The sequence below is a fragment of the Kocuria rhizophila DC2201 genome (assembly GCF_000010285.1).
GTDB classification, from domain to species: domain Bacteria; phylum Actinomycetota; class Actinomycetes; order Actinomycetales; family Micrococcaceae; genus Kocuria; species Kocuria rhizophila_A.
In genome coordinates this window covers 1,496,377-1,957,749 of the sequence record NC_010617.1, presented here as the reverse complement: position 1 = coordinate 1,957,749, position 461,373 = coordinate 1,496,377, and the positions used below count along the sequence as shown (strand labels likewise).

388 protein-coding genes, 6 tRNA genes, 3 rRNA genes, 1 other RNA gene, 6 pseudogenes and 2 riboswitches (2 of these 406 cut by a window edge) are annotated in these 461,373 nt (G+C 71.8%); of the genes and pseudogenes, 302 read left to right on the top strand and 102 right to left on the bottom strand.

Annotated features, from left to right (window positions below; all coding sequences use genetic code 11):
• Positions 1–25 carry the 3' end of a bifunctional UDP-N-acetylglucosamine diphosphorylase/glucosamine-1-phosphate N-acetyltransferase GlmU gene (gene glmU, locus KRH_RS08485; RefSeq protein ID WP_387696442.1) on the top strand. Its footprint begins 1,493 nt before the window's first position, so 25 of the gene's 1,518 nt are visible here — the last part of the coding sequence; the start codon falls outside the window, past its left edge; it ends in the stop codon at positions 23–25.
• Between the two features lie 54 nt (positions 26–79).
• Positions 80–1,060, top strand: coding sequence for a ribose-phosphate diphosphokinase (locus tag KRH_RS08480; protein ID WP_012398792.1), 981 nt, complete (start codon positions 80–82; stop codon positions 1,058–1,060).
• A gap of 265 nt (positions 1,061–1,325) precedes the next feature.
• On the opposite strand, the gene KRH_RS08475 is transcribed toward KRH_RS08480, so the two are convergent.
• Entirely contained in the window at positions 1,326–2,975 is a 1,650-nt protein-coding gene (locus KRH_RS08475; RefSeq protein WP_012398791.1) for a GH25 family lysozyme, read from the bottom strand.
• Positions 2,976–3,314: 339 nt separating this feature from the next.
• Entirely contained in the window at positions 3,315–4,793 is a 1,479-nt protein-coding gene (locus KRH_RS08470) for a sugar transferase (protein ID WP_050738061.1), read from the bottom strand.
• Positions 4,794–5,459: 666 nt separating this feature from the next.
• On the opposite strand from KRH_RS08470, the gene KRH_RS08465 reads away from it, so the two are divergent.
• Both KRH_RS08465 and pth read left to right on the top strand, forming a co-directional pair.
• The gene (locus tag KRH_RS08465) at positions 5,460–6,095 is read left to right on the top strand and encodes a 50S ribosomal protein L25/general stress protein Ctc (RefSeq protein WP_012398788.1); all 636 of its coding nucleotides are present in this window, start codon (positions 5,460–5,462) and stop codon (positions 6,093–6,095) included.
• Between the two features lie 197 nt (positions 6,096–6,292).
• Positions 6,293–6,880 (top strand): aminoacyl-tRNA hydrolase, encoded by a 588-nt coding sequence (gene pth / locus KRH_RS08460; RefSeq protein WP_041297389.1) that lies wholly within the window; start codon positions 6,293–6,295, stop codon positions 6,878–6,880.
• Positions 6,881–6,947: 67 nt separating this feature from the next.
• Here pth and nhaA read toward each other — a convergent pair whose 3' ends face one another.
• Positions 6,948–8,243: a Na+/H+ antiporter NhaA gene (gene nhaA / locus KRH_RS08455; RefSeq protein WP_012398786.1), complete on the bottom strand. Its 1,296-nt coding sequence runs from the start codon at positions 8,241–8,243 to the stop codon at positions 6,948–6,950.
• 112 nt (positions 8,244–8,355) lie between these two features.
• Positions 8,356–8,856, bottom strand: coding sequence for a DUF2505 domain-containing protein (locus tag KRH_RS08450; protein ID WP_012398785.1), 501 nt, complete (start codon positions 8,854–8,856; stop codon positions 8,356–8,358).
• A 379-nt stretch (positions 8,857–9,235) separates the two neighbouring features.
• On the opposite strand from KRH_RS08450, the gene KRH_RS08445 reads away from it, so the two are divergent.
• From KRH_RS08445 to KRH_RS08435, 3 genes are all read left to right on the top strand, one after another.
• On the top strand, positions 9,236–10,687 hold the full coding sequence (locus tag KRH_RS08445; RefSeq protein ID WP_012398784.1) for a glycosyltransferase: 1,452 nt from the start codon (positions 9,236–9,238) through the stop codon (positions 10,685–10,687).
• A 74-nt stretch (positions 10,688–10,761) separates the two neighbouring features.
• Positions 10,762–12,624 (top strand): hypothetical protein, encoded by a 1,863-nt coding sequence (locus KRH_RS08440; protein ID WP_050738060.1) that lies wholly within the window; start codon positions 10,762–10,764, stop codon positions 12,622–12,624.
• 55 nt (positions 12,625–12,679) lie between these two features.
• Positions 12,680–14,170, top strand: coding sequence for a lipopolysaccharide biosynthesis protein (locus KRH_RS08435; RefSeq protein WP_012398782.1), 1,491 nt, complete (start codon positions 12,680–12,682; stop codon positions 14,168–14,170).
• Here KRH_RS08435 and KRH_RS08430 read toward each other — a convergent pair.
• The 4 genes from KRH_RS08430 to KRH_RS08415 are packed head-to-tail and all read right to left on the bottom strand — an operon-like array spanning position 14,143 to position 18,425.
• On the bottom strand, positions 14,143–15,228 hold the full coding sequence (locus KRH_RS08430) for a glycosyltransferase (RefSeq protein ID WP_012398781.1): 1,086 nt from the start codon (positions 15,226–15,228) through the stop codon (positions 14,143–14,145). The two genes, KRH_RS08435 and KRH_RS08430, sit on opposite strands and share 28 nt — an antisense overlap.
• 50 nt (positions 15,229–15,278) lie before the next feature.
• Positions 15,279–16,601: a hypothetical protein gene (locus KRH_RS08425; protein WP_012398780.1), complete on the bottom strand. Its 1,323-nt coding sequence runs from the start codon at positions 16,599–16,601 to the stop codon at positions 15,279–15,281.
• Positions 16,598–17,764 carry a glycosyltransferase gene (locus tag KRH_RS08420; RefSeq protein ID WP_012398779.1) on the bottom strand — a complete coding sequence of 389 codons (1,167 nt, stop codon included), beginning with the start codon at positions 17,762–17,764 and terminating at the stop codon, positions 16,598–16,600. The genes KRH_RS08425 and KRH_RS08420 overlap by 4 nt, the downstream gene beginning before the upstream one ends.
• Positions 17,754–18,425, bottom strand: a complete 672-nt coding sequence (locus tag KRH_RS08415; protein ID WP_012398778.1) for a YveK family protein — start codon at positions 18,423–18,425, stop codon at positions 17,754–17,756. The genes KRH_RS08420 and KRH_RS08415 overlap by 11 nt, the downstream gene beginning before the upstream one ends.
• A gap of 238 nt (positions 18,426–18,663) precedes the next feature.
• On the opposite strand from KRH_RS08415, the gene KRH_RS08410 reads away from it, so the two are divergent.
• Together KRH_RS08410 and KRH_RS12680 are read left to right on the top strand one after the other, a co-directional pair.
• A complete protein-coding gene (locus KRH_RS08410; RefSeq protein WP_012398777.1) occupies positions 18,664–19,701 on the top strand; it encodes a glycosyltransferase family 2 protein in 1,038 nt (345 codons plus the stop codon).
• A 73-nt stretch (positions 19,702–19,774) separates the two neighbouring features.
• Entirely contained in the window at positions 19,775–20,734 is a 960-nt protein-coding gene (locus tag KRH_RS12680) for a sirohydrochlorin chelatase (RefSeq protein WP_012398776.1), read from the top strand.
• Here KRH_RS12680 and KRH_RS08400 read toward each other — a convergent pair.
• On the bottom strand, positions 20,707–21,546 hold the full coding sequence (locus KRH_RS08400; protein ID WP_012398775.1) for a uroporphyrinogen-III synthase: 840 nt from the start codon (positions 21,544–21,546) through the stop codon (positions 20,707–20,709). The genes KRH_RS12680 and KRH_RS08400 overlap by 28 nt on opposite strands.
• Before the next feature lie 477 nt (positions 21,547–22,023).
• On the opposite strand from KRH_RS08400, the gene mfd reads away from it, so the two are divergent.
• From mfd to KRH_RS12890, 3 genes and pseudogenes are all read left to right on the top strand, one after another.
• Entirely contained in the window at positions 22,024–25,788 is a 3,765-nt protein-coding gene (gene mfd, locus KRH_RS08395) for a transcription-repair coupling factor (protein ID WP_012398774.1), read from the top strand.
• A gap of 75 nt (positions 25,789–25,863) precedes the next feature.
• A pseudogene (gene rfbB / locus KRH_RS08390) lies at positions 25,864–26,858 on the top strand (dTDP-glucose 4,6-dehydratase); the annotation flags it as partial.
• A 20-nt stretch (positions 26,859–26,878) separates the two neighbouring features.
• A pseudogene (locus KRH_RS12890) lies at positions 26,879–28,121 on the top strand (sugar nucleotide-binding protein).
• A 221-nt stretch (positions 28,122–28,342) separates the two neighbouring features.
• Here KRH_RS12890 and KRH_RS08380 read toward each other — a convergent pair.
• Together KRH_RS08380 and KRH_RS08375 are read right to left on the bottom strand one after the other, a co-directional pair.
• The gene (locus tag KRH_RS08380) at positions 28,343–28,768 is read right to left on the bottom strand and encodes a hypothetical protein (protein ID WP_012398770.1); all 426 of its coding nucleotides are present in this window, start codon (positions 28,766–28,768) and stop codon (positions 28,343–28,345) included.
• A gap of 105 nt (positions 28,769–28,873) precedes the next feature.
• The gene (locus KRH_RS08375; protein WP_012398769.1) at positions 28,874–29,686 is read right to left on the bottom strand and encodes a purine-nucleoside phosphorylase; all 813 of its coding nucleotides are present in this window, start codon (positions 29,684–29,686) and stop codon (positions 28,874–28,876) included.
• Positions 29,687–29,761: 75 nt separating this feature from the next.
• On the opposite strand from KRH_RS08375, the gene KRH_RS08370 reads away from it, so the two are divergent.
• Complete coding sequence (locus KRH_RS08370; RefSeq protein ID WP_041297671.1) at positions 29,762–31,186, top strand: NAD(P)H-quinone dehydrogenase; 1,425 nt, start codon at positions 29,762–29,764, stop codon at positions 31,184–31,186.
• Between the two features lie 88 nt (positions 31,187–31,274).
• Here KRH_RS08370 and KRH_RS08365 read toward each other — a convergent pair whose 3' ends face one another.
• The 3 genes from KRH_RS08365 to KRH_RS08355 form a co-directional block, all read right to left on the bottom strand.
• Positions 31,275–32,687, bottom strand: a complete 1,413-nt coding sequence (locus tag KRH_RS08365; protein ID WP_041297387.1) for an MFS transporter — start codon at positions 32,685–32,687, stop codon at positions 31,275–31,277.
• 274 nt (positions 32,688–32,961) lie between these two features.
• Entirely contained in the window at positions 32,962–34,773 is a 1,812-nt protein-coding gene (locus KRH_RS08360) for an acetyl/propionyl/methylcrotonyl-CoA carboxylase subunit alpha (protein WP_012398766.1), read from the bottom strand.
• Positions 34,774–34,877: 104 nt separating this feature from the next.
• On the bottom strand, positions 34,878–35,516 hold the full coding sequence (locus tag KRH_RS08355) for a Maf family protein (protein WP_012398765.1): 639 nt from the start codon (positions 35,514–35,516) through the stop codon (positions 34,878–34,880).
• A 156-nt stretch (positions 35,517–35,672) separates the two neighbouring features.
• On the opposite strand from KRH_RS08355, the gene KRH_RS12305 reads away from it, so the two are divergent.
• From KRH_RS12305 to KRH_RS12095, 5 genes and pseudogenes are all read left to right on the top strand, one after another.
• Positions 35,673–36,347 (top strand): hypothetical protein, encoded by a 675-nt coding sequence (locus KRH_RS12305; RefSeq protein ID WP_126341208.1) that lies wholly within the window; start codon positions 35,673–35,675, stop codon positions 36,345–36,347.
• 139 nt (positions 36,348–36,486) lie between these two features.
• A pseudogene (locus KRH_RS12105) lies at positions 36,487–37,213 on the top strand (integrase core domain-containing protein); the annotation flags it as partial.
• 101 nt (positions 37,214–37,314) lie between these two features.
• On the top strand, positions 37,315–38,178 hold the full coding sequence (locus KRH_RS08345; protein ID WP_012398762.1) for an SDR family oxidoreductase: 864 nt from the start codon (positions 37,315–37,317) through the stop codon (positions 38,176–38,178).
• A 759-nt stretch (positions 38,179–38,937) separates the two neighbouring features.
• Positions 38,938–39,684 (top strand): nuclear transport factor 2 family protein, encoded by a 747-nt coding sequence (locus KRH_RS12300; protein ID WP_012398760.1) that lies wholly within the window; start codon positions 38,938–38,940, stop codon positions 39,682–39,684.
• A gap of 174 nt (positions 39,685–39,858) precedes the next feature.
• Positions 39,859–40,656 (top strand): annotated as a pseudogene (locus tag KRH_RS12095) (IS481 family transposase); the annotation flags it as partial.
• Here the strand turns inward: KRH_RS12095 and KRH_RS08325 are convergent.
• From KRH_RS08325 to KRH_RS08290, 8 genes are all read right to left on the bottom strand, one after another.
• The gene (locus KRH_RS08325) at positions 40,650–41,120 is read right to left on the bottom strand and encodes a DUF779 domain-containing protein (protein ID WP_081431612.1); all 471 of its coding nucleotides are present in this window, start codon (positions 41,118–41,120) and stop codon (positions 40,650–40,652) included. The pseudogene KRH_RS12095 and the gene KRH_RS08325 sit on opposite strands and share 7 nt — an antisense overlap.
• A 27-nt stretch (positions 41,121–41,147) precedes the next feature.
• Positions 41,148–42,671, bottom strand: a complete 1,524-nt coding sequence (locus KRH_RS08320; protein ID WP_012398757.1) for an acetaldehyde dehydrogenase ExaC — start codon at positions 42,669–42,671, stop codon at positions 41,148–41,150.
• 161 nt (positions 42,672–42,832) lie between these two features.
• Entirely contained in the window at positions 42,833–44,266 is a 1,434-nt protein-coding gene (locus tag KRH_RS08315; protein WP_068470630.1) for a dicarboxylate/amino acid:cation symporter, read from the bottom strand.
• A 114-nt stretch (positions 44,267–44,380) separates the two neighbouring features.
• Complete coding sequence (locus KRH_RS08310; RefSeq protein ID WP_012398755.1) at positions 44,381–46,117, bottom strand: DUF885 domain-containing protein; 1,737 nt, start codon at positions 46,115–46,117, stop codon at positions 44,381–44,383.
• A gap of 117 nt (positions 46,118–46,234) precedes the next feature.
• Positions 46,235–47,362, bottom strand: a complete 1,128-nt coding sequence (locus tag KRH_RS08305) for a MauE/DoxX family redox-associated membrane protein (RefSeq protein ID WP_012398754.1) — start codon at positions 47,360–47,362, stop codon at positions 46,235–46,237.
• 64 nt (positions 47,363–47,426) lie between these two features.
• Entirely contained in the window at positions 47,427–47,777 is a 351-nt protein-coding gene (locus KRH_RS08300; protein WP_012398753.1) for an acyl-CoA carboxylase subunit epsilon, read from the bottom strand.
• Positions 47,774–49,357, bottom strand: a complete 1,584-nt coding sequence (locus KRH_RS08295; RefSeq protein WP_012398752.1) for an acyl-CoA carboxylase subunit beta — start codon at positions 49,355–49,357, stop codon at positions 47,774–47,776. Before KRH_RS08295 ends, KRH_RS08300 begins: the two co-directional genes overlap by 4 nt.
• A 135-nt stretch (positions 49,358–49,492) precedes the next feature.
• Positions 49,493–49,774: a YciI family protein gene (locus tag KRH_RS08290; protein ID WP_012398751.1), complete on the bottom strand. Its 282-nt coding sequence runs from the start codon at positions 49,772–49,774 to the stop codon at positions 49,493–49,495.
• A 151-nt stretch (positions 49,775–49,925) separates the two neighbouring features.
• Between KRH_RS08290 and KRH_RS08285 the strand changes: the two genes are divergently transcribed.
• The 4 genes from KRH_RS08285 to KRH_RS08270 are packed head-to-tail and all read left to right on the top strand — an operon-like array spanning position 49,926 to position 53,650.
• Complete coding sequence (locus KRH_RS08285) at positions 49,926–50,978, top strand: biotin--[acetyl-CoA-carboxylase] ligase (protein WP_012398750.1); 1,053 nt, start codon at positions 49,926–49,928, stop codon at positions 50,976–50,978.
• On the top strand, positions 50,975–51,583 hold the full coding sequence (locus KRH_RS08280; RefSeq protein ID WP_012398749.1) for a hypothetical protein: 609 nt from the start codon (positions 50,975–50,977) through the stop codon (positions 51,581–51,583). Before KRH_RS08285 ends, KRH_RS08280 begins: the two co-directional genes overlap by 4 nt.
• Positions 51,576–52,736 (top strand): adenylate/guanylate cyclase domain-containing protein, encoded by a 1,161-nt coding sequence (locus KRH_RS08275; protein WP_012398748.1) that lies wholly within the window; start codon positions 51,576–51,578, stop codon positions 52,734–52,736. The genes KRH_RS08280 and KRH_RS08275 overlap by 8 nt, the downstream gene beginning before the upstream one ends.
• Positions 52,733–53,650 carry a PP2C family protein-serine/threonine phosphatase gene (locus KRH_RS08270; RefSeq protein ID WP_012398747.1) on the top strand — a complete coding sequence of 306 codons (918 nt, stop codon included), beginning with the start codon at positions 52,733–52,735 and terminating at the stop codon, positions 53,648–53,650. The genes KRH_RS08275 and KRH_RS08270 overlap by 4 nt, the downstream gene beginning before the upstream one ends.
• A gap of 97 nt (positions 53,651–53,747) precedes the next feature.
• Here the strand turns inward: KRH_RS08270 and KRH_RS08265 are convergent, their stop codons facing one another.
• Positions 53,748–55,862, bottom strand: a complete 2,115-nt coding sequence (locus KRH_RS08265; protein WP_012398746.1) for an acyl-CoA dehydrogenase — start codon at positions 55,860–55,862, stop codon at positions 53,748–53,750.
• Positions 55,862–56,578: a TetR/AcrR family transcriptional regulator gene (locus KRH_RS08260; protein ID WP_226905860.1), complete on the bottom strand. Its 717-nt coding sequence runs from the start codon at positions 56,576–56,578 to the stop codon at positions 55,862–55,864. Before KRH_RS08260 ends, KRH_RS08265 begins: the two co-directional genes overlap by 1 nt.
• A gap of 72 nt (positions 56,579–56,650) precedes the next feature.
• Here KRH_RS08260 and KRH_RS08255 point away from each other — a divergent pair, with 72 nt between their 5' ends.
• The 9 genes from KRH_RS08255 (at position 56,651) to KRH_RS12795 (ending at position 66,812) form a co-directional block, all read left to right on the top strand.
• Positions 56,651–58,027, top strand: coding sequence for an acetyl-CoA C-acetyltransferase (locus KRH_RS08255; protein ID WP_012398744.1), 1,377 nt, complete (start codon positions 56,651–56,653; stop codon positions 58,025–58,027).
• Between the two features lie 49 nt (positions 58,028–58,076).
• Complete coding sequence (locus KRH_RS08250; protein ID WP_012398743.1) at positions 58,077–59,459, top strand: 3-oxoacyl-ACP reductase; 1,383 nt, start codon at positions 58,077–58,079, stop codon at positions 59,457–59,459.
• Between the two features lie 4 nt (positions 59,460–59,463).
• The gene (locus KRH_RS08245) at positions 59,464–60,543 is read left to right on the top strand and encodes a MaoC family dehydratase (RefSeq protein ID WP_012398742.1); all 1,080 of its coding nucleotides are present in this window, start codon (positions 59,464–59,466) and stop codon (positions 60,541–60,543) included.
• Between the two features lie 247 nt (positions 60,544–60,790).
• Positions 60,791–63,034, top strand: a complete 2,244-nt coding sequence (gene ligA / locus KRH_RS08240) for an NAD-dependent DNA ligase LigA (RefSeq protein WP_226905985.1) — start codon at positions 60,791–60,793, stop codon at positions 63,032–63,034.
• Between the two features lie 8 nt (positions 63,035–63,042).
• Positions 63,043–63,897, top strand: coding sequence for an inositol monophosphatase family protein (locus KRH_RS08235; protein ID WP_012398740.1), 855 nt, complete (start codon positions 63,043–63,045; stop codon positions 63,895–63,897).
• Between the two features lie 433 nt (positions 63,898–64,330).
• Positions 64,331–65,017 carry a LysM peptidoglycan-binding domain-containing protein gene (locus KRH_RS08230; RefSeq protein ID WP_012398739.1) on the top strand — a complete coding sequence of 229 codons (687 nt, stop codon included), beginning with the start codon at positions 64,331–64,333 and terminating at the stop codon, positions 65,015–65,017.
• A 107-nt stretch (positions 65,018–65,124) separates the two neighbouring features.
• Positions 65,125–66,333, top strand: a complete 1,209-nt coding sequence (locus KRH_RS08225; RefSeq protein ID WP_226905862.1) for an NAD(P)/FAD-dependent oxidoreductase — start codon at positions 65,125–65,127, stop codon at positions 66,331–66,333.
• Entirely contained in the window at positions 66,330–66,683 is a 354-nt protein-coding gene (locus KRH_RS08220; protein WP_012398737.1) for a hypothetical protein, read from the top strand. The genes KRH_RS08225 and KRH_RS08220 overlap by 4 nt, the downstream gene beginning before the upstream one ends.
• A gap of 3 nt (positions 66,684–66,686) precedes the next feature.
• Entirely contained in the window at positions 66,687–66,812 is a 126-nt protein-coding gene (locus KRH_RS12795) for a hypothetical protein (protein ID WP_012398736.1), read from the top strand.
• A gap of 412 nt (positions 66,813–67,224) precedes the next feature.
• Here KRH_RS12795 and KRH_RS12670 read toward each other — a convergent pair whose 3' ends face one another.
• From KRH_RS12670 to KRH_RS08195, 5 genes are all read right to left on the bottom strand, one after another.
• Complete coding sequence (locus KRH_RS12670) at positions 67,225–69,813, bottom strand: S9 family peptidase (protein ID WP_012398735.1); 2,589 nt, start codon at positions 69,811–69,813, stop codon at positions 67,225–67,227.
• 235 nt (positions 69,814–70,048) lie between these two features.
• On the bottom strand, positions 70,049–71,188 hold the full coding sequence (locus KRH_RS08210; protein WP_012398734.1) for an ABC transporter permease: 1,140 nt from the start codon (positions 71,186–71,188) through the stop codon (positions 70,049–70,051).
• Positions 71,185–72,069, bottom strand: a complete 885-nt coding sequence (locus tag KRH_RS08205) for an ABC transporter ATP-binding protein (RefSeq protein WP_012398733.1) — start codon at positions 72,067–72,069, stop codon at positions 71,185–71,187. The genes KRH_RS08210 and KRH_RS08205 overlap by 4 nt, the downstream gene beginning before the upstream one ends.
• 122 nt (positions 72,070–72,191) lie before the next feature.
• Entirely contained in the window at positions 72,192–73,004 is an 813-nt protein-coding gene (locus tag KRH_RS08200; protein WP_012398732.1) for a response regulator transcription factor, read from the bottom strand.
• Positions 73,001–74,272, bottom strand: coding sequence for a sensor histidine kinase (locus KRH_RS08195; RefSeq protein ID WP_012398731.1), 1,272 nt, complete (start codon positions 74,270–74,272; stop codon positions 73,001–73,003). Before KRH_RS08195 ends, KRH_RS08200 begins: the two co-directional genes overlap by 4 nt.
• Positions 74,273–74,333: 61 nt before the next feature.
• On the opposite strand from KRH_RS08195, the gene KRH_RS08190 reads away from it, so the two are divergent.
• Positions 74,334–75,098, top strand: coding sequence for a CPBP family intramembrane glutamic endopeptidase (locus KRH_RS08190; RefSeq protein ID WP_012398730.1), 765 nt, complete (start codon positions 74,334–74,336; stop codon positions 75,096–75,098).
• A gap of 135 nt (positions 75,099–75,233) precedes the next feature.
• Here KRH_RS08190 and KRH_RS08185 read toward each other — a convergent pair whose 3' ends face one another.
• Positions 75,234–75,872 (bottom strand): VOC family protein, encoded by a 639-nt coding sequence (locus tag KRH_RS08185; RefSeq protein ID WP_012398729.1) that lies wholly within the window; start codon positions 75,870–75,872, stop codon positions 75,234–75,236.
• Between the two features lie 105 nt (positions 75,873–75,977).
• A riboswitch (SAM riboswitch) is annotated at positions 75,978–76,096 on the top strand.
• Between the two features lie 74 nt (positions 76,097–76,170).
• Between KRH_RS08185 and KRH_RS08180 the strand changes: the two genes are divergently transcribed.
• From KRH_RS08180 to KRH_RS08170, 3 genes are all read left to right on the top strand, one after another.
• Positions 76,171–77,706: a bifunctional o-acetylhomoserine/o-acetylserine sulfhydrylase gene (locus tag KRH_RS08180; RefSeq protein WP_012398728.1), complete on the top strand. Its 1,536-nt coding sequence runs from the start codon at positions 76,171–76,173 to the stop codon at positions 77,704–77,706.
• Complete coding sequence (metX, locus tag KRH_RS08175; protein WP_012398727.1) at positions 77,703–78,869, top strand: homoserine O-acetyltransferase MetX; 1,167 nt, start codon at positions 77,703–77,705, stop codon at positions 78,867–78,869. Before KRH_RS08180 ends, metX begins: the two co-directional genes overlap by 4 nt.
• A gap of 180 nt (positions 78,870–79,049) precedes the next feature.
• Positions 79,050–79,865: a GNAT family N-acetyltransferase gene (locus tag KRH_RS08170; RefSeq protein WP_012398726.1), complete on the top strand. Its 816-nt coding sequence runs from the start codon at positions 79,050–79,052 to the stop codon at positions 79,863–79,865.
• Positions 79,866–80,001: 136 nt separating this feature from the next.
• Here KRH_RS08170 and KRH_RS08165 read toward each other — a convergent pair whose 3' ends face one another.
• Entirely contained in the window at positions 80,002–80,877 is an 876-nt protein-coding gene (locus tag KRH_RS08165) for an SGNH/GDSL hydrolase family protein (RefSeq protein ID WP_041297385.1), read from the bottom strand.
• A gap of 72 nt (positions 80,878–80,949) precedes the next feature.
• Between KRH_RS08165 and KRH_RS08160 the strand changes: the two genes are divergently transcribed.
• Entirely contained in the window at positions 80,950–81,594 is a 645-nt protein-coding gene (locus KRH_RS08160; RefSeq protein WP_012398724.1) for an alpha/beta hydrolase, read from the top strand.
• 66 nt (positions 81,595–81,660) lie between these two features.
• Here KRH_RS08160 and KRH_RS08155 read toward each other — a convergent pair whose 3' ends face one another.
• Entirely contained in the window at positions 81,661–81,897 is a 237-nt protein-coding gene (locus tag KRH_RS08155) for an RNA-binding S4 domain-containing protein (RefSeq protein ID WP_012398723.1), read from the bottom strand.
• A gap of 202 nt (positions 81,898–82,099) precedes the next feature.
• On the opposite strand from KRH_RS08155, the gene KRH_RS08150 reads away from it, so the two are divergent.
• Positions 82,100–83,596, top strand: coding sequence for a CoA-acylating methylmalonate-semialdehyde dehydrogenase (locus tag KRH_RS08150; protein ID WP_012398722.1), 1,497 nt, complete (start codon positions 82,100–82,102; stop codon positions 83,594–83,596).
• Positions 83,597–83,760: 164 nt separating this feature from the next.
• Positions 83,761–84,705: a 3-hydroxyisobutyrate dehydrogenase gene (gene mmsB / locus KRH_RS08145; RefSeq protein WP_012398721.1), complete on the top strand. Its 945-nt coding sequence runs from the start codon at positions 83,761–83,763 to the stop codon at positions 84,703–84,705.
• Here the strand turns inward: mmsB and KRH_RS08140 are convergent.
• A complete protein-coding gene (locus KRH_RS08140; protein WP_012398720.1) occupies positions 84,702–85,277 on the bottom strand; it encodes a MarR family winged helix-turn-helix transcriptional regulator in 576 nt (191 codons plus the stop codon). The genes mmsB and KRH_RS08140 overlap by 4 nt on opposite strands.
• A 146-nt stretch (positions 85,278–85,423) precedes the next feature.
• On the opposite strand from KRH_RS08140, the gene KRH_RS08135 reads away from it, so the two are divergent.
• The 10 genes from KRH_RS08135 (at position 85,424) to KRH_RS08090 (ending at position 98,350) form a co-directional block, all read left to right on the top strand.
• Complete coding sequence (locus KRH_RS08135; protein ID WP_012398719.1) at positions 85,424–86,614, top strand: acyl-CoA dehydrogenase family protein; 1,191 nt, start codon at positions 85,424–85,426, stop codon at positions 86,612–86,614.
• A 340-nt stretch (positions 86,615–86,954) separates the two neighbouring features.
• Entirely contained in the window at positions 86,955–88,337 is a 1,383-nt protein-coding gene (locus tag KRH_RS08130) for a glycine--tRNA ligase (protein WP_012398718.1), read from the top strand.
• A gap of 7 nt (positions 88,338–88,344) precedes the next feature.
• Positions 88,345–89,310: a GNAT family N-acetyltransferase gene (locus KRH_RS08125; RefSeq protein WP_012398717.1), complete on the top strand. Its 966-nt coding sequence runs from the start codon at positions 88,345–88,347 to the stop codon at positions 89,308–89,310.
• Between the two features lie 205 nt (positions 89,311–89,515).
• Positions 89,516–91,006 (top strand): sugar porter family MFS transporter, encoded by a 1,491-nt coding sequence (locus tag KRH_RS08120; protein WP_012398716.1) that lies wholly within the window; start codon positions 89,516–89,518, stop codon positions 91,004–91,006.
• 51 nt (positions 91,007–91,057) lie between these two features.
• On the top strand, positions 91,058–92,422 hold the full coding sequence (locus KRH_RS08115; RefSeq protein ID WP_050738057.1) for a galactokinase: 1,365 nt from the start codon (positions 91,058–91,060) through the stop codon (positions 92,420–92,422).
• A gap of 21 nt (positions 92,423–92,443) precedes the next feature.
• Complete coding sequence (locus KRH_RS08110) at positions 92,444–93,253, top strand: hypothetical protein (protein WP_012398714.1); 810 nt, start codon at positions 92,444–92,446, stop codon at positions 93,251–93,253.
• A gap of 178 nt (positions 93,254–93,431) precedes the next feature.
• A complete protein-coding gene (dusB, locus tag KRH_RS08105; RefSeq protein WP_012398713.1) occupies positions 93,432–94,616 on the top strand; it encodes a tRNA dihydrouridine synthase DusB in 1,185 nt (394 codons plus the stop codon).
• Positions 94,617–94,621: 5 nt separating this feature from the next.
• Complete coding sequence (locus tag KRH_RS08100; protein WP_012398712.1) at positions 94,622–95,941, top strand: deoxyguanosinetriphosphate triphosphohydrolase; 1,320 nt, start codon at positions 94,622–94,624, stop codon at positions 95,939–95,941.
• Between the two features lie 205 nt (positions 95,942–96,146).
• Positions 96,147–98,153: a DNA primase gene (gene dnaG, locus KRH_RS08095; RefSeq protein ID WP_012398711.1), complete on the top strand. Its 2,007-nt coding sequence runs from the start codon at positions 96,147–96,149 to the stop codon at positions 98,151–98,153.
• 121 nt (positions 98,154–98,274) lie between these two features.
• Positions 98,275–98,350, top strand: a tRNA-Asn gene (locus KRH_RS08090).
• A 156-nt stretch (positions 98,351–98,506) separates the two neighbouring features.
• Here the strand turns inward: KRH_RS08090 and KRH_RS12790 are convergent.
• Positions 98,507–98,632: a hypothetical protein gene (locus KRH_RS12790; RefSeq protein WP_255416970.1), complete on the bottom strand. Its 126-nt coding sequence runs from the start codon at positions 98,630–98,632 to the stop codon at positions 98,507–98,509.
• A 334-nt stretch (positions 98,633–98,966) separates the two neighbouring features.
• Here KRH_RS12790 and KRH_RS08085 point away from each other — a divergent pair, with 334 nt between their 5' ends.
• Positions 98,967–99,518, top strand: a complete 552-nt coding sequence (locus KRH_RS08085) for a hypothetical protein (RefSeq protein ID WP_012398710.1) — start codon at positions 98,967–98,969, stop codon at positions 99,516–99,518.
• A 1-nt stretch (position 99,519) separates the two neighbouring features.
• Here KRH_RS08085 and KRH_RS08080 read toward each other — a convergent pair whose 3' ends face one another.
• Positions 99,520–99,804 carry a hypothetical protein gene (locus KRH_RS08080; RefSeq protein ID WP_126341209.1) on the bottom strand — a complete coding sequence of 95 codons (285 nt, stop codon included), beginning with the start codon at positions 99,802–99,804 and terminating at the stop codon, positions 99,520–99,522.
• A gap of 296 nt (positions 99,805–100,100) precedes the next feature.
• Complete coding sequence (locus KRH_RS12665) at positions 100,101–101,027, bottom strand: hypothetical protein (protein ID WP_126341210.1); 927 nt, start codon at positions 101,025–101,027, stop codon at positions 100,101–100,103.
• 411 nt (positions 101,028–101,438) lie between these two features.
• Here KRH_RS12665 and KRH_RS12885 point away from each other — a divergent pair, with 411 nt between their 5' ends.
• The 6 genes from KRH_RS12885 to KRH_RS08050 all read left to right on the top strand — a co-directional run bounded on the left by KRH_RS12885 (position 101,439) and on the right by KRH_RS08050 (position 106,215).
• On the top strand, positions 101,439–101,648 hold the full coding sequence (locus KRH_RS12885) for an AI-2E family transporter (RefSeq protein ID WP_012398707.1): 210 nt from the start codon (positions 101,439–101,441) through the stop codon (positions 101,646–101,648).
• Positions 101,649–101,805: 157 nt separating this feature from the next.
• A complete protein-coding gene (locus KRH_RS08065) occupies positions 101,806–103,083 on the top strand; it encodes a M20 family metallopeptidase (RefSeq protein ID WP_012398706.1) in 1,278 nt (425 codons plus the stop codon).
• A 195-nt stretch (positions 103,084–103,278) separates the two neighbouring features.
• Positions 103,279–103,986, top strand: a complete 708-nt coding sequence (locus KRH_RS08060; RefSeq protein WP_012398705.1) for a DUF998 domain-containing protein — start codon at positions 103,279–103,281, stop codon at positions 103,984–103,986.
• The gene (locus tag KRH_RS11800) at positions 103,983–104,888 is read left to right on the top strand and encodes an alpha/beta fold hydrolase (protein ID WP_012398704.1); all 906 of its coding nucleotides are present in this window, start codon (positions 103,983–103,985) and stop codon (positions 104,886–104,888) included. The genes KRH_RS08060 and KRH_RS11800 overlap by 4 nt, the downstream gene beginning before the upstream one ends.
• A 144-nt stretch (positions 104,889–105,032) precedes the next feature.
• The gene (locus KRH_RS11795; RefSeq protein ID WP_050738056.1) at positions 105,033–105,332 is read left to right on the top strand and encodes a hypothetical protein; all 300 of its coding nucleotides are present in this window, start codon (positions 105,033–105,035) and stop codon (positions 105,330–105,332) included.
• A 118-nt stretch (positions 105,333–105,450) separates the two neighbouring features.
• Positions 105,451–106,215 (top strand): pyridoxal-phosphate dependent enzyme, encoded by a 765-nt coding sequence (locus tag KRH_RS08050; RefSeq protein ID WP_197720393.1) that lies wholly within the window; start codon positions 105,451–105,453, stop codon positions 106,213–106,215.
• On the opposite strand, the gene KRH_RS08045 is transcribed toward KRH_RS08050, so the two are convergent.
• A complete protein-coding gene (locus KRH_RS08045) occupies positions 106,208–106,831 on the bottom strand; it encodes a response regulator (RefSeq protein ID WP_012398701.1) in 624 nt (207 codons plus the stop codon). The genes KRH_RS08050 and KRH_RS08045 overlap by 8 nt on opposite strands.
• The gene (locus KRH_RS08040; protein ID WP_012398700.1) at positions 106,828–108,348 is read right to left on the bottom strand and encodes a sensor histidine kinase; all 1,521 of its coding nucleotides are present in this window, start codon (positions 108,346–108,348) and stop codon (positions 106,828–106,830) included. Before KRH_RS08040 ends, KRH_RS08045 begins: the two co-directional genes overlap by 4 nt.
• A gap of 225 nt (positions 108,349–108,573) precedes the next feature.
• Here KRH_RS08040 and KRH_RS08035 point away from each other — a divergent pair, with 225 nt between their 5' ends.
• The 6 genes from KRH_RS08035 (at position 108,574) to KRH_RS08010 (ending at position 114,010) form a co-directional block, all read left to right on the top strand.
• A complete protein-coding gene (locus KRH_RS08035) occupies positions 108,574–109,698 on the top strand; it encodes an ABC transporter permease (RefSeq protein WP_012398699.1) in 1,125 nt (374 codons plus the stop codon).
• A 2-nt stretch (positions 109,699–109,700) separates the two neighbouring features.
• Positions 109,701–110,537: an ABC transporter ATP-binding protein gene (locus KRH_RS08030; RefSeq protein ID WP_081431609.1), complete on the top strand. Its 837-nt coding sequence runs from the start codon at positions 109,701–109,703 to the stop codon at positions 110,535–110,537.
• 111 nt (positions 110,538–110,648) lie between these two features.
• A complete protein-coding gene (locus KRH_RS08025) occupies positions 110,649–111,518 on the top strand; it encodes a phage holin family protein (protein WP_012398697.1) in 870 nt (289 codons plus the stop codon).
• Positions 111,519–111,678: 160 nt separating this feature from the next.
• Entirely contained in the window at positions 111,679–112,632 is a 954-nt protein-coding gene (locus KRH_RS08020) for a DMT family transporter (protein WP_012398696.1), read from the top strand.
• 22 nt (positions 112,633–112,654) lie between these two features.
• Positions 112,655–113,809 carry a glycosyltransferase gene (locus KRH_RS08015; protein ID WP_012398695.1) on the top strand — a complete coding sequence of 385 codons (1,155 nt, stop codon included), beginning with the start codon at positions 112,655–112,657 and terminating at the stop codon, positions 113,807–113,809.
• A gap of 127 nt (positions 113,810–113,936) precedes the next feature.
• Positions 113,937–114,010, top strand: a tRNA-Ile gene (locus KRH_RS08010).
• Between the two features lie 188 nt (positions 114,011–114,198).
• On the opposite strand, the gene KRH_RS08005 is transcribed toward KRH_RS08010, so the two are convergent.
• Positions 114,199–114,762, bottom strand: coding sequence for a murein hydrolase activator EnvC family protein (locus KRH_RS08005; protein WP_012398694.1), 564 nt, complete (start codon positions 114,760–114,762; stop codon positions 114,199–114,201).
• A gap of 369 nt (positions 114,763–115,131) precedes the next feature.
• Between KRH_RS08005 and rpsB the strand changes: the two genes are divergently transcribed.
• The 17 genes from rpsB (at position 115,132) to KRH_RS07920 (ending at position 132,271) form a co-directional block, all read left to right on the top strand.
• Positions 115,132–115,989 carry a 30S ribosomal protein S2 gene (gene rpsB / locus KRH_RS08000; protein WP_012398693.1) on the top strand — a complete coding sequence of 286 codons (858 nt, stop codon included), beginning with the start codon at positions 115,132–115,134 and terminating at the stop codon, positions 115,987–115,989.
• Positions 115,990–116,101: 112 nt separating this feature from the next.
• The gene (gene tsf, locus KRH_RS07995; protein ID WP_012398692.1) at positions 116,102–116,932 is read left to right on the top strand and encodes a translation elongation factor Ts; all 831 of its coding nucleotides are present in this window, start codon (positions 116,102–116,104) and stop codon (positions 116,930–116,932) included.
• A gap of 260 nt (positions 116,933–117,192) precedes the next feature.
• Positions 117,193–117,924, top strand: coding sequence for a UMP kinase (gene pyrH, locus KRH_RS07990; protein ID WP_012398691.1), 732 nt, complete (start codon positions 117,193–117,195; stop codon positions 117,922–117,924).
• A gap of 120 nt (positions 117,925–118,044) precedes the next feature.
• On the top strand, positions 118,045–118,602 hold the full coding sequence (gene frr, locus KRH_RS07985) for a ribosome recycling factor (protein ID WP_012398690.1): 558 nt from the start codon (positions 118,045–118,047) through the stop codon (positions 118,600–118,602).
• On the top strand, positions 118,602–119,579 hold the full coding sequence (locus KRH_RS07980) for a phosphatidate cytidylyltransferase (protein ID WP_012398689.1): 978 nt from the start codon (positions 118,602–118,604) through the stop codon (positions 119,577–119,579). Before frr ends, KRH_RS07980 begins: the two co-directional genes overlap by 1 nt.
• 79 nt (positions 119,580–119,658) lie before the next feature.
• A complete protein-coding gene (locus tag KRH_RS07975; RefSeq protein ID WP_012398688.1) occupies positions 119,659–120,288 on the top strand; it encodes a hypothetical protein in 630 nt (209 codons plus the stop codon).
• Positions 120,289–120,438: 150 nt separating this feature from the next.
• Complete coding sequence (locus KRH_RS07970) at positions 120,439–120,828, top strand: DUF485 domain-containing protein (RefSeq protein WP_012398687.1); 390 nt, start codon at positions 120,439–120,441, stop codon at positions 120,826–120,828.
• Positions 120,825–122,465 (top strand): solute symporter family protein, encoded by a 1,641-nt coding sequence (locus tag KRH_RS07965; protein WP_012398686.1) that lies wholly within the window; start codon positions 120,825–120,827, stop codon positions 122,463–122,465. The genes KRH_RS07970 and KRH_RS07965 overlap by 4 nt, the downstream gene beginning before the upstream one ends.
• A 117-nt stretch (positions 122,466–122,582) precedes the next feature.
• Positions 122,583–122,879, top strand: coding sequence for a GlsB/YeaQ/YmgE family stress response membrane protein (locus KRH_RS07960; protein WP_012398685.1), 297 nt, complete (start codon positions 122,583–122,585; stop codon positions 122,877–122,879).
• A 145-nt stretch (positions 122,880–123,024) separates the two neighbouring features.
• Positions 123,025–124,299, top strand: coding sequence for a 1-deoxy-D-xylulose-5-phosphate reductoisomerase (gene dxr / locus KRH_RS07955; RefSeq protein ID WP_012398684.1), 1,275 nt, complete (start codon positions 123,025–123,027; stop codon positions 124,297–124,299).
• Between the two features lie 229 nt (positions 124,300–124,528).
• Positions 124,529–124,643: riboswitch (SAM riboswitch) on the top strand.
• Positions 124,644–124,735: 92 nt separating this feature from the next.
• Entirely contained in the window at positions 124,736–125,620 is an 885-nt protein-coding gene (locus KRH_RS07950) for a MetQ/NlpA family ABC transporter substrate-binding protein (protein WP_012398683.1), read from the top strand.
• Positions 125,617–126,669 (top strand): methionine ABC transporter ATP-binding protein, encoded by a 1,053-nt coding sequence (locus tag KRH_RS07945; protein WP_012398682.1) that lies wholly within the window; start codon positions 125,617–125,619, stop codon positions 126,667–126,669. The genes KRH_RS07950 and KRH_RS07945 overlap by 4 nt, the downstream gene beginning before the upstream one ends.
• Positions 126,669–127,325, top strand: coding sequence for a methionine ABC transporter permease (locus KRH_RS07940; RefSeq protein ID WP_012398681.1), 657 nt, complete (start codon positions 126,669–126,671; stop codon positions 127,323–127,325). Before KRH_RS07945 ends, KRH_RS07940 begins: the two co-directional genes overlap by 1 nt.
• Positions 127,326–127,504: 179 nt before the next feature.
• Complete coding sequence (ispG, locus tag KRH_RS07935; RefSeq protein ID WP_012398680.1) at positions 127,505–128,671, top strand: flavodoxin-dependent (E)-4-hydroxy-3-methylbut-2-enyl-diphosphate synthase; 1,167 nt, start codon at positions 127,505–127,507, stop codon at positions 128,669–128,671.
• Positions 128,668–129,522 carry a DUF4081 domain-containing GNAT family N-acetyltransferase gene (locus KRH_RS07930; RefSeq protein ID WP_012398679.1) on the top strand — a complete coding sequence of 285 codons (855 nt, stop codon included), beginning with the start codon at positions 128,668–128,670 and terminating at the stop codon, positions 129,520–129,522. Before ispG ends, KRH_RS07930 begins: the two co-directional genes overlap by 4 nt.
• 100 nt (positions 129,523–129,622) lie before the next feature.
• The gene (locus tag KRH_RS07925) at positions 129,623–131,443 is read left to right on the top strand and encodes a proline--tRNA ligase (RefSeq protein WP_012398678.1); all 1,821 of its coding nucleotides are present in this window, start codon (positions 129,623–129,625) and stop codon (positions 131,441–131,443) included.
• A gap of 21 nt (positions 131,444–131,464) precedes the next feature.
• The gene (locus tag KRH_RS07920; RefSeq protein WP_012398677.1) at positions 131,465–132,271 is read left to right on the top strand and encodes a sulfite exporter TauE/SafE family protein; all 807 of its coding nucleotides are present in this window, start codon (positions 131,465–131,467) and stop codon (positions 132,269–132,271) included.
• Between the two features lie 162 nt (positions 132,272–132,433).
• Here KRH_RS07920 and KRH_RS07915 read toward each other — a convergent pair whose 3' ends face one another.
• Entirely contained in the window at positions 132,434–133,510 is a 1,077-nt protein-coding gene (locus KRH_RS07915) for a hypothetical protein (RefSeq protein ID WP_012398676.1), read from the bottom strand.
• Positions 133,511–133,597: 87 nt separating this feature from the next.
• On the opposite strand from KRH_RS07915, the gene rimP reads away from it, so the two are divergent.
• The 9 genes from rimP to KRH_RS07870 all read left to right on the top strand — a co-directional run bounded on the left by rimP (position 133,598) and on the right by KRH_RS07870 (position 142,490).
• Entirely contained in the window at positions 133,598–134,089 is a 492-nt protein-coding gene (gene rimP, locus KRH_RS07910) for a ribosome maturation factor RimP (protein WP_012398675.1), read from the top strand.
• A 150-nt stretch (positions 134,090–134,239) separates the two neighbouring features.
• On the top strand, positions 134,240–135,217 hold the full coding sequence (gene nusA, locus KRH_RS07905; RefSeq protein WP_012398674.1) for a transcription termination factor NusA: 978 nt from the start codon (positions 134,240–134,242) through the stop codon (positions 135,215–135,217).
• Positions 135,218–135,344: 127 nt separating this feature from the next.
• Complete coding sequence (locus KRH_RS07900; protein WP_012398673.1) at positions 135,345–135,677, top strand: YlxR family protein; 333 nt, start codon at positions 135,345–135,347, stop codon at positions 135,675–135,677.
• Between the two features lie 125 nt (positions 135,678–135,802).
• Positions 135,803–138,706: a translation initiation factor IF-2 gene (gene infB / locus KRH_RS07895; RefSeq protein WP_012398672.1), complete on the top strand. Its 2,904-nt coding sequence runs from the start codon at positions 135,803–135,805 to the stop codon at positions 138,704–138,706.
• Positions 138,707–138,919: 213 nt separating this feature from the next.
• Complete coding sequence (gene rbfA / locus KRH_RS07890; protein WP_012398671.1) at positions 138,920–139,381, top strand: 30S ribosome-binding factor RbfA; 462 nt, start codon at positions 138,920–138,922, stop codon at positions 139,379–139,381.
• Between the two features lie 5 nt (positions 139,382–139,386).
• Positions 139,387–140,526 carry a tRNA pseudouridine(55) synthase TruB gene (gene truB / locus KRH_RS07885; RefSeq protein ID WP_012398670.1) on the top strand — a complete coding sequence of 380 codons (1,140 nt, stop codon included), beginning with the start codon at positions 139,387–139,389 and terminating at the stop codon, positions 140,524–140,526.
• Positions 140,526–140,897: a hypothetical protein gene (locus KRH_RS07880; protein WP_012398669.1), complete on the top strand. Its 372-nt coding sequence runs from the start codon at positions 140,526–140,528 to the stop codon at positions 140,895–140,897. Before truB ends, KRH_RS07880 begins: the two co-directional genes overlap by 1 nt.
• A gap of 49 nt (positions 140,898–140,946) precedes the next feature.
• Entirely contained in the window at positions 140,947–141,417 is a 471-nt protein-coding gene (locus tag KRH_RS07875) for a hypothetical protein (RefSeq protein WP_012398668.1), read from the top strand.
• Positions 141,418–141,464: 47 nt separating this feature from the next.
• The gene (locus tag KRH_RS07870; protein ID WP_012398667.1) at positions 141,465–142,490 is read left to right on the top strand and encodes a bifunctional riboflavin kinase/FAD synthetase; all 1,026 of its coding nucleotides are present in this window, start codon (positions 141,465–141,467) and stop codon (positions 142,488–142,490) included.
• 114 nt (positions 142,491–142,604) lie between these two features.
• On the opposite strand, the gene KRH_RS07865 is transcribed toward KRH_RS07870, so the two are convergent.
• The gene (locus tag KRH_RS07865) at positions 142,605–143,369 is read right to left on the bottom strand and encodes an aldo/keto reductase (RefSeq protein WP_413462932.1); all 765 of its coding nucleotides are present in this window, start codon (positions 143,367–143,369) and stop codon (positions 142,605–142,607) included.
• 205 nt (positions 143,370–143,574) lie between these two features.
• Entirely contained in the window at positions 143,575–144,324 is a 750-nt protein-coding gene (mtnN, locus tag KRH_RS07860; RefSeq protein ID WP_226905864.1) for a 5'-methylthioadenosine/S-adenosylhomocysteine nucleosidase, read from the bottom strand.
• Positions 144,325–144,673: 349 nt separating this feature from the next.
• On the opposite strand from mtnN, the gene rpsO reads away from it, so the two are divergent.
• The 17 genes from rpsO to dapF all read left to right on the top strand — a co-directional run bounded on the left by rpsO (position 144,674) and on the right by dapF (position 163,863).
• Entirely contained in the window at positions 144,674–144,943 is a 270-nt protein-coding gene (gene rpsO / locus KRH_RS07855) for a 30S ribosomal protein S15 (RefSeq protein ID WP_012398664.1), read from the top strand.
• Between the two features lie 301 nt (positions 144,944–145,244).
• Positions 145,245–147,500 (top strand): polyribonucleotide nucleotidyltransferase, encoded by a 2,256-nt coding sequence (locus tag KRH_RS07850; RefSeq protein WP_012398663.1) that lies wholly within the window; start codon positions 145,245–145,247, stop codon positions 147,498–147,500.
• 20 nt (positions 147,501–147,520) lie between these two features.
• The gene (locus tag KRH_RS07845; RefSeq protein WP_012398662.1) at positions 147,521–148,954 is read left to right on the top strand and encodes a M16 family metallopeptidase; all 1,434 of its coding nucleotides are present in this window, start codon (positions 147,521–147,523) and stop codon (positions 148,952–148,954) included.
• Positions 148,955–148,998: 44 nt separating this feature from the next.
• Positions 148,999–149,712: a 4-hydroxy-tetrahydrodipicolinate reductase gene (gene dapB / locus KRH_RS07840; RefSeq protein ID WP_050738120.1), complete on the top strand. Its 714-nt coding sequence runs from the start codon at positions 148,999–149,001 to the stop codon at positions 149,710–149,712.
• The gene (locus tag KRH_RS07835) at positions 149,709–150,344 is read left to right on the top strand and encodes a hypothetical protein (RefSeq protein WP_012398660.1); all 636 of its coding nucleotides are present in this window, start codon (positions 149,709–149,711) and stop codon (positions 150,342–150,344) included. Before dapB ends, KRH_RS07835 begins: the two co-directional genes overlap by 4 nt.
• Positions 150,345–150,354: 10 nt before the next feature.
• Positions 150,355–151,290 carry a 4-hydroxy-tetrahydrodipicolinate synthase gene (dapA, locus tag KRH_RS07830; RefSeq protein WP_012398659.1) on the top strand — a complete coding sequence of 312 codons (936 nt, stop codon included), beginning with the start codon at positions 150,355–150,357 and terminating at the stop codon, positions 151,288–151,290.
• A gap of 16 nt (positions 151,291–151,306) precedes the next feature.
• Entirely contained in the window at positions 151,307–153,001 is a 1,695-nt protein-coding gene (locus KRH_RS07825; RefSeq protein WP_012398658.1) for a ribonuclease J, read from the top strand.
• A gap of 83 nt (positions 153,002–153,084) precedes the next feature.
• Complete coding sequence (locus KRH_RS07820) at positions 153,085–155,991, top strand: FtsK/SpoIIIE family DNA translocase (protein WP_012398657.1); 2,907 nt, start codon at positions 153,085–153,087, stop codon at positions 155,989–155,991.
• Positions 155,988–156,617, top strand: coding sequence for a CDP-diacylglycerol--glycerol-3-phosphate 3-phosphatidyltransferase (pgsA, locus tag KRH_RS07815; RefSeq protein WP_012398656.1), 630 nt, complete (start codon positions 155,988–155,990; stop codon positions 156,615–156,617). The genes KRH_RS07820 and pgsA overlap by 4 nt, the downstream gene beginning before the upstream one ends.
• The gene (locus KRH_RS07810) at positions 156,614–157,144 is read left to right on the top strand and encodes a CinA family protein (RefSeq protein ID WP_012398655.1); all 531 of its coding nucleotides are present in this window, start codon (positions 156,614–156,616) and stop codon (positions 157,142–157,144) included. Before pgsA ends, KRH_RS07810 begins: the two co-directional genes overlap by 4 nt.
• Positions 157,145–157,295: 151 nt before the next feature.
• The gene (locus KRH_RS07805; protein WP_041297382.1) at positions 157,296–157,721 is read left to right on the top strand and encodes a helix-turn-helix domain-containing protein; all 426 of its coding nucleotides are present in this window, start codon (positions 157,296–157,298) and stop codon (positions 157,719–157,721) included.
• A 143-nt stretch (positions 157,722–157,864) separates the two neighbouring features.
• Complete coding sequence (locus KRH_RS07800) at positions 157,865–158,086, top strand: DUF3046 domain-containing protein (protein WP_012398653.1); 222 nt, start codon at positions 157,865–157,867, stop codon at positions 158,084–158,086.
• A 261-nt stretch (positions 158,087–158,347) separates the two neighbouring features.
• A complete protein-coding gene (gene recA, locus KRH_RS07795; RefSeq protein ID WP_050738054.1) occupies positions 158,348–159,499 on the top strand; it encodes a recombinase RecA in 1,152 nt (383 codons plus the stop codon).
• Between the two features lie 103 nt (positions 159,500–159,602).
• Positions 159,603–160,184: a regulatory protein RecX gene (locus tag KRH_RS07790; protein WP_041297381.1), complete on the top strand. Its 582-nt coding sequence runs from the start codon at positions 159,603–159,605 to the stop codon at positions 160,182–160,184.
• 234 nt (positions 160,185–160,418) lie between these two features.
• The gene (gene miaB / locus KRH_RS07785) at positions 160,419–161,960 is read left to right on the top strand and encodes a tRNA (N6-isopentenyl adenosine(37)-C2)-methylthiotransferase MiaB (protein WP_012398650.1); all 1,542 of its coding nucleotides are present in this window, start codon (positions 160,419–160,421) and stop codon (positions 161,958–161,960) included.
• Between the two features lie 6 nt (positions 161,961–161,966).
• The gene (gene miaA, locus KRH_RS07780; protein WP_012398649.1) at positions 161,967–162,908 is read left to right on the top strand and encodes a tRNA (adenosine(37)-N6)-dimethylallyltransferase MiaA; all 942 of its coding nucleotides are present in this window, start codon (positions 161,967–161,969) and stop codon (positions 162,906–162,908) included.
• Between the two features lie 10 nt (positions 162,909–162,918).
• Positions 162,919–163,863, top strand: coding sequence for a diaminopimelate epimerase (gene dapF, locus KRH_RS07775; protein ID WP_050738053.1), 945 nt, complete (start codon positions 162,919–162,921; stop codon positions 163,861–163,863).
• A gap of 25 nt (positions 163,864–163,888) precedes the next feature.
• Here the strand turns inward: dapF and KRH_RS07770 are convergent, their stop codons facing one another.
• Positions 163,889–164,545, bottom strand: a complete 657-nt coding sequence (locus tag KRH_RS07770; protein ID WP_012398647.1) for a class I SAM-dependent methyltransferase — start codon at positions 164,543–164,545, stop codon at positions 163,889–163,891.
• A gap of 85 nt (positions 164,546–164,630) precedes the next feature.
• Between KRH_RS07770 and hflX the strand changes: the two genes are divergently transcribed.
• Positions 164,631–166,289: a GTPase HflX gene (gene hflX, locus KRH_RS07765; protein ID WP_012398646.1), complete on the top strand. Its 1,659-nt coding sequence runs from the start codon at positions 164,631–164,633 to the stop codon at positions 166,287–166,289.
• Entirely contained in the window at positions 166,286–168,334 is a 2,049-nt protein-coding gene (locus KRH_RS07760; protein WP_012398645.1) for an ATP-dependent DNA helicase, read from the top strand. Before hflX ends, KRH_RS07760 begins: the two co-directional genes overlap by 4 nt.
• Positions 168,335–168,440: 106 nt before the next feature.
• Here the strand turns inward: KRH_RS07760 and lexA are convergent, their stop codons facing one another.
• Positions 168,441–169,199 (bottom strand): transcriptional repressor LexA, encoded by a 759-nt coding sequence (gene lexA / locus KRH_RS07755; RefSeq protein ID WP_012398644.1) that lies wholly within the window; start codon positions 169,197–169,199, stop codon positions 168,441–168,443.
• A gap of 605 nt (positions 169,200–169,804) precedes the next feature.
• On the opposite strand from lexA, the gene KRH_RS12655 reads away from it, so the two are divergent.
• The 7 genes from KRH_RS12655 to KRH_RS07725 all read left to right on the top strand — a co-directional run bounded on the left by KRH_RS12655 (position 169,805) and on the right by KRH_RS07725 (position 174,929).
• Complete coding sequence (locus KRH_RS12655; protein ID WP_012398643.1) at positions 169,805–170,176, top strand: LysM peptidoglycan-binding domain-containing protein; 372 nt, start codon at positions 169,805–169,807, stop codon at positions 170,174–170,176.
• Between the two features lie 79 nt (positions 170,177–170,255).
• On the top strand, positions 170,256–171,302 hold the full coding sequence (locus tag KRH_RS07745; RefSeq protein ID WP_050738118.1) for a histidinol-phosphate transaminase: 1,047 nt from the start codon (positions 170,256–170,258) through the stop codon (positions 171,300–171,302).
• Between the two features lie 250 nt (positions 171,303–171,552).
• On the top strand, positions 171,553–172,200 hold the full coding sequence (hisB, locus tag KRH_RS07740; RefSeq protein WP_012398641.1) for an imidazoleglycerol-phosphate dehydratase HisB: 648 nt from the start codon (positions 171,553–171,555) through the stop codon (positions 172,198–172,200).
• A gap of 55 nt (positions 172,201–172,255) precedes the next feature.
• Positions 172,256–172,990 (top strand): imidazole glycerol phosphate synthase subunit HisH, encoded by a 735-nt coding sequence (gene hisH, locus KRH_RS07735; RefSeq protein WP_012398640.1) that lies wholly within the window; start codon positions 172,256–172,258, stop codon positions 172,988–172,990.
• Positions 172,987–173,148: a hypothetical protein gene (locus KRH_RS12400; RefSeq protein WP_012398639.1), complete on the top strand. Its 162-nt coding sequence runs from the start codon at positions 172,987–172,989 to the stop codon at positions 173,146–173,148. Before hisH ends, KRH_RS12400 begins: the two co-directional genes overlap by 4 nt.
• Positions 173,149–173,329: 181 nt before the next feature.
• Positions 173,330–174,079, top strand: a complete 750-nt coding sequence (priA, locus tag KRH_RS07730; protein ID WP_012398638.1) for a bifunctional 1-(5-phosphoribosyl)-5-((5-phosphoribosylamino)methylideneamino)imidazole-4-carboxamide isomerase/phosphoribosylanthranilate isomerase PriA — start codon at positions 173,330–173,332, stop codon at positions 174,077–174,079.
• Complete coding sequence (locus tag KRH_RS07725) at positions 174,072–174,929, top strand: SseB family protein (protein WP_012398637.1); 858 nt, start codon at positions 174,072–174,074, stop codon at positions 174,927–174,929. Before priA ends, KRH_RS07725 begins: the two co-directional genes overlap by 8 nt.
• A gap of 278 nt (positions 174,930–175,207) precedes the next feature.
• Here the strand turns inward: KRH_RS07725 and KRH_RS07720 are convergent, their stop codons facing one another.
• On the bottom strand, positions 175,208–175,657 hold the full coding sequence (locus KRH_RS07720; protein WP_012398636.1) for a DUF1844 domain-containing protein: 450 nt from the start codon (positions 175,655–175,657) through the stop codon (positions 175,208–175,210).
• A 282-nt stretch (positions 175,658–175,939) separates the two neighbouring features.
• On the opposite strand from KRH_RS07720, the gene infC reads away from it, so the two are divergent.
• The 9 genes from infC (at position 175,940) to KRH_RS07675 (ending at position 185,449) form a co-directional block, all read left to right on the top strand.
• The gene (gene infC, locus KRH_RS07715; protein WP_105590506.1) at positions 175,940–176,935 is read left to right on the top strand and encodes a translation initiation factor IF-3; all 996 of its coding nucleotides are present in this window, start codon (positions 175,940–175,942) and stop codon (positions 176,933–176,935) included.
• Between the two features lie 119 nt (positions 176,936–177,054).
• The gene (gene rpmI / locus KRH_RS07710) at positions 177,055–177,252 is read left to right on the top strand and encodes a 50S ribosomal protein L35 (protein ID WP_012398634.1); all 198 of its coding nucleotides are present in this window, start codon (positions 177,055–177,057) and stop codon (positions 177,250–177,252) included.
• Positions 177,253–177,347: 95 nt separating this feature from the next.
• Positions 177,348–177,734: a 50S ribosomal protein L20 gene (rplT, locus tag KRH_RS07705; protein ID WP_012398633.1), complete on the top strand. Its 387-nt coding sequence runs from the start codon at positions 177,348–177,350 to the stop codon at positions 177,732–177,734.
• A gap of 8 nt (positions 177,735–177,742) precedes the next feature.
• Positions 177,743–178,693, top strand: a complete 951-nt coding sequence (locus KRH_RS07700; RefSeq protein ID WP_012398632.1) for a TrmH family RNA methyltransferase — start codon at positions 177,743–177,745, stop codon at positions 178,691–178,693.
• Complete coding sequence (locus tag KRH_RS07695) at positions 178,690–179,301, top strand: NUDIX domain-containing protein (RefSeq protein ID WP_012398631.1); 612 nt, start codon at positions 178,690–178,692, stop codon at positions 179,299–179,301. Before KRH_RS07700 ends, KRH_RS07695 begins: the two co-directional genes overlap by 4 nt.
• Positions 179,298–180,827 (top strand): DHA2 family efflux MFS transporter permease subunit, encoded by a 1,530-nt coding sequence (locus KRH_RS07690; protein ID WP_012398630.1) that lies wholly within the window; start codon positions 179,298–179,300, stop codon positions 180,825–180,827. Before KRH_RS07695 ends, KRH_RS07690 begins: the two co-directional genes overlap by 4 nt.
• Positions 180,828–181,213: 386 nt before the next feature.
• Complete coding sequence (pheS, locus tag KRH_RS07685) at positions 181,214–182,272, top strand: phenylalanine--tRNA ligase subunit alpha (protein ID WP_012398629.1); 1,059 nt, start codon at positions 181,214–181,216, stop codon at positions 182,270–182,272.
• A gap of 3 nt (positions 182,273–182,275) precedes the next feature.
• On the top strand, positions 182,276–184,828 hold the full coding sequence (gene pheT / locus KRH_RS07680) for a phenylalanine--tRNA ligase subunit beta (RefSeq protein ID WP_012398628.1): 2,553 nt from the start codon (positions 182,276–182,278) through the stop codon (positions 184,826–184,828).
• Between the two features lie 21 nt (positions 184,829–184,849).
• Entirely contained in the window at positions 184,850–185,449 is a 600-nt protein-coding gene (locus KRH_RS07675) for a hypothetical protein (protein WP_012398627.1), read from the top strand.
• Positions 185,450–185,638: 189 nt separating this feature from the next.
• Here the strand turns inward: KRH_RS07675 and KRH_RS07670 are convergent, their stop codons facing one another.
• Positions 185,639–186,616, bottom strand: coding sequence for a quinone oxidoreductase family protein (locus KRH_RS07670; protein ID WP_012398626.1), 978 nt, complete (start codon positions 186,614–186,616; stop codon positions 185,639–185,641).
• 221 nt (positions 186,617–186,837) lie between these two features.
• On the opposite strand from KRH_RS07670, the gene argC reads away from it, so the two are divergent.
• The 6 genes from argC to KRH_RS07640 all read left to right on the top strand — a co-directional run bounded on the left by argC (position 186,838) and on the right by KRH_RS07640 (position 193,032).
• Positions 186,838–187,887: an N-acetyl-gamma-glutamyl-phosphate reductase gene (gene argC, locus KRH_RS07665; RefSeq protein ID WP_041297645.1), complete on the top strand. Its 1,050-nt coding sequence runs from the start codon at positions 186,838–186,840 to the stop codon at positions 187,885–187,887.
• Positions 187,888–188,037: 150 nt separating this feature from the next.
• Complete coding sequence (gene argJ, locus KRH_RS07660) at positions 188,038–189,249, top strand: bifunctional glutamate N-acetyltransferase/amino-acid acetyltransferase ArgJ (protein WP_012398624.1); 1,212 nt, start codon at positions 188,038–188,040, stop codon at positions 189,247–189,249.
• A gap of 10 nt (positions 189,250–189,259) precedes the next feature.
• Positions 189,260–190,210: an acetylglutamate kinase gene (gene argB, locus KRH_RS07655; RefSeq protein ID WP_012398623.1), complete on the top strand. Its 951-nt coding sequence runs from the start codon at positions 189,260–189,262 to the stop codon at positions 190,208–190,210.
• Positions 190,207–191,442, top strand: coding sequence for an acetylornithine transaminase (locus KRH_RS07650; RefSeq protein WP_012398622.1), 1,236 nt, complete (start codon positions 190,207–190,209; stop codon positions 191,440–191,442). Before argB ends, KRH_RS07650 begins: the two co-directional genes overlap by 4 nt.
• Before the next feature lie 127 nt (positions 191,443–191,569).
• Entirely contained in the window at positions 191,570–192,541 is a 972-nt protein-coding gene (argF, locus tag KRH_RS07645; RefSeq protein ID WP_012398621.1) for an ornithine carbamoyltransferase, read from the top strand.
• Positions 192,538–193,032 carry an arginine repressor gene (locus KRH_RS07640; protein ID WP_012398620.1) on the top strand — a complete coding sequence of 165 codons (495 nt, stop codon included), beginning with the start codon at positions 192,538–192,540 and terminating at the stop codon, positions 193,030–193,032. Before argF ends, KRH_RS07640 begins: the two co-directional genes overlap by 4 nt.
• Positions 193,033–193,258: 226 nt before the next feature.
• Here KRH_RS07640 and KRH_RS07635 read toward each other — a convergent pair whose 3' ends face one another.
• Positions 193,259–193,690: an ankyrin repeat domain-containing protein gene (locus KRH_RS07635; protein WP_012398619.1), complete on the bottom strand. Its 432-nt coding sequence runs from the start codon at positions 193,688–193,690 to the stop codon at positions 193,259–193,261.
• Positions 193,691–193,898: 208 nt separating this feature from the next.
• Here KRH_RS07635 and KRH_RS07630 point away from each other — a divergent pair, with 208 nt between their 5' ends.
• The 10 genes from KRH_RS07630 (at position 193,899) to rrf (ending at position 209,228) form a co-directional block, all read left to right on the top strand.
• Positions 193,899–195,413: a long-chain-fatty-acid--CoA ligase gene (locus tag KRH_RS07630; protein WP_012398618.1), complete on the top strand. Its 1,515-nt coding sequence runs from the start codon at positions 193,899–193,901 to the stop codon at positions 195,411–195,413.
• Positions 195,414–195,499: 86 nt separating this feature from the next.
• Positions 195,500–196,705 (top strand): argininosuccinate synthase, encoded by a 1,206-nt coding sequence (locus KRH_RS07625; RefSeq protein WP_012398617.1) that lies wholly within the window; start codon positions 195,500–195,502, stop codon positions 196,703–196,705.
• 208 nt (positions 196,706–196,913) lie between these two features.
• A complete protein-coding gene (argH, locus tag KRH_RS07620; protein WP_012398616.1) occupies positions 196,914–198,359 on the top strand; it encodes an argininosuccinate lyase in 1,446 nt (481 codons plus the stop codon).
• Positions 198,356–199,066: a DNA-3-methyladenine glycosylase gene (locus tag KRH_RS07615; protein WP_012398615.1), complete on the top strand. Its 711-nt coding sequence runs from the start codon at positions 198,356–198,358 to the stop codon at positions 199,064–199,066. Before argH ends, KRH_RS07615 begins: the two co-directional genes overlap by 4 nt.
• A 35-nt stretch (positions 199,067–199,101) precedes the next feature.
• Positions 199,102–199,629, top strand: coding sequence for an adenine phosphoribosyltransferase (locus tag KRH_RS07610; protein ID WP_012398614.1), 528 nt, complete (start codon positions 199,102–199,104; stop codon positions 199,627–199,629).
• 70 nt (positions 199,630–199,699) lie between these two features.
• Positions 199,700–202,003 carry a HelD family protein gene (locus KRH_RS07605; RefSeq protein WP_012398613.1) on the top strand — a complete coding sequence of 768 codons (2,304 nt, stop codon included), beginning with the start codon at positions 199,700–199,702 and terminating at the stop codon, positions 202,001–202,003.
• A gap of 13 nt (positions 202,004–202,016) precedes the next feature.
• The gene (gene tyrS / locus KRH_RS07600) at positions 202,017–203,327 is read left to right on the top strand and encodes a tyrosine--tRNA ligase (RefSeq protein WP_012398612.1); all 1,311 of its coding nucleotides are present in this window, start codon (positions 202,017–202,019) and stop codon (positions 203,325–203,327) included.
• A gap of 587 nt (positions 203,328–203,914) precedes the next feature.
• A 16S ribosomal RNA gene (locus KRH_RS07595) occupies positions 203,915–205,445 on the top strand.
• 371 nt (positions 205,446–205,816) lie between these two features.
• Positions 205,817–208,941: ribosomal RNA gene (locus tag KRH_RS07590) — 23S ribosomal RNA — on the top strand.
• A gap of 170 nt (positions 208,942–209,111) precedes the next feature.
• A 5S ribosomal RNA gene (gene rrf / locus KRH_RS07585) occupies positions 209,112–209,228 on the top strand.
• The 16S, 23S and 5S rRNA genes sit together here, the layout of an rRNA operon.
• Before the next feature lie 588 nt (positions 209,229–209,816).
• On the opposite strand, the gene KRH_RS07580 is transcribed toward rrf, so the two are convergent.
• Positions 209,817–211,028, bottom strand: coding sequence for a dicarboxylate/amino acid:cation symporter (locus KRH_RS07580; RefSeq protein ID WP_012398611.1), 1,212 nt, complete (start codon positions 211,026–211,028; stop codon positions 209,817–209,819).
• 198 nt (positions 211,029–211,226) lie between these two features.
• Between KRH_RS07580 and KRH_RS12650 the strand changes: the two genes are divergently transcribed.
• The 10 genes from KRH_RS12650 (at position 211,227) to KRH_RS11780 (ending at position 223,270) form a co-directional block, all read left to right on the top strand.
• Complete coding sequence (locus tag KRH_RS12650) at positions 211,227–213,443, top strand: hypothetical protein (RefSeq protein ID WP_012398610.1); 2,217 nt, start codon at positions 211,227–211,229, stop codon at positions 213,441–213,443.
• Positions 213,433–214,479 (top strand): HAD-IIA family hydrolase, encoded by a 1,047-nt coding sequence (locus KRH_RS07570; RefSeq protein WP_012398609.1) that lies wholly within the window; start codon positions 213,433–213,435, stop codon positions 214,477–214,479. The genes KRH_RS12650 and KRH_RS07570 overlap by 11 nt, the downstream gene beginning before the upstream one ends.
• A complete protein-coding gene (locus tag KRH_RS07565; RefSeq protein WP_012398608.1) occupies positions 214,469–214,999 on the top strand; it encodes a hypothetical protein in 531 nt (176 codons plus the stop codon). The genes KRH_RS07570 and KRH_RS07565 overlap by 11 nt, the downstream gene beginning before the upstream one ends.
• Entirely contained in the window at positions 214,996–215,763 is a 768-nt protein-coding gene (locus tag KRH_RS07560) for a TlyA family RNA methyltransferase (RefSeq protein WP_012398607.1), read from the top strand. Before KRH_RS07565 ends, KRH_RS07560 begins: the two co-directional genes overlap by 4 nt.
• 55 nt (positions 215,764–215,818) lie before the next feature.
• Positions 215,819–216,901: an NAD kinase gene (locus KRH_RS07555; protein WP_012398606.1), complete on the top strand. Its 1,083-nt coding sequence runs from the start codon at positions 215,819–215,821 to the stop codon at positions 216,899–216,901.
• Positions 216,898–218,610 carry a DNA repair protein RecN gene (gene recN / locus KRH_RS07550; protein ID WP_012398605.1) on the top strand — a complete coding sequence of 571 codons (1,713 nt, stop codon included), beginning with the start codon at positions 216,898–216,900 and terminating at the stop codon, positions 218,608–218,610. The genes KRH_RS07555 and recN overlap by 4 nt, the downstream gene beginning before the upstream one ends.
• 32 nt (positions 218,611–218,642) lie before the next feature.
• Positions 218,643–220,358, top strand: coding sequence for a CTP synthase (locus tag KRH_RS07545; protein WP_041297379.1), 1,716 nt, complete (start codon positions 218,643–218,645; stop codon positions 220,356–220,358).
• A 3-nt stretch (positions 220,359–220,361) separates the two neighbouring features.
• A complete protein-coding gene (locus KRH_RS07540) occupies positions 220,362–221,018 on the top strand; it encodes an NUDIX domain-containing protein (RefSeq protein ID WP_012398603.1) in 657 nt (218 codons plus the stop codon).
• Between the two features lie 128 nt (positions 221,019–221,146).
• A complete protein-coding gene (locus KRH_RS07535; protein ID WP_012398602.1) occupies positions 221,147–222,061 on the top strand; it encodes a site-specific tyrosine recombinase XerD in 915 nt (304 codons plus the stop codon).
• A 228-nt stretch (positions 222,062–222,289) separates the two neighbouring features.
• The gene (locus tag KRH_RS11780) at positions 222,290–223,270 is read left to right on the top strand and encodes a D-alanyl-D-alanine carboxypeptidase family protein (RefSeq protein WP_012398601.1); all 981 of its coding nucleotides are present in this window, start codon (positions 222,290–222,292) and stop codon (positions 223,268–223,270) included.
• Between the two features lie 58 nt (positions 223,271–223,328).
• On the opposite strand, the gene KRH_RS07525 is transcribed toward KRH_RS11780, so the two are convergent.
• The 4 genes from KRH_RS07525 to KRH_RS07510 form a co-directional block, all read right to left on the bottom strand.
• A complete protein-coding gene (locus KRH_RS07525; protein WP_012398600.1) occupies positions 223,329–224,468 on the bottom strand; it encodes a bifunctional 2-methylcitrate synthase/citrate synthase in 1,140 nt (379 codons plus the stop codon).
• Positions 224,469–224,550: 82 nt separating this feature from the next.
• Positions 224,551–225,462: a methylisocitrate lyase gene (prpB, locus tag KRH_RS07520; RefSeq protein WP_012398599.1), complete on the bottom strand. Its 912-nt coding sequence runs from the start codon at positions 225,460–225,462 to the stop codon at positions 224,551–224,553.
• Between the two features lie 2 nt (positions 225,463–225,464).
• Positions 225,465–226,997, bottom strand: a complete 1,533-nt coding sequence (locus KRH_RS07515) for an MmgE/PrpD family protein (RefSeq protein ID WP_012398598.1) — start codon at positions 226,995–226,997, stop codon at positions 225,465–225,467.
• A gap of 58 nt (positions 226,998–227,055) precedes the next feature.
• Complete coding sequence (locus tag KRH_RS07510; protein WP_012398597.1) at positions 227,056–227,715, bottom strand: GntR family transcriptional regulator; 660 nt, start codon at positions 227,713–227,715, stop codon at positions 227,056–227,058.
• Positions 227,716–227,896: 181 nt separating this feature from the next.
• Here KRH_RS07510 and KRH_RS07505 point away from each other — a divergent pair, with 181 nt between their 5' ends.
• From KRH_RS07505 to KRH_RS07460, 10 genes are all read left to right on the top strand, one after another.
• Positions 227,897–229,816, top strand: a complete 1,920-nt coding sequence (locus tag KRH_RS07505) for a propionyl-CoA synthetase (RefSeq protein WP_012398596.1) — start codon at positions 227,897–227,899, stop codon at positions 229,814–229,816.
• Between the two features lie 169 nt (positions 229,817–229,985).
• Positions 229,986–231,485 (top strand): cation:dicarboxylate symporter family transporter, encoded by a 1,500-nt coding sequence (locus tag KRH_RS07500; RefSeq protein WP_012398595.1) that lies wholly within the window; start codon positions 229,986–229,988, stop codon positions 231,483–231,485.
• Positions 231,486–231,659: 174 nt separating this feature from the next.
• Entirely contained in the window at positions 231,660–232,553 is an 894-nt protein-coding gene (locus KRH_RS07495) for a ParA family protein (protein WP_012398594.1), read from the top strand.
• A 28-nt stretch (positions 232,554–232,581) separates the two neighbouring features.
• A complete protein-coding gene (locus tag KRH_RS07490) occupies positions 232,582–233,466 on the top strand; it encodes a segregation and condensation protein A (RefSeq protein ID WP_012398593.1) in 885 nt (294 codons plus the stop codon).
• Positions 233,467–233,634: 168 nt separating this feature from the next.
• On the top strand, positions 233,635–234,309 hold the full coding sequence (scpB, locus tag KRH_RS07485) for an SMC-Scp complex subunit ScpB (RefSeq protein WP_081431634.1): 675 nt from the start codon (positions 233,635–233,637) through the stop codon (positions 234,307–234,309).
• 7 nt (positions 234,310–234,316) lie between these two features.
• Positions 234,317–235,423 carry a pseudouridine synthase gene (locus KRH_RS07480; RefSeq protein ID WP_012398591.1) on the top strand — a complete coding sequence of 369 codons (1,107 nt, stop codon included), beginning with the start codon at positions 234,317–234,319 and terminating at the stop codon, positions 235,421–235,423.
• A complete protein-coding gene (locus KRH_RS07475; RefSeq protein WP_012398590.1) occupies positions 235,420–236,538 on the top strand; it encodes a prephenate dehydrogenase in 1,119 nt (372 codons plus the stop codon). The genes KRH_RS07480 and KRH_RS07475 overlap by 4 nt, the downstream gene beginning before the upstream one ends.
• Complete coding sequence (gene cmk, locus KRH_RS07470; protein WP_012398589.1) at positions 236,538–237,284, top strand: (d)CMP kinase; 747 nt, start codon at positions 236,538–236,540, stop codon at positions 237,282–237,284. Before KRH_RS07475 ends, cmk begins: the two co-directional genes overlap by 1 nt.
• Positions 237,285–237,286: 2 nt before the next feature.
• Entirely contained in the window at positions 237,287–238,831 is a 1,545-nt protein-coding gene (der, locus tag KRH_RS07465) for a ribosome biogenesis GTPase Der (RefSeq protein ID WP_088610654.1), read from the top strand.
• 309 nt (positions 238,832–239,140) lie between these two features.
• Positions 239,141–239,214: transfer RNA gene (locus KRH_RS07460), tRNA-Pro, on the top strand.
• 70 nt (positions 239,215–239,284) lie between these two features.
• Here the strand turns inward: KRH_RS07460 and KRH_RS07455 are convergent.
• Positions 239,285–240,034, bottom strand: coding sequence for an ABC transporter permease (locus KRH_RS07455; protein ID WP_012398586.1), 750 nt, complete (start codon positions 240,032–240,034; stop codon positions 239,285–239,287).
• Between the two features lie 19 nt (positions 240,035–240,053).
• Entirely contained in the window at positions 240,054–240,821 is a 768-nt protein-coding gene (locus KRH_RS07450) for a hypothetical protein (protein WP_012398585.1), read from the bottom strand.
• Positions 240,822–241,118: 297 nt separating this feature from the next.
• Between KRH_RS07450 and KRH_RS07445 the strand changes: the two genes are divergently transcribed.
• Both KRH_RS07445 and KRH_RS07440 read left to right on the top strand, forming a co-directional pair.
• On the top strand, positions 241,119–241,592 hold the full coding sequence (locus tag KRH_RS07445) for a hypothetical protein (RefSeq protein WP_041297376.1): 474 nt from the start codon (positions 241,119–241,121) through the stop codon (positions 241,590–241,592).
• A 27-nt stretch (positions 241,593–241,619) separates the two neighbouring features.
• The gene (locus tag KRH_RS07440; RefSeq protein ID WP_012398583.1) at positions 241,620–242,822 is read left to right on the top strand and encodes a MalY/PatB family protein; all 1,203 of its coding nucleotides are present in this window, start codon (positions 241,620–241,622) and stop codon (positions 242,820–242,822) included.
• Positions 242,823–242,952: 130 nt separating this feature from the next.
• Here the strand turns inward: KRH_RS07440 and KRH_RS07435 are convergent, their stop codons facing one another.
• Positions 242,953–244,665: a cation:proton antiporter gene (locus KRH_RS07435; protein ID WP_012398582.1), complete on the bottom strand. Its 1,713-nt coding sequence runs from the start codon at positions 244,663–244,665 to the stop codon at positions 242,953–242,955.
• A gap of 72 nt (positions 244,666–244,737) precedes the next feature.
• Between KRH_RS07435 and KRH_RS07430 the strand changes: the two genes are divergently transcribed.
• Positions 244,738–245,754 carry a CobW family GTP-binding protein gene (locus KRH_RS07430; RefSeq protein WP_012398581.1) on the top strand — a complete coding sequence of 339 codons (1,017 nt, stop codon included), beginning with the start codon at positions 244,738–244,740 and terminating at the stop codon, positions 245,752–245,754.
• Between the two features lie 102 nt (positions 245,755–245,856).
• Here KRH_RS07430 and KRH_RS07425 read toward each other — a convergent pair whose 3' ends face one another.
• Positions 245,857–246,546: a potassium channel family protein gene (locus KRH_RS07425; RefSeq protein WP_012398580.1), complete on the bottom strand. Its 690-nt coding sequence runs from the start codon at positions 246,544–246,546 to the stop codon at positions 245,857–245,859.
• Positions 246,547–246,695: 149 nt separating this feature from the next.
• Complete coding sequence (locus tag KRH_RS07420) at positions 246,696–248,135, bottom strand: TrkH family potassium uptake protein (protein WP_041297633.1); 1,440 nt, start codon at positions 248,133–248,135, stop codon at positions 246,696–246,698.
• 145 nt (positions 248,136–248,280) lie between these two features.
• Between KRH_RS07420 and gcvH the strand changes: the two genes are divergently transcribed.
• The 5 genes from gcvH (at position 248,281) to KRH_RS07395 (ending at position 251,332) form a co-directional block, all read left to right on the top strand.
• Positions 248,281–248,667, top strand: a complete 387-nt coding sequence (gene gcvH, locus KRH_RS07415) for a glycine cleavage system protein GcvH (RefSeq protein ID WP_012398578.1) — start codon at positions 248,281–248,283, stop codon at positions 248,665–248,667.
• A 33-nt stretch (positions 248,668–248,700) separates the two neighbouring features.
• Entirely contained in the window at positions 248,701–249,144 is a 444-nt protein-coding gene (locus KRH_RS07410) for an FHA domain-containing protein (protein ID WP_012398577.1), read from the top strand.
• An 8-nt stretch (positions 249,145–249,152) separates the two neighbouring features.
• Positions 249,153–250,061, top strand: coding sequence for a transcriptional regulator FtsR (locus KRH_RS07405; RefSeq protein WP_012398576.1), 909 nt, complete (start codon positions 249,153–249,155; stop codon positions 250,059–250,061).
• Positions 250,058–250,570, top strand: a complete 513-nt coding sequence (locus KRH_RS07400) for a bifunctional nuclease family protein (protein ID WP_012398575.1) — start codon at positions 250,058–250,060, stop codon at positions 250,568–250,570. The genes KRH_RS07405 and KRH_RS07400 overlap by 4 nt, the downstream gene beginning before the upstream one ends.
• A gap of 216 nt (positions 250,571–250,786) precedes the next feature.
• Positions 250,787–251,332 carry a MerR family transcriptional regulator gene (locus tag KRH_RS07395; RefSeq protein ID WP_226905934.1) on the top strand — a complete coding sequence of 182 codons (546 nt, stop codon included), beginning with the start codon at positions 250,787–250,789 and terminating at the stop codon, positions 251,330–251,332.
• A 211-nt stretch (positions 251,333–251,543) separates the two neighbouring features.
• Here KRH_RS07395 and KRH_RS07390 read toward each other — a convergent pair whose 3' ends face one another.
• Positions 251,544–252,380 carry a ParA family protein gene (locus KRH_RS07390; RefSeq protein ID WP_012398573.1) on the bottom strand — a complete coding sequence of 279 codons (837 nt, stop codon included), beginning with the start codon at positions 252,378–252,380 and terminating at the stop codon, positions 251,544–251,546.
• Positions 252,381–252,587: 207 nt separating this feature from the next.
• On the opposite strand from KRH_RS07390, the gene KRH_RS07385 reads away from it, so the two are divergent.
• Entirely contained in the window at positions 252,588–256,037 is a 3,450-nt protein-coding gene (locus KRH_RS07385; RefSeq protein ID WP_012398572.1) for a pyruvate carboxylase, read from the top strand.
• Positions 256,038–256,151: 114 nt separating this feature from the next.
• Positions 256,152–257,576, top strand: coding sequence for a mycothione reductase (locus tag KRH_RS07380; RefSeq protein ID WP_012398571.1), 1,425 nt, complete (start codon positions 256,152–256,154; stop codon positions 257,574–257,576).
• 58 nt (positions 257,577–257,634) lie between these two features.
• On the opposite strand, the gene KRH_RS07375 is transcribed toward KRH_RS07380, so the two are convergent.
• The 3 genes from KRH_RS07375 to KRH_RS07365 all read right to left on the bottom strand — a co-directional run bounded on the left by KRH_RS07375 (position 257,635) and on the right by KRH_RS07365 (position 260,830).
• Positions 257,635–259,443: an AMP-dependent synthetase/ligase gene (locus tag KRH_RS07375; RefSeq protein ID WP_012398570.1), complete on the bottom strand. Its 1,809-nt coding sequence runs from the start codon at positions 259,441–259,443 to the stop codon at positions 257,635–257,637.
• Positions 259,444–259,628: 185 nt separating this feature from the next.
• Positions 259,629–260,042 (bottom strand): hypothetical protein, encoded by a 414-nt coding sequence (locus KRH_RS07370; protein WP_012398569.1) that lies wholly within the window; start codon positions 260,040–260,042, stop codon positions 259,629–259,631.
• Positions 260,039–260,830, bottom strand: a complete 792-nt coding sequence (locus KRH_RS07365) for an alpha/beta hydrolase (RefSeq protein WP_012398568.1) — start codon at positions 260,828–260,830, stop codon at positions 260,039–260,041. Before KRH_RS07365 ends, KRH_RS07370 begins: the two co-directional genes overlap by 4 nt.
• Before the next feature lie 138 nt (positions 260,831–260,968).
• Between KRH_RS07365 and KRH_RS07360 the strand changes: the two genes are divergently transcribed.
• The gene (locus tag KRH_RS07360) at positions 260,969–261,814 is read left to right on the top strand and encodes a lysophospholipid acyltransferase family protein (protein WP_231844716.1); all 846 of its coding nucleotides are present in this window, start codon (positions 260,969–260,971) and stop codon (positions 261,812–261,814) included.
• A gap of 9 nt (positions 261,815–261,823) precedes the next feature.
• Positions 261,824–263,218 (top strand): class II 3-deoxy-7-phosphoheptulonate synthase, encoded by a 1,395-nt coding sequence (locus KRH_RS07355; protein WP_012398566.1) that lies wholly within the window; start codon positions 261,824–261,826, stop codon positions 263,216–263,218.
• Between the two features lie 85 nt (positions 263,219–263,303).
• On the opposite strand, the gene pknB is transcribed toward KRH_RS07355, so the two are convergent.
• Positions 263,304–265,160 carry a Stk1 family PASTA domain-containing Ser/Thr kinase gene (pknB, locus tag KRH_RS07350; RefSeq protein ID WP_012398565.1) on the bottom strand — a complete coding sequence of 619 codons (1,857 nt, stop codon included), beginning with the start codon at positions 265,158–265,160 and terminating at the stop codon, positions 263,304–263,306.
• Positions 265,161–265,164: 4 nt separating this feature from the next.
• A complete protein-coding gene (locus KRH_RS07345; RefSeq protein ID WP_012398564.1) occupies positions 265,165–266,286 on the bottom strand; it encodes a LysM peptidoglycan-binding domain-containing protein in 1,122 nt (373 codons plus the stop codon).
• Positions 266,287–266,433: 147 nt separating this feature from the next.
• On the opposite strand from KRH_RS07345, the gene KRH_RS07340 reads away from it, so the two are divergent.
• Complete coding sequence (locus KRH_RS07340; protein ID WP_012398563.1) at positions 266,434–266,826, top strand: Rv2175c family DNA-binding protein; 393 nt, start codon at positions 266,434–266,436, stop codon at positions 266,824–266,826.
• Positions 266,827–266,946: 120 nt separating this feature from the next.
• On the opposite strand, the gene KRH_RS07335 is transcribed toward KRH_RS07340, so the two are convergent.
• Positions 266,947–268,059, bottom strand: coding sequence for a polyprenyl synthetase family protein (locus KRH_RS07335; protein ID WP_012398562.1), 1,113 nt, complete (start codon positions 268,057–268,059; stop codon positions 266,947–266,949).
• Between the two features lie 230 nt (positions 268,060–268,289).
• Between KRH_RS07335 and dinB the strand changes: the two genes are divergently transcribed.
• From dinB to KRH_RS07205, 26 genes and pseudogenes are all read left to right on the top strand, one after another.
• Entirely contained in the window at positions 268,290–269,528 is a 1,239-nt protein-coding gene (gene dinB / locus KRH_RS07330) for a DNA polymerase IV (protein WP_012398561.1), read from the top strand.
• 50 nt (positions 269,529–269,578) lie between these two features.
• Complete coding sequence (locus KRH_RS07325; protein WP_012398560.1) at positions 269,579–269,974, top strand: DUF3040 domain-containing protein; 396 nt, start codon at positions 269,579–269,581, stop codon at positions 269,972–269,974.
• 260 nt (positions 269,975–270,234) lie between these two features.
• Positions 270,235–270,666: a division/cell wall cluster transcriptional repressor MraZ gene (gene mraZ / locus KRH_RS07320; RefSeq protein WP_012398559.1), complete on the top strand. Its 432-nt coding sequence runs from the start codon at positions 270,235–270,237 to the stop codon at positions 270,664–270,666.
• A gap of 446 nt (positions 270,667–271,112) precedes the next feature.
• Positions 271,113–272,096 carry a 16S rRNA (cytosine(1402)-N(4))-methyltransferase RsmH gene (rsmH, locus tag KRH_RS07315; protein ID WP_012398558.1) on the top strand — a complete coding sequence of 328 codons (984 nt, stop codon included), beginning with the start codon at positions 271,113–271,115 and terminating at the stop codon, positions 272,094–272,096.
• The gene (locus KRH_RS07310) at positions 272,093–272,704 is read left to right on the top strand and encodes a hypothetical protein (RefSeq protein ID WP_012398557.1); all 612 of its coding nucleotides are present in this window, start codon (positions 272,093–272,095) and stop codon (positions 272,702–272,704) included. The genes rsmH and KRH_RS07310 overlap by 4 nt, the downstream gene beginning before the upstream one ends.
• A gap of 85 nt (positions 272,705–272,789) precedes the next feature.
• On the top strand, positions 272,790–274,643 hold the full coding sequence (locus KRH_RS07305) for a peptidoglycan D,D-transpeptidase FtsI family protein (RefSeq protein WP_012398556.1): 1,854 nt from the start codon (positions 272,790–272,792) through the stop codon (positions 274,641–274,643).
• A gap of 121 nt (positions 274,644–274,764) precedes the next feature.
• Positions 274,765–276,405, top strand: a complete 1,641-nt coding sequence (locus KRH_RS07300) for a UDP-N-acetylmuramoyl-L-alanyl-D-glutamate--2,6-diaminopimelate ligase (RefSeq protein WP_012398555.1) — start codon at positions 274,765–274,767, stop codon at positions 276,403–276,405.
• On the top strand, positions 276,402–277,880 hold the full coding sequence (locus KRH_RS07295; RefSeq protein ID WP_012398554.1) for a UDP-N-acetylmuramoyl-tripeptide--D-alanyl-D-alanine ligase: 1,479 nt from the start codon (positions 276,402–276,404) through the stop codon (positions 277,878–277,880). Before KRH_RS07300 ends, KRH_RS07295 begins: the two co-directional genes overlap by 4 nt.
• 5 nt (positions 277,881–277,885) lie before the next feature.
• Entirely contained in the window at positions 277,886–279,019 is a 1,134-nt protein-coding gene (gene mraY, locus KRH_RS07290) for a phospho-N-acetylmuramoyl-pentapeptide-transferase (protein WP_012398553.1), read from the top strand.
• A 78-nt stretch (positions 279,020–279,097) separates the two neighbouring features.
• Positions 279,098–280,639 carry a UDP-N-acetylmuramoyl-L-alanine--D-glutamate ligase gene (gene murD, locus KRH_RS07285; protein WP_012398552.1) on the top strand — a complete coding sequence of 514 codons (1,542 nt, stop codon included), beginning with the start codon at positions 279,098–279,100 and terminating at the stop codon, positions 280,637–280,639.
• A complete protein-coding gene (gene ftsW, locus KRH_RS07280) occupies positions 280,639–282,000 on the top strand; it encodes a putative lipid II flippase FtsW (RefSeq protein ID WP_012398551.1) in 1,362 nt (453 codons plus the stop codon). The genes murD and ftsW overlap by 1 nt, the downstream gene beginning before the upstream one ends.
• Positions 281,997–283,130 carry an undecaprenyldiphospho-muramoylpentapeptide beta-N-acetylglucosaminyltransferase gene (murG, locus tag KRH_RS07275; RefSeq protein ID WP_012398550.1) on the top strand — a complete coding sequence of 378 codons (1,134 nt, stop codon included), beginning with the start codon at positions 281,997–281,999 and terminating at the stop codon, positions 283,128–283,130. Before ftsW ends, murG begins: the two co-directional genes overlap by 4 nt.
• Before the next feature lie 28 nt (positions 283,131–283,158).
• Positions 283,159–284,565: a UDP-N-acetylmuramate--L-alanine ligase gene (gene murC, locus KRH_RS07270; protein ID WP_012398549.1), complete on the top strand. Its 1,407-nt coding sequence runs from the start codon at positions 283,159–283,161 to the stop codon at positions 284,563–284,565.
• Entirely contained in the window at positions 284,565–285,701 is a 1,137-nt protein-coding gene (locus KRH_RS07265; protein ID WP_012398548.1) for a cell division protein FtsQ/DivIB, read from the top strand. Before murC ends, KRH_RS07265 begins: the two co-directional genes overlap by 1 nt.
• A gap of 237 nt (positions 285,702–285,938) precedes the next feature.
• Positions 285,939–287,189, top strand: a complete 1,251-nt coding sequence (gene ftsZ / locus KRH_RS07260) for a cell division protein FtsZ (protein WP_012398547.1) — start codon at positions 285,939–285,941, stop codon at positions 287,187–287,189.
• 176 nt (positions 287,190–287,365) lie between these two features.
• Complete coding sequence (locus tag KRH_RS07255) at positions 287,366–288,091, top strand: polyphenol oxidase family protein (RefSeq protein ID WP_012398546.1); 726 nt, start codon at positions 287,366–287,368, stop codon at positions 288,089–288,091.
• Positions 288,088–288,981, top strand: a complete 894-nt coding sequence (locus tag KRH_RS07250; protein WP_012398545.1) for a YggS family pyridoxal phosphate enzyme — start codon at positions 288,088–288,090, stop codon at positions 288,979–288,981. Before KRH_RS07255 ends, KRH_RS07250 begins: the two co-directional genes overlap by 4 nt.
• A gap of 65 nt (positions 288,982–289,046) precedes the next feature.
• Positions 289,047–289,568: a cell division protein SepF gene (locus KRH_RS07245; protein ID WP_012398544.1), complete on the top strand. Its 522-nt coding sequence runs from the start codon at positions 289,047–289,049 to the stop codon at positions 289,566–289,568.
• A 3-nt stretch (positions 289,569–289,571) separates the two neighbouring features.
• Positions 289,572–289,868, top strand: a complete 297-nt coding sequence (locus KRH_RS07240; RefSeq protein ID WP_012398543.1) for a YggT family protein — start codon at positions 289,572–289,574, stop codon at positions 289,866–289,868.
• Between the two features lie 126 nt (positions 289,869–289,994).
• Positions 289,995–290,741 carry a DivIVA domain-containing protein gene (locus tag KRH_RS07235; RefSeq protein WP_012398542.1) on the top strand — a complete coding sequence of 249 codons (747 nt, stop codon included), beginning with the start codon at positions 289,995–289,997 and terminating at the stop codon, positions 290,739–290,741.
• Between the two features lie 4 nt (positions 290,742–290,745).
• Positions 290,746–291,276, top strand: a complete 531-nt coding sequence (lspA, locus tag KRH_RS07230) for a signal peptidase II (protein ID WP_012398541.1) — start codon at positions 290,746–290,748, stop codon at positions 291,274–291,276.
• On the top strand, positions 291,266–292,243 hold the full coding sequence (locus KRH_RS07225) for an RluA family pseudouridine synthase (protein WP_012398540.1): 978 nt from the start codon (positions 291,266–291,268) through the stop codon (positions 292,241–292,243). The genes lspA and KRH_RS07225 overlap by 11 nt, the downstream gene beginning before the upstream one ends.
• A 116-nt stretch (positions 292,244–292,359) precedes the next feature.
• Positions 292,360–295,854: a DNA polymerase III subunit alpha gene (gene dnaE / locus KRH_RS07220; RefSeq protein ID WP_050738050.1), complete on the top strand. Its 3,495-nt coding sequence runs from the start codon at positions 292,360–292,362 to the stop codon at positions 295,852–295,854.
• A gap of 263 nt (positions 295,855–296,117) precedes the next feature.
• Positions 296,118–297,641, top strand: a complete 1,524-nt coding sequence (hisD, locus tag KRH_RS07215; protein WP_012398538.1) for a histidinol dehydrogenase — start codon at positions 296,118–296,120, stop codon at positions 297,639–297,641.
• A gap of 3 nt (positions 297,642–297,644) precedes the next feature.
• Positions 297,645–298,103 (top strand): annotated as a pseudogene (nrdR, locus tag KRH_RS07210) (transcriptional regulator NrdR); the annotation flags it as partial.
• Between the two features lie 517 nt (positions 298,104–298,620).
• Positions 298,621–299,262: a GNAT family N-acetyltransferase gene (locus tag KRH_RS07205; RefSeq protein WP_226905869.1), complete on the top strand. Its 642-nt coding sequence runs from the start codon at positions 298,621–298,623 to the stop codon at positions 299,260–299,262.
• A 70-nt stretch (positions 299,263–299,332) separates the two neighbouring features.
• On the opposite strand, the gene KRH_RS07200 is transcribed toward KRH_RS07205, so the two are convergent.
• Positions 299,333–299,797: a hypothetical protein gene (locus tag KRH_RS07200; protein WP_105590510.1), complete on the bottom strand. Its 465-nt coding sequence runs from the start codon at positions 299,795–299,797 to the stop codon at positions 299,333–299,335.
• 440 nt (positions 299,798–300,237) lie between these two features.
• Positions 300,238–300,310, bottom strand: a tRNA-Val gene (locus KRH_RS07195).
• A 178-nt stretch (positions 300,311–300,488) separates the two neighbouring features.
• On the opposite strand from KRH_RS07195, the gene KRH_RS12275 reads away from it, so the two are divergent.
• Positions 300,489–300,579: transfer RNA gene (locus KRH_RS12275), tRNA-OTHER, on the top strand.
• Between the two features lie 106 nt (positions 300,580–300,685).
• Positions 300,686–302,143 (top strand): NADP-dependent phosphogluconate dehydrogenase, encoded by a 1,458-nt coding sequence (gene gndA / locus KRH_RS07190; RefSeq protein WP_012398534.1) that lies wholly within the window; start codon positions 300,686–300,688, stop codon positions 302,141–302,143.
• Between the two features lie 222 nt (positions 302,144–302,365).
• Here the strand turns inward: gndA and epsC are convergent, their stop codons facing one another.
• The 3 genes from epsC to msrA all read right to left on the bottom strand — a co-directional run bounded on the left by epsC (position 302,366) and on the right by msrA (position 304,709).
• Complete coding sequence (gene epsC / locus KRH_RS07185) at positions 302,366–302,950, bottom strand: serine O-acetyltransferase EpsC (protein ID WP_012398533.1); 585 nt, start codon at positions 302,948–302,950, stop codon at positions 302,366–302,368.
• A gap of 184 nt (positions 302,951–303,134) precedes the next feature.
• Positions 303,135–304,070 (bottom strand): cysteine synthase A, encoded by a 936-nt coding sequence (gene cysK, locus KRH_RS07180; RefSeq protein WP_012398532.1) that lies wholly within the window; start codon positions 304,068–304,070, stop codon positions 303,135–303,137.
• 99 nt (positions 304,071–304,169) lie between these two features.
• A complete protein-coding gene (gene msrA, locus KRH_RS07175) occupies positions 304,170–304,709 on the bottom strand; it encodes a peptide-methionine (S)-S-oxide reductase MsrA (RefSeq protein ID WP_041297375.1) in 540 nt (179 codons plus the stop codon).
• A 71-nt stretch (positions 304,710–304,780) separates the two neighbouring features.
• Between msrA and KRH_RS07170 the strand changes: the two genes are divergently transcribed.
• From KRH_RS07170 to KRH_RS07160, 4 genes are all read left to right on the top strand, one after another.
• Positions 304,781–305,662 (top strand): Nif3-like dinuclear metal center hexameric protein, encoded by an 882-nt coding sequence (locus tag KRH_RS07170; protein ID WP_012398530.1) that lies wholly within the window; start codon positions 304,781–304,783, stop codon positions 305,660–305,662.
• A 195-nt stretch (positions 305,663–305,857) separates the two neighbouring features.
• On the top strand, positions 305,858–306,586 hold the full coding sequence (locus KRH_RS07165; protein WP_012398529.1) for a zinc ribbon domain-containing protein: 729 nt from the start codon (positions 305,858–305,860) through the stop codon (positions 306,584–306,586).
• Positions 306,587–306,708: 122 nt separating this feature from the next.
• Positions 306,709–307,087, top strand: an RNA gene (gene rnpB / locus KRH_RS11875) — RNase P RNA component class A.
• A gap of 60 nt (positions 307,088–307,147) precedes the next feature.
• Complete coding sequence (locus tag KRH_RS07160) at positions 307,148–307,924, top strand: YaaA family protein (protein ID WP_012398528.1); 777 nt, start codon at positions 307,148–307,150, stop codon at positions 307,922–307,924.
• Positions 307,925–308,035: 111 nt separating this feature from the next.
• Here KRH_RS07160 and def read toward each other — a convergent pair whose 3' ends face one another.
• The gene (gene def, locus KRH_RS07155; RefSeq protein WP_012398527.1) at positions 308,036–308,605 is read right to left on the bottom strand and encodes a peptide deformylase; all 570 of its coding nucleotides are present in this window, start codon (positions 308,603–308,605) and stop codon (positions 308,036–308,038) included.
• A 244-nt stretch (positions 308,606–308,849) separates the two neighbouring features.
• Between def and KRH_RS07150 the strand changes: the two genes are divergently transcribed.
• From KRH_RS07150 to KRH_RS07120, 7 genes are all read left to right on the top strand, one after another.
• Positions 308,850–309,929 (top strand): hypothetical protein, encoded by a 1,080-nt coding sequence (locus tag KRH_RS07150; RefSeq protein WP_012398526.1) that lies wholly within the window; start codon positions 308,850–308,852, stop codon positions 309,927–309,929.
• Entirely contained in the window at positions 309,926–310,987 is a 1,062-nt protein-coding gene (locus KRH_RS07145) for a glycosyltransferase (protein ID WP_012398525.1), read from the top strand. The genes KRH_RS07150 and KRH_RS07145 overlap by 4 nt, the downstream gene beginning before the upstream one ends.
• Entirely contained in the window at positions 310,984–312,165 is a 1,182-nt protein-coding gene (locus KRH_RS07140) for a glycosyltransferase (RefSeq protein ID WP_012398524.1), read from the top strand. Before KRH_RS07145 ends, KRH_RS07140 begins: the two co-directional genes overlap by 4 nt.
• An 11-nt stretch (positions 312,166–312,176) precedes the next feature.
• Complete coding sequence (locus KRH_RS07135) at positions 312,177–313,007, top strand: glycosyltransferase family 2 protein (RefSeq protein WP_226905870.1); 831 nt, start codon at positions 312,177–312,179, stop codon at positions 313,005–313,007.
• 21 nt (positions 313,008–313,028) lie between these two features.
• Complete coding sequence (locus tag KRH_RS07130) at positions 313,029–313,682, top strand: response regulator transcription factor (protein WP_012398522.1); 654 nt, start codon at positions 313,029–313,031, stop codon at positions 313,680–313,682.
• A gap of 113 nt (positions 313,683–313,795) precedes the next feature.
• Positions 313,796–314,704 carry an SDR family oxidoreductase gene (locus KRH_RS07125; protein WP_012398521.1) on the top strand — a complete coding sequence of 303 codons (909 nt, stop codon included), beginning with the start codon at positions 313,796–313,798 and terminating at the stop codon, positions 314,702–314,704.
• Positions 314,705–314,792: 88 nt separating this feature from the next.
• The gene (locus KRH_RS07120; RefSeq protein ID WP_012398520.1) at positions 314,793–315,977 is read left to right on the top strand and encodes a zinc-dependent alcohol dehydrogenase; all 1,185 of its coding nucleotides are present in this window, start codon (positions 314,793–314,795) and stop codon (positions 315,975–315,977) included.
• Positions 315,978–316,166: 189 nt separating this feature from the next.
• Here KRH_RS07120 and KRH_RS07115 read toward each other — a convergent pair.
• Together KRH_RS07115 and orn are read right to left on the bottom strand one after the other, a co-directional pair.
• Positions 316,167–316,242: transfer RNA gene (locus KRH_RS07115), tRNA-His, on the bottom strand.
• Between the two features lie 153 nt (positions 316,243–316,395).
• Positions 316,396–317,019: an oligoribonuclease gene (orn, locus tag KRH_RS07110; RefSeq protein ID WP_226905871.1), complete on the bottom strand. Its 624-nt coding sequence runs from the start codon at positions 317,017–317,019 to the stop codon at positions 316,396–316,398.
• A gap of 172 nt (positions 317,020–317,191) precedes the next feature.
• Between orn and mptB the strand changes: the two genes are divergently transcribed.
• A complete protein-coding gene (gene mptB, locus KRH_RS07105; protein WP_012398518.1) occupies positions 317,192–318,769 on the top strand; it encodes a polyprenol phosphomannose-dependent alpha 1,6 mannosyltransferase MptB in 1,578 nt (525 codons plus the stop codon).
• Between the two features lie 175 nt (positions 318,770–318,944).
• Here mptB and glnA read toward each other — a convergent pair whose 3' ends face one another.
• Positions 318,945–320,369, bottom strand: a complete 1,425-nt coding sequence (gene glnA / locus KRH_RS07100) for a type I glutamate--ammonia ligase (protein ID WP_012398517.1) — start codon at positions 320,367–320,369, stop codon at positions 318,945–318,947.
• Positions 320,370–320,592: 223 nt separating this feature from the next.
• On the opposite strand from glnA, the gene KRH_RS07095 reads away from it, so the two are divergent.
• Positions 320,593–321,039 (top strand): RDD family protein, encoded by a 447-nt coding sequence (locus KRH_RS07095; RefSeq protein WP_012398516.1) that lies wholly within the window; start codon positions 320,593–320,595, stop codon positions 321,037–321,039.
• A 182-nt stretch (positions 321,040–321,221) separates the two neighbouring features.
• On the opposite strand, the gene KRH_RS07090 is transcribed toward KRH_RS07095, so the two are convergent.
• The 3 genes from KRH_RS07090 to lipB form a co-directional block, all read right to left on the bottom strand.
• Complete coding sequence (locus KRH_RS07090) at positions 321,222–321,971, bottom strand: DUF4191 domain-containing protein (RefSeq protein ID WP_012398515.1); 750 nt, start codon at positions 321,969–321,971, stop codon at positions 321,222–321,224.
• Positions 321,972–322,170: 199 nt separating this feature from the next.
• Positions 322,171–323,178, bottom strand: a complete 1,008-nt coding sequence (gene lipA, locus KRH_RS07085) for a lipoyl synthase (protein WP_012398514.1) — start codon at positions 323,176–323,178, stop codon at positions 322,171–322,173.
• Positions 323,179–323,268: 90 nt separating this feature from the next.
• Positions 323,269–323,991 carry a lipoyl(octanoyl) transferase LipB gene (lipB, locus tag KRH_RS07080; protein WP_012398513.1) on the bottom strand — a complete coding sequence of 241 codons (723 nt, stop codon included), beginning with the start codon at positions 323,989–323,991 and terminating at the stop codon, positions 323,269–323,271.
• Positions 323,992–324,299: 308 nt separating this feature from the next.
• Between lipB and KRH_RS07075 the strand changes: the two genes are divergently transcribed.
• Positions 324,300–326,240 (top strand): protein kinase, encoded by a 1,941-nt coding sequence (locus KRH_RS07075; protein WP_012398512.1) that lies wholly within the window; start codon positions 324,300–324,302, stop codon positions 326,238–326,240.
• Positions 326,241–326,335: 95 nt separating this feature from the next.
• On the opposite strand, the gene KRH_RS07070 is transcribed toward KRH_RS07075, so the two are convergent.
• From KRH_RS07070 to KRH_RS07055, 4 genes are all read right to left on the bottom strand, one after another.
• The gene (locus KRH_RS07070) at positions 326,336–326,686 is read right to left on the bottom strand and encodes a hypothetical protein (protein WP_012398511.1); all 351 of its coding nucleotides are present in this window, start codon (positions 326,684–326,686) and stop codon (positions 326,336–326,338) included.
• Positions 326,687–326,850: 164 nt separating this feature from the next.
• On the bottom strand, positions 326,851–329,076 hold the full coding sequence (sucB, locus tag KRH_RS07065; RefSeq protein ID WP_012398510.1) for a 2-oxoglutarate dehydrogenase, E2 component, dihydrolipoamide succinyltransferase: 2,226 nt from the start codon (positions 329,074–329,076) through the stop codon (positions 326,851–326,853).
• Positions 329,077–329,195: 119 nt separating this feature from the next.
• Positions 329,196–330,563: a dihydrolipoyl dehydrogenase gene (lpdA, locus tag KRH_RS07060; RefSeq protein ID WP_012398509.1), complete on the bottom strand. Its 1,368-nt coding sequence runs from the start codon at positions 330,561–330,563 to the stop codon at positions 329,196–329,198.
• Between the two features lie 173 nt (positions 330,564–330,736).
• Positions 330,737–332,257: a leucyl aminopeptidase gene (locus KRH_RS07055; RefSeq protein ID WP_012398508.1), complete on the bottom strand. Its 1,521-nt coding sequence runs from the start codon at positions 332,255–332,257 to the stop codon at positions 330,737–330,739.
• A 218-nt stretch (positions 332,258–332,475) separates the two neighbouring features.
• Between KRH_RS07055 and KRH_RS07050 the strand changes: the two genes are divergently transcribed.
• The 5 genes from KRH_RS07050 (at position 332,476) to KRH_RS07030 (ending at position 339,157) form a co-directional block, all read left to right on the top strand.
• On the top strand, positions 332,476–333,405 hold the full coding sequence (locus tag KRH_RS07050) for a proteasome assembly chaperone family protein (RefSeq protein ID WP_012398507.1): 930 nt from the start codon (positions 332,476–332,478) through the stop codon (positions 333,403–333,405).
• 59 nt (positions 333,406–333,464) lie between these two features.
• Positions 333,465–334,760 (top strand): MFS transporter, encoded by a 1,296-nt coding sequence (locus KRH_RS07045; RefSeq protein ID WP_012398506.1) that lies wholly within the window; start codon positions 333,465–333,467, stop codon positions 334,758–334,760.
• Between the two features lie 281 nt (positions 334,761–335,041).
• Entirely contained in the window at positions 335,042–336,487 is a 1,446-nt protein-coding gene (locus tag KRH_RS07040) for a hypothetical protein (protein ID WP_012398505.1), read from the top strand.
• A 223-nt stretch (positions 336,488–336,710) separates the two neighbouring features.
• Positions 336,711–338,429: an RNA polymerase sigma factor gene (locus KRH_RS07035; RefSeq protein ID WP_012398504.1), complete on the top strand. Its 1,719-nt coding sequence runs from the start codon at positions 336,711–336,713 to the stop codon at positions 338,427–338,429.
• A 32-nt stretch (positions 338,430–338,461) separates the two neighbouring features.
• Entirely contained in the window at positions 338,462–339,157 is a 696-nt protein-coding gene (locus KRH_RS07030) for a ubiquinone/menaquinone biosynthesis methyltransferase (protein ID WP_012398503.1), read from the top strand.
• A 106-nt stretch (positions 339,158–339,263) separates the two neighbouring features.
• On the opposite strand, the gene KRH_RS07025 is transcribed toward KRH_RS07030, so the two are convergent.
• Positions 339,264–339,464: a DUF7455 domain-containing protein gene (locus KRH_RS07025; RefSeq protein ID WP_050738048.1), complete on the bottom strand. Its 201-nt coding sequence runs from the start codon at positions 339,462–339,464 to the stop codon at positions 339,264–339,266.
• Positions 339,465–339,690: 226 nt separating this feature from the next.
• Between KRH_RS07025 and KRH_RS07020 the strand changes: the two genes are divergently transcribed.
• A complete protein-coding gene (locus tag KRH_RS07020; protein WP_012398501.1) occupies positions 339,691–341,799 on the top strand; it encodes a DNA gyrase/topoisomerase IV subunit B in 2,109 nt (702 codons plus the stop codon).
• A 317-nt stretch (positions 341,800–342,116) separates the two neighbouring features.
• Here KRH_RS07020 and KRH_RS07015 read toward each other — a convergent pair whose 3' ends face one another.
• The gene (locus KRH_RS07015; protein ID WP_012398500.1) at positions 342,117–344,672 is read right to left on the bottom strand and encodes a DNA gyrase/topoisomerase IV subunit A; all 2,556 of its coding nucleotides are present in this window, start codon (positions 344,670–344,672) and stop codon (positions 342,117–342,119) included.
• Between the two features lie 70 nt (positions 344,673–344,742).
• On the opposite strand from KRH_RS07015, the gene KRH_RS07010 reads away from it, so the two are divergent.
• The 4 genes from KRH_RS07010 (at position 344,743) to KRH_RS06995 (ending at position 350,973) form a co-directional block, all read left to right on the top strand.
• Positions 344,743–347,433 carry a GNAT family N-acetyltransferase gene (locus KRH_RS07010; RefSeq protein ID WP_012398499.1) on the top strand — a complete coding sequence of 897 codons (2,691 nt, stop codon included), beginning with the start codon at positions 344,743–344,745 and terminating at the stop codon, positions 347,431–347,433.
• A gap of 12 nt (positions 347,434–347,445) precedes the next feature.
• Positions 347,446–349,053, top strand: coding sequence for a serine/threonine-protein kinase (locus tag KRH_RS11775; RefSeq protein ID WP_012398498.1), 1,608 nt, complete (start codon positions 347,446–347,448; stop codon positions 349,051–349,053).
• A gap of 73 nt (positions 349,054–349,126) precedes the next feature.
• Complete coding sequence (locus tag KRH_RS07000; RefSeq protein WP_041297374.1) at positions 349,127–349,828, top strand: DUF5998 family protein; 702 nt, start codon at positions 349,127–349,129, stop codon at positions 349,826–349,828.
• A complete protein-coding gene (locus tag KRH_RS06995; RefSeq protein ID WP_012398496.1) occupies positions 349,825–350,973 on the top strand; it encodes an alkaline phosphatase family protein in 1,149 nt (382 codons plus the stop codon). Before KRH_RS07000 ends, KRH_RS06995 begins: the two co-directional genes overlap by 4 nt.
• Before the next feature lie 36 nt (positions 350,974–351,009).
• Here the strand turns inward: KRH_RS06995 and KRH_RS06990 are convergent, their stop codons facing one another.
• Both KRH_RS06990 and sepH read right to left on the bottom strand, forming a co-directional pair.
• Entirely contained in the window at positions 351,010–351,609 is a 600-nt protein-coding gene (locus KRH_RS06990) for a hypothetical protein (RefSeq protein ID WP_041297373.1), read from the bottom strand.
• Between the two features lie 138 nt (positions 351,610–351,747).
• Positions 351,748–353,283, bottom strand: coding sequence for a septation protein SepH (sepH, locus tag KRH_RS06985; RefSeq protein WP_012398494.1), 1,536 nt, complete (start codon positions 353,281–353,283; stop codon positions 351,748–351,750).
• A gap of 319 nt (positions 353,284–353,602) precedes the next feature.
• Here sepH and KRH_RS06980 point away from each other — a divergent pair.
• A pseudogene (locus KRH_RS06980) lies at positions 353,603–353,893 on the top strand (DUF4193 domain-containing protein); the annotation flags it as partial.
• Between the two features lie 35 nt (positions 353,894–353,928).
• On the opposite strand, the gene KRH_RS12645 reads toward KRH_RS06980, so the two are convergent.
• On the bottom strand, positions 353,929–354,741 hold the full coding sequence (locus KRH_RS12645) for a DUF3093 domain-containing protein (RefSeq protein ID WP_081431604.1): 813 nt from the start codon (positions 354,739–354,741) through the stop codon (positions 353,929–353,931).
• A gap of 79 nt (positions 354,742–354,820) precedes the next feature.
• On the opposite strand from KRH_RS12645, the gene dut reads away from it, so the two are divergent.
• The 4 genes from dut to KRH_RS12065 all read left to right on the top strand — a co-directional run bounded on the left by dut (position 354,821) and on the right by KRH_RS12065 (position 357,302).
• Positions 354,821–355,282, top strand: coding sequence for a dUTP diphosphatase (gene dut / locus KRH_RS06970; protein ID WP_012398491.1), 462 nt, complete (start codon positions 354,821–354,823; stop codon positions 355,280–355,282).
• A gap of 153 nt (positions 355,283–355,435) precedes the next feature.
• A complete protein-coding gene (locus KRH_RS06965) occupies positions 355,436–356,227 on the top strand; it encodes a DUF3710 domain-containing protein (RefSeq protein ID WP_012398490.1) in 792 nt (263 codons plus the stop codon).
• Positions 356,228–356,229: 2 nt separating this feature from the next.
• On the top strand, positions 356,230–356,598 hold the full coding sequence (locus KRH_RS06960; protein WP_012398489.1) for a hypothetical protein: 369 nt from the start codon (positions 356,230–356,232) through the stop codon (positions 356,596–356,598).
• Positions 356,595–357,302, top strand: coding sequence for a DUF3159 domain-containing protein (locus KRH_RS12065; protein ID WP_012398488.1), 708 nt, complete (start codon positions 356,595–356,597; stop codon positions 357,300–357,302). Before KRH_RS06960 ends, KRH_RS12065 begins: the two co-directional genes overlap by 4 nt.
• Here KRH_RS12065 and KRH_RS06955 read toward each other — a convergent pair.
• Positions 357,208–357,966 (bottom strand): potassium channel family protein, encoded by a 759-nt coding sequence (locus tag KRH_RS06955; RefSeq protein WP_012398487.1) that lies wholly within the window; start codon positions 357,964–357,966, stop codon positions 357,208–357,210. The genes KRH_RS12065 and KRH_RS06955 overlap by 95 nt on opposite strands.
• Entirely contained in the window at positions 357,966–358,685 is a 720-nt protein-coding gene (locus KRH_RS06950; protein ID WP_012398486.1) for a potassium channel family protein, read from the bottom strand. The genes KRH_RS06955 and KRH_RS06950 overlap by 1 nt, the downstream gene beginning before the upstream one ends.
• A gap of 60 nt (positions 358,686–358,745) precedes the next feature.
• Here KRH_RS06950 and KRH_RS06945 point away from each other — a divergent pair, with 60 nt between their 5' ends.
• The 4 genes from KRH_RS06945 (at position 358,746) to dxs (ending at position 367,333) form a co-directional block, all read left to right on the top strand.
• Positions 358,746–360,719, top strand: a complete 1,974-nt coding sequence (locus KRH_RS06945) for an APC family permease (protein ID WP_012398485.1) — start codon at positions 358,746–358,748, stop codon at positions 360,717–360,719.
• Positions 360,716–362,152, top strand: a complete 1,437-nt coding sequence (locus KRH_RS06940) for a class I SAM-dependent RNA methyltransferase (protein WP_012398484.1) — start codon at positions 360,716–360,718, stop codon at positions 362,150–362,152. The genes KRH_RS06945 and KRH_RS06940 overlap by 4 nt, the downstream gene beginning before the upstream one ends.
• Positions 362,153–362,199: 47 nt before the next feature.
• Positions 362,200–365,127 (top strand): aconitate hydratase AcnA, encoded by a 2,928-nt coding sequence (gene acnA / locus KRH_RS06935; protein ID WP_419757503.1) that lies wholly within the window; start codon positions 362,200–362,202, stop codon positions 365,125–365,127.
• A 202-nt stretch (positions 365,128–365,329) separates the two neighbouring features.
• Entirely contained in the window at positions 365,330–367,333 is a 2,004-nt protein-coding gene (dxs, locus tag KRH_RS06930) for a 1-deoxy-D-xylulose-5-phosphate synthase (protein ID WP_012398482.1), read from the top strand.
• 18 nt (positions 367,334–367,351) lie between these two features.
• On the opposite strand, the gene KRH_RS06925 is transcribed toward dxs, so the two are convergent.
• Positions 367,352–367,876, bottom strand: a complete 525-nt coding sequence (locus tag KRH_RS06925) for a Rieske (2Fe-2S) protein (protein WP_226905872.1) — start codon at positions 367,874–367,876, stop codon at positions 367,352–367,354.
• Between the two features lie 152 nt (positions 367,877–368,028).
• On the opposite strand from KRH_RS06925, the gene KRH_RS06920 reads away from it, so the two are divergent.
• The gene (locus KRH_RS06920) at positions 368,029–368,448 is read left to right on the top strand and encodes a hypothetical protein (protein ID WP_012398480.1); all 420 of its coding nucleotides are present in this window, start codon (positions 368,029–368,031) and stop codon (positions 368,446–368,448) included.
• Positions 368,449–368,768: 320 nt separating this feature from the next.
• Here KRH_RS06920 and KRH_RS06915 read toward each other — a convergent pair whose 3' ends face one another.
• From KRH_RS06915 to msrB, 3 genes are all read right to left on the bottom strand, one after another.
• The gene (locus KRH_RS06915; protein ID WP_012398479.1) at positions 368,769–370,031 is read right to left on the bottom strand and encodes an HRDC domain-containing protein; all 1,263 of its coding nucleotides are present in this window, start codon (positions 370,029–370,031) and stop codon (positions 368,769–368,771) included.
• 132 nt (positions 370,032–370,163) lie between these two features.
• Complete coding sequence (locus KRH_RS06910; protein WP_012398478.1) at positions 370,164–370,766, bottom strand: DUF3000 domain-containing protein; 603 nt, start codon at positions 370,764–370,766, stop codon at positions 370,164–370,166.
• A 106-nt stretch (positions 370,767–370,872) separates the two neighbouring features.
• Entirely contained in the window at positions 370,873–371,328 is a 456-nt protein-coding gene (msrB, locus tag KRH_RS06905; protein WP_012398477.1) for a peptide-methionine (R)-S-oxide reductase MsrB, read from the bottom strand.
• 93 nt (positions 371,329–371,421) lie between these two features.
• On the opposite strand from msrB, the gene KRH_RS06900 reads away from it, so the two are divergent.
• The gene (locus KRH_RS06900; protein ID WP_012398476.1) at positions 371,422–372,666 is read left to right on the top strand and encodes an alpha/beta hydrolase family protein; all 1,245 of its coding nucleotides are present in this window, start codon (positions 371,422–371,424) and stop codon (positions 372,664–372,666) included.
• Between the two features lie 98 nt (positions 372,667–372,764).
• On the opposite strand, the gene KRH_RS06895 is transcribed toward KRH_RS06900, so the two are convergent.
• Complete coding sequence (locus KRH_RS06895) at positions 372,765–373,214, bottom strand: SufE family protein (RefSeq protein ID WP_012398475.1); 450 nt, start codon at positions 373,212–373,214, stop codon at positions 372,765–372,767.
• Positions 373,211–374,119, bottom strand: coding sequence for a sulfurtransferase (locus tag KRH_RS06890; RefSeq protein ID WP_012398474.1), 909 nt, complete (start codon positions 374,117–374,119; stop codon positions 373,211–373,213). The genes KRH_RS06895 and KRH_RS06890 overlap by 4 nt, the downstream gene beginning before the upstream one ends.
• Before the next feature lie 273 nt (positions 374,120–374,392).
• Here KRH_RS06890 and zapE point away from each other — a divergent pair, with 273 nt between their 5' ends.
• The gene (zapE, locus tag KRH_RS06885) at positions 374,393–375,442 is read left to right on the top strand and encodes a cell division protein ZapE (RefSeq protein ID WP_041297372.1); all 1,050 of its coding nucleotides are present in this window, start codon (positions 374,393–374,395) and stop codon (positions 375,440–375,442) included.
• A 94-nt stretch (positions 375,443–375,536) separates the two neighbouring features.
• On the opposite strand, the gene KRH_RS06880 is transcribed toward zapE, so the two are convergent.
• A complete protein-coding gene (locus KRH_RS06880) occupies positions 375,537–375,719 on the bottom strand; it encodes an antitoxin (RefSeq protein ID WP_012398472.1) in 183 nt (60 codons plus the stop codon).
• Between the two features lie 489 nt (positions 375,720–376,208).
• Between KRH_RS06880 and nrdF the strand changes: the two genes are divergently transcribed.
• From nrdF to KRH_RS06855, 5 genes are all read left to right on the top strand, one after another.
• Complete coding sequence (gene nrdF, locus KRH_RS06875; protein ID WP_012398471.1) at positions 376,209–377,189, top strand: class 1b ribonucleoside-diphosphate reductase subunit beta; 981 nt, start codon at positions 376,209–376,211, stop codon at positions 377,187–377,189.
• Between the two features lie 365 nt (positions 377,190–377,554).
• On the top strand, positions 377,555–377,947 hold the full coding sequence (locus KRH_RS06870) for a hypothetical protein (RefSeq protein WP_105590512.1): 393 nt from the start codon (positions 377,555–377,557) through the stop codon (positions 377,945–377,947).
• Positions 377,948–378,097: 150 nt separating this feature from the next.
• Positions 378,098–378,826: a lipoate--protein ligase family protein gene (locus KRH_RS06865; protein ID WP_012398469.1), complete on the top strand. Its 729-nt coding sequence runs from the start codon at positions 378,098–378,100 to the stop codon at positions 378,824–378,826.
• A gap of 26 nt (positions 378,827–378,852) precedes the next feature.
• Positions 378,853–379,665 carry an SOS response-associated peptidase gene (locus KRH_RS06860; RefSeq protein WP_012398468.1) on the top strand — a complete coding sequence of 271 codons (813 nt, stop codon included), beginning with the start codon at positions 378,853–378,855 and terminating at the stop codon, positions 379,663–379,665.
• A gap of 95 nt (positions 379,666–379,760) precedes the next feature.
• The gene (locus KRH_RS06855) at positions 379,761–380,207 is read left to right on the top strand and encodes a pyridoxamine 5'-phosphate oxidase family protein (RefSeq protein WP_012398467.1); all 447 of its coding nucleotides are present in this window, start codon (positions 379,761–379,763) and stop codon (positions 380,205–380,207) included.
• A gap of 7 nt (positions 380,208–380,214) precedes the next feature.
• Here the strand turns inward: KRH_RS06855 and KRH_RS06850 are convergent, their stop codons facing one another.
• On the bottom strand, positions 380,215–380,718 hold the full coding sequence (locus KRH_RS06850; RefSeq protein ID WP_012398466.1) for a GNAT family N-acetyltransferase: 504 nt from the start codon (positions 380,716–380,718) through the stop codon (positions 380,215–380,217).
• Between the two features lie 100 nt (positions 380,719–380,818).
• Between KRH_RS06850 and KRH_RS06845 the strand changes: the two genes are divergently transcribed.
• Together KRH_RS06845 and KRH_RS06840 are read left to right on the top strand one after the other, a co-directional pair.
• Positions 380,819–382,138 carry a M20/M25/M40 family metallo-hydrolase gene (locus KRH_RS06845; protein ID WP_012398465.1) on the top strand — a complete coding sequence of 440 codons (1,320 nt, stop codon included), beginning with the start codon at positions 380,819–380,821 and terminating at the stop codon, positions 382,136–382,138.
• 179 nt (positions 382,139–382,317) lie between these two features.
• Positions 382,318–383,544 carry an acyl-CoA dehydrogenase family protein gene (locus tag KRH_RS06840; protein WP_012398464.1) on the top strand — a complete coding sequence of 409 codons (1,227 nt, stop codon included), beginning with the start codon at positions 382,318–382,320 and terminating at the stop codon, positions 383,542–383,544.
• Between the two features lie 119 nt (positions 383,545–383,663).
• Here the strand turns inward: KRH_RS06840 and KRH_RS06835 are convergent, their stop codons facing one another.
• Positions 383,664–383,909 (bottom strand): DUF5703 family protein, encoded by a 246-nt coding sequence (locus tag KRH_RS06835; RefSeq protein WP_041297371.1) that lies wholly within the window; start codon positions 383,907–383,909, stop codon positions 383,664–383,666.
• 39 nt (positions 383,910–383,948) lie between these two features.
• On the opposite strand from KRH_RS06835, the gene KRH_RS06830 reads away from it, so the two are divergent.
• The 3 genes from KRH_RS06830 (at position 383,949) to mshC (ending at position 386,701) form a co-directional block, all read left to right on the top strand.
• Positions 383,949–384,311, top strand: a complete 363-nt coding sequence (locus KRH_RS06830; protein WP_012398462.1) for a hypothetical protein — start codon at positions 383,949–383,951, stop codon at positions 384,309–384,311.
• Between the two features lie 120 nt (positions 384,312–384,431).
• Positions 384,432–385,265, top strand: coding sequence for an undecaprenyl-diphosphate phosphatase (locus KRH_RS06825; RefSeq protein ID WP_012398461.1), 834 nt, complete (start codon positions 384,432–384,434; stop codon positions 385,263–385,265).
• 119 nt (positions 385,266–385,384) lie between these two features.
• Positions 385,385–386,701 carry a cysteine--1-D-myo-inosityl 2-amino-2-deoxy-alpha-D-glucopyranoside ligase gene (mshC, locus tag KRH_RS06820; RefSeq protein ID WP_012398460.1) on the top strand — a complete coding sequence of 439 codons (1,317 nt, stop codon included), beginning with the start codon at positions 385,385–385,387 and terminating at the stop codon, positions 386,699–386,701.
• A 250-nt stretch (positions 386,702–386,951) separates the two neighbouring features.
• Here mshC and KRH_RS06815 read toward each other — a convergent pair whose 3' ends face one another.
• Entirely contained in the window at positions 386,952–387,848 is an 897-nt protein-coding gene (locus tag KRH_RS06815) for a PAC2 family protein (RefSeq protein ID WP_012398459.1), read from the bottom strand.
• An 84-nt stretch (positions 387,849–387,932) separates the two neighbouring features.
• Between KRH_RS06815 and KRH_RS06810 the strand changes: the two genes are divergently transcribed.
• From KRH_RS06810 to KRH_RS06740, 15 genes are all read left to right on the top strand, one after another.
• Positions 387,933–389,168: a site-2 protease family protein gene (locus KRH_RS06810; RefSeq protein ID WP_012398458.1), complete on the top strand. Its 1,236-nt coding sequence runs from the start codon at positions 387,933–387,935 to the stop codon at positions 389,166–389,168.
• A gap of 233 nt (positions 389,169–389,401) precedes the next feature.
• Positions 389,402–390,655 carry a tRNA (adenine-N1)-methyltransferase gene (locus tag KRH_RS06805; RefSeq protein ID WP_012398457.1) on the top strand — a complete coding sequence of 418 codons (1,254 nt, stop codon included), beginning with the start codon at positions 389,402–389,404 and terminating at the stop codon, positions 390,653–390,655.
• Positions 390,648–392,366, top strand: coding sequence for a proteasome ATPase (arc, locus tag KRH_RS06800; protein WP_012398456.1), 1,719 nt, complete (start codon positions 390,648–390,650; stop codon positions 392,364–392,366). The genes KRH_RS06805 and arc overlap by 8 nt, the downstream gene beginning before the upstream one ends.
• A 14-nt stretch (positions 392,367–392,380) precedes the next feature.
• Positions 392,381–394,090: a depupylase/deamidase Dop gene (gene dop / locus KRH_RS06795; protein WP_105590598.1), complete on the top strand. Its 1,710-nt coding sequence runs from the start codon at positions 392,381–392,383 to the stop codon at positions 394,088–394,090.
• A 134-nt stretch (positions 394,091–394,224) separates the two neighbouring features.
• The gene (locus KRH_RS06790; RefSeq protein ID WP_012398454.1) at positions 394,225–394,431 is read left to right on the top strand and encodes a ubiquitin-like protein Pup; all 207 of its coding nucleotides are present in this window, start codon (positions 394,225–394,227) and stop codon (positions 394,429–394,431) included.
• Positions 394,432–394,435: 4 nt separating this feature from the next.
• A complete protein-coding gene (pafA, locus tag KRH_RS06785) occupies positions 394,436–395,845 on the top strand; it encodes a Pup--protein ligase (RefSeq protein ID WP_012398453.1) in 1,410 nt (469 codons plus the stop codon).
• A gap of 115 nt (positions 395,846–395,960) precedes the next feature.
• Positions 395,961–396,956, top strand: coding sequence for an FKBP-type peptidyl-prolyl cis-trans isomerase (locus KRH_RS06780; RefSeq protein WP_041297370.1), 996 nt, complete (start codon positions 395,961–395,963; stop codon positions 396,954–396,956).
• 64 nt (positions 396,957–397,020) lie between these two features.
• Entirely contained in the window at positions 397,021–397,416 is a 396-nt protein-coding gene (locus KRH_RS06775) for an FKBP-type peptidyl-prolyl cis-trans isomerase (RefSeq protein ID WP_012398451.1), read from the top strand.
• Positions 397,417–399,624 (top strand): WYL domain-containing protein, encoded by a 2,208-nt coding sequence (locus tag KRH_RS06770; RefSeq protein ID WP_012398450.1) that lies wholly within the window; start codon positions 397,417–397,419, stop codon positions 399,622–399,624. It abuts the gene before it with no gap.
• A gap of 25 nt (positions 399,625–399,649) precedes the next feature.
• The gene (locus KRH_RS06765; protein WP_012398449.1) at positions 399,650–400,033 is read left to right on the top strand and encodes a hypothetical protein; all 384 of its coding nucleotides are present in this window, start codon (positions 399,650–399,652) and stop codon (positions 400,031–400,033) included.
• Positions 400,014–400,442 (top strand): Sec-independent protein translocase subunit TatA, encoded by a 429-nt coding sequence (gene tatA, locus KRH_RS06760; RefSeq protein ID WP_012398448.1) that lies wholly within the window; start codon positions 400,014–400,016, stop codon positions 400,440–400,442. Before KRH_RS06765 ends, tatA begins: the two co-directional genes overlap by 20 nt.
• A 215-nt stretch (positions 400,443–400,657) precedes the next feature.
• Positions 400,658–401,470 (top strand): twin-arginine translocase subunit TatC, encoded by an 813-nt coding sequence (gene tatC, locus KRH_RS06755; RefSeq protein WP_012398447.1) that lies wholly within the window; start codon positions 400,658–400,660, stop codon positions 401,468–401,470.
• 161 nt (positions 401,471–401,631) lie between these two features.
• Positions 401,632–404,457, top strand: a complete 2,826-nt coding sequence (locus KRH_RS06750; RefSeq protein WP_012398446.1) for a DEAD/DEAH box helicase — start codon at positions 401,632–401,634, stop codon at positions 404,455–404,457.
• Between the two features lie 49 nt (positions 404,458–404,506).
• Complete coding sequence (locus KRH_RS06745; RefSeq protein WP_012398445.1) at positions 404,507–405,682, top strand: amidohydrolase family protein; 1,176 nt, start codon at positions 404,507–404,509, stop codon at positions 405,680–405,682.
• A 188-nt stretch (positions 405,683–405,870) separates the two neighbouring features.
• Positions 405,871–406,611 (top strand): polyprenol monophosphomannose synthase, encoded by a 741-nt coding sequence (locus tag KRH_RS06740; RefSeq protein WP_041297369.1) that lies wholly within the window; start codon positions 405,871–405,873, stop codon positions 406,609–406,611.
• Between the two features lie 121 nt (positions 406,612–406,732).
• Here KRH_RS06740 and KRH_RS06735 read toward each other — a convergent pair whose 3' ends face one another.
• The 3 genes from KRH_RS06735 to KRH_RS06725 form a co-directional block, all read right to left on the bottom strand.
• Positions 406,733–407,068: an RNA polymerase-binding protein RbpA gene (locus KRH_RS06735; RefSeq protein ID WP_012398443.1), complete on the bottom strand. Its 336-nt coding sequence runs from the start codon at positions 407,066–407,068 to the stop codon at positions 406,733–406,735.
• Between the two features lie 93 nt (positions 407,069–407,161).
• On the bottom strand, positions 407,162–408,367 hold the full coding sequence (locus KRH_RS06730; protein WP_012398442.1) for an SPFH domain-containing protein: 1,206 nt from the start codon (positions 408,365–408,367) through the stop codon (positions 407,162–407,164).
• 170 nt (positions 408,368–408,537) lie between these two features.
• On the bottom strand, positions 408,538–409,032 hold the full coding sequence (locus KRH_RS06725; RefSeq protein WP_012398441.1) for an NfeD family protein: 495 nt from the start codon (positions 409,030–409,032) through the stop codon (positions 408,538–408,540).
• Positions 409,033–409,357: 325 nt separating this feature from the next.
• Between KRH_RS06725 and KRH_RS06720 the strand changes: the two genes are divergently transcribed.
• The 13 genes from KRH_RS06720 (at position 409,358) to KRH_RS06660 (ending at position 425,713) form a co-directional block, all read left to right on the top strand.
• Complete coding sequence (locus tag KRH_RS06720) at positions 409,358–410,278, top strand: DUF2382 domain-containing protein (RefSeq protein ID WP_012398440.1); 921 nt, start codon at positions 409,358–409,360, stop codon at positions 410,276–410,278.
• Between the two features lie 265 nt (positions 410,279–410,543).
• On the top strand, positions 410,544–412,700 hold the full coding sequence (gene thrS, locus KRH_RS06715; RefSeq protein ID WP_012398439.1) for a threonine--tRNA ligase: 2,157 nt from the start codon (positions 410,544–410,546) through the stop codon (positions 412,698–412,700).
• Positions 412,697–413,272 (top strand): HIT family protein, encoded by a 576-nt coding sequence (locus tag KRH_RS06710; RefSeq protein ID WP_012398438.1) that lies wholly within the window; start codon positions 412,697–412,699, stop codon positions 413,270–413,272. The genes thrS and KRH_RS06710 overlap by 4 nt, the downstream gene beginning before the upstream one ends.
• Positions 413,273–413,318: 46 nt before the next feature.
• Positions 413,319–414,632 carry a Mur ligase family protein gene (locus KRH_RS06705; RefSeq protein ID WP_012398437.1) on the top strand — a complete coding sequence of 438 codons (1,314 nt, stop codon included), beginning with the start codon at positions 413,319–413,321 and terminating at the stop codon, positions 414,630–414,632.
• A 9-nt stretch (positions 414,633–414,641) separates the two neighbouring features.
• A complete protein-coding gene (locus tag KRH_RS06700) occupies positions 414,642–415,373 on the top strand; it encodes a type 1 glutamine amidotransferase (RefSeq protein WP_012398436.1) in 732 nt (243 codons plus the stop codon).
• 350 nt (positions 415,374–415,723) lie between these two features.
• Positions 415,724–416,485, top strand: a complete 762-nt coding sequence (locus KRH_RS06695; protein ID WP_012398435.1) for a YebC/PmpR family DNA-binding transcriptional regulator — start codon at positions 415,724–415,726, stop codon at positions 416,483–416,485.
• Between the two features lie 4 nt (positions 416,486–416,489).
• On the top strand, positions 416,490–417,158 hold the full coding sequence (gene ruvC, locus KRH_RS06690; protein WP_012398434.1) for a crossover junction endodeoxyribonuclease RuvC: 669 nt from the start codon (positions 416,490–416,492) through the stop codon (positions 417,156–417,158).
• Between the two features lie 265 nt (positions 417,159–417,423).
• A complete protein-coding gene (gene ruvA / locus KRH_RS06685) occupies positions 417,424–418,065 on the top strand; it encodes a Holliday junction branch migration protein RuvA (protein ID WP_012398433.1) in 642 nt (213 codons plus the stop codon).
• Positions 418,066–418,109: 44 nt separating this feature from the next.
• Positions 418,110–419,168 (top strand): Holliday junction branch migration DNA helicase RuvB, encoded by a 1,059-nt coding sequence (gene ruvB / locus KRH_RS06680; protein WP_387696441.1) that lies wholly within the window; start codon positions 418,110–418,112, stop codon positions 419,166–419,168.
• 102 nt (positions 419,169–419,270) lie between these two features.
• Positions 419,271–419,795: a preprotein translocase subunit YajC gene (locus KRH_RS06675; RefSeq protein ID WP_226905873.1), complete on the top strand. Its 525-nt coding sequence runs from the start codon at positions 419,271–419,273 to the stop codon at positions 419,793–419,795.
• Positions 419,796–419,890: 95 nt separating this feature from the next.
• On the top strand, positions 419,891–421,849 hold the full coding sequence (gene secD / locus KRH_RS06670; protein WP_012398430.1) for a protein translocase subunit SecD: 1,959 nt from the start codon (positions 419,891–419,893) through the stop codon (positions 421,847–421,849).
• The gene (secF, locus tag KRH_RS06665; protein WP_012398429.1) at positions 421,846–422,880 is read left to right on the top strand and encodes a protein translocase subunit SecF; all 1,035 of its coding nucleotides are present in this window, start codon (positions 421,846–421,848) and stop codon (positions 422,878–422,880) included. Before secD ends, secF begins: the two co-directional genes overlap by 4 nt.
• A 517-nt stretch (positions 422,881–423,397) precedes the next feature.
• Positions 423,398–425,713 carry a RelA/SpoT family protein gene (locus KRH_RS06660; protein ID WP_148202432.1) on the top strand — a complete coding sequence of 772 codons (2,316 nt, stop codon included), beginning with the start codon at positions 423,398–423,400 and terminating at the stop codon, positions 425,711–425,713.
• Between the two features lie 25 nt (positions 425,714–425,738).
• On the opposite strand, the gene KRH_RS06655 is transcribed toward KRH_RS06660, so the two are convergent.
• Positions 425,739–426,371, bottom strand: coding sequence for a hypothetical protein (locus KRH_RS06655; RefSeq protein ID WP_012398427.1), 633 nt, complete (start codon positions 426,369–426,371; stop codon positions 425,739–425,741).
• Between the two features lie 434 nt (positions 426,372–426,805).
• Positions 426,806–428,056 (bottom strand): DUF349 domain-containing protein, encoded by a 1,251-nt coding sequence (locus KRH_RS06650; RefSeq protein WP_012398426.1) that lies wholly within the window; start codon positions 428,054–428,056, stop codon positions 426,806–426,808.
• 545 nt (positions 428,057–428,601) lie between these two features.
• Here KRH_RS06650 and hisS point away from each other — a divergent pair.
• From hisS to gmk, 29 genes are all read left to right on the top strand, one after another.
• The gene (gene hisS, locus KRH_RS06645; protein ID WP_012398425.1) at positions 428,602–429,960 is read left to right on the top strand and encodes a histidine--tRNA ligase; all 1,359 of its coding nucleotides are present in this window, start codon (positions 428,602–428,604) and stop codon (positions 429,958–429,960) included.
• A gap of 183 nt (positions 429,961–430,143) precedes the next feature.
• Positions 430,144–431,958 (top strand): aspartate--tRNA ligase, encoded by a 1,815-nt coding sequence (gene aspS / locus KRH_RS06640; protein ID WP_012398424.1) that lies wholly within the window; start codon positions 430,144–430,146, stop codon positions 431,956–431,958.
• Positions 431,959–431,996: 38 nt separating this feature from the next.
• Positions 431,997–433,223 (top strand): MFS transporter, encoded by a 1,227-nt coding sequence (locus KRH_RS06635; RefSeq protein WP_012398423.1) that lies wholly within the window; start codon positions 431,997–431,999, stop codon positions 433,221–433,223.
• Between the two features lie 123 nt (positions 433,224–433,346).
• Complete coding sequence (dtd, locus tag KRH_RS06630; RefSeq protein ID WP_012398422.1) at positions 433,347–433,799, top strand: D-aminoacyl-tRNA deacylase; 453 nt, start codon at positions 433,347–433,349, stop codon at positions 433,797–433,799.
• 70 nt (positions 433,800–433,869) lie between these two features.
• A complete protein-coding gene (locus KRH_RS06625) occupies positions 433,870–435,540 on the top strand; it encodes a replication-associated recombination protein A (RefSeq protein ID WP_012398421.1) in 1,671 nt (556 codons plus the stop codon).
• A gap of 129 nt (positions 435,541–435,669) precedes the next feature.
• The gene (locus KRH_RS06620) at positions 435,670–437,400 is read left to right on the top strand and encodes a glycerol-3-phosphate dehydrogenase/oxidase (RefSeq protein ID WP_012398420.1); all 1,731 of its coding nucleotides are present in this window, start codon (positions 435,670–435,672) and stop codon (positions 437,398–437,400) included.
• Positions 437,401–437,457: 57 nt separating this feature from the next.
• Positions 437,458–438,207, top strand: a complete 750-nt coding sequence (locus KRH_RS06615) for an MIP/aquaporin family protein (protein WP_012398419.1) — start codon at positions 437,458–437,460, stop codon at positions 438,205–438,207.
• 46 nt (positions 438,208–438,253) lie between these two features.
• Complete coding sequence (gene glpK / locus KRH_RS06610) at positions 438,254–439,774, top strand: glycerol kinase GlpK (protein ID WP_012398418.1); 1,521 nt, start codon at positions 438,254–438,256, stop codon at positions 439,772–439,774.
• A 223-nt stretch (positions 439,775–439,997) separates the two neighbouring features.
• Positions 439,998–440,636: a 30S ribosomal protein S4 gene (gene rpsD / locus KRH_RS06605; protein WP_012398417.1), complete on the top strand. Its 639-nt coding sequence runs from the start codon at positions 439,998–440,000 to the stop codon at positions 440,634–440,636.
• Between the two features lie 249 nt (positions 440,637–440,885).
• Positions 440,886–441,368 (top strand): DUF948 domain-containing protein, encoded by a 483-nt coding sequence (locus tag KRH_RS06600; RefSeq protein WP_012398416.1) that lies wholly within the window; start codon positions 440,886–440,888, stop codon positions 441,366–441,368.
• A 2-nt stretch (positions 441,369–441,370) separates the two neighbouring features.
• Positions 441,371–441,823, top strand: coding sequence for a hypothetical protein (locus KRH_RS06595; protein WP_012398415.1), 453 nt, complete (start codon positions 441,371–441,373; stop codon positions 441,821–441,823).
• Positions 441,823–444,510, top strand: a complete 2,688-nt coding sequence (alaS, locus tag KRH_RS06590; protein ID WP_012398414.1) for an alanine--tRNA ligase — start codon at positions 441,823–441,825, stop codon at positions 444,508–444,510. The genes KRH_RS06595 and alaS overlap by 1 nt, the downstream gene beginning before the upstream one ends.
• Positions 444,510–445,007: a Holliday junction resolvase RuvX gene (gene ruvX, locus KRH_RS06585; RefSeq protein ID WP_012398413.1), complete on the top strand. Its 498-nt coding sequence runs from the start codon at positions 444,510–444,512 to the stop codon at positions 445,005–445,007. The genes alaS and ruvX overlap by 1 nt, the downstream gene beginning before the upstream one ends.
• Positions 445,008–445,087: 80 nt before the next feature.
• Positions 445,088–446,299, top strand: coding sequence for an endolytic transglycosylase MltG (gene mltG, locus KRH_RS06580; RefSeq protein WP_012398412.1), 1,212 nt, complete (start codon positions 445,088–445,090; stop codon positions 446,297–446,299).
• Position 446,300: 1 nt separating this feature from the next.
• Entirely contained in the window at positions 446,301–447,227 is a 927-nt protein-coding gene (locus KRH_RS06575) for a shikimate dehydrogenase family protein (RefSeq protein WP_012398411.1), read from the top strand.
• Positions 447,228–447,366: 139 nt separating this feature from the next.
• A complete protein-coding gene (gene aroC / locus KRH_RS06570; protein WP_012398410.1) occupies positions 447,367–448,617 on the top strand; it encodes a chorismate synthase in 1,251 nt (416 codons plus the stop codon).
• A complete protein-coding gene (locus KRH_RS06565; protein ID WP_012398409.1) occupies positions 448,614–449,171 on the top strand; it encodes a shikimate kinase in 558 nt (185 codons plus the stop codon). The genes aroC and KRH_RS06565 overlap by 4 nt, the downstream gene beginning before the upstream one ends.
• Positions 449,168–450,253: a 3-dehydroquinate synthase gene (aroB, locus tag KRH_RS06560; protein WP_012398408.1), complete on the top strand. Its 1,086-nt coding sequence runs from the start codon at positions 449,168–449,170 to the stop codon at positions 450,251–450,253. The genes KRH_RS06565 and aroB overlap by 4 nt, the downstream gene beginning before the upstream one ends.
• 120 nt (positions 450,254–450,373) lie before the next feature.
• Positions 450,374–450,937 carry an elongation factor P gene (efp, locus tag KRH_RS06555; protein ID WP_012398407.1) on the top strand — a complete coding sequence of 188 codons (564 nt, stop codon included), beginning with the start codon at positions 450,374–450,376 and terminating at the stop codon, positions 450,935–450,937.
• Positions 450,934–451,350 (top strand): transcription antitermination factor NusB, encoded by a 417-nt coding sequence (gene nusB, locus KRH_RS06550; protein WP_012398406.1) that lies wholly within the window; start codon positions 450,934–450,936, stop codon positions 451,348–451,350. Before efp ends, nusB begins: the two co-directional genes overlap by 4 nt.
• Positions 451,351–451,464: 114 nt before the next feature.
• Positions 451,465–452,148, top strand: a complete 684-nt coding sequence (pyrR, locus tag KRH_RS06545; RefSeq protein WP_012398405.1) for a bifunctional pyr operon transcriptional regulator/uracil phosphoribosyltransferase PyrR — start codon at positions 451,465–451,467, stop codon at positions 452,146–452,148.
• Complete coding sequence (locus KRH_RS06540; RefSeq protein ID WP_041297602.1) at positions 452,145–453,128, top strand: aspartate carbamoyltransferase catalytic subunit; 984 nt, start codon at positions 452,145–452,147, stop codon at positions 453,126–453,128. The genes pyrR and KRH_RS06540 overlap by 4 nt, the downstream gene beginning before the upstream one ends.
• Before the next feature lie 7 nt (positions 453,129–453,135).
• Positions 453,136–454,446 (top strand): dihydroorotase, encoded by a 1,311-nt coding sequence (locus KRH_RS06535; protein WP_012398403.1) that lies wholly within the window; start codon positions 453,136–453,138, stop codon positions 454,444–454,446.
• Positions 454,447–454,479: 33 nt separating this feature from the next.
• Positions 454,480–454,974, top strand: coding sequence for a hypothetical protein (locus KRH_RS06530; protein WP_041297368.1), 495 nt, complete (start codon positions 454,480–454,482; stop codon positions 454,972–454,974).
• Between the two features lie 65 nt (positions 454,975–455,039).
• Positions 455,040–456,224, top strand: coding sequence for a glutamine-hydrolyzing carbamoyl-phosphate synthase small subunit (carA, locus tag KRH_RS06525; RefSeq protein ID WP_012398401.1), 1,185 nt, complete (start codon positions 455,040–455,042; stop codon positions 456,222–456,224).
• Complete coding sequence (gene carB, locus KRH_RS06520; RefSeq protein WP_012398400.1) at positions 456,224–459,544, top strand: carbamoyl-phosphate synthase large subunit; 3,321 nt, start codon at positions 456,224–456,226, stop codon at positions 459,542–459,544. Before carA ends, carB begins: the two co-directional genes overlap by 1 nt.
• Before the next feature lie 136 nt (positions 459,545–459,680).
• The gene (gene pyrF / locus KRH_RS06515; protein ID WP_012398399.1) at positions 459,681–460,592 is read left to right on the top strand and encodes an orotidine-5'-phosphate decarboxylase; all 912 of its coding nucleotides are present in this window, start codon (positions 459,681–459,683) and stop codon (positions 460,590–460,592) included.
• A gap of 169 nt (positions 460,593–460,761) precedes the next feature.
• The gene (gene mihF / locus KRH_RS06510; protein ID WP_012398398.1) at positions 460,762–461,076 is read left to right on the top strand and encodes an integration host factor, actinobacterial type; all 315 of its coding nucleotides are present in this window, start codon (positions 460,762–460,764) and stop codon (positions 461,074–461,076) included.
• An 86-nt stretch (positions 461,077–461,162) separates the two neighbouring features.
• Positions 461,163–461,373 carry the beginning of a guanylate kinase gene (gene gmk, locus KRH_RS06505; RefSeq protein ID WP_041297367.1) on the top strand. Its footprint extends 365 nt past the window's final position, so 211 of the gene's 576 nt are visible here — the first part of the coding sequence; the start codon lies at positions 461,163–461,165; its stop codon lies off the right edge, out of view.

Genomic DNA, 461,373 nt, shown 5'->3' with positions numbered 1-461,373 from the left:
CTCTGAGCGCGAGGGCGACGCCTGAGCAGGGCGCACCGCGAGCAGTGACCCAGCAGGAATCCTAGGAAAGCGAGTCCACATGACCGGCATCACCAACACGGGTTCGAACCGCATGGTTCTGCTCTCGGGTCGGGCGCACCCCGAGCTCGCGGAGAACATCGCGCGGGAACTGGGCACCGAGCTAGTGCCCACGGACGCCTACGACTTCGCCAACGGCGAGACGTACGTGCGCTTCGGGGAGTCCGTGCGCGGTGCGGACGCGTTCCTCATCCAGTCCCACCCCGCGCCCATCAACCAGTGGCTGATGGAGCAGCTCATCATGCTGGACTCCCTCAAGCGGGCCTCCGCCAAGTCCATCACCGTGGTGAGCCCGTTCTATCCGTACGCGCGCCAGGACAAGAAGCACCGCGGCCGTGAGCCCATCTCTGCCCGCCTGATCGCGGACCTCTACAAGACCGCGGGCGCGGACCGGCTGATGTCCGTGGACCTGCACACCGCTCAGATCCAGGGCTTCTTCGACGGCCCCGTGGACCACCTCATGGCCATCCCGCTGCTCAGCGACTACGTGCGCTCCGTGGTGGACGTGGACAACGTCACGGTGGTCTCCCCGGACACGGGCCGCGTGCGCGTGGCCGAGCAGTGGGCCGAGCGCCTGGGCGGTGCGCCGCTGGCGTTCGTGCACAAGACCCGTGACATCACCGTGCCCAACCAGGCGGTGTCCAAGGAGGTCGTGGGCAACATCCAGGGCCGCACGTGCGTGCTGATCGACGACATGATCGACACCGGCGGGACCATCACCGGTGCCGTCCAGGTCCTCAAGGACCAGGGCGCCAAGAACGTGATCATCGCGGCCACCCACGCCGTGTTCTCCGGCCCCGCCGTGGAGCGGCTCTCCACGTGCGGAGCGGACGAGGTGGTGGTGACCGACACCCTGCCCGTGCCCCCGGAGAACCAGTTCGAGAACCTCCGGGTGCTCTCGATCGCCCCGCTGATCGCCCGCGCCATCCAGGAGGTCTTCGAGGACGGCTCGGTCACGAGCCTCTTCAACGGCCGCTCCTGATCCGCACCCCCGTTCCGGGCCCCGCCCGGAACGCGCAGAGCCGCCCGTGTGTTCGCACGCGGGCGGCTCGTGCATTCGCAGGACTCGGTGAGCGGGCCGGGGCCCCCGGTGGGGCTCCGCAGGCCGGGACTCGGTGGTCGTGACCGGTGGGCGGGGTGCGATGCCGTACCGGGGTGGCCCTCAGCGGATTGGGCCGGGGCATGAGACGCAGCAGCGGTCCGGGTGTCCCGGACCGCTGCCGACCGCGAGTCTCACGGCGCGGGGCTCACAGGGGGAGCACCCTCACCTGGCCGGTCTTGGAGTTGTATCCGATCATGTATCCCCTGGAGAACGTCTGCCGGATCTCGTCCCCTCGTCGGTACTCGTCCGTGGTGGGGAAGCCGAGGCCGCGTTCCATGCCCGCCTGCGACCAGCGCTTGCCGATGGCGCCGAACTCCTTGACGGCGTGCGGGCCGTGCTGCGGGGTCCACATGACCTTGGTGGTCTGGCCCGAGGGGGTGCGGAACACCTGGTAGGCACCGCCCGGCACGCTTCGCTCCTCGGTGATGGGGAAGCCGTATCCCCGCTCCCGGCCCGCGGAGATGAACTTGCCGCCGATGCTGCTGGTGTTGCGCAGCATGTGGGCGCCGGTGGCCGGATGCCAGTAGGCCGTGGCGGGGACACCGTTGCGGGAGAACTGCTGGTACACGCCGCCGTACGCAGCGGCCTTCTCGGCGGAGACGGGCTGACCCCACCGTGCCGCGCCCCCGGTCTTGTTGTAGATGCTGGCGATACCGCCCCGCACCGAGTAGCCGGAGGCACGGCCACCGAGCGGCGCATAGGAGGACGAGGCCGCGAAGGACTGGAACTGGGCCCAGGAGCCGCCGTAGACGTTGGAGTCCCCGGAGAACGGCCCGTTGTCAGTGAACTGCCACAGGTCGTGACGGGACCAGCCGTTGGGCATGTACGCCGGGTAGGCCACCCCGTAGGAGGCCAGGTGCAGCGGGTGGTTGTTGAACTGGGCCGTGTTGCCCGTGCATGTGGCCCACCAGTCGGCGGTGGTGTAGATGGCGGGCAGCCGGCCCGTGCGCTGCCGGTAGCGGTCCGAGAAGGACTTGATCCACCCGTTCATCTGGGCCGCGGACATGTTGTAGCACGTGTCGCCCAGGGTCGGGTAGGGGTTGTACTCGATGTCCAGCAGGCCGGGCAGGGTGCGGCCGTCCGCGGACCAGCCGCCGCCGCTGTTCACGAAGAAGTCCGCCTGCGCGGCACCGGTGGTCTGGCTGGGCAGGGCGAAGTGGTAGGCGCCGCGGTTCATGCCCACGGCGTATGAGCCGGTGTACTGGTCGTTGAACGCCTCGGAGCGGTAGCCGATGCCCTCGCTGGCCTTGACGTAGGCGAAGCGTGCGCCGTTGGCGTACTCGGCGCTCCAGTTGATGGCGGGCTGCCAGCCGGAGACGTCCATGCCGGCGATGCCCGCGGGGCGCCAGGAGCCGGCGCGGATCGCGAGCGACATCGAACCCGCCGGGCCGATGCCCGCGGCCGCCGTCGGGGAGGGGGCGGAGCCCTTCGCGCCGGAGGTCCCCTTCGAGGGGGTGGCACCGGTTGGGGCCGCGCCGCCCAGGACGGACTTCTCGACCTTCTCGAGCGCTTTCTCGGAGGCGGGGGAGAGCTTGGTGGTGTCCGCCATGGACTTGAACTTCTGCCCCATGGTGGCGCCGGGGTTCTTGTCGCCGGTGCGGGGCGGGGCCTTGGGCAGCTCCGGGTCCTGGACGACCGTGGCGAGCTCCTTGGTCTCCACGGAGACCACGTCGCCCTTGGACGGGTTGAGGTTCTGGTGGGGTTCATCGGCCGCGGTGGCCGGCAGGAGGGTGGTGAGCACGAGTGCGGCGGCGGTCACGGCCGCGGGCAGCACGGTTTTTCGGGGGGAGGTCATAGGCCTTGCCTTACTGCGTGGGGAAAGCCGCTCGGCACGGGGGAAGGCGAGCAGGCTGGGGGGGGACGCCCTAAGGAGTGTAAATCTTCACACGCAGATTTGAGGTATCTCACACGTGGCGCCGGGTCCCCGGGGGTGTCGTCCGCGCCCGAGGACGACGCCGCGGCCGCCCGTCCGTGCCGACGCCACGTCGTCACCGGGGCGGTCCAGGGCGGCCCGGTGGACGCGGTGAGAACCGAGCGGCGCCGGGCCACCCGGCGACGGCGGGCGCCCGTCAGCCGGCGCGGTCGGCACGCGCAGACGGCACGTGGCGGCCGCAGGTGACGTCAGCGGGTGCCGTCAGTAGGCGCCGTCGGAGGCGAAGACCGCCCGCACGGTGCGCAGCATGATCACCATGTCCTGGACGGGGGACCAGTTCTCCACGTAGTAGAGGTCCAGGCGCACGGTCTGGTTCCAGTCCAGGTTGGACCGCCCCGAGACCTGCCACAGGCCCGTGATCCCGGGCCGCACGCGCAGCCGGCGGTAGACGTGCTGCTCGTACTTGTCCACCTCGCTGGCCAGCGGCGGGCGCGGCCCCACGAGGGACATGGTGCCGTTGAGCACGTTGATGAACTGGGGCAGCTCGTCGAGGCTGTAGCGACGCATCCACTTGCCCGGCGCGGTCACGCGTGGGTCGTCCTTCATCTTGAACAGCACGCCGCCGTCGGACTCGTTGGCGGCCAGCAGGGCGGCCTTGCGCTCCTCGGCGTCCGTGTACATGGAGCGGAACTTGAGCATCCGGAACCGGGTGCCGTCGATGCCCACGCGCTCCTGGGCGAAGAACGCGGGCCCGCCGTCGTGCGCCTTGACCAGGATGCCGAGCACGAGCAGCAGCGGGGACAGGACGATCAGTGCCGTGAGCGAGCCGACGATGTCGATGCAACGCTTGACGATCTTCTTTGCGCGCGTGAAACGGGGGGTGGCCACGTGGATCAGGGGCAGCCCGGCCAGCTGCTGGGTGTGGATGCGGGGCCCGGCCACGTCGGTCAGCCCGGTGTTCATGACCAGCCGGATGCGCTCGTCCGCGAGCGCCCAGCCCAGGTGGCGGATCTCGGTGGTGCTCAGCGGCACGGCGGCCGCCATCACGAGGGTCTCGACGTCGTGCTCCCGGCACGCCTGAACGATGCCCTGGACGCTCGGGCGCTCCTGCGGAGCCAGGGCGTTGGCCGGCAGCCGGACGTCCCGGAGGGAGCGGGGCAGCTCGTGGTGCGAGGCGGGCATGTACACGGCCACGGGGTCGAAACCTGCATCGGGGCGGCTCTGCAGCTCGCCCACGAGCTCCACGGCGCCCGGGAAACGGCCCACCACCATGGTCCGGGACATGTTCAGCCCCTGCGCCCGGCGGCGCATCAGCTGGTGCCGGGCCCACATCCGTCCAGCGAGCAGCGTGATGGTGCCCGCGGGCAGCGCGATCAGGATGTAGCCGCGGGCGGTGGGCACGTTCAGGGCGTAGGAGGCGATGGCAATGGCTGCAAACAGCGTGAGGGACGCGGTGACCAGCTGCTTGGCCTCTTCCACGCCGTTGCCGATCAGACGCACCTCGCGCGTGCCGCGCAGCTCGAGCCACGCCCACCACACGACCGCGAGCACGAGGCCCACGAGCCAGTACGGGACGGGCAGCTCGTCCACCTGCAGCAGCCCCTGCAGCCACCCGAAGCGCAGTGCCTGGGCCGCGGCCAGGGCGAGCAGCAGAGTCAGGGCGTCGTAGACCCGCAGCTCCCGCTGGTAGCTCTCGCGCCAGGACAGGTGCTTGTGCTTGTGACTAGCCTTCTGGAACACGGTCGACGAACCTTCCCCCACAAACCGTTCGACGGCGAGACGCCCCACGCGCTCGCTTGGGTGCGAGGACCGAGACAGAGGCGGTCGCCGCACCACGGTGTTCATCTCCCCCGAGATTTACGCCCGCTAACCACCAAAGATACCCCTTCACCAGGCCGAACACCCTGCGATTTCATGAATCAGTACAGATGTGTGGACAGGTGACGGGCCCGTCGGCGCGCCTCCGTGGCCCGGTTGGGGGTCACATGTCACCCGCTCGGGTGACCGGGGCGTCGGGCCCGGACGGCACCCCGCGTGCTCCGGACCGCTCGCGGGCCGCGGGCATCCCGCCTGTCGATCCGCGCGACGACGACGCCATCCCGCCGGACGCGTGCGAGTGCCCCGTTCCGGGCCCGGCCGCCGCCCCACCCCGGAGCCGATGGTGCCCACCGTGTTATCCTGTGCGGGTTGCCAAGGCGAGGGGGCGGCGCTGCCGCCCCGTTATCGACGACGGCCTGTGGATCCTTCCGGTCCTCCGCACCCGGTGCACACCTCCCGGGCGGTGGACCCACCGGGTGCCGCACCACGTCGGTCGGAGAGCGTCCGTCGGCGAGGTGCCTCCCGCACCGCGTCGACGCGGACGGTCTGACGGTAACCAACCAGACCCACGATCGAAGGAGCACCACCATGGTGGACGTCATCACCATTCCCGCGACCCTGCGCACCGAGTTCGGCAAGGGCTACGCCCGCCGCGTGCGCGCCAACGACAAGATCCCCGCCGTGATCTACGGCCACGGCGCCGAGCCGCTGCACGTGATCCTGCCCGGCCACGAGATGATGCTGGCCTCCCGCAACTCGAACGCCGTGCTCGACATCAACGTGGACGGTGAGGGCCACCTGGCCATGATCAAGGAGGTGCAGCGCCACGCGGTGCGCCCCGAGATCCTCCACATCGACCTGCTGACCGTGCGCCGCGGCGAGCGCGTCGAGGTCGAGATCCCCGTGCACGTGGAGGGCGAGGTCGCACCGACCGCCATCCACAACGTCGAGGAGAACGTCCTGGTCGTCGAGGCCGACGCCCTGAAGGTTCCCGAGTACCTGACGGTGGACATCACGGACCTCGAGGTCGGCGAGCACGTCTACGCCAAGGACGTCACCCTTCCGGGCAACGTCACGCTCGTGTCCGACCCCGAGCTGCTGGTCGTCAACGTCTCCGAGCCGGTCGAGCAGGACCTCGGCGAGGAGTCCGAGACCGAGGAGGAGGGCGCCGAGGGCGAGAAGCCCGCGGAGTCCACCGGGGAGGAGCCCGGCGACGACGAGTGATCGCCGGGCCCTGAGCGTGCCGTGAACGGCGCGCAGGCCTCAACGACGGCGGCGGGCGCCCTGGGTGCCCGCCGCCGTCGTCGTCCCACGGGAGCCGCGCGCGGCCCCGGAGAACCCCGAGTGGCCCGCGCCGGAGCGCGCCGGGAACCGGAACGCCCGTGCCGGGAACGGCCGGGCACCAGGAACAGGAGCAGGACATGACGGATCGGACCCTCGTGGTGGGTCTCGGCAACCCGGGGGGCCGGTACGCGGGGACCCGCCACAACATCGGCGCCGTGGTGGTCGCGGAGCTCGCGGCCCGGGCCGGGGCGCGGCTGTCCGCCCACCGGGCACGCGCGGCCGTGGCGGAGACCCGGATGCGCCCGGGGGCTCCCCGGCTCGTGCTGGCGCAGCCGCTGAGCTACATGAACGTCTCGGGAGGGCCGGTGAGCGCCCTGGCGAAGTACTACTCCCTGGGGCTCGCCGACCTCGTGGTGGTCCACGACGACATCGACCTCCCGTTCGGCGCCGTCAAGCTCAAGCGCGGCGGCGGGGAGGGCGGCCACAACGGGCTCCGGGACATCACCAAGGCCATGGGCGGGAAGGACTACGTCCGGGTGCGCGTGGGCGTGGGCCGGCCCCCCGGGCGCATGGACACCGCGGACTACGTGCTCAAGCGCTTCTCGGGCGCGGAGGCCAAGGAGCTGCCGCTGCTGGTCTCCGACGCCGCCGACGCCGTGGAGATGCTCACGGAGCAGGACCTCACGGCGGCACAGCAGCACTTCCACCCGCGCAACCCCGCCTGAGACGAGCAGCGCCCCTTCCCGTGGGAAGGGGCGCTGCGTGCACCGGGGGCCGTGCGGCGTCGTCGGCTCAGTCGAGGGTGTCGGGATCGTGACCGGCGGCGCGCATGGCCTTGTACTTGCGGTTGCGCGGGGCGATCAGGGCGGCCCCCACGAGAGCCGCGAGCAGGGAGCCGCACAGGATGCCCACCTTGGCGTGGTCGCTGTGGGGGCTGCCCTCGCCGAAGCTCAGCTCCGCGACCAGCAGGGACACGGTGAAGCCGATGCCGGCCACCACGGCCATGCCGAGCATGTCGAACCAGGTGTAGTCGTGGTCCTTCTGCGCGGACGTGAAGCGGTCCATGAGCCACGCGGCGCCGAAGATGCCGATGGGCTTGCCCAGCAGCAGGCCCGCAACGATGCCCAGCGCCACCGGGTCCGTGGCGGCCGAGGTGATGCCATCCCAGCCGCCCACGGCCACGCCGGCGGAGAAGAATGCGAACACGGGGATCACCAGGCCGTTGGACAGCGGCCGGAAGCGGTGCTCCAGGGCCGGCGCCAGACCCATGCGCGGGTCCTCCGCGCGGATGATGCGCGGCTCCTGCTTGAGCACCGGCACCATGAAGCCCAGCAGCACGCCGGCGATGGTCGCATGGATCCCGGACTCGTACACGAGCCACCAGGTGACCACGCCGATGGGAAGCAGGATGACCCACGCGGCCCAGTGCTGGGCCATGAACCAGCCCATGTACTTGTGGGTCAGGAACCAGAACAGGGCGAGCATCACGGCGGCGCCGCCGAGGAACGGGAACTGGACGCTGTCGGTGTAGACGAACGCGATGATGGCGATCGCGATGAGGTCGTCCACCACGGCCAGCGTGAGCAGGAACGTGCGCATGGCCACGGGCAGGGACGAGCCCACCACGGCCAGCACGGAGACCGCGAAGGCGATGTCTGTGGCCGTGGGGATCGCCCAGCCGTGCAGCGCGGTGGGCTCACCACCGGCGGCCAGGTTGACGCCCAGGAAGATCAGCGCGGGCACCAGCACACCGCCGGCTGCGGCGACCACAGGGAGGATGGCCTTGCGGATGTTGTGCAGCTCGCCGTCCACGAACTCGGCCTTGAGCTCGAGGCCCGTGAGGAAGAAGAACACCGCGAGCAGCCCGTCCGAGGCCCAGTGGCCCACGGTGTGCTGCAGCCCGGCGACGCTGCCGGGGCCCACCTCGGCGTCGCGCAGTCCGAAGTAGACCTCGCTCCAGGGCGAGTTGGCCACCACGATGGCCAGGACCATCGCGAGGAGCAGGAGGAGTCCGCCCGTGGTGTCCTTGCGGAGGAAGGTGGTGATGGGCCCGCCGGATTCGGAGGACGTCTGAGTGTCGGTGCTCACGTCGAGGTGCTCCCAGCACGCGGCCCCGCCTCGGGGCCGCGATCGTCGTGTCGGATGGGAGATGGCCGGGCGGCTGCGAGGAGCCGCCCGGCCATCCGTGGAGGTGCGGGGCTCAGTGCCGGGAGATCCAGGCCTCGGCCTGGCGGGCCTGCAGGGTCAGGGCCTTGCCGATGTAGGGCTCCGCGGCGGCGGCGATCTTCTTGCCGACGAGCGGGATGTTGGCCTGCACCTCACCGGTGACGTCCACGGAGGTCTCCTGCTCGCCCAGCGGCTTGACCTGCTGGGTGGCGGTGGCGCCCACGGGCAGCCCCGCGGCCTTGATCTCGGTGCGCACCGCGCGGGAGCCGTCCGCGGCGGGGGCGTCGTAGGTGTCCACCTGGGTGAGCTTGACGCCGTTCTTCACGAACTTCTTCACGGCGTCCGGCAGCTTGTCCGCACCCATGCTGCGCACGGTGGTGGCGGTGAACGCGGTGGAGGTGTCCCCGTTGACCTCGAAGGACTCGAACTGGGTGCCGGCGAGCTCGCTGACGTGGCGCACGAAGGCCTCGTCCACGAAGGTCTTCATGACGGTGTCCACGGGGGCCTTGATGGTGGTGGAAGCGTTGACGGACATGGTGCTCCTTGCTGGATCGGTAGCGGTTCGTCGGTTCGCGCGCCCCTGGGCGGCGGCGCGGGTGCTGCACCCATCCTAGCCGTGGGCGCGGTGGCCGAGCGGCCCGCTCCGCCCGGGGCCCGACGCCGCACGGCTCGCCGCGGGTCTCCCGGCGCACCACGTCGCGGGGCGCGGTGTCCGCCAAAGAGCGGGCAGGAAGCCGGCCCCCGGAGGCATTCGCGGGCCGCGTGGCTCTCTAGACTGAGTTCCGGCCTCCGCAGCGTAGCCGCAGGTGGGCCTTGCAAGGGCGGGATGGGGATCCCGCACCGCGCGCGACGACGCGTGCTTCTTCACGGCGTTCCGCGCATGCTCGCGCGGGCGCGCAGCCATCGGGGGATGAATGTATCTGCACAACCAGCGTACGTCCGGTCCACGAGCGGACAGTGCCCTCGCGCACCCGGGCACCGAGGTGCCCGCGGCGGCGTCGTCCCGCGCGCAGCAGCCGGACGGGGGAGGGCGGCACCGGCCCGTGGTGCTGCACGTGGTGGAGGCCTTCGGGGGAGGGGTCGCCGCGGCGGTGCGCGACTACGCCCGCGCCACCCCGGAGTGCGAGCACCACCTGCTGTGCCACCTGCGGCCCGAGGCCGTGAACCTTGAAGCCAGCTGGGACGCGGACTTCAGCTCCGTGCGCACCCTGCCTGGCGGGCACCTGGCCAACATCAAGGCCACGCGCTGGGCCATCCGCGAGGTCAGGCCGGACGTGGTGCACTCCCACTCCAGCTACGCCGGGGTCTACGCGCGCCTGGCGGTGGGCCACCTGCCGCGCCGCCGCAACGACACCCTCTCCCCGCTCAACGCCCCCGGCGCCCCGACCACCCGCGCCGAGCGTCACGGGGACCTGCTCGGGCGCGCCGAGCTCGCGCCGTCGGGCCGCGGGGAGGCGCAGGACGCCGCGCACGACGCCGCCCGCGCACCCCTGGTGGCTCCGGCGCGGTCCCGGGGCGCCGGGGCACGCGTGCCCGCGCCCGTGGACCGGGCGCTGCGCGAGCTCGCGAACAACAGGTACCTGGACCTGTCCCTGTCCCGCATCAAGCAGGTGTACACACCGCACGCGTGGTCCTTCTCGCGCCTGGACCGCTCCCGATTCACGCGGCTGGGCTACTGGGTGCTGGAGGGGGTGCTGGCCGCGCGCACGGACGTGCTCGCGGGATGCTCCAAGGCCGAGAACAACGTGGCCCACTGGGGTCCGATCTCCCCGCACACGGTGTACGTGCCCAACATCGCGCACCCGTACGGGGCGCCGAAGCCCCGCCCCGAGCCGGGCGAGCCGCTCGTGCTCGCGGGTGCGGGACGGCTCGCGGCGCAGAAGGACCCCGTGTTCTTCGTGCGCACCGTCGAGGCCATCCGCGCGGCCGGGCACCGCGTGGCGCCCCTGTGGATCGGTGGCGGGGACGGGGACGTGGAGCAGCTGCTGCGCGAGCACGGTGTGGAGGTCACCGGCTGGGTGGGCCACGACGAGGTCCGGGAGCACCTGCGGCGCGCGGACGTCTACCTGCACACGGCGCGCTGGGAGGGGTTCCCCATCACCGTGCTGGAGGCCGCGCTCAACGACATCCCGGTGATCGTGCGCCGGATCAGGGTCTTCGACGACGCCGGGCTGCCGGTGGTCGTGGACTCGCCGGAGGACGTCGCGCGGCGCTGGGAGGAGATCACGGACGAGCGCGCACGGGAGGAGGTCTCCGCGTGGGCACGCAGGGCGCTGTGGGAGAACTGCTACGCGGTGCAGCGCCGCAGGCTCGGGGAGATCTACGGGGTGCGGGTTCCACTCGTGGAGCCCGCGGACGCCCGCTGAACGCAGGGAACAGAACGCGGTGGGCGCACGAGGGCGGCCACCGGAGCACAGGGGAGAGACCGGGGGAGAAGACCATGACCACGACGACGACCACGAGCCGGACCGGGGCGCCGCCGAGCACACGGGCCACCGCCGCGCCGGCGGGGATCCGGGGCGCCGGGATGTGGACCGGCACGGGTGACCGTGCCACGTTCACGTGGCTGCACACGCCGGAGAACGGCAGGACCAGGGGGCTGGTGGTGGTGGCACCTCCCGTGGGCCGGGAGCACGTGCAGGGCTACCGCGCGGTGCGCCAGCTGGCCATGCTGCTGGCCGGGGCGGGCTACTGCGTGGCCCGGGTGAGCTACCGCGGCGTGGGGGACTCCCACGCCCTGCGCCCCGAGGACGAGCTGCTCGAGCAATGGCGCGGCGACGTGCTGGCCGCGGCTCGGCAGGCCCGGGAAGTGTGCGGGATCGAGCAGCTGCCCGTCTACGGCATCGGCTACCGCGTGGGGGCGGGGCTGCTGGCGGGGATCGCGGAGCACTTCGACCACGTGATCGCGTGGGAGCCCGTGAGCGGCGCCACATTCGTCAAGCAGTGGTCCCGGCTGCGCCGCGCCACTCTGCCCGAGATTCCCGTGGGGGAGGGCGTGGACCTCATGGGGCTGTGGCTCACGAACAAGCAGGCCCGTGAGCTGTCCTCGCTGCCGGACCCCCGCAGACTCGCCGAGCTGCCGGAGCACGTGCGGATCCACCGCGAGGCGGACCAGCCGCGCGCCAAGGTGATGTACGGTGTGGAGTCCCTGGACGTGCGCGTGCACTACGACGTCCTGGAGGACCTGCTGTGGAGCCTGCCCCGCTCGGAGCTCGTGCCGTTCACCGGTGCGGGCCGTGGGCCGCAACGGAACCTGTTCCACTCCCCGGACGGGGTGGCGTGCGCCGAGGAGATCGTCTCCGTGGACCCGCCGGGGTACCCCGGGGTCCTCACCGGGCCGGTCGCCGCCGAGGACGCGCCGGTCGGCCCGTGGCCCGGCAAGCCCGTGACGTTCTTCGCCCCGGGCGCCTCGGAGCCGCGGGACGGCTCGGCCCTGTGGTCGGAGACCGCCCGGCGCCTCGCGGGCCAGGGAGTCGTGAGCCTGCGCGCGGACCGGGACGGTGCGGGGGACCGCGCCCTGCTGTGGGAGGACCGCGATCCCAACCCCTACCGCACCCTCAACGCCCAGGCGCTGCGCGAGCAGGCCGGGTGGCTCGCGGCCACCTTCCCCGCGGACGTGGTGGCCACGGTGCTGTGCTCCGGTGCGTGGGCGGTGCTGCGGGCCGCCCGGGAGCCCGCCGGGCTGCCGGTGCAGGCCATGGTGCTCATCAACCAGAACGAGTGGCGCATGAAGCAGGCCTTCTTCGACAGCCTGCGCCCGAGCTACGACGGGGACGCCAAGCTGCGTGCCAAGGCGCAGGCCGCGTCCGCGGGCGGTCGGGGCACGCCCGGTGCGGGGCCCGCGGACGGCGGCGCAGCGGCATCGTGCGGGCGCTCGGAGCGTCCCGGGTGCGCGGCCGTGGGACGGCTCGGTGGCGGTGCTCGCGAGGCCGTCGCCGGGGCGCGGGAGTGGGCCGTCGAACGGGTCGCTGACGCCAAGCAGGCCGGTTCGCACGCGCTGCGGCGCCACGCCCCAGAGCCCGTGTGGAACCTCATGGCGCGCAACCCGTCCGCGTCCATCCCCGACCACGTGCTGGCGCGCGCGAGCGAGGGCCGTTCCGTGACGCTGCTCGTGGGCCCCCAGGACGACGAGCGCTACCGGGAGACCACCGCGGATCGCGCGGTGGCGAGACTGCAACGGCGCGGCCGCGAGATCCACGAGCGCTTCGTGCCGGACGTGGACCACTCCGTGCTCTCCCGCACCGCCCGCACCGTGATCGCACGTCAGCTCGACGACATCTTCGCCCAGTGGAAGGCCCAGTAACCCCGCCATGCCAGACAGCCCCGCTGCCCCGGCGCCCCGGACCGACACGTCCCGCGTGGGCACCAACATCCTGTGGAACTACGTCTCGGGATTCACGAGCGTCTTCGGACTGCTCCTGCTCTACCCCTTCGCGATCGCGATCGTGGGCGCGGAGTCCTACGGTCTGTGGGTCATCGCCTTCAGCGCCATCCAGCTGCTGACCATGTCCGACTTCGGCCTCGGCACAGGGATCGTGCGCACGCTCACCGACATTCCCGACGACGCCGCCCACCGGCGCAGGCGCGAGAGTTTCGTGGCCGTGTCCTTCGGTGTGTTCCTGGTGCTCGCCGTGGTGCTCACGGGCCTCTACTTCGCGGTGTTCCCGTGGTACCTGGGCACCGTGGCCGTTCCCGAGCGGGACCGCCACGCCGTGGTGCCCCTGCTGGTGGCCGCGGGGATCACCCTGTTCGTCTCCGTGCTGGGACGCGCGTGCAACTCGGTGCTGTGGGCCCTGAACCGTCCGGACATCGAGCGCAAGGCCGCGGTGGTCTCCATCCTGGGCCGCGCCGCCGGATACGCGCTGCTGATCCCGCTGCACGGCGGGCTCATCGCCCTGGTGCTCGTGGAGTGCGCGTCCCTGCTGCTGCCGCCGCTGGTGTGCTTCGTGGCGGTGCACCGCCGCTTCGGGTTCGTGCGCCCGCTGCCCGGCGCGTGGCGCGACGAGGGCCGCCCGCTGCTGCGGATGTCCTCCGTGCTATCGATCGGCTCGCTGTCCCTGCTGGGCGTCTACCAGCTACCGCTGTTCATCGTGGGCCCCACCCTGGGGCTGCAGGCCGCCACGGCCTTCGGTGCCCTCATGCGCGTGAGCCAGAGCGCGCGGCTCGTGGTCAGCTGGATCGCCATGCCGTTCGCGTACCCCATCAAGAAGGCCCGCAGTGCCGAGGCCGGTGAGCACATCCGGGTGGCCATGACCGTGTCCCTGCTGGTGGGGCTCATGATCAGCATCCCCCTGGCCGCCATCCCCACCGAGCTGCTCACCATGTGGCTCGGCACCAGGATGGCCTTCGCGGCACCCGCGCTCGCGGTGGTCGTGCTCGGGGTGCTCGCGGAGTCCCTGGGGCAGGTGCCCAACCTGGTGATGACGCTGCGCGGCAGCCCCCTGGTGGCCTCCCTGATCAGCCTGGGCGTGTTGGTGGTCACCCTGCCCGCGGTGTGGCTCGCGGCGCACACGGACAACCTGGAGATCGTGATGGCCGCCTCCGTCGTGCCGCTCGCGCTCGCGGTGCCCGTGCAGCTGTTCTTCAGCGAGCGCGCGGAGCCCAGCGGGACCCGCGCGGCGCACGTGCGCACCTGGGTGCTCATGGTGCTCGCGGCGGCCCTGGGAGCCGGCGCCTTCACTGTGGCCGGCCGCGTGCTGCCGGACACCGTGACCATTGCGGTGTGCGCGGTGCTGCTGGGGGCCGTGTTCGTGCTGGCGTTCCGCAGGATCCGGCGCCGGGACCAGGAGCTCAACCGCGCCGACGCGCAGCGCGCTCAGGATCAGGACCCGGCGGTGAGCTCCACGTAGAGCTCGCGGTAGCGGCGCGCGGTGCCGCGGATGTCGAACTCGTCCCGGGCGCGCTGCCAGCTGAGCCGCCGCAGCCGCTCGCGCTGGGCGGGCGCCAGCTCGAGGAAGCCGTTCAGCGCCGCACCGAGCGCGGCGGGGTCGGAGACGGGCACCACGGCGTCGGGACTCACCGCCAGGACGCGGGTGTCCCCGGTGTCCGTGGTGATCACGGGAACGCCCTCGCTCATCGCCTCGATCCCCGCCATGGGCAGGGCCTCGCGGGTGCTGGAGAAGACCATGGCGTGCGAGGAGCGCAGCAGCCCGCGGACGTCCGACACGGAGCCCAGCAGCGTGACGGCGTCCGCGATGCCCAGCCGCGCCAGCTCTCCCGTGAGCTCGGTGTTGGAGGCGTCCACCAGGTGCCCCGCGCACACCAGCCGAGCCCGCGGGTGGCGTGCGTGCACCCGGGCGAACGCGGCGAAGAGCGTGGGGTGGTCCTTGGCGGGCACGTGGCGGCCCAGGTGCAGGAGCACGGGGTCCCCGTGCGGTTCGGGTGCCGGGGCCTGCGCGGTGACCGTGCCGTTGGGTAGCACCCGGATCCGGTCCCCCGGGAAGCGGTAGCCGAAGTCCACCGCGAAGTCCCTGGCCGACGGCGAGCACGCCACCACGGCGTCCAGCCGCGAGGAGGTCAGCGCGGCGATCCGCCACACCGCTGCGGCCACCCGGCTCGAGGCCAGGTTCAGGCTGGAGTGCAGGGTGGAGACCCGCACTGCGCCGTGCGGGGTGAGGGCATTGACGAGGTCCGACTGCTGCAGGTGCGAGTGCACCACGTCGATGCCGTGGCGCCGCACCAGGGAGCGCACCGCGCGGGCCGCCCGGACCGGGAGGACGTCCCGTCGGGTCATCCCCGCGTACGTGGTGCTCGTGGCGGCGGCCTCGAGCCGGGGGGAGAGCGCACCGGGCCCGAGCAGCACCAGCAGGTGGGCCTCGTCCCCGTCTTGCCGGGCGAGCAGCAGCTGCTCGATGAGGGTCTGGGCGCCGCCGGTCTCGGCGTCGTTGACGATGTGGAGAACTCGCACGGGGCGGGCCTTTCTGCGTGGCGTGGACGGCGTGCGGGGAGCACCCCCGCTCACGCCGGGGTCGGAGCGGTTCCCGGATCCAGCTCGGGGTCGTGCGCGGAGCGGGAGAGCTCGAGGCCCAGGCACACGCCCGCAATGCCCCACACCCAGAACGCGGAGTCGTAGCTGGTGGTGCCGCCGGCCACCACGAGCCACACCACGAGCGTGCACGCACCGAGCCACAGGGGGTTGCGACCCCCGGAGCGCAGGCACAGCACGCTGAGCACCAGGATGAGCGCGAGGCCGAAGACCATGCCGCTCTCCAGCAGCACGCGCCCGATTACCGAGTAGATGTCCGGCAGGGGGTTGTAGTGCTGCAGGTCCCCCAGGGGCATGCGGCCGGTGAGGAAGAGCTCGTTGGAGCGCCCGCGCCCCACACCCAGCAGGAAGGCCACGGGGTCCGAGAGCATGTACTTCACGGAGGCCACGATCGAGGAGCCGCGGTCCGCCCAGGACCAGTTGAAGGACTCCCTGCGGTCCTGCAGCACGTCCACACCCACGTACACGGCTCCGGCGAGGCCCAGGGGGACCAGCAGCACCGCGGCCCACGCACGGCGCACGGCGTAGGGCGCGATCGCGGCGATGAGCACCACGCCCAGCACCACCACAGCGGCGCCGGAGCCGGAGATCGCCACGGCCCACAGCACGAGCGCGAGGGCCACGACGTCCCGGGGGGTCATGGTGCGCTGGTGGTGGCGAACGACCACCACCAGAGCCATGGCCATGAGGGACAGCGAGCCCACCATGAAGGAGGTCTCCGGGAACAGTCCGAAGGGCCGGCGCACGTACATGATGAACGTCTCGCTGAAGTCGGAGACGTTGGCGTAGCCCGGGAGGTCGTAGAAGCTCTCGAAGGGGATGGTGTCGAACAGGTCGAAGAACACGTACTTCTGCACCAGGGTGAACGCGGCGCTGAGCAGGATGGTCCAGCTCAGCCAGGCGATGGCGCGGGGCCCCAGGAAGAGGACCGCGGCGGCGGCACCGGCCACCGGCAGGGTGGACACGAGCCACGTGATGGACCCGGAGACCAGTACCGGCTGCGGACTCACGAACATCCGCACGAACGAGGCCAGGAACGGCACCGCCCCCACGAGCAGCGCGGTCCACATCACGGGCATGTGCCGCGCGCAGCGCAGGATCAGCAGCACGGAGACCACGCTGGACAGCGGCAGGTTGGTGTTGGCGCCCAGCGGCACCGCGAAGTAGGGCAGCGCGGAGAGCACTATCAGCGCGGCCGACAGTCCGCGGTCCAGGCGGGTCCCGTGCCCGGTCCCGACGCCCCCGGGGGCCGTGCGGTCCCGGCCCCCGGGGAGCGCGGTCACGGCGGTGCTCACGGCTGCTCCGCCCCGAGGACGGCGGCCACGGACGGCTCCCAGTCCCGGTGGTCCGTGGCGGTGGTGCCGTGCGTGCCACGGCGCGCCGCGGCGGCGTCGAACACGCGGCGCAGCACGGCACCGAACGCGTCGGGGTCGTGGACGTCCGCGGCGGTGAACCCGGCGTAGTCCCCGGCTTGGGCACGCAACGAGGGCAGGTCCGAGGCCACCACGGGGGTTCCCGCGGCCACGGCCTTCGCGAGCACGCCGGAGTGGGCGTCGAAGTGCGTGTAGGGCAGCACGATCACGGTGGCCCCGCGCACGTGGGCAGCGAACTCCTCGCGGCTGAGGAAACGGTCCTGGACGTCCACGCCGGGGTGGCGGGCGGCCAGCGCCGTGAGCTCCCGGCCCAGCTCGGGGGTCTCGGCGGCACCGCGCACGAGCAGCGGCACCCCCGCCCGACCGGCGGCCTCGACCGCGAGCTCCACGCCCTTGTTGGCGCGGATCTCCCCGATGCACAGGGCGTGCGGTGCCGGATCCCCCGCGGCCGCGGTCCCGGGCACCTCCGGGCCCAGGCGCGAGGACACCGGGAGGTTCACGGCGCTCACCGGGCGCGAGGTGTAGCGGCGCACGATCTCCGCCTGCTCGGTGCCGTGCGTGACCACGCGGTCCGCGCGGCGGGCGCAGGCCCGGTCGAGCCACAGCAGCACGCGCTCGCGCACGGAGGCGGAATCGAGGTCGAAGTGCGGCTGAGCGTTGTGCACGAACACCGCGGTGTGCTGGTCCCGGTGGGCGCGCAGCACGGCGGGCAGCGGGTACTTGGTGGAGTCCAGGGCCAGCACGGCTCCGTGTCCGGCACGGGCCGCGACGGCGCGCACCGCGCGGTGCTCACGCACCAGGTCCCAGACCTGCAGGCCCGCGCGCAGAGCACGGCCCGGGGCGGAACCCGGAACGCGCGTGCGGCGCGGCGGAACACTCTCAACGACCCGCACGGGGTGCTGCGCACCCCACCCGAGGTACTCGCGGGCCCCGGGACGGGAGACGAGCCACACGGTGGCCACGGCGGGCGTCTGCGCGAGGGCCAGTGCGAGGTCCGCGGCGTGCTCCAGCTGCCCGCCGTACTCGGTGGGACACACCACCACGACGTCGCGGGGACCGGCACCCATGCCGGGATCAGTGCTCATGGGCCGCGTGCTCGCCCGCGTGAGCCCGGCGGGTGGTCCGCCCGTCCAGCGCGCGCTGACCGCGCAGCAGCACCAGCAGCAGTCCCACCACGAGCCCCACGAGGGCTCCGAGCGCCGTGTTGATCACGGTGGAGGGCCCGGCCTGCTTCTGCGGGACGGCGGCCTTCTGCACCACGTTGAGCTTCACGGTGGCGGGCTGCATCCCGTCCTGGGACTGCGGGGTGGTCTCCAGGCCCCGGCTCACGCTCACGAGGCTCTCGGCGGTGGCCTGTGCCAGGTCCGCGGCGCCCTGGGCGGAGGAGGACGTGGCGGTGATCGTGATCATCGCGGTGTTGGGCTGGTTGGTGGCCACGAGGTCCTTCTTCACGAGCTCCTCGGGGGAGTCCTCGAGCCGCAGCCGGTCCACCACCGGTTGGACCACGGAGTTGGTGGTGGCCACCTTGGCGTAGGAGCCGGCGCGGGCCACGGCGAACTGCTCACCCATCTGCAGGTCCGTCACGGAGCGCGGGTTGGCCACGTTGACGAACACCTGGGACTGGGACTCGTACGACTTCGGCACCACGATCGTGGCCGCGAGCCCGGCGAGCGCCCCCAGTACGGTGGTGAGCAGCACGACCAGCCACAGCTGCTTCAGGCATCGGACGTACTGGCGCAAGTTCATGTGTCTCCCCCTGGAACCGGTGTGCGGCGGGCGCCGCTGGACACACGGGGATCCCCTTCCCACGTGGCCGCACCAGAACTCTAGCCAGGATCCGGCCGGTCCCGCGGCGGACACGGTGTGTTCGGGACAAACGTGCCCCATTGTGTGGACGGAAACGCGGCGGGGGCTGTCCACCGCGTTCCTAGACTTGTGCGGGGAGCGGCCCACGCGGGCCGCGGACGAACTTCTTGGGGGAGACATGGGCAAACGGACACCGGCTGGGACCACGGGGGAGCAGCCGCTTGTGAGCGTGGTGATCGCGGTCTACAACGGCCAGGACATGGTGGGCCAGGCCATCAGCAGCGTGCTGCGCCAGACCCACCCCAGCATCGAGGTGTTCGTGGTGGACGACGGCTCCACCGACCACACGCCCGAGGTCCTCGCGGGCTACGAGGCCCTCGACCGTCCGGGACGCGCCGTGCGCGTGCTGCGGCAGGAGAACGCCGGGTGCGGGGCGGCGCGCAACCGGGCGCTCGAGCTCATCAGCGGCGACTACGTCACGTTCCTGGACGCGGACGACGAGCTGCTGCCCCACCACCTGGAGACCATGCTGGAGCGCTACCGGCAGCTGCAGCGGGAACCGGGCCGGGAGCGCACGGTGGTCTACACCAACGCCTGGCAGTGCACGCCGTCCGGGATCAACGCCGAGCGGATGGTCAACCGCGAGGCCATGCCAGCTCCGGAGGACCAGCGCAGCGTGATCCTGGAGTACAACATCGGTCACCTCTTCGGCCTGTTCCCCCGCGCGTTCTTCGAGGAGGTGGGCACCTTCGACCCCGAGCAGGTGTTCGTGGAGGACTGGGAGCTGTGGCTGCGGGCGGTCTACTCCGGGTGGCGCTTCGACCGCGTGGACGAGGTCACGGTGATCCTCTCGTGGTCCGGGAGCTCCATGCAGTCCCAGCGGGACCGCATGGCGGCGGGGGAGGAGATGGCCCTGCGCAAGACCCTGGTGCGCTTCGAGCAGGAGCTCAGCCCCGAGGAGCGTGACAAGCTGCTCACCCGGCTGCGCAACGGCTCCCCGCTCGCGGCGGCGTCGGACGCGGAGCAGGCCATGCGTGAGGGCCGCACGCGGGACGCCCGGGAGCACCTGGAGACCGCCGCGCGCATGATGCCGAGTCAACGGCGTGTGGCCCTCAAGGCGAGGATCGCGCGGGTGCCGGGCGGGATGCACTGGCTCGTGCGGCGGCAGCGGGCGGTGGACCGCAGTGTGGGGTACACGGACGCCATGCGGCGCTGACCGGCGCGTGGCCCCAGCCCTCCGCGGGGTGCCCGGCCGCGTGGCAGGGGGCCGTGGCCCCACAATAGACAGCGTGAACACATCGTCGACCACCCCGCCCGTTCTTCTCGCGTGCGCCCACGGAACCCGCGATCCCGGCGGGCAGCGCGCCGTCGAGGCGCTCGTGGCCGCGGTGCGCGCACGGCTCCCGGGGGTCCACGTGGTGGACACGTGGGTGGACGTCCAGGAACCGGACCTCGTGGCCCGCACCACCGAGCACACCGGGGACCGTGCCGTGGTGGTGCCGCTGCTGCTCTCCGCGGGCTACCACGTCTTCGTGGACATGGCTCGGGCCGTGCAGAGCTCACCCCACCACCGCGTGGCGGCCGCCCTCGGACCGGACCGTCGGCTGGCGCGCGTGCTCGCCCGACGATTGACCGAGGCCCTCGACGCCGCCGGGGAAGCCGCCCCCGGGCCCGCGGACGAGATCGTGACGGTCTCCGCGGGCTCCTCCGACCCCCGCGCCGGGCAGGACTGCGAACGGGTGGCGGCCATGCTGGCCGAAGAGCTCGGCCACCCCGTGGCCTCGGCCTACCTCTCCGCGGCCCGCCCCGCCCTCGACGAGGCGCTCGACGCCGCCCGGCACCGGATCGTCTGCGGCGCACCGGAGCGGGACGCGACGGGGCCGGAGCGGCGGGGCCCGGAGCACCCCGCCTCGGCACTCCCTGCCCGCACACCGCAGGCCGCGGCGGACCTCCACCAGGCTGGGACCCGCCGCGGCTGGGATGCCGCCGCTCCCGCGCACGACGCCGCCGGGCCGGCGGCCACGGGCACGGTACCGTCCGGGACGGCACCCGTACCGGGGGTACCCGCCCTGCCCGGGCGCGTGCTGCTCGTCCCGTACCTGCTGGCCCCCGGGTTCTTCCACGGCCGCGCGCTCGCCGCGGGGGCGGACGTCACCGCCCAGCCGCTGCTCGTGCACCCCGGTGACGTTCCCCCGGAGCTCGTGGATCTCGTGGTCGAGCACTACCGGGAGACCGCCTCCGAGGCGTGATCACACACCGCCCTGACCATGGCCCCGAGCCGGAAGCGCTCGGGGACCACGGCGGGGATCCCGGCCTCCTCGAGCGGCTGCACGCACACGGGCCCGATGGCCACCGGTGTGCAGCGTCCGTCCCGCAGGGCGCGCTGGAAGTCCTCGAGCGCGCCCAGGGTGCGGGCGGCGTCGAACACCGCGTCCACGGCCGGTGCCGCGGTGAAGGTCACGTAGTCCACGTGCCCCGCGACCGCGTCCCGCACGAGGGTGGCAAGGCTCGAGCCCTCGTCCGCGGACTCCCACCGGTACGGTGCCACGGTGCGCACGGGCAGACCCGCGGTCCGCAGCCGGTCCAGCTGCTCCTCGTCCGGTGTGCCGTGCACCTGGACCGTCACGGTGCCTCGGGGTGCGGGATCCCCGGCGAGCAGCCGGTCCACGAGCTCCGCGGTGCGTCCCGAGGAGCCCGTGTACGCGCACGGGATCCCGCTCGCCCGCAGCTGTCCCGTGGCCTTCGCCCCGCGCGAGAGCACGCTGGACGCGCGCAGCGCCGCGAGCAGCTCCTCGTCCAGACCGTGCTCCCGCGCCACGGCGAGCCAGCGTTTGAGTCCGTAGCCCGTGGTGACCAGCACGGTGCCCGGGGCAGAGGCGAGCAGTTCCCGGGTGGCGGCCAGCACGCCGTCGTCCTCGTCCGCGGGGGTGAGTTTGAGCGCCGGCGCGTAGCGCACCCGCGCGCCGTGGCGTTCGAACGCGCCACCCTGCTCGGTGGCGCGGCGGTGGGCGGTGACCGCGACGGTCAGTCCGGACAGGGCGGGGTGCTCGTGGCTCGTCATGCTCCCAGCGTAGGAGGGGGCGCCGACGCCGCCCGCTCACCTCGGACCCCAGCGGCAACGGACCGGCGCCGCACGGTCACGCGCACACCGGAGGGCCCCGCGTCAGGGGCCCCGCGGTCGTAGGCCCGGAGCCGGAGGCGTCCGTGGTGAGCCACGGTTGCGCCCGGATGCCTGCGCCCGTGGGCCCCGGAGCCGGGGGCTCCGCCGGTCGGGGAGACTCGGCGGCGCGGGAGAGCCCTGCGGTGCGGCAGACCCGGCGGTGCGGAATACCCGGCGGTGCGCGAGACCCCGGCGGTGCCGCCCCGGCCCCGCGCTCGCCGTGTCCGAGGCCCCGAGTAGGCTGGGGCGCGATCCGCCCGGCCCGTGCGCACCGGTGACGGTCGGGGCCGCGCCCCCGCCCGGCGTCGTCGTGCCCCGTGCCGGGTCAGACCGCGCGCCGCCGCGCCACCCACCTCACTCACCAGGAGCCCGCCACCCATGTCCCTGACCGGTCTGCTCACCGCGCTCACCGAGGACCGCAGCTTCGCGAACATCCGCGCCCAAGCCGCGCGCCCGCTCGCCGAGCGCTCTGCGGAGACGATCATCAGCGCCACGGACGGGCTGCGCGCTCCTGTGCTCGCGCAGATCGCCGCGGGTCTCGCGGACGACGCCGCGGCGTCGGCTCCTGCGGGCTCCGGCACCTCCGCCGCGGAGGCCCACGCCCCGGTGCTGCTCGCCGTGACGGCCACGGGCCGCGAGGCCGAGGAGCTGCAGGCCGCGCTGGGCTCCTACCTGCCGAGTGAGCAGATCGCGAACTTCCCGTCCTGGGAGACCCTGCCGCACGAGCGGCTGTCCCCGCGCTCGGACACCGTGGGGCAGCGGCTGAGTGTGCTGCGCCGGCTGGAGCGCACGGACCCCTCCGAGCAGCCGCTGCGCGTGGTGGTGGCGCCGGTGCGCTCGGTGCTGCAGCCCGTGGTCGCGGGGCTCGGGCAGATGGAGCCCGTGACGCTGCGCACGGGGCAGGACTACGACTTCCAGCAGCTCGTCGTGGAGCTGGCCGGTGCCGCCTACTCGCGCGTGGACATGGTCACCCGGCGCGGTGAGTTCGCGGTGCGCGGCGGGATCATCGACGTGTTCCCACCCACCGAGGACCACCCCGTGCGCGCGGAGTTCTTCGGGGACGAGCTGGACGAGATGCGCTGGTTCGCGGTGGCGGACCAGCGCACCCTGACCACTGCCGAGCACCCCTCGGTGATCGTGGCCCCGCCGTGCCGCGAGCTGCTCATCACCCCGTCCGTGCAGTCCCGGGCGGCCAAGCTCAAGGAGCAGCTGCCGGGTGGGCGCGAGATGCTCGAGCGCATTGCCGGCGGGCAGTACGTGGAGGGCATGGAGTCCCTCGCGCCGCTGCTCGCGGACGAGATGCTGCAGGTGATGTCCCTGCTGCCCGCGGGCTCCATGACCGTGGTGCTCGAACCCGAGAAAGTCCGGGCGCGCGCGCACGACCTCGTGGCCACCAACGAGGAGTTCCTCATGGCCGCGTGGGACTCCGCCTCGGGCGGCAGCGAGGCGCCCCTGGACCTCAACGCGGCCCTGGACACGGACGACGACGCCGCCCGCACCCTCTCGTCCGGGTCCTTCCACACGATCGCCGAGGTGCGCGATCTCGCCCTGGAGCGTTCGGTGGGCTGGTGGTCCGTGACCGGGCTGAACGTCAACGCCGTGACCACCTCCCAGATGGATGCGGACACCTCCGACGAGGAGGTCCACCTCGCGGACACGGACGCGGACACCCTCACCGTGACGGCGCGCGAACCCACCCGGTTCTCGGGGGACGTGCCCGCAGTGCTGTCCTTCCTAGGGGAGCGGGCGCGCGAGGACTGGCGCATCGTGCTGGTCACGGACGGGCCCGGGCCCCTGCAGCGGCTGAGCGAGCTGCTGCACGGCGCGGACGTTCCCGCAGCCCGGTACGACAGCGTCGACGACGCCCCGCAGCCCGGTCTCGTGGAGCTGACCACCGCGCGCGCAGGTCGGGGCTTCGTGATCGAGGGGCAGCGGATCGCGCTGCTCACCGAGGCGGACGTGCTGGGCCGCTCCAGCACCTACGACAACCGCGCCGAGCGCAAGCTCCCGCAGCGCCGCAAGCGCAACCAGGTGGACCCCCTGGCCCTGCAGAAGGGCGACTACGTGGTGCACGAGCAGCACGGCATCGGGCAGTTCATCGAGCTCGTGCAGCGGCCCATCGCGGGCGCCATGACGGCTCCGGGTCAGCCGAAGCCGGTGCGCGAGTACCTCGTGCTGGAATACGCAGCGTCCAAGCGCAACGGGCCGAGGGACCGGCTGTTCGTGCCCACGGACCAGCTCGACCAGGTGAGCACCTACGTGGGCGGCGAGGCGCCGTCGCTGTCCAAGATGGGCGGGGCGGACTGGAACAAGACCAAGCGCAGCGCCAAGAAGGCCGTCAAGGAGATCGCCAACGAGCTGATCCGGCTGTACTCGGCGCGCATGGCCTCCAAGGGCCACTCCTTCGGCCCGGACACCCCGTGGCAGCGTGAGCTGGAGCAGGCGTTCCCGTACATCGAGACCCCGGACCAGCTCACCACCATCGACGAGGTCAAGGCGGACATGGAGCGGCCCATCCCCATGGACCGGCTGATCTCCGGGGACGTGGGCTACGGCAAGACCGAGGTGGCGGTGCGCGCCGCGTTCAAGGCCGTGCAGGACGGCAAGCAGGTGGCGGTGCTCGTGCCCACCACGCTGCTCGCCCAGCAGCACTCCGAGACGTTCGCCGAGCGGTTCTCGGGCTTCCCCGTGCGCCTGGCCACGCTCTCGCGCTTCCAGACCGCCAAGGAGTCCAAGGCCACGATGGAGGGGCTGCGCAGCGGCGCGGTGGACGTGGTGATCGGCACCCACCGGCTGCTGAGCAAGGAGATGCAGTTCAAGAACCTGGGCCTCGTGATCATCGACGAGGAGCAGCGCTTCGGCGTGGAGCACAAGGAGAAGCTCAAGGCCATGCGCACGGACGTGGACGTGCTGGCCATGTCCGCCACGCCCATCCCGCGCACCCTGGAGATGTCCATGACGGGCATTCGCGAGACCTCCACGCTGGCCACCCCGCCCGAGGAACGCCACCCCGTGCTCACGTACGTGGGTCCTTACACGAACAAGCAGGTCTCCGCGGCCATCCGGCGCGAGCTCATGCGCGAGGGCCAGGTGTTCTTCATCCACAACCGTGTCTCCACCATCGAGGCGCAGGCCAAGGAGCTCGCGGAGCTCGTGCCCGAGGCGCGGATCGCGGTGGCCCACGGGCAGATGACCGAGTCCCGCCTGGAGCAGATCATCGTGGACTTCTGGGAGAAGAAGTTCGACGTGCTGGTGTGCACCACCATCGTGGAGACCGGTCTGGACATCGCCAACGCCAACACGCTGATCGTGGACCACGCGGACCGCTACGGGCTCTCCCAGCTGCACCAGCTGCGCGGCCGTGTGGGCCGGGGGCGCGAGCGCGCCTACGCGTACTTCCTGTACCCGGCGGAGAAGCCGCTGAGCGAGACCGCCCTGGAACGGCTCAAGGCCGTGGCCGCGCACAACGAGCTGGGCTCGGGCATGCAGCTGGCCATGAAGGACCTCGAGATCCGTGGTGCGGGCAACCTGCTGGGCGGTGAGCAGTCCGGGCACATCGCGGGCGTGGGCTTCGACATGTACCTGCGCCTGGTGGGCGAGGCCGTGGCGGAGTACCGCGGGGACCAGGACACCGGGCCTGCGGAGATGAAGATCGAGCTGCCCGTCAACGCGCACCTGCCGCACGACTACGTGCCCGGGGAGCGGCTGCGCCTGGAGGCCTACCGCACCATTGCGAACGCCGCCACAGAGGAGGCCGTGGCCGAGGCAGGGGAGGAGCTCACGGACCGCTACGGGCCCCTGCCCACCCCGGTGGAGAACCTGCTGGAGGTCGCCCGGCTGCGGATCCGGGCGCGCGCCGCGGGCCTCACGGACGTGGCCACGCAGGGCACCATGGTCCGCTTCTCGCCCGCCGAGCTCACCGAGTCCCGGCAGATGCGCCTGACCCGCATGTACCAGGGAGCGCAGGTCCGCCCCGTGCCGGGCACGGACGAGCGCATGGTGCTGATCCCCAAGCCCAAGACCGCGCGGATCGGTGGCAAGGACCTCGTGGACGGGGACATCCTCGCGTGGGCCCGCGAGGTGCTCGACGCGATCTTCCCGGTGCTCGAACCCGCCGGCGGCACGGACGACGCCGCGGGGTAGTGTCCCCGGGGGAGTCGGCCCCGCGGCCCATCGGCTGAGCGCGTCCCCCGCTCGGGGCTCCTGTGATGAACAGTCATGGGACATCTGCTCGTGGCCGGCGGCGCCGGGTTCATCGGCGCCAACTTCGTGCACCACGTCCTGGAGAACACGGAGCACTCCGTGACCGTGCTGGACAAGCTCACCTACGCGGGCAACCCCGAGAACCTGGCGGCTGCGGACTCCGCCCGCTGCGAGCTGGTGGTGGGGGGCATTGCGGACGCGGGCGTCGTCGACGACCTGATGGGTGCGGCGGACGCCGTGGTCCACTTCGCCGCGGAGTCCCACAGCGACAACTCCCTGCGGGACCCGTGGCCGTTCGTGCAGACCAACGTGGTGGGTACGTACACGCTGCTGGAGGCCGCCCGGCGGCACGGGACGGGGTTCCACCACGTGTCCACGGACGAGGTGTTCGGGGACCTGGCCCTGGAGGACCCGCAGCACTTCACGGAGGACACCGCGTACCGGCCGTCGAGCCCGTACTCGGCCACCAAGGCGGCGTCGGACCACCTGGTGCGCGCGTGGGCGCGCTCGTTCGGAGTGGAGGTCACGCTGTCCAACCGCTCCAACAACTACGGCCCGTACAGCACGTGGAGAAGTTCGTCCCGCGCCAGATCACCAACGTGCTCACGGGGCAGCGGCCCAAGCTGTACGGCGCGGGGGAGAACGTGCGGGACTGGACCCACGTGGCGGACCACTCTGCCGCCGTGCTGCGCATCCTCGAGTCCGGAACCCCCGGCCGCACGTACCTGATCGGCGCGGACGGCGAGCGGGACAACCTCACGGTGCTGCGGGAGATCCTGCGGCTCATGGGTCAACCGGAGGACGCGTTCGAGCACGTGACGGACCGCGCCGGGCGCGACCGCCGCTACGCGATCGACGGCTCCCGCACCCGCGCGGAGCTGGGCTGGGAGCCGCGCTGGACGGACTTCTCGGAGGGCCTCGCGGACACCATTGCGTGGTACACCGAGCACCGGGACTGGTGGGAACCCGCGAAGTCCGCCACCGAAGCCGCCTACCGGAAGGCCGGACAGCGACCGCTCAGGACCTCACCGTGCACACCACCGCCATCGACGGGCTGCTGCTGGTGGACGTGCCCGTCCACGGGGACAACCGCGGCTGGTTCACGGATAACTGGCAGCGCGCCAAGGCCGTGGCCGCCGGGCTGCCGGACGCCTCCTTCGTGCAGAACAACATCTCGTTCAACGGCTCCCGCCGCACCACGCGCGGCATCCACGCCGAGCCGTGGGACAAGTACGTCTCCGTGGCCACCGGCCGGATCTTCGGCGCGTGCGTGGACCTGCGGGAGGGGCCGGGCTTCGGCACCGTGGTCACGCACGAGATCACCCCGGGCACCGCGGTGTTCGTGCCGCGCGGGGTGGGCAACGCGTTCCAGACACTGGAGGAGGCCACCGCCTACACCTACCTGGTCACGGACCACTGGCGCGCGGACGCCACGGCCGAGTACTCGTTCGTGAACCTGGGGGACCCGCAGCTGGGCATCGAGTGGCCCGTGCCGCTGGCGCAGGCGGAGCTCGCGGACAAGGACCGCGCGCACCCCGCGCTGGACGACGTCGAGCCGCTGGCTCCCGCGCCGTTGCTCGTGCTGGGTGCCCGCGGCCAGGTGGGCCTGGCCCTCACGGCGCGGCTGTCGACGACGGGGGTTCCGTTCACCGCATGGACCCGGGAGGAGCTGGACCTCGCGAACCCGGCCTCCTGGCCCGCGGAGATCAGCTCGGCGTACACCAGGACCACCCCGTGGCGCCGCTGTCCGTGTACGGCAGCCGAAGCCCGCGGGGGAGACCGCACTGCGGGCCTGCCCGCGTCACTACGTGATCCGCACCAGCTGGGTGATCGGGGAGGGGATGAACTTCGTGGCCACCATGGCGCGGCTGGCCGAGCAGGGGGTGGGCCCCTCCGTGGTCGCGCACCAGCACGGGCGCCTCACCGCCGCGGCGGACCTGGCGGCGGGAGTCCCGCACCTCGTGGACTCCGGCGCCCCGTACGGCACGTACCACCTCACCGGCTCCGGTGAACCGTGCACGTGGGCGCAGGTGGCGCGCTGGGTCTTCGAGGACCTCGGCCACGACCCGGCCCGGGTCACCCCCGTGAGCACGGCCGAGTACAACGGTGGCACCAACGACGGCGCCCCGCGTCCGGTCAACAGCGTGCTGGACCTCTGCTCGATCCTGGACGCCGGTTTCACCCCGGCGGACAGCCGCGCGGTGGCACGCGAGGAGGCCGCCGCGTTCGACGGGCGGCGCTCCGCACACGACGGGTGCAGCCCGCGCGACTGACGCGCACCGGCCTCCGGACGTGACGACGGACGCTCGCAGGAGACGGCTGGTGCTGGTGGCACTGGCACTGGCACCCGGCACGTCGTTGGCCACGACCCCGGAACTGGACGCTTGAGACCCACGTGCGGTGCGGCGTCGTCCGGGGCCGGGATGCGCAGCAGCCCCGCTCGTCGCGGTGACGGAGCGGGGCTGCTGGGGAGTGCTCGAGTGCGTGCGCCGGGTCAGACGGCGCGGTCCTGCTTCTGCTCGCCGGCGCCAACGGCGCGCTGCGCCATCTCGGACGCGTTGCGCGGCAGGTCCAGGGTGACCTCGGTGCCGCCGGTGGAGTGCTTGGCGGTGGCGCCGTTGAGGAACAGGGTGGGGACCATCAGGGCCAGGCCGTAGGCCAGGATGCCCAGGAAGAACAGCCACCAGTTCTCCGGGTAGGTGCTGAACAGCCACAGGCTCACCACGATGGTGACCATGCCGCCGCCGAAGAGGATGGCGTTCTTCACGATCTCGCCCTCGCCCGAGTACTGCGGCCTGCGGCGGCCCTGGTGCTCGTGGGCGGTGCGGGTCTCCGCGTCCACGGCGTGGCTGCCGTCCTCGGTGGTGCGCCCGGTGGACGCACGGCGCGCGTTGGACTCGGCTTCTGCTCTTCTGACCATGAGTTCACCCTTTCAGACCGCCGTGGCGGGCCCAGTACTGTCGTGGGGCCAGTCTAGTGCCTGGCACCCGCACTTGCTGACATTCCGTCGCCGTCCGACGGCGGGTCAGAGCTTGCCCACGATCTCCGCGAGCAGCCGGGAGATGCGCGGACCGGCGGCCCGGCCGGCCTCGAGGACCTCCTCGTGGGACAGCGCCTCGGGGCTGATGCCCGCGGCCGCGTTGGTCACCAGGGACATGCCGAGGATCTCCAGCCCGGCCTGGCGGGCCGCGATGGCCTCCAGCGCGGTGGACATGCCCACGAGGTCCGCGCCGAGCACCTTGGCCATCTGCACCTCGGCGGGGGTCTCGTAGTGCGGGCCGGGGAACTGCGCGTAGACACCCTCATCCAGGGACGGGTCCACGGTGCGGGCCAGCTCGCGCAGCCGCTGGGAGTAGAGGTCCGTGAGGTCCACGAACGTGGCGCCCTCCAGCGGGGAGCGGGCCGTGAGGTTGAGGTGGTCGCTGATCAGCACCGGCGTGCCTGGAACCCAGTCCGGGTTGAGCCCGCCGCAGCCGTTGGTGAGGATCATGTACTGCGCTCCGGCCGCCGCCGCGGTGCGCACCCCGTGGGACACCGCGCGCACGCCCTTGCCCTCGTAGAAGTGGGTGCGCGCCCCGATCACCAGGGCGTGCTCGCCGTCCGGCAGCCGGATGGAGCGCAGCGTGCCGCCGTGGCCCTCCAGGGCGGGCTTGGAGAAGCCGGGGACCTCGTGCGCGGGGATCTCGGCCACGGTCTCCCCGAGCAGGTCCGCGGCACCTCCCCACCCGGAACCGAGGGTCAGGGCGATCTTGTGCCGCGCCACACCGGTGCGCTCACGCAGGACGTCGGCGGCCTGCTGGGCGAGTTCGAAGGGATCCTGGGCCGTGGTCTCAGTCATGGCACCATCCTAGGTGCGCACGGCGGCCGCGTCAGCGTGTGGGCGGGCCCCGGTAGGCTGGGGCGCATGGCTGACATGACTGTGCAGAGGGAATTCGCGGACCAGAAGCTCGTGATCATCGGCGGCGGCCCCGGTGGCTACGAGGCCGCTCTCGTGGCGGCGTCGCTCGGAGCGGACGTCACCGTGGTGGAGGAGCAGGGCATGGGCGGTTCCGCCGTGCTCACGGACGTGGTGCCGTCCAAGACGCTCATCGCCTCCGCGGACACCATGAACCGCTTCGCCTCCGCGCGTGACCTCGGCGTGCACGTGGGCGACGACCTCGACGCCACCGAGGAGCTCAACAACCTGCGCGTGGACCTGGACAAGGTCAACGTGCGCCTGCTGCGCCTGGCGGCCACCCAGTCCCGTGACATCAAGCGCGGCCTGGAGCGCGTGGGCGTGCGCGTGGTCCAGGGCCGCGGGAAGATCGTGGACCGCCACACCGTGGTGGTGGAGCCCACCGACGACGAGCCCTACGAGCTCACCGCGGACGTGGTCATCGTCTCCGTGGGCGCGCACCCGCGCGAGCTGGACACCGCCAAGCCGGACGGCGAGCGGATCTTCAACTGGAAGCAGATCTACCAGCTCACCGAGATCCCCGAGAAGCTCATCGTGGTGGGCTCCGGCGTGACCGGTGCGGAGTTCGCCTCCGCGTACAACGGGCTGGGCTCCGAGGTCACCCTGGTCTCCTCGCGCGAGCAGGTGCTCCCGGGCTCGGACACGGACGCCGCCCAGGTGCTCGAGAACGTCTTCGAGCGCCGCGGCCTGCGCGTGCTCTCCCGCTCCCGCGCGGACGCCGTGGAGAACACCGGCGACGGCGTGCGGGTGACCCTCTCGGACGGCCGCAAGATCCGCGGCACCCACTGCCTGCTGGCCGTGGGCTCCATCCCCAACACCGCGGACATGGGCCTCGAGGAGGCCGGGGTGGCCATGACCGAGTCCGGCCACATCCGCGTGGACACCGTCTCCCGCACCACCGCCCCCGGCATCTACGCCGCGGGCGACTGCACCGGGGTCATGCCGCTGGCCTCCGTGGCCGCCATGCAGGGGCGCATCGCCGTGGCCCACATCCTGGGCGACACCGTCCACCCGCTGCGCACGGACGAGGTGGCCTCCAACATCTTCACCTCCCCAGAGATCGCGTCCGTGGGTATCACCCAGCAGGACGTCGAGGCGGACCCCACCATGTTCACCGGGATGACCATGAACCTGGCCACCAACCCGCGCGCCAAGATGATGGCAGTGGAGGACGGCTTCGTGAAGATCTTCGCCCGCCGCGGCAGCGGCACCGTGATGGGCGGCGTGGTGGTGGGCCCGCGCGCCTCCGAGCTGATCTTCCCGATCGCCCTCGCCGTCACGCACCGCCTGGGCGTTGACGACCTCTCGGACACCTTCGCGGTCTACCCGTCCCTGTCCGGCACGATCGCCGAGGCCGCCCGCCGCCTGCACGTCCACCGCTGACCCAGTTCTCGGCCGCGGTACGACGACGCCGCGGTGACCTCTTCTGCGAAGGTCACCGCGGCGTCGTCGTCCCTGGGGCGGCGGAGGGCTACTCCACGACCACCCGCGCGGCACCCACGGTGTTCATGTCCACGTGGCGGGTCTCGGGGGAGAACCACAGGGCCACCAGGGTGATGACTGCCGCGAAGGAGAGGTACAGCCCCACCGAGCCCACACCGAAGTTCGCGTTGAGCGTCACGGCAATGTACGGCGTGATGGCCGCGCCCAGGATCGAGGCCACGTTGTACGCGATCCCGGAACCGGTGTAGCGCACGTTGGTGGGGAACAGCTCGGGCAGGATCGCGGACATCGAGCCGAACGTGAGGCCCATGAGGGTCATGCCCACGGTCAGGAAGAACAGCACGCGCAGCAGGGAGGCGTCCTCACCGGTGCCCACGAGCGAGGGGTCCATGATGAGCCCGAACGTGAGGCCGAAGACCAGGATCAGGGACGTGATCACCAGCTGCGAGGAGCGGCGGCCGAAGCGGTCCGCGAGCCACCCGGACACCGGCACCATGGCCGCGAAGAGCAGCACGGCCAGCAGCTGCAGCACCAGGAAGGTGCGGTACTGGATGCCCAGCCCACCTCCGGCGGGCTTGCCGATGCCGTAGGAGAGGATCCACGCGGTCATCAGGTAGAACAGCACGTAGGTGGCCAGCATGATGAACGTGCCCTGCACGATCTGCACCCACGAGGTCTTGAAGACCTCCAGCACGGGAGCGGTGACCTTCTCACCCTGCTTCTCCGCGTGCTTGAACACGGGGGTCTCCTCGAGCTTCACGCGCACCCACAGGCCCAGCAGCACCATGACCACGGAGGCCAGGAAAGGGATGCGCCAGCCCCACACCAGGAACGGGTGGCCGGTGCCGAGATCATGGCCCGCCGTGCCGAACTGCATGGCCACGGTCAGCAGCAGGAAGAAGCCGTTGGCCAGGATGAACCCGAACGGCGCACCCAGCTGGGGCCACATGGCCGCCCGCGCCCGCTTGCCCTCCTCGGCGTACTCGGTGGCCAGTAGGGACGCCCCCGACCACTCGCCGCCCAGACCCAGACCCTGGCAGAAGCGCAGGATCGTGAGGATCAGAGGCGCCCACACGCCGATCTGGTAGTACGTGGGCAGCACGCCGATGAGGAACGTGGCGATGCCCATGGTCAGCAGCGCACCGATCAGGGTGGCCTTGCGCCCGATGCGGTCCCCGAAGTGCCCGAAGATCACGGAGCCGATGGGCCGGCCGAAGAACGCCGCGGCGAACGTGGCCATCGAGGCCAGCAGCTTGGCGGTGTCGTCGTTGCCCGTGAAGAACAGGGCGGGAAACACCGCCACCGCGGCCGTCGCGTAGACGTAGAAGTCGTAGAACTCGATCGTGGTGCCCACCAGGGACGCCAGGATCACGCGGCCCCGGGGCACGCGCTCGCTCAATGGGGGTGAACCGGGGCCCACGGTGGACGCGGTCGAAGACATGAAGCACCTCATCAGCAGTCAGTTCCAAGAATGACTACAAGATAGGGGCGGAAATACCACATGGTGAATTCCGATGTTCACCATGTGAGACAGACCCTTGACGCTGGGGGAGACCGTCGCTGGGGGAGACCGCGGCACTCGGGCAGACCGCCGCTGGAAGAGACCCCCGCGCCGGGGGGGGCTGGCACGCTGCTGCCCCGGTCCGCGGTGGACCGGGGCAGCAGGGGAGCGGTGGGGTGCGCGACGCCTCAGGACGCCCCGCCGACCCGCGGGGTCAGGACGTGATGGTGGCCAGCACGGTCCCGGCGGAGACGGTGTCCCCCTCGGAGATCTCCAGTCCCTTGAGCACGCCGGCCTTGTGGGCGGTCAGGGGCTGCTCCATCTTCATGGCCTCGAGCACGACGATCAGGTCCCCCTCGGAGACTTCGTCCCCGTTGGACGCGGCGATCTTGACAATGGTGCCCTGCATGGGCGAGGTCAGCTCGTCCCCCGAGGCGCCACGGGCCGCGGAGCCGCCGCGCGTGCCGCGCTGCTTGCGGGCCTTGGGCTGGGCCGCAGCGGCCGGGCGGGCGGCCCCCGCGAGCTGGGGTATGGTCACCTCGAGGCGCTTGCCGCCGACCTCCACCACGATGCTCTGCCGCTCAGGCTCCTCCGCGGAGGGCTCGGGCGCGGCCGTGAAGGGCTCGATCCGGTTGTCGAACTCGGTCTCGATCCACCGGGTGTGCACGGTGAACGGGGTGCCGTCCGCCGGGGCGAACGCCGGATCGGAGACCACCGCACGGTGGAACGGCACCACGGTGGGCATGCCTTCGATGCTCAGCTCCTGCAGCGCACGGCGCGAGCGCTCGAGGGCCTGGGTGCGGGTGGCGCCGGTGACGATGAGCTTGGCGAGCATCGAGTCGAAGTTCCCGCCCACGGTCTCACCGGCCTCCACGCCGGAGTCCACGCGCACACCGGGTCCCGAGGGCACCGTGAACGTGGTCAACGTGCCGGGGGAGGGCATGAAGTTGCGTCCGGCGTCCTCACCGTTGATGCGGAACTCGAAGCTGTGACCGCGGATCCCGGGGTCCCCGTAGCCCAGGGCCTCGCCGCGGGCGATGCGGAACTGCTCGCGGACCAGGTCCAGTCCGGAGACCTCCTCGGACACGGGGTGCTCCACCTGCAGCCGGGTGTTGACCTCCAGGAAGGAGATGGTGCCGTCCTGGCCCACGAGGAACTCGCAGGTTCCGGCGCCCTGGTAGTCGGCCTCCCGCAGGATGGCCTTGGAGGACTCGTAGAGCCGGCGGTTTTGCTCCTCAGTGAGGAACGGGGCGGGAGCCTCCTCCACGAGCTTCTGGTTGCGGCGCTGCAGCGAGCAGTCGCGGGTGGAGACCACGACCACGTTGCCGTACTGGTCCGCGAGGCACTGGGTCTCCACGTGGCGGGGCGCGTCCAGGAAGCGCTCCACGAAGCACTCGCCACGTCCGAAGGCCGCGGTGGCCTCGCGCACGGCGGACTCGTAGAGCTCGGGGATGGCATCGCGTTCGCGGACCACCTTGATGCCTCGGCCACCGCCGCCGAATGCGGCCTTGATGGCGATCGGCAGGCCGTGCTCGTCCACGAAGTCGAGCACCTCCTGGGCCGAGGTCACGGGGTCCGCGGTGCCGGGGACCTGCGGGGCGTCGACCTTCTCCGCGATGTGGCGGGCCGCGACCTTGTCACCCAGCTGGGCAATCGCCGCGGGCGGCGGGCCGATCCAGGTGAGCCCGGCGCTGATCACGGCCGCCGCGAACTCCGCGTTCTCGGACAGAAAGCCGTAGCCGGGGTGGATGGCGTCCGCGCCCGAGCGCCGTGCGGCGTCGAGCACCTTGTCGATCTGCAGGTACGAGTCCGCGGCTGTGGTGCCGCCCAGGGAGTGGGCCTCGTCCGCCATGCGGACGTGCAGGGCGTCCCGGTCCGGGTCCGCATACACGGCCACCGAGGCAATGCCCTCGTCACGGGCGGCGCGGATCACGCGCACCGCGATCTCCCCCCGGTTGGCCACGAGGACCTTGGTGATGGGGCGGGTTGCGGTGGCGGCCTCTTGCTGCCGCGAGGTGGTGGTCACGTGATAGCTCCTTGTCGACTCTCTGCCGAAAGGCTAGTGCCCCCCGCCGGGGAACGCCTAAGCGCGGGGGTACCGCGGTGCGGTAACTGTGGAAGATCTACAAATCATTGCGCCCCACCCTGTACTGCGGCACCCCACCACGAGGACGCCCGGATCCCTACCCCGGCGAGCAGGGTACGCAGGGTGGACAGGCTCAGCCCGATCACGGCGTTCGGATCCCCGTCCACCCGTTCGATGAACTGGGATCCCCGCCCGTCCAAGGTGAAGGAGCCCGCGACCTGGAGGGGCTCACCCGTGGCCACGTAGTCCTCGATCTCCTCGCGCGTCATGGAGGCGAAGTGCACGTCCGCGGAGCAGATCAGGCCGTTGCCGGATGCCTCGCCCGTGCGCGCGTCCACGAGCCAGTGGCCCGTGTGCAGCGTGCCAGTGCGCCCGCTCATGGCGCTGATGCGCTCGATCGCGACGTCCGGCTCGTACGGCTTGCCGTAGGGGGCGCCGTCGAGCTCGAACACGGAGTCGCAACCCAGCACGAGCCGCCCCTCCGCTTCCGGAAGCGCTGCGACGGCCTCCGCCTTGGCGCGGGCGAGCAACAGTGCCGTCTGCGGAGGGGTCTCGGGGGTCTCCGCGGCCACGAGGGCGTCCTCATCCACGTGGGAGACGATGGCGCGGTACGGGATGTGTGCGCGCTCCAACAGGGATGCGCGCGCCGGTGATTGTGAGGCCAGGACGAGAGCGGGGTGCACGCCCCTCACTCTACGGCGGATCTGATGAGGCGACGTCGGTCCGGTGAGGAGGGGTGTGCTCGCGGGAAGGCCGCGACCGTACAAATAGGGGCAACCTCAAGCATCTGCATGTAACCTATTACGTCGGCCGCGCGCGTGGAGAGGGAGGTGGCCCGGATGGTCGAGATTGTGCGTCGTGGTGCGCGCATCCCACGGGCCCTCTCCGGCGTCACCGGGTCCCGACCAGCGACAGCATCCCACGCCTCGAACGGGACCGGGCTGGCGAACGGGCCGTCCACAGGAGCCGGGCTCCCGCACGGGCAGTGGCTCTCGGACGGCATCGGCCTTAAGAACGCCACCGGGACACCACCGGCGCGGCCTTCGCGATGGCTGTCCCGCCCCCTGACGTCGATACTGCTGGACGCCCTGGCCGTGACCCTGGCCCTGATCCTTGCCAACCAGGTGGTGGCTCGAGGCGCGGCGATCGCCCTGCCGGGCGACGCCGGACTCACGTACCCGCAACTGTCCGTTCCACTGGGAACTGGGTGGCTCGCGGCGCTTGCCACATGCCGACGGGTCGTGCGGCTGCCCCGTGGTTATTGGCGCACCGAGTGCCGCTGCATCGCTCGTGCCTCGTTCATCGTGCTCGGTGCGGTGTGCATGGCGGCCGTGGTTCTGCCGCTCGACATCGACCGCCCGTTCATGGCCGTGACGTTCGCCGCGGGGCTGCTCCTGCAGCTCGTGAGCCGGTGGCTCATCCGGCGCGCCGCCCTCTGCCGACGGGACGACCGCGCGCGAACGGGGGGCCCGCACCAGGGATCCGAGGCGCGGAGCGCCGCCGTTCACGAGTGACGCGGGCCCGATGAAGGTGGTTCCTAGCTGTTGTGGGGGATGGGGTTGTTGGCACGGGTGTGGTGGTGAGATGAGGAACGGGCTGCTCGTCGCGGGATGGAAGTTCCTACACCACCCACCCGTACGAGAGAGCCCGTTCATGACCCACGCTCATGCACCCCTGACCCCGACCGGCCCCCTGCAGATGGTGCACCGTCATCTTTACGATGGTGTGCCCCAGGCTCACGTGGCTGCAAAGTTCCGGGTTTCCCGGCCCACTGTGGCCACCTGGGTGGCGCGTTACCGTGCTGAGGGCGAAGCAGGACTGCGTGATCTCACCCCGCCCGGGGAGAACCTGCCACGCCCACCCCAACGTATCCGTGCCGGATGGGCCGGGCACAGGATCCACCTGGATGTGAAGAAGCTCGGGAGAATCCCCGACGGTGGTGGTTGGTGGGCCCTCGGGCGAGACTCCCGCCAAGCCCTGGCTTCCGAACGCGCCCGCAAGCAGCGTGGCAGGTACACCTACCTTCCCAGCGCCGTGGACGGGTTCTCTCGGCTGGCCTGCACCGAGGCCTTCGAGGATGAGAAAGCAGCCACCGGCAACGGTGCCAACTACGCAGGCGTTGGACTTCACCCGCACCGTGGAAGCACTGGCCAGCAGGCACTAACGGATCCGCCCCTACACGCCACGGCACAACGGCAAAGCCGAGCGCTATAACCGGTTACTGGTCGATGAGGTCCTCTACGCCCGCCCCTACGCCAGCGGGCAGGCCCGCCGGGAGGCGACCGGGGTGTGGGTGAACCACTTCAACTACCATCGGCCCCACACCGCCTGCGCCAACCAGCCTCCGGCCTCACGCACCCCCGGATGCAGAATCACTAACTTTCATATCAGTGCCTTACTGCGAAGTGCGTACCCTCTTTCGGAAGTAATCGGAAGGTGGGGTGGTTGTACCTTCCGTCAAGGACCCCATGGAAGGACATCATGAGCATCGTTATCACCGGAGCTACCGGCCAGCTTGGCCGCCAGGTCGTGGAGACACTGCTGGAGCGCAACGTTCCGCCGCAGGAGATTGTGGCCGCAGGGCGTGCAGTTGAGAAGATCGCGGATCTGGCACAGCGCGGTGTCCATGTAAGGAAGATGGACTACACCGATGCGGCCTCCGTAGGAAAGGCCATAAAGGGGGCCAGCAAAGTCCTCCTGATCTCAGGTTCCGAGGTGGGCCAGCGGGTGGAGCAGCACCGTACCGTGATCGAGGCCGCTCAGCGCGAGGGTATCGAGCTGGTCGCCTACACGAGCATCGCCAACGCAGACGGCAGTGGGATGAAGCTGGCCGTCGAGCACCAAGCCACCGAGACCCTCCTGAAGCAGTCCGGCGTTCCTTTCGTCCTGTTGCGCAACAGCTGGTATCTGGAGAACTACACCGACCAATTGCCGGGCGTGCTCGCTCAGGGTGCCCTCGTCGGCAGTGCCGGCAATGGTCGGGTGAGCGCCGCCTCCCGCGCAGACTATGCCCAGGCGGCCGCCGCGGTGCTGCTGGCCGACGACCAGGCCGGCAGGATCTATGAGCTCGGCGGTGACAAGCCATTCACCATGGCCGAGCTTGCGGCAGAGATCAGCGCCGCGGCCGGCAAGCACATCTCCTACCAGGACCTGCCGCCGCGCGAATACGCCGCAATGCTCGTCAGGGTCGGAGTGCCCGAGGGGGGCGCGGAAATCCTCGCAGATTCTGATCTGGGAATAGCCCGCGGAGACCTCCTGGTGAACTCTGGAGACCTGAACAGGCTTATCGGACGCCCGGCCACGTCCATGGCTGAGGCTGTTCGTTCGGCTGTCGCCGCAATCTAACCTCTCGGTAGAACCTGCATGAGTGGGTAGTTCTGTTTGTCCAACCATTCAACCGGACAACCAGAACTACCCGCCGGCCTCGCTCCTGCCGGCAAACCCCACGCTGATGTCCGATGGTGACGTCTGCCGAGGGGTGTCCAGAGTCTTCTATGTCGGTCAAGAGCCATTCACGCTCGGGGTTGTAGCGTTGAGGTTTCGATAGACGTGACGGGCTAGGTAGTGCTTGATGCAGCGGCGGATCTCTCGGTCGTTCCTTCCTTCCGCTCGGCGCTTGGTGACGTATAGCCGAGTCTGGGCGTCGTAGGTCATCTTGGTGGTCGAGACCGGACGTGGGGAACGAGTAGGTGGTAACTGACCGTTAGCGTTGAGAGGCGCTGGCGGGGGAGGATGTCATCATCCCCGGTCCTTATCCCAGAGAGTTCCGGGAGGGCGTTATCGCGGTCGCTTGCCATCGTGAGAGCGGCGTCACCATCAAATAGATTGCTACCGACTTCGGTACCAGCGAAGCGACCCATGCAGAACTGGCTCCGTCAGGTCGACTGTGATGAAGGAAATCGGCCTGGTCAGACTGTGTCGGGCGCGGGGATGCTCGGGAGCTGAAGAAGCGGATCCGCCTCCTGGAGCAGGGCAACGAGGTGCTCAGCAGGGCTGCGGCGTATTGGTCGCAAGCGAATCTGCGCCTCGGCGGCTGTCCACACTGACATACCCGCTCGTTGCCGAGTTCGCCGGCGCGGGAAGGGGAAGACACCGGGCCCGCCGGTGTTCGAAGACCACCACCAGCGGGTCTTCCGCGCCGACGAGCCGGACCGGCTCTGGCGGAGAGATATCACGGAGCATTGGACGAGGGAGGGCGCGCTCTACTGTTGCGCGATCAAAGATGTGTTCTCCAACCGCGTCGTCGGACACTCCATCTCGAACTGGATGACCGCGAAACTTGCCGTCCACGCGGTCCGCAACGCACTCGCCCGCCGAGGCGACGTCGCCGGGTGCCTGCTGCACGCCGCCCGTGGCCAACGCCCGCAAATCACTGACACATCCGATCCCAGGTCAAGGAGCCATCACATGACCCGAACCCGTAACCCCATCCCACCGTTCACCGCCAAAACCGCCGCCCGCAAGGTACAGGCCGCCGAAGACGCCTGGAATACTCGAGACCCCGAGACGGTCGCCCAGGCCTACAGCGTCGATACCGCGTGGCGAAACCGTGACCAGACGATCACCGGTCGGGACCAGGTGATTGCCTTCCTCACCGCCAAGTGGGATCGGGAACTCGACTATCAACTCCGCAAGAACCTGTGGGCGTTCACCGAGGATCAGATCGCCGTGCGGTTCCAGTACGAGTGGCACGACCATGACGGCCAGTGGTGGCGCTCCTACGGCAATGAGCTGTGGCGTTTCGACGCACAGGGCTACATGACCCATCGCGAGGCCAGCATCAACGACCGTCCCATCGGTCAGGAGGAGCGACGCGTCACCCCAGGTCACGGCGAACTTCCCACCTGGTGAGCCTGTCGCCCAGCCATTGAATGCCCCCAGTCTGCCGAGATGACGCGTGGGTGCATACCTCCGAGGCTGGACCATTCGCGTGACAGCACCGACCAAGTGGCCGACGACCGTACGGTCGCCGGCCACTTCGTATTTGAAATGCCTTACGTGTCCCATGGCAACGCCGCTCTCACACCGCGCCACTCGCCGAGCAAGGCCGGACAGACCACGACGAAGCGCTGCATCCAGCTACGGCGGCGTCTGCGCGAGGGACCTGCGCAGTTGGTCTACCGGCTGGGGACCGCCCCGTCGACAGACCACCGGATCCTGGTCGACGCGCACCTGTATCGGCTCTCCCACGCGGACCGCGCGACCGGGGAGCCAGTGCGGCGCTACGAGCACGGCCGTCCCTGTTCAATGCTCCACGTCGATGTGAAGAAGCTCGGCAACATCCCCGACGGCGGGGGCTGGCGCTACGTCGGTTGCCAACAAGGTGACCGCGACCGGGCCGTCACCCCAGACAAGCCGCGCAACAAGTGGCGGGACCCGTTGATGGGCGTGGCCTATGTCCACACCGTCATCGACGACCACTTCCGCGTCGCCCACGCCGAGATCCACGACGACATTGCCCTCACCGCCACTGCCGTCCTCGTCCGGGCCGTCGAGTGGTTCAACCAGCGTGGTGTCACCGTCGAGAGGTGCTGTCCGACAACGGCGGCGCCTACCGCTCACACTTATGGCGAGACACCTGCATCGACCTCGGCATCCGGCACAAGCGCACGAGGCCGTATCGGCCGCAGACCAACGGGAAGATCGAGCGGTTTCACCTCACCCTGGCCGACGGCTGAGGCTACGCCCGCTGCTACACGAGCGAGGCCGAGCGCCGCGGGAAACTCGAGGGCTGAGTGCACTACTACAACTACCACCGCCCCCCACACAGCCTGCGGGAACCAGCCACCCTTCTCACGATTGACCAACGTCTCCGATCAGTACACCTCGATCCCACACAGTTCGCTGCGGGTGAGGAAGCGCCGGCCCGTGGGGGCCTCGAGGGAGAAGCCCCCACCGCGGCCGGGAACGGCGTCGATTACTAACCGCGTGTGCCGCCAGTACTCGAACTGCTCGGCGGAGATCCAGAACTCCAGGCCCCCGAGATCCTCGCCGGTCGGGGACGGCAACCGGGCAGTGCCCAGCAGGACATCGGCCGCGCCCGTGCGGAACTCACCGGCGGGGAAGCACATGGGCGAGGAACCGTCACAGCATCCCCCGGACTGGTGGAACATGAGGGGTCCATGGTGCTCCCACAGTTCCTGCAACAGGGCCACCGCGGGCCGGGTGAAACCGACCCGTGAGGCGGTCTCACCGGGTACCGCAGCGGTCGCCTCGAGCACCACGGGGTGTTCGGGATCCGCGATGTCCGCCGGGGACGGGTCCGCCGGTGATGAAGGGGTGCTCATGACGGTTCCTCGCCTTCCGGTCACGGTCTAGAAGAAGCCCTGCGCGTTCTCGGTGTAGCTCACGAGCATGTTCTTGGTCTGCTGGTAGTGGTCGAGCATCATGAGGTGGTTCTCCCTGCCAATGCCCGAGGACTTGTAGCCGCCGAACGCGGAGTGCGCGGGGTAGCTGTGGTACTGGTTCACCCACACGCGCCCGGACTGGATGGCCCTGCCGGCGCGGTAGGCGGTGTTGCCGCTACGAGCCCACACACCGGCGCCCAGACCGTAGAGGGTGTCGTTGGCGATCGAGATAGCGTCGTCGTACGAGCCGAACTTCGCTACCGAGAGCACCGGACCGAAGATCTCCTCCTGGAAGATGCGCATGTCGTTGGTGCCCTCGAACACGGTGGGCTGCACGTAGTAGCCGCCCGCGAGGTCGCCCTCGAGCTCAGCGCGCTCGCCGCCGATGAGCACCTTCGCTCCCTCCTTCTTGCCGATGTCCAGGTAGGACAGGATCTTCTCGAGCTGGTCCGTGGAGGCCTGCGCGCCGATCATGGTGTCGGTGTCGAGCGGGTTGCCGGCGGTGATGCGAGAGACGCGGTCGACCCCGTCCGCGAGGAACTGGTCGTACATCGATTCCTGGATCAGCGCTCGCGACGGGCACGTGCAGATCTCACCCTGGTTCAGAGCGAAGAACGCGAAGCCTTCCAGGGCCTTGTCGTAGAAGCCGTCCTTCTGCTGGGCGACGTCCTCGAAGAAGATGTTGGGCGACTTGCCCCCGAGTTCCAGGGTGACCGGGATGATGTTCTCGGACGCGTACTGCATGATGAGTCGGCCCGTGGTGGTCTCACCGGTGAACGCGATCTTGCGGATGCGCTTGTTGGACGCGAGCGGCTTGCCGCACTCGACGCCGAAGCCGTTGACGATGTTCACCACGCCGTCCGGGACGAGGTCCTGGATCAGCTCCATCAGCACGAGGATCGAGGCGGGAGTCTGCTCGGCGGGCTTGAGCACCACGCAGTTGCCGGCGGCCAGCGCCGGGGCGAGCTTCCACACGGCCATAAGGATGGGGAAGTTCCAGGGGATGATCTGGCCGACGACACCGAGGGGCTCATGGAAGTGGTACGCCACGGTGTCCTCGTCCAGCTGGGACAGCCGCCCTTCCTGCGCGCGGATCGCACCGGCGAAGTATCGGAAGTGGTCGATGGCCAGGGGGATGTCCGCGTTGAGGGTCTCGCGGACCGGCTTGCCGTTGTCCCAGGTCTCGGCGACGGCGATCACCTCGAGGTTCTCCTCCATGCGGTCCGCGATCCTGTTGAGCATGATCGCGCGCTGCGTGGGCGTGGAGGCGTTCCACGACGGTGCGGCGGCCCAGGCCGCGTCCAGCGCGGCCTCGATGTCCTCCGCGGTTCCGCGCCCGACCTCTGTGAACGCCTGGCCCGTGACCGGGGTGACGTCCTCGAAGTACTGACCCTTGACCGGCGCCACCCACTGGCCTCCGATGAAGTGCTCGTAGCGGGGCTTGAAGGTGACGACCGAGCCGTCATTGCCGGGCTGTGTGTACACGCTCATGAAACCGACCGTCCTGTCTGCGGAAGTGATGTGCACCACATCCTAACGATCATCGGTGCCCGCGTACACGCCCCCCTTTGTGGGACGCGGAAGGGCGGCCCGGGAGAACCCGGACCGCCCTGACGCACCGTCGTCGTACCGACAGTCGCGGGTTGGGGAACCTACTCGGTGCGCTGGCCGTCGGACGTACCCGTGGGGGCGTGGGCCGAGGCTCCCGACGAGGAGGCGGTGGCGAGCTCGGGATCCGAGGACGCGGCGTCGTCGTTGCCGAAGTCGCCGTGGCGCGGGGCGTTGTAGAGGTCCATGTCCAGGATGCCCTCGCGCTTGGAGACGATGGCCGCCACGAGCGCCTGGCCGGTCACGTTGAGGGCAGTGCGGCCCATGTCGATGATCGGGTCCACGGCGAGCAGCAGGCCCACACCGTCCAGGGGCAGGCCCAGGGTGGACAGCGTCAGTGTCAGCATTACGGTGGCGCCTGTGGTCCCGGCCGTCGCTGCGGAGCCGAGCACGGAGACCAGGGCGATCAGCACGAAGTGCATGGGCGTGAGGTCAACCCCGTAGAACTGTGCCACGAAGATGGCCGCGACGGCGGGGTACACGGCCGCGCAACCGTCCATCTTGGTGGTGGCGCCAAGCGGGATGGCGAAGGACGCGTAGTGCGTGGGCACGCCCAGGTTGCGCTCGCTGACGTGCTGGGTCACAGGCATGGTGCCCAGCGAGGAGCGGGAGACGAAGCCCATCTGCATGGCCGGCCACACGCCGGTGAAGAACTGCTTTACCGACAGGCCGTTGAGCTTCACGAGCACCGGGTAGACCACGAACGCCACGAGCAGCAGGCCCACGTAGATGGTCAGCACGAACTTCACGAGTGAGCCCATGGAGGTCCAGCCGTACTCGAACACGGCGGTGCCGATCAGGCCGAGGGTGCCGAGGGGGGCGAGGCGGATGATCCACCACACGACCTTCTGCATGATGGCGAGGCCGGACTGCATGAAGGTGAGGAACGGGGCGGCGGCCTTGCCGGTCTTCAGTGCGGCGATGCCGACCACCAGGGAGACCACCAGGATCTGCAGGATGTTGAAGTTCACGGAGGTCTTCACGGTCTCCGGGTCCAGGACCTTGGAGGTGGTCTCCAGGCCCAGGACGTTCACGGGGATCAGGCCCTTGAGGAACGCGAGCCAGGAGCCCTCGGTGCCGGAGTACGCACCGGGCTGCGCCTGGCCCGTGCCCACGCCGGGCTGGGCGAGGACGCCGAGCACCATGCCGATCACCACGGCGATCAGGGATGTGATGGCGAACCACATGAGGGTCTTCCACGCGAGGCGGGCCGCGTTGGAGACGTCACGCAGGTTGGCAATCGAGGAGATGACGGCGGTCACGACCAGCGGCACCACGGCGGCCTTGAGGATCGTGACGTAGCTGGAACCGATGGTGTCCAGGGTGGTCATGAGCCAGTTGGGGCTCTCCTCGGCGTCCCCGCCCATGGCTGCCGCCACGGACCCGAGGAGGACACCCAGCACGAGGGCAATGAGGATCTGCCACCCGAAGGACGTCATCCAGCGCGGGAGACGGCGGGTACTTTCTGCGGAATTCATACCCGAAACAATAGGGCCGCGAATCATAAACTGCACCCGGCCCATGACGAAATATTACGCAACGACCAGGGAATAAACCCTGTGTTCCCGGAGAATCCCCGGGAACACAGGGCCTCACAGCGCGAGGGCGTAGGTCAGTGTGTCCAAGCCCACGGAGCCCAGCCGCAGCGCGCGGCTGTGGAAGCGCTTGAGGTCGAAGTCCTGGCCCTCGCGCGCCATCGCCTGCTCGCGGGCGTCGAGCCACATCTGCAGCCCGATCCGGTAGGAGGGCGCCTGCCCGGGCCAGCCCATGTAGCGCAGCCACTCGAAGCGCAGCGTGCCCTCGGCCATGGCCACGTTGTGGCGCAGGAACTTCCAGCCGTCCTCGGGGGTCCAGACCTCTCCGGCGCGGGCGCCGCCGAGCATCTCCCCGAGCGCCTCGGGGATCTCGAAGCCGCAGTGGAAGCCCACGTCGAAGATCACGCGCACGGTGCGCAGCCGCTGGGAGTCGAGCATGCCCATGCGGTCCCCGGGGTCCCCCAGGAAACCGAGCTCGTCCATGAGCCGCTCGGCGTACAGCGCCCAACCCTCACCGTGGCCGGAGACCCAGATGCCCATGCGGCGCCACTCGTTGAGCTCGCCCGCGTTGGCCAGGGCGGTGGCGCACTGCAGGTGGTGGCCCGGGATGCCCTCGTGGTAGACGGTGGTGGTCTCCTCCCACGTGTTGTGCTGGGAGACCCCCTCCGGCACGGACCACCACATGCGTCCGGGTCGGGAGAAGTCCGCGCTCGGCGGGGTGTAGTAGATGATCCCGTCGTGCGTGGGGGCGATGCAGCACTCCAGCGTGCTCATGGGCTCGGTGATCTCGAAGTGCGTCCCGGCCATTTCGGCCAGCGCGGTGTCCGAGAGCTTCTGCATCCACGCCTGCAGCTCCTCGGGGGAGTGCAGCTGCCGTTGCGGATCCGCGTTCAGGGCGGCCATGGCCTCCTGCACGGTGGCTCCGGGCAGGATCCGGTCGGCCACGTCACGCTGCTCGGCGTCCAGCTCCAGCAGCTTCTGCACGGCCCAGTCGTAGACCTCGCGGGGGTCGCGGCGCGCACCCAGGAAGGACGCGAGGTGCAGCCGGTAGTCCTCGATCCCGCACGCGTCCGACTCCCGGGCCACCGGGGCGAAGTCCTCGCGCAGGATCCGGGCGATGTCCCGGTAGGCGGCTCGGGCGGCGTCGGACGCGGTGCGCAGCTCGTCCCGCAGGGACTCCGGGGCGGCGGGATCCGCCACGAGGGAGGCGAAGAAGCCGTCGTCGGACGCGTACTGCTCGGCCTGCTGGGACGCCTCCACGATCTGCGGGGCCGACGGCGGGCGGTCCAGGGACACGGCCTCGTCCAGTCCCGCGCGGTACTGCTCCAGGGCGGCGGGGATGTTGGCCATGCGCCCGGCGATGTGCGCCCAGTCCTGCTCGGTCTCCCGGGGCATGGCGTCGAGCACCTGGCGGATGCCCTGCACGGGGGACTCGATGTTGTTGACCGCGGAGACGTCCAGGTCGGCCTCATGGCGGTCGCGCTCCAGTTCGAGCTCGTTGCGCATGGCGTGCAGCGTCACGCGGTCCACATCGTCCTCCGGGCTGACCTCGTCGAGGCGCGCGAGCGTGCTGCGGACGAGCTCGGCCCGGGCCGCGCGGCCGGCGGGGCCGAAGTCGGGGTACTCGGTCTCGTGCCCGGGGAAGCCCAGGAACGTGGCCTCGCTCGGGTTCAGGGCAAGGCTCTCGTGGAAGTAGGTCTCGGCGAGGCGGTCCGCGGCGGTGGCGGTGCGCTGCGCGGAACCCAGGGGTGCGAGGGGTTCCGGGGTCCGGGGTGCGTTCTCAGATGTGGTCACGTGATGTAACCCTAGTCACATCGCGGCCGCGCGCGGGCATTGCGGGGCGTCGTGCCCGCGCCGCGTCGAACCTCCCGTGCCCCGAGCGGCTGCGTCCTCGCCCGCCGCTCGGCGGGATCACCCGGCGAAGCGCTCCTCGAGCTCGTCCAGCAGCTCCAGCACCGCGCCGCTGCCGCTCACCGGTCCGCCGGCGAGCAGCCCGTCCGCACCCAGCACCACGGCCCACGGGGGCCCCGGGTGCTGGAACACCGTGCCCATCTCCGCGTGCCGGTCCACGAGCGCGCCCGCGGGGAGGTTCCCGGACAGCGGCGCGCGCTCGTCCTCACCGGTCACGACGGTGTGCACCGCCACCGGGCCGATCGCACCGCCCGCCGCCGCGAGCCGCTCGACCACGGGGGCGCACCACCCGCACGTGGAGCTCACCCCGAACAGCGCCCGTGCCCGGGAGGCGGCGAGGTCGCGCAGGGTCACGGTGCGCCCGTCGGCGTCCGTCAGCGTGGCGTAGGGGATGGGGAGCCGTTCGTAGTCCTCCGTGGCGTCCTCCGTCCCGGACTCGACGCCGCCCGGCGCACCTGCCGCACGCTCGTCGGGTTCCGCGCCGGGCCGGTCCCCGGGTCCGTCGGCGGGTCCATCGGCCTGCCGCGCGTCGGACGACGCCGCGGCGTCGTCGTGCGCTCGCAGCTGCGGGGGCAGCGGGGGGACGTCCGCGACGTCGTGCGCCGCGTCGGGGGCACGCCGGGAGCCCTCGCTCCACAGGGTCAGCAGCACAAGGACCAGGGGGATGCCTACGGCCACCGCACCCCACCACGGGAGTTCGAGCGCCGGGCCGTGGAACCTGGTGAGGGTGAGCACCAGGGCGAGTGCGGCTGTGAGGGTGAACGCCACGTTGCGCACCACCGTGCGACGTGAGACCGCCGCGCGGGAGAGCTCACCGAAGCACCCGCACGAGGCCGGGTCCGGGGCCCTGGTGCCGCGGTGCACCACCACGGTGAAGGCGGCGAACAGTACGGTGGTGAGGCCCGCGGCCACGGTCAGCAGCGGCCCGGCGCTCACGCACAGCGCGGCGGCGAGCAGCACCTCGCACCACGGCAGCGCGCGCTGGACCCAGGGGGCGCGCAGCGCACCGGGCAGGGGTGCCGTGTCGAGGATGGTCCGCCCGGTGCTCGGGGCCAGGAGTTTCGCGGCACCGCTCAGGAGCAGGACGGCGGCGAGGCTGACGAGGGCGGAGGTGGCGATGGCAGGCACCGGAACATTATCCCCTCGGGTGGCCGAAGCCTCCTACCAGCGGGCGTCACGGACCCGCCGCGGATTAGCGCTCCGGCTGCGTCCACCGCCATGCCCCGCGCCCGGGGCGCAGGCGCAGGCCGAGCCGGAGCCGGCGCGACTGCGGGCGGGGTGCCCGAGTGGGACGTGCCGGGCGTTCCTCCTGGGGCGCGGGCAGGGCGGTGAGCACCGCGGTGAGCGCGGCCAGCTCCTCCGGCCCCGGGTTGCCGCGGGTCACCGTGAACAGGGGTTCCTGGGCGGCCGCGGTCTCCGGCAGGGCGGCGACCGCCGCCGTGCGGGGGTCGCTGACCGACGCGCCGTGATTCGCGGTCGGCGCACCGTGCGGCGTTGAGCGGGCGTCGTCCCGGGGCGAGCCCGCGGCCTGCGTGGGCGTCACAGCGGGATGTTCCCGTGCTTCTTGGCGGGCTGCGAGGCGCGCTTGTCCGCCAGTCCGCGCAGGGCCTTGACGATCTGCTCGCGGGTCTCGGAGGGGCAGATCACGGCGTCCACGTAGCCGAGCTCGGCGGCCTGGTACGGGTTGAGGAGGTCCTCCTCGAACTGGCGGGCCAGCTCGGCGCGCAGGGCGGCGTCGTCCTCGCCGTTGTCCTGGGCGGCCTTGAGGTCCCGGCGGTAGAGGATCTCCACCGCGCCCTGGGAGCCCATGACCCCGATCTGGGCGGTGGGCCACGCGAGGTTGATGTCCGCCCCGAGCTTCTTGGAGCCCATCACGATGTACGCGCCGCCGTAAGCCTTGCGGGTGATGAGCGTGACCAGCGGGACCGTGGCCTCCGCGTACGCGTAGAGCAGCTTGGCGCCGCGGCGGATGATGCCGTTGAACTCCTGGTCCGTGCCGGGCAGGAACCCGGGGACGTCCACGAACGTGAGGATCGGGATGTTGAAGGCGTCGCAGTGGCGCACGAAGCGTGCGGCCTTCTCGGACGCGGCGATGTCCAGGGTGCCGGCGAACTGCATGGGCTGGTTGGCCACGATCCCCACGGTGTGGCCCTCCACCCGCGCGTAGCCCACCATCACGTTGGGGGCGTAGAGCTCCTGGATCTGCATGAACTGGCCGTCGTCCACGACCGTCTCGATCACGGTGCGCATGTCGTAGGGCTGGTTCGCGGAGTCCGGGATCAGCTCGTCCAGGGCGAGGTCCTCGTCCGTGACCTCGTCCACCTGGTCGTGGTCCAGCACGGGGGAGTCCTGCAGGTTGTTGCCGGGCAGGTACTCCAGCAGCTCGTGCACGAAGTCGAAGGCGTCCTGCTCGTCGGAGGCCAGGTACGCGGCCGTGCCGGTGCGCTCGTTGTGCGAGCGGGCACCGCCCAGGGTCTCCATGTCCACGCTCTCGCCCGTGACGGTCTTGATCACGTCCGGGCCGGTGATGAACATGTGGGAGGTCTTGTCCACCATCACCACGAAGTCGGTCAGGGCGGGAGAGTACGCCGCACCGCCCGCGCACGGGCCCATGATCAGCGAGATCTGCGGGATCACACCGGAGGCGCGCACGTTCATGCGGAAGATGTCGGCGAACATCGCCAGGGAGGCCACACCCTCCTGGATGCGGGCGCCGCCGCCGTCATTGATGCCGATCACGGGGCAGCCGTTGCGCAGCGCGAACTTCTGCACCTTGACGATCTTCTCGCCGTTGACCTGGGACAGGGAGCCGCCGAAGACCCCGAAGTCCTGGGAGTACACGGCCACCAGGCGCCCGTCCACGGTGCCGTAGCCGCTGACCACGCCGTCACCGGGCAGCTTCTTCTTCTCCATGCCGAACATGGTGCTGTGGTGCACGGCCAGGGCGTCGAACTCCACGAAGGAGTCCGGGTCCAGCAGCATCTCGATGCGCTCGCGCGCGGTGTTCTTGCCGCGGGAGTGCTGCTTCTCCACGGCGCCCTGTCCTGCCGGCGCGGCGGCCTGCTCGCGGCGCTGCCGGAAGTCGGCGATCTTGCCTGCTGTGGTGGACAGGTCGTGGCTCATGACACCTCGCGTGGTCGTGGCCGGCACAGGAACAGGGCGTGCCGCGGGCCCCTCGGATCGCACCCAGTGTAGTGGCCGGTCCGGGGCGGGCTTTTGTAGGAGTTCCACAACATCGCCCGCCCGCGGTGCGCGGTCTCAGGCGCCGCCCACGGCCCCGATGGTCACGGACCACTCGCGCACCGTGTGCTCGGTGACCACGCCGTGGACCACGAGGGGATCGTCCTGGATGAGTCGTTCCACCTCCGCGGCGTCCGCGGCCTCGAGGACGACCAGGGCGGCGTCGTCCCCCAGCGGGCCCGAGGCCAGGTTGACGCCGCGCTCGTGCAGCTCGCGCAGGAACGCGCGGTGGGCGGGGCGGTGCTCGGCGAGCAGCTCGGGCGGGCCGCCGTAGGTGTAGTGCAGGGCGAAGACGCTCATGTCGGGGCCTCCCACGGGTGCATCGGGGCTGGGTGCGGACGCGTCCCAGCATATGCCCGGCCGCGGACGCGGTGGACGGCCCGGGGCTGCACCTAAGCTGGAGGTCACACCCAGGCCACGGCGCACTGCCGTCATGTGAGGAGCACGAGTCATGGAAGCCACCGGGCACAGCCCCGCCGCCGACTACCGCGAGGCGCCGCTCGAGGACGCCCTGCGCGGCCACGGGTACCGGGAGGTCACGGTGCTGGACAGTGTGGACTCCACCAACACGTGGCTCGCGCAGAGCATCGCGGACCGGGGCGGGCGCGGGGAGGGCCTCGCGGCGGTCGTCACCGGCTTCCAGTCCCGGGGCAGAGGTCGGCTGGACCGGCAGTGGGTCACCCCGCCCGGCGCGGCCGTCACCTTCTCCGTGGCGTGCACTCCCGTGGACCGCACGGGGCGTGCGTGGGAGCCGCAGCTCGTCCCGTGGCTCACCCTGCTCATGGCGTACGCGGTGACCGGGGCGGTGCGGGACCTCACCGGAGTGCCCGCCGTGCTGAAGTGGCCCAACGACGTCCTGGTTCGCGAGCGCAAGCTGTGCGGCGTGCTGGCCACCATGGTGGCGCCCGCCGCCGGCACCGCCCCCACGGTGGTGGTGGGCGCGGGCCTGAACGTGACCCAGCGCGAGCTGCCCGTGCCCACGGCCACCTCCCTCGCGCTGGAGGCCGACGCCGCTCCCACCCGCCCCGCGCTGCTCACCGCGGTGCTCGCGCGCTTCGCCGAGACGCTCGAGAGGGCCTCCGAGGACCCGGCGCGCCAGCTCGGACCGGGCGGCCCCCTCCGCCGCGACCTCGAGGCGCGCGTGGACACGCTCGGCCGCGAGGTGAGCCTGCAGCTGCCCGGCGCGTCCGCGCCGCTGCTCGCCACCGCCACGGGACTCGGCACCTCGGGCCAGCTGGTCGTGCGCGCACGGGACGGACGCGAGCACGAGTACTCCGCGGGGGAGGTGGTGCACGTGCGGCCCGCCGCGGCCGGTCATTCCGCCCGGACGCCCGAGGACACCCACCGCACCGGGTCCGAGAGCGGCCCCGCCGTGCCCCCGGCCGCGCACCCGTCGGCTCTGGCCACCGACCCGTCGGCCCCGACCACCGGTCCGCTCACGACGCCGCCCGCCCCCGTTCCCGAGCCGCCCTCGCCCGGCGCGCGCCCGGAGCCGCGGGCATGAGCCCCCGGCACGGCCTCGCCCTGGAACCGGGGGAGCAGACCGTGGTGGCCACCCGCCCGCACCCCCTCGCCCTGGTGGGCCCGGCGCTCGCCGCGTGGCTGATCGTGTTCGCCTACTCGGCCCTGCGCCGCCTCCTGGACCTCACATGGCGGCCCACGGACGCGCCGTGGACGGGGCTGCACGCGTTCGTGGGGTGGCTGCTGGTGCTCGCCGCGCTGCTCGCGGCGTGGCGCTTCACCCTGGCACCCGCGTGGCGCTGGACCCGCACGCGCTTCGTGCTGACCACGTCCCGGCTGGCGCTCGTGGGACCACCGGCCCACGACGGCGCCGTGGCCCTGCCCCTGACCGCCCTCCAGTCCGTGCGGGTCACCCGCGGCGCCACCGAGGAGGGTTCTACCCGGGAGGAACTGGACCGCGGCACCGTGCTCGCGGATTTCGGGATCCTGGGCGGACTCAAGCTCACGGGCTGCCCCCAGCCCGCCCACTTCGCCCGGCTCGTGCGCGGCGGTGCAGGCAGCGCGGGGAACTACAGTGGGGAAGGCACCGCACCGGGGCCGGTTCACCCCGGCCCGCACACCGCCCAGCAAGGAGGACCGCGTGGCTGACGACACCTCGGAACACTCGGACCAGTTCGTGACGGGCCCCCAGACCGAGCAGCTCAACCTCAACCTCAACAACCCCGTGCAGTCCAACCTGTACGGCTCCGAGGAGTCCAAGGCGGCCGTGCGCCACCTCGACTCCCTGCTGCTGGGCTCCCAGCGCCACCTGCGGCGCCGCGAGGCCGCGAAGGAGGCGGGGCTCTCCACGGCCTCGGCCCGCAAGATCTGGCGCGCCCTGGGCTTCCCGAACCTCACCGACGACGACGTCTACTTCACGGGCGAGGACGTCCGCGCCCTGCGCGTGGTCTCCGACATGGTCCAGAACGGTGCCCTCAGTGAGGAGGCGGCGCTGTCCCTCGCGCGCTCCGTGGCGCAGCTGACCGACCGCATGGTGGTGTGGCAGATCGAGGCCCTCGTGGAGGACATGGTCGCCCACCGGGACATGACCGACGCCCGTGCCCGCCGCGAGCTGCTCACCCTGCTGCCCGAGCTGCTGGGCCCCCTGCAGCAGCTGCTGGACTACGCGTGGCGGCGCCAGCTCTCGGCGGCCGTCCAGCGCCTGGCCATGCGCGGCGAGCGCCCGGACGGCTCCACGGTGATCCTGCACGACGCCGCTCCGGACGTCGGCGGCGCGGCCCTGCCCCTCGCGCGCGGGGTCGGCTTCGCGGACCTCGTGTCCTACACGTCCCTGTCCCGGCAGATGAACGAGCGCACCCTGGCCAACCTGGTGCAGCGCTTCGAGAAGCGCTGCGCGGAGGTCATCTCGATCGGTGGGGGCCGCGTGATCAAGACCATCGGGGACGAGGTCATGTTCCTGTCCGAGACCCCCGAGGGCGGAGCGCAGATCTCGCTCGCCCTCGCGCGGATCATCAAGGAGGACCCGCTGCTGCCGCAGGCGCGCGTTGCCTTCGTGTGGGGCCGTGTGCTGCCGCGCCTCGGGGACCTCTACGGTCCCACCGTGAACCTCGCGTCCCGGCTCGTGGCACTCACGGAGCCGGGCGGCGTGGTGGTGGACGAGTCCACCGCCCGCGTGCTGCGCGGGGACGAGCGCTTCGTGCTCGACCCGCAGCCCACCCGCAACGTGCGGGGCTTCGGGGACGTCCGCCCCGTGGCCATCTCCCAGGGCTCCGGGCCCCTACTGGAAGACGAGGTCGAATGACCGTTCCCCTGACCATCCGATCGGGCGGCGTCACCGACCGCGGGCTGCGTCGCGAGACCAACGAGGACGCCCTGATCGTCACCGACACCATGTGCGCGGTGGCGGACGGCATGGGCGGGCACGAGGCCGGGGAGGTGGCCAGCGCGCTGTGCGTGTCCACCCTGGGCGCCTCGGAGCTGTTCACCCTCGAGGACTTCCGTGACTACCGGATCGTGGAGCCCGAGCCGAGCTCGGACGTCGCCCGGTTCCGCGCGACCATCGACCGGCAGCTCAAGCTGGACCCGGAGATCCCCCACGAGGTGATCGAGGCCGTGCGCCGGGTGCGCTCCGTGCTGTGGGAGGCGGACCACGCCATCCAGGCCGAGTGCGGGACCCGCGCGGGGACCACGGTCACGGGGGCGTGGCTCGTGCAGATCGAGGGCGTCTGGCTGTGGCTCGTGTTCAACGTGGGGGACTCCCGCACCTACCAGCTCACCGGGCCGGGCGTGGGGCAGCCGGTCACGGAGCAGACCGGGCCCGTGGGCGTCAACCAGCTCACCGTGGACCACTCCGAGGTGCAGTACCTGGTGTCGATCGGCCAGCTCACCCCCGCCCAGGCGCTCGTGCACCCGCGGCGCAACGTGATCACCCGCGCCCTGGGCACGGGCCAGATCTGGGAGCCGGACGTCGTGGTGCTCCCCGCCGTCCCGGGCCAGCGGCTGCTCATGTGCTCGGACGGCCTCACGGGGGAGCTCTCCCCAGCGCACATCGCCCGCGTGCTGCACTCGGTGCAGCACCCCAAGGAGGCCGCGGACGTCCTGGTCCAGGCCGCGCTGCGCACGGGCGGGCGGGACAACGTGACCCTCGTGGTCGCGGACGTGCTCACCGCAGACGACCCCCGCGCGAACACGAGTTCCATCCCGCGCGTGCGCTGAGCCCGCCCTCCGACCGCCCGCTGACCGCGCCCGCGCGGTGCGCGGTGCCCGGCGTGCGCCGCCCCCGTTTCAGGGACGGCGCGCGCCGGTGGGCCGCTCAGCCGTGGTGGCCGCGGGTCTGGGCGCCCGGGTCCTTGGCGGGCTTGGGCTCCTTGACGGGGGCCTTGCCGCTCGCGCGCAGCCGGCGGTAGTAGTCCGCGGCCTCCTCCTGGCGCTCGGCCTCCACCGTGCCGCCGATCTCGGCGCGCAGCAGCTCGGGCGAGAGCCCGAACGCGTCCACCAGCTCCAGGGAGTAGGGGCGCAGGCGCGCGATGAGGCGGTTGATGTAGGACTCCAGGGCGCGGCCGCGGCGCATCGAGAGCCGACCGTAGGAGAGGTACCACGCGAGGTCCTGCTCGATCAGGTGCAGGCCGAAGAGGTCCCGCAGCCACGTGAGCACACGCTTGGTGTCCGGGTCCTCGACCTTCTCCAGACCGGCGGTGAACGCCTCCCACTGCAGCAGCTGGGCGTGGGAGCGGGCGGCCTCGAGCAGCCGGTTCTGGTTGTCGTTGAACGCCTTGGCCTGCTCGGTGCGGGACTTGCGGGACACGGCCCGCAGCTCGTCCGCGATGTCACCGATCATGGTCTGCACCCGGTCGGTGAGCAGCGCGCGCTGGGCCGCGGGATCGCGCAGGGCGTTGACGGACTTGCGGGAGTCCCCGGTGTCCGAGAACGCCTGGGTCAGCTTGCGCAACCCGGAGCGGTTGAAGCCGGCTTCGGTGGCGCGGTCCGCCACGTAGCGGGCCATGACCCCCACATCCGCGTTCTTGAACTCCGCGGAGTAGTCGTTGAGCAGCCGCTTGGCCACGAGCTGGAGCAGGATGGTGTTGTCGCCCTCGAAGGTGACGTACACGTCCAGGTCCGCGCGCAGCTGCACGAAGCGGTTCTTGGCCATGAAGCCCGCGCCGCCGCACGCCTCGCGGCACTCCTGCAGCGTGTCCAGGGCGCTCCACGTGGACATCGGCTTGAACGCCGCGGCCAGGGTCTCGAGCTCCTGACGGTTGCCGTCGGACTCGTCCTCGCCGGAGAACACCTCGTGGAACTTGTCGAGCAGCTGCTGGTGCGCGAAGGTCATCGCGTAGGTCTCCGCGATGCGCGGGATCAGCCGGCGCTGGTGGCGCTGGTAGTCCAGCAGCGTCTGCTCCTGGATGTCCGAGTCCGTGGTGAACTGCCGCCGCTGCTCGGCGTAGCGCACCGCGATGCTCAGGGCCGCCTGGTTCGCGATCGTCGCGGCGCCGTCGAGGGACACACGGCCCTGGACCAGCGTGCCGATCATGGTGAAGAAGCGCCGGCCCGGGGACGGGATGGGGGAGGAGTAGACGCCGTTCTCGTCCACGTCCCCGTACTTGTTGAGCAGGTTGGTGCGGGGCACGCGCACGTGGTCGAAGTGCAGGCGGCCGTTGTCGATGCCGTTGAGCCCGCCTTTGCGGCCGTCGTCCTCGCCGCCCACGCCCGGCAGGAACTCGCCGTTCTCGTCCCGCAGGGGCACGTAGAGGCAGTGCACGCCGTGGTTCATGCCGTCCACGATCAGCTGCGCGAACACGGTGGCCGCGCGGCCGTGCACCGCGGCGTTGCCGAGGTAGTCCTTCCACGCGGCCTTGAACGGCGTGTGGATCTCGAACTCGTCCGTCTCCGGGATGTACGTGGCGGTGGTGCCGATCGAGGCGACGTCCGAGCCGTGGCCGATCTCCGTCATGGCGAACGCGCCGGGCATGCTGAGGTCCAGGATGGAGGGCAGCCACTTCTTGTGGTGCTCCTCGGTGCCGAGGTTCAGCACGGCGGAGCCGAACAGGCCCCACTGCACACCGGACTTGATCTGCAGGGACGGGTCCGCGAGCACGAGCTCCTCGAACGCGGAGAGGTTGGCGCCGGGGCTCATGGCCCCGCCCACGCTCTCGGGCATCCCCAGGTACTGGGGACCGGCGTCCGCGAGCAGCTTGAGCTGCTCGAACGTGACGTTGCGCTGGTCCGCGAAGGACTGGTCGTACTGGGACTGGAAGCGGGGGTCCTCGGCGCGTTTGCGGGCGGCCAGGCGGGCCTCGGGCCAGCGGCCCAGCAGGATCCTACCCAGTTCCGCGGTGTCGATGGTCGAGGGGGCGGTGGCGCCGTCCTCGGGGAGGTCCTCGATGCGGTCGGTGTCGGGAATGGTTCCGCTGACCGTGGTGGTGCTCATCATGACTCCTGTGGGGTCTCGCGGACGGACGGGCCGTCCTGGATGGGGGCGTTGCTGGAAGGGGACGCCGCGGCGGAGACCGCCGCGGACGTGGACGCCACGGGGCGCAGACCTTCCACGGCCCACGTGGTGATGATGCGACTCATGGTGTGGCGGTCCGGTGCGCCGGGGGCGTCGCCCTGGGAGAGCCAGGATTCCCCGGCGCCGCGGACCATGCCCACGGTGGCGGCGGCCCAGCTCTGCAGGACACCGTCCCCGGTGGCCGCCTCGCCGTAGTGGCGCACGTACTGCTCCATGAGCAGGTCCCGCACCGAGTCGATGAAGCGCTCGATGGTGGATCCCTGCTCGTCCGGGGCGGTCACCACGAAGCGGTAGACCTCGGCGGAGCCCGCCACGGACTTGAGGTACTCGGAGACGAGTGCGTGGATCATGGCCGCGAAGGTGTCCGCCTCGCTGACGGCGGCCACCATGCGGCGTCGCATGCGGGTCACGAAGTACTCGCCCACGGCGGCCTGCACGCCGGACTTGTCCTTGAAGTACCGGTAGAACACGGACTTGGACGTGCCGCACGCCGTGGCGATCTCCTCCATGGAGATGGCAGCGCCGTTCGCGGCCACCGCATCGCGGGCGGCCGTGATCAGCTCGGTGCGCCGCCTGGCGCGGTGTCGCTGCCAGCGGCTGTTCCTGCCGTCCACGGGGGTCGTGACCTGTTTCACGATACCGAGAGTATCAGCTACTCTGGGTTTCAAGTGATCCACATCGCACGAATCCCCTCACAAGGAGCAGACATGACCGAGAACACGCAGAACGCGAAGCAGCCGGGCACCGGCGCCAAGACCGCCGCCGCGGGCAAGCACGCCGCACCCGCCACGGGCACCCGCGCCGTGGTGGTCGCGGGCAACCGCATCCCCTTCTCCCGCGCAGGCGGCCCGTACGCCAACGCGTCCAACCAGGACATGCTCACCGCCGCGATCGACGGTCTCGTGGCCCGCACCGGGATCGCCGGTGAGCGTCTGGGCGCCGTGGCCGCCGGTGCCGTGATCAAGCACTCCCGCGACTTCAACCTGACCCGCGAGTCCGTGCTGGGCTCCGCCCTGGACTCGGCCACCCCGGCCTACGACGTCCAGATGGCGTGCGCCACGGGCATGGAGACCGTCAGCTCGATCTCCAACAAGATCCGCCTGGGCCAGATCGAGGCCGGCATCGCCGGCGGCGTGGATTCTTCCTCGGACGCGCCCATCGCCGTGAGCGAGGGCCTGCGCCGCGCACTGCTCAAGCTTCAGCGCGCCAAGACCACCCTGCAGAAGCTCCAGGCGTTCAAGGACGTCCGCCCCGCGGACCTCGCGCCCGCCGTGCCCAGCTCCGGCGAGCCCCGCACGGGCCTGTCCATGGGTGAGCACCAGGCCCTGACCACCGAGCACTGGGGCATCACCCGTGAGGCCCAGGACGAGCTGGCCGCGGCCTCCCACCAGCACCTCGCCGCCGCGTACGAGCGCGGGTTCTTCGACGACCTTGTCACCCCGTTCAAGGGCCTGACCAAGGACAACAACATGCGCCCGGACTCCACCGTGGAGAAGCTGGGCAACCTGAACCCGGTGTTCGGGAAGAAGCTCGCGGGCGAGGCCACCATGACCGCCGGCAACTCCACCCCGCTCACGGACGGCGCCTCCGCCGTGCTGATCGCCACCGAGCAGTGGGCCGCCGAGCACAGCCTCACCCCGCTCGCCGAGGTCGTGGACTCCGAGGCCGCCGCCGTGGACTTCGTGACCGGCAAGGAGGGCCTGCTCATGGCTCCCGCCTACGCCGTGCCGCGCCTGCTGGCCCGCCAGGGCCTCACCCTGCAGGACCTGGACCTCGTGGAGATCCACGAGGCGTTCGCCTCCACGGTGCTGTCCATCATGAAGGCGTGGGAGTCCCCGGAGTTCTGCAAGGAGCGCCTGGGTCTGGACGCCCCGCTGGGCTCGATCGACCGCTCCAAGCTCAACGTCAACGGCTCCTCGCTGGCCACCGGCCACCCGTTCGCCGCCACCGGCGGGCGCATCGTGGCCTCCACGGCCAAGGAGCTCGCGGCCCGCGCCAAGGCCGAGGGCAAGCCCCAGACCGCGCTGATCTCGGTGTGCGCCGCGGGTGGCCAGGGCGTGGCCATGCTGCTGCGCTCGGTCTGAGCACCCGCCACGGCAACCGCGACACCACGAGATCAGGGAGAAACTTCACGTGACGGACACTTATCTGGACATGGTCAACTCGGGGCTCGGCAAGCAGCTGGCCTCCAAGCTGGGCCTGCCCCGGCCGGTCACCCTGCGCCGCTACCAGGCGGGCGGTGACTTCCCGGAGGGCGCGGTCCTCGTGCTCGGCAGGGGCACGGCGGGCGACGCCGCGGCGTCGGCACTGCTCGGCTGGAACCTGGACGTGCGGCGCAACGCGTCGGACGTGGACCGCGTGGGTGCGGTGCTGATCGACTACACCGGGATCGAGAGCCCCGCGGACCTCGGCGGCCCGGCGCTCGAGCTGGCCTCCGCCCTGCGCAAGCTGCGCCCGGGCGGACGCGTGATCACGCTGTCCCGCCCCGCACCGGGCATCGGCACGGGTGCGGCGTCGGGCACCGTGGCCGGTGCGGAGCAGCTGGCCCCGGCGCAGGCGGCGGCGCGCCAGGGCGTCGTCGGCATCCTGCGTTCGATCGCCCAGGAGATGCGCGGCGGCGTGACCGCCAACGGCGTGCTGGTCGCGGACGGTGTGGCGGGGGACGCCCCGAGCGTGCTAGGCGCCATCCGGTTCTTCCTGTCCGGGCGCAGCGCGTACGTGGACGGCCAGTTCCTCACGGTCGGCGACGACCGCGGTGACGCCTCCGTGGACTGGGAGCACCCCGTGGCGGGGAAGGTGGCCGTGGTCACCGGCGCCGCGCGCGGGATCGGCGAGCAGGTCACCCGCACGCTGGCCGCCTCGGGCGCCACTGTGGTCCCCGTGGACGTGCCCGCCGCCGGGGACGCCCTCAGCAAGCTCGCCAACGAGCTGCGCGTGCCCGCTCTGCAGCTGGACGTCACCGACCCGCAGGCCGGGCAGAAGATCCTGGACCTGGTGGCCTCCCGCTACGGCCGCCTGGACCTGGTGGTGCACAACGCCGGGATCACCCGGGACAAGATGCTCGCCAACATGGACGAGGCCAAGTGGAACTCGGTGATCGCGGTGAACATCGAGTCGCAGCTGCGGATCAACGAGACCCTGCTGGCCTCCGACAAGCTGGGTTCCACCCCGCACATCGTGTGCCTCGCGTCCACGAGCGGCGTGGCGGGCAACCGCGGCCAGACCAACTACGCCGCCTCGAAGGCCGGTGTGATCGGTCTGGTGGCCGCCACCGCGCCGCTGATCGCCGCCAAGGGCGGCACCATCAACGCGGTGGCCCCCGGGTTCATCGAGTCGGACATGACCGCCAAGATCCCGGCCGCGCGCCGTCAGATCTCCCGCCGCCTGAACTCCCTGCAGCAGGGCGGTCTGCCCGTGGACGTGGCGCAGGCCATCACGTTCCTGCTCTCGGACGCCGCGGGCGGCATCAACGGCCAGACCCTGCGTGTGTGCGGGCAGAGCATGGTGGGGGCGTGATCGCGTGAGCGCCACGGATCCCGTTCCCTCCGTTCCCGCGGACTACGAGCGCACCACGCCCTCGGGCGCGGTCAAGCTGCCCGCCCTGTACGCGAGCGCCGGAGCACGTGCGGCCACGAGCGCGGCGGGCGGCGCGGCGTTGTCGGCCTCCCGCAAGGCGCTGCCCGCGCTGCGGAAGTCTCCCGTGGGGCGGGTGCTGCCCGCCTCGCTGCGCACGCCGGGCACCGGCAAGGTGGACGGCGCGCTCGAGCTGCCGCGCGTGGCCCACGTGGTCGAGGGCCTGTCCGCCGATGCCGAGTGGCACGAGAAGTTCTGCCGGGTGGTGCACGCCACGCCGCGGCCCCTGGCACTGGGCTCCGCGGAGACGGCTGTGTTCTCGGGTGCGCTGCACTCGCTCGCATTCCCTGTGGCCATGTCCGTGCTCACGCGCAGGGACTTCCCCCTGCCCGTGCTGGGCATGGTGCACATCTCCAACACCGTGCACCACGTCTCGGACGTCGCGGTGGGGGAGCGGGTCACGGCCACCGCGTGGACCGAGAACCTGCGCGCGCACCGCGCCGGGACCATGCTCGACGCCGTGGTGACCCTCACGCGTGAGGATGGCTCGGTCGCGTGGGCCGGGCGCTCGGGCTACCTCGCGAAGGGCGTGCACACCGCGATCGCCGGTGACGCGCCCCGCACGAACAGCGAGGACGACGCGCCGCGCGAGCACGCGCCGTTCGAGGCCCCGCAGCCCACCGGGCAGTGGAGCCTCGGCGCCGGGACCGGGCGCGAGTACGCCGCGGTGAGCGGGGACTACAACCCCATCCACCTCTCGGACCCCTCGGCCAAGGCCCTGGGCATGAAGGGTGCTATCGCCCACGGCATGTACACGGCCTCGCGCGCGCTCGCGCTCACGGGCGTGCCGTCCGAGGTGCCGTTCACATGGTCGGTGGAGTTCGCCACCCCGGTGCGCCTGCCGGCCACGGTGACGGTCGCGGTGGACGACGACGGTCGGGGCGCCCACTGGAGCGCGTCTCGCGTCCAGGTGTGGGACCCCAGGCGGGGCCGTCCGCACGCGGACCTGCGGGTCGCCGCGCTGTAGCGGTGCACTGCTCGACGGGCCCCTCGGATCCTCGGATCCGAGGGGCCCGCCTCGTCGTGGCTGGGGCCTGCGTGGCCGCCGGGCGTCGCCGCTTGACTGGCGGGTGGGCGCGACCGGGTCCCCTGAAGGCCGGTGAGGGGCCCGCCGGGTGGCGGTCGTGCGTGTCGGAGTCCTGGGTCACAATGGTCCGGTGAGCACAGTCAACGCCAAGGGTGCGAAGCCCGCCACGGACGCCAACGGCCAGAGTCTGAACCCCGAGGAGCCCAGCGAGGCGCTGCGGGAGGAGTACGCGCAGCTCTCGGACCGGGTCCGGGAGGCCCGCGCCGCGTACTACGTGCACGACCAGCCCGTGATCTCGGACGCCGAGTACGACCAGCTCTACCGCTCCCTGGAGGAGTTCGAGGCGCTGCACCCGGAGCTGAAGGCCAACGACTCTCCCACCCAGGAGGTCGGAGGCGAGGTCGGGGCCGCCTTCAGCCCCGTGAAGCACCTCGAGAAGATGTACTCGCTGGAGGACGTGTTCTCCACGGACGAGCTCGTGGCGTGGCTCGAGCGCGCCCAGAAGCAGGTCGCGGAGCTGCCCGGCGCCCCGGAGGTTGCGTGGCTGAGCGAGGTCAAGATCGACGGGCTGGCCGTGAACCTGCTGTACCGGGACGGTGTGCTCGTGCGCGCCGCCACGCGCGGTGACGGCACCACGGGCGAGGACATCACCCACAACGTGGCCACCATCAAGACCATCCCGCAGCGGCTCTCCGGCGAGAACCTGCCGGAGGAGGTCGAGGTGCGCGGCGAGGTGTTCATCTCCTCGAAGGACTTCCGCACGCTCAACGAGGCCATGGTGGAGGAGGGGCGCGCGCCCTTCGCCAACCCCCGCAACGCGGCGGCCGGTTCCCTGCGGCAGAAGGACCCCCAGGTCACCGCCCGGCGCCCGCTGTCCATGTTCGTGCACGGCATCGGGTACGTGCGCGGCGTGGACCTCGAGACGCAGTCGGAGGCGTACGAGATCCTGCGCGGGTGGGGCCTGCCCGTGAGCCCGTACTCCCGGGTGCTCTCCACCGTGGCGGAAGTGCTCGAGTTCATTGCCGAGTTCGGGGACAAGCGGCACGCGCTGCTGCACGAGATCGACGGCATCGTGGTCAAGGTGGACGACCGCCGCACTCAGTTCCGCCTGGGCTACACCTCCCGCGTGCCGCGCTGGGCCGTGGCGTACAAGTACCCGCCGGAGGAGGTCAACACCACGCTCGTGGACATCCTGGTGAACGTGGGCCGCACCGGGCGCGTGACCCCGTTCGGGCTCATGGACCCCGTGCGCGTGGCCGGATCCACCGTGGAGATGGCCACCCTGCACAACCAGGACATGGTCAGGGCCAAGGGTGTGCTGATCGGGGACACCGTGGTCCTGCGCAAGGCCGGGGACGTGATCCCCGAGATCGTGGGCCCCGTGGTGGCCCTGCGGGACGGCTCCGAGCGTGAGTTCGTGATGCCCGCCGAGTGCCCCTCGTGCGGCACGCCGCTGCGCCCCGCCAAGGAAGGGGACGTGGACATCCGCTGCCCCAACGCGGAGACCTGCCCGTCCCAGCTCAAGGAGCGCGTGAACCACGCGGCCGGTCGCGGCGCCTTCGACATCGAGGCACTCGGCGAGGAGGCTGCCAGGGCGCTGACCCAGCCCGTGCCGCTGGACGCACCGGACGGGACCGAGCTCTCCGTCCCACCGCTGCGCAATGAGGCCGGGCTGTTCGACCTCACCCCCGAGGACCTGCGGGACGTCATGGTCTGGCGGGACGCCCGCCGCACGGTCACGGACGAGGAGACCGGGGAGAAGGTCCAGCGGGTCACCCCCGAGCTGGTGCCGTACTTCTGGACCAAGCCCACCAAGGCCAGGCCCAGCGTGCCGTCCAAGACCACCGAGCAGATGTTCGCCCAGCTGGAGCAGGCCAAGGACACCGAGCTGTGGCGGGTGCTGGTGGCCCTGTCCATCCGGCACGTGGGTCCCACCGCCGCACGCTCCCTGGCCACGTCCCTGCGCAGCATGGACGCCATCCGGCAGGCCGATCCCGAGACCCTGGCCGGCACGGACGGCGTGGGCCCGGTGATTGCCCAGGCCGTCCAGGAGTTCTTCGCCGAGCCGTGGCGCCGCCGCGTGGTCGAGCAGTGGGCCGCCGCGGGTGTCCGCATGGAGGAGGAGGTGGACGAGTCCACCCCCCGCACCCTCGAAGGAGTCACCGTGGTGGTCACCGGCTCTCTGGAGGGCTACAGCCGGGACTCGGCCAAGGAGGCGATCCTCAAGCGCGGCGGGAAGGCCTCGGGCTCGGTGTCCAAGAAGACGCACTTCCTCGTGGCGGGGGATAACGCCGGGACCAAGCTGGACAAGGCCGAGTCCCTGGGAGTGCCCGTGCTGGACGAGGCGGGCTTCGAGCAGCTGCTCGCCCAGGGGCCCGAGGCATTCGGGGACCGTGCCGACGCCGCGGACCAGCCCGCGGCGGGGGAGTGAGGCGCGCCGTGGCGGAGGCACTCGACGGGCTGGGCCCGGGCACGGACGAGCTCGAGGAGCTGCTGGGGGTGGCGCTGCAGGCCGCCGCGGCCGGGGCGGAGGTGCTGCGCGGGCGGGACGTCTCCGCGTTCGACGCCGTGACCAAGTCCTCGGACGGGGACTGGGTGACCGCCTACGACGTCGCCGCGGAGCGCGCCGTGTGCGACGTCCTTCGGCGGGAGCGGCCCCACGACGCGATCACGGGCGAGGAGTCCGGCACGCACGTGCCCGAGCGGCGCTCGGGGCTGCGGTGGTCCGTGGACCCGCTGGACGGGACCACCAACTTCATCCGGGACATCGTCTACTACGCCACCTCCGTGGCCGTGTGCGACGAGCACGGCACCTGGCTCGCGGGGGTCGTGGACGCGCCGGCGCTGGGCCGGGTCTACTACGCGGTGGCCGGGCTTGGTGCGTGGGTTCGCCGCGGCGGCAGAGACACCCGGCTGAGCGGGCCGGTGCCCGGGCGCCGCGGCGCGCTGTACGGCACGGGCTTCTCCTACGACGCCGCGGTGCGCCGCGAGCAGTTCGGCTCCTTCCTGGACACCATGGAGCGGTTCTCGGACATGCGGAGGCTGGGATCCGCGGCGCTGGACCTGTGCATGGTGGCGGACGGCACCCTGGACGGGTACTCGGAGCGCGGGCTCCACGAGCACGACTGGGCCGCCGGAGCCCTGATCGCCCACGAGGCGGGAGCGCGGGTGCAGCGCCCGCAGCTGCCTCCGCCGCCGGCCCTGTGTGAGGAAAGCCACCCGGACCGGGCGGCCGCGGAGGCCGCGTACGAAAAAGCCCGTGTGGCCAGTGTGATCGCCGCGTGGAGTGCCTGATGACGGGTGGATACCAGCTCGTTATCAACCCGGAATCCGCCCGATATCCACGGCTGCGGCCGCTCTCGGGTTGACCCGCCCCGCCGGGTGTCCTAGCGTTGCCGGGGTTGAGCGGTCCTCGCGACCGTGATCCATGCCCGCGGCAGGGGTTGTCCCCCAAAGCGGGATAACGAAAAAGTAACGCGTCCCTTGATCATCGAGTGACCGTTACGCTATCGTTATCAACAACTTCCTCAGCGGACTTTCGTGACCGGAAGTTCGCTTCCAGGCGCACATGATCCGTGGTCTGGATTGTGCTGGATGCTGCCGCACACCGTACGTCGTCTACATGGCAGCATTCCGTAGTTTCTACCCCTCACACCTAACTGTTATGGGTAGACGACGGCGCGAAGACACCCAGGGATGGGAACGAGCGTAGGTGGCCTGACGGAGCATGATGAAGACTTCAACCGCTATCCGCCGTGGTACCGCTGCTGTCATGATGGGCGGCCTGGCCGTGGGCGCGTTCGCCGTCCCCGCCAACGCTGCCCCCAGCCTTGACGCGATCAAGCAGTGCGAGTCCGGTGGAAACTACCAGGCGCACAACGCTTCCTCCGGTGCCTCGGGTGCCTACCAGTTCCTGACCTCCACCTGGCAGGGCATGGGCGCCATCACCGCTGGCTACGCCAACGCTGCCGACGCCCCCGCCGCTGTGCAGGACGCTGCTGCGGCTGCGCTGATGGAGCGTTCCGGCCCGAGCCAGTGGGAGTGCTCCGGCATGATCTCCGGCGGCTCCTACACCGCTCCGGCTGCCGCTTCGGTGGCCCCGCAGTCCTCCTCCGTCCAGGAGTCCGCTCCGGTCCAGCAGGCTGCCCCCGTGCAGCAGGCCGCTCCGGTGCAGCAGGCTGCCCCCGTGCAGCAGCAGGCCCCGGCCGTGGAGTACACCGCTCCCGCTGCCCCCGTGCAGCAGGCCGCTCCGGCTGCTGGCACCTACACCGTGCAGGCCGGCGACACCCTGGGCACCATTGCCAACAAGCTCGGCGTGAACGGCGGCTGGGAGGCCCTCTTCTCCGCCAACGCCGGCTCCGTTGCGGACGCCAACCTGATCTTCCCGGGCCAGGTCCTCAACATCCCCGCCTGATCCAGGTGCACATCGCATGCGATGAGCGGATCCGGCCACTGAGTCCGGTGGTCCCGTGATCCGTTGAACCCCGCCCCTCACCCGACGGTGAGGGGCGGGGTTCTTTCATGTCCGGGCTCTGCCCCGCCCACGCGGGCCCGCACGCCCCGCCGGCTGGGCACCGCTCGCTCACCGAGTGCCCCGCGGCGGATGCCATGATGGGGCTCATGGGTCACGAGATCGTCATCATCGGCGCCGGGATCGCGGGTCTGTCCGCGGCCGCGGAGCTCGCGCAGCGGCGGGGCACGGGGCGGGGCATCCTGGTCCTGGAGGCGGGACCGGACGTGGCGCTGCAGACCTCGGCCCGTTCGGCGCAGCAGCTGATCCCCAGCTACGGTCCCGCCCCGGTGCTGGAGCTGACCCGCTGGAGCATCGCGGCGCTGCGGGAGGCGGGCCGGTCACTGGACCACGCCCTGGTGTGGCCGAACGCGTTCGTCGTGGCCGGCTCACCGGAGGACGTCACCCGGATGACCGCGCCGGGCCTGAGGACCCTCGGCGGGGAGCAGCTGTTCGCGCTGTGTCCGGAGCTGCGCCGTGACCCCCGGCGGTACCGGGTGGGCGCGGTGGACCACGCCGCGGTCCGCTCGGACGCCCCCGGTCTGCTGCGGTGGCACAGGACGAGGGCGGAAACCCTGGGGGTGCAGATCCGCACCCGGTGCCGCGTGGTGGGCGCGGAGCGTCCGGGGACGCAGTGGCGGTTGCGCCTGGAGGGCACTCGGCAGGACAGGGTGCTCGCGGACACGGTGGTCAACGCCACCGGGGCGTGGGCCGAGGAGATCGGACGCGTGCTGGGCGCGAGCCCCCAGAGTCTGCAGCCGAAGCGCCGGACCGCGGCGCTCGTGCGCACCGAGGTTCCGGTGCCCCCGGATCACCCCATGGTCATGGACGCCGCGCAGCACTGGTACTTCCGCCCGGACCCGCAGGGGCTCATGGTCTCGGTGGGGGAGTCCGAGCCCAGCGAGGCGTGCGACGCGCAGCCGCACCCGGGCGCCGTCGAACGCCTGGTCACCACCGTCCAGGAGCACACGGCACTGCGGATCACCGGGGTGGTGAAGTCCTGGACCGGGCTGCGGACGGAACGCGCGTCCGACGTGCCCGTGTGCGGCTGGGACAGCGCGGCCGAGGGCGTGTTCTGGCTCGCGGGTCAGGGCGGCTACGGCTTCCAGACGAGTGCGGCCCTGGCGGCCGCCGCGGCGGAGCAGCTCCTGGACGGCCACGTGGGCCCGTGGCTGAGCGCCGAGACGGTGGCCGCGCTGCAGCCGGAGGGTGCGGCATGAGCCCGCTGGATCCGCTGCTGCCCGCGCGCCAGGTCAAGCATGCCCTGTTCGTGGCGGACAAGCGGCGGCGCCGAACCCAGAAGGCCCTCCGGTTCGACGCGCTCACTGCGGTGGCGCCGTGGCACGCGCGCGTGGCCACCTACGAGTTCGACCCCGCCCGCTTCCGCCGGTCGTTCGTGGCGCGCACGCCCCCCGCGCCGGGCGGGCCGCAGGAGCTGCCGCGGCGGGTCATCACCCTGTGGCTCGGGGAGAATTCCCTGACCCCGCGGCGACGCGCGAACCTGGAGGTGATGCGGGAACGGATCGGACTGCCCGTGGAGCTGGTCACCCGGGAGAACCTGCACGGGTGACTGGTGCCGGGGCACCCGCTGCACCCGGCCCACGAGAACCTGTCCCTGGTCCACCGTTCCGACTACCTGCGGGCGTACCTCATGCACCACCACGGTGGGGGCTACTGCGACCTCAAAGCCCCCCCGTGACGTCCTGGGAGGCTGCCTTCGCGCGGATGGACACCGACGAGCAGGCCTGGCTGAGCGGCTACCCGCAGAGAGCCGCGCAGGACGTCACCCGACTGACCGGCGCGCTCGGCACGGATCTGGCGTGGCACCACCGGCTCGTGGACATGGGTGCCTACCTGGTGCGCTCCCACACCCTCCTGACCGCGGAGTGGCTGCGGGAGGTCGAGCGCCGGCTGGACCACTACGCGGACCAGGCCGCCGAGTTCCCCGGTGAGGAGCGGGGCGAGGTGGTGGGATACCCCATCTCGTGGACCCCGCTGCTCGCGAGCCGGGCTCCGGGGCCCCCGCTGGGCGGGGTGGCCGCACCGCACCGGGTGGGTGCGCCACCCCGGAACGGGGCGGCGTCAGAGTGGGGCGCCCCTCACCCCGTCCGTCAGCCCGCGACCCCCAGCTGCCGCGCGAGCCACGCGTACTCCCACGCGGTGTCCTTCCACTGCGAGTACCGCCCGGACGCACCTCCGTGGCCACCGGCCATCTCGCAGCGCAGCAGCACGGTCTCCGGGTGCGCCACGCGGGTGCGCAGCTCGGCGACCCACTTGGCGGGCTCCACGTACAGCACGCGGGTGTCGTTGAGGCTCGTGACCGCGAGGATCGGCGGGTAGTCCGCGTTCCGCACGTTCTCGTAGGGGGAGTACGAGCGCATGTACTCGTAGACCTCCGCGGACTCCACGGGGTTGCCCCACTCCTCCCACTCGAGGGCGGTCAGCGGCAGCTCGGGCATCAGCATGGACGTCAGGGCGTCCACGAACGGCACCGCGGCCAGCCCGCCACAGTACAGCTCGGGGGCGAGGTTGAGCACCGCGCCCGCGAGCAGACCGCCCGCCGAGCCGCCCATCAGCGCGATCCGCCGCGCATCCACGTCCGGGCGCGCGGCCAGGTGACGGGTCACGGCCACGAAGTCCGTGAAGGTGTTGGACTTGGTGTTCTTCTTCCCGTTCTCGTACCACGCGCGTCCCAGCTCACCGCCGCCGCGCACGTGGGCCACGGCCCAGATCACACCGCGGTCCAGCAGGGACAGCCGCGAGATGGAGAACGCCGGGTCCGTGCTGATCTCGTAGGAGCCGTACGCGTACTGCAGCACGGGCGCGGGCACCGCGGGGTCCAGGTCCGCGCGGCGCACGAGGCTCACGGGAATCCGCGTGCCGTCCTCCGCGACCGCCCAGTCCCGCTCCACGGTGTAGTCCTCGCTGCGGTACCCGCCCAGCACAGTGGCCTCGCGCCGCAGCACGGGCTCACCCACGCCGAACGCGTCCAGCGCACCGGCCCCGGGCTCGCCCGTGGGGATGTCGTACACGCGCGGCGGCGTCACGAAGGACGTGTAGGACACCCGCACCACCGGGTTCTCGTACTCCGCGGAGAGCACGCCGGTGCTGCTGAGGTCCTCGTCGAACGCGGCCTCGGTCCCGGCCAGCAGCGCGGCGTCCGCCGCCGTGCCGGTGCCCTGGGACGACGACGCCGCACCGCCGCTCAGCGCGACCCCCGCCTCCTGCGCGGATCCCGCGGGCGCGGTGCGGTCCCGGCCCGTTCCGTGGGCATCCCGCCCGAGGGGCGCGGCGCCGCGTTCGTCGGACGCGCCGGACCCGGCGGTGGCGGCGTCGTCGGGCACGGCGTCCGTCGAGGCGAGTCCGGCCACCAGCGGCTCCAGGGCCGTGCGGGGGATCAGACGCACCCGGGGTGTGGTGTTCTCGCGCAGGGCCACCACCAGGTGCGTGGCCGTGGGGATGGCGGACTCCACGCGCACGGTGTCCGAGGCCGGGACCACGTCCACCAGGTCCACGTCCGCGAGACGTCGCCCGGCGTGCTCCAGGGGCATGAGGCTGATCCGGCCGTTCGGGGCCGCGGCGTCGTGGGAAAGCAGCAGCACGTCGGTGCCGGCCACCGTGAGGGGTTCCGCCTCGTAGAGCACGCGCTCCTCGCGGGCGAGCACGATCCGCCACGGCAGGCCCGAGGGGGCCTCGGCGCGTGCCCCGTCCGCAGGGCCGGTGTGTCCGGGTTCTGCTCCCGCGGGTTCGCCGGGTTCCAGCCCCGTGGACTGGTCGGGCTCCGAACCCGTGCGCTGATCGATTGCGTTCCGGTCCGTGGGAGAGGGGGCAGCCGCGGGGGACGGGCTCCGGGAACCCGGCGCAGCGGCGTCGTCGTCCGCGGGAAGCTCGCTGACGCGCAGGATGCGGTACTCGCTGTACTCCGAGCACGAGGAGGAGAGCATGAGCCACTGCTTGTCCGCGGAGAGCTCGGCGCCGAGCCACAGGCCGGGATCGTCCTCCTGGAACAGGAGCTGGTCCTCGGCCACGTCCGTGCCGATCACGTGGCGGTACACGCGGTACGGGCGCCAGGACTCGTCCACCACGGTGTAGACTACCTGGGACGCGTCCGGGGTGAGGAACGCGCCGTAGGAGGTCTGGGGGATCCGGTCCGCGAGCAGCTCCCCGCTGGTGAGGTCCTTGACATGGACGGTGAACCGCTCGTCCCCGGCGGTGTCCTCGGACCACGCGAGCCGGGAGCCGTCCTCGGCCACGCTGAACGCGCCGAGCGCGTAGAACTCGTGCTCCTGCGCGGCGGCGTTCGCGTCCAGGAGGGTCTGCTCACCGTCCAGGGGCGTCCCGGGTTCGACGGCGGGCGGGGTCCAGTCCGCGGGGTCCGCCACGGGAACCCGGCAGAACACCTGGTGGGCGCCGCCCTCCACGGTGCGCGCGAAGTACCACCACTCGCCGTGACGGCTGGGCACCGAGAGGTCCGTCTCCTGCGTGCGGTCCTTGATCTCCGTGTAGATGCGCTCCCGCAGCGGCTCCAGGTCTGCAGTGACCGCCTCCGCGTAGGCGTTCTCGGCGTCCAGGTGCGCCCGGACCTCGGGGGAGTCCTTGTCGCGCAGCCACTCGTAGGGGTCGCAGAACGTGTGGCCGTGGAACGTGCGCTCCACGGGACGGCGGGGGGCCACGGGGAAGGTCTGCTGCTCGGAAGTCATGCGCCCCAGTCTAGGGACGCGCCGGTGGGCCGTGCGGGTGTCCCACTGCACGGCCCACCGGGGTGGCGCTGCCCTCCAGCTCGGGATCGTCGCGCCGGGCGCGGGAGCGGCGCCCCGGCCCACGCGCCCCGGCGCCGCACGCTCCAACCCCACGCCCTCCGGGACGGCGCGGTCCGCAACCGCGCCCCGGCCCCGCGCGCTGCGGGACCGGGGTCCGCGGCCGGTGGTCCGGCCGTCAGCCCCGCAGGGCCTCCCGCCACTTCAGCGCCTTGCCCGTGCGCAGGATGGAGCGCTCGTAGATGGCCGAGGCCAGCCAGATGGCCAGGGCGGTGGTCACGATCAGCAGCACGAGGGAACCGACGTGCTCCCACCACTGCCCCTGCCCCAGGAAGATGCGCAGCGGCACGGCCACCGGGGCGGAGAACGGGATCCAGCTCATGATGCGCAGCGCGTCCGGATTGTCGTTGAAGAAGATCACGCCGAAGTACGGGAGCATGATCAGCATCATCACGGGCATGGACGTGGAGCCGATGTCCTCCTGCCGGGACACCATGGACGCCGCCGCCGCGTAGAGGGCGGCGATCATCACGAACCCGATGGAGAACAGCACCACGAACCACAGGATCGGCACGCCCATCCCGTCCAGGGGCAGCACGTCCCCGTTGATCTGCAGGCCCAGCAGCAGCGCCCCGGCCAGCAGGGCCACCTGCAGGATGGCCATGGCCGCGTTGCCCAGCACCTTCCCGGCCATCATGGCCCGCGCCGGGACCGCGGCGAGCAGGATCTCCACGACGCGAGACTGCTTCTCCTCGATCACGGACACCGCGATCTGCTGGCCGAACGTGATGGCGGCCATGAAGAACACGAGTCCGAAGCCGAAGGCCATGAGGTACCGCAGGGCGGGGTTCGGTGCGGTGGGGTCCAGCAGCTCCACACCTGGGCTCGTGGACAGCGCCTGCACCAGATCCGAGGGGGCGTCCGTCATGGCCAGGACGCTCACACCGGCCGGGCTGCCGGGATCCGGCACCACGGCGGCGTCGGCCGCACCCGAGAGCACGGCCTCCCGGGCCGCCTCCGCGGAGCCGACGGCCTGCGGCGTGTAGTCCTCGCCGAGGGCCTGGACGGACGGAGCGGTCTGCTCCACCACGGCCACGCGGGTGGCGTCTCCGGCGAAGAGGTCGCCCAGGCGGGGCACGAGCAGCGTGGCGGCCAGTGCGGCGGCCAGCAGGATCAGCGTGGTGATGACGAACGGCTTGGAGGTGGCCTTCACCTTCATCTCGCGTGCGGCCACGGTGCCCACCGCGGTCGAGAAGGGGGTGCGCCGCGGGTTGCGCGGCTGCGTGGTGCGCTCAGGGGTGCTGGTGACGGTGCTCATCGGGTGACCTCCGTGAAGATCTCGTGCAGGGTGCGGGTGACGGGTCCGAAGCGGTGGACGGTGCCCCGGGCCACGGCGTCGGCGAGGACGGCGTGGGCGGCGGCGTCGGAGTCGGCCAGGAAGTGCACGCGCCCGCCGTCGAAGGAGAGCACCTCCACGCCGGGTGCCTCGCGCACCCAGCCGGTGTCCGCGGCGGCGTCGAGCTCCCACTCGGGCTGCGCGTGCGCGGCCAGCAGCTCGGAGCGCGAGCCCGCGGCGCGCACCCGCCCGTCCGCGAGGATGACGAGCTCGTCGCACAGCCGCTCCACGACGTCGAGCTGGTGGGAGGAGAACAGGACGGGGACCCCGGTGTCCGCGGTCTCCCGCAGCACCTGCACCGTGGTCTCCACGGCGTGGGGGTCCAGCCCGGAGAAGGGCTCGTCCAGCACGAGCGCCACGGGATCGTGCACCAGGGCGGCGGCGATCTGGGCCCGCTGCTGGTTGCCCAGGGACAGCTCCTCGAGCCGGCTGCCCGCGCGGTCGCCGAGCCCCAGGCGCTCGAGCAGCGCCATGGCCCGGGCCTTCGCGTCCGCACCGGTCATGCTGTGCAGCCGGCCCAGGTAGACCAGCTGGTCGAGCACGGTCATCTTGGGGTAGAGCCCCCGCTCCTCGGGCATGTAGCCGATGCCCGCGCGGTAGTCCGCGGTGATGGGGGACCCGTCCACCTCGATCACCCCCGCGTCGGGTCTCAGCACGCCCAGCAGGATGCGCATGGTGGTGGTCTTGCCCGCGCCGTTGCCGCCCACGAACCCCGTCATGAGGCCCGGCCGGATCTCGAAGGTCACGTCCGTCAGCACGTGCGCGGAACCGAAGGACTTGTTCACCCCGTTCACTGTGATCATGCCTCGAGCCTAGAGAGGCCCGGGCACGGCCACCTCCCCCTCGGGGCGGATCTTCCGCGCCGGGTCCACCTCCACCCCCGGACGGAGCCGGGCACGGGTCCCCTCCGCGGCGGACCGTGCGCTCAGGAGCCGGACAGCCCGTGCTCGAAGGCCCAGATCACGGCGTGGACCCGGTCCCGCGCGCCCGTCTTCTGCAGCACGTTGGACACGTGGGTCTTCACCGTGGCCCTGCCCACCACGAGCTCCCGGGCGATCTCCTCGTTGGACAGCCCCCGGGCCATCGCGGTCAGCACCTCGGTCTCCCGGGCGGTCAGCCCCGCGGGGGAGGCCGCCGCACCGTTCTCCGTCCCGTGGGCGTCAGGCGACGTCGCGGTCTCGTCCTCCGCGCCGGGGGCACCGGGTGCCGACGACGCCGCGCCGCGCTCCCGGGCGGGCGCATCGGGGGCCGGTGCCGCGGCGTCGTCCGCGGGGGAGTCGGGGGAAGGCTGCGTCGTGTCCCCGGTCGGCGCGGACGGTCCCGTGGTGCGGGCCAGCACCCTGCGCGTGACGAGCGGATCCAGCAGGGCGTCCCCGCGGCCCAGCACCCGGACGGCCTGGATCAGCTCCTCCGGTCCGGCGGACTTGAGCAGGAAGCCGGAGGCCCCGGCGGAGAGCGCGGCGAACAGGGCCTCGTCCGTGTCGAACGTGGTGAGCACGAGCACCGCCGCCCGGGAGCCTGCCGCGAGCAGCCGACGGGTGGCCTCGATGCCGTCCAGCCGCGGCATCTGCACGTCCATGCACACGACGTCCGGGTCGAGGGCGGCGGCGAGGTCGAGGGCCTCGTGGCCGTCACCGGCCTGGCCCACCACCTCGATGTCTTCCTGGGAGGTGAGGATCGCCGAGAACCCCACGCGGATCAGGGGCTGGTCGTCCACCAGCAGCACACGCAGGCTCATGGCCGCTCCTCAGGGTCGTGGCGGGTGGGGACGGTGGCGCGCACGAGCCAGCCGCCGCCGGGTTTCGGGCCCGCCTCCAGGGTGCCGCCCACCGAGGTGATCCGTTCCCTCATGCCGGGCACTCCCATGCCCGCGCCGTCGGAGGCGGGAGCGCCCACGCGGCCGCCGCGCCCGTCGTCGCTGACCTCCAGCTCCACCCGCTCGGCGCCGGTGCGCAGCCGCACCGCCACCGACGCCCGCGGGCCGGCGTGCTTGCGGGCGTTGGTGAGCCCCTCCTGCGCCGTGCGGTACAGCGCGAGCTGCGCCGGGGGCGGCAGCTGCGGCTCCGGGCCGATGCGGTGCAGCTCCGCGCGCTGCCCGATGGTCCGTGCCTCCTCCACGAGCGCGTTGAGGTCCGCGAGGCGGGGCAGGGAATCGGGGGCCTCCTCGCCATCGCGCAGCGTGTGGACCATGGTCTTCAGTTCGGACACGGCGTCACGCGCCGAGGACTCGACGCCGCGCAGGTGTGCGGCGGCGGCGTCCGGATCCCGCGCCATGCTCAGCCGTGCCGCCCCAGCCTGGACGCCCATGGCCGTGACGTGGTGGGCCACCACGTCGTGCAGCTCCCGGGCGATCCTGAGCCGTTCGAGGCTCACGGCCTGCTCCGCGAGCCGGTCCTGCTGCTGCCGGATCTCGGCGTGGGCGGCCTCGAGCTCCTGGCGCTCGATGGCCGCGTTCCACGCCCGGTCGCCGAAGACCCACGCCCCGGCAAAGTAGGCGATGTTCACGAGGAACTGGATCGCCGCGATCGCCATGTAGGCGTTGACGCCGCGCTCACCCACCTCCGGGTCCGTGAACTGGTCCACGGTGCTCCAGCCCAGCCACACCGCCATTCCCACGGCCACGGCCGCGCGGGACCACGTGGCGCGGCGGCGGTCCGGGCACCACGCTCCCACCGAGTAGAAGCCCAGGAACAGCACCACCTGGGAGGCGTACATCTCGATCCCCGCCCACGTGCCGAGCGCGAAGTACATGAAGGACACCGCCACCATCACGGCCACCGGGAAGCGCCGCCGCCACGCGAGCGGAGCGGCCAGCACGACGGCGCCCAGGGCCACCCACCCGACGTCCGCCTTCCACGGCACCGCCTGCATGAAGTCGGAGAGGTACACCAGCTCGACGCCGGCCAGGGCCAGCACGCAGGCCCCCAGGGCATCCCGTCGGCGCCACCCCGGCTGCAGGGTGCGATGGGGCGGGGAGGTGTCCGGGGCGGCGGGGCTCGGGCGCATGGGTTCACCCTACCGAGGTCGCTCGCGGGGGCTGCCCGGGTGCACCACGCACAATGGTGGGGTGACCGCCTCCCTCGACCCCTCGCCCCGCGTGCCGCGCGCCGACCTCCGGATGCAGATCCTGCTGGTGCTCGGGGTGTCCCTGGGCGCCTCCGCCGTGTACTCCGTGCTGGACCTCGCGGAGATGGCACTGCGCTCCTCGATCGCGGAGAGCTCCACGACGCTCAACCAGCCCCTGAGCCCGCTGCCCGTGCTGGACGCCCTGCGCCGGCTCACCGGGATCTGCTTCGCCCTGGTGCCCGTGGCGCTCGCGCTGTACCTGCTCGCGGGCACCGCGTCCCGCATCCCGGCCGTGCTGCACTGCATCGGCGTGGACACTCGGCGCCCGGGGCACGACGCCGCCTGGGGGCTCGCGCTGTTCGTGGTGATGGGCGGTGGCACGCTCGGGCTCTACCAGGCCGGGCGGGCCCTCGGGATCACGGCGGAGATCACCACGTCCACGCTGGGAACCACGTGGTGGACCGTCCCGCTGCTGCTTCTCACCGCCCTGCGCCATGCACTGGTGGAGGAGGTCATCGTGGTGGGGTTCCTCGCGGACCGGATGCGCCGGCTGGGGCGTTCGTGGTGGACGGTGGCGGTGGTGTCGTCGGTGCTGCGGGCGAGCTACCACCTGTACCAGGGCATCGGCCCGGCGCTCGGCAACCTGGTGATGGGGCTCGTGTTCGTGTGGCTCTACCGCCGCGGTGGGCGGCTCGCCCCGCTGCTGCTCGCCCACTTCCTGCTGGACGCCGTGGGGTTCCTGGTGCCTCAGCTCCTGGGCGGCTGAGCGCCACCGCGGGTACCAACCCGTTTGCTGGCGGGAACCGCGACCACGGGTGAACCGTGGGGCGCGCGGGAGACGCACCGGCCCGCGGGACCGTGCGAGCGGCGTCGTCGTGCCCGGAGGGTGCGGTGGGCGGGATCAGATGGTGACGGGCCCGTCCGGCGTGTCGAAGGAGACGGCCATGAGACCCGGGGTGCCGTTCGGGGCGCTCCAGGTGACGTCCAGCGAGTGCAGGACGTCCTCCACCGGCCCGCCCAGCCAGTCCGTGACGCGCTCCGGGGATCCGGCGATCTCCATGCCCGTGAGGCGCACGTCCGTGATCCGCGCCCGGGAGGGGTGCATCTCGTCCTCGGAGTCGAAGTGGATCATGAACGGCAGCTGCGGGTCCGAGATCAGGCCCTTGACGCCGATCTGGTGCCACTGCAGCTGACGGCCGTCCGGGAAGATGCGCCCGCCCGGCACGGCGGGGCGCCCCAGCTTCTGCTCGAACGGTGCGAGGTCCGGGACCTCCACGACCCACCCGAGCCAGCCGCCACCGGCCTCCGAGCGGGCACGCACGGCCTGGCCGAACGGCGCCTTGTCCGCGGCGGGGTGCTCCAGGACGGTCACGACCTCCACGTACTGGTGGTCGGTCAGCGGCAGGATCATGTTCCGGGTGCCGAAGCGGGGATGGACCCCGCCCTTCACCGGCTCGATCCCCAACCGGTCCGCGATGCGTTCGGTGGTGGCCTCCAGGCCGTCCGGCTGTGCTGCGAAGGAAACGTGGTCCAGCTTCATGCTGTCATCGTGGCACCCGTCACACGGGCCTCCAAATCGGTGGGTGCAACACTGCGGACACCGGACTTGACGTGGCAGCGGCCGGGTTCCCAGACTGGAGGTCTAGGTCACGAGAGTCAGCGTCAAGCCCCAGCTTGCTGACCGGCAACCCTCCCACCGCGGCGGGGTGCCCTGGGTGAAGACCTGGCCGGGACGTCGTCCGACGCCCACGGCAAGCGCGGGCCACCGGTCGCCCGTTCGTGCGGGCACCGTGCGGACGGTCGCCTGGCCCCTGATCCTTCCGAGAAGGCGAATGGCCATGAGCACAGCACCCACCCCCGACAACCCCCAGGACTGGGCGTTCGAGACCCGCCAGATCCACGCGGGCCAGAACCCTGACCCCGTGACGGGTTCGCGGGCGCTGCCCATCCACCAGACCTCGTCCTTCGTGTTCCCTGATGCGGACACGGCCGCCGCGCGGTTCGCGCTGCAGGACATGGGCCCCATCTACTCCCGCCTGACCAACCCCACCACGGAGGTGGTGGAGAAGCGCATCGCCTCCCTGGAGGGCGGCGTCGGCGCGCTGATGGTCTCCTCCGGGCAGGCCGCGGCCACGCTCGCGGTGCTCAACCTGGGCGGGGCGGGAACCCACGTGGTGGCCAGCCCGTCCCTCTACGGCGGCTCCTACAACCTGCTCAAGCACACGCTGCCGCGGTTGGGCGTGGAGACCACGTTCGTGGCGGACCCGGACGACCCCCAGCAGTGGCGTGACGCCGTGCGGCCCACCACCGTGGCGTTCTTCGGGGAGATGATCCCCAACCCTCGCAACGACGTCCTGGACGTGGAGACCGTTGCCGGGATCGCCCACGAGGCCGGGGTGCCGCTGATCGTGGACAACACCGTGGCCACCCCGTACCTGGTGCGGCCCGTCGAGTGGGGTGCGGACATCGTGCTGCACTCGGGCACCAAGTTCCTGGGCGGGCACGGCACCGCGATCGGCGGGTTCATCGTGGACGCCGGGCGCTTCGACTACGGCGCGGACCCGGAGCGCTTCCCCGGCTTCAACCAGCCGGACCCCACGTACAACGGCCTGGTGTACGCGCGGGATCTGGGGGAGGGCGGAGCCTTCGGCGTCAACCTGTCCTACGTGCTCAAGGCCCGTGTGCAGCTGCTGCGTGACCTGGGCGCGTCCATCTCCCCGTTCAACGCCTTCCTCATCGAGCAGGGGATCGAGACCCTGTCCCTGCGCGTCGAGCGCCACGTGACCAACGCCCAGCGGGTGGCGCAGTGGCTCCAGTCCCGCCCCGAGGTGCGCTCGGTGTCCTACGCGGGGCTGCCGTCCTCGCCGTGGCACGAGCGCGCGCGGAAGTACGCACCGCGCGGGGCGGGGTCCGTGCTCGGCTTCGTGCTGGAGGGCGGCAAGGAGGCGGGAATCTCGTTCGTGGACGCGCTGAGCCTGCACTCCAACGTGGCGAACATCGGGGACGTGCGGTCCCTGGTGATCCACCCGGCGTCGACGACGCACGCGCAGCTCTCCGAGGACGAGCAGCGCGCGGCGGGCGTGGAGCCCGGCTTCGTGCGGCTCTCGGTGGGCACCGAGGGGATCGAGGACATCCTCGCGGACCTCGAGGCGGGCTTCGCGGCCCTGGCCGCGGCTCCGGGTGTCCGGGACGCCCGCCACGACCGGGGCGATCAGGACCTGGCGCGCTCGCAGGCGGACCGGGCGGCGCACGGCACCGTGCGCGCCGCCGCCGCTGGTGCCGGGCCAGCCGTGGACCCCGGCGCCGGCGCGGACGGCGGCCCCGCGGCGTCGTCGACGGCGCGTGCGGCCGCGGCCGCAGAGCCCACGGCATGACCGTGGTGCAGACGGCCCCGGCGGTGCGCCGGGACGGCGTGGTGCGGGCCGCGGAGATCGGAGAGCTCACCCTGGAGTCCGGCTTCCGGCTCCCGGACGTGCGCCTGGCCTACGAGACGTGGGGTGAGCTGGCCCCGGACGGCTCCAACGCGGTGCTGGTGGAGCACGCGCTCACGGGCGACTCGCACGCGGCGCGCGGCACGGCCGTGGGCTACGGGGACACCGCGCCCTTCGACATGGACGGCCGGCGTGCAGCCGCGGACGCCGGCGGCTGGTGGGACGGGCTCATCGGACCGGGCGCGGCCATCGACACCAACCGCTGGTTCGTGGTGTGCGCCAACATCCTGGGCGGCTGCCACGGCAGCACGGGTCCCGCGAGCCTCGCCCCGGACTCCGCCCCGTGGGGCTCGCGCTTCCCGCGCATCACCGTGCGGGACACCGTGGCCGCCGAGGCCCGGCTCGCGGACCGGCTCGGGATCCGGCGCTGGCGGCTCGTGGTGGGCGGTTCGATGGGCGGTGCCCGCGCCCTGGAATGGGCCGTGTGCCACCCCGGGTGGGTCGAGGCGTGCGCGGTGATCGCCGCCAACGCCCGCGTGAGCGCTGAGCAGCTCGCGTGGGGCCACGCGCAGGCGCTCGCCATCCGGCAGGACCCGCGGTTCGCCCGGGGCGACTACTACTCCGGGGCCCACCCGGACGAGGGCCTCGGGCTCGCACGGCGGATCGCGCACATCACCTACCGCAGCGCCCACGAGCTCGCCGCCCGCTTCGGCCGGGAGGCCCAGCCGCGGGAGGACCCCGCGGGCACGCACCCGGGCACCCGGGGACGCTACCGGGTGGAGGGCTACCTGGACCACCAGGCGGTCAAGCTCGCCGCGCGCTTCGACGCGAACGCGTACCTCAGCGTCAACGAGACGCTGATGTCCCACGACGTCGCCCGCGGCCGCGGCAGCCTTCGGCAGGCTCTCGCCCGCACCAGCTGCGAGTGGCTCGTGGCGGCGGTGGACTCGGACCGGCTGTTCCCGCCCGAGGAGTCCGCCGAGCTCGCGGCCGCGCTGCCGGGTGAGCACGAGGTGCACACCATCACCTCCCCGAGCGGGCACGACGGCTTCCTGCTGGAGACCCCGCAGGTGGGTCGACTGCTGCGAGCGGTGCTGCCGGACTGACGGACGTGCCCTGCGCGACGGCGCCCGCACCCCGGGAACGGGAGCGGGCGCCGTCGTCGTGGGACGTGACGGGGAGGCAGGTCACGGCATGACACCGTCCGGGCAGTCTCGGAATGCCCCCTGGACGCGCAGGGGCGGGGGGCCTTGCCAGGGACGGCGGGCGGTGCCACGCTCTGCCACATGCAGATCCGATCACTGCTCGATGCCTACGACTCGCAGCTGCGGGGCGCCGCCGAGATGGCCGACGCGCCCGACGTGCTGCGTCTCGGACCCCTGCTCGCCGGGGTGTTCCCAGCGCGGCGGCGCGCCTTCGTCTCCTCCGCCCCCTTCTCGATGGGCGGGGCAGAACTGGACGACCTGATCGCCGAAGTGATCGCGACCTGTGAAGCGGACCCGCGCGTGGACCACATCTCCTGGAAGACCCGGTCGCACGACCCGCTGCCCCACCTGCTGAGCCGACTCCAGCACCACGGTTTCGCCCTCGGGGAGCCCGAGACGGTCATGGTGGGTGAGGCGGATGCGGTCGCCGCCGCCCTCGCCGGGCAGGAGCCCCTCCGGGGGTACGCCGTGGAGCGGGCCGCAACGGAGGTCCAGCTGCGAGAAGCAGAGCACCTGGCAGGACGGGTTTTCGAGGACTCGCCGGAACGCATCCGGCTCCAGCAGGACCAGCTGGTCGAGCGGTGGCGAAGCGCCCCCGAGACGTTCGAGATGTGGGCGGTACGCGACGGGGACGGCCAGGTGGTCTGTTCCGGGCGCCTCGAGTTCCCCGACCGTACTGACTTCGCGGGGCTCTGGGGCGGCGCGTGCCTGGACGAGCACCGTGGGCGCGGGCTGTACCGGGCCCTGGTGGACCAGAGAGCCCGCTCGGCCCGGGACCGGGGGCGGTCACTGCTCCACGTCGACTGCAGCGAGTACTCGCGGCCCATCCTCCAGCGGGTGGGGCTCGTGCCCGTCACCACGGTGAGATCGGCCACGCGCACGTGCGCCTCATCGTGACGGCGACGAGCCCTCGCATCCGTGCTGGTGGCCCTGCGGCGCGTGCGGCTCGGTGGCGGTCTGCGCAGGACGGCGCCCGCACCCCGGGAAGGGGAGCGGGCGCCGTCGTCGTCGGGTTCAGCAGAGTAGTGGGCGCTCAGGCCTCCTCGGCCTGCTCCGGGATCTGCTCGCCCGCGCCGGGGATCGTGGCCTGGCCGAACGCGGGGCGCTTGGCGGTGACGTAGTCCCCGGAGCTGCGGCGCCGGATCCGGCGGCCCACCCACGGCACGAAGTACTTGCGGGCCCACACCATGTCGTCCCGGCGGGCCTCGCGCCACGTGCGCTCGGGGCGCCCCTCGGGGTGGTCCGGCGTGAGGCCGTGGTCCACGCCCAGGCAGTCCAGGGTCTCGCACGCGATGAGCTGGTGGCCCAGCGGGGAGAAGTGCAGCCGGTCCGGGGCCCACATGCGCGGATCGCCCAGTTCGTGCAGACCCCACAGGTCCACCATCACGGCGTCGTGGCGGGCGGCCACGGTGCGCACGTTCTCGTTCCAGATGGCCACGCGCCCGCGGATGCTGCGCAGCACGGGGGTGTTGCCGATGTCCGGACCGTCGAACATGGCCACGGTGGCACCGGTGGCCGTGATCTGCTCGATCACCGCGTCCAGGCGGGAGGCGATGTCGTCGGGATCCGCAGCGGGGCGCAGCATGTCGTTGCCACCCGCGCTGATGGTCACGAGGTCCGGGCGCAGCTCCAGGGCCGGTTCCAGCTGCTCGTCCACGATGGGCTGGAACAGCCGGCCGCGGATGGCCAGGTTAGCGTAGGCGAAGTCGTCCGTGGTGCGCGCAAGCTCCTCAGCCACGCGGTCGGCCCAGCCCCGGAACCCGCCCGGGACGGAGTCGTCGGGGTCGCCCACACCCTCCGTGAAGGAGTCGCCGATGGACACCATCCGGTGCCAGGGGTGCGGCGGCGGCGCGGTGCTGTCCGCGGCGGGAACGGGGGGCGTCGTCAGGGGCGGAGTGCTCTCATCCATACCAAAATTACTAACACGTATTGCAGAGCTGTGTCGTCACTGTCCGTCACAGCCGCGTGTGAGGATGGAACCATGGAACCAGCACCCCACGTCATCTGGAACAACGAGGCCGAGGAGCGCGCCGGGACACCCCTGGTGGTCATGTTCCACGGGTATGGCTCGCACGAGGGCGACCTCATGGCCCTCAGTGCGTCCCTCCCCGCCGGGCTCAGCATCGCCTCCGTGCGCGCACCGCAGCGGGCGGGGGCGGGCTTCCAGTGGTTCCCGCTGTCCTCCGAGCTGGGCTTCACCACGGACGCCGTGGTGGCCGCCGCCGAGCCCGTGGTGCGGTGGCTGCGGGACGAGGCCCTGCAGCACACGCACGTGGTCCTGCTCGGCTTCTCCCAGGGCATGGCGATCGCCACCACGGTGGCCCGCCACGCCCCGGACCTCGTGGACGCGGTGGTGGGGTTGTCCGGTTTCGTGGTCCCGGTGGCAGACGACGACGCCCAGGCGGACTTCTTCCACGACGCCGCCCTGCGCGAGGAGCCCCTGCGGATGTTCTGGGGCCGCGACCCCGAGGACCCGGTGATCCCGCCCGCCCTGGTGGACCTCACCGCCGAATGGGTCCAGCAGCACGCGGACGCCACCAAGGTGCAGTACCGCGGCATCGGGCACGGGGTCTCACCCCAGGAGATCGCGCACGTGTCCGAGTACCTGGAGGCGCTCACGGGCTGAGCGCCCTGGCCACCCGACTGACCGCCCGCTCCGGCGCGCCCACTGCGGTGGGGGCGCCGGAGCGCTCTACGCACTGACGATGCGCACGGGCGGCATGCCGGAGGCCGGGACCTCCAGCACGTCCCCGGGGTGCAGCTGCGCGCCCCGGCGGGTCTCCACCGCACCGTTGACGTGCACCGCACCCTCGGACACCAGGGTCTTCGCGTGGTGGCCGTCCTCGGCCAGGTTGGCCAGCTTCAAGGCCTGGCCCAGGCGGATCATCTGGTCGCGGATGGGCAGCTCTTCGTACGCCGTGTCACTCATGCGTCCATTGTCTCAGGCGTGCTCCGGGTGGATCGCCGGCAACGCCGGGCGGTGCCGAAAGGCGCGTGGACAGGGCGGGTGAGGAGGGGCGGGAACGCACCCGAACGGCGTCGTGCGCCCAAGTAGTTGCACGTCCAATGAAGTGGGGATACGTTCGGGGGGAGACGTGCATCACATCCGCGCCACCACCCCAGGAGCAGCCATGACCCTCGTTCCCCACTTCGTCGCCGGCCGGAAGACCCCGGGCGACTCCGGCCGCACGCAGGACGTGTTCAACCCCGTGGAGGGGGAGGTCAGTGCGCAGGTGCCCCTGGCCACGGCGGAGGAGGTCGCACAGGCCGTGACCGCCGCCGAGGAGGCGTTCCCCGCGTGGTCCGGGCTCAACGCCCAGCGCCGCGCGCGGATCCTGCTCAAGTGGGTGGACCTGATCACCGAGAACATGGACGAGCTGGCCACCCTTCTCTCCAACGAGCACGGCAAGACCTTCCCGGACGCCAAGGGCGACATCCAGCGCGGCGTGGAGGTCGTGGAGTTCGCGGCCGGTGCGCCGCACCTGCTCAAGGGCGAGTTCTCCAGCGGCGCGGGCACGGGCATCGACGTCCACTCGCTGCGCCAGCCGCTCGGCGTGGTCGCGGGGATCACCCCGTTCAACTTCCCGGCGATGATCCCGCTGTGGAAGGCGGGCATCGCGCTCGCCGCCGGCAACACCTTCGTGCTCAAGCCCTCCGAGCGAGACCCCTCCGTGCCGGTGCGGCTCGCAGAGCTGGCCGTCGAGGCGGGCATGCCCGCCGGTGCGCTGAACGTGGTGCACGGGGACAAGACCGCCGTGGACGCCCTCATCGAGGATCCGCGCGTGCGGGCCATCGGGTTCGTGGGCTCCTCGCCCATCGCCCAGTCCATCTACAGCGCGGCCGCCGCGCAGAACAAGCGTGCCCAGTGCTTCGGCGGCGCCAAGAACCACATGGTGATCATGCCGGACGCGGACCTCGAGCAGGCCGCGGACGCCCTGATCGGCGCGGCCTTCGGCTCCGCCGGCGAGCGTTGCATGGCCATCTCCGTGGCCGTGCCCGTGGGTGAGGCCACCGCGGACAGGCTGCGCGCCCTGCTCGAGGAGCGGATCGCCACGCTCACGCTCGGCCCGTCCCTGGAGCCGTCCTCGGACTTCGGTCCCGTGGTGAGCGCCCAGGCCAAGGAGCGCATCGAGTCCTACATCGCCGCCGGCGAGAAGGAGGGCGCGGAGCTGGTGGTGGACGGCCGCGGCGCCACCGTGGACGGTCACCCCAACGGGTTCTGGGTGGGCGCCACCCTGTTCGACCACGTGACCACGGACATGAGCATCTACCGCGAGGAGATCTTCGGCCCGGTGCTGTGCATCGCCCGCGCCGCGGACTACGAGGAGGCCCTTCGCCTGCCCAGCGAGCACGAGTACGGCAACGGCGTGGCCATCTTCACCCGCGACGGGGACACGGCCCGGGACTTCACCACCCGCGTGGAGGTGGGCATGGTGGGCGTCAACGTCCCCATCCCCGTGCCGATCGCGTACTACACCTTTGGCGGCTGGAAGGCCTCGGGCTTCGGGGACCTCAACCAGCACGGCACGGACGGGCTGAAGTTCTACACCAAGACCAAGACCGTCACCACGCGCTGGCCCTCCGGCACCAAGGAGGGCGCGAGCTTCGTGATGCCCGCCGGCAGCTGAGCCGCGCGGCGTCGTCGTGCCCCGCGCCGCGGGCACGCTGCACGGCGCCCCCGAGCACCGCCGAGGACGCCCGGCGGAGTCCCCGCACTCCGCCACTCCCGCATTCGCATTCCCTCGGCTCCGCGGCGCGCGGAGCCCCCGCCACCCCTGGAACGAGGAACACCATGAGCGAGACCACCAGCCAGCAGCTACCCTCCGTCGCCTTCCTCGGCCTGGGCCACATGGGTGGACCCATGGCCGTGAACCTGGTCAAGGCCGGGGTGGACGTGACCGCCTTCGACGTGGTGCCCGCCGCCACGGACGCCGCCCGGGAGCAGGGACTCGCCGTGGCGGCGACCCCGGAGGACGCCGTGCGCCAGGCGCAGGTGGTGATCACCATGTTCCCGTCCGGGCGGCACGTGATCGACGCCTACACGGGGGTCGACGGCGCGGAGGGCCTGCTCGCCGCAGCCCCCGCGGGTGCCACGTTCCTGGACTGCTCTACCATCAACATCTCCGAGGCGCAGGAGGCCTCGGGGCTCGCACGGGAGAAGGGCTTCACCGCCGCGGACGCCCCGGTCTCCGGGGGAGTGGTGGGCGCCACCGCCGGGACGCTCGCGTTCATGGTGGGCGGGGAGCCCGAGGTCTTCGAGCGCGTGCGGCCCCTGCTGGAGATCATGGGCGGCCGCGTGGTGCACTGCGGCGGCAACGGCATGGGCCAGGCCGCGAAGATCTGCAACAACATGATCCTGGGTGTGTCCATGGTGGCGGTCAGCGAGGCGTTCGTGCTGGCCGAGAAGCTCGGGCTGGAGCACCAGGCGATGTTCGACGTGGTCTCCAACGCCTCGGGCCAGTGCTGGGCGCTGACCACCAACTGTCCCGTTCCCGGCCCCGTGCCCATGAGCCCGGCCAACAAGGACTACGAACCGGGCTTCGCGGGGGCGCTGATGTCCAAGGACCTCAACCTCGCCACCACCGCGCTGGACGAGACCGGTGCCACCGCCCCCATGGGTCGGCTCGCGGCGGAGCTCTACGACCAGTTCGTGAAGGACGGCCACGCGGGCATGGACTTCTCCGGCATCATCACCACGCTGCGGGAGGGATCTGAAGAGAGTTCCGGGCAGGGCTAACGCGCGGACTTGCGGGAAGGGTCCTCGTGTGCGGTGTCGGGGCGGCCCGCGGGAGGAGCGAAGTCCCCGCATCGGGCCCGGAAACCGCTCAGCGCTCCCACCAGCGCCTTCACCTCGTGCTCCTCGAAGCCCGTGGTGAGGAACAGCTCCTCGTTCAGGGCGCGGGTGGCCCCCTCCACGGTCTCCAGGCCCCGGTCCGTCAGCACCACGTTCACGGCCCGGCGGTCCGTGCTGACCGGCTCCCGTCGCACCAGCCCGGCGGCCTCCAATCGGTCCACCGCGTTGGTGATGGACGTGGGGTGGACCTGCAGCAGGGCACTGGCCTTCTTCATGAGCATCCTGTGCTCGCGCGCGAAGCTCAGCAGAGCCAGCACCTCGTAGCGGGAGAACGTGAGGTGGAACGGCTTGAGGATCCGGTCCGCCTGGGCCAGCAAAAGCTGCTGCGCCCGCATGATCGAGGTCACCGCGGCCATGGGCCCGGCGGCCTCCGTCCAGCCCTCGCGCTCCCAGTTGCGCCGGGCCTCGGCAATGGGGTCGCGGGGGAGGGGTTCGTGCTGGGCCATGACCCGCATTCTACGGGGCGGGGCCCGCGCTGACCGCGTCTGTCCGCGCGCCGGGCCCGGAAGCGGGGTGTGACCCGGGCCACCCGGAAAAGCATTCTGCCGTTATAGTCGGACGTACCACTATCTGCCTGCCCACTACCCCGAGGACCAGGACCATGAGCCCAGCCGCATCACCCCAGCGCGCCACCGCCCTCCCCAGCCCGGACCTGCTGCACCTGGAGCACCAGCTCGGCAGCGAGGAGCGCGAGCGGCTGCGTGCCATCACGGAGCACCTGCAGAGCGAGGTGCGGCACCAGAGCGTCGAGTGGTGGAACCGTGAGGAACTGGCCCGTGACCTGCTGCCCGCGCTCGCGGACCTGGGGCTGGGGCGGCTCGCCGAGTCCGGTGGCTCCCGGCTGTTCCAGAACCTCGTGCACGCGCAGATCGCCCGCGCGGACCTCTCCCTCTCCGCCCTGCTGGGCATCCACAACGAGCTGATCGTGGGCACCCTGGAGGCATTCGGCTCGGAGGAGCAGAAGCAGACGTGGCTGCCCGGGCTCAAGGAGCTGCGGCAGCTGGGGGCGTTCTGCCTCACCGAGCCGGAGCACGGCTCGGACATCGCCGGGGGCCTCGCCACTACCGCCACGCGGGACGCGGACGGGTGGGTGCTCAACGGCTCCAAGCGCTGGATCGGGCTCGGCACCGTGGCGGACCTGGCCCTGGTGTGGGCCCGGGACACCGCGGACGACCTCATCAAGTGCTTTGCCGTGGACACCTCCCTGCCGGGGTACGCGGCCACCAAGATCGAGCACAAGATGGGCCTGCGGATCATGCAGAACGCGGACATCGAGCTCACGGACCTGCGGCTGCCCGCGGACGCCCTGCTGCCCGGCGCGGCGTCCTTCCAGGCGGCCAACGGGCTGCTCAAGGACTCCCGCGCGTGGGTGGGCTGGCAGGCCGTCGGGGCCCAGCAGTCGATCCTCGACATCGTGCGCGACTACGCCCTGGAGCGCATCCAGTTCGGCAGGCCGCTCGCCAGCTTCCAGCTCGTGCAGCAGGTGATCGCGGAGGTCGCGGGCAACCTGGCGGCCAGCTCCGGGATGATGGCGCAGGTCACCCGGGTCCAGGACGCGGACGAGCTCGCCATGATGCAGGCGGCCCTGGCCAAGTCCACGGCCACGCGCCTGGCCCGCCAGTCCGCCTCCCAGGCCCGGGACGCCCTGGGCGGCAACGGGCTGCTGAGCCACTACGGGATCGCCAAGGTCATGGCGGACATCGAGGCCATCCACACCTACGAGGGCAGCTACCACATCAACTCGCTCATCGTGGCCCGGGCCCTCACGGGCGTCTCCGCGTTCGTCTCCTAGCGGCGGGCGGGCAGCGACGCCGCCTGGTCGCGTCCGGCGCCCACCCCGCCCTCACCGGCGTGACCACCCCGTGCCGCCCGGTCCTCCTTTGCCCCGGAGTGCCCGGTTCCGAGCGCACGCTGGGAGGGCGGGTCGGTGGCGGCGCGGTGAGCCGCGCGGGACGGTGCGGGGCGCAGGGGCGCCGGCCGTGCGGCGTCGTGGTCGGAGGTTAGGCCCGCGCCGCGGAACCTCGCTACCCTGGAGCGGAAAGGCTCTCCCCGTGCGGGTTGAGAGCCTGAGCCCACCGATCCCCACGCGCGAGCCCCCGCGGGCGCCGCGCGAGACACGGAAGTGAGACCGTATGGCCCCGAAATCCACCCTGGACAATGTCATCTCCCTGGCCAAGCGCCGGGGCTTCGTGTTCCAGGCGGGTGAGATCTACGGGGGTTCGCGCTCCGCGTGGGACTACGGGCCCCTGGGTGCGGAGCTGAAGGAGAACATCAAGCGCGAGTGGTGGCAGACCTTCGTGCGCGGCCGCGCGGACATGGTGGGCCTGGACTCCTCGATCATCCTGCCGTCCGCGGTGTGGCAGGCCTCCGGGCACGTGGAGACCTTCACCGATCCCCTGGTGGAGTCCCTGCACACCCACAAGCGCTACCGCGCGGACCACCTGCTGGAGGCCTACGAGGCCAAGCACGGCCACCCGCCGGTCAACGGGTTGGCGGACGTCAAGGACCCGGAGACGGGCCAGGACGGCAAGTGGACCGAGCCGCAGCAGTTCTCCGGTCTGATGAAGACCTTCCTGGGCCCCGTGGACAACGAGGAGGGCAAGCACTTCCTGCGCCCGGAGACCGCCCAGGGCATCTTCGTGAACTTCCTCAACGTGGTGACCGCCGCGCGCAAGAAGCCGCCGTTTGGCATCGGGCAGATCGGCAAGGCGTTCCGCAACGAGATCACCCCGGGCAACTTCATCTTCCGCACACGGGAGTTCGAGCAGATGGAGATCGAGTACTTCATCCACCCGGACGAGGCGAAGAAGTACTTCGACGAGTGGGTCGAGGCGTGCTGGGACTGGTTCGTGGACCTGGGCGTGAACCCGGACAACATGCGCCGCTACGACGTTCCCGCGGACGACCGCGCGCACTACTCGGACGGCACCATCGACATCGAGTACCGCTTCGGCTTCCAGGGCTCCGAGTGGGGTGAGCTGATGGGCGTGGCCAACCGCACGGACTTCGACCTCAGCAACCACACCGAGGCATCCGGCACCAAGATGCAGTACTTCGACCAGGCCTCCGGCGAGCGCTACACCCCGTACGTGATCGAGCCGTCCTTCGGGCTGACCCGCTCCATGATGGCGTTCCTGGTGGACGCGTACGTGGAGGACGAGGCACCCAACACCAAGGGCGGCGTGGACACCCGCACCGTGCTGCGCCTGGACCCGCGCCTGGCCCCGGTCAAGGCCGCGGTGCTGCCGCTGTCCAAGAAGGAGGACCTGCGCCCCACAGCGCAGCACCTGGACGCCGAGCTGCGCCGCCGCTGGAACATCGACTACGACGACGCCGGGGCCATCGGCCGCCGCTACCGCCGCCAGGACGAGATCGGCACGCCGTTCTGCATCACCGTGGACTTCGACACCCTCGAGGACCAGGCCGTGACCATCCGCTCGCGCGACGAGATGACCCAGGAGCGGGTGGGCCTGGACCGCGTGCAGCAGTACCTGGCCGAGCGCCTGGAGAAGTAGGAACCGCATGAGCATCGACTACCGCCCCTGGCGCGAGGACGACGACCTGCGCCTGCTCGAACTGTGGCCGGACGCCGAGTCCGCGCCCGTCCAGGCGTTCCGCGCCCGGCTGGGTGCTGCGGACCAGAGCGGGTTCGCCGTGACGCTCGTGGCCACCGATGACGGCGTCCCGGTCGCCGCCGGGGTCTGCTACGCCTCCGCGTGGCACCCGAAGCGGCTGTGGCTGTTCGTGGAGGTCGCACCGGACCACCGCCGCGAGGGCATCGGGCGGGAGCTCGTGTCCCGGCTGCGGGCGGCCGCCCGTGAGGCGGGTGCTCCCGTCGAGGCCCTGCGCACGCGCGTGACCCGGGGCGCCACGGGGGAGGGCTTCGCCCGCTCCCTGGGCTTCGCGGACGCCATGCGCTCGCGCGTGGTGCGTGTGGACGCCGGTGCCCTGCCCTTGCCCACGCTCGGGCAGAACACGGACGGCTCCGACGCGGAGGCCGTGGAGGACCTCGCGACCGGCTCCGTGGAGCTGACCCGCGCCGTGGAGTCCTTCTACCGGGAGGTCCACGCGTGGGACCCGGTGGGGGACGTGAGCATCGGCGCGGTCAACAAGCAGTTCCTCTCGGACACCGCCGGGGCCTACGGCGCCGTGGTGCTGCGCCGCACGGTGGGCGGCACGGACGGCAGGGGCCCGACCGCGGCGTTCGCCGTGAGCTACCGTCCGTTCGACCCGGCCAACCCGCACGATGAGCCGCAGCCCAACGAGGTCGCGGACGTGCTGCTCGGCTACGTGCCCGGTGCGGCCGGGGCCACCCCGGAGCAGTCCGGCGCGGCTCTGGAGACCTTGCTGGCGCTGCTCGTGAGCGACTACCCGGTGGAGTTGGAGGTGGACGACTCCATGGGCCCGCTGGTCAGCGTGGTGGACAACCTCCTCGCCGCGGGCGTGGCCCGCGTGGTCACGGAGACCGAGACGCTGGTGCTGGACTAGACCTGCCACGGAGAGCCCTCCTGCCGTGCCCGCGGTGGGAGGGCTCTCGCGTGCCCGCCGGGTGCTCGACGGTGCGGTGTCCATCGCGCCGCACTCTGCCCCACCTCAGGCACCCCCGGGCTGTGACGTGGCACCGCCTCACCCCCGCGCTTGTGCTTTCCGCGGTGAGGACCGTGATAAGACGTTCACGGACGAAAGGACCTCGATGCCCGCTTCCCAGGCGCACTCCTCGCAGCACACCGGACCCACCGCACCCGGCCCCTCCGCAGCCAGCCCCTTCGGCGACGCCGCCGCACCGCACGACCCGCACCCCACTGGTGCGCCCGAGGCCCAGCCCCTGAGCGGGCGGCTGCGACTGATCGCCACCGTGGCCACGTTCGGCGGGCTGCTGTTCGGCTACGACACCGGCGTGATCAACGGCGCTCTGCCCTCCCTGGTCACGGACATGCAGCTCACGCCGTTCCTGGAGGGGCTCGTGGCCTCCATCCTGCCGTTCGGCGCGGCGTGGGGAGCCGCGTTCGGTGGGCGACTCGCGGACCGGTTCGGGCGGCGCCGCCTGCTCATGGTGCTCGCCGTGGTGTTCGTGGTGGCGACCGTCGGCTGCGCGGGCGCGCCGTCCGTGGGCGTGCTCGTGGCGTTCCGTGCCGTGCTGGGACTCGCCGTGGGAGCGTCCTCGGTGACCGTGCCCGTGTTCCTCGCGGAGCTCGCCCCGGCCCACCTGCGCGGGCGCGTGGTCGCCCAGAACGAGCTGATGATCGTGGGCGGGCAGGCGCTCGCGTTCGTGTTCAACGCGGGGCTGGCGACGGCGTTCGGCCACGTTCCGCACGTGTGGCGCTACATGCTCGTGCTCGCCACGGTGCCCGCGCTGGTGCTGTGGGTGGGGATGACCGTGGTGCCGGAGTCCCCGCGCTGGCTGGCCCGCCGCGGTCGCTTCGACGAGATGACGCGGGTGCTGCAGCGCATCCGGCAGCACGCCTACACCGCGGACGAGGCCGAGGGCGTGCGGGAGCTCGCCGCTCAGGACGCGGACCGCCCCGCGGCGGGTGTGCTTGACCTCGTGCGCGTGCCGTGGATCCGCGGCATCTTCGGGATCGGTGCGGCCATGGCCGTGATCAACCAGATCTCCGGGATCAACGCCATCCAGTACTACGGCGTGACCGTGCTGCAGGACTCGGGCTTCGGCGGCAACGGGGCGTTCTACGCCAACATCATCCCCGGGTTCGTGGGCGTGGCCGCCGTGGGACTCGCGATGGTGCTGCTCAAGCACGTGGGCCGGCGTCCGCTGCTGCTCACCGGCCTGGCGGGGACCATCACCTCCCTCACCGCGTTCGCGCTGTGCTACCTGCTGGTCCCCGGGGAGAGTGCGGCCCGGCCGTGGGCGGTGCTCGCGTGCATCGTGGTGTTCGTGGGCTTCGAGCAGTGCTGCATCGGGACCGTCACGTGGCTGTACATGTCCGAGATCTTCCCGCTGTCCGTGCGCGGGGTGGGAATGGGCGCGTGCGCATGGTTGCTGTGGATGGTGACCTTCGTGGTGGGGCTGACCTTCCCGCTGCTCACCGACGCCCTGGGCGTGGGGTACACCGTGCTGATCTTCGTGGCCCTGCAGCTCGTGGCCCTCGTGTGGGTGCACCGGGTGGCCCCGGAGACCAAGGACCGCACCCTGGAGGAGCTCGAGGAGCACTTCCGCGCCGCGTAGGGGACAATGGCGTGTCGCCACCGCACCACCCGATCATGTGAGGAACCGTCCGTGTCCTGTGAACCCGCCGTCGTCGCCCCGCCGGAGGAAGCCGGGTGCCCGCAGTGGGTGCCGCAGCCGGACGTCCTCGCGCGCGCCGAGCTACTGAGCGAGCGCTTCGAGCGGGCCTACGGCCGCGCGCCGGTGGGTGTGTGGGCCGCGCCGGGACGGGCCAACCTCATGGGGGAGTACATCGACTACTCGGGCGGAATGTGCCTGCCCTTCGCCCACCAGTACGTGACGCTCACCGCCGCCGCACCGCGCACGGACGGCGTGCTGCGGGCGCTGTCCCTGCAGGACGCGGACGAGTCCGTGGCGGACCACCGGCTGCGCACCACCCCGGTAGCGGACATCGCCCCCGGGAGCATCGGCGGCTGGTTCGGCTACGCCGCCGGGGTCGCGTGGGGCATGCAGCGGGTGGCCTCGGGCCGCTCGGACCACCCCGTCGCGGTCCCCGAGCTCGCCCTGGCCCCGGACGTCGGTGCGGACCTCATGGTGGACTCCACCGTGCCCATCGGCGCCGGGCTGGCCTCCTCCGCCGCGCTGGAGTGCTCGGTCGCGCTCGCACTGTTCTCCCTGTCCACGGGCGACGACGCCCCGGACGACCGCCTGCGCCGCGCCCTGGCCCGCGCGTGCATGGACGCCGAGAACCACATCGTGGGGGCCAACACGGGCGGGCTGGACCAGACCGCATCCCTGCGCTCGCACGCGGGGGAGACCCTCGCCCTGGACTGCCGGGATTTCGACGTCGCCCGCCTGCCCGCCGATCCCTCCGTCTCCGGTCTCACGTGGCTCGCCGTGGACACCCGCGCCCCGCACCGCCTCGCGGACGGTCAGTACAGCTCCCGGCGCGAGCAGTGCGAGGCCGCCGCGGCGGTCCTGGGCGTCCCCCGGCTGCGGGACGCCCTGCCCGCCCACCCCACGGACGACGACGCCGCCGCGGTCCTCGAGCGCTTCGACACCCTGCTGCGCGCCGGAGCCAACACCGAGGCCGATCCGGAGGGCATGCGCCTGCGGCTGCGGCACTCCCTGACCGAGATGGTCCGTTCGGTGCGCATCGCGGACCAGCTCTCCACCGCGGCTCCGGACTGGGACCTCGTGGGCCGGCTGCTCGTGGCGGGCCACGAGTCCATGCGTCTGGACTGCCAGGTCACCGTTCCGGAGCTCGACGCCGCCGTGACCGCGTGCCTCGACGCCGGCGCCCTGGGGGCGAAGGTGGTGGGCGGCGGCTTCGGTGGCTCGGTGATCGCCCTGGCCCGGGAGGACGAGCTGGACGAGCTGGCCGCCTCCGTGTGCTCGGCGTTCTCGGACCACGGCTTCCGCGACCCTCTGTTCCTGACCCTGAACCCGTCGCCGGCCGGGCGCCGGATTCGCTAGCACCACCTCCGGGAGCCCAGCATGTTCGCAGCCCGCACCTCCGCCCGCCGGCTCAAACGCGCCGCCGCCGCCCGTGAGCGCGGGGACCTCGTCGAGGCCCGGACACTGCTCGAGGAGGCCCTGCGCACCGCCCGCCTGGGTGACGCGTGGTGCGCGGCGGGTGACGCGGCGTCGTCGCTCGGTGACCTGGAGCGGGACGCGGGGAACCTGGCCGAGGCTGAGCACCACTACCGGATCGGTGCCGTGCAGTACCGGCGGGCGGAACGTTCCGCGCGTTCCGTGCGGGGGCGGGTGCGCTGCCTGGAGGAGCTCGGGGACGTGCTGCTCGGACTCGGGCGCCCGTGGGATGCCTACCGCGTGTTTCAGGAGGGCGCCGAGGTGGCCGGGGTGGACCCCGACCGGCCGGCCCACGCGAGCGGCACTGGGTTCGTCACCCGCGAGGACCTGCGCTGGACCTCCCACCTGGCCACCGCGGCGCAGGCGGCCGGGCGGCGTCGTGTGGCGGAGGAGCACTACGAGGCGGTGCTCAGCGGCTGCGAGACCCGCCGGGACGTGGCCGGGCAGATTCTGTGCTGGCGTGGGCTCGCGGCGCTCGCCGCGGACCGGATGGCGTGGGCCGACGCCGCCCACGCCCTGCAGAACGCCTCGAACCTGTACTCTGCCCTGCCCGATCCGGAGGCCCACACGGACGAGTGGGTGGCCTGCCTGCGGGAGCTCGGGGCGGCCTGCAAGACCCTGGGCCGCCGGGACGAGCAGGTGCGGGCGTTCAAACTCGCGGTGCGCCTGGAGCAGATCGCCGCCTCCGGAACCGGACCCAATGCTCCCGCCTGAGAGGGCACCGGGCAGGACGACGACGCTCGGCGCGATCCGCGCGGGCGGCGTCGCCCGGGGTGCGTGGTCCGGTGGTGCGCGGCCGCGCACGGGTTCCGGGGCGGCGTCGTCGTGTCCGCATGGAGGAGGGGCAGCCCGGGGGACGGCCCGTTGCGCGCAGGTGAGACAATGGCAGGCGATGAGCACCGAGACGACTGAGACCGCGGACCGTGAACCGGCCGTGCTGAACCTGAAGCCGCTGCACCTGGGACCGTTGACCATCGACGTCCCTGTAGTGCTGGCACCCATGGCCGGGGTGACCAACAAGTCCTTCCGCAAGCTGTGCCGCGAGTACGGCGGGGGCCTGTACGTGACCGAGATGGTCACCGCACGTGCCCTGGTGGAGCGCAGGCCGGAGTCCCTGCGGATCATCCACCACGACCCGGGCGAGACGCCGCGCTCCATCCAGATCTACGGCGTGGACGCCGTGAACGTGGGCAAAGCCGTGCGGATGGTCGCGCAGGAGGACCGCGCGGACCACATCGACCTCAACTTCGGCTGCCCCGTGCCCAAGGTCACCAAGCGCGGCGGCGGTTCCGCCCTGCCGTGGAAGACGGATCTGTTCCGCGCAATCGTGAGCACCGCGGTGCGCGAGGCCGGGGACATTCCCGTGACGGTGAAGATGCGCATCGGCATCGACGACGAGCACCAGACCTACCTGGACGCCGGGCGGATGGCCCGGGACGAGGGCGTGGCCGCCGTCGCCCTGCACGGGCGCACCCTGGAGCAGCACTACTCGGGCACCGCGAACTGGGACGCGATCGCCCGGCTGCGCGAGGCCCTGCCGGACATTCCCGTGCTCGGCAACGGGGACATCTTCTCCGCCGAGGACGCGGTGCGGATGGTCGAGCACACGGGTGTGGACGGCGTCGTCGTGGGCCGCGGCTGCCAGGGCCGCCCGTGGCTGTTCGGGGACCTGCAGGCCGCGTTCGAGGGCAGCCCGCGCCGTTTCCGGCCGGGCGTGCGCAAGGTCGCGGACACCGTCTACCGCCACGCGGAGCTGCTCACCGAGGAGTTCGGGGACGAGGCCAAGGGCTGCCGCGAGATCCGCAAGCACGTGTCCTGGTACTTCAAGGGCTACCCCGTGGGCGGTGAGCTGCGCGCGAAGATGGCGCAGGTCCCGGACCTCGCCGCGCTGCGCGAGCTGCTGGACCAGCTGGACCTGGACGCCCCCTACCCGGGCGCGGACGTGGAGGGGCCCCGCGGGCGCGCGGGCTCGCCCAAGAAGCCGCACCTGCCGGACGGCTGGCTGTCCTCGCGGATCCTGGGCGACGCCGAACGGCTGGGTCTCGTGGACGCCGAACTCGACGTCTCGGGAGGCTGAGCGCCATGCACACCCCCGACCGCCTGGGCATCCTGGCCCCCGGCTACGAGCCCTCGGACACCGAGCGCTACGTCACCGAGGACCACCACAACCGCCACCGCAGCCACTTCGAGCGGGACCGCGCGCGCGTGCTGCACAGCTCCGCGCTGCGCCGGCTCGCGGCCAAGACGCAGGTGGTCGCCCCGCAGACGGACGACTTCGTGCGCAACCGCCTCACCCACTCGCTGGAAGTTGCGCAGATCGGGCGGGAGCTCGGCAAAGCGCTGGGCTGCGACCCGGACGTGGTCGACGCCGCGTGCCTGTCCCACGACCTCGGCCACCCGCCGTTCGGGCACAACGGGGAGACCGTGCTCGCGCAGCTGACCCGGGGGATCGGGGGCTTCGAGGGCAACGCCCAGACCCTGCGGCTGCTCGTGCGGCTGGAGCCCAAGCTCGTGACGCCCTCGGGGGAGCCCGCGGGGCTGAACCTCACGCGCGCCACGCTGGACGCCACGTGCAAGTACCCGTGGTCCGCCGCGGACGCCCCGCCCCGGGCGGACGGGCGGCCCAACCGGAAGTTCGGCGTGTACGAGGACGACCTCCCCGTGTTCGAGTGGTTCCGCGAGGGCGCGGTGGAGGGCCGCAAGTGCCTGGAGGCGCAGGTCATGGACCTCGCGGACGACATCTCCTACAGCGTGCACGACGTGGAGGACGCCGTGGCCGCCCACGCCCTGCAGCTGGACCTGCTGGCCGAGCCCACCCAGCGCGGGCGGGTCATCGAGTGCACGCGCGGCTGGTACCTCCCGGACGCCACGGACGAGGAGCTCGACGCCGCCCTGCGCCGTCTCGAGGCCACCGCGGCCTGGGTGCCGCGCATGGACGGCACCCGCGGGGACCTCGCGCGGCTCAAGAACATGACCAGCCAGCTCATCGGACGCTTCGCAATGTCCGCGGTGGAGGCCACCCGGGAGGTCGCCGGGGAGGACCGGCTCACCCGGTACCGGGCCTCCCTCGTGGTGCCGCGCGAGACCGAGCTGGAGATCGGGGTCCTCAAGGGCATCGCCACCGCGTTCGTGATGACCGTGCGGGACGCCATGCCCCTGTACGAGAACCAGCACGAGATCCTCACCATCCTGGTGGAGGCCCTCATGGAGACCGACGGCCGGTTCCTCTCCCCGGAGTTCGCCGCGGACTGGCGCGCCGTGGCGGACGGACCGGGCGCGGAGGCCGCGCGGCTGCGGCTCGTGGTGGACCAGATCGCGTGCCTCACGGACCACTCGGCCGTGGCCCTGCACGACAGGATCCGGGGCACCAACTGGCGCACGGGGGACAAGCCGCTCTGGTGAGCGGGCGGGCCTGGGCTTGTCCGGGCCCGGATGGGGCGCAGACCGTGACCACGCGGACGGTGGCCGCGCCGGGGGTCCCGCGCGGCGTCGTCGTCCCCTCGGTGCCCGGCCGCGGCAGGGCGTCCTCCACGCACCGTGCGGGACGCCCTGCACACCTGCCCGGGCGGCGTCGTTCCTGGTTTGACGGGGTGCCTACACTGGCCCAGTGGCCGGACTGATCAAGCGTGAAGACATCGACGAGGTTCGCGCGCGCACGGACATCCGCGAGGTCGTCGAGCAGTACGTGACGCTCAAGCCCGCGGGGATCGGCTCGTACAAGGGGCTGTGCCCGTTCCACGACGAGCGTTCGCCGTCCTTCCACGTGCGCCCCCAGATGGGCACCTACCACTGCTTCGGCTGCGACGAGTCCGGGGACGTCATCGCGTTCCTCATGGAGATGGACCACACCCCGTTCACGGAGACCGTGGAGCGGCTGGCCGCGCGCATCGGCTACGAGCTGCACTACGAGCAGGGCGGCGCACCCAACCGCGAGGAGGTGGGCCGCCGCCAGCGTCTGCTGGACGCCCACAAGGTGGCCGCAGAGTTCTTCCAGCGCAACCTCTACACCCGCCAGGCCGCAGCCGCCCAGAAGTTCCTGGGGGAGCGCGGCTTCGACCAGGACGCCGCCCGCACCTACGGGGTGGGCTACGCACCGCAGGGCTGGTCCCACCTGTTGAACCACCTGCGCAACCAGGGGTTCACGGAGCAGGAGCTCAAGCTCACGGGCATGTTCTCGGAGGGCAACCGGGGACTCTACGACCGCTTCCGTGGCCGGCTCATCTGGCCCATCCGCGCGGTCGCCGGGGAGGTGATCGGTTTCGGGGCGCGCAAGCTCTACGAGGACGACCAGGGCCCCAAGTACCTCAACACCCCCGAGACGCAGCTCTACAAGAAGTCCCAGGTGCTCTACGGGATCGACCTGGCCAAGCGGCCCATCGCCAAGACCAAGCAGGTGGTCGTGGTGGAGGGCTACACGGACGTCATGGCGTGCCACCTCGCTGGGGTCGCCACGGCGGTGGCCACGTGCGGCACGGCGTTCGGCCCGGAGCACATCAAGATCGTGCGCCGCTTCCTCTCCGACGACTCCGCCGGCGGCGAGGTGGTCTTCACGTTCGACGGCGACGCCGCCGGGCAGAAGGCCGCGCTGCGCGCCTTCCAGGAGGACCAGCGCTTCGTGGCCCAGACCTACGTGGCCGTGGAGCCGAACGGCATGGACCCGTGCGACCTCCGCCTGGCCCGCGGGGACGTGGCCGTGCGGGACCTCGTGGAGACCCGCACCCCGCTGTTCGAGTTCGCGCTGCGAGCCACCATCAAGGAGTACGACGTCAACAGCCTCGAGGGACGCCTGCGCGCCATGCGGGCGTGCGCGCCCATCGTCGCGCAGATCCGAGACTCCTCTTTGCGCCCCGCCTACGCGCGGGAGCTCTCGGGGTGGCTCGGGATCGAGACGGACGAGGTGATGCGCGCGGTGAGCGCGGCGGCGAAGTCCGCGCAGCGCGGCGGTTCGGGATCTGCTGGCTCGGGGCCCTCCGGCGCGGTGGCGTCCAGCTCAGGGCGCTCCAACTCCGGGTACGACGGCGCTCGCGGGCCTCAGCAGGCCCAGGGGCCCTCGCGCGGGGGCCAGGACCAGCGCGCCCCGAGAGCAACGTCCGGCGCTCGCGACGATTCTCCTGAGGAGCCGCGCTCCGTGGAACTGCCCGACCCCCGGGAGCCCGTGTCCCGCATGGAGCGTGAGGCGCTGGAAGTGGTGCTGCAGGTCCCGGATCTGGTGCCGCTGCCCTACTGGGCGCACTTCGACTCCGCCGGTATGACGTACCGGGTGCACCAGGTCATGCACGACGCCGTGGTGGGTGCCCGCGCGGACCTGGGAGAGGGCGTCCAGGGCGGACGCGTGTGGCTGGAGTCCGTGCGCAACCACCTGCCCGAGCCGTTGCACGGCTACCTGGCGCAGCTGTCCGTCACACCGCTGCCCGCGGCCACCGAGCAGCAGATGCGCAACTACGCGGTGGGGGTGATCACCTCGCTCGTGGAGATGCACATCAACCGGGAGAAGTCCGACAAGCTCGCGCACCTCAACCGGCTCAACGCGCAGCGCGAGCCGGACCTGTACCAGCAGCTCAACCGCGAGCTGCTGGACCTGGAGCTGCAGCGGCGCAGCCTCATGGGGGTGTGAGGTGCAAGCTTTCCTTCCGCGGGGCAGGCGGGTGCGGCGCTGCCCGGCCAGTGGCGAGACAAGTTGAGGAAGCCCGCGACGGGAGGTAGAGTATCGTCTCGTTGCGCGGCAACGTGCGCATTCCCCCGTAGCTCAATTGGCAGAGCATTCGACTGTTAATCGAAGGGTTACTGGTTCGAGTCCAGTCGGGGGAGCCACAAAACAGCCCCTCGCCAGAAAAACACCGGTGAGGGGCTGTTTCATACCCGGCTGCGGGCACGGATAGGGCACGGTTTGTCCTTCTTTCACAGGCTTCAGAGCAACAGGCGGATGCTGTGGGGATTGGGCAACGGCGTCGGGTCTAGCCCGAGTTCCTAACGTAGGCTCGCGCGCAGAGCTATCAGCAGCGGATCCAGCTCTGCGCCCCTTTCCGCGGCGAAGATCACCATGAAGGCGCGGGCGGCCCCGATCTCGGTGCGCTGTCCCAGCAGCAGCATCACTTCGCTGAGTGCGGCCTCGAGATCAGCTGCCTGTTCGGGGGTGAGGTTGCATTTGCGGTTGGAGGCCGCGGACAGGCGCTGATAGGCGGAGATCAGATGCTCGACCCGCCGGACCCGCTATTCGTTGCGTGCATCCCGTGCCAGCGCGGTCCGATGGACAACCAGGCCGCCGACCGCGGCCCCCACGATGGCGGAGAAGAAGGGCACGAGGGCTGCGAGCCAGGTCCAAGACATAACCCCATTTTCACTCCGCCGCGGCGGTGGATGCCGCCGACACACCAGCCCAGAGAACACACCTGCAGCCCGAAGTCGGGGTCATGGGAGTATGCGCCTTATGGATGGAGTCGCCTCGTGGAGTCCGCAGATCTGGGCCGCGGTGATCGCCGCAGCCGCCGTGGTGGCGTCCGCCGTCACCACGACTGTGCTGAACTACGTGGCCGGGCTGCGCCGGGACCACACCGTGGAGGAACGGCAGCGGGAGGGTGAACGCCGGCACGCGGTGCAGGAGGCGGCCGTGGACCTGATTGAAGCGGGATTGGACATGGTGTCGGCGTTATCCGCGCAATACCACCATGAGGCCGAGGTGGGGCGCCTCAAGCGCACGAAGGACGTCCGCTCCGCCCAAGAGGCTTGGGTGCTCGAGCAATCCATACCGGAGCAACTGCGGCTTAATACCGAACAGGCCGCCGCGGCGAACCGGAAGATGAACCGCGTCGTCATCGCGTTCCGCCTGCTGGCACCAGGGCTCGTTATACCGGCGCGAGAACTGCAGGACCTCGCACTGTCCTCCGACAACGCGGCGAAGCAGAAGGATCGCCTCACGGTCTACGATGAGGCGTCAGACATCTTCGCGCGCCGGGTCCAGGCGCACCTCGAGAAGTGCTGACCTACTCCGGACCCTCGATGTCGAGGGCGTTCCGCGCCCGGTCCGCGTAGCGCCACGCCGAGACGGTGGAGAGCACCAGCAGTACGATCACGGCACCGGCCTGGAGGGCCAGCGCAACATCCCAGGAGGCGTCGAGGAGGGTGACCACGGGCGCAGCGACAGCGGTGGCGGCTGTGGCCGCCACGAGCCACCGGCCGCCGAGATGCCACAGGACGAGCGCGGAGTCACGCAGGCGAGGGCTGAAACCTACCCTGGCGACGAGGATCCGGCGCGGGTAGACAGACAAGACGAAGAACCCCAGCAGCAGCCAACCCAGCGGCTGCGCCACCACTAGGGAGGCGAGGGTGGCCGTAAGCCAGAAGGCCCAGCTGAGCCATCGGGCGAGGCCGACGAGCAGGCCGCCGGCGGGTGCCAGGCGCGGCCCTCGTAGCGGAAGGTCCCCAGAGGGACGGCGGCAAGGAACAGGACCGGCAGGCAGCCGGGACCACGCGGCTGGACGGTGGACGACATGGGCGCTCCCAAGGAGTCGGAGAAGGGGTGTCGCCGTCCGTACGTAGTCAGAAAGGGTACGAAGCGCCCGTATTAGGAGGGCTGGCTCTTCACGACAGGTGCGAGATCGTGCCACCAGTTAAGCAAGGCTCCTCGGGCGACGTACTCGAAGGTGTGCAGCAACATCGGCATCTCTTTCGCCATCCATGAGCTGCCCTTAGCCGCTGCGGACATGCCCACAGGCACCTCACTGGGCTGTCCGTCCGGTCCCTGCATGGGTTTGTCGAGCATCGGGTGGGGAAATGGCCGGCCGTCGTGCAGCGCCCGGGAGCGGTGGTCGTAGATGATCCTCAGGTGTTTGCGCAAGCGCGTCCAGTCCAGGCCGAAGGCGGGGCGCGGTTGCGGCGCGTGTGGGGCGAAGTTTTCCACGAAACCCAAGAACTTTCGGGTGACACTAGATTGCCGCACCACAAGTTCCTCGACCTTTTGCTTAGTCTCTTCCGGCGCTCCGTCCAGCGCTTCCCACAGGCGGGGATGGAGCTCCTCCAAGGTGCTGAGAGGCTGCTGCCCGGCCTCGTTGCGGCGGGCGGCCGCGGCTTCCACGGCTCCCACCATCTGCAGCCAGGCAAAGTTCGTGTCCTCGTTGGCCCACCACAAGGCGTTGGCGTACAGTCGCGCTGCTCGGGCAAGGGCGGAGGCATCCTCAGAACCCAGATGGGGGAAGGTCGAGAGCAGGTCCGAGGCGTCCGCGAACTCGACCTGCCGGACCACGTTGGGCAGGACTTCCAGACCCGGTGGCCCGGGTCGACTGAGGTGCTGGCGGTCCAGCTCCATCGGGTAGCCAGCGGGGTCGTCGTCGGGCAAGCCCCACACCCGGACCGTGCCTCCGGCACGGCACCGCACGCCCAACGCCAAGGAGAGCAGCGCGGCGAGTTCATCGGACACCGTGCCGCCGTGGTAGCCGCTGGAGTCCGCCGGGAGCGGCTTGCCGGTCGTGTGGTCGATGAGACCCGTCTCCAAGGATCTGCGCATCTCACATCGGAGCACCAGGGCCACTGGCATGGGGGCGGTGCTCGCGAAGGTCGGCAAGATGGTGTACGGCCCCAACTCGAGCCTCTCGCCGAGAAAGCGAGCATCAGAATAAATAGCGTCCTCGTAACGGGCAGGTATCTCCGTCGTTGGCTGGAGGCTAGCCCGCCAGTTGCGCCACGCATGCGTTCCCATACCGTCATTGTTTCCGACACAGCCTTCACCGTGAACTCATGTACCTCGGTGTGTCTGGGGTACCAGCGACCAACTCCAGTACGGTTCAGCAACATGGCGACTAAGAAAGCTGCGGGCGGCCTGCCCTCCTCGGGGGCAGGCTCACCCCCAGAGAACCGGGCAAGGCAACGGCCGAGGGCTGCGTCAGGGGGACTGCAGCCCAAGGTCATGGGCACGGCACTGAGCCTGCACGGCGTGGTGATCATCGCGGCCCTGGCCATCGGCGCCCACGAGGGCGGGGTGGCCGGCGCGCTGCTGGCGGTCCCCCTTACGGCGGTGCTCTGGGCCAGCTTCAAGACCTTCCGGGACATGCGCGACGGCGTCCCGGGCAAGTTGCCCGCAGAGGATGACGAGGCGGCACCGGCCGTGCAGGCCTGACCCAGCACCGTCGTCCCTCCCACCGCATGGCCGCGCGCCGGGGCGCGCGATCACCCCACTCATCTCACCTGGTGAACCGCCCGCCTGTGAAGATGCCCCGAATCTCCCCACCCCCTAGGGTTGAGGCCCGCATCACAGGCAGTGGAGGAGGATCACCATGGCGGAACAGTCCCCGACCGGGGGAGCGGACCGCGTGCGCCCGCAGGTCAGCGGCACGTTCGACGGACAGGGCGCTGAGCGGCTGACGCGCGTCAAGCAGCGCATCCGGGAGGCCGCGGAGCAGGCGCGCGACGAGGTCGTCGCCCTGAGCCACGCGGTGCACGCGGACCCGGAGATCGCCTTCGAGGAGACACGGACCGCAGCGAAGCTCACCACGGTCCTGGAACGCCACGGTTTCAGCGTGGAGGCCGGGGTGGCGAACCTGGACACCGCGTTCGTCGCGTCCTACGGGACGGGACCGTTCGTCGTCGGCATCTGCGCGGAGATGGACGCCCTGCCCGGCGTGGGGCACGCGTGCGGGCACAACATCATTGCCGCCTCCGGAGTGCTGGCGGGGATCAGCCTGGCCGCGGTCGCGGACGAGCTGGACCTCACCGTCAAGGTCTTCGGCACCCCCGCCGAGGAGTACGGCGGCGGCAAGATCCTCATGCTGAACGAGGGTGTCTTCGACGGCGTCCACGCGGCCATGATGCTGCACCCCGGCGAGGAGGAGAACGCGGACCACGTCACGCGCGCCGTCGTGGACCTGGAGATCGAGTACACGGGCAAGCCCGCCCACTCCGCCGAGGCGCCGCACCAGGGCGTCAACGCGGGGGACGCCGCCACCGTGGCGCAGGTGGCCATCGGGCTGCTGCGCCAGCACCTGCAGCCCGGCGAGCTGGTGCACGGCATCGTGCGCAGCGCCGGGGACGCCCCCAACGTGGTCCCGCACCGCGCCCGCCTGGCCTACGACGCCCGCGCGGACACCCTCGCCCAGCTCGAGGGCCCCGGCGGCGCCAAGGAACGCCTGCTGCGCTGCTTCGAGGCCGGTGCCCTGGCCACCGGCTGCACGCTGGAGGTCCACGACGACTGGCCCGCGTTCTCCGAGTTCCGCAACGACGACCCCATGGTCGCCGCGTACCGGGCCAACGCCGAGTCCCTGGGCCGCGTCTTCACGGACGGCCCCATGAGCCGACGACGCCGCCTGGCCGGCTCCACGGACATGGCCAACGTCTCGCTGCGGGTCCCCGCGATCCACCCCACCATCCTGGTGGAGGCCGAGGGCGCCACGTGCCACGAACCCGAGTTCGAGCGCTACTGCGCGCTGCCCGCGGCGGACGCCGCGATGTGGGAGGGCGGTCTGAGCCTGGCCTGGACCGCCGCGGACATGGCCGCGGACCCCGCTCAGCGCGAACGCCTGGCGCGCACGGGGTCGGAGTGGGCGTCCCGTGACTGATCCCCGCGGCAACCACACCGTGCGGAACCCCGCCACCCCGAGATGATCCCGGGCCTCGCGGCGGTGCCGACCGGCCAGGGGACGCTGAGCCGCGGGGCTCCCCGTGGCACCTTGGGACGGCGCCCTGTCCTAGTAGAGTGAGCGGTCGCTGACGATTAGCAGTTCCACGACGATGCAGGCGGGTGATCCAGCTCCATGACCCTCGCGTCCCGTCGCCTGAGCCTGCTGATCGCAGTCATCTACTCCACGTGGCTCGTGGACCCGCAGCTGCATCCGTGGACGTCCTACGCCTCCGAGTACTTCGTGGCGGACCGTCCCGCGGCCACCCTGCTGCGCACCACGGACGGGGTGGCCGGGATGCTGCTGATCGTGTTGGCGGTGTTCTCCTACGGCCGGGCCCGCACGCTGTGGCGCGGATTGCCGGGCGGGTTCGGTGGGCTGGACGCCTCCCGGCCCACGCGGCGTCGTGCGCGGTGGGCCGTGCGGGTGTGGTGCGCGGCGCTGGCCGTGGCGGGTGCGGCCACGGTGGTGGACGCCATCAATCCCATGACGTGCGCGCCCTCGGTCTCACCCGAGTGCGCCGCCGCCGAGGCCGCGGGAACGCTGCCGCTGCAGCACCACATGCATACCGCATCCTCTGCCGTGGCGGGAACGGCGTTCGTGGTGGCCATGCTCGCGTCGCTGGTGCTGAGCACCGCCGCGGACCGGGTGACCCGGATCGCCAGCTGGGTGGGCGTCGTGACCATCGCCCTGTCCGCGGTGGACGCCCTGCTCACCAGGATCCCCACGGAAGGGATCACGCAGCGGATCTCGATGGTCGCGATCGTCGCGTGGCTCGTGGCCGTCGCGGGCCTGCAGGTCGTGGATCGGGTGCGCGCGGCACCCCGGGCGGTTGCGGCGTGAACCGGTCCACCGCCGCACTGTGGCGCGAGCACCTGAGCGAGGTCCCGGTCCGGGGTGTGCCGGTCCGGGTGCTGGACATCGGCTCCGGCCCGGCGCTCGTGTGCTCGTCGGGCGTGGCCTCCATGCTGTGGGACTGGGCCCCGGTGGTCGAGCTGCTGCGCGGGGACCACCGCGTGATCGTGTTGGACCGCCCCGGATGCGCACCGGGCCAGACGGTCCCCGAGACCCTCCCGGACCTGGACACGGAGGCCGCCCGCCTGCTCGCCGTCCTCGACGCCCTGCACGTCACCGGACCCGTCACCGCGGTGGGCCACTCCTTCGGTGCGGCCGTCGTGGAGGCCGCGGCCCGGCTGCACCCCGGGCGCCTGGCATCCCTCGTGCTGCTCGACGGCTCCGTCCCCGAGGTCGAGGGAGCCGACCGGGCCCACGACGAGGCCCGTGCCGCCCGCCACTTCCGCCACCGCACGCACCCCGCCGCCCGCTCCCGGGCCGTGCGCCGGCTCTGGCGCCTCGTGGGGCCGGCGGTCTCGGTGGTCCTCGTGCCCGGGCGGCTGCGCGTGGATCGGGTGATGGGCGGTCTGCGCGCCGAGGCCTCCGCCACCAACACGCTGTTGGCCTCCCTGCGCGAGCTCGCGGGCTACGTGGCGTGCATGAACCGGCTCCGCGAACTGCGGGCCCGGCTGCCCCTGGACCCCCGGGTGCCCCTCACAGTGGTGGCCGCCAACGGCCGCGTGCCCCGGCCGGGGCTGTCCCGGTGGGTGCGCCACGTCCTCGCGCAGGCCACGCGGCTCGCGGGGGAGACCTCGGTGTGCTCCGTGGTGGTCTCCCGCAGCGGGCACTTCGTGATGCTGGACCAGCCGCGCCGCACCGCCGAGCTGATCGCCCGGGCCGCCGCCCGCTGACGCGCCGGCGCACGACGCCGCCCGCTCACCGGGTCCTGCTCGGCGGGTCCCGCTCGGCTGACGCGTGGGCCAACGTTGCCGCCCGCCCGTCCCGCGCTCGCGGCCCGGGACTACTCCGCGGGGGAGCGCCGGGAGTGCGCTCGGATGCTGCGCGACCTGGAGCGCGGCGTGCGTGAGCGCAACGCCGCACTGCTGGGGCGCGCGGCAACGCGATCGGCCCTGCTCAACGAGTCCCGGCTGCCCAAACCGGAGCTTCCCGACCTGCTGCGGATCACCCGGGAGACCGGTGGCGTGGGAGTCCAGATCGCCCACAGCGGCACGGTGTGCGCCGTCGTCCTCGACGCCGCCCGGCCCCGCGCCGCCCAGCGCGCACGGGAGGCGCGGGCGGCCCTCGATGCAATGGGCCTGCCACGAACCATCGACCAGGTCTGGAGCGGAGCATGAACACACGACGAGCCGAGCAGCACCCTCTTCCGGAGATCCTGGACCATGCCTCCCAGGCCGTGGGGCCCCGGATCTCATCCGCCTGCAACCTGGACTGCTCGCCCTGCGCTTCGAGGTGATGAAGGTGCTCTCCGCGCGCGGTGCCGTGCGGCGGCTGCTGCGGGAGGGACGGATCGCACCCGGCGGGACCGTGGTGGACTCGTCCAGCGGGATCTACGCGCTGGCGCTCGCACTCGCGTGCCACGAGGCGGGGCTGCGCTGCGTGGTCGTGGGATCCACGACCATCGACGAGACCCTCCGGCTGCAGCTGGGCATGCTGGGTGTGCGTCTCGAGCAGATGCCGCCCTCCAGGTCCCTGCGTGCGGACCAGGACCGTCGTGTGGCCCGGGTGCGCGAGCTGCTGGACGAGCACCCGGACTGGCACTGGATGCGGCAGTGCCACGACGCCGTGCACTACCGCGGCTACCAGGACCTCGCCCGGGATCTCGGGCTGAGGCTGCGGCGGGAGGGCCGGGAGGCCGTGGAGCTGGTGGCCCCCGTGGGCTCGGGCGCCTCCAGCGGGGCGCTGGCCCTGGGACTCGCGGCCTCGGGGCTGGACGTGCACCTCACGGGCCTCCAGCCGTTCGGCTCGGTGACCTTCGGGTCGCAGGACACGGAGGACCCGGACATGCTGATCGCCGGGATCGGCAGCTCGGTCGAGGTCCGCAACGTCCGGCACGGGCTCCACCGCGAGATCCACTGGGTCAGCGCCAAGGTGGCCCGCGCGGGAGCCGTGTCCCTCTGCCGGGACCACTCCCTCTTCGCGGGCCTCAGCTCGGGCGCGGCGTACGCTGTGGCGTGCGAGGCCCTACGCGGCACGCCCGCGGGCCGCGGCCTCAGATGACGTGCTCCTCCCGGGCGCGGCTCACGGCGGCGGTGCGGTTGTCCACGCCGAGCTTGTCGTAGATGTGCACCAGGTGGGTCTTCACGGTGGCCTCGGAGATGAACAGGGACTTCGCGAGCGCCCGGTTCGAGGCACCCGTGGCCAGCCCGCGGAGAATCTCGATTTCCCGCGGGCTCAGGGAAGCCGCCGGGGTGCGGACCTGGGTCATGAGCCGCGCCGTGACCGAGGGGGAGAGCACCGGGCGCCCCGCGGCGGCGTCGTGCACGGCCTGGCCGATGGTTTCGGGCTGCGCGTCCTTGAGCAGGTAGCCGGTGGCGCCGGCCTCCAGGGCGGCCACCACGTCCGCCTGGGTGTCGTACGTGGTGAGGATCAGCACGGGCGGCCCGCCGGAGGCCACGATGCGCCGCGTGGCCTCGAGCCCTCCCATCCCGCGGCCCATCTGCAGGTCCATGACCACCACGTCCACGCCGTGGTCCTCGGTGCCCAGCCTCTCCAGGGCCGCGCGGCCGTCCTGGGCCTCGGCGCACACCGTGATGTCCCCCAGGGACTCCAGCACGGCGCGCAGCCCGGCCCGCACCACGGGGTGGTCGTCCACGAGCAGCACTCGGGTGGTCATGCGGTGCGCCTGCCTTCGGCTCGGGGGGTCTCGGTCTCGGGGGACGACGCCGCCGCGGCGCCCACGCGCTCGCGCGGAACCGGCGCGGCGTCGTCGTTCTTGCTTCCGCGGAGGTTCTCCGCGTCCGAGGTGTCGGGAGCGACGGCGCTCGGGGTGTCGGGAGCGACGGCGCCCGGGGCGCCGGGGACGACCGCGCTTGGTGCGCCGGGGGCGACTGTGCCCGGGGCGCGGCGGTCGCCGGCAGCCCCGGGACCGGCCACGGGCGAGGGCGGGACGCCCCCGAGCGGCAGCCGCACGTTCACGGCCGTGCCGTGGCGCGGCTCGGACTCCACGGTGAGCTCGGCGCCCACCTCGGCCGCGCGGCGTCGCAGGTGGGAGAGTCCGAACGAGTCGTCCCGCTCGGCACGGGCCAGGGCGCGGGGGTCGAAGCCCACGCCGTCGTCCACCACGTCCAGCGTGACGGCGTCCTCCCACCCCTCCAGGGTCACCACCACGCGCGAGGCGCGGGCGTGGGAGAGCACGTTGGCCAGGGTGGACTGGGTGGCCCGGATGAAGAGGGTGCGCTGACGGTCCGTGAGCTGCGGGACGGTGCCCTGCACGGAGAACTCGCACGTCAGCCCGGTGCCGGCCGCGCGGGCGCCCTCCTCGGTGCGCCGACACACCTCGTCGAGCGCGCTGGGCAGGGACTCGTCCAGGGCGGGGGAGGCGAGGTCCCGCACGAAGCGGCGGGCCTCGGCGAGGTTGGCCGCGGCGGTGTCCTCGATGGTCGCCAGGCGCGCGGCGGCGACGTCCCGCTCGTCCCGCTCCAGCGCCTGCTGGGCGGCTCGGGAGACCAGCACGATGGAGGTCAGCCCCTGTGCGAGGGTGTCGTGGATCTCCCGGGAGAGCCGCTCCCGCTCGGTCATGGTGCCCGCGGTGCGCTCACGCCGGGCCAGCTCCGCGCGCGTGGACTCCAGCTGGCGGATCACGCGCAGGTGACGGCGGGCGTCCCGGTACAGCGCGCGGTAGCCGTAGCTGACCAGCACCGCGACCACCGCCCCGATGCTCGGCCCCACGGCCATCGGCGCGGTGAAGGTGCCCGCGGGGACGTGCAGCAGCTGCGAGAGCACCACCACACCCGTGAGCACCACGATCCCCGTGAGCGCGACGACCGGCGGCAGCAGCACGGGGTACAGGAAGAAGAGGGGGAACACGACCCACGCGAAGTCCCGGCTCAACAGGGCCAGCACCACCCACAGCAGGGTCACCGAGCCGAGCCACACGGGGGTCCAGCGCAGCCGCCCCCGGTCCGCACGGCCGCGCGCCACGCGGTTCTCCACTGTGGTACCCAGCACGTACGTGAAAGCCAGCAGACCCGCGAGGCACAGCACCACGGCGGTGCCCACCGCGGACGCGTCCCCGGAGGAGGCGCCCATCGCCGTGCGCAGCACCGCGAGCCCGAGCAGCGCCGCGAAACTCACGTGCAGGCTCACGCGCATGACCCGCAGCAGGGCCGGGGTGGACAGTTCCTGGGGCACGGCGTGCCTTCCTGGGCGGGGACGGTGGAGGGAGCCGACCGGCGCGCAGAAGGGTCCGAACTCCGAAGTCATGGTACGCACCCCCGCTCGCGGCACATCAACCGTTCGGTTGATCCCGGGATCAACCACCCGGAACGCGGGTTTCAACCGTGCTGACGATCCCGCGCCGCCCGCCGCTGAGCACAATGGACGGAGTCGTTGTCACTACGTCACGGGAGTTCCCCCATGTTCTTGTCCCTGAGGGACATCACGTTCGCCAAGGGCCGGTTCACCCTGCTGGCCACGGTCGTGGCCCTGATCACCCTGCTGCTGGTCCTGCTCACGGGCCTGACCAACGGACTGGGTCACCAGAACACCTCGGCCCTCGAACGCCTGCAGGCCCAGCGCCTCGTCCTCACCGCCCCGCCGGGCGACTCCGGCACCCCGTCCTTCACCACGTCGCAGATCGACCAGAAGCAGGTGGACGCCTGGCGTGACGCGGTGGGCAAGGACTCCGTGGAGCGGCTGGGCATCGCCCAGACCAGCATCCGCAGCGGTGCCGAGCCCCAGGGCGGCCAGGACGCGGCGTCGCGCGCGGACACCACCGCGGCCGCCGCCATGGCCCTGGAACCGGGCTCCTCGCTCGCCTCCGGGCTGAGCGCGAGCTCGGGGCAGACCCACGCGGGCAAAGGCGAGGTGGTCCTGAGCGAGACCCTCGCGCAGGACCTCAAGGTCTCCACCGGGGACACCGTGTCCATGGGTGGGACCGCCTTGAAGACCGCCGGTGTGGTGGACAACGAGTACTACAGCCACGTGCCCGTGGCGTGGCTCAGCATCGAGGACTTCCCGGCAGTGGCCCACACGTCCCAGGACGAGCAGGCCACCGCGCTGGCGCTGACCACCGACGACGCCCCGCAGAACGTGCAGGACGACACCGACACCGTGGCCCTGAGCACCAAGGACTCCCTCGCGGCCCTGCCCGCCTACCAGTCCGAGCGCGGCTCGCTGCTGATGATGCAGGGCTTCCTCTACGGCATCAGCGCCCTGGTGGTGATCTCCTTCCTCACGGTCTGGACCATCCAGCGCACGCGTGACATCGCGGTGCTGCGCGCCCTCGGCGCGAGCCGCGGCTACGTGGTGGGGGACTCGCTCGTGCAGGCCGCCGTGGTGCTCACCCTGGGCGTGCTCATCGGCGGTGCCCTGGGCCTGCTCGGCGGGATGCTCGCGGGCTCCGCGGTGCCGTTCGAGCTGAGTGCGGCCAGCGTGGCCCTGCCGATGGTCGGGGTGCTCGTGCTCGGTCTGCTGGGCTCGCTGCTCGCCGTGCGCCGCGTCTCGACCGTGGATCCGATGATTGCTCTGGGAGGTAACTGACCATGCATGCTTCTGACGCCGAACCGCGCCACCGCGCGGACACCCACGAGGGTCACCACGTCGGGCACCACGAACCCCGGCACGAGCACGAGGCCGGTCACGCACCGCAGGCCGAGCGTTCCGTGGCGGTCGATGACGCCGCCGCGCCGGCTCTGAGCGTCCGGGACGTCTCGCTCGAGTACCCGGACGGCACGGCCAACGACGGCACCCCGCGCACCGTGCGCGCCCTGGACCACGTGTCCCTGGAGCTGCAGCGCGGGGACATGACCGCACTGATCGGCCCGTCCGGGTCCGGCAAGTCCTCCCTGCTGGCCGTGGCCGCCGCACTCATCAAGCCCACCTCGGGCACCGTGATGGTCGCGGGACAGTCCCTCACCGAGCTGCCCGAGAGGGACCTCGCCCGGATCCGCCGGGGCCACACCGGCATGGTCTTCCAGCAGCCCAACCTGCTGGCCGCCCTGACCTCCCGCGAGCAGCTCGTGCTGGCCGCCCACGTGGCCGGTGCCCGCGGCAAGGAGCTGAAGGAGGCCAAGACCCGTGCGGACGAGCTGCTGCAGAAGGTCGGTCTCGTGGACTGCGGCGACCGCCGCCCGCACCAGCTCTCGGGCGGACAGCGGCAACGGGTGAACATCGCCCGGGCCCTGATGAACGACCCCCAGCTGCTGCTCGTGGACGAGCCCACCGCGGCACTGGACCAGGAGCGCTCGCGCAGCATCATGGAGCTGCTCGCCGAGCTCACGCACCAGTTCGGTCTCGCGTCCCTGGTGGTCACCCACGACACCGAGTTCGTGCCCCTCGCGGACCGGTGCGTGACCATGGAGGACGGGCGCCTGCAGTGAGTCGCCGGGGCCCCTGCGTCACGCTCCCGCAGTGCCTTCCGGTGCCCCGGTGAATGGTATTTTGAGATCAGATCGACGTTCACCCACCATCACGCACCCATCGGAGGCGGCATGAGCCACGCAGTGGGCCCCAACAGCGGCCACTCACCCACGGCAGCCAATCGCAGCACCAAGAGGCCCGGCGCGGCGTCCATCACGGATGTCGTGAAGGTCTTCGTCCGGCTGCTGCCCAAGCAGCTCAAGGACGAGGCCCAGCTGGCCGTCCTCGAGCTCAAAGAGAAGGGCATCAAGGTGGGCGTGGGTGCCGCGTTCGCCGTGGTGGGCCTGGTGTTCCTGGGGCTCGCCGTGATCGCCCTGATCGGTGCGGCCATCGCCGGGCTCTCCCACGTGATGCCCGCGTGGCTCGCCGCGCTGCTGCTGGCCGTGGTGTTCCTCGTGGTGCTGGCCGTGCTCGCGCTGATCGGCGTCTCCAAGATCAAGAGCGCCCTGCCGCTGATGCCCGAGAAGACCATCTTCGGGCTGCGCTACGACCTCGGCGTGGTCAAGGAGGGCTCGGCGTACAACGAGGGCCGCGTGCAGCGCGACATCAACGAGGCCGAGCAGCGCAAGCAGCGCGAGAAGGAAGAGGCGGCCAACGACCCCAACCGGGTCAAGCCCGTGCAGCCCACGGAGGAGCAGCTGCGCCACCGTCTCAAGCTGCGTCGCGAGCACCTCAAGAGCCTGCGGGACGACGCCCAGAACCGCGTGGACTCCGTCCAGAGCGCCACCCAGGGGTTCGTGAACCGCACCTCGCGCACCTTCACCGCCACCCAGGAGTCCGTGAAGAGCACTCTCGCCTCCAAGGGCGGCACCCAGGGCGTGCGGCCGGAGGGTTCCACAGCGGCGTCGGATGTGCTGAGCGAGCGGTGGCAGCCGCTGGCCGTGGCCGTCGCCGCGGGCACCGCGTTCCTCGTGTTCCTCAAGAAGCTGCTGCGCAAGTAGCACCACCGGCGGCCCCCGCGGCCGCCCACCGCACGGAAGGCCGGGTCCTCGGGACCCGGCCTTCCGCGTGTCCGGCCCCGGGTGCGGATCGCGCTGGTTCCCCCTCCTGCGGCGAGCGGAAACCCTACGATGTGAGGGTGAGACCATCGCAGAGAACCCCGTGAGCCAGTGGATCGCCGTGGCACTGGCGATCGCCTCCGCCGTGGGCCTGGCCGTGGGCACCCAGACCCAGTCCTCCGCGGTCACAGACCATACGTCCGGGGCCCTGAACCCCCGCAACCTCGGGAAGCTGCTGCGCAACGGGCGGTGGCTGCTGGGCACCGGGCTGCTGGGCCTGGGGATGCTCCTCAACGTCTGTGCCCTGGCGCTGGCCACCGTGACCGTGGTGCAGCCCCTGGGCGTGATCGCCCTGGTGATCACCACGCTGCTGCACGCCCGCCGGCAGCGGCTCACCATCAACCGCCGCACGTGGCTCGCCGTGGCCCTGTGCACGGCCGGGGGAGCGGGGTTCGTGGTCTGCGCCGTGACCGGCACGGACCCCTCCCACGTGCCCGGCCCGCGCGCCGAGAACCTCGTGGTGCTCGTGCTCGTGGGCCTCGTGGCGCTGATCGGGGTGGCGGAGCTCGCGCTGCGCCGCCGTCGCATCAGCATGTTCTACGTGCTCAGCGCGGGGGTGCTCTACGGCTTCGTGGCCGTGCTCGTGCGACTGACCACCACCGCCCTGCGGGACGGCGGGATCGGCGCGGTGCACTGGCTGAGCGTGCTCATGGTGCTGGTGGCCGCGGTGCTCGGCGGCTGGCTGGTGCAGTGCGCGTACTCGTGCGGACCCCCGGACCTGGTGATCGCCGGTCTCACGGTGGTGGACCCGATGGTGGGTGTGGCGCTGGGGCTCGTGGTGCTCGGCGAGGCGGGTGCGGGCTTCACCGGGGCGCTGGGCGCGGTCATGGGGCTGGCAGGTCTCGTTGCTATAGTCGGCGTGGTCCTGCTCTCCCAGTGCCACCCCGAGGTCATCGAGCGCCGAGCTGCCGCTCGCGCGCGGCGGGAGGGGAAGGGGAGCGGGGCACGTCCCCGGACCGCTCGGGCACAGCGCCGAGCCGGCCACGCCGACCAGTGACCCACGTACGGAACCCAACGCCTTGAGAATTCTGATCACCGCCGAGACCTACCCGCCCGACGTCAACGGCTCCGCGCAGTTCGCCCGCCGGCTCGCCCACGGTCTGCTGGACCGGGGCCACGAGGTGCACGTGGCGGCACCGATGCCCACCAGCGGGCCCTCGCGCACCATGACCGACGACGGTGTGGTGGAGCACCGGTTCCGATCGCACCACGCGTTCACCCACCCGTACTTCCGGCTGTGCTTCCCGTGGGAGATCGCCCGCGAGGTGTCCCGGCTGCTGGACGAGCTGCGCCCAGACATGGTCCACGTGCAGTGCCACTACATCCTGGGCCGCCTGATGGTGCGCGAGGCCTCCCGGCGGGGGATCCGCGTGGTGGGCACCAACCACTTCATCCCGGAGAACATCGAGCCGTTCCTGCCGTTCCCGCAGTGGTTCATCCGGGGGTACCGGAAGGTCTCCTGGTGGGACATCGCCCGCGTGTACGGGCGCTGCGACGTGATCACCGCCCCCACACCCCTGGCGGTGCGGACCATGGTGGACAACGGCGTCCCGGACCGGGCGGTGGCCGTGTCCAACGGGATCGACGCCGGACACTACGAGGCCGCCCCCGACGAGCTGATCGAGCACCCCGAGCACCCCGTGGTGCTGTTCTGCGGGCGCCTCGCGGTGGAGAAGAACGTCAACGAGCTCATCGAGGCCCTTGCCCTGATCCCGCGCGAGAAGAACGTGCACGTGGAGCTCGCCGGGGAGGGTGAGCAGCGGGACCGGCTGCTGCGGCTCGCCCACGAGCGCGGCGTGGCGGACCGCGTGGAGTTCCTGGGCTTCCTCACGGACGAGGACCTGCGCCGCGCCTACCTGCGCGCGGACGTGTTCTGCCAGCCGGGCACCGCCGAGCTGCAGTCGCTCGTGACGCTCGAGGCCATGAGCGCGTCCACCCCCGTGGTGCTCGCCAACGCCCGCGCGCTGCCGCACCTCGCGGACGAGGGGCGCAACGGCTACCTCTTCACACCGGGTGATCCCGCGGACCTGGCCGCGAAGCTGCAGCTCGTGCTCGACGCGGACCCGGAACGCCGCCGCGCGATGGGCGAGCGCAGCCACGAGATGGTGGCGCAGCACTCGTTCGCGCGCACCCTGGACACCTTCGAGCGGATCTACGCCGGCGCGAGCCGCTGAGCGGGCCGCACGCCCGTGTGCCGCGGGGCGGCAGAGCCGTTCCCACCGGCGGCGGCGAGTGCTCGAGCGGTCTCCGCGCCGGGCGTGCGGTACCGTGGAGCCGCGCACCGTCCGCGGTGCACCACCGGGGGCGGTAGCTCAGCTGGTCAGAGCAGAGGACTCATAATCCTTGGGTCGTGGGTTCAAGCCCCACCCGCCCTACTCGAAGGCCCGGAAACGGGCCCTCCGTCCTCCATGAAGGCCCCGGGCCGGGATCTCCGCCCGCCGTGCCCGCCCCGCAGGCGTCGACCACCCGCGCCCGCGCAGGAGTGGCGCCCTGCGTGCTCCCAGGCTCATGTCCTGCCCACGGCTCCCGGCGCACGCACCCCGGTGGCAGGACCCCGGGACGCTCACCCCGGAGGCGGCACGGGCAGCAGCACGGACGGTCGCAGGTCGGTGACGAACCGCAGCGGGTTGACGTACTCGTCCCCCTCCCGCACACCCCAATGCACCGCCGTCCCGTGCGCGCCGTGGCCCGGGGCGGCCACCGTGGCCACCACCTGACCCCGCGTGACGTGCTCGCCCCGGCGCACGCTAGCCGTGACGGGCTCGAACGAGGAGCGGTGGCCCTCCCCGTGGTCGATGGTCAGCACCTCGCGGTCCACGACGGTCCCCGAGAAGCTCACCGTTCCGGACTGCGGAGCCCGCACCGGGGTGCCCGGGGGTGCCTGCAGGTCCACGCCGCGGTGACCCGGGAGCCACCTCTTGACGGGCGCCTCGAAGGGCCGCTGCACGGCGGGCCGGGGAGACACGGGCCAGTTCCAGCCGGCTCCGGCACCGGCCGCCGGTGAACCACCCGCGAGCCCCGGGACCAGGAGCAGTGCCAGCGCCAGCGCCGTGGCACGCTCCACCACGGTCCGTGCCCGCCCCGGGCGGCGGTGCCGTGCGGTGGGGGACGCGTCCAGGCTGCTCATGCCCCCAGCCTGACGCGGCGGCGTCGTGCGCCCGGCAGGTGGCGGGCGATGTGGAGCGGAGGTGCCGCGCGATGCGCTAGACTTGCGCGTGCAGCTGCCCTGCCATCGCTGAGCCATGCCCGTCACCGGGTTGGTTCGGAGGAGGACAGCTGACTTCGCGCGCGAAGGAACCCGGAACGGATCCGCTCCGACCGGGTGCGTGCCCCTCGGTCCGTTCGGACTCCCGGAAGCGGGAGGTGGCGGTACGGGGCGCGTCGGGCCACGCTCCACGAGCACCACCCGCGCATCGCGCCAGGGACCGGCACCACCGGTCGAGAACCGTCAACCCATGGCGGCCCGCGGGCCGCCAGCCATTCATGAGGAGACGACATGCCCGTCGTTACCATGCGCCAGATGCTCGACAACGGCGTCCACTTCGGTCACCAGACCCGCCGCTGGAACCCGAAGATGAAGCGCTTCATCTTCACCGAGCGCAACGGCATCTACATCATCGACCTGCAGCAGTCGCTGGGCTTCATCGACAAGGCCTACGAGGCCGTCAAGGCCACGGTCGCCCACGGCGGCACGATCCTGTTCGTCGGCACCAAGAAGCAGGCCCAGGAGGCCATCGCCGAGCAGGCCACCCGCGTGGGCATGCCCTACGTGAACCACCGCTGGCTCGGTGGCATGCTCACCAACTTCCAGACCGTCTCCAAGCGCATCGACCGCATGAAGGAACTGGAAGAGGTCGACTTCGACGACGTCGCCGGCTCGCAGTACACCAAGAAGGAGCTGCTGCTGCTGCGCCGCGAGAAGGAGAAGCTGGAGCGCACCCTCGGCGGCATCCGCAACCTCACCAAGACCCCGTCCCTGATCTGGATCGTGGACACCAAGAAGGAGCACCTCGCCGTCGACGAGGCCCAGAAGCTCGGTGTGCCGATCGTCGCGATCCTGGACACCAACTGCGATCCGGACGAGGTCGCGTTCCCCATCCCGGGCAACGACGACTCCATCCGCTCCGTGTCCCTGCTGACCCGCGTGGTCGCCGACGCCGTGGCCGAGGGCCTGATGAAGCGCCACAACGGCAAGTCCAACGCCGCCGAGGAGCCCATGGCCGAGTGGGAGCGCGAGCTGCTCGAGCAGCACGAGGAGCAGAAGTCCCAGGATGCCGCCCCGGCCGAGCAGTCCGCTCCGGCCGCCGAGGCGCCCGCCGAGACCGAGCAGAAGGACGCCCCCGCCGCCGAGTGAGGCCGCGGGAGGTGTTCACCTCCCATTCTTCCCGGTGACCCACAGTGGTGACCGGACCGCCCGGGCGTCCACGGACGCCCGGGCGGACACCACCGACAACAGAGGAGTTCACATGGCGAACTACACCGCTGCTGACATCAAGGCCCTGCGCGAGCGCACGGGCGCCGGCATGCTGGACGTCAAGAAGGCCCTGGACGAGGCCGACGGCGACGCCCAGAAGGCCCAGGAGATCATCCGCGTCAAGGGTCTCAAGGGCGTGACCAAGCGCGAGGGCCGCTCCACCGCGGAGGGCATCGTGCTCGCCCGCACGGAGAACAACGTGGGCTACATGGTCGAGGTCAACTCCGAGACCGACTTCGTGGCCAAGTCCGCTCCCTTCGTGGAGTTCGGCAACAAGGTGCTCGACGCCGCCGTGGCCGCCGACGCCGCGGACCTGGACGCCCTGCTCGCCGCCGAAGTGGACGGCAAGCCCATCTCCGAGCTCGTCACCGAGACCGGTGCGCTGCTGGGCGAGAAGGTCGTCGTGCGTCGCGTGGCCCGCGTGGCCGGCGACCACGTGGCCGTGTACCTGCACAAGACCTCCAAGGACCTCCCCGCCCAGGTGGGTGTCCTGCTGGCCGTGTCCGGTGCCGACGCCGAGACCGCAGCCCACGACGTCGCCGTGCACATCGCCGCGATGTCCCCGGCCTTCCTTTCCGAGGAGGATGTTCCCGCCGAGACGGTCGAGAACGAGAAGCGTGTGGCCGAAGAGACCGCCCGCAACGAGGGCAAGCCCGAGAAGATCATCCCGAACATCGTCCAGGGCCGCCTCAAGGGCTACTACAAGGACGTCGTGCTCGTGGACCAGGACTTCGCCAAGGACTCCAAGAAGTCCGTGGGCCAGGTGCTCTCCGAGGCCGGCGCCACCGCCACCGCGTTCGCGCGGTTCCGCGTGGGCGCCTGAGCAGTCCCGCACCGCAGTCCGCTGCGCGCCGCCGTGAGGTGAGGCGCGCAGCGGGCGGCCGCGGCGTCGTCGTGCTGGTGCACGGCGCCACCGCACCCCCGCAGGCGGCGGGGCACCCCTGGAAGCCCGGGGGTGCCCCGCCGCTTCTGTATGCTTGAGGGCGGTCTGCCACGGGCGGACCCCCACTCTGTCCGCGACCCGCCCCTGGAGGATCCATGCCCACCACCAACGACTCCGAAGCCCAGGACGAGGCGATCCGCATGAGCCGGGAGGCCCGCCGGGCCGAGCCCGCCCGCCGCAGGGTCCTGCTCAAGCTCTCGGGCGAGGTCTTCGGTGGCGGCAGCGTGGGCGTGGACACCACCGTGGTGCGCCAGATCGCGGAGCAGATCGCGGCCACCGTGGGCCGCGTGGAGACGTCCATCGTGGTGGGCGGGGGCAACTTCTTCCGCGGCGCGGAGCTCTCCCAGGCCGGGATGGACCGCTCGCGTGCGGACTACATGGGCATGCTCGGCACGGTGATGAACTGCCTGGCGCTGCAGGACTTCCTGGAGCAGTGCGGCGTGGACACCCGCGTGCAGTCCGCCATCAAGATGGAGCAGGTGGCCGAGACCTACATCCCGCGCCGCGCCATCCGCCACATGGAGAAGGACCGCGTGGTGATCTTCGGTGCCGGTGCGGGCCTGCCCTACTTCTCCACGGACACCGTGGCCGCCCAGCGCGCCCTGGAGGTCCACGCCACCGAGGTGCTCATGGCCAAGAACGGCGTGGACGGCGTGTACACCGCGGATCCCCGCAAGGACCCTGACGCCCAGCGTCTCGCGAGCCTCACCTACGACGAGGCGCTGTCCCGCGACATCCGCGTGATGGACCAGACCGCGTTCGCCCTGTGCCGGGACAACAACGTGACCATGCGCGTGTTCGGCATGGAGGGTACGGGCAACGTGACCCGCGCCGTCCTGGGCGAGGAGATCGGCACCCTCGTCACCCCCTGAGCGCCCGCTCCGAGCAGCCACCCAGCCCAGCGTGTCCCGCTCGACCGATAGAGTGGACACCACGTTCCGTTGCCGCCCGGGGGAGCCCGCGGGCCGGCCGTCGCATAAGGAGAACCACCCGTGATTTCAGATGTCCTCTCGGATGCCACCACCAGGATGGGTAAGGCGGTGGACGCGGCGAAGACCGACTTCTCCACGGTGCGCACCGGCCGCGCGAACCCGGCCCTGTTCTCGAGCCTGCTCGTGGCGTACTACGGCACGCCCACCCCGCTGCAGCAGCTCGCGTCCTTCCAGACCCCGGAGGCCCGCACCCTGCTGATCACCCCCTACGACCGCAGCGCGCTCAACGACATCGAGAAGGCCCTGCGGGACTCGGACATCGGCGCCAACCCGGCCAACGACGGCAACGTGATCCGCGTGGTCATGCCCGAGCTCACCGAGGAGCGCCGCAAGGAGTACGTGAAGATCGTCCACGGCAAGGCCGAGGACGCCCGCGTGTCCGTGCGCAACGTGCGCCGCCACGCCAAGGAGGCCATCGAGAAGCTCGTCAAGGACGGGGACGTGGGCGAGGACGACGGCAAGCGGGGCGAGAAGGACCTCGACGCCGCCACCAAGAAGCACATCGACCAGGTGGACGAGCTGCTCAAGAACAAGGAAGCCGAACTGCTCGGCGCCTGATGGCATCGCCCGAGTCCACCCCCGACCACGCACCCGGCGCCCCCGCGGCCCCGGAGAATCCCGCTGCCCCCGCGCACCCGAGCACCGGCACCGAGCCCCTGACCACGGGCTCGCTGCCCCACGCCCTCGCGCGGCCGTTCCAGCGCAGCGCCGAGCACAAGACACCCTCGCGGGCGGGGCGCAACCTCCCGGCGGCCGTGGCGGTGGCGGTCGTGCTCATCGGCGCGCTCGTCACGGGGCTGTTCTTCGTCCCGCTCGTGCTCGCGCTGCTCGCGGGCGCGGCGGCCGGAATCGGCGTGTGGGAGATCGCGCGCTCCCTCACCTACAGGGGGGTGCAGATCCCCAAGGTGCCCGCGGTGATTGCCGCGGTGGTCATGCCGCTCGCGGCGTTCTTCGGGGGAGCGGAGGCGCTGTCCATGGCGCTCGTGCTCGCCGTGACCCTCGTGGTGGTGTGGCGGGCGTTCGGCCCGCGCCGGGGCATGATGCTGTCCATGATGGGCTCGGTGTTCGCCCTCGTCTGGGCGTCCTTCCTGCTCTCCACCGCGGTGCTGCTGTACCACTCGCCGGACGGGCCCCAGAAGGTCCTGACGGTGATCCTGCTGGCCGTCAGCTCGGACACGTTCGGCTACGCCGTGGGAGTCGTGTGGGGCAAGCACCCCATGGCACCCAGGATCTCCCCGAAGAAGTCCTGGGAGGGCTTCGCCGGCTCCGTGGGCGGCGCAGTGGTCGTGGGCGTCCTGTGCGCCACCCTGCTGCTCGGCATCCCGTGGTGGCAGGGCGCGGTGCTGGCCGTGGCGATCGTGGCGGTGGCCACGGTGGGGGACTTCTCCGAGTCCATGATCAAGCGCGAGATCGGCATCAAGGACATGGGCACCCTGCTGCCCGGCCACGGCGGGGTGATGGACCGCATCGACTCCATCCTGTTCGCGGTGATCACCGGGTACGTGATCTTCGAGCTGTTCACCGCGCTGGCATGACACACCGGTGGGCCCCGCGTCCGCCACGGGACCGGTCACCGCACGTGGCCGGTCCCGTTCCCGTTCCGAAAGGGCACGCATGACTTCTCAGGACAGTTTCCCCCGCTGTGGCGACCGCGAGTGGGGCTACGACCCCGCCCAGGTGGCCGACTTCTTGGACCGGGTGGACGCCGTGCTGCGCTCCGGCCCGGCCGACGACGCCGCCCGCGCGCCCGGATCTCCCGGCGCGGGTCCGCGCCCGGACGGTCCGCTCACGGGCAGCCGCCAGGTCCGCGAGCGCGTGTTCGACCGGGTGCGCGGCGGCCTCGAGCCTGCGGCGGTGGATGCCCGGCTGGACGCGCTGGAGGACGAGGTCTTCGACGTGGAGCATCGGGCGTTCGTGGCCGAGCACGGGGTGCAGCGCTGGAACGAGCGCGTGGAGTGGCTCGGCGCGCTGCTGCTCGGCAGGCTCAACAGGCCCTGCTCCGAGCGGTTCCGCCGACCCGCGAAGCACCGCACCCCGGGCTACTCCGCCGCGGACGTGGACGTGCTGTGCGACCGGTTGATGGAGCAGCTGCGTGGATCCGAGGACGTGGACCCCGCGATGCTGCGCTCGGCGGTGTTCCGCCCGGCGCAGGGGCAGCGGTGCTACGAGGAGCAGCAGGTGGACGCGTTCCTGGACCGGGCCGTGGAGTTCGTGCTCGCCCTGCGGACCCCGTCCCGCCCGTGAGCCCACTGTGTATACATAGAACGACCTGACGGAGGGATCAAGCCAGCTGCAGCCCGTCATACTCAGGATTTATAGGCAGTGGACCGCTCACCTCTTGTGTCTTTGGATACACAGCCCCTAGTGTGGTGATCATCACACTAGGAGGCACACATGGCGTCATCGTCCTCTGCCGATCCCAACGGGTCCCCTGCGACCCTCGGCATCGACTTCCCCGCGGTCCAGCGCTCGGAGCAGTTCCAGCGCCTGCGCAGGACCCACCGATCCTTCGTCTTCCCCCTGGCCGTGGCGTTCCTGGTCTGGTACCTGCTCTACGTGGTGCTGGCCATCTACGCCCCGGGCTTCATGTCCACCAGGGTGCTCGGCAACATCAACCTGGGCCTGATCCTCGGCCTGCTGCAGTTCGTCACCACCTTCGGCATCACCGCGGCGTACGTCGCGTTCGCCAACCGCTCCCTCGACCCGCAGGCCACGGCGCTGCGCGAGGAGCTGGAGGCTTCCCAGATCCACCGGCCCGACACCCACGAGGAGGTCCGGCCATGATCGCCGTTCCCACCGTCTCCCTGCCCGCGGTGCACCTCGCGGAGACGTCCTCCGCCACGGTGGGCAACCCCGCGATCAACATCTCCATATTTCTGGGCTTCGTGCTCGTGACTCTCGTGGTGGTGATCCGCGCCTCGAAGTCCACCGCCACCGCGGCGGACTACTACGCGGGCGGCCGCTCGTTCTCCGGGACCCAGAACGGCCTGGCCATCGCCGGCGACTACCTCTCGGCGGCGTCCTTCCTGGGCATCGTGGGGGCCATTGCCCTGCAGGGCTACGACGGGTTCCTGTACTCCATCGGCTTCTTCGTGGCGTGGCTCGTGGCGCTGCTGCTGATTGCCGAGCCGCTGCGCAACACCGGCAAGTTCACCATGGCGGACGTGCTGTCCTTCCGGCTGCGGCAGCGCCCGGTGCGCGTGGCCGCGTCCATCTCCACCCTGGCGGTGACCTTCTTCTACCTGCTCGCGCAGATGGCCGGGGCGGGTGCCCTGGTGTCCCTGCTGCTGGGCATCAGCTCCAAGGCGGGCCAGTCGCTCGTGATCGTGATCGTGGGCGTCATCATGATCGTCTACGTGCTCGTGGGCGGGATGAAGGGCACCACGTGGGTGCAGATCATCAAGGCGTGCCTGCTGGTCACGGGCGTGGCCGTGATGACCGTGTGGATCCTCGCGATGTTCGGGTTCAACCTCTCGTCCATCATGGGTGCCGCGGTGGAGACCAACAACAACCCTGCGATGCTCGAGCCCGGACTGAAGTACGGCGTGAGCGAGATCTCCAAGCTGGACTTCATCTCGCTGGGCCTCGCGCTCGTGCTCGGCGCGGCGGGGCTGCCCCACGTGCTCATGCGCTTCTACACGGTGCCCACAGCCAAAGAGGCCCGCAAGTCCGTGGTCTGGGCGATCACCCTGATCGGCCTGTTCTACCTGTTCACCCTGGTGCTGGGCTTCGGTGCGGCCGCGCTGATCGGCGCGGAGCGCATCAAGGGCGCCCCCGGCGGGGTGAACTCGGCGGTGCCGCTGCTCGCGTTCGAGCTGGGCGGTTCCGTGCTCATGGGGCTGATCGCGGCCGTGGCGTTCGCCACCATCCTGGCCGTGGTTGCCGGGCTGGCCATCACGGCGTCGGCGTCCTTCGCGCACGACATCTACACGTCCGTGATCAAGAAGGGGAACTCGGACCCCCGCCAGGAGCTGCGCGTGGCCAAGGCCACCGTGGTGGTCATCGGTGTGATCTCGATCGCCGGCGGCATCGGGGCTCAGGGCCAGAACGTGGCGTTCCTGGTGGCGCTGGCCTTCGCGGTGGCGGCCTCTGCCAACCTGCCCACCATTCTGTACTCCCTGTACTGGAAGGGCTTCACCACCCGCGGGGCGGTGCTGTCCATGTACGGCGGGCTGATCCTGTCCGTGGTGCTGATCGTCTTCTCGCCGGTGATGTCCGGATCGGAGACCTCCATGATCCCCGGTGCGGACTTCGCCATCTACCCGCTGTCCAACCCGGGCATCATCTCGATCCCGGCGTCATTCCTGCTGGGCTTCCTGGGCTCGGTCACGGAACGCCGCCGCGAGGACCCGGTCAAGCAGTCCGAGATGGAGGTGCGCTCGCTCACAGGTGTGGGTGCAGAGAAGGCGGTCTCGCACTGATCCGGCGGCCCGTGTCCCCACTGTGGCGCGACATCATGCGGTGGGAACTCATTAGTCCTCCAAACTGGTAGTACACTGTACGACGGTTCGCTGACCAGAGCGACTGCGGGTCACCGCATGCTTGAGCAACGAAAACTTGAGGTGGAGAACATGGGCATTTTTAGCTGGATCATCCTCGGCCTGATCGCTGGCGCTCTCGCCAAGCTGATCCTGCCGGGCAAGCAGGGTGGTGGGATCATCGTCACCATCATCCTGGGCATCGTGGGCGCGTTCCTCGGTGGCTGGCTGGGCTCCTTCATCCCGGGCCTGCACGCCGGTATCGACAAGATCAGCATCGGCACCATCATCACGTCCGTGATCGGCGCGATCATCGTGCTGCTGATCTACGGCTTCGTGGTCAACCGCCGCCGCTGAACCCAGCGGTCCTGAGGACCACTGCACAAGGGCGTCACCTCCGGGTGGCGCCCTTGTCGCATGTCCGAGCGGGTGCCGCCCGTCAAGGGGAGGCCTCGGGCCAGGTTCGGGAGGGCTCCGGGGCGCGCCGCGCCATACTGGACCCATGACTTCCCCACGGACCATGACCCCCGATCTCGACCGCGCCACGAGTGCCGCGCCCCGGCGGCTGGTGATCCTGGGCTCCACGGGGTCCATCGGCACGCAGGCGCTCGACGTCGTGGAACGGGCCGCGGACCTCGCACGGCCGGAGTCGGACGCCCAGCACCCGCCGTTCGAGGTCCTCGCGCTGGCGGCGGGCGCGGGCAACCTGGAGCTGCTCGCGCGGCAGGCCGTGCGCTTCCGCGTGGCCGCGGTGGGCACGAGCGGCACCGCGGACGACGCCGCGCGGCTGGGTGAGCTGCTCGCGGACGCCGCGCGGGCGGCGTCGTCACCGGTGCCCGAGGTGCTGCACGGCGAGCGCGCCGCCACGGAGCTCGCCGCGTGGGACGGCGCCGACCTGGTGCTCAACGGCATCACCGGCAGCATCGGGCTCGCGCCCACCCTGGCCGCGCTGGGGGCGGGGCACCGGGTGGCGCTGGCCAACAAGGAGTCGCTGATCGCGGGCGGTCCGCTCGTCACGGCGGCCGCTGCGGGCACGGGCCTCACGAACGCTCTGATCCCCGTGGATTCCGAGCACTCCGCGATCGCGCAGGCGCTGCGCTCGGGCACGGCGGCGGAGGTGGAACGCCTCGTGCTCACGGCCTCGGGAGGCCCGTTCCGGGGGATGAGCCGCGCGCAGCTCGCGCACGTGACGCCGGAGCAGGCGCTGCGCCACCCCACGTGGGACATGGGTGCCATGGTCACCACCAACTCCGCCACCATGGTCAACAAGGCGCTCGAGGTACTCGAGGCGTCCCTGCTGTTCGACGTGCCCCTCGACCGGATCGACGTGACCGTGCACCCGCAGTCGGTGGTGCACTCGATGGTGCAGTTCGTGGACGGCTCCACCCTGGCCCAGGCCTCGCCCCCGGACATGCGGCTGCCCATCGCCCTGGGCCTCGCGTGGCCGCACCGCGTCCCGGGGGCCGCCGCGGCGTGCGACTGGACCCGTGCCGCCGAGTGGACGTTCGAGCCGCTCGACGCCGAAGCGTTCCCCGCGGTCGAGCTCATGAAGCACGCGGGGGCCCTCGGAGGCACATGGCCCGCGGTCTTCAACGCCGCGAACGAGCAGGCGGTCCACGCGTTCCACCGCGGCGCGCTCGGCTTCCTCCAGATCGTGGAGCTCGTGGCGAGCGTGGTGGACGAGCACACCGGTGTGCGCGAGCCCTCCCTCGAGGACGTGCTGGAGGCCGAGCGGTGGGCCCGCGCCCGGGCCGACGAGCGGATCGTCCGGGGATAGTGCCGACTGGGCCCTGCCCGAGGCCACGAGGCCGGGCCGGGCCGAGGTGGCGACACTGGACGCCGGGAGCGCGGTGCGGGGCGGCGCAACGGTCGGGGCGGCGTCGTCCGGGCTGCCGCTGGGAGACCGCGGCTCCACCACCGGCGGTGCGCCCAGGGGAGTGGTGCGATGGGGCCGGGACGCCGCCCGGGTCGGGGACGGGGCCCACGGCGTGCTAGGCTCGTGGACGGATGACGAGTTCCGGCGCGTAGCTCTGGCTGGCCGGACGGCAACCCTCTCCCGTAGCGGGGTGCCCCAGATGACCATCCGGCCGCGGTTCGAACCGATCACGGCAAGTGCGGTTTCTCTTCAAATGGCACGTGTCTGATCCTTGCCCTCATCCAGGTGGGACCGCTCGCTCCGCGCGACCGGACCCCGACCCTGGAAAGGCACGATCGTGCGAAGCAAACGACTGCTCCCCGTAGTACTGGCCACCACCCTGGGCCTGACCCTCACCGCGTGCGGCGGCGGCTCCGAGAACACCGACCCTACCGCCGACGGCAAGATCACCATCGGCATCGTGGGTGCCACGCCCGTCCAGGACGCGTTCAAAGAGGTGGCCGCGAAGAACGACGTGACCGTTGAGTTCGTGGACTTCAGCGACTACAGCCAGCCGAACCCCGCCCTGAAGAGCGGGGACATCGACATGAACTGGTTCCAGCACATCGCCTACCTCGCGGACTACAACAACAGCTCCGGGGACACCATCACGCCCGTGGGCTCCACGTCCATCTTCCCGCTGGGGCTGTACTCCAAGACCGCGAAGTCCGTGTCCGAGCTCAAGCAGGGGGACGAGATCGCCGTCCCCAACGACTCGATCAACCTCTCGCGCTCCCTGAACCTGCTCCAGCAGCAGGGCCTGGTCTCCTTCACCAAGGACACGATCGCACCCACCGAGCAGGACATCGACAAGGAGAAGTCCAAGGTCACGGTCCGCCCGGTCTCCGCCGAGCAGACCGTGCTGTCCATGGACTCCGTGGCCGGCTCCGTGGTGAACAACGACTTCCTGGACCGCGCGAACCTCGACCCGAAGAACGCCCTCGCCCAGGACGACCCCACGGCGGACAGCGCCAAGGTCTACGACAACCTCTTCGCCGCGACCGAGGCGAACGCGGACAACGAGACGCTGAAGAAGGTCGCGGGCTTCTACTACGACGACAAGGTCCAGGAGGCCGAGAAGAAGGAGACCAAGGGCACCGCGGTTCCCACCCGGGTGGACCAGCAGGAGCTCAAGGACCTGCTGGCCCGCTACTCCACCGACCTCAAGGAGCAGAGCAAGTGAGCCCAGCCTCCACGGCGGACGCACTGGTCAGATTCAAGGACGTCAGCAAGGTCTTCACCACCGGGTCCCGGCGGCGACCCCGCACGGTGACCGCGGTGGACTCCGTGAACCTGGAGATCCGCCGCGGTGAGGTCTTCGCGGTGATCGGGTACTCCGGGGCCGGCAAGTCCACCCTCGTGCGGCTCATCAACGGCCTGGAACCGGTGACCTCCGGGTCCCTGGAAGTGGCGGGGCAGCGCGTGGACGGCCGCTCCGAGACCCAGCTGGCTCCCGTCCGGCGGGACATCGGCATGATCTTCCAGCAGTTCAACCTGTTCACCTCGCGCACCGTGGCGGGCAACATCGAGTACCCGCTCAGGCGCGCCGGGTGGAAGGCGGAGGACCGGAAGGCCCGCGTGGCCGAGCTGCTCGAGTTCGTGGGCCTCACCGAGCGCGCGGGCAACTACCCCGAGCAGCTCTCGGGCGGGCAGAAGCAGCGCGTGGGCATTGCGCGCGCGCTCGCCACCAGCCCCGAGCTGCTGCTCGCGGACGAGTCCACGTCCGCCCTGGACCCCGAGACCACGCAGGAGGTGCTCGGGCTGCTGCGCCGCGTCAACCGCGAGCTCGGGATCACCATCGTGCTGATCACCCACGAGATGGACGTGGTGCGTGCCGTCGCGGACCGCGTGGCCGTGATGGACGGCGGGCGCGTCGTCGAGACCGGGACCACTGCGGAGGTCTTCGCGCACCCGCAGGCGGAGACCACCCGCAGGTTCGTGTCCTCCGTGATGCGCACCGTGCCCCGGGAGGACGAGCTCGCGAAGCTCCGCTCCGAGCACCCGGGCCGCCTCGTGCTCGTGGACGTCGCGGACCGCAACAGGATCGGGACGGCGCTGTCCGAGGCCGCGCGCGACGGCGTGAGCTTCGAGATCGCCTTCGGCGGGATCTCCATCCTGCAGTCACACACGTTCGGAACGCTCACGCTGTCCCTCGACGGACCCGAGGATGCCGTGTCCCGGGCCGTCGAGGCGCTGCGGGCGGTCACCACGGTCCAGGAGGTGTCCGAGTAATGAACTGGTCGACTCTCGGCCCGCAGTTGCTCCAGGCAACCGGGCAGACGCTGTACATGGTCACCGTGACCCTCGTCCTCGCCGGACTCATCGGCCTGGCCGTGGGCGTGGGGCTCTACGTGACCCGCCGGGGCAACATCCTGCAGAACGGCGTGGTGTTCACCGTGCTGAACCTGCTGGTGAACTTCGTGCGCCCCATCCCGTTCATCATCCTGCTGGCCGCCCTCGGCAAGGTCACGGAGGAGGTCGTCGGGTCCCGCCTGGGGCCCAACGCGGCGATCTTCGCCATGACCATCGGCGCCACCTTCGCGGTGGCACGGATCGTCGAGCAGAACCTCATGACGGTGGATCCGGGGGTGGTCGAGGCCGCCCGCTCCATGGGGGTGTCACGCTGGCGGATCATCACCACGGTGATCCTCCCCGAGGCCCTCGGCCCCCTGGTGCTGGGCTACACGTTCCTGGTGATCGGCATCACGGACATGTCGGCCATGGCCGGCGCGATCGGTGCCGGCGGACTGGGCGACTTCGCGCTGCGCCTGGGCTACCAGCGGTTCAACGACGAGGTCACGTGGGCCGCGGTGATCGTGATCATCGTGCTGGTCCAGCTCGTGCAGTTCTTCGGCAACTGGCTCGCGCGCCGGATCATGCGCCGCTGAGCGCCCGCGCCGAGCACCCCCGCCGCCCCCGGGCACGCACCCGCGTGCCGGGGGCGGCGTCGTGCTCCCGGCGTCCCGCCGGCGTCAGCGGCGTCGGAGGAGTGGGGCACAATGGGGGGAGCAACGTTCGCGGGGCGCGCGTCTCGGGCCCCGCAGGTCGATTCCCCTGGAGGAAACACGTGACCTCGGTCAACCTCGGCATGCCCGCAGCACCCCAGCCCGTCCTGTCCCCGCGGCGCAAGACCCGCCAGATCCGGGTGGGCTCGGTGGGAGTGGGATCCGACTCACCCATCAGCGTGCAGTCGATGACCACCACCCCCACCACCAACATCAACGCCACGCTGCAGCAGATCGCGGAGCTCAACGCCGCGGGCTGCGACATCGTGCGCGTGGCGTGCCCGTCCCAGGACGACGCCGACGCCCTGCCGATCATCGCCAAGAAGTCCCCGATCCCGGTGATCGCGGACATCCACTTCCAGCCCAAGTACGTCTACGCCGCGATCGACGCCGGGTGCGCCGGCGTGCGCGTGAACCCGGGCAACATCCGCAAGTTCGACGACCAGATCGAGGGCATCTCCCGCGCCGCGGAGGCGGCCGGGGTGTCCATCCGGATCGGCGTGAACGCGGGTTCCCTGGACAAGCGGCTGCTCGAGAAGTACGGCAAGGCCACCCCGGAGGCCCTCATGGAGTCCGCCGTGTGGGAGGCCTCCCTGTTCGAGCAGCACGACTTCCACGACTTCAAGATCTCGGTCAAGCACAACGACCCCGTCACCATGGTCCGGGCCTACCAGCTGCTCGCCGAGCGCGGGGACTGGCCCCTGCACCTGGGGGTCACCGAGGCCGGCCCCGCGCTGCAGGGCACGGTCAAGTCCGCCACGGCCTTCGGGATCCTGCTGTCCCAGGGGATCGGGGACACCATCCGCGTGTCCCTCTCCGCCCCTCCGGTGGAGGAGGTCAAGGTGGGCAACCAGATCCTGCAGTCCCTCGGACTGCGCCCGCGCAAGCTCGAGATCGTCTCGTGCCCGTCCTGCGGGCGCGCCCAGGTGGACGTGTACAAGCTCGCGGAGGAGGTCAACGAGGGGCTCGCGCACCTCACCGTGCCGCTGCGCGTGGCCGTGATGGGCTGCGTGGTCAACGGTCCGGGGGAGGCCCGCGAGGCGGACCTCGGCGTGGCCTCGGGCAACGGCAAGGGTCAGATCTTCGTGCGGGGAGAGGTCATCAAGACCGTCCCCGAGGACCAGATCGTGGAGACCCTGCTCGCCCAGGCCAACGAGATGGCCGAGAGCATGGAGCTGGACGAGAACGGTCAGCCCGTGGAGGGCGCTCCGGTCGTGACCGCCGGGTGATCCTGCGCCGCACCGCGCGGGCGCTCGCACCCGCCGCCGTGGATCCCGCGGCACTGGACCGGCTCCTGGCGCGGGACCCCGTGTCCTCGGTGTTCGTGGCGTCGCACGTGCAGCGGGTCCGAGCCTCGGGAGGGCGCCCGCCCGTCTACGGGGTCGCGGATGCCGCCGGAGCCCTGGTGGGGGCGTGCTGGGCGGGCACCAACGTGGTGCCCGTGGCCCTGGACGCGCGCGGCACGGACCTCGTGGCGGACGCCCTGGCCCGCGGGGGTCCGCGCTTCGCCTCCTTCTTCGGACCGGCGGAACCTGTGCTCGGGCTGTGGCAGCGGCTGCGGGACACGTGGCCCGCCCCGTTCGACGTGCGCCCCGTCCAGCCGCTGCTGGTCATGGACCGGGACCCGGACCCCGCACTGCTCACCGGCCCGGCCGGCACCGTCCGGTGGGGCACGGAGGCGGACGCGGAGCGGGTGGTCCCGGCGGCCGCCGCGATGTTCACCGAGGAAGTGGGCTACTCGCCGCTGACGAGCGGCGGTCACGGCTACCGCCAGCGGATCCGGTCGCTGCTGCGCGAGCAGCGCACCGCGGTGCTCACGGACCACCGGGGTGAGGTGGTCTTCAAGGCGGACATCGGCTCCCTGCACGCGGGCGTGTGCCAGATCCAGGGCGTGTGGGTGGCCCCGGAGCACCGCGGCCGCGGACTGGCCGTGCCGTGCATGGCCGCAGCCGTGGCGCTCGCGAGGACGCAGGCGCCCGTGGTGAGCCTCTACGTGAACTCCTACAACGCCCCGGCCTTGGCCACGTACCGCCACGTGGGCTTCGAGCGCCACGGCGATTTCGCCACGGTGCTCCTGTGACACCGCCGGGCGCGGCGACCGCCGGGGCAGCACAGCGATAGACTCGCGGCAGACATCAGCAGCTTCGATCGGCCCGGTCACGGGCGGTTAGGACCTATTCGTGCCGCTTCGCCTCAGTTCCCTGTTCCTGCGCACCCTGCGCGAAGATCCGGTGGACGCCGACGTCGACAGCCACAAGCTGCTCGTGCGCGCCGGCTACATCCGCCGCGCGGCCCCCGGCATCTACACGTGGCTGCCCCTGGGGCTCGCCGTGCTGCGCCGGGTCGAGGGCATCGTGCGCGAGGAGATGGACGCGATCGGCGCCCAGGAGGTCCACTTCCCGGCGCTGCTGCCGCGCGAGCCGTACGAGGCGAGCAACCGCTGGACCGAGTACGGGGAGAACCTCTTCCGGCTGCAGGACCGCAAGGGCGCGGACTACCTGCTGGCTCCCACGCACGAGGAGATGTTCACCCTGCTGGTCAAGGACATGTACTCGTCCTACAAGGACCTGCCCGTGATGCTCTACCAGATCCAGACCAAGTACCGGGACGAGGCCCGTCCGCGGGCGGGGCTGCTGCGCGGGCGCGAGTTCATCATGAAGGACTCCTACTCCTTCGACGTGGACGACGCCGGGCTCGACGATGCCTACGCCAAGCACCGGGCCGCGTACGTCCGCATCTTCGAGCGTCTCGGGCTGCCGGTGGTGGCGGTCTCCGCCACGTCCGGTGCCATGGGCGGCTCGCGCTCCGAGGAGTTCATGCACCCCTCCGTGGTGGGCGAGGACACCTTCGTGCGTTCGGCGGGCGGCTACGCCGCGAACGTGGAGGCCGTCACCACGGTGGTGCCGGAACCGGTGGACTGCACCGACGCCCCCGCGGCCCAGGTGCACCGCACCCCGGACAGCCCCACCATCGACACCCTGGTGTCCCGCTCCAACGAGCTGCACCCCCGCGAGGGGCAGCCGTGGACCGCGGCGGACACCCTGAAGAATGTGCTGCTCTCGGTCTCCCTGCCCGAGGGCGGCACGCAGCTCGTGGCAGTGGGTGTTCCCGGTGACCGCGAGATCGACCTCAAGCGCGTGGAGGCCGGGATCGGCGGGGCCCTCGGGATCGGCGGCGAGCTCGAGGTGGAGGCCGCCTCGGAGGAGCAGCTGCGCGCGGTGCCCGAACTCGTCAAGGGCTACATCGGCCCGGGTCTGAGCCGGGAGGACGCCCTGCTCGGCACCGAGTCCCCCACCGGGATCCCTTACTTCGTGGACCCGCGCGTGGTGCCGGGCACCCGCTGGATCACCGGCGCGAACGTGGCCGAGGCGCACGTCTACGACCTCGTGGCCGAGCGGGACTTCACGTGGGACGCCACCCTGGAGGCCTGCACGGTGCGCGAGGGGGATCCGGCCCCGGACGGCTCCGGCCCGCTCGAGATCGCCCGCGGCATGGAGATGGGCCACGTGTTCCAGCTCGGCCGCAAGTACGCCGAGGCCCTCGGGCTCAAGGTGCTCGACAACAACGGCAAGCTCGTCACGGTCACCATGGGCTCCTACGGGATCGGCGTCACGCGCGCGCTGGCCGCCGTCGCGGAGTTCTACCACGACGAGCACGGGCTGCTGTGGCCCCGGAACCTGAGCCCCGCGGACGTCCACGTGGTGGCCACGGGCAAGGGTCCCGAGGTGCTGGAGGCCGCCGAGGAGATCGTGGCGCACCTCGAGGCCGCGGGTGTCTCCGTGCTCTTCGACGACCGCCCCAAGGTGTCCCCGGGCGTGAAGTTCCGCGACGCCGAGCTGCTCGGGGTCCCCACGGTGCTCGTGGTCGGGCGGGGACTCGCGGACGGTGTGCTGGAGCTCAAGGACCGCCGCAGCGGCACGAGCCGCGACATCGCCAGGGACCGGGTGGTGGCGGAGATCACCGCGGAGCTGCAGGGCCAGGAGGGCCCCGCGGCCGAGTAGCACCCGCGGCGCACCCGGACGATGGATTCCTCGTTCCTCGCGGGCTCGGGCCTCGACACCGCTGCCCCCGGCCTGCTCGCGCTGCTGGCCCTCACCGGGCTCGCGGCGGGGTTCATCGACGCCGTGGTGGGTGGCGGCGGGCTGCTGCAGCTCCCCGCGACCCTCATGGTCCCCGGGCTCACCCCCGTGCAGGCGCTGGCCACCAACAAGATGGGCTCGGTGTTCGGCACGGCCACCTCGGCGCTCACGTTCTACCGTCGCGTGCGACCGGACCTGCGCACCGCCCTGCCCATGGCGGCGGTGGCGTTCGCGGCCGCGGGGGCGGGTGCCGCGGTGGCCGCGGCCCTGCCCGCCTCGGTGTTCAAACCGGTGATCGTGGTGGCGCTGGTGGCCGTGCTCGTCTTCACGGTCCTCCGCCCGTCCATGGGGCGCCTGACCCGGCTGCGCCACTCCGGCGCCCGGCACCACGGTCGGGCCGCGGCACTGGGAGCCCTCATCGGCTTCTACGACGGCGTGATGGGCCCGGGTACGGGCTCGTTCCTGATCATCGGGCTGGTGTCCGTGCTGGGCTACAGCTTCCTGGCCGCGAGCGCCAAGGCGAAGATCGTGAACCTGGCCACCAACCTGGGTGCCATTGCGGTGTTCGCCGCGCACGGCTCGGTGCTGTGGGGCCTGGGGCTCGTGCTCGGGCTGAGCAACATGGCCGGCGGGTACGTGGGCGCCCGCACCGCGGTGGCCCGGGGCAGCGGGTTCATCCGCGGTGTGTTCTTCGCGGTCGTGGCCGTGCTGATCGTCAAGCTCGGCTGGGACGTCCTCCGGGGCCGCTGAGGCCGTTCGACCGCGCTCGCAGTGTGGCCCGCATTCTTCGCGCAGCGCGGGGACGCACCGCATCCGGCCCTGTTCGCACCGCGCCCCGCCGGTCGTCGCCCTCCCGCCGGTCCGCGTCGAGCGCGGCACGTCCGCGACCCGGGGAGGCCGCAGTCTTCCCGGTCAGCTCCGACCCGGCAGGGCGGGCACGGGGGCGCGGGGCGCGAGCGCCTGTCCCGCGCGGGCCGTCTCGCGCAGCGCCGTGACGAGCCACGCACGGTCCCCGGACGACGACGCCGCCACGGCCGCCACGAGCGCGTCGCCCGCCTCGTGCTGCGTGCCGCCCACGGCCTGGGCGGGCTCCCGCTCCAAGCCTGCAGGCAGCCGGTACCAGCCCCGCGCGGGCGGGGGATCGCACGCGAGCAGGGCGGTCGCGGCGGGGGAGGCCAGGGACCGCTCCGTACTGCTTCTCACCGATGCGACCGTCTCTGCCGCGGTGGCGTCCTGGGCGTCCAAGCGGGCGCTGGCCGCCTCGGCCGTGTATCCCGAGCGGTCGAGGGCCGTGACCGCCGCGAGCACCTCGGTCGTGCACGTCGGGGCGCCCTGGGCGTCGCCGTCGGTGTTCCCGGTGCTGCCGTTCGCCGCGTCGCTGTCATCCGCGCCCCCCGGGGTGCTCCGGGTGGCGTCCCCCGCATCGGCGGCGGTCGATCCTGAGCCGGGGCCGGACGCCGCGGCGGCTGCCGCATCCTCGGGGGCCGTGATGGTGTCGTTCGGCGCCGGCGTGTCCTCAGGGCTCGTCAGCGAGCCGCGGGAGCCGCTGTCCGGGGACCCGCCGCGCTCGGACTGCTCGGCAGCCCACCAGGAGGCGGCCACCGCCGCGACCGTCGCGGCCAGTTCGGGGTCTCGCGCGGTCATGGCGAGGCGCCCCATCCGGTCGGCGGCGTCCGCGAGGTCCCGGGGCGGCCCACCGGTTCCTCCGCGCTCGTCGAGCCGCCGCTGCTGCGCGGGGGACGCCGCGGGGCCGAGGGCGTCGAGCTGCCGGGCCAGGGCGTCGTCGGGCAGCCACCGGGGGTCGGGGTGCAGCTCGGCGCGCACGGCGGTGACCGTGGCGCGCGCGGAGAGGCGGGCGGCGTCGTCGTCGGACACCGGGCGCCACAAAGCCCACGCGCCGGCCGCGAGCACGAGCACCAGGAGCACGGCGAGCACCAGGGCCGTGAGACGCGCGGCACGCGGTGGCGCCGAGGGCGGACGAGGGCTCACGAATTCCTCCGGGGGACGGGTCTGCACCATGATAGGGACCGCGACCGACCCGCACACGCGGCCACGAGACCCAGGAGAAGAGGACGCATGAGTTCCGAGCACCACGCACCCATCCGCGCGACCGTCGAACCGGTGGTGGCGGCCGCCGGGCTGCACCTCGAGGAGTGCGAGCTGAAGGGGCAGGGGGCCACCCGCACGCTGCAGGTCCTCGTGGACCTCCCGGACGGCACCGAGGCCCTCGGGCTGGACCGCGTGGCCGCGGTGGCCCAGGAGATCTCCGACGCGCTGGACCGCGACGACCCCGTTCCCGGCCCGCCCTACGAGCTCGAGGTCTCCTCGCCCGGTGCCACCCGGACGCTCGAGACGCCGCGGCACTGGAGGCGCACCGTGGGCCACCTCGTGCGGATCCGCACGCTCGAGGGGGAGCGCTACACCGCCCGCCTGCTCGAGGCCCACGAGGACCACGCGGTGGTCCAGCGCTCCCACCAGCCGAAGAAGGGGATGCCCGTGAAGCTGCTGGACCCGGAGCGCGTGGACTACGCGTCGATCCGCACCGCGCGGTCCGAGGTGGAGAACTGACGTCCCCGCGGGGATGTACCATTGCCCACAAGAGAACATGACCACACAGCCATGCAGCAGCGCACCGCACACTCCCGTGCGGCGCGCTGTTTGGTTCCCGGGGGCAGCCAGGCCCGCAGACCCGGCGTGGCGGGACGGAAGGCCGGACACATGGACATCGACATGAGCACCCTGCGACTGCTCGAGCGCGAGCGGGACATCCCCGTGGACGTGTTGATCCCCACCATCGAGCAGGCGCTGCTGCTGGCCTACATGCGCTCGCCGGGGGCCATCGACGGCGCCCGCGCCGAGGTGGAGCGCCGCACCGGCCACGTGACCATCTGGGCCCCGGAGCTCGACGAGCAGGACCAGCGCATCGGCGAGTTCGACGACACCCCCTCCGGTTTCGGGCGGATCGCCGCGGCCACCGCCCGCCAGGTGATCCTGCAGAAGCTGCGGGACGTCGAGGACGACAACGTCCTGGGCCACTTCAAGGGCCGCGAGGGCGAGCTGGTCTCCGGGCAGATCCAGCAGGGCAACAACCCCAGGATGGTCCAGGTGAACCTGGGCACGGTGGAGGGCCTGCTGCCCCCGCACGAGCAGGTCCCCGGGGAGACCTACCGCCACGGCGACCGCATCCGCGCGTTCGTGGTGGAGGCCAAGCGCGGCTTCAAGGGACCGTCCATCACGCTCTCCCGCTCCCACCCGGACCTCGTGCGCCGGCTGTTCGAGATGGAGGTCCCCGAGATCGCGGACGGCTCCGTGGAGATCGTCACCCTGGCGCGTGAGGCCGGGCACCGCACCAAGATGGCCGTGGAGGCCCGCCGCCCAGGTGCCAACGCCAAGGGCGCGTGCATCGGGGACATGGGCTCGCGCGTGCGCGCGGTCATGAACGAGCTGGGGGAGGAGAAGATCGACATCATCGACTTCTCGCAGGACCCGGCCGAGTTCATCGGCAACGCGCTGTCCCCGGCGCGCGTCTCGCGCGTGGTGGTGCTCGACGACGCCGCCCGCTCGGCGCGCGCGGTGGTCCCCGACTCCCAGCTCTCGCTGGCCATCGGCAAGGAGGGGCAAAACGCCCGACTCGCCGCCCGGCTGACGGGCTGGAAGATCGACATCGTCCCCGAATCCCGCGCAACGGACCGCTGAGACCCGCGGGATTCGGGGGATCGGCGCCCCGCGCGCTAGACTGTGCTCTGATCAGGTGGACCATCTGCCGTGATCGTGCGCGCTCCGGCGCCGGACGGTCCACGGGGATGGCACACGAGGAGCAGGCATGAGCACCACGAGCCGTCGCACCTGCGTGGGTTGTCGCGCCGTGACGTCCCCCGATCAACTCGTCCGCGTGACGACGGAGAGCACCGCAGCCGGCCCCCGGGTCGTCGTGGATCTCCGGCGCCAGTTGGGAGGCCGTGGGGCCTGGGTGCACGCCACCCCCCGCTGCGTCGACCTCGCGATCCGGAAACGGGCCTTCAACCGCTCGTTCCGCACCGCGGTCAGCGCACAGGGCCTCATGGAACAGCTCCGCGTGCTCCTGCCCGTGCAGGAGCACGAACACCAGGAAAGCGAGTCAGAAGACCATGGAAAACCGATGAGTGCCGGCCGATGAGTACCTCCACGTACTCACCCCGCAGCCGTGCAGGACACCCGCGCACCGCGCCCGTGTCCGGCGGCGGCTTCAACGGAAGATAAACGGTTCGTACCTGTGTCGGTGCGGACCGAGACAGGAGAACAGTGGCCAAGCCCCGTGTCCACGAGCTCGCGAAAGAGCTCGGAATCACGTCCAAGGAAGCAATTTCCAAACTTCAGGAACTCGGTGAGTTCGTCCGTGGCGCCTCGTCCACGGTGGAACCGCCCGTAGCCAAGAAGCTGCGCACCGCGTTCCCGGCCGGCGGCGACAGCGCCCCGGCCGCCAAGCCCGCGGCCAAGGCCCCCGCCCAGGGTGTCAAGAAGCCCGCCGCGGCCGGTCCCAAGCCCGGCGCCAAGGCACCCGCCAAGCCCGCCGCGTCCGGCAACGCCGCCCGGGCCGAGAAGCCCGCGGCGTCCGAGGCCCCCAAGGCCGCGGCTGCGTCGTCGGAGGCGCCGAAGTCCGCCGCACCGCAGCAGGGCACAGCGCCCGCCGCGGCGTCGGAGTCCTCCGCGCCCGGGACCCCCGCGAGCAGCGCTCCCCGTCCCGGGGGTGCCACTCCCGGTCCGCGCAAGAGCCCCGCGCCCGGCGCCAAGCCCGGCCAGTCCGCTCCCCGCCCCGGAAACAACCCGTTCGCCTCGCAGCAGGGGATGGGCCGCTCCGAAGGCGGCGCGCAGCGCGGCGGTCCTCGCCCCGGTGGCCAGCAGCGCTCCGGCAAGCCCGGCGCCCCGCGCCCCGGCAACAACCCGTTTGCGGCCCAGCAGGGCATGCGCTCGGCCAACTCCGGCCAGGGCGGCCCCCGTCCGGGCGGTCCCCGTCCCGGTGGTCCGCGCCCCGCGCAGTCGGGCCAGGGCGGTCCGCGTCCCGGCGCTCCTCGCACGGGTGCGCCCCGGCAGGGTCAGGGCGGCCCCCGTCCCGGTGGTCCGCGCCCCTCGCCCAACATGATGCCCGGCCAGACCACGAGCGTGGCGCCGATCGGCAGCCGTCCGGCTCCGGGCAGCGGTCCGCGCCGCGGTGGCGGCCCCGGTGGTGGACCCGGCGGCGGCGGTGGCTTCCGCGGCCGCGGCGGCCGTGGCGGTACCCAGGGTGCCTTCGGTCGCGGCGGAGCCCGCGGCAAGCACCGCAAGTCGAAGCGGGCGAAGCGCCAGGAGCTCGAGCAGATGAGCGCACCCGCCGTCGGCGGTGTGTCGGTGCCGCACGGTGACGGCAGCACGGTCGTGCGCCTGCGCCGCGGTGCCTCGCTCATGGACTTCGCGGAGAAGATCAACGCCAACCCGGCCTCGCTGGTGACCGTGCTGATCCACCTCGGTGAGATGGCCACGCAGACCCAGTCCCTGGACGAGGAGACGTTCCAGCTGCTGGGGGCCGAGCTCGGCTACCAGATCCAGGTGGTGTCCCCGGAGGACGAGGAGCGCGAGCTGCTCGAGTCCTTCGACATCGACCTCGACGCCGAGCTGGAGGCCGAGGGCGAGGACGTCCTCGCACCGCGGCCCCCGGTCGTCACGGTCATGGGCCACGTGGACCACGGTAAGACTCGCCTGCTGGACGCGATCCGCAACACCAAGGTGATCGAGGGTGAGGCCGGCGGCATCACCCAGCACATCGGTGCGTACCAGATCTCCACCGAGGTGGACGGCCAGGAGCGCCTGATCACCTTCATCGACACCCCGGGCCACGAGGCGTTCACCGCCATGCGTGCCCGTGGTGCCCAGGTCACGGACATCGCCGTGCTGGTGGTGGCCGCGGACGACGGCGTCATGCCGCAGACCGTGGAGGCGCTGAACCACGCGCAGGCCGCGAACGTGCCGATCGTCGTCGCCGTGAACAAGGTGGACAAGCCGGACGCCAACCCGGACAAGATCCGCGGCCAGCTCACCGAGTACGGTCTCGTGCCCGAGGAGTACGGCGGCGACACCATGTTCGTGGACGTCTCGGCGCGCGAGAACCTGAACATCGACGAGCTGCTGGACGCGATCGTGCTGACCGCGGACGGTGCCCTGGAGCTGCAGGCCACCCCGGACAAGAACGCCCGCGGCGTGGCCATCGAGGCGAACCTGGACAAGGGCCGAGGCGCGGTGTGCACCGTGCTGGTCCAGTCCGGCACGCTGAAGGTTGGCGACTCGATCGTCGCCGGCGCGGCGTACGGCCGTGTCCGCGCGATGTTCGACGAGATGGGCCGCACCGTGGAGGCGGCCACGCCGTCCCGCCCGGTGCAGGTGCTGGGTCTGTCCACCGTGCCGCGCGCCGGTGACACGTTCCTGGCCACCCAGGAGGAGCGCACCGCCCGCCAGATCGCCGAGAAGCGTGAGGCCGCGGACCGCAACGCCCAGCTGGCCAAGCGCCGCAAGCGCATCACGCTGGAGTCCTTCGACGAGGCCGTGGCCGAGGGCAAGATCGACACCCTCAACCTCATCATCAAGGGCGACGTGTCCGGTGCCGTGGAGGCGCTCGAGGACTCGCTGCTCAAGATCGACGTGGGCGAGGAGGTCCAGCTGCGCGTGATCCACCGCGGCGTGGGCGCCATCACGCAGAACGACGTGAACCTGGCCACGGTGGACAACGCCGTGATCATCGGCTTCAACGTCCGCCCTGCCGAGCGCGTCACGGAGCTCGCGGACCGCGAGGGCGTGGAGATGAAGTTCTACTCCGTCATCTACAACGCCATCGACGAGGTCGAGAGCGCGCTCAAGGGCATGCTCAAGCCGGAGTACGAGGAGGTGGAGCTCGGCACCGCCGAGATCCGCGAGGTGTTCCGCTCCTCCAAGTGGGGCAACATCGCCGGTGCCTACGTCACCAAGGGCCTCATCCGCCGCAACGGCAAGGCCCGCCTGGTGCGCGACGGCAACGTGGTGCAGGACAACCTCAGCATCGACTCGCTGCGCCGCTTCAAGGACGATGCCACCGAGGTGCGGGAGGGCTACGAGTGCGGTATCGGGCTCGGCTCCTTCAACGACATCCACGAGGGTGACATCATCGAGACCTGGGAGATGCGCGAGAAGCCGCGCGACTGACCGGCTCGACCGGCCGCCGTGCCCCGCGTGGGCGCGGCGGCCGGACCATTCGGGAGTCAGCGGTGCCCGGGGAACCCGCACGGGGTCCCCGGGCACCGCTCTCCCACCGTGGTCCGCCTCCCGGGGCGGACCGCACCGGACGGGGCACTTCCGCGTGACCCGTCGCCAGCAGGACGCAGCGCCCGGCGCTGCCAGCAGACGAGGAGTTCCACCATGGCCGACGCCGCACGCGCCGCACGACTGGCCGACCGCATCAAGGTGATCGTGGCCCAGGCGCTCGAACGCCGGGTCAAGGACCCGCGCCTCGGGTTCGTCACCGTCACCGACGCGCGGGTCACCAACGACCTGCAGCACGCCACGCTCTACTACACCGTGTACGGGGACGAGGAGCAGCGGGCCGACACCGCCCGCGCCCTGGAGTCCGCCAAGGGCGTCCTGCGCGCCGAGGTGGGCAAGAACATCACAGCACGGCTGACCCCCACGCTGACCTTCGTGGCCGACGAGATCCCGGCGGACGCCGCGCGGCTCGAGGAGCTGCTGCGCACCGCCCGCGAGAAGGACGCCCAGGTGGCCGAGCAGGCTCAGGGCGCGCAGTACGCCGCGGGGGAGGACGCCTACCGCACGCCGTCCGACGAGGACGACGCCGAGGGCCCCGAGTCCGCGCCGCGGGTCTGAGTCCCGTGAACGCACGACAGGACGTCCCGAGCCCGGCCCCCTCCCTGCCGAGGGTGGCCGGGCTCGTCGTCGTGGACAAGCCCCTGGGGTGGACCTCCCACGACGTCGTCGCCCGCATGCGCCGGCTCGCCGGCACCCGCAAGGTGGGGCACGCCGGCACCCTGGACCCGGCGGCGTCGGGTGTGCTGGTGATCGGGGTGGAGAAGGCCACCAAGCTGCTCACCTGGGTGACCGGCACGGACAAGACGTACCGCGCCGGGATCCGCCTGGGAGCGGCCACCGTGACCGACGACGCCGAGGGCGACGTCACGCGCACGGCCCCGCCCGAGCGGCTGGCCGGGACCACCGACGAGCAGGTTCTCGCCGCGGTCGCGCAGCTCACCGGTGAGATCCAGCAGGTGCCCTCGGCCGTGAGTGCCATCAAGGTGGACGGCAAGCGCTCCTACGCCCGCGTGCGCGGCGGCGAGGACGTCACGCTCCCGGCCCGGCCCGTGACCGTGAGCGAGTTCGCGGTGCACGGGATCCGGCGGGTCGAGGCGGCGGACGGCCAGGCCTTCATCGACGTGGACGCGACCGTGACGTGCTCGTCCGGTACCTACGTGCGTGCCCTGGCCCGGGACCTCGGGGAGGCGCTCGGCGTGGGCGGGCACCTCACGGCCCTGCGCCGCACGCGCGTGGGCACCTTCACCCTGGACCAGGCCCACACGCTCGAGGAGCTCACGGAGCAGGTGCGTTCCGGCGCCACCGTGCCCACCCTGGGCATCGCCGCCGCCGCCCGGCAGCTGTTCCCGGTGCGCGAGCTCACCGCCGCGGAGGCCACGGACCTCTCCCACGGACGACGCATCGGGCCGCACGGCACGGCCGGGAACGACGCCGCCGCGGAGCCCGCGCGCGGGCGCACCGTGGCGTGCTTCGCCCCGGACGGGACGCTCGTGGCCCTCGCGGAGGACCGCGGCGGCGCGGGGCAGCGCTACGCGACGTCCGTGCTGGGCATCGCCGCCGGCGTCACGTTCTCCCCGGCCGCCGCGGAGGCCGGCGGGGCCCAGTCACGGGCTTCCCGCGACGCGGCAGCCACGCAGCCGGGCAGCGCAGACGCCGCACCCACCGACACGTACACGACACACGGAGAGCGGGCACACGACTGATGCTGTGGGGATACGACGGATGGTTCTGGGCCGCGGTGGTCCTGGGGGTCCTCTCGTGCGCGGTCTGCCTCGTGCAGGCGCTGCGCGGGCGGGCACCGGACGACTTCTCCCAGGGCTCGGTGCTCGTGCTGGAGGCGTTCCTGCTCGTGTACTGCGTGGGCTCCGTGCTGCTGCCCCTCCTGGGGCCCTCCGCCTCAGGAAGCGTGGTCGAGTACTGGGGATACCTCCTCACCGCCCTGCTCATCCCCGCGGGCACGTTCGTGTGGTCTCTCGTGGAGCGCTCCCGGTGGTCCACGCTCATCCTCGCGGCCGCGGGCCCCGTGGTGATCGTGATGGTCTACCGCATGAACTACATCTGGTACTACCAGTGACCACGGGCGCGCCGGGGAGCGCCGGCGCGCCCTCCGCAGCGAAAGGACGATGATGGACCGCGAGTCCTCCCACAGCACCCTCCAGCAGCGCTTCGGCCGCCGCGCGGGGGACCGGCGGCACGACCGCAAGAGCTCCGGCTTCGGCCGCGTGCTCATCGTCGTGTACTGGGTCTTCTCCCTCTCCGCGGGGGTGCGCTCCCTCTACCAGCTGGCCACGGAGTTCAGCCTGGCCCCGTTGGCCATCCTGCTCTCCACGCTGTCCGCCGCGATCTACGTGGTGGCCACCGTGGCGCTGTCCCGCAACGGGGCCGGGTGGCACCGGGTGGCCACCGCGGCGGTGCTCGTGGAGCTCGTGGGCGTGCTGGGGGTCGGGCTGCTCAGCGTTGTGCACGATGACTGGTTCCCCAAGGCCAGCGTGTGGTCCGGTTTCGGGGCGGGGTACGGATACATCCCCCTGGTGCTGCCCGTTGTCGGCCTCGCCTGGCTGTGGCTGACACGGCCCTCCCGGGCGGAGCGGTAGGCTCTAGGGGTGCGCCACCACCATCCCAGAACACATCGAGGAGAACAGTGATTCGTTGGAGAAGCCTGGACGAGGTCACCCCGGGGTTCGGTCCCTCCGCGGTCACCATCGGCAACTTCGACGGTGTCCACCGGGGTCACCAGGAGGTGTTCACCCGTCTGCTGAACGCCGCGCGTGAGCGCCACGCCCGTTCCGTGGTGGTCACGTTCGATCCTCACCCGGCGCTCGTCCACCGGCCCGAGTCCCACCCCGGTCTCATCATGGGGCTCGAGGACAAGCTCGACGCCCTCGAGCGCACCGGCGTGGACGCGGTGCTCGTGCTGCCCTACAGCCTGGAGTTCTCCGAACTGAGCCCCGAGCGCTTCGTGGTGGACTACCTCGTGGACCCCCTGGGCGCCGTGGCCCTCGTGATCGGCTCGGACGTGCGCCTGGGCCGCGACAACACCGGCGATCTCAGCGCCATTCGCGAGCTGGGGCGCCAGCACGGTTTCGAGGTCGTGGTCGTGGAGGACGTCCCGGGCACCCCCTCGTCCCGCGGTGAGGACGGCCACGGCGACGAGCCCGGAACCGCGGGCCGGCGGGAGGACCGCCGCTGCTCGTCCACGTGGGTGCGTTCGTGCCTCGAGGCCGGGGACATCGCGGGTGCCGCCCGTCTGCTGGGGCGCCCGCACCGGATGCGCGGGGAGGTTGTGCACGGCGCGGCCCGCGGCCGGGAGCTCGGTTTCCCCACCGCCAACCTCGCCCCCGAGGCCACCGGTTTCATCCCCGCGGACGGTGTGTACGCCGGGTGGCTCGTGGACCAGGACGGCACCCGCTGGCCCACCGCCATCTCCGTGGGCTCCAACCCCACGTTCGAGGGCGTCACGCGTCAGGTGGAGGCCCACGTGATCGACCGCCCGGAGGAGGCCGTGGAGGACTTCGACCTCTACGGACAGACCGTGGTGGTGGAGTTCGTGGAGCGGCTGCGGGGCATGGTGGCCTACCGCGGCATCGACGCCCTGGTGCAGCAGATGCGCGACGACGTCAACCGCACCCGCGACATCCTGCGCACCCACCCCCGCTCGGGGGACTGACCGCGCTCAGCCTCTCTGCGCAGTGCTGTCCCTCCGTGGGACGCGCGCGAGACGGGTCGAGCAGAGCCCACGGTGGAACCGGCCGCGGGACGCACCGTCCCGCGGCCGGTTCTCTCACATCTCCTCGTGCACCGCCGGATCGAACCCGGAGCCGCTGATGCCGGTGTGCATCATGCGCAGCCGCTCCATCTGCTCGTCCGTGAGCTCCCACTCGAACACGTCGATGTTCTCCGCCATGCGCTGCGGGTTCGAGGACTTGGGGATCGGCACGATCCCGGACTGCACGTGCCAGCGCAGCACCACCTGGGCGGGGGTGCGGCCCTGCTTCCGGGCGATCTCCGCAAGCCACTCGCTCTGCAGCAGGTCGGTCTTGCGGCCCAGCGGGGACCACGCCTCGGTGAGGATCCGGTGCTCCTGGTGGAAGCGGCGCAGCGCCTCCTGCTGGTACTGCGGGTGCAGCTCCACCTGGTTCACCACGGGCATCTCACCGGTCTCGGCCTCGAGCCGGAGCAGGTGCTCCGGGAGGAAGTTGGACACGCCGATCGAGCGGACCAGGCCCTCGTCCCGCGCGGTCATCATCTCCCGCCACGTCTGCACGTACTGGTCCACGCCCGGATTGGGCCAGTGGATCATGTAGAGGTCGAGGTGGTCGGTGCCCAGGCGGGTGAGCGTGCCCTCCAGGGAACGGCGTACAGAGGCGCGCCCATGGTCCCGGCCGGGGATCTTGGACGTGAGGAACAGCTCCGAGCGGGGGATGCCGCTGCTGCGGATGCCCCGGCCCACGCCGCGCTCGTTGCCGTAGTTCACGGCGGTGTCGACCAGCCGGTAGCCGCGCCACAGCGCCTCGGGAACGAGCGCCTCGGCCTCGGCGTCGTCCATGGGGTAGGTGCCGAGCCCGAGCTGGGGGATCTCGTGCCCGTCCCGCAGCACGTGCTTGGCCACGTCCGGCACGGCGTCCTGGAGGTCCTTCTTGCTGTCACTCACGGTGTGCTCCTCGTCTTCCTCGGCCCGCGGGCCGGTCTGCGCTGTGGTGCTCCCACCCGAGACTATCCCCGGGGCCCTTGCGCCCCACGCACCGGGCGCGTCATGACCCGCGCGGCGCGGCGTCGAGCTCGGCCAGCAGCCGGAGCACGGCCAGGGCACTGATCCGGGCGACCACGTCCAGCTCCAGGTGGAACTGCTGGTCCGCGGCGGGCCCGCACAGGTCCGAGATGCTGCGCACCGCCAGGAACGGGAGGTGGTGGCTGCCGCACACCTGCGCCAGCGCGGTGCTCTCCATGTCCGTGCTCAGCGCATCGGGGAAGACCTCGCGCGTGGCACCCACGTTCTCGGCCGTGACGAAGGATCCGCCCGAGAGCATCGTGCCGTGCCACACGGCGCGGCCCTCGGGTGCCGGGACGGCCTGCGCCGCCGCGACGAGCGCGGGGGAGGAGTGGTAGCTCTCGGGCATCCCGGGCACCTGCCCCGGGACGTAGCCGAAGGCCGTGGCGTCCGCATCCGTGTAGCGGAAGTCGGTCCCGATCACGAGGTCTCCCACGTTCACGTCCGCGCGCAGCCCGCCGCAGGACCCGGCGGAGACCACGACACCGGGCTCGAACCTCTCGATCACCGCCGTGAGCGCCGACGCCGCGTTGACCAGCCCGATGCCGGTGCGCACCAGCAGCACGTGGGCGCCGTCCAGTTCGAGGGCGTGCAGCTCGGCGCCCCCCACAAGCTGGGGGGCACGGCTGCGCGCCCCGGCGAGGTCCAGCAACGGCTGGGCCTCCTCGGCCATGGCGACCACGACGGCCGGTGCGCCCACGCACGCGGTGAACAGGGCGGCGTCGTCCCTCACGAGAGCCCTCCCTGCGGTGCGGAACCGGACCGGGTGCGGTGCGCACGCGGATGGTGTGGGCGGGCGGGAACCGGGGAGACGGCCCGCGCGCGCCGGTGCGGCGGGTGCGGGGCGGTGCTGTCTGTCTGCATGCCCCCATTGTCACAGCCCGCGCAGACACCCGGAACGCACCGGTGGACCGCCGCGTGCACAGGTCACGGGCGGCGGTGCGGTGTCCGCGGGCCACATCGGCTAGGATGGTCCACGGTCTGACTGCGGTCCGTGGCGGTCGGGCCCCGGGGCACGCCCCGGACCCCGGGCGGGAATCTCACGCACCGGGCGGTCACGGTACTAACTCGAGGAGTTACCCATGGCACTGGATGCCGCGATCAAGAACCAGATCATCACCGAGTACGCGACGCACGAGGGCGACACCGGTTCGCCCGAGGTGCAGATCGCCGTTCTGTCCCGTCGGATCTCCGACCTGACCGAGCACCTGAAGATGCACAAGCACGACCACCACACCCGTCGCGGCCTCATGGCCCTGGTGGGTCGGCGTCGTCGCATGCTTGACTACCTGCGTCGCACTGACATCGCCCGCTACCGTGCGCTCATCGAGCGTCTCGGCCTGCGCAAGTGATGTGAGTCCCAGTGGTTCCCCGCGCTGCCGTTGCGGCACGCGGGGAATCACCACACCCGGCGCCGTCCGTGACGGACACCGCCGGGGCCCGCGGTGACGCGGGCCCACGGGTCCTGACCGACCCGACACCCCAGAGCGCGGGTCCGCCGGACCCGCCGCAGCAGAAACAACCTGGCTGCGCAGCCCGCCGCATGTCGCGGTCCTCGACAGTGGCCTTCGCAACGCGAGAGCGGTGCGAGCGCCTCGATCGAAGACCGGTGTGCCGCGCGGGTCGCGCAGCGCGAAGAAACGGAGGTGACCCTTGGAGGGTCCCGAGATCCAGAGTGCCGAAGCCGTCATCGACAACGGCTCCTACGGAAAGCGCGTCGTGCGCTTCGAAACCGGGCGTCTCGCCCGTCAGGCCGCCGGCTCGGCCATGGTCTACATCGACGAGGAGACCTCGATGCTCTCGGCCACGGCCGTGGGCAAGCACCCCCGCGAGGGCTTCGACTTCTTCCCGCTCACGGTGGACGTCGAGGAGCGCATGTACGCCGCGGGCCGCATCCCCGGCTCGTTCTTCCGTCGTGAGGGCCGCCCGTCCACGGACGCGATCCTCACGTGCCGCCTGATCGACCGCCCGCTGCGCCCCGCGTTCGGCAAGGGCCTGCGCAACGAGGTGCAGGTGGTCGTCACCGTCATGTCCATCGCCCCGGACGAGATCTACAACACCGTGGCGATCAACGCCGCCTCCATGTCCACCACCCTGTCCGGGATGCCCTTCCAGGGCCCCGTGGGCGGCGTGCGCATGGCCCTGATGGCCGAGGAGAACGGCGGCCACCAGTGGATCGCGTTCCCCAAGCACTCGCAGCTCGAGAACGCCGTGTTCGACATGGCCGTGGCCGGGCGCGTGGTGACCACCAAGGACGGCGGCCAGGACGTCGCCATCATGATGGTCGAGGCCGAGGCCACCGACAACGCGTGGGAGCTCATCAAGGGCCAGGGCGCGGTCGCCCCGTCCGAGGAGCTCGTGGCGGAGGGCCTCGAGGCCTCCAAGCCGTTCATCAAGGCCCTGTGCGATGCGCAGGCGGACCTCGCGGCCCGCAACCGCAAGCCCGAGCTGGACCTGCCCCGCTTCGGCGGGTTCGGGGACGACGCCGCCCAGGCCGTCGAGCAGTTCGTGGGCGAGCGCATGGCCCAGGTCTACTCGATCGCCGGCAAGCAGGAGCGCGAGGCCGCCACGGACGAGCTGCACCACGACACGCTGGCCGAGCTCACCGGTGAGGGCAAGCCCTTCGAGGGCCGCGCGGACGAGGTCAACGGTGCCTACCAGGCCCTGACCAAGCAGACCGTGCGCCAGCGCATTCTCAAGGACAAGGTGCGCATCGACGGCCGCGGGCTCACGGACATCCGCCAGCTCAGCGCCGAGGTGGACGTGCTCCCGCGCGTGCACGGCTCCGCGCTGTTCGAGCGCGGCGAGACCCAGATCATGGGTGTCACCACGCTGAACATGCTCAAGATGGAGCAGCAGATCGACTCGCTGTCCCCGGTCAAGCACAAGCGCTACATCCACCACTACAACTTCCCGCCGTACTCCACGGGCGAGACCGGCCGCGTGGGCTCGCCCAAGCGCCGCGAGATCGGCCACGGCGCCCTCGCGGAGCGCGCGATCACCCCGGTGCTGCCCTCGCGCGAGGAGTTCCCCTACGCGATCCGCCAGGTCTCCGAGGCGCTGGGCTCCAACGGCTCCACGTCCATGGGTTCCGTGTGTGCGTCCACGCTGGCGCTGTACAACGCCGGTGTGCCGCTGCGCGCCCCGGTGGCGGGCATCGCCATGGGCCTGGTCTCGGACACCGTGGACGGCGAGGTCCAGTACGCGGCCCTGACCGACATCCTCGGTGCCGAGGACGCCCTGGGCGACATGGACTTCAAGGTCGCCGGCACCCGTGAGTTCGTCACGGCCATCCAGCTGGACACCAAGCTCGACGGCATCCCCGCCTCGGTGCTTGCCTCCGCGCTGACCCAGGCCCGCGAGGCGCGCCTCTACATCCTGGACGTGCTGACGTCCGCGATCGACGCGCCGGACGAGATGAGCGAGTTCGCCCCGCGCGTGATCTCCGTGACCGTCCCCGTCTCCAAGATCGGCGAGGTCATCGGCCCCAAGGGCAAGATGATCAACCAGATCCAGGAGGACACCGGAACCGACATCTCCATCGAGGACGACGGCACCGTGTACATCGGCGCCACTGACGGCCCGTCCGCGGAGGCCGCGCGCTCGGCGATCAACGCGATCGCCAACCCGCAGGTCCCCGAGGTGGGCGAGCGCTACCTGGGCACCGTGGTCAAGACCACCACGTTCGGTGCGTTCGTGTCCCTGACCCCCGGCAAGGACGGTCTGCTGCACATCTCCGAGATGCGCCAGCTCAACGACGACAAGCGCGTCAACGAGGTGGACGACGTCCTCTCTGTGGGCCAGAAGGTCCAGGTGGAGATCACCAAGGTGGACGACCGCGGCAAGCTCTCGCTCGCCCCGGTGGTGGCCGGCTCCGACTCGGACGCCGCGTCCGACGACGAGAACTGAGCAGAGGTCACCCACACCACATGACGGTTGTTCACCTTCCCCTGAAGGCGGGCGGTCCCGAGGAGCACGGCTCCCCGGAGGACGCCCGCCTTCGGGCGTATCCAGACACGGATCCGGCCGGCGGCTTCACGCACACGGTCCACGACGACGCCGACGGCGCGGTCATCATGCGCACGGTGCTGCCGTGCGGCACCCGCGTGCTCACGGAGAAGATGCCCGGGCAGCGCTCGGTGTCCGTGGGCTTCTGGGTGAGCCTGGGCTCACGCGACGAGGCCCCGGGCATGCTGGGCTCCACCCACTTCCTGGAGCACCTGCTGTTCAAGGGCACGGCCCGGCGCAGCTCCCTGGAGATCGCGGAGGCCTTCGACCGGGTGGGCGGTGAGTCCAACGCCTTCACCTCCCACGAGCACACGTGCTACCACGCCCGGGTGCTCTCCGAGGCGCTGCCCATGGCCGTGGACGTGCTCGCGGACATGTTCACCGGCGCGGTGCTGGACCCCGAGGAGTTCGACCGCGAGCGCGGCGTGATCCTCGAGGAGATCGCCATGGACCGCGACGACCCCACGGACTTCGCGTTCGAGCAGTTCACCGAGCAGGTCTTCCACGGCTCGCCGCTGGCGCGTCCCATTGCGGGCACGCCGGAGGAGATCCGCAGCGTGGCCCGTGACGCCGTCTGGCAGCACTACCGCGCCGCCTACCGGCCCGAGAACCTCGTGGTCACGGTCGCGGGCGGGCTCGAGCACGAGAACGTGGTGCAGCTGGTCCGGGAGTCGCTCGCGCGGGCCGGCTGGGACCCGGGCACCAGCGGGGGAGCGGGCGCACGCCGCCCCACCACCCCTGCGCTGCTCACGCCGCTCACGGGCACCCGTGCGCTGGACCGCTCCGTGGAGCAGGCCAACGTGGTGCTGGGCGGGGCCGGGCTGCAGTCCGGGGACGAGCGGCGCTTCGCCATGACCGTGCTCAACGCGGCCCTGGGCGGCGGCATGTCCTCCCGGCTGTTCCACACCATCCGGGAGCAGAAGGGCCTGGCGTACTCCACGTTCTCCTTCTCCGGTTCCTACTCGGACGCCGGTTTCTTCGGGATGTACGCGGGCTGCACGGCGGAGCGCGTGGACCGGGTCACGGGGCTCATGCGCGACGAGCTGGACCGGCTGGCCCAGGACGGCATGGACGCCGCGGAGCTCGCCAAGGTGGAGGGCCAGCTCAGCGGCGCCACGGTGCTCGCGCTCGAGGACACCGGCTCGCGGATGTCCCGGCTGGGCTCCGCCGAGCTGAAGACCGGCGTGTTCATGGACGTGGACGAGTCCCTGCGTCGGATCCGGGCAGTCAGCTCCCAGGACGTGCAGGAGCTCGCGGCCCGGCTGTCGGAGGACGCGACGGTGCGCACCGTGGTGGGCCCCGGCGTCGCCACGCAGATAGGTGTCACGCAGACACAGGAACGAGGCAGACAGTGACGGACGAAGCGATCAGGGTGGCCGTGCTGGGACGCGACGGCCGCATGGGCTCGGAGGCGGTGCGCGCCGTCCAGGACGCCGCCGACCTCGAGCTCGTCGCGGCGCTCGGACGCGGTGACGACCTCTCGGAGCTCGTGCGCCGCGGCGCGCAGGTGGTCGTGGACCTCACGGTTCCGGCCGCCACGCGGGAGAACGTGCGCTTCGCGGTCTCCCACGGCATCCACGCGGTCGTGGGCACCACCGGCTGGGACGACGCCGCCCTGGCCGAGCTGGAGGCCCAGCTCGCCGACTCCCCGGGCACCGGGGTGCTGATCGCCCCGAACTTCGCGGTCGGCGCAGTGCTCGCCATGAAGTTCTCGGAGCTCGCGGCCCGGTTCTTCGAGTCCGTGGAGGTCGTGGAGCTGCACCACCCCCGCAAGCTCGACGCGCCGTCGGGCACCGCGGCCCGCACGGCCGCGCTCGTGGCCGCGGCGCGCGAGAGGGCAGGAATCCCGGCGTCCCCGGACGCCACGGAGTCCGACCCGCAGGGCGCGCGCGGTGCGGTGGTGGACGGCGTGCACGTGCACTCCGTGCGCCTGCAGGGGCTCGTGGCCCACCAGGAAACCCTGCTGGGCAGCACCGGTGAGCAGCTCACGGTGCGCCATGACTCCTACGACCGCGTCTCGTTCATGACCGGGGTGCTGCTGGGCGTGCGCTCGGTCGGGCGGTACCCGGGGCTCACGCACGGCCTCGACGGCTACATGGACCTCGGGCTGTGAGGGCGGACGGGAAGCGCAGCACGCTGCGGTGGTGGGCCGCGGCGGTGATCGTGCTCGCGGTGCTCACCGTGGTGCTGCTGCCCCTCCCGGGCACCTCCAAGACGTGGATCATCGCGGTGCTCGCGTTCGCGGCCGTGTTCACGGTGCTCGAGGCCGGATCGATGGGCAGGATCCTTGCGGCGCTGATGATCGCCCTGCTCACGCTCTACCTGGGGCTGTCCTTCCAGCGTGCGTGGCTGCTGCTGGGCACCGAGGGCTGGGTGCCCAGGCTGCTGGGCGTGGCGATGCTCGTGATCCCCGCGGTCGGCGTCTGGGCGATGCTGCGCGAGATCATCTTCGGGGCGCGCGCCCAGCGCCTGGGCGGCGAGCTCGCGGCCCGCGGGGAGCTGCCCGCCGACGACCTGCCCCGCAGGCCCTCCGGCCGGTTCGTGCGCTCCGCCGCGGACGAGCACTTCGACGTCGTGCGGCGCGAGGTCGAGGCCCGCCCCGAGGACTGGGGCGGCTGGTACCGGCTGAGCCTGGCGTACTCGGCCAGCGGTGACGGGCGCCGGGCGCGCGGTGCCATGCGCACGGCGATCGCCCTGCACCGGGGCGAGGACCCCGCGGCGGTGCTGCAGCGGTCCGGGCGGTAACCTGGTGGTCATGACACACGAGATCGCCCCCTCGCCCACGGACCGTCCCGCACCCCTGTTCGGGACCCTGCTCACCGCCATGGTCACGGTCTTTCACGAGGACCGCACCGTGGACCTCGAGGCCACCGCGGCCCTCGCGGAGCAGCTCGTGGACGACGGCTGCGACGGGCTGGTGGTGTGCGGCACCACCGGGGAGTACTCCACCATGACGGACGAGGAGAACCTCTCCGTGTTCCGCGCGGTGAAGGACGCCGTGGGCTCGCGGGTGCCGCTGCTGGCCGGCACGGGGTCCAACGACACCGAGCACTCCCGGTACCTGTGCCTCGAGGCTGAGAAGATCGGGATGGACGGTCTGCTCGTGGTCACCCCGTACTACAACAAGCCCACGCAGGCCGGGGTGGAGGCCCACTTCCGCTCGCTCGCGGACTCCGTGGACACGCCCATCATGATGTACGACATCCCCGGCCGCTCCGGGATCCCCATCGAGGCCGAGACCCTGATCTCGCTGTCCTCCCACCCGAACCTCGTGGCCGTCAAGGACGCCAAGGCGGACTTCGTGGCGGCCTCGCGCGTGATGGCGGAGACGGACCTCGTGTACTACTCCGGCGACGACGCCCTCACCCTGCCGTGGATGGCCATCGGGGCCGCAGGGCTCGTGGGTGTCACCACGCACGTGGACACCCCGCGCTACCGCCGCATGGTGGACGCCGTCCTGGCCTCGGACCTCGTGACCGCGCGGCGGCTGCACGAGGAGCTGCTGCCGCTCGTGCGCGCCACTATGACGCGCGTGCCCGGCGCCGTGGCCGCCAAGACCATTCTTCAGTGGCAGGACCGCCTGCCGAACAGCACCGTGCGCCTGCCGCACGTGGCACCCACGCACGCCGAACTGGAGCAGATCCGCGCGGATCTGAGCACGTCGGTGATTGCGGACACCCTGACCAACTAGCAATGAAAGGGGTCTCATGACCCAGTGGAACTCCACCGCCCTCGCCGAACCTCCGGCCCTCGCGAAGGACACCCTTCGCGTGGTGCCCCTGGGTGGGCTCGGTGAGGTCGGCCGGAACATGACCGTGTTCGAGATCAACGGGCAGCTGCTCGTGGTGGACTGCGGCGTCCTGTTCCCCGAGGAAACCCAGCCCGGTGTGGACCTGATCCTGCCGGACATCAACAACATCCGGGACCGCATCGACGACATCGTGGCCATCGTGCTCACGCACGGCCACGAGGACCACATCGGGGCGGTCCCGTACCTGCTCAAGCGCCGCCCCGACATCCCCGTGATCGGCTCCCAGCTGACCCTCGCCCTGATCGAGGCCAAGCTGCAGGAGCACCGCATCAAGCCGTTCACCATGGCCGTGCGCGAGGGCCAGGTGGAGCGCCTCGGCGAGTTCGAGTGCGAGTTCGTGGCCGTGAACCACTCCATCCCCGACGCCCTCGCGGTGTTCCTGCGCACCAAGGCCGGCACCGTGCTGCACACCGGCGACTTCAAGATGGACCAGCTGCCCCTGGACGGGCGCATCACGGACCTGCGCCACTTCGCCCGGCTGGGCGAGGAGGGCGTGGACCTGTTCCTCACGGACTCCACCAACGCCGAGGTCCCCGGGTTCATCCCGTCCGAGAAGGCCATCGGCCCCGTGCTCGCGGACGTGGTGGCCCGCGCCAAGCAGCGCGTGATCGTGGCGTCCTTCTCCTCGCACGTGCACCGCGTGCAGCAGGTGCTCGACGCCGCCGTGGCCAGCGGGCGCAAGGTGGTGCTGATGGGCCGCTCCATGATCCGCAACATGGCGATCGCGGAGAAGCTCGGCTACCTGGACGTGCCGCCCAACGTGCTCGTGGACCAGAAGAAGGTCGGGGACTACCCGGACGACAAGATCGTCATCATGTGCACCGGCTCCCAGGGCGAGCCCATGGCCGCGCTGTCCCGCATGGCCAACGGGGACCACAAGGTCCAGGTCAACGCGGGGGACACCGTGATCCTCGCGTCCTCCCTGATCCCGGGCAACGAGAACTCCGTGTTCCGCGTGATCAACGGCCTCATGCGCCTGGGCGCCAACGTGGTGCACAAGGGCAACGCCAAGGTCCACGTCTCCGGCCACGCCGGCGCCGGCGAGCTGCTCTACTGCTACAACATCGTGGAGCCCGAGTACGTGATGCCGGTGCACGGCGAGATCCGGCACCTGATCGCCAACGGTGAGCTCGCCCGGGAGACCGGGGTCCCCGACGACCACGTGATCCTCGCGGAGAACGGCACCGTGGTGGACATGCACGCCGGGAAGGTGAAGATCACCGGCCAGGTGGAGTGCGGGTTCATCTACGTGGACGGCTCCTCCGTGGGCGAGATCACGGACGCGGACCTCAAGGACCGCATGACCCTCGGCGAGGAGGGGTTCATCTCGGTGGTCACGGTGGTCAACCGGGACACCGGCAAGATCGTCTCCGGCCCGGACATCCACGCCCGCGGCGTGGCCGAGGAGGACAAGGTCTTCAACGAGATCCGCCCGAAGATCGCCGCGGCCCTTGAGGACGCCCTGAGCGAGAGCGGCAAGAACCACACCTCCCACCAGCTGCAGCAGATCGTGCGCCGCACCGTGGGCTCGTGGGTCTCCCGCCGCCTGCGCCGCAAGCCCATGATCGTGCCGGTGGTCGTGGAGGCCTGACGCCCCCGCGCCCCGCACGCGCCCCACGGCCCGTCCGGTCACGCGACCGGACGGGCCGTCGTGCGTCCGGGTACCCTGGAGCAATGGCGTCACGAACTTCCCCCGCGCGCTCGTCGAAGACCACGTCCCGGTCCAAGACCCCCGCGCGTTCCCCCCGCAACGGCAAGAAGACCCCGGCACGCACCGCGTCCCCGGGGTCCTCGGCCGGCGCCACCGCGCTTCGCGGGGTGGTCGGGGCCTGGTCCGGTGCCGGGCACGTGGTGGGAGCCGCGGTGCGCCGGGTGGGAACCCTGCGCACCGACATCGCCCCCGAGCAGCGCCGTGACGGCGGGGCCCTCGTGTGGCTCGTGCTGGGCGTGCTCATCGCCGCGGTGGAGTGGTGGAACCTGCGCGGGGCGGACTTTGCCCCCGTGTCCGTGCCCGCTTCCTGGGTGCACGCCGTGGTGGGCGGGACCTTCGGGTTCATGGCCCTCGTGCTCCCCATCCTGTGCGTGTGCTTCGCCATCCGGGTCTTCCGGCACCCGGAGTCCACCCAGGCCAACAACCGCATCGCCATCGGACTGCTCGGGCTCACCGTGGCGGGCTCCGGGATCGCCCACCTCGCGGGCGGAGCCCCCGGTCTCGGGGACGGTTTCGAGGCGGTGTGGCGAGCCGGCGGCTTCGTCGGCTTCCTCGCCGCGGATCCACTGGCCTCCCTCGTGACCCGCTGGGGCGCGCTGGCCGTGCTGGTCCTCCTGGCCGCCCTGTCCCTGCTGGTCATGACCGCCACCCCGGTGGGGGAGATCGGACCGCGGCTGCGCGAGCTCTACCGTCGGCTCACCGGCCAGACCGAGCCCCGCGTCACCGACCTCTCGGCCACAGAGCACGACCGCTCCTACCTGGAACCTGCCCGCGGCGGCAAGAAGACGGGGCGTGCGCAGCGCCGTCGGCAGCGTCAGGAGCTGGACCGCTACGACGGGGACGAGGCCTTCGAGCGCGCCGTCGTGGACGAGGCGAACCGCCGGGAGGCCCGGGGAGCGGCGTCGACGAGCGTGTTCGACGTGGGCTCGCACACGGCCGGGCCCGGCACGCGATCCGGTGCCGCGGCTGGGACCCGCGCGGGCTCCACGGCCGCGGGGTCGACTGCCGCCGGTTCCGAGGACGCACAGGCCACCGAGGTGGTCCCGCCCGCGCAGGCCGGGCCCCGCCCGGGGGAGAAGCGGCCGACCCGCTCCCAGCGCGAGGCCCAGAAGCTGCGCGAGGAGCAGGGGATGGCGCCCGCGTCCGACACCGCGGCGGCGTCGGACGCCCCCGCACTGGACGTCACGGACGAGGCCGAGGAGCCCCGCACCCACACCCCGAGCACCCCGATCCCGGCCCGCTCCGAGCAGCTCAAGCTGCAGGGCGACGTCGCCTACAGCCTCCCGCCCGTGGCGGACCTCGTGCAGGGCCCGCCCGCCAAGGAGCGCTCCGAGGCCAACGACCAGGTGGTCGGCGCGCTCACCAACGTGCTGCAGCAGTTCAAGGTGGACGCCGAGGTCACCGGCTTCTCGCGCGGACCCACGGTCACGCGCTACGAGATCGAGCTCGGCTCGGGCACCAAGGTGGAGCGGGTGACCGCACTGTCCAAGAACATCGCCTACGCCGTGGCGTCTGCGGACGTGCGCATCCTCTCGCCGATCCCCGGCAAGTCCGCGATCGGCATCGAGATCCCCAACACGGACCGCGAGACCGTGGCGCTGGGGGACGTGCTGCGCTCGCAGAAGGCGCGGGCCTCGGAGCACCCCATGGTCATGGGCGTGGGCAAGGACGTCGAGGGCGGGTTCGTGCTCGCGAACCTCGCCAAGATGCCCCACCTGCTCGTGGCCGGTGCCACGGGCGCGGGCAAGTCCTCGTTCGTGAACTCCATGATCGTCTCCATCCTCATGCGCTCCACCCCGGACGAGGTGCGCCTGGTGATGGTGGACCCCAAGCGCGTGGAGCTCACCGCGTACGAGGGCGTGCCCCACCTGATCACGCCCATCATCACCAACCCCAAGAAGGCCGCCGAGGCCCTGCAGTGGGTGGTGCGCGAGATGGACGCCCGCTACGACGACCTCTCGCACTTCGGGTACAAGCACATCGACGACTTCAACAAGGCCGTGCGCAACGGCAAGGTGCAGCCGGAGCCGGGGTCCAAGCGGACCATCCGGCCCTACCCGTACCTGCTGGTGATCGTGGACGAGCTCGCGGACCTCATGATGGTGGCCCCGCGGGACGTCGAGGACGCGATCGTGCGCATCACCCAGCTGGCCCGCGCCGCCGGCATCCACCTGGTGCTGGCCACGCAGCGCCCCTCCGTGGACGTGGTCACGGGGCTGATCAAGGCCAACGTGCCCTCGCGCATGGCGTTCGCCACGTCCTCGGTCACGGACTCGCGGGTGGTCCTGGACCAGGCGGGCGCGGAGAAGCTGATCGGCCAGGGCGACGCCCTCTTCCTGCCCATGGGCGCCTCCAAGCCCATGCGCGTGCAGGGCGCGTGGGTGTCCGAGTCAGAGATCCACAAGGTCGTCGAGCACGTGAAGTCGCAGATGACCGCGGACTACCGGGACGACGTCGTCCAGGAGGCCCCCAAGAAGACCATCGACGAGGACATCGGGGACGACCTCGACGTCCTGCTGCAGGCCGCGGAGCTGATCATCACCACGCAGTTCGGCTCCACCTCCATGCTGCAGCGCAAGCTGCGCGTGGGCTTCGCGAAGGCCGGGCGGCTCATGGACCTGCTCGAGTCCCGCGGGGTGGTGGGCGCGTCGGAGGGCTCCAAGGCCCGGGACGTGCTGGTCAAGCCCGACGACCTCGCCGCGACGCTCGCGCTGATCCGCGGTGAGGAGCCCCCGGCTCCCGCCGCACCCGCCACGGGGTCCGTGGACTACGGAGAGGATCCGGTGGAGGCGTCGCTGGCCGACGTGGCCCACGACTACCACGACGGATCCGAGACATCCGAGGACGCATGGGAGCTGACAGGACGATGACCGCACACGAGCCCACCCCGCACGCGGAGCCGGTACCCAGCAGCTCCAACTGGAACCTGCCCAACGCCCTGACGGCCCTGCGGATCGTCATGGTCCCGTTCTTCGTCTGGTTCCTGTGGGCCGGTGGGACCCACGGCCAGGACTCCCCGGGCATGCGCTGGGCCGCCGTGGTCACGTTCGGCCTGGCGATGTACACGGACAAGCTCGACGGGGACCTCGCCCGCGCCCGCAACCTGATCACGAGCTTCGGCAAGATCGCGGACCCGATCGCGGACAAGCTGCTCACCGGCTCCGCGTTCGTCGTGCTGTCCCTGCTGGGCGAGCTGTGGTGGTGGGTGACCATCGTGATCCTCGTGCGCGAGTGGGGCATCACCGTGATGCGCTTCGTGGTCATCCGCTACGGCGTGATGGCTGCGTCCAAGGGCGGCAAGACCAAGACCGTGCTCCAGACGGCGGCGCTGATCGCTCTCCTGCTGCCGCTGGCACCGCTCGTGGGTGCGTGGTGGCTGTGGTTCGCGTGGGCCCTCACGGCGCTCGCGCTGCTCGCCACGGTCGTCACCGGCGTGGACTACGTGGTCAAGGCCGTGCAGCTGCGCCACCGGGCGCTGCGCGGGGACGCCGCGTGAGCACCGGGCACGACGCCGCCCGCGCCCTTTCGGAGGCCGCGCACGCACCGCACGACGCCGCCTTCCTGGTCCGCCTGGCCGCCGAGCGGGGTCTCACGGTGGGTACCGCGGAGTCTTTGACCGGCGGGTCCGTGGCGGCGGAGATCGTCACGGTGCCCGGGGCATCGTCGTGCTTCGAGGGGGCGGTGGTCAGCTACTCGCACGGGGTCAAGGAGCGCGTGCTGGCCGTGTCCCACGAGCTGCTCGCACGCCGCGGAGCAGTGGACCCGGACGTGGCACTGGCCATGGCCCGGGGCGCACGCAGTGCACTGGGCGTGGACTGGGCCGTGTCCACCACGGGCGTCGCGGGTCCGGAGCCCCACGACGGGCACGCGGTGGGCACCGTGTTCGTGGGCGTCAGCGGGCCGGGTGGCGAGTGCGTGCGGCGGCTCGACCTCTCCGGGGACCGCGCCCGGATCCGCGCGGACACCGTGCGGCATGCGATCGACACACTGGCGACTCAAATCGCATTCCCAGCCAACGCCTAGTGCTTTTCCTCCGGCGAAGGGGAACAATTGACCCTGCAAGCACGTTATGACTGTCAGAGATTGAGTCCGCAGGACTGAAGGTGATCTCGACAGCCGCACCGGTCGCGGTGCGCAGAGCCCCGTTCGTTGATACGAGGAGTAGGCAATTCACATGACGAAGCAACCCGTGTCCGTCAATGGTGTCGTCCGTTGGAAGGACGTGGGTATGGCCGATGAAGTTCACGCGGAGACCCACGAGACCAAGGTGGGCGTCCTGCGCCAGGAGATCGGGGAGGTGCTGCGCAGCGTCCGGCAGCGTCAGGGCCGCACCCTGCGCGAGGTCTCGCACAGCGCCCGTGTCTCCCTGGGCTACCTGAGCGAGGTGGAGCGCGGCCAGAAGGAGGCCTCCTCCGAGCTGCTGGCCTCGATCTGCACCGCCCTGGACATCCCGATGTCCCAGATGCTGCGGGAGGTCGCTGACCGGCTCGCGTACGCCGAGGGCAACTTCATCCCGGACACCGTCCCGTCCGAGATGACCGAGGAGTTCACCCGCGAGGTGCGCCAGCTGCGCGGCGGGACCGCCGCGGGCGCCCACTAGGGAATTCCGGTCGACGCCGCGGCGCCGACGCACAGACCCGTCCAACGGACCCGCCTTCGGGCGGGTCCGTTCCCGTTGCACCGTGCTGCACCGCCCCGTGGTGGGGAGCACGAGCCCGAGCACCGTCCGAGGAGATCCGCACCATGCGCGTCAGCACGTTCTGGGAACTGATGGCCCACGAGTTCGGGGCCGGCTACTGCCGTGTGCTCGCCCAGGACCTCGTGCTCAGCGAGGTGGGGGAGCGCACCGCCACCGAGGCCCTCGATGCCGGGGTTGATCCCAAGACCGTGTGGTTCGCGGTGTGCCGGGCACAGGAGGTCCCCGAGTCCCGGTGGTGGGGCCCCGACCAGCCGCCCCGGGGCTGAGGCGCGGTTCGAGGTGGTGGACCCGGGCCGTCCGGCATGCGGCACACCGCCGGTGGGCGCGACGTCCCGCGGGCCTGGCCCACGGCACGGAGGGCGCCACGCCGTTCGACGTGCACGGGGAGCGGTTCGAAGGTATATTCGAACAGCGTCACGTGTGCTCCACAGTCGGGACGGTCCCTTATGAGTGTCGGACCCCCTCGATAGCGTGGACCGCGAAGACATCGACCGGGCCGTCACGGCCCCCGAGATCCGAGGTGAATCATGGCAGCCAAGTCCAAGGGTGCGTCCGCGCCCGCGCCGTCTCAGGTGGCCGGCTCCGATCGGCAGAAGGCACTGGACACGGTGCTCTCCCAGATCGACAAGAACTACGGCAAGGGATCGGTCATGCGGCTGGGCGACCGCCCCGCCACCAAGATCGAGACCATCCCCACGGGGTCGATCGCCCTGGACGTCGCCCTGGGCATCGGTGGCTTCCCCCGCGGCCGCGTGGTGGAGATCTACGGTCCGGAGTCCTCCGGCAAGACCACCGTGGCCCTGCACGCCGTGGCCAGCGTCCAGAAGTCCGGCGGCATCGCCGCGTTCATCGACGCCGAGCACGCCCTGGATCCCGCCTACGCCGAGAAGCTCGGCGTGGACACGGACAACCTGCTGGTGTCCCAGCCGGACACCGGTGAGCAGGCCCTCGAGATCATGGACATGCTCGTGGGCTCGGGCTCCATCGACATCGTCGTGATCGACTCCGTGGCCGCGCTCGTGCCCAAGGCCGAGATCGAGGGCGAGATGGGAGACAGCCACGTGGGTTTGCAGGCGCGCCTGATGTCCCAGGCGCTGCGCAAGATCACGGGCCGGCTGTCCCACACCAACACCACGGCTATCTTCATCAACCAGCTGCGCGAGAAGATCGGTGTGTTCTTCGGCTCCCCGGAGACCACCACGGGTGGCAAGGCCCTGAAGTTCTACGCCTCGGTGCGCGTGGACGTCCGCCGCATCGAGACCCTCAAGGACGGCGCCAACCCGGTGGGCAACCGCACCCGCGCCAAGATCGTGAAGAACAAGATGGCCCCGCCCTTCAAGCAGGCCGAGTTCGACATCCTCTACGGCCAGGGAATCTCCATCGAGGGCGGCCTGATCGACATGGGCGTCGAGCACGGGATCGTGAAGAAGTCGGGCGCCTGGTTCACCTACGAGGGGGACCAGCTGGGGCAGGGCAAGGAGAACTCCCGGCGCTTCCTCAAGGACAACCCCGAGCTGGCGCAGGAGATCGAGCGGAAGATCCTCATCAAGCTCGGCATCTCCGAGGACCCGGACGAGGCCACGCAGGATGCGGAGGGAGCCGAGGCCGTGGACGCCGCCCTGGACCCGGATGCGCCCTTCGCCGCGGCCGGCAACGACGCCGAGCTCCCGGCGTTCTGAGCACCCGGAGTTCCGAGCACCCAGCGTTCTGAACACCCGGAGGTCCTGAATGAGCGGTTCCACGCATCGCGGAGGGCGGTCACGTGCCGCTCGGCGTTCTAAGATGTCGGCCTCCTCCACGGATGAGGCCGACACCCCGGGTCGGGACGCCGATCCCCGGCAGACCGCCCGCGACATCGTGCTGCGGCAGCTGACCGCCACGGCCAAGTCGCGCGGCCAGCTGGCGGAGAAGCTCGCGGAGCGGGACGTTCCGGAGGACATCGCGTGGGAAGTCCTCGACCGCTTCGAAGAGGTCGGGCTCGTGGACGACCGCGCCTTTGCGGAAATGTTCGTCCGTTCCCGGGCCGAGACCCGCAAGCTCTCCCGCTCCTCCCTCCGTCGTGAACTGGCCCAGCGGGGCATCACGGGGGAGATCGCGGACGCCGCACTCGAGCAGCGCAGTGACGAGGACGAGCTGCGTGACGCCCGCGCGCTCGTCCGCAAGAAGCTCCCGGCCTCGGCGGACCTCACGGACCGCGCGGAACGGGACCGGCTCACCCGCAGACTCGTGAGCATGCTCGGCCGCAAGGGGTATCCGCCCTCCCTCGCGTTCGGGGTCGTCAAGGACGCCCTCGCCGATCTCGGCGCCGCCGCCGAGGACGAGCGCACGGACCTGGACGGCGCCGAGGTGTGGGACACCCCGTGAGCCCCCTCGCCCGCGGGTGAACCGGCTCTCCGGGCCCGCCGCCGTGGTGGCCGTGACCGGTGGGCCGGGCGGGCAATGCGCTTCGGACGCCGATCACTCGGGATGCCGAACTCCGGGGCGCGCGGGCACTCGTGCACCCGGGTGCTCCCGACCCGGACTTGGCGCGTTCCCACCGGGCCCGTGCTGGATGCCGGGAAACTTGACCCCCCTCCCTAAGATGATCTGGTGACTCAGATGCCCCACACCGCACCGGACCCCAGCCCCCTGAACGCCACGGGCGCCGTGACCGTGCCCCGCGAGGGACAGGGTGCGCCCGCCTACGAGGTGCGCACGCTGGGCTGCCAGATGAACGCCCACGACTCCGAGCGGATCACGGGCCTGCTCGAGAACGCGGGCTACGTGCCCGCGGTGGGGCGGGAGCCGGACCTCGTGGTGTTCAACACGTGCGCCGTGCGGGAGAACGCGGACAACAAGCTCTACGGGCAGCTGGGTCAGCTCGCTCCGGTCAAGCGCCGCAACGACCGCCTGCAGATCGCCGTGGGCGGGTGCCTCGCGCAGAAGGACCGCTCCACCATCGTGGAGAAGGCCCCGTGGGTGGACGTCGTCTTCGGAACCCACAACATCGGCTCCCTGCCCGTGCTGCTGGAGCGGGCGCGCCACAACCAGCAGGCTCAGGTGGAGATCCTCGAGTCCCTCGAGACGTTCCCCTCCGCCCTGCCCACCAAACGTGAGCAGGCCTATGCGGGGTGGGTGTCCATCTCGGTGGGGTGCAACAACACGTGCACGTTCTGCATCGTCCCGCAGCTGCGCGGCAAGGAGAAGGACCGGCGCCCGGGGGACATCCTGGCCGAGGTGCGCGCGCTCGTGGACTCCGGTGCGGTGGAGGTCACCCTGCTCGGGCAGAACGTGAACTCCTACGGTGTGGAGTTCGGCGACCGCGGTGCCTTCGCCAAGCTGCTGCGCGCGTGCGGGGAGATCGAGGGCCTGGAACGGATCCGGTTCACGAGCCCTCACCCCGCGGCGTTCACGGACGACGTGATCGACGCGATGGCCGAGACCCCCAATGTAATGCCCCAGTTGCACATGCCCCTGCAGTCGGGCTCGGACAGGATCCTCAAGCGGATGCGCCGCTCCTACCGGTCCACCAGGTTTCTGGGCATCCTGGACCGCGTGCGGGACCGCATCCCGGACGCCGCCATCACCACGGACATCATCGTGGGCTTCCCTGGGGAGACGGAGCAGGACTTCCAGGACACCCTGGACGTCGTGGCGGCCTCGGAGTTCTCCTCGGCCTTCACGTTCCAGTACTCCATCCGGCCGGGCACGCCCGCGGGGGAGATGGCGGACCAGGTGCCGGCGGCCGTGGTCCAGGAACGTTTCGAGCGCCTCACCGCTCTCCAGGACGGCATCAGTGCCCGGCTCAACCGGCAGCTCGTCGGCACGCGGGCCGAGGTGCTCGTCAGCGCCCAGTCGGGGCGCAAGTCCGAGTCCACGCACCGGCTCTCGGGGCGCAGCCGGGACCAGCGCCTCGTCCACTTCACGGTTCCCGACGGCGCCGTGGCGCCTCGCCCGGGCGACGTCGTCTCCGTACCGGTCACCGGCGCGGCGTCGTACCACCTGCTCGCGGACCCCGCGGACGCCTCCCAGTACGCGCTGCGCCGGTCCCGCGGCGGGGACGCGTGGGAGGCCGCGCAAGCGGAGTCGTGCGCCGCGCCGTCGTCCGCCGGCTCCCCGCAGGCCGTGGGGCTCGGCATGCCCACCCTGCGGAAGTCCTGACCGGCCGTGAGTGCACCGGACGCGGGCAGGGAAGACACCCGCATTCCCCTCGTGGCGGTGGTCGGGCCCACCGGCACGGGGAAGTCCGAGCTCGCGATCGCCCTGGCCCGGGAGCTGGACGGGGAGGTCGTCAACGCGGACGCCCTGCAGCTCTACCGGGGCATGGACGTCGGCACGGCGAAACTCACCCCTGAGGAACGCCAGGGCGTGCCCCACCACCTGCTGGACGTGCTGGAGATCCACGAGGAGGCCTCCGTGGCCGCGTTCCAGCGCGATGCCCGCCGAGCGGTGGACGAGATCCGCGGCCGCGGCCGGGTGCCGGTGCTGGTCGGCGGCTCGGGGCTGTACGTGCGGGCGGCGCTGGACGCGATCGAGTTCCCCGGCACGGACGCCACCGTCCGGGCCCGCCGGGAGGAGCAGCTGCGGGAGCGGGGCAGAGCCGCGCTGCTGCGTGAGCTCGCCGCGGTGGACCCGGGGTCGGCGGAGCGCGTCAAGGACGACCGAAGGCTCGTGCGGGCCCTGGAGGTGCACGACCTCACCGGACGCCCGTTCACGTCCTTCATGCCCGAGCGCCGCTACGTGCAGCCCACGGTCCAGATCGGGCTCGCCATGGACCGAGAGGTGCTGAACCGCCGCCTCGCGCACCGCGTGGACCTCATGCTGGAACGGGGCTGGCTGGAGGAGGTGAAGGCCCTGGAGGCGCGGGGGCTGCGGGAGAGCCCCACGGCGGGCCGGGCCCTCGGGTACCCGCAGCTGCTGGCCGTGCTGGACGGCTCGGCGACCCTGGACGAGGCCCGCGAGGACACGGTCGCGGCGACCCGTCGCTTCACCAAGCGCCAGCGCACGTGGTTCGGCGCGGACCCCCGCGTGCACTGGCTGGACGCCGGGGATCCGAACGGCATCGACGGCCTCACGGCCGGCGCCGTGCGGCTCGTGGCGGCTCAGTAGGATGACGCGCATGAACACGATCGACGAGGGGACAGGACACACAGTGGGCTGGAGCGAACTGGTGGGCGTGCGGGTGAACAAGGCGCACGGCACGGGCAACGACTTCGTGGTCTTCACGGACCGGGACGGCAGCCTGGACGTCCCTCCGGAGACCGTGGCCGCCGTGTGCGACCGCCACCTGGGTCTGGGCGGGGACGGCCTCATCCGGGCTGTGCGCTCCCGGGACCTGGAGGAGGGGCGGCGGTTGCTCGAGCGCCACCCGGACGCCGAGTGGTTCATGGACTACCGCAACGCGGACGGCTCCGTGGCCCAGATGTGCGGCAACGGGGTCCGGGTGTTCGTGGACCACCTGGTGCGCGAGGGTCTCGTCACGCTGCCGCGGGGGGCGAGGCTGCGCATCGGCACCCGGGCGGGGGTGCGCACGGTGGCCCGCACGTCGGGCGGCTACGCGGTGGACATGGGCCCGTGGAGCTTCACCCGCGGGGAGCTCGCCCGTGAGCGCGGTTCGGACTGCGTGGTCACCGCGGCCGGGCTCACGGTGCCCCGCCCGGGGGTCTCGATCGGCATGGGCAATCCCCACACCGTGGTGGTGCTCTCCGAGGGGGAGAAGCTCGACACCCTGGACCTGCACACGGCTCCCGCGGTGGACCCCGTCCCCGTTGACGGCACCAATGTGGAGTTCGTGGTGCCTCTCGAGCACGACGACACCGACCTCGGGCGCCTCGAGATGCGCGTGCACGAGCGCGGCGTGGGGGAGACCCACTCGTGCGGCACGGGGGCGTGCGCGGCCGCGGCGGCCACGAGGTTCTGGGGCGGTCCGCAGTCACCGGACCGCTGGTTCGTCCAGGTCCCCGGCGGGGTCCTCTCCGTCACGTTCGTGCCCGCCCCGGACGGCACGGAGCACGTGGTGCTCGCGGGTCCCGTGCGGGTCGTGGCGACCGCCGAGCTGGTCTAGGCCCGGGAGGGAGTGGGCGGCGTCGTCACCCGGCGTGCGTCTGCTCAGGGGCGCCGTGGGACGCAGGGTCCCTGTGGACCGTGAGGATCCGGAAACCCTTGTCCGTGGCGGCTCGCCGCACGGCGAAGTCGGCGCCGAGGGTGGCGGCGAGCCAGCGCTGCAGCGAGTCCCCGCCCAGGTTCTTCTGCACCACGAGCCACGCGGTGCCGCCCGGGCTCAGCCGAGGCAGCCACGTGGCGAGGATCTCGTGCAGCGCATCCTTGCCCACGCGGATGGGCGGGTTGGACCAGATGGTGTCGAACGTGCGCCCGGCGGGAACGTCGCCCGGCAGCAGCGCCTCCACACCGGACAGCCCCAGCGCGGCGGCGTTCTCGGCCGTGAGGCGCAGACTGCGCTCGTTGACGTCCACCGCGGTGACCCGCGCCTCGGGCGCCGCCTGTGCCAGCGCGATCGTGAGGGGCCCCCACCCGCACCCGATGTCCAGCAGCTCGCGCCCCTCGGGATCCGGCACGCTGCGCAGCAGCGCCGCCGTCCCCCTGTCCAGGTCCCCGGGGGAGAACACCCCCGCGGCGGTGCCCACCTGCACGTGCCGTCCACGCAGTTCCACGTCGATCCGGCGGGGCCTCTCGGGCAGCGTGGGATCGGAGACGAAGTAGTGCGCAGCGGGGTGTTCGGGGGCCATGGCTCCACATGGTAGTGCCCAGCGCAGCGTGTCCGCGCCCGGCGCTAGACTGGCCCGACCCAGCCCCAGCGCAGATCAAGGAACCATGACTGACACTTCTTCCCACCGGAACCACGCGTCGGATGAACCCGGGCGTTCCGGTGACCTGACCGGATCCGAGCTCGAGGACGTCGTCTCGCGCGTCCTCGCGCGTGCTCGCTCCCGCACCGAACCCGTTGTCACCGCGGACGGCCACGTCCCGGAGGACGACGCCGCCGCGCCGCGCGCGGGCCACGAGCGCCTCGGTCGCGCCCGGGAGCTCGCGGACGAGGACGACGTCCACGTCCCCTCGGACGGGGACCAGCAGGATCTCGCGGAGCGCCACGCCCTGCGGCGTGTGGCCGGGCTGTCCACGGAGCTGGAGGACGTCACCGAGGTCGAGTACCGCCAGCTGCGGCTCGAACGCGTGGTCCTCGCCGGGCTGTACTCCAGCGGCACCCTGGCGGAGGCCGAGAACTCCCTGCGTGAGCTCGCGGCGCTCGCGGAGACGGCAGGCTCGGAGGTCATGGACGGCATGCTGCAACGGCGCGTGAACCCGGACCCGGGCACGTACCTCGGCTCCGGAAAGGCACTCGAGCTCAAGGACGTGGTCGCCGCCACCGGGGCGGACACCGTGATTGTGGACGCCGAACTCGCCCCCTCCCAGCGCCGTGCGCTCGAGGACGTGGTGAAGGTCAAGGTCATCGACCGCACCGGCCTGATCCTGGACATCTTCGCGCAGCACGCGAAGTCCAAGGAGGGCAAGGCCCAGGTGGAGCTCGCGCAGCTCGAGTACATGCTCCCGCGCCTGCGCGGCTGGGGTGAGTCCCTGTCCCGCCAGGCCGGTGGCCGGGCGGCGTCGGGCGAGGGCATTGGCAGCCGCGGTCCCGGTGAGACCAAGATCGAGCTCGACCGCCGCCGCATCCGCCAGCGGATGGCCAAGCTGCGCCGTGAGATCGCGGCCATGAAGCCCGCACGGGAGACCAAGCGGCTCAACCGCCGGCGCAACGCCGTGCCGTCGGTGGCCATCGCGGGCTACACCAACGCCGGCAAGTCCTCCCTGCTCAACCGGCTCACGGACGCCGGGGTGCTCGTGGAGAACGCGCTGTTCGCCACCCTGGACCCCACGGTCCGCAAGGCCCAGACCCCGGACGGCATCGGCTACACCCTCGCCGACACCGTGGGCTTCGTGCGCTCGCTGCCCACGCAGCTGGTCGAGGCGTTCCGCTCCACGCTGGAGGAGGTCGCGGACGCGGACGTCATCGTGCACGTGGTCGACGCCTCCCACCCGGACCCGGAGGGCCAGCTCAAGGCCGTGCGGGACGTCCTCACGGACGTGGGGGCCAACGACATCCCGGAGATCGTGGCGCTGAACAAGTCGGACATCGCCGATCCCGTGGTGCTCGCCCGGCTACGCAACCACGAGAGCCCCTCCGTGGCGGTCTCCGCGCGCACCGGTGAGGGGATCGAGGAGCTGCGCCGGATGATCTCCGCGGCCATCCCGCGTCCGAACCACGACCTCGACCTCCTCGTGCCGTACGTCCACGGCGAGGTGGTCTCCCGGCTGCACGCCCAGGACGCCGAGATCCTCAGCACCGAGCACACCCCGGACGGGACCCGGCTGCACGTCCGGGTCCGCGAAGACCTCGTGGAGGACCTCCAGCAGTACCGCAGCGACCGCCCGCAGCCCCACGACGTCGGGGAACAGGACACGCAGGGCGCATGAGTGCGCCGTTCGTCGACGAGTCCGGGAAGGACGTCTCGGACGTCCGCCCGGAGTCCCTGCCCGGCGGCGCGGACGCCCTGGAGCTTCTCGATGCCGCCGTGACCGCCCTCGGGGGGCAGCGCCGCGACGGACAGCGCTTCATGGCGGCGAAGGTCGCCGAGGCCCTGCAGACCCACCGCCACCTGCTCGTGCAGGCGGGCACGGGCACGGGCAAGTCGCTCGCCTACCTGATCCCCGCGCTGGTCCACGCCCGCAGCTCGGACAAGCCCGTGGTGGTCGCCACCGCCACACTGGCACTGCAGTCGCAGATCACCGGGCGAGACGTCCCCCGGCTGCTCGACGCCCTGGAGGACGAGCTGCACGAACGTCCGGACGTCGCCCTGCTCAAGGGACGCTCGAACTACGCGTGCCTGCACAAGGTCGAGGGCGGCTACCCGGAGGAGGAGGACGCCGCCCTGTTCAGCGTCCCCGGGGGCGAGCCCTGCACAGACCGGCCGCTCGGCGGGCTCGCCCAGCAGGTCGTGCGGCTGCGCGAGTGGGTCGAGATCACCGACACGGGGGACCGGGACGACATCCACCCCGGCGTCTCGGACGCCGCCTGGCGCCAGGTGTCCGTGACCGCGAAGGAGTGCCTCGGGCGGAAGTGCCCCCTCGTGGAGCAGTGCTTCGCGGAACGTGCCCGGGCCCAGGCGGGCGAGGCGGACATCGTGATCACCAACCACGCGCTGCTCGCGATCAACGCGTTCGAGGGACTCGCGGTGCTGCCGGAGCACGACGTGGTGATCGTGGACGAGGCGCACGAGCTGCGCGACCGCGTGACCGGGGCGGTCACGGCCTCGCTGTCCGCCGCGGCCGTGCGCGCGGCAGGAACGGCGGTGCGCAAGCACACCGCGGCGTCGAGCGATGCCCTCGAACGGGCCGCGCAGGCCTTCGACAAGGCGTTCGACGACGAGCAGTCTGGTCTGCTGCCGCGCGGGTTCACCGAGGAGCAGGTCTACGCCGTCCGGGGGATCCAGGACGCCGCGCGCACCGGTCTCAGTGAGACCAAGGGGGAGACCAAGGGCGAGGACGCCGGGCGCCACGCCGCGCGCTCGCGGCTGTCGGAGCTGCTGGACACCGCGGACCGCGTGCTCGGTGCGGACACCACCCACGACGTCCTGTGGGTCTCCCGCGTGGGCCGGTGGAGCCCCACGGAGGGGTACGTGGGAACCGACGCGGGAGAGCCCGCGACCCTCAACATCGCCCCGCTGAGCGTTGCGGGGCCCCTGCGGGAAGGTCTCTTCGACGGCCGGACCGTGGTGCTGACCTCCGCGACCCTGGCCGTGGGGTCCTCCTTCTCCTCGGTCGCCGGCTCCCTGGGTCTGCAGGGTCCGGGCGCGCCGTCGTGGCGGGGCGTGGACGTGGGCAGCCCCTTCGACTACCGGCGCCAGGGCATCCTCTACGTGGCCAAGCACCTGCCCAAGCCGAGCCGGGGCGTGGCCGGCGAGCAGCTGGACGAGCTGCTGGCCCTGCTGGAGGCATCGGGGGGCGGTGCTCTGGGGCTCTTCTCGTCACGGCGTGCCGCGGAGGACGCCGCCGAGGCCCTGCGCGAACGCACGGAGCTCCCGATCCTGTGCCAGGGGGACGCATCGCTGCCGTCCCTCGTGAAGGACTTCACGGACGACCCCGCGGCCAGCCTGTTCGGCACCATGAGCCTGTGGCAGGGCGTGGACGTGCCGGGTCAGTCCTGCCGCCTGGTGGTGATCGACCGGATCCCGTTCCCGCGCCCGGACGACCCCCTGGGGACCGCGCGGACCCGTGCGGCCGAGCGCGCCGGGGGCAACGGCTTCATGACGGTCTCCGCATCCCACGCCGCCGTGCGGCTCGCGCAGGGCGCGGGGCGGTTGATCCGGGCGAGCGGGGACCGGGGTGTGGTGGCGGTGCTGGACTCCCGGCTGGCCACCGCACGCTACGGCTCGTTCCTGGCCCGCTCGCTGCCCCCGCTGTGGCCGACCACGGACAGGAGCACCGTGCTGGGCGCCCTGCAGCGGCTGAACCGGTCCTGATCCCGGGCGTTGCTCGAACCGTGCAGTCCCGCGGGTTTGCCGTCCGGCGTGATCCGGGCGGCCCTCGACCGCGCGCTCTGCGGGCCGCGCTCAGGCCGGGCGGGCGTCACAGGGAGCGGAACACCGACACGACCTTGCCCATCACCGTGGCGTGGTCGCCCAGGATGGGCTCGTAGCGGGTGTTCTGCGGCAGCAGCCAGGTGTGGCCGTCCCGCTGTCGGAAGGTTTTCACGGTGGCCTCGTCGTCGAGCAGCGCGGCCACCACGTCCCCGTTCTCCGCGGAGTTCTGCTGCCGCACGACCACCCAGTCCCCGTCGCAGATGGCGGCGTCGATCATGGAGTCGCCGGAGACCCTGAGCATGAACAGCTGGCCGTGGCCCACGAACTGCCGGGGCAGGGAGTAGACCCCCTCGACAGACTGCTCGGCGGTGATGGGCCCGCCGGCCGCGATCCGTCCCACGAGAGGCACCGGGACCATGGCGGCGTCCTCGTCGACCGCGGGCACCGCGGACATGGTGGGCACCAGGGGCGACACTGAGGCGCCGGAGGGGGACTGCTCACCCGCGGACTCCGCGGCTCCCAGGTGGCGGTCGAGCTCCTGCTGGCTGAGCGGGCGCAGCACCTCCATGGCGCGCGGTCGGCGCGGGTCCCGGCGCAGGTACCCCCACTTCTCCAGCTGGCCGAGCTGGTGGGTGACGCTCGAGAGCGAGGCCAGCCCCACGATGTCGCCGATCTCGCGCATGGACGGCGGGTACCCCCGGTCCGCAATCGAGCGCTGCACGGCGCCGAGGATCTTGGCCTGACGGTCGGAGAGTGCTCCAGCGCGCGGGCCGGGTGTCTGCTGAGCCGGGGAAGTGGTGCTCACGAGCGGGGTCCTTTCGCCGCGTCGCACACTGCGCTCCCGAAGGTTTGGGCCGCGGAGCGCCGTCCGCTTATGCGTGTCGGAGACGTGGGGTCGACTGTCACGGGTGTCGCACTAGCTTAACCCGCGCTGGCCTGCGTATTCAAATATGTGTTCGAAACAGACCTCGACAGGATTCGTACATCCGTGCTAGAACTGGTTCCAGTGATTCGAAGATGTGTTCTACACGCCACCGGCGTTCGAACACCGCCACCGGACGGTGGCACCAGACAGACCACCAGGAGGTTGCCATGACCGCTCTCACCATGCCGGGGACCGCCCGCCGCGCCGTGCTGCACGGCACCCGGGGCGCGCGGGTCCGCGTGGGCGCTGCTCGGGGTGCAGCGGCCCGGGATGCAGCGGGTCGGGGTTCAGATGGTCGCGGTGCCGCGGGTCTCGGGTCAGAGCGTCGGAGCACCCCGGCGCGAGTCGCGGGTCTCCGCGGGAAGGTCGTGCCGGGCAGCGCCGCGCGCGGGAACGCCGCACGGAGCGGTGCCGGTCGCGGCGAGACCGCGCCGGGCGGCCACGCAGGCGATGCGGCGTCTCGGATCTCGGGGATCAGGGCCATCGTGCGGGGAGTCTCCGCCGCTGAGGCCCGTCCGGCGGGCTCCGTGGACTCCGCCGCGGGGGCCGTCCTCCGACTGACCCGTCGGGGCCGGTTCCTGCTGATCGGTCTGCCGGTGGTCACGGGTGCTGCGGCGCTGCTCGTGGTGGCCGCGGTGTTCCTGCTGCCTCCTACCGTGCACGCCTCCACCGATGCGGTGGGAGCCCCGGTCACGCACAGCGTGACGGTCCAGTCCCGGCAGAGCCTGTGGGAGATCGCCGTGGCGGCGGATCCGCAGCGGGACCCCCGCGAGGTCATGCGTGACATCGCTGAGCTCAACGGCCTGACCTCCCCGGACCTCTCCGCGGGGCAGGTCCTGGAAGTGCCGTCCCGATAGACCCGGCCGTTAGACTGGGCCGGTGAATTCTCCGGAGAACACCGTCTCGTCCCTGCCGCTCCGCGACGACCTGCGTGGCATGTCCCCTTACGGGGCCCCGCAGCTGGAGGTTCGGGTGGCGCTGAACACCAACGAGAACACCCACCCCGTCCCGCCGGGCGTCGTCGAGGCCATCACCCGGGGCGTGCAGGCGGCTGCGTCGTCCCTCAACCGGTACCCGGACCGGGACTTCACCGCTCTGCGCGAGTCCCTGGCCTCGTACCTGGGTCACGGGCTCACCCGTGAGAACCTGTGGGCCGCCAACGGGTCCAACGAGATCCTGCAGCAGATCCTGCAGGCCTTCGGTGGTCCGGGACGGTCCTTGCTCAGCTTCGTTCCCACTTACTCGATGTACCCGCTGCTCGCGCTCGGCACGGGCACCGCGTTCATCGAGGGGGAGCGGGACACCGATTTCTCCCTCGACGCGGACTCCGCCGCCCGCCAGGTGCGCGAGCACGCGCCCGACGTCGTGTTCTTGTGCTCCCCGAACAACCCCACCGGCACCGCGCTCGACCTCGACGTCGTCTCGGCCGTGTACGAGGCGGGGGAGGCCACGCAGACCGTCGTGGTCGTGGACGAGGCCTATGCGGAGTTCGCGCGCCAGGGCACCCCCTCGGCCCTGACCCTGCTGGAGGGGCGGCCCCGGCTGATCGTCTCCCGCACCATGAGCAAGGCCTTCGCGCTGGCCGGGGCCCGCCTGGGGTACTTCGCCGCCGCACCGCACGTGGCGGACGCCATGCGTCTGGTCCGGCTTCCGTACCACCTGTCCTCGGTCACGCAGGCCACGGCCCTTGCCGCGCTCGCGCACCACCCGGAGCTGCTCGCGACCGTCGAGGACGTCAAGGCCCAGCGGGACCGCATCGTCTCGGAGCTCACCCGGCTCGGGCTCACCCCGGCGGTGTCCGACTCCAACTTCGTGTTCTTCGACTGCGCGGGGGACGCCCACGCCATGTGGCAGGGACTGCTGGACCGGGGGGTGCTCGTGCGGGATGTCGGGATCCCCGGCCACCTCCGGGTCACCGCCGGCACCGAGGAGGAGACCACCGCGTTCCTCGCCGCGGTGCGTGCGTGCCTCGCCACCGCATGAGGGAGCACGCCGGATCCGCGGCCTCGGCGCTGGGTGGACGTCTCGCGCGCGAGTCCGTCCGCAGAGCGTCCGCCCGGGCGTCCTAGACTGGAACGGTCCCGGGCCGTCCGTTCCGCGAGGTCACCGCCCCCGACCGTCGGCTCGAACATCCCGGGCCACGAGCGGCAGCCGCGCCCGGCGCCGAGAGCAGCAGCTCGCGGGGGCGGGCCACCCGCGGGACACCACCCACCACGAGGAGTCAGCACCACAGATGAGCGATACCGGCACACAGTTCACGGCCGCACCGGCATCCCCCGCGCCGCGCACCGCCACGGTGGAGCGCGTCACGAGCGAGTCTTCGGTGCGGGTGAGCCTGAACCTGGACGGCACCGGGGTCTCGCACATCGAGACCACGGTGCCCTTCTACGACCACATGCTCACGGCCCTGTCCAAGCACTCCTTGATCGACCTGGACGTTCACGCCCACGGCGACACCCACATCGACGTCCACCACACCGTGGAGGACACCGCCATCGTGCTGGGAGAGGCCCTGCGTGAGGCGCTCGGGGACAAGCGCGGCATCCGGCGCTTCGGCCAGGCCGTGGTGCCCCTGGACGAGGCACTGGCCTCGGCCGTCGTGGACGTCTCCGGGCGTCCCTACGTGGTGCACACGGGGGAGCCGGAGGGTCAGCAGTACCACCTGATCGGGGGGCACTTCACGGGCTCCATGACCCGTCACGTGCTCGAGTCCCTCGCCCACCACGCCCAGCTGTGCCTGCACATGGACGTGGTCCGCGGCCGGGACCCGCACCACATCGTGGAGGCGCAGTTCAAGGCCCTGGCCCGTGCGCTGCGCGAGGCTGTGGAGCCGGACCCCCGGATGGCGGATGCCATTCCCTCCACCAAGGGCGCGCTGTGAGCGCGGCACCGGCCCCCCGGATGGCGGATGCCATTCCCTCCACCAAGGGCGCGCTGTGAGCGCGGCACCGGCCCCCGCGCGGGAGGGCGACGGCGCGCAGGACGCACCGAGCGTCGTCGTGCTCGACTACGGGGCGGGCAACGTGCGCTCCGCGGTCCGGGCCCTGGAAGCGGCCGGGGCGCGGGTGCGGCTCAGCGCGGAGCCCCGGGACGTCCTGGACGCGGACGGGCTCGTGGTGCCCGGCGTCGGCGCGTTCGAGGCCGTCATGCAGGGGCTGCGGGCCGTGGACGCACCGCGGCTGATCGACCGGCGGATCAGTGGGGGCCGCCCGGTCCTGGGCATCTGCGTGGGTCTGCAGGTGATGTTCGAGCGCGGTGTGGAGCACGGGGAGCAGACCGAGGGGCTCGGCCAGTGGCCGGGCACCGTGGAGCGGCTCGACGCACCCGTGGTGCCCCACATGGGGTGGAACACGGTGCGGGCCCCGCAGGACTCGGTGCTCTTCCGTGGTCTGCAGGACGAGCGGTTCTACTTCGTGCACTCCTACGGGGTGCAGCAGTGGGAGTTCGACCAGAGCATCCCGGTGATGACCCCGCCCGCGGTCACGTGGTCCGAGCACGGCGCCCCCTTCGTGGCCGCCGTGGAGAACGGCCCCCTGAGCGCCACCCAGTTCCACCCGGAGAAGTCCTCGCACGCGGGGATCGCCCTGCTGCGCAACTGGCTCTCCACCCTGCCCCGCACGGGCAGGCTCGACGACAGGGTCCCCGAGCCCGGGACGGAGGTGACCGCATGACCGCCTCGGTCCTGGTCCTGGTGGCGGGCGCGTTCTTCGTGGGCGGCGCCCTCTCGTTCGCCCAGCAGCGCAAACCGCTGTGGTCCGTGGTGCTGCTGGGGCTCGTTGCCGCGGCGCTGATCGGCTACGGCGGCTACTCGTGGTTCACGAGCGTGTGAGCGCGCCCCGGACCGACGTGCGCGTCGCGTCGACGTCGGGCGCACCGCACGCTGCACCACCTCCGGGCCGCGGCGCCGTGCCACCGCCGACGCCGCACGCGGTCCCGACCGGGACCTGACCCCGCCCCGCCGCGGGCCACCACCCAGAACCGCGCCACCCGGCGCCCACGTGAGGAGACCCATGACAGAGAACACCGACCGTCGGCTCGAGCTGCTGCCCGCCGTGGACGTCCAGGGCGGACAGGCCGTCCGACTCGTCCAGGGCGAGGCGGGCTCCGAGACGGGCTACGGCGATCCGCTGGAGGCCGCGCGTGCGTGGCAGGACGCGGGCGCCGAGTGGCTGCACCTGGTGGACCTGGACGCCGCGTTCGGGCGCGGGGACAACATCGAGGTGCTGCGCCACGTGGCCGAGAACCTGGACCTGAAGATCGAGATGTCCGGCGGGATCCGTGACGACGAGTCCCTGGAGCGCGTGCTGTCCCTGCGCCCGGCCCGCATCAACCTGGGCACGGCCGCGCTGGAGAACCCGCAGTGGACCCACCGCGTGATCGCCGAGCACGGGGACCTCATCGCCGTGGGACTGGACGTGCGGGGCACCACGCTCGCCGCGCGCGGCTGGACCGAGGAGGGCGGGGACCTGTGGGAGGTTCTGGAGCGCCTCGAGGCGGACGGCTGCGCGCGCTATGTGGTCACGGACGTCACCAAGGACGGCACGCTGCGCGGGCCCAACACCGAGCTGCTCGCGGAGGTGGCCCGCCGCACGGACAAGCCCGTGGTGGCCTCCGGCGGGATCTCCTCGCTGGAGGACATCGCGGCCCTGCGCGAGCTGGTTCCCTCCGGTGTGGAGGGCGCCATCGTGGGCAAGGCCCTGTACGCGGGCAGGTTCACGCTCGCGCAGGCGCTCGACGTCGCGGGTCGCCCCGGTGCCTGACGACGCCGCCCGCCCCCTTCCTCCGCACATCGCCGCCCAGCTGCGCTCGGCCGGCGGCCCCACGGACACGGGTGGTCAGGCGTGGGAGGGCCGCAACCTCGGTGAGGGCACGAGCCACACGCACCAGTTCCCCGACGACCCCGGGACTGCCGATCCGGACCTGGCCGCCGCGCTCGACGCGTGGCGTGCGGGTCGGGCGGGGGAGCAGGACGTCGTGGGCGCACTGCCCGGGGTGCGGGTGTTCGTCCCCATCGTGGCGCAGGTCTTCCGGTCCCAGATCACTCGGGACGGGCTCGTCTCGGACAAGGAGGCGGACATGGCGCTCGTGAGCCTGCAGGCCTCCGACGGCCGTCAGGCGCTTCCCGTGTTCACCTCCACCCGGGCGCTGAGCGCGTGGAACGGCGAGGCCCGTCCGGTGGCCGCGGAGCTGCGCAGGGCCGCACTGTCCGCGGTGCAGGACGGCTCGTCGCTGCTCGTGGTGGACCCGGCGTCGGACCCGGCGTTCGTGGTGCGGCGCCCCGCGCTGTGGGCGCTCGCGCAGGGGCGTGAGTGGACGCCGTCGTACCGGGACTTCGCGGTGGACGACGCCGTGACCCGCGCCGCCGTGGGGATCCCCGGCATCGTCTCGGCGCTCGCGGGCCCCGGCAGGGGCGTCGACGCCGTGCGGGGTGACGCCGCGGTGCTGCGCGGCGGGGGAGAGGGCCCGGAGCTCACCGTGTCCCTGCAGCTGCGGCCCGGGTTGCCCGAGACCGAGGTGGCCGCTGCCGTGCAGGGCTTCCAGGAGGCACTGGCCGCGGAGCAGATCATGGCCGAGAGCGTGGACTCGGTCCAGCTGCGGCTGACCTCCTGAGCGCAGGAACCGCTGCGCGGGACGTGCGTGCCCGAGGGCCCCGTGCGCCGTGCTGATCCTCAGCCGGCGACCACCGGGGAACACCCGGCTCTTGGCCGAGCGGGGCCGACCCGCGCGGCCTCGACGGCGACAGCGCCGATCCACCCGACCAGGTCATCTCCGATTCCGTCGACGAAGGTTCACGCCCGGAGAACGCCGTCACCTTCCGGCTGCCGTCCCGCCGCGCCAATGACTGCGGCCCCCGGCAGGACCGGGGGCCGCAGGACCGGGGATCCGGCTCAGCCGTAGACGGGGCCGGTGAACTTCTCGCCCGGGCCGGCACCGGGGGCATCGGGGAACGGGGACGCCTCGCGGAAGGCCAGCTGCAGGGACTTAAGCCCGTCGCGCAGCGGTCCCGCGTGCTGGGACCCGATCTCGGGTGCGGCCGCCGTGACGAAACCGGCGAGGGCGGTGATGAGCTTGCGGGCCTCGTCGAGGTCCCTGAGCTCCTCGGCGTCCTCCTCCGCGGCGAGCCCGCACTTGACCGCCGCGGCACTCATCAGGTGCACCGCGGCCGTGGTGATGACCTCCACGGCTGGAACCTCGGCGATGTCCCGCATCTGGTGCCCGACCTCCTCCAGCGCCTCCGGCGGGAGGCCCGTGGCGTCGGCGGCGGGGGCCTGCTCGGTGGTTCCGGCTGACGGGTTGGCGGCGAATTCGAAGCGCTCGGGGCGCGGTTGCTCGGACATGGACCCACTGTAGAACAGGGCACCCGCCCCCGGCGCGTCCCGCCCCGTGCTCCCGGAGGACCGGCGGAGGAGTGGCCGGGTACCGCCCCCGTGCGCTATGATGGCTGGCAGTGTGCAAGCGGAGGCAACTCCCACCCGCCGCCGTTCCCGGTCCCGACCGGGAATCCCAGGCGACCGGGTACCGGACCGGACCGGTCCTCCACCCACGGTGGGGGACGTGCAGTGCGGTCCTCGTGTGGTCCCTGACCTCCGCTCGCGCGTGCCGCAGCGGAGGTTTTTTCGTTGCGGTGGCAGTCCCACCCACGGGGAAACCCACGAACTCAGGAGATTGGCATTAGCGATCCACGTATCAATGACAGAATCCGTGTCCCGGAAGTCCGTCTCGTCGGACCTGGCGGCGAGCAGGTCGGCATCGTGCGCGTTCAGGACGCGCTGCGGCTAGCCCGTGAATCGGATCTCGATCTGGTCGAGGTCGCCCCGAACGCCAAGCCTCCCGTGGCCAAGCTCATGGACTTCGGCAAGTACAAGTACGAAGCCGCGGTCAAGGCCCGTGAGTCCCGCAAGAACCAGGCCAACACGGTGCTCAAGGAAGTGCGTTTCCGTCTGAAGATCGACACGCACGACTACGAGACCAAGGTGGGCCACGCCAAACGGTTCCTCTCCGCGGGTGACAAGGTCAAGGCCATGATCCAGTTCCGCGGCCGTGAGCAGCAGCGCCCCGCGATGGGTGTGCGCCTGCTCGAGCGGCTCGCGGAAGACGTCGCCGAGGTCGGTGTCGTGGAGACCGCGCCCCGCGTGGACGGACGCAACATGGTCATGGTCATCGGGCCGCTCAAGAACAAGGCGGAGGCCCGGGCCGAGGCCCGCAAGCAGCAGCAGCGGGATAAGTCCAAGTCGGAGAACCAGCGCAAGCAGCGCGTGGACACCTCCTCGCCCGAGACGGTGACCCAGTCGATCGGGGACGCGTTCCCCGCCGAGCTGCGCGACGCGGCGTCGTCGCCCGCCGAGGACCAGACCGTGGAGAGTGCCCCCCTGGCCCCCGAGGACGAGGTCACGGCCACCGTGGCACCGGCCAGCGGGTCCGAGGAGCAGACCGCCACCCCGGCGGAGCAGGCCCCGGCCGAGAAGCCCGCCACGGCGCCGACCGAGCAGGGCACGGCGGACAAGCCCGCCGCCCCGAAGCCCGCGGCCGGCAAGCCTGCGGCGCCGAAGCCTGCGGCCGGCAAGCCTGCCGCGCCCAAGCCGGGTGCGCGCAAGCCCGGCCCCGCCGCCAAGTAGCGGCACCAGGAATTGACAGCGCCGGGCGTGCGATCGCCCGGCACCAGCGTGGTCGCGGCCTGCGTGCCGCGACCCACCGGTGTGCCCCACACCGGTCGATGTAGAAGGAGACGGCCACCATGCCGAAGATGAAGACCCACAGCGGAGCCAAGAAGCGCTTCAAGCTCACCGGCTCGGGCAAGGTCAAGCGCCAGCAGGCCAACCGCCGCCACTACCTGGAGCACAAGTCCTCCCGCCTGACCCGCCGCCTCGCGGGCGACCAGATCGTCTCCACCCCGGGCGAGGCCAAGGCCATCAAGCGGATGCTGGGCAAGTAAGCCCTTCTCGCAGACCAGTCAGAAGTTCGCCGCTCCCCGAGCGGCGGTAGAGATGTTCCGGTGAGTGCCGGGACCAGATCGTTAGGAGTACACGCGTGGCACGTGTGAAGCGGGCAGTCAACGCCCACAAGAAGCGTCGGGAAGTTCTGGAGAAGGCGTCGGGCTACCGCGGTCAGCGTTCGCGGCTGTACCGCAAGGCCAAGGAGCAGATGCTCCACTCGTACACCTACTCCTACAACGATCGCCGCAAGAAGAAGGGCGATTTCCGTCGGCTGTGGATCCAGCGCATCAACGCCGCGTCCCGCGCCAACGGCCTGACCTACAACCGCTTCATCCAGGGCCTCAAGGCCGCTGAGGTCGAGGTGGACCGTCGCATGCTGGCCGAGCTGGCCGTGAGCGACGAGAACGCGTTCGCGGCCCTGGTGCAGGTGGCCAAGGACGCCCTGCCGGAGGACACCTCCGCGCCGCGCACCGCCGCCTGAGTGCTGCTGTGACGTTCGTCGAGCGCCTGGAAGACCGGCTGCTGTCCAATCCCCGTGCCGATCGGGTGAGGGACGTGGCCGCGTTGACCAGGCGCTCGACGCGTTCCAAGCGCGGCCTGTTCCGCGCCGAGGGCCCGCAGAACGTGCGGGAGGCGGTGCGGGCCGCGCTCGACGACGACGCGGGGCCCAGCCGCTGGGCACCCGCCCTGGACGCCGTGTACGTCACGCGCCAGGAGCTCGAACGCCACCCGGGTATCGCGGCGGACCTGGAGGCCCTGGAGTCCCGGAGGGGCGTGTTCCTGCGGATGGTCACCCCCGAGGTGCTCGGCGCCATGACGGATGCCGTGACGCCCCAGGGGATGCTCGCGGTGTGCCGGATCCCCGAGGTCACGCTGCAGGACGCGCTCGCGGACACGCGCCTGGTGTGCGTCCTGGCACGGGTGCAGGACCCCGGCAACGCCGGGACCGTGGTGCGCGCCGCCGATGCCGCGGGCGCCGATGCCGTGGTGCTCTCCGAGGGCAGCGTGGACCCGTACAACCCCAAGGCCGTGCGCTCCACGGCCGGATCCCTCTTCCACCTCCCCGTGCTCACGGGGGTGGACCTCGTCTCCTTCGTCGCCGCCGCGCGCGAGCGCTCCGTGCAGGTGCTCGCCGCGGACGGTCACGCCCGCGCGAGCGTGGACGAGCTCGCCGACGCCGCCCTGCTGCACTGGGCGGGCACCGCGCCGCACTCCGAGCACGAGGTGCGCCTGGACGGGCCCACGGCCTGGCTGTTCGGCAACGAGGCCCAGGGGCTCTCCGACGCCGAGCTCGAGCTCGCTGACCTGCCCGTGGCCGTGCCCCTGTACGGCCGGGCGGAGTCCCTCAACGTGGGCACCGCGGCCACCGTCTGCCTGTACGCCTCGGCGAGGGCGCAGCGGCGGGCCGGCGGCGTCGTGACCGGACCCGGTACGTCGTGAGCACGGAAGAGCCCCGCACACGGGTGGTCGGTGCCGCGGTGCTGGACGACGCGGCGTGGCCCACCCGCGTGCTCGCGGCCCAGCGCGCCTACCCCGAGTCCCTGCGCGGGCTGTGGGAGTTCCCCGGCGGCAAGCAAGAACCGGGGGAGAGTGTGCGGGACGCCCTGCTCCGGGAGTGCCGCGAGGAGCTCGGCGTTCACTTGGACCTGCTGGCCGAGGTGCCCGCCCCCGGCCCGCACGGCTGGCCGCTCACCGGCTCCGCCGTCATGCGGGTGTTCACCGCGGTGCTGCGCGAACCGTCGGACGGCCCGTCGCTGTCGGACGCGCCGCCGCCGTCGGTCTGCGCCGCGGCGGACACGACGACGCCGGACGCCCACGTTCTGGACGCCCCGGCCCCCTGTGCGCCGCACCTCTCAACCCCGGCTCCCCATACCGCAGCCTCCCCGGTGCGCGCGCTGGAGCAGCGCGTGCGGGACGGGCAGGACCACCTGGACGTCCGGTGGCTGCCGCTGGACGATCCGGCCGCGATCCTGGCGCTCCCGTGGATCCCCGCGGACCTGCCGATCGTGGCCGCACTGCTGGAGATGCTGCGAACGGAGCACGCGTGAGCCACACGACCGCCGAGACCCGGGACGGCACCGATCCGCGGGCGTGGCACGCGCTGTGGGCCATGGTGCTCGGCTTCTTCATGATCCTGGTGGACGCCACCATCGTGTCCACCGCGATCCCCGCGATCACCGCGGGACTGCACACCGACATCTCCGGGGTGCTTTGGGTGACGAGCGGCTACCTGCTGGCCTACGCGGTGCCGCTGCTGATCACGGGGCGGCTCGGGGACCGGCTGGGACCGCGCACGGTGTACCTGTGGGGACTTGCGGTCTTCACGGGGGCGTCCCTGTGGTGCGGCTTCGCCCAGGACATCACGGCCCTCGTGGTGGCCCGGGTGGTGCAGGGGCTGGGGGCTGCGCTGATGTCCCCGCAGACGATGACCGTGATCACCCGGATGTTCCCGGTGGCCACCCGTGGCACGGCCCTGGGCATCTGGGGTGCCACCGCGGGGATCGCAACCCTCGTGGGGCCGCTGCTCGGCGGGATCCTGGTGGACCTCGCGGGGTGGCGCTGGATCTTCTGGGTCAACGTGCCCGTGGGGATCTTCGCCCTGTGGCGCGCCGCGGTGCACCTGCCCCGGCTGCCCGTGCGCAGCCACTCCCTGGACCTCGTGGGTGTGGTGCTCTCCGGGCTCGGACTGTTCCTCGTGGTCTTCGGCATCCAGGAGGGCCAGAGCCACGACTGGTCCACCGTGGTGGGTCCCGTGACGATTCCCATGGTCATCGGCGCCGGCGTGCTGATCCTCGTGGCCTTCCTCGCGTGGCAGGCCGTGACGCCCGCCGAACCGCTCGTGCCCCTGCCCCTGTTGCGGCAGCGCAACTTCACCCTGGCCAACGCCGCGATGGCCGCCGTGAGCCTCACCGTGAACTCCATGATCATCCCCGCGATGCTCTACCTGCAGGTCGTGCGCGGGCTGAACCCCACGGTGGCCGCACTGAGCTACGCGCCCATGTCCCTGCTCTCCGCCGTCCTCGCCCCTCTCGTGGGCCGGGCGCTGGGCAAGGTGGCACCGCGGAGCATCGCGCTGCCCGGGATGCTGATCATGGCCGCCGGGCTCGCCGCGTACGCCCTGAGCCTGCGCCCCGGGACCTCCGTGTGGCTGCTGGCTGCGCTGACGCTCGTGATCGGGCTGGGCAGCGCCATGATCTGGTCCCCGGTCTCGCTCACCGCCACCTCAGACCTCGCCCCGGACGTCGTGGGCGCGGGCTCGGGGGTGTTCAACGCCACCCGGCAGGTCTCGGCCGCCGTGGGCAGCGCCATGATGGCCGTGCTCATGCAGGCCCAGCTGGCGGCGAACCTGCCGGCCGGGGCGGCAGGCGGTGACCTCGCCGCGGGCGGCTCGGGGCAGGCCCTGCCGGAGCACCTGCAGCCGGGATTCGCCCTCGCGATGTCCCACTCGCTGCTGCTGCCGGTGGTGGTGCTCGTGCTCGGCGCGGTGGTCACCGCGTTCTTCCGCACCCCCGCTCGCACGCGCCCCGGCCGAACGCGCCCCGGTCGGACGAACCCTGACCGAACCGCTGACTGAACGACTTACCCAGGCGCTGCCCGCGCCCCGCTGACCTCAGCACTGCCCGAACCACCGCCGGCCGAACGGCTGATCCCAGAGGTGCCCGAACCACCGCCGAGCGCACCAGCCCTGGCTGGCGCACCCCCGAGCGGACCGGCCATCCCCGAACCGCCCCCGGCCGGACCAGCGCCGACCGGATTCGCCCCGGCCGCACCCGCGGCGGTGCGCGCGGCAGCGGCGGGTCCGAGGGCGGCGTCGTGGTCCCCGGCGGGCAGGACGCGCGGACGGATCCACTAGACTGACCGTGCCCGTTCGCCCCGGCGGCGGGCACCGCCGTGTCCCGCGGCGAGCGCGCCCCAGGGACACGGAGCACCCCGTCCGCGAGCGCAGGAACGCGAGAAACCATGTCCGAGACCACACCGTCCGCCGCGGTGGACCCCACCGACGAGGCGGCCGTCACCGCCGCCGCCGAGGACGCGCTGAGCGCGATCCGGGCCGCCGCGGATCTGCCCGAGCTCAAGAGCGTCCGGCTTGCGCATGCGGGGGAGAAGTCCCCGCTCGCGCTCGCCAACCGGGCCATCGGCGGTCTGGACAAGACCGCGAAGGCCACCGCCGGCAAGCTCGTGGGCCAGGCCCGCGGCCGCGTGAACAAGGCGGTCGCCGCGCGCACGGCCGAGCTCGAGGAGGAGCGGGACGCCCGGATCCTCGTGGAGGAGGCCGTGGACGTCACGGCGGCCACGCGGCGTCGTCGGCTGGGCGGGCGCCACCCGCTGAACAACCTCATGGACCGCATCGGGGACATCTTCGTGGGCATGGGCTGGGAGATCGCGGAGGGCCCAGAGCTCGAGCACGAGTGGTTCAACTTCGACTCCCTGAACTTCAAGCCGGACCACCCGGCGCGCCAACTGCAGGACACGTTCTTCGTGGACCCGCCGTCCTCGCACCTGGTGCTGCGCACCCACACCTCGCCCGTGCAGATGCGCTCGCTGCTGGAGCGGGAGCTGCCCGTGTACGTGGTGTGCCCCGGCAAGACGTACCGCACGGACGAGCTGGACGCCACGCACACCCCCGTGTTCCACCAGGTGGAGGGCATCGCGGTGGACGAGGGGCTGTCCATGGCGGACCTCAAGGGCACGCTCACGCACTTCGCGCGCACCATGTTCGGGCCGGAGGCCGCCATCCGGCTGCGCCCCAACTACTTCCCCTTCACCGAGCCGTCAGCCGAGCTGGACGTGTGGCACCCCACGGCCAAGGGCGGGCCCCGGTGGATCGAGTGGGGCGGCTGCGGCATGATGCACCCCAACGTGCTGCGCGCCGCGGGCATCGACCCCGAGCGCTACTCCGGCTTCGCGTTCGGCATGGGTATCGAGCGGACCCTGATGTTCCGCAACAACGTCCCGGACATGCACGACATGGTCGAGGGCGACGTCCGTTTCAGCGAGCACTTCGGGATGGAGATCTAGAGCATGCGTATTCCCCTGTCATGGCTGCGCGAGTACGCGCCCGTCCCCGAGGACGCCACCGCCGAGGACGTCCTGGCCACCCTGGTGAAGGTCGGCCTGGAGGAGGAGGACGTCCACCGTCCCACGGACTCCCTGTCCGGGCCCATCGTGGTGGGCCAGGTGCTCACCATGGAACCGGAGACCCACTCCAACGGCAAGACCGTGAACTGGTGCACCGTGCGCGTGGTGCCCGAGGGCCGGGAGCAGACGCTCACCGGCAAGGGCATTGAGCCCTCCGGCGTGCAGGGCATCATCTGCGGCGCCCACAACTTCTCGGTGGGGGACAAGGTGGTCGTCACCCTGCCCGGTGCCGTGCTGCCCGGTGACTTCCGGATCTCCGCGCGCAAGACCTACGGCCACACCTCCGCGGGCATGATCGCCTCCGTGCGTGAGCTCGGCATCGGGGAGGACCACGACGGCATCCTCGTGCTCTCCCGGCTCGGGCTGGACCCCGAGATCGGCTCCGACGCCATGGAGCTGCTGGGCCTCTACGACTCCGCCGCCGAGGTCAACGTGACCCCGGACCGCGGCTACGCGTTCTCGTTGCGCGGCATCGCCCGCGAGTACTGCAACGCCGTGCGCGCCCCGTTCACGGACCCCGTGGCCGAGCTGGCCCCCTCCGTGCCGGCCCCCACGCAGGACGGCTTCCCGGTCTCGATCGACGACGCCGCTCCCATCCACGGCCGCGCCGGTTCCAACCGCTTCGCGGTGCGCGTGGTGGAGGGCGTGGACCCGTCCCTGCCCACCCCGCCGTGGCTGGCATCCCGGCTGCGCCTGGCGGGCATCCGCTCGGTGAGCCTGCCCGTGGACATCTCCAACTACGTGATGCTCGAGTACGGCCAGCCGATCCACACCTACGACGCGGACACGCTGCAGGGCGGGATCACCGTGCGCCGGGCCACGGCGGGCGAGACGCTCACCACGCTGGACGGCAAGAACCGCACGCTGGACACCGAGGACCTCGTGATCGCGGACGAGTCCGGCGCCGTCGGGCTCGCCGGTGTCATAGGTGGCGCCGCCACCGAGGTGAGCGGGTCCACCACCCGGATCCTCGTGGAGGCCGCCCGCTTCGACGAGGTCTCGATCGCCCGCACCGCGCGGCGTCACAAGCTGCCCTCGGAGGCGTCCAAGCGCTACGAGCGCGGTGTGGACCCGCAGCTCGCACCGGTCGCCGCGCAGCGCGTGGTGGACTTGCTGGTCGAGCTGGCGGGCGCCACGGACACCGGCCGCGTCACGGACGTGGACCACACGCAGCCGCCCACGCCCGTCGAGCTGCCCGCGGGCTACCCTGCGGCCCGCGTGGGCGTGGACTACTCGCCGGAGGCGGTCGAGCGCGCGCTGACCGCGATCGGCGCGCAGGTCACGGATACCGCGGACGGCTGGACCGTGACCCCGCCCTCGTGGCGGCCCGACCTGCTCGACAAGGAGGATCTCGTCGAGGAGGTCGCCCGCCTGGACGGCTACGACCGGATCCCGGACCGGCTGCCCGTGGCGCCTCCGGGTCGCGGCTTCACGCGCTCGCAGGCCGCACGACGCCGCGTGGCCACCACGCTCGCGGCCGCCGGCCTCACCGAGGTGCTCAGCTACCCGTTCGTCGCGCAGGCGGACAACGACCTCTGGGGCAGCCCCGAGGGCGCGCACGTGCCCTCGATCAGGCTGGCGAACCCCATCAGCGAGGCCCAGCCCCTGCTGCGCGTCAGCATCCTGCCGGGGCTGCTGGAGGTGCTCAAGCGCAACCAGTCCCGCGGCTTCCGCGACCTGGCGCTCTACGAGATCGGCCACGTGTTCCTCGCCGAGGGCTACACCCCGGACACGCAGCCGGTCCCGCCGCTGGGCGTGCGTCCCATGGGCCCGGACCTCGAACGGCTCCACGCCGCCGTGCCCGCCCAGCCGCGCAAGCTCGCCGCGGTGCTCGCCGGTCACGACGCCGCCGCGGGCCCGTGGGTCACGCCGCGCCGCTGGGACTGGCAGGACGCCCTCGACGTCGCCGAGCTCGCCGCCCGCAGCATGGGCCTGGAGCTCGAGGTGGTCCAGGGCCGCCACGAGGCGTTCCACCCGGGACGCACGGCGCAGCTGCGCACGGCGGACGGCACCGTGGTCGGGGTGGCCGGCGAGCTTCACCCCAAGCTCGTGGCGGCTGAGGGGCTGCCGGAGCGCACGTGCGCCGTGGAGCTGGACCTGACCGCCCTGCTGGAGCGGGAGGCCCCCGTGGTGGTCGCGCAGTCCATCTCGGGCTACCCCGCCGCCACGCAGGACGTCGCCCTGGTGGTGGACCGTGAGGTCTCCGCGGCCGCGCTGCTGGCCACGGTCCGCGACGGCGCGGGGGATCTGCTCGAGTCCGCGGAGGTCTTCGACGTGTACCAGGGCACGGGCATCCCCGAGGGGAAGAAGTCCGTGGCCATCGCCCTGCGCTTCCGTGCCCCGGACCGCACCCTGACCGCGGACGAGGCCTCCGAGGCCCGCGAGGCCGCCGTGGCGGCGGCCCGCGCCGCCCACGGCGCCGAGATCCGCGGCTGACCCTCACCTCCAAGGAGCACCGTGTCCCACGAACTCATCGACTTCCACGAGCAGCAGGACGAGCACGCCCCGAGGTCCCGGGGCTGGCTCATCGTGGCCATGGTGCTGGTGGGCGCGGTGCTCACGGTGGTGCTCGGGCTGCTGAGCGCACTGTCCTTCGACAAGGCCTCCCACCTGCAGGACTGGGCCGGGGAGACCATGGTGGTCTCGGGGACCTACCAGACCCTCACCAAGGACCTCACCACCCAGGACTACAACGGGATCTACGCCGGGGTCATGCCCGGCGGGGACCTCGTGGAGCGCTACCCGTACGACAACCGGCTCAACGACCCCGTCAAGAAGGCCGAGGGGGACCAGATCACGTTCCGGGGCACGCAGTCCGGGGTCCAGGACGGTGACTTCCCCCGCGAGGTGGACGCCCTGCTGGCCGTGCAGGACGGCACGCTCAGGGTCGTGGAGACGGACGCCCCGGGGGCCTACGGCACGGACGGGGTCACGGACTCCACCGTCACGGGTCAGCGGCTCACCGCGGCCGCGTGGGGTGTGGGTGCGCTGCTGTGCGCGGGTCTCACGGTGTGGGGCGTACGGCGGGTCCACCGCGGGGTGCGCCCCGGGGTGTGAACCCCGCGCGGCACGCCGTGAGCTGCCCACGGCTCCCGTGCGTCACCCGTGTGCGCCGGGTGTCCGCCCCCACGCCCTGCGGCACCGCTCACGCCGATGCGCGCCACCCATGTCCCGAGGCACCATCCTCGCCACGAGGCACCGCCTGCGCCCCGAGGTACCACCCATGCCGGGTGTGGGCCTCGTGGCTCACGGGACGAGCACCAGCTTGCCCTGCGTGGCCCGGGACTCGAGATCCCGGTGCGCGTCGGCGGCGTCGGCCAGCGGGTAGCTGCCGCCCACGCGCACGGAGAGCTCCCCGGCCTCCACGGCCTCCACGAGTTCGCCCCAGCGCCAGCTGCGCTCCGCGGCGTCCCGCACGTAGTGGGCCAGGGACGGCCGGGTCACGTAGAGCGAACCGCACGCGTTGAGCCGCTGCAGGTCGAACCGTGGCACCTGCCCCGAGGCGCCGCCGAACAGCACCGTGGTGCCGCGCACGCGCGTGGCCCTCAGGGACTCGTCGAAGGTCGCGCGGCCCACGGAGTCGTAGACCACGTCCGCGCCGCGGCCCCCGGTCAGCTCGCGGACCCGGTCGGCGAAGCCCTCGTACCCCAGCACGTGGTCCGCCCCGAGCTCGCGCGCGGTCGCGGCCTTCTCGGGGGTTGAGGTCAGGGCGATCACGGTGGCGCCGATCCGCTTCATGAGCTGGACGGCCAGGCCACCCACGCCGCCGGACGCGGCCGTGACGACGGCGGTGTGCCCGGCCTCGAGCGGGAACGTGGAGCGCACCAGGTAGTGGGCGGTGAGCCCCTGCAGCGGCAGCGCCGCGGCCGTCTCCGCGGTCATCCGCGCGGGCACGGGCATGGCCTTCTCCGCGGCGATCACCACGTGCTCGGCGTAGGTGGCGGTGGCCTCCGCGGTGGCCACGCGCTGTCCCACCGCGAGCTCCGTGACCTGCTCGCCCACGGCGGTGACCACACCGCACGCCTCGGCCCCGGGAGTGAAGGGGAAGGACACGGGGTAGACCCCGGAGCGCTGGTAGGTCTCGATGAAGTTCACCCCCGTGGCCTCGGTGCGCACCAGGACCTCCCGCGGACCCGGGGTGGGCACGGGGACCTCCCGTGCTCGCAGCACCTCGGGGCCCCCGGCCCGTTCGGCGACGACGGCCTGCATGGTGGTCTCGGTCATGGTGGGTCTCCTTCGCGGGGTGGTCCGACGCCGTTGGGCACCGTGCTCACGGGCGGCGTCGTGCTCGTCGTGCAGGGGAGGGGCGGGGAGGCCCGACCGCTCCGGGCCAGTCTCGTCCCTCGACGCCGGACCGGGCAAGCCTCGGGTCCGGCGAACGCCGAACTGCTCCACCATGAATAACTATTTACTGCTCTGCATAGTCATGCGCTATGCTGGTCGCCATGACCTACACCGCAGCTGTCTCAGGCGCCACCGGCTACGCGGGCGGGGAGGTGCTCCGCCTGCTGTGCGGTCACCCGGAGATCGAGATCGCCACCGTGACCGCCCACTCCTCGGCCGGACGCCGCCTCGGAGAGCTGCAGCCCCACCTGCACGAGCTAGCGGAGCGCGAGGTCGTGGAGACCACCGCCGAGAACCTCGCCGGGCACGACGTCGTCGTCCTCGCCCTGCCGCACGGCCAGTCCGCGGCCGTCGCCGAGCAGCTCGCGCCCGGGACCGTGGTGGTCGACGCCGCGGCGGACCACCGGCTGGAGTCCACCCGGGCGTGGGAGACGTTCTACGGCAGCGGGCACGCGGGCTCCTGGCCGTACGGGCTGCCCGAACTGATCGTGGACCCGAGCGGGAGCAGGCAGCGCGAACGGCTGCCCGGCGCCACGCGGATCGCGGTGCCCGGGTGCTACCCCACGGGCTCCCTGCTCGCGCTGGCTCCGGCGCTCGCGGCCGGGCTGGTGGAGCCGCGGGACATCGTGGTGGTGGCGGCGTCGGGAACCTCGGGCGCCGGTAAGTCCGCCAAGCCGCACCTGCTGGGCGCCGAGACCATGGGCGGGATGTCGCCCTACGGGGTGGGCGGCGGCCACCGGCACACCCCCGAGATCGAGCAGGGGCTGCGCTGGGCCGGGGGGCAGGACGTCACGCTCTCGTTCACCCCCACGCTGGCCCCCATGCCGCGCGGGATCCTCACCACCGCCACCGCGGTGCTGCGCCCCGGGGTGGATGCTGCCCGCGCGCGGCAGGCGTACGAGGACGCCTACGGCGACGAGCCGTTCGTCCACGTGCTGCCGGAGGGGCAGTGGCCGTCCACCAAGTCCGTGCAGGGCTCCAACCACGCCGCGCTGCAGCTCGCGGTGGACCCCCACGCCGGGCGGCTCGTGGTCACCTCGGTGATCGACAACCTGACCAAGGGCACCGCCGGCGGCGCGGTGCAGTCCCTCAACATCGCGCTCGGGCTGCCCGAGACCACGGGGCTCACCGGACAGGGTGTGGCTCCGTGACCCCGCGCCTCGCGGGGCCCTTGGCCGTCCCACGCCGGCCCGCGCAGCGCTGACCCCCGTCTCGCGCCGCTGCCCGTGGCGCCACCCCGACCGTCCCGGCCGCCCGCCGCGACCCATCCGACACCCGTCCGATCAGGAGCCGACACGCAGATGACCTCTCCCACCCTCCCCGAGACCCCGGAGTTCCCCGTGACCACGGACTCCGGTGTGTGCACCTCCGCGGGCTTCACCGCCTCCGGTGTCGAAGCCGGGTTCAAGGCGTCCGGCGGCCCGGACCTCGCGCTCGTGGTCAACACCGGGCCCGAGTTCGCCGCCGCGGCCCAGTTCACCTCCAACCGCGTGGCCGCGGCCCCCGTGCACTGGTCCCGCGAGGTGGTGCGCTCCGGGTCGGTGCGTGCCGTGGTGCTGAACTCCGGCGGGGCGAACGCGTGCACGGGCCCGGAGGGCTTCCAGAACACCCACACCACGGCGGAGCTCGTGGCCGGGGAGCTGGGCATCGGCGCGGGTGACGTGGTGGTGTGCTCCACGGGGCTCATCGGCGAGCAGCTGCCCATGGACGTGGTGCGCCGCGGCGTCCCCGAGGCGGCCCGCGCGCTGGCCGCGGGGCGGGACGCGGGGCTGCGCGCCGCCGAGGCCATCCGCACCACGGACACCGTGTCCAAGCAGGCGAGCGCCTCCGGCTCCGGGTGGAGCGTGGGCGGCATGGCCAAGGGCGCGGGAATGCTCGCGCCGGGGCTGGCCACCATGCTCGTGGTGCTCACCACGGACGCCGTGATGACCCCGGACGCCCTCGACGCCGCCCTGCGGGAGGCCTGCCGGGTGACCTTCAACCGCACGGACTCCGACGGCTGCATGTCCACCAACGACACCGTGGTGCTGATGTCCTCCGGTGCGTCCGGCACGGCCGCGCAGCAGGGGGAGTTCACCCGGGCCCTGACCGCGGTGTGCCACAGCCTCGCCCAGCAGCTCATCACGGACGCCGAGGGCGCGTCCCACGACATCGCCATCACCACGGTGGGCGCGGCCACCGAGACGGAGGCCGAGGACGTCTCCCGCACGGTGGCGCGCTCCACCCTGCTCAAGACGGCGGTGTTCGGCAACGACCCCAACTGGGGCCGGGTGCTCTCTGCGGTGGGCACCACCCGGGCCCAGTTCGACCCGGACCGGATTGACGTCAGCATCAACGGCGTCACGGTGTGCCGCAACGGCGGCATCGGCGACCCGCGCGAGGGCGTGGACCTCGCGGCGTCGCGCGCGGTGGACATCGAGATCGACCTCAAGACCGGGGACGCCCGCGCCACCGTGTGGACCAACGACCTCACCCACGACTACGTCGAGGAGAACAGCGCCTACTCGAGCTAGCGCGCCCACCATGTCACGTCTCAGCGATAACACCCGGTACGAAACGGCCCGCTCCAAGGCGGAGACCCTCATGGAGGCCCTGCCGTGGATCCAGCGCTACGCGGGCTCCACCATGGTCTTCAAATACGGCGGCAACGCCATGGTCAACGACCAGCTGCGCCGCGCGTTCGCGGAGGACATCGTCTTCCTGCGCCACGTGGGCATCCGCCCCGTGGTGGTCCACGGCGGCGGCCCGCAGATCAGCACCATGCTGGAGTCCCTGAACATCCACTCGGAGTTCCGGGACGGACTGCGCGTCACGTCCGAGGAGGCCGTGAACGTGATCCGTATGGTCCTGACGGGCCAGGTCGGTCGCGAGCTCGTGGGCCTGATCAACGCCCACGGCCCGTACGCGGTGGGCATGTCCGGGGAGGACGCCGGGCTGCTGCAGGCGCGCCGCGTCCGCACGGGGTCCGACGGCGCCCCGCTGGACCTCGGTCTCGTGGGCACCGTCACGCGCGTCAACACCGCCGCGGTCGAGCAGCTGTTGGACATCGGCAAGATCCCCGTGATCGCCTCGATCGCGCCCGAGCTCGCGGAGCAGGACGACGACGCCGCGGGGCGCGGTGCGCTCACGGGCCAGGTGCTCAACGTCAACGCGGACACGGCTGCCGCGGAGGTCGCGGTGGCCCTGGGGGCGGAGAAGTTCGTGGCGCTCACGGACGTCGAGGGGCTCTACGCCAACTGGCCGGACCGCTCCTCGCTGATCTCCTCGCTCACGGCCTCGGAGCTGCGGGACATGCTGCCCTCGCTGGAGTCGGGGATGATCCCCAAGATGCGGGCCGCGCTGCGGGCTGTCGAGGGCGGGGTGCCGCGCGCGAGCGTCGTGGACGGGCGCTGCGAGCACTCGTCGCTGCTGGAGATCTTCACGGACACGGGCATCGGCACCGAGGTCACACCGGACGGGGAGGAGCGGTCATGAGCCACCAGGACGATTTGCTGGGGCAGTACAGGGAGAACCTTGCGGGGGTGTTCGGGGACCCCGCGCTCGTGCTCGTCTCGGGGGAGGGCGCCCACGTCACGGACGCGGACGGCAGGCGGTACCTCGACCTGCTCGCGGGCATCGCCGTCAACGCCCTGGGCCACGCCCACCCCGCGTGGGTGCGGGCGGTGACCGAGCAGGCCGCCACCCTGGCCCACGTCTCCAACCTCTTCACGACCCCGGGCGGCATCGCGCTGGCCCGCAAGCTCCTGGAGGTCACGCAGGCCCCCGAGGGCTCGCACGTGTTCTTCGCCAACTCGGGCTCCGAGGCCAACGAGGCCGCGTTCAAGCTCGCCCGCCGCCACGGACGGGAGCACCCGGACGCCCGGGGCCGGCCGCGGGAACGGGTGATCGCCCTGGAGCACGCGTTCCACGGCCGCACCATGGGCTCGCTCGCCCTCACGGCCAAGGAGGCCTACCGCGCACCGTTTGAGCCGCTGCCCGGAGGGGTCAGCCACGTCCCGGCCACGGTCGAGGCCCTCGAGGCCGAGCTCGACGACACCGTGGCCGCGGTGTTCGTGGAACCCGTCCAGGGCGAGGCCGGCGTCCGGGGGCTGCCCGAGGGCTTCCTCGCGCGAGCCCGGGAGCTGACCCGCGAGCGCGGGGCCCTGCTCGTGGTGGACGAGGTGCAGTCCGGGATGGGCCGCACGGGGTCGTGGCTCGCGAGCTCCGCGCAGCTTCCCGCCGGGCAGTTCCCGGACGCCGTGACCCTGGCCAAGGGCCTCGGCGGCGGCTTCCCGGTCGGGGCGCTGCTCACGGCCGGGCCCGAGGTCTCGGGACTGCTCGGGGCGGGCCAGCACGGCACCACGTTCGGCGGCAACCCCCTCGCCGCGGCCGCGGGGCTGGCCACCCTCACGGCCATCGAGGACGAGGGTCTGCTCGAGAACGCGCGTCGCGTGGGTGAGCGCCTCGCCCGGCAGCTGCGCGCGGTGCCCGGCGTCATCGAGGTGCGCCAGTACGGATTGCTGATCGGCGTGGACCTCGAGCAGCGCGGCGACGACGACGCCGTGGCCCAGCGGCTCGTGTCCGCGGCCCGGGACGCCGGGTTCATCGTCAACGCCACCGGACCGGCCACCATCCGGCTCGCCCCGCCGCTGGTGGTCACCGAGGAGCAGACGGACACGTTCACCGCCGCGCTGCCGGGGCTGCTGCGCTCCGTCCGCGGCACCTGAGACCCCGCGTGCGGGGCCCGCCACTGCGGCCCCTGCACCGAACCTGTTCAGCTCGAGCGCCGGAGCCCCGGCGACCACCCACCCGGCCCCCACGGGGACCGCACCCGCCACCGAAGGAGAACCCCGCGTGCTACGTCACTTCCTGGTCGACACGGACCTCTCGCCCGAGGAGCAGGGGGAGGTGCTGGAGCTCGCCCTCGCCCTGAAGAAGGACCGCTTCTCCCGCCGCCCGCTCGCGGGCCCGCAGACGGTGGGGGTGATCTTCGACAAGACCTCCACCCGCACCCGGGTCTCGTTCGCCACCGGGGTCAGCGACCTCGGCGGCAGCCCCCTGATCATCAACCCGGGGGAGTCGCAGCTGGGGCACAAGGAGACCGTGGCGGACAGCGCCCGGGTGCTCTCGCGCATGCTCGCGGCGGTCGTGTGGCGCACGTACGCGCAGTCCGGGCTGGAGGAAATGGCCGAGCACAGCACCGTGCCGGTGGTCAACGCCCTCACGGACGACTACCACCCGTGCCAGATCCTCGCGGACCTGCTCACGCTCACCGAGCACTTCGGGTCCGTGGCGGGGCGCAGCCTCGCGTACGTGGGGGACGCCGCGAACAACATGGCCAACTCCTACCTGCTGGGCTGCGCGACCGCGGGCATGCACGTGCGCGTCGCCGGCCCGGAGGGGTTCCTGCCCCGCGAGGACGTCGTGACCGCCGCGGCCGAGCGCGCGGCGGCCACGGGCGGATCCGTGCTCGTGACCACCGAGGCGCGCGAGGCGCTCGCGGGCGCGGACGCCGTCGTGACCGACACGTGGGTGTCCATGGGCCAGGAGAGCGAGAAGGCCGAGCGCGCCGAGATCTTCCGGCCGTACTCCGTGAGCGCCGAGGCCATGGCGCTCGCGGCGGAGCACGCCGTGTTCCTGCACTGCCTGCCGGCCTACCGCGGGCTGGAGGTGGCCGCCGAGGTCATCGACGGCCCCGCGTCCCTCGTGTGGGACGAGGCGGAGAACCGGCTGCACGCCCAGAAGGCCCTGCTGACCTTCCTGCTGGACTCCTCGGGGCTGTCCGCGGACCTGCCGGCGGCCCTGCGCCGGGAGGGCTCCCGATGAGCATCCCCACCACCAAGACCGCGCGCCAGGCCCGCATCCTGGACCTCGTCACGGGCGGTGACATCCACTCGCAGGCCGAGCTCGCGGAGCTGCTGGCCGCGGACGGCATCCAGGTCACCCAGGCCACCCTGTCCCGGGACCTCGTGGAGCTCGAGGCGGTGCGGGTGCGCTCACCGCGCGGCGGCATGGTCTACGCGATCCCCCTCGCGGGAGCGGACCGCGCCCCGGCCAGCGGGATCACCCGCGAGAGCACCGAGGCCAAGCTCGCCGCGCTGTGCCGCGAGCTGCTGGTCACGGCGGAGGGCAGCGCCAACCTCGTGCTGCTGCGCACGCCCCCGGGGGCCGCGCAGTACTTCGCGTCGGCCATCGACCACTCGGTCTCCCCCGAGATCCTGGGCACGATCGCCGGGGACGACACCATCATGGTCGTCAGCCGGGACCCTCAGGGCGGGGAGCAGCTCGCGCGGAAGTTCCTGGACCTCGCCCGCTGAGTGTGCCCGCGCGGCACCCGACGCCGCCCGCCCGCCCGCCGACGATGCCGCCCGCGTGCCGTCCGCGCAGCACCCTGTGGCGCCGCCCGGCGGCGTCGGGGTGGCGCCCCACGACGCCGCCCGTGTGCGACACCCGCCGACGACGCCGCCCGCGCGCGGCGGGCGCCCGTTCCGCCTCGCGGGGCCGGCACCCCAACCCGGGGCAGGCGGGTGCCGTGCACCCGGTTCAGCCCTCGCGCGTGCCGTAGCTCTCGAGCAGCGGCAGCAGGTGCTCCTGGCCGAAGACGCGGGCCACGTCCTGCGCGTGCTGGTGGCCCGTGGCCTGGCCCGCCCCCGCTTCGAGCAGGGCACGAGCAATGGGCTCGTTGCCGCGGAACACCGCGCAGACCAGGGCCGTGAAGCCCATGTCGCTCACGCGCTCGGTGTCGGCGCCGTGGGCGAGCAGCATGGCCACCGTCTCCTCGCGCTCCAGGTACGCCGCCAGGTTCAGCAGGGTGTCCCCCTTGCTGTTGGTGAGGTTGACCGGCACCCCGGCCTCGATCGCGGAGCTCAGCAGCTGGGTGTCGCCGTTGCGGGCGGCGTCGAACAGGGACGAGACGTAGGCCAGCTCCGCCTCGGTGAACTGGGGGCTCTGCGCGTCGCTGTGCTGATCGGTCACGGGGGATCCTCCTTTGCGGGGCCACGGCCGGTGGCCCGGGCACGAATGGTCGGGGTGCGGTGTGCCGGTGCCGCGCGGCGGACGGGGCTCGTCGCGGTCGGCGCTGTCCAGTGTCCCACGGGGAATCGGGGCGGGGTCGAGGTTTGACTCAAATATCCGATACGGGCAGTATCACGTGTTAGAACTCACACTGTCTTCTGGAGGATCCATGACCAATCTGGCCACCCTGCTCACCACCTCGGCCGCTCAGTACACGTCCGATCCCGCGATCATCCTCGACGAGCTGCACATGAGCTACGGGCAGCTGGACGAGCTCTCCGCCCGCGGGGCGGCACTGCTCAAGGCCAACGGCATCCGCCCGGGGGACCGCGTGGCCCTGGTGCTGCCCAACGTGCCCCACATGGCCGTGCTGTACTACGCGATCCTGCGCGCCGGCGGCATCGTGGTTCCGCTCAACCCCCTGCTCACGCCCCGTGAGCTGAGCTACCACTTCCAGGACTCCGGGTGCTCCTTCGTGCTTGCGTGGGAGGACATGGCCGAGGCCAGCCAGAAGGCGGCCGAGGAGATCGAGGGCCTCAACGTGCTGCCCATCAGCGCCCGCGGCACGGTGGAGCGTCTCCAGGGCGTGGATCCCGACCGCGACGTCGTGGAGCGCCAGGACTCGGACACGGCGGTGCTGCTCTACACGTCCGGGACCACCGGGCGCCCCAAGGGTGCGGAGCTGACCCACCACAACCTGCTCACCAACGCCGAGGTCGCCGGTGAGGTGTTCAACCTGCACCACGGGGACGTGATGTTCGGCGGGTTGCCCTTCTTCCACGTGTTCGGCCAGACCGTGGCGCTCAACGGCGTGATCTGCAGCGGCGCGGCCGTGACCCTGCTGCCCCGCTTCCACCCGGGCAAGGCCCTGGAGATCCTGCGCCGCGACGGCGTCACGATCTTCGCGGGGGTCCCCACCATGTACGTGGCCCTGCTGCACCAGGCGAACCAGGATCCGCAGGCCGTCGAGGGCGTGGACCTGCGCGCCGGCGTCTCCGGCGGTTCCCCCATGCCCGTGGAGGTCATGGCCAAGTTCGAGAAGGTCTTCGGCACCACCGTGTTCGAGGGCTACGGGCTGTCGGAGACCTCGCCGGTGGTGTGCTTCAACCAGCCGGGCAACGAGCGCAAGCCCGGCTCGATCGGCACGGCCGTGCGCGGCGCCGAGCTGCGCGTGGTGGACGGGGACGACCAGCAGGTCCCCACCAACGAGGTCGGCGAGCTCGTGGTGCGCGGGCAGTACGTGATGAAGGGCTACTGGAACAAGCCCGAGGCCACCGAGGGCGCCATGCGCGGCGGCTGGTTCCACACCGGTGACATGGCCCGCGAGGACGAGGACGGCGCGTTCTTCATCGTGGACCGCAAGAAGGACATGATCCTGCGCGGCGGCTACAACGTGTACCCCCGCGAGGTGGAGGAGGCCATCTACCAGTTCCCCGGCGTGGTGGAGGCCGCGGTGGTGGGTGTCCCGAGCGAGAAGCACGGCGAGGAGGTCGGCGCCGTGGTGGTCTTCGAGTCCGGGGTCCTCGAGTCGAAGGGCCGCGAGGCGCTCACGCAGGAGCTGGACGCGTTCGTCCAGGAACGGGTGGCCAAGTACAAGTACCCCCGGATCTACCGCGTCACGGACGAGCTGCCCAAGGGCCCCACGGGCAAGATCCTCAAGCGCGAACTGACCCTCGATGCATAAATACTGATTGCTGTGTATAGTCATGCATGAGCCGCGGGGCACTCCCGCGCAGTCAGCGTCGTAGAGCAGTTGTGGAGGGAAGCACCGTGAGTGATCGCGTGGTATTGGCCTACTCGGGTGGACTGGACACGTCCGTGGCCATCGGGTGGATCGGTGAGGCCACCGGTGCCGAGGTCGTGGCCGTGGCCGTGGACGTCGGGCAGGGTGGCGAGGACCTGGAGACCATCCGCCAGCGCGCCCTGGACTGCGGTGCCGTGGAGGCCTACGTGGCCGACGCCCGGGACGAGTTCGCGAGCGAGTACTGCATGCCCGCGCTGCAGGCCAACGGCCTGTACATGGACTCCTACCCGCTGGTCTCCGCGGTCTCCCGCCCCGTGATCGTCAAGCACCTGGTGGCGGCGGCCAAGAAGTTCGGCGCCACCACGGTGGCCCACGGCTGCACGGGCAAGGGCAACGACCAGGTGCGCTTCGAGGTGGGCATCCAGACCCTCGGCCCGGAGCTCAAGTGCATCGCCCCGGTGCGCGACCTCGCGCTGACCCGCGAGAAGGCCATCACCTACGCGGAGCAGAACGACCTGCCGATCGAGACCACCAAGAAGAACCCGTTCTCGATCGACCAGAACGTGTGGGGCCGCGCGGTGGAGACGGGCTTCCTGGAGGACATCTGGAACGCCCCCACCAAGGACGTCTACGACTACACGGACGACCCCACCTTCCCGCCCGCCGCGGACGAGGTCGTGATCACCTTCGAGAAGGGCATCCCCGTAGCCCTGGACGGCAAGCCCGTCACCCCGCTGCAGGCCATCCAGGAGATGAACCGCCGCGCCGGGGCGCAGGGCGTGGGCCGGATCGACATCGTGGAGGACCGCCTCGTGGGTATCAAGTCCCGCGAGATCTACGAGGCACCCGGCGCCATGGCACTGATCGCCGCGCACCGGGAGCTCGAGAACGTCACGATCGAGCGCGAGCAGGCCCGGTTCAAGAAGACCGTGGGCCAGCGCTGGACGGAGCTCGTGTACGACGGCCAGTGGTTCTCCCCGCTGAAGAAGTCCCTGGACGTGTTCATCCAGGACACCCAGACCTACGTCAACGGCGACATCCGCATGGAGCTGCACGCCGGGCGGGCGACGGTGACCGGTCGCCGCTCGAACACCGGGCTGTACGACTTCAACCTGGCCACGTACGACGAGGGCGACTCGTTCGACCAGTCCAATGCCCGCGGCTTCATCGAGCTGTTCGGCATGTCGTCCAAGGTCGCCTCCCGCCGCGAGCAAGGGCTCGCCGGGAACTGACACCCACCGGCCGCGCCCGCGCGGCCCCACCGCCCGAGGGCGGCCCCGGACGGCCGGGCTCCTAGACTGGAGCCCGGCCGTTCACCGCGCCGGGCGGCGTCGTCCCCGGCCCCCGCAGGGTCACCGCACGAGCCACCCGGTCCCGCAGGGGACGCCGCACGCGGCGCCCGGCCCACGCACCATCCAGCACACGTCACCGAGGAGCACCATGGCCCAGCACGAGCAGCACGGAACCAACGAGGGCGCCCTGTGGGGCGGCCGCTTCGCCGGGGGACCGGCGGACGCGCTCGCCGAGCTGAGCCGCTCCACCCAGTTCGACTGGCGGCTGGCGCCGTACGACATCGCGGGCTCCCGTGCGCACGCCCGGGTGCTGCACACCGCGGGTCTGCTGGACGACGCCGAGCTCACGGGCATGCTCGACGCACTCGACCGGCTCGAGGCGGACGTGCGCAGCGGCGCGTACGCCCCGGCGCCCTCGGACGAGGACGTCCACGGCTGCCTGGAGCGCGGACTGATCGAGCGCGCCGGGGCCCAGCTGGGCGGGAAGCTGCGGGCCGGGCGCTCGCGCAACGACCAGATCGCCACGCTGGGGCGCATGTACCTGCGGGACCACGCCTCGATCGTGGCCCGCAACCTGCTGGACGTGGTGCGGGCGCTGATCGCGCAGGCCGAGCGCCACCCGAACGCCCCCATGCCCGGGCGCACCCACCTGCAGCACGCGCAGCCGGTGCTGCTGTCCCACCACCTGCTCGCCCACGCGTGGGCGGTGCTGCGCGACGTCCAGCGCTTCGTGGACTGGGACCGCCGCGCGGCCGTCTCGCCCTACGGCTCCGGGGCGCTCGCGGGCTCCTCCCTGGGCCTCGACCCAAACGCGGTGGCCGCGGAGCTCGGCTTCGACTCCGCGGTGCACAACTCGATCGACGGCACGGCCTCGCGGGACGTCTACGCGGAGTTCGCGTGGGTGTGCGCCATGGCCGCGGTGGACGTCTCGCGCATGAGCGAGGAGGTCACCACGTGGGCCACCAAAGAGTTCTCCTTCGTGACCCTGGACGACGCCTTCTCCACGGGCTCCTCGATCATGCCGCAGAAGAAGAACCCGGACGTCGCGGAGCTCGCGCGCGGCAAGGCGGGCCGGCTCATCGGCGACCTCACGGGCCTGCTGGCCACTCTCAAGGGCCTGCCGCTGGCGTACAACCGGGACCTGCAGGAGGACAAGGAGCCGGTCTTCGACGCGATCGACCAGCTCGAGGTGCTGCTGCCCGCGGTCGCCGGAATGATGGGCACGCTCGAGTTCCACCCCGAGCGCCTGGCCGAGCTCGCGCCGCAGGGCTTCGCGCTCGCCACGGACGTCGCCGAGTGGCTCGTGCGGCAGGGGGTCCCGTTCCGCGAGGCCCACGAGATCTCGGGCGAGGCCGTGCGCGTGTGCGAGGAGCAGGGCATCGAGCTGTGGGACCTCACGGACGAGCAGTTCGCGGGCATCTCGCCGCACCTGAGCCCCGGTGTGCGCGAGGTGCTCACCGTGGCCGGCTCGCTGGCCTCCCGCAGCTCCCAGGGCGGGACCGCGCCCGAGGCCGTGGCCCGGCAGCTCGCGGAGCTGGAGCGCCAGCTCGCGGAGCTCGCGGCCTTCGAGACGCGCGAGCCCGTCATCTCGTGAGTCCCGCGCTGCACGAGCTGCTCTCCCGTCCCGCGCCCGACGTCGCCCCCAGGCTGCTCGGGGCCGTGTTCGTCTGCGCGCGGGACACCGGCACGGTGGCCCTGCGCCTCACGGAGGTCGAGGCCTACGGCGGTCAGCAGGACGCGGACCTCCCGGACCCCGGGGCGCACACGTTCCGCGGCCGCACCGCGCGCAACGCCTCGATGTTCGGGCCGCCGGCCCACCTCTACGTCTACTTCACCTACGGGCTGCACCACGCCGTGAACTTCGTGTGCCGCCCCGAGGGCACGGGTGGCGGCGTGCTGATCCGCTCCGGTGAGGTGGTCCTGGGGGAGGAGACCGCCACGCGGCGTCGGCTCGCCACGCGCAGCTCGCACCCGCCGTTCGCCACCCTGGCGCGCGGCCCGGGCAACGTGGCCCAGGCACTCGGTCTCACGCTCGACGACGACGCCGCACCGCTCGTCGACCTGGGAGCCACACCGGATCCCGTGGCCCGCGCGCGGGAGGCCGTGGCCGAGCGTGAGGGCACTGTGTGGAGCGGGCTCGCGCTCGCAGAGCACCCCGCCGAGGACGTCCGCAGCACCGCGCGCACGGGCGTGTCCGGGGAGGGCGGAACCGACGCGTTCCCGTGGCGCTTCGCACTTCCGGGGGAGCCCACGGTGTCCCCGTACCGCCGGGCCACGGTCAAGCGCCGCCGCACCCGCTGAGCCGGGTCGGGGTGCCGCGCCGCTACCATGGGCGGGTGACTGAATCCGTGGAGCAGATGATCGACCGGTTGTGCGCGAAGATCCCGGACCACCCCGAACCGGGGGTGCTCTTCCGCGACCTCACGCCGCTGTTCGCGGACGGGCCCGGGTTCCACCGCACCGTGGACGCCCTCGTGGACGCGTTCGCCGGGCAGTACGACTGCGTGGCCGGCGTGGAGGCCCGCGGCTTCATGATCGCCGCCGCCGTGGCCTACGCCTCCGGGGCGGGCATCATCCCGGTGCGCAAGGAGGGCAAGCTGCCCCGGGAGACCATCTCCCAGTCCTACGCCCTCGAGTACGGCACGGGCACCCTGGAGATCCACACCGACGACGCCCCGCGGGGTTCGCGCGTGCTCGTCCTCGACGACGTCCTCGCCACCGGCGGCACGCTCGGCGCGGCGGCGTCCCTGCTCACGCGCGGCGGGTACAACGTGGCCGGTTTCGGCGTGATCATGGAGCTCACCGCCCTGCGCGGGCGCGCCCAGCTGGGCGGGCACCGCGTGCGCGCGCTGCTGCGCGTGTGAGCGGCACCGCGGCTGCGACCGGGCGGTAGGATGGTCGCTCGCCGGTCGAGGAACCGGCGTTTCCGGCTGTGTGCGTGAGGTGAACTGCGTGGAGGATTCCGCAACCGTGGGAGTGTCCCGGCAACTCGAACAGGAGCGCAGGTACGTCGCATCGGCCTACGCCCGCCTCGACGAGCTGCGGGAGCAGAACGAACGCGAGCTGCGGCGCGTGCGGAGCACCAGCTACGGCGGCGGGCACCAGGCACGCTCCGAGCGGGACGCGTTCGCCACCCACTACGAAGACCGGCTCGCGCAGCTCAACGCCGTGGACGAGCGCCTGGTCTTCGGGCGCCTGGACACCACCGAGGGCGAACGCCACTACGTGGGCCGGCTCGGTCTGGCCACGGAGGACCACCGCCGTCTCGTGCTGGACTGGCGGGCCCGCGAGGCGGGGGCGTTCTACCAGGCCACGGCGGCCACCCCCATGGACCTCGTGCGTCGGCGCCACCTGATCATGGACGGGCGGGAGGTCACCGCCCTCGAGGACGACGTCCTCGACCCCGAGCGCGTGGCGGACGAGGACGTCGTGCACGGCGAGGGCGCGCTGATCGCCGCCCTGAACTCCGAGCGCACCGGGCGCATGAGCGACATCGTGGCCACCATCCAGGCCGAGCAGGACCGGATCATCCGGGCCCCGCTGTCCGGCGTGCGGGTGGTGCAGGGCGGGCCCGGCACCGGCAAGACCGCCGTGGCCCTGCACCGCGCTGCCTTCCTGCTCTACGAGTACCGCGAGCGGCTCGCCAAGTCCGGCGTGCTCATCGTGGGCCCCTCTTCCTCGTTCCTGTGGTACATCGAGCGCGTGCTGCCCGCACTGGGGGAGACGGGCGTGATCATGTCCTCCCTCGCGGACCTCTACCCCGGCGTGCACGGCACGGTCGAGGCGGACCCGTGGGTCGCGCGCTGGAAGGCCGGGCTGCACATGGCGGACGTCGTCGCCCGGGCGGTGGCGGACCGTCAGAAGGTCCCGCCCCGCGCCCAGTGGCTCACGGTGGACGGGCACCGGGTCAAGCTCTCCCGCTCGCTCGTGCGCCGGGCCCGTGAGCGCGCCCGCGCCACGGGCAAGCCGCACAACGAGGCCCGTGAGACCTTCGTGAAGATCGTCATCAAGGAGCTCGCGCAGAAGCTGGGGGACGAGCTCAACGAGAAGGCCGGCTCCACGATGGATCGCTCCTACCTCAGGGAGGACCTGCGCCAGTCCCGCGAGGTGCGTGTGGCGCTCAACCTGCTGTGGCTCCCCCTGACGCCACAGCAGCTGGTCGCACAGCTGTTCAGCAAGGAGCACTACCTGCGCTCCGCGGCCCCCGAGCTGGACGACGCGCAGGTCGCGCGGCTGCTGCGCCCGGCGGACGCACCCCTCACGGTCGCGGACGTCCCGCTGCTCGACGAGGCCGCCGAGCACCTCGGCGACTTCGAGTCGGCCGGCATCACGGTGCGCGGGGACAGCTCGCTCGAGGAGCGCAAGTCCCAGGAGTCCGCGCAGAAGGCGCTCGAGGCCATGGCGGAGGGCTTCGAGGACATCGGCGCCCAGGGTGTGGTCACGGTCGAGCAGCTCACGGCGTTCAACGCCGAGGCGCCGCGCCGCATGACGGCGGCCGAGGCGGCGTCGTCGGACCGCACGTGGGCGTACGGGCACGTGGTCGTGGACGAGGCGCAGGAGCTCTCGCCCATGCAGTGGCGCGTGCTCATGCGCCGCTGCCCCCTGAAGTCCTTCACCGTGGTCGGGGACATCGCCCAGGCCGGCAACGCCGCGGCCGCGCGCACCTGGGCGGGCGCCCTCGAACCGTTCGTGGGGGAGCGCTTCGACCTGGAGGAGCTCACCGTCAACTACCGCACCCCGCAGCCGATCGCCGACGCCGCTGCGCGGGTGGCGCGGGCCGCGGGACTCACCGTGTCCGACCCCGCCGCGGTGCGCGACGGCGAGCCGCCCGTGCTGGTGGACGCCGCGGACGAGGGAGAGGTCACGCGGCAGGTGCTCGCGTGCGTGCGCTCGGAGCTGGACGCACTCAGCGGGGGGCTCGTGGGCGTCGTCTGCCCGGGCCCGCTCATCGGCGCCGTCGGCAGCGCCCTGGAACGCGAGTTCCCGGGCCTGGTCGCGGCCGGGATGCGCAGCCTGGACCGCCGGATCATGGTCCTCACCCCGTGGGACGCCAAGGGCCTCGAGTTTGACTCCGTGGTGGTCGTGGAGCCCCGCGAGATCGCCTCGGACCCCGCCGGTGGGGCCGGGAACCTGTACGTGGCCATGACGCGGCCCACCCAGCGGCTGTACCTCGTGGGCGCTCACGGGATGCCCTCGGGGATCGAGCCGGGAACCGGCGGCGACGGCGCGGTGTCCTGATAAATTGGAGCGCGTGTCAACCACCGATCTCAGCACGCAGCACAACGACCCCTCCTTCTCGTCCCTGTGGGAGGAGCTCAACTGGCGGGGTCTGATCCAAATCTCCACGGATCCGCAGGCCCTCCAGGAGGCGCTGGACGGTGAGCCCATCACCTACTACTGCGGCTTCGACCCCACCGCCTCGTCCCTGCACCTGGGGCACCTGGTCCAGCTGCTGCTGCTGCGCCGGCTTCAGCTCGCCGGGCACCACCCCATCGGTCTGGTGGGAGGCTCCACCGGTCTGATCGGCGACCCCCGGCAGACCTCCGAGCGGATCCTGAACTCGCGCGAGACCGTGGCGCAGTGGGTGGACATGCTGCGGGAACAGGTGCAGCGGTTCCTGTCCTTCGAGGGGGCCAACCCGGCGCGGATGGTCAACAACCTGGACTGGACGTCGCAGCTCTCGGCCATCGACTTCCTGCGGGACATCGGCAAGAACTTCCGCGTGGGAACCATGATCAAGAAGGACATCGTGGCCAAGCGCCTGAACTCGGAGGAGGGCATCTCCTACACCGAGTTCAGCTACCAGATCCTGCAGGGACTGGACTTCCTCAACCTCTACCGCCAGTACGACTGCGTGCTTCAGACCGGCGGCTCGGACCAGTGGGGCAACCTCACGTCCGGCACTGACCTCGTGCGCAAGACCGAGGGGGCCGCGGTGCACGCCATCGGCACGCCGCTGATCACCAACTCGGACGGCACCAAGTTCGGCAAGTCGGAGGGCAACGCCATCTGGCTGGACCCCGAGCTGACCTCGCCCTACGCGTTCTACCAGTTCTGGCTCAACACGGCGGACGCGGACGTCGCGGACCGCCTCAAGGTGTTCACGTTCCGCACCCGGGAGGAGATCGCCGAGCTGGAGCGTCTCACCCGCGAGGAACCGCACCGCCGGGAGGCCCAGCGCGTCCTGGCTGCGGACGTGAACACACTGGTCCACGGGGAGCAGGCCACGCAGCAGGCCGTTGAGGCATCGGCCGCCGTGTTCGGCCGGGGGTCGTTCGAGGACCTCGACGCGTCCACCCTCGCCGCCGTCGCCGAGGCCCTGCCCGGCGCCACGGTGCCCGGGGGAACGCAGCACGCCGTGGTGGACCTGCTGGTCGCCACGGGGCTGTCCGACTCGAAGTCCGCGGCCCGCCGAACCCTCAAGGAAGGCGGCGTGTCGCTGAACAACCGCAAGGTGCAGGGGGAGGACGCCGTGGTGAGCCCCGGGGACCTCCTGCACGGACGGTTCGCGCTGCTGCGGCGCGGCAAGAAGAACCTCGCTGCGGTGACCTTCACGGACTGAAGCGGGCGCGAACCCCTGGCGGGCGCGGTTCGCGCCGGTGCCGGCGCGCGCGAGCGACATCGGGGGCGCCGGCCAGCGGCCTGCAGCCCCCACACACGAGCCGGGACCGACGCTTTGCGCCGGTCCCGGCTCGTGTGTAATGTATTCCGAGTCGCCGCGGCCAGGGACCGGACAGGAACCAGGGCTGCGGGGGTGACCGGCAAAGATCAGCCCGAGGAATTCGGACCTTGTTCATGCTACGGTTGCCTGGCTTGCCCGCAGGCAGGTCGTTCACCTTGAGAAGTCAAGTTGACACGCCGAACAGACCGGCGATAAGCTATTCAAGTTGCTTCGGAAGGGACCGGAACGGTCCGATTGCGAGCAACGTAAACTGAACCGATCGTGGTGATCCTCGTGTTGGGGAGCCGCGTTGTGGTGTGTTGTTTGTCAACTCAATAGTGTGTCTAGTTTGTTGATACCAAAGTTTTATTTTTTGGTTGATGGCCCGATGCCTTTTCAGGTGTTTTCCCGTTTCCTGGGGGTGTTGGGTGTCAGCTGGGATCCTACCGGCCGCGCTGAGGTGTGGTGGGTGGTTTCTGTTGAATTTTTTGACGGAGAGTTTGATCCTGGCTCAGGACGAACGCTGGCGGCGTGCTTAACACATGCAAGTCGAACGCTGAAGCTTGGTGCTTGCACTGGGTGGATGAGTGGCGAACGGGTGAGTAATACGTGAGTAACCTGCCCTTGACTCTGGGATAAGCCTGGGAAACTGGGTCTAATACTGGATACGACGGCGCATCGCATGGTGTGTTGTGGAAAGGGTTTTACTGGTTTTGGATGGGCTCACGGCCTATCAGCTTGTTGGTGGGGTAATGGCTCACCAAGGCGACGACGGGTAGCCGGCCTGAGAGGGTGACCGGCCACACTGGGACTGAGACACGGCCCAGACTCCTACGGGAGGCAGCAGTGGGGAATATTGCACAATGGGCGGAAGCCTGATGCAGCGACGCCGCGTGAGGGATGACGGCCTTCGGGTTGTAAACCTCTTTCAGCACGGAAGAAGCGAGAGTGACGGTACGTGCAGAAGAAGCGCCGGCTAACTACGTGCCAGCAGCCGCGGTAATACGTAGGGCGCAAGCGTTGTCCGGAATTATTGGGCGTAAAGAGCTCGTAGGCGGTTTGTCGCGTCTGCTGTGAAAGCCCGGGGCTTAACCCCGGGTGTGCAGTGGGTACGGGCAGACTTGAGTGCAGTAGGGGAGACTGGAATTCCTGGTGTAGCGGTGAAATGCGCAGATATCAGGAGGAACACCGATGGCGAAGGCAGGTCTCTGGGCTGTTACTGACGCTGAGGAGCGAAAGCATGGGGAGCGAACAGGATTAGATACCCTGGTAGTCCATGCCGTAAACGTTGGGCACTAGGTGTGGGGAACATTCCACGTTTTCCGCGCCGTAGCTAACGCATTAAGTGCCCCGCCTGGGGAGTACGGCCGCAAGGCTAAAACTCAAAGGAATTGACGGGGGCCCGCACAAGCGGCGGAGCATGCGGATTAATTCGATGCAACGCGAAGAACCTTACCAAGGCTTGACATACACCGGACCGGGCCAGAGATGGTCTTTCCCCCTTGTGGGGCTGGTGTACAGGTGGTGCATGGTTGTCGTCAGCTCGTGTCGTGAGATGTTGGGTTAAGTCCCGCAACGAGCGCAACCCTCGTTCTATGTTGCCAGCACGTGATGGTGGGGACTCATAGGAGACTGCCGGGGTCAACTCGGAGGAAGGTGGGGATGACGTCAAATCATCATGCCCCTTATGTCTTGGGCTTCACGCATGCTACAATGGCCAGTACAATGGGTTGCGATGCCGTGAGGTGGAGCTAATCCCAAAAAGCTGGTCTCAGTTCGGATCGTGGTCTGCAACTCGACCACGTGAAGTCGGAGTCGCTAGTAATCGCAGATCAGCAACGCTGCGGTGAATACGTTCCCGGGCCTTGTACACACCGCCCGTCAAGTCACGAAAGTTGGTAACACCCGAAGCCGGTGGCCTAACCCTTGTGGGGGGAGCCGTCGAAGGTGGGACTGGCGATTGGGACTAAGTCGTAACAAGGTAGCCGTACCGGAAGGTGCGGCTGGATCACCTCCTTTCTAAGGAGCACTGTGGCTGGCCGTGTGGCCGGCACCCACGATCCTCGTCATTTTCGGCGGGGTGTGGTTGATGCTCATGGGTGGAATATCAGCAAGCGGACACGCTGTGCCCTGACACGGGAACACGACCGGACACGAGTTCTGGTGGTGGTGTTGGGGTGGCGGCGTGGTGGCACATTGTTGGGTTGTCGATCAACACGTCAGTGTTGGTTGGTTTCCCGCAGCATCACGAGACTGGGATGGTTGTCCTGGTGAGGTGGTGTTGGTGGGTTGTTGTTTGTCAACTACATAGTGGACGCGAGCATCTTTGACGCCGCGCACCTGGAAGGGTGTGTGGTGTGTTCTTTGATGATTTATTTGTGTTGTGTGGCGTATAAGTTGTTACGAGCACACGGTGGATGCCTTGGCATCAGGAGCTGATGAAGGACGTGGAAATCTGCGATAAGCCTCGGGGAGCTGATAAACGAGCTGTGATCCGAGGGTCTCCGAATGGGGTAACCCGGCTGCGTATTATGCGTGGTCACTCGTATCTGAATTCATAGGGTGCGAGGAGGAACGTGGGGAAGTGAAACATCTCAGTACCCATAGGAAGAGAAAACAACAGTGATTCCGTGAGTAGTGGCGAGCGAAAGCGGATGGTGGCTAAACCGGTTGTGTGTGATACCTGGCGAGGGTTGCATGATCGGGGTTGTGGGATGCGTTGTTCCTGGGGTCGCCACCCTGGGCGCTGTGGCGTGGTGGTAGTCGAACTGGTGGTGAGTGCCAGACCGTAGGGGGTGTGAGTCCCGTAGACGAAACTGTCATTGTCGTGGTGTGACGTTGTTCCCGAGTAGCACGGGGCCCGTGAAATCTCGTGTGAATCTGCCAGGACCACCTGGTAAGCCTGAATACTTCCTGATGACCGATAGCGGATCAGTACCGTGAGGGAATGGTGAAAAGTACCCCGGGAGGGGAGTGAAATAGTACCTGAAACCGTGTGCTTACAAGCCGTTGGAGCCTTTTGGGGTGACAGCGTGCCTTTTGAAGAATGAGCCTGCGAGTTAGTGTTACGTCGCGAGATTAACCCGTGTGGGGTAGTCGTAGCGAAAGCGAGTCTGAATAGGGCGTTGTGAGTGGCGTGATCTAGACCCGAAGCGGAGTGATCTACCCATGGCCAGGTTGAAGCGCGTGTAAGAGCGCGTGGAGGACCGAACCCACTTCAGTTGAAAATGGAGGGGATGAGCTGTGGGTAGGGGTGAAAGGCCAATCAAACTCCGTGATAGCTGGTTCTCCCCGAAATGCATTTAGGTGCAGCGTTGCGTGTTGCTTGCTGGAGGTAGAGCTACTGGATGGCTGATGGGCCCTACAAGGTTACTGACGTCAACCAAACTCCGAATGCCAGTCAAGTGTAAGCGTGGCAGTGAGACTGTGGGGGATAAGCTTCATAGTCGAAAGGGAAACAGCCCAGACCATCAACTAAGGCCCCTAAGCGTGTGCTAAGTGGGAAAGGATGTGGAGTTGCTGAGACAACCAGGAGGTTGGCTTAGAAGCAGCCACCCTTGAAAGAGTGCGTAATAGCTCACTGGTCAAGTGATTCCGCGCCGATAATGTAGCGGGGCTCAAGTACACCGCCGAAGTTGTGGCATGACACCGTTAGCTGAGCCGTTTGTGGTTGAGGTGGTGTTGTGGGTAGGGGAGCGTCGTTGGGGTAGTGAAGCTGCGGGGTGACCCAGTGGTGGAACCTCAACGAGTGAGAATGCAGGCATGAGTAGCGATAGACGGGTGAGAAACCCGTCCGCCGGATGATCAAGGGTTCCAGGGTCAAGCTAATCTGCCCTGGGTGAGTCGGGACCTAAGGCGAGGCCGACAGGCGTAGTCGATGGACAACGGGTTGATATTCCCGTACCGATGAAGAACCGACCCTACTGAGCCGGGGATACTAACCACCCGAGCCACCATGACCGTGACCCCTTGTGGGTCGCGGGGTGTGTGGTGAGGCTGGGACCTGATCCGGGGAGGTAAACGTGTTAACAGGTGTGACGCAGGAAGGTAGCCGAGCCAGGCGATGGTTGTCCTGGTCTAAGCATGTAGGGTGACCCGTTGGTAAATCCGCGGGTTGTGTGCCTGAGATGTGATGGGACTCTCTTAGGTGAGAGAATTCGGTGATCCTATGCTGCCAAGAAAAGCATCGACGTGAGGTTCTAGTCGCCCGTACCCCAAACCGACACAGGTGATCAGGTAGAGAATACTAAGGCGTTCGAGAGAATCATGGTTAAGGAACTCGGCAAAATGCCCCCGTAACTTCGGGAGAAGGGGGGCCCTGTCTGGTGAGCACACGTGCTGTGTGAGCTGGGTGGGGTCGCAGAGGCTAGGGGGAAGCGACTGTTTATCAAAAACACAGGTCCGTGCGAAGTCGTAAGACGATGTATACGGACTGACTCCTGCCCGGTGCTGGAAGGTTAAGAGGACCTGTTAGATCCTTCGGGGTCGAAGCGGAGAATTTAAGCCCCAGTAAACGGCGGTGGTAACTATAACCATCCTAAGGTAGCGAAATTCCTTGTCGGGTAAGTTCCGACCTGCACGAATGGAGTAACGACTTCCCTACTGTCTCAACCATGAACTCGGCGAAATTGCAGTACGAGTAAAGATGCTCGTTTCGCGCAGCAGGACGGAAAGACCCCGAGACCTTTACTATAGTTTGGTATTGGTGTTCGGTGTGGCTTGTGTAGGATAGGTGGGAGACTGTGAAGCCATCACGCTAGTGGTGGTGGAGTCGTTGTTGAAATACCACTCTGGTCACTCTGGACATCTAACTTCGGCCCGTGATCCGGGTCAGGGACAGTGCCTGATGGGTAGTTTAACTGGGGCGGTTGCCTCCTAAAGAGTAACGGAGGCGCCCAAAGGTTCCCTCAGCCTGGTCGGCAATCAGGTGTTGAGTGTAAGTGCACAAGGGAGCTTGACTGTGAGAGTGACAGCTCGAGCAGGGACGAAAGTCGGGACTAGTGATCCGGCGGTACATTGTGGAATGGCCGTCGCTCAACGGATAAAAGGTACCTCGGGGATAACAGGCTGATCTTGCCCAAGAGTCCATATCGACGGCATGGTTTGGCACCTCGATGTCGGCTCGTCGCATCCTGGGGCTGGAGTTGGTCCCAAGGGTTGGGCTGTTCGCCCATTAAAGCGGTACGCGAGCTGGGTTCAGAACGTCGTGAGACAGTTCGGTCCCTATCCGCTGCGTGCGTTGGAAATTTGTGGAGGCCTGTCCTTAGTACGAGAGGACCGGGACGGACGAACCTCTGGTATGTCAGTTGTTCCGCCAGGAGCATCGCTGATTAGCTACGTTCGGGATTGATAACCGCTGAAAGCATCTAAGCGGGAAGCTTGCTCCGAGATGAGATTTCCTGACCCCCTTTGTGGGGTGTGAGGTGCCCAGTAGACGACTGGGTTGATAGGCCAGGTGTGGAAGCGTTGTAAGGCGTGGAGCTGACTGGTACTAATACACCGAAGACTTATACACACACGATCTGTCATCAAGAGAGTGGTGTTCGCGTTCACTATGTGGTTGACCACCAACAACCCCCACCCCGGACGGGGTGTGGGTGTGTGGTTGACAGAGGAATACAGGTTTGACCCGTGGTAGGCACGGGAACCAGGTTTCCGCCCCCGGGTTGTGGGGTGGTGCAGGTTTCCGGTGGTTATAGCGTGGGGGAAACGCCCGGTCCCATCCCGAACCCGGTAGCTAAGACCCACAGCGCTGATGGTACTGCACTCGGTAGGGTGTGGGAGAGTAAGTCACCGCCGGAATTATTGTGAACAGGGTTGAGGCCCCACACCGTACGGTGTGGGGCCTCCCCGCATTTAACACGCGGTCTATGCCGCCTGCTGGCGGGCACCGCCGGCAGAGGGCACATCCCCCCGCCCCGTCGGCGTGGTGGTCTCATACCGGGTGGGGGCGGTCTCGTGGCCACTAGCTGGCTGCTCACAACTGGGTGCTCACAAGGGGAGCCCCGTGGTCGGAGGCTTTTAATCCGGGATTCCTAACCGGGGACTCATATCCGCAGGCGACGCGCGGCAGGCGGCGGACGGCTATCTCTTGCTCTCTCACCCTGCCCTGTGGCTCCTGGTCTGTCCGGCACTGGTGGATGTGCCCCAGGCCTCTCTGGCGCTGCCTGGGGCGGCCCCGGTCCTTGCGGCGCTGTGTTCGGTACGTCTCGGCCTGTGCGACGCCCTCCCGCTATCTGCCCCGCGTCGGGAGAGCGACCGTCGTGGTCTGCGCCGGTGAGTCCGTGGGGCTGTCTTGCTGTCGACCCTGATCCAGACATGACTGCGGCGCGCCACCGTGGTGACGCGCCGCTACGAAGTGTCCCCCGTGGTGACGGGGTTTCTTTCCTTCTAGCGTGCGGGGGCGGCGGGGGCGTTGCGCAGCCGGCCGTTCTTGCCCCGCAGGAGCTTGTCCATGATGGCGGCGATGGCACCGTCGCCGGTCACGTTACAGGCCGTTCCGAAGGAGTCGATGGCCACGTACGTGGCGATCATCAGGCCCACGGCGGTCTCGTCGAAGCCGAGCTGCGACTGGAGGATCGCCACCGCGGCCATGATGGCGCCCCCGGGAACACCCGGGGCGGCCACCATGGTCACGCCCAGCAGGAAGATGAACCCGATGTACTGCCACGGGTCGATGGGCATTCCGGAGATGGTCATGATGGCCGTGGAGAACAGCACGATCTTCATCGTGGAGCCGGACAGGTGGATGGTGGCGCACAGCGGGATGGTGAATCCGGCCACCCGTTCGTCCACACCGTTGCGGCGGGCGCACGCCAGGGTCACGGGGATGGTCGCCGCCGACGACGCCGTGCCCAGCGCCGTGGCGTAGGCCGGGAGCATGTTCTTGAGCATTACCAGGGGATTGGCGCGGGTGACCGCACCCGCGATGCAGTACTGGATGAGCAGGATGACCACGGTCATGATGAACGCCAGAACCACGACGCGCAGGAACGTGGTGATCACCACCGCGATCTGCCCGTTCATGGTCAGGCTCATGAACATTCCGAAGATGTACAGCGGCAGCAGAGGGATGATGACCTTCTCCACGGTGCGCATGACGATGGTGCGCAGCTCCGCGAACCCGGAGTGCAGTGTGGTGCCGCGCACGAAGGTGATTCCCACGCCCAGGCAGAACGCCAGGACGAGCGCCGTCATGACGTCGAAGACCGGCGGCATGGTGATCTCGAAGTAGCCCCCGAGCGCGTGGTCCTCCGGGTTCTCCAGCCCGTTCACTGCGGTCTTGTCCCCCAGCAGCCACGGGTAGCTGGTGGTGGCCACGGCGAAGGCCAGCAGACCCGCGAACACCGTGGAGCCGTACGCCACCGCCGCGGTGACCGCGAGCCACTTGCCGGCACCTCGCCCCAGGTCCGCGATGGCCGGCGTGACCAGGCCCACGATGATGAGGGGGATCAGGAAGCCGAGGAACTGGCTGAAGATGCCGTTGAACGTGAGGAACACGCGGGCGAGCCAGTCGGGGAGCACGAGCCCGAGGGCACTGCCCAGGACGATGGCCAGGAGCACCCGCACGAGCAGGTTTCGGGAGAGGGATCTCAAACGCATGCTCCATTATCAACTGTGCCCGGTGGCGGAGGGCGTACTCGCCCTCCAGCGCGTGGCGCAGACGCCCGGTTGAGCGGTGGACGCGCTGCATTGTGAGGGCGTCGGACGGCGTTTGTAGAATGCTCAGCAGACCAGTCGGGCACCGCCACGCGCCGTGCCCTCCAGAGCGAGGCCGCAGGCCGCAGTAGGAGACACCCCTTGAGCGAATCTGAACAGCACGGGTCCCACGACCGCCCGGACCGTGGGCGCAACGGGGGCGGCCGGGACGGATGGCGTGCTCGTGACGACCGCGGCGGGCCCCGCCGTGACTCCTACCGTCGAGAGGGCCGCGGGGGCGACGACCGCCGTGACGGGTACCGTTCCTCGTCCCGCGACGGCTTCGACGGGGACGCCGGTGGAGCCCGCGGCGGTTCCGACCGCGGGTACCGTGGCCGCGATGGCCAGGGCCACGGAGGTCGTCGGGATGACCGCGGTGTCCGGGACGACCGCTACAGCAACCGGGACAGCTCGCGCGGTGGGGCCGACCGGCGCGGTGACCGCCCGGGCGGCGGGCGCGACGACCGGCGGGGTAGCGGCTATGCCGGGCGCGACGGAGACCGCCGCCGCACCGACCGTGACGGCTACCGCGATGGCGGTCGGCGGGACGACCGCTCCGGTGACCGGCGTGAGGACCGCCGGGAAGAGCGGCGTCGTGATGACCGGGGTGGTTTCTCCCGGGGAGGGGACGCACGTCGCTCCGGCGGGCACGGCTCCCGGGACGACCGTTTCGGCCGGGATGCGCGCCCGTACTCGCGGCGCGGCGACGACCGACGGGACGACCGACGGGACGACAGGCGGGACGACCGCCGCAACGACCGGGGCCCCCGGGAGCAGTCCCGCGGCGGCGGTTTCCAGCGCCCGGGCGGGGACCGTTTCGAGGACCGTGGCGCACGCGGGGGCCGCGACGCGCCGGGCACGGGGGAGCGGCGCGACCGGTCCTCGGACCGGCGCGGCTCCGACCGCCCGGACCGGCGTCATGAGCGCGGCGGTCACGACCGCGGCGGCCACCGCTCCGAGCCCCGCGGCACGTACGACCGTGACGAGCGCCGCGGTGGCCACGAGGACTCCCGTCCCCGTTTCGTGGCCCCGGAGATCGACGCGGACGTCACGGGCCGGGAACTGGACCGGTCCATGCACCACGAGCTGAAGGCGCTCGAGCCGAGCAACGCGGAGCGGGTGTCGCAGCACCTCGTCATGGCCGCCCGCTACATCGACGACGACCCCGAGTTCGCCCTCGAGCACGCCAACGCCGCGGTGCGCAAGGCCGGTCGGATCGGTGTCGTGCGCGAGGCCGCAGGTGTGGCCGCGTACGCCGCCGGGGACTACGCGCTCGCGCTCAAGGAGCTGAGGACCCACCGCCGGATCTCCGGCTCGCAGCAGCACCTGCCGCTGATGGTCGACGCCCAGCGCGCCCTCGGCCGCGCGGACAAGGCCATGGAGGAGGCCACCTCCGCGGCGGCCGCGGACCTCGATGCCGAGGCGAAGGCCGAGCTCGCCATGGTCGTCTCCGGCATCCACGCGGACGCGGGGGACCACGACGCCGCCCTGGCCGCCCTGGAGATCCCGCAGCTCGACAAGAACCGTGGTTTCGTCTACAGCCCCAAGCTCTTCCGTGCCTACGCCGAGGCCCTGCGGGCGGTTGGGCGGGACAGGGAGTCGGTGTCGTGGGAGCGCCAGGCCATCGTGGCCGAGGCGGCCCTGGGCATGGGCCAGTTCTCCGAGCCGGAGATCGTGGACCTCGGCGACGACCTCGACGAGGAGGAGGCTCGCCGTACCGTGCGCGAGGCCCAGCAGCGCCACAGCGCCCCGCAGCCCCCCGCGGGCGAGGGGCCGGACACGGAGGGAACGGACGCTGCGTCCTCGGCGTCCGAGCGCTCAGCCGCTGAGGAGCCGACATCCGAGGACCGTGGCGCCGATGACCGGAGCGTTGAGAACCGGAGTGCCGGGGACCTTAGCGCCAATGACTCGGGCGCGGACACCACGCCCCCTGAGGGCCCGGCAGTTGAGGCGCGGACGTCCGTGGACCCCGAGGGGGAGCCCGCATCCGCGGCGGCCGCCCAGGGAGGAGAGGCCTCCACGGTGGAGACCGCCGCTCCGCACGTGGCTCGTGCCCCCGGGGACGCTGACGCTTCCACCGGGTCCGCTGGCGGACCCGCCTCGCAGCACGCCGCCTCTGAGGAGCCTGCCGCGAACGTGGCGACGCACGACGCCGCCTCCGACGCCGCCGTGACTGAGGGCCAGGTTCCCGCCGCGCAGGAGGCCTCGGCCTCCCGCTCGGTCGAGACCCCCGAGCGCTCTCCGGAGTCGGAGGTCCACCCGTCGGAAGCGTCCGAGGACACCGCGAACGGCTCGACCCCGCAGCACCGTGCGGACTGACGGGCAAGCGTCAGCCGACGAGCAGCAGGCCAGCCCGCCGCTGATCGAACGCTTCGACGCCCTGCTGTGCGACCTGGACGGCGTGGTCTACGCGGGCCCGCACGCGATCGCCGGTGCCCCCGAGGCCCTGGAGCGAGTGCGGGCCTCGGGCCGCTCCGTGGTGTACGTGACGAACAACGCCTCTCGGCCCCCGAGCGCGGTGGCCGAGCACATCACCTCCCTCGGCGCCCCCACCGCGGTGGAGAACGTGGTCAGCTCGGCGCAGGCCGCTGCCGCGCTGCTCGCGGAGAGGCTGCAGCCGGGCGCCCGTGTGCTGGTCACGGGCTCGAGCGCGCTCGCGGAGGAGGTCCGCGGCGTCGGGCTGGTGCCCGTCACCTCCCAGGAGGATCGCCCCGTGGCCGTGGTGCAGGGCTTCGACCCGCACCTCGGGTGGGAGCAGCTGGCCGAGGCGGCGTTCACCCTGGCGGACGACTCCGTGCTGTGGTGCGCCACGAACACGGACCGCACCATCCCCAAGGAGCGTGGGATCGCACCGGGCAACGGGACCCTCGTGGCCGCCGTGGCGGAGGCCACCGGCCGGGAACCGCTCGTCGCGGGCAAACCGGAGGCACCGATCTTCCGTGAGGGCGCCGAACGCGTGGGCGCGCGACGGCCCGCAGTGGTGGGGGACCGTCTCGACACGGACATCCTGGGCGCCCACCACGCGGGCATGGACAGCATCCAGGTGCTCACAGGGGTGGACCGCCCGGCGTCCGTCCTCGCGGCCCGCGCGGCGGAGCGGCCCACCTACCTGCTCGGCTCGCTGACCCAGCTGTTCGAGCCCTACCCGGAGATCGTTGTGTCCCACGACGGTGACTGGGTCTCGGCGACGTGCGGTGCCGCGCGCGCGGACGTCGCGGGCGACGTCGTCACCGTCACGGGCGCGCCCGAGCACCTGGACGGCTGGCGCGCCGCGTGCGCCGCGTGGTGGCGGGCCCGCCCCGAGGCCGAGCACCCCACGGAACCGGTTCTCGAGTGGGGCGCTCGTGAGTCCTGACCAGCACCCGGCGCCGCAGCAGGACCTGTCCGCCCACGTCGACCCGGCCGGGGCTGCGGCGTCCCACGACCCCTTCGCTGACGACGACGCTCGGAACGGTTTCCCTGCCGCCGATCGGCGGGAGCCGGGTCACCCGTCCGACGCCGGCCCACCCCGGACGGGGTTCGAGCCGGTGGACGGGGTCCTGGGCCGGGAGTCGGAGATCGCCCGCCTGCCCGTGACGCACCGCGCCGAGGCATTCTCCGCGCTGCACGCCGAGCTCGAGCGCATCCTGGCGCAGGATCCCGCAACCCTGCCCGCGGGACTGACCGGGTCGGTGGCCGGCCGCTCCGCGCCGGGACCCGGGGACGCGTCGTCGGCACCGGGGAGCACACGGCCCACATCGGAGTCCGACGCTGCACCCCGAGGGGAGAGCGGACCCGTGGACGCGACCGGTCCGACGGGACCCGCGGACGGCACCTCGGCCGTACCCGGGCCCGCCCGTCCCGAGACCTGGTCGGCGGAGGACGGAACCCGGTGAGCACCCGACTCGACCGGGCGCTCACGGACCGCGGGCTGGCCCGCTCCCGGACCGTTGCCGCGGGGTGGATCAGGGACGGGAAGGTGAGCGTCAACGGTGCCCCGGTGACCAAGGCCTCCACACCTGTCTCGGAGCAGGACCGGGTGGAGGTCGAGACCTCCCCCGAGGACGAGTACGCGAGCCGCGCGGCCCACAAACTGGTGGGTGCGCTCGAGTGCTTCTCCGACGTGGACCCGGCCGGCCGCCGGTGCCTCGACGCCGGCGCGTCCACAGGCGGTTTCACGGACGTCCTGCTGCGCCGCGGCGCCCGGGAGGTGGTCGCCGTGGACGTGGGGCACGACCAGCTGGTCCCGCAGCTGCGCGCCGACCCCCGGGTGCACGTGCACGAGGGCCTCAACGTGCGCTACCTCGACGCCGCCGAGATCGGCGGGCCGGCCGAGCTCACCGTGTGCGACCTGTCCTTCATCTCCCTCACCCTGGTGGTTCCCACCCTGGCGGGTGCCACCGTGCCCGGCGGGGACCTGCTGCTGATGGTCAAACCGCAGTTCGAGGTGGGGGTCCACAACCTCTCCCGCACCGGGGTGGTCACCTCGGAGCGGGCCAGACAGGACGCGGTGCGGCGCGTGGTCCGGTGCGCGGGCGACGTCGGGCTCGAGGTGCGGGCCACGGCCCCGAGCCCCCTGCCCGGGCAGGACGGCAACGTGGAGTTCTTCGTGCGGTGCCGCCGTCCACCGCACGCTGTCCCCGTCGGATCGCTCGCGTAGTGTGGGCAGGGCAAACCCACCGTGGCACCGACCGCAGGAGGATGATCTGCAGCACGTGAGCCGGAAGATCCTGGTGATGACCCACACGGGGCGTCCCGAGGCCAAGGACGCCGCCCGCCAGTCCTGCGCGCAGCTCCACGCCGCGGGCCTGGTCCCGGTGCTTTCGCGCCCGGACCTGGAATCCCTGTGCGCGGACGGCGCGGACCTGTCCCCGGTGGAGATCCTCGAGGAGGACGTCGCCCTGCGGGAGATCGAGATCGTCATGGTGCTCGGCGGCGACGGCTCCATCCTGCGCGCCGCGGAGCTCGTGCGCGGCGTCGACACCCCGCTGCTCGGGGTGAACCTCGGGCACGTGGGCTTCCTCGCGGAGTCGGAGCGCTCGGGCCTGAGCGAGACCGTCGAGGCGATCGTGGACGGGCGCTACACCGTGGAGCGGCGCATGGCCCTGGACGTGACCGTCTGGGAGCACCGGCGCAAGGTGCTGCACACGTGGGCGCTGAACGAGGCGTCCGTGGAGAAGGGCGACCGCGAGAAGATGATCGAGGTGGTCACCGAGGTGGACCGCCGCCCCCTGTCCACGTTCGGCTGCGACGGCGTGGTCATGGCCACGCCCACGGGCTCCACCGCCTACGCGTTCTCCGCGGGCGGGCCCGTGGTCTGGCCGGAGGTCGAGGCCCTGCTCATGGTGCCGCTGTCCGCCCACGCACTGTTCTCCCGTCCCCTGGTGATCTCCCCGCGGTCCATGATTGCCGTGGAAGTGCTCACCCGCACGGACGCCCGGGGCGTGCTGTGGTGCGACGGTCGCCGCACCGCGGATCTCCCGCCGGGTTCCCGCATCGAGGTGCGCCGCTCGGAGAAGTCCGTCAACCTCGCGCGCATGCACGCCACCCCGTTCTCCGAACGACTCGTCAGGAAGTTCGAGCTTCCCATCGCGGGCTGGCGGGGGCCCATGCCCAGCGAGCAGGTGGAGGCCATGACCACCGCGCTGCCGCTCGTGCAGCCCACCACCAAGGTGGTGGCGCAGGACCTCTCGCAGCCCAAGCTCACCGTGGGCCGCGAGATCCCCCACCACGTGCAGCCCGGACGGTGCACGTGCCCGGAGCACCCCGAGGCCACGGACGGAGGCGGCGGAGCATGATCGAGGAGATCCACATCCACGACCTCGGTGTCATCACCGACGCCGTGCTGCCCCTGGGCCCGGGACTCTCGATCCTCTCGGGCGAGACCGGTGCCGGCAAGACCATGGTGGTCACCGCGCTGGGGATGCTGCTGGGCAACCGCGCGGACGCCGGTGCCGTACGCTCCGGCAGCGCCAAGGCGCTGGCCGAGGCCACGGTGCGCGTGCCCTCCCACCATGCCGCGGTCGAACTCGTCACGGACGCCGGCGGCACCGTGGACCGGGAGGACGTCGCGGGCGGGGAAGAGGCCCTCGTGCTGATCTCGCGCACGGTCTCCGCCGAGGGCCGCAGCCGTGCCCACGTGGGAGGTCGCGGCGCGCCCGTGGGCACGCTCGGTGCCGTGGGGGAGACCCTCGTGGCCGTCCACGGCCAGTCGGACCAGCTGCGGCTCAAGTCCCCGGCGGCCCAGCGCAGGGCGCTCGACGACTACGCCGGGGACCCCGTGCGGGCCGAGCTGCGCGTCTACCGCGAGAAGCTCGCCCGCTACCGCGGCGTCGTCGCCACCCTGCGCGCCGCCAGGGAGAACTCCCGCGAGCGTGCCCTGCAGGCCCAGAGCCTCACCACCGCGCTCGCCGAGATCGACGCCGTGGAGCCCGTCCCCGGTGAGGACGTCCAGCTGGACGCCGAGAGCGAGAAGCTCACCAACCTCGAGTCCCTGCGCACCGCGGCCACCACGGCCCACGCCGCCCTGAGCGGCTCGGACACGGACGACGCCCCGGACCTCAACGCCGTGGCGCTGCTGTCCCAGGCGCAGCAGGCGCTGGAGATGGAGGCGGACGCGGATCCGGACCTCGAGGCGCTCGCCGCGCGGGTGCGGGAGCTCACGGTGGTCGCGGCCGACGTCGCCGCGGACCTCTCCGGCTACGCGAGCGGTCTCGACGAGGACGGCCCCGCGCGACTCGCGGAGGTGGAGGCGCGCCGCAGCGCACTGCGGGCGCTCACCAAGAAGTACGGCGCCACGATCGACGAGGTGCTCACCTGGGCGGACCAGGCCCGGGCGCAGCTCGACGAGCTCGTGGTGGATCCCCAGCGCGAGGAGAAGCTGCGGGCCGAGGGGGAGGCGCTGCGGGCCTCGCTCGAGGAGCACGCCGCCACCCTGCTGCAGCTGCGACGGGCGGCCGCGCAGAAGCTGGCCGCTGCCGTGAGTACGGAGCTGACCGCCCTGGCCATGCCCAACGCCACCCTGGTGGTGGCCGTGGAGCCCTCGGAGCGGTTCACCGACGACGGCCGGGACACCATCGAGTTCATGCTCGCCCCGCACGCCAAGGCCACCCCCCGCCCTCTGGGTAAGGGGGCCTCCGGCGGTGAGCTCTCGCGCATCATGCTGGCGCTGGAGGTGGTGCTCTCCGAGGTGGACCCCGTGCCCACGTTCGTCTTCGACGAGGTGGACTCCGGCGTGGGCGGCAAGGCCGCGGTCGAGATCGGCCGGCGGCTGAAGATGCTCGCGAAGAACGTCCAGGTGCTCGTGGTGACCCACCTGCCGCAGGTGGCGGCCTTCGCGGACCAGCACATCCTGGTGACCAAGTCCTCGGACGCGAGCGTCTCGGACGTGAAGGTGCTCACGGACGAGGAGCGCGTGGTGGAGCTGGCGCGCATGCTGGCCGGTCACGAGGACTCCCAAGCCGCCCGCGAGCACGCCCGCGAACTGCTGCGGGACGCCACCGCGTGACCCCAGACCCCCGTACCCCGCTCATGACACGAATGGTAGGCTCGAATCCCGTGGTTGATGCTCAGGACGCCGCCCGCGAGGCAGGCACAGAAAAGAACAACGGCAAGGTGACCCGGCAGATCTTCGTCACGGGAGGTGTCGCCTCGTCCCTCGGCAAGGGGCTCACGGCCTCCTCTCTCGGCATGCTGCTGCGTGCGCGCGGACTGTCCGTGACCATGCAGAAGCTGGACCCGTACCTCAACGTGGATCCCGGCACCATGAACCCCTTCCAGCACGGTGAGGTCTTCGTGACGGACGACGGTGCCGAGACGGACCTGGACATCGGGCACTACGAGCGCTTCCTGGACGAGAACCTGGACGCCTCCGCCAACGTGACCACCGGGCAGGTGTACTCCACGGTGATCGCCAAGGAGCGCCGCGGCGAGTACCTGGGCGACACCGTGCAGGTGATCCCCCACATCACGGACGAGCTCAAGCGCCGCATGCGCCGCCGCGCCGAGGACGAGAACGCCCCGGACATCATCATCACCGAGATCGGCGGCACGGTGGGCGACATCGAGTCCCAGCCGTTCATCGAGGCCGCCCGCCAGGTGCGCCAGGACGTGGGGCGGCGCAACGTGTTCTACCTGCACGTGTCCCTGATCCCGTTCATCGGCCCGTCCGGCGAGCTCAAGACCAAGCCCACCCAGCACTCTGTGGCCACCCTGCGCGGGCTCGGCATCCAGCCGGACGCCCTCGTGCTGCGATGCGACCGGGACGTCCCGGACGCCATGCTGCGCAAGATCGGCAGCGCGTGCGACGTGGACCTGGACGCCGTGATCTCGTGCGCGGACGCACCGAGCATCTACGACATCCCCAACACCCTGCACACCCAGGGCCTGGACACGTACATTCTGGACTACCTGGGTCTGGACTACCAGGACGCGGACCTGCGGCAGTGGGCCCGGCTGCTGACCGCGGTGCACGAGCCCGAGCACCAGGTCACCGTGGCGCTCGTGGGCAAGTACATCGACCTGCCGGACGCGTACCTCTCGGTCTCCGAGGCCCTGCGCGCGGGCGGGTTCGCGAACAACGCCAAGGTCAACCTCAAGTGGGTGGCCTCCGACCTCTGTGACACCCCCGAGGGCGCCCAGCGTGAGCTCGGCGACGTGGACGCGGTCTGCGTTCCCGGCGGCTTCGGCATCCGCGGACTGGAGGGCAAACTGGGGGCACTGACGTGGGCCCGCACGCACAAGGTCCCCACCCTGGGGCTCTGCCTCGGCCTGCAGTGCATGGTCATCGAGTACGCCCGCAACGAGGTGGGTCTGCCCAACGCGTCCTCCACCGAGTTCGACCCGGAGACCGACACCCCGGTGATCGCCACCATGGAGGAGCAGAAGCAGTTCGTCGAGGGTGCGGGGGACCTGGGCGGCACCATGCGCCTGGGCCTGTACCCGGCGTCCCTCGCGGAGGGCTCCGTGGTGGCCGAGACCTACGGCGCCACCGAGGTCTCCGAGCGCCACCGCCACCGCTACGAGGTCAACAACGCCTACCGTGACGCCCTGGCCGAGGCCGGGCTGCGGATCTCGGGCACCTCCCCGGAGGGCACCCTCGTGGAGTTCGTGGAGCTGCCCCGCGAGGAGCACCCCTACTACGTGGCCACGCAGGCCCACCCCGAGCTGGCCTCGCGGCCCACACGGCCGCACCCGCTCTTCGACGGTCTCGTCAAGGCCGCTCTCGAGCGCCGGGGCGTCCAGGCCAAGGCCTGAGCCGTGGAGTACACGAGCATCACCGCCGAGCAGCTGACGGATCGCCCAGATCCGCACACCGTCACGGATTCGCGGACCGTCTACGACGGCGCCATCTGGGACGTGTGCAGTGAGTCCTTCCGCATGGCGGGCCAGGAGGAACCGCTGACCCGGGAGTTCATCACGCACCCGGGGGCGGTGTCCATGGTCGTGCTGGACGAGAAGGAACGGATCCTGCTCATCAACCAGTACCGCCACCCCGTGCGCAAGCGGATGTGGGAGATCCCAGCGGGGCTGCTCGATGTGTCCGGGGAACCCGCGCTGCAGGCGGCCCAGCGCGAGCTGGGCGAGGAAGCGGATCTCACGGCCCGGACGTGGCACACGCTCGTGGACTTCGACAACTCGCCAGGCTCCTCGGCGGAGGCCAACCGGATCTTCTTGGCCCGTGACCTGAGCGAGGTCCCCGAGTCCGAGCGGTTCGAACGCGAGGGCGAGGAGGCGGAGATCGTGGCTGGTTTCGCGGACCTCGACGACGCCGTGGCCGCGGTCATGGCCGGGCGGATCACGTCCCCTACGGCCACGCTCGGCATCCTCGCCACGCACATCGCGCGGTCCCGGGACTGGGCCACGCTGCGCGCACCGGACGCCGAATGGACCTCGCGGCCGCGGCACGAGGGGTGAACGACTCCCTCGAGTCGCACGGTCCCATCACCGAACCACTGCCGATCGTGGACGGGGGACCGAGGGCGGGTGCGGCGCCGTCGGCCTCGACGACCGAGGCGGAGGCCGCACCGGAACTGCGGCGGGCCGTGGCGCGATACCTGGACCACCTCGTGGTCGAGCGCGGACTCGCCGCGAACACCGTGAGCGCGTACCGCCGGGACCTCGCGCGCTACCTGCAGCACCTCACGGCGACCGCCGCGCACGTGCGCGTGCCCAGGGACATCACGGCCGATCACGTGCGGGCGTTCGTGCGGCGCATCCGCGAGGGCGACGCCGCCCACCCGGCCCTGTCCGCGCGCAGCAGTGCGCGGGTGCTCGCGGCGGTGCGGGGGGCCCACGCGTTCTGGGTCACGGAGTCGAGCGTGGACACGGACGTCGCGTCCCGCGTGAGCCCGCCCATGCCGCCGCAGCGGCTGCCCAAGGCCATCGGCGTCACGGAGGTCGAGAACCTCCTGGCCGCCCCGGACCCGGACACACCCGCGGGACTGCGGGCCCGGGCGTTCCTCGAACTGCTGTATGCCACGGGTGCGCGTATCTCCGAGGCCGTCGCGCTGGACGTGGACGACCTCGCCGGTCTGCACGATGAGGACCTCGCCCTGATCCGTGTGACGGGCAAGGGCGCCAAGCAACGGCTCGTGCCCGTGGGATCGTTCGCCGTGGCGGCCCTGGACCGCTACCTTATCCGGGCCCGCCCCGAGTTGGCGCGGCACGGTCGGGGGAGCCCGGCGGTGTTCCTCAATGCTCGCGGCACGCGGATCTCGCGGCAGACGGCGTGGAACATGGTCAAGGACGCCGCGCGCACGATCCACCAGGAGGAGCGGATCACGCCGCACACTCTGCGCCACTCGTTCGCCACGCACCTGCTCGAGGGCGGCGCGGACCTGCGGGTCGTGCAGGAACTGCTGGGTCACGCCTCCCTGGCCACGACCCAGATCTACACGCGCGTGTCCGTGGAGTCCCTGCGCGAGGTCTACGCGACGTCCCACCCGCGAGCGCGCTGAGCCGGCAGCGTCGGGGCCGCACGCTGAGCCGACCACCTCGGGAGCCGCAGCACACGGAGTGGGTGACGTTCCGCCCGCACACCGAGCCGGCGACGTCGCCCGCTGCACCGCCCGGAGCCCGGGACCTCCCGTGCGTGGGCGCCGGGCCCGCGAGGGGTGGGGAGCGGCGTCGTCGGCTGTTCGCCCATAGGCCTACCGCGCGTCACGCGCAGCACCTATCGTGGCCTCATGCGAACCGTCATGCGTCGCCCGGCCCTGCTCACCGCCCTGTTGGCCGCGCTGCTGCTCGTGGGCGGCATGGTACCGGCCCACGCCGGGGCGGGGATCGACAACGAGTACCGCGCCCTGCCGAATCCCGGCGCATGGTTGGGCAAGCCCACGTCCGCCGAACGTTGTGGCCTGCGGGACCGCGGCTGCTATCGGCAGTACCAGAAGGGCACGATCCACTGGACGTCCACGACCGGTGCGCGGGCCCAGCGCGGCGGGATCCTGGCGAAGTGGCGCGCGGAGGGCTCCGAGCACGGGGCCCTGGGGTACCCCGTGACGCGTGAGACCTGCACGGGTGGCACGTGCGAGGTCCGCTATCAGCGAGGCCGCATCACCTGGACCGCCCAGGGAGGAGCGCGGGTGTACCGGGGTATCGACGATGCCCGCAGCGTGTCCGTGGTCGTGAACAAGAAACGCCCGCTGTCCCCGCTCACCTACGCCCCGGCTCCGTTACGTTCGGTGGGCGGGGGAGTCCTGCTACGGGACGACGCCGCAGCGGCCTACCAGCGCATGAGCCGTGCCGCGGCCACACAGGGGGTCACGCTGGTCCCGGTGAGCGGGTACCGCGACCACGGCACCCAAGCGCGCCTCTACCGCGAGTACACGGCCCTGTACGGACAGGCCACCGCCGACACCATTTCCGCGCGGGCCGGTCACTCCGAACATCAGACCGGCCTCGCGATCGACGTGGGCGCCCCCGGGGCCACCTGCGGTCTGCTCCCGTGCTTCGGCAACACCCCACAGGGGAAGTGGATCGCCGCGAACGGGCACACCTACGGGTTCGTGGTGCGCTACCCCAACGGGCACACCGCAACCACCGGGTACGCCTACGAACCGTGGCACCTGCGCTACGTGGGCACCGCCACGGCCACGAGTTTGAAGAACAGCGGGTCCGCGACGGTGGAGTCCTACATGGGTCTGCCGCGGGCCCCAAAGTACTGACGACGGCCCGCCACCTCTCACGTGTGAAGGGGCGGCGGGCCGTCGTGGTGTCCCAAGCTCAGGACAGGTGACGCTCGTCCGGACCGCTGTAGTCCGAGAGCGGGCGGATCAGCGAGTTGTTTGCGCGCTGCTCCATGATGTGCGCGGTCCAGCCGGTGATGCGGGCGCACACGAAGATGGGCGTGAACGTGGGGATGTCGAAACCCATGAGCCAGTACGTGGGCCCGGCGGGGTAGTCCAGGTTGGGCTTGATGGACTTGGCCTCGTCCATGGACTTGGCCAGCCCGTTGTACAGCCCCAGGATCTCCTGGCGGTCGTAGTGGTCCAGCATGCGGAACAGCGCCTCCTGCATGGTGGGCACTCGGGAGTCGCCGTGCTTGTACACGCGGTGGCCGAAGCCCATGACCTTCTTCTTCTCCGCGAGCGCCCGGTCCATCCACTCCTTGGCGCGCTTCTCGGCCTCCTCGGCGGTCTCCTCCTTGCGGATCCCGAGCTCCTCGAAGGTGTGCATCACGGCCTCGTTGGCGCCGCCGTGCAGCGGACCCTTGAGGGCGCCGATGGCACCGGTGACCGCGGAGTGCAGGTCCGAGAGGGTGGAGGTGATCACGCGGGCCGTGAACGTGGAGGCGTTGAAGGAGTGCTCCGCGTACAGGATGATCGACACGCGGAACGCGTCGACCACCTCGGGGGCGGCCTCCTCGCCGAACGCCATCCACAGGAAGTTCTGGGCGTAGTCGAGGTCCTCGCGGGGCTCTACGAGCTCCTGGCCGTGGCGGCGGCGCTGGTCGTAGCAGACCACGGCCGGCATCACGGCGAAGAGCTCCTGGGCCTTGCGCAGCTCGGCCTCGGGGGAGTTGTCCTCCGCGAGGGGGTGCTGCGCGCCGATCACGGACGCCGCGGTGCGGCACACGTCCATGGGGTGGCACGTGGTGGGCAGCTCGTCGATCACGCGCTTGAGCTCGGGCGTCAGCGCCCGGTTCTCGCGCTCGAGGGTGCGGAAGGCCTCGAGCTCCTCCTCGGAGGGCAGCTCACCCGTCCACAGCAGCAGCGCCACTTCCTCGGCGGAGCACTTCTCGGCGAGCTCCTGCACCGGGTAGCCCCGGTAGAGCAGGGAGTTGGTCTCGGCGTTGACCTTGGACACGGCGGTGGTGTCGGCCACCACTCCGGCGAGTCCCTTGCGGATTTCGGTGTCTGCCACGGTTGATCTCCTTCGACAGCTGTGGACTGGGAACGAACGGGTGTTCCCACCTCACCACATGCGGCGGGGTGGGAACAGTGGGTCAGCTGTTCGGGGTGCCCGGCACCTCGAAGTTGAAGACCCCGGAGTCGAACTGGTTGTAGGACGTGTAGTCCACCAGCTCGTAGAGTCGCTTGCGGGTGAGCATGTTCTCCACCTGGGTCTGCTGTGTGCCGTCCTCACGGATGGTGGTGAGCAGCCGCTCGATGGCGCCCATGGCCTGGCGCTCCAGGGACACGGGGTAGATGATCATGGACACCCCCGCGTCCTGCAGCTGCTGCCGGGTGAACAGCTCGGACTTCCCGAACTCGGTCATGTTGGCGAGGATCGGGACGTCCAGGGCCTCAGCCATGCGCTCGAACTCGGAGAGCTCCGCCATGGCCTCGGGGAAGATGACGTCCGCGCCGGCGTCCGCCAGGGCACGGGCGCGCTCCACGGCGGCGTCGAACCCGTCCACGCCGCGGATGTCGGTGCGGGCCATCACCACGAAGTTCGGGTCCCGCCGGGCCTCCACGGCGGCGCGGATGCGCTTGACGGCGGTGGCGGTGTCCACCACGTTCTTGCCGTCCAGGTGGCCGCAGCGCTTGGGGTTGAACTGGTCCTCGATGTGGCAACCGGCCAGCCCGGCGTCCTCGAGCTCCTGCACGGTGCGCGCCACGTTCATGGGCTCACCGAAGCCGGTGTCGGCGTCCACGAGGCACGGCAGGTCGGTGCTGCGGGCGATCTGCCCGGCGCGGGTGGCCACCTCGGTGAGCGTGGTCAGCCCGATGTCCGGCAGCCCGAGCTCGTTGGCCAGCACGCCGCCGGAGATGTAGACGCCCTCGAAGTCCTGCTCCTGGATGAGCTTGGTGGACAGCGGGGTGAACGCGCCCGGGAACTGGGCGATCTCCGGCGCGGCCAGCAGCTCGCGGAAGCGCTCGCGCTTCTGAGCGGGGGTCACGGTGGTGTACAGCATGATCAGAAGATTCCCTTCGGCGACTTCTCCAGGCCCACGGCCGCGGCGATGTTGAGCTGGCCGAGCTCCCCGGCCTTGAGCTCGGGCAGGCGCTGGACGGCGTCCAGGAAGCGCTCGATCTCCTCGGGAGCCACCAGGCCCTCGGCCAGGGTGCGGAACTTGGTGATGTACTGCTCGCGGGCGAACGGCCGGGCCCCGAGTGGGTGGGCGTCCGCGACGGCGATCTCGTCCGTGATCACGGTGCCGTCCTTCATGGTGATCACCACGGAGCCGCCGAACGCCTTTTCGGAGATGTCCAGGGAGTGGTAGCGGCGGGTCCACTCGGGATCCTCCTCCGTGGTGACCTTGTGCCACAGCTCCACGGTGTCCGGGCGGCCGGCGCGCTCCGGCGCGTAGGAGTCCACGTGGTGCCATGCGCCGTCCTGCAGGGCGACCGTGAAGATGTAGGGGATCGAGTGGTCCAGGGTCTCGCGCGAGGCGGTGGGATCGTACTTCTGGGGGTCGTTGGCCCCGGAGCCGATCACGTAGTGGGTGTGGTGGGAGGTCTTGATGAGCACCGACTCCACGTTGGCGGGGTCCGTGACCTCGGGGTGCTCGCGGTGCAGCTTGCGGGCGAGGTCGATCCACGCCTGCGCCTGGTACTCCGCGGAGTGCTCCTTGGTGTAGGTGTCCAGGATGGCGCGCTTGGCCTCGCCCGGGGCGGGCAGGGGCACCTCGTAGCTGGCCTTCGGACCGGACAGCAGCCACGCGATCACGCCGTCCTCGCCCTCGTAGATGGGGGTGGGGGAGGTCTGTCCGCGCATCGCACGGTCCACGGCCTCCACGGCCATCTTCCCGGCGAACGCGGGGGCGTGGGCCTTCCACGTGGAGATCTCGCCCTTGCGGGACTGGCGGGTCTGCGTGGTGGTGTGCAGCGCCTGGCCGATGGCCTGGAAGATCGTCTCGGTGTCCAGACCCAGCAGGGTCCCGATGCCCGCGGAGGCGGACGGACCGATGTGCGCGATGTGGTCGATCTTGTGCTCGTGGAGGCAGATGCCCTTCACGAGGTCCACCTGGACCTCGTAGCCGGTGGCGATGCCCCGAATCAGGTCCTCGCCGGTGCTGCCCACGTGCTGGGCCACGGCCAGGATCGGCGGGATGTTGTCACCGGGGTGGGAGTACTCGGCGGAGAGGAAGGTGTCGTGGTAGTCCAGCTCGCGCACGGCCACCCCGTTGGCCCACGCGGCCCACTCGGGGGACACGGCGGCGTCGTCCTCCGGGGCGCCGTAGAGCAGGGAGCCCTGGCCGGAGAAGCCGGCCCCGGGTGCCACCTTGTGGCACAGCGCCTGGGAGCGGGCGGAGACGATCGGCCCGCGGTTCAGGGACGCGATGGCGACGGAGGCGTTGTCGATGATCCGGTTGACCACCATGTCCACCACCTCGGGCTCCACGGCCACGGGATCGGTGGCCACGGAGGCGAGCTTGTGGGCGAGCTGCTCCTCACGGGGCAGCTCCTCCTTGGACGAGTACGTGCGCACGGTGTGTGTGACGGTCACGGGCGTTCCTTTCGCTGACGGGTCGTGGGATGGTGTGCGGGCCGCGCGGGGCGGCGGGTCAGGAGGCCACCGGCGGTGCCGGGGCGAGTGCGGGGGTGCGCAGGGCGTTGCCGAGCGCGTTCTTCAGGTGCACCCGAGTGGTGGCCACGGCCAGGGCGGGCTCGCCCTCGGCGATCGCGCGGGCGATCGCCTCGTGCTCCGCGGCGGCCACGGCCAGGCGCCGCGGGTTGGACGTGGAGAGCCTGCGCACGCGGGCGAGGTGCAGCCGCACGTTCGACAGCGCCTGCTGCAGGTAGGGGTTGCCCGCGGCGGCGTCGATCTCCGCGTCCATCCGGTCCACGAGGGCGTAGTACGCGGCGTGGTCGGGATCGTCGGAGAGCGTCTCCGCGGCGTGGGAGAGCTGCTCCGCGAGCTCGCGGAACGTCTGCGCGTCCCCGCGCACGGCCGCCAGCTCGGCGGCCCGGCAGTCCAGGGTGTCCCGCAGCTCGTACAGCGCGCGGACGTCCTCTGAGGAGATCGCGCTGACGACGACGCCGCGGCCGTTGTGCGGTTCGGTCAGCCCGTCCGCGGTGAGCCGGGACAGGGCCTCGCGCACCGGGGTGCGCGAGATTCCGAGCCGCTCGGAGAGGTCCACCTCCCCGAGCACCTGGCCGGGGACCAGACGCCAGGACACGATGTCCGCGCGCAGCTCGCGGTAGGCGCGCTCACCAGCTCGCATGGCTCCTCCTGACGTGTAGAACTCCTTCAGTGTATACACCCGGCAGGTTGAGGCCAACTGTTTTGGGCTGCATCCCGGAATCGGGATGCCTTGTGTATACAAAACCCTTGCCGCGTGTGACTCGCGACACTAGAGTGACGGTACGCCCGAGCCCGCCCCAGCACCACTTCCGGAGGACGTCATGCCGCAGCCCACGTACGAATCCGTCTACCGCGCGAGCGTGGAGGACCCCGAGCGCTTCTGGTTGGACGCCGCCGACGCCGTGCAGTGGGTGACCCCGCCCACCCGTGCCCTGGACGACTCCGCCGCACCCCTCTACCGCTGGTTCCCGGACGGCGAGCTGAACACGTGCGTCAACGCCGTGGACCGCCACGTGGCCGCGGGCCACGGGGACCGCACGGCCCTGATCTACGACTCCGCCGTGCTCGGGGTCCAGGAGCACATCACGTACGCGCAGTTGCAGGAGAAGGTCGCCCTCTTCGCCGGCGCGCTCGCAGCGCAGGGCGTCACCAAGGGTGACCGCGTGCTGCTCTACATGCCCATGATCGCCGAGTCGGTCATTGCCATGCTGGCGTGCGCCCGGTTGGGCGCTGTGCACTCCGTGGTCTTCGGAGGGTTCGCGCCCCGCGAGCTGGCCAGCCGCATCGACGACTCCCGACCCGTGGCCATCGTGACGGCCTCCGGCGGGGTGGAGCCCAAGCGGCGCATCGAGTACCTGCCCGCGATCGAAGAGGCCCTGCAGATCAGTGAGCACGCGCCGTCGGCGGTGCTGGTCCACGAGCGGGACGGCTTCACCACCACGGTGGCCGAGGCCCGGGAGCGCTCGCAGGAAGCGGGCGGGCCGGCGTGGCTGTCGTGGAGCGAGGCGCAGGACGGCGTGGCGCCGGCCGAGCCGGTGACCGTGGCGGCCACCGATCCGCTGTACATCCTCTACACGTCCGGAACCACGGGCAAGCCCAAGGGCGTGGTCCGAGACAACGGCGGCCACGCGGTGGCTCTGAGCTGGTCCATGGTCAACATCTACGACGTCTCCGCCGGGGACGTGATGTGGACCGCCTCGGACGTCGGCTGGGTGGTGGGCCACTCCTACATCGTCTACGCACCCCTGCTGGCGGGCGCCACCACGGTGGTCTACGAGGGCAAGCCCGTGGGCACCCCGGACGCCGGTGCGTTCTGGCAGCGCGTCGAGGAGCACGGGGTCAAGGTGCTGTTCACGGCTCCCACCGCACTGCGGGCGATCCGCAAGGCGGATCCCGAGGGGGACTTCGTGAAGCAGCACGACATCTCGTCCCTGCAGGCACTGTTCGTGGCGGGGGAGCGGCTGGACCCCGAGACCTACAGGTGGGCCTCCACGGTGCTGGATGTACCCGTGGTGGACCACTGGTGGCAGACCGAGACCGGCTGGGCCATCTGCGCCAACCCGTTCGGGATCGAGAAGCTGCCCATCGTGGCGGGGTCCCCCACGGTGCCCGTGCCCGGTTTCCACGTGGAGATCCTCGACCCGCTGGGGGAGCCGCTGGGTCCGGGCGAGGAGGGCAACATCGCGGTGCGCCTGCCCTTGCCTCCCGGCACGCTCAGCACCCTGTGGGGCAAAGACGAGCGCTTCGTCTCCTCCTACCTCTCCGCGTTCCCGGGCTACTACGCCACGGGGGACTCCGGGTACATCGACGAGAACGGCTACGTGTTCGTGATGGGCCGCACCGACGACGTCATCAACGTCTCCGGGCACCGGCTGTCCACGGGGCAGATGGAGCAGATCGTCGCCACCCACCCCGACGTGGCCGAGTGCGCGGTGATCGGCGTCAACGACCCCCTCAAGGGGCAGCGGCCCTCCGGGTACGTGGTGCTCAAGACCGGTGCGGAGATCACCCAGGAGCAGCTGGCCGAGGACCTCGTGACCATGGTGCGCTCGCAGATCGGCCCGGTGGCGGACTTCAAGGACGTGGCCGTGGTGGACGCCCTGCCCAAGACGCGCTCGGGCAAGATCCTGCGCAAGACCATGCGCCAGATGGCCGACGGCGAGCAGTACACGGTGCCCTCCACCATCGAGGACCACTCGGTGCTGGAGGCCCTGCACGCGGTGCTCGCGCCCAAGCGCTGACGGTCCCGCACCGCCCAGCCCCCGCGCACGGCCCCGTCGTCCGCCCCGGCTCGGCGTGTGCGGCGCTCGCGGCGTCCGTCGAGGGCGCACAATGTGAGGAATCCACCCCGGCAAGCGCCCGGGGTGGATTCCGTCTGTCCGTTCCTTCCCGAGACCCCAGGAGCACTCCATGACCCACGACCTCGCGTCAGAGCCGACGCCGGGTGGCCCCAGCACCTCGAAACCCGCCGCACGGAAGCGGGACCGCACCCACTGGCTCTACATCGCGGTGATCGCCGCGGTGGTGCTCGGCGTGGTGGTCGGGCTGCTGTTCCCGTCCGTGGGGGTGACACTGAAACCGCTCGGCACCGGATTCGTGGCGCTGATCAAGATGATCATCTCCCCGGTCATCTTCTGCACCATCGTGCTGGGTGTGGGCTCGGTGGCGAAGGCCGCCACGGTGGGCAAGGTGGGCGGTCTCGCCCTCCTGTACTTCATCGTGATGTCCACGTTCGCCCTGGGCATCGGCCTGGTGGTGGGCAACATTGTCCAGCCCGGCGCCGGGCTGGACCTGGCCAACGCCCACTTCGACCCCTCCGCCCTGAGCGGTGGCCCGCAGGAGAGTCACGGCGGGGGCACCGCCGGCTTCATCCTGGGGATCATCCCCACCACCCTGTTCTCCGCCCTGACCTCGGGTCAGATCCTGCAGACCCTGCTGGTGGCGCTGCTGGTGGGCTTCGCGCTGCAGTCCATGGGCTCGGCGGGCCAACCCGTGCTCAAGGCCGTGGGCTACCTCCAGGCCGTCGTGTTCAAGCTGCTGGCCATGATCATGTGGCTCGCACCCATCGGCGCCTTCGGGGCGATCGCCGCCGTGGTTGGCGCGACCGGCATGAAGGCCGTGTTCTCGCTGCTGGGGCTCATGGTGGCGTTCTACATCACGTGCATCCTGTTCGTGGTGTTCGTGCTGGGGCTCATCCTCAAGCTCGTGTCCGGGGTCAACATCTTCTCGCTCATGAAGTACCTCGCCCGCGAGTACCTGCTGATCTTCTCCACGTCCTCCTCGGAGGCCGCGCTGCCGCGGCTGATCGCCAAGATGGAGCACCTGGGCGTGTCCCAGCCCGTGGTGGGCATCGTGGTGCCCACGGGGTACTCGTTCAACCTGGACGGCACCGCCATCTACCTGACCATGGGCGCCCTGTTCGTGGCCGACGCGATGGGCAAGCCCCTGCAGCTCGGTGAGCAGATTGCGCTGCTGCTGTTCATGATCATCGCCTCCAAGGGGGCCGCGGGCGTCACGGGAGCGGGCATCGCCACGCTCGCGGCCGGGCTGCAGTCCCACCGCCCGGACCTGCTGGACGGCGTGGACCTCATCGTGGGCATCGACCGGTTCATGTCCGAGGCGCGCGCCCTCACCAACTTCTCGGGCAACGCGGTGGCCACCATCGTGCTCGGCACGTGGGTCAGGGAAGTGGACAAGGCGCGCATGAAGCGCGTGCTCTCGGGCGACGAGCCCTTCGACGAGTCCATGCTGGCCGTGGACGCGCACGCCGCCCAGGCGCCCGCCCAGCAGGCCGCCGGTGCCCCCGACGACGCCGCTCGGGCCGGATCGTCCGCGCCGCACGGCCCGACCGGGCGCACCGCGGGCCCCGGGGAGCGTCCCGGCGACGACCGGCCGCGCACCGAGCGGTAGTTCACGCGGTCGTCCCGCACACCTCACGCACGGCACCCGTCCTCCCACGACGGGTGCCGTGCGCCATTCGCACGCGGTGCACGCCGCCGCGCACGTGGTGGTCGCGCCGCACGTGGACGGTAGGGTAGGGCGTTGAGACCCGTACTCCACGCCCAGGAAGGAAGGCCGTCGCCCGTGAGCAACGCCAGTGATGAGAGGCCCCAGCAGAGCCAGGCTGCGGCGTCGGACGCCGTAGGACCCACGGGCCGCCCCTTGCGGACGTTCCCGGACCCGCCGGAACTCACCATGCACGGCCCCGCGCGCATCATCGCGATGGTCAACCAGAAGGGCGGGGTGGGCAAGACCACCTCCACCATCAACCTGGGTGCCGCGCTCGCGGAACTGGGCCGCAAGGTGCTGCTCGTGGACTTCGACCCCCAGGGCGCGCTCTCCGCCGGCTTCGGCTCCAATCCCCACGAGCTGGACCTCACGGTCTACAACGTGATGATGGACCGCTCCGTGGACGTGTGGGACGTGGTGCAGCAGACCCACGTGGAGAACGTGGACCTGCTGCCCGCCAACATCGACCTCTCCGCCGCCGAGGTGCAGCTGGTCAACGAGGTGGCGCGCGAGCAGGTGCTCGCCTCCGCGCTGCGCAAGGTCGAGGACCACTACGACGTGATCCTCATCGACTGCCAGCCCTCCCTGGGCCTGCTGACCGTCAACGCCCTCACCGCCTCGCACGGCGTGATCATCCCGTTGATCTGTGAGTTCTTCGCCCTGCGTGCGGTCGCCCTGCTGGTGGACTCCATCTCCAAGGTGCAGGACCGCATCAACCCCAAGCTGCAGATCGACGGCGTGCTGGCCACCATGTTCGACTCCCGCACCCTGCACTCCCGCGAGGTCATCGCCCGGATCGTGGACGCGTTCGGGGACAAGGTCTTCGACACCGTCATCAAGCGCACCGTGAAGTTCCCGGACGCCACCGTGGCCGCCGAGCCCATCCTCGCGTTCGCCACCAACCACCCCGGGGCGGAGTCCTACCGCCAGCTCGCCCGCGAGCTCATCTCGCGCGGCGGCGCGCCGTGATCAACGCACGACGACGCCGCCCGGGCGCGTGAGCGGCGGCGTCGTCGTCCCTGACAAGGCGCCGACGGGGTCCGAGGGCGGCTTCACCGTGGCGCTGGAGAACTTCCAGGGCCCGTTCGACGTGCTGCTGTCGCTGATCGCGAAGCACGAGCTGGACATCACCCAGGTCTCGCTCTCCGTGGTCACGGACGAGTTCATCCAGTACGTGCGCGCGCTGCAGGAGGACGCCTCGCCCAAGGCGCTGGACGAGGCCAGCGAATTCCTGGTGGTCGCGGCCACCCTGCTGGACCTCAAGGCCGCCCGGCTGCTGCCGCGCGGGGAGGTCGAGGACGAGTACGACGTGGAGCTGCTCGAGGCCCGGGACCTGCTGTTCGCCCGGCTGCTGCAGTACAAGGCGTTCAAGGAGGTAGCGGGCCAGCTCAACGTCCGCTTCGCCGCCGAGTCCGTGCGGATCGCCCGTCAGGTGGACCTGGACCCGGCCATCACCACGGCCCTGCCCCCGCTCACGTGGACGCTGACCCCCGACCAGCTCGCGCACCTCGCGATGACGGCGCTGGACCCGGAGCGCCACGTACCGCAGGAGGTGGACGTCGCCCACCTGCACGGCGCCCAGGTGCGGGTGGCGGACGAGGCGGAGGTGCTCGCGGGCATCCTGCAGGACGGTGCGGACCACGCGTTCCGGGAGCTGATCGCGGACGCGGAGTCCACGCTGGTGGTCGTGGTGCGCTTCCTCGCGCTGCTGGAGATGTACCGGGACCGGGTGGTGCGGCTGCACCAGGAGGAGGTGCTGGGCACGCTGCTCGTGCGCTGGGACGGGCCCCGGCAGTGGTCCGCGGACTCGCTCAGCAGCGAGTACACCGGCGCCGAGCCGGAGACCGCAGCGAGCGAGGACGGCGAAAACCTGGGAGAATGACTCCCGGACAGGATCGGTGTGAACCGTACCGAAGGAGATGATGACCGCGTGGCGGAGCAGACACCCCCCACGGCCCCGGCGGCGGACGCGCACCCCGCAGGGCCACCCACCAGCCCTCAAGCCCCGGAACCAGCGGGCACACTGACGTCAGTGCATGCGGTGTCCACGATGGCCGAGCCGTCTCCCGACGGCATGTCCCGCGACCAGCTTCTCTCCGCGCTCGAGGCCGTGCTCATGGTCGCGGCGGCTCCCGTGAGCCCGGAGGAGTTCGCGCGCGTGACGGGCGAGCCCGTGCACCGGGTGCGCAGCGCCCTGGAACACCTCAAGGCCGACTACGACGGCGTGACCGGAAACACCCCCGCACCCGCCCCGGAGGGCGCTCCTTACGGATATGATGAACGGTCGGCCTCGGACGGCCAGCCCGACGACGCCCGCCCCCGGGCGACCCGCGTGCGCGGCTTCGAGCTGCGCGAGGTGGCTGACGGCTGGCGGATCTACTCGCGCAGCGACCACGCCCAGCTGGTCACGGACTTCGTGGTGGAGGGCAGCAGCTCGCGGCTCTCGCAGGCCGCCCTGGAGACGCTGGCCGTGGTGGCCTACCTGCAGCCGGTCTCCCGCTCCCGGGTCTCCGCGATCCGCGGGGTCAACGTGGACGGCGTGGTGCGCACCCTGGTGCAGCGCGGACTGCTCTCGGCCCACGAGCGCGAGGAGTCCTCGGGCTCCGTGCTCTACTCCACCACCCCGCTCTTCCTGGAGAAACTCGGTCTCGGCTCGCTGGACGAGCTCCCGGACATCGCACCTCTGCTGCCCGGAACCGACCAACTCGACGACATTGAGGACTGATCGACGCATGGCTTCACCACACGGCAACGCATCCCGCGGCGGAGGCGCCCGCGGACCCCAGGGCCGGGGCAAGGGCTCCAAGGCGGGCCCCAAGGGCGGCTTCCGCTCCGGCCCCGGTTCGAAGGGCTCCGGCGGCGCCGCCGGGGGCCGCGGCTACTCCAAGGGTTCAGCTGCGAAGGGCCCGGGCGCCGCTCGCGGCAAGGGCCCCGCGGGCAAGGGGCCGGGCAGGCCCAAGGCCGGTGCCGCCCAGAAGGGTCCGCAGAAGCCCCGCGCGTTCGCGGGCGTGGACAAGTACGAGCGCCGCGCCTCGGCGATCAAGGAGCACGGCCCACACCGTCGTCGTCGTCCGAAGAACCCGCCCGTGGACCGGCTGGAGGTCCACGACGAGAACGGCGTGCGGCTGCAGAAGCTCATGGCGCAGGCCGGTGTGGCCAGCCGCCGCGTGTGCGAGGAGATGATCCAGGACGGGCGCGTGAGCGTGGACGGGGAGATCGTCACGGAGCTCGGTGTCCGCGTGGACCCCGCGCTGCAGGCCGTCCACGTGGACGGCATGCGCATCCAGACGGACGAGAAGCTCGTGTACTACGCGTTCAACAAGCCGGCAGGCGTGGTCTCCACCATGGAGGACCCGGACGGGCGCCGCTGCGTGAGCGACTTCCTGGACCCCCGCAAGCACCAGCGCGTGTTCCACGTGGGCCGCCTGGACGTGGAGACCGAGGGTCTGCTGCTGCTCACCAACGACGGCGAGCTGACCAACCGGCTCACGCACCCCTCCTACGAGGTGCCCAAGACCTACCTGGTGCAGGTGCACGGTCCCGTGGAGAAGGGCATCGGCAACCAGATGAAGCAGGGCATCCGCCTGGAGGACGGCATCGCCAAGGTGGACGACTTCCGTCTGGTGGACTCCACCCCGGGCCACGTGCTCATCGAGGTGGTGCTGCACTCCGGGCGCAACCGGATCGTGCGGCGCATGTTCGACGCCGTGGACCACCCGGTGGAGAAGCTCGCGCGCACCCACGTGGGCCCCATTGCGATCGGGGACCAGAAGCAGGGCACGGTGCGCAAGCTCTCGCACACCGAGGTGGGCAACCTGCTCGCGTCCGTGGGGATGTGAGCGTGGTACCCGCGATCGCCACGAGCACCGGCCCCGTGCTGGTGGTGGGCTCCGGCCTGCTCGGCGCGAGCATCGGGCTGGGGCTGCGCCACCTGGGTGTGCCGGTGGTCATCCGGGACGCCTCACCCACCACGGAGGCCGTGGCCCAGGACATCGGGGCCGGTCGCTCCGAGCGGGCCGCGCGCGCCGCGGGGGAGCAGCTTCCCCCGTTCGCGCTGGTGGTCGTCGCGGCGCCGCCGGACGTGGTGGCCGAGCTCGTGGTCCAGGCGCTCGCCGAGCACCCGGACGCGGTGGTGCTGGACATCGCCTCGGTCAAGGCCCCCATCCTCGACGCGGTCCGTGCCGCGGGCGCGGACCTCGCCCGCTACGTGGGCACCCACCCCATGGCCGGGCGGGAGAAGTCCGGGCCGGTGGCCGCGCGCGGGGAGCTGTTCACGTCCATGCCGTGGGTGATCTGCCCGGTGGAGACCACCGGTGCCGCCGCGGTGGCCGCCGCGAAGAACCTCGCCGTGGACCTCGGGGCCACCATCACCATGATGGAGCCCACGGAGCACGACGAGACCGTGGCACTGATCTCCCACCTGCCCCAGGTGATGTCCTCGCTGCTGGCCTCCCGGCTGCAGGACACCCCGCTGCACCACCTGTCCCTGGCGGGGCAGGGGCTGCGTGACACCACGCGGATCGCGGGCTCTGACCCGGGGCTGTGGGTGCAGATCCTCTCCGCCAATGCGCGGCCGGTGGTGCAGTCCCTGCACGAGGTCCGGGCGGACGTGGAGCGGCTGATCGCCACCCTGGAGAACCCCGGGGCGGACGGTGCGCGCCTGGACATCGCCCAGCTGATGGCCGAGGGCAACGCGGGTCAGGCCCGGATCCCGGGCAAGCACGGCGGTGCGCCCAAGGCATTCGCCACGTTCACGGTGGCCGTGGACGACACCCCCGGCACGATCGCCCGGCTGCTCACGGAGATCGGGGAGATCGGGGTCAACCTGGAGGACATGCGCCTGGAGCACTCGCCCGGGCAGCCCGTGGGCCTGGTGACCGTCTCGGTGGACCCGAGCCGGCACGCGGACCTCGTCGAGGAGCTGCAGACACGCGGCTGGAAGGTAGTGCAGTGATGAACGCACGGGATGGGAGCGCACGACTGGTCGTGGCGATCGACGGGCCCTCGGGGTCCGGGAAGTCCTCGGTGTCCAAGGAGGTGGCGCGCCGCTTCGGGCTCGCCTACCTGGACACCGGCGCGATGTACCGCGCGGTGACCTGGTGGTGCCTGGACTCGGGGGTCAGCTTCGACGACCACGAGGCCGTGGTGGCGGCGACCAAGACGGTGCCGCTGGAGATGGGCACGGACCCGGACGAGGAGCGCATCCTGGTCAACGGGGAGGACGTCCGTTCCGCGATCCGCGGGGACCTGGTCACGGACAACGTGTCCCGGGTCTCCACGATCGTGCCTGCCCGCGAGGTGCTGGTGCGGATGCAGCAGGACATCATCCGGGGCAGCGGCTTCCGCATCGTGGCCGAGGGCCGGGACATCACCACGGTGGTGGCCCCGGACGCGGACGTGCGGATCCTGCTCACCGCCTCGGAGGCGGCCCGGATGGCGCGGCGCGGCCGGCAGCTGGGCGCGGCGGCGTCGTCGAACCTGGAGGCGCAGGTGGTGGGCCGTGACGCGAAGGACGCCACCGTGGTGGACTTCATGAACGCGCAGGACGGCGTGTACCTGCTGGACTCCTCCGAACTGACCATGGAACAGACCGTGCAGGGCGTGATCGACCTGGTCATCCGCGCCACGGACACGACACACGAGGGGACCGCAGCGGCCCCCGACGAGACGGGCGCCGACGCCCCCGAGGAAGCGAGGTAACCATGAGCGCATCCGATGAGCCCACGGTGGACTCCTACGAACTATCCGTGCTGGGCGGGGGCAACGAGGACATCTCCGAGCGCCTGGCCGCGATCGACGACACCGAGGCCGAGGCCCGCGCCCAGGCCCTGCGCGAGGGCCTGGCCGACTACGAACTCGACGACGAGGACGCCGCGCTGCTCGCGGACTGGATCGACGGCGAGGAGCAGCGCGACGCCCGCCGCCCCGATCCCGTGGTCGCCGTGGTGGGCCGCCCGAACGTGGGCAAGTCCACGCTGGTCAACCGCGTGATCGGCCGCCGCGAGGCCGTGGTGGAGGACACCCCGGGCGTGACCCGGGACCGCGTGTCCTACAAGGCGGAGTGGAACGGCAAGAACTTCACCCTGGTGGACACCGGCGGCTGGGAGCAGGACGCCAAGGGCATCAACAAGCGCGTGGCGGACCAGGCCGAGCTGGCCGTGCAGAACGCGGACGCCGTGCTGCTCGTGCTGGACGTGACCGTGGGTGTGACCGCGACCGACGAGGGCGTGGTGAACATGCTGCGCCGCGTCAAGAAGCCCATCATCGTGGTGGCCAACAAGGCGGACTCCCCGCAGCTGGAGATCGAGGCCACCGCGCTGTGGTCCCTGGGCATGGGGGAGCCGTTCCCGGTGTCCGCGCTGCACGGCAAGGGCTCCGGCGACGCGCTGGACGCCCTCGTCAACGCGCTGCCCGAGTTCTCCGAGGTGGCCGAGGCCGAGCTCGAGGGCGGGCCGCGGCGCGTGGCGCTGATCGGGCGCCCGAACGTGGGCAAGTCCTCGCTGCTGAACAAGCTCGCCGGCTCCGACCGTGTGGTCGTGGACGACACCGCGGGCACCACGCGGGACCCGGTGGACGAGATCGTGATGCTCGGCGGGGAGCCGTGGCGCTTCATCGACACCGCCGGCATCCGCCGCCGCGTGCACCTGCAGCAGGGCGCGGACTTCTACGCGTCCCTGCGCACGCAGACCGCACTGGAGCGCGCCGAGGTGGCCGTGGTGCTGCTGGCCGTGGACGAGGTGCTCTCCGAGCAGGACGTCCGCATCCTGCAGATGGCCGTGGACTCGGGACGCGCCCTGGTGCTCGCGTTCAACAAGTGGGACACCCTGGACGACGAGCGCCGCTTCTACCTGGAGCGCGAGATCGAGCGGGACCTCGCGCACGTCGCCTGGGCGCCGCGCGTGAATATGTCCGCGAAGACCGGGTGGCACAAGGACAAGCTGGTCCCCGCGCTGCACACGGCCCTGGACTCGTGGGACCGCCGCATCCCCACCGGGCGCCTCAACGCGTTCCTGGGGGAGATCGTCGCGGCCCACCCGCACCCCGTGCGCGGCGGCAAGCAGCCCCGCATCCTGTTCGGCACGCAGGTGGCCTCCCGGCCGCCCAAGTTCGTGCTGTTCACCACGGGCTTCCTGGACCCCGGCTACCGCCGGTTCATCCAGCGCCGCATCCGCGAAACCTTCGGTTTCGAGGGCACCCCGCTGGAGGTCACCATGCGCGTGCGGGAGAAGCGCCAGCGCAAGCGCTGAGTTCCCGGCCTCGCGCGTACGGGCCGCTTCCGGGTTCTTCCCGGGAGCGGCCCGTTGCGCTGCGGGGGAGCGGTGGCGGGGAACGACGACGCCGCGGTGCCGGTCAGACGCTCGCCCCACCGCGCGCACCGGGCCCGTCGTGTGGCCGTGCGCCGGTCACCCCGGGCAGGTCTGGGCACTCTCCGGTGGTGCGGGGCGCCGCAGAGCGCCGGGCGCGGTGCGCGGGAGCGTCTGATGTGAAAATCGGAACCGGGTGGGGTAATGTATCCCAAGTGTTCGGCGCTGGTTCGCCAGGGCTGAGCACGGTCGCGGGATGTGGCGCAGCTTGGTAGCGCACTTGACTGGGGGTCAAGGGGTCGCAGGTTCAAATCCTGTCATCCCGACCGAGAAAGCGGTCCTGACCGGCGGAAACGTCGGGCGGGGCCGCTTTTGTCGTACCCGGGGTGCGCCGCCTCAGACGGGCCGCCGCGGCCGGGTGGGCACACTGCCCGACCACAGGGTGACGAGAGCGGCGCTCACGGCCCCGGCGGCGAGGATCGCCCCGAGCACCACGATCTGGAAGCGCCCGGCCTCGAGCGGCGAGACGCCTCCGAAGATCGCGCCCACGAACGCGCCCGGCAGCACCACGAGGCCCGTGGTCCGCGTCTGGTCCAGGGCCGGCACCAGGGCGTCGTGCACCGCGCGCCGCGCGAGGTCCAGCGTGGCCCGCCGCGGCGTCGCCCCGAGGGCGAGCCACCCCTCCACCTCGTCCCAGTGGTCCTCGACCGAGCCGAGGAAGTTCCTGCCCGCGAGCGTGGTGGAGCTCATGCAGTTGCCGATCACGATCGCCCCGATGGCCAGGGCGTAGCGCGCGGTGAGCTCCAGTGCACCGGTCGCGAACACGGTGACGAGCGCGCACAGCACCCCGGCCAGCATGCACACTGCCACACGCGGCCACCAGTGTGCGAAGGCACCGAGCCTGCGGGAGGCCACAGTGGAGGCCACCAGGAACATCATCACCAGGGCGGTGGCGATGAGCATCGGCTGCCCGATCACGCCCGTGAGGATCACACTGATCACCGCGAGCTGCACCGCACCCCGGGCGATGGCCGAGACCGGCGCCCACGGCCGCGGAACGCGGTAGAGCACGAAGACGGTGGTGGCCACGGCCGCGAGGACCGCGACACCCATGAGCGAGGGCATCAGTGCCGAGAGGGTCTCCACGCTCGAAGCCTAGCCAGCCTCACGTGTCCCGCGTGAGCCGTACCCACCCGTCGGTCAGTGCAGCGCGCAGGCCCGCCTTGCGCGAGACCGCGGGCAGTGCGTGCGAAAGGCATGCCACGGCGTCGTACCCGGAGTGGTCCACGCCCGGCAGGACGTGCAGGTTCGTGTCGAAGCCCGCGTCCCGGAACGCCGCGACGCCCTCCTCGGCGGCACCCAACGCGCTCCACTCGGGCGGGTTCGTGGCGCCGTCCACATCCAGCTCGCCCACCCACCAGTGCATGGCGGTGGAGCCGATGCAGGGGCGGGCCTTCTTCTTGCGGGCCACCGGCGCGTTGGCCCCGCCGCCCCCGATGATGACCGCTCCGCCGCGGGCCATGCCCTCGATGCCGCGGTCCAGCAACTCGTAGGTGATGAACTCCGCGCCACCGCTGTAGCCGATCAGCCACAGGGTCGAGGCGTCCACCTGCGGGTGGGTTGCGGCGAGGCGCTCGTGCAGTGCCCGGAAGTACCTGCCGTTGGCCTTGCAGTCCTCCCACCACGTGTACCCGTCCCCGCGGCCGTCCGTGTCAGGCGTGTTCACGGCCACGAACATGAGGTTCCGCGCCTGCGCGGCAATGGCCAGCCGGGCGAGGTCGCCCTCCTCCGGCCAGTTGATGGAGGTGTCCTCCAGGTCCCAGTAGTCACCGTCGAAGTAGTACAGGATCCCCGCGGTGCCCGTGTCCCACACGTGGTACCACGAGCTCAGCCCGTTCGGCGCGGTGAAGTCGATGAACGTCTCCGGTGTCATGATCCCCCCAGATCAGCGGCGGCGGCCCGCGGCGCGGGCGTGGTGCCCCGCCGCGCTGCCTCCAGTATGACGCGCCGGTCCGGGTCCGGTCGTCAACACCGCGGCCGGGCCCGGACTGCACCCGGCACCGGGGCGACCCTGGACTCCTGGTGCCGGGGCACCCGGGTGCGGTGACGCTGGGCCGGGACCCAGCGGCGTCGTCCGCGGCCACCGCTACCCGCCCGGGTGTGGCCACCGGGCCCGCGGGGTGCTTTGCTGGAACCACCGACACATCAGCACCGAAGGAGAGGCAGAACCATGAGCAGCGTGATCACCACCTACCTGCAGGACCACCACGCGGGATCGGCCGGGGGGGTAGCCGCGTTCCGTCGCGTGGCCGAGTTCCACGGGGACGAGACGGTGCGGGAGGAAGTGGGGCGGATGGCTCGGGAGGTCGAGCGGGATCAGGCCGCGCTGGAGCGGATCATGGCGGCCGTGGGCGTGGAGCCCGCCGTGCTGAAGGACCTGCCCGCCAAGGCTGCGGAGAAGGCGGCTCGGCTCAAGCCGAACGAGCGGTTGAACCGGCGCTCGCCGCTGTCCGACATCGAAGAGCTGGAGGCCCTGGTGGCCGCCGTGCACATGAAGGGTCTGGGCTGGCGCTTGCTCCTGGAGGCCCCGGACGACAGGCTGGACACGGATATGCTCCGGGACCTGCACGCGCGCGCCCTGGAGCAGGAGAGGACGCTGGAGCGGCTGCGGCTCGACCAGGCCCGCAAGCTCACGCAGTCCTGACGCCCGCCGCGCGCCCGAAAGGACCCCATGACCACCGCCGACCAGATGCCCTCCCTGCGCCGTCGCACGAGCACCAAGTGGCGCAGCTACGCGGAGGACGTGCTGCCCATGTTCATCGCGGAGATGGACTTCCCCACGCCGCCCGCGGTGAAGGCCGCTCTCGAGGCCGCGGTGGCGAACAACGACACCGGCTACGCCGCCACGGCGGACCGGGGTGCCGCCACGGCGTACGCGGACTTCGCGGCCGCGCGCTGGGGCTGGCGCCCGGACCCGGAGCGGATCGTGTACACCACGGACGTCACCGTGGTGATCGTGGAGGCCCTGCGCCGGCTGATCGGGCCCGGGGACGGCGTGGTGCTCACCCCGCCCGTCTACGCGCCGTTCTACGCCCTGGTCGCCGAGGCCGGCGGCCACCCGGTGGAGGTGCCGCTGCAGGACGACGGCGCCTCGTACCGCCTCGACCTCGCGGGGATCGACGCCGCCCTGGCCGCCGGTGCGCGCGCCGTGCTGCTGTGCAACCCCCACAACCCGCTGGGCCTCGTGCACTCCCGCGAGGAACTGGCCGAGCTCGCGGAGATCGTGGAGAAGCACGGCGCCCATGTGGTGAGCGACGAGATCCACGCGCCGCTGACCCACCAGGGCGTCACGTTCACCCCGTACCTCTCGGTGTCCCCGGCGGCGCGCCACCACGGGGTGGCGGCGGCCTCCGGGAGCAAGGCGTTCAACCTGGCGGGGCTGAAGGCGGCCATGTTCGTGGTGGACTCCGAGCCCATGGCGCGCTGGCTCGCCGCGGTGCCGGACGCGGTGTCCTACCGCACCGGGATCATGGGGCTGCTGGCCACGCGCGAGGGCTTCCTGCACTGCACGGACTGGCTGGACGCCACAATCGAGGTGATCCAGTCCAACATCGACCTCCTGGAGCGTGAGCTCGCCGAGAAGCTGCCGCAGGTGACGCTGCGTCGGGGCCGGGCCACCTACCTCGCGTGGCTCGACATGCGGGCCCTGGGGTGGGGCGAGGACCCGGCGGAGCACGCCGCGGACCACGCCCGGGTGGCGCTGTCCTCCGGGCCCACGTTCGGCACCGGGGGGCAGGGTTTCGCACGCATGAACCTCGCGTGCGCACCGGAGACCGTCGTGGAGGCCGTGGACCGGCTGCGGGTGGCCGCGGACGCCACGACCGCTCAGGGCACGCCGAGCGATTCGGCTGACCCCGGCGCCGCGGGCGCGTGAGACAGGGCGCGTGATCCGCGGCGCGTGAGGTAAGGGGCGTGGTGTCCGGCCGGTGGCCGGGACCGGCCGCTCGTGCCTGGAACACGAGCGCGACGGGTGCCACGGGTGAACCGGGCAGGCCCCGGCTGCCTCAGTCGAGCATCATGTTGCGCTGGTCCAGGAACCGCTGGGCGGCCGCCACGGTCTGGGATCGGTAGACCCCCGAGGCCTGGGCGTCCAGCAGGGCGTCCTGCTGCGCCTCCATGAGCTTGCGGTGCAGCTCCTGCTGCTCCTGCCGTGCGGACGTCCAGGTCCGCAGCGTCTCGGTGCTCGCCGACTCCGGAAGCGTGCGGGTGCGCCGGCGCGCCATCTCCAACGTCTTCTCGTCGAAGGGTTGGCCGTCCTCCCGGTGCAGCTCGGGGGAGTCAAGCAGGTCCTGGGACGCGGCGGAGAGCGTGTTGACCAGCCGCGTGAGCTCGCGCTGCAGCTCCTCCTCGTCCGAGCCGCGGATGCCCAGCACCCGGATCAGCAGGGGCAGGGTGCCGCCCTGCACCACCAGGGTGAGCACCGCGACCGTGAACGCGATCAGGATCAGCTGCGGCCGGTAGGCCATGTCCTCGGGCAGGGTCTGGGCGGCGGCCACCGTGACCACGCCCCGCATCCCGGACCACGCGAGCACCAGCCCGCCGCGTCGGCCCACGCCCTCGTTGCTGAAGAACGTGGCATCGGCCTGCCGCCGGGTGAGGGAGCGCCGCACCGAGCTCACCCGCTTCTCCGTGACCCGCGGGTGGCCTTCGAAGCGGGCGACGGCGTCGTCGAAGCGCTCCGACGCGGCGTCGAGCCAGCGGGACGTGCCCGCCGCACGCCGCTGCTGGCGGGATAGCAGCCCGATCAGGGGTGCCACGAATCCCAGGCGCAGCACGAAGAGCAGGACCGTGACCGCCACGCCCAGCCAGAGGGCCGTGCCCACGCTGAACCCTCCGGCGTGCACCTCATCCAGGATCAGGGTGATCTGCAGCCCGAGCACCAGGAACACCCCGTGCTCCAGCAGCAGCAGCACCGTGCGCCAGTTGGTGCGCTCCGCCACGCGGGCCTGGGAGGAGAGCCGGCGGGGCGCGCGGATGCCGGTCACGAGACCGGCCACGACCACCGAGAGCACCCCGGAGGCGCCCACGTGCTCGGCCGGGATGAACGCGATGAAGGGGACCACGAGGGAGATCGCGGTGCTCGTCACGGGCTGGTCCAGCCGTGCCCGGACCTGCACGGACACCCAGCCGACCGCGAGCCCGATGAGCACCGCGACCACCACGGCGTACGCGAAGTCCGCGAGCACCCCGCCCACGCTGATGGCCCCCGAGGTGGCCACCACGGCGGAGCGCAGCATCACCAGGGCGGTGGCGTCGTTGACGAGACCCTCTCCCTCGAGGATGGTGACCAGCCGGTTGGGCAGGCCCAGGCGCTTGCCGATCGAGGTCGCGGCCACCGCGTCGGGCGGGCTCACCACCGCACCCAGGGCCACGGCCGCGGCGAGTCCGAGTCCGGGGAGCAGCCACCACAGGAACAGCCCCACCGCGAACGCCGAGACCACCACGAGCACCACCGACAGCGCGGTGATGCTCCCCAGGTCCCGGCGGAAGTCCGTGGCCGGCATGTTCACGGCCGCCGCGTAGAGCAGCAGGGGCAGCACCACGCTGAGCACCACGTCCGGGTCCATCGTGACCGTGGGCACCCCGGGCACGAGGCTCAGCCCCACCCCCAGCACCACCAGCACGATGGGGGCGGCCACGCCCACCCGGTCCGAGATGCTGGTGACCGCCACCACGAGGACCACCGCGGCCACGGCGAGCAGGGTCAATTCGTCCACGGGACCTCCTGTTGCGAGAATTGCCCCGAGTGTATCTGCGGCCCGCCCGGCCACCGGACAGGAAGGACCCCCGTGCCCCGCACCGTTCCCGTGCTGATCCTCACCGGCTACCTGGGCGCCGGCAAAACCACCGTGCTGAACCACCTGCTGGCCACGGGGCACGCGCGGATCGGGGTGGTGGTCAACGACTTCGGCGCGGTCAACGTGGACGCGGCCCTCGTGGCCGGGCACGTGGCGGAGCCGGTGTCGATCGCCGGCGGGTGCCTGTGCTGCATCGAGGACCCCGGCCAGCTCGACGACGCCCTGCGCACCCTGTCCCGGCCCGCCCTGGAGCTGGACGCGATCGTGATCGAGGGCTCGGGGATCGCCGAACCCCCGGCGCTGATCCAGCTCGTGCTGGGCAGCACGGTGGCCACCGTGCGCTTCGGCGGGCTCGTGGAGGTGGTCGACGTCGCCCACGTGCCCCACGCGGAGTCCGGCGGCTGGGACCTGGCGCAGCACGTCAGGGCCGCGGCCGTGGTGCTGCTGACCAAGACGGACCTCGCGGCCCCGCAGGACGTGGCGAGCCTGGGGGAGCGCATCCTGCGGGCCAATCCGCACACCACGGTGCTGGAGGCGCCCCACGGGGCGGTGGACCCGCGGCTGTTCTTCGACGTGGCCGAGCGCACCGAGCCCGAGAGCGGCCAGCTGCCGCTGTGGGAGGTGGGCGAGCCCCTCGGACGGGAGCACCACGAGCACCACGTCCACCACCGCGCCGCCACGCTGGACGTCGACGCCGCCGTGGACCCCGCCGCGCTCGCGGACCTGCTGGAGGATCCGCCGCGGCAGGTGCACCGGATCAAGGCCGTGGTGGACGTGCGCACCCCGCGCGGTCTCCAGCGGTTCGTGGCCCACTCGGTCGCGGGCTACGTCACGGTGGAGCGCGCATCCCGGGCCCCGGACGCACCGCCGCACTCGGTGGTGGTGGCCATCGGACCCGCCCGGGACGACGCCGCCCCGGTCCGGTCCCTGCTCCACACCCTCCCGCGCGCGGCGGGGGACGGCGTGCCCGGAGCACCCGAGCGGCGTCGTCTCACGCGCTTCGTATGAGGGGCGCTTTTCGGGGGAGCGGGCGCCACAGGGCGGGCGGTTGTGGGAGGACGGGGCCGCACGCCGGGGGCAGGAGCCCTGCGGCCGCGGTCCGGGCGCGCCTCACGTCAGGTTCGAGAAGTGCTCGACCTTCCGGGTGGGGCCGGTGACCAGGATCTGGTCGTCGTCGTAGAGCATGGTCCCGGGCTCGATGGGCTCCCACTGGCCCCCGGGACGGCACACCGCCACCACGGACACACCGAGGCGCTGGCGCACGTTGAGCAGGTCCATGGGCCGCTGCTGGATGGGCTCCGGGGGAGTGCAGCGCACCAGCGCGTAGCCCTCGTCGATCGGCACAAAGTCCAGGATGCGGTGCTGGATCAGGTGGGCGGCGCGGGTGCCCATGTCGCTCTCGGGGTTCACCACGTGCTGCACCCCGATCTGCGTGAGGATCTCCGCGTGGGGCTCGGTGATGGCCTTGGCCCAGATCCCCGGGCAGCCGAACTTCACGAGCCGGGACGCCGTGAGGATGCTCGCCTGGATGTCCGAGCCGATGCCCACCACGGCGCGGTCGAACTCGTTGACCGACAGCTCGCGCAGCACCTCCTCGTCCGTGGCGTCCGCGCGCACCACCGAGGTGAGCTTGCCGTTGAAGCGCTGCACCGTGGCCTCACTGTGGTCGATGCCCAGCACGTCCGTGCCGTTGCGCATGAGCTCCAGGGCCAGGGCGCCGCCGAAGCGGCCCAGCCCGATGACCGCCACGGCGTTGGACATGCCCCGGCTGGGGGACTCTGCGGGGTGGGATCCGAACATGTTTCGTGCTCCTCGGGTCGTGGGTGCCAGCGGTGGGCGGGTCTTGGCGGACCGCCGTGGGCGGGCCGGGGTGGATGCCGGGCCGACGTCCGGCGCCGCGGCGGGGCAGGGGACCGGGCCGGGCGGCGTCGTCGTCGGTGCGGCGGGAGTCAGCCGATCAGCGGGCGCTCCTTGGGCAGCTCGTAGGCGGGCGGGCGGCGCCCGAACGCGATGGACGCGGCCACCGTGACCGGGCCCAGGCGCCCCATGACCATCAGGACGATGAGCACGCACTGCGCGAACGGGGCGATCGTGGCAGTGATGCCCGTGCTCAGGCCCACGGTGGAGAACGCCGAGACCGCCTCGTAGAGCACGCGGTCCAGGCCCAGGGAGGTGTCCGTGAGCATGATCAGCATGCTCCCGCCGATCACCGCGCCGGTCGCGAGCACCACCACCGTGATGGCCTCGCGCTGCACCGAGCGGGAGAGCTGCTTGCCGAGCACGGGAACGGCGGCGCCGCCCTTGATCTCCGTGAGGGCGATGAAGAACAGCACCCCGAACGTGGTGACCTTCAGGCCCCCCGCCGTGCCCGCGGGGCCACCGCCGATGAACATGAGGATGTCCATGCCGAGCCACGAGACGGGGTGCATCTGGGAGATGTCGATGCTGTTGAAGCCGGCCGTGCGGGAGATGGTGGACTGGAAGAACGCGTTGAGCACCTTCACGGCCGGCGCCTGCGGTCCGAGCGTGGCCGGGTTGTTCCACTCCAGCAGGGCCAGGAACAGGGTGCCGCCCAGCAGCAGCACGGGTGTGGCCAGCAGCACGAGACGCGTGTTCATGCTCCACCGGCGGGGCAGGGTGAGGTGGCGGCGCAGCTCGTTGAGCACCGGGTAGCCCAGACCGCCCAGGATCACCGCCGCCGACAGCGTCAGCAGCACCACGGGGTCCGCCGCGAAGTCCACCACGTTGAGGGAGTACAGCGCGAAGCCGGCGTTGTTGAACGCGGACACCGCGTGGAATACCCCGTGGGCGAGCGCGAGCCCCGGGGGGTAGTGGTAGTGCAGCAGGAACCGCAGGAAGAGAACGGCCGCGGCGGTGCACTCGATCACCAGGGTGGTCAGCACGATCCGTGCGACCACCTGCCGCGCACCTCCGCGGGACTTGGTCTCCGCGTTGGCCAGCAGCCGGGTGGACAGCCCGAACTTCCGGGCCAGCAGGATGCCCAGCATGGTGGTGAAGGTCATGACCCCCAGGCCCCCCACCTGGATGAGGCACACGATCACCACCTGCCCGAACGGCGTCCAGTAGGTGGCGGTGTCCACCGTGACCAGCCCCGTGACGCACAGCGCCGAGGTGGCGGTGAACGCCGCGGTGAGCAGGTCGGTGCCGCCCGGGGCCGCCGTGGCCGGGGGCAGCATGAGCAGCCCAGTGCCCGTGAGCAGCGCCAGCAGGAACGCGAGGACGATGAGCCGGGCGGAGCGCGCCGGGGTGAGCTCGTGGAGGTGGAACGGATCCGGGCGGGACTTCATCATGGGCACGGTCCGGCGGATCCGGGAGCGGTGCGTCTGCATACGGATGGCCGCTTGGCGGAAAGCCTCGGTGATGGGCACCGAGCCACGGTACACCGGCCGCGGCGCCGGGGGCACCCCTCGGGCGGGTTCGCACGCGGTCGCGGGCGGTGCCGGAAAAGGTTGTGCTCCACACACACGCGTGTGATGAGTGCTACTGCCGCATACGTGCCCTAAACTGACCGGCATGACCAACATTCCCGCGGAACTCGCGTACACGGCAGAGCACGAGTGGGTCCAGGACCTCTCCGAGGACAGCACCTTCAAGGTGGGCATCACCGACCACGCCCAGAGCGAGCTGGGTGAGGTCGTCTTCGTCCAGCTCCCCGAGGTCGGGGACACCGTCACCGCCGGGGACGTGGTGGGTGAGATCGAGTCCACCAAGTCCGTGAGCGACCTCTTCGCCCCCGTGACCGGCGAGATCGTCTCCGTCAACGACGAGCTCGCGGACAACCCCGGGCTGCTCAACGAGGCCCCGTACGAGGCCGGCTGGCTGTTCACCGTGCGTGTGGAGTCCCAGGACGCCACCGCCCAGCTGCTGGACGCCCAGGCCTACCAGCAGCTGCTGGACTAACTGCACATTCTCCACGTGAGGTGAGGGGAACCCATGTCTAACCACGAGAACTCCGGCTCCCAGTCGGGTCCGGAGACCACGTCCATCCAGATCGTCGCGGACGTGCTCTCCACCGCCGCGCACCACAAGCTCACCGAGGGCGAGCAGAACGCCGTGGCGTCCCTGCCCCCGGGATCCGCCCTGCTGCTCGAGACCAACGGCGGTCTCACCGGTGCCCGGTTCCTGCTGGACCGGGACGAGGTCGTGGCCGGACGGCACCCCGCGTGCTCCGTGTTCCTGGACGACGTCACGGTGTCCCGGCGCCACGCCGAGTTCATCCGCCGCGGCACCACGTTCGAGATCGTGGACCACGCCTCCCTCAACGGCACCTACGTCAACGGGGACCGGGTGAACACCAAGCTGCTGGAGAACGGGGACGAGGTGCAGATCGGGAAGTTCCGCTTCACGTTCTACCACTCCGTGCAGAACGGCTCCTGACCTCCTCCATGCCTAACACCGAGCCGTCGCAGCCCCAGCGCGTGGGGATCGGGGCGCTGCTGCGCCGTCTGCAGGAGAGCTTCCCGGACCTGACCGCCTCCAAGGTGCGCTTCCTCGAGGACCAGGGTCTGGTGCGCCCCCACCGCACGGCGTCCGGCTACCGGAAGTACTCCGAGGCGGACATCGAGCGGCTGACCACGGTGCTGAACCTGCAGCAGGAGCGCTACCTCCCGCTGCGGGTCATCCGGGAGCGCCTGGACCGCGGGGAGGACCCCGCCCGGGGCGCCGAGCGGCAGCAGCCCCCCTCGGCCCCCGGCCGTGACGGGCACGACGACGCTGCCCGCGAGCTGCCCACGCCACAGTCCGCCGCGCGGTACTCGCTGCGGGAGCTCGCGGCGCGCTCGGGTGCGGACATCCCGCTGCTGCGCGAGCTGCTCACCCACGGTCTCGTGGTGGAGCACTCCGGTGCCTTCGACGAGCACGCGCTGACCGTGGCGGTGGCCGCCGTGAAGCTGGGCGGCTACGGCATCGAGCCCCGGCACCTGCGGGTGCTGCGGGGTGCCTCGGAACGCGTGGTCGCCCTCGTGGACGGCAGTGTGTCCCCGCTGCGCACCCGGCGGGACCCCGAGACCCGGCGCACGGCGGTGCAGCGCGCCCGGGAGATCGCGTCCCTGTGCCTGTCGGTGATGTCCGCCGTGGTGCACACCCAGGTGGATGACACCGTCCGCTCCCTCCAGCCCCCGCAGGAGCAGGATCCGCAAGAGCGGCACCCGCGGGAGCAGGTCTCGCACCACGAGTCGGCGCACGTGCAGTCCCGGTCTGCCGGGGCCTCGCGCTCCCAGACCTCGTACACCCACCCCGCCGCCGCGCGGGCTCCGCAAGGCCGCGGCGCCGAGTCCCCGGGGGGCACCCGGTGAGCGCGGACGTGCGGATGGAGATCGCGGGCGTGCGCATGGACGTGCCCACGGGTCAGCCCGTGGTGGTGCTGCGGGAGGTCGACGGCCCCCGCCGGCTGCCCATCTGGGTGGGCACCAACGAGGCCACGTCCATCGTGTTCGCGCTGCAGGGCATCGAGCCGCCGCGCCCGCTCACCCACGACCTGCTGCTCTCCGTCGTGGACGCCCTCGGACGCAGGGTGACGGGCGTGGTGGTGCACACCGTGGAGGACACCGTGTTCCACGCGGCCGTGTCCCTCGACGACGCCACCGTGGTAGACGCCCGGGCCTCCGACGCCCTCGCGCTCGCGGCCCGCACGTCCTGCCCCATCCGGTGCGCGGCCGCGGTGCTGGACGAGGCCGGGCTCGTGCTCAGCGCGGACGGCGAGCTGCGGGAGCAGTCCCCGGCGGCCCCGCGGGAGGCGGAGGCGCAGGTCCGGGAGTTCCGCGACTTCCTGGACCACGTGGACCCCGAGGACTTCCAGTCCTGATCCGGGCTCCGCGTGGGGCAGGGGAGTAGGCTGAACGACACGGCCGCCCCCGCGACCGATGTCTTTGACCCACCACACCCCGCGGTTTACCGTCAGGAGAGCACGGTGGGCACGAGTCTCCCACCCCATGCACGAGGAGGACGCTTGAGCAATCCGGAGCTGCCGCTGGACGCGGCACGGTTGAGCGCATCCTCCCTCGCGGGGGGCACCCAGGAGATGCTGTTCACCGACGACCTCACGGCGCTCGACGAGACCTTGGGTTTCCGCGGACCCACCGCGTGCAAGGCCGCGGGCATCAGCTACCGGCAGCTCGACTACTGGGCTCGCACCCACCTGGTGGAACCCACCGTCCGCGGGGCCAAGGGCTCCGGGTCCCAGCGCCTCTACAGCTTCCGCGACATCCTGGTGCTCAAGGTGGTCAAGCGGCTGCTCGACACCGGGGTGTCCCTGCAGCAGATCCGCTCCGCCGTGGGCGCGCTGCGGCTGCGTGACATCGAGGACCTCACCCGCCTGACCCTCATGTCCGACGGCGCGAGCGTCTACGAGTGCACCTCCCCCCACGAGGTCATCGACCTCGTCCAGGGCGGTCAGGGCGTGTTCGGCATCGCCGTGGGCCGGGTGTGGCGCGAGGTCGAGACCACTCTCGCCTCGATGCCCGGTGAGCACACCGCCCTCGACACCGCCGCCGAGGCCGGGTCGTTCCCGGAGGACGAGCTCTCCGCGCGCCGCGCGCGGCGGAACAAGAAGCAGAACGCGGGCTGACCGACCGGGCCGGCCGGGCGGCGTCGTCCGTCCCCTGGTGCCCGGCGGATCGCCGTGCGGGGAAGACCCCGGCCGCGGCGGGTGCCGAAACCGGCGTCCACGGTCGACCACCGGTCACGTCAAGCAGCCGCGGCGGACGACGGCGCCGTGGAGCACTCGGGCGTACCGTCCGACCCTGGCCCCAGGGCCGGACAAGATGCCGTCACCGCGCTCAGCGCGTGAGCCCCTCCAGGATGGCCGTGAAGCGCTCGGCGAGGTCCTGCGCCGGGGCGCCGGGCCAGCGGTGCACGGGCCACGCGGCACCCTGCGCCTGCTGCATCACCGCGAGGTCCGGAAGCACGGGCTCCACCACGAGCGGACCGAAGAGCTCCCGCAGTTCACCCATGCGGTGCTGCTGCTCCTGGGAGTCCTCCCGCACCTTGTTGACCACCACCCCCGCCTCGGGGACCGCCCACACGCGGGAGCCCTCGAACTGCGCGAGCGCACTCATGGTGCGCTTGGTGCCCGCGACCGAGAACAGGGACGGCTCCGCCACGGAGAGCACCTTGTGGGACGCCGCCCACGCCATCCGCGTCAGCGCGCTGAGCGTGGGCGGGCAGTCGATGAACACCAGTTCGTAGCGGTCCAGTCCGCGCAGCGCGGTCTCGAGCCGCTTGAGGTCCCGGGGCTTGAACGAGGCGTGGTCCAGGTGGGACGACGCCGCGGAGCCGGGTGCCACGTCCAGCACCGGCACGCGCGTGGTGCGGGCGGCGTCGGGGGCCCACGCGCGGGGGCCCTCGGTGGAGGTGTCCGGCGTGATGGGGTGCGCGGCCCAGGGCGAGGCCACGGCGACGGCGCCGAGCGCGCCCTTGCGGGGCCGACGCAGCACGCTGCCCACGTCCCGACCCTGGCGGGCGTGCACACCGAGGGCGGTCGAGGCGTCCCCGTGGGGGTCGAGGTCCACCACGAGGGTGGGGATCCGGGCCTCGAGCGCGGCGGAGGCGAGCCCCAGGACCACGGAGGACTTGCCCACCCCGCCCTTGAGGCTGCTGATGCTGACGATCTGCACGGATCACCCTTCTGTCACCTGTTCGGGGGACTGGCCGCCGCCCGGTTACATGCTAATGGGTGTACTTCGGGGGACACGGCAGCGGGGCCGTGACACGATCCGCGGAAGCGGCCCGGGGGAGGGGCGGCTCACGTAAGCTGGCGGCAGGTATCCACTCCTCACCCAGTGCGCGGGAACCCACGGGTCCGGCGTGCGGAAACGGAAGTCATGTTCTCCAAGATTCTGGTGGCCAACCGCGGCGAGATCGCGATCCGGGCCTTCCGGGCGGCGTACGAGCTGGGAGCCGGCACCGTCGCCGTCTTCCCCCAGGAGGATCGCAACTCCATCCACCGCCAGAAGGCGGACGAGGCCTACCACATCGGCGAGGAGGGCCACCCCGTCCGGGCGTACCTGGACGTGGCCGAGATCATCCGGGTGGCCAAGGAGGCCGGAGCGGACGCCATCTACCCCGGCTACGGCTTCCTCTCCGAGAACCCGGAGCTCGCGCGCGCCGCCCAGGCCGAGGGCATCACCTTCGTGGGCCCCCGCGCGGAGATCCTCGAGCTCGCGGGCAACAAGGTGGAAGCGCTGCGGGCCGCCCGCCGCGCCGGGATCCCCACCCTGGAGTCCTCGGACCCCTCCTCGGACCGGGACACGCTGATCGCCGCGGCCGAGAAGATCGGCTACCCCGTGTTCGTCAAGGCCGTGGCCGGCGGCGGCGGCCGCGGGATGCGCCGGGTGGAGACCCCCGAGCAGCTGCCCGACGCCCTGGACGCCGCGATGCGCGAGGCGGACACCGCCTTCGGGGACCCCACCGTATTCATCGAGCAGGCGGTGCTGCGCCCCCGCCACATCGAGGTGCAGATCCTCGCGGACAACGAGGGCAACATCGTCCACCTGTTCGAGCGCGACTGCTCCCTGCAGCGCCGCCACCAGAAGGTCATCGAGATCGCCCCGGCCCCGCAGCTGGACCCCGAGATCCGGGACGCGCTGCACCGCGACGCCGTGAAGTTCGCCAAGGAGCTGGGCTACGTCAACGCGGGCACCGTGGAGTTCCTCGTGGACACCGCCGGCGAGCGCGCGGGTCAGCACGTGTTCATCGAGATGAACCCGCGCATCCAGGTGGAGCACACCGTGACCGAGGAGATCACGGACGTGGACCTCGTGCAGTCCCAGCTGCGCATCGCCGCGGGGGAGACCCTCGCGGACCTCGGGATCGAGCAGGACACCCTGCGGGTGCGCGGCGCCGCGCTGCAGTGCCGCATCACCACGGAGGACCCCGCCAACGACTTCCGCCCGGACGTGGGCAAGGTCTCCGCGTACCGCTCCGCCGGCGGCGCCGGGGTGCGCTTGGACGGCGGCACCCTGTACGCGGGCGCGGAGATCTCCCCGCACTTCGACTCGATGCTCGTGAAGCTCACGTGCCGCGGGCGCGACTACGAGACCGCGGTGCTGCGCGCGCGTCGTGCGCTCGCGGAGTTCCGCATCCGCGGCATCGCCACCAACATCCAGTTCCTGCAGGCCGTGCTGCACAACCCGGACTTCCTGGCCGGGGACGTGGCCACGGACTTCATCGAGAACCACCCGGACCTGCTCAAGGGTAAGGGCTCCGCGGACCGCGGCACGCGTGCGCTGAACTACCTGGCCGAGGTCACGGTCAACAAGCCCAACGGCGAGCGGGTGGACGGGATCGACCCGCGCGACAAGCTGCCCCACTACCCCGGGGACAAGCGCGACGAGCCCTACCGCAGCCCGTTCGACGGCCCGTCCCAGCACGAGGTCCCCTCGGGCTGGCGGCAGGTGCTGCAGGAGAAGGGCCCCGAGGGGTTCGCGCGCACCCTGCGCGAGCACGAGCCGCTGGCGGTCACCTCCACCACGTTCCGGGACGCCCACCAGTCCCTGCTGGCCACCCGTGTGCGCACCCGTGACCTGCTCGCGGCGGCACCGGCCTACGCCCACCTGCTGCCGGGGCTGCTCTCGATCGAGGCCTGGGGCGGTGCCACGTACGACGTCGCACTGCGCTTCCTGGGGGAGGATCCCTGGGAGCGGCTGCGCCTGCTGCGCGAGGCGATGCCCAACATCCCCATCCAGATGCTGCTGCGCGGGCGCAACACCGTGGGCTACACCCCCTACCCCGTGGAGGTGACCAACGCGTTCGTGGCCGAGGCCGCCGAGACCGGCGTGGACATCTTCCGCATCTTCGACGCCCTGAACGACGTCGAGCAGATGCGCCCCGCGATCGAGGCCGTGCGGGCCACGGGCACTGCCGTGGCCGAGGTGGCCCTGTGCTACACGGGCAACCTGCTGGACCCGGAGGAGTCCGTCTACACGCTGGACTACTACCTCGACCTCGCGCAGCAGTGCGTGGACGCCGGGGCCCACATCCTGGCCATCAAGGACATGGCGGGTCTGCTGCGCCCCGAGGCGGCGCGCCGCCTGGTGAGCGCGCTGCGGGAGCGCTTCGACCTGCCGCTGCACCTGCACACCCACGACACTGCGGGCGGCCAGCTGGCCACCCTGCTGGCGGCCGCCGAGGCCGGGGTGGACGCCGTGGACGCGGCGTCGGCCTCCATGGCCGGGACCACCTCGCAGGTCTCGGGCTCCGCGCTCGTGGCCGCGCTCGAGAACACCGAGCGGGACACGCGCCTGGACCTGGACGTGGTGAGCGACATGGAGCCCTACTGGGAGGTCGTGCGCTCGATCTACAAGCCCTTCGAGTCCGGTCTCACGAGCCCCACGGGCCGCGTGTACCGCCACGAGATCCCGGGCGGTCAGCTCTCCAACCTCCGGCAGCAGGCCATCGCGCTGGGCCTGGGCGAGAAGTTCGAGGCCATCGAGGACATGTACCACGCTGCGGACCGGATGCTGGGCCACCTGGTGAAGGTCACGCCCTCCTCCAAGGTGGTGGGGGACCTCGCCCTGCAACTCGTGGGCATGGACGTGGATCCCGCGGAGTTCGAGGCGGATCCCCGCAAGTTCGACATCCCCGACTCCGTGATCAACTTCCTGGCCGGTGAGCTGGGGACCCCGCCCGCGGGCTGGCCCGAGCCGTTCCGCTCCAAGGCGCTCGAGGGGCGCACCGTGAACCTCGCGGACGAGGAGCTCTCGGCGGAGGACCGCGAGGGGCTCGAGCAGCCCGGTGCGGTGCGCCGTGCCACGCTCAACCGGCTGCTCTTCCCGGGTCCCACGAAGGAGTTCGAGACCTCCCGGACCAAGTACGGGGACGTCTCCGTGCTGCACACGCGCGACTTCCTCTACGGTCTGGACCAGGACCACGAGCACGTGATCTCGCTCGGCAAGGGCGTGCGTCTGCTGGTGACCCTGCAGGCCATTTCCGAGCCGGACGAGAAGGGCATGCGCACGGTGATGGTGACCCTCAACGGGCAGCTGCGCCTGCTGGAGATCCGCGACGAGTCCGTGAAGTCGCAGGCCGTGGAGACCGAGAAGGCCGACACCTCCAAGCCGGGCCACGTGGCGGCGCCGTTCGCGGGTGCGGTCACGGTCACCGTCTCCGAGGGGGACACCGTCTCCGCCGGGGACTCCGTGGCCACGATCGAGGCCATGAAGATGGAGGCCTCCATCACCGCCCCCGTGGCCGGGACCGTCTCCCGGGTCGCGCTCGCGGACACCGCCCATGTCAGCGGCGGGGACCTCGTGCTGGTGATCGACCCGCAGTAGTCCCTCCGCACCCACCGGCCCCGCGGCACCCACCGTGTCCGCTGGGCCGGTGCGCACGACGCCGCCCGCGCACCGCGCCGGGCGGCGTCGTCGTCGGGTCCTAGGATGGGGCGCATGCGATCTTTTGACCTGATCATTGTCGGCTCCGGCTCGGGTAACTCGATCCTCACGGACGAGTACCGGGACCTGGACGTCGCCATCGTGGAACCCGGCCGGTTCGGGGGGACATGTCTGAACGTGGGGTGCATCCCCACCAAGATGTACGCCTACCCGGCCACCGTGGGGGACCAGGCGCGGGACGCCATTCGGCTGGGCCTGGACGCCGTGATCGAGGGTGTGGACTGGCCCGGCATGCGGGATCGGATCTTCGCCCGGATCGACGCCATCTCGAAGAACGGGCTGCAGTACCGCGAGTCGCTCGACAACGTCACGGTGATCCAGGAGTACGTGCACTTCGTGGAACCCAAGGTCCTCGAGACCGAGTCCGGGCAGCGGATCACCGCCGATCAGATCGTGCTGGCCAACGGTTCGCGGGTCCGCATCCCGGACGTGCCGGGTGCCGACCTGCCCGGGGTACACACCTCGGACACCGTGATGCGCCTGGACGAGTTCCCCCGGGACGTCATCGTGGTGGGCGGCGGGTACGTGGCCGCCGAGTTCTGCCACGTCTTCCGCGGACTGGGCGCATCCGTGACCCAGCTCAACCGTTCGCAGCGTTTGCTGCGCGAACACGACGACACGATCGCCGAACGCTTCACGCGCGAGGCCGCCGAACAGTGGGACCTGCAACTCGGGTGGACGCTGTCCGGGATCGAGCGCGCCGAGGACGGCCGCCTGACGGTGTCAGCGCAGGCCTCCGACGGTTCCAGTCAGCACTGGGACGGCACTGCCGACGTCGTCCTGCTGGCCACGGGCAGGGTCCCCAACGCGGACACCCTGCGCCCGGAGGCCGCCCACCTGGATGTCACCGACACCGGCCTGCTCGCCGTGGACGAGTACCAGCGTGTGCTTTCCGGCGGGGAACCCGTGAGTGGTCTGTGGGCGCTCGGGGACGTGTGCTCCCCGTTCCAGCTCAAGCACGTGGCCAATGCCGAGGCCCGCACGGTCTCCCACAACGTGGTGCACCCGCAGGAGCTGCGCGCGACCGACCACCGCTACGTGCCCTCCGCCGTGTTCACCGAACCCCAGATCGCATCCGTGGGCATGACCGAGGACCAGGCCCGTGACTGGGCCGCCCGCAACGACGAGCGGATCACGGTCAAGGAACAGGACTTCGGGGACGTGGCCTACGGCTGGGCCATGGAGGACCACGCCGGGATCTGCAAACTCATCGCGAACGCCCGCACCGGTGAGCTGCTGGGCGCGCACCTGATCGGGCGGGACTCGTCCAACCTGATCCAGCCGCTCGTCCAGGGCATGTCCTTCGGGTTGCGGGCCCACGAGATGGCGCGCGGCCAGTACTGGATCCATCCTGCGCTCGCGGAGGTCGTGGAGAACGCACTGCTCGGCCTGGACGTCCCCGGCCAGCGCGCGGACTGAACGACGACGCCGCCGGCACCCTCGCGCGCAGGAGTGCCGGCGGCGTCGTGCGCTGCGGCTACTTCGTGTAGATCTGCTCGATGACGTCCGAGAAGTCCTCGGTGACCTTGGCGCGCTTGAGCTTCAGGGACGGCGTGAGATAGCCGTCCGCGACCGTGAGGTCCCGGTCCAGGATACGGAACGCCTTGATGCCCTCGGCCCGCGAGACCTTGGTGTTGGCGTGGTCCACGATGCGCTGGACGTGGTGCACCACGGCCGGTTCCCGCGCGGCCTGCGCGAGGCTCAGCCCGGGGTCGAGGCCCAGGGTGGGCAGGACGTTCGGCAGGGTCTCGGGATCCAGGGTGATCAGCGCGGCCACGAACGGCCGGTTGTCCCCGACCACCATGATCTGGCCCACCGTGGCGGAGGCCCGGATGGGGTCCTCCAGCTGCGTGGGGATCACGTTCTTCCCGCTCGCGGTGACGATGATCTCCTTCTTGCGCCCCGTGACGGTGAGCAGCCCCTCGTCATCGAGGTGCCCGAGGTCCCCGGTGGCGAACCAGCCGTCCCGGAAGGCCTCGGCGGTCTTCTCCGGCAGCCCGTTGTAGCGCTCGAAGACGTTCACACCGCGCACCAGGATCTCGCCGTCCTCCGCGATGGCCACCTCGTTGCCGGGCATGGGGTGGCCCACGGTGCCCAGCCGGTTGATGCTCGGCACGTTCGCGGAGATGGGAGCGGTGGTCTCGGTGAGCCCGTAGCCTTCCACCACGAACACGCCGATGCCGTTGAAGAAGTGGGCCAAGTACTCGCCCAGCGCCGCGCCGCCCGAGACGGCGTAGCGGACCTCGCCGCCCATGGCCTCCCGCAGGGTGGAGTAGACCAGCTTGTCGTAGAGCCGGTGGCGCGCCGCGAGCCACGGCGAGACCCGGCCCTGCTGGGAGGCCTTGGACCACGCGGCCGCCGTGGCCACCGCGCGCTCGAAGATCAGCTTCTTCACCGGCGATCCCGCCTGGGCCTTGAAACGGGCTCCCGCCAGGATCTTCTCGAAGACCCGCGGCACCGCCAGGATGAAGGTGGGCTTGAAGCGGGCGAGGTCGTCCATGAGCTGGGAGACGTCCGGGGTGTGGGCCAGGGCGATGCCGGCGTCCAGGGAAGTGACCTCCACGAACCGCGCGAACACGTGGGCCAGCGGCAGGAACAGCAGGGTGCGCGCGCCCTCGTGCATGAGCTCACCGGCCACGGGGATGGCGTTCTGGGAGCACGCCACAAAGTTGCGGTGGGTCAGCTCGCAGCCCTTGGGCGGCCCGGTGGTCCCGGAGGTGTAGATGAGCGTGGCGGCGTCGTCCAGGCTCACGCCGTCGTAGGGGGTCTCAAGGTCCTCGCGCCCGGCACCGGCCTGCACCACGGCCTCGAGCGAGAGCTCCGGGGTGTCCGTGTCGAAGACCCGGATGCGCTGCGCGGCCGGGAACGCCGTGATCCCGTCCGCCTCGCGCACCCGCTGCGCGAGCTCGTCCGACTCCACGAACACCGCGGTGGCGCGGGAGTCCGAGAGGATCCACGCGATCTGGTCCGGGGAGGAGGTGTCGTAGACCGGCACGGGGACGGCACCGAGCCACCACAGCGCGAAGTCCACGAGCGTCCACTCGTAGCGGGTGCGGCTCAGCAGCCCCACGCGGTCCCCGGGGCGGATGCCCTGCGCGGCCATCCCGCGGGCCAGGGCCACCACCTCGGCGCGGAACTCGCGGGCGGTGACGTCCCGCTCCCGCCCCTTGGCGAGGATCGTGTAGAGCACGAGGTCCGGACGCGTGCGGGCACGCTCCTCGAGGATGTGCGCGATCCCCGGGTACGGCAGGGGATCGACGATGGCCGGGGCGCTGACGCGTCTCATGGGAGTACCTTCCTGGCGAGATTCCGTCTCAGTTTACGGTGTGTTCACCTTCACACCATGCCGACCGTGGACGTGTCCATACAAACCGGCGCCGTGCGCCACGGCCCCGGACCGGCGCGGCGGCGGGGACCCGGGCGCGTCGTGCCTCGCGTCCGAGCCGGGTGGGCGGGGTGTGAGACCCCGGATCACAGCACGGCGCCGTCGTCGTCCCGGGGGGAGTCCCGGGGCAGGGCCCGGAAGACCAGGAACAGGGCCCCCACGAGGGCCGCGATCCCCGCGGCCCACACCGGGGCGGGCAGCCTGCCCGGCAGCGCGGCCAGCCCAAGCATCACCACGAGCACGGCGAGCACCGCGCTCAGGGCGCGCAGCATGCCGGGGGAGATCCCGCTCGTCACGGGGCCGGGATCGGGGTCGTAGGCGGCGTCGCCGTCCTCCTCGGCGAGCTCACGGGGAATCTCCTGGGGCGGCTGCTGGGCCGCGTCCCACTCGAAGTCCTCGGCCCACGGCTCCATGTCCTCGTCGTCGCGCGGGACGTCGTCCCACGTGTTGGCGCGGATGATCCTCTCGAACGGGTCCTGCGAGGGCTCGCGGTCGCTCACTCCCGGACCTCCGGCAGGAACGGCTCACCGCGGGAGATCCGCTGCACCGCGTCCCGGGACCGGGCCTCGATGAGCGGGGCGTCGTGGTCCAGGGTGGCCACGTGGTAGCTGTCCGGCAGGGGGACCACGCGCACCGGGCCCGTGGCGCGCCGCGCCACCAGGTCCGCGGAGGTCCCGGAGACCACGTGGTCCTCCTCGGAGCGGAAGACGATCACGGGGGCGGTCACCGCGGGCAGCATCCTGGCCGTGCGGTGCATGAGCACGTTGAGCTGCGCCACGGCCGCCAGCGGGGTGCGGTCGTAGGCGGACTCGAGCACCGACTCCCGCCGGATGTCGCTGCCGATCCCGGGCAGGGACGGCACGGCACGGGCCAGCACCCGGCTGAACCGGGCGGCGCGGTTCACCAGCGCGAGCGCGGGGTTCACGAGCAGCACCCCGGCCACCTCGCGCCGTTCCGCGGTGTGCAGGGCCAGGGCGCCGCCCATCGAGAGCCCGCACACGACCATGTGCTCGTGGTGCTCCTTCAACCGCCAGTACTCGCGGTCCACGGCGTCCCGCCACGCTTGCCAGCTCTGCTCGGCGAGGTCCTGCCACTGCGTGCCGTGGCCCGGCAGCAAGGGGACGCTCACGCCCGGGTGCGCCCCGGCGTCGTCCGTGGCCGTGTGGATCGCGCGGGCCCAGTCCCGCACCGACGCCGTGGTGGACGTGAAGCCGTGGAGCACCAGGACACCCACCGAGGACGTTCCGGGCAGGTGCAGGGGACCGTGGTCTGGCTGTTGCGTTGACATGGCGCCATTGTGCCAGCCCCGGGTCCGGCGCATGAGAGAATCGCCCGGGGCCGTGCGGGGCCGGGCACGCACCGCGCGGACGGGCCGCCGGGGCCCGCACCCGGCACGTCGACGAAAGGGCTCGCGCTCATGGTGTACATGTTCCTCCGGAACTACGTGGTGGCCCCCGCGGTCAACATGGTCTGCCGACCCACCGTGATCGGCCTGGAACACGTCCCCGCCCACGGACCCGCGATCCTCGCGAGCAACCACCTGTCCGTGCCGGACTCGATCTTCATGCCGGTGGCCGTCCCGCGGCAGGTCTACTTCCTGGCCAAGTCCGAGTACTTCAACACCCCCGGCATCCGCGGGCGGATCGTCGCGGCGTTCTTCAAGGCCATCAACCAGATCCCCATGGACCGCCGCGGCGGCAGCGCGAGCGCGAAGTCCCTCAGCGCGGGCGGGCAGGCGCTGGCCGAGGGCAAGCTCGTGGGCATCTACCCGGAGGGCACCCGCTCGCCGGACGGACGGCTCTACCGGGGCAAGATCGGCGTGGCACGGCTCGCCCTGGAGACCGGTGCACCCGTGGTCCCCGTGGCCATGATCGGCACGGACACGATGCAGCCCCTGGGCTCCCGGTTCCCGGACCCCCGGCGCGCGCGCATCACCACCATCTTCGGGGCCCCCATGGACTTCTCCCACCTCATGTCCCAGCACGGGGACCACGCGACCCTGCGCCGCGTCACGGACGAGATCATGGCCGCCATCGCGGAGCTCTCCGGCCAGCAGACCGCGGACGTCTATGCGGCGGACCACAAGCGCCGGCTCGCGGAGGAGAAGACCTCCTCGTTCAAGGCGCAGGCCCGGGAGGTCGCCCAGGCCACGCGGGAGAGGGGACGCTCCGTGACCGACGCCGTGTCCCAGCAGGCCGGCAGCCTCGGCGCGCGGCTGCACGGGCGGTCGCACGAGGAAACCGATGAGGGCGGCCCGGCGCCCACGGCCTAGACTGGAGCAATGAGTGCCGAAACCCTGTCCGATCAGTTCCGATCCGTCATGACCCCCTCGCCCAGCGCCGCGGACTACCCCGGGCTGGACGAGTGGCGGGACAAGACCATCGGGCAGCACCCCCAGTGGGCGCAGCACCCGGACTTCGCGGGCTCCATCCAGGAGCTCAACGCGGTGCCCCCGCTCGTGTTCGCGGGCGAGGTGGACCGGCTGCGCTCCCGCCTCGCGCAGGTGGCCAACGGCGAGGCGTTCTTCCTGCAGGGCGGCGACTGCGCCGAGACCTTCGCGGGCGCCACCGCGGACAAGATCTCCGGGCGCGTGCGCACGCTGCTGCAGATGGCCGTGGTGCTCACCTACGGCGCGTCCCTGCCGGTGGTGAAGATGGGCCGGATGGCCGGCCAGTTCTCCAAGCCCCGCTCCTCCAACGAGGAGACCCGCGACGGCGTGACCCTGCCCTCCTTCCGCGGTGAGATGGTTAACGGCTTCGACTTCACCGAGCAGTCCCGCGTCCACGACCCCAAGCGCATGGTGCGCGGCTACCACACCTCCGCGTCCACGCTGAACCTGATCCGCGCGTTCACGCAGGGCGGTTTCGCGGACCTGCGCCGCGTGCACGCCTGGAACATGGGCTTCGCCGCCAACCCCGCGTACGCCCGGTACGAGTCGATGGCCCGGGAGATCGACCACGCGGTGAAGTTCATGGCCGCGTGCGGCTCGGACTTCGACGCCCTGAAGACCACCGAGTTCTTCGCGGGCCACGAGGCGCTGCTGCTCGACTACGAGCGCGCCCTGACGCGCATCGACTCCCGCACCAACCTGCCCTACGGCACGTCCGCCCACTTCCTGTGGATCGGCGAGCGCACGCGCGATCTCGACGGTGCCCACGTGGACCTGCTCTCGCGGTTGCGCAACCCGATCGGCGTGAAGCTCGGTCCGGGCACCACGGGTGAGGATGCCCTGCGCCTCATCGACGCGCTGGACCCGCAGCGCGAGCCCGGCCGCCTCACGTTCATCACCCGGATGGGTGCCCAGAACATCCGGGAGAAGCTGCCCCCGGTGATCCAGGCCGTGGAGGCCTCCGGCGCCAAGCCCGTGTGGGTCACCGACCCCATGCACGGCAACACGGTGTCCCTGCCCTCCGGGTACAAGACCCGCAAGTTCGAGGACGTCGTGGACGAGGTGCGCGGCTTCTTCGAGGTGCACCGCGAGCTGGGGACCTTCCCGGGCGGCATCCACGTGGAGATGACCGGGGACGACGTCGCCGAGTGCCTGGGCGGCTCGGACCCGGTGGCGGAGTCCTCGTTCGCGGAGCGCTACGAGACCCTGTGCGATCCGCGGCTGAACCACATGCAGTCGCTGGAGATCGCGTTCCTGGTCGCGGAGTACCTCTCCGCCCAGAACTGACCCGGACGCGGCCCGGACGCGGGGCCCGTCGGCGGCACCGCGAGGTGCCCCCGGCGGGCCCCGTCCCGTGTGCGGGTGCGTGCGCTCAGAGCACGGTGAGGACCACGGTGGTGCCGTCCTCGCGCTGGCGCACCACGCGGTCCAGGTGCGAGCCCACGGGGGAGTCGATCCGCACGGTGTAGCCGAGGTCCTCCAGGGTGGAGCGCGCCGAGGCGGTGTCCTGGCCCACCACGCTGGGCGGCGGGCCCTGGGGCGTGCTGGTGGCCACGGTGAGCCCCACGCGGGTGCCCTCCTCCACGCTCGCGCCGGCGGCCGGTTCCTGGGACAGCACGGTTCCCTCGGGCTGCTGCGAGTACTCCCGGGTGACCTCCCCGGTCTCGAGTCCCGCGGCACTCACGGCGCCCCGCGCCTGCTCCTCCGCGGAGCCCGTGACCGGGGGGACGTCCACGCGGGCGGGACCGGAGGAGACCACCAGGTTCACCTGCTCGATGCCGCGCACGGTCGCGGCCGGGGCGGGGTCCGTGTCGAGCACCGTGCCGGCCGCTGCGTCCCTGCTGGTGGTGGAACGGACCCCCACGTTCGAGATTCCTGCGGCGTGCAGGGCGCGCTCCGCGGCGGCGGTCTCCTGACCGACGACGTCCGGAACGGTCGCGGACGCCGTGCCGGGAGCGGAGCCGAGCCACCAGCCCAGGAACGCGGCCACGCCCAGCAGCAGGGCGAAGACCACAGCAGCCACCGCCACGGGCAGCGGGCGCGGCTGCGGGTTGAGCCGCACCCTCGGCTCGTCCGGGGCGCGGTGGGCCGTGGACCCCACCTGGGTGGTGGCCACGGTGCCGGTCGCATCGGGGTCGTACGCGGGCAGGATGGGCCGGTGGGGTGCCGCTCCGCCGTGGTCCCGGGCGGGGAACGCCTCGGTGCGGTCCTCGCCGCCGGTGCGGCCGATCGCCTCGGTGGGTGCCTCGTCCGGCCCGGCCGCGGACCCGGCGCCCTGACTCATGGCCTCGGTGGGCGCGTCCCCCACGGAGCTCCGCCGGTCGTCCGTGCCGAGTGCGCCCTGGGCCCCGGGGAGGACGTCGGTCGCGGCCTCCCGCAGGGACGGCGGGTCGAAGCGCTCGGGCAGGGTGCGTCGGATGGCGAGGGCCAGGTCCAGCAGGGCGGCGGCGTCGGCGGGACGGTGGAAGGCGTCGCGCGCGGTGGCCCGCAGCACGAACTCGTCCAGGGCGGGCGGCACCCCGTGCGCGACGCCGCTGGGGGCGGGGACGTCCCGGCTCACGTGGGCGTTGGCCACCTGCAGCGCGGTGCCCGTGTAGGGGCGGGACCCGGTGAGCATCTCGTAGGCCATGATCCCCACGGCGTAGACGTCGCTGCGCTGGTCCACGGGACCGTCGCCCACGAGCTCGGGGGACGCGTAGCCCACCGTGCCGAGCACGGTGGTGCTCGCCGTGTGGTCGTCCACCGCGCGCGCCAGGCCGAAGTCCGCGACCTTCACGTGGCCGTCCTCGGCGAGCAGCACGTTCTCGGGCTTGACGTCCCGGTGCACCATGCCGAGCCGGTGGGCCCTGGCGAGTCCGCGCAGCACGGGCACGAGCAGGTCCAGGGTGCGGTGGGCGTCCATAGGGGCCTCGCGGGTGATCACCTCGCGCAGGGTGGGCCCGTCCACGAACTCCAGCACGAGGTACAGGACGCCGTCGTCGGTGCGGCCCTGGTCCAGCACGGCCACCACGTCCGGGTGGTGCAGGCGGGCGGCGGCCTTGGCCTCGCGCTCGGCGCGCGCCACGAAACGGGGGTCGTCCGCGAAGTGCGGGTGCATGATCTTCAGCGCCACCGGCCGGTCCAAGCGCTGGTCGAGGCCCTCGTAGACGGCGGCCGTGCCCCCGCGGGCGATCCTGCGGAGCACCAGGTAGCGGTTCTCGAGCAGGGTCCCTACGCGGTGGTCGTTCATGCTGCTACTGGGCAAATTTCCGTTCCTGTGAGCTCACGGCCTTGACGTATGCCTTGGTGTCGGAATACATACCGTACGTGGTCACGCCGTGCAGACCCTGGTAGTAGGCGCCGATGCCCACGGGCTTGGACGGCGCCCGGTGCTGCAGCTCCCGGATGATCGCCACCCCGGCCGTGATGTTGTCCTGCGGGTCCAGCAGGTCCAGGTCACGGCCGACCATCCCGGATGCCCACTGCCCCGCGGAGGGGACCACCTGCATGGTGCCCACGGCGTCCGCGGGGGACACGACCTCGTGGCGGAACCCCGACTCCTGCGCGGCGTGGGCGAGCGCAAGCGCCGGGTCCACTCCCATCTCACGGGCGGTGGCGGCCACCATCTCGCGGATCTGCGCGGGCGGCGGCACCTGGCGCTGCCGCAGGGCGGCGTGGTGCGCGTTGGCCGAGGCCACCACCTCGGCGGGGTAGCTGCGTCCTGCGAACGTGCCACCCACGGCACTGCGCGCGGCGGGCGCCTTCCGCGGGGTGCTCGTCCCGGACGACGCCGCGGGCGCCTGCCGCTCGGCGCCGCCGGGAACGGTGAGGACGCGCCCGGGCCGCAGCGCCTCGCCCGCGGAGAGCGAGCTGGCCGCCATGAGGTCCGCCACGCTGACCCCCCAGCGCTGCGAGAGGTCCCACAGGGTGTCCCCGGCGCGCACGGAGTGGTGACGGGCCGCGGTCCCGGAGCGGGGTGCGGCCGGCGCACCGGCGGCGTCGTCCGTGGCGGCGCCGGGGGAGGTGCGGGGGGCCGTGGGCTGCGCCTGACGCGCCGCGGAGGTCCCTGGAAGCACGAGCCGCTGGCCGGGGCGGATCATGCCGTGGGCCGGGAGCCGGTTGACGGCCATGAGCTCCTTGACGCCCACGCCGTGCGACGTGGCCAGGGACCACAGCGAGTCGCCCGCGGCCACGGTGACGTGGTCCGGCCGCTGCTGCTCGGCCACGTGAACGGTCTGGGGTGCCTCGGGTGCGGCCTGGGCGGCGTCGACCGTGCCGAGAGCGGTGAGCGCCGCGAGCGCGGCCGCGGAGCCCTGAGCGGCACGGCGGGACCACGCGGCGCGGGGGGAACGGTCCTGGGGCGGCTCAACCGGCATGTTCGTGACACCTGTCTCTGATGAGGGGGAAGGGGGACGATCCATGGCGCCGCGGAGGCGCCGCACGGTGCCCCCAGGCTACCCGACGGGCACCCCGCGGCAGGTGTCCCGGCCGTTCTGCGGGGGCCGCCGCGCCGTGGCAGAGTAGTGCCCGTGAACTACGCAACCGATCTCACGCCGCAGGAATTCGCCGAGCTCGACGCCCTGGTGGGCGAGTGGACCCACCTGCCGGACATCGCAGAGGCCATGGACATCCAGATCACCCGGGTGCACCGGCTCATGGACGACGGCTCCCTGCTGGAGGTGCGCCGCCCCGAGGACCGGGTGCGGGTGGTGCCCGCCGAGTTCATGGACGGCGCCCACCCCGTGGACTCCCTCAAGGGCACGGTGGCCGTGCTGCGGGACGCCGCGTTCACGGACGCCCAGGCCATCCGCTGGCTGTTCACCGAGGACGAGTCCCTGCCCGGGCGCCCGATCGACGCCCTGCGGCGCGGCCAGAAGACCGAGGTGCGACGCCGCGCCCAGGCCCTCGGCTGGTGACCCGGCGCGGCTGAGCGCCCCGTCCCACCGGCGCGCGGTCTCACGGGCGCGCCGTTGCCGAGTGCCCCGCTGCGCTCGTCGCGGTGGGGGAGCCGGGTGGTCCCTTCCGCAGGTGGACCGTCAGCGCGCCCGTCTGACCGCCGCGTCCGCGAGCGCCTGCAGACCCGCCCGCGGCACGGGGCCGGTGGGCAGCGCCGCAAGACCGGCGTCTGCGTCCCGCACGAGCTGCGCGATCAGCTGCTCGGAGCGCTCGTGGGCGCCGGTGGAGTGCATCAGCTCGCGCACGCGGGCGACGTCGGTGCCGGCGAGGTCCGCCCTGCCGAGCACAGACTCGAGCCACGCGCGCTGCGAGGGGGTGGCCCGCTCCTCGCACAGCGCCACGAGGGCGGTGCGCTTGCCCTCCCGAACGTCGTCCCCGGCGGGCTTGCCCGTGGTCTCGGGGTCCCCGAAGACTCCCAGGACGTCGTCGCGCAGCTGGAACGCCTCGCCGAGGGGCAGGGTGAACGCGGCGCACGCCCGCAGGAACGCCTCGTCCGCACCCGCGAGGGCCGCTCCGATGGCCACCGGGTGCTCCACCGAGTACTTCGCGGACTTGTAGCGCAGCACGGTCATGGCGCGCTCGAGCTGCCGCGCGGGTTCCGCGGCCGGCGGAGCCACCTCGGCGTGGATGTCCAGGTACTGTCCCGCCATCACCTCGGTGCGCATGGTCGAGAAGATCTCGCGCGCGCGGGCCCCCGCCTGCGGCGCGACCCTCGCGGCGGCGTCGGCGAACAGCTGCTCCGCGAAGGACAGGCTCATGTCACCCGTGAGCACCGCGGCGCTGACGCCGAAGTGCGCGGGATCCGCCGCCCAGCCCGACTCGCGGTGGAGGGCCTCGAAGACGCGGTGCACGCTGGGCCTGCCGCGGCGCGTGTCGGAGCGGTCCAGGATGTCGTCGTGGATCAGGGCCGCTGTCTGGAACAGTTCCAGGGACGCCGCCGCGGCCACGACGACGTCGGACCCCGCCTCCCCGCCCGCCGCGCGCCACCCCCAGTGGCACAGCCGCGCGCGCAGCCGCTTGCCGCCCTCCGTGAGCTGCCCGACGGCGTCGACCAGCCGCGTGGCATCCGGGGAGATGGCGGTGACATGCTCCCGCTCGACCGCGAAGAACCCGCGGATCCGGGCGTCGAGGTCCTCGCGGAACTGCGTGTCCTGCGCTGACGCGGTGGCGGAGGGCTGGTCCGAGGGGGTCATGTCCGGGGCACCTTTGCTGGGAGGGGCGTCCGTGGCCTCACGGTCACGGCGGGTGCCGTCCGGGCGGAGCCGCGGACCGGCCCGACCAGCCTAGCGGCACCACTGCGCGGGAGCCGTCCAGGATGTCTGAGCCCGCCCCTAGGGTGGGAGGTGTCGTCGGCCCCGTGGCGGGGTCGTCGCGCTCGCCGCCGCGGGAGAACACGGCGGCGCGCACGGAGAGGAGTCACGGGATGGGCGGTCCGAGCCCGCAGCAGCTGAGCGAGTACCGGCGCTGCGCGATCCTGCACGTGGACATGGACATGTTCTACGTGGGGGTCGAGCTGCTGGACGCCCCCCAGCACCGCGGCCGGCCCGTGATCGTGGCGGGCTCCGGGCCGCGCTCGGTGGTGCTCTCGGCGTCCTACGAGGCACGCCGGTTCGGGGTGCACTCCGCCATGCCCGTGTCCCAGGCACGCGCGAGGTGCCCCTCCGCCGTGCTGCTCGAGCCGCACCGTGAGGCGTACGCGCACTACTCGCGCATCGTCATGGACATCTTCCGCTCGGTCACGGACCGGGTGGAGCAGCTCAGCGTGGACGAGGCCTTCGTGGACGTCTCCGGTGCCATCCGGCGCTGCGGCCCTCCCGTGGAGATCGCCCGCGGACTGCGCCGCACCATCCAGCAGCGCACCGGGCTCACGGCCTCCGTGGGGGTCGCCGAGAACAAGACCGTGGCCAAGATCGCCTCGGCCCACTGCAAGCCGGACGGGCTGCTGGTGGTGGCCCCGGAGCACACACGGGCCTTCCTCGCCCGGCTGCCCGTGGACCGGCTGTGGGGCGTGGGCAGGCGCACCTCGGAGACCCTGCGCGCCGCGGGGCTCGCCACGGTGGGGGACATCGCCGGGACACCGCTGCCCCGGCTGCACGCCCTCGTGGGGGTGGCCTCGGGCTCCCACCTGCAGCAGCTCGCGCTGGGCCACGACCCCCGCCCCGTGACGCCCACGCGCGAGGAGAAGAGCCTGGGGGCGGAGCGAACCTTCCAGACGGACCTTTCCGAGACCGCCGAGCTCAAGCGTGTGCTGCTGGGGCTGTGCCACGAGACCGCGGCCCGGTTGCGCCGCCACGGGCTGCGGGCCGGGCGCGTGGGGCTGAAGCTGCGGTACGCGGACTTCACCACCATCTCGCGTTCACGGACGCTCGGGCACCCCGTGACGTCCGCGCACGACCTCTACACCGAGGCCGCGGGACTGCTCGACGCGCTCGGCCGGCGCCCGCAGGCTGTGCGCCTCGTGGGGATCCGTGCGGAGAAGCTCGTGGGCGCCGACCACGCCCTGCAGCTGAGCCTCGACGGGCGGGACGCCGAGTGGGGTGCCGCCGAGGAGGCCATGGACCGGGTGCACCACCGCTTCGGGCCGGGGACCGTGCGCCCGGCGAAACTCGTGGATCCCACGGTGCCAAACCGCCCGGCACGGGATATTCTGGACGGTACGTGAGGGACGGTCCCACGGCCACCGCCTCGCTCTCTCAACCCTCAGGAGGAATCGTGCCTCTCTCCGAGCACGAACAGCAGCTTCTCGCCCAGCTCGAGAAGCAGCTGCACGAAGACGACCCCCGCTTCGCATCCAGTATGCACACCGAGACCGTCCAGGGTCGGGGGTCCATGCGCAACGTGGTGCTCGGCGTGGTCCTGGCCGTGGTGGGCCTGGGTGTCCTGCTCGCGGGTGTCTCCACCCAGCTGATCGTCGTGGGCGTCCTGGGATTCGTGGTCATGGCCGGCGGCACGTACGTGGCCACCATTCGCAGCAGGACCGCACGCGGAGCCACCGGCCCCTCGGCCCCCACCGCCGGTGGGTCGGGTCCGGCCCCCAAGAAGAAGTCCTCAACTTTCCTCCAGGGGCTCGAGGACAAGTGGGACAGGCGCAACCAGGGCGGGCTCTGACCGCCCCACCCAGGGCCGCCACGGCCCCTCCAGCACTGAACTCCCCGACGTGTCGCCGGGGAGTTCTTTCATGTCCGGATCCGGCACGGCACCGACGGCGCCGCAGACCAGTGCCGTGTTCGGACTGTTCCGCGGGCCCGGACGGGGGAGCGGCGCGGGCCGCCGAGGGCGCGGATGCGTTGACCGGGGAGCGCAGTGGAGTAAAGTGGAGGGCGGTAGAGAGACGAGGGTCGGGCTGGCCTGAGGCGGAGGCGGTGGCGATGTTTCTCGGAACATACGAGCCGCGTCTGGACGACAAGGCGAGACTGATCCTTCCGGCGAAGTTCAGGGCTGAACTGGCAGAGGGACTCGTGCTGACCCGCGGGCAGGAACGTTGCCTGTACGTGTTCAGCGCGGAAGAGTTCGCCAGGGTGCACGAGCAGATGCGCTCGGCGCCGCTGTCCTCCAAGCAGGCCCGGGACTACATCCGCGTCTTTCTCTCCGGTGCCTCGGACGAGGTTCCGGACAAGCAGGGCCGCATCACCATCCCGGCATCCCTGCGCTCGTACGCGGGCCTGGACCGGGAACTGGCAGTGATCGGGGCGGGCAGCCGCGCCGAGATCTGGGACGCGGCCGCCTGGCAGCAGTACCTGCAGGAGAAGGAAGCGGCTTTCTCCGAGACCGAGGAGGAGGTCATCCCCGGGCTCTTCTAGGGCCCCGCAGCACGGACCGTCGGTGCTCCCGGCCATGAGATCTCCAGCCGCCCACGTCACCGTCCTGACTCGACTTCCCCCGAGCCAGGCCGGATTCGAGGGGCGAGTGGCGGATGGGGATCTGGTGACCGGGGCACCGTAGGATGGGAGCGCGATCCGGGCCCGCACCGCGGCGGAATGGGACGCACCACCGGCGGCGCGTCGGCTGCGCACCAGCTCGCGCCCCCGCCCACGTGGTACCGGCCCAGGCCCACCCACACCGGCCCAGGCCCACCCACACCGGTACAGACCAGACCATCGCAATCCAGCACCGACCAGTCCAGCACAGTCCAGTTCAGACCAGTCCAGACCAGCGCGGCCCGACCCGGACCCGCACCGGGCACCGTTCGACCAACGGTCCGCCCACCCCCCGCTTGCACGACCCGCGACAGACTCAGGAGCCCGGCATGGAAGAGGCGCCCGCCGAGCAGCGGCACGTTCCCGTGCTGCTGGACCGCTGCCTCGACCTCCTCGCCCCGGCCCTGGACACCGAAGCCCCCGTGGTGCTGGACGCGACCCTGGGCATGGGCGGGCACACGCACGCGATGCTCGAGCGCTTCCCGCACCTGCGCGTGGTGGGCATCGACCGGGACCCCCAGGCACTCGAGCTCGCCGGGCGGCGGCTGCAGCGCTTCGGCTCCCGTTTCGCGAGCATTCACACCACCTACGACCACATCGCCGATGCCGCGGCTGCGGCGGGCGTCGAGCGCGTGGACGGTGTCCTCTTCGACCTCGGTGTCTCCTCCCTGCAGCTCGACGAGCGCGAGCGCGGCTTCGCCTACTCGTTCGACGCGCCGCTGGACATGCGGATGGACTCCCGCGCCGAGCTCTCCGCATACACCGTGGTCAACGAGTACTCGGAGGCGCGGCTGCGGGACATCATCTTCCGGTGGGGCGAGGACCGTTTCGCGCCGCGCATCGCGCGCGCGATCGTTGCGGCCCGGGCGGACGCCCCGCTGCGCACCACGGCCCAGCTCGTGGATGCTGTGCGCTCGGCGGTCCCGGCGGCCGCGCAGCACAAGAAGGGCCACCCCGCCAAGCAGACCTTCCAGGCGCTGCGGATCGAGGTCAACGAGGAGCTCGACGTGCTGGAGCGCGCGATCCCCGCGGCGGTGGAAACTGTCAGGGTCGGGGGGCGTGTCATCGCCATGTCCTACCACTCCCTGGAGGACAGAATCGTCAAGCAGGAGTTCGCCCGTGGCGCCCGTTCCACCGCGCCCCGGGGCTTTCCCGTGGAGCTGCCCGAGCACCAGCCGGTGCTGAAGGTCCTCACCAGGGGTGCCGAGCGGGCGGACGAGCAGGAGACCCTCGAGAACCCCCGGGCCGCCTCCGCCCGGCTGCGGGCCGTCGAGCGGCTGCGGGAGACCACGACACCAGGGAGCGCGCGATGAGCAGTGCGGCGAGCACCGGGTCGCCGGCCGCGGAGCCCGGCGACGGCGCGCCGCGCCGGCCCCTGTCCGTGGTCCCGCGCCGCGCGGCGCGCCGGAGCAGGGTCTCCACCGTGGTGATGTGCACCCTCGCCCTGGCGGCAGCGCTCGTGGGGATCCTGCTGCTCAACATCCAGATCACGCAGGGCCAGTACGAGCTCACGGAGCTCACGGGCCAGGAGCGCGCTCTGTCCCAGGAGAACGAGGCGCTCACCCAGGACATCGAGGCCGACTCCGCCCCGCAGAACCTCGCGGCCCGCGCCAACGACCTCGGCATGGTGCCCGCCAAGGACGTCGGCAGCGTGGACCTCGCCACCGGCGCGGTGACCCCTCCCGAGAACGCCGCCCAGAAGTCGGATCCGCAGAACATCCTCGTGCCCCCGGCCGAGATGAAGGGCTCCGACGCCGCGCAGAAGAACCGCGCCGCCGCCGAGGAGCGCGCCGAGAAGCGCGCCAAGGAGGAGGCGGAGAAGAAGACCGCCGAGCGGGAAGCGCAGCGCAAGGCGGACGAGGCCCGGGACCTCAACGGCGGCTCGATCCCCGCGCCCTCGCAGCGCGCCCCCGGTCACTGACCCCCTCGGTCCGGGCGTCCGGACCGGATCCAGCACCCACCGGAGGTGGCCGCCCCACGCCGACACCCAGGAATCGAGGAACATCGTGCCAGCATCACCCGCGCGCAGGAACCGCCTGCTCCGGCCCTACACGCGCATGCAGGTGGGGATCGCCGTCCTGCTGGTGCTGCTGCTGCTGGTCATGGGACGGCTGTTCTGGGTGCAGGGCCTGGACCCCGCGGGGCGCGCGGACGCCGCGGCGGCGCAGCGCACCCTGGTGGAGCCGATCCCGGCGGTGCGCGGTGAGATCACCGACACGCGCGGCACGGTGCTCGCCCGGACCCTGCAGCGCTATGACATCACGGTGGACCAGTCCGCGGTCACGGAGGTCGCGGTGCCCCAGAAGGACGGCTCCACCCAGACCGTGACCCCCACCCAGGCGGTGTACAAGATCGCCGACGCGCTAGGCATGAAGGACACCGACGTCAAGAAGGCCCTGGACGGGGACAAGACCTTCAACTACGTGGCGCGCGGTGTCACCCCGGAGCAGTACAACGCCCTGCGCGAGCTGAACCTGCCGTACATCTACGGCCAGCCCACGTTCCAGCGCAGCTACCCGGACGGTTCCCTGGGCGGTTCCGTGGTCGGGTTCCTGGGCGGGGACAGCGAGGCCCTGGGGGGGATCGAGCAGACGCAGGACGCCTCGCTGCGCGGCACGGACGGCGAGCGCCGCTTCGAGATCTCCGGGGACGGCGTGCGCATCCCCGTGGCGCCCCAGGAGCAGAAGGCCGCCCAGAACGGCTCGGACGTGAAGCTCTCCCTGGACAGCGACGTCCAGTTCTTCGCGGAGCAGGCGGTGCGCGAGCGCGCCAAGCAGCTCAAGGCCGAGTGGGGCACGGCGGTGGTGCTGGACGTGAAGACCGGCAAGGTGCTCGCGCTCGCGGACACCTCCTCGGTGGATCCGAACGTGCCGGGCAAGGCCAAGGCGGAGGACCTCTCCTCGCGGGCCGTGACGCAGGCGGTCGAGCCCGGGTCCACGGAGAAGATCGCCACGGCCGCCGGGGCCCTGGACCGGGGGCTGGTGAGCCCCGAGACGCAGATCACCGTGCCGCCGTACCTGCAGATCGGTTCGGAGAAGATCACGGACGCGTTCGACCACGGGGCGCAGAACCGCACCGTGGCCGGGATCATCGCGGACTCGATGAACACGGGCACGGTGATCATGGGCTCGAAGATGGACAAGCAGGCGCGTCACGACAACCTCGAGGGCTTCGGAGTGGGCTCGTCCACGGGCATCGAGCTGCCCGGTGAGTCCACGGGGATCCTCACGCCCGCGGACCAGTGGGATGCGCGTCAGGAGTACACGGTGCTGTTCGGCCAGGGCGTGTCCCAGACGCCGCTGCGCACGGCGTCGATCTTCCAGGCGGTCGCGAACAAGGGGCGTCAGATCGAGCCGCGCATCGTGGAGAGCACCACGGCCGCGGACGGCACCGTGAGCACCCCGCAGGCGCCCGAGCCCCGACAGGTGATCTCCGAGTCCGCTGCGCAGCAGACCCTGGACGTGATGGAGAACGTGGTCACGCAGGGCGGCGCCAAGGAGGCGGCGGTGCCGGGCTACCGCGTGGGCGGCAAGACGGGCACCGCGGAGGCGCCGAGCGAGAAGGGCGGCTACGACGGCTACACCACGTCCTTCGTGGGTGTCGCTCCCATGGAGGACCCGCAGTACCTCGTGGCCGTGACCATGCAGCGGCCCAAGGGCGACGTGCACACGGTGGGCGTGACCTCCACGTTCTCCACGATCATGTCCCAGGTGCTGCACCACTACAACGTGGCGCCCTCCACGACCCAGGGCCCCAAGCTGCCCATGCAGGTCCCGGAGAACCTCAAGAAGGACGTGACGCCGACCAACGCCCTGGACCAGACCTGGCCCCCGCCGGGCCGGGACGAGTCCCAGGGATAAACTTCCGGTGCAGACGCACGGTGCCCGCGGTGCCGCACGGCGCCAGGCAGCAGCAACGACCGGTGGCTCACCGGCCCGGGTGGACGGGGTTCGTCCGCAGACAGGTTCGAAGAGGATTTCTATGGTGGCATCTGGCCCAGAGGGAGCCGACGCGCAGAGCATGCGTCCGTCGCGTCCCGTCCCGCACACGGTGGAGGAGCTCGCGCGCCTGACGGGCGCCCGGGTGCGGGCGGCGTCGTCGGGGCTGGTGGGCGCCGTCACCGGCGTGGTCCTGAACTCGCGCGAGGTGCAACCCGGGGACCTCTACGCGGCGCTGCCGGGCGCGCAGGTCCACGGTGCGCGCTTCGCGGCCGACGCCGCCGCGGCCGGTGCCGTGGCCGTGCTCACCGATCCGGCCGGGGAGCGGCTGCTCGACGAGGCCGGTGTGTCGCTGCCGGTGCTGGTCAGCGAGCAGCCCCGCTCCTGGGTGGGCCCGGTGGCCGCCGCCGTCTACGACTCGCACCCGGGGGAGGAGGCCGGCCAGGAGCTGTTCGCCGTCACGGGGACCAACGGCAAGACCACCACCACGTACTTCACCACCGCGATCCTGCGGGCGCTCGGGCACACCACCGGGCTGATCGGGACCATCGAGATCCTCGCGGGGGACACCCCGATCCCCTCGCGGCTGACCACGCCCGAGGCACCCCACGTGCACTCGCTACTCGCGCTCATGCGGGAACGGGGGATCACCGCCACGGCCATGGAGGTCTCCTCCCACGCGCTCGAGTTCCACCGGGTGGACGGCGTGCACTACGGCGTGGCCGGGTTCACCAACCTCACGCAGGACCACCTGGACCTGCACGGGTCCATGGAGGAGTACTTCGAGGCCAAGGCGCAGCTGTTCACGCGGCAGCGCACGAGCCGCGCGGTGGTGGTGCTCTCCGACGAGGACCCGTGGAGCGGTGCCATGGCGCGGCGGGCCCGGGAGGAGCTCGGGGACGCGAACGTGACCACGGTGGCCCTGCGGGGCAGCGAGGACGCCGAGCGCGGGCAGGACGCCGCCCAGTGGACCCTGCGCTCGCTCACGCGCCGGGGGATCGGCAGCGCGTTCGTGCTGCGCCACCGGGACGGCCGGGAGCTGCGCGTGCACACCGGGCTGCCCGGGGACTTCAACGTGGCCAACGCGGCCCTGGCCGTGCTCATGGTGCTGGACTCCGGGGTGGAGCTCGAGACCCTGCAGCGGGCCCTGGACGAGCACGACCCCCTCACCGCGAGCGTGCCCGGTCGCATGGAGCTCGTGGGCACCCGCCCCACCTCGCTGGTGGACTTCGCCCACAACCCCGACGCCCTGGTGCGCGCGCTGCGCTCGGTGGACCCCGAGGACGGCCGGGTGATCGTGGTCTTCGGCGCCACGGGTCAGCGGGACACCGGCAAGCGGCCCGTGATGGGCCGGGTGGCCGCCGAGGAGGCGGACGTCGTGATCGTCACCGACGACGACCCCCACGCCGAGGACCCCGCACCCATCCGCGAGCAGGTGGCGGCGGGGGCCCGCGAGGCGGTGGCCGCCGGTGCGCGCGCCACGGACGTGCTGGTCATCGCCCCGCGGGCCACGGCCATCCGCACCGCGGTGCGGATGGCGCGGGCCGAGGACTCGGTCATCGTGGCCGGGCGCGGCCACGAGACCGTGCAGGACGTGGCCGGGGTGGACGTGCCCCTGGACGATCGAGTGGAGCTGCGCGAAGCCCTGGCGCAGCTGCACGCCCACACGGAGGAGAGCAAATGATCCCCATCACCGCCGCAGAGCTCGCGCGGGCCGTCTCCGGCCGACTCGTGAGCGTCGCGGACCCGGACGGCGTGAGCGCCACCTCGGTCACCACGGACTCCCGGGAGGTCACGGCGGGCACCCTGTTCGTCGCCAAGCCCGGGGAGACCACCGACGGCCACGCGTTCGTCCCGCAGGCCGCGGCCGCCGGTGCCGTGCTGAACCTCACCGAGCGCGAGGTCCTCGACGACACCGGCGCTCCCTACCCGAGCGTGGTGGTGGCGGACGTGGTGCAGGCCATGGGCGCGCTCGCGAGCCACGTGCTGCAGCGGCTGCGCGCGGCGCACCCCGTGACCGTGGTGGCCGTGACTGGCTCGGTGGGCAAGACCACCACCAAGGACCTGCTGCACGGGATCTTCGCCGCCGAGGGGCCCACGGTGGCCCCGCGCAACTCGTACAACGGCGAGGTGGGCGTGCCGCTCACCGTGTTCACCGCGGAGCAGGACACCGAGTTCTTCGTCGTCGAGATGGGCGCCACGCACATCGGCAACATCCGCTACCTGTGCGAGATGGTGCGCCCGGACGTGGGCGCGGTGCTGTGCGTCGGATCGGCCCACGCGGGCGAGTTCGGCGGCGTGGAGAACATCGCGCGCGCCAAGGGCGAGATGGTCGAGTGCCTCGCGCCGGAGGGCACCGCGGTGCTCAACGACGACGACGCCCGTGTGCGTCCCATGCGCGAGCGCACCACGGCGCGCGTCGTCTCCTTCGGGCAGGGTGGCCGACCCCACGACCCCGGCCACGAGGACCCACGGGTGTGGGCCGAGGACGTCACCACCGGGGCGGACGGCTGCCCGTCCTTCACCCTGCACTTCCCGGACGGCTCCGCGTTCCCCGTGCACTCGCGGCTGATCGGCGTGCACCACGTGACCAACCTGCTGGCCGCGGCCTCCGTGGCGTGGGCTGCGGGCGTGGCGCCGGAGCGGATCGCCGCGGGGCTCGAGGGCACCGGCGCCCGCTCACGGTGGCGCATGGAGCGCACCGAGCGCTCGGACGGCGTCACCGTGGTCAACGACGCCTACAACGCCAACCCCCAGTCCATGAAGGCCGCCCTGCAGACCCTCGCCCAGCTGGGCCGCGGGGACGCCGAGCACCCGCCCCGGCGCACCATCGCCGTGATCGGGGGGATGCACGAGCTGGGCGACGAGACGATCTCCGCCCACGCGGACCTCGGCCAGCTGCTGGTGCGGCTGAACATCTCCCACGTTGTGGCCGTGGGCGACCTCGCCCGCCCGGTGTACACCGCGGCCACCCTGGAGGGCTCCTGGGGCGAGGAGGCCCTCTGGGTCCCGGACGCCGAAGCCGCCGAGGAGCACCTGCGCGCGGTGCTGCGCCCCGGGGACATCGTGCTGCTGAAATCCTCCAACGCCGCCGGTCTCAATCACCTGGGCGACCGCATCGCCCGCGACGGCGCCGACTCGAACGACAGGAAGGGCTGAGCCCCATGATTCAACTGCTCATGGCAGCGGGGCTCGGTCTCGTGTTCTCGATCTTCGGGACCCCCGCGCTCATCAAGGTCCTGGCCCGCCACGGCTACGGCCAGTACATCCGCGACGACGGCCCCACCTCCCACCAGACCAAGCGGGGCACGCCCACGATGGGCGGGGTGGCCATCCTGCTCTCGGTGGTCGCCGCCTACCTGGTGACCCACCTGATCAGCGTGCTCGCGTGGCCCGAGAACGGGGGGATCACCCTCTCCGGGCTGCTGGCCCTCGGGCTCATGCTCGGCATGGGGATGGTGGGCTTCCTGGACGACTACAAGAAGATCTCCAAGAAGCAGAACCTCGGGCTCACCGCCGCCGGGAAGATGGTGCTGCAGGGCGCTATCGGCAGCGCCTTCGCCGTGCTCGTGCTGTTCTTCCCGGATGCCGCCGGCAACACCCCGGCCTCGACCGCCATCTCCTGGACCCGGGACACCGGCGTGGACCTCGCGTTCGCCGGGCCCGTGGTGGGCCTGATCCTGTTCGTGGTGTGGGTGAACCTGATCGCCACGGGCACCACCAACGCCGTGAACCTCACCGACGGGCTGGACGGGCTCGCCACCGGGGCCTCCATCCTGGTGTTCAGCGGCTACATGCTGATCACCCTGTGGCAGGCCGGGCACCTGTGCGAGAACGCCGCCCAGGCCGCGTGCTACGCGGTGCGGGACCCCATGGACCTCTCGATCGTCGCGGCCGCCCTGGTGGGCGCGCTCATCGGGTTCCTGTGGTGGAACACCTCGCCCGCCAAGATCTTCATGGGGGACACCGGCTCGCTGGGGCTCGGCGGCGCACTCGCCGCGTTCGCCGTGCTCTCCCGCACCGAGCTGCTGCTCGTGCTGATCGCCGGGCTGTTCGTGGTGATCACCATGTCCGTGATCCTGCAGGTGGGCTACTTCAAGCTCTCCCACGGCAAGCGCATCTTCAAGATGGCGCCCCTGCAGCACCACTTCGAGCTCAAGGGCTGGCAGGAGGTCACCATCGTGGTGCGCTTCTGGGTGATCGCCGGGCTCTTCGTGGCCGCGGCGCTCGGTGTGTTCTACGGGGACTGGCTGCTGCACAACGGCGGCGCGTTCCCCGGGGCCGAGGCCCTGCACTGACACCGTCGTCCGGAGCCCGGACACCACCCCTGAACCCGCCACCCGCACGTTCCCTACGAGGATGAGGCAGCACCGGTCATGATGCACGCGAGCAACGACAACCCGATCCTGGACACCCCCCGGCTCGCCGGGCTCACCAGCTGGGACGCACCCTGGGCCGGCCTGCGCGTGGTCGTGGCGGGCATCGGGGTCTCCGGCTTCGCCGCCGCGGACACCCTGATCGAGCTCGGGGCGAAGGTCACGGTGGTGGACGCGGGGGACACCGAGCGCAACCGGCAGAGCGCGGACACCCTGAAGATCGTGGGCGCGAGCGACGTCGTGCTGGGACCGGACGCGATGGCCGCCGTTCCCGACGTCGCCGGGCAGCGCCCCGAGCTCGTGGTCACGTCACCGGGCATCCGGCCCACGAGCTCCCTGCTCACGGCCGCGCGCGAGGAGGGCATCCAGATCTGGGGGGACGTGGAGCTCGCGTGGCGCGTGAACCGCCGGGAGGGCCGCAAGAGCCCCGAGTGGCTGTGCATCACCGGGACCAACGGCAAGACCACCACGGTGGGGATGACCGCCTCGATCCTGCAGGCCGCGGGGCTCAAGGCCGTAGCGGTGGGCAACGTGGGCACCCCCATCCTGGACGCCCTGCGCGACCCCGTGGAGTACGACGTCCTGGCCGTGGAGCTCTCGAGCTTCCAGCTGCACTGGATGCACTCGGTCTCCCCGCTGGCCTCGGCGGTGCTCAACGTGGCCGAGGACCACGTGGACTGGCACGGCAGCTACGAGAACTACCGCGCGGACAAGTCCCGCGTGTACGAGAACACCCGGGTGGCGTGCGTGTACAACGCGGACCAGCCCGGTGCGGAGGAGCTCGTGGAGGCGGCGGACGTGGTCGAGGGCTGCCGCGCCGTGGGCTTCACCACCCAGCACCCGGGACTGTCCATGGTGGGGGTCGTGGAGGACCTGCTCGTGGACCGGGCGTTCGTGGCGGACCGGGCGAGGACCGCCGCGGAGCTGGGATCGGTCTCGGACACGGGACCCATCCCCACCCGCCACGGCGTGGCCAACGCCCTGGCCGCCGCCGCGCTGGCCCGGGCCGCGGGCGTGGAGCCGGAGGCTGTGCGCGACGGACTGCGCGCGCACCACCCCGGGGACCACCGCATCCAGCTCGTGGCCGAGACCGACGGGGTGCGCTGGATCAACGACTCCAAGGCCACCAACCCCCACGCCGCCGAGGCCTCGCTGTCGGCGTTCGACCCCGTGGTGTGGATCGCGGGCGGGCTCTCCAAGGGGGTCACCTACGACGAGCTGGTGGCGCGCCACGCGCAGCGGCTCAGGGCGGTGGTGGTGATCGGCACGGACGACGCCGCCCTGCTCGACGCGCTCGCGCGCCTGGCCCCGGACGTGCCCGTGCTGCACGCGACCCCCGGGGCGGGGCCCGACTCCGCGGCCGGGGACCCCGCCGACGGCCAGGAGGCGATGCGCCGCGCCGTGCGGCTCGCGCACGAGCACGCCGCTGCGCAGGACACCGTGCTCATGGCACCGGCCGCCGCGTCCATGGACCAGTTCTCCGACTACGCCGAGCGCGGCCACGCGTTCATCCGCAGCGTGCACGAGGAGCTGGGGATCTGATGGCCACGCGCACCCAGGGGCGCGCCGCTACGCCGGAGACCCCCGAGAACGCCGCGTCCCCCGCGGGCACCGCCCTGAGCACCCGGCTGCGGGGGCTGTGGCGCCAGCTCACGGACGGGCCGCTGTTCCACTCCTACTACGCGCTGGCCGGTTCGGTGATCCTGCTCACCGGCATCGGCGTGATGATGGTGCTCTCCGCCTCCGCGGTGGAGTCCATCTCCGACTCCCGCTCCGCGTACTCCCTGTTCGGCAAGCAGGTGATGTTCGCGGTGCTGGGGCTGCTGGCCATGTTCGGGCTCTCCCTCGTGCCCACCCAGGTCTTCCGCCGGGCCGCCTGGCCGCTGTGGGGGCTCAGCGTGCTGCTCTCCGCCCTCGTGTTCACCCCGCTGGGCCGCGAGGTCAACGGCAACCGCAACTGGCTCGTAGTCGGGGGGCAGTCCGTGCAGCCCTCGGAGCTCGCCAAGCTCGCGCTGAGCCTGTGGCTCGCCGCGATGTTCGCGAAGCAGGGCCGCGAGGTGGAGACGGACTGGAAGAAGGCGCTGTGGCCCTCGCTCGGTGGCTTCCTGCTGCCCACCGCCATGGTGCTGGCCGGCGGGGACGCCGGCACCGCCATCGTCTTCTGCCTGATCTACGCCGCCGCCCTGTGGTTCGTGCACGCACCGCTGAAGATCTTCGCGGCCGGCGGTGTGCTGGCCGTGGGCGGCGGACTCGTGCTGATCGCCATCGCCCCGCACCGCCTGGACCGCATCACCGGCTGGCTGTTCGGGGACTGCGGCGCCACCGACGCGTGCTGGCAGGCCCAGCAGGGGCTCAACGCGCTGGCCACCGGCGGCTGGTGGGGTGTGGGGCTGGGCCAGTCACGGCTCAAGTACAACTACGTTCCCGAGGCGCACAACGACTACATCTTCTCGATCATCGGGGAGGAGCTCGGGCTGGTGGGCACCGCCATGATCCTGGTGCTGTTCATCGTGGTGGTCGTGGCCATGGCCCGGATCCTCACGCGCACCCGCAGCACGTTCGTGCGCATCACCACCGCGTGCATCACCACGTGGATCGTGGGCCAGGCGTTCGTGAACCTGGGCATGGTCACGGGTCTGCTGCCCGTGATCGGCATCCCCCTGCCGTTCATCAGCTACGGTGGATCCGCGCTGCTCATGACCATGGCGGCCGTGGGCGTAGTGATGTCCTTCGCCCGCGTGCCCCGCACCGTGCGGGTGCGCTCGACGGGCCCCGGCACCGCCGCGAACCAGATCCTGGACGCCCAGGAGGCCCGCGAGCAGGGTCTCGACGACGGCTCCCGCGGTGCGCGCACCCCGTGGCGTGAGCGCCTCACGAGTCGATCAGGAAGGGGACGCCGATGACGTCCGAACACGGTCCGGCACAGAGCCCCCAGCGCGCGGGCTCCGCGCGCGTGGTGCTCGCCGGCGGCGGCACCGCCGGGCACATCAGCCCCCTGCTGGCCATCGCCCGCGCCATCCAGGAGGCCCGGGCGGACGTGAGCGTGTGCGCCGTGGGCACGGCCTCGGGCATGGAGACCCGGCTCGTGCCGGCAGCGGGCGTGCCGCTCGAGCTGATCGAGCGCGTGCCGCTGCCCCGGAGGCCATCCGTGGACCTCGTGCGCCTGCCGCGCCGCATGGCCACCGCTGTGCACCAGGCCGGACGGATCCTGGACTCCCAGCAGGCCACCGTGGTGGTGGGCGTGGGCGGCTACGTGTGCACGCCCGTGTACCTCGCGGCCGCGCGGCGTCGGATCCCCGTGGTGATCCACGAGGCCAACGCCCGGCCCGGGATCGCCAACCGGGTGGGCGCGCGCTTCGCGTCCGTGGTGGCCACCGCGTTCCCGGACACCCCGCTGCGCGGGGCCCGCGTGGTGGGGATGCCCATGCGGGAGGAGATCGCCACCCTGGACCGCGCCGCGCACCGGGCACGGGCGCGGCTGGCCCTGGGACTGCAGCCGGACCTGCCCACCGTGGTGGTCACGGGCGGCTCCTCCGGGGCCCAGTCCATGAACCGTACCGTGGCCGCGGTCGCCTCCGAGATCGGTGGCCGGGGCTACCAGGTGCTGCACGTGACCGGGCGGACCAAAGAGGTCCGCACCCCGGACGGCGAGCTGCTGCGGGCCGAGAACTACGTGCAGACCGAGTTCGTGGACGGCATGGAGACCGTGTACGCGGCCGCGGACCTGCTGGTCGCGCGCGCCGGCGCCGCCACGGTGTGCGAGGTCGCTGCCGTGGGACTGCCCGCCGTGTTCGTCCCGCTGCCCATCGGCAACGGGGAGCAGGCCCTCAACGCGCGCTCCCTCGTGGCTGCCGGGGGAGCGCAGCTCGTCACCGACGCCCAGTTCACCCCCCAGTTCTACCGGGACACCGTGGCACCGCTCGTCACCGACACCGCCCGCCTGGACCGCATGGCCCGGGCCTCGGCGGCCCACGGCGTGCGCGACGCCGCCCAGGTGATGGCCCGCCTGACCCTCGACGCCGCCCGCGCCTGACCCCCACCCCCTTCCCCAGGAGACCACCGTGAACAGCCAGCAACCGCTCGACCCACACGCCCTGGGCCGCGTGCACCTCATCGGCATGGGCGGGGCGGGGATGTCCGCTGTGGCCCGGCTTCTGCTCGCGCGCGGGGTGCCCGTGAGCGGCTCGGACGCGAAGGACTCCGCGGGGCTGCGGGACCTCGAGTCGCTCGGGGCCACGGTGTTCGTGGGCCAGGACGCCGCCCACGTGGCCGGTGCCTCCACGGTGGTGGTCTCCACCGCCATCCGGGAGCAGAACCCGGAGCTGGCCGCCGCGCGCGGGGCCGGGCTGCGCGTGCTGCACCGCTCGCAGGCGCTCGCGGCCGCGATGCACGGGCGCCGCGTGATCGCCGTGGCGGGCACGCACGGCAAGACCACCACCAGCTCCATGACCGCCGTGGCCCTGCGCGCCGCGGGGCTGCGGCCTTCGTGGGCCATCGGCGCCCACGTGGCGGACCTCGGGGCGAACGCGGGCTTCGACGCCGGCGAGTGGTTCGTGGCCGAGGCCGACGAGTCGGACGGCTCGTTCATGGCCTACCACCCCGAGGTGGCCGTGGTCACCAACGTGGAGCCGGACCACCTGGATCACTACGGCAGCGCGGAGGCGTTCCACCGGGCCTTCGACGAGTTCTCCGACACCATCCGGGAGGGCGGCACCCTGGTGGCGTGCGCGGACGATCCCGGCGCGGCCCGGCTGGCCGAGCGGCGTCGTACCCGCGGCGGTGCGGTGCTCAGCTACGGCACGGACCCGGGGGCGGACGTGGTGCTCTCCGAGCTGACCCCCCACGGCACCGGCACCACGTGCCGGATCGGCTTCCCCGTGCCCGGCGGGCGGCGGGAGGCCCTGCTGGAGCTGGCCGTGCCCGGGGCCCACAACGCCGCCGACGCCGCGGCGGCCTTCGCCGCGGGGTGCGCCGCGGGAGCGGACCCGGAGCAGCTGCTCGCGGGGCTCGCGGACTTCCACGGCTCCGCGCGGCGCTTCGACCTCAAGGGCGAGCAGGGCGGGGTGCGCGTCTTCGACGACTACGCCCACCACCCCACCGAGGTGGCCGCCGCGCTCGGTGCCGCCCGGGACGTGGCCGGCGGGCGCCGGGTGCTCGCGATCTTCCAGCCGCACCTGTACTCCCGCACGCGCGAGTTCGCCGAGGCGTTCTGCCGCGCCCTGGAGCTCGCGGATCTCGCGTGCGTCACGGACGTCTTCGGGGCCCGGGAGCAGCCCGAGCCCGGGATCACCGGGGCCACGATCACCGGCCACGCGCGCAACGGGCGCGTGGTCTCCACGCCGGCCACCCGGGAGGCGGTCGAGGCCGTGGTGGCGCGCGCCGAACCCGGTGACGTGGTGATGACCGTGGGCGCCGGGGACGTCACGACCCTCGGCCCGCAGGTGCTCGCGGCCCTGGCGCGGCACTGATGGCACGCTCGACACCCCCGCACCAGCCGCCGGCGGACGGACGCGGCACCCCCGCGGGGGACGACGACGCCGCCCGCGCGCCTCTCGGGGATTCCGCCGCCTCCGGGGAGGGGGCCGGGCTCCGTGCTGGCTCCACGGCGTACGGCTCGTCCGTACCGGGCGCCGAACGGGGCGGTCCGGGCGGTCGCCTTCCCGAGGACGTGCGGGGCGCCGAGGACAGGGGCGGGTCCGAGACCCCGCGCGTGCACGTCAACGACGGCTCCAAGGTCTCGCGCGTGGACCCGGGTCAGCTCGAGGCCGTGCCCGAGGCCGGGGGACGCTTCTCGAGCTGGCGAGCCCGACGCCGCGCAGCGCGGGCCGAGGACGCCGCGGCCGCGGACGGCGCGGGCCAGGCGGGTCCCGAGCCGGGGGAGGGCGGCTCCACGGTGCTGCAGTTCCCGCCCAGCCCGCACCGCACGCGTCGCCGCCGGCGCCTGCTGACGCTGCTCGTGTCCCTGCTGGTGCTGCTCGCGCTCGCGGTCGCGGTGTTCTTCTCCCCGCTGTTTGCCACCCGCACGATCGATGTGCAGGGAGCCCGGGTCACGGACCCCCAGCGCGTGCAGGACGCACTGTCCGGGTACCAGGGCGTGCCCATGACCCGGATCTCCGCGCAGGACGTCAAGGACTCCGTGGGCGACGTGCCCCAGGTGAAGTCCGTGGACGTGGCCTTCCGGCCGCCCCACACGATCTCCGTGCACCTGCACGAGCGCGTGGGGGTCGCGGTGGTCAAGGACGGCGCCAACCTGGTGCTGGTGGACTCCGAGGGCAAGCCGCTGGACACGGTGCCCGCCGAGCGCCGCCCGGACGTCCCCCTGGTCGACGGCGGCCGCGACGTGCTGAGCACCCAGAAGTTCCAGGACGTCTCGGACGTCCTCGCGGCCCTGCCCGCGGACGTGCTGGCCCGCCTCGACAGCGCCGCGGCGCCGTCGGGTTCCGCCGTGGAGCTGACCCTGAAGGACGGCAAGAAGGTCGTGTGGGGGGACGCCCGCGACAGCGAGGTGAAGTCCCAGGTGGTGGCCGCGCTCGTGAACTCCCACACGGTGGACGGGGCCACGGAGATCGACGTGTCGGCCCCCGGCCACCCCGTGGTGAAGTAGCGCCGGTGATTCGCAGAAGATTCCAGTGAATCTTTAAACCTGCGGCTGACCTGGGCGGATGTGGCACACGCCGGTAACACGTGGGAATATGATAGGGACAACGCGTCGGGGCTTGTTATCCTTGGGCGCAACGGAAGTGCATCCCCCGGCGGACCGCATTTCATCCAAGTTTCACGTAAGACTCAAGACTTTTCCCGACAGATACCATCCCCGCAAGCCCACGCGAGTTAGGTGCATATGGACTCCTCAACCCCCCAGAACTACTTGGCCGTCATCAAGGTGGTCGGCATCGGCGGCGGCGGTGTCAACGCCGTGAACCGCATGATCGAGGAAGGCCTGCGCGGCGTCGAGTTCATTGCCATCAACACGGACGCCCAGGCGCTGCTGATGTCCGACGCGGACGTCAAGCTCGACGTCGGCCGCGAGCTGACCCGCGGCCTCGGTGCCGGGGCCAACCCGGACGTGGGGCGCCAGGCCGCCGAGGACCACGAGGAGGAGATCCAGGAGGTGCTCAAGGGCGCCGACATGGTCTTCGTGACCGCCGGCGAGGGCGGCGGCACCGGCACGGGCGGCGCTCCCGTGGTGGCGCGCATCGCCCGGTCCCTGGGTGCGCTGACCATCGGCGTGGTCACCCGTCCGTTCACCTTCGAGGGCCGCCGCCGCTCCAACCAGGCGGAGAACGGCATCGAGACCCTGCGGGACGAGGTGGACACGCTCATCGTGATCCCCAACGACCGCCTGCTATCCATCTCGGACCGCAACGTCTCCATGCTGGACGCGTTCAAGTCCGCGGATCAGGTGCTGCTCTCGGGCGTCTCCGGCATCACCGACCTGATCACCACCCCCGGCCTGATCAACCTGGACTTCGCGGACGTCAAGTCCGTGATGCAGGGCGCGGGCTCCGCGCTCATGGGCATCGGCTCCGCGCAGGGCGAGGACCGCGCCGTGAAGGCGGCGGAGCTCGCGATCGCCTCGCCGCTGCTGGAGGCGTCCATCGACGGCGCCCACGGCGTGCTGCTCTCCATCCAGGGCGGCTCGGACCTCGGGCTGTTCGAGATCAACGAGGCCGCCCGCCTGGTCCAGGAGGTGGCCCACCCGGAGGCGAACATCATCTTCGGTGCCGTGATCGACGACGCCCTGGGCGACCAGGCGCGCGTGACCGTGATCGCCGCCGGCTTCGACTCCGTGTCCCAGGAGACCAACGCGAACAACTCCTCGCCGGCGCAGCGCCAGGCGGAGAGCACCCGTGCCGCGTTCGGCGGGGACGCCTCCCGTCCGTCCGGGCTGGGCCGTTCGCCCCAGCGCGGCGGCAACTCCTACGGCGCTCCGGCCGCAGGCTTCGGCTCGCGCCAGGGCCAGGGCCAGGACGACGACATCCCCGACGACGCCGGGTTCGACGTGGACCTGCCCGCCGAGGCGGACGCGCCGTCCTCGTCGAACACCTCCGCGCGCAAGGACTCCCTGGACTTCCCGGACTTCCTGAAGTGACGCGGCGGGTGCCGAGCACCCGCATCCCACCGCGGACCGGACCGGTCCCGGCGGCCACCCGCGAGGTGGTCCCCGGGCGTGACCCGGATCCGCCCGAGCAACGGGGTGACCGCCCGAGTGGTGGTCACCCCGTTGACGTTCCCGCCCGCGGGCGGACCGATCCAGAGGAGGACCCGATGTGGTTCCGCACCGAGCACGACGCCGTGGGCGTCGCCTTCACGAGCGTCGCGGAGGGGAACCTGGCTGCCCACACGGGTGACGAGCCCGCCGAGGTGGCGCGGCGGCGTCGTGACCTGGAACGGGTGCTGGGATCGGGACCGGTGCGCTACGTGCGACAGGTGCACGGCACCGAGGTCGTGGACGTCACCGCCACGGACGTCCCGGACACCGCACCCGAGGCGGACGCGGCGGTGAGCACGGACGGCACCCCGCTGGGGATCCTCACCGCGGACTGCCTGCCCGTGGTGCTCGTGGGGCGCGGCGAGGGCGGCCCGGCACCGCTGCTCGGGGTGGCACACGCCGGGCGCCGCGGTCTGCTGGACGGTGTGCTGCAGAACGCCGTGCACGCCCTGCGCGAGCGGGGGGCGCGGGAGGTCACCGCGTGGATCGGGCCCGCCGTGTGCGGGTCCTGCTACGAGGTGCCCGAGGCCATGGCGCAGGATGCCGAGCGGTCCCTGCCGGGCATCGCCACCACCACCTCGTGGGGCACCCCGGGGCTGGACCTGCCCGCGGCCGCGCGGGCGGTCCTCGAGGCGCACGGCGTGCGGATCGACCCGGCGTGCGACGACCGCCGGGCGTGGTGCACGCTCGAGCACCCGGACCTCTTCTCGTACCGCCGGGGCGCCACCCCGGGACGCATCGCGGGCCTCGTGTGGCCCCTGGCCAGGAAGGAGCACGCGTGAGCGAGCACCACGACCCCGACGCCGTGAACCACGAGCCCGGATCCCCCGGGAACGACGTCCGGGGGAACGATGTCCACGAGGGGGGCCCTGCCGAGAGCGGTGCACGGCGCACCGCCGAGCTGGCCCAGCGGCTGTCCGCCGTGCGGCGCCGGATCCTGGACGCGGCGGCCCAGCGCCCCGAGGACCGCTCCCACGGCGGTGAGCTGCCCTCTCTCGTGGTGGTCACCAAGTTCTTCCCCGCGCAGGACGTCCTGCGGCTGCGCGAGCTGGGCGTGCGCGCCGTGGGGGAGAACAAGGACCAGGAGGCGGGACCCAAGGCCGCGGAGGTGGCCGAGGAACTGGCCCTGCGCGAGCCGTCCGTGACCCCGCCCGTGTGGCACTTCGTGGGCCAGCTGCAGTCCAACAAGGCCAAGCACGTGGTGCGCTACGCCTCCTGGGTGCACTCCGTGGACCGCCCCTCGCTCGTGACCGCGCTCGGGAAGGCGGTCCGCAACCACCGGGACGCGGTCGCCGCGGGGGACGCCGCACCCGGTCCGTGCGCCACCCGGGACCTCACGTGCCTCGTGCAGGTGGACGTGGACCCGCACGCCGCCGAGCAGGGCGGCCGCGGGGGAGCGCACCCGGACGCCGTCGCCGAGCTCGCGGACGCGATCGCGGGCACCGAGGGCCTCTCCCTGGGTGGTGTGATGACCGTGGCACCGCGCGGGGCCCGCCCCGAGGAAGCCTTCGAACGGCTCTGGGAGATCTCCCAGCGGCTGCAGCGCCGGCACCCGGACGCGCGTGCCGTCTCGGCCGGGATGAGCGGTGACCTGGAGGCCGCCGTGGGGGCCGGTGCCACGCACGTGCGCATCGGCTCCGATGTCCTCGGGGCCCGCCCCGCGGTGCGGTAGCGTTGTGCCGGACGACATGCGGGCCGATGCACGTCGCCCCCCGCTGAAGGAATCGAGGAGAGAATATGGCCGGAGCGCTGCGTCGCACCATGGTGTATCTCGGGCTGGCCGAGAGCGACGACGAGTACATCTCCGATGAAACCCCCCGCCCTCGGGACACCCCCCAGAGCGCCGGCGGCTCCTCCGCCGCCGTGAGCGAGAGCGGCAGCACCTCCGTGGCGCGCCGTTCCCCCGAGTACAGAGCCCCCGTGACCCCCATCAAGCGGGCTCCCAGTTCCCGAGAGGACGAGAACGAATTGCGCACCATCACCACCGTGCATCCCCGGTCCTACAACGACGCCAAGTCGATCGGGGAGGCCTTCCGGGACGGGACCCCCGTGATCATGAACGTCTCCGACATGGGCGAGGCCGAGGCCAAGCGGCTCGTGGACTTCGCCGCCGGCCTCGTGTTCGCCCTGCACGGTTCCATCGAGCGCGTCACCGCCAAGGTGTTCCTGCTGACCCCGTCCTTCGTGGAGGTCCGGGACCAGGGCCACAGCGACGACATCGACGAGGAGCCCGCGTCCCTCGAACAGGTCGAGGGCTGACCCGTGCACCTCGCGCTGTCGATCGTCTACCTGGTGGTCCACGTCCTGTACATCGCCCTGCTGGGGCGGCTCGTGCTGGACTGGGTCCAGATGTTCGCGCGCGGGTGGCGGCCCCGGGGCGTGGCCCTGGTGGCGGCGTCCACGATCTACTCGCTGACCGATCCCCCCATGAACGCCCTGCGCCGGCTCGTGCCGCCGCTGCGCTTCGGCGGGGTGGCACTGGATCTGGGCTTCCTGATCCTGGTGTTCGTCATCAGCATCCTGCAGTCTCTCGTGGCCGGTCTGCTGCTGCGGGTGTGACTATCATCGGGGCCGGGGCACGGTTGTATATCCTGGGTCCGAATCCCTCCGCCGGTCGAGGGGCGCCTGAACGGGCCCGGATGCGCCGAGCGGTTCCAAGTCCAACACGAGGAGCGAGAAGATCTCATGGCTTTGACAGCAGAAGACGTCATCAACAAGCGGTTCCAGCCCACCAAGTTCCGTGAGGGCTACGACCAGGACGAGGTCGACGACTTCCTCGACGAGGTGGTCGTGGAGCTGCGTCGGCTGAACCAGGAGAACGAGACCCTGCGCAAGCAGGTGGAGACCCTCGGCGGGCAGCCCGAGACCGCGTCCGCCGACGAGACCGGCCACGCCGCCGGCGCCACCACGGTCGCCGCCTCCCAGTCCACCGCGCACGATGACGCCGCTTCGGTCTCCGAGCCCGTTGCCGCTCCCGCCGAGGAGACCACCCCGGTGGAGACCACGAGCGCGGCCACGAGCGCCGCCCCCGCCCCGGCGACGTCGCCCACCGGCACCGCGGCGTCGGACCCCGCCACGGCCGAGTCCTCGCAGTCCGCCGCAGCGGTGCTCGCCATGGCCCAGAAGCTGCACGACGACTACGTCTCGCAGGGCCAGGCCGAGCGTGAGCGGCTGATCACCGAGGGCCGCACCCAGGCCGACCACCTCGTGGCCGAGGGCAAGCGCACCAAGGAGCAGACTCTGTCGGCGCTCGAGACCGAGAAGGTGGACCTCGAGGCGGCCGTCGCGCAGCTGCGCACCTTCGAGGCTGACTACCGCAGCAACCTCAAGAGCTTCCTCAACGGGCAGCTGCGGGACCTGGACAACACCGGTTCGCTCGCGCCCACGGACGCCTCCAAGGCCGTGACCGGCAAGCGCACGGGCACCAAGTAAGCGCGTGACCGATCACGCACCCGCAGCGGTGGCCCCCGTCCTCGGACGGACGGGCCGCCGCTGCGCCGTTGCCAGCCTCTTCGTGGCCGCCGCCCTGCTCGCCGCAGACCAGCTCGTCAAGCTCTGGGTGGTCCACCACCTGGCCGTCGGGGAGCAGCACCCGGTGGTGCCCGGCCTGCTGTGGTGGGAGCACATCCGCAACAGCGGAGGCGCGTTCTCGCTGGGCTCCGGGTCCACGTGGTTCTTCACCCTGGTGATGGCGGTGGTGGCGGTGCTGATCCTGTGGACGCTGCGCCGGGTGCGCGATCCCTGGTGGGCCGTGGCCCTGGGGCTCGTGCTCGGCGGCACGCTGGGCAACCTCGCGGACCGGCTGTTCCGGGATCCCGGCTTCGGTGTGGGCCACGTGGTGGACTTCATCGCCGTGCCGCACTTCGCGATCTTCAACGTCGCTGACTGCGGGGTGGTCACGGGCATCGCCCTGGTGCTCGTGCTGATCGTGACCGACCGTGACCTGGAGGCGTCCCGTGACCGCTGAGCGCACGCGCCCCACGGGTTCCGAGCCGCAGTTCGACACCACCCGCTTCACGGTCCCCCCGGAGCAGGACGGACTGCGGCTCGACGCCGCCGTGGCCGCCTGGACGGGGCTCTCCCGCTCGGCGGCCGCGCAGCTGTGCGCCGAGCAGCGCGTGAGCCACCGGGGCAGCCCCGTGGCCAAGTCCCACCGCGTGGCGGTGTCCGAGACGTACACCGTGGAGGTTCCCGTCCCGGAGGACCCGCACCGGATCGCGCCGCAGCACGTGCCGGACCTGCGGCTCGTGCACGTGGAGCCCTCCTACGTGGTGGTCGACAAGCCCGCCGGTGTCGCGGCGCACCCCTCACCGGGGTGGAAGGGGCCCACGGTGGTCGGTGCCCTGGCCGGGGCGGGGATCTCCGTGGCCACCTCGGGCGCTCCCGAGCGGCAGGGGATCGTGCACCGTCTGGACGTGGGCACCTCCGGGCTCATGGTGGTGGCCCGGGAGGAGGGCGCCTACTCCCAGCTCAAGCGGGCGTTCAAGGAGCGCACGGTCACCAAGGTTTACCACGCGGTGGTCCAGGGCATCCCGGACCCCCTGAAGGGGACCATCGACGCCCCCATCGGACGCCACCCGGGCCACGAGTGGCGCTTCGCGGTCATGGAGGACGGGCGGAACTCGGTGACCCACTACGAGGTGCTCGAGGCCTTCGGGCGTGCCTCCCTGGTGGAGGTGCACCTGGAGACCGGGCGCACCCACCAGATCCGCGTGCACTTCAGTGCCCTGCAGTACCCGTGCTGCGGGGACCTCACCTATGGCGCGGATCCGGCCCTCTCCGCCGGGCTGGGGCTGACCCGGCAGTGGCTGCACGCCAAGCGCCTGGGCTTCACGAGCCCCGCCACGGGCCAGCACGTGGAGTACGAGAGCCCGTACCCCACGGACCTCGCCTACGCCGTGGAGACGCTGCGCGAGGGCGGACCCCGGCTGTGACGGATCTCCGCCCGCCCGCGGGCGGGGACGTCGGAGCCGCGGCCTAGAATGGCCGGGTGACTTCGGCGACCGGCAAAAAAGGCTTCACCCATCTCCACGTGCACACCGAGTACTCCATGCTGGACGGTGCCGCGCGCCTGAACGACCTCTTCGAGGAGTGCCACCGGCTGGGCATGGACTCCCTGGCCACCACGGACCACGGGTTCGTGTTCGGGGCTTTCGACTTTTGGAACAAGGCCCGCGCGGCCGGGATCAAACCGATCATCGGCGTGGAGGCCTATCTCACGCCGGGCACGGCTCGCCAGGACCGCACGCGCGTGAAGTTCGCGGACGGCGGGCGGGACGACGTCTCCGGTGCCGGCGCCTACACCCACATGACCCTGCTCGCGCAGTCCAGCGAGGGCATGCAGAACCTCTTCCGCGCCTCCACCAAGGCGTCCCTGGAGGGTCAGCTGTACAAGCCCCGCATGGACCGGGAGCTGCTGAACCAGTACGGCAAGGGGCTCATCGCCACCACGGGCTGCCCGTCCGGGGAGGTGCAGACCCGGCTACGGCTGGGCCAGTACGACGAGGCCGTGAAGGCCGCGGCGGAGTTCCGCGACATCTTCGGCGCGGAGAACTTCTACTGCGAGCTCATGGACCACGGGCTGGGCATCGAGAAGCGCGTGACCCAGGACCTGCTGCGCCTGGCCAAGGAGCTCAACCTGCCCCTGGTGGCCACCAACGACCTGCACTACACCCACGCGGAGGACGCCAAGTCCCACGCGGCGCTGCTGTGCGTGCAGTCCGGCTCCACCCTGCAGGACCCCAAGCGCTTCAAGTTCGACGCGGACGAGTTCTACCTCAAATCCCCCGAGCAGATGCGCGAGCTGTTCCGGGACTTCCCGGACGCGTGCGACAACACCCTGGAGATCGCCGAGCGCTGCGAGGTGGAGTTCGACACCTCCGCCAACTACATGCCGCGCTTCCCCACGCCCGAGGGGGAGGACGAGACCTCGTGGTTCATCAAGGAGGTGGAGAAGGGGCTGCACTACCGCTTCCCGGAGGGGATCCCGGACGACGTCCGCGAGCAGGCGGAGTACGAGAAGAAGATCATCATCCAGATGGGCTTCCCCGGCTACTTCCTGGTGGTCGCCGACTTCATCAACTGGTCCAAGGACAACGGCATCCGCGTGGGCCCGGGCCGTGGTTCCGGTGCCGGTTCCATGGTGGCGTACGCCATGCGCATCACGGAGCTGAACCCCCTGGCGCACGGGCTGATCTTCGAGCGCTTCCTCAACCCGGACCGCGTGTCCATGCCCGACTTCGACGTGGACTTCGACGACCGCCGCCGCTCCGAGGTGATCCACTACGTCACGGAGAAGTACGGGGACGAGCGCGTGGCCATGATCGTCACGTACGGCACCATCAAGGCCAAGCAGGCGCTGAAGGACTCCTCGCGCGTGCTGGGCTACCCGTTCTCCATGGGGGAGCGGCTCACCAAGGCCATGCCGCCGGACGTCATGGGCAAGGGCATCTCCCTGCAGGACGTCTACGACAAGGACGCCAAGCGCTACGACGAGGCCGGCGAGCTGCGCGAGGTCCTCGAGGACGACCCCGAGTCCATGAAGGTCTTCGAGACGGCGCAGGGCCTGGAGGGGCTCAAGCGCCAGTGGGGTGTCCACGCCGCGGGCGTGATCATGTCCTCGGACCCGCTGATCGACATCATCCCGCTCATGCGCCGCGAGCAGGACGGGCAGGTGATCACCCAGTTCGACTACCCCACGTGCGAGGGCCTGGGGCTGATCAAGATGGACTTCCTGGGGCTGCGCAACCTCACGATCATCTCCGACGCCCTGGAGAACATCGCCCTCAACCGGGACGGCTTCGTGCTGGACCTGGAGCACCTGCCCATCGACGACCCCGGCTCCTACGAGCTGCTGGCCCGCGGGGACACCCTGGGCGTGTTCCAGCTGGACGGCGGGCCCATGCGCCAGCTGCTCAAGCTCATGCGCCCCGACAACTTCGAGGACATCTCCGCGACCATCGCCCTGTACCGGCCGGGCCCCATGGGCGCGAACTCCCACACCAACTACGCGCTGCGCAAGAACGGTGCACAGGAGATCACCCCCATCCACCCCGAGCTGGCCGAGCCGCTCGAGGACATCCTGGGCACCACGTACGGGCTGATCGTGTACCAGGAGCAGGTGATGGCGATCGCCCAGAAGGTCGCGGGCTACTCGCTGGGCCAGGCGGACATCCTGCGCCGCGCCATGGGCAAGAAGAAGAAGGCCGAGCTGGACAAGCAGTACCAGGGCTTCCACCAGGGCATGGTGGACCGTGGCTACTCGGAGGCCGCGATCAAGGCCCTGTGGGACATCCTGCTGCCGTTCTCGGACTACGCGTTCAACAAGGCGCACTCCGCCGCGTACGGTCTGGTCTCCTACTGGACCGCGTACCTCAAAGCGCACTACCCGGCCGAGTACATGGCGGCGCTGCTCACCTCGGTGGGCGACGACAAGGACAAGCTGGCCATGTACCTCACCGAGTGCCGCCACATGGGCATCACGGTGCTGCCGCCGGACGTCAACGAGTCGGAGCTGAACTTCACCCCTGTGGGCACGGACATCCGCTTCGGCATGGGAGCGGTGCGCAACGTGGGCGCCAACGTGGTCCAGGCCATGGTGGACGCTCGCAACGAGCAGGGGAAGTTCACGTCCTTCAACGACTTCCTGGCCAAGGTCCCGGCGGTGGTCTGCAACAAGCGCACCATCGAGTCCATGATCAAGGCCGGCGCGTTCGACCAGCTCGGGCACACGCGCCGCAGCCTGGTGATGTGCCACGAGCAGGCCGTCGAGGACGTCGTGGCGCAGAAGAAGAAGGAGGACAACGGCGAGTTCACGTTCGACATCTTCTCGATGGGCGGTTCCGAGGACGACGAGCAGGAGACGTTCTCCGTGGAGGTCCCGGACGTCCCCGAGTGGGAGCGCAAGGACCTGCTCGCCTTCGAGCGCGAGATGCTGGGCCTCTACGTCTCGGACCACCCGCTGCGCGGTCTCGACGACGCCCTGGGCCAGTACACGGACACGGCCATCGCGCCGCTGCTCACCGAGGAGAACACGCGGCCCGACGGCGCCGTGGTCACCATCGGCGGCATGATCACCTCCCTGTCCCGCAGGATCGCGAAGTCCTCCGGCAACGCCTACGCCCGGGTGGAGCTCGAGGACCGCTCGGGCTCGATCGAGGTGATGTTCTTCGGCAAGGCGTACGCGCCGATCGCGGGGGTGCTCGCGGAGGACCTGATCTGCGTGATCAAGGGACGCATGCAGCGCCGCGACGACGGCTCGATCACCATCTCTGCGCAGGAGCTCACGGTGCCCGAGCTGAGCGTGGACGGCTCGTCGGGGCCGGTGTGCGTGGCCCTGCCCGAGCACCGCGCCACGGAGGCCACCATCCGTCAGATCGGGGAGGTGCTGCGCAACCACAGGGGCGATTCCGAGGTGCGGATCCACCTGGACACCCGGCGCAGCATCCAGGTGATGCGGCTGGGCCCGGAGTACCGGGTGAACCCGTCACCCGCGCTGTTCGGAGACCTCAAGGTGCTGCTGGGGCCCGCCTGCCTGGAGGCCTGAACAGCCTCGAGGCTGGAGCGCGCCATGTTCCAGGCGCCACGAACGGGGCCCGGCCCCGCGCTGCAGGACCCGTCTCGCACCGGGGTCACGTGCACCGTGTCCGCCCGCCCGCTCACCGATCCGCCGACACCCAGGTGGGTATCGAGAGCGGGCGTGGACGGCGGTGGCCGGAGCCCGCGATCCGGACCGACCACGCGTCTGCCACGGGCGGGCCGTGCGCGGGCGTCCCGGGCTGTTTTGACGCGCGATTGTAGACTGGCACGGTGAACGTGCAACCCCAGAGCTCCCCGTCCTCCGGCCCCGACCGCGCCCACCTGCGGGTCATCGACCTGCGCGGGCAGCACCTGGGCTGGGACGAGCTGCGGGGCGTGGTGCCGCGCCAGGCGGCGTCGTCGGTCTCCGCGGCCGAGGACACCGTCCGGGGGATCATCGAGGACGTCCGCGCGCGCGGGGCGGACGCGCTGCGCGAGCTGGCCCACCGGTTCGACGGTGTGGAGCAGCAGCGCCTGCGCGTGGGCCCCGAGCAGATCGAGCGGGCCGTTGCGGAGCTGGCCCCGGAGGTCCGGCGCGCCCTGGAGACCGCCATCGCCCGCACCCGGGCGTTCGCCGAGGCCCAGCGCCCGCGGGACGTCGAGGTGGAGGTGGCACCCGGGGCGGTGCTGCGCCACCGCTGGACCGCGGTGCGCCGCGCGGGCCTCTACATTCCCGGGGGACTGGCCGTGTACCCGTCCTCCGTGGTGATGAACGTGGTGCCGGCCCAGGCCGCGGGCGTGGAGTCTGTGGTGCTGTGCTCGCCCCCGCAGAAGGAGTTCGGCGGTCTGCCGCACCCCGTGATCCTGGGGGCGGCCGGGCTGCTCGGCGTGGACGAGGTGTGGGCCGTGGGCGGTGCCCAGTCCCTCGCGGCCATGGCCCTGGGTGTGACGGACGGCCAGGACGTCCTCGAGCCCGTGAACACCCTCACCGGCCCCGGCAACATCTTCGTGGCCACGGCCAAGCGCCAGCTGCGCTCCCTCGTGGGGGTGGACGCCGAGGCGGGGACCACCGAGATCGCCGTCCTCGCGGACGACTCCGCGGACCCGCGCTACGTGGCCGCGGACCTGATCTCCCAGGCGGAGCACGACCCCGCGGCGGGCTCGGTGCTCATCACCGACTCGCCCGGGCTGGCCCGAGCCGTGGAGCGCGAGCTCGACCGGCAGGTTCCCGCGGCACGGCACCGTGAGCGGATCGCCACGGCCCTGGGCGGTCCGCAGTCCGGGGTGGTGCTCACGGACGGGCTGGAGCAGTCGATCGCGGTTGCGGACGCGTACGCCGCGGAGCACCTGGAGATCCACACGCGCGACGCCCGCGCGGTGGCCGCACGGGTCCGCAACGCCGGGGCCATCTTCGTGGGCCCGTACAGTCCCGTGCCGCTGGGGGACTACGCCGCCGGCTCCAACCACGTGCTGCCCACGGGCGGCACCGCGGTGTTCGCGTCCGGGCTGCAGGCCGCATCCTTCATGAAGGCCGTGCAGGTGGTCGAGTACACCCGCGAGGCGCTCGCCGAGCTGGAGGGGGACATCGTGGCCCTGTCCGGCAGCGAGGACCTGCCCGCGCACGGGCGCGCCGTGACCATCCGCTCGGAGGACCATGACGGCGGGGACGCCCGCGGCGCGGAGGGGTCCGTGCGCGCCACCGCCCCGGGCCCCACGTCCGGGGCGGACGACGACGCCGCGTCCCGCGCGGGTGACGCCGGCCGCCTCTCGGGGGCGCCCGGCACCGGATCCTCCGACACCCACGGGAAGGGCTGAGCCGTGCACTGTCCGTTCTGCCGCCACAACGACTCCAAGGTGGTGGACTCCCGCACCTCGGACGACGGCACGTCCATCCGTCGCCGCCGCCGCTGCACCGAGTGCGGCCGACGCTTCTCCACGCTGGAGACCACGTCCATCTCCGTGATCAAGCGTTCCGGGGTCACCGAGCCGTTCGACCGGCAGAAGATCGTCAACGGCGTGCGCAAGGCTTGCCAGGGCCGGCCCGTGAGCGAGGACGACCTCGCGATGCTCGCGCAGGAGGTCGAGGAGTCCATCCGGGCGTCCGGCAGCGCCGAGGTGGAGGCGCACGACGTGGGCCTGGCCATCCTGCCGCCGCTGCGCCGCCTGGACGTCGTGGCGTACCTGCGCTTCGCGTCCGTGTACCAGGCCTTCGAGGACCTGGAGGACTTCGAGCGGGCCATCGACGTGCTGCGGGACCAGCAGGCCGAGCTGGCGGGCCAGCAGACGCTCGTTCCCCCCGCCGCACGCTCCGCCGCTCCGGCACGACGCCGCTCGGGCCGCAAGGACGCGCCCGCCACCCCCGCGGGACCGGCCGGCACGGCAGCGGCGGCGAACAGCACCGAGGAAGCACACGTCGGCGCCGGGGAGGCAGGAACCAGCGCCGCGGAGGCACAAGCCAGCGCCGCCGAGGCGTCAGCTGGTGCCGACAACGCGTCGGCTGGCTCTGGGGAGCCGTCGGCCGGAACCGCAGACACATCCCCCCGGGCTGCACCGGGGTCCAAGGGCACGTCCCGCAGGAAAACATCCGATCGGTCGGCGTCCGGCGCCGCGGAGGGTGATGACGCACCGGAGGGGGCGGGCGGCAGGTCCGCGGCCCCGCGGCGTCGTCGTACGAGGAAGCCGGCCGAGACCGTCACCCAGCCGCGGCTGCTCTGAGGCCCGTGGGGCGGCGTCGTCGCAGGTTAGCGTGGAGGACGGCGACCCGTCGCGGGGTGTGCACTGCTACTGTCGGGTCGTGGTGACGAAGCAGATGACCCCCGCCCCCGGGACGCAGCCGGTCGAGATCGTGCCGGCGTCCCCCTCCGACGCCGCGGGTGCCGCGGCCACGCTGGCCGAGGCGTTCGCCGGTGACGCCCACGTGCTGGGCCTGCTGCCGCGCGGCGAGGTGACCGGCTCGCTCACGCGGCTGTGGCGCCGGATCGTGCACGAGACGTTCGAGGCCGGCGGGCACGTGTACCTGGCGGTGGGGGAGGACCGCTCCCGGCCCGAGGGCGTGGCCCTGTGGGAGGCGCCCGAGAGCAAGGTGCACCTGTCCCAGATGCTGCCGGGGCTGCTGTCCTACGCGCGCGTGTTCCGCGGCCGCATTGCCGATGCGTTCATCACCGAGTTCCTCACCCAGCGCGCCCACCCGCGCGCTCCGCACTGGTACCTTAAGGCGCTGGGGACGCTGCCCCGGGCGCAGGGAACGGGGATCGGCACGCGGCTGCTCGAGGACCGCCTCGTGGCGATCGACCGGGAGCACGCGGGGACGTACCTCGAGGCCTCCACCGAGCGGCTGGTGCCCTACTACGAGCGTTTCGGATTCGCCTCCCGCGGTCCTGTCCCGTGCCGGGGCACCGTTCCCGCGGTGGGCATGTGGCGCCCTCCCGCCGTCTGACGAGGTGCGCGGCGGCACTGGTTCGGCCGGGACACCGCGCCGTGGTGCCGCGACGGCACGGGTGCCGGAGTCAGGCCGTGGGCGGCGCGGGAGGCACCCGGGGCGGCGTGCGGCGAGCCGTGCCCAGTTCGACCGCCGCCGCAACGAAGGCCGCCAGCGCGGACGCGCACGCGCCCAGGACGGCGAACTCTCCGACCTCCCCGGTCCTCTGCTCGGAGAGCCCCCACCACTGCAGGGCGCTGGGGGTCGTGGTTCCGCGGGTGTCCTCGACCTCGCCCACCGTCAGTGCCAGGACCACCAGCAGCAGCCAGTGGACCGGCAGGAAGACCGTGGTCCACACCCCCGCGGCGCAGGGCCGCACCAGGCAGGCCCGTGCCGTCACGAGAACCGCCAGCACCATGCCCACGAGCCACATCACGGGCACGCCGACGAGGAGGTGGACGAGCGTGAGGAGCCCGTGGAGTCCGAAGGCCGGCCTCAGGACGAGGACCAGTGGCGGGAGCCCCAGGACCACGGGCCACACGAGCCAGGCCACGAGCCGCTGCAGGACGGATGCCGGGCGGGCACGTCTCCTCGACGAACGGCCCGGCCGCCAGGGAGCCACCGGGGCGGGCGCGGGGCTGGTCACGAGACCGGTCCTGCGCAGGCCGGAGGGATGACGCCGCCCGCGTGCGCCAACGCTGATCCGTCCGTCACGCGCGGGCTCGTGACGGCCCAGCGCGTGGCTGCCCTGCTCCGCGGTGACCGACCGAGGCGCTCACCCGTGCAGTGCGGGGCGGGCCCGAGCCGGGGCGCCCGGTCGTGATTGTCTCCCATCCGTCCACGGGCTCAAGCTAGCCAGGTTGGCAGGAGCGGCAACAGGGATCGCGCCCGGCTGTGGAGGACGCGGCTGGCGTCGGCGAAGCCCGCCGCGGACAGATGCATCGAGGATGCAGCACGCCCCGCTCGTCCGAGGACGGGCGGGGCGTGCACCGGTGGGCCCTGCCGGGATCGAACCGACGACATCTACGGTGTAAACGTAGCGCTCTACCAGCTGAGCTAAAGGCCCGGGGATCGGGTGGGCACGACTGGAGCAGCTGCCAGCACCCGATTGGGAGTCAGCCTACCGTTCGGTCGGGTTCTCGCGCAGGGGCGGCGCGGTGAGCTTGCACACGTGGCGCTCACCCGGGGCTCCGCGGTTTGACACCGCAGCGTCACCGGGGGTTAAAATGACGGTGCAGCACGCGGGAGACCGCAGTGTTCACCAGGGGACGCTGGTGCGCTTGATCGCTTTCGAGCGTGACAGATACGGCGGTTCGATTCCGTCGGTCTCCACCACACGGACAGCCCCGGAACCACCAGGTTCCGGGGTTTTCTCGTGCCCGCGGCCGCCCGGTGTCCGGGACGGCTGCACCGTGTCCCCGCGGGTGCGTAGGCTGGGGACATGGCTGCAGAAAACAAAGCTGATATCGGTGTCACCGGCCTTGCCGTGATGGGCGCCAACCTTGCCCGCAACTTCGCGCACCACGGCTACACCGTGGCCCTGCACAACCGTTCCGTGGCGAAGACGGACGCCCTGATCGAGGAGCACGGCTCCGAGGGCGAGTTCATCCGCACGGAGACCATGCAGGAACTCGTGGACTCTCTGGAGCGCCCACGCCGCGTGCTGATCATGGTCAAGGCCGGCGCACCCGTGGACTCGGTCATTGAGCAGCTCACGCCGCTGCTGGACGAGGGCGACATCATCATCGACGGCGGCAACTCGTACTTCCAGGACACCCGGCGCCGTGAGCGCGAGTGCGCGGAGAACGGGCTGCACTTCGTCGGCGTGGGCGTCTCCGGCGGTGAGGAGGGCGCGCTCAACGGCCCGTCCATCATGCCGGGCGGCTCGGAGGAGTCCTACAGGACCCTGGGCCCCATGCTCGAGGACATCTCCGCCAAGGCGGACGACGGCGCTCCGTGCTGCGCGTGGATCGGCACGGACGGCGCGGGGCACTTCGTGAAGATGGTGCACAACGGCATCGAGTACGCGGACATGCAGGTGATCGGCGAGGCCCACGAGCTGCTGCGCTCCGTGGCCGGGCTCGAGCCGGCCGAGCAGGCGGACGTGTTCGACCGGTGGAACACCACCGAGCTGTCCTCCTACCTCATCGAGATCACCGCCCAGGTGCTGCGCCAGGTGGACCCGAAGACCGGCAAACCGTTCATCGACATCGTCGCGGACGCCGCGGGCCAGAAGGGCACCGGGCGCTGGACCGTGCAGGAGGCCCTGGAGCTCGGTTCCCCGGTCACCGCGATCGCCGAGTCCGTGTTCGCGCGCGCGCTGTCCTCCTCGGAGCCCGCGATGCGCAAGGAGGCCCAGGAGGTGCTGCCCGCGGGCATCGGGGACACCACGGAGGACGTCGTGAAGGACCCCGGGTTCGTGGAGGACGTCCGCAAGGCGCTCTACGCCTCCAAGCTCGTGGCCTACGCCCAGGGCCTGGACATGCTCACCATGGCTGGACGCGAGTACGGCTGGACCCTGGACCTCGCCACGATCGCGAGCCTGTGGCGCAACGGCTGCATCATCCGTGCCGATCTGCTCAACGTGATCATGAAGGCCTACGAGGGTGACAAGGCCCCGCTGAACCTGCTCTTCGCGCCCGAGTTCGTGAATTCCATTGAGGACGCCCTGCCGGCGTGGCGTCGCGTGGTCGCCCGCGCGGTGGAACGCGGCATCCCCGCCCCGGTGTTCTCCTCGGCGCTCGCATACTACGACGGCCTGCGTCGCCCGCGTCTGAACGCCGCGCTGACCCAGGGTCTGCGCGACTACTTCGGCGCGCACACCTACAAGCGCATCGACGATCCCGAGTCCAGCTTCCACGTGCTGTGGAGCGGGGACCGTTCCGAGGTCGTCTCCTGATTGTGCAGCTCAGAGACCAGAGCTCGGCGCCCTGACGCACTGGCAGCGGGCCGGTTCCTCCGACGAGGAACCGGCCCGTTCTCGTCGTGGGTACACGGCCCCGGGTAACGGCGTCGCGGGGTCTCGTCCCGGCGCCAGGCTCCCATGGGGTCCGTGCAGCGAAAAGACGCCCGTTCCCCGACAGGGGGAGCGGGCGCCGTCGTGGTGGCGGGAGGGGAGCTCTCAGATCCACATGGCGGGGTCGATGTAGGTGGCCGGGTCCACGAGCGGCTCCTGCTTCTCCGGTGTCCTGCGGCGGACCTTGCCGGGGATGCCCGTGACGATGGAGTCCTCGGGGACGTGCTTGACCACCACGGCGTTGGCGCCCACCGAGGAGTCGTGGCCCACGGTGAGCGGGCCGAGGATCTTGGCCCCCGCGCCGATGGTGACCCGGTCCCCGATGGTGGGGTGGCGCTTGACTGGCTCCAGCGAGCGGCCGCCCAGCGTGACACCGTGGTAGATCATGACGTCCTCGCCGATCTCTGCCGTCTCCCCGATCACGACCCCCATGCCATGGTCGATGAAGAAGCGGCGGCCGATCGTGGCCCCCGGGTGGATTTCCACTCCAGTGGCGAAACGCGCGACCTGGGACACGGTGCGGGCCAGCAGCCGCCGCTCGGGCTTCTGCCACAGCCGGTGGGAGAGCCGGTGCGCCCAGATGGCGTGCAGCCCGGAGTAGTTCAGCACGATCTCCACGGCGGAGCGCGCCGCGGGGTCGTGGGTGCGGGCCGTGTCGATGTCCTCGCGGAGTCGGCGCCAGAAGCTCACGTGAAATTCCCCTTCGGTGGTGGACCGGCAGACCGGTCCATTGTCCCAGGTCGGCGGGCCGTGCACGCCGCGCCCGAGTGCCGGGCGCGGGGCCGGGAGGCGGTGAAAGTGACGAACGGGTGCCCGGGGCGCGCCGGTGAGGGTGCAGGCCCCGGGCACCCGCAATGCCCGTTGGTGGGTGCGATCAGCCCCGGATGTCCTCGTAGAGGATGGTGGAGATGTAGCGCTCGCCGAAGTCGCAGACCACGGCCACGATCAGCTTGTCGCGGTTCTCGTCCTTCGCAGCCTCCTGCAGGGCGGCCCACACGATGGCGCCGGAAGAGATGCCTCCGAGAATGCCCTCCTTGGTGCCGAGGTCGCGTGCGACCCTCACGGAGTCCTCCACGGTGACGTCGTAGACGTCGTCGTAGACCTCGCGGTCCAGGACGTCCGGCACGAAGTTGGCGCCGAGGCCCTGGATCTTGTGGGGCCCGGCCTTGCCCTCGGTGAGCAGCGGGGAGTCGGAGGGCTCCACGGCGATGAGGCGCACGTCCGACTTCTGCTCGCGCAGGTACTTCCCGACGCCGGAGATGGTGCCACCGGTGCCGACGCCCGCCACAAAGACGTCCACCTGCCCGTTCGTGTCCTCCCAGACCTCCGGACCCGTGGTCTCGTAGTGCACCTGGGGGTTCGCGGGGTTGGCGAACTGGCTCGCGAGCACCGCGTTCTCGGTGGTGTCCACGATCTCCTGGGCCTTGTCCACCGCGCCGCGCATGCCGTCCGCGCCGGGGGTCAGCACGATCTCCGCGCCGTAGGCGCGCAGCATGACGCGACGCTCGGTGGACATGGTCTCCGGCATGGTCAGGATGACCTTGTAGCCGCGGGCCGCACCCACCATGGCGAGCGCGATGCCGGTGTTGCCGGAGGTGCCCTCCACGATCGTGCCGCCGGGCTTGAGCTGGCCGGAGGCCTCGGCCGCGTCCACGATGGCCTTGCCGATGCGGTCCTTCACGGAGTTGGCGGGGTTGTAGAACTCGAGCTTGACGGCCACGTTGCCGGGGAGGTCGTTGTCGAGCCGGTTCAGCCGGACCAGGGGGGTGCCCCCCACGATCTCCGTGACGTCGTTGTAGATGGTGCCCATGGCGTGTCTCCTGTTCGGTGGTATCGCGTTCGCGGCATGCGGGTGCCGCGGACCGTACGGGGATTCCGTGTCAGCGTAGTCGCGACGAGGCGTGGGATCTCAGTCCGTGAGCCACGCGGCGTAATGTTTGCGGACCTTGGCCAGTTTGGGGTTGATGATCACCTGGCAGTATCCGTTGAACGGCTGGTTGCCGTAGAAGTCCTGGTGGAAGTCCTCGGCCTCGTGCAGGGGGCCCAGGGGCTCCACCGTGGTGACCACGGGGTCCTCGAACAGCTCCTGCGCGCGGGCGATCGCGGCCTCGAAGGTGCGCCGCTGCTCGTCGTCCGCGGGGAACATCGCGGAGCGGTATTGCGTGCCCACGTCGTAGCCCTGGCGGTTCAGCGTGGTGGGGTCGTGGCCCGTGAAGAACAGGTCCAGGACCACCTCGGCGGGAACCACGTCCGGGTCGAAGGTGACTTCCACGGCCTCGGCGTGCCCGGTGGTGCCCGAGCACACGCTCTCGTAGTCGGGGTGCGCGGTGTGCCCGCCGGTGTACACGCTGCGGACCCGCTGCACGCCGCGCGTCCGGCGGTAGACGGCGTCGAGGCACCAGAAGCAGCCACCGGCCAGCACGAACGTCTGCGGTGCGGATGAAGTCATGCCTAGTACAACGCGCGGCACGTCAGAAGATTCCCGGGCGCGCCGCTGCGGGCCCTCCTAGGATGGGCTGCATGGACACCGCGCACCCGCCCAGCACCACTGCCACCCTGCAGGACGTCGTGGACGTCGCGGACCGCCTGTGGCCCTTCCGGCTGCAGGAGGACTGGGACGCGTCCGGGCTCGCCGTGGGCCGGCCCGAGCGGCCGGTGCGGCGCATCCACCTCGCGGTGGACCCGGTGGCCTCGGTGGTGGCGGAGGCGGTCGACGCGGGTGCGGACCTGCTGCTGACCCACCACCCCCTGCTGCTGCGCGGGGTCACCTCGGTGGCCGCGGACGGCTTCAAGGGCCGCGCGATCCACGACCTCGTCGAGGGCGGCTGCGCCCTGCTGAGCTGCCACACCAACGCCGACGCCGCGCGCCGCGGCGTCTCGGACGCGCTGATCGCCGCGTGCGGTGTGAACCCCGACGACGCCGCACCGCTCGTCCCGGACGCCGCGGACCCCCGCGTGGGGCTGGGTCGGGTGGGCACCCTGGAGCACCCCGTGACGCTCGCGGAGCTCGCGGAGCGTCTCGCCCTGCGGATTCCACCCGCGGTGCAGGGCCTGCGCGTGGCGGGGGAGCCGGGGCGGCGGATCGGCACGGTCGCGGTGTGCGGCGGATCGGGGGACTCGCTGTTCGACACCGTGCGCGCCCACGGCGCGGACGTGTACGTGACCGCGGACCTGCGGCACCACCCGGCGTCGGAGGCCCGGGAGCGCGCCCTGGGCCCGGGCGAGCACGGCACCCCCGCGCTGATCGACGCCGCCCACTCCGCGAGCGAGGCCCTGTGGCTGCCGTGGGCCGCGGAGGACCTGCAGCGGGCCCTGTCCGCACGGGGCTTCGAGGTGGACGTGCACGTGAGCACGCTGCGCACCGACCCCTGGGACTTCACGGTGCCGACCCCACCGGGCTGAGCCCGTCGGCACGGCCCCGCAGGCGGGACACCCCGGCTCGGCCCGCTCCCTGCCGGCCCGCGCACCGCCGCTCGGCCGGGAAGGCAGGGGAGGAGCGGGCTCCCGCGAGCACGTTCCCACCCGGCCCCGTCACCGGCCGCGCGCCCCGGGTCCACCCCGCACCGTCCGTCACCACCGAACCGGAGGAAGACTCCCATGGCTTCACCCCGTACGTCCCTGACCGCCCTGCTGGAGCTGCAGGCGGTGGACTCCCGCCTGCTCACCACGCTGCGCCGCGCGAAGGAGCTCCAGACCTCCGAGAGGGTGGCGGCTCTGATGACCCGCCGCACCCAGGCCATTGCCGCCGCCCGTGAGCTGGACGCCGCCGTGCAGCGCGCGCAGGAGGCCGTCCAGCAGGCCGAGCAGGCGGTGACCGAGATCCAGACGAGGATCGACCGGGACACCCAGCGGCTGAACGCGGGTGGAACGTCCAAGGACCTGATGGGCATCCAGCACCAGATCGACACGCTCACCGCCCAGCGGGACCGGGCGGAGGAGGAGCAGCTCGGCGCCATGGACCACGCCGAGGAGGTCGCCGCCGACCGGGAGCGCAAGCAGCCGCTGCTGCGGTCCGCGGACGCGGAGGCCCGCGCGGCGGTGGCCGAGCGGGACGCGGAGCTGGCGCGCCTCCAGGAGGAGCACGCCCGCCTGGGCGCAGAGCGCTCGCGGCTGGCCTCAGGCATCGCCGACGCCGCGCTGCTGGATCGCTACGACAGTCTGCGCACCGCGCGCGGAGGGGGCCGGATCGCCGTCGCCCGCTGGGAGCACGGGACGTGCGGGGCGTGCGGCACCCGGCTGAGCCCCGCGGACGCCGCGGCGCTGGAGGCCACCCCGGAAGCCACCGTCCCGCAGTGCCCGGAGTGCTCGGCGATGCTCGTGCTCTGACCCGCGGCCGTGACCCGGACACCGGCGAACGCCGCATCCGGGGACCCGCAGGCGCCGCGGGCGGCGACGTCTCCGGGAGCGCCTCGGGCGGGCGTGCGCGGACGCGGTAGGATCATGGCGGACAGGTGGGCCGGGCGACCGCGCGGCGTCGTCGTTCGCGACGGCGTCTCGAGGAAAGTCCGGGCTCCGCAGAGCAGGACGGTGGGTAACACCCACTCGGGGAAACCCGCAGGACAGTGCCACAGAAAACAGACCGCCCGCCGCGAGCGGGTCAGGGTGAAAAGGTGGTGTAAGAGACCACCAGCGCGCCGGGTGACCGGCGCGGCTCGGTAAACCCCGTCCGGAGCAAGGCCATGCAGGGCGCGTTCGAGGGCTGCTCGCCCGAGCGTCCGGGTAGGCTGCTCGAGCCGTGCGGCAACGCACGGCCTAGATGGATGGTCGTCACCGCGGTGCGGGCAACCGGCCGCGGCACAGAACCCGGCTCACAGGCCCACCTGTCCACCACACCCCCGTGCCTGGAAGGCGGCACTGCGGGTGCGCGCGGGTCCCTAGACTCGTGGGGTGCTCATTCTGCTCCCGCCCTCCGAATCGAAGACCGCCCCCGCCGCCGGTGAGCCCCTGGACCTCACCTCCCTCTCGCTGCCCGAGCTCACTGAGGCCCGTGACGGGCTCGCGGACGAGCTCGCGGCCGTGAGCGCCCGCCCGGACGCGCTGGACGTGCTCGGGGTGGGCCCCTCCCTGGCTGATGACGTCGCCCGCAACCGGTGCCTGCGCACCGCACCCGCCGCACCTGCCCTGGAGGTCTACACCGGGGTGCTCTACGACGCCCTGGACGCGGGCTCGCTGCCGCCAGACGCGCGGCGCATGGCGGAGGACTCGGTGCTGGTGGTCTCAGCGCTGTGGGGTGCGGTGCGTCCGACGGACCGGATCCCGGCGTACCGCCTGTCGATGGGGGCCGCGCTGCCCGGCACCGGCAAGCTCGGGACGTGGTGGAAACCCCGGCTCACCCCGTTGCTGGACGCACTCGCCGCCCACCGGGTGGTCGTGGACTGCCGGTCGGCGGCCTACGCGGCCGCGTGGGCCCCGCCCGCGCCGCGCACCGTCACCGTGCGCGTGGAGCAGCGCAGACCGGACGGCACCCGCTCGGTGGTCTCCCACCACGCCAAGCACACCCGCGGTCTGGTGGCACGGGCGCTGTGCGAGGCCCGGGCCGCAGGCGCGGCGCTGGAGACGGTCGAGGACGTGCGGGACGCCGTGGCCTCCCGCTGGGAGGTGGAGCTGCGGCAGCCTGCGGGCCGGAAGGCTGGGGTGCTGACCGTGGTGCTGGACCCGCAGTGACCCTCGGGTGCGTGCGCGACGGTGCGTCCGCGACAGCGCGGCTGCAACGGTGCGTTCGTGTCGGTGCACCGACAGCGCAACGTCCCCGGGAGCACCGCCCGGATGCCGGAGTCAGTGGCCGAACGGGTCCTCGTCCACGCCGGGAAGCCACGTGGAGTCCGTGCCCCACTCCTCGCGGCGGATGGCCTTGCGGGCACGGCGGCTCCACTTGGGGTTGAGACGGTCCACGTAGAGCTTGCCGTCCAGGTGGTCGTACTCGTGCTGCATCACCCGGGCGAACCAGCCGTTGGCCTCGAACGCCACGGGGTCCCCGTTCTCGTCCTGGCCGGCGATCCGCACCCAGTCCGCGCGCTTGAGCGGCCACGCCTGGCCGGGCACGGACAGGCAGCCCTCGGACTCCTCGTCCGGGTCCGGTACCACCTCGGAGATCTTCCCCGTGGTCAGCACCGGGTTGACCAGGGTGCCGCGCGGGGGGACGCCGTCCTCGTTCTCGTAGAGGTACGTGAAGATCCGCAGCCCCACCCCGATCTGGGGAGCCGCCAGTCCCACGCCGTGGGAGGCGTCCATGGTCTCGTGCAGGTCCGCGACCAGGGTGCGCAGGGCGGCGTCGAACTCGGTGACCCGCGCGGCGGGACGGTGCAGCACGGGGTGGCCGGAGATCACGATGGGACGGATGCTCATGCGGGAGGTACCTCGGAGGTCGTGGGCGGGTGCGGTGAGCGCGCTCGGGCAGCGGGGGCGCGCGGCCGGAGCACAATATATCGTGTCGGGACCGTCAGTAAGATGTGTATCCTCGCCGGAGGGCCGTACGGGAGTGCGTGCACGGCGTCGCAGCGGACCCGGACCGCAGGCGCGGTCGAACCGGGGTCCCGCGGGTGCTGTCAGCACCGGCCGCCGAATCCGCCTACCGCAGGAGGTCCACCGAGTGAGGGTTGCGTCCCTACCCCACGGTCACGCGTACGTGCAGCACCTGAGCGACCCGGCCGAGGACCACGGCGTGCTCCGACTGCCGGACCCCGCGCCCGAGCACCCCGTGCCAGGGGCCCCGTGGTGGCCGCTCGTGATGCTCGACGAGGCCTGGATCCGGGACAACGCCCACCGCTTCGACGTGTACCACCTGCACTTCGGCTTCGACCAGACCCCGCCCGAGACCCTGCAGCGGATCATCGACACCCTCCACGCACTGGGCAAGCCGTTCGTGTACACGGTCCACGACCTGCGCAACCCACACCAGGTGGACCCCGCCGCGCAGGACGCCGCGCTGGACGTGCTCGTGCCCGGAGCGGACGCGCTGATCACCCTCACGGACGGCGCCGCCGAGGTCATCCGTGACCGCTGGGACCGCACCGCCACCGTGGTCCCGCACCCGCACGTGCTGCCCCTGGACCGCTGGCGGCCGCGGGACCCCGTGGGCCCGGTGCCCACCGTGGGCCTGAGCTTCAAGAGCATGCGGGCCAACATGGCGCCGCTGCCCATGGCCGAGGTGCTGCTGGGGCACGCGGCCCGCGGCCGCATCCGCCTGGTGCTCGACGCCCACACCGACGTGGTCACCCCGGGCGAGCGCCACCACGATGTGCGGGTGGCGCGTCTGCTGGACTCTGCCCGCCGCACCCCCAGCACCCGGGTGGAGGTGCACGGGATCTACACGGACGAGCAGCTGTGGGACCACCTGCGCGGTCTGGACCTCTCCGTGCTGCCCTACCGCTTCGGCAGCCACTCCGGGTGGCTCGAGCTGTGCCACGACCTCGGCACCCGGGTGCTCGCCCCGCGGACCGGTTTCTACCACCGGCAGCATCCCGGCGTGCTCGCCTTCGACTGGGACCCCTCCGGCGCTCCCCGTGAGGACCAGGTGGAGGCCGCCCTCGCGAGCCTGCCGGGGCAGCCCCCGTGGCAGGCGGACGCCTTGCAGCGCCGCGCACAACGACGCCGTATCGCCGCCTCCCACGCGGAGGTCTACCACCGCGCGGTGGCCGCGCTCGTAGACAGCTCGGGGGGTGCCGCATGAAGGTCGCCCTGCTGGCGCACGACCGGTTCCCCATCATCCCGCCGTTCTCCGGGGGTCTGGAGTCCTTCACGTGGCACCTGGCCCGCGGGCTGCGGGCGAGGGGCATCGACGTGGTGGTCTTCGCGGCGCCCGGTTCCGACCCCCAGCTGGGGATCGAGGAGCTGGACGTGGAACCGCTCGTGCTCTCCGACGAGGCCCGCAACGACGTCTCCATGCCGCCCGAGGCGCAGGTGCGGGAGACGTTCTCCTACCTGCAGGTGATGCGGGCGTTCGCGTCCCGGCCGGACATCGACGTGGTGCACAACAACTCGCTGCACTTCCTGCCGATCGTGATGTCCGGTGCCATCCCACAGCCGCTGCTGACCACGCTGCACACCCCGGCCACGCCGTGGCTGGAGCCGGCGCTGCGGCTCACGCCCACCGCGCACACCGTGGCCGTCAGCGACTCCGTGGCGCAGCTGTGGAGCACCATCACCCCCGCGCGGGTGATCCGCAACGGGGTGGACCCGCACGAGTGGCGCCCCGGCCCGGGCGGGGACACCCTCGTGTGGTCCGGGCGCATCGTCCCGGAGAAGGCCCCGCACATTGCCGCGCTGATCGCCAGCAAGGCCGGGTGGCGGCTGCGGATCGCCGGGCCGGTCGCGGACCGGCAGTACTTCGAGACCCGGCTCAAGCCGCTGCTCGACGAGAGCATCACCTACGTGGGCCACCTGGACACCGGGCAGCTGCGGGACCTCGCGGGCCACAGTGCCGCGAGCCTCGTGACCCCCGCGTGGGAGGAGCCCTACGGTCTCGTGGCCGCCGAGGCCATGGCGTGCGGCACCCCGGTGCTCGCCGTGGCCCGCGGCGGGCTGAGCGAGATCGTCCGCTTCCCCGGAGGGCTCACGTCCCAGCCCGGGGCGAGCGAGGCGGAGACGGTGGCAGCGGCCGCGGCCATGCTGCCGCTGGTCGTGGCCATGGACCGCGCACGGGTGCGCCGCTACGCGCTCGAGCACTGCTCGCTGGACGCCACGGTGGACGCGTACGTCGAGCTCTACCGGGAGCTGGTGGGGGCGTGATCGGCTACTACGTCCACCACCACGGTCTCGGACACCGCAACCGGGCCACGCAGATCGCGCGTGAGCTGACCGTGCCGGTCGTGGGCTTCAGCTCGCTCGGGCGCCCTGAGGGGTGGCCGGGCGAGTGGGTGTGGCTGCCGGAGGACACCACCGAGCACCCGGTGGACCCCACCGCCCACGGCGTGCTGCACTGGGCCCCGCTGGGCCACCCCGGTCACCGCGAGCGCCTGGGCCTGATCGCCGAACGGCTGCGCTCGGACGTGGACCTCATGGTCACGGACACCTCAGCCGAAGTGACCCTGCTGGCCCGGCTCATGGGTGTGCCCACGGTGGTCCTCGCGATGCGCGGGGACCGCACCGACCGCACGCACCGCGCCGCCTACGACGCCGCCACGGCCCTGATCGCGCCGTGGTCCCGCGAGACGGCGGAGCCCTACTGGCCCGAGGCGTGGACCCGCAAGACCACCTTCACCGGGGCCATCTCCCGTTTCGACGAGCCGGTCGCCCCCGCGCCGCGGGACGCCGGCCCCACCGGGGCCACGCCCGGGATGCGCGACTCCGACCCCAGCGGCGGCGTTCCCGAGACGCCCGTTCCCGACCCGGCCGGCATCGTCTCCGCACTGCCCGACGCCGACCCGGCCGGAGCGGCCCCCGCGCTGCAGGGAACCGGCTCGAGCGGCGTCGTTCCCGCGCTGCAGGACGGCGAGACGAGCGGCGTCGTGCCCGGCGAGCGCGTGCTGGTTGTGTGGGGGCGCGGCGGCACCGAGGTGGGGGACGCCCAGATCGACGCCGCCCGCGCCGCGACCCCGGGCTGGGCCTGGACCGTGCGCACCCCGGACGCACCCTCACCGGACCTGTGGCGGGAGCTGCACGAGGCCACCGTGGTGGTGACCCACGGCGGGAACAACGCCGTGGCCGAGCTCTCGGCGGTGCAGGCTCACGCAGTGGTCGTCGCGCAGCCGCGCCCGCACGACGAGCAGGAGGCCACCGCGGCTGCCCTGGACCGGGCCGGGATCTGCGTGGGGCTCGCGCGCTGGCCCGAGGCGCACGAGTGGCCCGGGCTGCTAGCGCGCGCCCTCACCCTCGGCGGCGAGCGGTGGGAACGGTGGCGTCACGGTGACGGGGCGCACCGCGCGGCCCGCGCCATGGAGGAGCTGCTGAGCGGTGGGGTCCGGTGAGCGCGGCCGTCGTGACCATCGCCAGCGGCCGGCACACGCACCTGCGGCGTCAGCGCGAGTGGCTCGCCGCGCAGAGCGAGGTACCCCTGGCCCACGTGGTCGTGAGCATGGGGGACCCCGGGATCCGGGACGTGGTGGCCCAGCACCCGGACGTGCCGAGCGAGCCCGTGGAGCTGCCCCCGGCGGCGGAGCTGCCTTTGGCCGCGGCGCGCAACGCCGGAGTGCGGCGGGCCGCGGAGCTCGGCGCGGACACCGTGGTGCTGCTCGACGTGGACTGTCTGCCCCACGAGCACCTGGTGCGCGACTACACGTGGGCCCTCCGGGAGCTGGACGGCGCCCCGGCCGTGGTGAGCGGACGCGTGCAGTACCTGCCCGAGGGCGTGTCGGAGGCCGAGCACACCCCGCAGACCGTGACGCGGCTGGGCCGAGACCACCCGGCGCGGGTGCTGCCGGAGCCCGGGGCGCTCGAGGCGGCCGACCCCCGCATGCTGTGGTCCCTGTCCCTGGCGTGCACGGTCAGCACGTGGGACCTCGCCGGTGGCTTCGACGAGCGCTACGTGGGCTACGGCGGAGAGGACACGGACTTCGGTCAGCGGCTGGCGGCCGCCGGGGGAACGCTGTGGTGGCTCGGGGGAGCCACGGCGTACCACCAGTACCACCCCACGCAGTCCCCGCCCGTGCAGCACGTCTCCGCCATCGTCCGCAATGCGGCCCTGTTCCAGGACACCTGGGGCTTCGAGCCCATGGAGGGCTGGTTGCGGGAGTTCGCCTCCCGCGGGCTCATCGTGCGGGAGGGCGGACGCTGGCGCGAGACCGCCCGGGATTCGGGCGATAGTGCGTGAGCTTACTATTATGCTCGTGTGGTGAGTTCCGAACGTCCTGACATCTCCCTGGCCCTGATCAACGACTACCCGGTGGTAGTCGAGGGCGTGGCGCACATGCTGCGCCGCCACCCCCGGCTCGACGTGGTGGAGCTGGACTCCGGTCTGCTGCCGGAGCAGGACGTGGACGTGGTGCTCTACGACGCCTTCGCGGCCACCGGGCGCGGCACGCGGGACGTGATGCGGCTGCTGGGGGAGGCCCGCTTCCGCAGGGTGGTCATGTACACCTGGAACGTCAGCGCGCAGCGTGTGGACGAGGCCCTGGCCATGGGCATGGACGGGTTCCTGTCCAAGGAGCTCAGCGCGCAGGAGCTCGGCGACGCCCTGGTGCGCGTGCACGAGGGCGAGCGCGTGGTGGAGCCGGAGCCCGTGCGCGAGGACGTCACCCCGCCGGACTGGCCCGGCCGCCGGACCGGTCTCTCAGCGCGCGAGGCCGAGGTGATCGCGCTCATCACCCAGGGCTTCACCAATGACGAGATCGCCCGCAACTGCTACCTCAGCATCAACTCCGTGAAGTCCTACATCCGCTCCGCCTACCGCAAGATGGGCGTCGAACGGCGCAGCCAGGCCGTCCTGTGGGGCGTGCAGCACGGGATGGACCCCTCGGGCCAGCAGCGGCGCGTCCTCTCCGCGTGAGCCACCCCGCGCCCCGGCGGGCGGCTCGGCCTCGCCCGAGCCGATCGCGGGTGCGGCCGTCCCGCCCGTGCAGGTGGGGGACGAGTCTCGCCGGCCCGGGGCACAATGGGCGCATGAGCGAAGACGAGTACGCAGCACAGAAGAAGGCCCAGCAGCTCGCCGGCGAGGACGGCGGCTTCCCGGAGCAGGAGCAGACCCCTCCGGGGCTGACCACGGACATGGACCCGCTGCCGGACCACGGCGAGCAGACCTGGGTGGGACGCGGGCGACTGGACGGTCTCAAGGCCCTCGTGACCGGCGGTGACTCCGGGATCGGCCGCGCCGTGGCCATCGCGTTCGCCCGCGAGGGCGCGGACGTGGCCATCAACTACCTCCCCGAGGAGACGTCGGACGCCGAGGACACCCGGCAGTGGATCGAGAAGGCCGGACGCAAGGCGGTCCTGCTCCCCGGCGACCTGCGCGAGGAGTCCCAGGCACGCGGCGTCGTGGACCAGGCGGCGAAGGAGCTGGGCGGGCTCGACATCCTCGTCAACAACGCGGGGTTCCAGTGGGCGCGCCGCGAGGGCGGGCTGCAGGGGCTGAAGTCCGAGGAGATGGACCGGGTCTTCAAGACCAACCTCTACGCGCTGTTCTGGGTCTCCCAGCAGGCGCTGTCGTACCTGAAGGAGGGCTCCTCGATCATCAACGTGAGCTCCATCCAGGCCTACGACCCCTCCGAGAACCTGATCGACTACGCCTCCACCAAGGCCGCGATCAACAACTTCACGGTCAACCTGGCCAGTGAGCTGGGGGAGAAGGGCATCCGCGTCAACGCGGTGGCGCCCGGGCCCATCTGGACCCCCCTGCAGCCCGCCACCAAGGCCGGGGAGGGCATGCCCGCGTTCGGCGGGGACACCCCGCTGGGCCGCGCTGGCCAGCCCTCCGAACTGGCCGGGGCGTTCGTGTTCCTCGCGAGCCCGGCGGAGGCCTCCTACGTCTCGGGCACGGTGATCGGTGTGACCGGCGGCAAACCCGTCTTCTGAGACCCGCGCACCAGTACCACCCCTGCGGAGCCGCAACCGCCCCCGCAGGGGTGGTGTCATTTCACGGCGTTGGTGGTTGACTGGCACCATGCGAGCACTGACATGGCAAGGACTCGGCGACGTCCGGGTCGAGAACGTTCCCGACCCCGTCCTGCAGGACCCCACCGATGCGATCGTGCGGGTGACCTCCACGGCCATCTGCGGCTCGGACCTGCACCTCTACGGGGTGCTGGCCCCGTACCTGCAAAAGGACTACGTGCTGGGCCACGAGTTCATGGGCGTCGTGGAGGAGGTCGGTTCCGGGGTCTCCAGCCTGCGTCCCGGGGACCGCGTGGTGGTGCCGTTCGTGATCGCGTGCGGCCACTGCTGGATGTGCGACCGCGGGCTGTTCGCGGCGTGCGAGACCACGCAGATCCGTGAGATGGGCACCGGCGCAGCCCTGTTCGGCTTCTCCTCCCTCTACGGCTCGGTGCCCGGCGGGCAGGCCGAGATGGTGCGCGTGCCGCACGCGGACTTCGGCCCCGTGAAGCTGCCCCAGGACTTCGAGGACGAGCGCTTCCTCTACCTCAGCGACATCCTGCCCACCGCGTGGCAGGGCGTGAAGTACGCGAACGTGGGAGAGGAGGACACCCTCGCGGTGCTGGGCCTCGGTCCCGTGGGGCAGCTGGCGGTGCGCTCCGCAGCCCTGCAGGGCGTCAAGCGCGTCATCGCCGTGGACCTCGTGGACGAGCGCCTGGCGCTGGCCAAGAGCTGGGGTGCGGAGACGGTGGACCTGCGCGAGGTCGACGACGTCTCGGACACCCTCAAGGACATGACCGACGGCCGCGGCCCGGACGGTGTCCTGGACGCCGTGGGCATGGAGGCCCACGGCAACCCGATCGCCGAGAAGGTCGTCGCCGGTGCCGCCCGCCTGCCCAAGGCACTGGGCCGCAAGGCCATCGAGACCGCGGGCATCGACCGACTGGACGCGCTGCACACGGCCATACACAGCGTGCGCCGTGCGGGCACCGTGTCCCTGTCCGGCGTGTACGGGGGAATGGCGGATCCCATGCCCATGATGGAGATGTTCGACAAGGGCATCACCATGCGCATGGGCCAGTGCCACGTGCGCCACTGGACGGACGAGCTGCTGGAGATCGCCAGCCGGCCCGAGGACGTCCTGGGGCTGGAGTCCCTGGCCACGCACCACGTGTCCCTGGACGAGGCGCCGGAGGCGTACAAGATGTTCCAGGAGAAGAAGGACGGCTGCATCAAGGTGGTCCTCAAGCCGTAGCCCCACCGCGCACGACGACGGCCGGTCACCCCCGCGGGGTGGCCGGCCGTTCTCGTGGCCGCACCACGAGCACCGCGGCACCCGGGGCCTGCGGCGGCACCGGGCCCGGGCGGGTCTGCGGCAACGGGGTGTTGGGCTCGGACATGCAGAACGCGGCACCCCGCACGGGGTGCCGCGTTCTGTGTTGACTGGGGTGAGCGACGGGGGTTGAACCCGCGACCTCCTGGACCACAACCAGGCGCTCTGCCGACTGAGCTACGCCCACCATGGAACCCGTGACGGAACCGTTCGGTCCCGCCGGGCAACGACGACCACTATAGCGCAACCGGGGGCGGAATCGCGCATCGGGGGACCGGCGCCCCGCAACCCGTATCGGTGCTCCAGGGGCCGCGCCGGATGTCTCACCCTGGGGCGGCTGTCAGCGCCCCGACCCGGTGGGGGAGGCCTTGATGAGGGCGGCCACCTTCCGGGCGTCGTCCGAGGTGGGCCCCGGGTCCGCGGGGAACAGGATGTGGCGGTAGTAGCGCAGCTCGTCGATGGAGTCCTCGATGTCCCCCAGCGCACGGTGGTTGCCGGTCTTCTCCGGGGCCTGGAAGTAGGCACGGGGGTACCACCGGCGAGCGAGCTCCTTGATGGTGGACACGTCGATCACGCGATAGTGCAGGTGATCCACCAGCTCCGGCATGTCACGGGTGAGGAAGGTCTTGTCCGTGCCCACGGAGTTCCCGCCCAGGGGAGCCTTGCCGGCGTCCGGAACCCACTCGCGGATGTAGTCGAGCACCATGGCCTGGGCCTGGGCCATGTCCATGCCGCGCTCGAGCTCGGGCAACAGCCCGGAGTTCTCGTGCATGGTGCGCACGAAGTCGTTCATCTGCTCGAGGGCCTGCTGCGGGGGCTTGATCACCACGTCCACGCCGCTGCCGAGCACGTTGAGCTCGTCGTCGGTCACGAGCGCCGCGACCTCGATGAGCGCGTCCTCGGACAGGGACAGCCCCGTCATCTCGCAGTCGATCCACACAATTCTCCGGTTACCAGTCGTCACGTCCCCCAATCTATCGCGTCGGCACCGTCACGGACCCCGCGCGGCCACCGGCGTGCGCTCCACCGGGCGCGGTAGGATCGGGCCCGACCAGCCCCGGCGCGCCCCCAGCGCCCGTGGCACGACGCCGCACGGGTACGCCCGCGCCGGCACGCACGTCTTCGGGAGGCCACCTGTGCGCACCACGTCCGGGACGCGGCGCGTCCTCGCGCTGCTCGGACGCACCGGGACCCCGCCCGGGAGCACCAGGGCCGCGGCCGGGGGCACGGCGGCGTCGCGCTCCCTGTGGCGCACGGTGGCGGCGGGCACCCTCGGCTCCACGATGCTGTTCCTCGGATCCCTGGGGGTGGGGTGGCTCGCGAGCATCTCGGGGCTGCGCCGAAACCCCCTGGTGATGTGGATGCGCTTCGAGACCATCGGCGTGGTGGTCTCGATCGTGCTGCTGGCCCTGGGAGCCATGCTGCTGGTGCGCCAGTGGCTGCGGCTCGGGCAGAAGCTGCACCCGTGGGGCCCGCAGAGCGCGCGCTGGGTGCTGACGGCGATTGCCGCGTGGTCCGGGCCCATGCTCGTGAGCATCCCGCTGTTCAGCCGGGACGTGTACTCGTACATCGGCCAGGGGCGGGTGACGGCCAGCGGGCTGAACCCCTACGAGTCCGGGGTCTCCTCCATCGACAACTTCTTCCAGCTCGGCGCAGACCAGCTGTGGGCCGAGTCCCCGCCGCCGTACGGGCCGGTGTTCCTGTGGCTCGAGCAGCTCGTGGTGACCCTCTCGGGCGGCAACCCGGACGTGGCCGTGCTGCTGTTCCGCGCCATGTGCGTGCTCGCCGTGCTCGCGTGCATGTGGGTGGTCCCGCGGCTGGCCCGGCTGCACGGGGTGAACCCGCGCCGCGCACTGTGGCTCACGGTGGCCAACCCGCTGCTGCTCACCAACTTCGTGATCGCCGCGCACAACGACGCCATCATGCTCGCGCTCGCCCTGCTGGGCACCTACGCCGCGGCCGTGCAGCGCAACTGGAGGGGCGGACTGATCGGCACCACGCTGGTGACCCTGTCCGTGGCCATCAAGCCCATCACCCTCGTGTTCCTGCCGTTCATCGGCCTGCTCTGGGCCGGGAGGAACGCCTCGTGGCCCCGCAGGTTCGTGGTGTGGGCCCTGACGCTCGCGTACGCCGTGGTGCTGCTGGGGATCATGGGACTCGTGAGCGGCTTCGGCTTCGGGTGGGTCTCGGCGGTGTCCACCCCCGGGACCGTCTACATCTGGTACGCGCCCATCGGACTGCTGGGCCTGTTCGCGCAGCTCGTGGGGGACTCGTGGGGCCTGGACGGCTCCGCGTGGATGGACGCCGTGCACTCGCTGGGCACGCTGCTCGCGGCCGGGACGGCCGTGGTGCTGATGTTCGTGGGACGGGACGGCACCATCATGCGGCGCCTCGCGTGGTCCATGGCCGGCTTCGTGCTGCTCGCCCCGATCATCCAGGCGTGGTACGTGGTGTGGCTCATCCCGCTGTTCGCCATCACGGGCATCCGCCCGGACTGGCACACGGACGTGCTGTTCTTCGTCACGGGCTTCTTCACGGTGTACGCCGTGGCGGACCAGCTGGACGTGTTCCCGTACCTGGACCTGAACCTGATCGCCGCGCGCGTGATCTCCGCCCTCGTGGCCTTCACCTTCGGGGTCTACCTCTGGGCGCTGGACCCCGCCACACGGCGCATCCGACGGGCAGACCCGGTCCCGCGCGCGGTGGTGCTCTAGACCCGTCCCGCTGCGGTGCTGCGGCACCCGCTCACCGGGCGCGGCGGGTCGGCTGCGGCGCACCCGGCGCGGTCGGCCGCCGAACCCGCCGAACCCGCCGAACGACGTCGCCCCCCCGCCCCGCGCGCCCACCGCACCGGCGGTGGCGGGAGGCACCGCGAACGGCGGGTGGGTCTCACACGCCGTAGTAGAGCTCGAACTCCAGGGGGTGGGGCACGAGCGAGAGCGGCTTGAGCTCGAACTCGCGCTTGTACTCGATCCAGGACTCGATGAGGTCCTCGGTGAACACGTCACCGGCGAGCAGGAACTCGTGGTCCTCCTCGAGCGCCTGTAGGGCCTCCTCCAGGGTGCCCGGGGCCTTCTTGATGTCCTTGGCCTCCTCCGGGGGCAGCTCGTAGAGGTCCTTGTCCACCGGGTCCGCGGGCTCGATGCGGTTGCGGATGCCGTCCAGCCCGGCCATCAGCTGCGCGGCGAACGCGAGGTACGGGTTGCAGGAGGGATCCGGGGCGCGGAACTCCAGGCGCTTGGCCTTGGGGTTGGTGCCCGTGATCGGGATCCGGATACCCGCGGAGCGGTTGCCCTGCGAGTACACCATGTTCACGGGGGCCTCGAAGCCCTTCACCAGGCGGCGGTAGGAGTTCACCGTGGGGTTGGTGAACGCCAGCACGGCGGAGGAGTGCTCGAGCAGACCGCCGATGTACCAGCGGGCCACGTCCGAGAGGCCCGCGTAGCCCTTCTCGTCGTAGAACAGCGGCTCCCCGCCCTTCCACAGGGACTGGTGGCAGTGCATGCCGGAGCCGTTGTCGTTGAACACGGGCTTGGGCATGAACGTGACGGTCTTGCCGAACGCGTCCGCGGTGTTCTTGATCACGTACTTGAACTTCAGCAGGTCGTCCGCCGCCGCCGTGAGGGTGGAGAACGTGTAGTTGATCTCCGCCTGGCCGGAGGCGCCCACCTCGTGGTGGGAGCGCTCCACCTCGAGGCCCACGTCGTCCAGGGCCACGCACATGGCGTCACGCAGGTCCGCCTGCTTGTCCACGGGCGAGACCGGGAAGTACCCGCCCTTCACGGCGGTCTTGTTGGCGAGGTTGCCGCCCTCCTCCTTGCGGCCGCTGTTCCACGGGGCCTCCTCGGAGTCCAGCTTGTAGAAGGTGGACTCGGGGCGCACCTGGAAGCGGGCGTCGTCGAACACGAAGAACTCGGCCTCGGAGGCGAAGTTGGCGGTGTCCGCGATGCCGGTGGAGGCCAGGTAGGCCTCGGCGCGCTCGGCCACGCCGCGGGGATCGCGATGGTAGGGCTCACCGGTGCGGGGGTTGACGATCGAGCACGTGACCACCAGGGTCTTCTCGACCCGGAAGGGGTCCACGAACGCGGACTGGGGGTCCGGGATCAGCTGCATGTCGGACTCGGCGATGCCCTGGAAGCCGCGGATCGAGGACCCGTCGAAGAGCTGGCCGTCCGTGAAGAAATCCTCGTCCACCGCCTTGGCCGGCAGGTTGAAGTGCTGCTGCACCCCGGGCATGTCCGTGAAGCGCAGATCGACGAACACCACCTCTTCGTCCTTGAGGTACGCCAGGACTTCTTCGGCTGATTGGAACATGGACCTGTTCTCCTTCTCTGTGGGCGTCCGATCGGCGTGGCGGGACCCGTGCGGGGTGCCGCCGCCGTCCGGTTCTGGTGTCCAGCGTAAGAACCTGGCGTTGCCCCCCGGTGTCACCCGTGTTTCCACCGTGTAACGCCCGGGGGGCCGCCGACCGGTCAGTACGCGGCCCAGTCTAGCGAGCGTGCGCGGGGCCCCCGCCGCGGCGGATAGGCTGGGGGCCATGATTTCTCGCCAGGACATGGGCTCGTGGCTCGACGGCGCACCGGGTTCCGGCAGCCCCTACCCCGGGCGTCGGCTCAGGCGTCCCGCGCAGGGCCCCGGCTCCGTCGCCCGCTTCGCGCCGCGCGTGGTGGCCCTCGTGCTCGACTGGCTGCTCGCCCTCGCGCTCGCCTCGGCGTTCCTGAGCCGCTGGAACGGGTCCGGGCTGATGAACCTGCTCGTGTTCTTCGTGCTCAGCGCGCTCATGGTGGGCTTCTTCGGCCGCACCCCCGGGCACTGGATCATGGGCCTGCAGGTGCAGACGATGGACGGCCGCCCCGCCGGTTTCGGCAGAGCGGCCGTCCGGTCGCTGCTGATCTGTCTGGTGGTCCCGCCGCTCGTGGTGGACGAGGACCACCGCGGCCTCCACGACCGCGCCGTGGGCACCATCCTCGTGCGCGTGCGCTGAACCCCGTGCCCTGATCCCCCCCCCGCCCCGAGCACGGCACTCTGCGCCTCCGGGCGCGGGTCCGCCCGCGGACGTGACGACGCCGCTGGGCCGGCTCAGCGGCCCTGAATTCTCACGGGGCGCTCACCCGGGTGCCCCACGCCGCAGGGGCCGCTGGGAGGGAAAGGATCCTCCAGGTCGCGTCAGCGGCCGCGCATGGACTTCCGGTCCGGGCGGGCGCGGGTGGGATCCACGCCCTTGGGGATGGGCAGGCGGTTCTGCAGGGTGTTCATGCGGCGGTGCACCACCTGCACCTCCTGCTTGGTGAGCTTGTTGTCCAGCCCGCGCAGGGTCTTGGCGAGCTTGTTCAGCGGCACCTGGCCCTCGCCGTTGCCGGACTTGATCACGTGGATCGGCACGTTGGTGATCACGGGTCCGATGCGGCGGCGCTCCTTCTTGACGAGCTTCTCCACGCGGTTCACGGGGCCCTCGGTGATGAACACGACGCCGGGCCGGCCCACGGCACGGAAGAGCAGGTCCTTGGACTTGGGGTCCATGGCGGCCGGCTCCTCCTCGACGATCCAGCCGCGCTTGAGCGTGGACAGCGCGGCACCGGCGGCACCGGGCTGGCCCTCGATGCGGGTGAACGCCGCCCGCTCCGCCCTGCGGGAGAGCAGGATCACCGCGGCGAGCACCGCGAACGGAATGCCGATCAGCAGCCACGTGACCCAGTTGCCCAGGGCCACGCCGATCAGCAGGAACACCAGCAGCACCGCAAGGCCCAGCAGGATCATCCACCACAGGATGTTCGGCTCGCTCTCGCGGGTCATCTGGAAGACCTGCTTCATCTGCGCGAAGACGCCGGGGCCCTTGGCGGCCTTGCGCTGGCGCTTCTCCTCACGCTTGCGGTCGCGCTCGGCGGCCCTGGCCTTGGTGGAGGTGGCTGGTGACACGGTGGTTCCTCGCAGTAGCTGGTAGGGGATCGCGGTCATTCTATCCGCTGCCGCGCGGGCGCCGCTCGACGCGCGGGGGCGCGTCCCGGGGCGGGGCACACGCGTCCGCACCGCGGTCGACTCCCGGGGCGCGCCCCGCCCGGGACGCGACGACGCCGCCCGGAACCGGGCGGCGTCGTCGGATGGCGGCGGGTGGGCCTCAGCCCAGGCGGGCCAGCAGGGAGGAGGCCTCCTGGGTCGCGGAGCCGGAGTCGTCGATGTGCGAGAGGTGCTCGGGGATCTCCCGGCCCATCTTCTTCATGGCGCGCGCCCACAGCTTGCCGGCGCGGTAGCTGGAACGGACCATGGGCCCGGCCATGACGCCCAGGAAGCCGATCTCCTCGGCGGCCTTGGACAGCTCCACGAACGTCTCGGGCTTCACCCAGCGGTCGATGGGGTGGAACGTGGGCCCCGGGCGCAGGTACTGCGTGAGCGTGATGATGTCGCACCCGGCGTCGTGGAGGTCGCACAGGGCCTCGTAGACCTCGTCGTCGGTCTCGCCCATGCCCAGGATCAGGTTGGACTTCACGATCATGCCGTGCTCCTTGCCCTGCGTGAGCACGTCCAGGGAGCGCTCGTACGCGAAGGCGGGGCGGATCTGCTTGAAGATGCGCGGCACGGTCTCCAGATTGTGTGCGAAGACCTCGGGCTGCGCGTCGATGACCTGCTGAACGGCGTCCGGCTGGCCCTTGAAGTCCGGGATCAGGATCTCCACGCCCGTGCTCGGGTTCATGGCGTGGATCGCGCGGATGGTCTCTGCGTTGAGCCAGGCCCCGCCGTCCGCGAGGTCGTCGCGGGCCACGGACGTGACGGTCGCGTAGCGCAGCCCGAGGTCGCGCACGGACTCGGCGACCTTGCGCGGCTCGGCCACGTCCACCATGCCGGGCTTGCCCGTGGCGATGTCGCAGAAGTCGCAGCGTCGGGTGCAGGTGTCACCGCCGATGAGGAACGTGGCCTCGCGGTCCTCCCAGCACTCGTAGATGTTGGGGCAGCCGGCCTCCTCGCACACCGTGTGCAGACCGCGGCCGCGGGCCATGGACTTGAGCTCCGTGAACTGGGGGCCCATCTTGGCCGTGTTCTTCAACCACGACGGCTTCTTCTCGATGGGCACCTCGGCATTGCGTGCCTCGACGCGCAGCAGCTTGCGGCCTTCGGGTGCGATGGTCATGAGTACTCCTCGCTGGTGGTGCGGGCGTGGCCCGGGCCCCACGGTATTCGGGGCCGGCGGGTCTCGTGCGGTCTGTGGCGGGTGGCCGTCTCAGGAGGCGGCGGCGCTGGTGGCCGTTCCCGGGGCGGGCAGCCGCACCGGCTCGGCGGGGGTGTCGGGCTCGAACGGGACGCACAGGTCCGCCTCCCGGGCCGAGAGCTCCTGCTCCATACGCTCCACAACGTCCGCGGGGTCGATGCGATTCCCTGTCTCGGCGCTCAGGGACGTGACCCCGGCGTCGGTGATCCCGCACGGGATGATCTTGCCGAACGGCCGGAGGTCGTTGGAGCAGTTCAGGGCGAAGCCGTGCATGGTGGCGCGCTTGGACACCTGCACCCCGATGGCGGAGATCTTCCGGTCCGGACCGCGCTCGTCCGCGAGCACCCACGCCCCGGAGCGTCCCTCCACCGTGGTGGCGGGCACCCCGAAGTCACGGACCACCGCGATGATGACCTCCTCGAGCACGCGCACGAAGCGCACGACGTCCAGCGGGATGGGCAGGCGCACGATCGGGTAGCCCACGAGCATCCCGGGGCCGTGGTAGGTCAGCTTCCCGCCGCGGCCGATGGGCACCACCTCGGTGCCGTCCCACGGGTACTCGTGCTTCTCGGTGCGGCGCCCGGCGGTGTAGACGGGATCGTGCTCGACCATGAGCACCGTGTTGCCGCGGGAACCGGCCACGACCTCCTGGTGGACCTGCCGCTGCAGGTCCAGGCACTCCCGGTAGTTCACCAGCTCCGGGGCGAATCCAATGCGTTCGAAGTGCAGAGCCATTCATCCAGCCTATCCCTTCCCCCAGCCTGTGGATAACGTGAGCGGGACCACTCCCGGCGGGGCACAGTGGTGCCATGCACGCAGACCGCAGACACCCCGGGAGCGAATCCCCCGGGCCCTCCGCCCCGGCAGCCGACGACGCCGCCCGCGCACCGGACGACGCCGCCCCCGCCGGCGCACGGGGCCGGCACCGCAGCGCGGAGGAACGGCTCCGGGCCGCGCGGGGCACGGCCGCGCCCCCGGCGCTCCCACATGACGCCGCCGGACAGACCCCGGACACGCCCTCCAGGGAAGGGGACGACTGCTCCGTGGCGTCGCGAATCGGGGAGGAGAGCACCCACGGTGAGGCGGCGGCGTCGGCGTCCGGGGGACTGGAGCTCGTGGCCGTGCAGGCGGAGGGCGGGGGCACGCGTACCTGGCGGGCCAGGGAGCGCAGCACACGCGAGCCGTTCACCGTCACGTTCGCCACGGGACCGGATCCGGCGCTGCGGCAGCGGCACGAGCAGCGGTTCGCCGCACTCGTGGCCGCGTTCGCCGAGGCCCCGCACCCCCACCTGGTGCCGGTGCTGGGCACCCTCGGGGAGGGGGCGCAGGTCCGGGCACTGGTGAGTGCGTGCGTGACGGCGGAGACCCTGCACGAGCGGGCCCGCGGCGCGGAACGGATCAGCCCCGAGGAGATGTCGAGCGTGCTCGGGGACGTCGCGCGAGCCCTGGGCCACCTGCACGACCGCGGTTGGGCCCACGGGCGCCTCGGCGCGGAGCACGTGCTGCTCACGGGCGACGGGGCGGTCGTTGACGGGTACGGCGTCCCGTTCGGATCCTCGCTCCGGGTGCCGTGGGGGCACGGTCGCCAAACCCCGGACACCGCGGGGCTCGTCGAGGAGGAGCGCGCACCGGGTGTGGGCGGCCATCACGGACCCCGGGACGAGTGGGCCGTGCCCGATGCCGGGGTGCCGCCGTGGACGGAAGACCACCCGGGGCAGGAACCGGCGAGTGCGGCGGGCGCCGCTGCCGGGACGGAGCAGTGGGACGACGACGCCGCGCACGAGGGGGCGAGCGCCGCCCAGGACGTCTACGACCTCGGCGTGCTGGGGTGGCTGGCGCTGACTGGCCGGCTGCCCGGAACGGACTCCCACCGTGTTCCGCTCACGCTCATGTGCCCCACTGCGCCGCGGCACCTGGTGCTGATGCTCGAGGCCGCGCTCGCCGACGATCCCGCCGCGCGGCCCTCGGCCCACGAGCTCGCGACCGGGTTCAGCGCCCCCGCGCCCCGCACCCGCCCCGCGCGCCGACCACCGGAGCGCATGACTCCCGAGGTGATCCGCGCCGACGGAACGGTGGTGAAGCTGCGGGCCCGCGCCCTGCCTCGGGCAGTGGCTCGCCTGCGTCCCGACTCAGGCCGTGGCGAGGCTGCCACCGCGCCGGTGGGTGGCCGGGGACGGACCGTCGGATCCGCCGGTGCTGCCGCGCCTCCGGGCGGTCGGGAGACCGTCCTGGGCGCCGTGGGCGCCGCCGTGCGTCGGCCCGGCGTACGGGGCCCCGCGCTGCTGCTCGCGGTGCTGCTGGCAGTGGCCCTCGCCTGGGCCCTCGTCCAGCACGACGGTTCCACCGGAACCGGTGCCGACGCGGGTGCCGCTGCCTCGCCCCCGGCGCCCGCTGCGCCGTCGACGGACCCGTCGCGGGCCGCGGCGGACCGGCAGACGCCTGCCACGGGCAGCACGTCCCCGGGTGCGGGACACGGGGCCTCACCCAGCCCGGGGACGCCGACCCACAGCTCTGCCTCCGCGCCCGGAGCCAGCATGCAGGACAAGGACCGTGAAGCGGCGGACGCGGTGCGGGCTCTCGTGGCCGAACGGGCCGCGGCGCTCGCGGCGGGGGACGAGGCGGCGGCCGCCGCGGTCTACGTGCCGGACTCAGGACTCGCGGCCCGGGACCGGGAGGTGATCCGCCGCGCGGCCGCCCAGGACAGCACGGGCAGTGGTTTTACGGCACTGTCGGGACTGAGCATGGAGGTCGTCTCCCTGGAGGAGCAGCCCCCCGCTCCCGGCGCGCACCTGAGCCCGGCGGAGGCCGCGCGGAGCCGGACCTACCGCGCGGAGGTGCTCACCCGCGGGTGGCACGGGGAGCTGCCTGCCGGGTCGGCCGTGACACGCGAGGGTGGCGACGCCCGGCAGTCCGTCCGGATCACCGTGGTGCAGACCTCCCAGGGGTGGCGCCTCACGGACGTGACCCCGTTACCCCGGAAGTGAGCCGGCGAGTCACCACGGAAAGACCCCGGGTCCTCCTCGACGAGGAGGACCCGGGGTCAGTGGGTTCGGCGCTCAGCCGTCGCCGAGTCCGCGGGCTAGTGCCAGAAGACGGCCACGGCCGCGTTGATCAGCGCCATGCCACCCACGGCGTGGGCGAGACCGGTGGAGACGGGCTCGTTGCGCTGGGTCTTGCGCATGCCGATGAACGCGGCCACGAGCACCACCAGCAGGATCACGATCTTCACGGTGATCTTCGCGTAGTTGATGGTGTCGCCCTCCATCTCGTGGATGCCCACGAGCCCGAGACCCGTGACGAGCATCAGCACGGCGGCCCAGAACTGGGCCACGGTCACGGTGGGCCGCTTCATGGTGTAGAACCACGTGCCCACGATCACGGCCACACCCACGATGTGCAGGAAGACGAGGAGATTCAGCAGAAAAGTCATGCTCCGAGACTATCCGACCGTCGGGTGGGCGAACGCCCGGGAGGCCCCGGCACGCGGCGCGCGTGAGACACCGCACACCCCAGGTCAACGTAAGACCGCGCACAGACCGCTGCCCGCCGGTCCCGGGTGAACGGGACGGGCGGGCAGCGGCGGAGCGGGGTGGCTCAGAGACCGACCTCGGACTCGAACTGGCCAGCCTCGAGACGCTTCTTGAGGGTGCTCAGGAAGCGCCCGGCGTCGGCGCCGTCCACCAGGCGGTGGTCGTAGGTCAGCGACAGGTAGCACATGTGGCGGATGGCGATGGTGTCGTTGCCCTCCGCGTCCGTGACCACCATGGGGCGCTTCACGATCGACCCGGTGCCCAAGATGCCCACCTGCGGCTGGTTGATGATCGGGGTGTCGAACAGGGCCCCGAACGAGCCGATGTTGGTGATCGTGAAGGTGCCACCGGCCAGGGCGTCCGGCGAGATGCTGCCGTCCTTGGCGGAGGCGCCCAGCTCGGCGATCTGCTTGGCCAGACCACCCAGGTTGAGGTCACCCGCGTTCTTCACCACCGGCACCAGCAGACCGCGCGGGGTGTCCACGGCGATTGCGATGTCCTCGGAGGAGTTGTAGACGATCTCCTTCGACTCCTCCTTGAAGGTGGCGTTGAGCACGGGGTGCGCCTGCAGTGCCTCGGCCACGGCCTTCGCGAAGAAGGGCATAAACGTGAGCTTGGCGCCCTCGCGCTTCTGGAACTGGTCCTTGGCCTGCTGACGAAGCTTGGCCACGCGGGTCATGTCCACCTCGGTCACCTGGGTGAGCTGGGCGGAGACGTCCAGGGACTCGCGCATACGCTTGGCGATCGTCATGCGGATGCGCGGGGCCTTCTCGGTGGTGCCGCGCTTGGCGTCCGGGGCCGGAGCCGCCTCGGGGGCCTTCGCAGAACCCTGCTGGGACACGGCCGGGGCCATGTCCGCTCCGGTGTCCTGGATGGCGGGTGCCGAGGACGTCTCGGACTTCTCCGCCGCGGCGAGGACGTCCTGCTTGCGGATGCGGCCGCCCACACCGGTGCCGGTGAGGGTGCTCAGGTCCACGTTCTTCTCGCGGGCCAGCTTGCGCACCAGCGGGGTCACGTAGCCCGGGACGTCCGTGCCAGCGTTGCCGGTGGAGGACTGCTCCGAACCAGCCTTGCCCGAGGCCTGCTTGGTGTCCGCCTTCGGGGCCTGTTCGGTCTTGATCTCCGCGGCCTGTTCGGTGTTCTCACCGGAGTCGGCGGCGGTGGCGGCGTCCTCGACCTTCTCGGCCTTGGTCTCGCCGGAGGTCTCGGAGGAGCCGTTGTCGGAGTCGGACCCGGCATCGGAGGACGCCGCGGACTCGTCGCCCACGATGGCCAGAACCTGGCCGACCTCGGCGTCCTCGTCCTCCTGGACCTTGATCTCCAGGATCGTGCCGGCCACGGGGGAGGGGACCTCGGTGTCGACCTTGTCGGTGGAGACCTCGAGCAGGGGCTCGTCCACCTCGATGCTCTCGCCGACCTGCTTGAGCCAGCGGGTCACGGTGCCCTCGGTCACGGACTCGCCCAGTGCGGGCAGGGTGACCTCCACCGAGTTGCCCGAGGCCTGCTTGGTGTCCGCCTTCGGGGCCTGTTCGGTCTTGATCTCCGCGGCCTGTTCGGTGTTCTCACCGGAGTCGGCGGCGGTGGCGGCGTCCTCGACCTTCTCGGCCTTGGTCTCGCCGGAGGTCTCGGAGGAGCCGTTGTCGGAGTCGGACCCGGCATCGGAGGACGCCGCGGACTCGTCGCCCACGATGGCCAGAACCTGGCCGACCTCGGCGTCCTCGTCCTCCTGGACCTTGATCTCCAGGATCGTGCCGGCCACGGGGGAGGGGACCTCGGTGTCGACCTTGTCGGTGGAGACCTCGAGCAGGGGCTCGTCCACCTCGATGCTCTCGCCGACCTGCTTGAGCCAGCGGGTCACGGTGCCCTCGGTCACGGACTCGCCCAGTGCGGGCAGGGTGACCTCCACCGAGTTGCCCGAGGCCTGCTTGGTGTCCGCCTTCGGGGCCTGTTCGGTCTTGATCTCCGCGGCCTGCTCCTCGTCCTGGGACTCGTCGGTGGAGTCCTCCTGCGCCGCGGCGTCCTGGGAGGAGTCGTCGGAACCGGAGTCACCGGAGCCGTCGCCGATGACGACCAGCGGGGCGCCGACCTCGACGTCCTCGTCCTCATCGACCAGGATCTTCTCGATCACACCGGCCACGGGGGAGGGGACCTCGGTGTCCACCTTGTCCGTGGACACCTCCACCAGGGGCTCGTCGACGGCCACTTCCTCGCCCACCTGCTTGAGCCAGCGGGTGACGGTTCCTTCGGTGACAGACTCGCCCAGCGCGGGCAGGTTAACGGTCTCAGACATTGTCGTGTCCGTCCCTCTCTTGAAAAAAGATCGAAAAATGTTCTACGTGTTCCGGCCCGGGCGGTTCCGGTGTGCGACGCCGGGCGCCCGCCCTCAGGGCGGGCGCCCGGCCCGGTGGATCAGCCGTGCAGCGGGGAGCCGGCCAGAGCCATGGCGGCCTCCCCGATGGCCTCGTTCTGGGTGGGGTGGGCGTGGACGAACGCGGCGACGTCCTCCGGGTAGGCCTCCCAGTTGACCATCAGCTGGCCCTCGCCGATCTGCTCGCTGATGCGGGTGCCGATCGCGTGGAAGCCCACGATGGGGCCGTCCTTCTCGCGGACCAGCTTGATCAGCCCGCCGGTGCCGAGGATCGAACTCTTTCCGTTGCCGGCCAGGTTGTACTCGAAGGTCTCCACGTTGTCCTTGCCGAACTTCTCCTCGGCCTTGGGCTGGGAGTAGCCCACGGAGGCGATCTCCGGCTCGGTGAAGGTGACCTTGGGGACGTTGATGTCGGGGACCACCACGGGGTTGAGCCCGGCGATCTCCTCCGCCACGAAACGGCCCTGCTGGTAGCCGCGGTGGGCCAGCTGCACGCCGGGGACGATGTCGCCGATCGCGTAGATGTTGCCCACGCCGGTGTGCAGGCGCTCGTTCGGGGTCACGAAGCCGCGGTCCATGGGGATGCCCTGGTCCTCGAAGCCCATGTCCGCGGTGTTCGGTCCGCGGCCTACGGCCACGAGCACGATGTCCGCCTCGAACTCCTTGCCGTCCGCGAGGGTGACCTTGGCGCCGTCGTCGTTCTGCTCGACCTTCTCGAAGAAGGTGCCCAGGTTGGACTTGATGCCGCGCTTCTTGAACTCCCGCTCGAGGGTCTTGATGATCGCGGGGTCCTCGTTGGCCACCAGGTGGGGCAGGCCCTCGATCACGGTGACGTCCACGCCGAAGGAACGCCACATGGAGGCGAACTCGCAGCCGATCACGCCGCCGCCCAGGACGATCGCGGACTTCGGGACGAAGTCGATCTCGAGCGCCTCGGTGGAGGTCATCACGCGGCCGCCGATCTCCAGGCCCATGGTCTTGGACACGGAGCCGGTGGCCAGGACGATGTGCTCACCGGTGTAGGTGGTGCCGTCCACGTCGATGGTGTTCTTGCCGGTGAGCTTGCCGTTGCCCTGGATGACGTCGACCTTGCGCATCTTCATGAGACCGGTGAGGCCCTTGTACTTGCCCTGCACGATCTTGTTCTTGTAGTCGCGCACCGCGCCCATGTCGATGGACTCGAGGGTGGCCTTGATGCCGTACTTCTCCGACTCCCGGGCGCCCTCCGCGAGCTCCGCGGAGTGCAGGTACGCCTTGGTGGGGATGCAGCCCCAGTGCAGGCACGTGCCGCCCAGCTTCTCCTTCTCGATCAGCGCCACGGAGTAGCCCAGCTGCACGGCGCGCAGAGCGGCGGAGTACCCGGCGGATCCTCCGCCCAGGACCAGGATGTCGTATTGGTTGTCGGCCACGTTGGCTCCCTCGGGGTTCGAGTTCTTGGTTTCGGACGTCCGCCCGGGTCCCGATCCGGGGAGTGAGGTGGACGGTCACGGTTGGGGTCAAGCCTAACGCCACCCGTGGGGCCCCACCAGGTATTACAACCCGGTGGGACCCCACAACGTGGCACACCTCACGCGGTGGGTGCCTACTCGGCGCAGGAGGCGGCGAGCTCGAGCATCGTGCGCACGCCGAAGCCCGTTCCTTCCTTGGGGGTGTAGCCCCACGGCTGCGACTCGTTGAAGGAGGGCCCGGCGATGTCGATGTGGGCCCACGGCACGCGGCGACCGTTGGTCTCGGGCACGAACTCGCGCAGGAACAGCCCCGCCACGAGCATCCCGCCGTGCTTGTCGCCCATGTTCTTCAGGTCCGCCACGAAGGAGTCCAGCGAGGGCCGCAGGTGCTCGGGCAGGGGCATGGGCCAGGCGGGTTCGCCCGCGCGGGCCGCGGCGTCCACCACGAGGCCGCGGGCGGCGTCGTCGCCCATGATGCCCGCGGTGCGCACGCCCAGCGCGGCCATCTGCGCGCCGGTGAGGGTGGCGATGTCCACGAGCAGGTCCGGGTTCTCCTGACCGGCGGCCCAGAGGCCGTCGGCGAGCACCAGGCGGCCCTCGGCGTCCGTGTTGAGCACCTCCACCGTGCGGCCGCTGTGCATGCGCAGCACGTCGCCGGGACGGGTCGCGGAGCCCGAGGGCAGGTTCTCGGCGAGGCACAGCCAGCCGGTCACGGCCACGGGCAGCTCGAGGGCGGCGGCGGCCAGCACCGTGCTCAGCACCGCGGCGGCGCCGGCCATGTCGGACTTCATGGTCATCATCGAGGCCGGGGGCTTGAGGGAGAGTCCGCCCGAGTCGAACGTGATGCCCTTGCCCACGAGTGCCACGTGCTTGGCGGCGCGCGCGGGGGACCACTGCAGCTTGACCAGGCGCGGGCCGTTCACGGAGCCGCGGCCCACACCGAGCAGGCCGCCGTACTGGCCGCGGGTGAGCTCCTTCTCGGCAAGCACCTCGACCTTCACCCTGGTGCCCTTGGCTGCGGTGGCGGCCACGTCCGCGACGAACTCGGGGGTCGCGGTGTCCGGGGAGAGGTCCACGAGGGTGCGGGTCAGGCGCACGGCGCGGGTCACGTGGGAGGCGCGGGTCAGCGCACCCTTGGCGGCCTTGGCCAGGTTCTTGGGCACGCTCACGAACGCCTCGCGCAGGGGCGCGTGCTCGTCCTCGGTGGTCTTCTGCACGGTGTACTCGAACGCGCCCAGGCCGACGCCCTCGGCGACCGCCTGGACCTCGTCCTCGGCGAGCACGGGCAGCGCGACCACGGCAGTGGCAGCGCGGCCCTGCAGCGCGCGGGTCGCGGAGCCCGCGGCCAGGCGCAGGTTCTCGAGCCGCTGCGGGCCCTCGCCACGGCCCAGACCGGTGAACACCACGAGATCGGCACGGACCTCGTCCGGTGCGGGGACCACGGTCACCTTCTCGACGGAGCCCGAGGCCTGCGCGCGCTGCGCGAGGGCATCGAGACGACGCCGCACGCTGGACTTGACCTCGCCGGTCACCGCGAGCGCGCCGTCGTGGTCGACGCCCACCACGAGGGCGTCGGCGGGGACGTCGCCGAGGGTCTTGGTGGTGCTGGAGAGCAGCACCTCGTGGGTCGTGATGATCTCTTGCGCTGTGGTCACTGTGATGTCCTTCCACGCCTGGCTGAGAACTGGCGGGCGCGCGGTGCAGGTGGCCGCGGGCCCGGGCGCGACGCGCCGGTGTGACACCGATCCTAGTCACGGCCCCCGGGGCGGCCGGGGGAATAGCGGGTGGCGTGCGGGGCGTTGCACTGACCAGGAACCGCGTGGGCCCCCGGTAAGGGGGCGCGGCGCGGCGTCGTCGTCCCCGAGGAGGAAAAGTGCTGGATCCCACGGCCCTGTACCTGGGCAACCCCGCCCTGCTGGGTGATCCGCGGCTGCGCGGGCTGCCACTGGTGGTCGCGCTGTCGGGGTACGTGGAGGCGGGGCACCTCGCGGCGCAGATCGAGGCCGTGGTGCTGGACTCCATGCCCAGCGAGACCGTGGCGCGCTTCGACATCGACCAGCTCTACGACTACCGCTCCCGGCGTCCGCGCGTGACGTTCGCCCAGGACCACTTCGAGGACTGGGAGGCTCCCGAGCTGAGCCTGCACGTGGTCACGGACGGGCTGGACCGCCACTTCCTGATGCTCACGGGTCCGGAGCCGGACACCCAGTGGGAGCGCTTCGCCTCGGCGGTGGTGGGCCTCGCCCAGCGCCTGCAGGTCAGTCTGGTGGCGGTGGTGGGCGGCATTCCCATGCCGGTGCCCCACACCCGGCCGGTGCTGGTCACCGCCCACGGGCCCCGCGCGGACCTGTTGCCGCGCATCAACGGCAACCGCCCCACGTTCGAGGTCAGCGCCTCGGTGTCCCACCTGCTGGAGCTGCGGCTGCAGGAGAACGGGATCGACCACGTGGGCCTGTCCGTGCACGTGCCGCAGTACCTCGCCGAGTCCTACCTGCCGCAGGCCGCGGTGGCCGCCCTGGAGTACCTCAGCGCGGTCACCGGCAGAACGCTGCCCACGGACGAGCTGCGCGAGGCCTCCCGGGACGTGATCCGTCAGATCGACGAGCAGGCCGGCTCCTCTCCCGAGGTGCAGGCCGTCATCGAGAACATGGAACGGCGATACGATGACGTGGTGGACGCGTCCGCCCGCCGTTCGATCCTCGCCGGGCCCGACGACGCCGATCTCCCCGACGCCGACGACCTCGGCGCTGCGGCTGAGGCGTTCCTCGCCGCCCAGAGCGACCCGGACGCCCACGAGGACTAGGACCCGCGGGCACCGTGCGCCCCGCGGGTCGATCATTTCCACCGCGGGAGGCCCCCAGCATGACCGGCACGTCGACACCCCCTCCGTCCAGGCACAAGGACTCACCCACCGCGTGGCTGATCCTGGCGGTGGGGGTGTTCGCGTACTTCTCCGCCGTGGCCCAGCGCACGAGCTTCGGGGTGGCCACCGTGGAGGCCGCCGACCGGTTCCAGACCGCCGCGTCCGGCCTGTCCCTGTTCTCGATGATGCAGGTGCTCGTCTACGCCGTGCTGCAGGTCCCGGTGGGGGTGCTCGTGGACCGCTTCGGACCGCGCGTGCTCATCACGGTGGGTGCAGTGGCCATGGCGGCGGGGCAGCTGCAGCTCGCCGCGGCGCAGTCGGTGGCCGGTGGTGTCGTGGGGCGCATCCTGGTGGGAGCGGGTGACGCGGCCACGTTCGTGTGCGTGATGCGCCTGCTGCCCGTGTGGTTCTCCGCCCTCAAGGTGCCCATGCTCACCCAGGTGGTCGGGATGACCGGCAACCTGGGGCAGCTGTTCTCCGTGATCCCGTTCGCGGCCCTGCTGCACGCCGCGGGCTGGGTCCCCTCGTTCGTGGCCATGGCCGCCATCGCGCTGCTCGCGGCAGTGCTCTCGGGTGTGCTGCTGCGCAACCACCCGCCGGGGGTCACGGCGCTGTCCGACAGCATCTCCCTGTCCTCCGTGCGGACCTCCATGGGGCGGGCCCTGAAGGAACCCGGCACCCAGCTGGGTTTCTGGATCCACTTCACGGTGCAGTTCGCGGGCAACACCTTCGCCCTGATGTGGGCCTACCCCTACCTCCAGAACGCACAGGGGCTGGACCCCGCCCAGGCCTCGCTCGTGATGACCGTCTACGTGGTCTTCAACGTGGCCGTCGCGCCTTTGGTGGGCAAGCTCAGCGCGCGGTTCGCGCGGCGGCGCTCGCGGCTCGTGCTCGCGTGCTGCGCGGTGGCCTGGTCCGGGTGGCTCGTCCTGCTCGTGTGGCCCGGCCACGCGCCCACCGCTGTGGTGTACGTGGCGGTCTGCATGATCGCGCTGTCCCTGCCCGCGTCCATGATCGCGTTCGACGTGGTGCGCGCGTTCAACCCGCCCCAGTGGGGTGGCACCGCCACCGGGCTCGCCAACGTGGGCGGTTTCGCGGCGTCCCTGCTCGCGATCTACGTGACGGGGCTGGTGCTCGACCTGCTCTACGGCGCGGGGCTGTCCAGCTCCCTGTACGACGGCGAGGCCTTCCGCCCCGCGATCGCCGCCCAGGGTCTCGTGGCCCTCGTGGGCACGGTGGCGATCCTGCGCTGCACCGTCAAGGTGCGCCGCGCCCACGGCGCCGACTCCGTCTGATTCCACGCCGTTGCCCGTGCCGCGTCCGGGCCCGGACGACGACGCCGCGTTCCGCGTGCGGCGCACAGGCGACCTTCCCTGCACCCTGCGGCGCTCACGTCGCACACCGTGGCGTTCGCGCGGCACCCCCGCTGCGTTCGGGCTGTTCCCGACAGCGCTCGCGCGGCTCCCCGCGGCGAGCGGCCTGCACCGCGGGTGCCGGACCGGGCACTACCGGCCCGTTCTCCCCGGACGACGACGCCGCTGCCGCACGCCCGCGTGCCCACGGCCACCGTGGTGCCATGACGCTGGCACCCGAACCCACCACGACCATCCGGCTGCGCGAGCCCGAGGACCTGCTCGCCCTGATCCCGCACCAGACGGGGCACCCGCCACGGGAGGCCTCCGTGGTCTTCCTCCCGGCAACGGGCGGCCATGCCGTGTGCCTGGGCCTGGACACCCCGGGCGAGGACCGGGACGTGGACGTCCTGGCTGATGAGCTGGGGGACGTCCTGCGGACGGTGCCGCACTGCGGCGAGGCGGTGGTGGTCGTGTACTCGGACCACGAGCACGGACCGCAGCTCACGGTCACCGTACCTGCCCTGGAGCGCTGGACGGCGGTGGCGCAGCGGCTGGGTCTGACCCTGCTCCGGACGCTCGTGGTGGGACCCGCCCACTGGTGGGATGCAGAGGCGCCGTACTTGCCCCGGCCCGTTCGTCTCGTCGCGGACAGCGCGGTGAACGCGCAGCTCGTGGCGATGGGCAGCGGTGCGGAACCCGGGTCCCTGTGCCGCGACTCCTTAGACCGCGACCGGTGGCGCGAGCGGGGAATCCGCGTATTCGGCGCCGACGAGGGGCCGCACACCGCCGGCAGTGCGGTGCCTGTCCGGGAGGCGTCCGGCCAGGGCACAGCTGACCGGGAGGCCCCGGACCGGAAGGAGCTCGGCGGGGGAGGAACGGGGCCCGCGGCACCGCCTCCGGGCGATCTGGACCGGGCCCGGTCCCGGCTGCGGCTCTGGGACCGGGCCGTGAGCCGGGTCGGGGCACAACGCGAGGACTGGGTGCACACCGTGCTGCGCCTGTCCGACCACGAGCTGCGCGAACTCGTGGCCGGGCTCGAGGACCACGCCACCCGGGACGCGCTGCTGTACCTCTGGCTCACGGGCAGCCTCGAACGGGCGCAGGCCGCGCTCGAGGGACTGCACGTCGCCCTCCGGCACCTGTCCGGGGAGGCGGGACGCGGCACGGAACCTGCGACGGACGTCGTCGACGAGGCCCTGCGCTGCGTCGTGACCGTCTCGGGTGAGTGGGACGGGCCGCCGCACTGGGACACGCTGGACGGCGCCCACCGGGTGCTGCAGGTGCTCGCGGCCGTGCTGCGGGGCGCCCTGCCCGCCGCCGAGCACCCGGTGCCGCCCGCCGGTCGCGGCAGCGAGGAGCCCGAGCCGGGGCCGGCGCAGCAGCCGCGTTCCGCGCAGGAGCGGCTGGTGACCGTCACGGCCGTGCTGGCCCAGATCGAGCAGTACCGGGGCCGTTCCCACACGGCGGCGCGCATGCTGCGGGACCTCGACCGCGAGCTGGCCGGCGCGGGGGACGGGCCTCGGCGGCGTCGTGCCCGCGGGCGCAGCGCCCTGGGCGACGTCCAGCGCAGGCTCAGCACCGTGGTGGCCCCGTGGTGGTGCGCGGACCGCCGGACCTCGTGGCCGGGGCGGCACACGTGGGCCCGGTCCTCGCCGGCGCCCGCGTGAGCTCCCTCCCGCTCACGACGGAGGCCGTGGGAGGGGCAGACCCGCGCGGACGCAAACTTTTCCCGGTCGCCGGGAACAAACCCGGCACCCGCGGTGTTGCGGCAGATAGGACCCTCAGAGTCTCGGCAGATGCCCACGCCAGGCGGCCGGACTTGACAGGGTCATAGGTGTGTTGGCCACTCGCGTGGCGACCCCTGAAGGTCTGTCCAACGAAAGGTTTTCCGTGTCACCAGCTGCCAGCAAGACCGCGTCCGCCTCCCAGGCCCCCGAGGCAGAGTCGGCCTCCGCCCAGGCCGCAGCCCAGACCGGTACGAGCGGAGCGGGCACGAGCGCCGCCGCGAAGAAGGCGCCAGCGAAGAAGACCACTGCCGCCAAGAAGACGGTGGCGCGCAAGTCCACGGCGGCCAAGAAGACCACGGCCGCCCGGAAGACCACTGCCGCGGGCACGGCCAAGACCGCCGGCACCAAGTCCACGAGAAGCAAGACGGCAACGGCCACCGCTGACGCGACCTCGGAGGCCACCACCGCCCCGGCCGCACCGTCGAAGGCCGCGTCGGACGCCCCGGCCGAGTCCGCCCCCAAGAAGACCGCGGCGCGCAAGACCGCGGCTCCCAAGAAGACCGCGACCCGCAAGACGGCCGCGTCGAAGACCGCCGCGTCCCGCACTGCGGGCACCAAGGCCACGAGCACCACGGCGTCCTCCACGTCCAAGACCGCCGAGGCGGAGAGCGCCGAGAAGCCTGCGGCGGGCACCGCCAAGCGAAAGCCCGCGGCGAAGGCTGCCCCCAAGACCACCGGGCGCGGCCGCAAGAAGGCGGACCCGGTGGACGAGGCGCTCGCCGAGGACGAGCTGGCGCCCGAGGACGTCCAGGAGGACACCGAGGACGAGGACGCCCAGGAGTCCGCGCAGGCCTCCGTCGAGGAGTCCGCGCAGCTCATGAAGGGCCGCCAGGACCGCAGCGCTCGCGGCTTCGTGCTCACCAACAACGACGACGACGACGCCCCCGCCCAGCAGGTGGTCGTCGCCGGTGCCACCGCGGACCCCGTCAAGGACTACCTCAAGCAGATCGGCAAGGTGGCGCTGCTCAACGCCGAGCAGGAGGTGGACCTCGCCCTGCGCATCGAGGCCGGGCTCTACGCCGAGCACAAGTTCGCGGATGAGGCCGACTCCATGGACGCGAACACCCGCCGGGCCTACCGCTGGGTGATCCACGACGGCCGCCGCGCCAAGAACCACCTGCTCGAGGCCAACCTGCGCCTCGTGGTGTCCCTGGCCAAGCGTTACACGGGCCGCGGCATGCTGTTCCTGGACCTGATCCAGGAGGGCAACCTGGGCCTGATCCGCGCGGTCGAGAAGTTCGACTACACCAAGGGCTTCAAGTTCTCCACGTACGCCACGTGGTGGATCCGCCAGGCCATCACCCGCGCCATGGCGGACCAGGCCCGCACCATCCGCATCCCGGTGCACATGGTGGAGGTCATCAACAAGCTGGCCCGCGTGCAGCGCCAGATGCTGCAGGACCTCGGCCGCGAGCCCACCCCGGAGGAGCTCGCCAACGAGCTCGACATGACCCCCGAGAAGGTGGTGGAGGTACAGAAGTACGGTCGCGAGCCCATCTCGCTGCACACCCCGCTGGGCGAGGACGGCGATTCCGAGTTCGGGGACCTGATCGAGGACTCCGAGGCCGTGGTCCCCGCGGACGCGGTGTCCTTCACCCTTCTGCAGGAGCAGCTGCACTCCGTGCTGGACACCCTGTCCGAACGGGAGGCCGGCGTGGTGGCCATGCGCTTCGGACTCACCGACGGCCAGCCCAAGACCCTGGACGAGATCGGCAAGGTCTACGGGGTGACCCGCGAGCGGATCCGCCAGATAGAGTCCAAGACCATGTCCAAGCTGCGCCACCCGTCCCGCTCGCAGGTGCTGCGGGACTACCTCGACTGATGACCGCGCAGGGGCCGGAGGGCCAACACGAGATGACCACGCGCGACTCCCAGGTGCAGAGCATGTTCAACCGGGTCAACGTGCAGTACGACCGCATCAACACCCTCATGACACTGGGCGGCCACGCCCGGTGGTGCCGTGAGGTGGCCCGCCGCGCGCAGGTCGCCCCGGGAGGGAAGGTGCTGGACATCGCCACCGGGACCGGTGAGATCGCCCTGGCCGTGCGGCGTCGTGAACCCCGCGCCGAGGTGGTGGGGGTGGACTTCTCCGAGAACATGCTCGCGGAGGCCCGGACCAAGCCCGGGGCGGAGACGGTCACGTGGGAGTTCGCGGACGCCCACCGGCTGCAGTACGAGGACGCCTCCTTCGACGCCGTGACCCACGGCTACCTGCTGCGCAACGTCAGCGACGTGCCCCGGGTGCTGGGCGAGCAGTTCCGCGTGCTCAGGCCGGGCGGCCGGGTGGTGGTGCTGGAGACGGCGCCGCCGCGCGGTCTGCTCAGGCTCGCGGTGTCCGCGGGCATGAGCGTGGTGCTGCCGCTGCTGGGGCAGCTGGTCGCGAAGGACCGCGACGCCTACAGCTACCTCAAGTCCTCCACGCTGGGATTCATCCCGCCCGCTGAGGTCGCACGGCTGCTGCGCGAGGCCGGGTTCGAGGACGTGGGGTACGAGAGCAGGTACCTGGGCACCAACGTGATCTTCTGGGGTCGCAAGCCCGCTGCCGCCTGAGCCCACCGGGTGCATGGCAGGGCTGCACGATCCTGACGATCAGACGAGACGAGGCGCGCACCGCACGGTGCGCGCCTCGTCTCGTGCCACCCCGACGGTTTGGGACTCAGGCCCCGATGCGCTCGGTCTCGTCCTGCCACGAGGCGGCCAGCGGGCGCAGCTTGTCCTCGTTGACCCGGGCGTGGTGGGCGCAGAACAGCAGCTCGCCGCCGGTGGATTCGAGGACCACGCGCACGTAGGCCTGCGCGCCGCAGGCGTCGCAGCGGTGGGTCGCGTTGAGTTCACGCGCTTCGAGAGTCGCGTTCATGGGATCCTCCTCACAGGTGTGGAATGCGGTGTGCACGCGTGTGCCCACCGCAGCGCGATGCCGGCTCGACGGGCCGGATCGCACGTTCCAGTACAACCCACGGGCGCGGTCATTGCTTCCCGCACGGGCGGTGTTTCGCCCACCGCGCACAAATCCCCGGGGGCTCCGTCTAGAGTGATGTGGTCCCCAGCCGCCCTCGCGGCCCCCCGACCCCCGGAAGAAGCCCGTGACACCGTCTCGCTCCGAATACAACGCCCGCCACCTCTCCGTGCTGGAGGGACTGGAGGCGGTGCGCAAGCGCCCGGGCATGTACATCGGCTCCACGGATTCGCGCGGCCTGATGCACTGTCTGTGGGAGATCATCGACAACTCCGTGGACGAGGCGCTGGCCGGCTACGGGCAGGACATCGCCGTGATCCTGCACCGGGACGGCTCCGTGGAGGTCCACGACGACGGCCGGGGCATCCCCATCGACACCGAGCCCCGCACCGGGCTGACCGGTGTGGAGGTCGTGTTCACCAAGCTGCACGCGGGCGGGAAGTTCGGCGGGGGCTCGTACTCCGCTTCGGGCGGCCTGCACGGCGTGGGGGCGTCGGTGGTCAATGCACTGTCCGCGCGCCTGGACGTGCAGGTGGACCGCGGTGGGAAGACCTACCAGATGTCCTTCAAGCGCGGCGAGCCGGGGACGTTCGCGGACAAGGGGGCGCCGTCCCCGAGCGCCCCGTTCGAGGCCTTCACCACGGACTCGCACCTGCAGGTGGTGGGCCGGGCCAAGCGCGGCGTCACCGGCACCCGGATCCGCTACTGGGCCGACGACCAGATCTTCACGCCGGACGCGAAGTTCTCCACGGAGGAGCTCGTGCGGCGCGCGCGCCAGACCGCGTTCCTGATCCCCGGGCTGCGCATCACCGTCACGGACGAGCGCCGCCTGCCGGGCACCGCCGGTGCCGACGGCCCCGTGGAGGAGGTCTTCCAGTACGACGGCGGGATCTCCGAGTTCGCGGAGTTCCTGGCCCCGGACGCCCCCGTCACCGACGTGTGGCGGCTGCAGGGCCAGGGATCCTTCACGGAGCGCGTGCCCGTGCTGGACGGCTCCGGCCACGCGCAGCTGCAGGACGTGGAGCGCACGTGCGAGGTGGACGTGGCCCTGCGCTGGGGCGTGGGCTACGACACCGCGGTGCGCTCGTTCGTGAACATCATCGCCACGCCCAAGGGCGGCACGCACCTGAGCGGTTTCGAGAACGCCCTGCTCAAGACGCTGCGCAAGCAGGTGGACGCGAACACCCGCAAGCTCAAGGCCGGCAACGACAAGCTCGAGAAGGACGACGTCCTCGCGGGTCTCACGGCCGTGCTGACCGTGCGCCTGGCCGAGCCCCAGTTCGAGGGCCAGACCAAGGAGGTGCTCGGCACCCCCGCCGTGCGCCAGATCGTGGCCAAGGTCGTGGAGACGGAGCTCACGAAGCAGCTGACATCGAAGAAGCGCGACGACAAGGCCCAGGCCGGGCAGCTGCTCGAGAAGGTCGTGGCGGAGATGAAGTCCCGCATCTCCGCGCGCGTGCACAAGGAGACCCAGCGGCGCAAGAACGCACTTGAGACCTCGTCCATGCCCACCAAGCTCGTGGAGTGCCGCTCCGCGGATGTGGCCCGCTCCGAGCTGTTCATCGTCGAGGGGGACTCCGCCCTGGGCACGGCCCGGCTGGCGCGCAACTCCAACCACCAGGCGCTGCTGCCCATCCGCGGCAAGATCCTCAACGTGCAGAAGGCCTCCATCACGGACATGCTGGCCAACGCCGAGTGCGCCGCGCTGATCCAGGTGATCGGTGCGGGCTCTGGCCGCAGCTTCGACCTGGACGCCGCGCGCTACGGCAAGGTGATCATGATGACGGACGCGGACGTGGACGGCGCCCACATCCGCACGCTGCTGCTCACCCTCTTCTACCGCTACATGCGCCCCCTCGTGGAGGCCGGTCGTGTGTACGCCGCGGTGCCGCCGCTGCATCGCGTGCAGATCGTGAACCCCGGCTCCAAGGCCAACGAGATGGTCTACACGTACTCCGAGCGTGAGCTGGACACCCTGCTGGGCAGCCTGGAGGAGCAGGGGCGCCGCTACAAGGAGCCCATCCAGCGCTACAAGGGTCTGGGCGAGATGGACGCCGACCAGCTCGCGGAGACCACCATGGACATCCGCCACCGTGTGCTGCGCCGGGTGCGCGTGGCGGACGCGGAGGCCGCCGAGCGCGCGTTCTCCCTGCTCATGGGTTCGCAGGTGGCCCCGCGCAAGGACTTCATCGTCGCGGGCGCCTCGCACCTGAACCAGGAGCAGATCGACGCCTGATCCGGGCCGCGCACGGTGGCGTGCCACGGGCTGCGGCACCGTGCCTGCGGGGCACGAGCACCACGACGCCGCCCGGCTGCGCCAGCTCGGCCCGGCGTGAGAATGGTGCCCGGTCGCCTTGCGGGAGCAGGCGGCGGGGGCTGCATCAGCGCAGTGGGGGTAGGACGCCGGTCGGTCGCGTTTGCGCGCGGCGCGGGCGCAGGCGTCGTCGTCCGGGCCGAGGCCGAACCGGTCCGCGTGTCACGCGGCTCGATCCGCCCCGGGACGAGGCACGTCGTCCGTGTCCCGAGGGCACCGGCCCCCGGGCAGCCAGCGGCTCAGCCGTCTGCCGGGGCGGTGCCCGCGTCCTCCCCGGAACCGCTTGCGGCGGCGGGGACCTCCACGGGCAGGCCCGTGAGAGCCGGTCCCACGGCGGCCACGGCGCGGTCGATGCCCACCCCGGAGCCGTCCCGGCGGCCGTACTCGGTGGGCAGAGTGCGTGCGACCCCGGCGGCGGACACGGCCTTGCCCGGTCCGTGGCCCACCCACGCGAGGTTCAGGGCGTCCTCACCGGCGAGCAGCCGCTGCGCGCGCACGCCCGCGGTGGCACGGCCCTTGGCGGGGAACTCGCTCAGCGGGGTGACCTTGACGGAGGCCTCTCCCATCTCCGGCAGCTGACCGTCCCCGCGGGCCTGGGTGACCACCACGGTGGAGTCCTGCGGCACCACTGCGGCGCAGAAGATCACGTGCTCACCGGCGGCGAGCTTCATCCCGGCCACGCCACCGGCGGTACGGCCCTGCGGACGCACAGCGGAGGCGGGGAAGTGCAGCAGCTTGGCGTCCGAGGACACCATCACGAGCTCCGTGCCGTCCGGGGCGGCCGAGACACCGACCACGCGGTCCCCGTCCTTGAGCTTGATCGCGGGCCACTGGTCCAGGTTCAGCGGGTAGTCCGGGTTCACGCGCTTGACCACGCCGGCCGCGGTACCGATGGCCACGACCTCGCTGAGGGGCGCCAGGCCCACGAGCGCCTCGTTCTTCTCGAGACCCAGGAAGTCCGCGGCGGGTACACCGTCCGCGAGGCGGGGCACGCCGTCGAAGTCCTGCAGCACGGGGATGTCCACGCACGAGACGCGCAGCATCCGCCCCGTGGAGGTCACCGCAGCGATCTCCCCGCGCGCGGTGGCGGGGACCACGCTCGTCAGGGCGTCGTGCTTGAACCGTCGGGAGCCGTCCGCCAGCGGTCGGCGCGTGGCGCTGCGGGCGATCCGCCCGGTGGTGGAGAGGAACACCCAGCAGGGGTCGTCGCTGATCTCCAGCGCCACGGACGTGGCCGCCTTCTTCCCACCGGTCTGCGCGGCGGTCACCGCGGGCAGGTCCTCGGCCTCGAGCAGCACGGTGCGGCGCTCGTCCCCGAACTTCTGGGCGGTCTCGGACAGCTCGTCGGCGACGACGCCGCGCAGCGTGGTCTCCGAGCCCAGGATCGCCTCGAGCTCGGCGATCTCCTTCTGCAGCTGGTCGCGCTCGGCCTCGAGCTCGATCCGCGAGAACTTGGTGAGCTGGCGCAGCCGCAGCTCCAGGATGTGCTCGGCCTGGGCCCGGGAGAGGTCGAAGACCGCGATCAGCCGGTCCCGGGCCTCGGCGGTCTCCTCGGAGCCGCGGATGATCTGGATGACCTCGTCGATGTCGAGGATCGCGATCAGCAGGCCCTCCACGAGGTGCAGCCGGTCCTGCCGCTTGGCCAGGCGGAACGCGGTGCGCCGGCGCACCACGGCGATCCGGTGGTCCGTGTAGACCCGCAGCAGCTCCAGCAGACCCATGGTGCGCGGCTGGCCGTCCACGAGCGCCACGTTGTTGATCCCGAAGGACTCCTCCAGGGGCGTGTGCCTGTAGAGCTGCGCGAGCACGGCCTGCGGGTTGAAGCCGTTCTTGACCTCGATCACCAGCCGCAGCCCGTTGGTGCGGTCGGTGAGGTCCACGACGTCCGAGATGCCCGTGAGCTTCTTGGCCTGGACGGCGTCCTTGATCTTCTCGGTGATCTTCTCCGGGCCCACCATGTACGGCAGCTCGGTGACCACGATGCCCTGCTTGCGCGGGGACACCTGCTCCACGGACACCGTGGCGCGGGTGCGGAACGAGCCGCGGCCGGTGCGGTAGGCGTCCCGGATGCCCTCCAGGCCCACGATCCGCCCGCCCGAGGGCAGGTCCGGGCCGGGGATGAGCTTCATGAGCTCCTCCAGCGTGGCCTCGGGGTTCAGCACCAGGTGCCGGGCGCCGGCGGCGACCTCCCGCATGTTGTGCGGGGCCATGTTCGTGGCCATGCCCACCGCGATGCCGGTGGCGCCGTTGACCAGCAGGTTGGGGTAGGCGGCGGGGAGCACCGCGGGCTGCTGGAACTGGTTGTCGTAGTTGGGCACGAAGTCCACGACGTCCTCGTCGAGGTCCCCGGTGAGGGTGCGCGCGGCCGGGGCCATGCGGGCCTCCGTGTAGCGCGGGGCGGCGGGACCGTCGTCCAGCGAGCCGAAGTTGCCGTGCCCGTCCACCAGGGGCACGCGCATCGCGAAGGACTGCGCCATGCGCACCATGGCGTCGTAGATCGCGGCGTCCCCGTGGGGGTGCAGCTTGCCCATGACCTCGCCCACCACGCGGGCGCTCTTGACGTGGCCGCGGTCCGGGCGCAGACCCATCTGATCCATCATGAACAGGATCCGCCGCTGCACAGGCTTGAGACCGTCCCGGGCGTCCGGCAGGGCACGTGAGTAGATCACGGAGTAGGAGTACTCCAGGAAGCTCGTCTCCATCTCCTGGGTGACGTCCACGTCCACGATGTGCTCGACGAAGTCTTCGGGGAGGTCGTCCTGGGGGGAACGTGTGGCTGAGCGGCGACGAGCCATCGAGCGGCAACTCCTTGGAATCGATGCGTGCTCCTGTGTGAGGGGCAGGCGGTTGGCTAGTCTGAAGTCTATGGGTTCCCACGACGAGACTCCGCAGCAGCAGTCCTACCCCGAGTACTGGGAGGCGGACGTGATCCTGCGCGACGGAGCCACCGCGCACCTGCGGCCCATCAGCCCGCAGGACCAGGAGCTGCTGCAGCAGTTCCACTCCTCGCAGTCCCAGGACAGCATCTACCTGCGCTTCTTCTCCTACAAGCCCCGGCTGTCCCAGCGGGAGCTGGAGCGCTTCACCACGGTGGACCACGTGGACCGCGTGTGCTTCGTGCTGATGCTGGGGGAGCGGCTCATCGGCGTGGGACGCTACGACCGCACCACGCCGCGGGCCGCCGAGGTGGCATTCATGATCTCGGACCACCACCAGGGCCGGGGCATCGGTTCCATCCTCCTGGAGCACCTGGCCGCGGCCGCACGGGAGAACGGCATCGACCGCTTCACGGCGGAAGTGCTGCCCGAGAACCGCAAGATGCTCCACGTGTTCGTGGAGGCCGGCTACGACGTCTCCCGCCAGTTCGAGGACGGCGTGGTGGTGGTGGACTTCGACATCGACCCCACCGAGAAGTCCCTGGCCGTGATGGCCGCGCGCGAGCACCGCGCGGAGGCGCGCTCGGTCAAGGACCTGCTCACGCCCTCCACCATCGCCGTGGTCGGGGCCTCCGCCCACGAGGACCACGCCGGGCATCACGCGGTGGAGGGCATCCTGGCCGGCGGCTTCACCGGAACCCTCTACGGTGTGGGGCACACCCCCTACGAGCGGGAGGGCCTCACCTTCGTCCCGTCCCTGTCCGAGATCGAGGGCCCCGTGGACCTCGCCCTGATCGCCGTGCCCCGGGAGGCCGTGGAGGACGCGGTGACGGACTGCGGCAGGGCCGGCGTGCGCGCCGTCGTCGTGATGACCGGCGGCTACGCCGAGGACGGCCTGGAGGGGGCCACGGCCCAGCGCCGGCTCGTGCGGATCGCGCGGGCCGCGGGGATGCGCGTGGTGGGCCCGGCCAGCCTGGGGCTGATCAACACGGACCCCGAGGTCTCCCTCAACGCGTCCGTGCTGCCCGAGCTGCCGCGGCGCGGCGGGCTGGGCCTGTTCTCCCAGTCCGGCGCGGTGGGCACCATGCTCTACGGCGCGGCGCTGCGCCACGGGGTGGGGGTGTCCAGCTACCTCTCGGCGGGCAACCGCGCGGACGTCTCCGGCAACGACCTCATGCAGCACTGGGAGGACGACCCCGGGACCACCGTGTGCGGGCTGTACCTGCAGTCCGTCGGTAACCCCCGCAAGTTCTCGCGCATCGCCCGCAGGCTGTCCCTGACCAAGCCCGTGATCGTCGCCAAGTCCGAGGTCACCGGCCTGCGCCTGCCGCCCGGGCACACGGGACGCGTCACCCAGGCCCCCGCCGGCGCCCTGGACGCCATGTTCCGTCAGGCTGGGGTGATCCGCGCGGCCACCACGGAGCAGCTCATGGACATCGCCGCCGTGGCCGAGTGCCAGCCGCTGCCGCGCTCGCGGCGCGTCGCGGTGCTCTCCAACGCGCTCGCGCTGGCCCAGCTCACCGAGGACACCGCCCTGCGCCTGGACCTCGAACCCGGCACGGTGGACGGTTCCGTGGACACCACCCACGGCGCCGCGGCCGCCCGCGAGGCCGTCCTCGCCGCGGTGCGCGCCGAGTTCGCGCGGGACACCGAGGACAGCCTCGTGGTCGTGCTGATGCCCGTCCCCGGCCTGGACCGTGACGCGGTGCTCCGCGACGTCGCCCACGCCGCGAGCGAGGCGGGGCGCACCACCCTGCTGGTGTTCACGGGCGAGTTCGGCCCGCACGCCGTCACCACCGCGGTGCGCACGGACGGCGACGCCGCCCTGCCGTGCTTCGACTCGCCCGGCGCCGCGATGACGGCGCTCGCCCGCGTGATCGACTACACGTCCTGGCGCTCGCAAGACCATGGCGTGGTGGTGGACCCGGAGGGCTTCGACTTCGACGGCGTGGAGAAGTTCCTGGAGCGGCAGTGGGAGAAGGTCAGCGGGGACACGCTGTACGAGCTGACGATCGCCGAGCGCAACGAGCTGCTGAGCTGCGCGGGCATCGCGGTGCTCGAGTCGGCGCGCTTCACGGATCCCGACGAGGCGTGTGCTGCCGCCGAGCGGCTGGGCTACCCGGTGGCGCTGAAGACCACGGACCCGTTCCTGCGCCACCGCCTGGACCTCGGCGGCGTGGTGCTGAACCTGGAGGATGCGGAGCAGCTGCGGGCGGCGATCGAGACCATGCGCCGGACCCTGGCGGGGTGGAACGCCACGGACTTCGAGGTGCAGTCCATGGCCCCCACTGGTCAGACCGTGGTGCTGCGCGCCGCCGAGGACCCGCTGATTGGGCCCGTGCTCTCCTTCGGGATGGCCGGGGACGCCGTGAACCTGCTGGACGACTGGGCCCACCGGGTGCCCCCGCTCACTGACCGGGACATCACGCGCATGGTGCGGGCGCCCAAGGCCGCGCGCAAGCTCTTCGGCTACCAGGGGGTTCCGCCCGTGGACACCACGGGCCTGGAACGGCTGGTCAACCGCGTGGCGTACCTCAAGGACCGCTTCCCGCAGGTCGCGTTCCTGGAGCTGAACCCCGTGGTGCTCTCCGGCTCCGTGCTGACCGTGCTCTCGGCGAGCGTCAAGATCGGCGATCCCGGCCAGCGCACCGACAGCGCGCGCCGCGCGATGCTGGGCTAGGCGCAGCACCGAGTGCGGGACACGATCGCCGGCCGGTTCGAGCTGCTGACGCCCATCGCGGAGGGCGGCAGCGGTGCCGTGTGGCGTGCCCACGACCTCCGGCTCGGCCGGGAGTGCGCGGCCAAGGTGCTGCGTCAGCGGGACTCTGCGGAGCTGCTGCGCTTCGTCCGCGAGCAGACCGTGAACCTGGAGCACCCGCACGTGGTGGCACCGTACGGGTGGGCCGCAGAGGATGAGCACGTGGCAATCGCCATGGAACTGGTCTCGGGCGGCACCCTGGAGGCCGCGCTGCAGGACAACGGGGCGGTGGCGGACTGGCTCGCGGAGGAGCTCGTCTGCCAGCTGCTGGAGGCCCTGCGCTTCGTGCACACCAGGGGATGGGTGCACCGCGACGTCAAGCCCGCCAACGTGCTGCTGGAACCCACCGGCTCGGCCCTGCCGGTGGCGCGGCTCGCGGACTTCGGGATCGCGGTGCGGGTCGACGACGCCCGCCTGACCCACACCGGAACGGTCGTGGGAACCCCCGGATACCTGCCCACGGAGGCGTACGCCCCCGGCAACCCCTCGCCCGGCATGGACCTCTACGCGGCGGGCGTGACCGCGGTGCGCATGGTGCTGCCCGAGGCCGATCTCAGCGGCGATCCGCTGGGCCCGGGCGACGTCGCCGCGCTCGGGCTGTTCGCGGACTCGCCGTGCCTGCGCGCGGGGGTCGCCGGGCTGCTGGACCCCGACCTCGAGCAGCGGGTCCGGGCGGCGGACCGGCTGCTCGCAGGCCTGCTGGAGACGGCCGACCGGCGGGTGGGGCGCTCGGCCGAGACCGCAGAGGGCGAGCCCTTCGAGGTATTCGACGTGCTTGAGCCCACCACGGAGCGTGAGCTGTCCCCGGTGGCCGACGCCGCCCGGCTGCCCTCCGGGGCCGCGTGCACCGAGGACGCGCCCATTGCCTGGCACGCCGTGCACCGCCAGGCCGTCCCGGTCCAGGACCGGCCCGAGATGGCGCAGCGCGGGACCGATGTGCTGCGCCCGTTCGCCCCTGTGACCGCCCCTGTGACCGCGACGGGTCCCTCCGCCGGGGTCGCCGCCGACCCGCACTCCGCAGCCCCCGGGGAGGTTCCTGCCCGCTCGTTCGCCGAGCCGCCCGCCGAGGACAGCACCGAGCTCATCGACGCCGCGCAGCCCCCGCCCGTGCAGCGGCTCACCGGACCCTCCGGCGCGGCGGAGGAGGTGCGGGCAGCCGGGGACACTGCCACCCTGCCCGTGGACGGGACGGTGTCCGAGCCGACCGGTTCGGCGGGACGCGGCACGGGCGCGTTCTCCCGTGCGGGCGGGGCGGCTGCGCGCGGACCCGCCGCGCGGCGTCGTGCGCGGTGGCCGTGGTGGCTGCTGGGCGTGCTGCTCGCGGTGCTCGCCGTGGTGGTGGGATACCTGTGGCTGGGACCCGTGCTGGCACGGTGGACCGGAACGGGGGACCCGGACCCCGCGGCGCCCAGCACGAGCGCCCCGGCGCGAGCTCCGGGAGGCGGCGGGACCCCAGCACGGAGCCCGGCACCCACCACGGACGTGACCCCCCAGTGCACCCAGCTCGAGGACGGGACCGTCTCCTGCGTCGTGACGCCCTGACGCGGGAGTGCGGCCCGGGCGCCGTTCGCTGACACGGTGTGCCCCGGGGGCCGCGGTGGAGGACAATGGGCCCATGACTTACTCAGCACCCGATGGTTCGCGGCTCGTCCAGGACATCGAGAAGGCGGGGTTCTACCCCCAGCTCGTCACGGACGTGGTCAACGACTCCCTGGACGGGCGGCAGCCCGTGTCCCACCTCGTGCAGCTGGAGACGCACTTCACCAACACCGAGCTGCACCGCCACATCACCGCGCTCGTGCTGGCCGAGGACGTGCTGCACATCACGCACGTGGATGACCAGCAGTACGACGACACCGGCGCGGAGACCGTGGCGCGGGTCTCCACCGAGACGGTGCCGATCTCCCAGATCCGCTCGGTGACCCTGAGCTACGCGTACCACCAACCCCAGGACTATCAGCCGGGAACGCCCATCATGGAGCTCAACCTCGCGGTGAGCTGGACGGGCACGCAGCAGCTCGAGCTCTACCCCGCGATGTGCGAGGACCCCGAGTGCCAGGCCGATCACGGCTACACGGGCACCGCGGCGAGCGAGGACGTGGTGATGCGCATCAGCTCCGAGGCAGACGGGCAGGACGCCGTGGAGGGCGCCCGGGAGTTCGCGCGCACCCTGCGCCGGGCCAACGTGGCGCCCCTGACCGACTCCGGCGCCCAGCTGGCGGCTCCCCACGCCGGGGCACCGCGGGCCGAGGGCGCCACCCCGCGCAGCCGCTTCAGCCACCGGCTCGGCGGGCGGGACACGGGGCACACCTCGTGACCGGGGCGCCCGCCGCGCTCCCGGACACGCTGCCTCCCGCGCCACGCTACGGCAGCCGCTCGATCGCCGAGACGCTGTCCTCCGCGGCGGCCGCCGTGGGGGTCCCGGGCACGTCCAACGCCCTGGGGCTGCCCGCCGCCCGGCGCTACGTGGTGGTGCTCGTGGACGGGCTGGGCTCGCGGCTGCTGCGCGAGGTCTCCGGCTACGCACCCACGCTGCGCGCGGCGGACTCCCTGGGCGAGCTTGACGCCGCGTTCCCCTCCACCACGTCCGTGTCCCTGTCCAGCCTGGGCACCGGTGCGGCGCCCGGGCGCCACGGCATGCTGGGCTACGACGTCCTGGACCCAGCAAGCGGCAGGGTGGTCAACATGCTCGGCAACTGGCCCGCGGACGTGGACCCGCTGCAGTGGCAGCCGGTTCCCACCGTGCTGCAGCGCGCCGAGCAGCACGTGGACGCCGTGACCGTGAGCGCACCCCGATTCGAGACCTCCGCCCTGACCCGTGCCGCGTTGCGCGGCGGGCGGTTCGTGGGCGCCGACGGCGTGTACGCCCGGTCCTCCCGGGCGCTCGAGCAGCTGCGCGAGGGGCGCCGCGGGCTGGTGTACTTCTACTGGGACGAGCTGGACAAGACAGGCCACAAGCTCGGTTGGCGCTCGGACGCGTGGTTGCATGCCCTCGAGGAGCTGGACTCGGCCCTGAAACGGCTGGTCACCCGGTTGCCCGCGAACACCCGGGTGCTGCTCAGCGCGGACCACGGCATGGTGGACGTGGTCCCGGAGTACCGGATCGACGTCAGCGCGGACCCGGAGCTCATGGCGGGCGTGCACCTCACGGCCGGGGAGCCCCGGGCCCTGCAGCTGCACGTGACGCCGGGCACCGACCCCGCGACGGTGGCGCGCACGTGGCGGCACCACTTCGGGGACGCCGTGTGGGTGGCCACGCGCGAGGCCCTCGTGCAGGGGGGCTACTTCGGCCCCGATCCGGATCCGGCACTGCTCGCCCGCGCCGGGGACGTGTGGATCCTGGGCCGCGAGGAGATCGCTCTCTACGACGTCGCCCGCCAGGGAACCCGCCCCCTCGCGATGGTGGGCCAGCACGGTTCACTCACGGACGACGAGCGGCGCGTCCCTGCCCTGCTGTGGTGAGTCCGCGCCCCTGACCGGGGCACGCGGCCCCGGGCCTCACCGGGAGGACGTGCCCTGCGTGGCCGCGGGCCCGGGCTGCTCCACGGCGGCCCCCTTGCCCGCAGGCTTCGTGGGCTTGGGCTTCTCGGGCGGGGGGAGCGTGGGCTGCGGGGGCTTCGGCGGTATCGGGGCCTGGGTGGGTGCCGGGGGCTTGGTAGGTGCCGGCGCCTTGGTGGGCTCGGGAGCCTCCGTGGGCTCGGCTGTGGTCGGAGCCGGCTGAGGCACCACGGGCGGCTGCGGAACGGGCACCACCGGCTGCACGGGCGCCACTGGCTGCTGCGGGGGAACGTAGTACTGCTCCGGCGGCAAGGTCGGCTCCACGGTGGGGGTGGGGCTCGGGGTCGCGGAGAGTGTGGGGGTGGGGCTCGGCGTGCTGGAGGGGGTCTGGCTCGCGAAGTCCGCGGGCGCGGGATCGTCCGAGCCGCCGGTGAGGCCCGTGAACGCCACCGCACCCACGCCCGCCAGCACCAGCAGGGCCGCACCGCCCAGGGCCGCGGGCGCGAGGAATCGACGCGCCCCAGAGCGGGACTCGGCGCTCGCCGAGCCCGTCGGCTGGGAGTCGTCCCCGAATAGATCGTCCTGGATGGAGTTGCTCATGCCCATTGTCCCTCGGAATCGCCCATGACCACACGCGCGGCCGGGTCGTGTTCTCCCCTGGTCCCGGTCCGCTCCACGCGACTGTACCGCGTGGTGCGGCCCCGGCGCACCACAGCACGTGGGGCCGGGGATCGAGGGTCAGGACCTGTTGGCGCCGAAGACGATGTCGTCCCAGCTGGGCACCGACGAGCGCTTGGCCTTGGGGGTGCGGCCGCGGGGACCGGGGGCCGGGGCGTCGTCATCCCGGTCGGAGCCCCGGTGGGTCCCGGTGACGTCGTGCTCCCCGCCCTGCTGGGTGTCCGCAGCATCCTGGCGGGTCTCCGCCGGTGAGGTCTCCGCCGGTGAGGTGTCCGCCCCGTGGTCGCGGGTTGCGGAGCCGTCCGCCCCGGTGTGCTCGGGTGCGTCCGAGGGCGCGGCGGGGGAGGTCGAGCGCGGGTGCAGCGCGGCCACCGGCGCCACGGTCTCCCGCGTGGTGGGCGCACCGGCTGCCGGTTCCGTGCCGTCCTCGCCGGTGGTGACCTCGGCGGCGGCCTCCGTGCCGGTCACGTCCACCCAGCTCTCCGCGGCGGGGGTCTCTGCCTCCCCGTCCCCGGACGCGGCGTCCCGGGACGTCCCCGTCCCGCGGTGCACGGTCCCCGACGGTCCTGCCGAGAACGCGGCGCCACCGCTGGAGGGGTCCTCGGCGGGTGCGTCGTGGCCGGGGGCGGTCTCGTGCCGCGCGGGGGTGGAGTCGTCCACGATCTCGATGCCCTCACCGCGCAGCGCCTGCTCCTCGGCCATCTGGGAGGCCGCGGGCTGGATAGGGCGGTCGAAGACCGGGGAGTCCTCGGGGGCGTCGATGGGACGCGGACGCTGCTCCACGGGGCCCATGCCGCGGCCGAGGATCTCCGCGAGCCGGTCGTCGGCGGTCTCGTCCGAGCCCAACCGGCGGCCGCGCCGGGACTGCAGCACGTCCAGCAGGTCGTCGGCCTGGCTCGCCTCGTGCTGCAGCCGGCGCAGCTGCGGGCTGGGAGCCGCGGCCGGTGCCGCGGGGGCGGCGGTGCCGAGCGGTCCGGTCTCCCGCGGCTCCTCCATGAGGGCGCGGGCCCAGTCGTTCTCGGGGCGCACGCTCTGGGTGGCGGGGTTGAAGCTCCACCGGGCCGGGCCGGTGCCGGCGGGGCCCGAGGTGGTCTCCGACGCGGTGAAGCTCAGCTGCACGGTCCACAGCTGGTCCTCGCGCAGCCAGGCGTCCCAGTCCAGCGAGGAGCGCTGCACCCCAAGCTGCTGGGCGCGTTCGAGCACGGTCTCCTCGAGCGTCCTGGGCTCGCCCTCGAAGACCGAGCGGTAGCCGTCGTGGGCGGGATCCGTGCCGGAGACCTTGACGCGGCACGCCTCGCTGACCATGTGGGAGCGCTCGGCCAGGATGGGCCACTCGTAGCGCCGGACGCGCTCCGCCTCCCAGCCGCACTCCGCGACGATGTCCTCCACGCTCGCACCGGCACGGAACCTGGCCTGGATGTCCCGGGGGCCGTAGGAGGCGCCCCCGCGGCCGCGGGCCGGCGGTTTGCGGCGCGCGTGCTGGATGGTCTGTCGCAACTGCTGGTCGATGGTCAGCAGGTACCTCGTGGAATCGGGGGTCTCCACGATGAGGTGCTCACCGTCGTCGTGCACTCCTGCCAGGCGCAACTGCTCCATGCTGTCCTTCCCTCACCGGTGCGTCCGCCACGGGATCCGTGGTGCGCGCCGCGCGTTCGTGGCACTCAGTCTACTGGCCCGCCCCGGCCGGGACCGGGCAGGGCGTGGGGGCCGCGCGGCGGCGTCGTGAAGGGCCGGCGGAGGGGCGGTGCGAGCGGGCCCGCGGCCACGATCATGCTGTGCGAGAAAACCCCCGCGGGGGTGCTGGCTTTTTCGGCCCCCATGGTGAACAATCTACGCGACACGGCCCCGGGGGAGATCGCCCGGGGACCCGTTTCTCGCAGCGATCTCGCGAAGACCGGTTGGAGCGGATAGACACATGGCCACAGACTACGACGCACCGCGCAAGCAGGACGAGGACCTCAAGGAAGACTCCATCGAGGAGCTGCAGTCCCGGCGGTCGGACCACCAGTCCGGGAGCGTTGACGAAGACGAAGCCACGGCGGCCGAGAGTTTCGAGCTGCCCGGCGCCGACCTCTCCAACGAGGAGCTCTCCGTGGTGGTGCTCCCGGCGCAGGACGACGAGTTCACGTGCGGTTCCTGCTTCCTGGTGCGCCACCGTTCGCAGCTCGCCGAGGAGCGCAACGGTGTGAAGTACTGCTTCGAGTGCCTCGGGTGCCGGTGCGCACGCAGCGGCGGGGCGCCTCAGGGCCTGTCGTCGCGGGGGGCCTCTGCGCGGTGGCCCGCGCCGGCATTGACGGCGCGCGCCAGCTCGTCGGGGTGCCGCGTGGCGGTGAGCCAGTAGGGAGTGGGGTCCACGGGATCGGTGATCCGGATGCGGCACAGGTCCGGGACGGACACCCGGAAGTTCATGAAGGCGCGGCCGTCGAGCCCCGGCCCGCGTGCGGTGCGCGCCTCGGCACCGCGCAGCGCTTCGGCCTCGCCCACGTACTGGCGCTCGATGTAGGCGCGGCCCACGCGCAGGTCCTCGTCGGTGAGCACGATGCTCGGGGCCCCCAGGTGCACGGCGAGCCCCACGCCGATCATGAGCACGGCGCCCACGATCACCCCCACCGCGATGCTGATGGGTGCCACGGCCACGAAGCCGGCCGCTCCCACGAACACGACGATCAACCACACCCACCACGAGACCGTGAGCTTCTCCGAGTACTGCACCGCGCCGGTGGTCGCGGGGGTCTGCGCCGCGGACGACGCCGCCCGCTCACCGTCCCCGTCTCGGGGACGGTCCGCGGGGGTGGCGTCGCGCCCCGGCCGGGTCGCGGTCGCCGCGTCCGGAGCGGAGCGGGCCGCGCGCTCGGCGGCATGGGGCGCGTCGTCGTGCGCGCCGGGGGAGGCACCGCGACCGGCGGCCGAGGCGGTGTGCTCGGGGGAGGGCGCCGCGGCGTCGAGCGTCCCGCGGGCCTCGGACGGGTGGTGCGTGGCGGAGGAGCGGGGGGTGGCCGCGGTGTCGCGCCGCGGGGGCCGGTCCGCGCCCGGCTCCGGATGCTGAGAACTCATGGCACCACCTTGGCACACTCACCCGGGAGCCGGCCCACCGTGCGTGGGGCCCCGGCGCCGCGCGTTAGAGTGGGGCACTGTGACTGACGCGAGCACCCCCGCCACGGTGGACGTGGCCCTGCAGCTGCTGGACCCGGACCTGCCCGCCCCCGCCTACGCGCGCGAGGGGGACGCCGGAGCGGACCTGCGGGCCCGCGCGGACGTGGAGCTGCTGCCCGGCGAGCGCGCGCTCGTGGACACGGGCGTGGCCGTGGCGATCCCGGCGGGGTACGTGGGTCTGGTGCACCCCCGCTCGGGACTCGCCGCGAAGCACGGCATCACGGTGGTCAACGCCCCGGGCACCGTGGACAGCGGCTACCGGGGTGAGCTCAGGGTGTGTCTGCTCAACACGGACGCGCGGCAGCCCTACACCGTGCGCCGCGGCGAGCGGATCGCCCAGCTGGTGGTCCAGGAGGTGGTGACCGCGCGGTTCCGGGTCACCGATCGGCTGCCCACCAGCGAACGGGCCGAGCGCGGGTTCGGCTCCTCCGGAACGCACTGACCCGCTCGCCAACAACCGCTGGGCTGCGCACGACGCGGGCGACCCGGTACGGCCCCCGTGGGGCACACCGGGCCCGGCGGTGGTGCCCACCCGGGACGACCGCGCGGTGCGGGTCCGCCAGAATTTCCCCTCGACGACTTCTTGGAGGCACTGATGTTCGGACGTAGGAAGCGCACGCGCGCCGAGGCCGCGGACACCGCGCAGCAGACGGGCGCCACCGCGGCGAGCGCCGAGGACGGCGAGGCCACCGAGCCCCGGGGCGACGTCGACCGGGCCGAGGACCCCCGTGCCAACGGGCCGTGGGACGAGTCGGAGTTCACGGGCGAGCGCGGCGAGTACCTGGACCTCGGCGCGCTGCTCGTCAAGCCGATGGCCGACGTGACCGTGCGCGTGGAGGTGGACCAGGCCACCCAGGTGCCGCGCGCGGTGAACCTCGACTTCCGGGACGGCTCGGTGCAGCTGCAGGCGTTCACCGCCCCGAAGTCCTCCGGGCTGTGGGACGAGGTCCGGGCCGAGCTCGTGGCCGGCCTGCGTCGGGACGGGGCGCAGCCCACGATCGCGCAGGGCCCCCTCGGGGCGCAGGTGGACGTGCGGATCCCCGGCACCACCCCGGACGGGCAGCAGGGCTTCCGCCTGGCCCGGTTCGTGGGCATCGACGGTCCCCGCTGGTTCCTGCGCGCCGTGTTCACCGGCGGCGCGGCCCTGCCCGGGACCACCGCGGAGGTGCTCGACGACGCCGTGCGCGCCCTCGTGGTCGTGCGCGGCCAGGACCCGCACCCGCCCCGTGACCTGCTCACGCTGTCGATGCCGCAGGACGCCACGGTCACCCCGGCCCACGGCGGCCCGGAGCACGAGGGCTCCGACGCCACCGCCGGCGACCGTGCGGCGTCGGGCCCCGCGGTGCAGCCCCCGCGGCGCGGGCCCGAGATCACCGAGATCGGCTGAGCGTGACCGGCAACAACCCCCTGACCGGGGCCATCGACGTGATGGCCGAGCCCGAGGCCACAAACAGCGACCTCACCCCGCCGCGCGGCGAGCGGCCCCGGCGCCGGGCGGTCGTGGAGGGGACCGTGGTGGAGGTGACCCTCGCCCCGGCCACGGCGGCCCCGCACTTCCGTGCTCTGCTGAAAGTTCCGCGCCCGGGCAGCGCCCTGCCGTGCGGCGTGGAGCTGCTGTGGCACGGTCAGCGCACCGTGCCGGGCGTGGCCGCCGGCACCCGGCTGCGGTGCCTGGCCGTCGTGTGCTTCCCGGACGGGGTGCCCACCATGTACAACCCGCGCTACGAGATCGTGACGCCCAAGAAGGTGGGCCGGTGACGCGCGAGGGGGATCCGGGGGAGCAGCCCCGGGAGGACCCCGGGGCGAGGGTGAACCGCGCCGCGGAGGACTTCGCGCAGCGCTCCGGGTGGCGCCGGGACGAGAGCGGCCAGCTGGACGTGCTCTCCGCCGTGGGCGGCTGGCGCGGCGTGGTGGAGTCCGTGCTTCCCGGTCTGGTGTACCTGGTGTGCGTGATCGCCGTGGGCAGCTTGTCCGTGGCGCTCACCGCGTCCCTGGCGAGCGCGGCCGTGTTCACGGTGGTGCGCCTGGCGCAGCGGCAGTCCGCGACCCAGGCGTTCGCGGGTCTCGTGGGCGTGGGGATCTGCGCACTGTTCGCTCGCGTGGGCGGGGACGCCCTCGACTACTACGTGTGGGGCTTCATCACCAACGCCGTGGGGATCGTGGTGCTCGCGGTCTCCGCGGCCGCAGGCTGGCCCCTGCTGGGAGTGCTCTACGGCTACATCCGCGGCGAGGGGACCGAGTGGCATGCCAGGCCGGCGCGGCGCTCCGCGTACCAGCGGGCGACCGCGCTGCTGATCGCCATGTTCGCGGCCCGGCTGGCCGTGCAGCTGCCGCTGTTCTTCGCGCAGGACGTGGCCGCGCTGGGGATCACCCGGCTGGTGATGGGGGCTCCGCTGTACGCCGCCGTGCTGTGGGTGGGATGGCTGTGGAGCCGCCCTCGTCAAGTGCCGCCTGCAGGTTGACGTCCCGGGCCGTGGTGAACATGGCCCGCAGCTGCTCCTCACCCTCCGCGGTGGTGATGAAGAACAGCTCGTCCCCGCCCTCCAGCAGGTCGTCGCCCGAGGGGGCGATGGGCACGCCGTCGCGCAGGATGGCCACGAGCGCCACGTCCGGGGGCCACGGCACCTGGGACACCGTGCTGGCCACCACGGGGTGCTCGCGCGGGACCGTGTAGGCGGACAGCGTGGCCGCCCCGGTCTGGAAGCTCAGCAACCGCACCACGTCCCCGATCTCCACGGCCTCCTCCACGAGCGCCGTCATCAGCCGGGGGGTGGACACCGCCACGTCCACGCCCCAGGCGTCGTCGAAGAGCCACTCGTTCTTGGGGTTGTTCACGCGGCCCACGGTGCGCGGCACGCCGAACTCGCTGCGCGCGAGCAGGGAGACCACCAGGTTGGCCCTGTCGTCCCCGGTGGCCGCGACCACCACGTCCGCCTCCTCCGCCCGCGCGCGTTGGAGCACGTCGAGGTCGCACGCGTCCCCCACGACCCACTGCGCGCCGCGCAGGTTGGAGCGGCCGATCACCTCGGCGGTGGCGTCCACCACCACCACGTCGTGGCCGTGCGAGAGCAGCTCCCGGGCGATCGAGGAGCCCACGGAGCCCCCGCCCACGATGACCACGTGCATCAGCCACGCCCCCGCGAGTCCTGGGTCGCGGCCAGGGCCACGGCCTCCATGACCTCGTCCGACGGCGGACGGGACAGGACACGGGCAACCCGCTCCACGTCCTCCACGCGCATCATGGCGTGCACGATGTCTCCTTGCTGGTAGCTGGTGTCGCTGGCCGGGAGGATGCCCTCCCCGAACCGGGTGACGAACGCGATCCGCACCCCGGCCGCCTCCTCGATGCGGTCCAGGTGCAGCCCCGACCAGGAGTCGTCCAGGGGCAGCTCCCCGAGCTGCAGCCGCCCGGAGGCCTCCCGGAAGTCCCCGGTGATGGCGTGCTCGGGCAGGATCCGCCGCAACACCTGGTCCGCGCTCCAGCGCACCGACGCCACGGTGGGGATGCCCATGCGCTGGTAGAACTCGGCGCGGGTGGGATCGTAGATCCGCGCCACCACGTGCTTGACCTTGAAGGTCTCACGGGCCACCCGCGCGGCGATGATGTTGGAGTTGTCCCCGCTGGAGACCGCAGCGAAGGCGTACGCCTCGGCGATCCCGGCGCGCTGGAGCACCTCGCGGTCGAAGCCGTGTCCGGTGACCTTCTTGCCCGAGAACGAGGGCCGCAGCTTGCGGAACGCCCGGTCGTCCTGGTCGATCACCGCCACGGTGTGCCCGGAGTCCTCCAGGGCGTGCGCGAGGGTGATCCCCACCCTGCCCACACCCATGATCACGAAATGCGCCATGGGCGACAGCATAGGTCCCCCGCGGGACAAGCACCGGCCGAGGGACTAGCGTGTTCCCACGTGTATGTGTCCCAGTTCGTCCGCCGCGCGCTCGTGGGCAAGCCGCTCCACAACGAGCGCGCCGCGGGCACCGTGCTCTCGAAGGGCACGGCCCTGCCCGTGTTCGCCTCAGACGCGCTGTCCTCGGTCGCGTACGCCCCGGACGAGATCGTCCTGACGCTCGCGCTCGCGGGCTCCGCCGCGATCGTCGTCTCCCCGTGGGTGGGGCTCGCGGTGCTCGTGGTGCTGGCCGTGATCATCACCGCCTACCGCCAGAACGTGAGGGCCTACCCATCCGGCGGGGCCGACTTCGAGATCGCGTCCAAGAACCTGGGTCGTCCCGCCGGGGCGGCCGTGGGGGCCGCGCTGCTCGTGGACTACACGCTGGTGGTGGCCGTGTCGATGGCCGCCGCCGCCCAGTACCTCGCCGCGGTGTTCCCCTGGCTCGTGGGGCACCGCACGGTGGTCGCCGTGGTGGGGATCGCCCTGGTGGGACTGCTGAACCTGCGCGGGCTGAAGTTCATGGGCCGGGCGTCCTCCGTGCCCACGTACGCGTTCTTGGTGGTGGTGCTGCTGCTCATCGTGGTCGGTGTGGTGCAGGACGTCACCGGGGCGCTGGGCCCCGCGCCGTCGGCGGCCTACGACGTGCTGCCCGCCGAGGGCATGGACTCCGGACTGGTGGGGCTCGCGGGCGCCATGCTCGTGCTGCGGGCCTTCTCCTCCGGGGCGGTGGCCGTGACCGGGGTGGAGACCATCACGCACTCCGTGCCCTACTTCCGCAAGCCCAAGGCGCTCAACGCCGCGCGGACCCTCGCCGTCCTCGGTGCCCTCTCCGCCGTGCTGCTGCTGGGCGTGCTCTACCTCACCCGCCGCACGGGCGTGGTGGTGGTCATGGACCCCGCGCGGCAGCTGCTGATCGGGGGCCACGCCCCGGACGCGTCCTTCTACCAGGTCCCGGTGCTGGCGCAGATCGCCCAGGCCGTCACGGGTGCGGACTCCGTGTGGGTCGTGGTGCTCGCCCTGGCCACGGTGGGGGTGCTGTTCATGGCCGCCAACACCGCCTACTCGGGCTTCCCGGTGCTCGCGTCCCGCCTGGCGTCCTCCGCCCTGCTGCCGCGGCAGCTGCAGAGCCGCGGGGACCGGTTCGCGTTCACCAACGGCATCGTGCTGCTGTCCGTGGTGGCGGCCGGGTTCACGCTCGTGTTCGGGGCAAACGTCAACGCGCTGATCCAGCTGTACGTGGTGGGGGCGTTCTTCGCGTTCACCCTGACCCAGGCGGGCATGGTCCGGCACTGGACCCGCGTGCGGCGCACCCGCACGTCGCGCACCACCAACCGCCAGTTCGCGCTGCGCCTCGGCGTGGCGGCGATCGCGCTGGTAGCGTGCGCGGCGGTGTTCGTGGTGATCCTCGTGACCAAGTTCGTGCAGGGGGCGTGGCTGACCATCGTGGCGATCGCGCTCACCACGGTGTTCATGCGCGCGATCGCCCACCACTACCGCTCGGTGGACGCCGAGCTTGCCGTGCACCCGGACTCGATGGTGCGTGCCCTGCCCTCGCGCGTGCACTCGATCATCGTGGTCACCTCCGTGCGCAAGCCCGTGGTGCGCGCGCTGACCTACGCCCGGGCGTCCCGGCCCTCGACGCTCGAGGCCGTGGTGGTGGACACGGACCGCACCCGCACGCAGGAGATCGTGCGGCAGTGGCAGTCCCTGGAGATCCCCGTGCCCATCACCGTGCTGGCCTCCCCCTACCGGGACACCGTGGGCCCGGTGGTCGCCCACATCCGTGGCATCCGGCGCAAGTCCCCGCGCGACCTCGTGATCGTCTACCTCCCGGAGTACGTGGTGGGCCGCGGGTGGGAGCGCTTCCTGCACAACCAGGCCATCCGCCCCCTGCGGACCCGGCTGCACTACGAACGCGGAGTCATGATCGCCTCCGTGCCCTGGCACCTGGAATCGGTGCGCGAACTGCAACTCACGGAGAACTCCCGATGACACAGACCCCGCACACGCTCGAGCTGCGCCTGGGGGACGTGGCCCACGGGGGTCACGTGGTGGCCCGCACGGACGAGGGCCGCGTGGTGTTCGTGCGCCACGGGCTGCCCGGGGAGCTCGTGCGCGTACGGCTCAGCGACGCCCAGCCCGAGGCCTCCTACTGGCGCGGTGACGCGGTCGAGGTGCTGGAGCCCGCGGCGGGCCGGCGGGGCCAGCACGTCTGGTCCCAAGCCGACGCCGCCCTGGCGGACTCCCGGGGCACGGCACCCGTGGGCGGTGCCGAGTTCGGGCACGTGGAACTGACCCTGCAGCGCGAGCTCAAGACCCGGGTGCTCGCCGAGCAGCTCGAGCACCTCGCGGGCCACACGTGGGACGGCAGCGTGCAGGCCACCGCGCACGAGCGCGCGGACGGCACCGGCTGGCGCACGCGGCTGCACCTGGACGTCGCGGCGGACGGCCGGGCGGGGATGCACCCCCACCGCTCGGACGAGCTCGTGGCGGTCACGGACATGCCCCTGGCCACGGACGCGATCCGCGAGCTCGCCCCGTGGTCCCTGCGGCTGCCGGGGGCCGAGCGCGTGGACGTCGCCGCGCCGTCGAACGGGCTGTGCGCGCTGCTGCACGTGAGCCTGCGCCCAGACACGAGTGAGCCGCAGATCGACGCGCTGCGCGGTGAGCTCACGCAGTGGGGCGAGGAGCACGGGGTGTCCGTGACCGCGCGCTCGGCGGACCATCGCCGGATCGCCACGTGGGCCGGCGAGCCCGGTGTGTGCGAGACGCTCGAGCTCCCGGGCCTCGACGGATCCGGGCCCCGGCGGCTGCAGTGGCGGGTGAGCCCCACGGGGTTCTGGCAGATCCACCGCGAGGCCCCTGAGACCCTGTCCCGCGCCGTGCTCGAGGCCGCGCGGCTGGAGCCGGGGGAGACGGTCTGGGACCTCTACAGCGGGGCCGGGCTGTTCACGGCGGTCGCCGCCGACGCCGTGGGGGAGCGCGGGCGCGTCTTCGCCGTGGAGGGCTCCCCGGTGACCTCCGCCGACGCCGCCCACAACCTCGCCGGGGCCCCGCACGTCACGGGCGTGCGCGGGGACGTGGCCCGGGTGCTCACCGGACGCGGCGGCGCCCGGCGCGGTGACCGGCGCCGGGGAGGCGGTTGGGCGGCGTCGTCCCGGGACGCGCGCACCGCGGCACCCCCGCGGCCCGACGCCGTGATCATGGATCCGCCGCGTGCGGGTGCCGCGAAGGAGGTGCTCGCGGCGGTGGACCAGGCCGGGCCGCGGCGGATCGTGTACGTGGCGTGCGATCCGGCAGCACTCGGGCGCGACCTCGGGCGGCTGCGGCGCCGCGGCTGGCGGATCGAGGACGTCTCCGGCTTCGACCTGTACCCCAACACCCACCACGTGGAGGCCGTGGCGCTGCTGCGCCGGGACGCGTGAGCCCCGCGTGACGCGACCCACGTCCGTGCGCCGCCGCCGGGGTGGTCATGCCGGGGCGCGGGCGTGGCACGGGCTACACTGGCAGGGACCGTTCCACGTGCACGGGGGCGCAAGTCTGCACCGTGCGCGCAGAACGTAACCGACGGTGGCGAGAGGAGTTCCACACCATGACTGTGGACAGCTTTGGAGCCAAGGGCGTTCTCAACGTCAAGGGCACCGACTACGAAATTTTCCGACTGAACGCCGTGGAGGGAGCCGAGAAGCTCCCCTACAGCCTGAAGGTCCTGCTCGAGAACCTGCTGCGCACCGAGGACGGTGCCAACGTCACGAGCAAGCACATCGAGGCCCTGGGGTCCTGGGACCCCAGCGCCCAGCCCGACACGGAGATCCAGTTCACCCCTGGTCGCGTGATCATGCAGGACTTCACCGGCGTGCCCTGCATCGTGGACCTCGCCACCATGCGCGAGGCCGTCGCGGACCTCGGGGGAGACCCCTCCCGCGTGAACCCGCTCGCTCCGGCCGAGCTGGTCATCGACCACTCGGTGCAGATCGACGCTTTCGGCTCCGCCGACGCGATCGAGCGCAACATGGACATCGAGTACCAGCGCAACGGCGAGCGCTACCAGTTCCTGCGCTGGGGTCAGACCGCGTTCGATGACTTCAAGGTGGTGCCGCCCGGAATGGGCATCGTGCACCAGGTCAACATCGAGAACCTGGCCCGCGTGGTCATGACCCGCGAGGTGGACGGCACCGTGCGCGCGTACCCGGACACCTGCGTGGGCACCGACTCCCACACCACCATGGAGAACGGCATCGGCGTGCTCGGCTGGGGTGTGGGCGGCATCGAGGCCGAGGCCGCGATGCTCGGTCAGCCCATCTCCATGCTGATCCCGCGCGTGGTGGGCTTCAAGCTCACCGGCGAGATCCCCTCCGGTGCGACCGCCACGGACGTGGTGCTGACCATCACGGAGATGCTGCGTGAGCACGGCGTGGTGGGCAAGTTCGTGGAGTTCTACGGTGAGGGCGTGGCAGCGGTGCCGCTGGCCAACCGCGCCACGATCGGCAACATGTCCCCGGAGTTCGGTTCCACCGCGGCGATCTTCCCGATCGACCAGGTGACCCTGGACTACCTGGCGCTCACGGGCCGCTCCGAGGAGCAGATCGCCCTGATCGAGGCGTACACCAAGGAACAGGGCATGTGGCACGACCCCGAGCACGAGGTCGCCTACTCCGAGTACCTCGAGTTGGACCTGTCCACCGTGGTCCCCTCGATCTCCGGGCCCAAGCGTCCCCAGGACCGCATCGAGCTGACCCGCTCCAAGGAACAGTTCCGCGACGACCTCGTGAACTACGTGGCCGAGGACAAGTCCGTGGAGGCGGACCCGGACGTCGTCGAGTCCTTCCCGGCGTCCGACGCCCCGTCTCACGACGCCACCGACGAGCAGGACCCCCAGGACGCACCGCGCGAGAGCTCCGCGAACGACCTGCGGGAGCGCGCCGAGCACCGCGTGGAGGTCTCCATGGAGGACGGGCGTTCCTTCGAGCTGGACCACGGTGCCGTGTCGATCGCCTCGATCACGTCCTGCACCAACACGTCCAACCCCTCGGTCATGATGGCCGCGGCCGTGCTCGCGCGCAACGCCACGGAGAAGGGCCTCAAGGCCAAGCCGTGGGTCAAGACCTCGATCGCCCCGGGCTCGCGCGTGGTCACCGAGTACTACGAGAAGTCCGGTCTGCTCCCGGCCCTCGAGGAGCTCGGCTTCTACATCGTGGGTTACGGCTGCACCACGTGCATCGGTAACTCCGGGCCCCTGGAGCCCGAGATCTCCCAGGCCGTGCAGGACAACGATCTCGCGGTGACCTCGGTGCTCTCCGGTAACCGCAACTTCGAGGGCCGGATCAACCCGGACGTGAAGATGAACTACCTCGCGTCCCCGCCGCTGGTCATCGCGTACGCGCTGGCCGGGACCATGGACTTCGACTTCGAGAACGAGCCCCTGGGCCAGGACTCGAACGGTCAGGACGTGTTCCTCAAGGACATCTGGCCGGGTCCCACCGAGGTCCAGAAGATCATCGACGCCTCGATCGACACGGGCATGTTCGACCGCGAGTACGGCACCATCTTCGACGGTGACGAGCGTTGGCAGAACCTGGACACCCCCACGGGTGACGTGTTCGAATGGGACCCCGAGTCCACCTACGTACGCAAGCCACCGTACTTCGACGGCATGACCATGGAGACCATCCCGGTGGAGGACATCGAGGGCGCGCGCGTGCTGCTCAAGCTGGGCGATTCCGTGACCACGGACCACATCTCCCCGGCTGGCTCGTTCAAGTCCGACACCCCCGCGGGTAAGTACCTCACCGAGCACGGCGTGCAGCGCAAGGACTTCAACTCCTACGGTTCCCGCCGCGGCAACCACGAGGTCATGATCCGCGGTACGTTCGCGAACATCCGGATCAAGAACCAGCTGCTCGACGGTGTGGAGGGCGGTTTCACCCGCGACTTCACCCAGGAGGGTGGCCCGCAGGCCGCTGTGTACGACGCCGCCATGAACTACCAGGAGGCCGGCGTGCCCCTGGTGGTGCTGGGCGGCAAGGAGTACGGCTCCGGTTCCTCGCGCGACTGGGCGGCCAAGGGCACGTCCCTGCTGGGCGTGCGCGCGGTCATCGCGCAGTCCTACGAGCGCATCCACCGCTCCAACCTGATCGGCATGGGTGTGCTGCCCCTGCAGTTCCCCGAGGGCGAGTCCGCGGACTCCCTGGGGTTGGATGGCACCGAGACCTTCTCGATCGAAGGGGTCACTGCGCTCAACGACGGCCAGACCCCCAAGACCCTCAAGGTCACCGCCACCAAGGAGGACGGCTCCACCGTGGAGTTCGACGCCGTGCTGCGCATCGACACCCCGGGTGAGGCGGACTACTACCGCAACGGCGGCATCCTGCAGTACGTGCTGCGCCAGATCGCCAAGTAGCCCACCGGGCGCCACTCACCCCACCGGCCGGTGACCCCCTCGGGGGCCACCGGCCGGTGGCGTTGTCCGGGACCCCGGGAGGGGGCACGGGTGCGGGCGAGTAAGATCGGACGGAGCATTTGGGCGCCGCGGGCTCCGGCGCACGGGACGCATTCCGTTGCGGGCGAGCCCCCGGCGCCGTGACACCCACGGAGAGCAGGCAATGACGCTTCTGGAGAGCATCGAGGGACCCGAGGACCTGAAGGGTCTGGACGCCGCGGCCATGGAGCAGCTGGCCGGCGAGATCCGTGACTTCCTCATCAGCCACGTCTCGGCCACGGGGGGCCACCTGGGCCCGAACCTGGGGGTCGTGGAGCTCACGCTCGCCGTGCACCGCGTGTTCTCCTCGCCCCGGGACTCCGTGGTCTTCGACACCGGCCACCAGTCCTACGTGCACAAGCTGCTCACGGGCCGCCAGGACTTCGACACGCTGCGCCAGGAGGGCGGGCTCGCGGGCTACCCCTCCCGCGCCGAGTCCGAGCACGACATCGTGGAGTCCTCCCACGCGTCCTCCTCGCTGTCCTGGGCGGACGGGATCTCCCGCGGCTACGCGCTCACGGGCCAGCACGACCGCCACACCGTGGCCGTGATCGGGGACGGCGCCCTCACCGGTGGCATGGCGTGGGAGGCCGTGAACAACATCGCCTCGGACCGCGACCGCAAGGTCGTGATCGTGGTCAACGACAACGGCCGCTCCTACGCGCCCACGGTGGGCGGTTTCGCCAACCACCTCAAGGATCTGCAGGCCAGTGTGCAGCAGGGCGTGGACGCCGTGCGCACGGACCGCCGCTACGAGCAGACGCTGGCGAAGGCCAAGCACCTGCTGACCGCGTCCGGGCACCTGGGCCAGGCGGTCTACCGCGGGCTGCACGGGATGAAGCAGGGCATCAAGGACGTGGTGATCCCGCAGGGGATCTTCGAGGACCTCGGCATGAAGTACGTGGGCCCCGTGGACGGACACGACCTCGCGGCCATGGAGCAGGCACTGACCAACGCCCGCAACTTCGGCGGTCCGGTGATCGTGCACGCCATCACGGAGAAGGGCCACGGCTACCTCCCCGCCCGCCTGGACGAGAACGACCAGTTCCACTCGGTGCCGGTGATCGACCCGGCCACGGGCAAGCCCACCGGCGCGGCCTCCGCGCGCACCTGGACGCACGTGTTCCGTGACGAGATCGCGGCGATCGCGGACGAGCGCCCGGACGTCGTGGGGATCACCGGCGCCATGCTGATCCCCATGGGCCTGCAGAAGATGCAGCTGGCCCACCCCGAGCGCGTGGTGGACGTGGGGATCGCGGAGCAGCACGCCCTGACCATGGCCGCGGGCATGGCCTTCAGCGGCCTGCACCCGGTGGTGGGTCTCTACGCCACGTTCCTCAACCGCGGTTTCGACCAGCTGCTCATGGACGTGGCCCTGCACCACGCCGGTGTCACCGTGGTGCTCGACCGCGCGGGGGTCACCGGCCCGGACGGGCCCAGTCACCACGGGATGTGGGACCTCGCGCTGCTGCAGATCGTGCCGGGGCTGCACCTGGCCGCCCCGCGCGACGAGGCCACGATGGTCGAGGAGCTGCGGGAGGCCGTGGCCGTCTCGGACGCGCCCACCGTGGTGCGCTACCCCAAGGGCGCGGTGGGCGCCCCGCTGCCGGCCCTGGAACGCTTCCCGGACGGGGTGGACGTGCTGGCCCGCAACGGCGAGGCCGGCGGTCCGCAGGGCGAGCAGCGCGACGTGCTGATCGTGGGGGTGGGCGCCATGTGCGTGACCGCCCTGGAGGTCTCCGAGCGGCTCGCGGCCCACGGGGTGTCCTCCACGGTGCTCGACCCCCGGTGGGTGCTGCCCGTCGCGGACTCGGTCGTCCGCACCGCGGCACGGCACCGGATCGTGGTGGTGATCGAGGACGGTGTGCGGGCCGGGGGCATCGGGTCCCTGATCCGCCAGCAGATGCGCGCCCAGGGGGTGGACACCGCTCTCAACGAGGTGGGTCTGCCCACGGAGTTCCTGGAGCACGCCAGCCGCGACCAGATCCTCGAGCACACCGGGGTCACCGCCCAGCGCATCGCCCAGGACACGCTGGCCTCCGTGCTCGGCACCCGGGTGCCCTACGCCCGGCCCGCCCACGACGACGCCGCCGCGCCCGTGTCCTCCTCCGGCCCCGAGCCGCGCTGAGCCCGGCCCCGCCACGGGTCAGCCGACGATCACACGGCCCTTCTCGACCTTCACGGGGTACGGGGTGAGCCCCGTGGTGGCGGGTCCGCTCGTCACGTCACCGGTGGCGGTGTCGAACACGGAGCTGTGGCACGGGCACACGAACGTCTTCCCGGACGGATTCACCGCGCAGCCCTGGTGCGGGCACACGGGGGAGTAGGCGGTGAACGTCCCCTTGCTCGGCTGGGCCACCACGGCCTGCACGCCGGAGGCGTCCACCTTCACGCCGGAGCCCACGGGGACGTCCGCGGCAGCGGCCACGTCGGTGGGTCCGCTCGGGGCACCGGGTGTGGAGGAGCCGCCGCTCTTGCCGGAGCCGCAGGCACTCAGGGCCACGGCGCCGGCGGCCGCGACGCCCGCCATCCCGACCGCGCGGCGTCGTGAGGGAGCGGTGTTCGTGGCGGTCCCACCGTGCTCCCCACGGGAGCGTGCGGTTCCGGGCGCGGGTTGCTGGGCGGGCCCGGGTGCGGGCTGTGCTGCGGCGTCGTGCTGGCTGCTGGTCATGGTGTTCCTCTCGTCGCCGGTCCGACTTCATCCTAGAGCGCAATCAGCGCCGCGGACCGTGCCCCGTGGCCGTGCGGGGGCCGACAATCAGTACGATGAGCGGCAGGAGCGGTCCGGTCCGATCCGGTCCGCGGAAACGAGAGGGAGGCACCATGATCAAGCGTCTTGCATTTGTGGCCGGTTTCGGGATCGGGTTCGTGGTCGGGTCAGCGTCCGGCCGCAAGAGCTACGAGTCCCTGCGCGAGAGCGCCATCAACACCTGGAATGACCCCAAGGTCCAGGCCAAGGTGTCCGAGGGCACCGACTGGGTCAAGTCCGAGGTCCCCGTGGTGGGCGAGAAGATCGCCGAGGGTGCCCAGAAGGCCACCGAGACGGTGACCACCAAGGCGTCCGAGGGCGCGGCGGCCGTCAAGGACAAGGCCCAGGACGGTGCCGCCTCCGTCAAGGAGAAGGCCCAGAGCTCGTCCTCCCAGGGCACGGACGCGAAGCTCCCGAAGCCCGCGACCACCGAGAAGGACGTGGACATGGAGCCGGCGCACCCCGCCCCGGACGCCAAGGACATGAAGAACTGATCCCGTTCCGGGCCCCCTGACCGGGGCCCCGCAGCCGCCCCGGAGCCCGGGGCGCCTGCCTCCGGGACGGTGCAGGACGGCGGTCGCACACCGTGGTGTGCGGCCGCCGTCGTGCGTGCGGGCCATGGTCGGCGAGGTCGGGCGGGGCACCCCGCAGAGTTCACGTCACAGCGGATGTCACGCGGTGGCAGGACGCACCAGGAGGTCCCCGCACGGACCACGGCGCTCCAGAACACCCTGGAGGTCGCGAAAGCTCCGGCCGTGTCGGTCTTGTGGGCCCCTTCCCGCCGCACCGGGGAGTCCCACACGACGCCGCCCGCTCAGTCCTGGGGCTCGCCGGCCTTGTCCGCGCGGCGGCGGGCGCGCAGGGCCCGCCACTCGGCACCGATCACGGGGGCGACCCGCTCCACCTGCCACGAGCGGGCCCCGAGCTCGCGCAGCCGCTCGGCCACGGCGTCGTCGGACGTGGAGCGCGGGGGCTGCCAGCAGAAGCGGCGCAGGTGCTCGGGTGTGAGCAGGTTCTCCGTGGGCAGCTCCAGCTCCTCCGCGAGGGCCGCGACCGCCGGTTTCAGCACCTTGAGCCGGGCGGAGGCCTCAGGGCGCTTGGTCTCCCAGCCCTTGACCGGGGGCAGCGCCGTGGAGGGGATCGTGGCGGGCACGGGCTCCTCCGTGAGGCGGGCCTCCTGCACGGCGGCGAGCCAGCGCGGAGCCTCGCGGGAGGCGAGCCGGCCGTGGAAGCCGGGGGTGGACATGAGCTGGGGCACGGTGCGTGGCATCGCGTTGGCCGCGGCGATGATCGCGGAGTCCGGCAGCAGGCGCGTGGGGGCGAGGTCCTTGTGCTCGGCGAGGGACTCCCGCGCGAGCCACAGGTTGCGCACCGCGGTGAGCTTGCGCCGACCGCGCACGTTGCCGAGCCCGTGCGTGCGCCGCCACGGGTCCTGCCGGGGCGCGGGCGGGGGCGCGGTGCGCACGTGCTCGAACTCCTCGAGCGCCCAGTCCAGCTTGCCGGCCCGCGCGAGGCGCTCCTCCGTGGCCCAGCGCAGCTGCACGAGCACCTCCACGTCCAGCGCGGCGTAGTTGAGCCAGTCCACTGGCAGGGGCCGCTGGGACCAGTCCACGGCGGAGTGCTCCTTGGACAGCGTGAACCCCAGCAGCTCCTCGGTCATGGACGCGAGCCCCACCTTGCGCAGCCCCAGCAGCCGTCCGCCCAGCTCGGTGTCGAACAGCTCGTCGGGGTGCATGTCGAGCTCCGCGAGGCACGGCATGTCCTGCGTGGCCGCGTGCAGCACCCACTCCACACCGCGCAGGGCCTCGTCCACCTCGGCCAGGGAGCCCACGGCCTCCGGGTCGATCAGCACGGTCCCGGCACCCTCGCGCCGCAGCTGTACCAGGAAGGCGCGCTGGCCGTAGCGGAAGCCCGAGGCGCGCTCGGTGTCCACGGCCACGGGCCCGTGGGCCGCCGCGAGCTGCTCGGCGGCACGGCTGAGCCCCCGGGCGGTGTCCACCACGCGGGGCAGTCCCTCGGCCGGGCCGTTGAGGTGCACGGTCGCGGGGATCGCGAGGTGCTCGAAACCGGGCACCACGATCTCCGGCGGTCCCGGTTCACGGGCTGGGGTCTGGTCCTTGGCGTTGCTGCTGATGGGATTTTCCTCGAACGGTGCGGGATCGGTGGCGGGGTGTGCTCCCCGCCGCCGGGAAGACTGATGCGCGGGTGCTCACACGGAGGCCACACCCTCATGGCGCGGTGGCAGGCCCGCAGCGGTACACAGTACCTGGGTCCACGCGTGCAGGTGGGACCGGGCCCAGTGGGGTGCCCCGGTGTGCGGCACAGGGGTCCAGGACGCCCGCACCTCCACCTGGGCGACGTCTTCGCGGTCCGTGAGGCTGCCGTAGTGGCGCTCCACGATCCGCGAGGCCGTACCGCCCTCGGCGGTGAACAGCGCCCCGTGCTCCCCGAGGGTCTCCGTGAGCCAGGACCAGCTGACGTCCGTGAGCAGCTCGTCGCGGCCCATCTCCGGGTCCATGCGGGAGCGGAACCAGCTCACGATCCGGAACGGGCCCTGCCACGGTGCCGGGCAGGATTCGTCGTAGAGCACCACGAAGCGACCGGAGGTCGGGGCCTCGCGGGGCGCGGCGGCGTCGTCGAACCCCGGTGCGGGGGTTCGGTGGCCGACCTCGGCCGCGAAGGAGATGGCGTGGGGCGCCAGACCCCGCGGCGGGGCGATCCGGCCGAGGGTGATGTCGGGGCGGAAGCGGGCAGTCTCCAGGGCTCGCACGACTGCGCGAAACACGTCCGGAGTGCTCTTCAGCTCGGTCACCGCTCCCACAAGGTCACAGTAACCAGACTGATCACCATCGGGGGCCGTTTGGCGTCGTGTCGCCGCGGGGTGTCCCACCGCGGCCGCGCCGGCCGCGCAGCGCCGCTCAGTCCACCGGCACGAGGCGCAGGGACACCGAGTTCATGCAGTAGCGCAGGTCCGTGGGGGTGTCGTAGCCCTCGCCCTCGAACACGTGGCCCAGGTGCGAGTCGCACGTGGCGCAGCGGACCTCCACGCGCTTCATACCCATGGTGGTGTCCTCGATGTAGCGGACCCTGTCCTCGGCCAGCGGCGCGAAGAACGAGGGCCACCCGCAGTGCGAGGCGAACTTGGTCTCGGAGCGGAACAGCTCCGCGCCGCACGCGCGGCACGCGTAGACACCCTCGGTGGTGGTGTCCACGTACTCGCCGGTGTGGGGGGCCTCCGTCCCGGCCTGGCGCAGCACCCGGTACTCCGCGGAGCTCAGCAGCTCGCGCCACTGGGCGTCCGTGCGGGCGGCCGCGGCCTCGGGGGTCAGGGGAGCGCCGGTGTCCCGGCGCTGGGGATCGTCGTTCACGTGCACGGTGTGCCTCCCGGTCGTGGGTGTGCTTGCCCAAGGTGCAACGACGCCGCCGCTGCCGTTATGCCCGTCCGGGCGCCGTGCCACAATGGCGCCATGGGACGGCGCAACGCACCTCAGCAGCAACCGGACGGCGCGCGCTCGTGGCAGCACGGCGCCCTGGTGGGCGCCGCCGCGAGCATCGGGGCGGCGTCGGTCACCTTCGCCGCGTCGGGGACCATCGCGGCCCTCGTGGCGCGCCACGTGGTCACCCCCTCCACCCGGCCCGGCAACGTGAGCGTCCTCAAGCTCGAGCGGGACCCCCACTCCGGGCTGCAGCTCGTGACCCTGCCCGCCACATCGGACACCCGGGTGGCCGGCACGTACGCGCTGCGCTTCGACGACGGCGCGGGGCTCGCCCGCATCGGCTTCACCGTGCGCCAGACCGGCGGCACGGTCACCCGGGTGGTGGAGCGCGTCTACCGCGGCGAACTGGCCGTGGGCAAGCGCGGCTGGTGGACCGGCACGGTCTACGCCCGCCCCTCGGACGCCGGCCTGGCATACAGCAAGGTGGAGATCGCCACGCCCCTGGGCCCCGCCCCGGCGTGGCTCGTGCCCGGCGACGGGGACACCGCCCGGCCGGAGCACACCGGCACGTGGGCCGTGATGGTGCACGGGCGCGGGGCGCAGCGCCCCGAGTGCATCCGCGGGGCCCGGGTGGCCCACCAGCTGGGGCTGCACTCGCTGATCGTCTCCTACCGCAACGACTCCGAGGCGCCCACCACCGAGGACAACAAGTACGGGCTGGGCTTCACCGAGTGGGAGGACGTCCAGGCGGGCATCGGGTACGCGCTCGAGCACGGTGCCACGGACGTGGTGCTGTTCGGGTGGTCCATGGGCGGGGCCATCGTGCTGCGCACCACCGAGCTCACCCGTTACCGGGACCGGATCCGGGCGCTCGTGCTCACCGGGCCGGTGGTGGACTGGTACGAGCTGCTGGCCCACCAGACCCGCGTGCACCGCATCCCGCGCCGCGTGGGGCGGATGGCCGCGGACCTGATCTCCCACCGGATGGGCCCGCGGATCACCGGGCTCGCCGCGCCGCTGGACCTGCACGCGCTGGACTGGCTGTCCCGGTGGGAGGACATCACCACGCCCACCCTGATCCTGCACTCCACGGATGACGAGGTGGTTCCCGTGGCCGGGTCCGTGAAGCTCGCCGACCTCAGCCCGCACGTGGACTTCGTGGGCTTCTCGGGTGCCCGGCACACCAAGGAGTGGAACATCGACCGCAAGCGCTACGAGCGGGCGCTCAGGGACTGGCTGGGCGCGGTCCTCAGGCAGGAATCCGGCGGCGCCTGAGCGCACAGCAGGGTGTGAGGCTCCACGGGGACCACCCCGGACACGACGCGAGCCGCCCCAGGAACGGGGCGGCTCGCGCGGTGGAAGCGGCAGTCGGCTCAGGCGGCCTGCTGCGCCGTGATCTGACGCTTGATGCGCCCCAGCATCGCGGACATCCCGCGCATCCGCAGCGGGGACACCAGCCGGGTGAGTCCGAAGCGCTCCGGGAGGTCGTCGGGGACGTCCAGCACCTGCGAGGCCGGGAGCCCGTCGAGGCCCTCGTGCAGGATCGCGGCGAACCCACGCGTGGTGGGCGCCTCCGCAGGTGCGGAGAAGAACAGGGACACCGGGGCGTCGGGGCCCGTGCCGTCCAGCTCCACCGCCAGGAACAGCGGGGACTGGCACTCGGTCACCTGCTCGAGCTCCTCGGGGTGCTCGCCCAGCCGGGCGGGCAGCTCCGGCAGAGACCGCGAGAACTCGAGCAGCAGCTGCAGCTTGTCCGGCTCGGGGACCTCGTGGAAGTCCGTAACGAGCTCCGCGAGCTGCTCGGGCAGGTCCTGCGCGCTCATCGGGTGGCCTCCGGGGCCTTGCCGCGCTCCTCGCCCTGGGCCACGGGCACGCGCACCGCGTTGCCCCACTCGGTCCAGGAGCCGTCGTAGTTGCGCACGTTCTCGAAGCCCAGCAGGTGCGTGAGCACGAACCACGTGTGGGACGAGCGCTCGCCGATGCGGCAGTACGCGATCACGTCCTCGCCGGGGGTCAGGCCCACCTCGTCCAGGTAGATGGCCTCGAGCTCCGCGCGGGACTTGAACGTGCCGTCCTCCGCGGCGGCACGGGCCCACGGCACGGAGGCCGCGGTGGGGATGTGCCCGCCGCGCAGCGTGCCTTCCTGGGGGTAGTCCGGCATGTGGGTGCGCTCGCCCGTGTACTCCTGCGGGGAGCGCACGTCGATCAGCGGGGTGGTGCCCAGCGCTGCCAGCACGTCCTCGCGGTACGCGCGGATCGGGGTGTCGTCCCGCTCGACCGCCGGGTAGTCGCTCGCCACGACCTCGGGCCGCTCGGTGCTGAGCTCGCGGCCCTCGGCGATCCACTTGTCGCGCCCGCCGTTCATCAGGCGCACGTCCCGGTGACCGAACAGCGTGAAGACCCACAGGGCGTAGGCCGCCCACCAGTTGGACTTGTCCCCGTAGATCACCACGGTGTCGTCGCGGGAGATGCCCTTGGCGGACATCAGCGCCGCGAACGCCTCACCGTCCACGTAGTCGCGGGTGGCGGTGTCGTTGAGCTCGGTGTGCCAGTCCACCTTCACCGCACCCGGCACGTGGCCGGTCTCGTACAACAGGACGTCCTCGTCGGACTCCACCACCACGACTCCCGGCTCGCCCGCGTGCTCGGCCACCCACGCGGTGGATACCAGGCGTTCGGGGTGCGCGTACTGCGCGAAGGCCTCGTTGTGCTCTGCTTCTGCCGCCATGGAGACTTCTCCTCGTCCTCGTGCTGTCGTGTGCCTCGCGCGCGGCGCACCGCGCGCTTCCCGGTGACCAGCGTAGTGGTGCCAGCCGACCCCGCGCATGCCGGGCCGCCGAGCGGCGTCGTACGCCGTCACCGTGTTCACCACGGGCTGAGCGGTAGCATCGGGGGAGAAGGGGCGCGAGTGCGCCCCGCCGCCGTCCGTCCACTACTGGACCGGTCCCGGTGGGGCCCACGGCGGAGCCCTCGCCGGCAGCCGGTCGGGAGGCCATCACACGTGAGCACGCACATCGAACACCTGGTGGAGCGCGATCCCCGCGTCTCGGCCGACGAGCTGCTGGACGGCTTCCGGCCCTCGGAGCGCTTCGGGGAGGTGTCCTTCGACACCTACCGCCCGGACCCGTCGCAGCCCTCCCAGGCCGAGGCCGTGGAGAAGCTCAAGGCCTTCGCCGCGGGCGTCTCCGGCCGCGGTGCGCAGGGCGGCGGGGGCTTCTTCTCCAAGCTCTTCGGCGGTCAGAAGGCCGCGGCCGCGCCGCAGGGGATCTACCTGGACGGCGGCTTCGGCGTGGGCAAGACCCACCTGCTCGCGTCCCTGTGGCACGCGGTGCCCGGGCCCAAGGCCTTCGGCACGTTCGTGGAGTACACCAACCTGGTGGGGGCCCTCACGTTCCGGCGCACGGTGGACGCCCTGAAGCAGTACACGCTCGTGTGCATCGACGAGTTCGAGCTCGACGACCCAGGGGACACCGTGCTGATGTCCCGGCTGATGCGCGAGCTCGCGGACGCCGGCGTGAAGCTCGCGGCCACGTCCAACACCCTGCCGGGCTCGCTGGGGGAGGGGCGCTTCGCGGCGCAGGACTTCCAGCGCGAGATCCAGGTGCTATCCAGCCAGTTCGAGGTGGTGCGCATCGACGGTGAGGACTACCGCCACCGCGGCCTGCCGCAGGCACCGTCCCCGCTGGCCGACGACGCCGCGCTCGACGCCGCGATCGAGCAGCACTTCCCGGGGCGGCGGGTGGCGGTGGACGACTTCGACGCGCTCGTGGAGCACCTCTCCCACGTGCACCCCTCGCGCTACCGCGCGTTCATCCAGGACCTCGACGCGATCGCGTGGCGCGGTGTGCGCACCATCGACCAGCAGGCCGTGGCGCTGCGCTTCGTGGTGCTCGCGGACCGGCTCTACGACCGGGACCTGCCCATCCTGTCCACAGGGGTGCTCTTCGACCAGGTCTTCACCGAGGAGATGATGGCCGGCGGGTACCAGAAGAAGTACTACCGCGCCGTCTCGCGCCTCACGGCGCTGGCCCGGGAGGCCAGCGAGGCCTGACCGGCCCGCAGCGCGCGGGGCACCCAGGGCGTGGCACGTGAACGGGGCCCCTTCCGAGTGGAAGGGGCCCCGTTCTCACGCTGCGGGTGCAGTGCTACTGGTTGCCGCCGAGGTGGTCGCGCACGGCGTCCTGGCCCTGGTCGACCTGGCCCTCGAACTTGCCGCCGGTCTTCTCGTCCACGGCGTCGCCGGCCTTGTCGATGCCCTCGTTGACCTTGTCCTGGTGGTCACCGGCCATGCCCTTGGCCTTGTCCGCGAGTCCTCCGAGATCAGGCATGATCAGAATCCTTTCGCTCGAGTCACCAGCCCGGTTGCGGGTCGGTTGCAGAACATCCTGCCCTCGCTCGGCGCCCGGGGGAATGGGCCCGGGGAAATATTCGCGGTCAGAAAACAGGCCGTGACACCGGGGGTGGGCTCTGTCATATTCCCGGCCGTGCGGGGTGGTGCGGCGCGTGCACCGGCCTTGCGGCGTCGTGACGTCATGCCACCCCGGGGACGCGGCGAGCGTGTGTGGACCAGCCTGGCGGCGTTCGTCGAGCGGTCCGCTCCGGCGCGCAGGAGGGGGCGGCTGCCCGGCTGCGGGGGTCGGCGAGTGCACGGGCGGCGTCCCGGGGAGGGTCGCCGCCGTGGCCCGGTGGAGTATCCTGGTGAGTCCCCCGTGCCCGCGACCACCCGTCGCGCCCGCCGTGGCCCACACCGTGGCCCGGTGCCCGGGGCAGGTCCCCGCAGGGGCGTCATCCCAGCCACGAAGGAGTCAGTGCGCACCATGACCACCGAACAGGTCGAGCTGCTCCGCCACCCGGCGGAGGCCATCAACTGGAACCGCGTCCAGGACGAGAAGGACACCGAGGTCTGGGACCGTCTGACGTCCAACTTCTGGTTGCCCGAGAAGGTGCCGCTGTCCAACGATGTCCAGTCCTGGAAGACCCTCACCGCCGAGGAGCAGGACCTCACCATGAAGGTGTTCACGGGGCTCACCCTGCTGGACACCATCCAGGGTACGGTGGGCGCCGTCTCGCTGATCCCGGACGCCAAGACCCTGCACGAGGAGGCGGTGTACACCAACATCGCGTTCATGGAGTCCGTGCACGCGAAGTCCTACTCCTCGATCTTCTCCACGCTGTCCTCCATGAAGCAGATCGACGAGGCGTTCCGCTGGTCCAAGGAGAACGAGCACCTGCAGCGCAAGGCGGACATCGTCCTGCGCTACTACAAGGGTGACGACCCCCTGAAGAAAAAAGTGGCCTCCACGCTGCTGGAGTCCTTCCTGTTCTACTCCGGGTTCTACCTGCCCATGTACTTCTCGTCGCACGCCAAGCTGACCAACACCGCGGACCTGATCCGGCTGATCATCCGCGACGAGGCCGTGCACGGCTACTACATCGGCTACAAGTACCAGAAGGGTCTGCTGCAGGAGAGCCCGCAGCGCCAGCAGGAGCTGAAGGACTACACCTACGACCTGCTGGACGAGCTCTACGAAAACGAAGTGGCCTACGCGGAGGCCCTCTACGACTCCGTGGGGTGGACCGAGGACGTCAAGAAGTTCCTGCACTACAACGCCAACAAGGCCCTCAACAACCTGGGCTACGAGGCGCTGTTCCCGCGGGAGATGACGGACGTGTCCCCGGCGATCCTCTCCTCGCTGTCCCCGAACGCGGACGAGAACCACGACTTCTTCTCCGGCTCCGGCTCCTCCTACGTGATCGGCAAGGCCGTGAACACGGAGGACGAGGACTGGGACTTCTAGCCCCGGCCCGCACGGCGCGCTGAGTACCACTCGGCCCGGATCCGCACGGTGTGCGGGTCCGGGCCGTTCTCGTGTCCGGGTCGGTGCGCGCTCGTGCGCCGTGGACCGCCGCCGCGCCGCGCGCTGACGGGTGCCGCGGCGTCGTCCCCCAATGTGCGACTGTGGCAGCGGCGCCGGCGGTACCTAGACTGGCAGGGCAAGGGGAGAGATCCCGTGGGCGCGCGGCAATCCGGGGGGAGAACCGCGGCCACGGGGCAGGATCGAGATCCGTGGTGAGGGCGCCCTGGCGCGCCCTCACCGGGGACGACTTTCACAGGGGGCTTGTGAGCATGCGTGCAGCGTCGACCGTGAGGACCGCTCTGTCGGTGAGCGAACTGACCGCACTGAACCAGCTGATGCGGGGCACCGGCACCGTGGAGGCCTTCGAGCGCGAGCTCGTGACCCGTGTGTTCACGGGCGCGCTCGGGTGGCTGGGGGAGCTGGAGGGCCGGGAGCTCAGCGCGGACCAGCGCAAGCGGTGGAACGCCGCCGTGCGCTACGTCAACCGGTACGTCCCCCGCGGGGGTGTGACCATGACGTGCGGTGTGCTGGACCGGGTGAACCAGTCCCGGGACCTGCTGGACGACCATCACCTGCTGAAGACGGCGATCGTTGCCGCGGCAGCGCACGGGCCGGTCATCGAGCGCAGGCCTCGCACGTCGGCGGCCCGCACGGTGCAGCCGCGGCCCGACACCGCGCTCGCGCACACCGGGGTCTGACCGGCGGCCCCGGCACCTCGGGCCGACTTGGAGACGCCGGCGAGCGCGTCCGTCGCCACTGCGGGGGTACGGCTCGTCCACACTGGGGCCCGAGCGCGCGGCTCGGTACCGGGCAGCTCGCCGCGCGCCTGCACTAGAGTTGGCGCCAGCATGAAACTCATACGTCAGCGCGAGTCCCTGGGCGCCGAGCAGGACTACCGCCGCGCCCTGTCCATCCTCGACGCCGCCCGCGGCGGCGCCACCGAGCCCGTGCTGCGCGTCTACCAGCCGCGGCCCACCGTGGCCTTCGGGCGCCGGGACGAACTGAACCCGGGCTTCGCTCGCGCCCGGCAGGCCGCGCTCGACGCCGCCTTCACGCCTCTCGTGCGCCGGGTGGGTGGCCGCGCGGCGGCCTACCACGGCGGGTGCCTCGTGATCGACCACGTGGAGCCGGACCCGGACCCTAAGACCGGCATCCAGGACCGCTACCGGCTGTTCGGGGACATGGTGGTGGCCGCGCTCGAGGAGCTCGAGGTTCCCGCCCAGGTGGGCGAGATCCCGGGCGAGTACTGCGCGGGGGAGTACAGCGTGCACGCCCCGGGCACGGCCGCGCACCCTCGCCGGCCGGTCAAGCTCGCGGGCACGGCCCAGCGCGTGGTGGCCGGGGCGTGGTACTTCTCCACCGTGGTGGTGGTCGAGGAGTCCGAGCCCCTGCGGGGGGTGCTTGAGGATGTCTACGCGTGCCTGGGCGTCCCGTGGGAGCCCTCCACCGCCGGATGCGTGGCGGACGTGCGCCCCGGGACCACGGTGGCGGAGGTCGAGACCGCCCTGCTGGACGTTTACGACAGGTACGGGCAGTACATGGGTCACGGACCGGTGACCCGCCCCGAGCACGGCTGAACCCACCGAACAGGAAGGGGCCCCACATGTGCGGGCGCTACGTGATCGCCAGGACTCCCGGGCAGCTGGCCCTGCCCTTCGACGCGCGGGTGGACGCCTCGGTGGGTGAACACGTGGAGCCCAACTGGAACGTGGCGCCCACCCACACCGTGCCCGTGCTGCTGGAGCGGCTCTCGGAGGACGGCCAGCTGCTGCCCGAGCTGCATGCCGCCCGCTGGGGGCTGGTGCCCTCGTGGGCCAAGGAGATCTCGGTGGGCTCCAGGATGTTCAACGCGCGCTCGGAGACCGTGATGGACAAGCCCTCGTTCCGTGCCGCCATCACGTCCCGCCGCTGCGCCGTGCCCGCCGACGGCTACTACGAGTGGAAGGCCCCGGACACTGGACGCGGCAGGAAGCAGCCGTACTACGTGCACCCCCGGGACGGGTCCGGGATCTGGTTCGCCGGCATCTACGAGTGGTGGCGCGTGCCCGCGGACGCCACCGACGGCGCGCGGGCGGGGCAGACCCGTCCCGGTCGTGGCGGGGATCCCGACGGCGCCTGGCTGCTCTCGTGCTCGATCCTCACCCGTGCGGCTCCGAGCCCTCACGACGAGGACCCGGCCTTGGCGGCCCTGGGCTCCCTGCACGACCGGCTGCCCGTGGGCATGAGCGAGGAGTTCGCGCGGGAGTGGATCACCCCGGACACGGACAAGGCCCGGACACGGGCGCTCGTGGACCGCGCGGTGGACCACGGCCTGGAGGTCGCGGCGCACTGGAGCATGCACCCCGTGGGCACGGAGGTCGGCTCGGTGGCGTCGCGGGGCCCCCAGCTGGTGGAACCGCAGAACACGCTGCTGTGAACACACCCCCCGCGCCCCCGGTGACGGGGCGCGGTGCCCGCCCTACAGTGGGCAGTGCACGCACGAGCGGACGGCACACGAGGATCGGGGCAGACATGGTGGAACTGGGCGGAAACCTCACGCGGGACGCACGCTGGCTCGTGGACTTCGTCCGCGCGGCGGGTGCGGGGGTGATCGCGAGCAACAGCGGCACCGGGCACCCGGAGTCCGCCTACGTGAACGTCGCAGCCACCGAGGACGCGCGCATCGTGCTCGGCACGAATGCGGGCTCCCGCAAGTTCACGAACATCACCTCGGACCCCCGCGTGTCCATGGTGCTGATGCGCGACGGCACGGAGGAGGTCCAGCTCGAGGGCGAGGCCACCGTGCTCGAAGGAACTGAGGCCGCGGCGGCGGGGGAGACCCTCGAGGCCCAGCACCCCGGCGCCACGGACACCCACGACCCCGATGCGCTGCGCCTGGTGGGGATCACCGTGCGCTGGGCCCTGCACACGGACGTGGCGCGTGAGCCCCGCCTGGCGGAGGAGCTCACGCTGCGCTGAGCGGGGCTCAGATCTCGTCCTGCTCCGGGTTCCAGCGGTTGAAGTCGAGGGTCAGGTAGAGCGCGAGCGCCGCGGCGTTGTCCTCCGGGATGCGCACGCACACCTCCTCGTAGCCGTTCTCGTGCAGCGAGGCCATCACCTGGCGCACCAGCTGCTCGGCGAGCCCGCGGCGGCGGTGCGAGGAGGCCGTGAACAGCTCGAAGAGGTAGGGGGAGTCCGGCAGCTGGGGGTCGTCCCGGCGGCTGAGCACCATGGCGGCGGCCACGGGGTTGCCGTCCTCGTCCTCGATGAGCTGGGACTGCTCGGCCAAGAACGGCCCGTAGGCGTCGTTGAACGCGTCCTGGATCAGGCTCTCTGCCTTCTCGGGCGTGCCCGTGCCCTGGGTCCCGTACGCCTCCAGCAGCAGGCGGGCCAGCGCCGCGGAGTCCGCCGCCGTGACGGAGCGGCTGGGCGCCGTGACCTCACGGTGGTTGGACACGGTCCGGGCGATCAGGGTGATGGTTCCAGTCATCGTGGCCTCCCACGGGTCAGTTGGGCAACAGAAGGGGTTGTCGCCACCTCAGCGTAACGGAGAACCCGGGCAATGCCACGGGAGGACTACCGTGAGGGGCATGAACGAGAAGCCACAGACCACGTCCACGCCGGAGGCGGAGACCGCCCGGATCTGCCGGGAGCTGATCCGTTTCGACACCTCCAACTACTCCAGCGGCGAGGCCGAGGGGGAGCGCGCCGCGGCCGAGCACGTGGCCGAGCTGATCCAGGAGGTGGGCCTGGAGACCCAGTACTTCGAATCCGCACCCGGGAGGGCGAACGTGTTCACCCGCCTGGAGGGCTCGGACCCCACGGCGGGGGCGCTGCTGGTGCACGGCCACTTGGACGTGGTGCCCGCGATGGCGCAGGACTGGTCCGTGGACCCGTTCGCGGCGGAGGAGAAGGACGGCATGATCTGGGGCCGCGGGGCCGTGGACATGAAGGACATGGACGCGATGATGCTGTCCGTCCTGCGGCACATGCGCCGCACCGGGGCCGTGCCGAAGCGCGACATCGTCTTCGGGTTCTTCGCGGACGAGGAGGCGGGCATGCGCTACGGCTCCAAGTACATGGTGAACGAACACCCCGAGGTCTTCGACGGTGTCACGGACGCGATCAGCGAGGTGGGTGGCTTCTCCGCGAACATCGGCGGGCGCCGGGCGTACCTGCTGCAGACCGCGGAGAAGGGGCTGCTGTGGCTCAAGCTCCACGCGCAGGGCCAGGCCGGGCACGGCTCCGGGCTGCACGAGGACAACGCCGTCACGCACCTGTCCCGGGCCATGGCCAACATCGGCCAGTACACGTGGCCGGTGGAGCTCACCAAGACCACCCGGGCGTTCCTGGACCAGGTCACCGAGCTCACCGGGGTGGATTTCGACCCGCAGAACCCCCAGAAGCTGCTGCGCGAGCTGGGTGCCGTCTCCCGATTCGTGGGGGCCACCCTGCAGAACACCTCGAACCCCACGGTGCTCGAGGGCGGGTACAAGACCAACGTGATCCCCGGTTCCGCCCACGGCGCGGTGGACGTGCGCTTCCTGCCCGAGCAGAAGGAGCACGTGCTGGCCACACTGCAGGAGCTGGCCGGGGACAGGGTGGGCATCGAGGCGGAGTTCGAGGACATCGCCCTGGAGGTCCCGTTCTCCGGCACGGTGGTGGACGCCATGGTCGACGCCCTGGAGGCCGAGGATCCCGACGCCGTGGTGCTGCCCTACATGCTCGGCGCGGGCACCGACAACAAGTCCCTGTCCACCCTGGGCATCACCGGCTACGGCTTCGTGCCGCTCCAGCTGCCGGACGAGCTCGACTTCACGGGCATGTTCCACGGCGTGGACGAGCGCGTGCCCGTCGCCTCCCTGGAGTTCGGCTCCCGCGTGCTGGACCGGCTCCTGCGCACCTACTGACCACCGCACGCCCCGACGACGACGCCCGGTCGCGTCCGCGCCCAACGCGCCCGGCCGGCGTCGTCCCCCGACGCACCCGCGCGGCGTCGTCCCCGGCGCACCGCCCGGCCCGCGCCCCGCGCACACCCGGCCGTCCGAGCGCCGGAACCCGCGAACACCCCGATTCGAAGGACCCTGACATGGACCGAGAGATGGACCCCGTGACCGAGCTGCTCCCCGAGGAACTGCTGCGCGAGATCCGCGCCCGCGCGGCGGACGTGGACCGTGAGAACCGGTTCTGCGACGAGGACTTCGAGGCGCTGCGGGAGCGCGGCTACCTGCGCATGCTCGTGCCGAGGCAGTTCGGCGGCCTGGGCTTCACACTCGAGCAGGCGGCCCGCGCCCAGCGCCGGCTGGCCACCGCCGCACCGGCCACGGCGCTGGGGATCAACATGCACCACGTGATCGTGGGCATCGGCCACACCCTGCACCTGCGCGGGGACGAGCGGGCGCACCGGATCTTCGAGGACGCGGTGGCGGGTGAGGTGTTCGCGTTCGGCATCTCCGAGGCCGGCAACGACTCCGTGCTCTTCGACGCCACCACCCGCGCCGAGCCCGCCGACGGCGGCTGGTCGCTGCACGGGACCAAGATCTTTACGTCCCTCTCGCCGCGCTGGACGCGGCTGCTCGTCCACGCCCGCACGGAGGCCGCACAGGCTCCCGGCGCGGGGGCCGACGGGGACGACGACGCCGCGCGGCTCGTGGTGGGCTTCCTCACCCGGGCGGATCACACCACCGCGGTGCCGGGCGTGGAGACCCGGCAGGACTGGGACGCCCTGGGCATGCGCGCCTCGCAGTCCTGCACCACGGTGCTGAACGGGTCGCTGCTGCGGGAGCGTGACGTGCTGACCACCACACCCGTGGGTCCGAACCCCGACCCCGTGGTGTGGGGGATCTTCGGGTGCTTCGAGCTGCTGCTCGCGGCGGTCTACACCGGCATCGCGGACCGGGCGATCGAGGTGGCCGTGGAGATCACCACCACCCGGCGCTCGCTGGCCAAGGGCGCGGCGTACTCGCAGGACCCGGACATCCGCCGTCACGTGGCCCGGGCCGGAGTGCTGCGCGACGGGGTCGAGCTGCAGCTGCGCCAGCTGTGCGCGGACGTGGACGCCCTGGGCTCGGCGAGCGAGGTGGACCACGGGCCGCGATGGTTCATCCTGTTCTCCGGCGTCAAGCACCGGGCCACGGAGGCCGCGCGGGAGATCGTGGACCTGGCGCTGCGCTCCTCGGGCGGGTCCCAGTACCGGCGCGGCTCCGAGCTGGAGCGGCTCTACCGGGACGTGCTCGCCGGGATGTACCACCCCTCGGACGAGGAGTCCGTGCACGCGGCCACGGCCACGTCCCTGCTGGGCCCGGTCGGCGGCTGAGCGGCCCCCCGGCGTCAGGGCGGCGGCCCCGCCCCCCCCCCCCCGGCAGCGGCGGCGCCGTCGTCTCGCCACTGTCTCGGGGCCGTCCTGGCGCCGCGAGCGCGGGGCCGGGCACCGGATCACATGGTGCGGTCCACGCGCATGATCCGTCGGCGCATCACGTAGCGGCGGGCACCGCCGTAGAGCACCGCGGAGCGCATGAGCTCCCACTTGCCGTACTCGGCGTGCTCCTTGACGCGGGTGCGGGCCTCGGAGGGGTGCTCGCGCGGTGCCACCGTGAGGCTGAGGTACTCGTAGCGTTCGTCGTGGCCGAGCATCACCGGGTGGTCGGTCACGGAACTGTGCTTCAGGCGTTGTTCTCTCATCGCTCCCATTCTGCTCCGATAACGGCTAACGTCTACCTCATGAGCACCGATCCTCGCGCCGCCCTGCAGACGCTCGTCAACGCCCTGGAAGAACACCTCGCCGCCGCCGCGAACCGGCGCTCGGACGAGGACCCTTCGGTGGACGCGGCCTACGTTTCCATCGCCAACTCCTTCGAGGCCTACGAGGAGGCGCTCTACGACGCCTACGACGAGGTCACCCCCCTCACCGTGTTCGCCGAGGAGGAGGACGACGACGACCTCGACTACGACGAGGACGACGATGACGACGACCTCCTCGAGGACGACGAGGCCGTGGACGAGGACCTCATCGACGAGGACGACTACGACGACGATGACGACGACGCCCCCGGTGCCACGAACGGACGCACCGGGCGCGGCTGAGTCCACGCGCACGGGCCCCCGGCCACGGACGAGAGTCCGGGTCGGGGGCCCGTGCGCGTGCCCAGCCGCCTCTCAGCCCGCGCCCGCGGGGGCCGGGGTGGGGTGCCGTACAGTTGTCGCGTGAACTGGATCGAAGCGATAATCCTCGGCCTCGTGCAGGGCCTGACCGAATTCCTCCCGGTGTCCTCCTCGGCGCACCTGCGCATCGTGGGCGAGTTCCTGCCCCACGGCGGGGACCCCGGAGCCGCCTTCACCGCCATCACGCAGCTGGGCACGGAGACCGCCGTGATCCTGTTCTTCTGGCGGGACATCGTGCGCATCATCAAGCAGTGGGCGCTCTCGCTCACCGGGCGTGTGGACCGCAAGGACCCGGACGCCCGGATGGGGTGGTTCATCATCCTGGGCTCGTTCCCGATCGCCGTGCTGGGGCTGCTGCTGCAGGACGTGATCGAGACCCAGTTCCGTTCGCTGTGGATCACGGCCACCATGCTGATCGTCTTCGGCCTGTTCCTGGCGGTCGCGGACCACGTGGGCAAGCAGGAGCGCCACCTCGAGGACCTCGACGTCAAGCACGCGGTGGGCTACGGCTTCGCGCAGGCGCTCGCGCTGATCCCTGGCGTCTCGCGCTCCGGCGGCACCATCACCGCGGGTCTGCTCATGGGCTACACCCGGGCCGCCGCAGCCCGCTACGCGTTCCTGCTGGCCATCCCGGCGGTGTTCTCCTCGGGGCTCTACGAGCTCTACAAGGTGCTGGCCGGGAAGGTTCCCGCAGGGATCTACACGATGGGCCAGACGGCGGTGGCCACCGTCATCGCGTTCGCGGTGGGCTACCTGATCATCGGCTGGTTCATGCACTACATCTCCGAGCGCAGCTACAGCCTGTTCGTGTGGTACCGGATCCTGCTGGGGGCTGCGGTGTTCGTGCTGCTCGGCACGGGGATCCTGACCGCCTGAGACCCGCCCGCGACCCGCGCGGCCCGCCGTCACGACGACGCCCGCTGGGCGGGGAATAGCGTGCCGGGGGCGCCGGTTGCGCCCGTGAGAAACGATTGACCGTCCTAGTGAAGGTGAACATGAAGTCCTGGTCCTCCCGCCCCGTCCCGGAACTGCCCGGGACCGGCACGGCACCCCGTGTCCACGACACCAGCACCGGCCAGCTGGAGCCGCTCGCGGCCCGGGACGGCCGGGCGAGCCTGTACGTGTGCGGGATCACCCCGTACGACGCCACGCACATGGGCCACGCGGCCACGTACGTGGCCTTCGACCTGCTCCACCGGCTCTGGCGCGACGCCGGGTGGTCGGTGGACTACGTGCAGAACGTCACGGACGTGGACGATCCGCTGCTCGAGCGCGCGGACGCCACGGGAGTGGACTGGCGGGAGCTCGCCGAGTCCCAGACCGAGCTCTTCCGCACGGACATGAGTGCCCTGAACGTGCTGGCACCCCAGCACTACGTGGGGGCCACGGAGGTCGTGGACCGGATCGTGCCCGCCGTGGAGCGGCTCCTCGAGCGCGGGCTCGCGTACCGCGCTCCCGCGGGCACCGGCCAGGGCGGCGAGCCCGCACCCGCGGGTGACGTCTACTTCGACGTCGACGCCGCCGGCGCCCTGCGCGCGGAGGACCCGGACGCGTGGGTGGTGGGCAGCACGTGCCGCCTGGCCGGTGAGCGGGACCGGATGATGCCGCTGTTCGCGGACCACGGCGGGGACCCCGACCGCACGGGCAAGCGCGACCCCATGGACCCGCTGCTGTGGCGTGCCCACCGTGCCGGCGAGCCGTCGTGGGACGGCGCGTCACTCGGGCCCGGGCGCCCGGGGTGGCACATCGAGTGCAGCGTGATCGCCCTGGACCTGCTGCCCCGCCCGTTCACGGTGCAGGGGGGCGGCTCGGACCTTGCCTTCCCGCACCACGACATGGGTGCGGGTCACGCGTACGCGCTGTCCGGGCAGCCGATGGCCGAGCACTACGTGCACACGGCCATGGTGGGGCTGGACGGGGAGAAGATGTCCAAGTCCCGGGGCAACCTGGTGCTGGTCTCCACGCTGCGCGCCCAGGGGATGGACCCCGCGGTGATCCGCCTGGCGATCCTCGCCAACCACTACCGCACGGACTGGTTCTGGACGGACGAGCTGTTGGAGCAGGCGCGGCGCCGGCTGGGCACGTGGCGCGAAGCCGCGGCGAAGCAGGAGACGGCCGGGGCGGACGCGATGCTCGAGGCCGTGCGTGCCGCGCTCGGCGAGGACCTCAACTCACCCGCGGCCCTGATCGCCGTGGACGCGTGGGCCGCCCGCAACCTGGGCGGTGCCGCCGCACGCGGCTCGGGAGCGTCCTCGCAGGACACCCGCCTGGCGCGGGACACCGTGGAGGCGCTGCTCGGCGTCGTGCTCTGACGCCGGAGCGGCGCGGCGCGCCCCGGACCGGGTGATCACCCGGTCCGGGGCGCGCCGTCGTTGTCGGGAGTGCAGGGGCAGGGAACGTCCCGGATGCCCGCCGCCGCGCCCGAGGGGCACCCTCGTGGCTGCCGTGGTTCCTGCGGCCGTACCCGAGCAGGCACGCTCCGGGGCGGACGACTCTCGTGCCCACCGCGCCGTGGGGCCCGGCGACCGGGCTCGCGGGGCGTCGTCGCCCCTGCCCCGGGGCTCAGCCGCGGTCGTCGCGGCGGCGCAGGTAGCGCTCGAACTCGCGGGCGATGGCGTCCCCGGTGGCCTCGGGCAGGTCCACCGTGTCCTTGGCCTCCTCGAGCTGACGGACGTAGTCGGCCACCTCGGGATCCTCGGAGGCCAGCTCGTCCACCCCGCGCTCCCAGGCCTCGGCGTCCTCGACCACCGGGTCCAGGGGCAGGGACATGCCCAGCAGGTCCTCCAGCTGGCGGGCGAGCGCGAGCTGCGCCTTGGGAGAGGGGGAGTGGGCCACGTAGTGCGGCACCGCCGCCCACATGCTCAGCGTGGGGAACCCCGCGAGCGCGGACATGTGCGAGAGGACGCCCACGATGCCCGTGGGGCCCTCGTACTGGGGTGCCTCGATGTCCAGCTCGGTGCGCAGCTCCTCGGTGTCGGAGGTCAGGGTCACCGGGATGGGTCGGGTGTGCGGGACGTCCGCGAGCAGCGAGCCGAGCATGATCACGAAGTCCACGTCCAGGGCGGTGGCCTGCTCCAGCAGCTCGGCGGTGAAGGTGCGCCAGCGGTAGGAGGGTTCCCAGCCGTGGAGCAGCACCACATCCAGGTTGGTGCCCGGCACCGACGCCTTGGACAGCCGGGTGGAGGGCCACTGCAGCTTCTGCTCCCCGGACAGGGAGCGGCGGATCACGGGGCGCGAGTACTGGTAGTCGTAGTAGTCGTCCGAGGCGACCTCGAAGACCTCCCGGGCGCCCAGGTGCTCACGGATCAGCTTGAGGGTGTCCGTGGCGGCGTCCCCGGCGTCGTTCCAGCCCTCGAACGCCGCGATCAGGACCGTGACCGGTTCCTGGTCGAGGCCGTCGCGGACCACGCCGAACGGACCGGTCCCGGGGTGCTGCGAATTGCTGTCCAACATGCTCACCCGTCTTACTGTACGGTGCCCGCCCCGGGGTGCCGCCCGCGCGTGTCCAGCCCCGCACCGGGAGCGCGCCCTACCATGAGGCCCATGCCTGCATCCCGGTTCCCCGATCCCGCCACCGGTCCCGTCCCCCGCACCACTACCGCCCGGCGCCGGGGCATGCCCCTGGGCCGGGTCCTCGGGGTCGAGCTCGTGCTGGACCGCTCCTGGTTCGTGATCGCCGTGCTGACCGTGCTGATGTACGGGCCGGTGCTGTGGCGGCTGTACCCCGGGCTGGGGTGGCTCAACCTGGTGCTGGCCCTGGGCTTCGCGGTCGGTCTCGCGCTGAGCGTCCTGGTCCACGAGCTCGCCCACGCGCTCGCCGGGCGCGCCGCGGGCTGGCCGGTGGGCAGGATCGTGCTCACGCTCATGGGCGGGCACACCGCGTTCGGTGCGGTGGCCACGCGCCCGCTGCCCACCGCACTCGTGTCCCTCGTGGGCCCGGTGAGCAATCTGGCGCTCGCAGCCGCGGGGGAGTTCGCGCTGTCCTTCGCACCGGAGTCCGCGGCGGGACCGGTGTGGGCGCTGCTGCAGCTGCTCGTGCTGGCCAACTGGGTGCTCGGCCTGTTCAACCTGCTGCCCGGGCTGCCGCTGGACGGCGGCCGCGTGGTCGAGGCCGTGGTCTGGGCGCTGACCGGTGCGGAGAGCAGGGGCACCGTGGCGGCCGCGTGGTGCGGCCGGGCCATCGCGGTGCTCGTGGTGCTGTGGGCCACGGTCACCGCGCAGTGGCGCTCGCCCCTGGTCTTCGCGGTGGTCGCCCTCGTGGCGGGGTTCATCTTCCTGGGGGCCGGTCAGTCTCTCCGGCAAGCCCGGCTCACGGGGGTGCTCGACGCCGTACGGGCCCGGGACATCGCCCGTCCCGCCCTGGAGTTCGCCCCTGCCACCCCGCTCTCGCTCGTGGACGCCACGGTCACGGAGGCCACCTCGCACGGCTACCGCGGGTGGACCCCGGACGTGGTGGTGCGGGATCCGTCCCGTGGCCTGGTGGGGGTGCTGAGCCCCGCCCGTTCCGCCGAGGTCACGGGCGGGCAGCGTGCCCACGTGGCCGTGGGGGACGTGTGCGTGTGGTGCCCGCAGGACGCGTTCGTGGCCCCGGACGCCGCCGGCGGGCACATGGTGCGGCTCATGGAGTCCCGGCAGCTGCCGTGGCTGTGCGTCGTGGATGGGACGCGCGCCGCCGACGGGTCGGTGGGCGCGGGTCCAGCGCGGGCCGAGGAGCCGACGGGGGTCGTGGGCGGGGTGGTGCACCACGAGGACCTCGCCCGGTACGCCCTGCGCCGCTGAACGCCCCGGACGGCCCCACGGCCGTCTGCCGCGCACGGAGCGTCGGGTGCATGGGCCGGACCGGGCCGGTGGTGCCGCGGGGGCCGTCTCCCGCGCTCGGGGTGCCGGGGCCCGTGGAGGTGGCGTGCGGCGTCGGGCTACGGTGGGAGAATGGCGGCAGAGGCGGTCCGCTCCCACGGGGGCGCACCGCGGACCGGACAGCATTCCCGTAGACCCCGCGCGAGAGCGAGCAGATGACCGAGCAGCGATCCCACGATTCCTCCACCCCGTCCACCACGGCCTCCGTGCGCGGCGCGGCCAACCGGCGAGGACCCTTCCGTTCCGGCGAGCGCGTGCAGCTCACGGACGAGAGCGGGAAGATGACCACCATCACCCTGGTGGACGGCGGCGAGCACCACACGCACCGCGGGGTGCTCACCCACGACCAGCTGATCGGGCAGCCCGAGGGCACGGTGGTCTCCAACACCGCCGGGATCCAGTACCAGGCGCTGCGCCCGCTGCTCAAGGACTTCGTGCTGTCGATGCCCCGCGGTGCCGCGGTGATCTACCCCAAGGACTCCGGGCAGATCGTGACCATGGCGGACATCTTCCCCGGTGCCCGCGTGGTCGAGGCCGGGGTGGGCTCCGGTGCGCTGAGCATCTCGCTGCTGCGCGCGGTGGGGGACGAGGGCCGCGTGCACTCGTTCGAGCGGCGCGAGGAGTTCGCGGAGATCGCCCGCGGCAACATCGAGACCATGTTCGGCGGCCCGCACCCCGCGTGGGAGCTGAGCCTCGGGGACCTCGCGGAGGAGCTCGGCGCCACCGAGGAGCCCGGCTCCGTGGACCGCGTGATCCTGGACATGCTCGCCCCGTGGGAGTGCCTGGACGCCGTGGCCACGGCCCTCGCCCCAGGCGGTGTGGTGATCTGCTACGTGGCCACCGTGCCCCAGCTCTCCCGCGTGGCGGAGGCCATGCGCGCGGACGGGCGCTTCACCGAGCCCGAAGCCTCGGAGACCATGGTGCGCGGGTGGCACGTGGAGGGCCTCGCGGTGCGCCCGGACCACCGGATGGTGGCCCACACCGGTTTCCTGATCCAGTCCCGCCGCCTCGCGGACGGCTCGCCGCGCCTGGCCCCCAAGCGCCGCGCGTCCAAGAGCGAGTACACCGAGGAGGACCTGCAGGCCTGGACGCCGGTGGCCCTCGGCGAGCGCATCGTCTCGGACCGCAAGCTGCGCCGCGCGGGCCGGGACGCGGCGTCGTTGGCGCAGCACGCCGCGCGCGCCCACGAGCAGATCGCCGGTGCGGACGACGACGCCGCCCGGCCCGCCCCGGGTGCCTCAGCCGCCGGCGACCGCGCGGAGCCCGCCGCCACCCCGGCCCCCGAGACCCGGGCCGCCGACACGGAGGCCGCGGGGATGCACGCCGTCGAGCACGGGCGTGGCGCGGACGGCGCGCTGGGCCTGACGGACGGACGGGAGTCCGACGGCGAACGGGGCCGCGATGACTGAGCCCCGCCACGAGAGCGGTTCCGCCGCCCCGCAGCGCCCCGCCACGGACCCCGTGCAGCGCCAGGTCAACCTGCTGCGGGACCAGAAGCGCAACCTCGACAAGCAGGCTGCGGCACTGGCTTCGCAGAACGAGAAGCTCGTGCGGCTGCTCAACGCGTCCCGCCAGGAGATCGTGGGCCTGAAGAAGACCCTCGCCGCGGAGGCCGAACCGCCCGCGACGTACGCCGTGGTCCTGCAGGTCAACCACGGCCGTCGACCCGTGGGCGAGGCCACCGGGGACGGCCCCGTGGTCACGGGACCCACCCTGGACGTGCTGGCGGCCGGGCGCCGGATGCGCGTGGCCGTGAGCCCGCTCGTCTCGTTCGGCGCGTGCGAACCCGGGCTCGGGGTGCTGCTCAACGAGAACTACGTGGTGGTTGCGCTGCTCGAGTACGAGCGCACCGGTGAGGTGGCCACCGTCAAGGAGGTCGTGGACCACGACCGCGTGCTGACCGTGGGCCGCTCGGACGAGGAGCGCGTGCTGCTGCTCTCCGGCCGGCTGCGGCGGGAGCGGCCGAAGCCCGGGGACGCCGTGACCGTGGACCACCGCACCGGCTTCGCCCTGGAACCCGTCACCCGCACGGATGTCGAGCAGCTCGTGCTCGAGGAGGTCCCGGACGTCAGCTACACGGACATCGGCGGACTCGGACCCCAGATCGAGGCCATCCGCGACGCCGTGGAGCTGCCCCACGTGCACCCCGAGATCTTCCGCGAGCACGGGCTGCGCCCGCCCAAGGGCATCCTGCTCTACGGCCCGCCCGGCAACGGCAAGACCCTCATCGCCAAGGCCGTGGCCCGATCCCTCGCGGAGCGCTCCGCAGCGAAGGCCGGGCGCTCGCGGCCCGAGGGGTACTTCCTCAACATCAAGGGCCCCGAGCTGCTCGACAAGTACGTGGGGGAGACGGAGCGCCAGATCCGGTCGATCTTCGCCAACGCCCGGGAGCAGGCCGCGCGCGGCGTGCCCGTGGTGGTGTTCTTCGACGAGATGGACTCCCTGTTCCGCGTGCGCGGCTCGGGGCTGTCCTCGGACGTGGAGACCACAATCGTGCCGCAGCTGCTCACGGAGATCGACGGCGTGGAGCAGCTGGACAACGTGATGGTCGTGGGTGCCACCAACCGCGAGGACATGATCGACCCCGCCGTGCTGCGCCCGGGCCGCCTGGACGTGAAGATCCGCATCGACCGCCCCGACCGCGAGGGCGCGCGCGAGATCTTCTCCCTCTACCTCACGCCGGACCTCCCGCTGCGCGACGAGGACGTGGCCCGCGCCGGCTCGCGGGCCCTGGCCGCGGAGGAGCTGGTGGCCGCCGCGGTGCAGCGGATGTATGCCCGCGAGCCCGAGACCGAGTTCCTCACCATCGGCTACCGCAACGGCACGAGCGAGACCCTGTACTTCTCGGACTACGCCTCCGGTGCGGTGATCCGCAACGTGGTGGACCGCGCCAAGAAGCAGGCCATCAAGACCCTGCTGACCACGGGGCGGCGGGGGATCACCGCCGAGCACCTGGTGGCGGCGGTGGACGAGGAGTTCCACGAGCAGCAGGACCTGCCGGACACCGAGGACTCCGAGGACTGGGCCCGGCTCACGGGCCGCCGCGGGGACACGATCGACAGCGTGCACATGGCCTCGCACCGCCCGCAGGGCGAGCCCGGACCGGGGGCCACGCCGTGACGGTGCGTCGGATCATGGGCAGCGAGACCGAGTTCGGGGTGCTCGCGCAGGGCCACCCCGGGGCCAACGCCACGGTGCTCTCCACGCGCGTGGTCACCGGCTACGCCGCCTGGGTGGCACGACGCCGCTCGGAGACCGCGCGCGCCGGTGACGGCGGGCGCGGGGCCGGCGGAAGCGGCGTCGTCGGCACCGGCTGGGACTACGGGTCCGAGACCCCGCTCGCGGACGCGCGCGGCTTCACGGTGGCCCGCGAGGCCGCCCACCCGTCCCAGCTCACGGACGAGGCGCCCGTGCTGAGCGCGGAGGAGATCGCCGCCGAGGCGATCAGCGAGTCCGCGATGTACACCGAGGACATGGACTGGCGCCGGGTGGTCATGAACACCGTGATCCCCAACGGGGCGCGCGTGTACGTGGACCACTCCCACCCCGAGTACTCCTCCCCGGAGGTCACCACGCCCCTGGACGCCCTCACGTGGGACGCCGCCGGGGACGTGGTCGCGCACCGGGCCGTGGAGCTCCTCGCCGAGCAGGCGCCCGGCACGGACGCACCGCCCGTGAATCTGTACAAGAACAACACCGACAACAAGTCCGTGTCCTACGGTGCCCACGAGAACTACACCGTGGACCGGGCCGTGCCCTTCGAGCGGATCACCGCGGCCCTGCTGCCGTTCTTCGCGTCCCGCCAGGTGGTCTGCGGCGCGGGGCGCGTGGGCCTGGGGGCGGACGGCTCCCGCCCGGGCTTCCAGCTGAGCCAGCGCGCGGACTTCTTCGAGCGCACGGTGGGCCTGGAGACCACGATCCACCGCCCCATGGTCAACACCCGGGACGAGCCGCACGCGGACGACTCCCGCTACCGCCGGCTGCACGTGATCATCGGGGACGCCAACCTCTCCCACACGGCCACGCTGCTCAAGTTCGGGACCACGTCCCTGGTGCTGAACCTCGTGGAGCACGACCGCGTCCCGGACCTCGAGCTCGAGGACCCCGTGGCCGCGCTGCAGGCCATCAGCCACGACCCCACCCTGGCCACCACGGTGGCCCTGCGGGACGGCCGGCAGCTCACGGGGGTGCAGCTGCAGCGCGCGTACCTCGACGCCTGCACGCGGCTGGAGCACGAGCTCGCCCCCGAGGGGCTGGACGAGGACACCGCGCAGGTGCTCGCCCTGTGGGACGAGGTGCTCACCGACCTCGCCACGGATCCCGCCCGCCTGGCCGACCGGTTGGACTGGGCCGCCAAGCTTGCCCTGCTCAACGCCTACCGGACGCGCGACGGACTCGCGTGGGACGACCCCCGGCTCGTGGCCATCGACCTGCAGTACGCGGACGTGCGCCCGGACAGGGGGCTCTACCACCGGCTCGCGGCGTCCGGGCGGATCCGCACGCTCGTGGACCCGCAGCGGATCGCCGCGGCCGCGGACGAGCCCCCGTGGGACACCCGCGCCTACTTCCGCGGCACGGCGGTGTCCCGGTACCCGGACGCCCTGGTGGGCGTGGGCTGGGACACCGTCAGCGTCAGCTTCCCCGGGATCCGCCGGGGCGCGCGGATCGCCATGCCGGAGCCGCGGGACCTCACCCGGGAGGTGTGCGAGGCGTGGTTCGCCACCCCGGACGTCGAGCAGTGGGCCCGTGAGGTGGCCCGGCACCGGCCCGGGCTCGTCACGGGCAGCGACATCGGACCGCCCGGCGGCCGGCCCTCCGGTCGGCCCGGCCCGAGAGGCCGCTGAACGACCGCCCCGGCCCTGAGGCACCCAGCCGCGGACGGCGGCGCGCAGATCCGGGCGGACCGGGAGCGGGGCACCCGCACGAGCCCCGGCCACCCACCAGCACCAGCACCAGCACCAGCACCACAGGAGGACACATGGCACAGGAACGCATCTTCGGCACCGGCTCCCGGCGCGAGGACGAGCCCGACACCCCCGCCCCCGTGGACCCGCCCGTCTCCGGGGCCGCCCAGGCGCAGCGGGATATGCAGGGCACCGACGACCTGCTCGCCGAGATCGACGGCGTGCTCGAGACCAACGCGGAGGCCTTCGTCAAGGGCTTCGTCCAGAAGGGCGGTCAGTGACGCCGTGGACCGCAGGATCTACGGCATCGAGACCGAGTTCGGCCTGACCCACAGCGCCCCCGAGGGCCCAGCGCTGAGCGCCGACGACGCCGCCCGGCGGCTGTTCGCGCCCGTGCTCGCGTGGGGGAGGGCCTCCAACGTGTTCCTGCCCAACGGCGGGCGGCTGTACCTGGACGTGGGCTCCCACCCCGAGTACGCGACCGCCGAGGCCGCCACGCTGCACGACGTCGTCGCCCAGGACGCCGCGGGGGAGCGGATCGTGGACGAGCTGCGCTCCCGGCTCCAGGAGAGCCTGGACGCCGAGGGCGTGCGCGGGACCGTGCACCTGTTCAAGAACAACGTGGACTCCGCGGGCAATGCGTTCGGCTCCCACGAGAACTACATGATCGCCCGCAGCACCGAGTTCTCCCGGCTGCTCGGGCACCTGCTGCCGTTCCTGGTGACCCGCCAGATCCTCGTGGGCGCCGGGAAGGTGCACCCCTCGGGGCCGCCGGCCTTCGGTGCGTTCGCACCGGGCGACGGCGCCGCGAGCTACTCGTTCTCGCAGCGCGCGGACCACATCTGGGAGGGGTCCTCCTCGGCCACCACGCGCTCGCGGCCCATGATCAACACCCGGGACGAGCCCCACGCGGACGCGCAGCACTACCGCCGGCTGCACGTGATCACGGGGGACTCGAACATGTCCCAGACCACCACGGCCCTGAAGATCGGGGCCACGGACCTGCTGCTGCGCATGATCGAGGCCGGGCAGATCCTCCCGGACCGCACCCTCGCGGACCCCGCCTCGGCGCTGCGCCAGGTCTCCCACGACCTCACGGGCACCGCCCGGCTCGCACTGGCGGACGGCTCCTCCCGCACCGCGCTCGAGCTGCAGCACGAGGTGCTCGAGGCGGTCACGCGCTTCGTGCAGCGCCACGGGGCGCACCACGACCGCGTCCCGTGGGTGCTGGAGCTGTGGGAACGGGGACTGCGCGCCGTGGCGGAGCAGAACGCCTCGCTCGTGGACCGGGAACTGGACTGGGCCGTCAAGAAGAAGCTGCTGGACGCGTACGCGGCCTCGCACGGCATGGACCTCTCCCACCCGCGCCTCGCGCAGCTGGACCTTGCCTACCACGACACCTCACCGACGCACGGGCTGTTTCACATGCTCGAGCGCCGGGGGGCCGTGGAGTCCTTCGTGTCCCCGCAGGACGTCTCGCGCGCCGTGGGGCAGGCGCCGGAGACCCGGGCCAGGCTGCGGGGACGCTTCGTGGCCGCGGCCCACGCCGCGGACGTGAACCACACTGTGGACTGGGTCCACCTCAAGCTCAACGGCCCCCACTCGCAGCGCATCAGCATGTGCAAGGACCCGTTCGCGACGACCCAGCCGGACGTCGAGGAGATGATCCGGGACCTCGCGGCCGGTGCCGTCTGAGCGTCCCGCACCGCCGCGGCGCGCCCCGTTCCGGGGGCTTTCCCAGCCGCGACCCACACGAGTCCTCTACATTGGACCCGAGCCACGCCCCCCGTTGACGAAAGGTCACCACGTCTTGCGCAAGATCATCCCCGTCGGCGCCGCCGCCGTCACCCTGTCCCTGCTGCTCACCGGTTGCGGTTCCTCCGGGTGGGACTCCGTGGAGCTCTCCGGAGAGCCCGCCGCGGGCAAGGCCCCGTCCGTGTCCTTCGAGACCCCGCTGAAGGTCGACGAGGCGCAGACCAAGGTGCTCAAGGCTGGCGACGGCCCCGAGATCGACGCCGGGGACAACATCATGCTCCAGGCGGCCCTCTACAAGGGCTCCGACGCGTCCTCCCTGGGGGACACCTACAGCAAGGGCGGCGGGCAGGTGCTCACGGTCAACGACCAGCTCAAGGAGTCGCTGCCGCAGATGTACGACGCGCTGACCAACGCCAAGGAGGGCGAGATCATCGCGTACAGCTCCCCGGAGACCAGCGGCAAGGCCGCGGACGGGGACGACTCCACCTCGGTGGAGGTCTACCAGGTGACCAAGAAGCTGGAACCGGCCCTGAACGGGACGATGAAGACCCCCTCCAAGGGCATGCCCAAGGTCACGCAGGACGACAAGGGCAAGCCCACCATCGCGAAGCCCTCCGGGCCGGAGCCCACCAGGCTGCAGACCGACGTGCTGATCGAGGGCGACGGTGAGACCGTGAAGTCCTCGGACACCGTGGTGGCCAACTACGTGGGCGTGCGCTGGGCGGACGGAAAGGTCTTCGACTCCTCCTACGACAAGGGCACCCCCGTGTCCTTCCCCCTCGACGGCGTGATCGCGGGCTGGAAGGAGGGGCTGGCGGGCAAGAAGGTCGGGTCCCGCGTGGAGATCGTGATCCCCACGTCCAAGGCGTACGGCACGGCCAAGGAGCTCGGCAAGGACGCCAAGTACCCCGCGGGCTCCCTCGTGTTCGTGGTGGACGTCCTGGGTCGCACGGACACCCCGGACGCCGCGAAGCAGGGCGCGTCCTCCGCGACGCCGAAGGACTCCGCGAGCGGCGAACCCTCCCCGAAGGCGTCGTCCTCCGGGAAGTGATCCCGGCTAGACTTGGCCACCGGCGCGGCCCCGCCCAGGGGGCCCATGACGAAAGGTAGAGCCCGTGTCGTTCGGACAGCGCAAGCTTGATCGTTCCAAGCCGGAGATCGACTTCCCCCAGGACCCGGTGCCCACCGAGCTGCGGATCACGGACCTCATCGAGGGCACCGGCCGGGAGGCCGTGCCCGGCACGGTGGTCTCGTGCCACTACGTGGGCGTCACCTACTCGGGCGGCGAGGAGTTCGACGCCTCCTGGAACCGTGGCGAGCCCCTGGACTTCACGGTGGGCGTGGGCCAGGTCATCCAGGGCTGGGACCAGGGCCTGCTGGGCATGAAGGTGGGCGGGCGGCGTCGTCTGGAGATCCCCTCCGAGATGGCGTACGGCAAGCGCGGTGCCGGGGCGCAGATCGGCCCCGACGAGTCCCTCATCTTCGTGGTGGACCTGCTCGACGTCCGCTGAATGCCGTCCCGCACCGGTGAGTCGGCCCGCCGTTCCACCACGGCCTCGGCCGAACGCCTCCTGAACCTGCTGATCGCCCTGCTGGACCGCGAGTCCGGCTACACGCGCGAGCAGCTGCGGGCGATCGTGCCCGGCTACGACCGCGCGGGCAACCAGGACGCCTTCGAGCGGATGTTCGAGCGGGACAAGGCGCACCTGCGCTCCCTGGGCTACCCGGTGGAGGAGATCCCCGACGACGACCCCTGGGCCTCGGACGCGCAGCTCACCCCGCGCTACCGCGTGCCCCGGGGCTCGTACCGGCTCCCCGAGGTGCGCTTCAGCGCCGAGGAGTCCGCGGTGCTCGCCGTGGCGGCCGGGGCGTGGAACGACGCCGCCCAGGACCGTCTCGCGCGCCGCGCCCTCGACAAGCTCGAACCCGCCCTGAGCTCCGAGGCCACCCCGGGCCGGGACGTGCAGCCCACCGTGGCGGTCGCGGACCCGGCGTTCGAGCCGCTGCTCTCGGCGGTGCTGTCCCACCGCACGGTGCGCTTCGACTACGTGGACCGCACCGGTGCGTACTCCCGCCGCACGGTCCAGCCGTGGGGGGTGGGCTCCCGCTACGGTGCGTGGTACCTCGCGGGCTGGGACACGGACCGCGGCGCGCAGCGCACGTTCCGGCTCTCGCGCATCATCTCCGAGGTGGACGTCACCCGGGACAGCTTCGACCCGCCCCGGGACTTCTCGATGGGCGGGCAGCTCGCCCGCATGGTCAGCCAGCCCCCGCGGCTGCGCGTGCTCGTGTTCATGCGGGAGGGCGCGGGGCAGCTGCTGCGGCGGATCGCGGCGCCCGCGGCGTCGACGTGCTGGCGTGCACCCGAGGGGTTCGACGCCGTGGAACTGGCCGTGCACGACACCGAGTCCGCCGCCGAGCACGTGTGCGCGGCGGGACCGGACGCGTGGGTGCCCCGCGAGCCCACCGCGCCCGAGCCGTGCGCGTCCACCGTGGACGAGGGCATCCAGGCGGCCGTCGCGGAGGCGGTGGCCCGACGGCTCGAGGAGGCCCGGGCGTTCCAGGCGCGCATGCCCGGCGTGCACGTGCAGTGGGGCAAGCAGCGCCGCCAGGGTGCCGCCAAGGCGAGCACCGAGCACCACCTCGCGCGGCTGCTGCACATCGTGCGCCACGTCTACGCCCACCAGGGCGCCGAGCTGGAGGAGACCGCCCGGCACTTCGGGATCACGGACGCCGAGCTGATCAGCGACCTGCAGACCCTGTTCGTGTGCGGACGCCCAGGGCACCTGCCCGACCAGCTCATCGACGCCTCGTGGGACGACGGCCACATCTACCTGGGCAACGCGCAGGAGCTCTCCGAGCCCGTGCGCCTCACGGTGCCCGAGGCCAGCGCCCTGCTCATGGGGCTGCAGACCCTGCAGGCGGTGCCCGGCGGCGACAGCCGCGTGGTGCGCTCGGCCATGCAGAAGGTCGCCACCGCAGCGGACGCCCTGCCGCTCGCGGACGCGCTGGCCGCGCCGGAGGGCGACGCCGCCGCGGAGCCGCGGGACACCGAGCTCGTCGCCGAGCTGCGGCGCGCCATCGCGAACGGACGCCGGGTGCGCCTGCGCTACGTCGTGGCCTCGCGCGACGAGGTCACCGAGCGGCTCGTGGACCCCGTGCGGATGATCCTCTCCGACGGCCACCAGTACCTGCGGGGCTGGTGCCTGCAGGCCAACGGTCCCCGCACGTTCCGCGCGGACCGGATCGTGGGCTGCGAGGACGCCGGGGAGGCCGCGGTGCACCCCCGCATGGACTCCGAGGTCCGCTCGAGCATCCAGCCCGCCAAGCGCCGCCCGGTGCAGGCCGTGGTGGTCACGGACCGCCGCGGCCGGTGGATCGTGGAGCACTACCACGCCAAGCGCTCCGTGGAGGTCGAGGTGCCGGGCACCGCGTCCCCGCACTCCGCCGACTCCACGGTGGGCGTCTCCGAGGCCCCTGACCGGCACCCGGCGAACTCCCAGCCCGGGGGCGCGGCGCGGGGCCGGGCAGCCCGGGGCCCGCGTCCGCTGCCCGAGTTCGTGGCGGCGGAGGTGGACTTCCCCACCCTGGACGCCCTGTCCTCCCTGGTCACGCGGCACGCGGGCCACGTGGGGGTGGTCTCGCCCCCGGAGGCCGTGGCCGCGGTTGAACAGTGGCTGAACACGAGCGGCGCGGGGGAGGCATCGGGGCGGTCGTAGGGCCGGGGCGCCTATACTGGGGGCCATGCTCTGGTGGATGTGGGTCGTGCTGTGGACCGTGCTGGTCCTGGCCTCCGCCGCATTCGTCGGCGGAATGCTCTACCGGCTGCTGACACGGCAGGTCCTGCCCGCACTGGACGAGCTCGAGACCACCGCGGACGGCTTCTCACAGCGGTGGAACGCCGCCGTGGAGGGCCACCCGGCGCCGCTGCGCACCCCCGCACCACCCGCCATGTTCACCCCGGTGAACGACACCCGAGCCGCCTACCGCAGCGGCCGGGACCAACGACAGACGGCTCGCCTCATCCGCCGGATGCAGCGCAAGGACGCCCAGGGACTGCCGCAGCGCTACCGGGACGTCCTGCGAGCCGAACAGAAAGGACTCCGCCATGTTCGGTCGTCTGGCTGACAGCCCCCTGACCCTCATCCTGATCCTCGTGGTCGTCCTGCTGCTCTTCGGGGCGCCCAAGCTCCCCGGGATGGCGCGCAGCCTGGGCCAGTCCATGCGCATCTTCAAGTCCGAGGTCAAGGAGATGAAGAAGGACGACGAGCCCAACGTGACCGTCAACGGCCAGCCCGTTGCGGACGGCCAGCCGGTCGCCGGTCAGGCCCCCGCGCAGCCCGCCGCTCAGCAGACCACGGTCCAGCAGCCCGCCCAGCAGGCTCCGCAGACGGTGCAGCCCACCGGCCAGCCGGCCGCGCAGCAGCCCGCCCAGCCCCAGGCCCCCGCGCAGCCCGCGGCCCCGGTGCAGCAGCCGGGCCAGCCGGTGGTCCAGGACACCACCCCGGTGCAGCCGGACCAGCGGCCCACCGCCTGAGTCCCTCGTTCAGCACCCGCGTGACCCGGGGCCGAGCCGCACGGCTCGGCCCCGGGCCGTCACCGGCCACGCAGGCAGTCCGCGGGTGAGCACCCGTCCAGAGAAGGCAGGCAGTCATGTCCAGCACGGACCCCGAGGCGCCCACCCGCTCCGCCCGTGAGGCGCGCCGGGCCCGGCGCAAGGTCACGTCGCGCCGCGCCAACCCCCAGGCGCAGATGGCGCTCAAGGAGCACCTGCGAGAGTTCCGCAACCGGCTGATCAAGTCCGCCGTGGCGACCGTGCTCGGTGCGGTGCTGGGCTTCATGGTCTACGAGCCGTTCATGCAGTACATCACCGAGCCGCTGCAGCGCCTCGCGGACTCTGGGCGCACGGCCACCATCAACTACTCCTCCGTGGGCGGCTCCTTCAACACCATGGTGGAGGTGGCTGTGGTTCTCGGGCTCATCTTCGCCTCGCCCGTGTGGCTCTACCAGCTGTGGGCCTTCATCACCCCGGCGCTGCACAAGAACGAGCGCCGCTACGCCATGGGCTTCCTGGCCGCCTCCATCCCGCTGTTCCTGGGGGGATGCGCCATGGCCGTGGCCGCCCTGCCCGCCGCGGTCTACGCGCTCACGGCCTTCACCCCGGAGGGCGGAGCCAACTTCGTGGAGGCCGGGATCTACCTGCGCTTCTTCCTCCAGCTCATCCTCACGTTCGGCATCTCGTGCGTGGTGCCCGTGCTTCTCGTGGGGCTCAACATGATGGGCCTGCTCTCTGGGCGCGCCGTGCTGAAGTCCTGGCGCGTGGTGGTGGTGGTCGTGCTCGTGGTGGCCGCGATGGCCGCCCCCGGGCCCGATCCGGTGACCATGCTCTACCTGGCCATCCCGCTGCTCGTGTTGTTCTTCGTGGCCGTCGGGCTGTGCCTCTACCTGGACCGGCGCCGGGCCAGGAAGCGGCAGAAGCAGCAGGCCGCCACCGGCGCGAGCGCGGACCGGGGGACCTCCGCGGATGAGCTGCGCTCCCTCGGCAGCACGGCCGCGGAGAGCTGAGCCGCCGCCGGACCGCGAACCCCGGCACTGCCGTTGGTGGCGCGGAACGGTCCGGGCCCGCGGTCCCGCCCGTGCGGCGTCGTGCCCCGCCGCGGTCACGAGCGCTGCCCGCGGCTCCCGGCCGCGTGAGCGGTGTCGGGGCCACCGCGTAGGCTGGGCGCATGTCTTCCCCCGCCGAACGGTACACGGCCGCCAAGGCTCGCGCGGCCCACGCCTCCACCGAACTCGCGGCCTTCGAGCACACCCTGGACTTCGAGCTGGACCCCTTCCAGACCCAGGGCTGCCGCGCCCTGGAGGAGGGCCGGGGAGTGCTCGTGGCGGCCCCCACGGGGGCGGGCAAGACCGTGGTGGGGGAGTTCGCCATCCACCTGGCTCTGCAGCAGGGGAGGAAGGCGTTCTACACCACCCCCATCAAGGCGCTGAGCAACCAGAAGTTCCACGAGTTCTCCCGGCGCTGGGGCTCCGACCGCGTGGGCCTGCTCACGGGGGACACCTCCGTGAACTCCGAGGCGGACGTGGTGGTCATGACCACCGAGGTGCTGCGCAACATGCTCTACGGCGGCTCGGCCACCCTCGACAACCTGGGGTTCGTGGTCATGGACGAGGTGCACTACCTCGCGGACCGCTTCCGCGGCGCGGTGTGGGAAGAGGTGATCATCCACCTGCCCGAGCACGTGCAGCTGGTGTCCCTGTCCGCCACGGTGTCCAACGCGGAGGAGTTCGGTGCGTGGCTGGACGACGTCCGCGGCAGCACGGACGTGGTGGTCTCCGAGCACCGCCCGGTCCCGCTGTGGCAGCACGTGCAGGTGGGGCCGCAGCTGATGGACCTGTTCGTGGACGACACCACGGTGGAGGAGGCCGCTCAGCGCCACTCGGACAGGCACCGGGAGGAGCCCGCGGTGAACCCGGAGCTGCTGCGGCTCTTCCGCACCCAGCACCCCCGCGGCGGTCGCGCCGGTGGCCGCGGCCCCGGGCACCGCGGACGACGCCGCGGCGGGCGCCAGCAGGAGCCGCGCACCGCACGCCAGGACCGCATCTCCCGCCCGCACCTGCTGCGCCGGCTGGACGCGGAGGCCATGCTGCCCGCGATCACTTTCATCTTCTCCCGCGCGGGGTGCGACGCCGCGGTGGCGCAGTGCGTGGCCGCAGACCTGTGGCTCACCACACCGCAGGAGCAGCGCACCATCAAGGCGTTCGCCGCGGAGGCCACCGCGCACATGTCCACGGCGGACCTCGCGGCCCTGAACTACGAGGACTGGTACCACGGGCTGATCCGCGGTGTCTCCGCCCACCACGCGGGCATGCTCCCGGTGTTCAAGGAGGTCGTGGAACAGCTGTTCTCCGAGGGGCTCATCAAGGCGGTCTTCGCCACCGAGACCCTCGCGCTGGGCATCAACATGCCCGCCCGCTCCGTGGTGCTCGAACGGCTGGACAAGTTCAACGGCGAGGCCCGGGTGGACATCACCCCGGGGGAGTACACCCAGCTCACGGGCCGCGCGGGGCGGCGCGGGATCGACGTCGAGGGCCACGCCGTGGTGCTGTGGCGGGACGGGATGAACCCCCAGACGGTGGCGGGGCTCGCGTCCACCCGCACGTACCCGCTGAACTCCAGCTTCCGTCCCACGTACAACATGTCCACCAACCTGATCGCCCGCTACGGCGCCAAGCGCTCGCGCTCCATCCTGGAGACCTCCTTCGCGCAGTTCCAGGCGGACCGCTCGGTGGTGGGGATCGCCAAACGGGTGCGCTCCCAGGAGAAGACCCTGCAGGCCTACCGGGAGGCCATGTCCTGCCACCTGGGGAACTTCGAGGAGTACGCCCGGCTGCGCCGTGAGCTCGGGGCGGAGGAGAAGTCCGCCAGCAGGTCGCGCACGGCGCGCCAGCGCAACGACGCCGCCGTGGCCCTGCAGGACCTGCTGCCCGGGGACGTGATCGAGATCCCGCAGGGGCGCAACGCCGGTTGGGCGGTGGTGCTCAGGGCCGATGCCCACCCCTTCGACCCCCGCCCGCACATCCTCACCGTGGACGGCAAGCTGCGACGGGTGGGCGTCAACGACCTCGACGGCTCCCTCGCGCCGGAGTCCAGGATCCGGATCCCCAAGAACTTCTCGGGCAAGGCCCCGAAGGAGCGCCAGGACCTCGCCGCCACCGTGCGGGCCGCGCTGCGCGAGCACCGCCCGGCGCGCACCGACTCCGGCGGGCGGGGCATCCGCTTCGACCGTGGCACGTCCGCGCGGGACCACCGGATCGAGGACCTGAGGCGGCGGCTGCGGACCCACCCGTGCCACGGCTGCTCCGACCGCGAGCAGCACGCCCGCTGGGCCGAGCGCGCGTGGAAGCTGGAGAAGGACACGCAGGGCCTGCGCAAGCAGATCGCGGGCCGCACGGGCAGCATCGCCGCCACCTTCGACCGCGTGTGCGCGGTGCTCGCGCACTTCGCCTACCTCGAGCAGGACGAGAGCGGGCAGCTGCGGCCCACCGCTGCGGGGGAGCAGCTGCGCCGACTCTACGGTGAGCGGGACCTGCTGCTGGCCCTCTCCCTGCGCGACGGCTTCCTCGACGGGCTCGACGCCCCCGGGCTCGCCGGGGTGATGACCGCCCTGGTGTACCAGCCGCGGCGCGAGGACCAGGGCACCCGGCCCCGGCTGCCCACCGCCGCCATGGACGCCGCGGTGCAGACCCTGCTGGAGAACTGGTCCGTGCTCTCGGCCCGCGAGGCCGAGCACCGGCTGCCCCTCACGGCCGTGCCCGAGCTCGGCCTCGTGGAGGCCATGCACCGCTGGGCGCGGGGGGCCACGCTGACCCGCACGCTCACGGGCACGGACCTCGCGGCCGGGGACTTCGTGCGCTGGGCCAAGCAGACCATTGACGTCCTGGACCAGCTGCGCGGCGTGCACGGGCTGGACCCCGCCCTGCGGGACACGGCCCACGAGGCCATCGAGGCCGTGCGCCGCGGCGTGGTCGAGTACAGCGTCTTCGAACAGTAGTCAGCGTCCGGCGGGGGTCAGCACCCCGCGCCGGACGGGAGGGAAGCACATGAGCGCAGCACAGCCGAGCACCCGGGTCTGGACCAACGGATCCGTGTACTCACCGGCGGACCCGTTCGCCACGGCCATCCTCACGGAGGGCCCCACCGTGGCGTGGGTGGGTTCCGACGACGCCGCCCGGGCCATGGCGGGGCCCGGCGCCGAGGTCGGGGACCTGCGCGCCGCCGTGGTGACCCCGGCGTTCGTGGCGCACTGCCGTGTGCCCGACCCCGGGGCGCCCGCGGCCTCCCTGCCCGGCACGGCCCAGGGCTACGGCGCGGTGGAGCTGCTCGGGGCGGACCTCGAGGCCCTGGCCGACGCCGCCGCACGAGTCCGCGCGGACGGCGCACGCGCCCTGCCGGTGCTCGTCCGAGCCGCCACCGGGGACGCGGACATCGACCCGTCCGCGCTGCCCTCCCCGGCTCTCGGCCTCGAGCTGCCCGGTGGGCACCACGGCGCCGAGCTGGCCGCGGCGGTGCGGGAACACCTGCAGGCCTGCACACGGGCCGGGATCCAGGCGGTGCTCGTGCTGGGTTCCGACGCGTCCGGCGGACAGGGCGCGGCCGCCTCGCAGCAGCTGACCGGCGAGGTGACGGGCCCTGCGGAGGACGCGAGCGGCGTCGTCGACACCGTGCTGGACGCCGTGGCCGAGGCCGCCGAACGGGTGGGGGAGCGGGCGTTCCGCGCGCGCGGACACCGCCTCGTGGGTGTCGGTGCGCTCCGCGAAGAGCAGTGCGAACGCCTGGCCACCCTGGGGCTCACGCTCTCGTGCCACGCCGGAGCCGCACCGTTGCGGGACCTCTCCCGGGCGGGGGTCCCGGTGACCCTCATCAGCGCGCAGGACAATCCGTGGCGCACCGTCAAGGCGGCGCTGGAGGCCCCCCACGAGCGGCTGCGCACGTCCGCCCGCGCCGCGTTCCTAGCCATGACGCGGGGCGCGTGGCGCGCCCACCCGGACAGCGCCCCGCTGGCGGGGCAGCTCGCGCCCGGCGCGGAGGCCACGCTGGCCGTGTGGGACGCCGAGTCCGTGGTGGTCCAGCAGGCCCAGGGCACGGGGGCCTCGTGGAGCACGGACCCCCGGGCCCGCACGCCCGTGCTGCCCGCGCTGGACGACTCCCGCCTGCCGCGCTGCGAGGCCACGGTGGTGGCGGGCGAGCTCGTGAGCGGGCAGAGCCCCCGGCCCTGAACCGGTCACCCCGTGTTGGCCCTGACCTCCCCTGAGGTTAGACTGAGTTCTTACTGCCGGGTGGGTCCATCCGTCCTTAGAAAACAGAGAACGACCCCGCGTCCTCTCTGGTCCGAAGGCGGATGGGCCTGCCCAGTGGTCTGTTCGGGCTCGGACGCCCGGCTACGTGCGGCATGAAAGGACGCCCGGTGCGAGTTCTCACCATCATCCCCACCTACAACGAACGCGAGTCGCTGCCCACCGTGATCACGCGGCTGCGGGCGGCCGTCCCGGAGGCCCACGTGCTGATCGCGGACGACAACAGCCCCGATGGCACCGGGGACCTCGCGGACTCGCTCGCCGCAGCGGACGGCAACATCCACGTGCTGCACCGCGCGCGCAAGGAGGGGCTCGGCCCCGCGTACCTCGCGGGCTTCGCCTGGGGACTCGAGCGCGACTACGACGTGCTCGTGGAGATGGACGCGGACTGCTCCCACCAGCCCGAGCAGCTGCCCCTGCTCCTGGACGCCGTGGAGCGCGGTGCGGACATGGCCATCGGCTCCCGCTACGTGCCCGGGGGCCGCACCGAGAACTGGCCCCTGCAGCGCCAGCTCATCTCCCGCGGCGGCAACCTCTACTCCCGAATCCTGCTGGGTACCTCCATCCACGACATCACGGGCGGGTTCCGCGCCTACCGTGACACCACCCTGCGGGCCCTGGGCCTGGACACCGTGGAGTCCCGCGGCTACTGCTTCCAGATCGACCTCGCGTGGCGCGCCGAGCGTGCCGGACTTAAGATCGTGGAGGTGCCCATCACGTTCGTCGAGCGCGAGGAGGGCGTGTCCAAGATGAGCAACGACGTCACCGTGGAGGCCGCCACCAGCGTGGCGAAGTGGGGGCTGTGCGCGCGCGCCGAGACGCTGGCCCGCAAGCTCCGGCTCCGCGGCTGAGTCCCGTCAGCCGGGACGGACGTCCCCGGCGGCGCCGCGAGCGGCACCGCACCGTGCCGCGATCGTGGAACGGCCCCCGTCCTCTGGGAGGACAGGGGCCGTCGTCGTCGCGGGGCGCGGCTCAGAGAGCGTGCTGCTCCTTGAAGAACTCGAGCCGCTGCTGCAGGGTCTCCTCGAGCTCCTCCACGCTGCGGCGCTCGAGCAGCATGTCCCAGTGCGAGCGCTGATGCTTCTCGTTGGGGTTTTCCGGCTTCTCGCCGTTGACCAGGATGGCCTCCTGGCCGGTCTTGGTGGTCCACACCGGGGGGATCTCCGCCTCGGCGGCGAACATCACCGACACGGACTCGCCGTCCGCGGTGCGGTACTCCACGCGCTGGCGCGGGGCCGGTTCCACACCCGCTTCGGTCTCCATGGACTGGGAACCCAGGCGCATGCCCCGTAGGCTGCGATCACTCACGCAACGATCCTTCCTGACGTACTCTCACTCGACCCCGGTGCTCGCCACGCGGGCCGGCACCGGGCCGACTCCTTCAGAGGGCACAACGGCACCTCAGCGGGTTTCATTCCCGGGGCGGGGGTCCTGCCCGGTCTCCGGGCCGACGTGGCGTGCCGAGGAGCCGTTCTCCGGCGCGGATCCGGGGGTGCCGCCGGCCACGGGACCCGCCGCGGGGTCCCCGAGGTGCGGGTCCCCGGCCTGCTCGGCGAGGGGGGACGAGTAGGGGGAGTCGGGCATCTCGAACTCGCGCGGGTCGGTGAGGGACAGGTCCGGTTCCAGATCCTCCTCGGTGACCTTCACGGTCTCGTGCTCCACGATGGGCTCGTCCACCGGGGCGCCCGGGGCGGCGTCCGCCTCCTCCCACGAATCGTCCTCGGGAGAGTCCGAGGACCCCGGGTTGAGGTAGGAGCCCACGCCGCGCAGCGCGGTGCTGAGCTCGGCGGGGATCATCCACACCTTGTTGGCGCTGCCCTCGGCCACCTTGGGCAGGGTCTGGATGTACTGGTACGCGAGCAGCTTCTGGGTGGGCCTGGCACGGTGGATCGAGTCGAAGACCTTGGCAATGGCCTGGGCCTCGCCGTCCGCGCGCAGGATCGCGGCCTTCGCGTCACCCTCGGCGGAGAGCACCGAGGCCTGGCGCGAGCCCTCGGCGGTGAGGATCTGGGACTGCTTCTCGCCTTCGGCGGTGAGGATCGCGGCGCGGCGGTCCCGCTCGGCGCGCATCTGCTTCTCCATGGAGTCCTGGATGGACGGCGGAGGGGTGATCTCCTTGATGTCCACGCGGGAGATGCGGATGCCCCACCGGCCGGTGGTGGAGTCCAGCACGCCACGCAGCTCGGCGTTGATCTTGTCGCGGGAGGTCAGCGTCTCCTCGAGGTTCAGCCCGCCCACCACGTTGCGCAGCGTGGCGCTGGTGAGCTCGTCCACGGCCTGGATGTAGTTGGTGATCTCGTAGGTCGCGGCCCGGGGATCGGTGACCTGGAAGTACACCACGGTGTCGATGCCGACCACCAGGTTGTCCTCGGTGATCACGGACTGCGCGGGGAAGGGGACCACCTGTTCACGCAGGTCGATCAGCGGCAACAGGCGGTCGATGAACGGGATCAGGAAGTGCAGTCCGGGATTGAGCGTGGCCTGGTACTTGCCGAGCCGCTCCACGATGCCCGCGCGCGACTGCGGGATGATCCGCACCGCCTTCACGAGCGCAACGACCGCGGCGAGCACCACCACGACCAGCAGGATGAGGATGATGAGTGACATGGTGTCCTTTCGGTGGGGGCCGGTTTCCCCCGGGAGCCGGGGCTGGCCCGGGGCGGTTCGCGGCGGCGTCGTCCGGTGCTGTGCCGGGGTGACGCCGCCGGGTCGGGTCGGGTGGGCGGGGCTGGCTCTCTCGGCGCCGGTCCGCCCGGGAACGGGCCGGGGCAGGTCAATCAGGGGTGCGCGCGGCGCCCGGTGTCGGTGGGCTCAGTCCGGGCCGGGGCGACGTCCGCGACCACGGCGGTGGCACCGTCGATGCGGTGCACCCAGGCGTCCGCACCCTCGGACAGTTCAGCACCGGCGGCGCAGCGGGCGGTCCACACGTCACCCTCGAGCCGCACGAGCCCGCTGCGCTGGGAGACCGGCTCGAGCACGGTGCACGGCAGGCCGATCAGGCGTTCGGTGTTCGAGCGCGTGTTCGGCGTGGAGCGGTTGAGCCGGCGCAGGGCAAGGGGGCGGATCAGGAAGATCAGCAGCACCGAGACCACGGCGAAGAGCACCACTTGAACGGTGAAGCTGTCCAGCACCAGGCTCACCCCCGCGGTCACGAGCGCCGCGATGGACATCATCAGGAACAGGAAGTCCAGGGTGAGCATCTCGATGGCTGCCAGGGCCAGCATGATGATCAGCCAGAAGATCCAGGGGTTGTTGACCAGTGCATCCCACACGTCGGGGCTCCGTCCTGTGCGCCTGTGCCGTTTTCGTGTGAATCGCCCGGACGGTTGCCGAGAGTCCACCGCGCTTCGTGCTCCCCATTGTGCCCTACGCCACCGCCGCGCCCCGGGATCCCGGCGGCGCGCGGGGCGGTCACCACACGAGCGGAAGCCTGAGGCGCAACGGCACGCCGGTTTTCCCGTGAGAGAAATCGATGGCCAAGCGTTCTGATGGCCGTAATATGAATCACGAAGCCGGACCGCACACCCATTGCGGGTGCGGCGGCCTTCGGTGCACAACCGTGCGCCGCTAGCAGAGACTTACTGAGGAGTTAATGCGATGTCCACGTTCGACGTAAATGCAATTCTGTCCAGCACGGCTTACGGCTCCGACGGCGACAAGATCGGCAAGGTCGAGCAGGTGTTCCTGGACGACAACTCCGGCGATCCGACGTTCCTGACCGTGAACACCGGTCTGTTCGGTGCCAAGGAGAACTTCGTTCCCGTGAAGGGCGCCCGTCAGGACGGCGACCGTGTGGTCCTGCCCTACACCAAGGATGTCATCAAGGACGCTCCGAAGGTGGACGCGGACCAGCACCTGTCCCCGGCTGAGGAAGAGGAGCTGTACCGCTACTACGAGATGAACTACGACGACGGCCGCGCCGCGGGTCACGACCGTGACCGCAACGCCGCCGCGGGCACCGCCGGTGTCGCCGGCACCGCCGCGGGCGAGCGCCGTGCGGACGACGCCGCCGACCGCGACCGCCTCGCTGCGGACCGCGATCGTGACGTCACCGACCGCGACCGCGCCGATGCAGGCCAGGACCGTCACGTCGCCGCCGGTGAGAACGCCTCCGTGACCCGTCACGAAGAGCAGCTCCACGTGGACACCCAGGAGCGCGAGGCCGGCCACGCCCGCCTGCGCAAGTACGTGGTGACGGACCACGAGACGGTCGACGTCCCGGTCGAGCGCGAAGAGGTCACCGTGGAGCGCACCCCGCTCAACGGCACCGAGGCCCACGCGGGCACCGGCCGGATCGGCGAGGAAGAGGTGGACGTCACTCTCCACGAGGAGCGCCCCGTCGTCGAGAAGGAAGCCGTCGCCGTCGAGGAGGTCGGGCTGAACAAGCAGACCGTCCGCGAGACGCAGCGCGTCGAGGCCGACGTCCAGAAGGAACAGGTCGACGTCGAGACCGATGTCGATCGTGACGGCCTCGGCCGTGACGATCTCGGCCGCGACGGCGAGGCTCCCCGCCGCTGACGCCGTCCGCGCGAGTGACCTCGCGTTAGCGCTGGAGGGTGCGTTCCGGGCTGCGGCCCGGGGCGCACCCTTTTTCCGTGCCCGGTGCTGGCCCGGCGTGAGGTGATTCACGGTCTCCCCGGGAGGCGGTGGGCCCTGCTCTGCCGCCCCGCGCGCCGGTGGGCGGTAGCATCGTGGAGGTCACGGGTGCGCCGCCACGGCGCGCGCCCGGGACGCCCGCCCCCGGTACGGGCGGGCACCCACAGAACTGACGAGGAGATTCACCATGACGGACGCCCCAGCCCTGCAGCTCACCGTGGACGGCGAGAGCCGCACCGCCGAGCCGGGCACCACCGCCGCCGAGCTCTACACGGAGCAGCGGGACGTGGTGGTGGCGCACGTCAACGGTGTGCTCAAGGACCTCTCCACGCCGCTGGCGGACGGGGACGTGGTGGAGCGCGTGCTGGTGAGCGAGCCCGAGGGGCTCGAGGTGCTGCGCCACTCCACGGCCCACGTGATGGCCCAGGCCGTGCAGCAGCTGCGCCCGGACGCCAAGCTGGGGATCGGGCCGTACATCACGGACGGGTTCTACTTCGACTTCGACGTGGCCGAGCCGTTCACGCCGGAGGACCTCAAGGCGCTCGAGAAGTCGATGCTGAAGATCGTCAACAGGAACCAGATCTTCCGCCGTCGCACGGTCACCGAGGACGAGGCGCGCGCGGAGATGGCCGACGAGCCGTACAAGCTCGAGCTCATCGACCTCGCCGGCGGCCCGGGCTCGGGTGCCGTGGACGAGTCCGCGGAGGGTGCCTCCGTGGAGGTGGGCGGCGGCGAGCTGACCGTCTACGACAACGTGGACCGCAAGAGCGGGGACGTGGTGTGGCGCGACCTGTGCCGCGGCCCCCACCTGCCGGACACCAAGCACATCGGCAACGGCTACGCCCTGATGCGCTCGGCCGCCGCGTACTGGCGCGGGGACCAGCGCAACGAGCAGCTGCAGCGTATCTACGGCACGGCCTGGCCCTCCAAGGACGAGCTGAAGGCCTACAAGGAGCGCCTGGCCGAGGCCGAGCGCCGCGACCACCGCAAACTGGGCGTGGAGCTGGACCTGTTCTCCTTCCCGGACGAACTGGGCTCCGGGCTGCCGGTGTTCCACCCCAAGGGCGGGATCATCCGCAAGGAGATGGAGGACTACTCCCGGGAGCGCCACGCGCGCGCCGGCTACGAGTTCGTCTACACCCCGCACATCACCAAGGGCCACCTGTACGAGGTCTCGGGGCACCTGGACTGGTACCGGGACGGGATGTTCCCCCCGATGCACGTGGACGAGGAGCGGGACCCGGACACGGGGGAGCTGACCAAGCCGGGCCAGGACTACTACCTCAAGCCCATGAACTGCCCCATGCACAACCTGATCTACCGCTCGCGCGGGCGCTCCTACCGGGAGCTGCCGCTACGGCTGTTCGAGTTCGGGGCGGTGTACCGCTACGAGAAGTCCGGCGTGATCCACGGGCTCACGCGCGTGCGCGGGATGACCCAGGACGACGCCCACATCTACTGCACCCGCGAGCAGATGAAGGGGGAGCTGACGAACACCTTGAACTTCGTGCTGTCCCTGCTCAAGGACTACGGCATGGAGGACTTCTACCTGGAGCTCTCCACCAAGGACCCGAACAAGTTCGTGGGCTCGGACGAGATCTGGGACGAGGCCACGCGCACCCTGCGCGAGGTCGCGGAGGACTCCGGGCTGGAGCTCGTACCGGATCCGGCCGGTGCCGCGTTCTACGGGCCCAAGATCTCCGTGCAGGCCCGGGACGCGATCGGGCGCACGTGGCAGATGTCCACCATCCAGCTGGACTTCAACCTGCCCGAGCGCTTCGACCTGGAGTACCAGGCCTCGGACGGCTCCCGCCGGCGGCCCGTGATGATCCACCGCGCGCTGTTCGGCTCCGTGGAGCGGTTCATGGGTGTCCTCACGGAGCACTACGCGGGGGCGTTCCCGGCGTGGCTGTCCCCGGTGCAGGTCCGTGCCATCCCCGTGGCCGAGGCGTTCAACGACTACCTGGACGAGTTCGCCCAGACCCTGCGCGAGCGCGGGATCCGGGTGGAGGTGGACACCTCCTCGGACCGTTTCCCCAAGAAGATCCGCACGGCGTCCAAGGACAAGATCCCGTTCGTGGTCATCGCCGGTGGCGAGGACGCCGAGGCCGGCACGGTGTCCTTCCGCTTCCGCGACGGCTCCCAGCACAACGGGGTGAGTCAGGCCGAGGCCGTGGAGCTGATCGCCCGCCACGTGGCCGAGCGCTCCAACGAGAACCCCACGGCCCCGACAGAGCAGGACGTGGTGGTCGGCGAGACCGTCGTGGAGGACCCCGCGACCTCGGAGCCCACCGCGCTGCCGGGCCAGGCCGCGGGCGACGCCGGGACGACGGGCCCGCGGTGACCGAGCGGGACGCCGCGGCGTCGGGCGGGGACGGTGTGACACGGGACGAGTTCGAGGTCCCGGGGGTTCCGGACGGCTTCCAGCGGCTGTGGACCCCGCACCGCCTCGCGTACGTGCGCGGTGAGGACACCTCGGTGGAGCAGCCCCCGGGCTGCCCGTTCTGCAACGCTCCCGAGCGCTCGGACGAGGACTCGCTGATCGTGCACCGGGGCGAGCACTGCTTCGCGGTGCTCAACCTGTTCCCGTACAACCCCGGCCACGTGCTCGTGTGCCCGTACCGCCACGTGGCGGAGCTGGATGAGCTCACGGACGAGGAGCTGTGGGAGCTGAACACCCTCACCCGCACGGCGGTGCACGTGATCCGTGAGATCGCCCACCCCGCCGCGTTCAACGTGGGCCTGAACCTGGGCTCCGCCGCGGGCGGCTCCCTGGCCGAGCACCTGCACCAGCACGTGGTGCCCCGCTGGACCGGGGACGCCAACTTCATGCCCGTGATCGCCCACACCAAACCGCTCATCCAGACCCTGGGCTCCACCCGCGAGGACATCGCCGCGGCCTGGCCCCAGGACTGACCCCGCCCGTGCGATAGCCCTCTTGCCGTCGCACCCGCCCACCAGGATGGAGACCATGTCCCGACCTCTCGTACGCGTCCTCGGCCAGGGGGTGCGCTGGGCCACGAGCCTGCGCGGCGGTGGTTCCGCGTTCCCCGGCCTGTTCATGGAGAAGCTGCACCCCGGCTTCGTGGCGGAGGAGCTCGCCCAGCTGCCCCGCGGCGTGGTGGTGATCAGCGGAACCAACGGCAAGACCACCACCACCAAGATGACCGTGCAGCTGCTGCGCTCCCAGGGGTTGCGCGTGTTCACCAACCGCACGGGCTCCAACTTTGTGCGAGGTGTGGCGGCGTCCCTGCTCGCGGAGATGGACGCGTTCGGCCGCCTGGACGCCGATGTCGCGGTGCTCGAGCTCGACGAGGCCCACGCGGTGCACTTCGTCAAGCAGGTGCAGCCCCGGATCAGCCTGCTGCTCAACGTGATGCGGGACCAGCTGGACCGCTTCGGGGAGATCGACATCACGCGCCGGATGCTGCGTCAGGTGGCCCGCGCCACCACGGAAACCGTGGTGCTCAACCGTGAGGACCCGCGGATCGCCGGTCTCGCCGAGGACCTCCCGGAGGGCACGGCCGTGTCCTGGTTCGGGCTCTCTGACGCGCTGCGGCCCACGTTCCCGTCCGATGACGACATGCGCGAGGGCCTGCGCCAGGTGGACCCGGGGGAGCAGGACTCCGAGGTGCCCTCCGCCCGGCGCCCGGACGCGGACGTCGTGCTGGAGGCGGTCAACGCCCGCAGCGTGGAGCTGGACGTGCGCGGCACGAGCCACGAGGCCACGGTGGACCTCTACGGCGTCTACAACCAGTACAACGCCGCGGCGGCCCTGGCGGTGAGCCTGCAGGTGCTGGGGGACGACGCCGACGTCCCCGCCCTGGTGGCCGAGCTCGGCAACGTGACGCCCGCCTTCGGCCGCGGCGAGACCATCACGGTGGAGGGCAAACCCCTGCAGCTGCTGCTCGTGAAGAACCCCGCCGGGTTCCGGCTCTCCCTGGCCTCCGCGTCCGCGCAGGCCTACGCCACGATGATCGCGATCAACGACCAGTACGCGGACGGCCGGGACGTCTCCTGGCTGTGGGACGTGGACTTCGACAGTCTGCGCGAGGGCGGGGTGGACGTGGTCTCCGGCGTGCGGGCCTGGGACATGGCGCTGCGCCTGGACTACGACCTCGTGCACGTGGGCGAGGTGGAGCCGGACCTCGAGGACGCCCTGACCCGGTTCATCGCGCAGTCCGGGGACCGCCCCATGCGCATCTTCTGCACCTACACGGCCATGCTGTCCCTGCGCAAGATCCTGGGCGGCATGACGCACGTGGCCGCCATCTAGGAGGACTCCGTGGCTGAGAACACCACCGGGCCGCTGCGCATCGTGCAGCTCTACCCCCGGGACATGAACATCTACGGCGACTGGGGCAACACGCTGACCCTCAAGCGCCGTGCCGAGCGCTACGGTCTGGACACCGAGATCGTGGACTACGATCCGGGTGACCCGTGGCCCGAGCACGCCGACCTCTTCGTGGGCGGCGGCGGCCAGGACTCCGGGCAGTTCCGCGTGGCCGAGGACCTCGCGGCCGTGGCACCCCGGCTGCACAAGGCCGTGGAGCGCGGCGTGCCGATGCTCGCGATCTGCGGTCTCTACCAGCTCTTCGGCCGCAGCTTCCGCACCGGGGCGGGGGAGACCCTGCCCGGGATCGGGATCTTCGACCTCGAGACGGTGGCGGGCACCGAGCGGCTGATCGGCAACATCGTCACAGAGTCCCCGGAGCTGGGCCGGATCGTGGGCTACGAGAACCACTCCGGTCTCACCCACCTGGGGGCGGGCCAGGAGCCGCTGGCCAGCGTGGTCTCGGGTGCCGGCAACAACGGCGAGGACGGCACCGAGGGCGCGCGCACCCGCAACGTGCTCGGCAGCTACCTGCACGGCTCCCTGCTGCCCAAGAACCCGCGCGTGGCGGACTTCCTGCTCGGCCAGGCCCTCGCCCTGCGCGGGGAGTCCCTGCCGGAGGTCGGCCCCGACGACACGCTGGCGGAGCGCGCCCGCGAGGTCGCGGCCTCCCGGCCCCGCTGACGGACCGGCGGACGACGACGCCGCCCGCAGCCGCGCGTGCCGAGGCTCGCCCGGGGTGCCCCGGCCGTTGGCAGGGGGTCGGGCGGGCGGCGTCGTCATCCGGGCGTGCCGCGGCGGCCCGTCGAACCGCGACCACGGCAGGCGCGGCGTCGACCGGGCCCGTCGCCGCGGCGAACCGTGTCCCCGCACCGGCGGCTCGGCGAGCACCGGCGGTACCGCGCGGCCCCTGGGCGGTGCGGGGGCGCACCCCGGTGTGACAGGGCACGGGGCGCGCTCGGTATCATGGCAGTCAATCCACCACCGCGTCCGGCCCGAGCACGGCCGGACGCACTCTTTCGAGGAGGTCATCCATGTCAGGTCACTCCAAGTGGGCCACGACCAAGCACAAGAAGGCGGCGATCGACGCCAAACGGGCCAAGGCGTTCGCCAAGTACATCAAGGGCATCGAGGTCGCGGCCCGCATGGGCGGCGCGGACACCTCCGGCAACCCGGCGCTCGAGCTCGCGGTGTCCAAGGCCAAGAAGAACTCGGTGCCCAACGACAACATCGACCGCGCGATCAAGCGCGGCGCGGGGCTGACCGGCGAGACGATCGACTACACCGAGATCCTCTACGAGGCCCGCGGCCCGCAGGGCACCGCGCTGTACATCGAGTGCCTGACCGACAACAAGAACCGCGCGGCCTCCGAGGTGCGCGTGGCCGTGACCCGCCACGGTGGCACCATGGCCGATTCCGGGTCCGTGGCGTACCTCTTCGAGCGCAAGGGCGTGGTGGAGGTCGCCAAGACGGACGGCCTCACCGAGGACGACGTGCTGATGGCGGTGCTCGACGCCGGCGCGGACGAGGTGCTGGACGAGTCGGACGTCTTCGAGGTGGTCAGCGAGGCCACGGACCTGCCCGCGATTCGCGCGGCGCTGGACGAGGCCGGGCTGGAGTACAACAACGACGACCCCCAGTTCCGCGCCACCATGACCGTGGACCTGGACGCCGAGGGCGCGCGGAAGTTCCTCAAGCTCGCGGACGCGGTCGAGGAGCTCGACGACGTGCAGAACGTCTACTCCAACGCGAACATCCCCGCGGACGTGATGGCCCAGCTCGAGGACGACGAGTAGGCCCGTGACCGGTGAGCAGGCACCGGGGACCCGGCGCGTGCTCGCGGTCGACCCCGGTCTAACCCGCTGCGGCTTCGCCGTGGTGGACATGTCCGCCCAGCGCACGGGCACGTTCGTGCACGTGCAGGTCAGCGGCTCCCGTGCCCACGAGGCCCTCGAGCGCCGCGTGCTGACCATCATGGAGGCGGCCGAGGAGCTCATGGAGCGCTTCGCCCCGGACGTCGTGGCGGTGGAGCGGGTGTTCGCGCAGAACAACGCGCCCACGGTGGTGGGCACCGCCCAGGCCACCGGCGTGGTGATCGCGGCGGCGGCCCGGCGGGGGATCCCGGTGGCGTGGCACACGCCCTCCGAGGTCAAGGCCGCGGTCACCGGGGATGGCTCCGCGGACAAGGAGTCCGTCAACCGGATGGTCGTGCGCATCCTGCGCCTGGACGCCCCGCCCCGCCCGGCCGACGCCGCCGACGCCCTCGCACTGGCCGTGTGCCACGGGTGGCGCGGCGGCGTGGCCGGGATGGACGCGGCGGCGGCCACGTCCACCCACTCCGGGTCCCGGCCGGCCCGGGCCTCCGGGACCGCGCTGACACCGGCCCAGCAGGCGTGGCGCCGGGCGGAGTCCGCCTCGCGCGCCCCTGCGGCCCGCGGCGGGGCCCCGACACGGGGCAGACGCGGCTGAGCGTCGCCCCGGGGCACACGCCGACGGCGCGTCCGTGCGGCCGGACGCCGGTGGGCCCACCGGGTGCCTGCTCCACCGTGCGCCGTGGCCAGTCTCCGCAGGTCCGCCCCCGTTGGTACAGTGGCCCCGGAGAATTCGCACACGTGTTCGAATCCGGTGCGGCCCCCGCCGCGCCCGAGCACCGGGGCACCAGCCCCCGCACCACCGGCCCTCCCGGTTCCGGTGCGCGAACGAGCCCGGCCCCGGCCGGGAGAGGGGAGCAGCCGTGATTGCCTCGGTGACCGGTGAGGTGGCCTTCGTGGGTGCCACCCTGGCCGTGGTGGAGGTCTCGGGCTTCGGCATCGAGGTCCACGCGAGCCCCCGCACCCTGTCCGGGTTGCGCGTAGGCGCCACCACACGGCTGCACACCGCCTACATCGCCCGCAAGGACGAGGCCCCGCTGCTCTTCGGGTTCGCCCAGGGGGACGAAAAGGAGATCTTCACCGTGATGCTCGGGGTCTCCGGCGTGGGGCCGCGCACCGCGCTCGCGGCCGTGTCCGTGCTCGGGCCCGAAGACGCCCGCCGGGCCATCGCCGCCGGCGACGACAAGGCGTTCACGGCCGTGCCGGGCATCGGGCCGAAGTCCGCGCGGCGGATCGTGCTGGAGCTCGCGGACAAGCTCGTGCTGCCCGAACCTCCCGTCCAGCAGGCCAACCAGCCGCAGGTGCCGGTGTGGCGCGACCAGGTGGTCGACGCGCTCACGGGCCTGGGGTGGAGCGAGAAGGACGCCGTCCGCGGCATCGAGGACGCCCTGCAGACCCAGCCGGAGCTCGGTGACTCCGGCAACGTGGCGGAGATCCTGCGCGCCGTGCTCTCGTGGCTCGGCACGTCCAAGGGCACCACGCACGCACCCACTGGGAGGCGTTGAGCGTGGCCGTGGAGGAGCGCGGGGCCGCGGGGCCGCAGCGGCTCGTGGGCGCCGAGGGTGACTACGACGACCAGCAGCTGGAGGCGTCGCTGCGTCCGGGCACGCTCGACGACTTCGTGGGGCAGAAGCGGGTGCGGGCCCAGCTGTCCCTCGTGCTGGAGGCCTCCAAGCTGCGCGGGCGCACCGCGGACCACGTGCTGCTCTCCGGGCCCCCGGGTCTGGGCAAGACCACCCTGGCCATGATCATTGCGGAGGAGCTGGAGGTCCCGCTGCGGATCTCCTCGGGCCCCGCGATCCAGCACGCCGGGGACCTCGCCGCCATCCTCTCCTCGCTGACCCACGGGGAGGTGCTGTTCCTCGACGAGATCCACCGGATGTCCCGCCCGGCCGAGGAGATGCTCTACATGGCCATGGAGGACTTCCGCGTGGACATCGTGGTGGGCAAGGGCGCCGGCGCCACCTCCATCCCCCTGGACCTGCCGCCGTTCACGCTCGTGGGTGCCACCACGCGCGCCGGTCTGCTGCCCGGTCCGTTGCGGGACCGTTTCGGGTTCACGGGCCACCTGGAGTTCTACTCGGTCCCGGAGCTGGAGCTCGTGCTGCGCCGCTCGGCGGGGCTGCTGGACCTGGCCATGACCTCCGAGGCGTTCAGCGAGGTGGCGTCCCGCTCGCGCGGCACCCCGCGCATCGCCAACCGGCTGCTGCGCCGGGTGCGGGACTGGGCGCTCGTGCACGGTGTGGAGCGCATCGACGCCCGCGCGGCCGGCGCCGCCCTGGACATGTACGAGGTGGACGCCCGCGGACTGGACCGGCTGGACCGCAACGTGCTCTCCGCCCTGGTGGGCAAGTTCAACGGAGGCCCGGTGGGACTGTCCACCCTTGCGATCGCCGTGGGGGAGGAGACCGAGACCGTGGAGACCGTGGCGGAGCCGTTCCTCGTGCGGGAAGGGCTGCTCGGGCGCACCCCGCGCGGGCGGATCGCGATGGCCGCCGCGTGGGAGCACCTGGGGCTCGCGGTCCCGGACCACGCGGCCTTCAAGGATCCCGCGTTGCGCACGGCCCTGGCCACGGAGCCCGAGGGGCACGACTCATCCAGCGCGTGACCAGATCCATCCCCTAAGCTGAGGTGAACCTGGTCACCGCGGCGCCGTGGAACGCACGCCGCACGGGTGGCCCGTGACGACTCCCGACAGAACGGATTATTCGTGACCATCCTCGCAGAGACCCAGCAGGCAGCCACCGGCGGGGGGACCGCATGGTTCCTGCCCGTGATGCTCGTGGTCATGGTGCTGCTGCTGTGGCTGCCCATGCGCCGCCAGAAGAAGGCCCAGGCCGAGATGAAGGCGAAGCAGGCTGGCATGGAACCGGGCACGCGCGTGATGACCAGCTTCGGACTGTTCGGCACCCTGCGCGACATGGACCGTGAGAACAACAAGGCCGTGCTGGAGATCGCCCCCGGCCAGCTCGTCACGGTGCACTCCCAGACCGTGACCACCGTGGTCGACGAGACCCCCGCCGGTGCCGAGCCCGTCGCGGAGCACGACGCCGCGGCCACCGGTCCCGTCGCCGAGCACACCGACGCCGCCGGTGGCGCGAGCACCGCCGGAAGCACCCCCGCGCAGGACACCGTCCGGCCGACCGACGCGGGCACCGCGGCCGGGGAGCAGCCGGAGCACCAGACCTGGCGCGACGCCCGCGAGCCGGGCGACCGCGGCAACACCACCATCTGACATCCCCCGACGAGTCACGGGCCGAGCACCTCGGCCCGTTTCTCATGCGGTGACCGGGCCCCCGTCCCCGGTCACGGGTTCCCCGAAGGACAGCCATGGCAGCACAGAAGAAGGGGTCGGACTCCTCCGCTCCCCGCACGACCCCGCGGTGGCGGCGCAGCTCGTCCGCCGACGACGCCGGCTCCCCCCGCCGGTCCGGACCCCGCGGTGCGGGCCCCGGCAACCGGCGCCCGGCCACCGGAGCCGCCGCTGCGGCGTCGTCCGCCCGCAAGGCCCTGCTGGCCCTCGTGGCCGTGACCGCCCTGCTCGCCGCCACACTGATCTGGGGCGTGGGCACCGACCGCACCGGGTGGGCCCCCAAGCTGGCCCTGGACCTCGAGGGCGGCACGCAGATGGTGCTCTCCCCGTCCCTGCAGGGCGAGAAGGCCGGACAGGACATCACCCAGGAGCAGCTGGACCAGGCGGTCGAGATCATCCGCCAGCGCGTGGACGGCGCGGGCGTGTCCGAGGCGGAGATCACCACGCAGTCCGGCAGCAACATCGTGGTGTCGATGCCCGGTGTGCCCTCCTCCGAGACCCGTGACCTGATCCAGACCTCGGCGCAGATGGCGTTCCGCCCCGTGATCGTCACGGGCCCGGGGGAGGCCACCCCCAAGGACCAGCGCACGAAGGCCAAGGACATCCCGAAGTCCGACGGCAAGCCCTCGGACTCCTCGGACCCCCGCTGGATCACCCCCCAGCTCTTCCAGTCCTACCAGGCCCTGGACTGCACGGCCCCGCAGCCGCAGAAGGACCGCGCGGCCCAGCCGCAGGACAAGGCCGTGGTCGCGTGCGACCCGGAGAGCAAGACCAAGTTCATCCTCGGGCCCGTGGAGATCCCGGGCACCGAGATCGCGGACGCCTCCTACGCGCAGGCCACCAACTCGCAGGGCCACGCCACGGGCGGCTACGCCGTGAACCTGCAGTTCGACGAGCAGGGCACCGCGACCTTCAAGGAGCTCTCCGAGCGGTTGTACGGGCTGGGCCAGAAGGGGCAGCAGGACCCGCGCTCGCAGTTCGCGATCGTGCTGGACGGCTCCGTGGTCTCCGCCCCGTCCATGAACTCCGTGATCACGGACGGCAAGGCGCAGATCACCGGCAACTTCACTGAGGACGAGGCCAAGTTCCTGTCCCAGCAGCTGAAGTACGGCGCGCTGCCGGTGTCCTTCTCGATCGACTCCGAGCAGCAGATCTCCGCCACGCTGGGCAGCAACCAGCTGCGGATGGGCATTGTGGCGGGACTCATCGGGCTCGCGCTCGTGTGCGTGTACTCGCTGTTCCAGTACCGCTGGCTGGGCCTGGTGACCATTGCCTCGCTCGTGGTCGCCGGTGTGCTCACGTACCTCGCCATCACCCTGCTGGGATGGGGCGCCAACTACCGCCTCTCGCTGGCCGGCGTGGCGGGGCTCGTGGTGGCCATCGGGCAGACCGCGGACTCGTTCATCGTCTACTTCGAGCGCATCAGGGACGAGATCCGGGCCGGGCGCACCATTCCCGCGGCCGTGGACCACGGCTGGCAGCGGGCCCGCCAGACCGTGCTGGCCTCCAAGGCCGTGAACCTGCTCGCCGCGGTGGTGCTGTACTTCGTGGCCGTGGGCAACGTGCGCGGCTTCGCGTTCACGCTGGGCCTCACGGCCATCGCCGACCTGCTGGTCGTGTTCCTGTTCACCCACCCGGTGATGGTGCTGCTGGCCCGCACCTGGTACTTCGGCTCCGGGGCCAAGAACTCGGGGCTCGACCCCGAGGCCCTCGACGCCGTGCCGATGTACCGCGGCGCCGGCCGGCTGCGCTCGCCCGAGGACTCCGACGGCCTCACGATCGCCGAACGACGCCGCCGGGCCGCCCGTGCGGCGCAGGACGCCGATGGCGCGGGTGTCACCACCGCTCCCACCGTCGACGGCGAGGACCGCGCGGCGCCCGCCCCGGCGGCGTCGTCCGCGCAGACCGGCACCGCACACACCCCCGGGGCGGGTTCCTCCGCCGCGCGCACCGACTCCGAGGAGGCCCAGCGATGAGCAACCGTCTCGCGCGTTTCGGCAACGACCTGCACAGCGGTCGGCGGTCCTACCCCTTCGTCCACAAGCGCGGCACGTGGCTGGCCGTGAGCCTGGCCCTGGTGCTCGTCTCGATCCTGATCCCCGTGGTCAAGGGCGGGTTCAACCTGGGCATCGACTTCACGGGCGGCTCGGAGTTCACGGTCTCCGGGGTGTCCAACACGGACGTCGCACTCGGTGAGCGCGCGGTGGCCGAGACCGCCGGGGCCCAGGAGTCCACGGTCACGAACATCGCCCCGGGCACGGTACGGGTGCAGACCCAGCAGCTCGACGACGACCAGACCCTGGCCCTGAAACAGAAGCTGCAGGACTCCTACGCCGTGGGGGAGGACCAGGTCACCTCCACGTTCGTGGGTCCCACGTGGGGCCAGGGCGTGACCCAGCAGGCGCTGTGGGGGCTGCTGATCTTCGTGGCCCTGGCACTGGCCCTGATGGCGCTGTACTTCCGCACGTGGAAGATGTCGGTGTCCTCGATCGCGGCCATGCTGGTGACCATCGTGATCACCGCGGGCGTGTACTCCCTGGTGGGCTTCGAGATCACCCCCTCGGCCGTGATCGGGTTCCTCACCGTGCTGTCCTACTCGCTGTACGACTCCGTGGTGGTCTTCGACAAGGTCCGCGAGAACACCGCCGGGCTGCTGGACGGCACCGCGCCCGGGGAGCGCGGCAAGCGCACCTACGGGGAGCAGGTGAACCTCGCGGTGAACCAGACGCTGGTGCGCTCGATCAACACCTCCGTGGTGGGCATCCTGCCCGTGGGCTCCATCCTGTTCATCGGCGCCTACCTGCTGGGGGCCGGCACGCTCAAGGACCTCTCGCTGTCCCTGTTCGTGGGCATCATCGTGGGCACCCTGGCCACGCTGTTCGTGGCCGCCCCGCTGTACTCGTGGCTGCGGGACCGTGAGCCTGCCGTGCGGGAGCAGGAGCGGAACGTGCTCTCGCAGCGCACCACGGACGCGCCCCCGGTCAGCGCGGACCCCGTCTCCGCCTGACGGCGGCCCCGGCGCACCACTGCGCCGCCCAGCCGCCCGTCCCAGCGTGGCCCCCGTGCACCGAGCACGGGGGCCACGGCACTACACTGGGGCATCAGCCGCGCGCCCAGGCCCGCCACGTCCCCCGGCCCGCGCGGCCACGCGAAGGAGGCAACGGATCATGTCCAGCCAGTCCGAGTCCCGCTCCGCCCGGGTCACCGCGGAGCCCGCGGCCCCCTCCGACGACGCCGCCGGCGCGGGCGGGATGTCCCACGGCGCCACCCCCTCGGACACGTCCTTCGACGCCGCCCCCGCAGGCAGCGTCTCCAACGGCGCTGCCCCCTCGGGCACGTCCTCCGGCGCCTGCCCTGCTGGCCCCGACTCCGAGACCGCCGGCCGCTCCGGCACCGTGTCCCACGGTGTTGCCCCCGCGGGCCCCGTGTCCGGCTCCACCGGCCCCTCGGGCACCGCCCCCGGCACCTCCCCGACGTCGGCGAACGGCGCCGCCGTGGCGGCCCCCCGCGCGCCGCGCGGGCCCATGGGCGGCACCCACTACGTGCTGCCGGCGTCCCGGCCGGTCTTCGGGCGCGCGGTGTTCCCGGGCCGCAGCGAACGCACCCGCTCCACACTGTCCGTGCTCAGCGGAGAGTCCGTTCCGAGCTCTCCCGTGCTGGTGCCCCTGCTGCGCACCGTGCAGAACACCCACCCGGACGAGGACCTCGCGGTCCTGGAACGGGCGTTCGTGGTGGCGGACACCCACCACGAGGGGCAGAAGCGCAAGTCCGGAGACCCGTACATCACCCACCCGGTGGCCGTGACCACCATCCTCGCGGAACTCGGGATGACCGGGGCCACGCTCGTGGCGGGGCTGCTGCACGACACCGTGGAGGACACCTCCTACACCCTGGACGAGCTGCGCGAGGACTTCGGCGAAGAGGTCGCCGCGCTCGTGGACGGCGTCACCAAGCTGGACAAGATCCACTACGGTGAAAACGCGCAGGCCGAGACCGTGCGCAAGATGATCGTGGCCATGGCCAAGGACATCCGTGTGCTGGTGATCAAGCTCGCGGACCGGCTGCACAACGCGCGCACGTGGCGTTTCGTCTCCTCGGAGTCCTCCGGGCGCAAGGCGCGCGAGACCCTGGAGATCTTCGCCCCGCTGGCCCACCGGCTGGGCATGAACACCATCAAGTGGGAGCTCGAGGACCTCTCCTTCGCGGCGCTCTACCCCAAGGTGTACGAGGAGATCGTGCGCATGGTGGGGGAGCGCACCCCGGAGCGCGAGCGCAACCTCGCGGAGATCCGCAGTCAGATCGCCGACGCCCTCGAGGCCTCGGGGATCGAGGCGACCATCACGGGCCGCCCCAAGCACTACTACTCGATCTACCAGAAGATGATCGTGCGCGGGAAGGACTTCGACGAGATCCACGACCTGCAGGCGGCACGCGTGCTCGTGACCTCGGTGCGCGAGTGCTACGCCGCTCTCGGCGTGCTGCACGCGAAGTGGCGCCCGCTGCCGGGGCGGTTCAAGGACTACATCGCCATGCCCAAGTTCAACATGTACCAGTCGCTGCACACCACGGTGATCGGTCCGAACGGGCGTCCGGTGGAGATCCAGATCCGCACCCACGAGATGCACCGCCGCGCCGAGTACGGTGTGGCCGCGCACTGGAAGTACAAGGACAAGGTCAACCAGGCGAACTCCGCGACCCCCAAGGCCAAGGAGGGGGAGCTGAACTGGCTCAGCTCCCTGGTCTCGTGGCAGGAGGAGGCCAAGGACTCCTCGGACTTCCTGGACTCGCTGCGCTACCAGATCAACACCGCCGAGGTGTACGTCTTCACGCCCAAGGGCGAGGTCATGGCCCTGCCCACGGGCTCCACACCGGTCGACTTCGCCTACGCGGTGCACACCGAGGTGGGCAACCGCACCATCGGGGCCCGGGTCAACGGCAAGCTCGCCCCGCTGTCCTCCACCCTGCAGCACGGGGACCGGGTGGAGATCCTGACGTTCAAGTCCGAGCAGGCCGCCCCGTCCCAGGACTGGCTGAAGTTCGTGGGCTCCCCGCGGGCCCGCACCAAGATCCGGCAGTGGTTCTCCAAGGAGCGCCGCGAGGAGGCCATCGAGCGGGGCAAGGAGCTGCTGACCAAGGCGCTGCGCAAGCACCACCTCCCGCTGCAGCGCACGGTCACGAGCGAGTCCCTGCTCGCGGTGGCCCAGGACTTCAACCGCGGCGACGTGGCCGCGCTGTACGAGGCGCTGGGCTCGGACGCCGTGAGCGCCCACCAGGTGGTCGAGAAGCTGCTCGAGCACCTGGGGGGCGCGGACGGCACGGAGGAGGACCTCGCCGAGAACACCCGGGTCACCCAGCCGGTGCGGGCCGGGGCCACGGACGCCGGCGTGCTGGTCCAGGGCGCCTCGGACGTGTACGTGAAGATCGCCCGCTGCTGCACCCCCGTGCCCCCGGACGAGATCGTGGGCTTCGTGACCCGCGGTTCGGGGATATCGGTGCACCGGCGGGACTGCGCGAACATGAAGGTGATCCCCGAGGGCGACGACCGCGTCAAGGAGGTCTCCTGGGCGCCCACCCAGTCCTCGCTGTTCCTCGTGGAGATCCAGGTGGAGGCCCTGGACCGCAAGTCCCTGCTCTACGACGTCACCCGTGTGCTGTCCGAGAACCACGTGAACATCCTCTCCGCGCAGGTCCACACGTCCCGGGCCCGCCTGGCGATCTCCCGCTTCTCGTTCGAGATGGGAGACACCCGCTACCTCGACCACGTGCTGAACCAGGTGCGGCGCATCGACGGCGTGTACGACGTGTACCGCGTGTCCGGGCACCGCCCCGTGGCCTCCTGAGGAGCTCCCGAGGGTCACGGCGGGCTCAGCCCGCACCGCCGGTTGAGCGGATGGAACGGGTGATCTTGCGGACCCTGGCCAGCGCCGCGCGCCGCCCGGGGGTCTTGGGCATCGTCTCCAGGTCCCGCAGCACGAGCTCCGGTTCGCAGCGCCCCGGGGAGCCCCCGAGCAGGGCCAGCAGGGCGGCGTCGCCCGCCGGTCCCGTGACGTGCAGGGCGATGTCAGCGGCGGTGCGTCGCGGGGTGGTGAGCGTGATGCCGTGGTGGACCACCAGGTCCTGGGGCGCGAAGCTGGTCTGGTGCAGCACGATGCCCGGCGGCACGGTGGTGGTGGTGCGGGCGGACTTGTCCACCAGGATGGGCAGCGGGCACGGCTCCGGGGCGCAGCGGTAGAACCACGCGGCGCCCATGCGGCCCAGCACCCCGCGACGCTGCAGGTTCCCCGGCACCACCCGGCTCAGCACCGCGGCGCGCAGGGCGGTGGAGCAGGGCCGGGAGGCGTGCACGTGCGCGTCCAGCAGCTCCCGGCGCAGCACACCGTCCGCGGCCATGGCGTGCAGCTCGGCCCGGCTGAACGGGTGACCGGGGAGGAACACGGAGAACGCGCCCTCGTAGCGGGGACCGGCGGAGGGCTGCAGCACGGGGGCGGGAAGACTCATGCCCCCATCCCACCGCACCGCGCACCCACGCGGCAGGGTCGCCGGGCACCTGTGGAGAACGCGTGCGGGCGTGTCACCCCGCAACGAGGCACCAGGGTGACCGAGCGGCGTCGTGCCGTGTGTCCGGCGCCGCCCCCGGCACTGCGCCGGGAACCGTCGCCGGAGTCACCGGTGCCGTCCCGCCCGGCGCCGCGGCCCGTACGACGCCCGGGACGCCGCAACGGCGCGCCTCCGGCGCCGCTCCCGACACCGGGGTCACCGGTCCCGTCCCACCCGGCGGCGCGCCCGTAGGACGCCCGGCGCGTCGCACCGGTGCGCCTCCGGATCATGGGGCCTCAGGATCAGGGGGCCTCAGGATCAGCGCGCGCCCGGCAGGGCGGTGCCCCCGCACCGGACGCGGCACGGGGGCACCAATGCGGGGCTCCGCCGCGGGCTCAGCCCAGTTCGGACGCGGAGGCCTGCAGCGTGGCGAGCCACTGCTCGCTCGTGGCGAGGTCCTTCTCCAGCGACGCGGCCTTCTTCTCGTTGCCCGCGGCGCGCGCGGCCTCCACAGCCGCGCGCTGGTCCGCGATCTTGTTCTCCAGCTGGGACAGCATGGAGTTGGAGCGGGCCTTCGTCTCGGGGTCGGTGCGCCGCCACTTCTCGTCCTCGGCCTTCTTGACGGCGTCCTCCACGGAGCGCAGCTCGTTCTCCACGCGGCGCAGGTGGGCGCGCGGCACCTTGCCGGCCTCCTCCCAACGGCGCTGGACCGACGCGAGCTGGTTCTTGGCGGCGTCGAGGTCCTTGACGGGCAGGATCTGCTTGGCCTCCGCGAGCAGCTGCTCCTTGACCTTCAGGTTGCCCTCGAACTCCTTGTCGATCTGCTCGTTCGCGGCGGTGCGGGCGTCGAAGAACACGTCCTGTGCGGCGCGGAACCGGGCCCACAGGGCATCGTCGTCCTTGCGGGACGCGCGCGGTGCCTGCTTCCAGCGGTCCATGAGCTCGCGGTACTTCCCGGCGGTCTCGCCCCAGTCCGTGGACGAGGACAGCGCCTCGGCCTCGGCGATCAGCCCCTGCTTCACGCGCTTGGCCTTCGCATTGGTCTCGTCCAGGGAGGAGAAGAACGCCTTGCGGTGGCGGTCGAACGTGGTGCGGGCCTTGCGGAAGCGCTTCCACAGGGCGTCCTCGTCCGCCTTGGACAGCCGGCCGCCCGAGCGCTGGTGCTCCTGCCACTGGGAGAACAGCTCGGCCATGCGCGAGGACGAGTGCTTCCACTGCGTCTTCTCCGGATCCTGGCCGGCCACCTTCTCGGCCTCCTCCACGATCGCGGTGCGGTGCGCGAGCTGCTCGGTCCTGCGCGCCCTGGCCTCCTCCCGCTCACGGTCCAGCGCCACGCGGATGGCGTCCTCGAGGGTGTCCAGGCGGGTGGAGAGGTCCAAGAGGTCGCCCACCATGGTGTGCGCGTCCACCTGCTCGCGCACGTGCGCCACGGTCTTGCGCATCTCACCGGCCGGGGCCTTGGCGGCGATGCGCTGCTCGAGCAGCGCCACCTGCGCCTCGGCGTCGTCGAACTTCCGGGCGAAGTAGGCGAGCGCCTCGTCGGGGGTGGCGTCCGGGAACTGGCCGCACTCGTGCTCGGTGCCCTGCACGCTCACGTACACAGTGCCGTTCTCGTCCGCACGCCCGAACTTCTTGGCGCGCGCCACGGACTCGGCCGGCGCGAGGGCGGGGTGAGCGGCATCGGGCTGCGGCGCGGGAACCGGCGCGTGGGCGGGTTTGCCAGCGGCCGGCAACTTCGGAGCGCGTGGGGCCGGCCTGCCGGCGGGGGCCGGCGCGGGCGGGGCCGCGGGTGCAGCGGGCGGCTCGGGGGACGACGACGCCGGGCCCGGGGTGGGTGCGCCGGGCGCGGCCGGGTGCTCGGCGGCGTCGTGCGCGGGCGCTCCGGGGGCCGGTGCGTCGGGGTGCTCCCCGGGCGCATGGGGGGCGGGCGGTCCCGGGACGGGACGGCGGTCGTCGGATTCAGGACGTTCTGTCACCGCTACAACTCTCTCTGCACGGCCTCGCCGGTGGCTGTGGTTCCTGTCACCGGGCGAGGCTCCATAGGTGGACACGGCCATCCTAACGATGCGCGCAGCCTAGAATGGCCAGCAGACACCCCACGGAGCCCCCGGACCCGCCGCCGACCGCTGCGCCGCGCCCGTCCGCGAGGCCCACCGGCACCGCCGCACCCAGCAACCGAGGAGTTCCACCCATGGCCCGCACCACCTCACTGTCCGGTTTCCCCGAGTGGCTCCCCGAGGAGCGGATCGTGGAGCAGCACGTGATGGACTCCCTGCGGCGCACCTTCGAGCTGCACGGCTTCTCCTCGATCGAGACCCGTGCCGTGGAGACCGTGGAGCAGCTGCTGCGCAAGGGGGAGATCGACAAGGAGGTCTACGGCGTCTCGCGGCTGCAGCAGGACGCGGACGAGCCCAACCCCGAGGGTGCCCTGGCCCTGCACTTCGACCTCACCGTGCCCTTCGCGCGCTACGTGGTGGAGAACGGCGGGCACCTCACGTTCCCGTTCCGCCGCTACCAGATCCAGAAGGTGTGGCGAGGCGAGCGTCCCCAGGAGGGGCGCGCCCGGGAGTTCACCCAGGCGGACATCGACGTGGTGGGGGACGGCACGCTGGCCTTCCGCTACGACGTGGAGCTCGCGCTCGTGATCGTGGATGCGCTGTCCCGGCTGCCCATCCCGCCGTTCGTGCTGCGCGTGAACAACCGCAAGCTCGCCGAGGGGTTCTACCGCGCCGTGGGCCTCACCGACGCCCCCGCCGTGCTGCGCGAGATCGACAAGCTCGAGAAGATCGGCGCGGACGCCGTCTCCCGCAACCTCCAGGAGCACGTGGGCGCCACCCCGGAGCAGGCGCAGGCGGCGCTCGCGCTCGCCGCGATCCGCACCGAGGACACCTCGTTCGTGGAGCGCGTGCGGGAGCTGGGCCAGTCCAACGAGCTGCTCGAGGAAGGCCTCGCGGAGCTCGCCGAGGTCGTGGGGGAGGCCGCCCGCCGCGCCCCCGGGAAGGTCGTGGCCGACCTCTCGATCGCCCGCGGCCTCGACTACTACACCGGTACCGTCTACGAGACAGTCCTGGTAGGCCACGAGAAGCTCGGCTCCGTGTGCTCGGGCGGGCGCTACGAATCCCTCGCGAGCAACGGCAAGAAGACGTACCCGGGCGTGGGCCTGTCGATCGGCGTGACCCGCCTGGTCACCCGCATCCTCTCCCAGTCCATGGCCTCCGCCTCCCGCGCCGTGCCCTCCGCGGTGCTCGTGGCCCTGAACGACGACGCCTCGTGGTCCGCTGCGCAGGACGTCGCCACCGCGCTGCGGGCCCGGGGGATCGCCACCGAGGTGGCGGCCACCGCCCAGAAGTTCGGCAAGCAGATCCGCTACGCCGAGCGCCGCGGGATCCCGTTCGTGTGGTTCTCCACGGTGGCCGAGGACGGCTCCGTGACCCACGAGGTCAAGGACATCCGCTCCGGCGAGCAGGTGGCCGCGGACCCCGCGAGCTGGCAGCCCCCGGCCGAGGACCTGCGCCCCACGGTGCTCTCCGCGCAGCAGCCGCGGCACTAGCGCCGTACCACCCGCTGTGAGCGGGATCTCGGGCGCGCTCGGTGGACCCGGCGCGCTTGTAGACTCGCGGGGAACGAGAACCCGGCCCAGCGGCGTCGTCCGCCGGTCCCGGGGCACCCGCGAGCCGCGGGAACCAGGACTTCCGGGGCGCGCAACCCCGATCACGAACGAACGAGAAGGTGGATGCACGTGCTGCGAACACACGAGCTCGGCGCCCTGAGTGCCGAGAACATCGGAGAGACCGTCACGCTGGCCGGCTGGGTGGGGCGCCGCCGCGACCACGGCGGTGTGGCGTTCGTGGACCTGCGTGACGCCTCCGGCGTGGCGCAGATCGTGGTGCGGGACGAGGAGCAGTTCCACCAGCTGCGCAACGAGTACGTCCTGCAGGTCACCGGCACCGTGGAGCGGCGCCCCGAGGGCAACGAGAACCCCAACCTGCCCTCCGGCGAGGTCGAGGTCATGGTGGACGAGCTCACCGTGCTCAACACCGCCGCACCCCTGCCGTTCCAGATCGACGAGCACGTGGAGGTGGGCGAGGAGGCCCGCCTGAAGTACCGCTACCTGGACCTGCGCCGCCCCGAGCCCGCCCGCATCATGCGGCTGCGCTCCGAGGTCAACCGCGTGGCCCGCACCCTGCTGCACGAGCAGGGCTTCACCGAGGTGGAGACCCCCACCCTGACCCGCTCCACGCCGGAGGGCGCCCGTGACTTCCTGGTGCCCGCGCGCCTGGCCCCGGGATCCTGGTACGCGCTGCCGCAGTCCCCGCAGCTGTTCAAGCAGCTGCTGCAGGTGGGCGGGATCGAGAAGTACTTCCAGATCGCGCGCTGCTACCGGGACGAGGACTTCCGCGCGGACCGCCAGCCCGAATTCACCCAGCTGGACGTGGAGGCCTCCTTCGTGGAGGAGGACGACGTCATCGCCCTGGGCGAGCAGATCGTGAAGGCCCTCTGGGCGCTGATCGGCGTGGACATCACCACCCCCATCCCGCGCATGACCTACGCCCAGGCCATGGCGGACTACGGCTCCGACAAGCCGGACCTGCGCTTCGACCTGAAGCTCACGGAGCTCACCGAGTACTTCAAGGACACCCCGTTCCGGGTGTTCCAGGCCCCGTACGTGGGTGCCGTCGTCATGCCGGGCGGCGCGTCCCAGCCCCGACGCCAGCTGGACGCCTGGCAGGAGTGGGCCAAGCAGCGCGGCGCCAAGGGCCTCGCGTACGTGCTGTTCAAGGAGGACGGCGAGATCGCCGGGCCCGTGGCCAAGAACATCTCCGAGGCGGAGAAGGCCGGACTGGCCGAGGCCGTGGGTGCCAAGCCCGGCGACTGCGTGTTCTTCGCGGCCGGTGCAGTGAAGACCTCCCGCGCGCTGCTGGGTGCCGCCCGTGTGGAGATCGGCCACCGCGTGGGTCTGATCGACGAGAACGACTGGGCCTTCGTGTGGGTCGTGGACGCGCCCCTGTTCGAACCCGCCAGCGACGCCGTGGAGTCCGGTGACGTGGCCGTGGGCTCCGGTGCGTGGACGGCCGTGCACCACGCGTTCACGTCCCCCAAGCCCGAGTTCATGGACACCTTCGACACGGACCCCGGCTCCGCGCTGGCCTACGCGTACGACATCGTGTGCAACGGCAACGAGATCGGCGGCGGCTCCATCCGCATCCACCGCCGGGACGTGCAGGACCGCGTGTTCCGCGTCATGGGGCTCAGCGAGGAGGACGCCCGGGAGAAGTTCGGCTTCCTGCTGGACGCCTTCCAGTTCGGCGCACCCCCGCACGGCGGCATCGCCTTCGGCTGGGACCGGGTGGTCGCCCTGCTCGCGGGCACCGAGTCCATCCGCGACGTCATCGCGTTCCCCAAGACCGGCAACGGCTACGACCCCCTGACCGCCGCACCCGCACCCATCACGGCGCAGCAGCGCAAGGACGCCGGCGTGGACGCCAAGCCCGAGTCGCGCACCCAGGCCGCGGCCGCCTCCGACGCTCCGGAAGGAGCCTCGCACTGAGTTCCGACGCACCGCGCGGTCGCACCGGCCAGGGCCTCGTGGCCCTGGCCGGTGTCGTTGTCACCGCCTTCACGCTGCGCCTCGCCGTCTCCGGGGTCTCACCCGTCCTCGGTCGCATCACTGAGGACCTGCACCTGAGCCCCGCTGAGGCGGGCGTGCTGGCGATGATGCCTTCCCTGGGCTTCGCGCTCACGGGAATCCTCACCACCCTGGCGATGCGCCGGGTGGGTCTCGAGGCCCTCCTGATCATCTCCTGCGCCCTCGCGGCCGCGGGCACCGTCGCGCGCGCCCTGACCACGGGCGACGTGGGCTTCGTGGTGCTCACGTTCGTGACCATGTGCGGACTGGGCATGGGCAACGTGGTGCTGCCACCCGTGATCAAGAAGTACTTCCCGCACCGGATCGCGGCGCTGTCCGCGCTCTACTCGATGCTGCTGGGCATGTCCACGGCCACCGCACCCTTCTTCGCGGTCCCGCTCGCCGACGCCGCCGGGTGGCGCGTGTCCGTGGGCTCGTGGGCGGTGTTCTCCCTGGCAGCCCTGCTCCCGTGGCTCGTGCTGTGGGTGGGTGCCCGCCGCGGTTCCCGCCGCCCGCCCGCCGAGCAGACCCCCGACCTCACGGTGCTGCCGGACGCGGTGGTGGCCCCGGCCACCACCGCGCGCGTCAAGCCGTGGCACTCGCGGATCGGCTGGGGCGTGGTGCTGATGTTCACGGGCACCTCCGCCAACACGTTCTCCATGTTCCTGTGGCTGCCGCGCTTCCTCACGGACACCGGTTTCTCGGAGCACACCGCCGGGCTGATGCTCTCCTACTACGCGATCCTCGCGGTGCCGGTGAGCTTCGCGGTGCCGTTCCTGGTGCGCCGCTTCGGGAACACCGTGGTGCTGGGGCTGAGCACGGTGGCCCTCTACGCCCTGGGCTACCTGGCGGTGCTGCTGTGGCCCCACGCGCAGTGGGGAGGCTTCGAGCTGATCTGGGTGTGGATCACGGTCTTCGCCCTGGCGCAGGCCTCTTTCCCGCTGTCCATCACGCTGATCAACGCGCGCACCCGCACGACCGCCGGGGCGGGCTCCCTCTCCGGCTTCGGCCAGGGGCTCGGCTACCTCGCCGGCTCCCTGGGTCCGCTCGCGTTCGGGCTGCTGTTCGGGGCCACCGGCTCGTGGTGGCCCTCGTTCGGGTACCTGTGGCTCATGCTCCTGGTGCTCAGCGGCGGCATCCTGCTCACCGGACGGCACCGTTTCATGGAGGACGACGCCGCCCGCTGACCGTTCGCGGCCCCGGTGGTCTCCCGGCGGCGTCACCCGGGCTGCCCGGGCTCGCGCCCGGGAGGTCTGCGGGGTCCGCCCGGGGTCCGCGCCTGCAGGCGTCCGTGTGGTGGACTGGGACCCATGAGAATTGTGCTGCAAGTCGTGTCCCGCGCGTCCGTGACGGTGGCGGAGGAGACCGTGGGGGAGATCGAGGGGCCGGGTCTTCTGGCGCTCGTGGGGCTCACGCACACGGACACCCCCGAGACCGTGTCCAGGCTCGCCGGGAAGGTCGCGGGCCTGCGGATCCTGCCGGGGGAGACCTCGTGCGCGGACGGTCCGTCGCCCGTGCTCGCGGTCAGCCAGTTCACGCTCTACGGGGACGTGCGCAAGGGGCGGCGCCCGTCCTGGTCCCGGGCCGCGCCCGGTCAGCAGAGCGAGCCGCTGTTCGAGGCGTTCGTGGCGGCCCTGCGCGAGCGCGGGATCCCCGTGCGGACCGGACGTTTCGGTGCACACATGGAGGTCTCCCTGGTCAACGACGGACCCGTGACCGTGCTGGTGGACAGCGACGAGCTCGACCGGCCCCGGCGCGGCTGAGATCCGCCGTGAGATTCGACGGGCGGCCGCGCCGGTTCTGCGTGTCCGCGGCGGGCAGTACTGTCGGGGCGTGAGCAACTCCCTGTTCGACCTTCCGGACCCGCTCGGCGGCCAGCCCACGACCGCCACGGAGCCCGCCCGCGACACCGCCGGGGGGCGGGCCCGCTCCCGCGCCCCGCTCGCCGTGCGGATGCGCCCCCGCACCCTGGACGAGGTGGTCGGGCAGAAGCACCTGCTGCGCCCGGGCTCACCGCTGCGCGCCCTGGTCAACGGCAGCTCGGGGCCCGCCGCGCCCTCCTCCGTGATCCTGTGGGGACCGCCCGGCACGGGCAAGACCACCATCGCGCAGGTCATCGCCCGCGGGCACGGCACCACCTTCGTGGAGCTCTCGGCGCTCACCGCCGGCGTCAAGGACGTCCGCCGTGTCATGGACGAGGCGCTCACGGCCCGGGACCTGCACGGGCGCACCACGGTGCTGTTCCTTGACGAGATCCACCGCTTCACCAAGGCCCAGCAGGACGCCCTGCTGCCCGGGGTGGAAAACGGCTGGGTGATCCTGGTGGCCGCCACCACGGAGAACCCCTCCTTCTCCGTGATCTCCCCGCTGCTCTCGCGCTCGCTCATGCTCACCCTGCAGCCGCTGGAGCGCCGGGACATCGGCGAGCTGCTGGACCGTGCGGTCACGGACCCGCGCGGCCTGGACGGCGCCGTCGACCTGGCCCCCGAGGCCCGCGAGCACCTGCTGGACGTCGCCGGGGGAGACGCCCGCAAGGCGCTGACGTCCCTGGAGGCGGCGGCGGGGGTCGCGCTGTCCCACGCGGGCGGCGTCGTCCCCGGCGGGGCGGACGAGCACCGGCCCGCTGATGAGCCCTCGGGAGAGGGTGGCGCGGCGCGTGCCGAGACGTCTGGTGCCGAAGCGTCTGGCGCTGGGACGGCTCGTGTCGGTGGCGCTGGCTCCGGTGCCGCTCGCTCCGGTGCTGCGGCGGAGCACCGGAGCGGCTCGGGCGAGTCCGCCCCCGCAGCCGACCCGTCCCGCGGCGGGGATGCGGAGCAGCCCTCCGGTCCCGCTGAAGCGCAGGGGCCGGGCACGCGGCCCGTCGTGACCCTGGAGCACGCGGAGGAGGCCGTGAACCGGGCCGCCGTGCGCTACGACAGGCAGGGGGACCAGCACTACGACGTGGTCAGCGCATTCATCAAATCCCTGCGCGGCTCGGACGTGGACGCCGCGATGCACTACCTCGCCCGGATGATCGAGGCGGGGGAGGACCCCCGGTTCATCGCGCGCCGGCTGATCATCTCCGCGTCCGAGGACATCGGCATGGCCGACCCCACCGCTCTGCAGACCGCCGTGGCCGCGGCCCAGGCCGTGCAGCTGATCGGCATGCCCGAGGGGCGGATCCCGCTCGCACAGGCCGTGGCCCACCTCGCGACCGCACCCAAGTCCAACGCGTCCTACCTCGCGGTGGACGCCGCGATCGCCGACGTCCGCGCCGGACGCGCCGGGCCCGTGCCCCCGCACCTGCGGGACGCGCACTACCCCGGGGCCGCGGACCTCGGCCACGGGCACGGCTACCGCTACGCCCACGACGCCCCGAACGCCGTGGCCACCCAGCAGTACCCGCCGGACGAGCTCGTGGGCCGGGACTACTACACCCCTACCCCGTACGGCCACGAGAAGCAGGTCTCCCACCGTCTAGAGATCCTGCGCCACATGGTGCGCGGCGGCCCCGACACCCCCTGAGCGCCGCCGGGAGCCACCCACGCGGCGGGCCCGCCCGGGGCCGTGTTCACCTCACCACCACAGGAGGACTATGGTGTGTGCCACCCGAAAAAATCGTCGGCTACCCACCGGTAGACAGGAGCGGCAACCGTGCCTCTGACCTCTTTGAACGCACAGCAGCGCAACAACGACCTCCGCGCGATGGCGGAGCACCCCGTCGACGTCCTGGTGATCGGCGGCGGCATCACGGGCGCCGGGATCGCCCTGGACGCCGCCACCCGTGGGCTCTCCACCGCCATCATCGACGCCCAGGACTGGGCCCAGGGCACCTCCTCGCGCTCCTCCAAACTGGTCCACGGCGGGCTGCGCTACCTCATGCAGCTCAACTTCGCCCTCGTGGCGGAGGCCCTCAAGGAGCGCGACCTCCTGATGCACCGGCTGGCCCCGCACCTGGTCAAGCCCATCCAGTTCATGTACCCGCTCACCCACAAGGGCTGGGAGCGCCCGTTCGTGGCCACCGGCATCGGCATGTACGACACCCTGGCCCACGTGGGCGCCAAGGCCGAGTCCCTGCCCATCCAGCGCCACCTCAGCGCCGCCGGGGTGCGCAAGACCTTCCCCGCCATGCGCGACGACGCCGCCGTGGGCGCCATCGCCTACTGGGACGGCCGCGTGGACGACGCCCGGCTGACCCTGGACCTCGTGCGCACCGCCCAGCGCTACGGCGCGCTCGCGGCCAACCGCGCCGCGGCCCGCAACCTCGTCCGGGACGAGTCCGGCCGCGTGGTCGGCGCCCACGTGGAGGACCTCACCACGGGCGAGACCCGCGAGGTGCGCGCCAAGGTCGTGATCTCCGCCGCCGGCGTGTGGACCGAGCCGGTCCAGGACCTCGCGCAGTCCGAGACCGGGCTGAAGGTGCTGGCGTCCAAGGGCATCCACATCGTGGTCCCCAAGGAGCGTCTGGACGGCTCCACCGGGATCATCCTGCAGACCGAGAAGTCCGTGCTGTTCATCATCCCGTGGGACAACTACTGGGTCATCGGCACCACGGACACCCCGTACGAGCGTGACCTCGCCACACCCACGGCCACCCGCGAGGACGTCGAGTACGTCCTGGAGCACGCCAACGCGATCCTGCGGGACCCGCTGACCGTGGACGACGTGATCGGCACGTGGGCCGGGCTGCGCCCGCTCGTGCAGCCGGGCACCAAGGGAGAGGCCACGCCCTCCACCAAGATCTCCCGCGAGCACTCCGTGGTGGAGGCCGCGCCCGGGCTGTTCACCATCGCCGGCGGCAAGCTGACCACCTACCGCGTGATGGGCAAGGACGCCGTGGACGCCGCCATCGGCAAGAAGGCCGCCAAGGAGAACCCGTCCATCACCGAGCACGTCGCGCTGCTGGGCGCCCAGGGCTGGTCCGGTCTGATGAACCAGTCCGAGCACCTCGCCCAGCGCACCGGGATGGAGCAGGTGGTCGTGGAGCGGCTGCTCAACCGCTACGGGGACGAGACCCTCGAGATGCTCGACACCGTGGCGGAGCACCCCGAGCTCGGTGAGCCCGTGCCGGGTGCCGAGCAGTACCTCAAGGTCGAGATCCAGCGGGCGGCCACGCACGAGGGCGCCCTGGACCTCGAGGACGTGATGTGCCGGCGCACCCACCTGAACTACGAGCAGCGCGACGGCGGCTCCGCCGCGGCCCCGGAGATCGCCCGCATCATGGGTGACGTCCTCGGCTGGGACGAGGCCGAGCGCGCACGCCAGGTCGATCTCTACGAGCAGATGCGCCGTGCCGAGCACGCCGCGCTGCAGGAGAACGACGAGGACACCGCCCAGCGGCTGCGCGAGGGCGCGGGAAACCCGTACCCGCAGCAGCAGGGCTGAGACAGGATCCCGGGCCCTGAACCGTTCCGGGCCCCATAACACCCAATGGAGGGTGCAGTGAATGAAGTGACCGAGGTGGCGCTGTCCACCGTGTTCATGTCGGAGGCCTTCGGCACGGCCGTGCTCGTGCTGCTGGGCTGCGGCGTGGTCGCCAACGTGGTGCTGCCGCGGACCAAGGGCAACGGCGCGGACTGGCTGCTCATCAGCTTCGGCTGGGGCTTCGCCGTGTTCGCCGGCGTGTACGTGGGCCACGCCTCGGGCGCGCACCTGAACCCGGCCGTGACCCTGGGCATGCTCGCGGGCCAGGAGCCCCAGTACGCCCCGGGCGTGGCCATCACCGCGGCGAGCACCGTGGTGTACCTCGTGGCGCAGATGGTCGGGGCGTTCGTGGGCGCCGTCGTGTGCTGGCTCGCGTACAAGAAGCACTTCGACGCCGCCGGGCACGACGGCGTGGCCACCCTCGACGTCTTCGCCACCGGGCCCGAGATCCGCAGCTACGGCTGGAACTTCGTCACCGAGGTCATCGCCACCTTCGTGCTGGTGTACGTGATCCTGGTCTTCGGCGAGACCCCCAGCCAGCTCGGCCCGCTCGCCGTGGGCGTGCTGGTGGTCGCGATCGGCATGAGCCTCGGCGGGCCCACGGGCTACGCCATCAACCCCGCGCGCGACCTCGGCCCCCGTCTGGCCCACGCGCTGCTGCCGATCCCCGGCAAGCTGAGCAGCAACTGGTCCTACAGCTGGGTCCCGGTCCTCGGACCCGTGGTGGGCGGTGTGCTCGCCGGCGTGGCGGCGCACCTCATCGGCTGAGCACCCCGCACGCACCGAGACACACATCTGACGAAGGAGTCACCTCATGAGCGAACCGCAGTACGTGATGGCCATCGACCAGGGCACCACCAGCACCCGGGCCATCGTCTTCGACCACTCGGGCCACATCAAGGGCGTGGGCCAGTACGAGCACGAGCAGATCTTCCCGCGCGCGGGCTGGGTCGAGCACGATCCCCAGGAGATCTGGCGCAACACCCGCCGCTGCGTGGCGGACGCGCTCGCGGAGACCGAGCTGACCCGTGAGGACCTCGCCGCGGTGGGCATCACCAACCAGCGTGAGACCACCGTGGTGTGGGACAGGAACACGGGTGAGCCCGTGTACAACGCCATCGTGTGGCAGGACACCCGCACCCAGGACATCGTGGACGAGCTGGCACGGGACGGCGGCGAGGAGCGTTTCCGCGAGCTCACCGGTCTGCCCCTGGCCAGCTACTTCGCGGGCCCCAAGGTCAAGTGGATCCTGGACAACGTGGAGGGCGCACGGGAGAAGGCCGAGGCCGGGGACCTCATCTTCGGCACCACCGACAGCTGGCTCGTGTGGAACCTCACGGGCGGCACCCACGACGGCGTGCACGTCACGGACGTGACCAACGCGTCCCGCACGCTGCTCATGAACATCGACACGCTGGACTGGAACGAGGACCTCTGCGACACGCTGGGCATCCCCATGTCCATGCTCCCCGAGATCCGCTGCAGCTCCGAGGTCTACGGCAAGGGCCGCGCCCGCGGCTTCCTCAAGCAGGTCCCGATCGCGGGCATCCTGGGCGACCAGCAGGCCGCGATGTTCGGCCAGACGTGCTTCGAGCCCGGCATGGGCAAGAACACCTACGGCACGGGCAGCTTCCTGCTGATGAACGTGGGGGAGACCCCGGTGCGCTCGGACCACGGGCTCATCACCACGGTGTGCTACCAGATCGAGGGCGAGAAGCCGGTCTACGCCCTCGAGGGCTCGATCGCGGTCACGGGCTCGCTCGTGCAGTGGGTGCGGGACAACCTCGGGATCATCCAGGACGCCAAGGAGATCGAGCCGCTCGCGCGCGCCGTCGAGGACAACGGCGGGGCGTACTTCGTGCCCGCGTTCTCGGGCCTGTTCGCACCGCACTGGCGCCCGGACGCCCGTGGCGCCCTGGTGGGTCTGACCCGCTACGTGCGCAAGGAGCACATCGCCCGCGCCGTGCTGGAGGCCACCGCCTACCCGTCCCGCGAGGTGGTCGAGGCCATGAACAACGACTCGCAGCAGGACCTCGTGGAGCTGCGCGTGGACGGCGGCATGACGGCCAACGAGCTGCTCATGCAGTTCCAGGCGGACCAGCTGGGCGTGCCCGTGATCCGCCCCGAGATCACGGAGACCACCGCGCTGGGTGCCGCGTACGCGGCCGGTCTCGCGGTGGGCTTCTGGGCGGACCTGGACGAGATCACCCGGAACTGGGCCGAGGACAAGCGCTGGGATCCCGAGGGGGACCGCGAGCAGCAGGAGAAGCTGTTCCGCAACTGGGGCAAGGCCGTGACCAAGTCCCTGGACTGGGTGAACGAGGACGTCGACTGAGTCCGCTATAGTGGAACGCTGGCTGGCACGTCCCCGGTGGACCTGCGGCGCCCCTGACACCCTCACGGGCCCGGAGAGCACACGGTGGACGCTAGGCACGTCGGATTGCGGCTGATCCGCACCTCTCCCGCGGGAACCGATTCCCCCGCGCAGGAGGCCAGTACCACCCAGAACGGAACGCGGGCCCTGCCCGTACGCCGTCGAACCGCATGAAAGGCATGCTTTGTCCCAGAACAACAGCTCCCGTGCGCGCCGCCAGGTGCGCAAGTCCCGCGCCCTCGGCATCGCGCTGACGCCGAAGGCCGAGAAGTACTTCGAGCGCCGCCCGTACGCACCCGGCGAGCACGGCCGTGCCCGCCGCAAGCAGGACTCCGACTACAAGGTGCGCCTGACCGAGAAGCAGCGGCTGCGCGCGCAGTACAACATCCGCGAGAAGCAGATGCACCGCGCCTACGTGGAGGCCAAGCGCGTCGAGGGCCAGACCGGTGAGAACCTCATCGCCCTGCTCGAGACCCGCCTGGACGCCCTCGTGCTGCGCGCGGGCTTCGTCCGCACGATGGCCGCGGCCCGCCAGGCCGTGGTGCACCGCCACATCATGGTGGACGGCCAGCGCGTGGACCGTCCCTCGTACCGCGTGCGCCCGGGTCAGATGATCCACGTGCACCCGCGCTCCGAGAAGATGGTGCCGTTCCAGATCGCCGCGACCGGTGCGAACCAGGACGTCCTGCCGGACACCCCGCCGTACCTCGACGTGACGATCGACCGGCTGCAGGCCACGCTCTCGCGCAAGCCGGAGCGCTCCGAGGTCCCCGTGACCTGCGAGGAGCAGCTCGTGGTCGAGTACTACGCACGCATGGCCTGACCCTGCGTGTGCCGCCGCCCGTTCGTCGGGCGGCAACCGGACAGCCCGCGGTTCCCACCGCGGGCTGTCCGCGTCTGCGGCCCCGTACGAGGTGGCCCCTCGGACGCGTACGGTGCGGCGCGTGCCGCGGGCACCGGTCTCCGGTGCCACCGGGTGTCTCGGACGCGTGCGAGTTGTTGGGTAGAGTTGCGCTTCGGTCGGCATTCACGCCGATCCGATGACGATGCATGGACGGAGTTGTGGTCACCCATGGACGGTGGGGAAATCGCCGGTCTGCTCGCGGCCTTCGTGTTCGCGGTGCTCGTGGGCCTGCTGGCGCTGCCGATCGTGAAGCTGGGTCGCGTGTTCGACGAGCTGCGCCTGACCATCCGCTCGATCAACGACGGCACCACGCCCCTGATCGACGAGGTCACCCGCACGGTCAGCACCACCAACACCCAGCTGGAGAAGGTGGACGGGATCACCTCCAACGTCTCGGACGCCTCCGCGAACGTCTCCGCGCTGTCCTCGCTGGTGGCCTCCACGGTGGGGCAGCCGCTGATCAAGGTGGCGTCCTTCTCGCACGGGCTGCGCCGGGCGTTCTCACCCCAGCCGGGTGCCACCGGTGCCCAGACCCGCCCCCAGGAGGGAACCTCAGGGACCGGGCATGCGCCCGACGCCGCGGCGGACACCGGCTCCGGCCCGGCGGCGGGCCCCGCCGAGGCCGCCCACCCCACGGAATCCAGGAGCTGATCATGGGCATGTGGTCCAAACTCGCGCTGCTCGCCGCCGGAGCCCTCGTGGGCGGGGCGGCCACGCGCGTCGCCTCCGATCCCGCGGCCCGGCAGTCCCTGGCGCGTGCGGTCCAGGGCAGCCCCGAGCAGACCGCGGTGGCGCGCACCGGCACCGGTGACGTGGCGCACCGGCCGCGCCCGGGCGCCGTCGACACCCTGCGCTCCGCCGCCCGCCGCTTCGGCGAGTTCGCGGCCCGCGTGCGCGCGGGCATGGACGAGCGCGAGGCGCAGCTGCAGCAGCAGTTCGGCGTGCGCTCGCCCGTGGACCACACCGCCAACCACCCCGCCGACGCCGCCGTGCCCCCGGCGGGCGTCCCCTGGCACCCCGTTGCCTCGCACGACCCCTCGACCGGCCCGGAGGACCCCCGGGGCCGGGTCATCGACCACGTCCCTTCGGAAGGAAACGAGCGGTAATGCTCTCTCACGAGATCACCCAGCGCTGGCTGAGCTACTTCGAGGCCAGGGACCACCACGTGGTGCCCTCGGCGTCCCTGGTGTCGCAGCAGCCCGGTGCCATGTTCACCATCGCCGGCATGGTGCCGTTCATCCCGTACTTCCTGGGCCAGGAGACGCCCCCGTACCAGCGGGCCACCTCCGTGCAGAAGTGCATCCGCACCCTGGACATCGACGAGGTGGGCAAGACCGCCCGCCACGGCACGTTCTTCCAGATGGCCGGAAACTTCTCATTCGGCGACTACTTCAAGTCCCAGGCCATTCCCATGGCGTGGGAGCTGCTGACCACCGCGCCCGAGCAGGGCGGCTTCGGCCTGGACCCCGAGCGGCTGTGGGTCACCGTGTACGAGGGGGACCAGGAGTCCTACGACCTGTGGCACGACACCGTGGGCCTGCCGGCACAGCGGATCCAGCGCATGGGCCGGGACGAGAACTACTGGGACACCGGCCAGCCGGGCCCGGCCGGTCCGGACTCCGAGATCTTTTACGACCGCGGCCCGCGCTACGGCAAGGACGGCGGCCCGGCGGTGGACGACGACCGCTACATCGAGATCTGGAACCTCGTGTTCATGCAGTACCAGCGCGGCGAGGGCAACGGCAAGGACTACGAGATCCTCGGCGAACTGCCGCGCAAGAACATCGACACCGGCCTCGGCGTGGAGCGCCTGGCCATGCTGCTGCAGGGCGTGGAGAACTTCTACGAGACGGACCAGGTCCGCCCCGTGCTCGACGCCGCGGCAAAGCTCTCCGGCCGTACGTACCACGGCGCCGAGAAGGCCGGTGAGCAGGGCTACGACGACGACGTCCGGATGCGCGTGGTCGCGGACCACGTGCGCTCCTCGCTGATGCTCATCGCGGACGGCGTGACCCCCGGCAACGAGGGCCGCGGCTACATCCTGCGCCGGCTGCTGCGCCGCGCGGTGCGCGCCATGCGTCTGCTGGGCGTGACCGAGCCGTGCCTGCCCGTGCTGCTGCCCGAGTCCCGGGACGCCATGAAGGGCGTCTACCCGGTCGTGGCGGAGGACTTCGAGCGGATCTCGCGGATCGCCTACGCGGAGGAGCGGGCGTTCCTCAAGACCATCGAGTCCGGCACCACCCGCCTGGAGCACGCCGTGGAGGTGGCCAAGGGTGAGCAGCGGGCCCTGAGCGGCGCGGACGCGTTCGCCCTGCACGACACCTTCGGCTTCCCCATCGACCTCACGCTGGAGATGGCGGAGGAGGCCGGTGTGTCCGTGGACGAGACCGCCTTCCGTGCCCTGATGGCCGAGCAGCGCCAGCGTGCCCAGGAGGACGCCCGCGCCAAGAAGGGCGCCCTGGCGGACCTCTCCGAGCTGCGCCGGATGCTGGACGACCACGGCAGCGAGTTCACTGGCTACACCGAGCTGGTGACCCCCACCACCGTGCGCGCGATCCTCTCCGGCGGCGTCTCCGTGCCCGCCGCGAGCGAGGGTGAGCACGTGGAGGTCGTGCTGGAACGCACCCCGTTCTACGCGGAGGCCGGCGGTCAGGCCGCGGACGTGGGCACCATCGACTCCTCGGACGGGGCGCAGCTCACCGTGGAGGACGTCCAGCAGCCGGTCAAGGGTCTGTCCGTGCACAAGGTCACGGTCTCCGCGGGCCAGGTGCTCGTGGGGGACGAGGTCACCGCCCGGGTGGACTCGCGCCGCCGCCACGACGGCGAGGCCGCCCACTCCGGCACCCACGTGATCCACGCGGCCCTGCACGACGTCCTGGGCCCCGACGCCGTCCAGCGCGGCTCCTTCAACAAGGAGGGCTACCTGCGCTTCGACTTCTCCCACGGCGAGGCCCTGAACGCGGGTCAGATCCAGGAGATCGAGCAGATCGCGAACACCGCGATCCGCGACGACTTCGAGGTGGTCACCCGCGAGATGCCGCTGGCCGAGGCCAAGAAGCTGGGCGCCATGTCCCTGTTCGGTGAGAAGTACGGGGACGAGGTGCGCGTGGTCGAGATGAACGGCCCGTGGTCCCGTGAGCTGTGCGGCGGCACCCACGTGGGCTCCACGTCCCAGCTCGGTTCGCTCTCGCTCGTCTCGGAGCAGTCCGTGGGCTCGGGCAACCGGCGCGTCGAGGCGCTCGTGGGCCTGAACTCGTTCAACCACCTGGCGGCGGAGCGCACCCTGGTCAACCAGCTCACCGGGATGCTCAAGGTGCAGTCCAGCGCCGAGCTGCCCGAGCGGCTCGCGGCCACCCTGGACAAGCTCAAGGAGACCGAGCGTCAGCTCGCGGGCCTGCGCCAGCAGCAGCTGCAGGCCCAGGCCGGCCAGCTCGCGCGCGACGCCGAGCGCGTCGGTCCCGTCACCGCCGTGCTGCACGACGCCGGGGAGATCGCCTCCGCGGACGCGCTGCGCTCCCTCGCGCTGGACCTGCGCACGCGGCTGGGCTCCGAGCCCGCCGTGGCCGCGGTCACCGGTGTGGCCAACGACCGCCCGCTCGTGGTCGTCGCGGTCAACGACGCCGCCCGGGACGCCGGTCTCGCGGCCGGGCAGCTCGTGCGCACCGCGGCCACCACGCTCGGCGGCGGTGGCGGCGGCAAGCCGGACGTCGCCCAGGGCGGCGGTTCCGACGCCGCGAAGATCCCCGACGCCCTGGCCGCGATCCGTCGGCAGATCCAGAGCACGGCGGGCTGATGCCCGAGGCCTTCGTGCGCGGGGTGCGCATGGGCGTGGACGTGGGAACGGTCAGGGTGGGAATCGCCCTGACCGACCCGGACTGCGTCCTGGCCACCCCGCACCAGACGCTCACGCGGGACCCCAACCCCCGCAAAGCCTTCGATGTGAAGATCATCACCAAGCTCTGCGAGCAGCGCGACGTCCGCACGGTCTACGTGGGGCTTCCCCGCAGCCTCAACGGGCACGAGAATGATTCCACGCGGATGGCCAGGGATTACGCTGCCGGGTTGCTTCGTCGGCTAGGCTCACGGGGGTGCACTACCGAGGTGCGCCTGGTGGACGAGCGCCTGTCCACGGTGACCGCCCACCGGTCCCTGCTGGACTCGGGCGTCTCCCGGCGGGAGCACATGGACAGGGTCGACCAGGCCGCGGCCGTGACGTTCCTGCAGACCGCGGTGGACCAGGGGCTGCGCACCGGTGAGGAGCCGGGCGAGGCCGTCACGGCGGACGCCTGAACCCGACGCGCCACCCCCACCCGGGCGGCGCGGCCGGACACGGCCCACATGACCACCAGAACGGCGGACGGAGAGTATTCGTGAGCGAAGAGCCGCGACGCAATGGCACCGGTGACGGGGCACCCCAGCACCGGGCACCCGGTGGAGGGCAGGGCTCCGAGCACGCCACGGACGAAGGTCCCCACTCGCGCCTCATGGGCACGTTCGAGCACCACGACGTGACCCCCGAGCAGCGCAAGCGCCGCCGCACCCGCTCCCGGGCCTCCATGGCCACCGCCATTGCGCTGTTCGTGGCCGCCCTGCTGGTGGTCGTGGCCGTGCTGGGCTCGGCCCTCGGCCTGTTCGAGCGCAAGGACTACCACGGCTCGGGGGACCAGGACGTGAACTTCTCCGTCTCGGACGGCAGCACCACGGGCCAGATCGCCCAGGACCTGCAGTCCCAGGAGATCGTGGCGAACTCCTCCTACTTTGTCTCCCAGTTCCAGAAGCGCTACCCCCAGGACTTCATCCAGCCCGGGGACTACCAGCTCAAGACGCACATGAGCTCCGAAGACGTCATCAATCGGCTCATGGACAAGGGCGAGGCCTCGCACTACGCCGCCATCGCCAAGACCCAGCGTCTTGACGACACCCTCACCACCCTGAGCCAGGCCACGGGCATCCAGAAGTCCGAGTTCGAGACGCTCGCCTCGGACAAGAAGAAGTTCGGCGTTCCGGAGAAGTTCCCGGACCTGGAGGGCTGGCTGCACCCGGGGGAGTACCGCTTCCCCCTGGACGCCACCGCGGAGCAGGTGCTCCAGGAGATGGTGGACCGCACCAAGGAGACCCTGAAGAAGAACGACGTCCCCGAGGACAAGTGGTTCGAGGTGCTGACCATCGGCTCGATCGTGGAGTTCGAGGGCACCCCCAAGAACTACCCCTCCGTGGCCGGGGCGATCGAGAACCGCATGAACCACCCGGACGGCGAGACCAGCGGCTTCATCCAGTCCGACGCCTCCGTGACGTACGGGCTGGGCAAGAAGACCGTGCACCTCACCGACGAGGAGAAGAAGGACAAGTCCAACCCGTACAACACGTACGCGAACCCGGGCCTGCCCGTGGGTCCCATCGGCTCCCCGAGCGACGACGCCATCGCCGCCGCCGCGCACCCCGAGAAGAACGACTACTACTACTGGGTCACGGTCAACCTGGACACGGGTGAGACCAAGTTCGCCAAGACGTACGAGGAGCACCAGAAGTACGTGGCCGAGTACCAGAAGTGGTGCTCCGACCACGAGGGAAAGTGCTCCTGAGGTGACCTCCCCGACCACCCCCGTGCTGCGCGCCGCCGTGCTGGGCCATCCCGTGGGGCACTCGCTGTCCCCGGCGCTGCACGACGCCGCGTACGGCGCGCTCGGGATCCCCGCGCAGTACACCCGCCGGGACGTCCCGTGGCAGGCCTGGGACCAGTTCTGGGCCGCGGCCCGTTCCGACGGCGGCTGGTCGGGCTTCTCGGTGACCATGCCGCTCAAGCCGCGTGCGGCCCGTGCGGCGGGCCGCACCACGCCCCTCGTCCGGGCACTGGGGGTCGCCAACACCCTCGTGTTCGACGAGAACGGGTCGGTCACCGCGGACAACACGGACGTCATGGGCATCATGGCCGCCGTGACCGCGGCGGGGGACGTGCCCGAGGCCCCGAGCGCCGTCGTGCTGGGCGGGGGAGCCACCGCGAGCGCGGCCGTCGCGGCCCTGCACGGTCTCGGTGCCGGGTGCGTGGCCGTGGCGGTACGCACTCCCGCGCGGGCCGCGTCCCTGGAGTCCGTGGCACGGGCCGTGGGAACCGCGGTGGACGTGCGCCCCTGGACGCAGGCGCCCGAGCTGCTGGACCGCGCCGACGTGGTGGTGTCCACGCTTCCCCCGCGCGCGGCGGACGAGCTCGCGGGCGAGTGGGCAGCGCGGCGTCGTCGGACCGGTGGCGTGCTGCTGGACGTGGCCTACGACCCCTGGCCCTCGGCGCTGGCCCGGGCGTGGCAGGAGGCCGGCGGCGCGGTGGCACCGGGTCTCGATATGCTGATCTTCCAGGCCGTGGACCAGGTGCGCTGGTTCACGCGGGGCACGCCCCGTGAGCCGCTTACGGAGGAGGCCGCCGTGACCGCGGCCATGTGCCGCGCCGTCGGGCGCCCGGAGCGCGCGGTGCCGGACCGGGTCCGACGGGCCCAGCAGGGCCGCCTGGCGGTGTGAGCCCGGTGCGCTCGTCACGGCTCCCGCGTGCGGTGCCGGTCGGACGCAGGAGCCGGCGAGGCGCGAGGCGCGGGAGGGCCCGGCGCAGGAATTGACCACAGGGGATCCGCGCGATCCCCGCTGAGGACTGGAGTGCAGGATGTTGCGTTGGCTCACGGCCGGAGAGTCCCACGGCGAGGCGCTCGTGGGGATCGTCGAGGGCGTGCCCGCCGGTGTGGAACTGACCACCGGGATGGTCCAGGACGCCCTGGCGCGCCGGAGGCTGGGCTACGGGCGCGGTGCCCGGATGAAGTTCGAGCAGGACCGCGTGCGGATCCTCGGCGGTGTGCGCCACGGTCTCACGCAGGGCGGGCCGGTGGCCATCGAGATCGCCAACACCGAGTGGCCCAAGTGGCAGGACGTCATGAGCTCGGACCCCGTGGACCCGCAGGTTCTCGAGGGCAGGGCCCGCAACGCACCGCTGACCCGGCCGCGTCCGGGCCACGCGGACCTCACGGGCATGCAGAAGTACGGTTTCGACGAGGCCCGTCCGGTGCTCGAGCGCGCGTCCGCGCGTGAGACGGCCACGCGGGTTGCCCTCGGCGTGGTCGCCTCCCAGATCCTCGCGGCGCTGGGCGTGCGCCTGGTCTCGCACACCACCGCGGTGGCCGAGGTGGCCGTGCCCGAGGGCGCTCCGCTGCCCGGACCGCAGGACGTCCCCGCCCTCGACGCCGACCCGCTGCGCTGCTTCGACGCGGAGACGTCCGCGGCCATGGTGGCCGCGGTGGACGCCGCGCACAAGGCGGGGGAGACCCTGGGCGGCGTCGTGGAGGTGCTGGCCGAGGGGATGCCCCCGGGGCTCGGCTCGTACGTCCACTGGGACCGGCGGCTGGATTCCCGGCTGGCCGGGGCGCTGATGGGCATCCAGGCGATCAAGGGCGTGGAGGTCGGGGACGGCTTCCGCACTGCGCAGCGTCCGGGGTCCCTGGCCCACGACGAGACCCTGCGCGCCGACGGCTCCGTGCACCGCGTGTCCAACCGGGCCGGTGGCATCGAGGGCGGGATGTCCACGGGTGACCTGCTGCGGGTGCGCGCGGCCATGAAGCCCATTGCCACGGTGCCCCGCTCGCTGCACACCGTGGACGTGGCCACCGGTGAGCCCGCCCGTGCCCACCACCAGCGCTCGGACGTGTGCGCGGTGCCGGCCGCGGGCGTCGTGGCCGAGGCCATGGTGGCGCTCGTGCTCGCGGAGGCCGCGCTCGAGAAGTTCGGCGGGGACTCCGTCGCGGAGCTCGTGCGCAACCGGGACTCCTACCTCGCGGGCATCCCCGAGTCGCTACGCACCTCGCCCGAGCTCGCGGACCCGGCCGCGCTGGCGGCACTGGACGAGGTGCGCGGGGACCTCTCGTGAGCGGTGCGGCGCTGCCGGTGGTGCTGATCGGGCCCATGGCCGCCGGCAAGTCCCGCGTGGCCCAGTACATGTCCACCCACCACGGCCTACGGCACGTAGACACCGACCGCGTGATCGAGTCCCGCCACGGGCCCATCCCCGCTCTCTTCCGTGCGCGCGGTGAGGCGGAGTTCCGCCGCATCGAGGCCGAGGTGGTGGCCGAGCTGCTGGACGACCCCCGCAACGAGCGCTGCGTGATCTCCCTGGGCGGGGGAGCACCGATGTCCCCCCTCGTGCAGCTGCTGATCGAGGGGCGCACGGTGGCCTACCTGGAGGTGGACCTGGACACGGTGCGCCCCCGCATCCGGGGCAACACCACCCGGCCCATGCTGCAGCCGGACCCCGAGGCGCGGTGGACCCGGATCATGGCCGAGCGCCGCGGGACGTTCGAGCGTCTCGCCACCATCACCCTGGACGGACGCGCCCCGCGCACCGTCGCGCAGATCGCCCACCAGCTGCACGCCGCGCTGGACGCGCCCGGGCAGCCCGCAACCGAAGAGGACCGCACCGCATGAACGAGACCGTGATCCCCGTGCGCGGGGACACCCCCGAGAACCAGTACGACGTCCTGGTGGGCAACGGCCTGCTCGGCCGCGTCCCCGAGCTGCTGGGGGAGCGCGTCAAGAAGGTGCTGATCATCCACCCTCGTGCCCTGCGCGCGACGGGCGACGTGGTCCAGGAGAATCTGCGCGCCGCCGGGATCCAGAGCTTCGTGGCGGAGATCCCGGACGCGGAGGAGGGCAAGCGCGTGGAGGTGGCGGCCTTCTGCTGGCAGATCATGGGCCAGTCCGACTTCACGCGCACGGACGCCGTGGTCTCCGTGGGCGGCGGCGCGGTCTCGGACCTCGCGGGCTTCGTGGCCGCCACGTGGCTGCGCGGTGTGCGGGTGCTCCACCTGCCCACCACGCTGCTGGGCATGGTGGACGCCGCGGTGGGCGGCAAGACCGGGATCAACACGGCCGAGGGCAAGAACCTGGTGGGCGCTTTCCACCCGCCGGCCGCGGTGGTGTGCGACCTCGACTCACTGGCCACCCTGCCCGAGAACGAGCTGCTCACGGGCATGGCCGAGGTGGTCAAGTGCGGGTTCATCGCGGACCCGCAGATCCTCACCCTGATCCAGGAGCATCCCGCCGAGGTCCGGGACAGCTCCTCGGCCGTGGTGCGCGAGCTTGTGGAGCGCAGCGTGCGCGTCAAGGCGGAGGTGGTCTCCTCGGACCTGCGCGAGTCCGGGCGGCGTGAGTACCTGAACTACGGCCACACCCTGGGCCACGCGATCGAGCACAACGAGCGCTACCAGTGGCGCCACGGCGCGGCGGTCTCGGTGGGTATGGTCTTCGCGGCAGAGCTGGGGCGCGCGGCCGGAACCCTCTCCGACGACGTCGTGGCCCTGCACCGCGAGATCCTCACCTCCCTGGGGCTGCCAGTCTCGTACCGCGCCGACCAGTGGCCCAGGCTGCTGGAGGTCATGAAGCGGGACAAGAAGACCCGCGGCAACCTGCTGCGCTTCGTGGTCCTGGACCGGATCGCCGCGCCGCGCATCATGGAGGTCCCGGACCCCGCGATCCTGTTCGCGTGCTACCAGGAGATCGCGGACTGACGTGCGGGGCCCTGCGGGGCCCGCACCCCCGCACCGGGGGATCCGGCCGCACGCGGTAGACTGGCCCGGCTCCACGAGCCGGACCCAGTGCGGCGACGTACCCGACGAGAAAGTGACACCGTGGCAACCAGCAACGACATCAAGAACGGCACCATCCTCAAGCTCGACGGCAACCTCTGGCAGACCATCGAGTTCCAGCACGTCAAGCCCGGCAAGGGTGGCGCGTTCGTGCGCACCAAGCTGCGCAACGTGACCAGCGGCAAGGTGGTGGACAAGACGTTCAATGCCGGTGCCAAGATCGAGACGGCCACGGTGGACCGCAGCGAGTACCAGTACCTGTACCAGGACGGCGACGACTACGTCTTCATGGACAACTCCACGTACGACCAGATCACCGTGCCCGGTGTGGTGGTCGGCGACGCCGCCAACTTCATGCTCGAGAACCAGAACGTGACCGTGGCCATCCACGAGGGCGCGCCGCTCTACATCGAGATGCCGCCGTCGGTGGTGCTGGAGATCACCTACACCGAGCCCGGTCTTCAGGGCGACCGCTCCACGGGCGGCACCAAGCCGGCCACCGTGGAGACCGGCTACCAGATCCAGGTCCCCCTGTTCCTCGAGCAGGGCACCAAGGTCAAGGTGGACACCCGCACCGGTGACTACCTGGGACGCGTCAACGAGTGAGCGGGGCACGCAGCAAGGCGCGGGTGCGCGCCGTCGAGATCCTCTTCGAGGCCGAGCAGCGCAACGAGTCCGTGCGTGACGCCCTGGTGCGCCGCCGCGAGAACTCGTCCTCGCCCATCAACCCGTACACCGTGGAGATCCTCGAGGGCGTGGACGAGCGCCGCGAGGACATCGACGAGTTCCTGGAGACCTACTCGCAGGGCTGGGCCCTCGGGCGGATGCCCGCGGTGGACCGCAACGCGCTGCGCGTGGGCGCGTGGGAGCTGCTGTACAACAGCGAGATCCCGGACGGCGTGGCCGTGGCCGAGGCGGTGGCCGTGACCCGGCAGCTGTCCACCGACGACTCACCGCGCTTCGTCAACGGTCTGCTGGGGCGGCTGCAGAAGGTCAAGCCGTCCCTGCTGGACGACTGAGGCCCCGACCCCGGTTCGTGCGCGCCACGGACCGGGGTTCTTCGTGTGTGGTAGCTTCAGGAAACGATCGCACCCTTTAAATTCCGTCCCGTGAGGCGGGGAAGGAGGCGGCACGTGAGCGTGCCCGAACACGCCGAGCGGACCCAGGAGGACTCCACCTCCCGCGTGATCCTCTCGACATCCGACATCGACCGGGCCCTGTCCCGGATCGCCCACGAGATCCTGGAGTCCAACCGCGGCTCCGAGAACCTCGTGCTGCTGGGCATCGCCCGCCGCGGCTACCCGCTCGCACAGCGCCTGGCCGCCCGCCTCGAGCAGATCGACGCCGGCTTCCACGCCGCCACGGCCACGGGCCAGCTGGACATCACCATGTACCGGGACGACCTCCGCAGGAACCCCGCCCGCACCCCGCAGCCCACGCTCATCCCCGAGTCCGGGATCGACGGGCGCACCGTGGTGCTCGTGGACGACGTCCTGTGCTCCGGGCGCACCATCCGCGCGGCCCTGGACGCCCTCGTGGACGTGGGCCGCCCGGACGTGGTGCGCCTCGCGGTGCTCGTGGACCGGGGCCACCGGGAGCTGCCCATCCGCGCGGACCACGTGGGCAAGAACCTGCCCACGTCCTCCCGCGAGAAGGTGCGGGTGCTGCTGCGTGAGACCGATCCCCAACCGCGGGCCACCGGCCACGAGGACTGCGTGGTCATCGACGCGCCCGTGACCTCCGACGCCGACGTCGCCCGCTCACCCGGCCGTGCGGCGTCGTCCGCCGCTCGTGGACGGGACGGTGAGTGCGCGTGAAGCACCTGCTGAGCACCACCGACCTCTCGTACGCGGACGCCGTGCGGATCCTGGACACCGCGGACCAGATGGCCGCCGTGTCCTCGCGCGAAGTCAAGAAGCTGCCCGCGCTGCGCGGGCGCACCGTGGTGAACCTGTTCTTCGAGGACTCCACCCGCACCCGGATCTCGTTCGAGACCGCCGCGAAGCGGCTCAGCGCGGACGTGATCAACTTCTCCGCCAAGGGCTCCTCGGTGTCCAAGGGCGAGTCCCTGAAGGACACCGCCCAGACGCTGATGGCCATGAGCGCGGACGCCGTGGTGATCCGCCACGGCTCCTCGGGCGCCCCGCAGCAGCTCGCGGACTCCGGGTGGATCGACGCCGCCGTGGTCAACGCCGGGGACGGCAAGCACGCCCACCCCACCCAGGCCCTGCTGGACGCCATGACCCTGCGCCGGGTGCGCTCGCGCGCCACGGGCGTCGCGAGCACCGGGATGGACCTGGAGGACATGCACGTGGTGATCGTGGGGGACGTGCTGCACTCCCGCGTGGCCCGCTCCAACGTGTGGTTGCTGAGCACCCTGGGCGCCCGTGTGACCCTGGTGGCCCCTCCCACGCTGCTGCCCGTGGCCCTGACCGGCTGGCCGTGCGAGGTCAGCTACGACCTCGACGCCGTGCTGGCCGAGGCCCCGGACGCCGTGATGATGCTGCGCCTGCAGCGCGAGCGTATGAACGCCGCGTTCTTCCCGAGCGAGGCGGAGTACACGCGCGGCTGGGGGCTGACCGCCCAGCGCGTGCGGCGCCTGGAGGAGGCGGGCGCGCCCACGGTGTTCATGCACCCCGGGCCCATGAACCGCGGTCTGGAGATCTCCTCCGAGGCCGCGGACTCCCCGCGCTCCACCGTGCTGGAGCAGGTGGCCAACGGCGTGTCCGTGCGCATGGCCGTCCTCTTCCTGCTGCTCTCCGGTGACGAGAGCTCCCCGAACCCGAGCGAGAACTGAGGTCCTCATGAGCACCTACCTGATCAGCAACGCCCGCCCCGAGGGCGGGGACCCCTCGGACCTGCTCGTGGTGGACGGGACCGTCACCGCCGTGGGCGCCCCCGGCTCCCTGGACGTCCCCGAGGACGCCGAGGTCATCGACGCCACGGGGCTGATCGCCCTGCCCGGACTCGTGGACATGCACACCCACCTGCGGGAGCCCGGCCGCGAGGACGCCGAGACCGTGGAGACCGGCACCCGCGCCGCGGCCCGGGGCGGCTACACCGCCGTGTTCGCGATGGCCAACTCGAACCCCGTGGCGGACACCGCCGGCGTGGTCGAGCAGGTGTGGCAGCTGGGCCGGGACGCCGGCTGGGCGGACGTGCACCCGGTGGGCGCGGTGACCGTGGGACTGGAGGGCGAGCGGCTGGCCGAGATCCGGGCCATGGCGGAGTCCCGCGCCGCGGTGCGGATGTTCTCCGACGACGGCAAGTGCGTGCACGACCCCGTGCTGATGCGCCGGGCCCTGGAGTACGTCAAGGCCTTCGACGGCATCATCGCCCAGCACGCCCAGGAGCCCCGGCTGACCGAGGGCGCGCAGATGAACGAGGGCGCGGTCTCCGCGGACCTCGGCCTCGCCGGCTGGCCCGCCGTGGCCGAGGAGGCGATCATCGCCCGGGACGTGCTGCTGGCCCAGCACGTGGACTCCCGACTGCACATCTGCCACCTCTCCACGGCCGGGTCCGTGGAAATCGTGCGGTGGGCCAAGGAGCGCGGGGTGACGGTCACGGCCGAGGCCACCCCCCACCACCTGCTGCTCACGGACGAGCTGGTGCGCACCTTCGACCCCGTGTACAAGGTCAACCCGCCGCTGCGCACGGACGAGGACGTCCAGGCCCTGCGCCGGGCCGTGGCAGAAGGCACGATCGACGTGATCGGCACGGACCACGCCCCGCACACCGCCGAGGACAAGGAGTGCGAGTGGTCCTGGGCGGCCCACGGGATGACCGGGCTGGAGACCGCCCTGGCCGTGGTCCAGCACACCCTGGTGGACACCGGGCTGATCGGGTGGCAGCGCGTCGCCCAGATCATGTCCCGCCGCCCGGCGGAGATCCTGGGGCTGACGGACCAGGGCCGGGAGCTGGCACCCGGCGCCCCTGCCAACATCGTGCTGTGGGACCCCACCGGGGCCACGCCCGTGGACCCCTCGCGACACGCGTCCAAGGCCCGCAACAGCCCGTACCGGGGGATGACCCTGCCGGGCGCGGTGCGCGCCACGTTCTACCGCGGCCACCCGGTGGTCCGCGACGGGGAGCTGGCCACACCCCTGGCCCGCTGATCCCCGCAGCCCTCCCGAAAGGTCGTGTCCCCCATGTCGGACAAGCTCGTGCCCACCCTGCTCACCGCCGCGCTCGTGGTGGTGCTCTTCGCCCTGCTCTGGTGGGGCTGGCGGGGCCGCGTGCGACGCCAGGCGGGGGTCTCCGAGCTGACCCCCGCACCACAGGACATCATGAGCCGCGCGAGCACCCGCGTGGACGGGATGTACGTGGTCACCACCTACACCGACCAGCCGCTCGAGCGCATCGCGCGCCACGGGCTGGGGGTGCGCACCAACGCCGAGGCCGTGGTGGCCCCGGACGGGGTGTTCATCAACCGCCAGGGCGCCCCGGACGTGTTCATCCCGCGCCGTGACCTTCGCGCCGTGTCCACCGCCTCCGGGATGGTGGGCAAGTTCGTGGAGCGCGACGGGCTCGTGGTGCTCACCTGGGACCTCGGGGACACCCGCGTGGACACCGGCTTCCGCGCCCGCTCGGGCGAGGGATCCCACGAACTGGAGGACGCGGCGTCGGCCCTGCTGACCGCGTGAGACCCCCGTGCCGGGCCCGCCGCCCCGCACGCTTAACGACACCTGCTCAACGAAAGGAGTTCGCGATGAACTCACCACGGATCCGACCGGCCGTCCTGGTCCTCGAGGACGGCACGGTCTTCGACGGCCGCGCCTGGGGAGCCCCCGGCACCGCCCTCGGGGAGGCCGTCTTCGCCACCGGGATGACCGGCTACCAGGAGACCCTCACCGATCCCTCCTACGCGGGTCAGATCGTGGTCCAGACCGCCCCGCACATCGGCAACACCGGGGTGAACACCGAGGACATGGAGTCCCGGAGGATCTGGGTCAACGGCTTCGTAGTGCGGGACCCCGCGCGCCGGCCCTCCAACTGGCGCAGCGAGCGCACCCTCGACGAGGAGCTCGACGCCCAGGGCGTCACCGGCATCCAGGGCGTGGACACCCGCGCCCTCACCCGCCACCTGCGGGACAAGGGTGCGATGCGCGCGGGGATCTTCTCCGGCGACGACGCCGCACGGCCCGTCCCCGAGCTGGTGCGCCTGGTCTCGGAGCAGCCCGCGATGGCCGGGCGGGCGCTCGCCGAGCAGGTCAGCACGGACGAGACCTACACGGTGGAGCCCGCCGAGCACGGCTGGGACGCACCCGTGAAGCACACCGTGGTGGCCGTGGACCTGGGCATCAAGTCCATGACCCCGCAGCGGCTGGCCGAGCGCGGCGTGCGCGTGCACGTGCTGCCCGCGGACACCACGTTCGCCCGGGTCCGGGAGCTGGACCCGGACGGCGTGTTCTTCTCCAACGGCCCCGGGGACCCCGCCACCGCGGACGAGCAGGTGGCCCTGCTGCGCGAGGTGCTGGACGCCCGCATCCCCTTCTTCGGGATCTGCTTCGGCAACCAGCTGCTGGGCCGCGCCCTTGGCTTCGGCACCTACAAGCTGACCTTCGGCCACCGCGGGATCAACCAGCCCGTCAAGGATCTCGCCACAGGCACCGTGGAGATCACCTCCCATAACCACGGCTTCGCGGTGGACGCCCCCGTGGGGGAGACCGTCACCGCGCCCGAGGCGCGCTACGGGCGCGTCACGGTGTCCCACGTGGGCCTCAACGACAACGTGGTGGAGGGCCTGCGCTGCGAGGACGTCCCCGCGTTCTCCGTGCAGTACCACCCCGAGGCCGCCGCGGGACCCCACGACTCCGCGTACCTCTTCGACCGTTTTGTGGACATGATGGACCGGGCCCCGCAGGGCTCCGGCACGGAAGCAGGAGACAACTGATGCCCCGCAGGCAAGACCTCAACAGCGTCCTGGTGATCGGCTCCGGGCCCATCGTGATCGGGCAGGCCGCCGAGTTCGACTACTCCGGCACCCAGGCCCTGCGCGTCCTCAAGGACGAGGGGCTGCGCGTCATCCTGGTGAACTCCAACCCGGCCACCATCATGACCGACCCCGAGTTCGCGGACGCCACCTACGTGGAGCCCATCACCCCGGAGACGGTCGAGAAGATCATCGCCAAGGAGCGCCCCGACGCCGTGCTGCCCACCCTGGGCGGGCAGACCGCGCTGAACACCGCGCTCGCCCTGGACGCCAACGGCGCCCTGGAGAAGTACGGCGTGGAGCTCATCGGCGCGGACGTGGACGCCATCAACCTGGGCGAGGACCGCGAGGCCTTCAAGGGCGTCGTCGAGCGCTGCGGTGCCGAGTCCGCGCGCTCCGTGATCGTGCACTCCATGGACGAGGCGCTCGCCGCCGCGGAGCAGCTGGGCTACCCCATGGTGGTCCGCCCGTCCTTCACCATGGGCGGGCTCGGTTCCGGGCTCGCGTACAACGAGACGGACCTGCACCGCATCGCCGGCGCCGGCATCCAGTACTCGCCCACCTCGGAGGTGCTCCTGGAGGAGTCCATCCTGGGGTGGAAGGAGTACGAGCTCGAGATGATGCGCGACGCCAAGGACAACGTGGTGGTCGTGTGCTCGATCGAGAACGTGGACCCCGTGGGTGTGCACACCGGCGACTCCGTGACCGTGGCCCCCGCGCTGACCCTGACCGACCGCGAGTACCAGCGCATGCGCGACATCGCGATCGCCGTGATCCGCGAGGTGGGCGTGGACACCGGCGGGTGCAACATCCAGTTCGCGGTGGAGCCGGACACCGGGCGCGTCGTGGTGATCGAGATGAACCCGCGCGTCTCCCGCTCCTCAGCGCTCGCGTCCAAGGCCACGGGCTTCCCGATCGCCAAGATCGCCACCAAGCTCTCGCTGGGCTACACGCTGGACGAGATCCCCAACGACATCACCCGCAAGACCCCGGCGAGCTTCGAGCCCACGCTGGACTACGTGGTGGTCAAGGTCCCGCGCTTCGCGTTCGAGAAGTTCCCGGCGGCGGACCCCACGCTGACCACCACCATGAAGTCGGTGGGGGAGGCCATGGCGATCGGGCGCAACTTCACCGAGGCCCTGCAGAAGGCCATGCGCTCTCTCGAGCAGAAGGGCTCGGCCTTCAGCTTCGCCCGCCCGGCCGTGGAGCCCGGGCCCAACACGGTGGCCCGGCTCGTCTCCAAGACCGAGGAGACCACCACCGAGCGGCTGCGCAACGTGCAGCGCGCCCTGCTGGCTGGCGCCACGGTGGAGCAGGTCTTCGGGGCCACCTCCATCGACCCCTGGTTCCTGGACCAGATCCAGCTGCTCAACGAGACCGCGGACCTGATCCGAGAGGACCCGGACCTGCACCCGGAGACCCTGCGGGAGGCCAAGCGCCACGGCTTCTCGGACGCCCAGATCGGCGAGCTCGTGCACTTGGACGAGTCAGTGGTGCGCGGGATCCGCCACGCGCTGGACATCCGCCCGGTCTACAAGACCGTGGACACGTGCGCTGCGGAGTTCGAGGCGTTCACCCCCTACCACTACTCGTCCTACGACCGCGAGACGGAGGTGGCCCCGCACGAGAAGCCCTCCGTGATGATCCTGGGCTCCGGGCCCAACCGGATCGGGCAGGGCATCGAGTTCGACTACTCCTGCGTGCACGCCTCCATGGTGCTGCGTGAGGCCGGGTACGAGACCGTGATGGTCAACTGCAACCCCGAGACCGTGTCCACCGACTACGACATCTCCACGCGGCTGTACTTCGAGCCGCTCACGTTCGAGGACGTCATGGAGGTCGTGGAGGCCGAACGGCGCACCGGCGGGCTGCTGGGCGTGTTCGTGCAGCTGGGCGGGCAGACCCCGCTCAAGCTCGCGGCGGACCTCAAGGCGGCGGGGGTGCCGATCCTGGGCACGAGCCCCGAGGCCATCGACCTCGCGGAGGACCGCGGCGAGTTCGCGCGCGTGCTCACGGAGGCCGGGCTGCGCCAGCCCAAGAACGGCACGGCGCACGACTTCGAGGAGGCCAGCCGGATCGCCCACGAGATCGGCTACCCCGTGCTCGTGCGCCCCTCGTACGTGCTGGGTGGGCGCGGCATGGAGATCGTCTACGACGAGGCATCCCTGAAGACCTACCTGGACAACGCCACGGAGGTCAGCCCCAGCCGTCCGGCGCTGATCGACAAGTTCCTCGAGGACGCCATCGAGATCGACGTGGACGCGCTGTTCGACGGCCGTGACTGCTACGTGGGCGGGATCATGGAGCATATCGAGGAGGCGGGGATCCACTCCGGCGACTCGGCGTGCGTGCTGCCGCCCATCACCCTGGCCCCGGACGTCGTCACCCGCGTGCGGGAGGCCACGGAGGCGATTGCCCGCGGCGTGGGCGTGAAGGGTCTGATCAACCTGCAGTTCGCGCTCGCGTCGGACGTGCTGTACGTGATCGAGGCCAACCCGCGCGCCTCGCGCACCGTGCCGTTCGTCTCCAAGGCCACGGGCGTGCAGATGGCCAAGGCCGCCGCGCTGATCGGCACGGGCCGCACCGTGGCGCAGCTGCGCGCCGAGGGCGTGCTGCCCGCGGACCACGACGGCACCACCCTGCCGGAGGGCACCCCCACCGCGGTCAAGGAGGTCGTGCTGCCGTTCGCCCGGTTCCGCACCCCCGAGGGCACCGTGGTGGACTCGCTGCTCGGTCCCGAGATGCGCTCCACGGGCGAGGTCATGGGCGTGGACAAATACTTCGACACGGCGTTCGCCAAGGCGCAGGCCGCCGCGGGCGGGCCGCTGCCCACCTCGGGCTCCCTGTTCGTCTCCGTGGCCAACAAGGACAAGCGCTCCGCGGTGATCCCGGTCAAGATGTTCGCGGACCTGGGCTTCGAGATCGTCTCCACGGGCGGCACCGCCGAGGTGCTGCGCCGCAACGGCATCGAGTCCACGGTGGTGGCCAAGATCGCGGACGCCGAGGGCGAGGAGCCCACGGTCGCGGACCTGATCACGGACGGGAGGATCGACCTGATCTTCAACACGCCCTCCGGCGGTCAGGCCGCGCGCGGGGACGGGTACCAGATCCGCGCCGCCGCGACCTCCGTGGGCGTGCCCACCATGACCACGGTCTCGGAGCTCGGGGCCGCGCTGCAGGCCATCACCGCGCAGCGGCAGTACTCGTGGGACGTGACCTCCCTGCAGGAGCACGAGCAGACCCTGCGTGAGCGCGCGGCCCAGGAGGCCTCCCGTGACTGAGTCCCCCCGCGGGCGCCACAGCGCCGGGACCCCCCTCGACGCCGCCGGGTCGGAGCCAACGACGCCGCCCGCGCACCGCGGGGGCCCGGCCGCCGGTTCCGGGCGTGAGCCCTTCGGGGCGAGGCTGCAGCGCGCGATGGCCGAGCGGGGCCCGCTGTGCGTGGGCATCGACCCCCACCCGGGGCTGCTCGACGCCTGGGGGCTGCCGCGCACCGCGCAGGGGCTGGAGTCCTTCTCCCTGCGGGTCGTGGAGGCCGCGGCCGGCCACGCCGCGGCGCTGAAGCCGCAGGTGGCCCTGTTCGAGGCCTACGGCTCGGCGGGCCTCGCCGTGCTGGAACGCGTGCTCGCCGAGTCCGCCGCCGCGGGAGTGCTCAGCATCGCGGACGCCAAGCGCGGTGACATCGGCTCCACGATGGCGGCCTACGCCTCGGCCTGGCTCAGCGACGGGTCGCCCCTCGCGGCCGACGCCGTGACACTGAGCCCGTACCTGGGCTTCGAGTCGCTGCGCCCCGCGCTGGACCTCGCGCGGCAGACCGGGCGCGGGACGTTCGTGCTCGCGCTGACCTCCAACCCGGAGGGTGCGAGCGTGCAGCACGTGGGCGGCACCGGGTCGGTCGCGGCCGGGGTGCTCGCCGCGGTGGCGCGGGAGAACCGGCACACGGGCGGGGGAGCGGGCGCGGCGGCGTCGTCCCCCGCGGCCGGGAACCCCGGCGGAGCGCGTCACACGGGGGATCGTGACCAAATCGTGATGTCCCCCGAAACCGGCGGGATGGGCTCGTGCGGAGCCGTGATCGGAGCCACCGTGGGCCCCGCCCTGGAGCGGATGGAGATCGACCTGGGCGGGCTCGGCGGGCCGATTCTTTCCCCGGGCTTCGGGGCCCAAGGCGCCGACGCCGCCGCGGTGGCACGGGTGTTCTCCCAGGTCAGGCCCATGGTTCTCGCCAACTCCTCACGGGACGTGCTGTCCCACGGCCCGGACGTGCGCGCCCTGCGCGAGGCCGTGGACCGCTCGTCGGAGGCCCTCGCCACGGCACTGGCCATCCGCTGAGCACCCCGAGAACGCCCCCCGGAGCCCGCGACCAGTGGCGTGCCGGGGGGCCTTTCTCGTATGTACGGACGCAAAGCCGTCGGGTACTTTCGGGAAGGACGGCTCCCGTGCGCCTGCCCCCAACCGGGCCACCGGGTGGGCCGTAGGGCTACGAGGAGGAGAGCTGGGCATGGCACTGCGGCCATTGACGGATGACGAGCGCGCACTCGCGCGGGAGAAGGCCACGGCGGCGAGGACCGCCCGGGCCCAGATCAAGAAGGGGCTGCGGGACGGCTCCGTGAGTGTCGCGGAGGTGCTGCGCCGCAGCGAGGACGACGAGGCCGTCAGCCGACTGAAGGTCACCGAGCTGCTCGAGTCCACGCCCGGGATCGGCAAGGTCCGCTCCGCGGCGATCATGGAGCAGATCGGCATCGCCCCCACCCGGCGGGTCCGCGGACTGGGCCAGCACCAGCGCCGAGCGCTCGTGGACTACCTGGACCGCTGAGCGGCCCGCGTGCGCCGCACGCACCAGTTGGTACAGTGACGGTCGAGTTCCGCCCGACCGTCGCCGTAGCACCCCTGGAGGTTCCCGTGTCCCCGACTCCCACCGTGACCGTTCTGGCCGGACCCACGGCGGTGGGCAAGGGCACGGTCTCCACCTACGTGCGGGACCACTATCCCGAGGTGTGGCTCTCGGTCTCCGCGACCACGCGAGCCCCCCGACCCGGTGAGGTGGACGGGGTGCACTACTTCTTCGTCAGCGACGAGGAGTTCGACCGCATGATCGACGAGCACGACCTGC

Bases quoted from the DNA above. Each gene is read 5' to 3' on its own strand.
- KRH_RS06745 (WP_012398445.1), top strand. From the start codon at position 404,507: ATGAGCGCAGCACAGCCGAGCACCCGGGTCTGGACCAACGGATCCGTG.
- KRH_RS08225 (WP_226905862.1), top strand. From the start codon at position 65,125: ATGTCCGGGCTCTGCCCCGCCCACGCGGGCCCGCACGCCCCGCCGGCT.
- KRH_RS08220 (WP_012398737.1), top strand. From the start codon at position 66,330: ATGAGCCCGCTGGATCCGCTGCTGCCCGCGCGCCAGGTCAAGCATGCC.
- KRH_RS12645 (WP_081431604.1), bottom strand. From the start codon at position 354,741: ATGAGTTCTCAGCATCCGGAGCCGGGCGCGGACCGGCCCCCGCGGCGC.
- KRH_RS06750 (WP_012398446.1), top strand. From the start codon at position 401,632: ATGTCTTCCCCCGCCGAACGGTACACGGCCGCCAAGGCTCGCGCGGCC.
- KRH_RS07030 (WP_012398503.1), top strand. From the start codon at position 338,462: ATGACCACGCGCGACTCCCAGGTGCAGAGCATGTTCAACCGGGTCAAC.
- murG (WP_012398550.1), top strand. From the start codon at position 281,997: ATGACGTCCGAACACGGTCCGGCACAGAGCCCCCAGCGCGCGGGCTCC.
- argB (WP_012398623.1), top strand. From the start codon at position 189,260: ATGTCACGTCTCAGCGATAACACCCGGTACGAAACGGCCCGCTCCAAG.
- KRH_RS08030 (WP_081431609.1), top strand. From the start codon at position 109,701: ATGCATGCTTCTGACGCCGAACCGCGCCACCGCGCGGACACCCACGAG.
- KRH_RS07365 (WP_012398568.1), bottom strand. From the start codon at position 260,830: ATGTCAACGCAACAGCCAGACCACGGTCCCCTGCACCTGCCCGGAACG.
- argH (WP_012398616.1), top strand. From the start codon at position 196,914: ATGGCCCAGCACGAGCAGCACGGAACCAACGAGGGCGCCCTGTGGGGC.
- KRH_RS07125 (WP_012398521.1), top strand. From the start codon at position 313,796: ATGAGCGAAGACGAGTACGCAGCACAGAAGAAGGCCCAGCAGCTCGCC.
- KRH_RS08285 (WP_012398750.1), top strand. From the start codon at position 49,926: ATGGAAGCCACCGGGCACAGCCCCGCCGCCGACTACCGCGAGGCGCCG.
- dapB (WP_050738120.1), top strand. From the start codon at position 148,999: ATGGGCTCGGAGGCGGTGCGCGCCGTCCAGGACGCCGCCGACCTCGAG.
- KRH_RS07510 (WP_012398597.1), bottom strand. From the start codon at position 227,715: ATGCGAGCTGGTGAGCGCGCCTACCGCGAGCTGCGCGCGGACATCGTG.
- KRH_RS08290 (WP_012398751.1), bottom strand. From the start codon at position 49,774: ATGAGCGTCTTCGCCCTGCACTACACCTACGGCGGCCCGCCCGAGCTG.
- pheT (WP_012398628.1), top strand. From the start codon at position 182,276: ATGCGTATTCCCCTGTCATGGCTGCGCGAGTACGCGCCCGTCCCCGAG.
- KRH_RS06865 (WP_012398469.1), top strand. From the start codon at position 378,098: ATGAAACTCATACGTCAGCGCGAGTCCCTGGGCGCCGAGCAGGACTAC.
- priA (WP_012398638.1), top strand. From the start codon at position 173,330: ATGACAGAGAACACCGACCGTCGGCTCGAGCTGCTGCCCGCCGTGGAC.
- pknB (WP_012398565.1), bottom strand. From the start codon at position 265,160: ATGAACGACCACCGCGTAGGGACCCTGCTCGAGAACCGCTACCTGGTG.
- KRH_RS12885 (WP_012398707.1), top strand. From the start codon at position 101,439: ATGGGCACGGCACTGAGCCTGCACGGCGTGGTGATCATCGCGGCCCTG.
- KRH_RS07045 (WP_012398506.1), top strand. From the start codon at position 333,465: ATGACCGGCACGTCGACACCCCCTCCGTCCAGGCACAAGGACTCACCC.
- rsmH (WP_012398558.1), top strand. From the start codon at position 271,113: ATGGAAGAGGCGCCCGCCGAGCAGCGGCACGTTCCCGTGCTGCTGGAC.
- KRH_RS07820 (WP_012398657.1), top strand. From the start codon at position 153,085: ATGGCGTCACGAACTTCCCCCGCGCGCTCGTCGAAGACCACGTCCCGG.
- KRH_RS07265 (WP_012398548.1), top strand. From the start codon at position 284,565: ATGGCACGCTCGACACCCCCGCACCAGCCGCCGGCGGACGGACGCGGC.
- KRH_RS07960 (WP_012398685.1), top strand. From the start codon at position 122,583: ATGCTTGAGCAACGAAAACTTGAGGTGGAGAACATGGGCATTTTTAGC.
- KRH_RS06535 (WP_012398403.1), top strand. From the start codon at position 453,136: ATGAGCACCTACCTGATCAGCAACGCCCGCCCCGAGGGCGGGGACCCC.
- KRH_RS07385 (WP_012398572.1), top strand. From the start codon at position 252,588: ATGTTCTCCAAGATTCTGGTGGCCAACCGCGGCGAGATCGCGATCCGG.
- KRH_RS11780 (WP_012398601.1), top strand. From the start codon at position 222,290: ATGCGAACCGTCATGCGTCGCCCGGCCCTGCTCACCGCCCTGTTGGCC.
- KRH_RS07255 (WP_012398546.1), top strand. From the start codon at position 287,366: ATGTGGTTCCGCACCGAGCACGACGCCGTGGGCGTCGCCTTCACGAGC.
- KRH_RS06655 (WP_012398427.1), bottom strand. From the start codon at position 426,371: ATGAGTCTTCCCGCCCCCGTGCTGCAGCCCTCCGCCGGTCCCCGCTAC.
- KRH_RS07720 (WP_012398636.1), bottom strand. From the start codon at position 175,657: ATGTCCGAGCAACCGCGCCCCGAGCGCTTCGAATTCGCCGCCAACCCG.
- KRH_RS08445 (WP_012398784.1), top strand. From the start codon at position 9,236: ATGTATCTGCACAACCAGCGTACGTCCGGTCCACGAGCGGACAGTGCC.
- KRH_RS06950 (WP_012398486.1), bottom strand. From the start codon at position 358,685: ATGGCGCATTTCGTGATCATGGGTGTGGGCAGGGTGGGGATCACCCTC.
- KRH_RS06600 (WP_012398416.1), top strand. From the start codon at position 440,886: ATGGACGGTGGGGAAATCGCCGGTCTGCTCGCGGCCTTCGTGTTCGCG.
- KRH_RS06920 (WP_012398480.1), top strand. From the start codon at position 368,029: ATGATCAAGCGTCTTGCATTTGTGGCCGGTTTCGGGATCGGGTTCGTG.
- KRH_RS07040 (WP_012398505.1), top strand. From the start codon at position 335,042: ATGACGCTGGCACCCGAACCCACCACGACCATCCGGCTGCGCGAGCCC.
- mraY (WP_012398553.1), top strand. From the start codon at position 277,886: ATGATTCAACTGCTCATGGCAGCGGGGCTCGGTCTCGTGTTCTCGATC.
- KRH_RS06855 (WP_012398467.1), top strand. From the start codon at position 379,761: ATGGTGGAACTGGGCGGAAACCTCACGCGGGACGCACGCTGGCTCGTG.
- rpmI (WP_012398634.1), top strand. From the start codon at position 177,055: ATGCCGAAGATGAAGACCCACAGCGGAGCCAAGAAGCGCTTCAAGCTC.
- KRH_RS08230 (WP_012398739.1), top strand. From the start codon at position 64,331: ATGATGAAGACTTCAACCGCTATCCGCCGTGGTACCGCTGCTGTCATG.
- KRH_RS06805 (WP_012398457.1), top strand. From the start codon at position 389,402: ATGACCGAGCAGCGATCCCACGATTCCTCCACCCCGTCCACCACGGCC.
- pgsA (WP_012398656.1), top strand. From the start codon at position 155,988: ATGACCGCACACGAGCCCACCCCGCACGCGGAGCCGGTACCCAGCAGC.
- KRH_RS08315 (WP_068470630.1), bottom strand. From the start codon at position 44,266: ATGAATTCCGCAGAAAGTACCCGCCGTCTCCCGCGCTGGATGACGTCC.
- KRH_RS07295 (WP_012398554.1), top strand. From the start codon at position 276,402: ATGATCCCCATCACCGCCGCAGAGCTCGCGCGGGCCGTCTCCGGCCGA.
- sepH (WP_012398494.1), bottom strand. From the start codon at position 353,283: ATGGAGCAGTTGCGCCTGGCAGGAGTGCACGACGACGGTGAGCACCTC.
- aroC (WP_012398410.1), top strand. From the start codon at position 447,367: ATGTTGCGTTGGCTCACGGCCGGAGAGTCCCACGGCGAGGCGCTCGTG.
- KRH_RS08180 (WP_012398728.1), top strand. From the start codon at position 76,171: ATGAGCACAGCACCCACCCCCGACAACCCCCAGGACTGGGCGTTCGAG.
- KRH_RS07970 (WP_012398687.1), top strand. From the start codon at position 120,439: ATGGCGTCATCGTCCTCTGCCGATCCCAACGGGTCCCCTGCGACCCTC.
- KRH_RS08370 (WP_041297671.1), top strand. From the start codon at position 29,762: ATGACTGTGCAGAGGGAATTCGCGGACCAGAAGCTCGTGATCATCGGC.
- KRH_RS08210 (WP_012398734.1), bottom strand. From the start codon at position 71,188: ATGAGCACCGTCACCAGCACCCCTGAGCGCACCACGCAGCCGCGCAAC.
- KRH_RS08110 (WP_012398714.1), top strand. From the start codon at position 92,444: ATGTTCGCAGCCCGCACCTCCGCCCGCCGGCTCAAACGCGCCGCCGCC.
- KRH_RS08265 (WP_012398746.1), bottom strand. From the start codon at position 55,862: ATGAGCACCACCACGGTCAGCGGAACCATTCCCGACACCGACCGCATC.
- KRH_RS06770 (WP_012398450.1), top strand. From the start codon at position 397,417: ATGCCGTCCCGCACCGGTGAGTCGGCCCGCCGTTCCACCACGGCCTCG.
- KRH_RS07965 (WP_012398686.1), top strand. From the start codon at position 120,825: ATGATCGCCGTTCCCACCGTCTCCCTGCCCGCGGTGCACCTCGCGGAG.
- pyrF (WP_012398399.1), top strand. From the start codon at position 459,681: ATGGCCGAGCGGGGCCCGCTGTGCGTGGGCATCGACCCCCACCCGGGG.
- acnA (WP_419757503.1), top strand. From the start codon at position 362,200: ATGCCGGGGCGCGGGCGTGGCACGGGCTACACTGGCAGGGACCGTTCC.
- carB (WP_012398400.1), top strand. From the start codon at position 456,224: ATGCCCCGCAGGCAAGACCTCAACAGCGTCCTGGTGATCGGCTCCGGG.
- KRH_RS07410 (WP_012398577.1), top strand. From the start codon at position 248,701: ATGTCTAACCACGAGAACTCCGGCTCCCAGTCGGGTCCGGAGACCACG.
- KRH_RS07360 (WP_231844716.1), top strand. From the start codon at position 260,969: ATGTTCCTCCGGAACTACGTGGTGGCCCCCGCGGTCAACATGGTCTGC.
- KRH_RS08100 (WP_012398712.1), top strand. From the start codon at position 94,622: ATGCACACCCCCGACCGCCTGGGCATCCTGGCCCCCGGCTACGAGCCC.
- dusB (WP_012398713.1), top strand. From the start codon at position 93,432: ATGAGCACCGAGACGACTGAGACCGCGGACCGTGAACCGGCCGTGCTG.
- KRH_RS07760 (WP_012398645.1), top strand. From the start codon at position 166,286: ATGAGTGCGCCGTTCGTCGACGAGTCCGGGAAGGACGTCTCGGACGTC.
- sucB (WP_012398510.1), bottom strand. From the start codon at position 329,076: ATGTCTGAGACCGTTAACCTGCCCGCGCTGGGCGAGTCTGTCACCGAA.
- metX (WP_012398727.1), top strand. From the start codon at position 77,703: ATGACCGTGGTGCAGACGGCCCCGGCGGTGCGCCGGGACGGCGTGGTG.
- KRH_RS08440 (WP_050738060.1), top strand. From the start codon at position 10,762: ATGACCACGACGACGACCACGAGCCGGACCGGGGCGCCGCCGAGCACA.
- dnaE (WP_050738050.1), top strand. From the start codon at position 292,360: ATGCTGGACGGTGCCGCGCGCCTGAACGACCTCTTCGAGGAGTGCCAC.
- KRH_RS08160 (WP_012398724.1), top strand. From the start codon at position 80,950: ATGGAACCAGCACCCCACGTCATCTGGAACAACGAGGCCGAGGAGCGC.
- KRH_RS06940 (WP_012398484.1), top strand. From the start codon at position 360,716: ATGACACAGACCCCGCACACGCTCGAGCTGCGCCTGGGGGACGTGGCC.
- KRH_RS06790 (WP_012398454.1), top strand. From the start codon at position 394,225: ATGGCACAGGAACGCATCTTCGGCACCGGCTCCCGGCGCGAGGACGAG.
- KRH_RS07440 (WP_012398583.1), top strand. From the start codon at position 241,620: ATGACCACCGCCGACCAGATGCCCTCCCTGCGCCGTCGCACGAGCACC.
- KRH_RS08065 (WP_012398706.1), top strand. From the start codon at position 101,806: ATGGCGGAACAGTCCCCGACCGGGGGAGCGGACCGCGTGCGCCCGCAG.
- KRH_RS06895 (WP_012398475.1), bottom strand. From the start codon at position 373,214: ATGAGCGCGCAGGACCTGCCCGAGCAGCTCGCGGAGCTCGTTACGGAC.
- KRH_RS07845 (WP_012398662.1), top strand. From the start codon at position 147,521: ATGACGGTTGTTCACCTTCCCCTGAAGGCGGGCGGTCCCGAGGAGCAC.
- KRH_RS06730 (WP_012398442.1), bottom strand. From the start codon at position 408,367: ATGTCACTCATCATCCTCATCCTGCTGGTCGTGGTGGTGCTCGCCGCG.
- KRH_RS08050 (WP_197720393.1), top strand. From the start codon at position 105,451: ATGAAGGTGCTCTCCGCGCGCGGTGCCGTGCGGCGGCTGCTGCGGGAG.
- KRH_RS08295 (WP_012398752.1), bottom strand. From the start codon at position 49,357: ATGAGCCACGACCTGTCCACCACAGCAGGCAAGATCGCCGACTTCCGG.
- KRH_RS06705 (WP_012398437.1), top strand. From the start codon at position 413,319: ATGGAGACCATGTCCCGACCTCTCGTACGCGTCCTCGGCCAGGGGGTG.
- KRH_RS06890 (WP_012398474.1), bottom strand. From the start codon at position 374,119: ATGGCGGCAGAAGCAGAGCACAACGAGGCCTTCGCGCAGTACGCGCAC.
- argC (WP_041297645.1), top strand. From the start codon at position 186,838: ATGACCTACACCGCAGCTGTCTCAGGCGCCACCGGCTACGCGGGCGGG.
- tatC (WP_012398447.1), top strand. From the start codon at position 400,658: ATGGCGCTCAAGGAGCACCTGCGAGAGTTCCGCAACCGGCTGATCAAG.
- KRH_RS06835 (WP_041297371.1), bottom strand. From the start codon at position 383,909: ATGAGAGAACAACGCCTGAAGCACAGTTCCGTGACCGACCACCCGGTG.
- mraZ (WP_012398559.1), top strand. From the start codon at position 270,235: ATGTTTCTCGGAACATACGAGCCGCGTCTGGACGACAAGGCGAGACTG.
- KRH_RS07580 (WP_012398611.1), bottom strand. From the start codon at position 211,028: ATGCGTTTGAGATCCCTCTCCCGAAACCTGCTCGTGCGGGTGCTCCTG.
- miaB (WP_012398650.1), top strand. From the start codon at position 160,419: ATGCCCCACACCGCACCGGACCCCAGCCCCCTGAACGCCACGGGCGCC.
- KRH_RS07170 (WP_012398530.1), top strand. From the start codon at position 304,781: ATGGACACCGCGCACCCGCCCAGCACCACTGCCACCCTGCAGGACGTC.
- KRH_RS07640 (WP_012398620.1), top strand. From the start codon at position 192,538: ATGAGCATCCCCACCACCAAGACCGCGCGCCAGGCCCGCATCCTGGAC.
- rbfA (WP_012398671.1), top strand. From the start codon at position 138,920: ATGGCCGACGCCGCACGCGCCGCACGACTGGCCGACCGCATCAAGGTG.
- KRH_RS07770 (WP_012398647.1), bottom strand. From the start codon at position 164,545: ATGGCCCCCGAACACCCCGCTGCGCACTACTTCGTCTCCGATCCCACG.
- KRH_RS08255 (WP_012398744.1), top strand. From the start codon at position 56,651: ATGACCGAGAACACGCAGAACGCGAAGCAGCCGGGCACCGGCGCCAAG.
- thrS (WP_012398439.1), top strand. From the start codon at position 410,544: ATGACGGACGCCCCAGCCCTGCAGCTCACCGTGGACGGCGAGAGCCGC.
- KRH_RS07980 (WP_012398689.1), top strand. From the start codon at position 118,602: ATGGCATCGCCCGAGTCCACCCCCGACCACGCACCCGGCGCCCCCGCG.
- KRH_RS08005 (WP_012398694.1), bottom strand. From the start codon at position 114,762: ATGAGCAGCCTGGACGCGTCCCCCACCGCACGGCACCGCCGCCCGGGG.
- KRH_RS08380 (WP_012398770.1), bottom strand. From the start codon at position 28,768: ATGGTCAGAAGAGCAGAAGCCGAGTCCAACGCGCGCCGTGCGTCCACC.
- rimP (WP_012398675.1), top strand. From the start codon at position 133,598: ATGAGTTCCGAGCACCACGCACCCATCCGCGCGACCGTCGAACCGGTG.
- KRH_RS07790 (WP_041297381.1), top strand. From the start codon at position 159,603: ATGTCGGCCTCCTCCACGGATGAGGCCGACACCCCGGGTCGGGACGCC.
- msrA (WP_041297375.1), bottom strand. From the start codon at position 304,709: ATGACTTCATCCGCACCGCAGACGTTCGTGCTGGCCGGTGGCTGCTTC.
- KRH_RS07010 (WP_012398499.1), top strand. From the start codon at position 344,743: ATGGGTTCCCACGACGAGACTCCGCAGCAGCAGTCCTACCCCGAGTAC.
- KRH_RS08325 (WP_081431612.1), bottom strand. From the start codon at position 41,120: ATGAGCACCCCTTCATCACCGGCGGACCCGTCCCCGGCGGACATCGCG.
- KRH_RS07975 (WP_012398688.1), top strand. From the start codon at position 119,659: ATGACTTCTCAGGACAGTTTCCCCCGCTGTGGCGACCGCGAGTGGGGC.
- KRH_RS07800 (WP_012398653.1), top strand. From the start codon at position 157,865: ATGCGCGTCAGCACGTTCTGGGAACTGATGGCCCACGAGTTCGGGGCC.
- KRH_RS08480 (WP_012398792.1), top strand. From the start codon at position 80: ATGACCGGCATCACCAACACGGGTTCGAACCGCATGGTTCTGCTCTCG.
- KRH_RS07145 (WP_012398525.1), top strand. From the start codon at position 309,926: ATGAAGGTCGCCCTGCTGGCGCACGACCGGTTCCCCATCATCCCGCCG.
- pth (WP_041297389.1), top strand. From the start codon at position 6,293: ATGACGGATCGGACCCTCGTGGTGGGTCTCGGCAACCCGGGGGGCCGG.
- def (WP_012398527.1), bottom strand. From the start codon at position 308,605: ATGAGCATCCGTCCCATCGTGATCTCCGGCCACCCCGTGCTGCACCGT.
- arc (WP_012398456.1), top strand. From the start codon at position 390,648: ATGACTGAGCCCCGCCACGAGAGCGGTTCCGCCGCCCCGCAGCGCCCC.
- KRH_RS07375 (WP_012398570.1), bottom strand. From the start codon at position 259,443: ATGAGACGCGTCAGCGCCCCGGCCATCGTCGATCCCCTGCCGTACCCG.
- ruvX (WP_012398413.1), top strand. From the start codon at position 444,510: ATGCCCGAGGCCTTCGTGCGCGGGGTGCGCATGGGCGTGGACGTGGGA.
- KRH_RS06810 (WP_012398458.1), top strand. From the start codon at position 387,933: ATGCCTGCATCCCGGTTCCCCGATCCCGCCACCGGTCCCGTCCCCCGC.
- KRH_RS07670 (WP_012398626.1), bottom strand. From the start codon at position 186,616: ATGACCGAGACCACCATGCAGGCCGTCGTCGCCGAACGGGCCGGGGGC.
- KRH_RS07940 (WP_012398681.1), top strand. From the start codon at position 126,669: ATGAACTGGTCGACTCTCGGCCCGCAGTTGCTCCAGGCAACCGGGCAG.
- KRH_RS06595 (WP_012398415.1), top strand. From the start codon at position 441,371: ATGGGCATGTGGTCCAAACTCGCGCTGCTCGCCGCCGGAGCCCTCGTG.
- KRH_RS07445 (WP_041297376.1), top strand. From the start codon at position 241,119: ATGAGCAGCGTGATCACCACCTACCTGCAGGACCACCACGCGGGATCG.
- hisS (WP_012398425.1), top strand. From the start codon at position 428,602: ATGGCCCGCACCACCTCACTGTCCGGTTTCCCCGAGTGGCTCCCCGAG.
- KRH_RS07630 (WP_012398618.1), top strand. From the start codon at position 193,899: ATGACCAATCTGGCCACCCTGCTCACCACCTCGGCCGCTCAGTACACG.
- KRH_RS07920 (WP_012398677.1), top strand. From the start codon at position 131,465: ATGGATTCCTCGTTCCTCGCGGGCTCGGGCCTCGACACCGCTGCCCCC.
- KRH_RS12670 (WP_012398735.1), bottom strand. From the start codon at position 69,813: ATGACTTCCGAGCAGCAGACCTTCCCCGTGGCCCCCCGCCGTCCCGTG.
- hflX (WP_012398646.1), top strand. From the start codon at position 164,631: ATGACTGACACTTCTTCCCACCGGAACCACGCGTCGGATGAACCCGGG.
- KRH_RS07095 (WP_012398516.1), top strand. From the start codon at position 320,593: ATGATTTCTCGCCAGGACATGGGCTCGTGGCTCGACGGCGCACCGGGT.
- der (WP_088610654.1), top strand. From the start codon at position 237,287: ATGAGCGCATCCGATGAGCCCACGGTGGACTCCTACGAACTATCCGTG.
- KRH_RS11795 (WP_050738056.1), top strand. From the start codon at position 105,033: ATGCTGCGCGACCTGGAGCGCGGCGTGCGTGAGCGCAACGCCGCACTG.
- KRH_RS07015 (WP_012398500.1), bottom strand. From the start codon at position 344,672: ATGGCTCGTCGCCGCTCAGCCACACGTTCCCCCCAGGACGACCTCCCC.
- lipA (WP_012398514.1), bottom strand. From the start codon at position 323,178: ATGACCATCGCACCCGAAGGCCGCAAGCTGCTGCGCGTCGAGGCACGC.
- KRH_RS06765 (WP_012398449.1), top strand. From the start codon at position 399,650: ATGCTCTGGTGGATGTGGGTCGTGCTGTGGACCGTGCTGGTCCTGGCC.
- ftsW (WP_012398551.1), top strand. From the start codon at position 280,639: ATGGCCACGCGCACCCAGGGGCGCGCCGCTACGCCGGAGACCCCCGAG.
- KRH_RS07650 (WP_012398622.1), top strand. From the start codon at position 190,207: ATGAGCCACCAGGACGATTTGCTGGGGCAGTACAGGGAGAACCTTGCG.
- KRH_RS08280 (WP_012398749.1), top strand. From the start codon at position 50,975: ATGAGCCCCCGGCACGGCCTCGCCCTGGAACCGGGGGAGCAGACCGTG.
- KRH_RS07025 (WP_050738048.1), bottom strand. From the start codon at position 339,464: ATGAACGCGACTCTCGAAGCGCGTGAACTCAACGCGACCCACCGCTGC.
- cysK (WP_012398532.1), bottom strand. From the start codon at position 304,070: ATGGGCACCATCTACAACGACGTCACGGAGATCGTGGGGGGCACCCCC.
- KRH_RS08060 (WP_012398705.1), top strand. From the start codon at position 103,279: ATGACCCTCGCGTCCCGTCGCCTGAGCCTGCTGATCGCAGTCATCTAC.
- KRH_RS06965 (WP_012398490.1), top strand. From the start codon at position 355,436: ATGTTCGGACGTAGGAAGCGCACGCGCGCCGAGGCCGCGGACACCGCG.
- KRH_RS07450 (WP_012398585.1), bottom strand. From the start codon at position 240,821: ATGACACCGGAGACGTTCATCGACTTCACCGCGCCGAACGGGCTGAGC.
- lipB (WP_012398513.1), bottom strand. From the start codon at position 323,991: ATGGCTCTGCACTTCGAACGCATTGGATTCGCCCCGGAGCTGGTGAAC.
- KRH_RS07880 (WP_012398669.1), top strand. From the start codon at position 140,526: ATGCTGTGGGGATACGACGGATGGTTCTGGGCCGCGGTGGTCCTGGGG.
- KRH_RS08200 (WP_012398732.1), bottom strand. From the start codon at position 73,004: ATGAGCCTGCGTGTGCTGCTGGTGGACGACCAGCCCCTGATCCGCGTG.
- KRH_RS08185 (WP_012398729.1), bottom strand. From the start codon at position 75,872: ATGAAGCTGGACCACGTTTCCTTCGCAGCACAGCCGGACGGCCTGGAG.
- KRH_RS07900 (WP_012398673.1), top strand. From the start codon at position 135,345: ATGAGCACCACGAGCCGTCGCACCTGCGTGGGTTGTCGCGCCGTGACG.
- dapA (WP_012398659.1), top strand. From the start codon at position 150,355: ATGACACACGAGATCGCCCCCTCGCCCACGGACCGTCCCGCACCCCTG.
- KRH_RS08045 (WP_012398701.1), bottom strand. From the start codon at position 106,831: ATGACCACCCGAGTGCTGCTCGTGGACGACCACCCCGTGGTGCGGGCC.
- aspS (WP_012398424.1), top strand. From the start codon at position 430,144: ATGCACGTGCTGCGAACACACGAGCTCGGCGCCCTGAGTGCCGAGAAC.
- KRH_RS08345 (WP_012398762.1), top strand. From the start codon at position 37,315: ATGAGCATCGTTATCACCGGAGCTACCGGCCAGCTTGGCCGCCAGGTC.
- KRH_RS07500 (WP_012398595.1), top strand. From the start codon at position 229,986: ATGACCCACGACCTCGCGTCAGAGCCGACGCCGGGTGGCCCCAGCACC.
- dxs (WP_012398482.1), top strand. From the start codon at position 365,330: ATGACGCTTCTGGAGAGCATCGAGGGACCCGAGGACCTGAAGGGTCTG.
- pyrH (WP_012398691.1), top strand. From the start codon at position 117,193: ATGAGCCGGGAGGCCCGCCGGGCCGAGCCCGCCCGCCGCAGGGTCCTG.
- rpsB (WP_012398693.1), top strand. From the start codon at position 115,132: ATGCCCGTCGTTACCATGCGCCAGATGCTCGACAACGGCGTCCACTTC.
- secD (WP_012398430.1), top strand. From the start codon at position 419,891: ATGGCAGCACAGAAGAAGGGGTCGGACTCCTCCGCTCCCCGCACGACC.
- tatA (WP_012398448.1), top strand. From the start codon at position 400,014: ATGTTCGGTCGTCTGGCTGACAGCCCCCTGACCCTCATCCTGATCCTC.
- KRH_RS08035 (WP_012398699.1), top strand. From the start codon at position 108,574: ATGTTCTTGTCCCTGAGGGACATCACGTTCGCCAAGGGCCGGTTCACC.
- KRH_RS06955 (WP_012398487.1), bottom strand. From the start codon at position 357,966: ATGCACGTGGTCATCGTGGGCGGGGGCTCCGTGGGCTCCTCGATCGCC.
- KRH_RS08085 (WP_012398710.1), top strand. From the start codon at position 98,967: ATGGATGGAGTCGCCTCGTGGAGTCCGCAGATCTGGGCCGCGGTGATC.
- KRH_RS08450 (WP_012398785.1), bottom strand. From the start codon at position 8,856: ATGTCCGTCAACGCTTCCACCACCATCAAGGCCCCCGTGGACACCGTC.
- KRH_RS06660 (WP_148202432.1), top strand. From the start codon at position 423,398: ATGGGCGGCACCCACTACGTGCTGCCGGCGTCCCGGCCGGTCTTCGGG.
- KRH_RS07865 (WP_413462932.1), bottom strand. From the start codon at position 143,369: ATGGACGACGCCGAGGCCGAGGCGCTCGTTCCCGAGGCGCTGTGGCGC.
- KRH_RS06990 (WP_041297373.1), bottom strand. From the start codon at position 351,609: ATGAGCAACTCCATCCAGGACGATCTATTCGGGGACGACTCCCAGCCG.
- KRH_RS07425 (WP_012398580.1), bottom strand. From the start codon at position 246,546: ATGTTCGGATCCCACCCCGCAGAGTCCCCCAGCCGGGGCATGTCCAAC.
- KRH_RS07805 (WP_041297382.1), top strand. From the start codon at position 157,296: ATGACGAAGCAACCCGTGTCCGTCAATGGTGTCGTCCGTTGGAAGGAC.
- KRH_RS08320 (WP_012398757.1), bottom strand. From the start codon at position 42,671: ATGAGCGTGTACACACAGCCCGGCAATGACGGCTCGGTCGTCACCTTC.
- KRH_RS07300 (WP_012398555.1), top strand. From the start codon at position 274,765: ATGGTGGCATCTGGCCCAGAGGGAGCCGACGCGCAGAGCATGCGTCCG.
- KRH_RS07745 (WP_050738118.1), top strand. From the start codon at position 170,256: ATGTCCCCTTACGGGGCCCCGCAGCTGGAGGTTCGGGTGGCGCTGAAC.
- KRH_RS08475 (WP_012398791.1), bottom strand. From the start codon at position 2,975: ATGACCTCCCCCCGAAAAACCGTGCTGCCCGCGGCCGTGACCGCCGCC.
- KRH_RS08125 (WP_012398717.1), top strand. From the start codon at position 88,345: ATGAGCATCGACTACCGCCCCTGGCGCGAGGACGACGACCTGCGCCTG.
- dxr (WP_012398684.1), top strand. From the start codon at position 123,025: ATGACTTCCCCACGGACCATGACCCCCGATCTCGACCGCGCCACGAGT.
- gndA (WP_012398534.1), top strand. From the start codon at position 300,686: ATGGCTGCAGAAAACAAAGCTGATATCGGTGTCACCGGCCTTGCCGTG.
- KRH_RS12305 (WP_126341208.1), top strand. From the start codon at position 35,673: ATGGTCGAGATTGTGCGTCGTGGTGCGCGCATCCCACGGGCCCTCTCC.
- KRH_RS07245 (WP_012398544.1), top strand. From the start codon at position 289,047: ATGGCCGGAGCGCTGCGTCGCACCATGGTGTATCTCGGGCTGGCCGAG.
- KRH_RS07875 (WP_012398668.1), top strand. From the start codon at position 140,947: ATGATGGACCGCGAGTCCTCCCACAGCACCCTCCAGCAGCGCTTCGGC.
- KRH_RS08375 (WP_012398769.1), bottom strand. From the start codon at position 29,686: ATGACTGAGACCACGGCCCAGGATCCCTTCGAACTCGCCCAGCAGGCC.
- KRH_RS08420 (WP_012398779.1), bottom strand. From the start codon at position 17,764: ATGAGCACTGATCCCGGCATGGGTGCCGGTCCCCGCGACGTCGTGGTG.
- aroB (WP_012398408.1), top strand. From the start codon at position 449,168: ATGAACGAGACCGTGATCCCCGTGCGCGGGGACACCCCCGAGAACCAG.
- mfd (WP_012398774.1), top strand. From the start codon at position 22,024: ATGTCCCTGACCGGTCTGCTCACCGCGCTCACCGAGGACCGCAGCTTC.
- KRH_RS06845 (WP_012398465.1), top strand. From the start codon at position 380,819: ATGAACGAGAAGCCACAGACCACGTCCACGCCGGAGGCGGAGACCGCC.
- KRH_RS08165 (WP_041297385.1), bottom strand. From the start codon at position 80,877: ATGGATGAGAGCACTCCGCCCCTGACGACGCCCCCCGTTCCCGCCGCG.
- KRH_RS07825 (WP_012398658.1), top strand. From the start codon at position 151,307: ATGACCCAGTGGAACTCCACCGCCCTCGCCGAACCTCCGGCCCTCGCG.
- KRH_RS07070 (WP_012398511.1), bottom strand. From the start codon at position 326,686: ATGACTTTTCTGCTGAATCTCCTCGTCTTCCTGCACATCGTGGGTGTG.
- ftsZ (WP_012398547.1), top strand. From the start codon at position 285,939: ATGGACTCCTCAACCCCCCAGAACTACTTGGCCGTCATCAAGGTGGTC.
- KRH_RS06880 (WP_012398472.1), bottom strand. From the start codon at position 375,719: ATGCCTGATCTCGGAGGACTCGCGGACAAGGCCAAGGGCATGGCCGGT.
- prpB (WP_012398599.1), bottom strand. From the start codon at position 225,462: ATGCTGTACACCACCGTGACCCCCGCTCAGAAGCGCGAGCGCTTCCGC.
- KRH_RS08150 (WP_012398722.1), top strand. From the start codon at position 82,100: ATGACCCTCGTTCCCCACTTCGTCGCCGGCCGGAAGACCCCGGGCGAC.
- KRH_RS12400 (WP_012398639.1), top strand. From the start codon at position 172,987: ATGACCGCCTCGGTCCTGGTCCTGGTGGCGGGCGCGTTCTTCGTGGGC.
- KRH_RS07405 (WP_012398576.1), top strand. From the start codon at position 249,153: ATGCCTAACACCGAGCCGTCGCAGCCCCAGCGCGTGGGGATCGGGGCG.
- KRH_RS06925 (WP_226905872.1), bottom strand. From the start codon at position 367,876: ATGACCAGCAGCCAGCACGACGCCGCAGCACAGCCCGCACCCGGGCCC.
- KRH_RS08415 (WP_012398778.1), bottom strand. From the start codon at position 18,425: ATGAACTTGCGCCAGTACGTCCGATGCCTGAAGCAGCTGTGGCTGGTC.
- alaS (WP_012398414.1), top strand. From the start codon at position 441,823: ATGCTCTCTCACGAGATCACCCAGCGCTGGCTGAGCTACTTCGAGGCC.
- KRH_RS08155 (WP_012398723.1), bottom strand. From the start codon at position 81,897: ATGAGTGACACGGCGTACGAAGAGCTGCCCATCCGCGACCAGATGATC.
- KRH_RS07310 (WP_012398557.1), top strand. From the start codon at position 272,093: ATGAGCAGTGCGGCGAGCACCGGGTCGCCGGCCGCGGAGCCCGGCGAC.
- dapF (WP_050738053.1), top strand. From the start codon at position 162,919: ATGAACACGATCGACGAGGGGACAGGACACACAGTGGGCTGGAGCGAA.
- recN (WP_012398605.1), top strand. From the start codon at position 216,898: ATGATCGAGGAGATCCACATCCACGACCTCGGTGTCATCACCGACGCC.
- KRH_RS08365 (WP_041297387.1), bottom strand. From the start codon at position 32,687: ATGTCTTCGACCGCGTCCACCGTGGGCCCCGGTTCACCCCCATTGAGC.
- KRH_RS08130 (WP_012398718.1), top strand. From the start codon at position 86,955: ATGGCCCCGAAATCCACCCTGGACAATGTCATCTCCCTGGCCAAGCGC.
- scpB (WP_081431634.1), top strand. From the start codon at position 233,635: ATGGCCGAGCCGTCTCCCGACGGCATGTCCCGCGACCAGCTTCTCTCC.
- rpsO (WP_012398664.1), top strand. From the start codon at position 144,674: ATGGCACTGGATGCCGCGATCAAGAACCAGATCATCACCGAGTACGCG.
- KRH_RS07165 (WP_012398529.1), top strand. From the start codon at position 305,858: ATGGCTTCACCCCGTACGTCCCTGACCGCCCTGCTGGAGCTGCAGGCG.
- KRH_RS07120 (WP_012398520.1), top strand. From the start codon at position 314,793: ATGCGAGCACTGACATGGCAAGGACTCGGCGACGTCCGGGTCGAGAAC.
- KRH_RS07505 (WP_012398596.1), top strand. From the start codon at position 227,897: ATGCCGCAGCCCACGTACGAATCCGTCTACCGCGCGAGCGTGGAGGAC.
- KRH_RS08400 (WP_012398775.1), bottom strand. From the start codon at position 21,546: ATGACGAGCCACGAGCACCCCGCCCTGTCCGGACTGACCGTCGCGGTC.
- KRH_RS07395 (WP_226905934.1), top strand. From the start codon at position 250,787: ATGCTGTTCACCGACGACCTCACGGCGCTCGACGAGACCTTGGGTTTC.
- argJ (WP_012398624.1), top strand. From the start codon at position 188,038: ATGACCTCTCCCACCCTCCCCGAGACCCCGGAGTTCCCCGTGACCACG.
- KRH_RS06850 (WP_012398466.1), bottom strand. From the start codon at position 380,718: ATGACTGGAACCATCACCCTGATCGCCCGGACCGTGTCCAACCACCGT.
- nrdF (WP_012398471.1), top strand. From the start codon at position 376,209: ATGACCACCGAACAGGTCGAGCTGCTCCGCCACCCGGCGGAGGCCATC.
- KRH_RS06720 (WP_012398440.1), top strand. From the start codon at position 409,358: ATGTCCACGTTCGACGTAAATGCAATTCTGTCCAGCACGGCTTACGGC.
- secF (WP_012398429.1), top strand. From the start codon at position 421,846: ATGAGCAACCGTCTCGCGCGTTTCGGCAACGACCTGCACAGCGGTCGG.
- KRH_RS08465 (WP_012398788.1), top strand. From the start codon at position 5,460: ATGGTGGACGTCATCACCATTCCCGCGACCCTGCGCACCGAGTTCGGC.
- pheS (WP_012398629.1), top strand. From the start codon at position 181,214: ATGTCCGAGACCACACCGTCCGCCGCGGTGGACCCCACCGACGAGGCG.
- dop (WP_105590598.1), top strand. From the start codon at position 392,381: ATGGGCAGCGAGACCGAGTTCGGGGTGCTCGCGCAGGGCCACCCCGGG.
- mihF (WP_012398398.1), top strand. From the start codon at position 460,762: ATGGCACTGCGGCCATTGACGGATGACGAGCGCGCACTCGCGCGGGAG.
- glpK (WP_012398418.1), top strand. From the start codon at position 438,254: ATGAGCGAACCGCAGTACGTGATGGCCATCGACCAGGGCACCACCAGC.
- glnA (WP_012398517.1), bottom strand. From the start codon at position 320,369: ATGTTCCAATCAGCCGAAGAAGTCCTGGCGTACCTCAAGGACGAAGAG.
- KRH_RS06695 (WP_012398435.1), top strand. From the start codon at position 415,724: ATGTCAGGTCACTCCAAGTGGGCCACGACCAAGCACAAGAAGGCGGCG.
- KRH_RS07235 (WP_012398542.1), top strand. From the start codon at position 289,995: ATGGCTTTGACAGCAGAAGACGTCATCAACAAGCGGTTCCAGCCCACC.
- KRH_RS07545 (WP_041297379.1), top strand. From the start codon at position 218,643: ATGGTAGGCTCGAATCCCGTGGTTGATGCTCAGGACGCCGCCCGCGAG.
- KRH_RS07335 (WP_012398562.1), bottom strand. From the start codon at position 268,059: ATGACCCCCTCGGACCAGCCCTCCGCCACCGCGTCAGCGCAGGACACG.
- KRH_RS07480 (WP_012398591.1), top strand. From the start codon at position 234,317: ATGGCTTCACCACACGGCAACGCATCCCGCGGCGGAGGCGCCCGCGGA.
- murD (WP_012398552.1), top strand. From the start codon at position 279,098: ATGATGCACGCGAGCAACGACAACCCGATCCTGGACACCCCCCGGCTC.
- cmk (WP_012398589.1), top strand. From the start codon at position 236,538: ATGAACGCACGGGATGGGAGCGCACGACTGGTCGTGGCGATCGACGGG.
- carA (WP_012398401.1), top strand. From the start codon at position 455,040: ATGAACTCACCACGGATCCGACCGGCCGTCCTGGTCCTCGAGGACGGC.
- KRH_RS08025 (WP_012398697.1), top strand. From the start codon at position 110,649: ATGAGCCACGCAGTGGGCCCCAACAGCGGCCACTCACCCACGGCAGCC.
- nusA (WP_012398674.1), top strand. From the start codon at position 134,240: ATGGACATCGACATGAGCACCCTGCGACTGCTCGAGCGCGAGCGGGAC.
- KRH_RS07380 (WP_012398571.1), top strand. From the start codon at position 256,152: ATGCGATCTTTTGACCTGATCATTGTCGGCTCCGGCTCGGGTAACTCG.
- mmsB (WP_012398721.1), top strand. From the start codon at position 83,761: ATGAGCGAGACCACCAGCCAGCAGCTACCCTCCGTCGCCTTCCTCGGC.
- dinB (WP_012398561.1), top strand. From the start codon at position 268,290: ATGGGCGGTCCGAGCCCGCAGCAGCTGAGCGAGTACCGGCGCTGCGCG.
- KRH_RS08170 (WP_012398726.1), top strand. From the start codon at position 79,050: ATGCAGATCCGATCACTGCTCGATGCCTACGACTCGCAGCTGCGGGGC.
- KRH_RS08410 (WP_012398777.1), top strand. From the start codon at position 18,664: ATGGGCAAACGGACACCGGCTGGGACCACGGGGGAGCAGCCGCTTGTG.
- KRH_RS06840 (WP_012398464.1), top strand. From the start codon at position 382,318: ATGGACCGAGAGATGGACCCCGTGACCGAGCTGCTCCCCGAGGAACTG.
- KRH_RS06830 (WP_012398462.1), top strand. From the start codon at position 383,949: ATGAGCACCGATCCTCGCGCCGCCCTGCAGACGCTCGTCAACGCCCTG.
- KRH_RS08205 (WP_012398733.1), bottom strand. From the start codon at position 72,069: ATGATCACAGTGAACGGGGTGAACAAGTCCTTCGGTTCCGCGCACGTG.
- KRH_RS08140 (WP_012398720.1), bottom strand. From the start codon at position 85,277: ATGCGGGTCATGGCCCAGCACGAACCCCTCCCCCGCGACCCCATTGCC.
- KRH_RS06530 (WP_041297368.1), top strand. From the start codon at position 454,480: ATGTCGGACAAGCTCGTGCCCACCCTGCTCACCGCCGCGCTCGTGGTG.
- dtd (WP_012398422.1), top strand. From the start codon at position 433,347: ATGAGAATTGTGCTGCAAGTCGTGTCCCGCGCGTCCGTGACGGTGGCG.
- tsf (WP_012398692.1), top strand. From the start codon at position 116,102: ATGGCGAACTACACCGCTGCTGACATCAAGGCCCTGCGCGAGCGCACG.
- KRH_RS06900 (WP_012398476.1), top strand. From the start codon at position 371,422: ATGGGACGGCGCAACGCACCTCAGCAGCAACCGGACGGCGCGCGCTCG.
- gcvH (WP_012398578.1), top strand. From the start codon at position 248,281: ATGACCAACATTCCCGCGGAACTCGCGTACACGGCAGAGCACGAGTGG.
- mshC (WP_012398460.1), top strand. From the start codon at position 385,385: ATGAAGTCCTGGTCCTCCCGCCCCGTCCCGGAACTGCCCGGGACCGGC.
- hisB (WP_012398641.1), top strand. From the start codon at position 171,553: ATGAGCGATACCGGCACACAGTTCACGGCCGCACCGGCATCCCCCGCG.
- KRH_RS06860 (WP_012398468.1), top strand. From the start codon at position 378,853: ATGTGCGGGCGCTACGTGATCGCCAGGACTCCCGGGCAGCTGGCCCTG.
- recA (WP_050738054.1), top strand. From the start codon at position 158,348: ATGGCAGCCAAGTCCAAGGGTGCGTCCGCGCCCGCGCCGTCTCAGGTG.
- KRH_RS08120 (WP_012398716.1), top strand. From the start codon at position 89,516: ATGCCCGCTTCCCAGGCGCACTCCTCGCAGCACACCGGACCCACCGCA.
- KRH_RS07000 (WP_041297374.1), top strand. From the start codon at position 349,127: ATGACTTACTCAGCACCCGATGGTTCGCGGCTCGTCCAGGACATCGAG.
- KRH_RS07355 (WP_012398566.1), top strand. From the start codon at position 261,824: ATGAGTGCCGAAACCCTGTCCGATCAGTTCCGATCCGTCATGACCCCC.
- KRH_RS08135 (WP_012398719.1), top strand. From the start codon at position 85,424: ATGAGCCCAGCCGCATCACCCCAGCGCGCCACCGCCCTCCCCAGCCCG.
- KRH_RS07345 (WP_012398564.1), bottom strand. From the start codon at position 266,286: ATGCCGGTTGAGCCGCCCCAGGACCGTTCCCCCCGCGCCGCGTGGTCC.
- KRH_RS08195 (WP_012398731.1), bottom strand. From the start codon at position 74,272: ATGCGCCCGAGCCCCGCCGCCCCGGACACCTCCCCGCCCCATCGCACC.
- KRH_RS08270 (WP_012398747.1), top strand. From the start codon at position 52,733: ATGACCGTTCCCCTGACCATCCGATCGGGCGGCGTCACCGACCGCGGG.